The sequence below is a fragment of the Sphingomonas kyeonggiensis genome, from assembly GCF_014196745.1.
Classification (GTDB): domain Bacteria; phylum Pseudomonadota; class Alphaproteobacteria; order Sphingomonadales; family Sphingomonadaceae; genus Sphingomonas; species Sphingomonas kyeonggiensis.
In genome coordinates this window covers 614,302-1,066,944 of record NZ_JACIEH010000003.1, presented here as the reverse complement: position 1 = coordinate 1,066,944, position 452,643 = coordinate 614,302, and the positions used below count along the sequence as shown (strand labels likewise).

Below are 452,643 nucleotides of genomic sequence, written 5' to 3'. Positions count from 1 at the left end.
CAAAGGGCAGGCCGGTCGCCGTGGCGATCATCGGCTGAAAGGCAATGGCGAGGCCAGACTGGGGTCCGTGCTGGGCAGGTTCGGTTTGCATGATGCTCCCTTTCTGCTGCCCCTTAAAAATGGTTAACGATATCAACTCCATTCCGTGCGTCGCCGAAGGGGGATTCCCCCCATGGGGATTCTACCAAGCGGGCTGGCGGCGGATTCGGCTTGCCCCACGGGAATCCGCGAGTCGCGGCGAGATCCCGAGAGTCGGCTGCGAAACAATCGCCCGAAGATTACAACCGGAATGGCGGTATCTACCGATGGACCGGCACGCGAATCGTGGCGCGCCCACGCGAATCACATGGTGATTGTCAGATCCCCGCTGCCCCGCGTCGTGCTCGACACCGGCTTGAGCCGGCGGATCGCGTCGAAGGCAGCCTGGGGTGACGGCAGCTTGTCGAAGTTCGGATAGATGAGGGTCCGATCGAGCGCGCCGAGGCTGAGCATGTAGCCCACCTTCTTGCCCTCCAGCGGAAAGGCGGGCGTGACATTGATCGTCACCCCGGCATCGCCGGCCGCGAGCACATAGGCATTGGTGGCATCATTGGCACGATAGACACCATAATCGCCGCCTGACGTTCCCTCGCGGCACCAGACGGGCGGCGGGGACGCCTTGGCCGGCGCCTCCTTCTCGACCTCCTCCTCCTCGGGGACGCCGAGAAGCACCGCGCCCATCAGCGCCTGCGCCATATCGGGCTTTCTGGGCTTGGCCTTCCGGTCATAGGCCAGCACGCCGGCGCAGGCGGCGACGGGCACGGCGGCCGGCGACGCTGCGACCTTTTCGGGCCATGCGATCCCGGCTACGACCTCGCCCAGCCTGACCTCGAGCGCGGCGGGATCGAGTTCGGTCGAGCTGGCGCGCACCGCCACCAGCCATTCGCCGAGCGGGATCATCACCAGGCCCATGCTCTTGTAGGCACCGCTTCCCGGCACATAGACCCGCTGCAGGCCGGAGACAGCGTCGGCATGCGGCGGCGTGAAGGCGCGGATGGGGCCCGCGGGCGCGGGCCTCCCGAATGCATCGTTCCGCAGCAGGATCTGCGTCTCCGACCGGTCGAACCAGATCGGAACGCTCATCAGCGAGGGCCGGAAGATGTAGAGCGTCACGCGGGTCGCCTCGCCCTCGGCATATTGCACCATCACGTCGAGCTCGCTTCCGCTCGAATCGGCGATCGTGCCGCGCGGATAGCCCGCGATGCTCGGGCGGAGGACCAGGCCGGTTTCGGCATGCTTCCAGCTGGCCGTGGCCGGCATGTCGATCCGTGCCTGATCCTGCGCGGCCACCGGCGGGATCGCGGCGGCGCACAGGGCAAAGGCGAACAAGGTCGTGAAGCGCATGGCGAGATCCCCCTGCCCGAAGGCTAGGGGCTGGCGGTCAAACCGCAAGCCATGGATTGTACCGGAATCAGGCGGCGTTGCGTGCCGCCGGCTGGGGCAGCATGCCCGTGGCGGGCGCGCCGACATAGCTGCCCTGGACCAGCGGCACGCCGAAGCTGCGTAGCCGCTCATAGGCGGCCTCGCTGTCCACCCCGGCGGCGGCGATGCGCAGGCCGAGGCTCTGCATGCGGCGCACCAGATCCTCGATCGCGATACGGCGCGACCAGCTGGAGGCCACGGCACTGACCAGCTCGGGCTCGATCATCACCAGGTGCGGCGCGAACTTCCCGCAGGCGGCCAGGCCCGATTCGTTCGGGCCGATGCCGTGAAAGGCGACTGCCGGACCCAGCTTGTTGAACACGTGCATGACGTCGGCGAGCTGCGAGCTGGTGATCGCCTGGTAATGGTGCAGCATGAACACCAGCCGCTCGGGCACGATGTTGTACTGGCGCGCGGTGATCAGCGCCGGCTGGATATGCTCGGCGGGATCGACGATCGCCGGCGCGCTCAGCGGAATGGCGAGGCGGCCGCCCGAATTGGCGAAGCCGGCGGTCGCCGCCCAGCGGATCGCCGCGACGGCGCAGCGGCGATCGACGTCGCAGCGCTGCTCGGCCGAGAGCTGGTCGAAATCCTGCGCGGCGGGCGCGCCGTTGCGCTGCACCTGCGCCTCATAGGCGTGGATGCGGCTGCCGGCGATCTCCGCGATGGGCTGGAAGGCGATCGCAAGTCCCGCGCTCGCGCCAGCCGATGCCGCTGCTTCCGGACCCATCATCGAATTCTCCGACTCCACCGACTCGCTCCTTTCCCGTCCTTCCTGATGAAGAATTGCGGTTGCTCAGTGCTTTATAGGATGGCCCGTATCACTACGGAGGATTCGCGCGATTCCAGCGCCCGGAAACGAGAAAGCCCCGCGCCGGAAGGTCCGGCGCGGGGCTCTCGATTGCTTGCCTTCGAAGCGAAGGATCAGGCCAGGGCGGCCTTCAGATCCTCGACCAGGTCGGTCTTCTCCCAGGGGAAGAAGTCGCCTTCCGGCTTGCGGCCGAAGTGACCGTAAGCGGCGGTCTTCGAATAGATCGGCTTGTTGAGCTGCAGGTGCGTGCGGATGCCGCGCGGGGTGAGGCCGCCCAGCTTCTCGATGCCCGCGATCGCGGCTTCGATCTTGTCGTCGCCGACGGTGCCGGTGCCGTGGGTGTCGACATAGAGCGACAGCGGCTTCGACACGCCGATCGCGTACGCCAGCTGGATCGTCACGCGCTTGGCGAGGCCGGCGGCGACGATGTTCTTGGCGAGGTAGCGGGTGATGTACGCCGCCGAACGGTCGACCTTGGTCGGGTCCTTGCCCGAGAAGGCGCCGCCGCCGTGCGGAGCAGCACCGCCATAGGTGTCGACGATGATCTTGCGGCCGGTGACGCCCGCGTCGCCGTCCGGACCACCGATCTCGAACGAGCCGGTCGGGTTGATGTGATACTCGGTGGCATCCGAAAGCAGCGCGGCCGGGATCACGTCCGCGACGACCTTCTTCACATAGGCCTTGAGCTCGGCTTCCTTGTCGCCCTCGTCATAGCCCTTGCCGTGCTGGGTCGAGACGACGATCGCGGTCGCCGCGACCGGCACGCCATTGTCGAAGCGCAGCGTGACCTGGCTCTTGGCGTCCGGCTCGAGGAACGGCGCGGCGCCCGAATGGCGGTCGGCCGCCATGCGCGCGAGGATCTTGTGGCTGTAGTCGAGCGTCGCCGGCATCAGATCCGGAGTCTCGTCGGTGGCGAAGCCGAACATGATGCCCTGGTCGCCGGCGCCTTCGTCCTTGTTGCCCGAAGCGTCCACGCCCTGGGCGATGTGCGCCGACTGCGGGTGCAGGTTGTTCTCGAAGCGGAGCGTCTCCCAGTGGAAGCCGTCCTGCTCGTAACCGATGCGCTTCACGGTGTCGCGGACGGTCTTCTCGACCTCTTCCTGCACGCCCGGGGCCCAGTTGCCCTCGGTGTCCATGATGCCCTTGCCGCGGATTTCACCGGCGAGGACGACCAGCTGGGTGGTGGTCAGCGTTTCGCAGGCGATGCGGGCTTCGGGGTCCTTCGAGAGGAACAGATCGACGATGGCGTCGGAAATCTGGTCGGCGACCTTGTCGGGATGGCCTTCCGAGACCGATTCGGACGTGAAGAGATAATTGGAACGCATGGTTTTCCTCAGACAATGGGAGGAAAGCGCGGCCGTTGCCATGCCATATAAAGCTTTCCTTATATGTCGCCCTAGCGAGCTAGGCGCCTGAAAGCAATTGCCAAGACTATAGAAGCGAATGCAGCGATCAGCGCGAGCCAGTTGCCGAGGCGGGAAAACAGCGTCGGCGGCGCGGCCTTGGGAAGCGGCGCCTCGATCGCGCCCTCCTGCCCGGCAGGCACGGTGCCGACCAGCCGGCCATGGGCATCGATGATCGCCGAGACACCGGTAGGCGTCGCACGCAGGATCGGCAGGCCTTCCTCGATCGCGCGCAACCGGGCCTGGGCAAGGTGCTGCACCGGCCCCCAGCTGCCGAACCAGGCATCGTTCGAAGGATTGAACAGGAAGTCGGGGCGATGGCGCCGGTCGACGATCTGGCCCGAGAAGATGATCTCGTAGCAGACCGCCACGCCCGCCTTGCCGAACCCGCCGACATCGAGCGTGCGCGGGCCCGGCCCCGGGATGAAGTCGATATCGCCCATCACCAGCCGCGCCAGCCCGAGCGGCGCGAGCAGGGTGCGCATCGGCAGATACTCGCCGTACGGCACCAGATGCGCCTTGTCATAGCGCTGGCCGAGCATGCCGGCAGGATCGACGGTCCACACCGAATTGCCCGCGCCGGTCAGCTTGTCGCCTTCGAAGAACAGCGCGTTGCCGCCCACCATCGCACGGTCCTTGGGTCCCAGCAGCCCGCCGATCCGTCCGCGCACCCAGCGCGGATCTGCATCGCCGTAGAAACGCTGCGGATAGCCGTCCTCGACATAGTAATTGACCATGCCCTCGGGCCACACGACCAGCCGCGGCGCAGCGCCAGGCTGGCCACTCCACTCGACGAGCTTGGCGAGCACGCGCGGCGCGTAATCGGGCTGGTCGACCCCCTCCTGGCCGATATTCGGCTGGACGACACGGACGTGCGGACGGGTCATGTCCTCGACCACCCGCCCGGGATTGAGCACGAAGCCGGTGACGAGCAGCACAGCGGCGGTGACGAGCGGCACCCGATACTGGTGCTGGGTGGCGAGATAGAGCGCGCCCGCGACAAGGATGGTCAGGCCGGACAATGCATAGGTGCCGGTGAAGGCCGCGAACTGTGCGACCGGCGTCGGCACCCAGATCACCCCCATCGGGTTCCACGGATAGCCGGTGAACAGGGTGGCGCGCAGATATTCGGTGACGATCCAGGCACCCACGGCGGCCAGGACGAAGCCGAGGTCCGGCTCGTTCCACCGCGCCTTGACCAGCCGGGTGAAGCGCCAGGCGAGGCCCATCGCCACCGCCGGATAGACCGCCAGGTAGAGTGCGAGCAGCACCACGGCGAAATAGCCGAGCACCGGCGGCATCTTGTCCTGGAAATCGAAGGCGTGCTGGATCCAGTTGTTGCCCAGGGTGAAATGCCCGACGCCGAACACCCAGCCGCGCAGCAGCGCGCTCTTCGTGCTCGGCGCATGCCAGGTCAGGTGCAGCAGCACCGCGATGCAGGCGAGCGTGACCGGCCACCAGTCGAGCGGGGCGAATCCGGTGGCGGAAAGGAAGCCGGCGATCAGCGCGACGAGCAGGGGACGGGTGAGCATCGGGTGCGTGCTTAACCGATCCCTCCCCTCTTCGTCATCCCCGCGAAGGCGGGGATCCAGAGCCAGGCAGGGCTGTCCTTTGCCACCCTGGATCCCCGCCTTCGCGAGGATGACGGTTGAAGAGGGCGGACGGGTAGCAGAATCGCCCCACCCACATTATGTGCCGCGCCATGACCGAGATCACCGTCGCCGCCCTGCAGCTCGCCTTTTCCGACAACATCGACGCGAACATCGCGAACGTGTCGCGGCTCGTCCGCGAGGCCGCGTCGCGCGGCGCCCAGGTGGTGCTGCCGCCCGAGCTGTTCGAAGGCGAGTATTTCTGCCGGGTCGAGGACGAGGGCCTGTTCGCCAATGCCGCGCCGACCGCCGAGCACAAGTCGGTGCGTGCGATGCAGGAGCTGGCGCGCGAGCTGAAGATCCACATCCCGACCAGCTTCTTCGAGATGGACGGCCATCATTACTACAACAGCCTCGCGATGATCGATCCGGACGGCAAGATCGCCGGCGTCTATCGCAAGAGCCACATCCCCGACGGCCCCGGCTACGAGGAGAAGTTCTACTTCCGGCCCGGCAACACCGGGTTCAAGGTTTGGAACGGGCCGGACAAGACCACCCTCGGCGTCGGCGTGTGCTGGGACCAATGGTATCCCGAGACCGCCCGCGCGATGATGCTGATGGGCGCCGACATCCTGTTCTACCCCACCGCGATCGGCAGCGAGCCGCATGACGACAGCCTCGACACCGCGCGCCTGTGGCGCCGGGCGATGGTCGGCCATGCCGTTTCGAACGTCGCTCCGATCGTCGCCGCCAACCGGATCGGCACCGAGCACGGCCAGACCTTCTACGGCACCAGCTTCATCACCGACGAGCGCGGCGACATCCGCGCGGAACTGGACCGCGAGGAAGAGGGCGTGATCACCGCCACGCTCGACCTGACGCTGGCCAAGCGCCACCGCGCCGCCTTCGGCTTCTTCCGCGACCGCCGCCCGGAGCTGTACGGCCGGCTGGTGCAGGATATCTGAGTGGACTAGGGCTTGGCCTCATTACCCACGAATCCAAGGGGAAAGCCGGACGCCATCAAGGCATAGGTGAGGCAGGTTCCCGCTTCATCCGCGAACTGATGCGCCTCCTGTCGCTTCAGCCATTCCGGGCTGAACCCATAGCCGCCGTCCATCGCCTGAAAAGCGCCGGCGGCTTCCGCTCCGCATAGTTGTTCGATCCCGTGCACAAAGGCCGCATTCTCCCCGGCGCGATGTTCGGGGAGCCTGTCGATCAGGCCATGCGCCGCAAGCCATGCCCGTCCTTTCTCACGGAAATGGGCGATAAGGCGGGCACCGCGAATTGCATTGAAGCGCCATTGCAAGGCCAGCGACAATCGGACTTCAAGATAGCCCGACGCTCTGTCCAGGCATGCCAACTGGTCATCGCGTGCCCGGACCGGTCTCCGAAGCACAAGGACTTCGATCTCCAACTCCTGATCATAACGGATCTTTGGACGCCCCAACCCGCATTGCGACATGCGTTCCACCGCCAACTCAGGCGACAACAATTCATGAATGGGAGGCGATTGCTGCATGCCGAAAAAGAGCAGAGCCAGGATCATTGCTCCAAGCTGACACCAAGCTCCGGCCACAACAATCGAAACTCTATCCGAATTGCACCTTCGGGTAGCTTGCTACGTGCCCAGGATTGGGAGCATTCTTGCCGGCGTTGACCAAGGAGCCGCGCCGATGGACGACCCCGAACTCCCCGAGGATAGCAAGCTCACGCTTTCGAAGCAGCAATGGGCGAGCCAGGGCAAGTTCCTGACCGGCCATATCGCCCGCCCCGAGGAGGAGCGGCTGCCGCCAGGCCAGCATCTCACGGTCAAATGGCCGGTGCTCGATCTCGGCCGCCAGCCCGACATACCCACCGAACGCTGGAAGCTCGAGGTGACCGGGATGGTCTCGCGGCCGGTCACGCTCGACTGGGCCGGACTGATGGCGCTGCCCCAGACGCGGCTGGCCAGCGACATCCACTGCGTCACCAGCTGGTCGCGCTACGACAATGACTGGCAGGGTGTGCTGACCCGCGACCTGCTCGCGCATGTCGAGCCGCGCGACGAGGCGCAGGCGGTGATGCTCCACGGCTATGACGGCTATACCACCAACGTCCTGCTCGCCGATTTCGCCGTGCCCAATGCCCTGATCGCGCATGGCTGGGCCGGCAAGCCGCTGGCGCGCGACCATGGCGGCCCCGCACGGCTGGTGATCCCGCACCTCTATTTCTGGAAGAGCGCCAAGTGGATCCGCAAGATCGAGCTGATCGGTGCGGACAAGCCCGGCTTCTGGGAGGTCAACGGCTATCACCTGCGCGGCGACCCATGGGCCGAGCAGCGCTATAGCCGCGATCCCTAGGCCGGCACTGCCGGATCAGCGCTGCCGGTCGCCCAGGCGGTCGCTGATCTTCACCGGCTTGTCGCAGCCATCCTCCAGGCGCACCACGCCGAGATACTGGCCGGCCAGCGGCTCCTGGCCGAGGTTGCGGACGGGCGCGGTGGTGTCGCGCTGCACCGTGTAGTCGACCCGTGCGTTCTCGCACCCCGCTGGCTTCACCGGCTTGGCGGCCTCGGCCGGCAGCGCGAAATGCGAAGGCAGCTTGGCCAGGTCATTCTCGCCGGCGACGGCCGCGGCGGGCAGCAGGGCAAGGGCGAACACGGCGTAACGCATCAGGACACTCCCTCTTTATCGGGCCGGGCATAGCATGCGGCGCAGTGCTTCTCTATGTCCCGGCGCATGCATGTCACCGGAAGCTGCCATTGCGGTGCGATCCGCTACGAAGCCGAGGCGGACCCGGCCCGGGTCGCGCTCTGCCATTGCACCGATTGCCAGATCCTGAGCGGCTCGGCCTGGCGCGCCTCGGTGCGCGTCGACGCGGCGGACTTCCGCGTCACCGGCGAACCCAGGGTCTATGTGAAGACCGCCGCCAGCGGCACCCGGCGCGGCCAGGCCTTTTGCGGCGAATGCGGCTCGGGCCTCTATGCCTTCACCCCCGCCGATCCGCGGGTCTATGCGATCCGCCTCGGCTCGGTCGACCAGCGCGCGGAATTGCCGCCGCAAAGCCAGATCTGGTGCGATTCGGCGATCCCCTGGGCGCTCGACGTCAGTTCGCTTCCGGCCTCGCCAGGGCAATAGCCCGCGCCACCACCGCCTCGAGCATCTCGGGCGTCAGCCGGCCGGTATTCTGGTTGTAGCGCGAGCAGTGATAGCTATCGACCAGCCACTGCCCGCGATGCATGCGGTGCTCGGCGCCGTGCGCGAAGCGGTGCTTGGGGAGCTTGCCGCCCATCGCCTTCACCGCCGACTGGTGCGCGATCTGGCCGAGCGCCAGCACCACCGGCGCCTTGAGTTCCGCCGCCAGGAACGGCCGGCAGGCATGGATCTCGGCGGGCTCGGGCTTGTTCTCGGGCGGCAGGCAGCGCACCGCGTTGAGGATCACCACGCCCCTGGGTTCGCCGCCCTCGGCCAGCCCGAACTTCTCGAGCGTCGCGAACAGCAGGTCGCCCGAGGCATCGCCGGTAAAGGCCCGGCCGGTACGGTTGCCGCCATGCTTGCCCGGCGCCAGCCCGACGATCGCGATCGGCGCGTCAAGGTCGCCCAGCGCGGGCACCGGGGCGTTCCACCAGTCGGGATGCGCGGCGCGCAGCTCGTTACGGAGCGCCACCAGGCGGGGGCAGAGCGGGCAATCATGGCTTGGCGCGGACATCCGTGCGCGATAGGCGCCGGGACGTGCCGAGGACAAGCTATGCCATCGCGATCGGATCGAACCGCCGGGGCCGCCACGGCTCCCCGGCGCGCGAAGTAGGGGCGGCGATCGCGGCACTGGGCGGGGTGATCGCGGTTTCGCCGATCCTCCATACGCCGCCGCTCGGCCCGTCGAAGCGCCGCTTCGCCAATGCCGTCGCGCTGATCGAGAGCGACGAGGCGCCCCCTGTCCTGCTCCGCCGATTGAAAAGCATCGAACGCGCCTTTGGCCGGCGGCGTGGGCAGAACTGGGCGGCGCGGGTGATCGACCTCGACATCGTCCTGTGGTCCGGCGGAAGCTGGAGCGATTCGATGCTCACCGTGCCCCACCGGCTGTTCCGGACACGCGATTTCGTCCTCGCGCCGCTGGTGCAGGTGGCGCCCGGGTGGCGCGATCCGGTATCGGGCCTCAGCATCCGCCAGCTTCGCAGCCGGTTGACCCGCAGGATGCCCGCATCTAGGGGCAGGGCCGGTGTGGGTCCGTAGCTCAGTCGGTAGAGCAAGCGACTTTTAATCGAGAGGTCATGGGTTCGAATCCCATCGGACCCACCACCGAAAAGCCGCAAACACTGGCACAAGCTAGCATTGTCATTATTGGCCAAGGAATGTCATCGGCGGGAGAGTTGCTCTCGCGAGTCGCCCCGGTCAGGGATCCGCTGGCCCCTCCTTCTCGACGCAAAGCGTCCAGAGCGCGACCTAGCCTGATGCTATCATAATGGATGAAAGGGCAAAGGGAGCGCAGCGCGACACGTAAATTTGAATGGCCGAGTTCCCACATGCCGCCGGCTGAGGGACTAAGGTGACGACGAAACATCTCGCAACGTTAAGTGAGATGAAAATTGGAACCCCAACTCGTCGACAAGCTATCCCGCCTGCGTCCCCGCACCTGGGAGCAGACCATCGCCCGATATGATGCCGTTGAAGAATATTTTGCGATACCTAATGCTGGGCATGCAGAGGTGCAGACTTGCGCATCGAAGCTCGGCGTCAACGAGCGAACATTTTACCGCCTGATTGCCGACCGGCGGAAGCATCCCGCCGGCCGAGGTCGGCCGAACTCTCGAAGGCAGATCAAGAAGGCTCCGCGGAAATCACTGCGCTTTGTCGATCCGCAGGTGGAAGCGGTCATTGCAGAAGCGATGCTGACCACCCCTCGGCCTTGCCGGATCGCTGATATCCACGTTACCGTGCTGCATCTATGCGCAGAGCGTTGTATCGCTCCACCCCCGTTCGAAACAGTCAGGCGCCGGTTTCGGACGCCCCGGGGTTCACGCGTAGAACCTCGTCCCGATCTCGACCGGCTAATACTCGACACGTGCAAATTCGACTTCTCGGTTGGCGATACAAACGGCCGCAACGCCCCCGCCGTGATCGTTGCGCTGGTGCATCCGAGCTCACGAACGGTGATCACCCACGAAATATTCTGCGGGCCACCGAGCGCGGCAGAAATCGGAGCCTTCCTGAGCAAGGCGGCGCCAGAGATCGAAGGGAGGTCGATTACTGTCAGCTTCGCCCTGCGCGACGAGGTTAGCGCGCTGAAAGCCCTACTGGCTCCAGCAGGCGTTTCGGTACTCCCGGACTCGTATCATCTGAGCGGAGCCGCGGATATCACAGGGCCAGGGGAGGCTCTCCTTCACGTCTTCGGACTTCGCATCGGTCCAATCGCGATTCTGAGTCGCAGCCTTCGCTCCGCGACCTTGCCAACAGCGGGCAATCTGGAGGTTGCGAGGGCCGTCTGCGCCAAGCTGATCGATTCCTATCATCCGAGTTAGAAGTCGGGCGGCTCGGCGTTCGGGTCCAGCTGGTCACGTGCTGCGAACTGTTCAGCCTCGATCGCCTGATGAACCGGTTCGAGAAGCCCCTCGAATTCCTTGAGCACGCGCCACATGCGCCGGTCGCGCACAGCACTTAACGCCGCCGGAGAGATGCCGAGGGTTTGAAGCCGCTTTCTGTTCCACGACTCAACGGCCAGATCGAGCCGTTTGCTGGCTTCCTCATAATCGACACCCGGATCCTCTACTGGCCGAGGTTCTGACCTGAATGATTGTCTCGGCGACAAAATGTAGGGACCTAAGCGATCACCAATGATTCGCATGATCTCGGACCCGTGCCGCTTCGACCCTTCACTCACGATCTTCAGGCGGGCCTTGTTCTTTGCAGAGCGCGCCTTCGCTTCGGCCAAAGGCACGAGGTGCTCGAGGAATGGGGACGCCACCCACGTCAAATGACCGAGACCGCCGGCAATGGTGATCTCGAATTTTCGCAACTCCGGTATCACCGTTGAGGCAGCATTTGCACGAGCGATCAGCAGGCCAAAATCCTGCATCCTCGGACTGCTGGTCAGGCTAGCGCCGATGATCAGCCCTAACCCCTCATCCATCAGAAGCGTAACGATAGAGGGAAGCGATTTGCCCTCACCAACAGTTATGTTGATGTTGATCGCGGTTTGGTCGAGCGCAAGCCTCGAGCCGAATGTCGCTGATGAAGGCGCTTGCCCGCTTGCGCGCAACTGCAAGACCCGCTGGCGAACAGAATATTGTGTCGGTGCAGGCAGGCCAAGTTCGGTACATCGCGCCACGACCGCCGCCTCCAGGCTTGCCTGGCTGGCACGAGGGTTCTCCCTCAACCGGGAAGCCAGAACCTCCTCGGCAGCGGGATCCAGTCCATCCCGCGCGACCTTGGGTCGCTCGGTTCGATAGGTTCCCGGCGTCAGCCCCTTCACCGGCCCGAACTCACGCAACCTGGCAAGCAGGCGGTATACCTGCCGCTGCGAGCTGCCCAACGAGACAGCCGCCGTGTCGATCGCCGTGGACAGGCTTGCTCCGTCGCCAACACATCTGTCGAGCACCCGCAGCCGATTCTCGACGATCTGAGCTTTCTCCTCGGGAAGCGCCTTGAACGCGAGCAACTCGTCAGCCGGATTTCCGCCCGCAGCCAAATGGCGGGCAATCAGCAAAAACAGGTCCACATCGGCCATTTTTAAGCGCCTCAAAAAAGATTCTAGAGCCTGAAAGGTATTATGGCTCTAAGAGCTTGAGACCGAATTGGTCAATAAGAATCTGTTTGACAGCGTCTATTGTTGGACATCATCATTGCGCCAAGTTTCCAATGACGAGGCCACGATGTTCCGACTGTCTATAGCCGATTGCGCGCCCCGTGCTCCGCCCCAGCGGGGTCACATCCCCGCATTGCGCGACGCGGCCGGGAGTTCGGCATCTTCTGATCTGAAGAGTTGACGCCGTCCGCAGGCGCCGTGGGAACTGAGCAAAACATCAGTGTGGAATTCATCCATCGTGCGGCGACGTCGCGCGAAAGGGAGAGCTTTGCCTTGAAAAGGGGCCACCATATGAGCGACGACAATTTTCCGACTGCGACGGGCGGCTTGTGCTCGCCCAGCCTCACTACCGCGGCGACCAGCTGCGACACCTCGTCGGGCTCGGATCAACATACGAAACACTCGGATCCGCACGGGTCACCGCAGCGCCTCAGCCATTCGACCGCTTCCTCGTAGTCGCCTAACGGTGTCAATAGATGCCGATGAACGTGGCCGGCCATCTGGGTCGCATCATGCCGGCTTTCGGACCAACTGGAAGCTCTTTCCGGACACCTATTGCTCAAGAATCAGGATAAAAAGTGAGGAATAGAAGCACTCCTATTCCTCACCAATCAGTCCTCTTCCAACGCTAGATGGTACCGGTCGATGGCGCAGCGACCGCACTTTGCGGGCTCGACATCATTTGACGAAGCGCTGCTCAACCTGGAAGTCGAGACCTGCTGCAATGGAAGAGGTGGGATCTTTCGACGCCAACGCGAGCACGTGCGCCATGGCATCTGACACCATTGCGCATGCCATTGGCTCACTCCAGTCGAAGCCGATGCGCACAATCGCTTCGTCCACGAGCGTCGGCCCGCAGCGCAGGCGAAGGCGTTCGCGCACCTCAATAGCGCTGCGTGCAATCATCGCACCGAATATCTGTACGTGGCCTGGGCACAGTTCCGTGGAAATCACGAACGTGTAGAGCGCCGGTCCTTCGTCTTTGCGACGCGCGCCAGGACGTGGCCGAACCGGCGGTCTGTACCTGCCTCCCGGAATCGGCACTTGGGGCCGGGGCACTCCCGCCATTGCGGAAGGCGAACAATCCAGGCCAAGCGCCAACTCATGAAACAGCATGGCTGTCGTAAACCCGTGCTGTGTTCGACACGCATCTAGCGGGGCGCTCCCATCGAAGAGCGCTTTTGGCGTAGTCAGCCACTCGACCGGATCCTTGCCGATCCTTTCGCGAACAAACCTAGCACCAGTCTCCGCAGCAAGACGCACGACCCGCTCGAATATTGCGGACCGCGGCAAAGCCAATGATTCCTCGATAAAGTTATCTTCGACAGGTCCGAAAAAAGGTGGTCGATATCCACCTGCGCCCTTTTGCCGAATCTCGCATGACGATGTTGCCATATCCATCCCCCACTCCGCCACGACGGCGGCCAGAAGATCACGTAGACCGCCATCATTATATTTCGGTATATTCCGAATTTACGAAACGTTTACCGCCCTCGTGTGATGCCGCTGGCAGCCGGACGGGAGGTCGAGTAGAGTTCGCTCGTGCAGGAGAACACAGCTGTCTCCGCATTTGCCGCGCTCTCGCTCGAGACGCGTCTTCATGCGGTGCAACTACTCGCGAAAACCGGTGCCGACGGCTTGGCCGCGGGTGAAATCGCGCGTCGTTTGAATATCCCTCAGTCTACACTGTCCGATCACCTCGGCGTGTTGACCCGCGCGGGCCTGATCAGTTCAGAACGCCGCAGCCGTTCCATCATCTATCGCGCGGACGGGCAAATCCTGGAAGAACTTGGGGAATTCCTCCACCAGATTTCCTTACAAGGCGGAAACTCCCACAAAGCCTAATTTGACGGGGCCTTTTTCCACCTAGCTTGGATGTAAAACTAGGTGCTCATTCCGGCCGCGCAGCAGACCCGACTCAGCGGGTGCTCGCGATGAGCGCGGGCTTGCGGTCGAAGCCCGCCGGCCGTTCGCATGGCGAGAAATTCATGTCGAAACCCATAACCGGGCGCGCGAAGATGCCATCTGGCTGTGGTCGAGATCCTAGTATCCGAGCCGCTCGCGAGCCTGAGCCTTCATCGGCTCATCGTCAGCCTTCGGGTATGTCTTCAACAAATTGCATATATAACTCCAAGCACCGTGAGATTTAATCCTCAAAGGGTCCGTCCGCAAGTCGGGCGTAAGCGGGTGGCATTGCGGTCGCCCACCGCCACTAGGGAACGTCCCGCTTCGCCAGCACGTCCAGGAGGACTTGCTTGCTTCTAGTGCGGCGGGTGCCGGAGTTGCGCGGCATGTTAATTGGGCCCACCTCCTCAAGGCGACGCTCCAGATCGCGCTCGAAATCTTCAAGCGACATGCGCGAACGGCCGTCATTGGTCTTAGGCGTTCTCATAGCCAACGAGAAATTTACCGGCGGTTCTTGTTCAAGACAACTCATGGCAACCCACGGCTCGTTATTTTCGCCGTAGTTTCCGGTCGTTCGCATTAAGTAACCGGACAGGGGTCGGGAGGGGCAGCTTTGCGCCCTGATTGCTGCTGTTCGAGACTGCAGCGAGATCTCTAGAAGCAGCCATCTGTAAGTTATGCACTCCGCTTTGTCTTAGCCGCGCTCGCTGGCAAGCGCTCCATGCCTTGCCGCGTAGTGAGCAGGTACCGGCTGCGTCAACAATGGTATAGAGGATCACGCATGGCCTCCCACGGATTTTGGGATGTATTGGGTTCGTCTCGCAAGCGAGATACTAGCCGCATTCGGATTTCCACGTATTAGGAACAAGTGGACCGACGATATCTGCTCGCGTCGAGCACATCATGTCTCTTGGGGAGGGGCCGAGTTGACGTTCGAACAGTTTCTGGATTTGGTGGAGCGTACGCCCGATATCGCGCGCCGCCCCAACGCTGAACAGGAAGTATGCCTTGCGGCTTCGCCTGCTCGACCCACGATGATCGTCGCTGGTCCGGGTAGCGGTAAAACGACGGTCCTGGTGCTCAGGGCGTTGCGTCATATGCTGGTCGACAGGCTTGCTCCTGAACGAATCGTCATTACGACATTTACAAAAAAAGCGGCGCGCGAGATCCGCAGTCGCCTCATTGAGTGGGGCGAAGCCTTGGTTGGGCAGGCCGCGGCTATGCCGAACCTCCCGCCTGAAGATTTTGCGCTTTTTCAGCATCTCGACGTCAATCGCGTGGTCACCGGCACGCTCGACAGTATTTGCCAGGAGGCGTTGGGCTCCGATCGTCATGCCGATGAGCCGCCGCTCGTCACGCTCGAGGCCTTCGCAGCCAATGTCATTCTGCAGCGGCGGGGCCGTATCGGGCAAATCTACCGCGCAAACGAAGCGGAACTGGGAGCATTCTTGGCGCCGTTCACGATGGACGGAACCGCGCCGAATACGGTCGGCGACGCGGCCGCCGCGCTGGTACCGATCGTCGAACGCTTCATACAGGATAGAGTCGACGTGGGGGCATTTGGTGCGCTGGGCCAACCGCTGGCGCACCAGTTGATCGCCGCGATCGCTACTGATTACCGCACCTATCTGCGGGACAATAATCTGCTTGATTTCTCAAGCCTCGAAGAAGCGATGCTCCGCCGTCTGCAAGCGCAGCGAGTGCCGACACTGCTTGCCGAAACAGCGGTCGTGCTCGTCGACGAATATCAGGACACCAACGCGCTTCAGGAAGCCATCTATTTCGAACTGGTGTCGGCGCTCAATGCGTCGTTCACCGTTGTTGGCGACGACGATCAGAGTCTCTATCGCTTCCGCGGCGCGACCATCGAACTGTTTCGCGCCTTCATCGCCCGCTGCGAGGCGCGATTGGGCACAACACCGCAAGGGCCTCTCTATCTTGTAGAAAATTATCGATCGACGCCCGAGATCGTCAATTTCTTCAACGGCTTTATTCGCGAGGACCCCAATTTTGCGCCGGCCAGGATCCAACCGCCCAAGCCAGTCATCCGAGCGAATGCTGATCCATCACGCTTCCCCGTGCTCGCGATGTTCAGGCCGGACGCCGAGACGCTCGCCGATCATTTGTCCGGTTTCCTGCACGATGTGTTTCGAGGCGGAGGCTATCGCGATCCAAATGGCAACTATCCCGACGCGCTAAGAGGTTCCGCAAATGGCGGTGATCTCGGCGACGCAGTGATGCTCGGATTCAGCGTACTCGAGCAACAGCGCCCCTATTTTGGCAATCCGCCCAAGCCTCGGTTTGTTCATCATCTGCGTGTGGCGATGCAGCAGCAGAACCTGGCCATGTTCAACCCTCGCGGTCAATCGCTGCGCGATATCGAACAGGTCGAGCAGTTGCTTGGGCTAACTATTCTCGCGATCGATCCTAGCGGACGCCCCGGCGGCCAACTTTTCGAAGCCATGCCGATCACCAATGTGGCGAAGTTCTTCATGCGGCGCTGGGTCACAACCGCACAAGCATTGCTCGCCACCCGGCCGGCGGCGATTTACGGGAAGACTCTTCAGCAAGAAGTGGCCGATTGGAGCACCTTCGTCTTGGGTCAGGCGGGGGAGAAAGCGTCCAGTCGAGACTGGCCCCTGCTCGACGTCATTTACGGCCTAGTTCCGTGGATCCCGCATTTCGAGGAGGATCCCGAGGGCCAGGTCTATCTGGAGGCCATCTCGCGCGCCGCCGGACAGGCAGCCGGCTTCTCAGCGTATTCGGGAAAGCTCGTCCGACCAGCGAGCATCAGCGACGAAAACGACCATGGGCGGTTGAGCGTCCTTTCCGTGCTTCGAGATGTCATCGCGCCAATCGCCGAGAATGTCATCGACGTGGACGAAGAAATTATGCCGAGCGTCCCGCGCGATCGGCTCAACGTCATGACCATCCACCAAGCCAAGGGCCTCGAATATCCGCTCGTTATTGTCGATGTCGGCGCGGATTTCTCGACCAACTCCCCCAAGAATCGGTTCCGCCGATTTCCCGATGCACCGTCCGCCACCGCCCAAATCGAGGACGTGCTGGCGCCCTTCACGCCGGATCTTGGCGCGCTTCGCATGGCGCGTTCGGCATTGGATCGCAGCTTCGAAGATCTCATCCGACTTTATTATGTGGCGTTTAGCCGCCCGCAATCGGTGCTGATGCTCGTCGGCTGCGACAAGATGCTCAAGTGGAACTCGACCATCAAGCACGTCGCCACCGGTTGGCGGCAGGACGACAGCTGGGCGTGGCGCGATACCTCGCCGCCTTATACCGGCCGGCGCCCACCAGCCGTCGTCACCCCACCGTCGATACAATTCGTTTGAGGTTGTCATGGAACTGCCGATCAAGCGCCCCGACCGCATCGTCCCGGACTATAGCTTGACCGGCGACGTCCTGTCCTTTTCGCGCTGCCAACGCAGCTATCGCTATTATAACGGTTCCTCGCTGCCGCCGTCCCGGCCGGTGCAGATGTGGTATGGCGAGTTCATTCATGGGATGATGGAGCGCACGTTCCGGCTCTGGCAGGACCGTGGCGGACTCCCGTTTCCGCTCCATTATTCACCGATCAACGAGCGCGAAATGCCGAGCGAGCCGTCCGCCGAACTCGATCCGCTTGACCTGCGTGCGATCGGCTGGCCGATCGAGCAATCGCTAGCGCACCAAGGCAAGTTCGCGCGCAGTGCCGACGCGCGAATATCTGCCTACGAACGCGCCGAAGCGGCGATTAACCAGCTCGGACCGCACCTCTTCCCGCTGATCGACGTCGCCGAGCGCAAGGTCTTGGGCACGCGGCCACTGCCGGCCTCAGAGAATGAGGCGGCCGAGCGTGCCGGGCGCTATGTTCTGCAGGGGATCATCGACGTGCTTGGCCATGCCCAACTCGGCGAGCAACCCTCGGACAATCCATTGAAGCGTGCGATCATCGCCGCGTATCCGGACCTCGATGGCGAGTATGAGATCATCATCGACTATAAGGGCTCGCGGCGGCCGCGCATCGATGACGATCCACGCGGTGACTGGAAGCTCGGCGAGTGGCAAGTCCAGACCTACGCCTGGCTACGCTCGCAACAAGTCGATGCAAGGCCGGTCGCGGCCGGCATTCTCATCTATGTCAGCGAACTCGCCCCAGGTTCCAAGGAAATGAGTATGCTGCGTGCCGAGATGCGCGGCGGGTTGACCGACGTCGTGCCGGAAGTCGGCACCGCCGACTATTATCAGATCAACGGCTGGGCCCCAGGGACGCAAGGCGACTTAACGCCCGAGTTCCGGCTCGCCCGCGCTATTCGCGTCATTCCGGTCACGGCGGAATCAATGATTGAAGCGACTACGATGATCGACGGTGTGGTCAGGACGATTGAGGACTGCGTCGCGCACGAGCGGCAAAGCATGCAAATCAAGCAGTCCTGGCCTGCCGACAGCAACGACCGGGATGCCTGCGTCGCATGCGACTTCCGCGTCTCGTGCGAGCGAAATAATGCCACAAATTGGTGAGTAAGCGCTGAAACTATTCCGCGGCAATGTCACTTGGCGTGATGGTATGCGCAATGATCCAATCGACCGCCGCATTGAAACTGTCGGCGACATAGCCGGCGCCGCGCCCGGCATCCTCTCGCAGCCATTTGGGTCGGAATTTGCTGGGGACAAGCACGCCAACGCACCCGGCGGCGACTGCCGGCGCGATATCGCGGTCGGGCTGGTCCCCGACGACGAAGACCGGAGACGGTGCGAACCGCTGACGCTGGCGCGCAAACTGCTCGAGCGTCTTGGTCGCTTCACTGACGCCTTGCACAAGTCCTTCGATCCCCAGGACCCGCGCGCGATCGCGCTGGCGACCGGCAGCCCCCTCGCTGAGGATCCAGACGGGGATGGCCGCGGCGCGAGCAGCGGTCAGCCCGTTGACTACACCGGGCATCAGCTGCGGCACTGCTCCCAACGCGTTGCTGTAGCCCGCCACGATCGCATCCACGTCGCACGCGGCGAGGATCGACGGGCCACCTGCCATCACACGCCGTGCCGCCGCCTCAGAATCGAGCCCGTTCGCCCCCAGCGCCAGCGCCCGGACGAGCATCGCCGGAGGATATCTGAGGTGCCGATGATCGAGCGCCGCCAGGGCCTGATCAAAGTCGCGGATATAACCGAGCGCATCGTCACGCGGTGCCGTACCAATCAATGTGTCGATCGCCGATAGCATGCCGAGTTGTGCACCGGCGAATACCGCGTCGGTATCCCACAACGTATTGTCGGCGTCGGCCAGGATGACTGGGGAGGAACTGCTCATCGGCCTACTTGTCGAAGACCGCAAGAACGTTGAGATCCATCCCTGCCTTCAGTATACCGACCAACCGGACGCCCTGCCGAAAGCCGCGCCGCACCAAATTATACGCAAAGACGCCGGTATAATATTTTCCGCCCGCTACCAGATGTAGGTGCATCGCATCACCGGCGGCGCCAATCGGCATGCGGAAATCAATCCAGCCCAACTTGCCGTTCGTCGCCGAGGTTTCGACGATTTCCATCGCGATCCGTGACTGGAATTTCTCCGCCAAAGCGAGCCAATAGGCCCGTCGTTCTTCGTTTGGCGCGCCATCGGGGGGGTAGACCGGCTTGTCGCTGGCGTCGCTCCATTGGGTATCGATGAACTTTTGATAGAGAAGTGCGGTGCCGCCGCCTTCGAGCTCGCACGCCATGGGAATGATCGGCGTATTGGCCGGGATATCGACAAACGCCAGCATCCGGGGCGGATTCACCGCGCTGCTTTCGAGATCGGCGATCGTCAACCGATCGCCGGAAAAGCTGGTTGCGGTGCCGTCTGTATCGATGAAAACGATCCGGTCGGGATGATTGCTCAGATAGACCAAGGCGATCTCTTCAAGCCGCCGCCCCGCAGTGTCTACCCTGATCTCTGTATGCGTTGTTGACCGCGTGCTCTTGATGCTCGTCTCGTGCTCGCCGCTGACTTGGCCGCGCAGTTTGAGCGCGCCGGTGAGGAACGACAGGCCGAGATCGTAGCTCGCTTCCGCTTCACCGCCAAGCAGCCGACGGCGCGCATCTTCGCTGACTTCGCCAACTTGGCGGCTCTGCACTTCGTAGGAGGGCCGCACCAAGGCGTCGAATAGCCGCGCGGTGAGAGCTTCATCAACGAACAGCGGCGCATCTAGCAGCCATTGCAGCCGCTGCTGTGCTTTGGAGTTGCCGGTCGTCATGTCGGAGGCCTTCCCGAATAATTGCGCCATCCAACGGCCCGCAGCTCGCAGGCGGGACATGAACCACATCCGTACCCCCATTCATAAAGCTGCGTCCGATCGCCCTGATAGCAGCTGTGGCTCTCGGTGCGAATGATCTCGACCAGGGTATCGCCGCCAAGGTTGTACGCGAGCCGCCAGGTCGCTTCCTTGTCGATCCACATCAGCGGCGTGTCCAGGACGATGCGCGAAGCCATACCAAGATTGAGCGCCGCCTGAAGTGCCTTGATCGTATCGTCACGGCAATCGGGATAGCCCGAATAGTCGGTCTCGCACACGCCCGTGACGACATGCTTGAGCCCTCGTTGATAGGCGACGATCGCAGCGAGAGTCAGGAAGATCAGGTTGCGCCCGGGCACGAACGTCGTCGGCAGCCCGTCGTCGCGCATGCCGATGTCGATATCGCTGGTCAGCGCGCTCAAGCTCATCTCGCCAAGCACCGCCAAATCGATGATGCGGTCGGGGCCGAGCCGCGGTGCCCAGGCCGGAAACGCATCGGCGATCTGTGCGCGCAGCGGCGCGCGCACCTTCAGTTCGATTTCGTGGCGTTGTCCATAGTGGAACCCGATCGTCTCGACGCGGTCGAAGCGGTTGAGCGCCCAGGCGAGGCACGTCACAGAATCCTGTCCGCCGGAAAACACGACCAACGCGGAAGAGTCGGCGTTACTCATCCCATACCCTCTTGATAGCTGCACCGGTCGCCCTGGCTGTCGCGGAACACCTCGACCCGATGAAGCCCGGGGACGCTATCGGCGAGCGTACGCCAGATCCAGGCGCACAGATTCTCGAGCGTCGCCGGGCCGAGACCAGCCACGTCATCAAGCAATCGATGGTCGAGTCCCGATCTCGCCGAGTCGAGCGAGCGCTCGAACAAGGTGAGATCGATCAGCATGCCCGTCTCGGGATCGGGGGTGCCGCGTACAGTCACTTGCGCCCGATATGAATGGCCGTGAACACGCAGACTACTTTCGGTCTCCACAGAGCGGTGGAGCGTGTGTGCTGACTCGAACCAGAAGGTCTTGGTCAATTCCCACATGGCGTCACGCCGCCGCTGGCGCCGCGCGCCCGGCCCGACGCAACAACCGCACGACATGGTGCGAGAGCATACGATAATCGGCATTGGTGTTTTGCAGGCTGTTCCATGGACGACGCTCGGCACCAAACTCCCAGTCGCCCGAACTCCAGTGCATGTGGCCACGCAGATGCTGGAGCCATCGCTCGAATCCGCGTCGGTCAGTTTCGCCGTAGCGCCCGGCGATCTCGTCCATGGCGAAGCCCATCGCAATCAAGCCAGTCCCGTGGAGCAGCCGCGACGTCTTTGAGGTGTGACCATCCCAGTCCGACGCAAACACGCTGCGCAGCGCAGCGAAAAAGTCGCTAACAATCGCCTTGCCGTCCAGCAGCAGTTGCTCGCCATCGAGTGACCGCAGCGCCCCATCGCGCAGCGAGTTCATCAGCAACTTTTGCATCAACGTGTCCTTGATGATCCCGTCCGGATTGGTCTGTTGATGGATCATGCCGTGGAGCGAGGACGTCGGGTCGTAGTTGAGCGCTTCGATAAGCAGTGCGGCACCAGCCCGGTCCGACAGCCGGTGCGGCAGGCCGGTGACGCCAGGAAGCAGTTCGTAGATCAATGGTTTGGAGAGCGGCCGCGTGTTATTGATGAGGATGAATTGACGATTCAGTTCGAGCATGTCTTCGCAGATAAAGGCGGCGACAGGCATCTCGAAGCATTTGTCGTCGAGCCCCGCTGCGGCGCACAGGCGTTGCTGGCCATCGACCACCCATCCGGGCGCACCATCCTTGACCGTCACCTGCAAGGTACCATCGACATAGCGGGCATGCTCACTCGAAAAGGCGATCACGATCGAGTTGGGCAGCATTGCCTCAGGGGTCGCCAGATAATCGCGGATTTCACGGATATGCGACGCGATTTGAGGGCGCTGAAATCCGCTCAGGCGCCCTTCCTCGTTACGGCCGATCCGTTCGATCCGCGCGACGTCCAGGATGCGCGACGCGGTCGCCGTGAAGCAAACGACGCGCGGCCCGGCAGCTTGCCTGGGAGAAATGGTGGGAGAGAAGACAGCTTGGTTCATGCGGCTATTTTTCCTGCGGCAGCCGAGACGTTGAGCTGCTCGTAAAATACATGGAGATTGTGCATCCCGCGGCGCTTGTTGCGGTTGGACGAGCGGAAGATCACGACTTCGACCCCGATGTCCTGGCAGACGCGGCAGCGGCATTCTTCCCAAGGACGATCGCGCAGCGTCGCAAGGTAGGCCTCGCGCAGCTTGGCCAGCCGTCGTTCGTTTTGGGTGTCGTCGTGTCCGTCTTCGCGCAGCGCGAAGCGGCTATAGGCGAGGACGGTGTCGACCGCCGTCTCGACGCTAGTCTTGTGCGCCGCGAAATTTCGGACCTCCTCAAGGGCCGCACTCTCGAGCCGTTGCAACGCGTCCTGGTCGACCGTTCCCTTGCGCGACGCTCGTTTGACCCGATTGTTCTCGATCGCCTGCGGAATGCGGATCGCCATATGATAGGCCGTCTCACCGCCCGGCCCGACCGAATAATAATTGCGCTTGGCGTCCTTGAAGGCGCGCAGAAGCGGCGAGGTCGTATCGAAGCTCGTCACATTGTGGGCGGCGAGCCGGTCGAGATCGTCGACCTTGCCGAAGCCAAGAACATGAAGCCGTGTGCTGTCAGGGACGGCGGTGCGGATCGCGGTCAGAGCCCGATCGATCTGGTCGATCCGAAGCGGCACCATGCCGCCTATGGCAAGATAGTCATATCCCATCTTCACCAGCGACCGCGCCGCCTCAGCCATGCTCCGCGGCGACCAGCCTTGCACCACACCGAGCGGTGTGAACGATGGGCCGAGCCAAACGGCGGCCCGGCGAAATTCGTCCGCCAACTGAAGCGTCAGGTCGTAGCGTTGCTTGGCAACGTCGCTGGGCGGCCCTTCCGCTTCGTCGAAGTCGAAGATCAGATGATCGACCGAGCAGCCGTGCGTGAAGCGGCCATCCTCATAGAAATCGATCGTGTCTTCGACCGTATAAGGCGGGACGGCATCGTTGCGATAGGTGAAGGCGCCATTGTCGCCCACGATCATCGTGCCGGGAAATCGCGATTCCGGATAGCGCAAAAAGGCGCGAGCGCCCTCGCGCCCTAGCCGCAATGCCTGCGCTTCGGAATATTTGCCGCCGCCGCGCGTGCCCCCGACTATGCCACGCGAGACGAGAAGGCCGTCATAGGGGGCGGTTTCGAGATATTCATGCGGATATTCGTCGTCCTTGTGCGCGCGCCGGCCTGGCACCGAGCGGTCCTCGATGAAGTCGTACTCGGGATCGACGAAGTCGAGCGCATCGGAATAAAGGAATTTCATGCCGCTTCCAGCCGCACGGTGTCGCGCTCGATCGCGATCAGCAGATTGGACAGCGCCCGGATATCCTTGGAAACGCACTGAATGTCGTTCCAGTCTCGATCAAGCGCCGCCCAGCGACCATCGGTCCAATGGCAATAGGGCGCGATGCGCCGAAGCACGGCGCTGGCATACGCCCGGCCATTACCGTCGTCGGCGCGGCTCATGATCTGGTCCATCAGCACGCCCATTGCCGCAAGCCCCGCGCCGTGCATCAACCGCGAGCGCTCGGGGGGTAGCCCCCAGGCGGCGGGAAACACGTCGCGTACCGCCCACCAGAAATCGGCCATGACGCGGTACATGCCGTCGACGTCGGCGCGACCATCGGGGAGCGTGTGGACCGCGAGCGAGCCGCGCGGGTCGTTCATGCTGCGACGGATGAGGTTGGTGATGTGCGAGTCGGTCACGATCGCGCCGGTGCCCGCTTCAGATGGGCGCCGGATGAGTTTGTGAAAGGGAGAATCGGCCGAATCATTGAGGACCTTGCACAAGGCGCTGGGCACGCGGCGCGCCATAAGGTCACGCGGAAGCAAGGTGCCGACCGAGGGCAGCAATTCGTCTATCAATCGCCGGTCGAGCGGCTTGGCCTTGTTGACCAGGATGAACTGTTCGCGGTGGACGGCAATGTCGCCGGAGACGAACGCGACCACTGGGACCGGCAAGTCGGCGCAGCCCGACTGGCCCAGCGCGAGCGCACGCTGCTGCCCATCAACAATCCACCCCGCCTTGCGCCCCGCACGCACCGGTATCGAGAGCACCCCGGCCTCGCTGTTCGCATCGGCCTTCCGGTTCTTGGTCCCGCGCTTGCCGGCAAAATGCACGCCGGGTGCCAATGCAAGGATTACCGCGTTGGGAAAGAGCACGTCCTGCCGGATGAGATAATCGGCGATCTGCCGGACATGAGCCTTGATCTCCGGGCGCTGGAATCCGGCAATCTCCGCCTGATCGTCGCGGCCGATGCGCGCGATATCGGCAATCTCCAGTATACGGTCGCCACGAATGAAAAAGGCATAGACGTCGATACCGCCCTGGCGTGTGCTGAGTGCGTGGACGTGGATGGCCGGAGTCATGCTACACCCTCCAGGATGACTTGCCGGTACAGGTTGGCGAACCTTCTCTGCTCGCACGACACGCCCTGCACACTGCGTAGCCACGTCAGCGCCTGCGCGCTGGAGCGCACCCGCGAGCCGATGACGGTACGCAGCGCGGCCTGGATGCTGGCGTCGTCAGCGCGGCGCTGCGGCGAGCGCACTCTCGGCGCGGGCGCGCCGGCCAGCCGGCGCTCGACCATGTCGACGTGTTCGCGGGTGCTCGCCCCGAAGTCGGCGTAGTGCATGAAGTCATCGAGCGCTCGGGCGGCAAAGTCGGTACGGGTTCCGGCGCGTCCAGCCGTTTCCAGTCGCGCATCGTAGGGCATAAATGATGCCGTCAATTCGACGGGCAAATGCCGGTCGAGCGACAAGCCGAAGAGTCGGAGGCGTCCCGGCCACTCGCGCTCGATAGCCAGCAGATCGTCGACGACAAGGTCGAGATAGGCTTTGGATAAGGCCAAGAGCACCAGACCGTGCTGGCGCGCTGCACTGGGGAACTCGCTGGCAAACGGCCCTTGCTGAACCGCGCGCCACCACGCGCGCGCGCAAAAGTCGCCGGCGATCCGGTCAGTGACCGAGCCAGGTTTTCCCGGCCGGACCGTCAGATCATAGCCCGGCACCGCGATTTCGCCACGGACGAACCCCAGCCCGGCGGAAAGAATGGCCAAGCTTGCCCCTTTCTGTTCGGCCGCCGACCGGACCAGACCGAAGGCGCGGCCGCAATAGAGATCCTTGGCGGGTACTAGATGCCGCTCGCGCTGTAGCAGCGCGGTCCATTCTTCGGCGACGCGCAACTGGCTGGAGATGGCGAGGCGCTCGGCAGTCGCCGCTCCGCGGACGCGCTTCCCTGCCGAACAAGTCGCGACGACTAGAACGTCACGCCAAGATGTGGCCGATTGCGCCGAAACTGTTGGCGCGACGTTCCGAACCGGATGAGAAACTGTGTTCAAGATACGGTGCCCCGATGCCAGCTTCACACCATATCCGCGCCTAGGTGGTCGGTGCGGTGCTTAGCTAACGCGCGCCGCCCCCTCGTGTCAATTGCTACATGCTGCAGTTTTGGCGGCGTTCCGGACAAACCACTGTGCAGTTTCGCCTTGCTCAATTCGGTTGCTTTCGCGCTAGCGCCTCCCGTGCAGAGGGTTATGAGTGGAATATCGATCGGGGCGGCGGCATGTCTGACGGCTATACCCCCGACCGGACATAGCGGATATTTCCGGGCCGCCTGGAGTGAATATGCCGAATTTGATCTACCAATATAACGCGCAGCGCTTTCGTCCACGCGCGGACGGCGAGCAGGAATTATTGCTGTTCGTGGCGCCCGCAGCCGACATCCGCACTTGGGCGGGCGTTCCGCGCAAAGCCTTTGATTACCAGCACGGCTTTCAGCGCACGCTCAATCCCGCGCGGGTGAAGGACGTCGCGCAATACTTTCGTGAGAGCCCCCGCAATATTTCACCAACCTCGGTTGTCGTAGGCTTCACGGGCGCGGTCGAGATGAAGATCCTCGGTGAGGAACTTGACGGAATCGAGCCCGTGCAAGTCACTATTACACTTCCCGACTATACTAAAATGTCAATCGAAGAGCTGACCGCAACCGTGGTGGGCGAGCTTCGCATGCGGATACCCGACGAGGCAGGCAAGGTCGATCAGGACCTGGAAAATCGAATCGCTGACGCAGTGAGGCTTGAGGATGATGAGGCTGTTGACAGCTCCTTCGGCATCGCCACCGGTAGTGAGGAGAATACGGATTCCGATTCCGGGCTCGATAGCATAGCCGACGCACATTCCTATCTGGCTGACTTCTATGCCCAGCTGCGAGGGTTTCAGGAGAAGGCCATTACCTGGCCAGACGAGCGACAGCTCCGCGAGGTATTGTATTCAATTCTTCGGCCGGCGATCATCGTTGATGGCCAGCACCGCGTCTTTGGTGGTGCGGTGGCGGATCCGGATATGCGGTTTGCGATATGCGCACTGCCCGGATCGAGCTGGGCCGAAAGCGTCTACCAGTTCGTGGTGATCAATCAGAAGGCTAAGCCGATCAAGCCCGCCTTCTTGAGTTCTATTATCGCAACATCGCTGAACACTACTGAAATAGCCGAGGTCTATGATAGGCTTCGCTCGTCACGGATCGACGTGGTGCGCGCCGAAACGATGGAGCGCGTCAACACCGATCCATCGTCGCCGTTTCGCAGCACGATCGACTTTGAAGTCGAGGGCTCGCCCGGCTTTTTACAGTTTCCCGGCATGGCTCGACTGGTTCGAGACTTTCAAAACATTCCGCGCTCGGCGCCGGTGCTTCTCCCAAATGGCGAATGGGACGAGGCAGTTGAGGGGGATGCGTTGGACCAGTTCTTTGCGTTTTGGTCGGGCGTAAAAGACTATTTCGACGCAGCGGACGATCGGCTTTGGCGCCGCCCCACGGCAGATAATCCAAACCGGCTCCTGATGATCGTGACGTTGCAGGAGATGCAGGGCCTGATGCTCGACAGTTGGGCAGATAGCCGAGTATTCAAACTCGGCCTTCTGGCGGACGTCCGCGAGCAAGCTCGCCGATACTGGGATGGCTTCCCATCAACCTTTTTCACCGATGAATGGCGGCAAAAGGGGCTTCAGACATCCACCGGTCGCACCATTGTTCGAGATGCAATGCTGCAGACGCGACGAAAGCTCGGCGAAAAAAACTGGAGCCATCGCCGGCTCAAGCTTTTCTCGGATTGACCGATGGCCGCTTGGCTGGATTTGGCGCTGCTCGGCGACGAAGCGACGCTTACAAAGGCAATTCAGGATCTGGACGGCGATGGCCAGGGAGACGCGCTGCACTCTCTTGCCGAGGCTATGGGGCTGTCGGAGATGGACATTACCGCGGGCCTGATCCGCGTTCTTGTCGAGCGGGTAAGGCCGCTGGCCCTACCCGCGACCCTGTGGTCGCGCCCGATCGACTCTTCGGAAGATCCTCGGCCCCAGATCAAATCATATTTCGCCAAGAAGGGTATTCCAGCAACGAGGGAGCGTATGAGGGCGGCCTACGACCTCTATGTGCGCTTCGCCAGCGAACGCAGGGACAATGTCGTCAAGGCCGACGACCTGCGCCGTTGTGGCTTTCGGTGTGTCCACTGCGGATTAGCCTTCTGTAACGAACAACTTCAGGACAAGGTGATCACCTCTCCCTTTGGCAATCGCGGGCGCGATAAGCTGGACGCCCTCAAGCCGCATTGGAACGCCGCGGAGAAGATGCGCAAGCCAACGCATGATCATGAATGGCCGATCGCAACCTACGGTGACAACGGCCAAGCCAACCTTCGCGTCCTGTGTCACGGTTGCAATCACGGCAAAGAAAACATCCTTGCCCTCGAACAAGTCAAGGCATGGACCGGGCTGGTACCGAGGAGAGCATTTGTCGAGCCGGCGCCGTTGGATTGGACGATATTTTACGCGCAACTACGGCATTCCCCACAATGTTGCCTCACCGGTCGGACGGCAGCTGATACGGAGTTGACAGTCAGACTGATCGATCCGGAGGTGGCCGCGGTTCTCGGCAATCTTGAAACCATCGAAAGCCGCGGAATCTAGTGGTTTCCCTGCCCGCCGCCGACATGGTGCTGCCGCGCTCTAGCCGACTGGTCACCTCAGGTGCTAGACGAAGGCTGAAGTACGCGATGAGGGAGCCCTGTATGAGCTCGCGCCAGAACGAGCGACAGCTACCGTTTGGTTCTCTTTGATAGTTGCCAGTCTGCTTTCGACCCAAGAGCCGACTGGCTGCTACTGGCGGAAGCTGTCGGGCAGAAATGCGCCTAAAAGGCGATTGATCTTGCAGACATCAATGGTGCGGCCAAGGTCGGGTAGCGGCGGCAAGAAGGACACTCAGCTGGCCTTGGCCAGCCGCACCACCAGTGCCTCCGCTATTCCTAATCACGGCGACCCGCCTAGTGCTGGCGATGAACCTTTACCGTAATCGTCCTCGTCTCCGCGATCGCATTCGCGATCATCGCCGCGAGAGCATCCTCGGCCCGTTCGCGTCGTGGTGCTTCCTTTGACGCCAGGTCCAGCCGGATCCACTGCGGTGCTTGTCGCAGAACTTGGGTCAGGATTTCAGTCAGATCAGCAGTGTCGGCCATGAAGTGCAAATGCACGCCCTGGCGAACCGCATCAAGTGTCTGCGCACTGATAGCGGCCCGTTCCGCCCGATTGTCCGCCTGTGGGGCGCTGGTCGCCTGTCGGCTTCTGCCGCCCAAAATTTGGACCGCAACGGCTGAGACTGGGTGGTTAGCGGTCGTTTAAGAGGCGGAAAGTGATGCCTTGCCGATTCCGAGCGGGCCAGCATCTAATAGGCCAGAGCGAAACGTGGCTAGGTCAGCATAGTGGCAGTGGAAGACTGCATCGCACCGGGTTCTGACATCCGAAAAGTCGGTCACAGACGCTCTGACCTCAAGCAGACCCGTCGCATCAAGGGGCCTGATCGCCAACCGGATGGCTCCAGCCCATTCGCCTTCGATTGGCCGCTCCGGCGAGATTGGGAACTGTTTTAAGTCATCGATCAATGACGAGAACTCGGACGGTGGGCACCAATACTCGCCTTCCCCCGCGAAACCGCCAACACGTAGGCGCGCAAAAAGCTTCACGTCCCCGTCGTCATCTCGTTCGAAGCGCAATTTCAGGCCTGTCATGCGCCCAGCTTAAGGCATCCCGGAAATGTCCGCTATTGGGGCGTTAGCGGTTGGGCCGCTCCTAGCCGGTCAAATTGCGGCCGGAATGGCTGAGGATGGTTGTGAAGGGGACCTTTGGCCCTTCCTGAAATCCAGCTTGGGACGCTACGTAGGTAATATGAGCTTGAGCCGCTTTACCACACTCTGGACGCATCCGGATTACGCCCCGGGACCTGTCTCCGAAATTGAGCTCGAAAGCGCCGAGGGGTGCCTCGATACGAGGCTGCCCGCCGATTACCGCACCGCTGTCCGTGAAGTGGGACTGCCGCGCCCAACTACCGCGTTACTCGACGCTATCGTTGATCGAGAGCTCGACCTCAGGGACGTGAGCGAGTTCCTCAGCCCGGTTGAAATCGTATCCATCACTGAGGATTGGCGCGATTTGGGCCTGCCTGAGGAGCTTATCGCCTTCGCAACTGATTGTATGGGAAACCTATTCTGCTTTCCCGCAACGGTTGGCGCTGGAGCATTGGCCCCGGTGGTGTTCTTTGATCATGATAGCCGGACCGTGGATGTGATCGCTCCCTCATTCACCCGATGGATCGAAGAGTTTTGCCGAGTGGCACCGCATTGATTGGACGTCCGCAATTGGGACGGGAGCCGCCGTCCGCGCCGGTGTCGATCCCGCAATGGTAGCTATCGGCAGTCGGCTCCTGAAAGCAGTCGGTCTCCTGCCGGCCCAAATGCCGCCGGGCAGCTAAGGGCGTGCGCTGCCTGTGGCGCTTTTGCGTTAGTGCATCAATCTCGGCTGCATAATCGCCGGAACCTTCAGGCTTCAGCCCCACAGCCTGCGCATTGACGATCCAGGAACGGTGGGTGCTCGCGGCTTTCGATCTCCACAAGGACCGGAGACCCGTCGCTGCCTACTGGAGCGGTACCGTTCGCGAGCGGCTGGGGGATGCGGATGGTGCCATGGGTGCCTATGCACTGCTTTGCGACCGGCCCGGCTTCGATGACGAGGACATGAAAGCCAAAGCTTGCGAGCGCCTCGGCGTCCACGAACTCGGGAATGGGCAGCAAGCCGAGGCGCGCGCGCATCTTTGGCGCTCGGCCCTGCTGTCGCGCAGCGCCGCCGATGGCAGGGAATTCGATCGCAAGGTCGCGCTTATCGCCAAACTTGGTTCTTCCGCGAAATAGCTTCCCGCTCGGGTGGATCGCCGGGAAGGTGCCATCGGCTACGGGCCTCATTTCCGTCGTACAGGCCACCGGTCGGCCTTCTTCAAAGCGCTGACCGGTTTGCCAATGAACCGGCGCTTTGGTGGATCACCGCATTCGATTAACGCTTCATTCTCGCTGGAGCGCCTTTCCTTCCAGCGCGACCATAGCGGCAGCCCGCTCATTCGCTGATGTAGATCGGGTTGCCAATCAGCACGCGCCTGCCATCCTTCGCGCGAAGGTCGGCGCGGAACCAGTGTGCCTTTTCATTGGCCTTGATCGTGAACGGCACCTCGGCGTCTTCGCCGGTGACGCGGCCGCCATCGGCAAGGGGCAGGTGCCGGCCGTCGACGATCAGATCGACATGGTTACCCTGGCCGCCCTTTACCGTGACCTTGCCTTGGATGGCCTTGCCACGCGGGCGAGAGAGCGTGCCGCCCATCACTGTCGAGGCGCCGTGATCCACATGGGCCGACAGGTCGAGCACGCGGCCGGGGTGGACCCCCTCCAGGTCGATGAAGGCACGCCCCGAGAGTATTCCCTGCCGGATCCCGGCCTGCGAAAGTTCCATCGCGTAGACGATGGTGGCGGGGGTTCCGACCGGTGATTGAGCGCCCACCGGCGACGTGCCGGCGCGGCCATCGATCGGGTCATGATTGTCGCTGCCGCCGATGCCGGTCAGGTGGAAGCCCTGATTGAGCTTGTCCTCCCACCAGGCGGTGCCGGAATTCGCACCGTCATCGAACGCTCCGCCATGGTCCGCCGCGATACCGCCATTGGCCACCTCGATCGCGTTGACGCGGGCGAAGTCCGTATCCGGCGCCGACCAGCCGCAGCCGAGGCAGTTCTCGCCGGTGGGGATCTCCGGATGATTGATCGAGACGAGCGCGCCGGTGTCTCGCGAGGCCTCGAACATCGCATTGATGTTGGGCAGGCCAGGCGCGCCGCCGACACGATATTCGACGAAGTCGGTGACGCCGATCAGGTTGTAATGGCCATATTGGGTGGTCATCTCGCGGCCGGGGATGACGAGCAACTCGTCGAAGAACGGCGCTTCCTCGGCGATGGCGCCATATTGAGAACGAGTATTGTGATCGGTCACGACCACGAAATCGAGGTGATGGTCGTGCGCCGCCTTCAGTGAGAACCAGGTGGGGCAGGGGACCGGCTTGCCGTTCGGCTCGCCGCGGCAGACCGCGTCGCTGTTGCCGGTATGGACATGGAAATCGCCCGAATACCAGCCTGCCACAGCCTTGCGCGCGCCCGGCTCGATCACTTGTGCCTGCGCGCCATGGTCAAAATGTACAGTCACCTTGAACGGGGCGACCACGCCCGGCTTCAGATAGGCGACCGCGATGCTCAGCCGCCATTTGCCTGGAGTCAGCGGTCCGGCGAGATAGGAGGGAGATGCGAAGGTTTCGGCCAATATGATGTGCGGCTTGATCGCGCCGCCCCAGCCGCGCTCTCGCTGGGGATCGTAGACGCCGAGCACCAGATAGACGCCCTTGTCATGATCGGCGCCTTCGACGTCGATCATCATCCGCGTCACGCCCTGGGGCACGTCGAAGGGGAGTTCGCGATAAGTGCCGCGATCCTTGTCCTCAAGGGTGCCGGTAATCACCACGTCCTGCGGCGGGGCGGGGGCGTCCTGGGCCGGCCCGGCGGCGGCGAGAGCGAACAGTGCGAGAAGGTCGATCATCGGTGGGACTCTCTGTTGCTGGGACAGCGGGCGGTAACGGGATCGCAGCGATACGGCGCTTCTCCGGGCAGGCTCGCACGATAGGCAAAGCCATGCGGATTCGGGACGCCATCATAATAGTCGCTGCTGACGAACTGTGCGCCGGAGGTGATCGCCGCCGTCAGACGCGAAGTGTCGCCCTCGCGCGCTTCCTTGCTCCCCGAATCGGCACGAGCGCGGACCAGGAAGCCGGCCTGCACCAGCCGGCGGATGCGCGCTTCCTCGCCGCGCGGTTCCTGGATGTTGAAGATTGAGGCTTCGGGCGCCTGTTCGTCATAATAGCCGAACATCGCGCGTCCCCGCAGCGAAGGATGGCCGGCGCGATAGAGCGCATAATGCCGGTCATTGGCGTCTAGCACGAAGAGAAACCGTCCCTTCGCCGCCGCCAGCGCCGGCCAGCCATGAGCCCGTACGGCGCTCGCCAGCGTCGCGTGGCTGCCGCGCACCGCGTCCGGCACGATCAGCCGCTCGGGCCCCATCACGGTGCGGATATCGGCATCGAGCGCGTCGAGGTCGGCCGCTTCGAATTTGGCGTCGTGCAGCCAGAAGCCGGGAATCGGCGGAAAATCGCTGGCATTGACCAGGACCGTGACCGGCAAATGCCCCGGATGCCCGTCCGACCAGCGACGCAGCAGCGCGAGGCAGTCGTGGAAGCTCAGGCAATGGCTGTCGTAATCGACCTGCGGAAAGTGCAGCACCTTTGCGCCCGGCGCCATCATCGCCTTGCGCGTGTCGGGTGCCGCCATCTGATAGGGTGTGGCGTAGAGTCCGCCCTGCGGATCGGGGGCGACATCGATCTCGATCTGGCGGATGCCGATCGCGAGCTGTGCCTCCAGCGGCGGGTGGCCATAGTCCAGCTCGTCCCAATGGTCCGGCGCCAGCGCCTTGATCCGCGCCTCCGCTTGCGCCGATGGATAGGGCCTGTAGCTGTTGTGCGATCCCAGCATCTGCACCTGATCCAGGCGCAGATTGGCAGCAAGTCCCTCGACCGGACCGGATTCCCGGGGGAAACCGGGCCCGGCCAGGCTGAGGGACAGCGTGGCGGCGACAAGGGGGACAAGCCGCGCCATGGTCTAGAACTGGAACGAACTGGTCAGTTTGAAGAAGCGGCCCGTCTCGACATAGGATCCGTTGCCGCCGCCATCTTGCGTGCCCAGATAGCGCGTGCTCTTGCCCATCGTCTTGTAGAAGCTCTCCTGGTTCAGGATGTTCTGCACCTGGCCGGAAAGCGACCACCTGCCGATGCGATAGGTGGCATTGAAGTTCAGCTGGCGGTTCGGCTGCAGATAGGTGTCGAGCTGATTGTTCAGGCTGAGCAGCTGACGGCCGACGAACTGATAGGCGAGGCGTGCCGAGAAGGCCGGGCGTTCGTAGAACAGCTCGGCATTGTAGATGGTATGCGGCGCGCGCGGCAGCACCGTCTTGCCGCGGTTCGGCAGGCCACTGTCCGCCTTGCTGTCCTGCAGCGTCAGCGATCCTTCGACGCCGAAGCCGCCGAAGAAGCGGCCCAGTTCGGAGAACTGTTTGCGCGCGTGGAATTCGACGCCGTACAGGTCCGCGCCATTGCCGTTGAGCGGCATGGTATAGGTGACGCCGTCGAGTTCGCTGTTGCCATTGGAGATGTTCGGCGGGCTGCCGGTCGCGCTGGCGGTGAAGACGAAGTTGGACAGATGCTTGTAGAAGCCGGCCGCCTCGATCACGGCGCTGCGATCGGGATACCATTCCACGCCGGCATCGAGGTTCGTCGCCTCGGTCGGCTTCAGCTTCGGGTTGGAACGGTTGACGAAGGCCAGCTTGCCGGTGAGATCGTCATAGCTGTACGTCTCCGGCCCGGCGATCAGCGAGAAGGCGGGCCGAGCGAAGCTACGTCGGGCGGCAGCGCGGACGACGAGGCGGTCGGCCGGCCGCCACGCCAGGTTCAGGCTGGGCAGGAACTCGTCATAGTTGTTGCCGTCCGATGCGAAACGGCCGGTGTCGTCAGCCGATGCGCCGGCGCTGTCCTTGACGACGATCCAGTGGCTCGCGCTGAAATCGGTATGTTCGTAGCGCAGGCCCATCACCGCTTGAACCGGGCCGAGTTGGGCTTCGGCCTGGGCATAGGCAGCATAGATCGTCTCGGTGCCGAAGACGGTGTTCCGGTTATAGTCGTTGACCGTGTAATAGCCTGGGTTCGGCGTGCCGTCCGACGTGAACTGGTTAGTATAGGCATAAGGCAGGATCGCGTCTCCGAAATAGGCGCGATCGTAGAAGCGGAAATTGGCGTAGTTGCCGCCCATGAAGTCGATATAGCGGCCCGGCACCGTGGATGCCCTGGGTCCTACCGCCGCGGTCGAGCCGGGGCGGCTGCCATCGGGCGCCTGGATCACGAAGTTATCGCCGTTGTTGCCCAACAGGCCGCGGTCATACTGGAAGCGATCGGAGACGCTGATATCCCCGCCCCAGCGCAGATGCTTGATCACCCCTTCCGTCGCATAGTCCATGTCGAGCTTCAGCTCGTAGAGATTGTCGTCGGAATGCACGTCGCGTGCCTGGAACTTCCAGACCCGGATCGAGTCGGCGCTCAGGATCGCATCGCGATACGCGGGGTTGGTAAAGGTCAGGCCGACGTCGGAAGGGTTGGCCGTGTCGATCAATACGCCGCCCACCGGATTGCCGGTACCGTCCACCAGCAGGCTGGTGTCGCTGTACATGCTGCCCTCGACATAGTTCGGGCGCTGCTGCTGGCCATACCCATAGGAGGCACGCAGCGACAGGCTCAGCTTGTCGGCAATCTTGAAATCGCTGCCGGCGACCAGGGTGCCAAGCTGCGAGATCTGGTCGCGCGCCTGAAAATAGCTGCCGGCGAGCGTGCCGAGCGGGTTATATTTGCCGTCCGAGCCATAATAGGGCGCCGCGCCGATCAGCTGCAGCACGCCCGAAGTGATGCTGTGCTGAACGTCGACCGATGACACCTTGTAGTGGCCATAGGAGCCGCGAATGAAGGCGTTGACGGTATCGCCGCGGAAATCGAGCGAGAAATTGCCGCCGAAACGTTCGATGGACGAATCGTACATGTCGTACTTGATGCCCATGGCCGTCAGATCGCCCTTCGCGGACGTGGCGGTCGCCGGGATGTACTGATAGGCTTCGGTACTTTCCGCTGCCGATTTGCGCTGTTCGTAATAGGCGGTCGCGTAGAAGCCGATATCGTGGTTCGCGCCGAACGTCTTGCCGAGCTCGAGCTGGCCGACGCCGCCGACCGAGGAAAAACCCAGCTTGCGGGCGCGATCATTGTAATTGGCGCCGCCGGTGACCTTGAAGTAGTTGTCGCCGAACTGGAAGCCGGTAGGTGTCGCGATATCGACGGTGCCGCCGATCGAGTCACCATAGTCTGCTGCATTCGGCGTCTTCGACACGCTTGCCGAGCGCAGGCCATAAGGGGCGATCATCTTCAGCGAGAGCGCGCGGGTCGCCGGGTCGGCCTCCGGCACGCGGACGCCGTTGATCGTATAGGCATTGTAGCTGGAATCGATGCCGCGGATGGAGACGAATTCCGCCTCGCCGGTTGCCGCCTGGCCCAGGCCCATATCGGCGTAGGCGCTAACGCCGGGCAGCACGGCCAGGATATCGACAATGTTACCGCCCGGACGGCGCGCGATTGTCTCGCCTGACATGACCGAGTTGGTGCCGATCTGTTTGCGCTTCCATTCCAGCGCTCGCTCCTCTTCGAGCGGCGGCGTGCCGGTCACGACGATATCATCGGAGCCTGACTCCGGGGCTTGCTCCCCGATGTCCGTTGCAGCACCGGCCGTCTGCGTCGCACCGGTCGGCGTGATCGGATCGGCCGCCCCCAGCACTATGGTGTGGCCGTCGTCGCTCTTGATCTGTAGCGGGCTGCCCGCGAGCAGCAGGTGCAGCGCTGCCTGGCGCGTCAGCCGGCCGCGCACCGGGCGCGACCGCAGCGTGGCGATCGATCCGCGCGGGAAGAAGATCTGTACGCCGGCCTGGCGGCCGAATTCGGTCAGCGCGCTGGCCAGTGGCTGTGGCGGAATGTTGAAGCTCTGCGCAGTTGCGGTGGGCAGCGGGGCTGCATGGGCGGCAGGCGTCATCAGAAGCGTCGCAAGCAGCGACGCCCCGGCAATTCGAGCGGTCATGCGGGAACCTTTGTTGAATTGGTCGGTCGAAAGCGTCTTCACCTACAAAGACGGTCGACCCCGGTTTCACCGCCAAATCGGATGCAATTTTTTTGCACTGCAGCGTCAGCGTGTCAGCAGATAAGCCGTGGGCGAGCGGGATACATGCACGTTCAGGCTGGTCGATACCGCCTGGAGGAACGGATCGGGGTCGGTGGTGGTGAAGCGGCCGCCAACCGGTATGCTGGAAAGCTCACGGTCCACGATCACGATCTTGCGCGTCAGAAAGCGGTTATATTCCTCAACCGCGCTGCCTAGCGTCGCGTCCTGGAACAGTATCTCGTTGTGCCGCCAGGCAGTGATGCCGTCCACCTGTTCGGCATTGGCAAGGCGAACCACGGCGTCGCTCTGCGATATGAGGACGCTGGAAGCACCTTTGCGGGTATCGACGATCATGCCGGGCACGCCCTTGTCGCCGTTCACGCGCGCCGTGCCGGCGAGCACCAGCAGGTCTAGCGCGGCGTCGCGTCGGCGCATGTTGAAACGTCCCTGTGACAGGAAGACCAGTCGGTCGTCACCACGCACTACCGCTTCTGCTCCGGCAGACAGATCGAGCGCGACTTCGCCGCGCTCGATCCAAAAGGTCCGCTCGCTGGCAGAAAAGCGCCAGGAAAGCCGGGAATTGGTGTTCAGCGCCGCGACACTGCCGTCGGACAGACGAATCCGCTTGTTCTCTCCCACCTCGGTGGAGGCGCTGCTCCAGGCATAAGCGCGCGTCGTGGTGACGCCGCCGGCAATGATCCCGCCGGCCACTGTCGCCACGGCCGCAGTACGCAGGAAATTGCGGCGGGAGGTCATCGCACCATATGGCATCGGGAAGGGGATGGCGGGCACCACATCGTTCGCGTCGCCGCTGACTCTTTCCCACATGGCCAATGCGCGCGCGAAGGCTATTGCATTGGCCATGTCGCTATCGCGCCACGTTCGGAATGCAGCCTCGTCGATCGTGCCCAACCGATATTGCGCCAGCCAGGTTGCGGCTTCGGTTGCGGCCTGCGCGGGCGTGCGGACAGGCCCTTCTGACCGCCTCACGCGGATGTCCTCTCAACCACCACCATATCCTTGTGACGAACGACCGTTCCGATACCGCCAAGTCGACCGTCAATTTGGCAAGCGGAGCCTGCGACGCGTTTCCGGCTCCCGCCCGCTCGTCTCATAGGGATCGCCGCGTCGGGGCTCAAGCGCGAGGGCGAGCAGATGGATGGCGCGAGCAAGCCGCTTTTCCAGGGTAGACAGGCTCAGTCCCAGTTCGGCCGCTATATCCTTCGGCGAGTGACCCTCTACACGGCAGCGCTCGAACACGATACGGCACCGTTCGGGCAGCGCTTCCACAGCCTCGGCCACCTCGGCCAGCATCTGTCGATCCGCTGTGACGCGGTGCTGATCCGGCGCATCGTCCGCAACGTCGAAATCGTCGTGATCTACGAGATGACGGAACTCCACGACCTTCGCGCGACGCACGCGATCGATCACCATGTTGCGTATCATCCGCAGCATATAGGTTTTGGGATTGGTGATTGCCTGCCAGCCCTCGGTCGAGAGCATCCGCGTCAGTACTTCCTGAACCAGATCGCGGGCTTCGTCGGCGCTGTCGCTCCAGCGCGCGGCAGCATCGAGCAGGTCGCGCTCGAACGGCAGGACCTCCTCGATGAACCAGCGGTCGATGGGGCGAACGACGGGCACGCTTCCAGACTCTCCGAAACGGAGGCCTCCGGTTAGGCTTGGCTGATGTCAGTTCGACGACAGTTCAAGAACATTTGCGTAGCCCCAATCTCTTTCCTGCCTGCGCATTGCACGTTGGTCGCGTCGATCTTCGGACAGCATGTAGTCCGATTGGTCACCCTATCGAGGTCAGGGAGTAGATGGGGAAGCTCTCATGGCTTGGTTCCAGGCGAGCTTGGCAAGCACCGGAAAATCCGACGCGAGACGGCCTGCTGATACGGGTCGTGGCAGGCGATGTGCTCTTCGACGCGGCGCGTCTGATCGCATCCAGGCTGGCGGGGATGCCCGCGATCGCGCTCGGCCTGATTCGTAACCAGGTGCGCCAGGCACTGGATGGAACTTATGATCGATCATTGGAGCTCGAACGGGATTATCGGCGACATGCGGGGCGATCGCGATTCCGCGGAAGGCGTGCGGGCTTTTGTCGAGAAGTGCCGACCAAACTTCGAGGGTTGCTGAGAGCGAGCGCAAAATGGTCAGGTCTCGATCGCTCCCATCGTGTGCGTCGGCCCTTTTTGTCTGCATTTGGGGCGTTAGCGGTTCGTGGGCGAGACCGTTTCAACGATATTAGCCAGCATCAGGTCTCCCCCGCAGGTTGCCGTGATGCACCACACGTTCGCTATGCCTTGGATCGCGACCGGCGGGAAGTCGGTCGCGCCGGTCTCAACCGAGTTTGCAAGACTCGACGACGCTCGCCCGAACGGGCGCTCTGTTCGAAGCATCTTCGCCCACTCTCCGACAACATCGCGTTCATTAGTTGCGGACACCTGCGACACGTAAGTCGTGCCTCTGAACTCGCAAACGAAGGTAAAGAGACGCGCCGTCACACCTCCTCGTAATCGGTCGGCTCAATGTCCGCAATTGGGGCGTGAGCGGCCCGGCAGCTTTTAAATCAGCCCGCCGCCGCCTGAACGTTGGGGATTGGGTAGGAAGCGGTCGGCCATTCGACGTGCTTGTAATCGAGCCCAAAAGCGGACGTCTATTCAGGCATCGGGCAAAGGGCAGCAAACGCCCAAAATGTCGGCCGTTTTTTTGATCGGTTGGCTACTCCTGATTGCAGACACTCACGAGCGGTGGCACGCCCTTCGCGGTTAAGCGGAAAGGAGACCAAGCGTTGGAACTCGGAGCTGCTGAAACCGGCCTCCTGGAAGACTGCCACGAGGACTGGCGGGCTTTGTGGGAGATACCTGCGGGGCGAAACGTCGACGAAAGTGTCGCCTTTCTGGTGCCTCTTGTCGCGGGCGGCTACCTAACAACACTCGCAGTGACTGCTTGGGAGGAAGCGGTGGCCGCCCCTCCCATGAATCGGGATGAAGCTTTAGCTGTAGTGAAACGGGGCGAGAACTACGCGCGCCCGGCGAATGAAGGTGAGATATTCTACTTGCTGTCCATCACGCCTGAAGCCGAAGCCGCCATCTCGCCGGGTGCATCATGGCAGCCGTCAGCGGCCGACCGCGATGTCGCCGCTGAACTTCTGGTCCGGCTCGAAGATCGGCGCGTTCTTTACAATCCGGGCACCGCCGAGGTGCCTCACCACTGCATTCAATCGATTGTAGAGATACGCCGTCTCCTGTCGGATGCGTTGGTAAAAGCCTCGGCCAAAGGTGTCCTATCTGAACACCTGCGCGCGCTAGGCGCAGCCTGTCGGCGATTTCTGGATCGCGTGGGCTCAGACGGGGATGATCACAAGGCCATGCGCTCGCATGGCCATTACCTGTCGTGGGAGTTCCTTGACGCGCTCGGGCAACTCCGCGCGATATTTGGCATCCATATCGCTTTGGTCGCAGCGGAGTTTGATCTTGAAGTACGGGGCGAGTTGACCAACATCCTGCCTCCTGAACCCAAAGCCGGAGATTGGACGGACCCGCCGGCCCGACGGTGGTAGGTCAGGGACGACCAGCTTCAAAAGGGGCCATGACATGAAGATGGATGATTTCGGAGAAGCCGCGGATCGAGCCTGGGCTTTCAGCGGAAGCCTCATTTCTGGCGTCAATCTATCGGCGACATTGATGACGCTGCTCGTCGCCAAAGGCATTTTGACAAAGGCAGACGCGCTCTGGGCAATCGATGAGGCAGCGGAGAGTTCGGCGAAAATGGACCTGCCCGATGTGTACGCTCGCGGTATCGTGGACACGTTTGCACGAGTTCGGGAAGCTTTTGATTCGGCCTTTTGAAGGCGACGGTTCCAGGCCTACGCGTCGGCCCATCAGGACCGCGCGAGCATGATCTCGGAATCGGATGAACTGTCACGCGGCGATATCGGCAAGCGCGTGCGCGAACTGATGCAGGGCGTTGACGATCCGGCGACCTTCGTTACCCAGGAAGATAGGCGTCACAACGGGACGCCGAAAATCCGGCACTGAACGGAGTTATCCCCCGACTTTGCCCGTCGTCGCCCACATAGCGACGCCGGGCTTTTCGTATCTGCGGAGGATTTCATGTCGCTGTTAGATGATTTTCCGCGAGGGTACGCGTTGTCAATGTCATCACGAAGAAGCGCTTCCGTTCCCTCGCGCTGCAGCAACTCGGCGGTGCTACCACCGAGGGCGGCGGCGGCACCGAGTACGCAGAGTTGACGTCCACCGCGACAGCGGAGCAGCAAGAAAGCGGCGACCTCGCTCTACGGATTCATCCAGTCCCGCGAGGCGGCGGCGAAGCATGCGTCGATGTCCGTCAGTCGCCGATACTAGCTCGTCTTGTTCGCGATCGTCGGAAGAACGCCGCCTTCCAACTGCACCAGGCCACCGAGCGCCTGTATCATTGCGTGCTGCTGACCCTCACCTTCTACACCCCGCACGTCCACAACCTCGCCTTTCTCCGGACCCAAGCCGAGCGCCTCGACCCACGCCTTCGCCATATCTGGCCGATGGCGACGAAGCGGGAGCGCGCCATGTTCGAGAAGCTGAAGGACGCCTATGTGAAAGCGCGCTTCTCGAAGCATTATCGCATCGACGCCGAGGAGTTGGCCTGGCTGGGAGAACGAGTCGAGGAGCTTAGCCAGGCAGTAAAAATGATCTGTTCGGGGCGCATCAAACAACTCGAACAGGTAATCTCCAGATAGGACGGATAACCGTAGCGCAAATATTTGACAATGTTGAACCAAGCGACATTCAGTCCAAATTGGTTATAGTTTTCGATCTTCCACTTCGCGTCTGATTTGCGAACCGCACCTTCAGAGTCTCGACTCCAGCAGGCTCCCCATTTACTGGATTGCCTATCTTACCGGGGGGCCAATCCGTGAGAGCCGCGAACGAGATCTTGGTGCTTGCGTTGCTGCTGGTCTTGGGCGGCTGCGCGTCAGGCAGTGCAGGTGGACTCGCCGGCAGCAGGCCACCAAGCAGTCCATCAATGCCGGCGCCCGCGAGCGCGGCGGCGCCAAGTGCCGCGAAATCCCAACCAGCCACCTCTCCTCAGTTCGGGCAGGAGGCGCCTGCCACTCCGAGCGCCGAGCAGCGGGTCCGCGAAGCACGCGCCATCGAGCAAGCGGTACAGGACGTTCCTCGCTGCACGCACAAGCACGGCACCATCGCGATCGTCGATGGCGACGATCCGACGGGCTGGGCCAGATATCAGCTCGCGGCACCCGCGAAGCTTCTGCGCGTGATGGTCCAACGTTCCGGATGCTTCAACATTATCGACCGCGGAATGGGTCTGCAGGCAGCCTCACGCGAGCGCCCGATCGGTGGGGACCACGGCCTGTATGGGACTTCCAGTATCGGGCAGGGCCAGGTGAAGGCGGCCGACTATGTGCTGCTCGCCGAGGTGCAGCGGACCAAATATAACGGAAATGGCAGCGGTGTCGGTGGCGTGATCGGTGGGGTTGTCAGTGGACGCGTCGGGGCGATTGTCGGCAGCGTCAATTCCCGGAAGCTCGAAGCGAACACATCGCTGTCGCTCGTTAGCATCCGCACGACAGAGACGCTATCGGTGCAGGAGGGATACGCCAGCAAGAAAGACCTGCGGCCGGGTACCCGGGGTGACGGGGGATTTCTCTCGGGCACCATGGGAGCAGTGGGCGCCGTAGGCGGAGGCTATGACTCCACGGATATCGGACGCGTCATGACGCTGTCGTTCATCCAAGCCTATTCGAAGATGGTCACCGAGCTTGACCTTGTTGCACCAGCCGTTCGTGGCACCGCATCGTCCGGGCGGTCCAATATCTTCGTCGCGGAAGCACCGGTCTCGATGAGGAGCACGCCCGCCGCGACCGGCAAGCTGATCCGTATCTTGCCTGTGGGATCGCCGGTCTATCCGACCGGCCTGAAAAACGGCCTGTGGTGGGAAGTCGCCGATGCGAACGATAATGTCGGCTGGGTGCTGAATACGAAGCTTCGTACGGACTCTGGCGACGCGGGTCAGGGCGCCGAAGAGCAGTTCCTACCATGGCCGCCTCCCCGTCCCTCGTCGATGGGCGACGTGTCGGCCAATTTCAGGAGCGGAGCGGTCATTGGCGACTATAACGAGCAGATCAAGGCGCTACTCGCGCGTAAGGGTTATGCGAGGCTGCATTATTTCAGCGTACGCGCAACGAACGGCTTCGGCATCACCACCGACGTGGAAAGGCTAGACGACAAAGGTGGCCCCCATCCGAAAAGATGGATGCTGAAGACGCCACCCGCAGGCGGCTTCCTGGAATATGTCACCCAGCTCCTGAAGGGCGACACGGGACGATTCCGGGTCTTCGTGTTCATCGTCTCGGACCAAGATCCGAACCCCAACACATATGACGCGCAGCAGGTCGATCTCACCCGCTGGAAAAACAATGGCAAAGTTGCCCTGAGCGCTACCACCTCGCGCCGGGTAGCACCGCCCGCGCTGAAGGTCTGGCTCCTCGTCTATGAATTCGTCGCGAACAACTCCAAGTCTGCCGAACTGGTCGCGGACAATGACGGCGCCTACCCGTTCTCGCTCCACTCAGCTTTCCTTGGCTTCCGATGACGCGGGAGAAAGCCGTGCGTGTGCTGTTCATCGCCTGGGTGGCGGCGGCTTGCTTCGCGACACTCTTCGTTTCGCTACAAATCCTTGGCGGCCGATACGGGACGGACGGGCAGATCGCCCTCAACTGGCTCCTCGGCCAGTACACACCCACGCTGTCGATCCTGCTGGCCGCAGTATTTTCCAAACCAAGCAAGAAATGGCGCGACTATCCCGTGGATCAATGGCGCTTCCGCTGGGCAGTCGCGATCAGTGCCTTTCAGATCGTGCTGATGATCTCGATGATCCTGCTCCAGCCGGCATTCAACATGATCGGCATCACCGCCTATATGCTCTTCGACAACAGCCAGGCCCTGCTCTTCATCCTCCAGGGCGTAGCGGTCGCGGCTGTCGGTGCCGTCATATTCGACGGGCGTTGAGGCGCCTGTCAGGCGACCTCGCCACCTTCATCTCATCTGAAACCTGGAGCGCCGGGCAATGTCCGTGAATTCTGATGTCCCCGATTCCATGAGTGACCTGCTGGCCCTGCTGTACCAGAACAACGACCGGCGCATGACCGAACTCAAGAACGACGAGCGAACGGCCAAGCGGATTTCCGACGCTCGGCACCGCGACCGAGCAGCGCGCGATGCGCAACTATGCCGGCCATAGGCTCGCACCCTGGCTGGCACATGTCATGGTCAGCCGGCAGGAGACCGCACGCGCATTGCTGACGCCCGGCGAGGTCATGCAGCTGCCGCCGACCGACGAGGTCGTGCTGGTCGCTGACCGCTAACGCCCCGATAGCGGACATTGCGGGCGGCCCGAGGCGCGCTATCATGCCGCATGCCTTCTCTGAAGCTGCCTACCTACTTCGGCCTCCCGTGGCCCGAACCTGACCTTCCGCCGGGTGAACCTGAATGGATGTATTACGAGATCGACGTTTCGCGTGACGCGGTATGCCGGTCCATCGAGGTTTTCCCTGATGGCCGCATTGAGCGCAACAGCATCGAGATCGAAGAGCGTGGCGGGCGCGACTGCCCCTCCCTCATCGACGTTGCCCTCAAAGACGGCTTTGAAGGGACGGAACCGCGAGAAATGTCACGTGCCGACTTTGAGAAATTATGGCTCAACGGCGTAGACACGCCGTTCTGGAACGTCGGCTAACCATCCATAGTCGGCCGTCCGACCGGTGCCAGACCGATCCGAAAGCGGTCGGGCAGCAACCACCCCAACTCCGGACATTGTCGTCCGTCAGCACGAAGACCATAATGCGAATATGACGGCGAACGAAAAGCGCTTGCTCCTGGCCCTTGCTTGGATGTGCGAACAATACATCGGCAGCGGAGAGCAAACTGCGCTCGACCACGAGTGTATGGGGGCTGGCGAAGATGCCGTCGAGTTGCTCGTCGAATACGGCTTGGTCTCTCCATCCGGACGCGGCGGCACCTGGACAGACACTGGCAGAGCTCTGCTCGCCGAAGGCTAACGCTGTCGTTCCGGAAACGCCCCAGTTGCGGACATGGCCGCCGCTAGCCAAAATGCCCCTGACAGACGGGGAGCCTGAATGCGTACAGAGCTGATCGAGATATACTCCGACGCGACTAACGCGGCGGTTATGCGTCATCCCGGACGACAGTTTCCGGGTATGCTCATTCAGGGAGATACGCTGTATAGTCTCAGCCGTTCGATAGCGGTCGTGCCGCCCCGCCAATCAGATGAGCGTCTGTGTCGCCCCGGGGATTGCCGAGCATATCCGACGCTGCCATGTTGGATAGGCAGCCGGCCACAAGGGAATGCCATGACAGGCATGAAACTGCTAAGCGTCGTCAGCGCGCTTGCGATCATTTTTTCTGTCTGCCTCCTCTACCTCAGCGAGACTGGCAGCCTGACCTTCCTGCTATTAGGAGTGGGCCTGGTACTATTCTCAGTGCTTTGGGCAGCAACCGCGACGGCGTCGAAACAGGTTCGAAGCCGTGAGCATATGGATGGCGACCTTTCTGGGTGACCCACAACGGCTGAGATTGGGTGGCTAGCTGCCATCAAGATGAGATGACAAGCTGTTCACGGCGTCGACGAAGCTCTCGCGAAAGAAGCGGCCAATCTCTTCCACTTCCTCTTGCTCGGCTGCGGAACCGGGCTCAAATCGGACGTGATCCACATCGCGGCCAACTCGGACCTGACTTCCTCCAAGCACGTGATCGGACTGGCTCTCTATCCCTGTGAAAGTGATCACCGGATCATCCAGTGACGAGCCACCGCTATTTACCCACAGGTTCAAAACTCGACGACAGCCCAGCACCAGGTCCGAACCATCAAACTTATCTTCGTTGACCTGAGCACGGAGGTTCGAGACCACCTGCCGAAGCTCAATCAGAGCCTCCTCACGTTGTGCGGCATCGGTCCACATCGCTAAAGAATACGTCCGCTACGAATGTCCGCAAGGGGGCGTTAGCCGCCGGGCGGCTTTAAATTCGGCCGGGCGGCGCCTGAACGTCGGCGTATGGGTGGAAAGCGGTCATCCGACGGTGGCCCGATTGCACGTCCTCCCGGCTCAGGTCGGGTCAGTACACTTCGGATATCTCAATCTTAACCGCTCTCACATCGGCCTCATCGATGCTCTGTCTGCCGACGTGCTGCTCGTCCTCGACGTTGATCACCGCGAATAAGTACCTATTGGTCTTCAATTCCGCCTTTAGCCCTGAACCGGCGACGAGAATTTCGTCCTGTCGTATGTAAGAACGTCCACCTTTGACTTCAGATTTTTGCTCGGCTCGATAAATATCTTTGAGTTTTAATAAGCGGAGTACTGTGACAGGATCGCACGGCGCTGGATCGGCATTGGGATCACGCGCGAATCTGGTACAAGTTACTTGAAAACCGAACTTGCCCGTTTTCGCCTGTGCGAGAATCTCGTCCATTACGAATGCTGCACGCGCGACAGAGAGCACGCTTCCATCCCTAATGAGATGCTCAAAATCACGATACGCGGCACAGGCCCGATCTCGGTCTCCTCCCGCGAGAGAGGGACGTTTCCATAATCCATATTGTGTCTCGACCTTCAGATCATCATCCCATCTCTCTTTTTCCGAGATTTGCCCACGGACGATCTTTGGAGCCACAGTATATACATCAACTCTGCAAAGTGTCTCGCCGAAGGGTTTAGGCGTGGCAAATAGCAAGAGAGGGCCGTCGGGGTGCCGCATCGCTCGATTGTCAGCGATCAAGTTGCGCCCTACTATCTGTAGAAGTTTAGATCCAAGTTCAGCACTGCTCCCCGTGGATGGCGAAGCTATTGGAGCTACCGCTACCGTAGGCTTATCGGCCCGGATGCCTGAAGTTGAATGGGTCAGAACGATAGTCATCGCACCGATCGCGATGCCGGCAGCCAAAATCGCTATTTTAATCAGCCACGGCGTAACGCGCATCTCTGGTCCTCGAAGCACGAGACCAGCATTCCAGTTTCTCCCGGCGTCTGCAATTGGGGCGTTAGCGGCGAGGCCGCTTTCGGATCGGCCTAGCACCGATCGGACGGCCCCAATTGGGTGGGAAGCGGACGGTCCGCTTTTTGATCCAACAAGCGAATTGCTGACAATCCCAAGCAGTGCGTTATTCGTAGCTCGGAGTCTGCACGACAAATCCATGCTTCTCCGGATTGGCAGCCAACGCCGCCGAGAGTAGACATTCGGCCTGTGGTTCCTCCTCTTGGAACGGAACCAGGAGTGATTGCCTCTCCACCGACAAGGCGTTCGGCTTGGCCCCACAGAATACTTCCAGCTCACGCGCGAAATCGCTAAGCGAACGGCTTCCTTGCATAAACTGCGGCGGACTTTTCCCTGGGCGATGTTCTCGCAGCCAGGAACCTGCGCGCTCCTGCATATGGATCGCAAACTCAACCTTCCAGGCGGGCAAATATGCGGCCTCGAACCGCTCGCCCGATTGGTGCACTCCATAATCCACCTGCACAAGCGTGCGCGCCAAGCAGCGCATCTTGGCCTCGGGATAGGGCGCGGCGTCGCTAAATACGAGATAGTCGCTGGGCTGCCCGTTCACCCGCTCGTTCACCTGGACGGCATCAGCGGGATCGATGCCACATGTGCGAAGTCCAGTGATCAGGCGCTGATCTGTCATCGTTATCGGTTTGGTCCGGTCGCCGCAGCTAGTGAGCAAAAGGCAGGATGCGACCAGCGACAAGGCTTTCATGCATCAAGGCTATATGATCCTGGCAGGTTTTGGAAAGAGCCGCTTCGAACATGAGCGGCCGTAACTGGGGCGTTTGCAGCCTGACCCGCTTTTGGATTGGCCGCCCCACCGCCAAACGGCCGACTATGGGTGGTTAGCTGCCATTCACCAGCTGGCATTTCGTGCATGCAAAACAGACGATCCAGCCCAAGGCCCATGCAATTGATGCGGGCACAAGGAGGAGCAATCCCCATCCAACCATTTGCGACGAGTGCCGAATGCCGGCATAAAGCGCAACGGTGGGTAACACGGCCACTGAGCCAACTGCCAGCCACGACCAAAAGCGCTTTTTGACGCTCTTCGCGACAATGCGGGCCGCGAAAAATGCAAGCAAAAAGGCGCCAATCGCGATGGCAAGCATGAGTGTCATACGCGCATTTTCTCACGAGACGCGAATGGGGGCAATTGGGGCGTTAGCGGTTGGGCCGCTTCTGGCCGGTAAGATTGAGACCGGAATGGCTGATATTGGGTGGAAAACAGTCAGGCTGCTTTCGGTCAACCGATCGCGAAGGCGGACGTTGACTAAGGCCTTCCTAGGCTGGTGGCTTGTTCAGGCCGTCATGTGGTAATCGTACACGATCGCCGCTTTGAACTGATCGACCCTTTCCTGGATGACGGCGCGGTAGCGCTCCAGCGAAACATCCCGATCCTCGATGCGGGTCAATCCTCGCGAAACGGGCACAAGTAGATCCCCAGAGCGATTGCCACGAAGAGAATGGATGCTTGCGGCATCGCCTCCCTGAGCCCCGAGGCCAGGGGCAAGAATAATCGAGCGAGGCAAAAGCTGCCGCAGGCGACGCCCCTCCTGCGGTACGGTTGCTCCGATCACAGCTCCGAAAGGACTTAGGGAACCGGTTTCTGGGGAAGAGAGGGCTCCGATCAATCGGCGACCCGATCGGAAATCAGCCTGTTCCCCGCCATCTTGTCCTGGAGCCAGCCCGCGCCGGATTGGAAGTGCGACACAACACAAAGAGACCTTTCCCGAAGCCCTAGTTGAGAACCGGACTCTAGCCGTCGGGTGCTTACCGACACTCAGGGTTGCGGATTATTTGAACCGTTTCGGCCTTGCGATCGGCTCGGACTTGATTCCGAAACATTGGCGGTCGATCATCCGCGTGAGCCTCTCCGGGTGGTCAACATGACCGCGTCCCTTTGGATGGAGGGTTCAGGGGGGAACGAGTGCGTTATCTGAAACAGTTGGTTTTGCCGGTTGCTGCCATCGCGATCGGGCTCGCGGCGTTGTCTGCGACTGCATCCCCGCCTCTGGCGAACGAGGTGACGAACTACACCTACGATGAGCTCGGGCGCCTGGTGAAGGTCGAGAACGGCGGCAGCGTGAACAGCAGCGTCATCTCCAACTACGCCTATGACAAGGCGGGTAACCGCACCAACGTCAAAGTGACCGGCGCGCCCTGAGCGGCGGCCGATTAGGCGCAAACGACGCGCAGCATCCTGCTGAGTTACTGCCTATCGCGCTCGAATCTCATCCGGCCTGAAGCACGCCTAAATACATCAATGAATTGTCTGATGGCGGGGCGAAGTATGGCGCCTTGGTCTCCTTCCACTAACATGGGGCATCAGTTGTAATGCAAGCCTATTCTCAGTTGCTTAGCCGGGGGCTGCGCCGCGTACATTCGAGCATAGCTATTGGTTCCGCGTTGCTGGGCTTTCTGCCTGGCGCAGCATTGGCGCAGAGCGATCCCTATGCATATCTGACTGCAACCGAGCCTGCGCTTAAGACTCTAGATGAAAATGGCGTAGATTTGGTATCCGGCAAGGCGAACGTCACAATTCCCCTACTGAGCTTTGCTTCAGAATTTACCTCACTTAGGCTCGACATGAGAATGGTGATGCCGAGTGGAGATTGGGCCGTATCATTTGCTCCGCTTGAGCAAACTGGATCAACATTTGACAACAATTTTCCATTTCAAGAAAATACTTTCATGAATGAGAACGTTGGCTATATCAACGCCGTTACCACGCCAATTGGCAGTGGCATGACGCGCGGTCACTATACTTACATAGTCACCAACCCGGACGGCTCCAGCTATCTTCCCAGCATTGGGCCGACGCATATGATTTATCTCAGCAATTATATTGGCGGAGATGGTTATTACGCTGCCGATGGTTCTAATGTTCCCGTGAAGATTGAACCATCGGGTCGGCGCTATATCGACCAGATTAATTTCCCGAACGGTGAAATCTGGCGGTTATATACGCAGATGATCACGCGCGAAGGGCTGCCCTATGGGCGCCTGCGCTCTGTTAGCTCTAACCGCGGCGCAACGATCGAGTATGAGTATCTGTCCGACAACCCGAGCTCGCCGGCTTGGGGCGGAGTGAAGCGCGTCCTGTCCTTCAACAAGGCGCAGCTCTATTGCAATGAAAGCGCGATGGCGCTGTGCTCCAACACGGCAACTGCGATCGACTATGTGGATTTCATCTACAGCGACAGCGACCGCAGCATATTAATTCGCCGGAAAGGGCAGACACAAGGGCGCAAGCTGACGTTTGGCGCATCCTCTGTTCCTGGCAAGCCGATACTCGGCGACATCCAGAGCATCGAAGATACCGGCGTGCCGGGCTCGGCCGTGAGCTACACCTATGAAACGGTTGGCAGTGATAATGACGGATATCTTGAGCGGCACGTCTCTTCAGTCACCAAGGGCGGCAATACCTGGAATTACACCTATTACCGCAACATGGAGGAAGGGCGCATAACGGCTTATGCCGTGACTGACACCCAGGGCCCGCTCGGCTTCTCGCGCTATGCCAGTGGTAATCTCGCTTTCGGCGCCGTCGAATCCATCACCGACAATCTCGGGCGAACCTCTTCGCAAGGGCTGGACAGCTATAGCCACTTCGATTTCCGAATAATCGCGGACTCCCTACCCGAAGGCAATGGAAGGACTTATGAGCGCGATACGCGAAACAATGTAACCAAGATGACCTTTGTTCCGAAGCCAGGTTCGAGTGATTCTGCCTATTCGATCTCTGCTACCTATCCTGCGGCCTGCACCAACCCCAAGACCTGCAACAAGCCGTTGACTGTCACTGATGCACGTGGCGCGACTACCACCTACACCTATGACCCAAATCATGGTGGGATGCTCACCAAGACCCTGCCGGCCGTGAACGGCATCTCTCCGGTCACACGTTACTCGTATGTGCAGCGCTTTCCGTACCTGAAGAATTCGAGCGGTGGGGTCGGCCCCTCCACGGAAGGGATTTGGCTGCCCAATGACGAACGCACCTGTCGCACCACGGCCACGGTCGGCAATGGTTGCGCTGGTGGCTCGGCGGACGAAGTGGTGACTAGCTACGAATATGGCAACGACGGACCGGCGAGCAATCTGATGCTCCGCGGCGTCGCGGTGACCGCGGACGGCCAGACCCTGCGAACCTGCTACGTCTACAATGGGCGCGGCGACGTCATCAGCCAAACCAAGCCGCGCGGCACCGGCGTCGGGTGCCCGTGAACCCCAAGCTGTCCGGAGATTTTATGCGATTTGCTCTCAAGGCAGCGCTTGGTTGCCTCTTGCTCCTGCCCGGCGTGAGCCACGGCCAGGATAGTCCCGCTTTTACGACGGATACGCGGTATGATTCTTCCGGCCGCAAGACCGGGGAGATGCTGCCGGATCCCGATGGCGCGGGGCCGCTGCACAACATTGGCACCCGCTATACCTATGATTCGGCGGACCGGCTGACGAGTGTCGAACAAGGGGAATTGCTCAGCTGGCCCGATGCCAGCGTGGCCCCGGCAGACTGGCCCAACTTCAATGTGAACAAGCGAACCGACTATCAATATGATAGCTTCGGCCGGAAGGTCCGGGAATCGCTGAGCAGCGCCGGCACGATCTATTCGGTCACGCAATATAGCTATGATGTGCTTGGCCGGCTGATCTGCACCGCCACCCGCATGAACTCGAGCCAGTTCGGCGGGTCCTTGCCAGATGCCTGCACTCTGGGGCCCCAGGGCAGCCAAGGCGCGGACCGTATCACGAAGAACATCTACGACGCGGCAGGGCAATTGCTGCAGGTCCGCAAGGCAGTCGGAACGAGCCTCGAGCAAGCCTATGTCACCTACAGCTATACGACAAACGGCAAGCAGGAATATGTCGTCGATGCCAACGGCAACAAGGCGCGGATGATCTATGACGGTCTTGATCGCCACAAGCAGTGGCAATTCCCCTCCGCGACTGCGCCGAGCGCCTATAACGGCTCGACGCCTGCCAATGCGCTGGCGACCTCAGGCGCGGTGAATCCCAATGATCGCGAAGAATATAGCTACGACGCCAACGACAACCGCACCTCCCTGAGGAAGCGGGACGGCCGCGTGTTCACCTATGGCTATGACGCGCTCAACCGGATGACGTCGAAGATCGTGCCCGACGCCTGTGTCGCTGGCTATGCCTGCACCAGCGTGAATGCCAGCGCCACGCGTGATGTCTATTACAGCTATGATCTGCGAGGGCTGCAGACCGCGGCGCGCTTCGACAGTGCCAGCGGCGCCGATGCGGTGCTGAGTGGCTGGGATGGGTTCGGGCGACAGTCCTCGAGCACCACCAGCATGGGCGGAGTGAGCCGCAGCCTGGGCTATCAATATGACGCCAATGGCAATCGTGTTCGCATCACCTACCCTGATAACCACTTTGTGAATTATTACCGGGATGGCCTGGACCGGCTCTATTACACCGATCTTGATGGAACTATCGGGCTCTTCTATCCACCCTATGATGAAGCCGGACGAGTTTCCACGCTCTACCGATATAATCAATGGGGGGCATCTTGGGGGTTCGGAACCAACTATGGCTATGATGGCGTCTCCCGACTGACGAGCTATAGGCATAACTTCTCGAGCGGCGGCAATGTCCTGACGACATTGGCCTATAATCCGGCGAGCCAGATCGTCAGCCGCGCGCGGGACAATGACGACTATCGCTTCACCGGCTATGTGAATGTTGACCGGCCCTATACGCGGAACGGTCTCAATCAATATACGAGTGCTGGTGGCGCTGGAGGCGTGGTGTTTGCCTATGATGCGAACGGCAATCTGATCTCCGAGGGCAGTACGAATTACGCCTATGATGCCGAGAACCGGCTGGTAGCGAGTTCGGCGGGCGTCGCGCTCGTCTATGATCCGCTCGGCCGCCTGTACCAGGTCTACCGCGGCGGAGTGAGCGATACGCGCTTCCTCTATGACGGCGATGCACTGATCGCCGAATACGACGGCTCGGGCACCCTGCTGAAGCGCTACGTACACGGTGCTGCAGATGGCGTGGACGACCCGCTGGTAGAGTTCAACGGGACCAGCACCTTTCCGCGCTACCTGTTCGCGGATCATCAGGGCTCAATCATCGCGGTGGCCGATGGGGACGGCAGCCGCATCGCGGTGAACAGCTATGACGAATATGGCATTCCCGCCAGCGGCAATAGCGGGCGCTTCCAGTACACTGGTCAGGCCTGGATCCCCGAGCTGGGCATGTATCACTACAAGGCCCGCATCTACTCGCCGACGCTCGGGCGCTTCCTGCAGACAGATCCGATTGGGTACCAGGATCAGGTCAATCTATATGCCTATGTCGCCAATGATCCCATCAATCACACCGATCCAAGCGGGAACTGCATTGAAGATTTATGCATCGGCGAGGGTGCCGTTGCGGCTTGTCTCGCATCACAAGCCTGCACAGCTGGCGCTGCTGCTCTCATTGCGGGAACAGCGTACTATGGTGGCAAGCTGATCCAAGCCATTGTTGGAGGGCCGCCAAAATCGCCACCACGACGTACGCCTTCGGTATCGACGCAGCGTACTGCATCTGCGTCTCCGCCGCCCGATGACAATGACCCACATAACAAGCCTGCTGAAAGGGAATCAAACCCCAAGCACCATAAGAATTCGCAGAGCCCTGAACCTGAAAACGTCCGTGAATTGTATAGCAAGTCAGTTCAAGACAAGAGTGGCGTGCGCTGGACAAGGGATTCTGACGGTGTATTCCATCGATTCTCTAGGCCGAGCAATGGAAAGACGCACTGGAATGGATCAACTTCTGGGAATGATCCCATTCAGTTAAGAAATATCCCGAACGAAATACTTAAGAGAAAATGGGACTAATAATGCATATACTCGTGGGAAACCCGGAGATGCTGGCGATAGAATCGTGCGTTGACGAATTTGTCGCGCAGAAGAGTCAAATGGGCATCGGATATTTTCTGATACACGTCGGAGGTAGGCAATACGGTGTTAAAAAGCCCCGAGCTTGCGTAATGGGTAATTCATATAACGAGATTGTATCCAGGATTAGCCAGGATGGTAAGCATATCCTCAATTCATCATCGAAAATTGATTCGAAAGAACTTTCAATTTATATCTTAAACTCTATTTATAATCGAGGATTTGAGGGCGGCGTAATTCCCTCTCAGTGGAGCAAGGAGATTGATGATAATTTGTACGCCAATGCGCTAATATGGGCGCCAGATGGCGACTCTGCATTTGATGATGGTAGTCACGTCGTGCAAGTTGACGATGGGCAATTCGCGCGAATAACAGCCTTTATAAATGCAGAGACACAGGACGAGTTTGAGAATAGCATTAGCGATGTAATATTGAGACGAGAGACGTTTTACGAAACGCTCGGTGCCTGGGCGCGAGAATTTGACGGCCAATGGAAAGTTTTTCTCAATAGTTTATCATAAGCGCTTCCTTCAAAGATTTGGTTGTGGTCGATTGAGTTTGGCATCGTCTGTGCGGCGCCGCTCACTGCTCGGCCTGTCGACTTCCATGCGCTCGTCCCGGCGGCCTGACTGAGCGATCTGGCTTGCCGAGAAGAGGAGGGCGGCTTCGCGCTCCAATCCCGGCCGTTGATCGTGATCTGCGATCATACCGAAAGCAGCCGTTCGTTCGCGTCCCAGTCACTTGAGCTCGCAAGAAGTCGATCGTCTCGTTGGGCCGCTGTCGATCTAGGCTGCAACGCATCCCATTAGCTTGACGTCGACGTCGCGCCATCGACGGGTGCGGCGGAAGGGCGGGCCAGGGACGAGGGCGCCGAAAGCTGAACTAAGCGTAGGGGGCGTGCACTTCCTCACCATGCCCCTCGCGCGGACGACGCCCTTGCCGCGGAGCAAGCCGGCTTGACTGCCGCTGAGGCGTGCCTGCATGCGCCCATCGATCACATCGTTGCCCTAGTGTCCTCGCTCACCTTTCGCACCAGCTCGACCACGGAAGTGGCGGCGAAGCGCTGCATTATCCGCGCCCGATGAAACTCTACCGTGCGCGGGCTGATGGCCAGGCGCAATGCGATCGCCTTGTTGCTGGCGCCTTCCTGCAACGCGAGCATCACCTCGCGCTCGCGCGCCGTGAGCTTGCCGGACAGGGCGATAAGCTGGGGGTCGGTGAGCGAAACGGGTGCTGGTCGCGCGACATGTCTGAGCATAGTAATTAGCCAGCCGGCCGCGTTGTTCGCGCCATCGAACGCCTCCACCGTGACGTGCCATTCGACGCAGCCGGGCGCGTCGATGCTGACCAAACCGTCCCAGCCGCCCTGCGATGCCATCTCCGCCATCGCCACGTCCACATCGACGCCAAGCATGCCCAGAATCGCCAGCCCGTGGGTGGCGTAGGCCCCGGCGCCGAGGAGCCGGGTGATCGCGGAGTTGAGGAAGTGTACGGTAAAGTCGCGGTCGAAGACGGCGACGCCGATAGACGAATGATCGATCGCGGCGTGGATAAGTTCTCGCGAAGAAATTCCGAGAACATGCTCCTGGGATGGTTGTGCGACTTTCGAAATAAATATTTCTCCTTGCTGCGGAACTATCTTCTGCGAAAATTTTCTTCGGTAGATCAATTATTTGACCTAGTAGTGATACGAGTATCTACGCCCAAAGGTTGCGGCTAAGCGAAAACTAATCCGGGGGGACCTGATTCCAGGAGACCGGCTTCAATGTTCGCTTCGCACGTGATGGCTTTTGCCACCCCGACCACCAAGCTGCGCCTCGCGCTCCTCGGTAGCGTATCCACCGCCGCAGCAATGCTGCTTCTGCCCACCAGCGCCGCCGCGCAGGCGACAACCTGTTCGCAGACCGGCACCACGATCACCTGCGTCGATGGCGCGGCCACGGTCCTGACCGGCACCACGACCGCCGGCAATGCGACGATTCCGGGCCCAGGCTTGGTGACGGTCGATACGACCAGCCCGGCAACGACGACCTATACCGCCACCGGCCCGATTTCGACGACGGGCTTGACCGCGGTCAACCTGACTTCCACCGGCGGTGCGCTCAGCCTCACCCCTGCCGGCGCCGGCGCGCCGGTGAACATCAATGTCATCGGCGGTGTCGCTGCCAATGGTGTGACGCTCAATACGCTCGCCCAGCCGGCCACCGTCACGGTGGGTAACATTGCGACCAGCGGCGCCAATTCGTTCGGCGTGCTGTCGACGGCCGGCACCGACCTCACGCTGCGGACCGGAAACATCAACGTCAGCGGCGCGAACAGCACCGCGATCGACGCGGGCGCCCAGACCGGCGTCATCTCGACCACCGCGGGCGACATCATCGCGACCGGCCGCGGCATCCGAACGATCTCGGCGACCAACGGCGCGAATACCACCGTCGTCGGTAATGTCGTGACGGGCGATCGCGCGATCCTCGCCAATGGCGGCACCGTGTCGGTCACTGCCGGCAACGTCACCACCTCGATCAACGGTGCCACTACGCCCGGCGGTTACGGCATCGCGGCGCAGGGCTTCACCGGCAACGTGACGGTCCGTGCCGGCACCGTCAGCACGGTGAACGGCGCCGGCATCATCGCCAATGCGTTCGGCCCGACCGGCGCGATCGACGTGGGCGGCTGCCCGAGCGTCACCACGACCGGCGACAATGCAACCGCGGTCTCGGCGCAGGCCGCGGGCACGGGATCGGTGACGGTCAATTGCGGCGCGCTCTCCACGACCGGCCTCAACAGCAACGGCGTGTTCGCGACCTCGGTCGGCGGCAATGTGGCGGTCAACACCACTTCGGCGGCGACGTCGGGCGTCGGGTCTTACGGCGTCACCGCCAACACCATCGGTACCGGAACGGTGACCACCAATGCGGGGGTGATCACCACCGCCGGCAACGGCGGCACAGGTCTCTATAGCCGCGCCGTCAACGGCGCGATCGATGCCGGCTACGGCAATATTACGACGTCGGGTATTGCGGCGGGCGCCAACAGCGCCGCGGCACTCGATCTCGCCTCGACCGGCACGATCAACCTGCGCGGCAACGGTGCAACGCTGCGCGCCAACGGCGCCGGCGTGACCGCCGCGATCGTCACCGGCGCGGGCGTCACTGGCAATCTGGGCAACGTCACCACCACAGGTGCCGGATCGCAGGGTGCGATCATCACCTCGACCGCTCCCGTGAACCTGACCGTTGGCACCGTGGCGACGACCGGCAATGGCCTGATCGTCAATGCCGCTACCAACGCCGTCACGCTCACCACCGGCGCAGTCACCGCGACCGACGCCGGCGCGACCGGCACGGTCATCAATAGCACCGGCGCAGTGACCTTCACCGGCGGCAGGCAGGCAGCGAATGGCGCGAATGCGCTTCGCATCACAGGCGGTGCCGGCGCGATCAACGCCACGGTTGCCGGAGCAGGCACCACGGGCGCGGGGACGGCGGTCGTCATCACCGGCACCGGTCCGGTGACGTTCGCCAATAGCGGCACGATCACCACCACCGGCGCCGCTTCCGACGGCATCAACATCGTCACGCCCGGCACCATCGCCATCACCGGCGGCCAGGTTGCCACCACCGGCGCCGGCAGCCGCGGCATTGTCGCCAATGGCGGCGGCGCGGTCACCGTCTCGGCGACCGGCGTCACCACCACCGGTGCGACCGCGAATGCGATCGTGGCGAACAGCACCGCCGGCTCGGTGGGCGTCTCGCTCAGCGGCGCCAACAACTCGGCCAGCCTCGACGGCGTGAACATTGCTGCGGCGACCACCGCCAATCTCGCGCTGACCTCGGGCACGCTCGGAGGCCTGAACAACGGTGCGACGATCACCTCGGGCACGGGCGCCACGGTGACTAACGCCGGCACGATCAACGGCGGCAACTATGCCCTCGCAGTCAACGGTGGCGCGGCGACCGTCAACAACAACGGTACAATCAACGGGCGCATCCTGCTGACCGCCAATGGCGATACGGTGAACAACACCGGCACCTTCAACGCGAACAGCAACAGTGATTTCGGCGGGGGCGCGGATGTGTTCAACAACGCCGGCACGCTCCGGGTTCTCGGCCTGGCGACGACCGCCGGCACGGTGACGCTGACCGGGCTGGAGACGTTCAACAACAGTGGCCTGGTCGATCTGCGCAACGGCCATGTCGGCGATGTGCTGGTTCTGCCGGGCAGCTATACGGGCAGCGGCGCAGCGCAGCTCGGAGTCGATGTCGATCTTATTGCCTTCACCGGTGACCAGTTGCGCATCGGCGGCGCAGCGACAGGCACGACGATCGTCTCGATCGCCGCGCTCAACAATGTGCCGGCAGTGCTCAGCACCAGCGCAGGCGCAGTGGTGGCGCAGGCCGGCGCGGCATCGTCCGCAACGGCCTTCACGCTCGACGGCGGCAGCGTCGATCAGGGGCTGATCCAGTACGGCATCGTCTACAACCCGACGACCTTCGCCTACAGCCTGGTCGCCACGCCGGGCGTCGGAGTCTATCGCGCCTCGCTGTTCGCCGAAGGGGTGCGCAACCTCTGGTTGCAGTCGGGCGACAGCTGGTCGGGCCATATGCGCGAGCTGCGCGACAATGTCGCGGCCAATGGTCCTGGTGGCGCTGGCGGGCGCGTCTGGGCTCAGGTGCTCGGCCAGGTCGAGCAGCGCGGCAGCAACCGCAGTTTCGCGTTCAACGGTGTCGCGACGCCCGTCGACCTCAGCTACAAGCAGGACTATTTCGGTGGCCAGATGGGCATTGATCTCGGCGTGCCGGCCGGCGAGGGCGGCTTCGCCTTCGGCCTGACCGGCGGCTATCTCAACTCCAACCTGAACTTCGCCAACTCGCCCGACCGGATCAATTTCGATGCGGTTAACGGCGGCGTCTATGCCAGCCTCAATGCCGGCAGCTTCTTCATCAACGCGCTCGCTAAGTACGACTATTACTGGGGTGACAATGTCAGCATCTCCGGGCGCTATACCCAGAAGCTCAAGGGGTCGATCTATGGCGGCAAGGCGGAGGCGGGCGTCCGCTTCGGCAGCAAGCTCTGGTTCGAGCCGGCGGCGAGCGTTTCGTACACGCATTCCGATTTCGACAATTTCGGTAATGCGTCGGGCAGTTTCGCCTTCAACGACCAGGACGGCGTGCGCGGCCGTGGTGGCGCGCGGATCGGCTTCACCAGCGATATCGGCGCCGCCAAGATGACGCTCTATGGCGGCGGCAACTATGTCCATGAGTTCAAAGGCCAGGACCAGGTTACCTTCACCAGCGGCAGCCAGACGGTGCGCTTCGGCAACCAGCGGCTGAGCGACTATGGCGAAGGGCTGCTGGGCCTGAACATCGGCTCGCAGCACGGCGCGATCAGCGGCTTCTTCGAGGGCCGCTATGCCAATGGCGGCGACTATGAAGGCTATGGCGGCCGCGCCGGCGTCCGTTTCCGCTTCTGATCTAGCGAGAGCAAGGGGTGTTATGGGTCGTCTCGCAAGAGGCGGCCCGTGCGCATTTGGTGTGGATCTATTTCTGTGCCACCCGGATAATGGTGAAGACGCCGCTCGATGGTTGCGTGGCGCCGCTCCACGATATCGCCGAAACCTGGCTCGGCGCACAATATGAGCTGGAGGATGGCGAACTGCAGCGGCCGTTCGCGGCGTTTCTGGAGACGAGCCGCGTCCTTTGCGGCTTGCTGGTCGCCAAGACCCATCTGCTCGACTCGAACACCAACCTCGCCTCGCCGAAGACCACGCTCGATCGAAGGCTGGGCGCGCAGAAGTCGACGCTCGAGGCGATTGACCAGTTGAATAAGGCGGCAAACAATCTCGCCGGCACGGTCGACGGCTTCGACCGGGCGGTACGTGGTCGCTCCGGGTGGCGATTACCGCGCCTGGCAGCGGGCGATCCCTCGCGCGACTGGGCCAACCAGGCGATCGTCGAGCTGTCCCATGATCGCAACCGCGGCGGGGCACCGCGCTTGGTCCCCCGTCCCTGCCTTACGATCCGCATCGCGCCCCATGCAGCCCATGCTTGCCAACGCCTTGATCCGCGCACGGTCGAGCAGGCGCAGCTGCAATTTCCGCCGAACGAAAAGGTGCGGATCGAGGAACCCTCGGACGCCAAGCAATGATGGACCTGCGCGGTGCCGATGCAGATCCCCGAGCGCAACCCGGAGACGCGCTGGCTGGCGCGGCTGGTCCGCCCGAAGCCGAAGTGACTATCGGCCACCGGGTCGAAGACGACAATGCGATTCTGATCGATGGCGCGATGGTCGAGCTTGAGTTCGTTGGCTGGAGCGAGCGCCTGGCTGGCGCCCTCGCGGTCACCGGCCTGACCGGGAGCGGTCTGATCCAGCTCTCGCTCGACGGCACCGAGGACGTCGTCAGCTGCCGGGCGCGGCCCGGCGGCAAGAAGATCGGCGCGCCATCGCTGTTTCTGGCGCTAATCGACGCGCTCGACCTCTCCGCCCCGCTAGCTCCCTCCATGCACGAAGCTTTCGACATCCTGTGGCAATCCGCCGGCTCGCGCGACGGCTAACCGTCTTTCCCAGACGGGAAGTGGTCGGGGGCTCAGCCTTCGCGGGCAGCGCTATAGGTGAGCAAACAAGGTCCGCTCCCCTAGCCCTTGCAATACAAACCCGACATTCCGTTTACGGCCCATCACTTGCCATTCCCATAGCACGTGTGAGCTCCTGAATGACAATGCTAGCTTGTGCCAGTGGCAAAAGTGTCAGGACACGATAAGCCTGGGCTTTCCAACCGATCCGAGCCTTCTGCCACTACATGTAGATGGCGCCAGTGCGCTGGCGGCATATTCTGAGCTGAACAGCTTGGGACTAAGCGCTCGATCTTAGTGGTGTTGATCGGCTTCCCAGACCTGACAAGGTACGCCCTTGCCTTCCCACACGTCTATTTCGCTTCGCAGATAGCCATTGTTCTGAAGCCAGTCGTCGATGTGCTGCCCGGGTTCGGGATCGAACTGCTTCGGGAAGCCATAGCGCCAGCCATTAGGCGGATCGATCAGGCGCATCAATTTTCTACCGTTGTGGAACGCCGCCCCAGCTCGACCATGAAGCAGGCCCAGTCGCGCAAAATCGCGTCAAAGGCTTCGACCGCGGCGTGGTCGCTCACGCAGCGAACCTCTGTTCGATCTGGAAATCCAGGCCAGCGGCGATTGGGGATGACTGCTCCTCCGCAGCCATTTCCAGCACATGTGCCATGGCATCCGAGACCATCGCGCACGCCAATGGCTCGCTCCAATCGAACCCCGCCCGAACGATCGCCTCATCCTCAAGCAGCGGACCGTATCGCCGGCGCAGGCGACTTCGTACCTCCACGTGGCCGCTCGCAATCATGGCGGCGAAAACCTGAACATGCTGACTGCCGACCAGAGCGCTGATCGTGCAGGTGTAAAGTTCCGGATCTCCGCATTTTCCAGAATCACCCTGACCATACTCCGGCGAACGGCGGGCGAGCGAGAGGTCGCAATCTGCCTCGGTAATGGGATCGCGAAGCTGAACTGGGCCCAGCGCGATCCTCCATCGGCGCGGGCTGCCGCCATTCTGGTTCACGAGCGCGGTAACGAGAAAATCCCGTAATTGGCTGGCGGTCATCCTGTTGACCTGCCCATGCCCGCGTGCATTGGCAACGAAGGTTCAGGGGAGTCGGTCGAATATCTCACGCAGCTCATCGAGATCGAGCGGCTTGGGCAGGACGAAATCGACATGCGCCGGAGCGTCCCCACCTGTCGGCATGCGACGCCCCCAGCCTGTGAGCAGTACCACCGGTGTTTCCGGGAACAGCTCCTTAACGGCCTGCGAGACCTGGTTGCCATCGACATAGGGCATACCGAGATCGGTGACCACGAGATCGAATCGTTCCCCCTTGTCCCGGGCCACACGCAGCGCATCAATGCCTGCTTGTCCGCCATCGGCAGCGGTGATCGCGTGCCCTCGGATCTCGAGCACCGTTTGCGTCGAGCGGAGCACAGCAGGGTCATCATCGACCAGCAGCAGCCGAAATGTTCGCTCTCCATTGCGCATGGCCGATTGCGGTTTTGCCGGGCGAATCTTGCCCACTGTGGCGAATTCGAGCCGCATCCGTGTGCCCGTGCCCGGCGCGCTATCGATATCAAGCACTGCCTTGTGCCGCTGCGCGGCACCTTTGACCATCGCTAGGCCAAGGCCCGTCCCACGCTCACCTTTGGTCGTGAAAAAGGGTTCGAGGCAGCGCTCGCGCGTTTCTTGGTCCATGCCGGCTCCGGTATCGCCAACCTCGAGCCGGACGCGCGGCTTGCTACCCGGAGCCGCCGGGCGCGTCTCGGTGCGAACGGTGATCGCCCCGCCCTCGGGCATCGCATCGACGGCGTTGAAGATTAGATTGGTCATCGCTTCGCGCAGCTCGGCTGCATTGCCCATGATGCGCGGCAGATCAGCCTCAAGCTGGGTTGAGACTGTGACGACGGCTCCGCGTTGCTGCGGCATGTCGCTCCAACGCGCGCGGGTCAGTTCGACGATCTGCGGTATCAGCGTGTTCAAGTCGAGCGGTTCGAGTTCGGTATCGGCGTCGGGACGATAGAAATCGCGCATCCGCGCAACCGTCGCCGCCACATCCTTGATGACGCGTCCGACAAGCTCGAGATAATCGCGTACCTCGGAAGGGACCTCCAGGTTCCGCTCGACGAGCGACTGGGTATAGATCGAGATTGGCGAGATCGCATTGTTGATATCATGCGCGATACCGCTCGCCATCTGCCCGATCGCTCGCAACCGCTCCTGCTCGATCACCGCCTGCTGGGTGTGCTTGAGATCGTCATAAGCCTGCTGAAGGCTGTCGCGCAGCTGTGCCTGGTGTGCCGCGAGCCCGACATGTTCGGCCAATTGCCGCAGGAACTCGCAATCGCCGCTTGAAAAGGCCCCGGCATCGCACCGCGACACGACCAGTACGCCAAACACCTCGCTCTCGAATTGCAGGGGCGCGACCACCAGCGAGCGCAGTCCCCGCGCCGCGAGCCGGGACGGGAAGGCAAATCTGACCTCGGCAATGTCAGGCTCATAGACCAATTCACCGGCAACACAGCGCGACAGGCCATTGCCATCAAGCGAGATCGAAGCGTTCTCGGTAATGCCGAGTTCCTCGCCTAGTGGAGCGCTACCGACGCCAACATGCGCAACCGTGAGGCCGTGACTCACACGGTCATAACGGCAGATACAGGCAAAATCGGCGGGAAGCCGGTCCTCCAGCGTCCGCACCACGACCTGGAAGATGCTATGGACATCCTGACGCTGCCCGACCGCACGGGTGATCTGTTCGAGCAGGTGGAGGCGGTCGAGCTGCGACTGGAGCCTCGCGCCAGCAATCTTGCGGTCGGTGATGTCGCGTACAAAGGCGGTGAAGGTAGTTGCCTCACCCATCCGGATCGGCGTGATCGCCAGCTCTACCGGAAATTCCTGGCCATTGCGGTGCAGTCCTTCGAGCTCGATACGCTGGCCCAGCACATGCGCTTCTCCAGTAGACAGATAGCGCTCCATCCCGGCGCGATGCGCCGGCCGATAACGTTCGGGCATCAGTATCTCGTCAACAGACCGCCCGAGCACTTCGGCTTCCGCCCAGCCGAACGTCCTCTCCGCTTGCGGATTCCAGGCGGTGATCACGCCAGCACCATCGATCGTCACCACCCCGTCGAGCGCAGATTCGACGACCAGTTGATTGCGTCGCTCACTCTCTCCCAGTGCGCTCTCGGCACGCCGATGCTCGGTGATGTCCGTCGAGATGCCGAACACCGCATAGATCTGCCCAGCCTGGTCCCGAAGGGGCGACTTGACCGAGAGGAAAATGCGCGCCTCCCCATCGACCGAGGCCATCTCTTCCTCTGTCAGCGGCCTGCCAACCTTCGCAACACGGGCATCCATCGCACGGAAGATGTCCGCCTCCGCCCGCTCGAACAGATCGTAGTCGGTCCTGCCGACCATGGCCTCCCGGTCGACGCCGAAGATGTCGGCATAGCGCTGGTTGACCATCAGATAGGAGCCGGCAAGATCCTTGACATAGATTACAGCGGGGCTGTTCGTGATGATCGCCTCGATCAGGTCCTGGCTCCGCCGCTCTGCCGCAGTCCGTTCTGCGACGCGTGCGTCGAGTTCCTGGTTCAGCGCCATCAACGCACGCTCGGCTTCGCGGCGCCGCGCCGTGTCCGCCGCACCGATCTGGGTGAGATTGAAGAGGAGCAGCGCCTCCCCGACGAACTTCCCCAGATGCGCGACCATGGCAAAGGAATCGCTGGGCGCACGCGAATAGAGAATGGCGCAATGGGCTATGATGAGGAAGATTGCCGTCGGTGCAATCGCCCGCGCGATTTCGGACTCGCGACGGCATTTCCAATATCCGTAGGCGACGGCACTCCAGAGCAAAGGCACCGATATCAAAGTAGGACGCGTGATACCGAGAAGGCCCGGCTCGCTGTAGCGCGGGACCGTGAGGAAGACGGCCACAAGCGCGATCGATAGCAATAGGAGCGCCGCCGCGAAGGGTAGCACTACCCGGCGAGGCCGCCGTCTCAGCAGCAGCGAAGCTCCAACCCCGATCACCAGGAGGTGCGCCGGCGGCCCCCAGGTCCCCGCCCGTAGCCGGACATCCGCGGTCGTCCCGCCGCCAAGCCAGCCGAGGACCGCGACAACATGGACCAGTTCGCCAACTGCAAGCGTTGCGAAGGAGATGGTCAGGAACAGGGGCCAGCTTTCATCGCCGCGCCGGCTGACCTCCCATAACAGCAACGCTATCAGCGCGCCGGTCAATGCCACGCTGGTATCGAGTACGGTGTGCAGCGCGGGATCATGCGAATGGAAAGCCAATATCGATCCGCTTCCAAGCAGGAACAGGACCAGCGCGATCGCAAGATTTGCCGAAAAGCTCAGTGCTATCGGCGCACGAATGGATGTTTCGGCCTCGACAGCCATAATCCCTCTCTACGCAACCGCGGCGCTTCGGTCGCGACCGGCCCAGCGCCGCACTCGGATCGATAGAACTAATTAAATCCAGCGACAGAATTCTGCAAGTGTACGTCGCGACACGCCGCGCTGATACTAGGCGCTATATCTCGATATTTCGGCTGCCTGTATTGGCGATATCAGTTTCACGTGACCGCGCACCGGCAGAATATCACCAGCATATTACCAGTTAGTGGTGCACGGGTGTTCAATGGTCCGGGGAATTCTACCCATTGCTCCGGGCAAGTTTATTCGCCCGGCCCATCACCTTCAGGATCGCGGACACGCGATCGGAACGAGATTTGGGTATCGCTGTGCCTATGCGCGACGCCCTGCCTTCATGATGCCCCTCCCCGACTCAAACGAAATGCTGAAGGGTCTCGATGGCCGGCTAGGCTCATCAACCTCCTGTGGCGCCTGCATGGCGGCTTCGCTGGCCGTCCCAATGGGAGGACAATGCGCGTGCCTCTGATGGGAGTGAAGAAGCATCTTCAAGCCTCGCGAATGGCGTCGCAGTTGTTTATCGGCTTCGATCCAGGCTTCAATGCGGAGCATCCGGAATTGTCTTGAGACCGACGTGATCGAGACAGGCGATGATCCGGCGGATCGCTATTGCCGCCGCTATTCCAGCTGGCCCCAGGCCGAGCAGGAGCATGCCGAGACATTGGAAAGATTTCGCCGCCGCTAGGCGCTGAGGCGCGCGCCTCTATGGGGCAGCGGAGCGCCAGACCATCGGGCGCACGGCGTCGGTTCATCCGTGCGATCGCCGATTTGCACCGCATCGGCCATCCACGGCGATGTGACGCCCGGCCGACACGAACCGGCCGGGCGCCTCCTATCAGAATCGGTCGGCGCGCGAGCGGCGTCCGCTTCATCGTCGGCGGCCCGCCGCCGACCAACCGGGAACGGGCTCCCCCGCGACGCGGCCGGATCGGCGGCGCAGGGTCGGGCTTCGCGCCTAAAGGCGGCACTTGTCGCCGAGCGCGCCGCCCGGCCGCAGAGCGCGAGCGCCCGCGGGGCCGCGATCAGGCGCCGCACCCTGTCCGGGCAAGCGCAGCGGCCCGGCAATGTGCGTCCTCAGCCCCGCTCCATATTCCGGTGACAGCCCCGGGGGATGACGACAGGCTCGTATCAGGACCAAAAAAGCGACACGGACCCGCAGGCTATATGAGAACACTTGAAAGCAGATCGCCTTCGGCTTCAAGGACAGGGCCTGCCAACCTCGCCTTCAGAAACCACCATTTCGGAGAGGCGGCATGGCGTGCCCGGCACAAAGCCTTATATACAGCTTCGATGAGCGACAGCGACCTATTTGCCTCGAATTCAGGCAGTTCAAACGCGTTGGCAGGTAGCGTGACGGAGCCGCGTTACCGCGAGATCAAGCGATCGATCGTCGCTTCGATCCGCTCGGGAATGCTAAAACCCGGCGACCGGGTGCAGTCCGAAGCCGAGATCGTCGAGCAGTTCGGCGTGTCGCGGATGACCGCGAACCGGGCGCTGCGCGAGCTCACCGATGCGGGCCTGCTGACGCGCCGTTCCGGCGCAGGGACCTTCATCGCCGACGCCAAGCCGATCGGGCACATGATCGAGATCCGCAACATCGCGGACGAGATCCGCGCGCGCGGTCATGCCTATCGTTCCCGCGTGCTCAGGAACGATGCGATCAAGGCGGACGCCAAGCAGGCTACACTGCTCGACGTCCGCGTCGGGGTCCGGCTGTTCCACAGCATCATCGTCCACCATGAGGCGGACTTCCCGATCCAACTCGAGGATCGACTGGTATTGGCCTCCGCGGCGCCCGGCTATGGTGAGACGGACTTCCACCAGCAGACGCCGAACGAGTATCTCACCCGGATCGCTCCGATCGCCCGGGTCGAGCACCGCGTGACCGCGGCGCTTCCCGATCCGGAGGTCCGCGCGCTGCTCGGCATGCAGGAACTGGACCCGGTACTGGTGATGGACCGCCGGACCTGGAGCGGCGATCGGCTCGTCTCGCACGCCACCCTCACCCATCCGGCGAGCCGCTACGCGCTGACTGCGACCTTCGAGGTCAAGCTCGACTGAGCGCGGTCAGGCTACCGGCTTGCGCCGGCGCAGCCAGCGGAAGTCCGACTTCCGGAAGCTCTTGAACAACAAGTAGAAGCCGGTTCCCGACAGCCAGAGCACACCGAACGCGACGAGGATGATCAGCGGATGATTGAAGCTGGTCCGGCTGAAATAGTCCATGTTGTGGAGCATCCAGAAGAAGTCCCAGGTGCGCCAGGTGTCGCCGCGGGTGACGAGATGCCGCCCGGTCGTCGCAGACACATAGACGCTCGAATTCTCGGCATCCTTGAAGTCGATCCGCCACATCGGTGCGACATGCTCCCGGGCCTCCAGATTGGGCCGCTCCAGCAAGGTCGCGCGCAGGGCCGGCGCATTCGCGACGTGTCCGGCGATCTGTGTTGCCAGGGCGTTGTCGATCCGTACCGGCGCCCCGGTGCGGGCATCGACCAGACGAACGCCCGAGCCGGTCGTCAGCTCGTATACCGGGGTTCCGGCGAGGTCGCGCAGGACCAGGCCACTGACCGCGGTCTGGCCGGCAGCACGCGCGGGGTCGATCAGGCCGTCGGTCGCCACCGCCATGACATGCATCGCCGGCCCGTCATGGCCGCCGACCGCATCGGCATCGAGCAGCGCCATCATCGATCCGCTGAGTGCCCAGAGAATGAACTGGATGCCGAGGACCAGGCCCACCCATTTGTGGATGCGGCGAAACAGCAATTGGGAGATTCGCAGGCGCATCAGACCGACTTTCGCTTCTTGCGACGGGGAAAAGCCCAGACGAGCAGCCAAGCGCCGGTCAGTGCCATGGCGAGCGCAGTCCAGGTGGCGACGCGCAACAGGGGATTGTTGACGTCCGAGCGGTCGCGATAATCCATGATGTGCAGCATCCAGGCGAAGTCGAAGACCCGCCACAGCTGGTGCCGCCGGGCGAGCAATTCGCCGGTCTGGGGCGCGATGTAGAGCGTCGGCCGGTTCCAGCCGGCGAACTCAACCTGCCAATAGGGCGGCTTGCGCTTGCCCATTTCCTGGACCGGCCTGGTGAGCCGGACCGCGCTGACGATCTCGGCATCACCGGTGAAGCGCGCCTTCGCCGCCGCCCGGGCCTCCGCCTCGCTCAACTCGCCGAGCCGCCCGCCGGTCCTGGCATCGAAGACCGCCACGCCGTCTTCGCCCTGCACCCGCCATGCGGGCTGGCCGAGGCGGGAAATGAGCCGTACTTCGCTCGCGCCGGGCACCGCCGAAGCTGCGGCGGATGGCGGGGTCAGCCCGACGAGCGCGACGCTGGGCGCCGCGACCGGGCGGACGAGATGGTCGCCATGGATGGTGTCGATATGGACGACCACCATGTAGAAGCCGGTCGCGGTCCAGAAGACAACCTGGAGCCCGATCAGCAGTGCGAGCCATTTGTGGATCCGCCGCACCAGCTGCGGCCATCGGATCTTCCGCATCGCCTCAGAACGCCGTGCGGAAGCCGACATAGAAGCGCCGTCCGAGCAGGTCGTACGTCATCGTGTCGGTGTTCCCGTCGGTGAAGCTGGCGATATAGGGCGCCTTGGTGTCGAACAGATTGTCGACGCCGATCTGAAAGCGGGTCTTCGCGGTCACTTCGAAGGCGAGCTGGGCATTGTGATAGAAAATGGCCGGCGCGCGGTAGCCGATCGCGGTCGGTGCTGCGTTGAAGTCCTGCGCCTTGCCGATCCACTGCGTCGACCAGGTAAAGGACACGCCGTCCTGGCTGGCGGTGGCGACGCCATAGCCGCGCCACTTCGGATACCCGCCATTGCCGCCGCCGATACGGCCGTCGAAGATGATCGGAGCGCCGCCCGGGAAAGGCTCGACGACATAGCGATCGAGATAGGTCGCATTGAGATCGACCTGCAGCCCGAGGCGGCCGAGCTTATGGGCATAGACCAGCCCGAGATCGAGGCCGCTCATCTGTTCGCGGCCGGTGTTGATCGGCTGGGCGGAGAGATAGGTGACTTCGCCGGTCAGCGCGCTGCGGGTGAAGTCCTTGCAGAAGGGGTGCGACAGGTTGGCGCTGGCATAACAGCCCGAGAGCTTGGTCGAGCCGGGAATGGCACGGATGGCGCCGGTGATGTCGATGTCGAACCAGTCGGCGGTGAGCGACAGGCCCGGGACGATGCCCTTGGGCTGGAGAACCGTTCCGAGCGTCCAGCTCTTCGAAGTCTCGGCCTTGAGGTTCTGGTTCCCGCCGACCGTCGTCAGGATGGTCGTGCCGAGCTGGACATAGCCCGCCGGCACGCCCGAGGCGCGGCAATTGGCCACCAGCGTCGCGTTCGTGCTGGCCGAATAGCGGCTGCACGGATCGGTGGTGGTGAGATTGCCCTCGGAGACGCCGCCGAACAATTCAGGGACATTGGGCACGCGGAAGCCGGTGCCATAGGTGCCGCGCAACCGGACGCCATCGACGATCATCCAGTCGGCGCTGAGCTTGTAGTTCCAGTCGTCGCCGAAAAGGTCGTAGCTCGAATAGCGGACTGCGCCATCCAGCGTCAGCGCGCGGAAGAAGGGCGTGTTGGCGAGCACCGGAACCGACAGCTCGAGATACGCTTCCTTGGCGCGGGTCCGGCCCGAGATAGGCGATTGCTGGTTGGTATTGGCGATACCGGCAACGGTGAGCGGATCGGGGTTTCGCCAGCCCTTCTCCTCGCGATAGGACACGCCGGTCGCAAAGGAGACCGCGCCTGCCGGCAGGCGGAACAGCGAGCCGTTCAGGTCGCCGGTCACCGACAGGAGCGAGTTGCCGCCCCTGTCGCGTGAGGTGAAGAGGATATAGTCGAGAACCTTGGGCGTCAGATCGCCAAAGCCGAGATAGTCCGCGCAGGGAATGGCGGCGCTTGCCGCGAAGCTGCACTTGGTGGTGTCGAGCGAGTTGGCGACCCGCTGCAGATTGGCGATGTTGGTAGAACCATCGACCGCGGTGTTGCGGCCATAGGCGCCTGCGACTTCCCAGGCCCAGTCGTTGGCGAGCTTGCCGCGCAGGCCGAGTGTGCCCTGCCAGGTATTGGTGCGCTGGAAGAACTCGCGCGGCCCGGGCTCGGCAAGCCGGCGCTGGATCAGGACGAGGTTCTGCCCGGTCGGATTGGTCGGGTTGCTGGCCGAGATGGCGAGGTTGCGCAGCGTGCCCGGCGTTGCGATCTGGTTGGAGTTGCGCCGCGTGTAGAGGAACTCGCCGAACAGCTCGACCCGATCGCTCAGATCATAGTCGCCGAACACTGCGGTCGTGATGCGCTCGATCGGGCTGACCGCATAGAGGAACGGATTCGAATTGAAGTTGTGCTTCGCTGCGCTGTAGGGCTCGTAGAAATTGCCGTTGCCACCAGGCACCTGGTTGAAGTTGATCTGCTGGCCGTTCGGCAGCGCGGCGCGGCCGCCGATGGTCGAGGCGCTGTTGACGCAGCTCAGCGAACCCGGCGTCGTCTCGGCAAGCGAGCATGGTGCGCGGCTCGCCATGTTGACCGGCTCAGTCTTCTGATAGGTCGCCGCGATCAGGATGCCGCCGCGGCTGCCGCGCTTACCAAGCAGCAGGTCGACCGTATAGTCGCCCCCATCCCCGCGCTCGGTGATGCCGCTGCGCGCGCTGATCCCGATGCCGTTAAAGTCGGTGCGCGTCACCAGGTTGACGACGCCGGCCATGGCATCGGCGCCGTAGATCGCCGAAGCGCCGTCCTTGAGCACGTCGGTGCGTGCCAGGGCGGCGACGGGGATCATGTTGAGATCAGGCGAGGAGTTGGCACCGGTACCACCTGCGACCAGGCGGCGATTGTTGAGCAGCACCAGGGTGCGCTTGATGCCGAGGCCGCGCAGATTGACCTGCGCGGTGCCATAACCGTTACCGGTCCAATAGGCCGAGCTCTGATTGCCCGCGAAGCCCGCATTGGCGGGAAGGCGCTGCAGCAGCGTCTCGACATTGACGATACCGGTGTTCTCGATCTGCTCGGCCGAGACGACCGTCGCCGGCCCGACGCCTGCAATGTCCTGCCGGCGGATGCGGCTGCCGGTTACGAGGATCTCGTTTCCATTCTCGTCCTGCGCACCGGCCTGATCGGCGGGTGGCACGTCGGCGGTCTGCCCAAAGGCCGGCGCGGCGGTGGAGAGGAAAGTGGCGGCGAGAAGTATGGTCGAGAGTTTCATCGCGTCCCCCGGCAATTTGTAGCCCTGGGGCGGGAAGAAGCATCAATTGTATATACAGGTCAACATATTTTATGAAATAATTTCAATAACTTAATATGATTCATAGGAGATGCATCCCCGTTCTAATACGCAGCCCAAGTCCTCACCCCTCATGAAAATTCGCCAGCCCGGAATTGCCGGGAAATGGCTTGCCCCCGATCCCGGGTGCACGCGCCGCGTGCAGTCCGCCAGTTCGGGATTGGAGCCGTCACGCGAGGGCCGGGGAAGGTGGCGCGCGGGCGCGGTCAGCGCATCGACGCGACGGGTTCGAGCGTGCCAAGCCACGCAACGAGCGCGAGGACGAGCAGCACGCAGCCTGCCTCCAGCGCGAGGCTGGTCCGAAGGCCGACGAGCGCGGCCAGGTGATCTCCCGTCTCGATCCGATCGGCGAGCGCGGGGGTGAGCCGATAGCGATTCGCGGCGGCAAAGCCGAGCATCGCTGCGAACAGTGCAAGCTTGGCGAGCAGCAGCTGGCCATAGAGCGTGGTGAAGAGCGCAGCGACATTGGCGGGGCCTACCAGCAACCAGCTGTTGATCAGTCCGGTGACCAGGATGACAGCCACGATGATGGTACCGATCACGCCGAAACCGTGCAGCGCTCGGTGCGTCGCGCGAAGCGCAGGTGCGTCGAAAGCGTCGGCAGGGCGAAGGACCAGCGCCAGCAGGCAGGCGATCGCACCGGTCCAGGCGCCCGCGGCGATGAGATGGGCGATGTCGGCACCGAGATGGACCCAGCCCGTCATCGCCTCATCCATCGCCCCATGGCCATTCCACGCGAGAGTCGAGAGAGCGACTGCGCCACCGGCGGAAGCGATCGCCAGGAACGCCGCCGGCTGCCTGCGGAGCGCAGTTGCGGCGAAGGCCACCGCCGCCAGGCCCACCATCCGGACGATCCAGGCCATTCCGACCGGCATCGCCAGGATCATCGCAAGCGTCTCGTAGTCGATCTCTGATATCGGCTCGCCCGTCATTGAGGCGGCAAGAGCCATCAGTCCGCACATGGACAGGACAAGGCCGGTAATCGCGGTGGCCAGGGCTATGCGACCCAAGGGGAGCGCACCGCGAATGCCGGGGGCCAGCAAGGCAAGGAATGGCACGCCAAACGTCACCGCAAGGTCCAGGTAGAGGCCGAACCTGACGGCAACGTCGAGCGGCCCCATCTTACTTCACCTTGAAGCTGAGACTGCCCTCGACGCGGTGGGTATCACTCGCCACGGCGTGCCAGACGAGCTTGTAGGCACCGCGGGGCAGCGGCTTGGCGAGGGCGACGACCATCGTCTTGCCGTCGCCGGCGACCGAGACCGACACCTGCATCTTGTGCGGCGACGTCATCTTCATGCCGGGCATTTCGGTCATTTCGAGATCGACGCCCGAGAACTTGGCGACGACCGGCTCGGAGAAAACCAGTTGCAGCTTCGAAGGCGCGGCGACGACCGCGTTGGCCGCGGGAGTCGAGGACACGAGCTTCACGTGCGCCAGAGCGGGTGCCGCGATCATGAGCGCGGCGCCGGCAACGAGATAACCAAATCGCATTTTCGAAACTCCATGAGCCGGCAACGCGCCGACAGCCTGAATACGCAGCGGCCCGGATCACCCCTCACATGATCGGGCGGTGGCGGGCTAGGAGTACCCGCCAGGCGGATCTAAGATATTTTGAGGGCACGCGCGTTTCCGTGCGTATCCGATCAAGGGAAAGTGAAACAGGCCATGCACAGCGACATTGACGAAGCACTGCGCCGGCTGGGAACGGCCAGCCATCCCGGCCTGGAAGGCCTTGAGGATTCTGTCCTTGCCGGCGTGAAGTCGCGGCGCGAAGCCCGCGCCGGTATCCGCATGGCGGCGCTCGCCGGCGTCGGCGCGATCGCACTCGGCACCCTTGCTGCCGGTCCAACCGCACCGCCCGCCTCCGCGTCGCCTCTCGCACCCTTCGGCGCCGCCGCACCGCTTGCGCCGTCGACGCTGCTGGTGACCGAATGACGAGGTCCGCAAGGCTCGGTGCATTCATCGCCATCATTGCCTTCGTCGCCGCCATCGCGGGCGTATGGGTGGGCCGGACTTTCTTGCCCCAGCACACCCAGGGATCGGAGCTGCACGAAGTGCTGCATCACGACCTGCAACTCGACGCGCAGCAGAAGGCACAGCTGGACGCGCTCGAGGAGCGGTTCGCAGTGCGCAGGCGCGCGCTCGAGTTCGAGCTTCGGACGGACAATGCCCGGCTGGCCGAAGCGATCCAGGCCGAGCGTGCGATCGGCCCGCGCGTCACCGCTGCGGTCGACTCGTCGCACCAGGCGATGGGCGAGCTGCAGAAGGAAACGCTCGCACATATCTTCGCGATGCGCGCGATCCTGCGTCCGGACCAGCAGGCCAAGTTCGATAGAGCGGTGGTCCATTCTCTCACCGCCGATGGCCGGTGAGACCTGACTACAGCACTTTCCCGGACAGCGACCTCGCCACCATGTCGTTGGCGGGATCCGATGGTGCCTATGCGGAGATCGTCCGCCGGTACCGGACGCCACTTTTCCGGCTGATCAACGGCAGCGTCCCGGATCCCGACGAAGCGCTGGACCTGACCCAGGAGACACTCGTCTCCGCCCACCGTGCGCTGCGCCGCTACGATCCCGCGCGGCCGATGCGCAGTTGGCTTTCGGCGATTGCGCTCAACAAGTGCCGGGACTGGGCACGCCGTCGCAAGGTTCGGCAATTCTTCACCTTCGCCCGCGACATCGACGATGCAGCCGAACTGATCGCCGACGACCGGCCCGACCAGGCCGTCGCCGCCGAGGATCGGCAGGAGCTTGCACGCCTGCGCCGCGCGATCTCGACGCTGTCCGCCTCGCTGCGCGAACCGCTCCTGCTCCACACGGTCGAAGGGCTCAGCCAAAGCGAGGCAGCCGAGATCCTCGGCATCAGCGAGAAGGCAGTCGAGACACGACTGCGCCGCGCCCGGATCCAGCTGCATGAGCACCTCGGTCGCTGAACCTCGCAACCGGGCCTGCCAACCTATTCCCGCCGCCGCGCCTGGCTCTGGCATCCTGCCGCGAAGCACGGAGCCATTCGCGGAAATTCCTTGAGGGGTCGGCGCCTAGGCTGCGTAGCCATTGCAGAGAACATCCCATCACAGGGGCCAAGATGAGTATTTCGATGGATCGGCGGTCATTGTTGCGCGGAGCCGGGGTCGGCATGGGCGGGCTCGCGCTCGCCAACTGGATGCCCGCATGGGCACAAAGTACCTCCGCGGGCCTGACCCCGGACATGCCGACGCTTGCCGGCGAGCACATCAACCTGCGGATCGCGCGACAGGTCATCACGATCGATGGCAGGCGCTCGCGGGCGGTCGGGGTCAACGGTACGATCCCGGCGCCGCTGCTCCGGTTGCGCGAAGGCCAGAAGGTCGTGCTGCATGTCGAGAACGCGCTCGACGAGGACAGCTCGATCCATTGGCACGGCCTGCTCGTGCCGATGCAGTTCGACGGCGTGCCCGGTGTTTCCTTCCCCGGAATCAAGCCGCGCTCGACCTTTGTCTATGAGTTCCCGATCATCCAGAACGGCACCTACTGGTACCACAGCCATTCGGGCGGGCAGGAGCAGCTCGGCCTCTATGGCCCGATCATCATCGATCCCGCGGCACCGGACGCGGTTACGCATGACCGCGAGCACGTGATCATGTTCGGCGACCACAGCCGGACCAGCCCCGAGGCGATCCTGCGCAACCTCAAGACGGTGCCGGGCTATTACAATTACCAGCGCCAGACCCTGGCCGGTCTGCTCGCCGGGCGCGACCAGTCGCTCAGGGACCGGATGGACTGGGGCAAGATGCGGATGGACCCGGCGGACATCTCGGACGTGACCGGCGCGGCCTATACCTATCTCGTCAACGGACATGGTCCGTTCGACAACTGGACCGCGCTGTTCAAACCGGGCGAGCGCGTCCGGCTGCGCTTCGTCAATGCCGCGGCAATGACGACGTTCAACGTGCGCATCCCGGGCCTCAAGCTAACCATCGTCCAGGCCGACGGCCAGAATGTGAAGCCAGTCGAGGTCGACGAGTTCCAGATCGGCGTCGCCGAGACCTATGACGTGATCGTCGAGCCGACCGAGGATAAGGCGTTCACGCTGGTCGGCGAAGCGGTCGATCGCTCGGGCATGGCCCGCGCCACGCTGGCGCCGCGCCCGGGCATGAAGGCAGAGGTCCCGCCGCTGCGCAAGCGCCCGCTGGCGACGATGAAGGACATGGGCATGGACATGTCCTCGATGGACATGGGCGGAGGCGGCGATCAAACCGGCCATGCCGGGATGAGTGGTATGAGCGGCATGGCCGACAGCGCCAAGCCTGGCATGGCGATGCCCATGTCGCGCGGCGTCGACCCCACCATCGAGAAGAACGCCTCGGCTCTCCTCGGTGCCGCCACCGCAGCGATGCCGGGGATCGGCCATGGCAAGATGGACCATTCGGCGATGTCGACCTCGCCCGGACATGGCAGCATGGACATGGGCGGGATGAAGATGCGCGACCTCTCCTACGCCCCCGAGGTCAGGAAGGGCCCGGGCGTGCAGACGATCTCGGCGATGCCGATGGATCGCACCGGCGAGCCGGGCCAGGGCCTGGAGGATGTCGGCCACCGGGTGCTGGTCTACAAGGACCTGATGGCACGGGAGCGCAATCCCGATGTCCGTGCGCCTTCGCGCAGCCTCGACATCCATCTCACCGGCAACATGGACCGCTTCATGTGGGCGTTCGACGGCGTGAAGATGTCGGACACGATGGACCCATATCCGTTCATCGAAGGCGAGCGTGTCCGGATCAACCTGATCAACGATACGATGATGGCCCATCCGATCCATATCCACGGCCATTTCTTCGAGCTGGTGACGGGGCATGGCGACCATGCGCCGCGCAAGCACACCGTGATCGTGCAGCCGGGCGGCAAGGTGACCTGGGACTTCACCGCCGATGCCGTCGGCGACTGGGCGTTCCACTGCCACCTGCTCTACCACATGATGTCGGGGATGATGCGAACCATCAGCGTCCGTCCGAAGGGAGCGGCGGCATGACCCGGGTCGCCGCGCTTCTCGCCGCCGGCACCGCGCTGGCGCTCAGCCTGCCCGCCTCCGCGCAGGACCACTCGATGCACGACATGCCCGGCATGGCGAAGCCGAAGCAGCCCAAGCGCAAGCCCCAGGCTGCCAAGCCGGCGCCCGCGAAGCCGAAGCCCGTACCGCCCAAGCCGGCGGCCGAGGACCATAGCGGCCATATGATGCCCGGCACGGACATGGGCGCACCGACGACGGCCGAGGACAAGCCCGCCCCGACGGAAAGCGGCGCCGCCGCGGATCCGCACGCGATGCATAGCGGGATGGAAATGGGCCAGGATGCGGGCGCGATGCCCGAGACCGGTACCGCCCTGCCCGCCGGGGACGCCCCCGCGCCGCCGGTGCCGACAGACTATTATGGGGACCGATTCTTCCCCGCGGACGAGATGGCGCGGACACGCCATGCCGGCATGAAGGAGATGGGCGGCCAGTCCTTCGGCACGGCCATGTTCAACCTTGCCGAAGTCCAGGTGCGAGACGGGCGCGAGGGCTTTCGCTGGGATGGCGAAGGCTGGTTCGGCGGCGACATCAACCGCCTGACGGTGAAGAGCGAAGGTGAAGGCCGGTTCGGCGAAGGCGTCGAAGGTGCAGAGGTCCAGGCGCTCTACAGCCGGGCGATCGATCCCTATTGGAACCTTCAGGTGGGTGTACGCCACGACTTCAAGCCGACGCCGAACCGAACCTATGCGACCTTAGGGTTCGAAGGGCTCGCGCCCTATCAGTTCGAGATCGAAGGCGCGGTATTCCTCTCGCCCCAGGGTGACGTGCTCGGCCGTCTCGAAGGCTATTATGACCAGCGCATCACCCAGCGGCTGATCCTTCAGCCGCGGCTTGAAGTGAACCTGTCCGCACAGGATATGCCGTCGCAACGGATCGGCTCGGGCCTCACCGACGTCGAGTTGGGACTTCGCGCGCGATACGAGATCACCAGGCGCCTGGCCCCCTATGTCGGGCTGAACTGGGAGGCGAAGTCCGGCCGCACCGCGGACTATGCCCGCGCCGACGGCGAGAAGCCCGCATCGCTCGGCTTCGTTGCCGGCATTCGCTTCGGTTTCTGACGACGGGAGTTGGTCCGGAGTCTCGGCGACCGCGCATAGCTGCGCCATCAGAGAAGCAAGGAATCCGGCGTAGCGCCGGTGACGAGCGGCGCGGAGAATATTTTCGGGCGAGGCCCCCGGGGGCCGTCTGCGCGCTGCGTCAACCCGCCCAACGCCGATCAAGCGGCGACGGGAGGACAGAACGATGGCGATTTCGAACAAGACATTCTGCGCCCCACTGCTCGCGTCCACGGCATGCCAGGCAGGCATGCGGGCCCTGCAAGCCAACGCCCAGGCGGCGGCAGTTGGTGAAGACCGGCCAGATCGATGCCGACAGTATGCGCGGATCGATGATCGCTCATGCGGTTGGCGGGCTGATAGTACTGCTCTGGGAGACCGTGTTCGGCACCTACAAGCCCGCTAGCCTCTGTCGCCGGGCGCGCCGCCCGGCCGCAGAGCGCGAGCGCCCGCGGGGCCGCGATCAGGCGCCGCACCCTGTCCGGCCAGCGCAGCGGCCTGGCAGTGTGCGTCATCGCCCCGCTTCTCCGGGGCAGCTGTCCTGCGCCATCAACCGTCACCCATGCCGAGTCGTTCGGCGTAGATCTCACCCAGCTGTTTACGGTCGAACCTTTCAAATCCCGGACTCCCGATAGAGCAGAACGAAGATAGAACATTGAATCGGCCGGGACTAGGATCGACATCGCTATCCGGATCGAGCTTTGACAGTTTCTCGAGCGCGTAGCTGTCATCGCTGAAGTGTCTGGCCGCTTTGCCGAGCGGCATTATGATTCTGGGCTGCTAAGTAGCGTGCTCGATATCGTGAATTTCCGATACCTCCGGGGCAGCCCGCACGCCGGCGCTGGTGCGGGTCGGAGCGGCCGCAACGGAACTTGCATGGGATACAGGGCCAGGCGAGATCGGCGACGCAGCGCGAATTGGAGGGAGCGTCATGAGCTCGATCATCAACATCAACTTCAACGATGCCACCGTCACCGAGACGCAATTGTCGATCGAAGTCGAGGCAGCGAATTTCGTGATGTCGCAGGACGCGAACTTCACCTTCAGCGGTGCGGGCTTCGCTCCGCTCCCGAACGGCATTCTGGGGATCAATGTGTATCCGGGAGAGATAGCGATCACGGCGCCGATGCAGTCAGGCTTCAGCGCGGCGATCAGCGTTGGAGTCGCTCCGGTCACGATTCCGACGATCACCGCCTCGGGTTTCGAGGGCTCGGTCGAGGTCACCTGGTGGGACAATTCGAGTCAGCAAACGCAGCCGCTGACGGCGGGTGTACCCCTCGTGCTGGAAGGCTTCATCGGCTGAATTCCGCCGGCGCAGCTTGCGCAGTGTGCGCGGGCGAATCCGGCGTAGAGGTTGTGTGCGAGAGCGTCTACCCAGTCCCCAAGCAATGTGGGCGGAAGGCGAGGGTGAATCGGATCGAGCCGATCACATCAATGGGGTCCTGCCCCTGGGTCTGTTCGTCGCCTTCAACGAGCCCGATTGATCTTGCCGAGGCGGAGAGCAACATCCCGAATTCACGCCGAGCGAAGCACCGCCTGCTTCCTATGCGCATTCCTCCCTGCCCCCACTTCAATCACGCAAAGGCTTGCTTGCCCCGGCGCAACCGGTTCATGTCCGTGGCCATGCCGAAGCGCCCCTGATCGCCGACTCGCGGCGCTGATTGGCCCGAGATCGATGTGCCCGAAGCCGATCGCTTCGCGCCCAAGCGCCGGCCAGAGGAAGCGGGCGTTGCCGATTTGGGGGATCATCAGCGTATTGTAGGGCCGATCATATCTATCGAGATAGGACGCCGCCACCGGCATACGCCCACGGGACACCTCAGGCGCCTCAAACGAAAGAGAAGCTCGACCCGTCGTCGTTTGATTGCCTCCTGAATGGATCAAATTTCAATATACTTTCGATCTATTTTTGATCGATAATAACGGCGACAGCCTGATCTAAATCTCCAACGTTCCAGGCACAGATCACTTGGTCGCAACATCAATAGCACCGGCCTGCCGGAAATGATGCCGCATGCCGATGCCATTCGAGATCATTCTACCGGAAGGAGAAGTGCGATGACCAAGAAGGATCTTGTCGCTGCTGCGACGAAGAAGGGCCTCGACCATACCCATGCCGAGCGTGCCGTCGATGCGGTGTTGGGCGCGCTGCGGGACGCGCCTACCGGCGTGCTCGTGTTTCGTGAGACCGAGGGGCGCTCCGTCCCGGCTGACAAGCGGCGCACCATCTTCATGTGCGGTTGAGACCTTCGTGGGCGACTGAAGGGCGAGCCAGCGCCATCGCGGCGTGCTCGCTCCGCTGATCGAAGCTGGAGGCACCATGGCCTACACGGATCCCATGCCGACGCCGGACTATCCGCTACTGCGCGAGAATATCTGGCAGATCACACCGGAAGAACCCCTTGCCTATGTCGAGACACCCGACGGGTGCTTCGAGGTCGAAACCGGTCAGGCGCTCGCCTTTCTCCGCGTTCGTCCACATTGCACCCCGCACAACAACGTAGCCCGGATCGCCGAACGCAGTGGCACGCATCCCGAACAAGTCAGCGCGATGCTGGCGGCCCTCGACAGCATAGGCGCAATCGGCCCGCGTCGCGGCGATGTGATCGAGCGGCTGACCCGTGCTGTAGAACTGTGGGGCGCTGAACTGGCCCGCGACTTTATTGCAAATGCTCTGCTCGACGAGGCGATGCCGCGCACGGTCCTCCTCGGCTGGTTGCTCGAAACCTATCACTATGTCCGAGACTTTCCGGAAGCGATCGCCGAGGCTGCGGCACGGGCGCCCGAAGGGCCGTTACGCCAGTTGCTTCTGCGATACGTCGCCGAGGAACGGGGGCACGAGCGCTTCGTGCTCGAGACGCTGGAAAACCTGGGGCTGTCCCGGGCCGAGGTGGAAGCCAGTCACCCGCTGATTTCCACCCGGATGATCGGTTTCCTGATGCGCGACCTGTTCGCGGCCGCCCCTGTCGCAGTGTTACTGATGGCAGCGATGGTCGAGGCCCAAGCCATCCCCGACGAAAGGACGCTTGAGTTCCAGCATGAGATCGAACGTCACTTCGATCTCGCCCCAGGCGCGCTCGGGCCCTATTTCAAGCATCAGGAGATCGACGCGCGGCTCGGCCACCACCGGCTGTTCGCGGATAATCTCGCCTGCTTCGACATCGAGGACGAGGCCGTACTCGACCTGGTGGTCGATCGACTCCACGACCTCAAGCACGGCTTCGACCTCCAGGGGCTGGAGATCCGTCATTATTATGGCGGACAGGACGGCGCTTATCTGCCGCGCCAACCGATGCCGATGCGAGCGATCTGATGGCACAGGGCGAAGCGCATGGCGCAGTGTGCGGCGACAATATCGCGATGGAGCCGGCGCGGTGGAATTTCGGCGGGGACGTGCCCGGCAAATTCGTGGCCCACGCCCAGCGCTCGATTCCCTATTACGACGATTGCCATGAGCTGATCGCGAGGATCAGCGACTATTTCGTATCCTCGCAATCGACCTGCTATGATCTGGGCACATCGACCGGCAGGCTCCTGACCCGGCTCGCCGCGCGCCACCCGCCTGGCGTGCGGTGGATCGGGATCGACTGTGAGGCCGAGATGGTGCGCGAGGCCCAGACCGCCTTCAAGTCGGCCACCGCCAACGGTCCCGACACAGGGCGCAGAACGGTAGAATTCGTCGAAGCCGACATCTGCGACTATCCGTTCGAACGCGCCGACCTGATCATCGCCTATTACACGGTTCAGTTCATCTCCCCGCGGCGACGGCAGGAACTGATCAATCGGCTCTACGAGACGCTAAACTGGGGAGGTGCGCTGCTGCTGTTCGAGAAGGTACGCGGCCCCGATGCGCGCTTTCAGGACATCGCGGCGGGGCTCTACACTGAGATGAAGCTCGAGCACGGCTACACGGCGGAGGAGATCCTCGCCAAGAGCCGCAGCCTCAAGGGTGTGCTCGAACCCTTCTCGACCGAAGGCAATCGCAGCCTGCTCGAACGCGCCGGGTTCGTCGACATCATGACGGTTTTCAAATACGTGTGTTTCGAGGGCTTCCTTGCAATCCGCTGACCCCGTGCTGGTGCTGGAACTCCGCGGGTATCTTGAGTTGCTTGGGTTGGAGGGATTTGAAGTTCCGACCCACTTGCCGTCGTGCGAGCTTTGCGGAGGCGATGACGCGCCAATTCTGCGCCGACGGACGCGGGTCACCGCGACGATCGACGCGGCTTTCGAGATCCGCTGCTGCGCGCATTGCGGCCTGCTGTTCCAATCGCCACGCTTCGCGCCCCAATTCTATCGCGCCTATTACGGCCAGGTCTATCGGCACCTCCTGGCCCAGGAGCAGCAGCCATTCGACAGCCATGTCGAGGACCAGATCGCGCGGGGCGAGGCATTGCTGGAGAGCCTCGCCCAGATACTGCCGCGCCCCGGCCGGATGCTCGACCTGGGCTGCGGCGCCGGCGGGATGATGCATGCATTTCGCCGGCGCGGCTGGAATGTCGTGGGGGTCGATCCCGACAGCCTCGCCGCGGCACATGCCCGCGACGCGCTCGGCCTGACGGTCCAGACCATGGACGCGGAGGAAATGAGGCTCGCCCCGGGCGCGTTCGACCTGATCCTGATCGCCGGCTCGCTCGAACATGTCCACGACATCGCCCGGGTGCTCGCCCAATGCCACAAGGCCGGGGCGGAAGACTCCCTCCTGCTCCTCGAGGCGCATGGGCTCGGCCAGGCCGAATATCTCGGCGCGATCGGGCATAATCATCGCCGCTTGCTGACCGCGAATTCGCTGGCGCTGGCGATGCTGCGCCATGGCTGGACGCCGCAATTCATCACCGACGCGCCCCTGTCCGGTCCCACCCGACCAGGCAGCACCTTCGCGCTCGGGCGGCGGACGGAGCGCCTCGGGCCAGGGCCGATGGAAGCGGCGATCGGCCTGGGCATACGCGACACGCCGGAAGCCATGGCCGCCTGGCTCGACCGGCACGGCATCGGCTGATCGGCGCACCTCGTTCGGCGCACAAGGGACGCGGATATCAATCGACGATGAACAACCGGGCGCCCGCATGCGAGGACGAACGATGCGCGGCGTCGCCGAAGTCGGACACCTGATAGCTCATGCCCGCACGCATCGAGACCCGGCGACCATCAGCGAGTTCGGTCTCCATTTCGCCCGACAGGACGAGCAGGATGTGCCCGCGATCGCACCAGTGATCGGCTAGATAGCCCGGACTATAATCGACCATCCGGACCCGGACCCCACCGAACATGCGCACGCGCCAGTCGGCATGGCCGGTTTCGCCTGGATGCCGCTCGACCGGAATCTCGGCCCAATTGACCAAAGTGAAGGGCACGACACCTATTTCAAGCCCCATGATCGCGCTCGCCTTTCCGCTTAACCTTCACCAATGACGCACATGTAAACATGCTCCAAAATGGAGATTAAATACAGTCTGTCCTGGCGTTGACTCCAGAGGACTTAAGTATCAATCTCGAATAATAAGGTCGCCACCGAATCACGACTTGTTTCGTCCGGTAGATCGCGCCGCACTCAACAGTTTCGTTTTTGGCATGGAATGTCGAGCAAGGTCTCGCAGGCATTCGGCACGGGTTCGCCGAGCGCCCATTCACGAATGTCGATCTGCCCATTCTTCCATTGTGTCGATGCCGTTCAAGGCTTTGAGGAGCGAAAACGATGACCAACGATGTGAAGCACCTGGCCGTTCACCAGGCCGCTGCAGACACCGCAGCCAAATGTGCCGCCAACGCGGCGAAATGCGCCGCCAATGCCGCGAAGTGCGCGGCCGCAGCGGCCAAATGCGCCGCGCGCGCCGCCGAGGCCAAATGCGCCGCCGCCGCGGCCCGCTGCGCGGCCACCGCGGCCCGCTGCGCGGTCACCGCCGCGGCAGCCAAATGCGCCGCCGCGCCGCGCTGCGCCGTCAATCCCAAATGCGCGCAATAGCCTGACCCGGCGCCCGGCCTTGGAACGGGCTCGTTCGAACCTCGGGGGATAGCGATGACCGTTCCACGGCTGGGCGTTGGCCTGCAATATAATCCCGAACTGATCGGGTGGTTTCCATTCGTCGAACAGGAACTCGACGTGATCGAGATACTGTTCGATTCGGTCATGACGCCGCTCGATGGCCCCGGACTGATATCCGCTTCGGGAACCCGCCTGCTCGATATGGTGGCGCCACATGTGCCGCTATCGGGACACTCCAACTATGGTGGCGATTTCGGGTTCGACGATCTCGAAAGCACCGCCGCGGTCCGGCGCCACGTCCCGCTGGCGCGCCGCTTCGGCGTGCCCTGGGTCACCAATCACTGCTTCTACAGCGATGCGTCCTGGTCCGATGTCTGGAGCAGCCCGCTCCAATTCTCCACGGCCGAAGCCGAACGCGTCGCGGAGCGCGCCAAGGCCCTGCAGGAACGCTACGGCGTTCCCCTGGGCCATGAGAACGCCGCCTATTACCGCGTCTGTCCGGGCAGCGACCTGCGGGAGGAAGAGTTCCTCGCCTATCTGGTCGAGCTGTCGGGCACCTATCTCCATCTCGACCTCCACAATCTCTACGCCAACGCGCTCAATCACGAGGCCTCCGGCTATTCGATCGAGCGGTTCCTCGACACGATCCCGCTCGATCGCGTGATCACGATCCACATGGCAGGCGGGCGCTGGATCGATGGGCAGTATCACGACCTTCACGACACCCAGGTGCCCGATCCGGTCTGGGACCTGCTCGATGTCGTGCTGGCACGTTCGACCCCTGGCGCGGTGATCCTCGAATATGAAGCCCAGGCGCTGGTGTGCGGTGCCGAGACGCTCGACACGCAGCGGACGACCGAGGTGATCCTGGCGGATCTGCATCGCGCGCGCGCCGCATGGGATTGCGCTTATGGCGCACATAGCCGCCGGACGACCTGGAGCGAGGCGGCGTGACCGATGCGCGGCACGTGTGGGACACCTGGCGCCGCATCCTGCGCGACGACCAGCTCGTCGCGCACGTCCTCGACCCCGCCCATCCCCGCCCGGACGGGCAGGATCGCGAAACTCTGGCGATCATCGCCGACTATGCGCGGACGCCTGACCAGAGCGCGACCAATATCGGCATGTATCGACGTGGGCTGGCGCGCAACGCACTGGGCGCGCTCGCCCTGGTTCCGCTGTCGCGCCACCTGCTGTTCATGACCGATCTCGACCTCGACAGGGTCGCGGACGAATTTGCGCAGTCGGTCGGCTATGTCGATTACGGCCCCAATTTCTGGAAGGCGGCGGGCGCATTCATCGCCCATCTCGCGACCCGGCCGGATTTCGCGGCCGCGCCCTGGCAGGACGTCTTCGCGATCGATCTAGCGACGGTGGCGCTCGCCAGACGGCTGGGCGAAGCCCCTCCCCCTATCTGGCCGGCGGCGGCACCAGGCTCCGCTGCCCTTGGCCGCCCGGCAACGCATTGGTCGCTGGCGGGCGCCGCGACCCTGGTGGAGACCGCGCACGACCTTGCGGCGTGGATCGAAAACCCGGAGAGTTTCGACCCGGACGAGCCTGTCGCGGCGACCTCCAGTCACTGGCTCGTCTATTTCCCGGCGGCCGAGCTGCCACGACACTATGTCCAGCTCTCCGAATGCGCAGCGGCGGTGGTCGCAGGCTGTGCCCGGCCCGCGACGATCGAGCAGCTTGCCCGATCGCTTTCGCTCGACACCGAGCGCGTCGCGGCGATCCTGGAGTCGTTCGCCGGCTCGGGTCTGATGCTGCCCATCGCGACGGAGCAAGTGGTGCAGTCGCTTGCTCCCGGCCTGGCGGATGCGCAGGCATGACCCAGCTCGAAACCACCGTCGATCCCGTCAGCCTAGTTGCCGACTCCCCCGGCGAAGGCGAGGTCGCGTCAGATCCGGGCGCACTCCATGTCATCGTCGATCCCGCAGTCGAACGCCTGCCGGGCGAGGTCGGCGGCTATCATCTGCTCGCCCATGGCCATTTCGAAACCGGCCTGGCCATCCCGCCGGGCGAAGGCCTGGTCGAGTTGTTCGACGAGTTGATCGCCGAACCCGTTGCAATCGAGACGTTGTACCGCAGCTACGCCGAACGACATCTGGTCGACGCGATCATCGGCGCGCTGGTCGAGACGGGATTCGCCTATCTGGTGAGCGCGCCACCCGGAGCCGCCGAGATAAGGACGTTGCGGCATGACGTCGAAACACGCCTGGCCGTGCAGCAACGTGCGCCGATCACGATCGATCTCGACGCACCGGACACCGCCGAGGCACTCGCGTCGCTGGTTTACAACCCCACCGGGCTCGATCTGCGCCTGCGCTGCGCACGCCTCCAGGACCATGGATCGACGCTGATCGCGCTCGCTGCCCGCCGCCAGGCCGGCGAAATCCGCCTCTACGACCTCAGCCTCCGCACCCCGGATCCGCACACCAGCGGCGAGACCCGCGCGGCGCTGGGCGTCCTGGGCGCCTCGGTCATTGTCGAGGACGTCGCCTGGCCACACCCCCCCGTGCCGATCCCGGGTATCGAGGAGCTCATCCGCGCTGGCGTTGCGGTCCATGCCGTGGTGGCGCCGGGCCGCGCGATCCTGGACGAAGGCGCACGCGCGGCGGCGCTGCGATGGGCAACGCAAACATCCCTGACCGGGCTGCGACTGCGGATCGAGCCGGAAGCAGGCAGCGGCGAGACCATGTTCACCGAAATTCTGGATGCCGTCGATGCACTTGAGGAACGCTTCGGCGACGTCCTTGTCGAGACGTTGCCCGGCGACGACGCGATCCTGGGCGTAGAACGCCCCGACCCGACACGCTTCGCGTTGCCAGGCCCGATGCTCGCCTTTCGCCGCCACTATCTTCGGCGCAGACTCCCCATGCTCAAGGCGCTCGAAGGCGACAATCTGTGGAGCCAGATCCCCGAAGCCGAGGACAAGCTCGTCCGCCTCGAAGACGATCTGCTGCCTGCCAACCCGGCCCTGCTCGGTCTCGAGCCGGGGAGCCGGCTGGTCGATGTCTGCGGGGGGCTCGGCCGAGTCGCGCGGCGGCTCGCACCGCGTGTCGGCACCGATGGCCAGATCGTCTCGATCGAGATGGTCCGCCTACTGAGCGCGCGAGCACGCGACTTTGCGACGCAGCGCGGCTTCGCCAATCTAAACTTCAGGGTCGGGCTCGCCCAACGGCTGCCGCTCGCCGACAATTCGATGGATGCCGCGGTAAACGAATGGACCGGCGGCATCTGGGAGCTTGGCCTCGGCCCGCCGATGCTCGCCGAGATGGCGCGAGTGGTGCGGCCGGGCGGTCGGGTCGCGGTGACGCACCGCCTGATCCGGCTTCCGCTGCAGCGGCTGGGCGGCCCCTGGGTGCAATATGAGCAGATCTACGACTGGATCCGCGATGCCTTCGCGCGATCCGGACTCGAAATCCTGAACGAGCGGATCTGGGGCCAGATGACACCCACCCTGGTCGGCGAGCGGGCCACCCAGTGGCGCAAGCAATATGTGAGAAGTGTCATAGATCCATTTGATTTTGAATATGAAAGTGAAGTTCACTCGGGTCCCAACGCCGACATCTTCATGACTGTCATCGCGCGCAAGCCCGGCTAGCGCGCCGTTCCCCAGCCGCTCCTGTCTTCGAGGTGGACCGATGAACGACCAGCAAATGGCTTTCGATCAGGCGCTGGCGGCGCTCCAGGGGCTCGGCCTGCCCGACCTTCTGCCAAAGCTGCACGAGGGCGGCATCGCAATCAGCCGGACGGTGCTCGGAGGATCGCACTCGGTGGCGATCTATCCGCCGATCGATTCCTATCAGCCGGTGACCGCAGCGCGCGTGCTCGATGCAGTCGAGCTCGGCGGCGATACGAGCCTGTACATCCACATTCCCTTTTGCGAGACCCGGTGCACCTTCTGCCATTATTCGGTCGAGCAATTCAGCGGCCGCCACAAGGCGGACGATTCCCGGACGGCATTGGTGACGCGATATCTCGGCGCGCTCGGGCGTGAACTGGCGTGGTGGGCCGCGCAGGCTCCAGGCAGCAGGATCTCGTCGATCTATATCGGCGGCGGCACGCCGCTCGTGCTCGAGGCCGGCGAGTTGCTCGGCCTGCTCGAAACGGTTCGCGGCCTCTTCGCCGTGCGCGAGGATGTGGAGATCTGCGTCGAGGCCAGCCCCCTCACGCTCACCGCCGCCGACGGTCGCGACAAGCTGCGGGCCCTTCGGGAAGGCGGCGTCACGCGGCTCAGCTTCGGCGTGCAGTCCTTCGACGACGAAGTGCTGCGGTACGGCGCGCGCGGCTACAGGCGCGACACCGCGATCCACGCCGCGACGATCGCAGCGGACATCTTCGACAACTGGAATCTCGACCTCATCCAGGGCCTGTATCATGGCTCGCCGCAGGAAAGCTGGGCGAACCTGCAGGTGCTGGCCGAGCTCGAGCCCGCGCACATCACCTGGTATCATGGCCGCTTCGCCGACCGACCGCAGGGGGAATGGTATCACTCCAAGACCCGGCACACCCAATTCGAAGGCGAATTCGAGACCCTGCTCGGCCGGATGCTGATCTGGCAGGGAGTCGAGCGCCTGGGCTATATGCGCAATGACGGAAATCGGTTCGCGCACCGCAGCATGCACGTCGATCGGTTCAAGGGAATCCGGACCTCGCTCTCGGTCAACATGCTCGGGGTCGGCGCATCATCCTATTCCCACGTCGCCGCCCGCCCGGGTGCCGCCAATATGTTCGGCTACGCATTTCGAAACGATCCGGACGTGCGCGGCTATGTGGAGCGAGTCGAGGCAGGCGAACTGCCGATCGCCTCGGGGCGGCGCATCGACGGTGAGGAGTTGCTGGCCATGTCCTATGCGACCGGCCTGCGCCAGGGAAGGATCGAGGACGAGGCGCTCGTCGGCGCCCGGCTGCGGCATCCGGAAATCGCAGCCCGCTACCAGGTCATGGCCGATGAGCTCGCCGATCTGGGATTGATCGAGCGGCGGGTGCAGGGCGACGGACGCGAGGGTCTCCGCCTGTCCGAACTCGGGCGGTTGTTCGAGGACGAGACGCTCGCCCACTTCTTCAGCCCTGCTGTGCGCTTTGCCTTGGCGGCGGGCAAACCCCGAATCGGGCGCGGCCCTCGCCCGGCCCGGCGCCCGATTGAACAACATGGAAGCGGCGCCGTGCCGTCGCCGTCGGGCGGGTTCGATCCCGCCAAGCGCAGCGACAAGCCCGCGCTCGAGGCCCTGTCACTCCCCTGACCGGCCACCCCGAACAGCATGTGCCTATGCCGCGTTGCCCAAACTCCACTAGGGTGCCCGAATCTGATGCGGCTAGTCGCCAGTCCGCTTCCCACCCAACCTGGGACATACGGGACTGAGGGGACCGATCTAAAAGCCGCCAGACTGCTTGCGCCCCAACTGCAGACAAAAAGGGCCGACGCACACGATGGGAGCGATCGAGACCTGACCATTTTTGCGCTCGCTCTCAGCAACCCTCGAAGTTTGGTCGGCACTTCTCGACAAAAGCCCGCACGCGCGATCGGCGAAAGAAGGCGGACCGGCATGAACTCGGAGGCGATCAGAACGAAGACGCACAGCGACATCGCCAGAACTGCACCCCAGGAGGAGGCCGAACTGCGCCGGACAACAATCGGGTGCCGTCTTCGCGTAGCAATGAGCCGGGCTCATCGCTGATGATGCCACTTAACGTATAGCCGCTTTTGGGAGTGATCGCTCACGCCTTCAATGACTGCGATTGGGGCGCAAAGCTGCCTCAGATGCGAACGGCAACAAACCCAATCCGACTGACCTACTCCGGAGATATCAGAACCAAGGCCACCAACGAACGGCCCAAGTTTCGTGGGGAAACAAACGAAGCAGCCCAAGCTCGCGAGGGTCATTAATTTGGGATTGGCGGTTTCGCGTGGTCGTTTGGCTCATACTTTCCGTGGTCCAACACAGCCAGCGATCGCCGACGTTGGAGACCCGGTCCGGACGCCGGGCATCAGGCCGGCTGGAGCTTCACCGCATGTGGTTCCGCCGGGGGCAAGCCCTGGCTTTCCTCCTGCGCCACCAGCTCCTTCTTGCGGGCCAGCATCGCGTCACGCAGCGCGACCAGGTCGACATCTTCCACCTTGCGGCATTGGGCGAACATGCCCTCCCCGCGCATCTCCTCTTCCTTGACGTGATGGGTGGTCTCCTCGGAGAGCACCTTGACCTTGGCGTCGTAGAAATCGTCCTCGGGGCTGCCCGCCTCGATATCGTTGATCAGCACCTTGGCGCCGTCATGCTCGACATAAGCTTCGTCGAGCATGTCGTCCTCGATCTTGCCGCGATAGGCGGGGTAGAAGATCTCCTCCTCGAGCATCGTGTGGATCTTGAGCTCGACGCAGATCCGGTGCGCGAGCTTCTTCTTCGCCGCGGCACCGCCGGTCCCTTCATATTTCTCGAAGAGCGCCTCAACCTTGCGGTGATCCGCCTTGAGAAGCGCAATCGCGTCGGTAAACTCCTGGTCGGCCATCGGAATTTCTCCCTGTCGGTTCGACGGGATCAACCGTGGGGATTTACCCGAGTTCCCGCGTCGAGCGGCTCGCGCGCAGGCAAGGCGACCGGAAGTCAGGCCGCAGGCCCATCCTCGGCCGCCAGGGCTTCGGGGGGCGCGATGATCTCCGCAACCGGCTTGACCGCCATCAGCGCGGCGAGCGCGGCGAGGAAGGTCTTCTGCACCTGCGCCGCCGAGATCGCCTTGCCTTCCCATTCGAGCGCGCCGGCCACGCAGGCATCGCTCGCGATCGTCACCGGATAACCGAAGTCGAGCGCGCCGCGCGCAGTCGAATCGATGCAGGTCTGGGTCATCGCACCCGCGATCACCAGTTCGGTGACGCCCTGCCCCTGCAGCCTGGCCTGCAGCCAGCTCTGGACGAAGGCATTCGGGGAGGATTTGGCGATCACCGCGTCGTGCAGCTCGGGCTGGAGCCTGTCGTGCAGCTCCGTGCCGGTCGCAAAGGCCGCGAACGGCGCCTCGGGATCGGCATCGAGCGCGACGTGCTGGACGAACAGGACCGGCAGGTAGCCGGCGCGGAAATGCGCGATCAGCGCCTCGATCGGCTCGAGGGCGGCTTCCATCCCCGGCAGGGCGAGCTTGCCTTCGGAGAAATACTCCTTCTGCACGTCGATCAGCAGCAATGCCTTGGTCATCCGATTTCTCCCGTGATGATGCCGCTCGCATCGGCTTGCAGGCCCCTGGGCGCCGAGGGAGCGGGAACCGTCCAAACGTCGAGCGACGGCGTCGACACCGAAACGTGCAGATCGCCGATCTTCAGTTCGATCGTATAGGGATAGAGCCTGGGCGGCAGATCCGGCATCACCAGCCCGGCCCAGTAGTTGTAGCTGGGCGTGATCCCCGGGATCGCATCCGGCGACTTGTCCCAGGCGATATCGCCATAGCGCCCCAGCTTCAGGCAGACCTGCTCCTCGAAGCGGATGTCGACGAACTCGATCGGCAGCGGCGTGCCATAGGGCGCGACCGTCTGGAGTATCCAGTTGACCACGGTGCCGTAGGTGCACTGCGTCGCCAGATTGGCGGTGCCGCGCCCGGGGCTGGGATCGCCGGCGATGGTGACGCTGTTGTCGACCATCATCAGCGCGCCATCGAGGCTGCCGGTGGCAAGCACCTGCGCCACATCGACCACGACGACGACATTGACCTGTACCGTGTTGCGCGTGATCTCGCGCGGCTTGATCCGGGGCTGGATGAACATGTGCGGCGTCACTTTGCGTCCTCCTGGCTCGGATCGAGCGCCGGCTCGTCGGGCTGGGCGGGTATCGGCGGCGCGACCGCGACCGGCGGGGGAACCAGGCGTGATTCGACTACCGCGCGATAGGGTACGTCCGCACTGCCGAGCCGATAGGACAGGCGATAGGGCACGCCGTCCACCGGCAGCGGCTTGAGGATCGTGGCGAGCCAATAGACTTCGGGCGTCTCGCTGAACGCGCCCGCGTCGAGCGCGACATATTCGGCATAGGCGCTGTCGATCTCGACGAGCTGGAGCCGTGCGAAGGCCTCGCATTCGAGCGCCATGGTGGTCCACACCACCACATCGTCCTGCTGCGCGACCGTGGACAGGCTGCCGGTGCCGTGGCCGGTCGATCCGGCGCCGCGATTGTTGTCGAAGAGGAACAGGCTCCTGGCCAAGGTGCCCGAACCGAGCGCCCCGACGACATCGACCAACGCCATCACGTTGGTCGCCTGCCTTACCGAGCCGGGTTTGGGTGCCGGCATGGGTTTGGGTGCCGGCTTGGCGGCGGTTTCGGCCGATCGGGCTGCGCGTGCCATGCTATGCTCCCTGTGCGCCGGCGTCGTTCGAGACGAGATCGAGCGTCACGGCAGGAAATCCGTTCCGCGGCGCGCCGGTCGAGATCTTGATCCAGGCGTCGTGCGAGAGGATGACCCAGTCATCGACAACCCTGCCGTCGGCGTCGCGCCGCGAATAATAGAGCGCGATCTCGATCGTGTAGCGATAGAGCCCCAGCAGGTTGGGATTGACCGAGGCACTCCAGTAGAGGCCGCGCGAGAACATCTCGGGCGAGCCATATTGCGCCGGGTAGATCACGCCCGCGTCGAGCGCCTCGCCATGGATGCGCAGGATCGCCGGATCGGGATAATAGACCAGATCCTGGTCGCCCGGCTGCGCGACGCGGCTCTCGCCGGTGCGCTTGAACCGCGCGGTACCCGGATCGACAAAGCCCTGCGCCGACAGCAGCATCTGCGGATCGGCGCGCGGCGCTTCCTTGAGCAGATGCCCGGGGTGCTTGATGTTGACTTCATCGCCGACGAGATTGCGGATGCGCACCGGGAAGATGCCCTGGTGCAGCGCCGGCAGCGGCCGCTGGGCCAGCGCCCGCCGGTCGTCGTCGTACAGGAAGAAGGTCTGCGGGATGTTGATCGGAATGGTGCCGATGCCGATCGGGATCCAGTTGAGCACCGCATTGCCAGGATCGAGCTGCGCATCCGTCACATCGATCGCACAAACCAGATCGGGCGAGCCTTCACCCGTCGAGCCATCCCAGCCGCCATTGTCGACCAGCCAGATATTGCCCGCGAGCGAGTTGCTCTCGACCGCGGCGGGAATGTCGATCAGCACGACGATGCCGAGTTGCTGCCCCATGCTTCCCTCCCGCTCAGCCCAGCACGTCGATCGACGGACTGTTGATGAAGATCACCGATTGCCCGCCGCTGCCCATCTGCAACGCGAGCCGGTAGCGATAGCGGCCCGGCGGCGTGTCGCACGGAACCAGCCCGGTCCAGGCACGCCAGCGGGGCATGACATAGCGGTCGATATCGGGATCGACGCCGCTCGCCTCGGGCACATCGTCCCAGGGCAGGAAGTCGATGCCGGCGATCACCGCCGGACTCTGCACGTCGACCGCAAGGACCTTCCAGCGCAGCCATTGCCCCGGGCAGCAGACGGTCCTGAGCATCGCCGTGCCCTTGCCCTGGCTCAGCGAATGATCGTCGGTCAGATGGACATTGTCGCTGAGCGTGCCCTTGGACAGCGCCGCGATCGAGTCGACCAAGACCACGATATTGATCGGTTGCATCTCCGCGCTCCCCCTCAACCGTGCACGTCGCGCAGCAGCGGGGTCTTGCCCACGCTGGTACGTTCGATCTCGGCCCCGTCGCGCGCGACGAAACGCAGCTCGAAGCGGTAGCCGCTCTTGGCGATATAGGCGAAATTGGCCTCGCCCTGATTGAACAGCGACAGCGATCCGGACATCGCCTGGCTGAACGCGTGGAGCAGCGCCGGATAGCCGAGGAAGTCGACACGCTTCCCGAGCGGCTCGGGCGCGTCGACCGAGGCCAGCAGCCGCAAGGTGCGCGTCGGCCGGTCGTTGACGAACTGCAGCTCGTGCGCGCGATCGAGATCGATCCCCATCGGCCGCAGCGCCTGCACCAGTCCGGGCAGCACGCGCGTCGCGGAGAATTGCGTGTCGCCGAGATGGATGACGTCGTTGCTGCGCCCGGCGAATTCGAAGACCTGGGTGGTGAGGCCCGGGCCCGCCATGCCCGGCCGGCGGATCACGCGATCACCGATGCTCAGCCGCGGGAACGGCGCCTCATGCGCGTGGAGCCGCGTGACGACCAGCTCGCCTTCCTCGCCTTCCGCCACCCATCGCCCGTCGGCATCGACGATCTCGACCAGGTGGAGACCGGGCACGGTGGCCAGCCACGGCGTGTCGGGATCGAGCTGGAGCCCGATCGTCTCGGCCTGGGTCGCGGCGAAATAGCTCAGCACCGCCACGTCGGGATAACGCGCCTTGAGTTCGCTGCGCACCCGCGGGTTGAGCACGCCGCTGCCATACATCGCCACCCGCAACGAGCGCCGCGCGGCGTCGTCGAGACCCTCGCCCATTTCGGGCAGCAACGCGACGCTTGCGGTGATGCCCATGAAGGCCTTGAGCCCCTCATAGCGCATCATGTGCTGGAACACGTCCTTCGTAACCGGCCCGGCGCCGATATAGTTGGTACGCGGGATATGCTGGAACACGCCGCCGACCATCGTACCGCTCGACCACATCTGATAGTCGGCGAGCGTGGTGATCATCCACTGCGCCTCGGGTCCGTCGAGGAACGGCGCGAGCTGGTAGCGGCCCATGAACTCGCCCGCCAGCCGATAGGTGTCGTGGAGCTCGCGCAGCGAATAGACCACTTCGACCGGCTCGCCGCTGCTGGTGCCGCCGCTCGCCACGATCTCGAAACCGCCCTGCGACAGCGGCACGACCAGCCCTTCGCGGCTGCCCATGAAATAGTCGCGCATCACCTGCTTGTCGGCGATCGGGATCGCCTGCCACTGCTCGAAGCTCTCCAGCGGCCCCTTGATCCCCGCGCCGGCGATGCGCTCCGCCCAACGCGGATTGAGCCGCAGCGTCTCGACCATCTGCCCCAGGCGCCGCAGCACCAGCGCATCCTGCAGCGCGGCGTCGGTCTCGGCGAAGGGCTTGCCCGAAAGCGCTTCGGCTTCGCGGATCTTGCTCAGAAACGAGGGCAGTCGCGTCACCGCGTCGGCGGTGCCCGGCGTGAACTCGGCATCGGGGATCAGCGCGGCGAAAGCGGCAGCATCGGCTTCCGCGCGCGGGGCTAGGGAGACGGTCATGCCGGGGCTTTCTCGGTTTCGGCGCGCTCGACCATGATCGCACCCGCGACCTCGCGGATCTCATCGAGCAACTGGTGGAAATGATCGGCGGTGATGCGGTGGTTCATGAACACGACACGCAGCGCCGCCTGGCCGTCGAGATCGACCTTGGAGATGAAGAAGCGGCCACGGGCGCGCACCCGCGTGCGGATCTCGCCCTGCAGCCGCCCCAGCGCCGCATCGTCGAGCATCTGTTCGGGCAGGTATCGGAAGCACAGGATATTGCTCTGCGGGCGATGCAACGGCACGAAGTCCGGTGCCCGCGCCAGGATCGTCCGCGCGGTCTCGGTCATGTCGCAGAGCTGCTCGAGCTTCTCGGCGAACGGCGCGCGGCCATAGAGCGCCCAGGGCACCCATAGCGACATGATCATCGGCCGCTTGGTGCACTCGAAATTCTTGTCGGCCGCGTCGAACGCCGTGTAGATGTCGGCGGTCTTCTCGAACACATAGCTCGCTTCCTGCTGGAAGGCGCCGACCGCGGCGGCTGCGTCGCGGTAGAACAGCATCGTGCACACCGCCGGCACGAACATCGTCTTGTGCGCATCCCAGGCGAGCGAATCGACGCGCTCGATCCCGCGCAGCCGCGGCCGCAGCCGATCGGACACGAGCAGGCTCGCTGCATGCGCGCCATCGACGTGCAGCCACAGGCCGCGCTCGGCGGCGATGTCGGCCAGTGCGTCGAACGGATCGATCGCCCCGGTCGAAGTCGAGCCCGCGCTGGCGACCATGCAGAAGACGTCGAGCCCGCGCGCCGCCGCCGCGTCGAGCGCCTCCCGCGCCCGCTCCGGATCGATGCGCCGCTCGGCGTCGAGCGGCAGGCGGACCAGCTGCCCGTCCCCGATGCCGAGGATGCCGGCGGCACGCGTCACGCTGTAGTGCACATCCTCGCCGACCGCGATCGCGGGGCGCGATGCGAGACCCGCCAGCCCATCGCGCCAGGCATCCGGATAGCGCCGGTTGCGCGCGGCGAGCATCGCAGTGAGATTGGCGAGCGAGCCGCCCGAGGTCGTGACCATGGCGAAGCGATCGGCCGGGAAGCCGAGGAAGCGATTGAGCTCCTCGCCCATGATGCGCTCGGCGACATTGGGCAGTTGCCCGGCTTCGTAGAAGGACGCCGGCTGGGTGAGCACCGCGCTGACCAGTTCGATCACCGCCGAGACCGGCAGCGGCCCCGAGAACTGCCGCCCCATATAGCCGGGCGAATAGACCTGGATGCCGGTACGGGCATAAAGGTCGATGATCTGGCCGAGCTTGCGCGCATGCGCCTCGGGATCGTCGGGGGTTCCTCCGCGCGTGAGCTTGACGGCGGAGGCGAGGATCAGCGCGGGGTCGGCAAGGGCAAGGCCGCGCATCGAAGTATCGGCGAGATGCCGTGCCAGACGGTCGACGGCCAGCTCAGCATGGCGCGTGAAGCCATCTGCGTCGAACAGTGCTTCCAGATCGAAATCACGCGAAGCAATTTCAGAAAATATCGGACTATGATCTGGCGCCAGCTCGCGTACCGAAGATACTGCTCCATGCATACACGCGCCCTCCCATAATACAACTAGAAGAATCGCAGCCCGTTATAGCAACGCACAGAAGTATCCATGCTGGAGCAATGTATTTTGGTTCGACGCCATGAATAGTTCTAATCTTTATTTGGTCAAGCTGGATTCATGCGCGCATAACGCCGAATTTACATCCAGATTGACCGTAATTTTGTGAAATATGCGCGAGAATCGAACTAATATTTACTCGCTTATTGGCGATCGATGTTGCGGTTTCATGATAGACGTTCAATGCACGCCAAGTCGCCTCGCGCGGGCAATATTGACGCCCCCGGGCAGCGGGACGAGCGTTCGCCGCGATCCGGTGATCGAGCCAGTCGGTCGGCTCTAGTTCTTCAGATTCAGCGGCGGCATCTTCGCAGCCGGAAGCACCACGCCGAGCTTCAGCGCGAGCGTGGGCGCGATCTGGCGGATGTCGATCGTGCCGAGGTTCCTGCCCTCGGCAACGCCCGGACCGGAAATCAGGAAGGCCGAATGCATGTCCGGACGCAGCGTCCGTGTCGAGAAAGCGCCGTGCGCGCCGCCCTTGAACGGCGTGCGCAGCGGTCCGGTGAGTGCCGTGCCCATACGGTAGCCAGGCTTGAAGCCGACGACGAAATCGACCGGCGGCAAACCCAGGCCAGCGATATCCGCACGGTCATGGATCCCTTCGATGCCGTTCGCGGGATCCGCGGCCAGCTTGTCGAGAAGCGCCCTGATGCGCTGGACCGCCTCGTGATCGCGCGGATCCCTGACCACGATCATCGCCATCGCACCGACATACCAGGCCGTAGCACGCCAGCTCGCGACGGCCGGCTCGGAGCCTCCGCCGAGCGTGAGCAGGCCCGCATCGGCGAAGGCGACGTTCAGATGCACCTGCCGGGATGCGGGCGCGAAGCCATGATCCGACACGATCGCGACGACGGCGCCCGGATGGGCCCTGCGCTCCGCCTCGATCAGCATGCCGATGGCCGCGTCGATCCGCTCGAGCGCCGCATTGGCCTCCGCGCTGAACGGTCCAGCCTCATGCGCGCGATGATCGAGCGAGACGAAGTGGACCGTCAGGAACTGGGGTCGATGCTCCGCGATCATTGCCGCCGCGTCGCGCGCGATCGCCGCCTCGTCCTCGTCCGCGCCCCTGGTGATGTTGAAATCGATGTCGCCGGCCTTGTCGGTCACCGGCCAGAAGATGCTGCCGGTAGTCAGCCCCGCCTGTTTCGCCGCGCCCCACAGGGTCGAAGCCCCGATCTGGGAATAGAGGCGATAGGTTGCGGGCGCGCGTTCCAGCGGTGCGAAAGGGCGATTGTTGTGGATGCCGTGCTCGCGCGGCAGCACGCCGGTGACAAGGGTCACATGGTTCGGGTTGGTCACCGTCGGGTTCACATTGACCACTTCCTGCGCATAGCTGCCTCGCTCGAGGATGCCGCGCAGCACCGGGATCTTCAGCCCGTGCGCATCGGCCTGCAGCACCGCTTCGGGCATCAGCCCGTCGATCGAGATCATCAGCACCGGCTGGCGCGCGCCGGGACCGGATGCGCGCTGGGCACCCGCCGGAATGGGCAGGGCAAGAAGCGCCGGCAACAGGAGGAAGAACGGCGATTTCATGCCCGGCTCCGGGTTTCAGACGAGGGAATGCCCCGCCGCGCGGCGGCGGAGCAAGGATCAGAAGCGGTGATCGAACTTCAGGCGGAACTGGCGGCCGCGCGGATTGGCGGTGCCGGTGAAATAACCCTCGTCCTCGTCCGCCACCGGCGGCCAGGCGTCGAAGATGTTGTTCACGCCGACGGTGATGCGCGTATCCTTGTCGGGCAGCGTGTAGGTGATGTTGAGATTGTGCAGCACCGCCGGCTCGACGCGCATGTAGAAGCGCTTGATGCCGCTCTCGTTGAACACCCTGATGCTCCCGGGCCGGCCGAGCGCGTCGTAGATCGCCTCGGTGGTCGCGGCGGAGGTGTCGGCATAGGGGCCGTAATAGCTGGTGAACCAGCCGGCCGACCACGGCCCGCTCTTCCAGTTCACCGTCAGGTTGCCCTTCCACTTGGCGCGACGGTTCTTGCCGAGCTCGTCGCTCACCACCCCGTCATCGGCGAGCTCTTCCTTGCGCTCGAGGTTGCGCGTGCCTTCCACCCGCACGCTGAACTGGCCGATGCCGAAATCGGGCACGCGATAGTTCAGCGCGAAATCGATGCCCGCGAGCTTGCGCGAGCCCAGGTTGATATAGTCGTTGATCAGGCTGGTGATCTCGCCGACCGCCGCGCGCTTCGTCGCGTTGGTCGGCTGGGCGGCGTTATAGGCGGCGAAGCTGGCGATGTCGGCGGCGGTAGGCGCGCGGCGCGTCACGCGGCTGTTGCCGGCATAGCTCGCCGTGCCCGAGCCGAGATTGACCTGGTCGATCGTCTTGCCCGAAGCGAGCGCCGCCTGGGTGGCGAGGTCGAGCGCGAGTTCATCGGCGGCCAGCACCTCGGCATTGCCGATCGCGGTGATCGCGTCCCGCTGGTTCAGCCGCCAATAGTCAGCGGTCAGCGACAGGCCGCGGATCCCCGGCACGTCGAGCAGGAAGCCGGCGCTCCAGTTCTTCGAGCGCTCGGGATTGAGCAGATCATTGCCCTGGCGGAAGGTGCGGCGCGGGCCGCTGTTGTCGGCCGCGGCATTGGTCACGTCGGCGCGATAGGGATCGGCGGTGTAGTTCACCCGCAGCAGCGGCGTGGTGTTGGTCTGCGCCAGGTTCGGTGCGCGGAACGAGCGGTTGTACGATGCACGCAGCTTCAGCCACGGCGTCGGCCCCCACAGCACGCTGAACTTCGGCGTGGTGCTCTCGCCATGGATCGAGAAGCGCTCGTGGCGCACCGCGGCGCCCAGTTCGAGCTGCTGGAACAGGAAGAAACGGTTCGCCCGCGTCACCAGCGGCAGCGCGACTTCGGCATAGCCGGACTGGACGTTCTGGCTCGCATGAATGTCCGCATTGGGGCTCATCGCGATGAAGTCGTTGTCGTTGTCGCGCAGATAGGGGAATTGCGCGCCCGAGCCCGCGGGATTGAGCCCGGCATAGGGGGCCTTCCACGCATCGTACCTCTCCCAGCGCGCCTCGACGCCGGTGGCGAACTCGATGCGCCCGCCGCCGCCCGGAAGCTGCCATAGCTCGCCGGTGAGCTTGGCGTCCCAGGTGATCAGCCGCGTCTTCCCGTAGCGATTGTCGGTGTCGTACATCGGGTCGGTCACCGATGTCGGGTTCACATAGGGCTTGTCCGCGACGACCTGGTTGTTGACCACCTTGAAGGTGACCGGGAACGGATTATAGGCGGTCGCATCGGTGCGGTTCAGCGCCATGCGCAGCAGCGATTCGCGGTAGATGTTCCGCTCGGTCTCATGGCTGTAGGCGCCCGAGACCAGTACCCCACTCTCCCAGTTCCAGCCATTGGCGAACCGCCCGCGCACGCCGCCGAGCGCGCGGTAGAAGCTCGAATTGACCTGGATGTAGCGATCGCGCGTACCGGCGGGGATCAGGCCGGAGACGATGGTGACGTCGGCCGGCGTGCCGGTGATGCGCGGCGTGCCGTCGGCATTGGGCCGGCCCTGCGGATCGTAGAAGCGCACGCCGAACGGATTGTACGGATTGGATGCAGGAACGTAGAGCCCGGGCTCGTTGACGTTCTGCATATTGGCTTCTTCGCGCTGGCTGTTCGCGCGCGAGCCCGAATAGACCACGTCGCCGAACAGCGTGACGCTGTCGCTCAGCTCATGCTCGGCGAACACCGCCAGGTTGACGCGCTTCAGCGCCGGCAGGATCGCGCGGTGGATGAGGCGGTTGTCGTAATATTCGTCCTCGGCAGTGCCCAGGTTGCGCGAGGGCGTGGTCTGCTTGAAGTTCACCGAGCCATTGGCGGTGGGGTAGAGGAAGAAGGTCCCGTCCGCCGCCACGGTGGCGACGCCGTTTACCGGCGTAGTGGAGGTCGAGATGCCGCGATTGCCGTCCGGGCGCCCGCCGTTGAAGGTCAGATAGTCGGACTGGATGAAGCCGCGGCGATATTGGCCGTAATGGTTGATCGTGCTGCCGTTATCGAGGTCGTTGTCGAGCGCGAAGGCCGTGCCCGTCGCCGGATTGATCACCGGCAGGCCGTTCCACGGCGCGGGCAGTTCGCGGGTGCGCCGCAGATCGGACTGCGAGCCCCATTTGCGATCGGCGAAGGTCAGCAGGTTGCGCTCGAAATAGTCGGCGGCGACGCCGATCGAGGTGCGGCCGAACTTGAGGGTCTTGGCGCCGGTGATCCGGAATTCCTCGGCGCCGCCATGCTGGGTGACCGAGGAATTGAGCGCGATCTTGCCCTGCTCCTTGTCGAGCCGGAAGATGTTGTTGACCACGCCCGCCGCCGCGTCCGCGCCGTAGATCGCCGAGGCGCCGTCGCGCAGCACCTCGACGCGCGAGAGCAGCGCCGTCGGGATCACATTGGCGTTGGGCGAGAGCGAGGGCACGCCCTGGTCCGTGCCCGAAAGCGGATGCGGCGCCATGCGGCGGCCGTTGATCAGCAGCAGCGTGCTGCCCGCGCCGATGCCGCGCAGATCGATCGAGGTGACGTCGCCGCGCGCGCCCTGCGAGGCGATGGTACCTTCGTTGATCTCGGGCGGGGCACCGGCGGAAATCGTCTCGTACAGGTCGGCGCCGGTCGATCCGCCGCGCAGGTCGAAATCGGCCTGGTCGATCACCGTCACCGGCAATGCGCCTTCGGCATCCGGACGGTGCAGGTTCGAGCCGGTGACGATGATCTCATCGCGTCCCTTGTCCTGATCGATCGCGGCGCTGGAGGGGGAAGCGCCTTGCGCATGCGCAGTCGCGCTTGCGGTGAGCGCGGCGAGGATCGCGGTGCCACACAGGATCGAGTTGCGAGACGTCATTCTATCCCCCTGGATCTCAGAACATAGGATCTCGACCAGGGAACCGGTTGCCCGGCATCCGCCGCTCCAGCGCAGGGCACCGCAGCGATTCTGGTCTCGTTGTTGTCAGGAGACCGGATAGGAAGCCCGCGTGACGCTATTGTTGTGGGATGCGCCGTGCTCTACCGATATATCGATCGATAATTTCGATGGATTGATCTGTGACCCTCAATCAGCTCCGCAGCTTCATCGCCGTCGCGCGCTACAATGGCTTCACCGCGGCCGCGCGTGCGCTCAAGACCAGCCAGACGACGATCACTTCCCAGATCCAGACGCTCGAGGAAGAGCATGGCGTGCGCCTGTTCGAGCGGCGGGGCCGGCGGATCGAACTGACCCAGGTGGGCGAGGAACTGTTGCAGATCGCGCGGCAGATGATCGGCCTCGAAGACGATGCCGCGATGATGCTGAAGGACAGCGCCGACCTGCGGAGCGGTTCGCTGAAGATCGGCGCGGTGAGCCCGTTCCAGGTCATCGAGATGATCGAGGCGTTCAACGCCAGCTATCCCGATGTCTATCTCTCCACGGCGCTCGGCAATTCCGAAGCGGTGCTGGGCGAGCTGAGCAGCTATGGCTGCGATGTCGGCGTGCTGGCGCGCGACACCGATGACGACCGCTACTACGTCCAGCATTATGCCAGCTATCCGATCACTGCCTTTGTCCGGCGGGATCATCGGCTGGCAGCGCTCAAGACCATCGAGCTCGCCGACCTGGCCAGGGAGAAGCTGCTGATGCGCGAACGCGGCTCGACGACCCGCCGCGCGCTGGAAGAGGGCATGGCGGCAATCGGTGCGACAGCCCGGGTCTCGATGGAGATCGGCAGCCGCGAAGCCATCCGCGAAGCCGTGATCCGCGGGCTGGGAATCGGAACGGTCTCCGAATCCGAATATGTCCCCGATGCGCAGTTGCACCCGTTGCCGATCGCCGGCGCGCCGGTGCTGACCCATATCTATGTCTGCTGCCTGCGCGAGCGGCGGCGCAGCCGGATGATTGCCGCATTCTTCGAGACCTTGCGGCAGACCAAGGCTCGCAAGGCGAACATGCGGAGCAACTAGCCCCGCCTCGATCCAACGAAATTTGCGTGTGAAGGATCGATAGCACGCGGTTCTTCAGATGGCATGGCTGTCATGAACCGCCGTTAGGAACCGGCCGTCTTTCCCGGTTTCAAGCGGATTTCCATGACCTTGCCTTCCACGCATTCCCAGGACACGCATGCCTTTCGCGGCCCGGTATCGGCCGCCATCTTCGATTGGGCGGGGACCGTCCTCGATTTCGGCTGCATCGCGCCGGTAGCGGCTTTCGGCGAGGCCTTTGCGCTTGCCGGCGTGGAGATCAGCGAAGCCGAGGCGCGGCTTCCGATGGGAGCGGCCAAGCGCGAGCATATCCAGCAGATCCTCGCCCAGCCGGACGTGCAGGTGCGCTGGCAGGCGACGAAGGGCCAGGCCTCGAGCGAGGCGGATGTCGATGTGCTCTACGGCGAATTCCTGCGGATCGATGCGGTCAATTGCGCCAGGTACAGCGCGATGATCCCCGGCGCGCTGGACGTGATCGCGGCGCTTCGGGCGCGCGGCATCGCGATCGGCAGCACCACCGGCTATCCGCGCAGCGTCATGAACGGGCTGGCGCCGCTCGCCGCCGCGCAGGGCTATGCCCCGGATTGCTGCGTGACCGTTAGCGATGTGGCGCGCGGCCGGCCCTGGCCCGACATGCCGCTCGCCAACGCACTGGCGCTGGGCGTCGCGGATGTGCGCGGCTGCGTGGTGGTGGACGACAGTCCGACCGGCCTCAGCTCTGGTCGCGCCGCGGGCATGTGGGCGATCGGGATCGTCGCCAGCGGCAATGAAGTGGGGCTGTCGCTGGAGGATTGGCAGGCGCTGGACGATGACGCACGGGATCGTCTGCGCCGGCCTGCGCGCGCAAAGCTGGAAGCGGCGGGCGCCCATTATGTCATCGACACGGTGGCGGACCTGCTTCCGGTGATCGATGCCATCGACGCTCGGCTGCGCCTGGGGGAGCGGCCGTGACCGGCTGGGCATTCCACAATCCGGTACGGCTGCATTTCGGCAGCGGCACCTTCGATACGCTGGGGGAGGCGATTGCCGGGCGATCGTTCATCCTCGTCACGCACCCCGATGCGCCGCTGCAGCTATGGCGCGCGCGGCTCGTGGCGCTGGCCGGCGAGCCGCTGCTGACGATCGACGATGTCGAGCCCAATCCATCGCTCGCGATGTTGCGGCGTGTCTGCACCCAGGTGAGCGCCGCTGCCTATGAACCGGAACTGATCGTCGCGCTGGGCGGGGGATCGGTGATGGACACGGCCAAGTTCCTGGCGGCCGGCCGGGGGCGCTACGCCCCCGTCGTCCAGTACATGGAGACCGGTGAGCGCCTCGCGCGCCGCGCGCTGCCGATTGTCGCGATCCCGACCACTTCCGGCACGGGCAGCGACCTGACCAAATGGGCAACGGTCTGGGACCCGGAGCGCAAGCGCAAGCTCTCGCTCAACCGCGACGATCTCTACGCCGAGGCCGTCTTCGTCGATCCACGGATCACCGAGAGCCTGCCCTGGCCGGTCACGCTTGCCAGCGGCCTGGACGCGCTGTCCCATGCACTCGAAAGTCTCTGGAATGTCCATGCGACGCCCGTCACGCGCGGCTTCGCCATCGCGGCGGCGCGCGACATCATGGCCGGGCTGCGCAGCCTCCGCGAGGATCCGCAGGACAGTGGCGCGCGCGAGAAGATGGCATTGGGCGCGACCCGTGCCGGGCTGGCCTTTTCGAACACGCAGACGGCACTGGCGCACAACATCTCCTATCCGATCACGCTCGAGCATCGGGTTCCGCACGGCATCGCCTGCTCCTTCTGCCTGCCGGAAGTGATGAGCGCCGCGATCGGCGCGGACGCCGACTGCGACGCCGCGCTGGCGGAGCTGTTCGGCGACCTGGACCGGGCCCCGGCCCAGCTTCGCCGGTTCCTGAGCGATCTCGGCGTCGCGGCGGACCCGGAGGCGCTGGGCATCGGGCCGGAGGAATGGCGTGACATTGTCGATGCCGCCTTTGCCGGGCCGCGCGGGCGCAACTTCATCGGCGCGAGAAGCCGCTTTCCCCTTCCCACCGTCGCGGAGGCTTAACATGGCGCAGGCAGACGAAACGGCGATGACCATGCAAGCCACAGTGCAGACCGACGCGCTGGAACGCCTCGATCACATGCCCTGGACCCGTTTCCACACGGTGCTGACCGTTGCGCTCGGCGTGGGCTGGGCGCTGGATTCGTTCGAGACGAACATCATCGGCAGCACCTTCGGGGTCCTCAAGGCGCAATGGCGCCTGTCCGCGGCGCAGGGCTCGGTCGCGGTCAGCGTCTGGGTGGTCGGCATGCTGATCGGCGCGATCGGCTTCGGTTATCTGGCCGACCGGTTCGGGCGCAAGCGGCTCTTCCTCGGCACCCTGCTCTGGTACGCAGTGTTCGCGACGGGGACCGCCTTTTCTTGGAACTATGAGTCGTTCCTGTTCTTCCGGTTCATGACCGCGCTGGCGGTAGGCGGCGAATATTCCGCGGTGACCGCGACCATGGGCGAGTTCTTTCCCAAGGCGCATCGCGGCCGCACCGATGCCCTGATCCTGTCCGGCTTTCCGGTCGGCGCGATGGCGTCGGCCGGAGCATCCTGGCTGCTGTTCAGCTGGTTCCCGCCGGAGATCGGCTGGCGCATCGGCTTCGGACTGGGCGCCGTGCTGGCGCTGTTCTTCCTCTGGGTGCGCCGGGCGATCCCGGAATCGCCGAGATGGCTGTTGCAGCAAGGGCGGGTCGCAGAAGTCGAGGCCATCGTTGAATCGATCGCCGCCACTGCCACCGGCCGGGTCGCGTCGGAGCAATCCGCGCGCCGGTTTGCGCCGGCTTCCTTTGTCCGTGCTACACCCTCGTTCCTGCGCAATCTGGGCGAGCTTGCCACCGGCTATCGCCGCCGTTGTGGTCTCGCCAGCGCGCTCAATTTCTCGCAGGCAGCCGTCGTCTATGGCGCACTAGCGCTGATGGCGCTGGTGATCCTGCCCGAAATGAAGGTGCCGGCCGCCGACCTGCCGCTCTATTACTTCTGGGGCAACGCTGCCGCATTGCTCGGCGGCATGATGGGGGCCTATTCCGTCGAGGCGTTCGGCCGGCGCAATTCGCTGCTCGCGAGCTACAGTCTCACCGTCCTCGCCGTCCTGCCGCTCTATGCACTCACCAGCCTGCCGGGCATGGTGTTCAGCTATTGCCTGATGCAGTTCGGCGTGACCTGGGCCTATATCACCGCCTATGTGATCGCCGCGGAAATCCTGCCGACGCGGCTGCGTGCCACCGGGCTCGGCGTCTCCGTCGCGATCGGCCGGGTGGGAGCGATGCTTGCGCCGCTGATGCTCACCTATGCCTATCAGGCGACCGGGACGCCGTCGTCCGCGCTCCTGGTGCTCATCCTCCTGGCTCTGCCCGGCCCGATCGCGGCATTGCTCTGGTGGCTCTGGGGAGAGGAAACCCGGAATGTGTCGCTCGAGCAAGGCAGCGCGAACCTGCCGGATCAGCGCATCCCGCGAACCCGTCCGGTCCGATTTCCGCTATTCTCGGCTTGAAATGAAGGTCGCCGCACGATCCACCCTGCGCAAGCGGTGAGAAGCCCCGCGATCATCGCCGCCACCCAGGCCTTGGGATGCACGAGCCAGCAGAACAGCAGAAAGCCCGCCGCCATGCCGATACAGGCAGCGAGCTTGGCGTGGCGGGGAATGGCCCGTGCCGACCGCCAGGCCTGCAGCGCGGGCCCGAAGCGGGGATGGTCGAGCAGCCACGCCTCCAATCGCGGCGAGGAACGCGCGAAGCAAGGCAGCGCGAGGATCAGGAAATCCGTGGTCGGCAGCAGCGGGACGAACAGCCCGACAAAGCCGATCGCGACCAGTAGCAAACCCAGCCCCAGCCAGAAGACCCGGCGTGCCTGCCCCGCCGCTGCCGGGTCACGCGAGTTCGGCATCGACCAGTGCCTGCACCCGGGCAAAGGCGGCATTGGCCCCCGCCACCGCGCGCTCGACTTCGGCGTCGGTCAGCATCGCGGCGTCGAGGCCCGCCTTGAAATGCCGCCAGTGCGCGGCGGGGCCCTCCTCCGCCGGCGCCAGATGCCGGGCGCCATGCGCATCCGACAGGCCGAGCCGCGCCGCCTCCTTGCGCAGCAGCGTCGCGCCGAGGTTGGAACCCTCGGCGACATAGAGCCAGCCCAGCGCGGTGGCCGGATCCGGCACAGGCCTGCCCGGCAGCGCCTGGCCCATATCCTCGCCAAGATCCGCGAGGTCCGCTTCGATCAGCGGCAGGCGGCGGCGCTCTGCCAGCCCGGGAAGCAATGCCTGCAGCCCCGGATCGGCATAGAAGGCCTCGATGTCACTGTGGAAGGCGCGTTGCACCTGCAGGAAACGGCGATAGCCGTCCAGGCTGGAGAAGGACGCGGCTTCCATGATCGATCGGTCGAGCCGATCATGGGTGGCATGGGTCGAGGCCTTGAGCCGGGCCGAGAGCGGCGTGTGGATGACGTGCATCGCGATACTCCTTGGATTTCGGGAAAGGAGCCTGCGGCTCAGTAGCGGAAGCTCATCGCCGCCCGGAAAGTGCGACCCGGCGCCGGCATCACGCCCAGCGCGAGCGGGTCGAGATAATAGCGATCGGTCAGATTATCGACGTTGAGGTCGAGCACCACCTGCTCGGTGATCCTTGCCGACAGGAACGCATCGACGATGCTTGAGCGCTTGTAGAGCTGCTGGATGGCGGAAAGGCCGACATTCCATTCCTTGTCGAGCTTGCTGATCGGCCCGCTATTGTGGACGAGCCTCGCCCCGAAGGTGAGGCGATCGTCGAACAGCCGGGCGCCGAGGGTGGCGTTCAGGTTGAAACGCGGCGGGTTCTGGGTGTTGGTGTAGGAACCCTCGAAGCCACCATCGACGCAGTCGGGCGTGTTGATCAGCTCGGCGATGCCGCGGGACCTGCCATAGGCGCGGCGCTCCGCCGCGATGTCGGGCGCGCAGGTCTTGGCGTTGAAGTAGTAATGCGCCGAGAGGTTCAGGAACGGCACCCGGCCCGCATATTCGGACTGGAACTCGAGGCCCGAGACCTTGAACTTGTCGACGTTGCGGATGAGGCCGGCCGAGAGCGTGCGATAGTCGCGGGTGATCAGGTCGCTGATATTGGTGTTGAAGTACGCGACCTTGACCGCCAGCCGGTCACCACGGGCGAACACGCCGCGCTGGAGGGTGCTGGCGCCGACCTCCCAGCCGCGGCTCCGCTCGGGCTTGAGCTCGGCGACCGGACGCGCGGCGGTGAACAGGCCCAGCGTCGTCTCGAAGATGCTCGGCAGCTTCACGCCCTCGGCATAGCGGGCATAGACGCGGGCGAAGCCGGCATCGTAGCTGATGGTGCCGGTCGGCGTGAAGGCGGTGTCGCGGCGCTTGATCGGCCTGGACCAGCTCCACGCGGTCGGCACGATCAGCGGCTCGGCCGGATCGGCCTTGTACGTCGTCCAGCCGGGGATGTCCGCGACGGTGCCCTTCTCGAAGGGCGAGGCGAGCAGCGAGGCATAGGTGAACTGGCCGTTGGCATCCGGATACCAGTTGAGCAGCTGCACGCGCGCGGTGCGGTTCGGGTTGGTCGCGCTCGGGTTGGGGCGCAGCAGCTCGGTATAGCGGTACAAGCCGATCTGGCTCTCCTGCGTCACGGTCGCCAACCGGTTGCGATCGGCGATCTCGACATGGTTGAGCCGGCCGCCGGCCAGCAGCTCCCAGCGCGAGTCCGGCTGCCACTTCACCGAAGCGGTGCCGCTATATTCCTGCCGGTGCGCGTTGCGCAGGAAGCGGTTGTTGACGATGTCGTCATGCTTGATCGGCGAGTTGGGGCCGGGCTTGATATCGTCGTTGGCGAAGGCGAGGCCATAAGTGAAGGTGAAGTCGCCCAGCCCGCCGCTCAGCTTCGAGACGTTGGTGAGGTCATAGCCCCAGCGATTGTTGGTCAGCTCGTTCCAATAGGCGTCGCGATAGCCGGCCTCGCTGTTGAAGGTCGGCGCGTCCCACCACTCGGTGCGGCGATCGTAGAACCAGGGCGTGATGCCGGTCAGCCCGTTGTACATCAGGCTGTTCGAGTGGGTGTACCAGGCGCGGGCGGTGAAATCGATCGCTGCGCCCTGCTTGGCGCGATAGGTAAGCGTATAGGCGTCGAGACCGATCCGGCCGGGCTCCCATTGCGGCACCTGCTCGCCGGTACCACGGATGATCTGCGAAGCCATGATCTCGCCCTGGCGGCCCTCGTATCGGCGATAGCTCGCCTCGATCGCCTGGGCATCATCGATGCGCCAAGTGCCCTTGAGCAGGATGGAGTCCGACTTGGCCGAGGTGTTGAACACCTCGGACTTGCGCGGATTGAGCGCGGCCACGGTGCGGCGGGTGAGCGGATAGTCCGCATAGCCCGCGCTGCCGGCATAATAGTTGCCTGTCTCGCGATGCGCATAGGCGGCGAGCAGCTCGATATCGTCGTTGCGCCAGGCGAGCGCGGCATTGCCGAAGAAGCCACCGGGCTTGAGCGCCTCGCGGCGGCGCTGCTTGTCCGAATAGCCGGGAAGATCGGGCGCGCTGCCGTCCGACAGGCCGACACGGACGCGCGCGCCAAGCTTCTGGCCGTCGCGGAGCACGTCGCCGGGCTTGAGCGTATCGACGCTGACCACGCCGCCGATCCCGCCCGAGGCGTTGGTGGCCAGGCTCGGCCCCTTCTCGATCGTGATGGAGCTGACCAGGTCGGGATCGAGATAGGCGCGCTGCGACTGGCCGGCATAGCCGCGATAGGTGTCCATGCCCGATTGCGCGCCGTCGATCAGGATCGGCACGCGGCCCTGCCCCTGGATACCGCGAATGTTGACGTCGAGCGCATTGGCGACGCGCGGATCGCCGGCAGTGACGCCCGCCACGCCCTTCACCACATCGGCTACCGTCGCGCCGCGAAATCGCTCGACCGTCTCCTGCGGGATATAGGCACTGGAGCCGGCCTCGAGATAGGGCCTGTCCGCCGGCGCCGCACTCGTGCCGCGGCCACCTATCCCTGCCGGATTCGCGCCACCCGCGCCGCCGCGCTCGCTCGAGGCGCCAACGCGGACCGGGCCGAGCACGGTCGCGTCCGTCGCCTGGGGCGCTCGCTCCAGCGTCACCCGGCGGCCCTCGACCCGGTAGCTGAGCCCGGTGCCCTGCAGCAGCCGCGACAAGGCCGCGATCGGCGCCATGGTGCCGTCGACGCCATTGGTGGTGAGGTCGCGGGTTAGATCGGCATCATAGGCGAGCTGGAGTCCGCTCTGCTGCGAAAAGCGGGCGAGCGCCTCGCCCAGCGGCCCCTTGGGGATCGCGAAGTGCGTCGCCTGCGCCGTCTGCGCCTGGGCCGGCGCGGTCGGTGCCAGCATCGTCCCGCCCATCAGCGCCTGCACCGCGAGCAGCACCGCACCGCGCCCCGAATTGCGTCCCATCGTCATTGCCCCTTGTTCTTGCCCCCGGTCTGCCGGGGCGGTCGCAAGAGTTGACGTACCGCGGCGCAACAACGGGACCTCGCGAACGCAAAATTTCTGGCTCGCCCGATTTTTATTGCGACTGCATCGCAATTGCGATTATCCGCATTCTGATGGGCAAGGGGCCTTCCACCACGGCGATGCTGTCGCACGCGATCATCGGCAATCGCCGACCGTTGCTGGGCGTCGCCCGCCGCATTCTGGGTGACGGGCCTGCCGCCGAAGACGTGGTGCAAAGCCTGTGGTTTCGCGTGCAGACGCTCGATGAGCGGATGACGGTGCGGGACAGCGGAGCATTCCTTCGCCGGCTGGTCCGCAATCTCGCGATCGATCAACTGCGAAAGGATCGGGTGCGCCATGAATATTTCCACGACACCCCGCCGGACGACGCGATCCCGGACGATGCCCCCGACGCCGAGCAGGCGATGATCGACCGCGACCGGCTGCGCCGGCTCAAGCTCGCACTCGAGGAGCTGCCGCCGCGCTGCCGAGAAGTCTTCGTCCTGCGACGGATCCACGACCTGTCGAGCGCGGAGATCGCGGAGCGGCTGGGGATCAGCCAGAACGCCGTCGCCAAGCATGTCCGCCTGGCGTTACAGCATTGCCACAGCCGGCTGGCGGAGGCGGAGCAGGGATGAAACGCGGGGACGACAAGGCGATCATCGCCGAGGCAGCGCGCCTGCTCGCCGAAGACCTGTGCCGCAAGGACCTCGCGCAGGACGAGGCGTCACGCGACGATTCCCTGCAGGCCTGGCGCGTTTCCGATCCCCGGCACGATACCCGGCTGGCCGAGATGGAAGCGATCTGGCGTGACCTGGGCGCGGTAGCGGCGCCCGTCACCGCTCGCCTGCCCCCCACGGTTCCGCGCCGACGCCGGGGCATGCGCGCGCCCACGCCTCGCCGGGCGGCGCAGGCCGGCGCTGCCATCGCCGCGGCGATCGCGATCACGGTGCTCACCGATCTGCCGCTGCGCCTGCAGGCGGATCTGCGCACCAATGTGGGCGAGCGCCGGATCGAGAAGCTGGCGGATGGCTCGCGTGTATGGCTCGACACCAACAGCGCCGTCGCGCTCGATTTCACCGCGAACCGCCGCGACGTCCGGCTGCTGCGCGGCCGCGCCGAGTTCGAAGTCGCGCCCGATCGCAGCCGCCCGTTCACGGTCGATGCCGGCAGCGGCGCGACGACGGCGCTCGGCACCCGCTTCATCGTGCGGCGCCAGGGCGACGCCGCGGACGTCACCGTCACCGAACATGCCGTGCAGGTCGCGCTCGACAACGGCGCGCGCGCCCGCATCGCCGAGGGGCAGACCGTCCGTTACCAGGACAATGCGATCGGCGCGGTCCGCCCCGCGAACCGCGAAGCCGCCATGGCCTGGACGCGGGGCTGGCTGGTGTTCGAGGATGCCCGTCTGGGCACCGTCGTCGATGAGCTCGCGCGCTACCATCCGGGGCTGATCCAGCTGGTCGGCAGCGACCTCGCCGATCGTCGGGTCAGCGGCTCGCTCGCGATCGACGATCCCGAGGAGGCGCTGCGGGCATTGGAGGCACTGCTGCACCTGCGCGCCACCCGGATCGGCTCCGTCGTGATCTTTCTGCATGCGTGAAGGTCCCGATCTTGGGTTTCCGCGCGTCTAATCGGGAGAGACCAGCCAAGGCGCATCGGCGCCCCAGGAGACTGAGGTGATCGATGCAACGGCCCGGCGTGCCCCGTCCCGCGCGTACCCGCCCGAAGGGAGCGCGGTGATCCTCGACTTTCCGGCGAGCCCGTATTCGGCACCCGAGCGCTACGTACCGCTGTCGGCACGGCACCGCGTCTTCAGCCTGTGCCTGGCGGCGCTCGTGCCGGTGGCCGTGCTGGTGGCGCTGCTGCTCCGCTTCGATAGCTGGGCGCCGCCGCCGGCGCCAACGCCTCTGGTCGTCAACCTGCTGCCGGTAGCCAGCCCGCCGGAGCCGACGAACGACCGCAAGGCCGGCCCCCTGCAGACCGCCCGCAAGCAGGTTCCGCCACAGCCGCAGGACACGCCGATCCCACCACCGACCGTGGTGACACCGATGCAGGTACCGGTGTCGGCGACACCTCCCACGCCGCCGGCGCCCGACCCCGCCCCCCCTGCGCCGGAGACGACTGCGCCGGTCTCCAACCCGGCACCGCCGGCACCCAGGCCGGCTGGCCGGGACACCAGCTACGAGGCGCGGCTGCTCGCGCATATCCAGAAGTTCCGGCGCTATCCGGCGGCGGCACGCCGGATGGGCGATCAGGGCGTGACCCACCTGCGCGTCCGGATCGATCGCGGCGGTCATGTCCTGTCTGCCCAGTTGCTGCGCGGCTCCGGCTTCACCTCGCTCGACGGCGGGGCGCTCGACACGGTCCGCCGCGCCGATCCCTTGCCTCCGGTACCTGCGGACCGGCCCGCCCCCTTCGAGATCGTGCTGCCCGTCGAATTCTTCATCGAATGACCTGGTCGCGCGAGTGCACCAGTAGGTGAACGCCACCGACGGCGTCGTGGCCGGAAACCATGCGTTTCCGTTCAGGGACTGAGGCGGGCGATGCGATCGGCCCAGGCCAGGCCTATCTGTTGGTGTGGATTATCCGAGCACAGGCTTCGGACTGGAGAGTGGGACGTTTACATGAAGAAGATCGGCTTTCTTTCGTTCGGGCATTGGTCGAACGCGCCCTATTCGGCGACGCGTTCGGCTTCCGATGTGCTCCTCCAGTCTATCGACCTTGCCGTCGCGGCCGAGGAACTGGGCGCCGATGGGGCCTATTTCCGGGTCCATCATTTCGCCCGGCAGCTGGCCTCGCCCTTTCCGCTGCTCGCCGCGGTGGGTGCGAAGACCAGCCGAATCGAGATCGGCACCGGCGTCATCGACATGCGCTACGAGAATCCGTTCTACATGGCCGAGGATGCCGGCGCCGCCGACCTGATCAGCGGCGGGCGGCTGCAGCTCGGCATCAGCCGGGGGTCGCCCGAACAGGTCATCGAAGGCTGGCGCCATTTCGGCTACGCGCCCGCCGAGGGCGAAAGCGAGGCGGACATGGGACGCCGGCATGCCCAGGTCTTTCTCGATCTGCTGAAGGGCGAGGGATTCGCGCGGCCCAATCCCCGGCCGATGTTCCCGAACCCGCCCGGGCTACTCCGGCTCGAGCCGCATTCCGAGGGGCTCCGCAAGCGCATCTGGTGGGGATCGGCGTCCGACGCGACGGCAGTCTGGGCCGCGCAACAGGGCATGAACCTGCAGAGCTCGACCCTCAAGGCGGACGAGAGCGGCGAGCCGTTCCATGTCCAGCAGGCCCGCCAGATCCGCTTGTACCGCGAAGCGTGGAAGGAGGCCGGGCATGACTGGCAGCCGCGCGTCTCGGTGTCGCGCTCGATCTTCGCGCTGATGAACGATCAGGATCGCGACTATTTCGGCCGCGGCGACGAAAGCGACCAGATCGGCGAGATCGACAATATGCGCGCCGTGTTCGGGCGGTCCTACGCGGCCGAGCCGGACAAGCTGATCGAGCAGCTACGGGCAGACGAGGCGATCGCCGAGGCCGACACGCTGCTGCTGACGGTGCCGAACCAGCTGGGCGTGGATTATAACGCCCATGTCCTGGAGGCCATCCTCACTCATGTAGCGCCGTCGCTGGGCTGGCGCTGAATTCCGCGTCTCCGGCGCCGAGAACTGGCGCCGGAGACCAGGCGACGACAACGCGTCACCCGCCCGGGACGCAAAGATCGACTTCGCCCGCATCATGACCTCAGGAAGATTAACCCATCGCGTTGAAGCGATTTTTAACTGCTGCACGCTATAGATCGTCAGGGGGAATTCGACCTGAGAGTCTTGAATGGATACCCACGACTGGATTCCCGAACGAAGTGACGAAGGTTTGGGGTCGGGCTCTTCGGCAACGGGACTGACGCCGCTTGCGTTCGACAGTCCGCCAAGCTCCAGCATCGTTGCCCGGGACGCGTTCCAATTGTCCGCCGAAGACCTCGAAGAAGCCTTCGCCATCGCCCAGATGGGGGTCTGGTGCTGGCGCGTGGGTACCGACGAGATTGCCTGGTCCCGCGAGCTGTTCCGGATCGCCGGGCGGGCCGCGCAGGATTTCACGCCGACCCTCGAGACCACGCTGGACTGCATCCATCCGGAGGATCGCGAACTCGTCCGCTGGCGGCTGCTGGCGGCCGTCGACGCCTATGACCCGATCGGCCGGGAATTCCGCATACGGCGCCCGGATGGCAGCGAGCGCCATTGCTGGGCACGCATCAGTCCGATCAGCCGGTCGGGACGGGTCGAGGCCATTCGCGGGGTGGTGCTGGACCTCACCGATCAGCGCCTTGCCCACCGCGCCCTGGCGGAGAGCGAGGAACATCATCGCAATACCGTCGAACTGTCGCCCCACATGCCCTGGACCGCCGATCCTGCAGGCAAGCTGCTGACGATCAGCGGCCGCTGGACGATACTGACGGGACTGAGCGAGGCGGAGGCGCTGGGGAGCGGCTGGCTCGACCAGGTTCATGCGGAAGACCGCGAGGCGATAGTGGCTGCCGTCGCTCGTTCGCTGGCGAGCGCCGCGCCGCTCGACGTCAAGGTCCGGCTACGCTGCGCCGACGGCGCGTTCCGATGGTTCCGCTCCCGGGCCTATCCGAAGCTGGATGCCGCGGGCGCGGTCGAGCGCTGGTACGGGCTGAGCGAGGATGTTGACGAGCAGGAGCAGACCCTCGCGCGGCTTCGCGAGAGCGAAGAGCATTTCCGCTATGCGGTGGAGTTGAATCCGCAGATTCCCTGGACCGCCGATCCGCAGGGCAACATCCTCGATGCGGGACCACGCTGGAACGAGCTGATCGGCATGCAGCCCCAGAACTGGGTCGAGGCATTGCACCCGGAGGATGTCGACGCGACCCTGGCGCAATGGGCGCATTCCCTGCGCACCGGCGAACGCGTCGATCTGCGATATCGGCTGCGCGGCCGCAACGGCGGTTATAAATGGTGCCGCGTCCGCGCGGGTCCCCGCTACGCACCATCGGGCGAGATCTTCCGCTGGTACGGCGTGGTCGAGGACGTCGATGAGCAGACCGTCGCGCAGGAGCGGATCAGCTGGAGCGCGAGCCATGACGTCCTGACCGACTTGCCCAACCGCGCGCTGTTCGACGCGCGGCTCGGCGAAGGTCTCGCGGCGGCGGAGGCGGCAGGCGAAGGCTTGGCCCTGCTCATCTTCGACGTCGATCATTTCAAGCAGATCAACGATACGCTGGGACATGATGCCGGCGACGCGGTGCTCCGCACCCTCGCGGAGCGCCTGCGCGCGACGGTACGCCCGATGGACACGATCGCTCGGCTTGGCGGAGACGAGTTCGCCCTGATCCTGCCCGGCGTCGCCAGTCCGGAGGAAGCCGCGACGATCGCCGAACGCATCCTGGAGCGCCTGCGCGAGCCGGTCCCGCATCTCGGGGCGAAGCTGGATTGCCGCGCGAGCATCGGTGCCAGCCTGTATCCCGTGCACGGCACCAGTGCCGGCGACCTGCTCAAACATGCGGACCTGGCCCTCTATTCCTCCAAGGCGGGCCGGCGCGGCGAGCTGCTCGTCTTCGCGCCGCACATGCGCGAGGAGATGCAGCAGCGTGTGACGATGACCAATGCGGCGCGCACTGCGTTGCTGGAAGATCGGATACGGGCCTTCTACCAGCCCAAGATCGATCTTCGCACCGGGAAGATCGCCGGTTTCGAGGCACTCGCGCGCTGGATCGATTCGCGTGGAACCGTCCATCTGCCGGCGACGATCGCCGCCGCGTTCGACGACCATGAGGTGTCCACCGCGATCACCCGGCGCATGCTCGACCTGGTGGTGACGCAGATGCGGGCATGGCACGACAGCGGCATCGCATTCGGGCATGTCGCGCTCAATGCATCGACCGCCGATCTGCAGCGCCCCGATTTCGGCGACATGCTCCTGGCATCCCTTGGCGATGCCGGCCTTTCGCCCGCCCATCTGCAGCTCGAGGTGACCGAAACGGTATTCCTCGCTCGGGGTGCCGAGCGCGTCGAAAGGTCGCTCCGGATGCTGAACCACGAGGGCGTCCGGATCGCGTTGGACGATTTCGGCACCGGCTATGCCTCGCTCAGCCATCTCAAGCAGTTCCCCGTCGACATCATCAAGATCGACCGGAGCTTCATCTCCGACATTCGGGAGAGCGCTCAGCAGTCGGTGATCGCCGAGGCAGTGATCACGCTGGGCCGAAACCTCGGCATGGAGGTGGTCGCGGAGGGCATAGAAACCCAGCCTCAGGCCCAATGGCTTCGCGATGCCGGATGCCATTTCGGACAGGGATTCCTGTATTCGGCTGCGATACCGGCCGAGGGGCTCCAATGGCCGCCGGAACGCGACGCCGGATGAGATCGCCGCGGCTCCCACGCTAGACGCCCGTGGGCAGACTCGCCTTTGCACTCGACAAGCCGCTCTGCGCCGATCATCGGGCAAGGAGACCGAGAAGCGAGGATTGCATGGCCGAAGACAGGCGAACCGCCGAATGCTGGCTCACCGACATGGACGGCGTACTCGTCCATGAAGGGCATGCCCTCCCGGGTGCCGCTGCGTTCCTGGCCCGGCTCGTCGAGCGCGAACGGCGTTTCCTGGTCCTGACCAACAATTCGATGTTCACTCCGCGCGATCTCGCGGCACGGCTCGCGCGGGCCGGTCTCGTCGTCCCCGAGCACGCGATATGGACGTCCGCTCTGGCGACCGCGGACTTCCTGGCGCGGCAGCTTCCAGGCGGAACCGCCTTCGCGATCGGCGAGGCCGGGCTCACCACCGCGCTCTACGAGGCCGGATACACGCTCAGCGACACGAACCCCGACTATGTCGTGCTCGGGGAGACCCGGACCCTTTCGTTCGATGCGATCACGCGGGCCGTTCGCCTGATCGAGGCCGGCGCCCGCTTCATCGTCACCAATCCCGATGTGACATCGCCCTCACCCGACGGCCCGTTCCCGGCGACCGGCGCCGTTGCCGCAATGATCACGGCCGCAACCGGTGCCCAGCCCTATTTCATCGGCAAGCCCAATCCGATGATGTTCCGAAGCGCGATGACCCGCATCCAGGCGCATGCCGATACGACGGTGATGATCGGCGACCGGATGGATACCGATGTCGTCGCGGGCATCGAAGCCGGCCTGGAAACCATTCTCGTCCTGACCGGCTCCACCAAGCCCGCGGACATCCCGCGCTTCCCTTATCGTCCGACCCATGTGCTCGAGACGATCGGCGACGTCGTGCCATTCATCTAGCCAGCCATCTGGACAGCGACCGCCTCATCGAGCACCGAAGCGCCTGGACAGCGTAACGGCGACGGTCCTCGGATTGGGCGGGTTGTTGTACGGATCATAGCCGACCACGCCGCCTTCGATCCGCGGCTGCAGCTGGTCGAAAACATTGGCGACGACGAACTGGAGCGCAGTATCGCGCAACCAGGATGCCTGCGACAACCGGCCGAGGTCGAAGCTGGTGAACAGCGACGCGGTGGTGAAGGAACCCACCTGCCGGCGTGGCTGGCCAGGGCGATCGTCGATGAAGCCATCCACGAAGTTGACCATCGAGCCGATCGAGAAGCCGTCACGGCCCCATGCAACGGTGCCGTTGAGGCGCAGGTCGGCCGGCTTGGCGTAGCCGTCGAGGCGGGAGACCGGGGCCGAGCCCCCGGCCTTGAGCGAAAGATCGAGGATATATTGGCCCGACAGCGAGAGCGAGGCAGTGCCTCCCAGCAGCCGGGTCCTGTAGTTCAGGTCCAGATCGATGCCGTCGGTGGATTCGATGGCGAAGTTCTGCGAGCGGATGTCCGCGATCAGCTGGATCTGCGACAACAGGCTCGCCGGCACTTGCCCGGCATTGTCGAAGAAAGTCAGCTCGCCGCCATTATAGCCCGGCACCTCGGCAAAGCGGCGGAAGACATCCGGGTTGCCCAGCACCGCCTGCAGCTGCGCCTGGCTCGGATTCCTGGTGTTGAAGACCTGGAGGTCGGCAACGGACAGGCTGTCCTCCGGGCTGGGCTTGCCCACCCGGCCGGTGATCTTGATCCGATAATAGTCCGCCTTGATCGTCAGGCCGGGGATGAAGGTCGGCGTGAAATCGGCGCCGATCGTGAAGGTGTCGGCATTCTGCGTCTTCAGGTCGGGATTGGCACCGGCCCGGTACATCACCAGCGTCTGGCCGGCCGGAAGCGCCGGGTTCTGCAGCGCGGGATCGAGGAACTTGTAGGGATAGAGCCCGATCGAGACCTGCTCGGCAATGCCGATGGTGCTGCGGAAGCGCGGCACCAGGAACGAACGGGCATAGGTGCCGCGCAGGGCAAGGGAGCGATCGACCTGCCAGCGCAGCCCCAGCTTGGGCGAGAAGGCGGTATCGAAGCCAAGGTCTTCATAGCGGCCGGCCGCCGACAGGGTCAGCGAACGCACCAGCGGGACCGCCTGGTCTGCGCCGACCAGCGGCACGTTGACCTCCCCGAACACCGACCTGGTCTTCCGCGAGCCGCCGTTGCGGTTGAAGAAGATCGTCGCGTCGGTCCACAGCGTCTCGGCGCGGTACTGGGCACCCGCCGCCGCGATCACCGCCCCGGCGGGCAGGCGGAACAATTGGGCCTGGCCGCGTAGCTCGGCGACGAACAGCGTATTCGAATAGTTGCGGAAGCTGGGCTTGCCGGTGACACGGCGGGCGTCGCTGTTCGTGTCGTTGCGGCCATAATCGACATGGAGGTCGATCGCCGTCAGACCGCGCCCCTGCCAGTGCAGGTTGTTGTAGAAGGCATAGCCCGAGGTGCCGGTGTGAAAGCGCCGGTTGTACTGGGGTTCGTCGAGATAGCGCTGCTGCGACTTGCGCTCACGCTCGAAATAGGAGGCATCGAGCGAATAGGTGAAGTCGCCGAAGGTCTGCTGGCCGCCGGCATAGAGGCCGGTGAGCAACTCGTCGGGCAATTCGTCGATCTGGAGATACTCGTCCGACACGCGAACCGGATCGCGCGTGAAGGGCGCGCGCTTCTGGTACATCGCCATGCCGTAGAGCGAGCCGCTGTTCCAGCTGTGCCCGGCCAGTGCGCTGACCTGGAGCTCGGTCTTCCCGGTCTCCGTCGCAACGGCGTTGCGCACCTCGACCTCGAGGCCCCGCTCAGGCTTGCGCGTCACGATGTTGACCACGCCGGCGACCGCATCGGCACCATAGGTGGCCGAGGCGCCGTCGGGGATGATGTCGATCCGCTCGATCAGCATCGAAGGCAGCACCGATACGGTCGGCGATTCGGTCATGCCGACCGACGGCATGCGCCGCCCGTTGAGCAGGGTCAGCGTCGCGTCCGAGGCGAGGCCCCGGAGCGCGAAGCCGGCAAAGCCGTCATATTGATTATAGGTCGTCGCGTCGCCGAGCGGGCTGCCGATGCCAGCGCCGGTAGTCGCGAATTCGCTCAGGTCGCCGGTGAAGTTCTGCGGGATGGTCAGCATGAACTCGGCGGTCGAACCCGCGCCGGAGCGGTCGATGTCGATCCGGTCGCGGGTGAAGACCGGGCTGGCCATATATTCTCTGGGCAGGCCGCGGATCAGCGAGCCGGTCACCACGATCGCACCGCTGCCGGTGCCATCCACCGCGTCATCGGCTCGCGGCGCCGTTTCGGCCCCGGCGGGCAATTCGGCTCTCGATGCCTCCTGCGCGCATGCCGGTCGCACGAACACGGTGGCCAGAAGTCCGGCCGCAACAATCCCACGCATCAGCCTCGATACCCCCATGATCAATGATATGATATTCTATCTCATTTCTCTGCCTCGTATTTTTGCTGCCGCAGCATGTCAATGGCTCGTGACACGCGGTTCATGATCGCATGGGTGAACGAGAAACATCCGGCCCGAGCGCCAGACCCGGCGATGGTTCACCATGAAAAGCGCACCAAAGTCCGGGAAACAGGGTCCTCAATTAGCGCTTGCTTATTCCGTTGTGCAGCGCATCATCACATTGCAGCGACGGGGGACGGATGGCCTTTTTCGAGATGACCGATCGATCGGGTGCAGTGCGGTCCTGCTATGCTCAGGTCCAGCGCTGGGTTGACGAGGTCGGCATCGACGGGCTCAGCCTGCGGCTCAAGGAAGCCGAGACGATCTTCCGGCGCATCGGCATCACCTTCGCGGTCTATGGCGAGGGCGGCGATCCAGAACGACTTATCCCCTTCGACCTGCTCCCGCGCGTCTTCTCCGCCGCCGAGTGGCGCCTGCTCGACCGCGGCATCCGGCAGCGGGCCCGGGCGCTCAACGCCTTTCTGTACGACGTCTATCACCGCGGCGAGATCATCCGCGCCGGGATCGTGCCGGGCGAACTGGTCTATCGGAACAAGGCCTTCGAGCCCGAGATGATCGGCTTTGATCCGCCCGGGCGGGTGTACAGCCATATCGTCGGAATCGACATCATCCGCACCGAGGAGAACGGCTTCCAGGTGCTCGAGGACAATTGCCGCACGCCCTCCGGCGTCAGCTACATGCTCGAGAACCGCGAGATCATGCAGCGCATGTTCCCCGAGCTGTTCGCCTCCACCCGCGTGGCGCCGGTCGATTCCTACCCCAACGACCTGCTCGCGACCCTGAAGGAAGTGGCCCCAGCCGGTGCCGGCAGCGATCCGACGGTGGTGGTGCTGACCCCGGGCGCATTCAACTCGGCCTATTACGAGCACAGCTTCCTCGCCGACCTGATGGGCGTCGAGCTGGTCGAGCCGATGGACCTGTACGTCGACGACAACAAGGTGTGGATGAAGACCACCCACGGCCCGAAGCGGGTCGACGTGATCTACCGGCGGATCGACGACGACTATATCGACCCCCTCACCTTCCGCCCCGACAGCATGCTCGGCGTGCCCGGCCTGTTCGGCGCCTATCGCGCCGGCGGCGTCACGCTGTGCTCCGCGCCCGGCGCCGGCATCGCCGACGACAAGGCGATCTACCTGTTCGTCCCGGAGATGATCCGCTTCTACCTCTCCGAGACGCCGATCCTGCAGAACGTGCCGACCTGGCGCTGCGCGGTCCCCGACGAATGCGCCTATGTGCTGGAGCATCTGAGCGAGCTGGTCGCCAAGGAAGTCCATGGATCGGGCGGCTATGGCATGCTGATCGGCCCCAAGGCGACCAAGGCGGAGATCGCCGCCTATGCCGAGCGGATCCGGGCCAACCCCGCCGACTTCATCGCCCAGCCGACCCTGGACCTCTCGACCGCGCCAGTGCTCGGGCAGAAGGAAGTCGTCGGGCGCCATGTCGATTTCCGGCCCTATTGCCTGGTCGGCAAGCAGATGCGCCTCGTCCCCGGCGGGCTGACCCGCGTGGCGCTGACCGAGGGCTCGCTCGTCGTCAATTCCTCCCAGGGTGGTGGCGTCAAGGACAGCTGGGTGCTGGAAGACTGATGCTCAGCCGCACCGCCGAGAACATCTTCTGGATGGCCCGCTATATCGAGCGGGCGGAAAGCACCGCGCGCATCATCCAGATGGGCCAGCGCATGGCGATCCTGCCCGGCCCGATCCACCGGGAGGAATGGCGCTCGGTGCTGCGCGTGACCGGGTGCGACCGACTGATCGACGGCGATCGCCCGGTGGCGGAAGCGGACATCGTCCACCTGCTGCTGCTCGATGACGCCAATCCCTCGTCGATCCGCGCCTGCCTGCTGCGCGCCCGCAACAATGGCCGGGCGGTGCGCACCGCGCTCACCCAGGACATGTGGGAGGCGCTCAACGAGGACTGGCGGCGGCTCGAGCATTACGACGTGATGCGGGCGCGGCGCGATCTCGCCGAGCTGATCGACTGGGTGAAGACCAGGGCCTCCACCTTTCGCGGCGCAGCCGAGACGGGGCAGCTGCGCAACGAGGGCCATGACTTCCTGCGCATCGGCGGCGCGCTCGAACGCGCCGAGATGACGCTCCGGCTGCTCGACGTGAAATATTACGTGCTGCTGCCCGAGACCGCGGTCGTCGGCGGGGTGCGCGACCATTATCAATGGACCTCGGTGCTGCATGCCTTGTCGGCGGCACGCGCCTATCACCACGTCTATGGCGGCGGCGACTATACGCCCTGGCGGATCGCCGACCTGCTGATCCTCAATCCCCAATTCCCCCGGTCGGTGTCGTTCTGCTTCGAGCAGATCGGATGGCATCTCGACCGCCTGGCACGGGCGCATGGCCAGCGCGGCGCGGCGCACGAGACCGCCGCGACCATGCTGTCCCAGCTGCGCAGCCGGGAGAGCGGCGAGATATTCGAGGGCGGCCTGCACGAATTCGTCCAGAATGCGCTGATCGTCACCAACCGGCTGTCGCGCGAGATCGCGCAGGCCTATCACTTCGCCTGATATGCTGCTCGTCGTCCGCCACCTCACCCATATGCGCTACCCACAAGGCGCCGCCGGCCTGGCGCTGCGCCTCAAGCTGTTCCCGCAGAGCTTCGAAGGGCAGCGCGTCACCGACTGGCATGTCGAGATCAACGGCGAGGAGATCTTCCCCTCGATCACCGGCGGCTATGGCGAGTCGCTGGCGCAGTGGCTGAGCCAGGCACATCGCGACGAACTCGAGATCGTCGCGCATGGCTGTGTCGAGACCGAGGACAAGGCGGGCGTCGTCAAGGGCCTGCGCCAGGCCTGCCCACCGGCGATCTTCCTGCGCGATACGCCGCTGACCGTGGCGGATGCGACGATCGCGGCGCTTGGCGATGGCCTGAACCCAGGGGCGGACGTGCTGTCGGGCCTGCATGCGCTGAGCGCCGGGGTGCGGGACGCGCTGCCCTATCGCGGCGGCATCACCCATAGCGAGACCAGCGCCACCGATGCGCTCGCCGGCGATGGCGGCGTGTGCCAGGACCACGCACACATCTTCATCGCCGCGGCCCGCGCCCGCGGCGTGCCGGCCCGCTATGTCGCGGGCTATCTGCTGGCGGGCGAAGAGGCCGACCAGCAGTTCGAGACCCATGCATGGGTCGAAGCCCATGTCGAGAATCTGGGCTGGATCGGGTTCGACGTGACCAACGGCATCTCCCCGACCGAACGCTATGTCCGCCTGGCCATAGGCCTTGACGCCCGTGATGCCGCGCCCGTACGCGGGATCGTGACCGGCGGAGGGCCGGGCATCGTCTCCGCTGATGTCCGCATTGCTCGCGGCGAAGGCGATATTGCCGCTATCCAGCAGCAACAGCAGCAATGACGCGGGAACGGGACTTCGGATGACCTATTGCGTCGCGGTGCGTGTCGACGAAGGTCTCGTGCTGCTGTCGGACACCCGGACCAATGCCGGTGTCGACAATATCTCGCGCTTCTCCAAGATGTTCATCTGGGAGGCCGCCGAGGAGCGTGCGATCGGCATGATGACCTCGGGCAATCTGTCGATCACCCAGGGCGTCATCAACCGACTCAACACCGCGATCGAGAAATCGGGCGAGGACGCGTCGGTCGAGACGATCCTCACCGCCGACAGCATGTATCGCGTCGCCGAGCTGGTCGGCGAGGCGATGCAGGGGCTGCAGGACCGCTATCGCAGCTCGATACAGGCGGAGGGCGCCGGCGCCGATGCGACGGTCCTGGTCGCCGGCCAGTGCAACGGCGGGCAGCATCGGCTGTTCATGGTCTACTCGGCGGGCAATTTCGTCGAGGCGACCGAGGACACGCCCTATTTCCAGATCGGCGAGCACAAATATGGCAAGCCGATCCTCGACCGGGTGCTTTCGATCCACACGCCGCTCGATCAGGTGGTGAAGGCGGTTTGCGTGTCGATGGATTCGACGTTGCGCTCGAACCTGTCGGTCGGCATGCCGCTCGACCTGGCGGTGCTGCACCGGGACAGCCTGGCATTCGGCACGCGCGAGCGGATCGAGGCGGACGACCCGCGTTTCCAGGCGATCTCCCAGCATTGGGGCGAGGCGCTGCGCAACGCCTTCAAGAGCCTGCCCGATATCGGCTCGACCGCGTAGCGGCGGACCGCACCGGCGGATGCCGGCGCATCCCCCCGAACATAACGGCGAAACCCGGAGACGAGGGGTGCTCGTCTCCGGGTTCCGTTCGTCACGCGAAGGCGCCTCCTTCGTGCGTCAGAACTGCTTGCGCAGCTGGATCCGCGAAGTGGCCGCGCGTTCGCCATCCGCGATGCGGGCGCCGAGTTCGAAGCCGAACTGCCATCCCGAGTTGAGATTGACGTCGAGCCCCGGCGTCAACGCGAACTGCTCACGCCCCCAGCCCTGCGCGCTGAAGCGATAGAATGCTGCACCATCGACATCGGCATAATCGAGTGCCTGGCCGGACGCGTCGGCGAACTCGTGCAGCCACTCGCCGCGGAAGGACGGGGTGATCGTGCCGTTCGCCAGTTTGCCGCGCCAGGCGAGCCGGAAGCCGGCGACACCGAGCACCGACCGCACGTCGCGATCGTCGAAGCGCAGATCATAGATGCCCGCGCCCCTCTCCCGATACGCGCCGAGCGTCCCGTCGAGATATTCCGCCCGGCCATAGACCGACCAGCGCAGCAGGCCCGACACCTGCTCCGTCCCCGCGGAAAGCGAAGCGGTGGTGAAGTCGCCGTCGCGCTTGCCCCTGGTGGTACTCGCAGTCGCGGCGACCAGGCGGCGCGTATCGAAATCGAGCCAGCCGCGGGCGACCATGCCGTCGAGGAAGATGCCGGCCACCGGCATTGCGCTGCCATAGACCACGACCGTCCTGCTGTCGGAGACGACATGGCCGGCGCCGCCATCGATGGTGCTCGAATCATGCCCGAAGCCGCCGCCGATGCCGAGCACCAGGCCCGGAAGCAGGCGAAGATCCACGCCGATGCTCACGCCGCTCGTCGTCGCGCTGATCTTGTCGCGCTGGCTCACCGCGTCGCGCGTCCCGATGGCGATCGAGCCACCGGCCCAGAAGCCAAGGCCGCCGGTGCCGCACTGCTGGCCATTGCCGCTCCCGGCCCCGCCAGCGGGCGCCGCATCGACACGACCGTCCGCCCGCAGCGCCCCTTGCTCGGGCAAGGCGCCCGGCAGCGGCTGGGTGTTCACCCGATCGGTCGAGGTCAGCGTCACGCCCATGGTCGAGCGGCCGCACTCGACGTCGTGCAGGCTCTCGGCGCGGCGCATGAAATTGTCGACCTGCGCACGCGAGAAGCGCCGGACGGCTTCGCTCTGAGCATCGGCGATCGCACGCACGGTGGCGTCGGCCGAGGGATCCGGGCGCGCGGCAACCGTCAGGGTGATCGTCGCAGGCGCGGAGGCACCGAACACGTTGGTCAGCGTGTAGCGCAGCTTGAGCGTGCCCGAGAAATGCGCCGCCGGCTTGATGTCGAGCCGATAGGTGCGCGCATCCGCGGTGCCGCCGGCCACGATGGTCGCGGTCGCCTTGCCGGCCGGCGTGATGTCGACGATCGCCGCATCGGTGAACGGGCCATCGGTGCGGCCCGCGGTCAGGTCGACCGAGATCGTCTGGTTGTCGATGCCGTTCGCAGTGAGGCTCCGCGCCGCGGGCGGCGAGCCCTCGACGTTGATCTGCACCGTCGCCGGCGCCGAGGTGCCGCCGATCCCGACCGCCACGAACTGGAAGCTGTCGGTGCCGTGATAGCCCGGTGCGGGCGTATAGACCGCGACCATCTGGCTCACCGGCGGGGCCGCAACGGCAACCGTCCTTCCCTCGCCGTCGAGCTTGGGGCCGGCCGCGCCGGTCAGCACCACCGTGCCGTGCGCCGGCTGGGTAACGATCTGGATGTTCTGCACATCGCCCGAGACGAGGCTGCCCAGGTCGATGCGGGCGGACTCACCGGTCTGCGTCGTCGTTGCGCCGGCAACGCTCAGCGGATCGGGATCGCGGGCAACCGGCGGCGGCACGGCATCGACCTGCAGGGTATAGGCCGCCGTGCCGCTCGCCCCGTGAACGTCGGTCGCGGTGATCGTGAAGCTGGCGCTGCCCGAGCCGCTCGGCGTGCCGCTGAGCGTGCCGTCCGCGGCGAGCGTGAGGCCGTCGGGCAGCGTGCCTGCCGTCACCGTGTAGCGATAGGGGCCTTCGCCGCCCGTCGCCGCAATGACCTGGCTGTAGGCGCTCCTCTGCGTCGCGACCGGAAGGCTCCCCACGGCCGGGCCGAAGACCAGGGCCGGCGCGCTGACCGTGATCGACACCGTCGCCTGAGAAAGGCCGGTGGCATTGCTCACGGTGTAGCTGAGCGAATCGGTGCCCGAATAGCCAGCATTGGGGGTGTAGTGGATCGTCGATCCGCTGAGCGTCGCCGTGCCATGGGTGGGCTGGCCGGTGATCGCATAGGTGGAGACGGCACCGCCGGTGAGCGCCATCTCGATCGCAGTGCCCTGGCTGTTGGCCGCCACGGTTGCCGTGCTGCTGCTCGCGACGGGCGCGGCGACGGCGACCGACAGCGAATAGCCTGCGCTGCCCGCCGCGCCATTGCGGTCCGTCGCGGTGATCGTGAAGGCGAAGTCGCCGACCTCGGTGGGCGAGCCGTGCAGGCTGCCGTCCGCGTCGAGGACCAGGCCCGCGGGAAGCGCGCCGCCGGTCACCAGATACTGATAGGGCGCCTGGCCCTGGGTGGCGCTGATCGCCTGGCCATAGGTCTGGCCCTGGGTGGCGCCGGCCAGCGTCCCCGCGGCGGGGCCGAACACCAGGGTCGGCGCGGAGATGGTCACCGTGATCGTGCCGGGCTGCGAAATGCCGGCGGCATTCTTCGCGGTGTAGCTGAACTGGTCGGTGCCCGAATATCCCGCGGCCGGCGTGTAGCTGATGCTGGTGCCGCTCGCGGTGGCGCTGCCATGGGCGGGCGCGCTGGAGACGGCGACCGAGTCCGCGGCACCGCCGGACAGGTCCAGGGTGATCGGCTGGCCGCCGCTGTTCGCGGCGACCATCGCATTGCCATTGCCCGCGACCGGCACGGCGAGCGTGACGTCGATCGCATAGTTTGCGGTGGTGTTCGCCCCGTTCTTGTCCGTCGCCCGCACCTGGAAGGTCTTGCGTCCGAGCGCACTCGGTGTGCCGTGGAGCGTGCCGTCGCCGTCGAGCGTCATGCCGTCGGGAAGCGCACCGTCCGATACGACATAGCCGTACGGCCCCTCGCCGCCGCTCGCGACGATGGTCTGGCTATAGGCCTGGCCATAGGGCGCGGCCGGGAGCGTGCCCGCAGCGGGCGTGAAGCTCAGCGTGGGCGCGCTGACCGTTAGCTGGACCGTCGCCGTCGCCGAACTTCCGGCAGTGTTGCCGGCGGAATATTGGAAGCTGTCGGCGCCCGAATAGCCGGCATTGGGCGTGTAGCTGATCTGGGTGCCGCTGACCGACGCCGTGCCGTGCAGCGCCTGGCGCACCAGCGTGAGCGACGTCGCCACACCGCCGGAGAGCGAAAGGGCGATGTCGGTGCTGCGGTTCGCCGGGACGGTGCTGCTGCTGCCGGCCGCGATCGGCACGGGCGGCGGGACATTGACGCAGCGCACGGTGACGGTCGCGGTCGACGCCTGGTCGTTGGTGCTGCCGTTCTCGATGATCAACCCGTTCGACAGCAGCTGATCCGAGGTGACGATGGTCGAGGCCGATCCGGTGACGTACTGCTTCGTGCGGTTATAGCTGCTGGTGTAATATTGCAGGTAGATCGTGCGATAGCCGACACTGCTCAGGATGAAGCTCGCGGCGCCGGCGGGGCCGAAGACGGTATGGTCGACGAGCGTGAAGCTCACCTGGTCGCCCGCGGCGAACTGGTCCGCCGCATAGGTCCTGGCCAGGCCATAGCCGCTGGGAACCGAATTCCAGAAGCTGTTGATCGCGGTGCAGCCGGGCGAGAGCGCATGGGCGCTGGTCGGAAGCAGGGCGGTTGATCCTATCAGGATCGCGCGAACGAGCGGCGAGGACGACAGGGGCTTTGAAGCTTTTACAGGCGTTTTCATATGCCTGCACGTGGTTCCTCAGGGTTAAGACAGCGCTAACGACACTCCAGAAATTATAGGAATAGCTACCCATAACGACGAAAACGCCGGGCATGCCCGGCATCATCCGCGGTGACGCGTCTCCGCCAGGTCGAGTTCGCGGGTCAGCTTGCGGGCGATCTCGCTGCCGATCGCGCGGCTCCTGCCCAGTTCGAGCAGCCGCGCGCGTTCCGCCTGGATGCCGACGAGCCGGAGCTCGCTGGCCAGCCGCTCCTGCAGGCGCAGCTCGTCGGCGCCGCCGTCGCTCAATCCGTCGATGCGCTCCTGGTAGAAGTCCATCACCCGCGCGCCGGCGGCGGCATAGAGGCCGGGGTCGTCATGCGCCTCGCCCTGTTCGTGCTGGTGGCGCTCGACCGCGCGGATCGCGGCCTCGGCGGTGGCGACGCGGGCGGCATCCTCTTCCGCCTGGCGCGAGGGTTCGGGCGGCAGCTTCAGGTCCTTGAGCAGGATCGGCAGCCCGACACTGGCGAGGATCAGCGACACGATGATCACGCCGGCGGCAAGGAAGATCGCCAGGTCGCGCGCCGGGAAGGGCGAGCCGTCGCGCAGCACCAGCGGCAGGGTCAGCACGCCGGCCAGGGTGATCGCACCGCGCACGCCGGCGAACGAAGTCGCCGCGACCAGCCGCCAGTTCGGGCTCTGCATCTCCGCGGTGCCCTCGCGCTTGCGCAGGATGGTGAGGCGCAGCGAGGTCCACACCCAGGCGAAGCGCAGCGCGGCGAGGCCCGCGACGATCGCCACGACATAGATACCCAGCCACCAGGGCGAATGATGGCCGGTCAGCAGCACCGTCTGCTTGGCGCCGGCGACGATGCCGGGCAGCTGCTCGCCGAGCAGCACGAAGATCACGCCGTTCAAGGTGAACTGCAGCGTGTCCCACACCGAGTTGCGGCGCATGCGGGTGACCGCCATCGCCTGGCGGGAGATCTCGGCGAAGGTCATCGTCACGCCCGCCGCCACCGCCGCGAGGATGCCGGAGGCGTGGAAATGCTCGGCGAGCAGGTAGGAGCCGAACGGGATCAGCAGGCTGACCAGGATCTGCGAGCCCGTATCCTCGCCCCAGCGCCGGGTCACCCAGGTCTTGGCGATCGACACCGCCAGGGTTACGAGCACGCCGATCGCCAGGCCGCCGCCGGCAACCCAGAGGAAGGTGAGCGCGGCCTCGCCCGCCGAGAAGCTGCCGGTCAGCGCAGCGGCGACGGCGAAGCGCAGGCAGACCAGGCCCGATGCGTCGTTTAGCAGCGATTCGCCTTCGAGGATGTGCATCATGCGCTTCGGGATCGGCACGCGCGCCGCGATCGCCGACACCGCGATCGGATCGGTCGGCGAGACCACCGCAGCTAGGGCAAAGGCTACCGCGAGCGGCATCGCCGGGATCATCCAATGGATCAGCAGCCCCATGCCGATCACGGTGAGCAGCACCAGTCCGAGCGCGAGCTCGACCACGGTGGACAAGTCCTTGAACAGCTCGTCCTTGGGGATGCGCCACCCGTCGAGGAACAGGAGCGGCGGCAGGAACAGGAAGAGGAACAGCTCGGGATCGAGCACGACCCGGTGCGAGGTGGACAGGCCGATCACGGCGCCGAGCAGGATCTGCACCAGCGGCACGGGCACGCCGAAGGGCAGCATCCGGGCGAACGCGCCGCTGACCACCACGGCGAGGAGCAGGAACAGGATGATCGATACGGTTTCCAAGGTTCTGCCCCGCGTCTGAAGCGGCCGGACGGCGGCCGCCTTGTTGAATGTCCGGACCCCGCCAGGGGGTTCCCGATGCCTCAGCTCGCGCTGGCGAGGCGGTAGCCGACCCCCGGCTCGGTCACCAGCAGCCGGGGATCGCTCGGATCCTCCTCGATCTTCTGGCGGAGCAGGCCGATATAGACGCGCAGATACTGGCTGTCGGCGGTGTCGCTGCCCCAGCCCACCGCGAGCAGCCTTTTGTGCGTCACCACCTGGCCGGCGCTGAGCGCAAGCGTGCGCAGCAGGTCATATTCCTTGGGCGACAGCTTCACCGTGTCGCCGGCCAGCGACACGCGCCGCGCCGGGAAGTCGATCTCCAGCGGTCCGCTGCGATAGGTGCCGGGCGCGTTCTCCAGGCTCGAGCTGCGCCGGATCGCCGCACGGATGCGGGCCATCAGCTCCCCGATCTCGAAGGGCTTGTTGACGTAATCGTCGGCGCCATTGTCGAGCGCGGCGATCTTCTCGCCTTCCTGGTGGCGGGCGGAAATGACGATGATCGGCACGGTGCTGGTTGCACGCAGCGCGCGGATCACGTCCTTGCCGTCGATATCGGGCAGGCCGAGGTCGAGCAGCACGACTTCGGGCTTGATGTCCTCGGCCATGCGCAGCGCCGCCGCACCGCCCGATGCAGTGGCGACGCTATAGCCCTCGGCGCCGAGCACCGGCTTCAGCACCGCGATCAGCGCGGGTTCGTCGTCGACGAGGAGGATGTTGGTCATGCTTTCGATGCCTCGGCGAGCGGAAGACGGATGGTGATGCGGGTACCGCGGCCGTCGAGGCCGGGGACGGTAGCCTCGATCGTGCCGCCGAGCGCCTCGACGAAGCCCTTGGCGATCGCCAGCCCCAGGCCGTTGCCACGCCCGGCCGCCTCGCTGCGGCCCGCGCGGTAGAAACGCTCGAACACGCGGCGCAGTGCCGCTTCGGGAATCCCCTGGCCGCTGTCCGCGATGTCGATCCGGCAGGCGCCCTGTTCGGCGAAGATCGCGATCTCCACCCGGGCATCCTCCTCGCTGTAGAGGATCGCGTTGTCGAGGATGTTGATCAGCACCAGCTCGAACAGCGCGGCATTGGCGGCGACGAGCAGGTCGGGCGCGGGCGCCTGGAGCAGCATCTGCCGCCCACCGGCGCGCGGGCGGACCCGGTGCAGGGCTGCTGCGACCATCTCGGCGGCGCCGAGGATCTGGAGCGGCTGGGCAACCCCGCCAGCCTCCAGCCGGCTCATCTCCAGCAGGTTCGCGGTATAGCGGTTGAGCCGCTCGCATTCCTCGACGATCCCGCGCAGCAGGCCCGCCGAGGTCTCCGGATCGAGCTTCTCGCCATAGGCGATCAGGCTGGAGGCGGACGCGCTGATCGCGGTGAGCGGCGTACGGAAATCATGGCTGACCGAGGCGAGCAACGCGGTCTTGAGCTGCTCCGCCCGTGCGACCGCCTGGCGCTCGGTGATCTGCTCGGCCAGGGCGGCGCGCTCCAGGGCGAGCGTGACCATGTTGGCGACCGCGTCGATAAAAGCCGGTGCGACCCTCTCTCGCCGCAGGGACTCGAGCACGAGCACGGCGTCCGGACTGTTCGCCGGCTGGAGGCGCCTGCCAACCAGCCCGTTCTCGCCGGAAGGCCCGGCCTGTGCCGCGATCCGCTCGGCAAAGGCCTGCCAATGCGCCTCGACCGACGCCAGGCTGCGCAGCGTCTCCCCCTCGAAACGGAACAGCGCCGCCCGCGCCCCCAGGATATCGTGGATCGCGCGCTCGACCGTGGCGACGACATCGGGCAGGCGGATGGCGGACTGGAGCTGCTGGCTCAGCGCCAGCAGGCTCTGCAGCTGCTGGTTGCTCGATCGTGCCGCCTGGGCATGATCCTTGAGCTGTCCGGCCAGCACCCCGGACACGAGCGCACAAAGGTTGAAGACGACCAGCGGGGCGATGTCGCCGCCGGTCGCGATCCGGAAGGTGAGCGCCGGCTCGGTCAGGTAGAAATTGTGGACCAGGAAGGCGGCGAGCGCCGCGATCAGCGCCGCCGCGAGCCCGCTCAGCGCGCCGGCGATGGTGATGCCCAGCACGAATACCAGAGCCGAGGCGACCTCGCCCAGCGGATGGACGGCGAACGCGGCGATGATCGACAGCGCGAGCACCACCGCCGTGCGCAGCATGTCGTCGCGGTGCAGATGCAGCCGCGCGGCGAGGAAGCCGGCGATCGGGTTCGGGCGTCGGGGCGTCATCAAGCTCGTTGCGTTGCCTTTGACTGGTCCGGGCGGCGGGCCGAGGCCGGGGACGACCTGGCTGCCCGCCGCCGCGGTGGGAGCACGCGCCTCTTTTGGGGGGAGGCCTGCGAGAGGGGAATGCAGAAAAGCGCGCTCTCGACGAACCAGTTATGGCCCCGGTCCGCCAGGGTCCATGCATATAAAACCTATAGTAACGCCCCCAGCCCGAGCCTCTCTAGGGATATTTCCGAAACATTTCTCGGAGAGACTATGCGCAGGGAATTGATGCTGGCGGTGATGATCGGTGCGGCGGCGCTGGGCGGCTGCACCAGGAAGCAGGCACCGGGCAATGCGTCCGATCTGGCGGGCGGCGGCCCCGCTAGCGATCCCTATGCCGAGAATGGCGAGGATCCCGCGCTGGCCCGGCTGCAGGCCGATCTGGCGGCGACCGCCGGCGACCGCGTCTTCTTCACCTTCGATGCCTATGCGCTCTCCCCCGATGCCCGCGCCACGCTGACGCGCCAGGCGCAGTGGCTGCGCCAGCATCCGCGCGTCGGCTTCCTGGTCGAGGGACATGCCGACGAGCGCGGCACCCGCGAATACAACCTGGCGCTCGGCGACCGCCGCGCCCGCGCCGCTGCCGATTTCCTGGCCGTGCAGGGCATCGCGCCCGCCCGGATCACCACCATCTCCTATGGCAAGGAGCGGCCGGAGGCCCTTGGCTCCGACGAGGCCTCGCACGCGCAGAACCGCCGCGCCGTGTCAGTCGTCATTCAGCTTCCGTAACGAATAATGCGCACGCGAGGCGACGTCGCCTCGCGTGTCGGTCAGTGCCTGCGATGAAGATATTCCCAAACGAATTCCTCCGTGCCGATGCCCTGCCCCGCGAGGCGGCGCACCCGGCGTCCATCCGCCCGATCGGTCCCTCCGACCGCATGCGCGGTCCCGGTTCAGCGTCGCGGCAAGCCAATGACGGCCCGCCCGGTGCGGGCATGCGGATCGCGCTCTTCTCGGGCAATTACAATTGCGTGCGCGACGGCGCGAACCGCGCGCTCAACCGGCTGGTCGAGCATCTGCTCGCCCGCGGTGCGGCGGTGCGCGTCTATTCGCCGACCATCGCCGACCCCGCCTTCGCGCCTGCCGGCGAGTTGGTCTCTGTCCCTTCGGTGCCGATTCCCGGGCGCAGCGAGTTCCGCATCGCGCTCGGCCTGCCGCGCTCGGTGCGCGCCGATGTCGAGCGATTCGCCCCCAACATCGTCCATGTCTCCGCGCCGGACCTGCTCGGCACCGGAGCGCAGAAGCTCGCGCACCGGCTCGGCATTCCGGTGGTGGCCAGCCTGCACACCCGGTTCGAGACCTATTTCGACTATTACGGCCTGGGGGCGCTGCGCGGCCTGGGCGAGCGCCATCTGCGGCGCTTCTACCGTGCGAGCGACCATGTGCTCGCGCCCAACACCGCCTCGGCCGACAGCCTGGTGGCGATGGGGGTGCCGCAGGACGACATCGCGATCTGGGGCCGGGGCGTCGATCCGCGATCCTTCTCCCCCGCCCTGCGCGACCTGAACTGGCGCCGCGCCCAGGGCTATCGCGACGACGAAGTCGTCCCGCTCTTCTTTGGCCGGCTGGTGATCGAAAAGGGCATTGCGGCCTTTGCCGACACGATCCGCCTGTTGCGCGAGCGCGGTCATCCGCTGCGTCCGCTGGTCGTCGGCACCGGCCCGGCCGAGGCGCGCTTCCGTGCCCTGCTGCCCGATGCGGTCTTCACCGGCCATCTCGACGGGGCCGCGCTCGGCCGGGCGGTGGCGAGCGCCGACGTCCTGATCAACCCGAGCACGACCGAGGCATTCGGCAACGTCAATCTGGAGGCGATGGCATCGGGCCTGGCGGTGGTAAGCGCCGATGTCGGCAGCGCGCGGGCGCTGATCGTCTCGGGCAGGTCCGGGCTGCTGACCGAGCCCATACCCGCGAACCTCGCCCAGGCTACCGGTCACCTGATCGACCGACCGGACCTGCGCTTCGCCCTCGCGCTCGAAGCGCACCGGGCGGCCGGCAGGCATCGCTGGCCGGGGATCCTAGACCGCGTCCTGCTGTCCTATGCGGGGCTGCTTGCCGGCTGACGCGCCATTTTGAACTTCCCTCCCGACGAAGCGCAGGCTAACGCGCCGCACTGAATGATCGCGCCGGTGCCCCGAAAGGGGCTTAAACGGGAATGCGGTGCGGGCGGGCTTCCGTCCAACTCCGCGGCTGTCCCTGCAACTGTAAGCGGCGAGCGCGGTGCACTGGCTCCCCATTAGAGGGAGCAGCCACTGGACCATCGGTCCGGGAAGGCCGTGCATCACGCCCTGACCCGCGAGCCAGGAGACCTGCCGGCGCAACGGTCGCTCTTGCTTTGGTCCAGGGGATGGCCAGGGCACGGTATCTCTCCGTCTGAGCGACGACCAAGCGGCCGGGGCCGCTTCGGTACGTGCGCGACGGCGACCAAGCGCCCGCCTCGCGTCTCGCACCGGCCGTTCGCGGCAGGCCCCTGCCCTCGTTGCACCGGCGCAGGGGGGACCACCCATGTTGAAGACCAGTTTCGTCTCGCTGCTCGCGATCGCCGCTGCCACGCCGGCCTTCGCCCAGAGCGACGACCAGGCCAACGATCCGCAGGACACGATCATCGTCACCGCCTCGCGCTCGGGCGAGGGCACCGAGCTCAAGGACCTGCCCGCCTCGGCGACGGTGATCACCGCGCAGCAGCTCGACCAGCGCCAGACCCGCATCGTCTCCGACGTGCTGCGCGACGTGCCCGGCGTCTCGGTCAGCCGCATCGGCGCGATCGGCGGCCAGACCCAGATCCGCATCCGCGGCTCGGAGAGCAACCACGTCCTGGTCCTGATCGACGGGATCGAGGCGGCCGACCCCTATTATGGCGAGTACGACCTCGGCACGCTGATCGCCGATCCGGCGGCGCGCGTCGAAGTGCTGCGCGGCCAGCAGAGCTCGCTCTACGGCTCGGACGCGATCGGCGGCGTGATCAACTACATCACGCTCTCGGGCCGCGAGGCGCCGGGGTACACCGCGCGCATCGAAGGCGGCTCGTTCGGCACGATCGGCACCGCAGCCCGCGCCGCCGGCGTCTCGGGCGATTTCGACTATGCCGTGTCCGGCAGCTGGCTGCACACCAAGGGCTATCCCACCGCGCGCGGCGGCAACCGCGACATCGGCTCGGACAATGTCGGCGCGACCACCAAGCTCAACTGGACTCCGGCCGAGAACTTCAAGCTCAGCGGCGTGCTGCGCTACAGCTATACCGATGCCGAGACCAACGACGCCGACGCCAATCCGGCGAGCCCGAGCTTCGGCTACACGATCGACAGCCCCGGCACCTATTTCACCAACGAGGCGTTCTACGGCCTGCTCAGCGCCGAGCTGACCGGGCTCGACGGGCGCTGGACCAACACGCTTTCCGGCCAGTTCTCGGACACGACGCGCAAGGGCTACAACGCCTTCGGCCTCAACTATGGCGACAAGGGCCAGCGCTACAAGGGATCGTTCGTGTCGAGCTTCCGCTTCGGCACCGACGCGATCAGCCACCGGCTGACCGGCGCGGTCGATTGGGAGCGCGAGCAGTTCCAGAACATCGCGCCGTCGACCGGCTCGCCCTATGACGCGTTCCGCGGTCGTCGCGACACCGACAATCTCGGCCTGGTCGGCCAGTACGAGCTGACCGCGGGCGGCTTCACCGGCGGCGCCTCGATCCGCTACGACGACAACAACCGCTTCGCCGACACCACCACCTGGCGCGTCCAGGCCGGCTATCGCCTGCCGACCGACACGCGCATCCACGCGGCCTATGGCACCGGCGTGAAGAACCCCGGCTATTACGAGCTCTACGGCTATTCGAGCGGCACCTATATCGGCAATCCGAACCTGAAGCCGGAGAAGTCGCAAGGCTGGGAAGTCGGCATCGACCAGAGCTTCTGGGACGGCAAGGCGGTGATCGGCGCGACATATTTCGATTCGAAGCTGACCGACGAGATCTACACGACCTATCCGGCGCCCAACTACACTGCGACGCCGGACAATCGCAGCACCGACTCGAAGCAGCACGGCGTGGAAGTCACCGCCAGCCTGCGCCCGGTCCGCCAGGTCCAGATCGAGGCGGTCTATACCCATCTGAACGCGACCGAGGACGGCACGCTCGAAGTCCGCCGCCCCGGCGACATCGCCAGCGTCAACGTCACGCTGTTCAGCAAGGACGAGCGCTTCTCGACCACGCTGACCGTGCGCTACAACGGCCGGATCGACGACGTCGCCTATACCGATCCCAGCTATGTGCCGGTCCGCGTGTCGCTGAAGCCCTTCACGCTGGTCAACCTCAACGCCCAGTACAAGCTGAGCGACCGCTTCTCGGTGTTCGGCCGGGTCGAGAACCTGTTCGACGTGAAGTACGAAGAGGTGTTCAGCTTCGCGACGCCGGGCGCGGCGGCCTATGGCGGCGTGCGCGTCGCGTTCTGAACAGACAAGGGGAAGCGACCGTGAAGCAGCGCACCGACGAAGAACACAATGCCAAGATGAAGAAGGTCCAGGCCGCCCAGGCGAAGAAGATCGCCACCAAGACGGTCGAGAAGGGCCTGATCATCGTCCATACCGGGCCGGGCAAGGGCAAGACCTCCGCCGCGCTCGGCATGGCGGTGCGCGCGATCGGGCACGGGATGAAGGTGGGCATCGTCCAGTTCGTGAAGGGCGCGATGGCCACCGGCGAGAAGGCGGTGTTCGACCGCTTCCCCGACCTGGTCGAGTTCAAGCCGATGGGCGAGGGTTTCACATGGGATACCCAGGACCGCGCCCGCGATATCGCCGTGGCGCGCGAGGCCTGGGAGGAGGTCAAGCGGATGATCGCCGATCCCGAGTACAAGATGGTGATCGCCGACGAGCTCAACATCGTCCTGCGCTACGACTATCTGCCGACCGAGGAAGTGCTCGAGGCGCTCGCCGCCAAGCCGGAGATGAAGCACGTCATCATCACCGGCCGCAACGCGCCCCAGGCGCTGATCGACGCGGCCGATCTCGTCACCGAGATGGCGCAGGTGAAGCACCCCTTCCGCGAGCAGAACGTCAAGGCGCAGGCGGGGATAGAGTTCTGATGGCCTCGGCCAAGCTCCTGGCCCTGCCGCTGCTCGCCCTTGGTGGTGCCGCGCTATGGGCCGGCGCGCCCGCATCGGCGCCGCCCTCGGGCAAGCCCAGGCGGATCGTCTCGATCAACCTGTGCGCCGACCAGCTCGTCCTCGCACTGGCCGATCGCGACCAGATCGCCGGGGTGACGCGCAACGCCACCAGCACCGAGATGTCGGGCGAGGCGGCGAAGGCGCGCGGGCTGCCGGTGATCAAGAACTCGGCCGAGCAGATCCTCGCGATCGATCCCGACCTGATCGTCGGCATGCCCGCCAGCCGCAGCGCCCCGATGCGCGCGCTCAAGGGGCACAAGTACAATCTCCTCGATCTCGACACCGCCAACACGGTCGACGAGATCTACGCGTCGATCCGCCAGACCGCGACCGCGGTCGGCCATCCCGAGCGCGGCGAGGCGCTGATCGCGAACATGCAGGCGCGGCTGGCCAGGATCGGCAAGCCCGGCGGCGGCAAGGTCGCGGCCTATTATCAGCGCCGCGGGTTCATGACCGGCACCGGCACGCTGATCGACGACCTGATGCAACGCATGGGGCTGGTGAACCTGGCCGCCAAGCTCGACAAGCCGCCGCTCTCGCAGCTCAGCATCGAGGAAATGGTCGCGGCCCAGCCCGACTATCTCATCGTTGAGAGCGCCACCGACCGGATCGCCGACCAGGGCACCGAGATGCTCCACCACCCGGCGATCGCCAACATCCCCCGTATCAGCATCCCCCAGGCATGGACCGTGTGCGGCAGCTCCGCCTATGTCCAGGCGGCCGAGGGGATGGCGACCCAATTGGCTCGTTTGCAGGATCGGACCCACGCCCGATGACAATTTCCCGCCCCTTGCTGATAACCGGGCTGCTCGCCCTTACGCTGGTCGCGGCGATCGGATCGATCCTGTTCGGGCCGGTCCATCTGTCGCTCGCCCGGATGGTCGCCGCCTTCACCGGGCATGGCGACCGGATCGCCACCACCATCCTGCTCGAGCTGCGCCTGCCGCGCATGCTGCTGGGCCTGGGCGTGGGCGCGATCCTCGGCCTCGCCGGTGCGGCGCTGCAGGGCTACCTCCGCAACCCGCTCGCCGAGCCCTCGGTGCTGGGCACCTCCAATGCGGCTGCGCTGGGCGCAGTCGCGGCGCTCTATTTCGGGCTCGCGGAACTGCATCCGATCGTGCTGCCGGTCCTCGCGGTGCTCTGCGCGCTGGTCTCGCTGATGGCGCTGTTCCTCCTCGCCGGCCGGTCGGAGAGCCCGCTCACCCTGATCCTCGCCGGCATCGCGGTGGCGACGCTGGCCACCGCCGGGGTCAGCCTCGCACTCAATCTCTCGCCCAATCCCTTCGCGGCGATGGAGATCATGACCTGGCTGCTCGGCAGCCTGGAGAACCGCTCGTTCGAACATGTCTGGATCGCCTATCCCTGCATCGCGATCGGCGCGCTGCTGCTGTTCTGGGACGGCCGCGCGCTCGATGCGCTGACGCTCGGCGAGGACGGCGCCCAGGCGCTCGGCGTCGACATCCAGCGCACCCGCATCCGCCTGCTGCTCGGCACCGCGATCGGCGTGGGCGGCGCGGTGGCCGTGTCGGGTGCGATCGGCTTCATCGGGCTGATCGTGCCGCATCTGGTCCGCCCGCTCACCGATCGGAGCCCGTCGGCGATCCTGCTGCCTTCGGCGATCGGCGGTGCAGCCCTGCTCACCTTCGCCGATCTCGCCGTTCGCCTGATCGACACCAAGAACGAACTCAAGCTCGGCGTCGTCACCGCTTTCCTCGGTGTGCCGGTCTTCCTGATCCATCTGATGCGGGAGCGCCGCCTGTGGTGAACATTCGCCTCGAAAACGTCGCCGTCGCGCTCGGCAAGCGCGATGTGGTGCGAAGCGCCAGCGCAAGCTTCGCCCCCGGCACCCTGACCGGCATCGTCGGCCCCAACGGCGCCGGCAAGTCGACCCTCGCCCGCGCGATGCTGGCTCTGGTGCCGCACGCCGGCCGCATCCTCGTCGATGATGTCGAGGTCGCGACGATGTCGCGCGCCGAGCTGGCCAAACGCGTCGCCTATCTCCCCCAGGGCCAGACCCTCCACTGGCCGCTCACCGTCGAGCGGCTGGTCGAGCTCGGCCGCCTGCCCCATCTCGCCCCGATGTCCCGCATCGGCGAAGCGGACACCGCCGCGATCGAGCGGGCGATCGAGCGCGCCGATGTCGCGGGTCTGCGCGACCGCGTCGCCACCGAGCTGTCGGGTGGTGAACGCGCCCGCGTCCTGCTCGCCCGTGCACTGGCCGTCGAGGCTCCCGCGCTCATCGCCGACGAGCCGCTCGCCAGCCTCGATCCCGGCCACCAGATCGACGTGATGGAACTGCTCCAGGGCGAGGCGCGTGCCGGTGGCGTGGTGATCGCGGTGCTGCACGACCTCACCATGGCCGCGCGCTATTGCGACCGGCTGGTGCTGATCGACAACGGTACCGTCGTCGCCGACGGTACGCCCGCCGAGGTGCTCACCCCCGCCAATCTCAAGTCGGTGTACGGCATCGACGCCAAGGTCGAACTCACCGGCGACTGGCCGACGATCACCACCCTGGGCCGCAGCCGATGAGCGATCCCACCTTCTATCGCGAGCAGGGCTATGCCGCCCTGCCGCTGTTCGATCGCGCGCTGGTCGAGGCCGCGCAGACCGACATCGCCGAGCACATCGATCGGCTCTCGCACGCGCTCTATCTGCCCTATGAGCAGAGCTACCCGGACGCCCCGCTCGCCGACCGGCTCGATCGGATCTATGCGAGCGACCGCAGCCAGGCGAACCTGCTCCGCGTCGCGATCTGCACCGATGCGCATCGCGGACCGCGGCTGCAGGAGATCGCCAACGATCCCCGTCTGCGCGCCGAGGCCGAGCGGATCGGCGAGCAGAAACTCGCCGGCAAGGTCGTCCGCATCCGCGCCAGCATCGCCAGCTTCCCCGAGCATCGCCACGCCTGGCATTCGGACGTCGCCCGCGACGACGGCGTCGCCTGCGGCCAGGTCTGGACCACCGCCTGGATCCCGCTTTGCGACGCCGGCCCCGGCAATGGCGGGCTGGAGATCATCGCCGGCCGCCAGCCCGCGCCGCTCGCCAGCGTGACCGACAATGGCCTGCGTATCACCGAGGAAGCCATCGCCGGCATGCAGCGGCTCGAGCCCGAATGCCCGGCGGGAACCGTGCTGCTCCTCGATCGCTTCACGCCCCACCGCACCCTGCCCGCCAACAAGGCGCGCTTCGCGCTGGTCGTCTGGTTCAAGGCCGCCTGATCTTCACGCTGCACCGCAGCGATTGCCAGCCGCGCGCGTAACGACTAGGGAAGCCGCGCGACAGGTTCCCCGGGGACGGGGATGAAAAGGGAACGGATACACTCCGGCTGCCCCTGCAACTGTAAGCGGTGAGCCATCGGCCAGATGCCATTGGGACGCGAGTTCCGAGAAGGCGGCCGGACCGGCACTGACCCGCGAGCCAGGAGACCTGCCCGTCGCGGTCGTCTTTCGCGCGGACAGGGTGTGCCGGGCGGACGGGGGTAAACCCGAGCGACGACGAGATTGGCCGCGTGTGCACGCGGACGCTGTCGCGCGCGCCCGTTCCGGCCCCGACATCGTCCGCGCGCGGACGCGGCATGTCGATTGGGTCGAATGACATGATGAAGTCCGTTTTCCGTTTCTCCGTTTCCGTCCTCGCGCTCGCGGCTGCGCCCGCCGCCTTCGCGCAGCAGGCAGCTGCGCCTGACGCCGCCGCTACCGAGACCAGCGACGATATCGTCGTCACCGCCACCCGCGCGCCGATGAACATCGATCAGGTCCCCGCCTCGATCACCGTGCTCGACAAGGCCGCGATCGATCGCAGCCAGGACATCGGCGCCACCGAGATCCTGCTCCGCACGCCCGGCATCAGCATCTCGCGCAACGGCGGCTATGGCACCTCGACTTCGCTGCGCATCCGCGGTGCCGAGTCCGACCAGACCGTGGTGGTGATCGACGGCGTGAAGCTCAACGATCCCGCGGCCACCGGCGGCGGCTACAATTTCGCCAACATGCTGATCGGCGACAGTTCGCGCATCGAAGTGCTGCGCGGCCCCCAGTCGATCCTGTGGGGCAGCCAGGCGATCGGCGGCGTGGTCAACATCGTCACCGCCGCGCCCACCAAGGCACTCGAGGGCAGCTTCGACATCGAGGCCGGCTCGCGCGAGACGGTCAGCGCCCGCGCCGCGATCGGCGGCAAGACCGGTCCGCTCGCCTGGCGCGTCGGTGGCCAACGCTTCACCACCGCCGGCATCTCGGCGATCGCCCCGCAGTTCGGCGGCAAGGAAGCCGATGGCTACAACAACAGCAGCGCCTCGGGCCGCGCCGAGCTGACGCTGACCAGCAACCTCAGCGTCGAGGTCCGCGGCTATTATTCGAACGGCCGCACCGAGATCGATTCGACCAGTGGCGACAATAGCGACTATTCGACCAGCGAAGAGTTTGTCGGCTATGCCGGCATCAACCTGTCGCTGCTCGACGGCCGGTTCCGCAACCGCTTCGCCTATGCCTATACCGACACCGATCGCGACAGCTACGGCCCCACCCGCGCCCGCCCGCTGAGCTTCGAGTCCGACGGCAAGAACAAGCGCTTCGAGTACCAGGGCAGCTTCGCCTTCACGAAGCAGATCTCCGCGGTGTTCGGCGTCGAGAACGAGAATTCGGACTTCCGCAGCCGCTCGCCCGCCGCCTCGCTGGCAACCCCGCTGCCCGCCTTCTCGCGCGGCAGCGCCGAGCTCACCAGCGCCTATGCCCAGCTCAGCGTCGAGCCGATCACCGGCCTGACCCTCAATGGCGGCATCCGCTATGACGATCACAGCCGCTTCGGCGGGCAGACCCTGTTCCAGGCCGGCGGCGTGTGGCGCTCCTCCTGGGGCACGATCATCCGCGCCAATTATGGCGAGGGCTTCAAGGCGCCGTCGCTCTACCAGCAGTTCAGCGAGTACGGGAACACCGCGCTCGATCCCGAACAGGCCAAGGGCTGGGAAGCCGGCGTCGAGCAGCAGCTGTTCGGCCGCAAGCTGGTGTTCGGCGCCACCTATTTCGAGCGCAAGACCACCAGCCAGATCATCTTCAACAGCTGCACCGCGACCTCGACGGTGCCGCTCTGCTTCGTGCCGGGCAGCCCCACCGTGCGCCGCTTCGGCTATTATTCGAACGTCTCGCGCGCCGAGGCGCACGGCATCGAGGCTTCGGGCGCGCTCAACCTGGGCGGCTTCACCCTCGACGGCAACTATAGCTGGACCGTCGCCGAGGACCGCTCGCCGGGCACCGCGACCTTCGGCAAGTGGTTGCCGCGCCGCCCGCAGAACACCGCCAACGGCTCGATCAGCTATGCCTTCCCGTTCGGCCTGACCACCGGCGCGGCGGTGCGCTGGTCCGGCCACAGCTTCGACAATGCGGCGAACACTACCAGGCTCGACGACTATACGCTGGTCGACCTGCGCGCCGAGCTGAAGGCGGGTGACAATCTCAGCGTGTTCGCGCGCGCCGAGAACCTGTTCGACGAGAAGTACATGACCGCCTATCGCTACGGCACGCTGGGCCGCAGCATCTATGCCGGCATCCGCGGGCGCTTCTGATGGGAGAACGCAACATGACACAGGCACGCGCATCCACCCTCTGGATCATGCTGCTGACGCTGGCGAGCATGGCGACCAGCTTCGCACTGGCCTGCACGGCCCCGGTCGCGGCGCTCGCCGCGCTGGCGGCGGTGCACATGCGCCCGCGCGACGGGATCGCGCTGGCGCTCGCCGCCTGGGGCGCCAACCAGGCGATCGGCTTCCTCGTCCTCCACTATCCGCATGACCCGAAGACGCTCCTCTGGGGCGTCGGGCTCGGCACCGCGGCGGCGGGGTCGGCGATCGGCGCCTATGCGGTGCTCGGGCGGCTCGAGGTCCGCTCGACCATCGCGAAGCTGGCCATCGCTTATCTTGCGGCGTTCGTCGCAGGCAAGCTGGTCACTTTGTGCTGGGCGGCGGTACTGGGCGGCGTGGCGATCACCCTGAACCCCGGCTATTCGCTCGACCAGTTCGTCCGCAACGGCGCGATCCTGATCGGGCTCTATGCCTTCTACCGGCTGCTGGTCGCGCTCGGCGTCCCGGCGCCTGGCGGAAGGCTGGCCACGGCCTGATGCTCACGCGCGTCGAGGACGGCCCGGCGGTCGTCGCCTGCAACACCTGTCGCCATTCCGCGGATTCGCGCGAGGATGGCACGGGCGTGCGCGGCGGCGCCCGGCTGGTCGCCGCCTTGCGCGCCGTACAGGCGAGCGATCCGCGCTATGCGGGGATCGCCGTGCAGGAGATGCCCTGCCTGTTCGCCTGCACCGATTTCTGCACCCTCCACCTGCGCGCGCCCGACAAGGTCGGCTATGTCCTCGGCCGGTTCGCGCCGGACGAGGACAGCGCGCGCGCCATTCTCGACTATGCCTTGCACTATGCGGCGAGCGAGCATGGCCGCGTGCCCTACTCCGCCTGGCCCGAGGGGATTAAGGGCCATTTCATCACCCGCACCCCGCCTCCTGGATTTGTCGCCGAATGACCTTTGCCTCGATTGCCGATTTCCGCGCCGCGCTCGCCGATCTGCGCGCGCCTGACCAGGACGCCATCGCCGCCGCCCGCGCACGCCAGGCAGAGCTGACCAAGCCGGCGGGTTCGCTCGGTCGGCTCGAGGACATCGCGGTCTTCTTCGCCGGCTGGCATGGTAATGCCCGCCCGAAGATCGAACGCGCCCGCACCGCGATCTTCGCGGGCAATCACGGTTTCACCGTCCACGCCGTCAGCGCCTTCCCGCCGAGCGTCACCGTGCAGATGGTCGCCAATTTCCAGGCCGGCGGCGCCGCGATCAACGCGCTGTCGGGCGCCGCCGGGCTCGAGCTCCAGGTGACTGCGCTCGACCTCGACACGCCCACCGCCGACTTCACCATCGCGCCCGCGCTGTCCGAAGCCGAATGCCTCGCCGCGCTGAACGCCGGCGCCGCGGCGGTGACCGACGATCTCGACCTGCTCACCGTCGGCGAGATGGGCATCGGCAACTCGACCGCCGCCGCGGCGCTCTGCCTGCGCAGCTATGGCGGTGCGGCGGCCGACTGGATCGGCCCGGGCACCGGCATCGATGCCGAGGGGATCGCCCGCAAGACTGCTGTGGTCGAGCGCGCCCTCGCCTTCCACGCCGATGCGCCCGCCGATGCCTTCGAGACGCTCCGCCGCGTCGGTGGCCGCGAGATCGTCGCCATCGCCGGCGCCGTGCTGCGCGCGCGCCAGCTCGGCGTTCCAGTCGTGCTCGACGGGTTCATCAGCAGTTCCGCGATCGCCCCGCTCGCGGTCGACAATGTCGACATCACCGCGCATTGCATCGCCGGCCATGTCTCGGCCGAGCCCGGCCATGCCCGGTTGCTCGCCCGGCTCGGGCTGGAGCCGCTGCTGGCGCTCGGCATGCGGCTCGGCGAAGGCAGCGGCGCGGCGGTGGCGGTCAATGTGATCCGCTCGGCCCTGGCCGCGCACGATCAGATGGCGACCTTCGCCGAGGCGCAGGTTTCCGGCCAGCTGTGACGCCGTTCGCGCTCCACCTGCTGCGTCACGGCGCCCCGGTGCTGCCAGGCCGGCTGATGGGCCGCACCGACTGCGCGCCGACCCCCGACGGGATAGCGGCATGCGTAGCGCAGGCGGCGGACCTTGGCGTCGAGCGCGTGGTCAGCTCCGACCTGCAACGCGCCCGCGCCGCCGCCGAAGCGATCGGACCGACGACCATCGACCCGCGCTGGCGCGAGCTCGATTTCGGCGACTGGGACGGGCTCGCCCCGGATCAGGTCGATTCCAACGCACTCGTCCGCTTCTGGGAAGACCCCGACGCCAGCCCGCCTCCCGAAGGCGAGTGCTGGTCGTCCCTCGTCGCGCGGGTATCGGACGCCATCGATGCGCTCGCCCCTGTTCCCACCCTGGTCGTCAGCCATGGCGGTGCGATGCGCGCGGCACTCCATCTGCTGTGCGGCTTCGAGCAGCGCCGGCTCTGGGCGTTCGACCTGCCCTATGGCGTGCTGGTCTCGCTGCGCGTCTGGCCCGGCGACAAGCCCAGCGCCCAGATCGTGGGGATCTACCCGTGAAGGGCCTGATCATCGCGATCCAGTTCCTCACGCGCCTGCCGACGCCGCGCATCGCGGTGAGCAATGCCGAGTTCGCCACATCGATGCGCTGGTTCCCCGCGGTCGGGCTGATCCTCGGCGCGCTCGTCGCCGGTGCCTGCTGGGCGGGCACAAGGATCGATCCCTGGACCGGCGCGCTGGCCGGGCTGGTGCTGTGGGTCGCGGTGACCGGCGCGCTGCACCTCGACGGGCTGGGCGACATCGCCGATGCCGCCGGGGCCGCGCACAAGAGCCGCGAGCGCGTGCTCGAGGTGCTCGCTGATCCGCATATCGGCAGCTTCGGCGCAGTGACGATCGGCGTGCAGCTCGTCACCAAGCTGGTGCTGCTCCACGGGCTGGTCGCGATCAACGCCTTCGCCGCGATCGCGCTGATCCCCTTTGCCGCCCGTATCGGGCCCTTGCTCTGGACGCGCTGGCTGCCCGATCTCCATCCGGGCCTCGCCTCGCGCTTCCGCGATGTGGTGCGCCCGGTCGATCTTGCTCTCTGGATGCTCGCCTGGCTCGCTGCCGCCTGGTTCTCGCCGAGCCTGCTCGTCACGCCGGTGCTGCTGTTCGGCTGGGCCGCCTGGCTGTGGCGCAAGCTCGGCGGCATTTCGGGCGACGGCCATGGCGGCGGGATCGAAGTGACCGAGACCGGCCTGCTCCTCGCCGCGCTGATCCTGACGAGGATCGCATGACCAGCTGGACCTGGCATGGCGGCGGCCTCGAAGCGGCGCGGCGGCACTATGGCGGGAACGACTGGATCGACCTTTCCACGGGCATCAACCCGCACCCCTGGCCCGGCGCCGACACCCACTCGATCGACTGGCAGCGCCTGCCCGAGCGGCACGACCTGGCCGCGCTCGAAGCCGCGGCCGCCGGCTATTTCGGGCTCGACCCGCGCCATGTCTGCGCCGTGCCCGGCACCGAGATCGCGCTCCGGCTCGTCGGCGGGCTGATCGGCGGCACCGCCCGCTATGTCGCTCCGACCTATCGCACCCATGGCGAGATGATCACGGGTGCCACGCCTACCGCTCTGGACGAGGCGGGAAGCGGCACGCTGATCCTCGCCAATCCGAACAACCCGGACGGCCGCACGCTGCCTCCCGCCCGGCTGTTCGAACTGCTCGATGCCCGCGCGGACCGCGCCTGGCTGCTGCTCGACGAGGCCTTTGCGGATGTCGATCCCGCGCTGAGCCTCGCCGGTGCGATCGACGACGCGCGGCGGCTGGTGATCTTCCGCTCCTTCGGCAAGTTCTTCGGCCTGGCCGGCGTACGGCTGGGCTTCGTGCTCGGCCCAGCGCCGATCCTGGATGCGGTCCGCGCCGCGCTCGGCGCCTGGCCGGTTTCCGCCGCCGCGATCGCGATCGGCACCGCTGGCTATCGCGACCACAAATGGATCGAGGCGATGCGCGGCCAGCTCTATGCCGAGGCCGCCGCGCTCAACGCCGTGCTCGCCGGCGCCGGCCATCGTCCTACCGGTGCCTGCCCGCTCTTCCGCCTGGTCGAAGTGCCGGACGGCATGGCGCTGTTCGAGCAGCTCGCTGCCCAGGCGATCCTGACCCGCCCCTTTGCCGGGCAGCCGCGCTGGCTCCGCATCGGCCTGCCCGGGGGCGACGGCCTGGCCCGGCTCGAGGCAGCGCTGGCGCATGGCTGAGCCGATCGCGCTCACCGCACTTGCACTCGATGCCGCGATCGGCTGGCCGGGCGCGCTCTATCGCCGGATCGGTCATCCGGTCGGGCTGTTCGCCCGAGTCATCGGCGCATGCGAGACGCTGTGGAACCGCCCCGAACGCAGCGACGCCATCCGCCGCGCGCTGGGGGTCGCCACCATACTCTTGCTGATCCTGATCGCCGGCGGCACCGGCTGGATCGCCCAGCACCTGCTGCTCGCGTATCTCAGCCCCTGGGGCTGGCTGGCGGTCGCGCTGCTCGCCTGGCCCGCACTCGCCCAGCGCAGCCTGTTCGACCATGTCCGGCCGGTGGCGAAAGCGCTGCAGGCCGGTGACCTGCCAGCAGCCCGCGAGGCGGTCGGCATGATCGTCGGCCGCGACACCGCCTCGCTCGACGAACCCGGCATCGCCCGTGCCGCAATCGAGAGCCTGGCCGAGAGCTTCTGCGACGGCGTGGTCGCCCCGCTCTTCTGGCTGCTGCTGCTCGGCCTGCCCGGGGTCTGGGCCTACAAGGCGATCAACACGGCGGACTCGATGATCGGCCACCGCGAGCCCCGCTGGCGCGCGTTCGGCTGGGCGGCGGCACGGACCGACGATTTGCTCAACCTGCTCCCCGCCCGCCTCTCCGGCCTGCTGCTCTGCCTCGCCGGCGCCGGCGGCTGGCGCACGCTATGGCGCGATCACGGCAACCACGCCTCGCCCAATGCCGGCTGGCCCGAGGCGGCGATGGCCGGCGCACTGGGGCTGCGCCTTGTCGGCCCGATCGCCTATGACGGCGTAATGCACGCCAAGCCCTGGATCGGCGAAGGACGCACCGACGCAAACGCAGGCGACATCGCCCGTGCTCTGCGCCTCTATGTCCGCGCCTGCCTGCTGCTCTGGGGAATCGCGGGAGCCGTCGCATGGGTGCGCTGATGCTGCAGGGCACCGGGTCGGACGTCGGCAAGTCGGTGCTGGTCGCCGGGCTCTGCCGTGCCTTCGCCAATCGCGGGCTGAGCGTGCGCCCGTTCAAGCCGCAGAACATGTCGAACAATGCCGCGGTGACGATGGACGGCGGCGAGATCGGCCGCGCCCAGGCACTCCAGGCGATTGCCTGCCGCGTGCCGCCGCATACCGACATGAACCCCGTGCTGCTCAAGCCCCAGGCCGATCGCACCTCGCAGTTGATCGTGCACGGCAAGGTGCGCGGCACGCTCGGCTCCGGCAATTTCCGCGAGGCGCGGCGGAGCCTGCTCGGCGAAGTGCTGGAGAGCTATGCGCGGCTGCGGGCCGAATGCGACATCGTCGTGGTCGAAGGCGCCGGCTCGCCCGCCGAGATCAACCTGCGCGCCGGCGACATCGCGAACATGGGCTTCGCCCGCGCCGCGAACGTGCCGGTGGTTCTGGTCGGCGATATCGACCGGGGCGGCGTGATCGCCGCCATCGTCGGCACTCGCGCAGTGTTGACGCTTGCCGACGCGGCAATGATCCGCGGCTTCCTGATCAACAAGTTCCGTGGCGATCCCGCCTTGTTCGAAGACGGCTATCGCGCGATCGAGGAGCGATCGGGCTGGCGCGGCTTCGGCGTGGTGTCTTGGCTGCCCGCCACCGTCCGCCTGCCGAGCGAGGATGCCGTGGTGCTCGACCGCGCGACACCACGCCGCGAAGGCCGCAAGCTGGTCGCCTGCCCGATCCTGCCGCGCATCGCCAATTTCGACGATCTCGATCCGCTGAAGCTCGAGCCTGGCGTCGAACTGGTCATGATCCCGCCCGGCACCCCGATCCCGGGTGACGCCGCGCTGATCGTGCTGCCCGGCTCCAAGGCGACGATCGCCGATCTCGCCTTTCTCCGCGCCCAGGGCTGGGACATCGACATCCTTGCGCATCATCGCCGCGGCGGCGCGGTACTCGGGCTGTGCGGCGGCTATCAGATGCTCGGCGGCAGCGTCGCCGATCCACTCGGGATCGAGGGGCCACCGGGCCGGGTCGAGGGGCTCGGCCTGCTCGATGTCGAGACCGAACTCGCCCCCGCCAAGATACTCCGCCATGCCTCCGGCACCGCGCTCGGCGCGCCGGTCACCGGCTATGAGATGCACATGGGCGAGACGCGCGGCCCCGACACCGCCCGCCCCTTCGCCGAGCTGGACGGCCTTGGGCCCGAAGGCGCGGTCAGCCGCGACGGTTCGGTGATGGGCAGCTATCTCCACGGCCTGCTCGCCGCGCCCGAGGCCCGCACCGCGTTGCTCGCCCGCATCGGCGTATCGGGCAGCGGGCGCGATTATGTGGCGGACGTCGATGCCGCGCTCGACGAGATCGCCGCCCGGCTCGAGGAGCATGTCGACATCGACGCGCTGCTCGCGCTTGCGAAGGAGACGCCATGACCCGCCTGTTCGTCCTGGGTGGCGCCCGCTCGGGCAAGAGCCGCTACGCCCAGCAGCGCGCCGAGGCGCTCGCCGGCCGCCATGTCTTCATCGCCACGGCCGAGGCCTGGGACGAGGAGATGGCCGATCGCATCGCCCGCCACCGCGCCGATCGCGATGCGCGCTGGGATACGGTCGATGCCCCGCGCGATCTCGCCGCCGCGCTCGATGCGGCGAGCGGCACCGGGGCGGTGGTACTGGTCGATTGCCTCACCCTCTGGGCAAGCAACCTGCTGCTCGTCGATGCGGACATGGAGGAAGCCACCGCAGCGCTCGTAGATGCCATCGCGCGCTTCGAGGGTGAGCTGATCCTCGTCGCCAACGAAACCGGCCTCGGCATAGTCCCCGACAATGCCCTGGCCCGGCGCTTCCGCGACGCTGCCGGCCGGATCAATCAGGCAGTGGCGGCGATCGCCGGCGAGGTGATGCTGGTGGTCGCGGGCCTGCCGATGCGTGTCAAGTAAACCATAGGAGAGCTGGAGCCCCTCGGGGCGCCATGATATCTGGGCTGTCCAGCCCCGGGGAGTATAACATGGCGTCGCCGATCAAGATCCTGCTCCAGACCACCATCCCCAATGTCGAGGATGACTGGAACATCTCGCGCTTCTCGATGCTGCGCGACTATCTGGCCGAGCTGACGGACGCGGACGGTGCGCCGCTGTTCGACGTCACCGCGCGCGACCGGACCGCGCCGGGCACTCCCGATCCGGTGCTCTCGACGCTCGACCAGTCGGACTATGACAGCCTCTGGCTGTTCGCGGTCGACACCGGCGACGGCCTGACGCCCGAGGATTGCGAGGCGATCAGCCGCTTCCGCGAGAGCGGGCGCGGCCTGATGGTGACTCGCGACCATATGGACCTGGGCTGCTCGGTCTGCACGCTGGGCGGGGTCGGCCAAGCGCATTTCTTCCACAGCAAGCATCTCGATCCCGATGCGAGCCGCCATGTGATCGACGACCAGGAGACCAGCTACATCCTCTGGCCGAACTATCATTCGGGCGCGAACGGCGACTATCAGGAGATCGAGATCCATGGCGATCCGCATCCCGTCCTGCGCGACGCCGATGCCCCGACCGGCCTGATCCGCTTCCTGCCCGCGCACCCGCACGAAGGCGCGGTCGGCGTGCCGGCCGACGACCGCACCGCCCGGGTGATCGCCACCGGCACCAGCAAGGTCACCGGCCGCGCGTTCAACATCGCGGTCGCCTTCGAGCCTTCGGAAGCCGGCGGCCCGGCCTGGGCGGAATCCACCTTCCACCATTTCGCCGACTATAACTGGGACCCCGCCGCCGGCTGCCCCAGCTTCGTCAGCGAAGCGCCCGGCGACGCCCTGGCCGGCTCGCCCGAGGCCCAGGCGTCGGTCCGCGCCTATGTGCGCAACCTGGCGCTGTGGCTGGCCGGCCGCCTGCCGGTCGACGAACGCGCCGAGGAGCTCGACCGCGAGCTGGACGAGGCGCTCGAGGAAAGCTTCCCGGCGAGCGACCCGCCCGCCATCTACTGAGCGGGCGAAACGCCCTTCCCAGGCTCAGGTCGCCCGGGAAGGGCGCGCGATCACTGCGCTTCGTCGGCGTCGAGCACGCCATTCCTGTTGACGTCGGCCTTGTCGAACTTGGCGAGGTCCTCGGCGGCCAGCTCGGCGGCGCTGACATTGCCGTCGCCATCGGTGTCGAGCCGCTTCAGCCGGCGATCGACCTTGGCCTGGTCCATCGTCTCGCCGCGCTTCTCCGCCGCCTTGGTCATGAAGGCGAGCAGTTCGGTCGGGCTGCCCTTGCCATTGCCGTCGGCGTCGAGATTCCTGAACTTCTTGGCCGATGCCGCCTGCGCCTCGGCGCGGGTCTGGCCGGCCTTCTGGGCGAGCGCCTGGCTCGAGATCAGCAGCGCGCCGATGGTCACGGCGATCTTCACGGTCTTCATCATTCTCTCTCTCCTTGGTTCGTCGCTTGCCTTGATCAGAAACGGAAACCGGCGCTGGCACGCGCGCCATAGCTCGAGCCGCCACTACCGCTCTCGCCGCGCAGCCCCAGGCCCATGGTGAACCGGCCGACATTGGTCGAAGCGTCGAGCCGCCCGGCGATACTCGTCTTGCCGAACTGCCCCGCACCCGCCTCGAACCCGTTGCCGGTATCGACAAAGGCGAACATCCGCCGTGCCTGGGGATCGTCGAGATAGGAGCGCCCGCCAATGTCGCCACTCAGCGTGATCCCGTCGATCACGGTGGTGCCGCGCAGGCCGTAGCTGGCGAGGGTGGTGGTGCTGCGCGTCCTGCCCGCCGTCAGCGCCGCAGCGCCGCCCCATTCCTGCACCCGGTCGAAACGGACGGAGGTCACACTGGCCCCGGCATAGGGGCCGACACGCAGGGCCTTGCCCACGGGCAGCAGATAGGCCGCCTCGCCGAAGCTCGTAAGGCTCTCGCCGTCGCCGTCCGAAGTGAGCCGGTTGGCGAGCCCGCCGAACGCCACCCGGCGATCGGTCGACAGAGTGTGCTTGGCATAGCCGAAGCCGCCGGCGATGCGCAGGCCCTGCAAGCTGTAGCCGAAATAGGCATAGGCCGAATTGCTCACCAGCGTGCCTTCGCTCGCCCGCGCGTCGAGGCTGATGTCGTTGCGGGCGTGCCGATAGGCGAAGCCGTAGCGCAGCGTATCGCCCGTCACTTCGATGCCTGCCGACACCGTCTGGCGGTCCGACTCGATCCCGGCATAGCCACTGTGCGCACCGGCACTGATCTGGCCGATGTCGCCTGCGATCCAGAAACTCTTCTTCTGTCCGGGTGGCCCGTCGGCCCGGGCGATCAGCTCGCGCGCCGCGTCATGCCCGTCACGTCCTGCCACCGCGAGGCCCGCCGTGAACACTTCGCCCGAAAGCTGATCGAAGGCATCGCGGGCGCCGGCGGCGCTCAGCCCGATCGCCGCATCGAACACCGCGCCCGAGCTCTGCGCGCCGACCGCCGATGCCACCGCGATCTGGTTCGCGGTCTGGGCGACGCCGTTCAGGCTCACATCGTTGCGCAGCAGGCGCAGCTCCACGGTGCTGGCCTTGTAGACCAGGCTCGGCGTGAGGAAGGCGAGATCGGTGACGACGCCCCCAAAGGTACCGTTCACCGCCGCCCCGGTGACGATCGTGTAGGTGGTGAGCGGCGAGAAGCTGGTTTGCCCGCCGGTCAGCACCGATACGGTGCCGCCGCCGAGCGTCACCGTGCCGGTGGCGATGATCTGGTCGGAGAGGCCGGTGGGCGACACTTCGACCTGATAGACCGATCCCGCCGCGAGGGTCAGGCTGCCCGCCACGTTGAGCGTGCCGATCGAGTTGCCCGGCGCGACGATGCCCGAGACGCTGAGCGAGCCGGTCCTGCCCGATCCGCCGATCCGCCCGTTCGCACCGATCGTCACCGTCCCGGCCAGCGATCCGTTGACCACCAGCAGGCCGCCATTGATCGTGGTCGATCCGGTATAGCTGTTGGCGCCGCCCAGCGTCAGCGTGCCGGTGCCCGACTTGATCAGCCGGCCGCTGCCCGAGAGTACGCCCGAATAGCTGGTCGAGTCGGTGCTGTTCACCGTCAGCACGGCGCTGCCCAGGTCGATATTGCCGCTGCCGGCGAGCCCGCCGACCGTCGTCGCGAAACCGCCGAGCGCGACCTTGCCGTCCCCATTGACGATGAGCGCGCCCGTGCCGAAGGCGTTGGCGATGCCCGCGCTCAGCGTGCCCCCGGTCACGGTGGTGCCGCCCGAATAGGTGTTGGCCGCACCCAGTGTCAGGGTGCCGCTGCCCGCCTTCACGAAGCTGCCGGTGCCGCTGATCACCCCGGTGAAGCTGCTGGTGGTGCCGGTGTTCGCGATCAGCGAGCCGCTGCCGAGCAGGATCCGCCCCGCGCCGCCCAGGCCCGATACCGAAGCGGTACCGCCATTGACGTCGAAGGTCGCGCCGCTCGCCACGCTCAGCGCGCCGCTGCCGATCGCACCCCCATCGAGCCGCAGCGTGCCGGCCGACACGGTGGTCGCGCCGGTATAGCTGTTCGCGCCGCCCAGGGTGAACACGCCGGTCCCGGTCTTGGTCAGCCCGCCGCTGCCGCTGATCACGCCGGCATAGCGGGTGTCGCCATTGCCGCCGCCGGTGGTGAGGCTGCCGCCCGACAGCGTCACCTGGCCATCGCCCGCCAGGCTGGCGACGGCCTGCGATACGGCCAGGTCGAGCGTCGCGCCCGCCGCGATCGTCACCGTGGTGCCGGTCGGCAGCGCCCCGCCCGCCCCGGCCCGCAGCGTGCCGCCGGCCACGGTGGTGGCGCCCGCATAGCTGTTGACGCCCGCAAGGATCAGCGTGCCGGTGTCGAGCTTGTTGATCCCGCCGCTGCCGCCGATCCCGGCGCCGATCGTCGCGGTCACGCCCGGATCGACGCGGATATTGGTCTGCGCCTCGGCCAGGCCCAGCGACCCGGTGCCGGCTGCGATCACATAGCCATCGGTCATGAACTGCATGCCGGTGAGGTTGATCGCGCCGTCCACCGTCACCGTGCCGGCCGCGCCCTGGAACACGGCGAAGCGCCCGCCCCAGCTGTCATTGGCGGTGCCATCGGCGTTGGTCCAGTTGGTGCGGCTCGAGGTCCAGCTGCCCGATCCGCCACCAATCGCGCCATTGGCGGTGGTGCCGGTGCCGTCCCAGAACTGAATCTCGGGGACGACATTGTCATAGACCAGGTTGACCTGGTTGCCGACCGAGGTCTGCAGGTTGATGTGCGGCAGGTTCGCGCCGGCCGGCAGCGCGCCGATCACCAGCCCATTGTCGGTCAGCGCGCCGGTATAGTCGATCAGGCGATAGACGCCGACGCCGAAGCCGCCCAGATCGGTGACGTTGAGCGTGCCGTCGAGCGTCAGGTCGCCATTGACCTGGATCCGGTCGCTGGTGCCCGCCACGTTCGGCGCACCCAGCCCCATGTCGAGCACCGAGCCGCCGGACAGGACCAGCCCGCCCGCGGTGAAGGTGCCCGCACCGGCGCCGCCGGCTGCGAGATGCGCACCATCGGCCAGGGTGACCACACCCGCAGCACTGCCCGTGCCGCTCAGCGTAGCGCCGCCCGCAACCTTCACCGCCCCCGCGACGCTGCCGTTCAGCTGCAGCGTGCCCGCATCGACCCGGGTCGTGCCGAGATAGGCATTGGCGCCGCCCAGGGTGAAGGTGCCGGTGCCGGTCTTGGTCAGCCCGCCATTGCCGCTCACTACGCCGGAGAAGCTGTCATTGGCATTGAGGCCGCCGGTGACCAGCCCGCCGCCGAGCAGCACATTGCCGCCACCGTTCAATCCGCCGAGACTCTGGTCGGCGCGCAGATCGAGCGTCGCGTTCGCGTCGACGGTGACGTTGCTCGTCGCCGGCAGCGCCGATCCGTTCAGCGCGACCAGCGTGCCGAACTTCACGATGGTCGCGCCGGCATAGCTGTTGGCGCCGGACAGGATCAGCGTGCCGAGATCGTTCTTCACCACACCGCCGCTGCCGCCGATGGCTGCGCTGATCGTCCCGGTCAGATGCTCGTCGACGCGTAGGTTGATCAGCGCACCGGCAGTGGTCAGCGTGCCGGTGCCGGCTGCAATCTCATAGCCGTCGGTGCTGAACTGCGCGCCGGTGAACAGGATCGCATCGTCGACGGTGACCGTGCCCGCCGCGCCCTGGAACACGGCGAACGTGCCACCCCAGCCGCTGTTGGTGACGCCGTCCTTGTCGGTCCAGTTGGGGAAGCTGTTGGTCCAGCTGCCGCTGCCGCCCTGGATCGCGCCGTCACCCGAGATGTCGATGCCATCCCAGAACTGGAAGGTGGCCGATTCCTGGATGCCATAGACCAGGTTCACCTGCTTGTTGATCGAGGTCTGGATCGTCATCAGGCCGCCATTGGCGCCCGCAGGCACGCCGCCGATCACGAGGCCGTTGTCGGTCAGTGCCCCGCTATAATTGATCAGCCGGTAGACGCCTTCGCCGAACTGGCCGACATCGGCGATGTTGAGCGTGCCGTCGAGGATCAGGTCGCCGGTGACCTGGATCCGGTCGCCGGTGCCGGGTGCGCCGAGATCATAGTTGAGCACCGAGCCCGCCGACAGGATCAGGCCCCTGGTGGTCAGGACACCCACGCCGCCATTGCCCGGCGCGAGCGTGGCGCCGGAAGCATCGAGCACGCCGTTGATGCTGCCGCCGCCCGAAAGGCGAGTGCCGGCCGCCATCGCCACACCGCCGTCCCAGGCACCCGACAGGGCGACGCCGCCGCCATTGATCGTGAGCAGCCCGTCGGCCGTGTTGGCACCCGACAGGGTGAGCGTGCCGGTGCCGACCTTGGTGAGCCCGCCGATGCCGCTGACCACGCCCGAGAACTCGGTATCGCCGCCGCCCGAGCCGGTGGTCAGGATCGCACCGGCGGAGCTGCCGCTGCTGGTCACCACCGTGCCGTTGCCCGAAAGATTGGCGATCGTCTGGTTGCGCGCGATCGGCGCGGCGACCGAGGTTCCGTTGACGTCGACCCGCGTCGCATCGGTCAGGTCGAGCACGCCGTTGCCGGTGACGATGACCGCCGAACTGGCGGAGAAGCTGTTGTCGGTCATCCCGGTGCGCAGGCGCCCGTTGCTGATCACCGTGTCGCCCGAATAATTGTTCTGGCCGAACAGGGTGAGCTGGCCGGTGTTGGTGACCTGGACGCCGCCGCTGCCGGTGACGATGCCGGTGTGCGTCACGGTGCTGGTACGGTTCTGCACCAGCGTGCCGTTGTTGACGATCGCCCCGGCGATCGAGCCGCCCGAGGTGCCGCCGTCGTCATAGCGCAGCGTCGCGCCGGCCGAGATGGTCGCGCCGTCGCGCAGGGTCTGCCCATTGATGAGCCCCCAGGTGCCGCCCTGGACATTGAGCACGTCGAACCCGGAAGTGTTCACCAGCACCTGCGAGCCGGTGCCGGTCAGGTTGAGGATATCGGTCACGACCGTGCCTGCCGGGATGGTGCTGTTCCAGCCGGAAAGGTTGCCGTTGATCGTCGCGCCGGTCTCGATCGTCAGCGTGTTGACGACAGTGGTGTTGGCGAGCGGCGCACCGCCGAACGCCACGGCGTTGGTGCCGCCCGTCGTGGTCACGCTCCCGGCCGCCAGCGTGACGTTGTTCACCGTGTTGAGGCCCAGGTTGATGCGGATCGCCTCGCGCGTGACGCTCGAATTGCCGCCGGTGGCGCTGCCGCTGATCGTGCCGCGGTTGACGATGGTCGTGTTGCCCGTGCCGATGATGCCGTAGACACCGCTGATGTTGCCCGTCGCCTCGTTGGTGAGGGTCAGCGCGCCACCATTGGTTCCGCGCACGCCTTCACCCTGGCTCACGGCGGTATCGCCGGGATTGGGGCTGTTGGTCACCACGGTAACACCGGTTCCCGTGATCGTCCCGGCATTGACGATCGTCGTGGTGGCGGAGGAGACCACCCCCTGGTTGCCGGTGATCGAGCCGCCGGCACGGTTGGTCAGCTCGAACGTGGCACCCGGGATGGTGACTTCGATACCCTGGGCCACCTGGCCGACGCCGGCGGCATTGGTAAGCCCGGTGCTTACGATCGTCCCGGAATTGTCGATCCTGATCGTACCGAAATCCGCGGCGGTCGCAGTGATCTGGATCGCATCGTTTCCGCCCCGAACCGTGCCGCGATTGACGATGGTCATGGTGCGGTCCCAGACCGCCGGCGGAGCCCCGTTGACCGATGCGGCACCGGTGCCGCTGATCGCCCGGCCATTGCTGCCGGAAGTCGGCACGCCTTCGATCGTGCCGTCGTTGGTGATGACGATGCCCGTGCCGGTGCTGGCGCCGTTGATCGTCACCGCGCGGTTGCCGGCCACCTGCGCCGCGCCCCCGGCCGCCACGGTCAGCGTATCGTCGGCATCCAGGTTGGTGTTGCCCGTCTTGATCGTGCCGGCACCGATGGTGGTGTTCTGGGCATGCGCCACGGTGGGCAGCGCGAGGAAGCAGACGGAAAGCAGCAGGCGCGTGCGCAGGCTGCGGGCGCGGATCGAAAAAGTCATGAGTCATCCCCCATCGCGGCGGGTGCCGCATGGCCAAGACCAGCCGTGGCTGGGTCTGCGATCTGTGACGGGGCATGCGCGCGGCAACGGCCGCGTCCCTACGGCCCCTCGTTGCGTGCGCTTATCTTCGCATCCGCATCCGGCATCTCTCCCTGGCAGCGTCCGGCTTGCCCGTCAGGCGGGTGCCGCTTTTCTTGCCCGGGATAAGACCAGAGCTTCAATCCAGAGTCAATAGATGGTTAGTCCAGATTTCACACACTGGTCCGCATACCACTTTCCGGACCGATTTCCGCGCCGCGCATGAAGAAACGCGCGCCGCGGCAGGTGCCGGGCGCGCGTGGATATCGCAGCACGTATCGGAGGCTAGGCGCTCAGCTCAGCTGCGCGCTGATCAGGAAGCGGTTGCGGCTGGCCTCGGCCTTGCGGCGCAGCTCCATGATCTCGCGCTCTTCCGATGCCTTGAGCATCGCCTCGAGCAGCCGGCTGAAATGCTTGCGCATCGCCAGGCGCGCCGCCGCCGAATCGCGCTGCTTGAGCGCCTCGAGCACCGCGGCATGTTCGTCGTGGCGCGTGTCCTCGTCATGCCCGCAGACCGAGGCGTGGAGCGCGCAGATCTCGGGGATCTCGGTGCGCATCCGCCACAGGGTGTTGATCACGAACATGATCGCCTGGTTGCCGGAGGCGCTGGCGATGGTCAGGTGGAAGGCGCGGTCGGCCTCGGTCGCCGCCGCGCTGCCCTCCTCGGCCTCGTCCATCGCGACGACCAGCGATTCCAGCACCTGGATCTGCTCGTCGCTGATCGTCGGCGCGGCCAGCGCCGCCGCCTCGGACTCGAACAGCGAGCGCGCCTCGGTCAGCTCGAACGCACTCACCACCGGCAGCTGGCCGACGCTCGGCTCGTTGCGGTCGCAGACATAGACGCCCGAACCGGTCTTGATCCGCACCAGCCCCTGGGCCTGCAGCGCGATCTCCGCCTCGCGGATCGTCACGCGGCTCACCCCCAGCCGCTCCGCCATCTCGCGCTCGCCGGGCAGGCGCGAGCCGGGAGGGAAAGTGCCCTCCGCGATCATCGCCGCGATGCGCTCGGCGATATCCTGGAAGAGACGGCGTTCGGCCATTGGGTCCTCGATATTCCTGATCTGGCTCCCGTCAATGCCCCAGACCGCGCCCATTTGGAATAGGCAATTGGTCCGCACCGTCCCACCGGCGCAGTTCAGCGCAGGCGAAGGCGGAAGCTGAGGAAATATTGCGGGCCGTAATATTCGACGTTCCGGGTGCTGCCGACCACCGGCATGTACTCGACTCGCGGCTCGTTGAAGAGGTTGAGCGCCTGGAAGCGAATATCCGCCTGCTTGTTGATCTTGTAGCTCATGTTCACGTCGAAGGTGTTGTTGCCTTCGACGTAGCGCAGCTGGGTATTGTCGCTGGTGAACGCCTGATAATAGCGCGAGCGATAGCGGTAGATGCCCTGCAGCGAGATCGGCCCGATCTCGTAAAAGGCCTGGGCCGAGAAGACGTGCTTCGAATAGCCGCTCAGCCCCGCCGCCGGAATCAGCCCGGGGATCAGGTCGCCGGTCGCGCTGTCGATGATGTCCCCGTAGCGGATGTCCTGCGTCTTGTAGTTCGACCAGGCGTAATTGTAGCTCAGCTTCACGCCCAGCCCGTCGAGCGGATGCGGCAGCCAGCTGAACCGGTTCGAGGCGGTGAACTCGACGCCGTACAGGTCGGTCGTGTCGTTGCTGTTGGTCGTCTGGCTGACCGGGACCAGATAATCCTGCCCGTCGATGACGAAGGTCTCGTTGATCGAGATCGGCACCTTGCCGCCGGTGAAGCGCTTGTAATAGCCGGTCGCGGCGAACAGCGTGTCCTTGTTGGCGTAGTACTCGAACGCAAGGTCCGCGTTCCACGACATCACCGGCTTCAGCCGCGGGCTGCCCGAGGCGACGATCGTGCCGATCGCCTCGTCCACCGTGGGGAAGCCCTGGCCGGCATCCTCCTCCAGCGTGATGCGGCGGCCGGCACCCAGCGCGCTCGGCGCGGGCCGCGACATGGCGCGGTAGATGCCGGTGCGGATGCGCATCTTCGGCGCGACGTCGAAGATCGCGTTGATGCTCGGCAGCCAGCGCATCGTGCCCGAGGTGATGCGGGTTTCGGTGAAGCCCGTGGTATCGGCCACCAGCGAGACATTGCCGCCGGCGCGGGGAATGATCTTGAGCGGGGCGCGAAGGCCGACCGCGGTCACCTGGGTGTGCACGCCGCGCACGCCGAAATTGCCGCGCACCGGGATGCCGGCGAGGCTGCCGGAATAGGTCGCCATCGCATAGCCGGCCAGCGTCTCCTCGGTGACGTCGGGATTGTCGACCGAACGCAGGTCCGCGCTGGGGCCGGGATCCTCGGTGCCCAGATAGCCGCGGAACTGGCAGAGCACGTCGAAGGTCGCGTAGCTGATCGTCTGCTTGTTGGGCGAATCGGCGAAGAAGTTGCGCTCGGGGAACGGCGTGCGGCAGGCCAGGTTGACCTCGCGGTCCTTGTCCAGCGGCGCCGACAGGGTCACCACGTCGTTGCTGTAGCCGAAGAACTGCCGCCGGGCCCAGCGCCCGCCGATGTCGATCCGCTCGATGAAGCCGTCAAGCTTGTAGCTGGCGTCCAGCCGGCCCGAATAGATCTCGTCCTCGCGGCCGTCCTGCGAACGGGTGAGCTGGGTATCGTCGCTGAACAGATTGTAGTTGTTCGGATCGAAGCGCGGATCGAAGCTGAAGACCGGCAGGAAGCTCTTGGAGAAGTCCACCGAATAGGGGATGCGCTGGTTGTTGATCGCGGTCTTCACGCCATAGATGTCGAGCGGATCGGTGCGCAGCCGCACCGTGCGCGTGATGTCGACGCGCTTGGTATGCGAATAGCCGAAGTCCGCGGTCACGGTCAGCCGGTCGCTCGGCTTCCATTCGACATTGCCGCCGAAGCCCAGATATTTCTCGTCGCGCTGGAACAGGCCCGACAGCGTCTGCAGCGTCGCCACGCCCTTGGCGGACAGCAGCTGGTGGTTGTCGCCGATCACGACGTCGCTGAGGCTGTAGCGCCCCTCCGCGGTGCCGAAATCGTTGCGCGTCTCGCTATACTGGCGCCGCGAATATTGCAGGTCGAGATTGACGTCGATCGTCGGGCTCGGCTGCCACTGGAGCGCCCCGAACACCGCGTTGCGCAGGTCGGAGGTTATCATCTGGCGATAGAGATAGGAGTTGGACGCGTGGAAATAGGGCGTCCCCGCATTGCCCTGCGGGCGCGTCACTTCGGTGCAGTTGCCGGTCGAAACCGGATTGGTGGTCGCGTTGCAGGTGAACCAGGTCGAGCTGGTGTAGAAGCGCTCGACGGGATCGTTCACGTCGTTGCGCTGGTAGCCGAGCGAGATGCCGATCTTGCCGAGGTCGCCCGCGTTGAACTGGTCGATATAGCTGATCGTGGCGCGGTAGCCGAACGGGCTCTGGCCCGCGATCCGGTCCTGATAGGGGTTGAGGTTGCCCTTGATCTCCGCCTGGATGTTGCGGCGCTTGTAGTCGAGCGGCTTGCGCGTCTCGAGCTCGATCAGGCCGGCGACGCCGCCTTCGATCAGGTCGGCCTGCTGCGTCTTGTAGATCTTGATCGCGTTGAACAGTTCGGAGGGGAACTGCCCGAAATTCACCGCACGGTCGCCCGATCCGTTGGTCGCCTCGCGCTTGTTGAGCGTGGTCATGCTCAGGCCCGAGCCCAGGCCGCGGATCGAGACTTCGGTCGGGCCGTAATTGGCGCGGTCGATCGAGGCGCCGGTGATCGTCGCGATCACTTCGCCGACCGACTGGCCGGGCAATTCGCCGATCTCCTTGGACGAGACCGAGTCGACGATCGCATCGGAATCGCGCTTGGACTGGATCGAGCTCTGGATCGTCTCGCGGATCGCGGTGACGACGATCTGGTCTTCCTGCGCCGTTTCTTCGGCCGGGGCAGGCACGCTGTCCTGCGCCCAGGCCGGTGCCGCCGCCAGGGCCGCTGCGATCGACCCGCCGGTGAGCAGCGCCGAGCGAGCGCGCACGCGCGCACGGATGGAGCCCAAAGCCATTCGAATCCTCCCCAATCGTCTTTTTATACCAATTCTAGGTACCACCGGTCCGGATGAAGTCAATGTCATCTTGATACCAATTCTCCAATCCGATTAATGCAGCGCAGCAAAACCAGAGGAGAGGATTGGATGGCAACCGGACTAGCCAGTAGCGGACCAGCACGGATCATCGGTTTCGGCGAGGTGCTCACCCGCCTGGCGACGCAAGGGAAGGTCCAGCTTCCCCAGGCGACCAGCCTCGATCTCCATGTCGGCGGGGCGGAGGCCAATGTGATGGCGGCGCTGGCCACGCTGGGCCATCACGCCGCGATGGTCTCGGCGATCCCGGCCAACGGCCTGGGCGACGGCGCCTGGCGCGCCTTGTCCGCCGCCGGCATCGACCTGTCGCGCAGCTTCCGCGCGCCCGGCCGCCAGGGCCTATATTTCCTCGCGCCCGGCGGATCGCTGCGCGCCTCGGAGATCCTCTACGACCGTGCCGGGAGTGCCTTCGCGTCGCACGACTGGTCCGCGTTCGACTGGTCCACGGCGTTCGCGGGCGCCGAATGGCTGCACGTCTCAGGAATCACTCCGGCGCTCGGCCCCGATCTCGCCGCCACCACCGGCGCGGCAATGGCCGCCGCCCGGGCAGCGGGCCTTCGCGTCTCGTTCGACGGCAATTACCGCGCGAACCTGTGGGAGAGCTGGGACAGCGATCCGCGGACGATCCTCACCGAGCTGGTCCGCCAGGCCGATCTGTTCTTCGCCAACCATCGCGACATGGCGCTGCTGCTCGATCATCCCTTTTCGGGGGATGGCGAAGCACGCCGGCGCGAAGCCGCGCTGGCGGGGTTCGAGGCCTTTCCCAATCTCCAGTGGATCGCCTCCACCGCCCGCCGTGTCGAGACCAGCGACTGCCACCGCCTCGCCGCGCGCATCGACACGCCCGAAACGGGATTCCAGACGCCGGAAATCGCGATGCCCGGCATTGTCGACCGGATCGGCGGCGGCGACGCCTTCGCGGCAGGGGTGCTGCACGGGCTGCTCGAAGGCGCGACGGCGCCCCGCACCGCCGAGCTGGGCCTGGCGCTGGCCTGCCTCAAGCATAGCGTGCCGGGGGACATGGCACTGTTCCCGCGGGCGGATGTGGAGGGCTTCTCGGGCGAAGGGGCGGATGTGAAGCGCTGATGGCACTCCGGCGCCAGCCACAAATCGTCATCCCGACGAAAGTCGGGATCTCATGCGGCTCCTTCCCCGCGCCTTCGCCTGAGATCCCGGCTTTCGCCGGGATGACGGCAGGGTTGCAGGAACCGTGTCAATTTAGGCCCGGTAAGAACCTGCTCTTGGCGTGAGCTTGGCGAACTTCCACAAGTCGCCGTCGCCCGTGAAGTTGGAAGCTAGAACCACCCCCAGATCGGGTTCTTCGGGTCCGCCAGCAGCTTCATCGTCAGCGCAACCGACATCACAACCAGCAGCGGCCGCACCCCGCGCCCGCCAAAGCGGATCGCGAGCCGCGCGCCGATCTGGTTGCCGACGATGTTCGCCGCCGCCATCGCGATGGCCAGGCCCCACAGCATCTTGCCGCCCGCGATCATCGCCAGCACCCCGGCGATATTGGTCGAGAGGTTGAGGAACTTGGTGTTGCCGATTGCCCGCACCAGCCCGAGCCCGGCCAGCGCGACCAGCACGGTGGTCAGGAAGGATCCGGTGCCCGGCCCGAAAAAGCCGTCATAAAAGCCGATGCCGGTGACGATCAGCGTCAGGGGGACATTTCCGATCCGGGCATGGCGGTCGGCCTCGCTCATCTTCGGGGCGAGCAGGAAATAGAGCCCCATCAGGATCAGCAGCACCGGCACGAAGGCGGCGAGGAAGCCGGGGTCGATGAACTGCAGCGTGGTCGCCCCGGCCGCCGCCCCCAGGAAGGCGCCGAGGGCAGGCAGCGCGAAGCGGCGCCAGTCGACATTGCCGGCCCGGGCATAGGTGAACAGCGCGGACGCGGTACCGCAGGCGCTCTGCAGCTTGTTGGTCGCGATCGCCGAGACCGGCGGGATGCCCGCCGCCATCAGCGCGGGGATCGAGATCAGCCCGCCCCCGCCCGCCATCGCGTCGATCGTGCCGGCGAGCAGCGCCATGGAGACGAGAAAGGCGAGGATGTCGGGAGTCAGGTGCATAGAATCAGGCCCCTCTACTGCTTGCGGGAGAGGGTGGCGAGGCAAAGCCGAGCCGGGTGAGGGTGAGACGCGCTCGCGGCCAGCACGCACCCTCACCCTTCCGCCGCTACGCGGCTCCCTCCCTCTCCCGCAGGGGGGAGAGGGACGAGAACAGAATAAAACAGAATAAAAAAGGAGGCGCGGCCGAGGGAGTCGGTACCGCGCCTCCAGGGACGGAGTGGGTCAGGGCAGCAGCTGGCTGCTCAATTCGGGAACCGCGACCGCCAGGTCATAGGCGACGATCTTGGCGAACACCTTGGCGCCGGCCTCGCCGACATGGGTGTAGTCGAACTTCAGGGCGGTCCGGCCGCGCGGGCCGGTCTTGGGAAGCGTCGATGCCGGCGGCGATTCGGGTGCCGGGCGTGGGCGCAGCGTGGTGCCGGCCCTGGCCGCGGCGATTTCCTCGGCAAGCGGCTCGGCCATCGCCAGCTTGGTCGATTCGACCGCGCCGAGCTGCTCCACCGCCTTGGCGCTGTCGCGGTTCAGCTCGATCACCGGCGCCTTGGTCTCGACGCCGATCTTGCGGACCGCATCGGCCCAGGCGGCGAGCGTGTTGTTGAGCTTGCCGCCCCGGAACTCGCGGCGCGAGAGCGGGGTGACGAGCACCGGCACCGCACCGGCGGCCCGCACGTCGAGCACCATCTGCCTGAGGTTCGACTGGAAATCGGTGTTGAGGTCGGTCCAGCGCTCGGCCTTGGTCGACTGGTCGTTATGGCCGAACTGGATCAGGACGTACTTCTTGGCATAGCCGCCGGCTTTGGCTTCGTTGAGAGCAATGTCCCACGAACCCTCGGCCCGGTAGCTGCGGGTCGAGCGGCCGCCGCGGCCCATGTTGAGGCAGGCGACGTTCGACTTGACGTGATAGGCGCAGAACACCGACGCCCAGCCGCTGCCGGGCGCCATGGTCGAATCGCCGACCAGGATGATCTTGTAGGCGGAGATCGGCGACGCATCGGTCCGCTTCTCCCGCTTCTCGATCGGAGGCTGGGCCTCCGAAGTCTGGGCGAAGGCCGCCCCCGGAACCGCCAGCAACGCCGCCAGCGTGATCGCAACTTTCAGCATGTGAACCCTCCCAGGTTGCGGCCTTCTGTCCCTCAGGAGAAGGCAAGGCCGCCGTTGATGTCCATGTTGACGCCGGTCAGGAACGCGGCGTCGTTCGAAGCGAGGAAGACCACCGCCGAGGCCACTTCGTCCGGATGCCCCTCGCGGCGCAGCGGCGTGTTGCCGGCCACGGCCTTGCGGCCCTCGGGCTTGGAGAAGGTGTCGTGGAAGCTGGTGCCGATCAGGCCGGGACACAGCGCGTTGACGCGGATGCCCTGCGGCCCCAGCTCCTTGGCCATGCTGCGGGTAAAGGTCATCAGCGCGCCCTTGGCGGTCGCGTAGATCGACGCGCCCGGCCCGCCGCCGTCACGGCCGGCGAGCGACGACAGGTTCACGATCGCGCTGCCCTCGCCCAGATGCGGCAGCACCGCCTTGGTGACGAGGAAGGTCGATTTGAGGTTGAGCTCCATGACATGGTCGAAGAACGCCTCGTCCATGTCGGCCAGCGTCTTGCGGGCGACCATGCCGCCGGCGACGTTGACCAGCACGTCGACCCGCTCGCCGAAGGCCGCGGTGGTCTCGGCGACCAGCCTGGCCACCTCGGCCGGCTTGGTCACATCGGCCTGGACCAGGATCGCGGTGCCGCCCGCGGCCTCGATCTCGGCGACGGTCGCCTTGGCGGCCTCGGCATCGCTGCGATAGTTGACCGCGACCTTGGCGCCTTCCGCTGCGAGCTGCAGCGAAACCGACTTGCCGATGTCACGTCCGCCGCCGGTTACGATGGCGACCTTGTCCTTCAATTTCATGCTGGATTCCGTTCTGGGGAGATGGTGCCCGCGGCGCGCGGAAGTCCGCGGCCGAGGAGCAGGATGGAGAGGAGCGCGAGGGGCACGATCGCCGCGGCCAGCGCGAAGATCGGCGCATAGCCCTGGGTGGTCATCACCGGCACGAGCCAGGTGGTAATGAGGGTACCGGCCACCGCGGCAGTGCCGCTGATCCCGGCGAGCGAGCCGACCGCGCCGCCGGCGAAATAGTCGCCCGGCATGGTCTGGATGTTGTTGATCGCCACCTGAAAGCCGAACAGGATCACCGCGATCAGCAGCACCGCGCTGAGCGGCGTCGATGCCTTGGCGGTCAGCAGCAGCGCCGGCAGCATGATCACGCAGCCGATGGCGATGGCGAGCTTGCGCGCCGAAAGCGCGTTCCAGCCCCGGGCAATCAGCACGCCGGAGAACCAGCCGCCGCCGAGACTCCCGAGCATCGCGCCGACGAACGGCACCCAGCCGAACATGCCGATCTGCTTCACGTCGAAATGGAAGGTCTCGGCGAGATAGATCGGCAGCCAGGAGACGAACAGCCACCAGACCGGATCGAGGAAGAAGCGGCTGAGCAGGATCGCCCAGCTCTGGCGATAGCGCAGCAGCTCGAGCATGCCGGGCGCCGGCGCTTCGCTCTCGACTGCGTCGGCCGTGGCGGGACGCGCATTGATATGGGCGCGCTCCTCGTCGCTCAGCCAGGGATGGCGATCGGGATCGGCGCGGTAGACGAACAGCCAGGGGATCAGCCAGACAAAGCCCAGCACGCCGACCAGCACGAAGGTCGCCCGCCAGCCGAACGACCCGTAGAGCGCGGCGACCGCAGGCGCGGCGATGATCGCGCCGATCGCGGCGCCGGCATTGAAGATGCCCTGGGCGAAGGCGCGCTCCTGCGGCGGGAACCACAAGGCATTTGCCTTGACCGCGCCGGGCCAGTTGCCCGCCTCGGCCACGCCCAGCGTGACGCGCAGGCCGATCAGCATGCCCAGCGAGCGGACGAGTGCGTGTGCACCGATCGACACCGACCATACCGCGATCGCGATGACGAAGCCGATGCGGGTGCCGATCCGGTCGAGCAGCTTGCCGAACAGCGACTGGCCGAACGCATAGGCGACCATGAACATGGTCACGAGCAGCGCGTAATCCGCCTTGTCCGCACCGATGTCCTTCGAGACCGCCGGCCACATCACGGCGAGCGCGTTACGGTCGATATAGTTGATCACCGTGACCAGCCCGATCAGGGCGATGACGAGCCAGCGAAGGCCTTTGACCTTGGTCATCGGCTCAGTTTCCCTTGCCCGTATCGAAGCGCGCGAAATGGCCCTTCCAGTCGAGCTTGCGGCCATCGACGGTCGCGCTGTGGGCCGCGTTCGCATCGGCCGAGAAGGCGATGGCGAGCGTGATCGCACGGCCATCGGCGAGCCTGATCGTGATCACGTCCGCGTCACTGGTGCGGACATGGGTGAAGCCCTTCACCCGGCTGTTGCTCGCGGTCGTCTTCTCCTCGCCGGCATCGTAATTGCCGTGCGGCTCGAGCAGGTTGACGAACTGGGCGTTGGTCGCGTTCGTCACGCGCTCGATCAGCAGCGGCTCGCGGCGCAGGTTGAAGCGCGGATCGTTCGCACCGCTCTCGCCCAGGATCACGCTGGCGCCGGCCGGGGCCAGCATGCGGTAGGTGTAGAAGCGGTTGTCGTTGATCCAGGTGACCGCGCCGTTCGCCTCGGTCGGCGTACCCGTCGCGTCGACCCAGATGTGCTGGTAGCCGTTCGCCTTGCCCAGTACCGGGCGCTCGGCGGTGTTCGACTGGAGCGGGAAGCCGATCGCGGTGATCTGCCCGGCATAATGGAGCGGCAGGTCATAGGTGGCGGGCTTGTCACCGGTCACGTCGAGCAGGTCGACGATCATCGGGCTCTCGATGCCGTCGACCGGCAGCTGGATCAGCGTGCGGCGATAGCGGACGCCCGGATAGGCGCCGGTCATCTCGGCAGTGCTGACGGTGGCCTGCGGCGTGCTCGCCCAGAAGAGCTGCTTCGGCGCGAGCTTGTCGCCCACCTTCCACTTGCCGCCGAAATTGCTGGTTTCGTTCACGACGAGGGTATTGTGGGCGACGGTCTGCTTCGCCCAGGTCTCGTTTTCCTTGAGGTAGCGCCCGCCGTCCTTGCTCTCGACATTGAGGAAGCGCGCCGCGCCGTAATCGGTCACGATGGCGTGGCCGTTGTCGTAGAGGATCCAGTTCAGCTTGTCGAAATGGCCATGGCCCATGCCCATCGCGGCGTTCTTGGCGACGAGCACCTGGTCGGTGTCGGTCGGGCCCGAGCGCATGATCGCCAGGCCGCCCATCTCGCCCTTCGGCCCATCGCTGAGGAATTGCGAGGCGAAGGGGAAAGGCCTGGCCTTGCCCGCCGCCAGGTCGCGCGCGACCATCAGGCCGTCGGGCGTCAGCACCGTGCGGCCCTGCCACTGGGCGATCGACAGCAGCGCCGGGTCCTTGGTCACTTCATAGCCGATCGCCACCGACTGGTAGAGCTCGTCGGTCTTCAGGCTCTTGTCCGGCATCGCGTCGTTGAACGGGAAGAAGAAGCCGTCGTACGTCGTCTGGATCGAGGTCCGGATCGCCTTCAGGAGCACGCCGTCGCGGTGCTGGAAGATCTTCTGCTCGGGCTGGTTCGCCTCGATGAAGCGGGCGAACAGCACGAAGGGCAGCATCGCGTAGCGCTGGTAATAGGGCCCTTCGACATAATAGCCGTCGGGCGAGAAGAGCTGGTCAATCTGGGCGAGGAAGCCGAACTTGCCGTCGCGCTTCAGCCCCTTCAGCGCGACCTCGACGAAATCCTTGTCGCGCAGCGTGTAGCCGATCATGCCGACTGCGGCGCAGGCCCAGGTCGCGTGGTTGTGGATCTGGTCGAACTCCTCGGCCTGCCCGGCCGACAGGAAGCTCGCCATCGGGCGGAACACCTTGTCGTCGATCGTCGCGCGATCGGCGGCGCTCAGCGACTCCCGGATCGCGTCATAGCCCTGCACCGCATAGACGGCCCAGACGGCGTCGTTGAGGCTCTGCCAGAACAGCCGGCCCGGCCGCTGGTCGCTCGCCGCCGGATGGTTGCCCAGCGTCGGGTAGAGCCTGGCGTACTCGAGCAGTTCCGCCCTGGCGAAATCGGCATAGCGCTGCTCGCCGGTGATGCGGAAAAGCAGGCCAGCGCCATAGATGGCGGTGTAGTTCCGCTTGTGCTGCTCATGCGTGTAGCCGCCGCCCGGATCCTTGGGCACCGGCACCACCACGCCCGCCTTGATCGCCTTGTCGACTTCGCGGCGGACGCGCTTCAGTTCTGCGTTGAACAGCGGATAGGCCGTAGCCTCCTTGGCCGTCGCCGCCATCTCCGCCGCGCGGAACAAGGTCGGCTGGGTGCCCGACGCGGTCTGCGCGAGGGCGGGCGTAGCGAGCAGGGCGGAACCGGCGAGGAGAAAAGCGAAACGAGTCATCAATTGCTTCCCGGAAGCGGCGAGGCCGCAGGCTTGGCGTACCAGGAGACACCCGTCTCCTCGCGCGTGATGGGCTTGAGCGTGCGATCGGCACCGAGCTTCGCCAGTGCCGGATCGGTGGGATAGAGCAGGCCATTGGCGGCCCGCTTGAGCACCACCTGGCGGCGGTCGATCGCGATGGGCAGGGTGGCGGGGCCAGGCACGGACATGACATTGCCGGCGAATGTGATCCCGGCGATGTCCGACCTGGCGACGAAGGGATCGCCGCGCTTCTGGTTTACGAACAGATTGCCGACGAACCGCGTCGCGACGGGCGGCAGCGACAGCTCGGCATCGGCGCCGTTGCCGAGGGTCACGGTGCTCGCATCGATCAGGCTGTTCCGCTCGATCAGCGCATCCTGCACCTGCTCGTAGCGATTGATCGGCGAATTGGGCACGCCGTTCATCAGCGAGAGCGCGCTGTACGACCCGTCGCCGGCCAGCCCTTCGAGATAGTTGTTCCGCACGATCTGGCGCCGGTTGATCACCCGCACGCCGCCGGTGTGCTTCACGCCATTGCCGAAGAAGACATTGTCCTCGATCCGGTTGCCGTGCCCGTGGCGCATCACGAACGCGCCCTGGCTCTCGACCACGACATTGCGCCGCAGGATGTTCGCGCCCGACTTGATCGAGACGATCTCGACCTCGCCGTTGCAGCGCTCGAAATAATTGTCCTCGACCACCGTGAAGGAGTCGCTCTGCGATTCCTGGCTGGTACCGATCCGTATCGTCTCGCCGCCATTCTCGCCGAGCGGCGGGCGGGGACCGAAATAGTTGTGGTCGATCCGGTGATGATTGTCGCTGGGACCATAAGCGGCGCGGACCACGACGAGCATCGCCCCGCCATGCACCTTGCCGGTGAAGTGCGAGTGATCGACCCGGTTGTTGCGCCCATAGAGCGACACCCAGTGATCGGTCTTGGCCTCGGTCGGCGCGCCATAGCCGTCGACGACGATCCCGGTCAGCCGCGAATTCTCCGCCCAGCGTTTCGTGTCGAAGCGAAAGGCGATCAGGTCCTCGCCAGTGCCGTGGCCGTCCTTGAACACCAGGTTCGACACGAGCAGCCAGTTGCCTGCCATGCGCAGGCTCGAGGAACCGGTCAGGATCACCTTGCCCGGCGTCTCCGCGGTCAGCGTGATCGGCCTGGCTTCGCTGCCCTGGCCCGTGAAACGGACTGCGAAATCGCGCCACTCACCATTAGCGAGGATGATGCGATCGCCCGGCGCCGGCGCCTTCGCTGCCGCCGCATATTCCTGCTGATCATGGACAAGAGTATCGCGCGCCGCCGCCGGACTGGCAGCCACCGCAAGCATCCCCATCGACAGCGCCCAGAGTCGCAACGAGTCCTCCCCATCGGCTCTTGTGGCCGATGCGGATGCCTACCAGTCGCGCAAATTACGCGCAAGCCAATTTGAATACCAATTTAACGGACCGGATTTGGCCCAGTGGTTCTATACCAAATTCCGGGCAGCGGTCAGCCGCGGGCACCCCGCGGGCGGCCGGCGAAGAGCGGGGCAAGCGTCACGGCAACGGTGCCGAGCAGGATCGCCGCCACCGCCGGCTCGAGCTGGTCGGCGAGCCAGAAATAGGCCGTGACACTGGCCGCGGCGGCCAGCCCGACTGCCCCGAGCAGCGACGCGGCATGCAGCAACGGGCCAACCCGGCGCGGCCAGCCATCGATGATTCGCCGCACCCGGGCGAGCATCACGCCATCGATGCCAGCGGCTTCCGCCCGTGCATATTCGGCCGAATCGAGGCGCTTGCCGTCGAGACGGTAGAGAATGGCGAAGCGCCGCAGCGCCTCCAGCCGGGCATTGGCGAGACCGGCCACCCGGCGCGAGCCGAACAGCATCGCCCCCAGCCGCTCGATCCGGCGCGGCGCGCGCAGCGACGCGCGGCCATCCGCCTGCGACAGCTGCAGCGTGCGCAATTCGAGCGGGCTCAGTGCTGCCTCCGCCGAGACGGTTCCGGCAAGCCCTTCGAGCAGATGTGCCTGGCTATCGAGATACGCCATGATGTCCTCCTGTTGGGGAGCCATCTAGGCGCGACGCGTTCCGCTGATTAGCCGTGCGGTCGGCACCTCAAGGTTTCCGCAACTGCGACGATCCGCCACATCGCGTCGGGTACCGGCAACCGACCATCCCAAAGTATGACGGAAACGCACTTGATACCTTATATCATCGCGGCTACCGCGGTGCAGCAAGTATCTTAGTTTGGGAAGATCCGTTGATGTTGCGTCCGCTGCTGCTCGCCTCTGTTGCCCTGTTCGCCCTCCCCGCCCATGCCGAGGAGAAGCCGTCCAACAGCAACGACACGCCGGCAGCCGATCAGGATCATGACCAGCCCGGCGCGCAGATCGTCGTCACCGGCACCCGCGCCCGCAACACCGCCGATGTGCTGGGCGGCACCGCGGTCCTCGCCAAGGACGAGCTGACTCGCGACCTGCGCCCGACGATCGGCGAAACCCTGGCCCAGCAGCCGGGTGTCTCGGCCACTTCCTTCGGCCCCAATGCCTCGCGTCCGGTGCTGCGCGGTTTCATCGGCGCGCGTGCGCCATTGCTCACCGACGGCATCGGCAGCATCGACGTGTCGAACACCTCGGCCGATCACGCGCCGATCATCAATCCGCTCACCGCCGACCGTATCGAAGTGCTGCGCGGACCGACCGCGCTGATCTTCGGTCCCTCTGCGATCGGCGGCGTGGTCAACGTGATCGACAGCCGTATCCCGCGCCACGTGCCCGACGAGATTGTCCATTTCGACGGCATCGCCAGCTATGGCAGCGCCGCCGACGAGCGCTCTGTCTCGGGCGCGGCGGACGTGCCGGTGACGAGCAAGATCGTCCTCCATGCCGATGGCAGCTTCTCCCAGACTGGCGACCAGCGCACCGGCGGCTATGTCCTCAGCCGCCCGCTGCGCGCCGCCGCGGCCGCCAGCGCCGATCCCGAGATCCAGGAACTGGCCGACCTCAAGGGCAAGGTGCCCAACACCGCGGGCAAGACCTGGGACGTCGCCGGCGGCGCCGCGATCATCGACGGCACCAACAATCTCGGCTTCTCGGTCAGCCATTTCGACACCTTCTACGGCGTGCCGGTGCGCTATTCGCTCGATCCGGCGGTCGAGGCGGAGAATGTCCGCCTTCACGCCCAGCAGACCCGCGTCGACGTGCGTGGCGAGGTCAATATCGGCGACGGCTTCTTCAAGCAGCTCCGTACCCGCTGGGCCGCGGCCGACTACAAGCACAGCGAGATCGCGGAAGACGGCGCCGTCGGCACCACCTTCTACAACCAGGGCTATGAAGGCCGGCTCGAGCTGGTCCAGAGTGCGCGTGGCGGCTGGGATGGCCTGATCGGCGGCCAGTTCTCCTTGCGCGACATGCATGTCGTCGGCGACGAGAAGTTCCTGCCCAAGAATTCGGCCCAGCAGTTCGGCCTGTTCACCCTCCAGTCGCTCGATCTCGGCGCGTTCAAGGCCGAGGCCTCGGCCCGCTTCGAGCACAACGACCTGACCGCCCAGGCCGATGCCGATATCGGCAACCCGGCGTACAATCGCAGCTTCGACAGCTTCTCCGCCTCGCTCGGCGCCAGCTATGCGATTGCCGATGGCGTACGCTTCGGCGTCAACGTCTCGCGTGCCGAGCGGGCGCCGACCCCGGAGGAGCTGTTCGCCAACGGTCCCCATGCCGGCACCCAGGCCTATGAGATCGGCAACCCGAATTTCGGCACCGAGAAGAGCTGGGGCGTCGAAGCCACCCTCAAGGGCGGCGGTGACGGCTTCGCATTCTCGACCGCGGCTTATTACAACTGGTTCACCGGCTACATCTACGACACGCCCACCGGCGCGACGCAGGACGACCTGCCTGTCTTCCAGTACAATCAGGCCAATGCCCGCTATTACGGCTTCGAGGCCGAAGGCTCGCTGCGCCTGGCGACGGTGAAGGCCTTCACGATCAACGCCACCGCGCTGGCCGATTACGTCCACGCCGAGATCACCGGCACCGGCCCCGCCCCGCGCATCCCGCCGCTGCGCATCAATGGCGGGCTGGAAGCGACGTCGGACGCCTTCACCATCCGCGGCGAAGTCGAGCATGTCTTCGACCAGACCCGCATCTCGGCCTTCGAGACGCCGACCGACGGCTTCACCTTCGTCAACGCCTCGGTCTCGTGGAAGCCCTGGGGCGCCGGCTCGAACACAAGCCTGCAGCTCTCGGCCAACAACATCCTCGACGTCGAGGCCCGCCGCGCCGCCAGCGTGCTCAAGGACTATGCCCCGCTCCCCGGCCGCGACATCCGCGTGACCGCGCGCATCCAGATCTGACCTTTCAAATCCTCCCCCGGAGGGGGAGGGGGACCGCAAGCGAAGCTGGTGGAGGAGGAGTAGCGCGCCTCAAGCCCTGGTGCCGGTGGAGAATACCCCTCCACCAGCTTCGCTGGTCCCCCTCCCCCTCCGGGGGAGGATTGGGTATGAAGCGGATCATTGCATCGTCTCCGCCGTTACGCGATCCAATGCCCATGCATCCCGCCCACGAAGCCCCGCCCGCCTCGCGCCGCATCCCCTGGCCGATCCTCGCAGCCGCAGGCTTTGCGCTCTTCCTGCTCGCTTTGCTCTGGTTCGGCCATGAACTGGCGGAAGGTGACGGCGCCACGATCGACCGCGCGATCATGCTGGCGATGCGCGTTCCCAACCATCCGCTCCAGCCGATCGGCCCGGCCTGGCTACTCTCGGCGGTGCGCGACGTGACGGCGCTCGGCAGCACCACCGTGCTGAGCTTCATCGTGCTGGTCGCGGCGATCTTCCTCGGGCTCGCCGGCCGGATGCGAACGGCGTTCCTCGTGGTCGGCGCCTCGCTGCTCGGCTCGGTCGCGGTCGAGACGATCCGCAGCTTCATCGCCCGGCCCCGTCCGCAGCTGACCGGCCAGCTGATGGAGGTGAACTCGGCCAGCTTCCCCAGCGGCCATGCCGCGATCAGCGCGATCGTCTACCTGACCCTCGCCACCCTGCTCTTCCCGGTGCTGCCCGACCGCCGCATCCGCGCCTTCGTGCTGATGGTCGCGCTGGTGCTGACGTTCTCGGTGGGCCTCAGCCGCCTCTATCTCGGCGTCCACTGGCCGAGCGACGTCCTGGCCGGCTGGGCGTTCGGCGGCGTCTGGGCGATGCTGTGGTGGCGGATCGAGCTGGAGCTACTGAGCCGGGCGCAGGCCAGGGCCTAGCCCTGGCGCTCGGCGAGCTTGCGCTCCCAGGCCAGCGCGTCCTTGACGATGCCTTCCAGATCGTCGTGCTTCGGACGCCAGGGCAGCGCCGAGAGGATCGCGCTGTTGTCCGCGATCAGCGCGTCGGGATCGCCCACGCGACGGCCTTCGAGCTTGCGCTCGATCGTCAGGTTGGTCACCCGGTCGACCGCGTCGAGCACCTGCAGCACCGAGAAGCCGCGGCCATAGCCGGCGTTCATCGTGTGGTTCTCGGTCGGCCTTGCGATCAGCAGGTCGAGCGCATCGACATGCGCGGCGGCCAGGTCGCTGACATGGATATAGTCGCGCACGCCGGTGCCGTCGGGCGTGTCGAAATCGGTGCCGAACACCGAGACATGGCTGCGCTTGCCGGTAGCCGCCTCGGCCGCGATCTTGATCAGGTGGGTGGCGCCGGCGGTCGACTGGCCGCTGCGCCCCTGCGGATCGGCGCCGGCGACGTTGAAATAGCGCAGCGCCGCATAGTTGATCGGATGCGCCGCGGCGACGTCCTTCAGCATGATCTCGGTCATCAGCTTGGACATGCCGTACGGGTTGATCGGCTGCTTCGGGCTGTCCTCGCGCACCGGCACGACCTCGGGGATGCCATAGGTCGCCGCGGTCGAGGAGAAGATGAAGTGCTTCACGCCCTCGGCCACCGCGCTCTCGATCAGCGAACGGCTCGCGGCGGTGTTGTTGCGGTAATATTTGAGCGGGTCGCTCACGCTCTCCGGCACCACCACCGAGCCGGCGAAGTGCATGATCGCGATCACGCCGTGCTCGCGGATCGCGGTGCGGACCTTGTCGTCGTCGGCGATGTTGGCGACCACCAGCCTGGCGCGCGGATCGACGGCCCAGTCGAAGCCGGTGACCAGGTTGTCGACCACCACGACCTGCCAGCCGGCATCGAGCAGCGCCAGCACCGCATGGCTGCCGATATAGCCCGCCCCGCCCGTAACCAGCACCGTGCCTTCGCGCATACCAAACTCCGCATTGTTCTTCGCGCGTCCAATCCTATCTTTGCGCCGATAGCAAGGAGTTCGCGATGAGCATTGAAACCGCTACGCTGGCCGGAGGGTGCTTCTGGTGCACCGAGGCCGTGTTCAACGATGTGATCGGCGTTCAGTCGGTCGAAAGCGGCTATATCGGGGGCACCAAGGAGAACCCGACCTACAAGGAAGTCTGCACGGGAACGACCGGCCACGCCGAGGCGATCCGGGTGAGCTTCGACACCGACCAGATCTCGTATGGCGAGATCCTCGACATCTTCCTGGCGACGCACGACCCGACCCAGCTCAACCGCCAGGGCAACGATATCGGCACCCAGTATCGCTCGGCGATCTTCCCGCACTCGGCGGAGCAGGAGCGCGAGGCGCTGGATGCGATCGAGCGCGCCCGGCCGGACTGGCCCGAGCCGATCGTCACGGCGATCGAGCCGCTCGGCGAATGGTGGTCTGCCGAGGACTACCACCAGGAATATTGGCAGGGCGACGGCCAGCGTAACCCCTATTGCCTGGCGGTGATCCCGCCGAAGCTGCGCAAGCTCCGCAAGAGCTTCGCCGCACGCAGCAAGGAAGGCGCTACGGCGTAACCGGACTCAATCCTCCCTCGGCGAAGCCGGGGGAGGGGGACCGCGCCCGCAGGGCGTGGTGGAGGGGGCATCTCCCCGAGCAGCTCGCTTGCGGCCAAGCCCCCTCCACCAGCCTGCGGCTGGTCCCCCTCCCCCGCTTCGCGAGGGAGGATCTTGGACTATTCCCTTCCCCCCGGCAGCGCCTCGCCTTCGATCGGCGGGCGCTTGCCCGCTTCGGCGCCGAGCGCCTTGTAGACGAAGCCGCCGAGCAACCCGCCGACGATCGGTGCGATCCAGAACCAGAGCAGCTGCTGCAGCGCGATGCCGCCTTCGAGCAGCGCCGGCCCGGTCGAGCGCGCCGGGTTCACCGACGTATTGGTCACCGGGATCGAGATCAGGTGGATCAGCGTGAGCGCCAGCCCGATCGCGATCGGCGCGAAGCCGGCCGGGGCGCGGCTGTCGGTCGATCCCATGATCACCATCAGGAACATGAAGGTCAGCACGACCTCGATCACCATCCCGGCCTGGAACGAGAAATGGCCAGGCGAATGCTCGCCGAACCCGTTGGAGGCGAGGCCTCCGGCATAGCCCGGCGCACCGCTGGCGACGTACCAGAGCAGGCCCGCCGCGATCACCGCGCCGATCACCTGCGCGATCACGTAGAGCGGGATGTCCCTGGCCGGGAAGCGCCCGCCGGCCCACAGGCCGAAGGTAACCGCCGGGTTGAGGTGACAGCCCGAGATATGGCCGATCGAATAGGCCATGGTGAGAACCGTGAGACCAAAGGCGAGGCTGACGCCCGCCAGCCCGATGCCGACATCCGGAAACGCCGCGGCCAGCACCGCGCTGCCGCATCCGCCGAAGACGAGCCAGAAAGTGCCGATCAGTTCGGCGAGACCACGTTGCACATTGCTCATGCTTGTTGCCCTCCTGCTGTGTTCGGTCTCTCCCATCCAGACCTGCGCAAATTTGTAGGTCTTGATCGAGTCGGAAGTAAAGCCGCTCGCGGGTTGCGGCGACGGCGGCACTGTGGTGAGGGGAATGTCGATGACGCTTCCCGACCGCAGTTTCGCCGCCTTCCTGTTCGACATGGACGGCACGCTCGTGAACTCGATGGCGGTGGTCGACCGCGTGTGGCGCGCCTGGGCGGCGCGGCACTGCATCGAGACCGATCCGCTGATGGCGGCGCTGCACGGCGTCCGCGCGATCGAGACGATCCGCCGCTTCGCCCCCGCCGGCGTCGATGCCGAGGCGGAGACCGAAACGCTCACCCAGGCCGAGATCGACGATATCGAAGGGCTGGCCGAAGTCGGCGGCGCAGCTACCTTTCTCGCCCGCATCCCCGCCGGGCGCTGGGCGCTGGTGACCTCCGCCCCGCGCGCGCTGGCGCTGCGCCGGCTGGAGGCGGCCGGCATTCCCCTGCCCGAGATCGTCATCGCCGCCGAGGATGTCGCCCACGGCAAGCCCGCGCCCGACTGTTTCCTGCTGGGCGCCGAGCGGCTCGGCGTCGAGATCGGCGACTGCCTGGTGTGGGAGGACAGCCCCGCCGGCATCGCCGCCGCCGATGCGGCAGGTGCCGCCGCGATCGTCATCACCGAGACGCATCACGAGGTGATGGACACGCCGCACCCGGCCCGGGCGGATTATCGCGGCATCGATGTCGAGACCGATGCGAACGGCTGGCTACGGCTGGTCGCGCGCTAGTAAGCGGCGCGGCGCAGCCGGTCGTTGATCGCCACGCCGATGCCGGTCTCGGGGATCGGCGCCACCGCGATGGCCGGAGCGTCGCTGGCATCGGCGCGGTGGAGCGCGTCGAACAGGTTGGCGGCGGCTTCGGTGAGGTCGCCGATGGCGGAGAGGGTCTCGACACCGGGGATCGGGCCGAAGCCGATCAGGTACTCCCCGCCCTGCGCTTCGGTCGCGTTAAGGCGCACAGGCTTGGACGGGGCGTAGTGGCTGTCGAGCTGGCCGGGCGCGACAATCCCCGCTTCTTTCCCCGGCGAAGGCCGAGGCCCAGCCTCAGAATCCAGGTCCGCCCCCCGGCCTTCGCCGGGGAAAAGCTGTTCGGCGCTCAGCGGTCCGGGACGCAGGATCCGGTTGCCCATCACGATCGTCGACTCCACTCCTGCCGGCGTCGCCCCATCGTCGATAACCAGCGGGATGCGCCCGGCAAGGCTCTTCGCGACATGCTCGGCACGCGTCGGACTGATCGAGCCGCTGGCATTGGCCGAGGGTGCGGCGAGCGGCTTGCCCGAGGCTTCGAGCAGCGCCTGCATCGCGCGGTGGCGCGGCACGCGGATCGCGATCGTGTCGAGCCCCGCGGTGACCAAAGACGCGATCCCGGCATCGGCGCGCAGCGGCAGCACCAGGGTCAGCGGCCCCGGCCAGAAGCGCTCCGCCAGGTCACGCGCGCGTTCGTCGAACTCGGCGATCCGCTCGGCGGCGGCGAGGTCCGGGACATGGACGATCAGCGGATTGAAGCTCGGCCGGCCCTTGGCGGCATAGATGCCCGCGACCGCGCGCGACTCGGTCGCGTCGGCGGCCAGACCGTACACCGTCTCGGTCGGCACCGCGACGCATTCGCCGGCGCGAATCAGCGTCGCCGCCTCGGCGATCGCGGCCATGCCGTAAGGTAAGACTCTCGGATTTGTCGGGCTCACTTTGGGCGAGCTATACGGCGCGAAACCAGACCACAAGAGAGGCCCTATGTTCACCCCCGCCACCGCCGATCAGCGCTTCGTGCTGGAGACCATCGTTCGCCTGGGCGAGATCAGCGCGGAAGCCGCCGAAATCACCGATGCGGTGCTCGATGGCGCGGGCCAGTTCGCCGCCGGCGAATGGGCGCCGCTCGAGCGGCTGGGCGACACAAATGGCCCGAAATGGACGCCCGACGGCGTAAAGATGCCGGCGGGCTTCGCCGAGGCCTATCAGGCCTATGTCGAGGGTGGCTGGGGCACGATCGGCTCGCCGGCCGAGCATGGCGGCCAGGGCCTGCCGGTCAGCCTGTCGATCGCCGTGCTGGAAACGCTCGGCACCGCGAACATGGGCTTCGCGCTCGCCCCGATCCTCACGGTCGGCGCGGTCGAGGCGCTGATGCACCACGGCACGCCCGAGCAGCAGGCGCTGTACCTCCCGCACCTCTCGACCGGCGCCTGGACCGGCACGATGAACCTGACCGAGCCCCAGGCCGGCTCGGACGTCGGCGCGCTGCGCAGCACCGCCACGCCCGCCGGCGAGGGCAAGTGGAAGATCAAGGGCACCAAGATCTTCATCAGCTTCGGCGACCACGACATGGCCGATAACATCGTCCACCTCGTCCTCGCCCGCACGCCGGGCGCGCCGGCCGGGACCAAGGGCATCTCGCTGTTCCTGGTGCCGAAGTACCGGCTCAACGCGGACGGCACGCCGGGCGACTTCAACGATGTCCGCACCGTCTCGATCGAGCACAAGATGGGGCTGCATGCCTCGCCGACCTGCGTGCTCTCGTTCGGCGACAATGACGATTGCATCGGCGAGCTGGTCGGCCCCGAGCTGGGCGGCATCCGCGCGATGTTCACGATGATGAACAATGCGCGGCTCAATGTCGGCCTGCAGGGCGTGCAGGTGGCCGAGCGCGCCACCCAGCGCGCGGTCGCCTATGCCCGCGAGCGCGTGCAGGGCTATCGCGGCGGGGCGCAGGTCGCGATCGTCGAGCATCCCGATGTCCGCCGGATGCTGCTGCGGATGAAGGCGCAGACCCAGGCGGCGCGGGCGCTGGTCTATTACGCCTTCGGTCAGCTCGACCGCGCGCGGGCCGGCGATGCGGAAGCGGAGAAGCGCGTCGAGCTGCTCACTCCGCTCGCCAAGGCGCACGGCACCGATCTCGGCAACGAAGTCGCCAGCCTGGGCGTCCAGGTCCATGGCGGCATGGGCTATATCGAGGAGACCGGCGCGGCCCAGCATTTCCGCGATGCGCGGATCACGCCGATCTACGAGGGCACCAACGGCATCCAGGCCGCCGACCTGGTCGGGCGCAAGCTCTCGATGGACAATGGCGGCACGCTGCTCGGCCTGATCGGGCAGATGCGCGAGGATGCCGAGGACACCGGCCTGGTCAACCTGATCGACGCCTGCGAGGAAGTCGCGCGCAACCTGCTGTCGAGCGAGATGGATGACCGGCTGGCGGCGAGCTATCCGTTCCTGACCATGCTCTCCACTGCGGTGTGCGGCTGGCTGATGGAGGCCAGCGGTCGTGCGGCGGCGCGCAGCGAGGGCGATCCGGCGTTCCTGAAGATGAAGCAGGCGGCTTCGCGCTTCTATGTCGCGCAGATCGTGCCCGAGGCGCTGGGCCTGATGCCCGCCGCGATGGCCAAGGCGGAAATGCTCTACGCAATCGATGCCGAAGGCTTCGCCGCGTAGAGCTTCCCCCTTTTGATCGGGCCAGCATAGCAAAAGCCGGCGGGATGCCCGCCGGCTTTTACCGCCGAAACGGCTGGAATGACGCGATCAGTTGTAGCGGTTGCCGCCCGGATCGGCGCGGAAGCCATTGTCGGCGCCGCCCTGGCAGCGCTGGTCGTCGGGGTGCTTCTTGCAGAGCTTGCGGAGTTCCTTGCCCTCGCGCGCTTCCTTCTCGCGCATCTTGCGGCCGTAGTTGCGGTCGCTTTCGTCCTGGCTGGTCGTCGTCCAGTCGACCACCTTGCCGCCTGCCTTCACCGGCATGGTCGCGACATCGACCACGGTCTTGGCGATGCAGCCGCCGCTGAGCAGCGGCAGGGCAACGATGAACGGCACCAGAAACTTGCGCATGGAAATCCCTTATCCCCCCTTGTGCGCCCCTGCCGCGGCATCGCGCGCTTCAACACCAATATAGGGGAAATCGGTGAAGAAACCGTCCACGCCCAGCCCGATGAAATACAGGATCTCGTCCTTGAGGCGACCATGGTCGGCCGGATTTGCGCCGGAACGGTAGCTGGGCAGGAGGAAGAAGTTCTCCGCCCGAAACGTCCAGGGGTGCAGCTTGAGCCCTGCGGCGTGCGCGTCGGCGATCAGCGCGGTCGCCGGCCCGGAGACCGGCTGGATCATCGTCAGCTCGGGGCCGATCCCGTACGCATAGGCGGCCACTGCCTTGAGCCCTTCCGGCGTGATCATCGCCTTGTAGCTCGGTTGCGCGCCGTCCGCCGGGGCGCCTGCACCGGCCATCAGCTGGATCAGCCGAACCTTGGTCATCGTCCTGAGCTTCTTGAGGTTGTTCACCTCGAACGACTGGATGAACACCGGCGCATCGGCGCGGTCCCAGCCCGCGGCCTTGAGCTTGTCGACCAGCCGCTGCTCCACGGCCAGGCCGATCGAGGCGAAATAGGTCGGGTGCTTGGTCTCGGGATAGATGCCGATCGTGCGCCCGGTCTGCTTCGACGCCTTCTTGGCCAGCGCAATGACCTCGTCGAACGTCGGCACCTCGGCCTGGCCGTCGAACTTCGTGTTGTCGGGACGGAATTTGGGCAGCCGCTCCTTGGCGCGAAGCGTCTTCAGCTCGGCGAGGGTGAAGTCCTCGGTGAACCAGCCGGTCATCGTCTCGCCGTCGATCGTCTTGGTCGCCTTGCGGTCGGCGAACTCGGGATGATCGGCGACGTTGGTCGTCTCGGTGATGTTGTTCTCGTGCCGCGCGACGAGCACGCCGTCCTTGGTCGGCACCAGGTCGGGCTCGATGAAGTCGGCGCCCTGCTCGATGGCGCGCTGGTAGGAGAGCAACGTATGTTCGGGGCGTTCGCCGCTCGCGCCGCGATGCGCGATCACGATTACCTTGTCGGTGTTCCCATGCATGGCATGACCTTGCCCCAGAGCGACGCCCGGCACCATCAGCATCAGCGCGGCAATCAGCGATCTCGTCACGAAACTCTCCACTCGTTACGGGGTTGGGCCTAGGCTGCGGATATGACGGTTGCGAGGCGATATGGCGGATAATGACAGCGTGCTCGCGGCGGCCCGCGCCTGGCGGGGCGAGCGGCTGGCGCTGGCCACCGTCGTCTCGACCTGGGGATCGGCGCCGCGGCCGCGGGGCAGCCATATGCTCGTCCATGAAGACGGGCGATTCGAGGGATCGGTCTCCGGTGGCTGCGTCGAGACCGACATCCTGCAGACCGCCGCCGAAGTGATCGCCGGGGCGCCGGCGGTGGTGAAGACCTACGGCGTCGCGGATCCGGCGGCATGGGAAGTCGGCCTGCCCTGCGGCGGCGAGATTTCGGTGCTGGTCCAGCCGGTCTCGGCCAAGGGCTTTCCACCCGAACTGTTCGGGGCGATCGATGCGGCCCGGGCGAAAGGCGAGTCCTTCGACGTCGGGACCGATCTTGCCACCGGCCACTCCGCGCAAGGGCCGGGCGCGTTCCTCAACCGCTATGATCCGCCGCGCCGGCTGCTGATCATCGGCGCGGTGCAGATCGCCCAGACGCTCGCCGGCCTGGCGCGGGAGCTGGGCATCCTGATCCATGTCATCGACCCGCGCGGGAGATTCTTGACCGCCGAGCGTTTCCCCGGGGTGATGCTAGACGACCGATGGCCCGACGAAGCCGTGACCGCCCTGCAGCCCGATCCCGCCACCGCCGTGGTGACGCTCAGCCACGACCCCAAGATCGACGATGCCGCCCTGCTCGCCGCGCTGCGCTTCCCGACGGGCTATGTCGCGGCCCTGGGATCGCGCCGCAGCCATGCCGCACGGCTGGAGCGGCTCGCGGCCGCCGGTGTCGCGCCCGCCGACCTGACCCGCATCGAAGGCCCTGCCGGGCTCGCCATCGGGGCGATCGGCCCCGCCGAGATCGCCCTGTCCATTGCCGCAGCCATGGTGAGGAAATTCCATGCTCAAGCCTGACCAGACCGCCCTGATCCTGCTCGCCGCAGGTCATTCGCGCCGCTTCAACGATGGCGACAAGCTCGCCCAGCCGTTCCTCGACAAGCCGCTCGCCTATCATGTCGTCACGGCGCTGGAGCGCATCCCCTTCGCCGCGCGGATCGCGATCGTCTCGGGCACCACGCTCGACTTCGCAGCGCTTGGCTATGACGTGGTCGAGAATCCCGACCCCTCGCTCGGCCAGGCGCGCTCGCTCTGCTACGGCGTGGAGCGGGCAAGGCAGCTGGGCGCGGAGGCGGTGCTGGTCGCGCTGGCCGACATGCCACGCGTCACCGCCGCCCATATCTACCGCATGTTCGACGCGGCTGATGGTCCGGCGACGATCGTCGCCTCGTCCGACGGGGTGGACCCGATGCCCCCGGCGCTGTTCGGCGAGGACATGTTCCCCACCCTGCTCAAGCTCGAGGGCGACCAGGGCGCGCGCGAGCTGATCCGGCGCGGCCGCCATGTCATCGCCCCGCCCGCCGAGCTGGTCGACATCGACACGCAGCAGGATCTTCGCCAGTTGCGCGAGCTCTATGGCCTGCGCACCGACGGGCGGCCCGAACAGCCGCCCGCGCTCATTCGTGACGAAGCGCGTCGATCGGATTGAGGCTCGCCGCGCGCCGCGCCGGGAAATAGCCGAACACCACACCGATGATCGCCGAGATGGCGAAGGCGATGACGTTGATCTGCACGTCGAACAGGAAGGGCAGCGAGCCCAGCCACGACATCAGCGCCACGGCGATTTGCGCCAGCAGCAGCCCGATCAGACCGCCCAGCATCGACAGCACCACAGCCTCGACCAGGAACTGCATCAGCACTTCGCTCGCCACCGCGCCGATGGCGAGACGGATGCCGATCTCGCGCGTCCGCTCGGTCACCGACACGAGCATGATGTTCATGATGCCGATGCCGCCGACGACCAGGCTGATCCCGGCCACCGCCGCAACAATCTGGGTGAGCAGGGTCGTGGTGCCGGTCAGCGTCGCGCTGATCTGGGCAGTGTCGAAGATGTTGAAATCGTCGTCCTTGCCGCCGGTGATCTGGCGACGCTGGCGCAACAGGTCGGTGATCGAAGCCTGGATCTGGGCGCTGTCATAGTCCGGATCGACGCCGACCAGCATCAGCCGGATGTCGCGATTGCCGGTGAAGCGGCGCTGCACCTGCTTGATCGGCATGATGATCACGTCGTCCTGATCACCGCCGAAGCCGGCCTGGCCGCGCGTCGAGAGCACGCCGATCACGTCGCAGGAAATGCCGTTGACGCGGATCCGGTCGCCCACGGCGGCACCGCCGCGGAACAGGTTGGTGCGGATCGTCGAGCCGATGACACACACGGCCTTGCCCGCCTGCTCCTCGGCGCGGTTCCAGTAGCGCCCGTCGACCAGCGGCCAGGGCTGGACCTTGAAATAGTCGTTGGTGGTGCCGTTGATCGTCGTCGACCAGTTGGCGCCATTGTAGATCACCGTCGCGGTCGACTGCGCCTGGGGCGCGACCGCGGCGACGCCGGTGATCTGCTGGCGGATCGCCTGGACGTCCTCTTCCTTGAAATCGGGCGGGCGCGGTCCACCGCCGCCGCGGCCGAAGCCCTGGCCGGGACGGATCTGGAGGATGTTGGTGCCGAGCGCCGAGATCTGCTGCTGCACCGCCGCCGTGGTCGCCTTGCCGAGCGTCACCATGGTCACCACCGCAGCGACGCCGATGATGATGCCGAGCGCGGTGAGGATCGAGCGCAGCTTGTGGCGCAGGATCGAGCGGATCGCGAGGATGAAGGTGGTGCCGAACATTATTGCGTCACCGCCTCGCCCTGGTGGTGCCCGGTCTCGATCCGCTCGACCAGCCCGTCCTTGAAGTGGATGATCGTGCGCGCGAAGGCGGCCATGTCGGGTTCGTGGGTGACCATCAGCACGGTGATGCCGCTGTTCTGGTTCAGATCGGTGAGCAGCTGCATGATCTCCACCGAGCGTTCGGAATCGAGGTTGCCGGTAGGCTCGTCGGCGAGCAGCACATCGGGGTTGGTGACGATCGCCCGGGCGATCGCGACGCGCTGCTGCTGGCCGCCCGAAAGCTCGGCCGGCGTATGGTCCCACCAGTTCTTCAGCCCGACCTTGTCGAGCGCCGCCATCGCGGCTTCGCGGCGCTGCGCCTTGGGGTCGCCGCGATAGAGCAGCGGCAGCTCGACATTCTCGAGTGCCGAAGTGCGCGCGAGCAGGTTGAAGCCCTGGAAGACGAAGCCGAGATATTTGCGCCGGAGCAGCGCCCGCTGGTCCCGTTCGAGCTTCTCGACATGCACGCCCTTGAACAGGAACTCGCCCGAGGTCGGCACGTCGAGGCAGCCCAGGATGTTCATCGTCGTCGACTTGCCGGAACCCGACGGGCCCATCACCGCGATGAAGTCGCCTGCGTCGATGTCCAGGTCGACACCCTTCAGCGCCTGGAAGGCAGTGGGGCCTTCGCCGAAGGTCTTGATGATCCGCCGGAGCTGGATCAGCGGCGCGCCCGCGTCACTGGCCGCCACGCTGACCTCCCGCGCCGCCGCCCTGGCCACCCTGCCCGCCCGAGCGGCGCTGGCCGCCGCTGCGGCGCTGGCCCGAGCTGTTGCCGGCGAGCTGGCCGGTGATCACCTTGTCGCCCGGCTTGAGATTGCCGCCGGTGACTTCGGTGACGGTACCGTCGGTATCGCCCGTGGTGACCTGCACCGGCTGCGGCTTGCCTTCGGCATCCTGGACATAGACGGTCTGCTGTCCCGACATCGTCGCACCCCCCGCCTGCTTGTCCGCGCCGCCTTGCGTGTTCCCGCGCCGACGCGGCCCGCGCGGCACGAGGGCACCGGCAATACCGCTTCCCGTGCTGCTCGCGCTGGGGCTGGCGGGGGTCGCCGGCGTGAAGCGCAGCGCTGCATTGGGCACCAGCAGGACATTGGGCTTGGACTTGGTGATGATCTCGGCCGTCGCGGTCATGCCCGGGCGGAGCTGGAGATCGGGGTTGGCGACGCTGAGCGTCGCGGCATAGGAGACGACCTGGCTCTGCGTCGTGCTGGTCGTCGTGCTGCTGCTCGACGAGGTCGAGGCGGTCAGGTTCGAGCCCAGGTCGACGCGGGTGATCGTCGCCGGGAAGGTCTTGCCCGGGAAGGCATCGACGGTGAAGCTGGCGAGCTGGCCCTGCTTGACCGAGCCGACATCCGCCTCGTCGATCGCGACCTGCAGCTCCATCGCGCTCAGGTCCTCGGCGATCACGAACAGAGTCGGCGTGTTGAACGAGGCGGCGACCGTCTGGCCCTCGTCGATCTGGCGGACGAGCACCACGCCGTTCACCGGCGCGCGGATGACGGCCTTGTAGCGCTGCGTCTCGTTCGAGGACAACGCGGCACGCTGCGACACGACGTTCGCCTGCGCCGAGCGCACACCGGCGACCGCGCGCTGCACATCGGCCCGCGCAGTTTCCATCTCCACCTTGGCCGGCACCTTGCCGCCCGACAGGCGGCTGACCTCTTCCATGCGGGCGAGGTTCGCCTGGGCCTGGGCGAGCGTCGCCTGGTTCTGCGCGACCGTGGCGATCGCGGCGTTGAGCGTGGCCTTGCTCTGGGTGATCGCATCGTCGAGGCGCGAAGTGTCGAGCACCGCGAGCGGCTGGCCCTTGGTCACCCGGTCGTTGACGTCGACCAGCACCTTCTCGACCAGGCCCGAAAGCTCCGAGCCGACTTGCACCTGGTTGGTCGGAGCGAGCTTGCCGGTGGCGGAGACGGTGACGGTCAGGTTGCCGCGCTGCGCCTCCTCGGTCGCATAGCGCGTCTCGGTGCTGGTGCCGAAGAAGCGCCAGCCGAGCAGGATCACCAGCAGCGCGCCGAGCGCGATCAGACCCCATTTCAGCCAGCGCCGCCACCAGGGACGCGGCGGCGTGCCGAGAAAGGCGTCGAGATTCTGGTTGGGATCAGTTGCCATTGGCGGTGCTGCCTGTCGTCGGAGCGGTGGGAGTGACGCTCGCGTCCCAGCCGCCGCCCAGCGCCTGGAAGAGCTGGATCAGCGCGGTCGCCTCGTCCGAGCGAGCGGAGACGAGCCCGTTGCGCGCGGAGATGAGGGAGGACTCGGCCTGGTTGAGCGTGGTGAAATCGGTGAGGCCCGAGCGATATTGCATGCGGGCGAGCAGCGTCTGGTTGTTCGCCGCATCGAAGGCGTTGGTGAACTCGGTCTCGCGGCGCTGCGCGGTCTGCAGCGCGACGATCGCGTTCTCGATGTCCTCGAGGCTGGTCAGCACGGTTGACTTGTAGGCGAGGAAGGCGCCCTCGGCCGCGGCCTGGGACGAACGGACCTGGCTGGCGCGGCGGCCGCCGTCGAAGATCGTCTGGGCGATGTTGGAGAACAGCCGCCCGGTGATCACGTCGAACAGCGAGGACAGCGCCGAGCTGCCCGAATCGATGCTGCCGCCGATCGACAGCGCCGGATAGAGCTGGGCCTGGGCGACACCGATATTGGCCGTGGCAGCGGCGAGGTTGCGCTCGGCCGAGCGGACATCGGGCCGCTGGCGCAGCGCATCGGCCGGAATGCCCGCGGCAACGCTCCCCGGCCCCTTGGGGATCGGCTTGACCGCTTCCATCTCCGCCTTGAGCGCACCCGGCGTCTGGCCGGTCAGCACGCCGAGGCGCGAGACGAAACCGTTATAATTGGCCTCAAGCGTGGGGATCGTGGCAGCAAGCTGGGCGCGACTGGCCCGGGCCTGCTCCTGGTCGAGCGAGGAGACCAGCCCGGCCTGGAGGCGCCAGCCGGCGATCTGGAGATTGTCGTCGGCGATGGCGAGGCTGTCGCGCGCATTGGCGATCTGGGCCTGGGCGACGCGGGCGAGCACATAGTTGCGCGCCGTCTCCGCCTCGGCCGAGATCAGCACCGTCGCATAGTCGAACCCGCTCGCTTCATAGGAGGCGCGGGCACCCTCGACCCCGCGGCGCACCCCGCCGAACAGGTCGACCTGGTAGCTGGCATCGGCGCCGACCGTGAAGCTGGTGCTGCCGCCCTGCGAGAAGCTGGTGACGGTGCCGTCGGGCAGCGTCGTGGTGCGAGTGCCGCCACGCAGTGATTCACTGTGCGAGACGCCGCCCGACGCGCTGAGGCTCGGATAGAGGCTCGCGCGCTGCTGGACGAGCGACTCCCGCGCCTGGCGCAGGCGCGTCACCGCCTGGGCGACGTCGAGGTTGGCGGCCTGGGCGCGCTGGACCAGGCTGGCGAGCATCGGATCGTCGAACCGGGTCCACCACTGGCTCAGATCCTCGCGCGCCTTCTGCTCGGCGGGAACCGACCAGGCATCGGGCACGCCAAGCTCGGCGGCGGCGCGCGGATGATAGTCCGGCCCCACCGCGCAGGCGGAAAGCGACAGGGCGAGCAGCATGCTCAGGGTCAGCGGACGATTGGCCATGGCCTCTACATGTTTCCGAAGCCGTTTCGGTTCCAGAAGAATATTGTCGCAATATGTCTCCGACCATGTCGGATCGTGCGCGGAAAGATATTCTGCGCTTGGCGCGAGACGCGCGCTTGGGCAGAGAGGCGCCAAATCAAGAGGAGCCCGTGATGAGCGACAGCGTCAGCATCCACCCCGTACCGGAAAGCTGGGCCCGTACCGCTCGCGTGGATGCCGAGGGCTATGAGAAGCTCTATGGGATGAGCCTCGCCGATCCGGGCAGCTTCTGGCTCGAGCAGGCGCGCCGGCTCGACTGGATCAAGCGCCCCGAGATCGCCGGCGACTGGTCGTTCGACGAGGCTGATTTCCGGATCAACTGGTTCGCCGACGGCAAGCTCAACGTCGCCGCAAACTGCATCGACCGCCACCTCGCCAAGCGCGGCGACAGCGTCGCGATCATCTGGGAACCCGACGCGCCGGAGGAAGAACCGAAGCGCTTCACCTATCGCCAGCTCCATGCCGAGGTCTGCCGCTTCGCCAATGTGCTGAAGGCGCAGGGCGTCAGGAAGGGCGACCGCGTCACCATCTACATGCCGATGATCCCCGAGGCGGCGTTCGCTTTGCTCGCCTGCGCGCGGATCGGGGCGATCCATTCGGTGGTGTTCGGCGGCTTCTCGCCCGAGGCGCTGGCCGGCCGCATCACCGATTGCGATTCCACCGTGGTGATCACCGCCGACGAGGGCCGGCGCGGCGGCAAGAAGGTCCCGCTCAAGACCAATGTCGATGCCGCAGCGGCGCATGTCCGCTGTCTCGAAAAGGTGATCGTGGTGAAGGCCACGGGCGGCGACGTGCCCATGCAGGAAGGCCGCGACCTCTGGTATCACGAAGCGGCAGCAGAAGTACCCGCCGAGTGCCCCATCGAGCCGATGGGCGCCGAGGACCCGCTGTTCATCCTCTACACCTCAGGATCGACCGGCAAGCCCAAGGGCGTGCTCCACTCCTCGGGCGGCTATCTGCTCTGGGCGAGCCTGACCCACGAACTGGTGTTCGACTACCGCCCCGGCCAGATCTACTGGTGCGCGGCGGATATCGGCTGGGTCACGGGCCATAGCTATATCGTCTACGGGCCGCTGGCGAACGGCGGCACCACCCTGATGTACGAGGGCGTGCCCAACTGGCCCGACGCCAGCCGCATCTGGCAGGTGGTCGACCGGCACAAGGTCGAGATCCTCTACACCGCCCCGACGGCACTGCGCGCGCTGATGCGCGAGGGCGGCCAGTACGTCACCAGCACCTCGCGCGCTTCGCTGCGGCTGCTCGGCTCGGTCGGCGAGCCGATCAATCCCGAGGCATGGCGCTGGTATTACGACGTGGTCGGCGAAGGCCGCTGCCCGATCGTCGACACCTGGTGGCAGACCGAGACCGGCGGCCAAATGATCACCCCGCTGCCCGGCGCCACCGCGCTCAAGCCGGGCTCGGCGACCAAGCCCTTCCCCGGCGTCGATCCGCAGATCGTCGATGCCGAGGGCAAGGTGCTGCACGGCGCGACCGAGGGGAACCTGGTCATCGCGCGCAGCTGGCCGGGCCAGATGCGCACCGTCTGGGGCGATCACGAGCGCTTCTTCCAGACCTATTTCACCACCTATCGCGGCAAGTATTTCACCGGCGACGGCTGCCGCCGCGACGAGGACGGCTATTACTGGATCACCGGCCGCGTCGACGACGTGATCAACGTCTCGGGCCACCGCATGGGCACCGCCGAGGTCGAGAGCGCGCTGGTGCTCCATCCCAAGGTGGCCGAGGCCGCGGTGGTCGGCATGCCGCACGACATCAAGGGCCAGGGCATCTATGCCTATGTCACCCTCAACGCGAACTGCCAGGCCGATGACGCGCTGCGCGCCGAGCTGATCAAATGGGTCCGTACCGAGATCGGCCCGATCGCCACCCCCGACGCGCTGCAGTTCGCACCGGGCCTGCCCAAGACGCGCTCGGGCAAGATCATGCGTCGCATCCTGCGCAAGATCGCCGAAGGCGACGTGTCGAGCCTGGGCGACACCAGCACGCTCGCCGATCCGTCGGTGGTGGAGGATTTGGTGTCAAATCGGGTGCAACTCTCCACCGCCGGCTGACGATTTCAGGCATGATGCCTCCGCCAGCTTGGGGGAGGCATCATGAGCAACATCTATGCAGGTATCCGGCGCGCGTTCGGCAAGGATGTAGAGGGCGCACGCCACTGCGCGGACCGGCTGTTGAAGATCCGCGCGCGGCAGGCCGAGCTGCGCGAGCGCAAGTGCGACTCGTCGCTGCTGCTCGCGACCTGGAACATCCGCGACTTCGATTCGAACAAGTTCGGCTTCGGCCCGCGCCGTACCGAGAGCTTCTACTACATCGCCGAGATGATCTCCTGCTTCGACCTGGTCGCCGTGTAGGAGGTCAATCGCGACCTCTCCGCCTGGGAGAAGGTGATGGCGATCCTCGGCCGCGAATGGGACTATATCGCGACCGACACCACCGAGGGCCCGGGCGGCAATGGCGAGCGGATGGTGTTCGTCTACAACACGGAGAAGGTCTGGTTCCGCAAGATCGCCGGCGAGATCGTGCTGCCCGAGGGCCAGCAGGTCGTCGCCCGCAAGAAGGTGAAGGGCGAGAGCGGCACGTCCGAACTGGTCGAGAAGAACCTGCAGTTCGCCCGCAGCCCCTTCCTGGTCGCGTTCCAGGCCGGCTGGTTCCGCTTCAGCCTGTGCACCGCGCACCTCTATTACGGCGCCGCCTCCGGCCCCGCGCTCGAGCAGCGGATCGACGAGATCCGCAAGATGGTCGCGTTCTTCGCCGAACGACAGGATACCGCGAGCAAGCAGGAGAAGGACCGGCACGGCGCGGTCGAGAACTATATCGTGCTCGGCGACTTCAACGTGGTGAGCCCTGAGCACAAGACGATGGAGGCCCTGAAATCGAGCGGCTTCGTCGTCCCGGAGCAGATCGACGGCGACAAGGTCCGCAAGGAAGGCGATCACTTCTACGACCAGATCGCCGTGCGGGTGAAGGACCCGCGCTTCAAGGTGCTCGGCGGCGGCATCCTGCACATGTACGAGGACGTGTTCCGCGACGAGGACCTCGATTACTACAAGGCTTCCCTGCCCGGCACCGACCCGGAAGGCGGCGCGGCGGCAGCGAAGACACCCGAGGCGATCTATCGCAAATGGCGCACCTGGCAGATGTCCGACCACCATCCGCTGTGGATCGAGATCCAGACGGACTTCACCGAATCCTATCTGGGCGACATCGTCACCGGCAAATCGGACCCGAAGCCGGCTTGAGCCGATGCCGGGAGGGGGCGATGCCAAGGCCATGTCAGGACCGACCGCTCCCGGCTCCGATCGCATCCAGGTCGTCGAGGGTGACATCACCCGGCTGCACGTGGATGCGATCGTCAACGCCGCGAACAGCTCGCTGCTCGGCGGTGGCGGGGTGGACGGTGCGATCCACCGCGCCGCCGGGCCCGAGCTGCTCGACGAATGCCGCAAGCTGGGCGGCTGCGCGACCGGCGATGCCAAGCTCACGCGCGGCTATCGCCTGCCCGCCGCGTACATCATCCACACCGTCGGCCCGGTCTGGCAGGGCGGCGGCAAGGGCGAACCCGAGCTGCTCGCCAGCTGCTATCGCCGCTGCTTCGAGATCGCCCGGGCCCATGGTTTCGGTACCCTCGCCTTCCCGGCGATCAGCTGCGGCGTCTATCGCTATCCCATCGAGGCCGCGACGAAGATCGCCGTCGCCGAAGCCCGCAAGGCGGTGGCGGACGACCCCAATCTCCAGATCGTCTTCGCCACCTTCGGCGCCGAGATCACCGCCGCCTACAGACACGAACTGTAACGCGAATCCCCGTTGCGAGCGTTACTACCCGGCGTTACACCTTCCTAATACAGTTCTTTTGGGGGTATACAGATGAACATCCGCAACATGGTGCGTCTCGCCGCCGGCGTGGCGCTGATCGCCGTTTCGCCGGCGATCGCACAGACCGCCAAGCCCGCACCCCGCTATGGCAGCTTCGGCGTCGACCTGACCGCGCAGAAGCCGAGCGTGAAGCCGGGCGACGACTTCTGGATGTATGCGAACGGCGGCTGGAACGACCGCGTCGAGATCGCCGCCGACCGCGCCTCGGCCGGCTTCGGCACCCAGCTCTCGATCGAAGCGGAAGCCAATGTCCGCGCCATCCTCGACGACATGGCGAAGAACCCGGCAGCGTACGGCGCCGGCGGCAAGCAGGTCGGCGACTTCTACGCGAGCTGGATGGACGAGGCGGGCATCGAGAAGGCCGGCACCGCGCCGCTCAAACCCTATCTCGCCAAGATCGACGGCGTGAAGAACCTCGACGCGCTGCAGGTGCTGTTCGCCACCACCGGCTATGCCTCGCCGGTCGAGCTGGGGATCATTCCCGACCTCGCCGACCCGACGCATTATACCGCAGTGACCGGCCAGGGCGGCCTGGGCATGCCGCGCGACTATTACCTGCTGGAAGGCGCCAAGTATGACGCGTTCCGCACTGCCTATCGCGCCTATGTCCAGAAGATCCAGGAACTGGCCGGCATCCCGAATGCCGCTGCCAAGGCCGATGCGATCATCGCGCTCGAAACCGCGATGGCCAAGGTCCAGTGGTCGCCGGCCGAGAGCCGCGACATCGCCAAGCTCAACGATCCGCAGACCCAGGCCGGGCTGAAGGCCAAGGCGCCGGACTTCAACTGGGCGCTGATGCTCAAGACTGCCGGCCTCGAGAGCTCGCCGTCGGTGCTGATGACGCAGAACACCGCCGTCACCGCGCTCGGCAAGCTGATGACCGCGACGCCGCTCGCCACCTGGAAGGACTATCTCGCCTATCGCTTCGTCAGCGATCACGCGCAGTTCCTGCCCAAGGTCTTCGACGACACCCGCTTCGGCTTCTATTCGCAGACCCTGTCGGGCGTGAAGGTGCAGCGCGAGCGCTGGAAGCGCGGCATCCAGCTGGTCAACGGCGCGCTCGGCGAAGCAGTCGGCGCGATCTATGTCGCCAAGTACTTCCCGCCGGCGGCCGAGAAGCAGATGGCCGAGCTGATCGAGAATCTGCGCGGCGCCTACAAGGACCGCATCACCGCCTCGACCTGGATGGACGATGCGACCAAGCAGAAGGCGCTGGCCAAGCTCGCTGCCTTCGAGCCGCGCATCGGCCACCCGGACAAATATATCGACTATTCGTCGTTCAAGGTCGTCCGCGGCGACCTGCTCGGCAATGCGATGCGTTCGGGCGAGTTCCAGCACGAGCTCGAACTGTCGCGCTTCGGCAAGCCGGTGGACCGCACCCTGTGGGACATGACCCCGCAGACGGTGAACGCCTATTACAACCCGCTCTCCAACCAGATCACCTTCCCGGCCGCGATCCTGCAGCCGCCCTTCTTCGATCCCAATGCCGATCCGGCGGTGAACTATGGCGCGATCGGCGCGATCATCGGCCACGAGATGGGTCATGGGTTCGACGACCAGGGCAGTCAGTTCGGCCCGACCGGCAAGTTCGAGAACTGGTGGACCGACAGCGCCAAGAAGGCGTTCGGCGAGCGCACCGCGGCGCTGGTGGCGCAGTATGACGGCTACGAAGCGGTCCCCGGCACCAAGGTGCAGGGCAAGCTGACGCTCGGCGAGAATATCGGCGACCTCGGTGGCGTCGAGGCCGCGTACGGCGCGTTCCAGAAGTACCAGGCCGAGCATGGCAAGGCCCCGGTGATCGGCGGCCTGACCGGCGACCAGCGCTTCTTCCTGTCCTATGCCCAGGCCTGGCAGACCAAGCTGCGCGAGGACACCGCCCGCCAGTATGCGCTGATCGATCCGCACTCGCCGGCGATGTTCCGCGTCAACGGCATCGTCCGCAATGTCGACGCCTGGTACAAGGCGTTCAACATCCAGCCTGGCGACAAGCTGTACCTCGCGCCCGAGCAGCGCGTGCACATCTGGTAAGGCTTGCCGCCTGACCGAACGAAGCGGCCTGGCAGCGATGCCGGGCCGTTTTCGTTTTCCTATCCGGCGTTTCCGGCGACTCGACCAAAGATCGCAAAGGTCGTGCACGGCGCATGGCCCCGGGCGGCCCTGACCCTGCCCATCGCGCGAAAACCGGGCGCGGGCGTGATCCTATTTTTCCAACAGCGTGAAAGAGCGGCCGGGCGCAGGCCCGGCCCGACAGGCAACCAGACGAAATCCTACATTGCAAGCAGCGGCAAAGAGGCGGCAAAGGGGCGCATGACTCCCCGCGAACTCATCGATACCGCGATCGTCCCCGGCGGGGGCGAGGCGCTGCGCCTGTTCCGCCGCGGGCGCGACTTCATGATCGTGCTCGACCGCAACGAACTGATGTCGAGCCGGATGAGCGGATCGGAGGAAGCGCTCGCCACCATGACCTGCGAGCGGCTGGACACGTTGGCGCCGCATCTGCTGATCGGCGGATACGGCATGGGCTTCACCCTGCGCGCGGCACAGGCGGTGCTGGGCCCAGATGCCAGGCTGACCGTCGCCGAGCTGGTGCCGGAGATCATCCAATGGGCGAAGGGACCAATGGCCGAGCTGGCCGCGGGCTGCCTCGACGATCCGCGCGTGGAGGTGCTGATCGACGATGTCGCGGCGGTGATCGGCCGGGCGCGCGCAACCTATGACGCGATCCTGCTCGACGTCGACAACGGCCCGGACGGGCTGACCCGCGACGCCAACGACCGGCTCTATTCGCCGCGTGGGCTGCAGAAGCAATGGGAGGCGCTGAAGCCCGGCGGCGTGCTGGCGGTATGGTCGGCAGCGCCCGACAATGCCTTTACCCGGCGGCTGAAGGAGACCGGCTTCCAGGTCGAGGAAGTCGCGGTCCGCGCACGCAGCAACGGCAAGGGACCGCGGCACGTGATCTGGTTCGGGCGGAAGCGGTAGACCCTCTCCCCCCGACGGGAGAGGAGAAGCAGTTGCACTTCCTGCAATCCACACCCTGATTCATTGCAGTTGCAGAAAGCGCATGTCCGAACCATTTCCCTCTATGTTGCATTGCAGCAAGCAAATGCATGCAGAAGGGTTTTCCGATGTTCTCGCTTATCTCGCTCATCCTCGCCGCGCGCCGCGAAATCACGATGCCGGTTGCCGTGCAGGCGCCGCGCGCCGCCGCTGCCAACGAGCAGGTCGAGCTGCGCCGCGCCGCCTGATCCGGCGCACAGCTGACGCAAAAAGGGGGAGCCTCGCGGCTCCCCCTTTTCGTTTGCGCTTACGCGCGGGCCCTTTTCGTTTGTCCGGCGAACACGGCGCTTATTTCACGCCGTGCATCCAGTATTTCAGCGGCCAGCTCAACAGCAGGAGCAGCACGCCGAGGATGATCGCGGCGATCGAGATCGTCGTGAACACATCGACATAGGCCTTCAGGCTGACGGCATAGTTGGTCACCTGGCCGCCGACCGTATCGACGCTGGCGAACTGCGCGATCACGCCGGCGAAATACTGCGCCACCGAGATCGACAGGAACCACACGCCCATCATCAGACCGACGACGCGCGCGATCGAGAGCTTAGTGATCATCGACAGACCCACCGGCGAGATGCACAGCTCGGCTGCCGAGTGGATGAAGTAGAGGCCAGCCAGCCACCAGATGCCCACCTGGTAATTGGCATCGGCATAGGCCGCGCCCCAGACGAGCAGCAGGAATCCCGCCGCCACGCCGATCAGCGCGATGCCGAACTTGACCGGGATCGACGGCTCGAGCCCGCGCTTGGCGAGCGCGCTCCACAGGATCGACATGAACGGCGCGAGCAGCACGATGAAGGCGGCGTTGAAGAACTGGGTCTGGCCGGCGGTGATGCTGAACAGTCCGAAGACCGACAGGTTGGTGTTGCGATCGGCGAACAGGGTGAGCGACGAACCGGCCTGCTCGAACAGAGTCCAGAACACCACGTTGAAGACGATCAGCACCATCGCGGCGAGCATCATCTGGAACTCGGTGCGGCTGCCCGCGACGAACGACCAGATCAGGATCGCCGGCACGCCGAGCAGGAACGACCCGAACAGCAGCTTGCCCATCAGCGGCAGCGAGGCGACATAGCCGAGGAAGCCCGCCCCCTCGGCCGGTGCGGCCGAATGCATCAGATTGACGTAGAGCAGGTAGAAGAGCGGCACGACGCAGAGCGCGACCGCGTAGATGATCCATTGCTGGGCATGGACGCCCGGCCTGGCCGGCGGCTCGCCATAGCCGTTGAGCTTGCCGCCGTTGAACTGGATCAGCGCCCAGGAGATCATCATGCCGATCGCGGCAAGCGCGAAGCCCCAGCTCCAGCCATAGGCCACGGCCAGCCAGGGGCAGAGGATCTGCGAGAAGAGCGAGCCGAGATTGATGCCCATGTAGAAGATGGTGAAACCGCTGTCGCGTCGTCGGTCGCCCTGCTCGTAGAGCTCGCCGACCATGGTGGAGATGTTCGGCTTGAAGAAGCCATTGCCCACCGAGACCATCGACAGCGCGATCAGCATCACCATCACGTAGAGGGCGTTGCGATCCGCACCGGACTCGAAGCTGCCCTTGGGGATCTTGCGTTCGGCGGTGCCGGCGTTGAGCAGATCGACGCTGCCGTCGTCATTGCCCTTGATCTCGAGCTTCTTCGCCCCGTCGACGACGTAGCGGACTTCCTTGCCCTCCGCGTTCTTCTCGATCGAGACTTCGTAGCGCTGGCTGTCGATCGTCGCATAGGGCGTCGCGGTCGGGCCGCCGAAGCATAGGATGGCATAGCCGAGCGACATCACGATCGCACCGAACTTCACCGCGCGCTTCGAGCCGAGATACTGGTCCGCCAGATAGCCGCCGACCAGCGGGGTGAGATAGACCAGCGCGGTGAACCCGCCATAGATGCCGGTGGCCTCGCGATCGCCGAACATGAAATGCTGCGTCAGATAGAGCGTCAGCAGCGCGCGCATGCCGTAATAGCCGAAGCGCTCCCACATCTCGGTGGTGAACATGCGCGCCAGCTGGCGGGGATGCCCGAACCACGTCGCCTGCCCGGCAGGATTTACGTGGGTGATGTCCGGCTCTGCCGGACTATCGGCGGTTGGAGTGTCGACCATGCGGTGTAATGCCCTTTGATATCGGTTCCGGGCTCAGGCGGCCCGGCGCATGGGCGGCCAAACTAGACGGAATGAAGCGACTGTAAAGCATGCGCGATTGCGCGCGTTGCTGCACCCCGGGAGGTTGGCGACGGCGGATGCACTCCCTAGATGCCGGGCATGATCTTCAACGACACCAGCTCTCCCCTCTCGCTCCTCCGCACCCGCCGCTCCGGCAAGCCGCGCGACCTGGTCGCCCCCGGCCCCAGCCCCGAGCAGATCGACGCGATGATCGCCATCGCCGCGCGCACCCCCGATCACGGCAAGCTCTTCCCCTGGCGCTTCGTGACCGTGCCCGACGAGGCGCGCCAGGCGCTGGGCGAGAAGCTCGCCGCGATATTGCGCAGCGAAAAGGCCGACTGCACCGCGCGCGACGAGGAAGCCGCGATCCAGTTCGCCACCCAGGCGCCGGCATTGGTGGTGGTACTTTCCGCGCCGGTGGTGCCGCACAAGATCCCGGTCTGGGAGCAGGAGCTCTCGGCCGGCGCAGTGTGCATGAACCTGCTCCATGCCGCGCATGCGATGGGCTTTGCCGGTGGCTGGCTGACCGGCTGGGCTGCCTATTCGGACGCGGTGCGCGACCTGTTCGGGACGGAGGGCCAGAAGATCGCCGGATTCGTCTTCATCGGCACGCCCGCCCATCCGCTCGAGGAGCGTCCGCGACCGGACGTGTCCGAAATCGCACATACGTGGAATCCGGGGTATGGACCCCAAGGCTGATTGGTGTATTATAGCAGCATGACAGCGCTAGAGCACGAGGACAGCCCGGTCTACCTCAAGCTGCGCGCCAGCATCGCTGCGGCGATCCTGCGCGGGCAATACCGGGCAGGGGATCAGCTTCCTTCGGTGCGCGCGCTTGCCGCCGAACATGGCGCCAATCCGCTGACGGTCGCCAAGGCCTATCAGAGCTTCCAGGACGATGGCTATGTCGAGGTCCGTCGCGGCGTCGGCATGTTCGTGCTGCCGGGCGCGGTGGAGAAGCTGCGCATCGCCGAGCGCGACCGCTTCCTCACCGGCTATTGGCCGCGCGTGAAGGAGCATATCGCCCTGCTCGGCCTCGACGTGCACGAGCTGCTCGACCGCGAGACGGCCTGAGGCGATGGCGGCGGTCGATCAAGCGGCCGTCGTGCCGCAGAAGCAGGGCTGGGTGCGGACCCTGCTCGCCTGGGGCCTGCTCTTCGGCGGCGTGTTCGCCTTTCAGAGCGTGGCGGCCAAGCCCTTCTACATCCCGTCCAGCTCGATGATGCCGGCGCTGCTCAAGGGCGACCGGCTGGTCGTCTCAAAATATCCCTATGGCTGGTCCTATGCCTCGCTCTCGATCCATGGGAGCGGCGTGGTGCCGGGCCGGCTGTTCGGCCGGCTGCCCGAACGCGGCGACATCGTCACGGTGGCGCGGCGCGAGGACGGATCGGACCTGATCAAGCGGGTTATCGGCCTGCCGGGCGACACGGTGGCGGTCAGCCACGGCGTGGTGATCCTCAACGGCAAGCCGGTGCCGCGCGTGAGCGCCGGCACGGCCGACATCCCCGTCGATGCAAATGTGCCGTGTGATGAGGCCATGCTTGCCCCGTTCCGCAAGGTGAAGGCGGACGGCAGCCTGGTCTGCGCGCTGCCGCTGTTCCGTGAGACGCTGCCGAACGGTGCGAGCTATGACGTGATCGATCTGGGCGACACCTACCTGCCGGGCGGGTACCTCAGCCCGCGCGACACCTATGGCCCGGTCAAGGTGCCGGCCGGCCATGTCTTCCTGATGGGCGACAATCGCGACCAGTCGGCCGACAGCCGTTTCTCGCTCGAGGAAAAGGGCCTGGGCGGGCCGGTGCCGGTCGAGAGCCTGGGCGGACGCGCCGAGATCATCACCCACAGCTATTCGGGCGAGGGCAGCTGGCTGAACCCGCTCGCCTATCTGACAGCGCTGCGCGGAAGCCGCGCCGGCACTTCGCTGCGCCCCGAGCACCGCTGATGCTGATCATCACCGGAACCTTCCGCGTGCCGCGCGCCAGCCTGGAGGCTGCGCGGCCGGTGATGGCGGCGATGGTCGAGGGCAGCCGCGCCGAGGCGGGGTGCCTCCACTACAGCTATGGCGAGGACGTGCTCGATCCCGGGCTGATCCATGTGATCGAGCAGTGGCAGGACCGCGCCACGCTGGAGGCGCATTGGGCGAGCCCGCATATCCAGGCCTGGCGTGCCGCCTGGCCCGAACTGGGCATCGGCGAACGCGACCTGACCTTGTTCGAGACGGACTCCGGCCAAGCCTGCTAGTATCACTGCCATGGCGAAGGCAGAGCAGATTCCCGTCCCCTTCCGGATCGTCATCGAGCAGCCGGTCACCGGCGTGCTGCACAGCCTGCAGGCGAAGGACGACCTGCCGCTCGATCCCAAGGCATCGCAGGCAGGCGAGGCACTGCGCTTCGACTTCACCGTGCACGTGGCGCCCGGCCCGAAATTCTTCGGCGACCAGGTGCGGCGCGAGGGGGCCGAGCGGCGCTTCGTCTATATCCGCATCGGCCAGGCGGCGGGCGACCCCGGCTCGCCCTGGTCGCGCCGGATGAAGATCGACATCCACGATATCGCGCCCGCGCTGCTGGAGCAGGCGGTGGGCGGTGGCGTGCTGGAGATCACCGTCAACGGCACCGGCAAGGACGGCACGCCGGCCTGTGCCACCGTGCGGCCGACAGGACGGCGCGTCGTCCCGGCCTAGACCCAACCTCCCAGTATCTCCGCCACCGCGCGGAGGACCTGGGGCTTCATCTGGACGAAGAGATGGCTGCTGCGCACCTCGACCGCGCGGCATTCCGCCCCCTCGCCTTCGCGGCAGATCAGGCCGTTGACGAAGCCGTCGCTGCGGCTCCAGATCGCGGCGGAGGGCATGGGCAGCGGGCGTGCCGCTTCCTCCAGCCGGCGGGTGACGACGGGATCGGTGATCTTCTCGCCGGTGAGCAGCTGGAAGGGGCGCCAGACATTGGTGGCGCTGGGCGGCCCGGCGAAGGGCGAGCTGATCGTGAGCACCGCGCGGACCAGATCGGGGCGGCGATGCGCGACGATGCGGCTCATCACTCCGCCGAGCGAGATGCCGACCAGCGTGACCTTCTCCCCGGTCTCGGCATGGATCGCCTCCACCCGGGCGATCAGCTTCTCGCATTCGGGTCCGACGGTGCGCACGCCGAAATTGCGGCCGAGCGTCCAGGGATAGGGACGATAGCCGAGCCGGCGCAGCATGGTGCGCAGCACGAAGTTCGACCGATCGGTGTTGCACAGGCCGGGCGACACCAGCACCGGGCGGCCATCGCCCCGGGGCAGACCGGCGATACGGAACGCGGTGAGCTGGGCGATCGTGAGCGCGGCGCGCGCGGGCTCGAGCGCGAAGGCAAGCCCCGGGGGCGGATCGGCGGCGGTGCGCGGGATCATAGCCACAGCATCACGCCCCAGGGGAGCGGCGTCCAGATGCCCATGCGCACCCCCGCCTTGCGCAGGCCCCGGCCCGTCCATTCGTTGCAGGTGCGGATCGCGCTGTACCCGCCTTTCGCGGTGTAGAAGGCATCGCGCCCACCATAGCCGCGCACCACCGGGCCGGCGGCGACGGTGGTGCGGACATGCTCGACCAGCCGGCGATATTCCTCGGGCCGCAGCAACAGCGTGCGCACCGATCCGCCGGCCCTGGGCTCGGGGATGTGTGCGACGTGCAGCACGGTCGAGCCGGCGCCGACCATCGCCTTGGCGACGCGCCAGGGGTTCACATCGCCCCAGGTGGCGGTGTGGAGGTAGAAGTCGCGGTCGCCCCAGCCGAACGCCAGATAGGGCTCGGCGCCGTAGCGCGGATCCGCCAGATGCTCGGGACGGGCGAAATCGCGGAAGGCGGCGGCGGGCAGGATCAGATCGGTGTGCACGCCATTGTCGGCGACATAGATGCGCACGCCCTCCGCCGGCGGAGCGCGCCCGCCATTGACGGCGAGCCCCGCCCCCAGCCCGGCGGCGGCGAGATAGACCACCACCAGCAAAATCAGCGCCCCGGCCAGCCGTCCCACTATCCGCAAACCCGCCCCCATTTCGCACCTGCGTCATGCCATGCTATGCCATAATCATGGCTCAAGACACGCATGTGCTCGATCGCCCGCCGGAGGGCGCATCGGCCGACTGGACGATCCCGCAGAACTGGCAGGCCTATACTGCCGAGGAACACGCGACCTGGGACAAGCTCTACGCCCGCCAGGCGAAGCTGCTGCCCGGCCGCGCGAGCAAGGCCTATCTCAAGGGCCTCGACGCGTTGCGCCTGTCCGACTCGGGCATTCCGAACTTCGAAGAACTCAGCGAGCGGCTGATGAAGCTGACCGGCTGGCAGGTGGTCGCGGTGCCGGGCCTGGTGCCCGACGACGTGTTCTTCGACCACATGGCCAATCGCCGCTTCGTGGCGGGCAACTTCATCCGCCGGCCCGATCAGCTCGACTATATCCAGGAGCCGGACGTCTTCCACGACGTGTTCGGCCATGTGCCGATGCTCACCGATCCGGTGTTCGCCGACTATCTCGAGGCCTATGGCCGCGGCGGCAACCGCGCGCTCGAGCTGGGCGCGCTCAAGCAGCTCGGCCGGCTCTACTGGTACACGGTGGAGTTCGGGCTGATCCGCGAGGATGACGGGCTTCGCATCTATGGCGCGGGGATCGTCTCGTCCTCGGCGGAGAGCCATTTCGCGCTGGAGAGCGACAGCCCCAACCGCATCGGCTTCGACCTGAAGCGGGTGATGCGCACCGACTATCGGATCGACGACTTCCAGCAGAATTACTTCGTCATCCCCAGCTACGAGGCGCTGCTGCGTGCCACGGTCGAGACCGACTTCGCCCCGCTCTATGGCGAGATCCTCGGCCAGCCAGACATTCCGATCGCGGAGATCCTGCTCGGCGACGAAGTGATCACCCGCGGCACGCAGGACTATGCGAAGGGCAAGGCGGCCTGATGGCCGGCTTCCTGTCGAAGCTGTTCGGCGGCGGAAAGCCGGAACCCGAAGTGGAGACGCTGCCGGAGCCCGATCTCAGCTTCGCACGCGCCGAAGAGGAGCTGAAGCTCAAGACCGCGTTCGCGCAGGAGACCTGGGGTCTCGGCCAGGGCGGACAATGGGCAGCCGATCTCGATGCGGGCATGATCACCTTCACCAACGATGACGGCTGGGAGATCACCGCGCCGGTCCAGGTGATCGGCACCTACAACACGTCCGACGGCACCTGGCTATGGGGCTGGGACCACCCGTCGGTGCCCCAACCCGTCGCGCAGGACGCCAAGCGGGTCCATGCGTTCGGCGAGAAATATGGCCTGGAAGCACTGACCACGCGCCAGATTCATGCCGACGAGAGCGACGCCTGGACCTTCACCGCGCTCGCCTGCCACCTCGCCGGTGCGCAAGGCGGCTATCGCGGCCCGGCGGGACCGACGCATGTGTTCATGACCTATGGCACGGTCTCGATCCGCAAGGACGAGGACTAGCTCCCCTCCCTGGAAGGGAGGGGAAGAAGGGTTACCAGCTGCCGAAGCCGGGTGCCTCGCCCTTGCCGCGGCTGAGGCGGGTCACCCGCTCGGTGCCGTAGCGCACGCGCTTGGCCAGGGTCAGCGTCGGCCAGTCGCCGCGATCGGCGCGGTCGACGAGACGGAGGCCCTGGCGGCGATAGGCCTGGGCGACCGTGTTGACCTGGCCCTTGAGCAGCCCGGCGAGGATCAGCGTGCCGCCCTCGGCCAACACCGCCCCGATGCTCGGCGCCAGCTCTACCAGCGGGCCGGCGAGGATGTTGGCGATCACCAGGTCATAGGGCGCGCGGCCGATCAGCAGCGGATGCTCGACACCGGCGGCGGCGGCCAGCGCAAGCTCGCCCTGCTGCCCGCCCAGCCGGATGCCGTTGATCTCGGCATTCTCGGCCGTGACATCGACGGCGCGCGCATCGATGTCCGAAGCGGTGGCATAGGCACGCGGCCAGAGATGGAGCGCGGCAAAGGCGAGCAGCCCGGTGCCGGTGCCGATGTCGACGACATTCTCGAAGCGCTTGCCCTCCGCCTTCAGCCGGTCGAGCGCGAGCAGGCAGCCCGAGGTCGTCTCGTGCGTGCCGGTGCCGAAGGCGAGGCCGGCATCGATGCGGAACGCCTTGGCGCCGGCCGGCACCTTGCCCTTGTTGGTATCGGTGTGGACGTAGAAGCGCCCGGCATGAACCGGCTCGATCCCGGCCTGGCTGAGCGTCACCCAATCCGCGTCGCGGATCTTCTCGGCGACCGCTTTCACGCCCGCCGAGCTCGGCACCAGCGCCTGCACCGAGGCCAGCGCCGCACTGTTGGGCTTGCTCTCGAAATAGGCCTCGAGCTGCCAGGCGAGCGGATCGTCCGCGATCACTTCGCTGGTGAGCAGCACGGGCGACGGATCGATCTCGAACACCGCCTCGTCATTGGCGTCGATCGCCTCGGCCTCGGCGCGAGTGCAGGGGAGCGTGAGTTTCCAGCTGCTCATCGTACGTAACTCGCTCCATTGATGTCGAGCACCGCCCCGGTCATCGAGGGCGGCGCATTGAGGGCACAGAAGCGGGCGAGGACCGCCACTTCATCGGTATCGGCCACGCGGCCGAGCGGGATGTCGGCGAGCAGCTTCTCGCCACCGCGGCTGGCGAGATAGTCGTCGGCCATGCCGGTCATGGTGAAGCCCGGGCAGATCGCGAAGGCGAGGATGCCCTGGCGCGCATAACCGCGGGCGATGCTCTTGGTCATGCCGACCATGCCCGCCTTGGAGGCGGCATAATGCCAGTGCGCCGGGCTGTCGCCGCGATAGGCGGCGCGGCTCGCCATGTTGACGATGCGGCCCGGGCGGCCCTCGGCCTGCCAGTGGCAGATGGCGAGGCGGCAAAGCTCGGCCGAGGCGGTGAGGTTCACCCGCATCGTCCGCTCCCAGTTCGCCACCCAGTCCTCGTGATCGATGTCCAGCGGATTGGTCTCGAACACGCCGGCATTGTTGATCAGCACGTCGATCCGGCCATCGAGCGCGTCGAGCGCCTTGTTCCACAGGGCCTCGGGCGCATCGGGATCGGCGAAGTCGGCCGGGATGCCGCTGCGGGTGCCCTGGCCGATCAGGCGGACCTTGTCGTTCTTGAAGCTCTCGGCGATCGCGGCACCGATGCCGCGGCTCGCGCCGGTGAGGAGGATATGGGTGGCCATCACCACCCCCTAGCCCCTTCGTCACCCCGGCGAAAGCCGGGGTCTCGGGCGAGGGCGCGCCTGCGGCTCGAGATCCCGGCTTTCGCCGGGATGACGGATGAGATCAGGCAGCTACCGAGGACGAGAAACTGTCCGCCGCGGTGCGCAGCTTGTGCAGGCGGTCGTCGACTTCGGCCACGTCCTTCTGGAGCGTGTCGATCTCGTGGGTGACCGACTTGGTATCCTCGCGGATGGCGCCAATGGTGGCGGACATCGAGTCGGCGGCGAGCGCGGTCTCGTCGACCGCCGCGGTGATCGCAGTGACGGTCTGCGCCTGGACTTCCATCGCGACACGGATGCGGTTGGCGCTTTCCTGCACCTCGGTGACCGTCGAGCGGATCGAGGCGTTGGTCTCGACCGTGCTCTTCGTCGCCGACTGGATCGCGGCGATCTTGGCGGCGATGTCGTCGGTGGCACGGGCAGTCTGGTTGGCGAGGCTCTTCACTTCCTGCGCGACCACCGCGAAGCCGCGGCCGGCATCACCGGCACGGGCTGCCTCGATCGTCGCGTTCAGCGCGAGCAGGTTGGTCTGGCCGGCAATGTCTCGGATCAGGCCTAGGATGGATTCGATGGACTTGGCGTGGTCGCTGAGTGCTTCGCTCATGCCGACGGCGTCAGTTGCCTGCGAAGAAGCACGCGTCGCGATACCGGCAGCGGCCTCGACTTCCATGCGGGCGTCCTCGATCGCGCGGATCAGGCCGGCCGCGGTCTGCGCAGCCTCGCGCATCGCAACCGCCGACTGCTCGGCCGCCGCGGCAACTTCCGACGCCTTGCCCAGCATCCCGCGTGCCGAGCCCGAAGCGCCCTGCGCCTGCACCCGGATGCGGTTGGCAAGACCGGTGGCCCCTTCGATCGACTCGGCGATGCTCGCCTTGAACTGCATCGAGCGATCGCGGCGCGCCTGGTCGGCATAGGCCGCGTCGCGCGCGCCGAGATGGCCGGCCATCAGATCGGCCTCGGCCATCGCCATGCGCTGGACCACGTCGCAGAGCCTGCCGAGCTTCTCGGCATCGCCCGGCAGCGCCTCGCGCAGCGCGCGCATCGTCTCGCTATGGGCGAAGGAGAAGGCGGCGACCACTGCCGGCAGCGGGATGCCCGCGGCATAGGTCTGGGCGGCATAGCTGCACACCATCTCGACCCATTCCTCGCTGAACGGCTTCTCGAACTTGATCGTACCATAACGCGTACCGTGCGCGACCTGCGCCTCGTACAGGGCAGGATCCTCGAACGTCTTGCGCATCGGCTGGCTGGCCGGCATCGCCTTGAAGTGGTTCCAGAACCCCTCGGCGATCGCCCGCTGACGATGGCCGATCAGCGCCACGATCTCGCGGCAGGCCGGTTCGACCGCGCCGTCCCAGTCATATTCGCGGCGGTGATCCTCGACCGTCCGCGTGCCGCCGCTCCAGCGGCCGGGTTCGCGCGTTCCAACCATCTTGTCTCTCCCCCTCAGGCCGCAACCTTGGCGATGAAATCGCTGGCGCTGCCCTTCAAGCTCCCCAGCTGCCCTTCGAGCGCGGCGAAGCCCTGGCCAACCCGGTCGATCTCGCTCGCCACCGCTTCGGTATCCTCGCGGATGGCGCCAATGGTGGCGGACATCGAGTCGGCGGCGAGCGCGGTCTCGTCGACAGCCGCGGTGATCGCAGTGACGGTCTGCGCCTGGACTTCCATCGCGACACGGATGCGGTTGGCGCTTTCCTGGACCTCGGTGACCGTCGAGCGGATCGAGGCATTGGTCTCGACCGTGCTCTTCGTCGCCGACTGGATCGCGGCGATCTTGGCGGCGATGTCGTCGGTGGCGCGGGCGGTCTGGTTGGCGAGGCTCTTCACTTCCTGCGCGACCACCGCGAAGCCGCGGCCGGCATCACCGGCACGGGCTGCCTCGATCGTCGCGTTGAGCGCGAGCAGGTTGGTCTGGCCGGCAATGTCGCGGATCAGGCCTAGGATGGATTCGATGGACTTGGCGTGGTCGCTGAGTGCTTCGCTCATGCCCACCGCATCAGTGGCCTGGCTGGAGGCACGCGTGGCGATTCCAGCGGCGGCCTCGACTTCCATGCGCGCGTCCTCGATCGCGCGGATCAGGCCGGCCGCGGTCTGCGCAGCCTCGCGCATCGCAACCGCCGACTGTTCGGCCGCCGCGGCAACTTCCGACGCCTTGCCCAGCATCCCGCGCGCCGAGGCGGAGGTGTGGCTGGCCTGGACGCGGAGCTGCTCGCCATCGCGCGAGGCGCGCTGGACAGTGCCGCCGATCGTGTCGCGGAAATCCTCGGCGAGCCGGTCGCGCGCCGCCTGGGCGCTGTGCTCGCGGTACATGTTGTAGATTTCGACGGTGATGTCGCCCTCGAGCGCCGACAGGCGCATCAGCGTGTCGATCAGCCCGGCGAGTCGCGCATCCTCCGCACCGACGCGGCGGATCAGGATCTCGAGCCCCGCCCGGTCGCTCGCGCTGATCATCGAGAGAAGCGCCATCGGCGGCACGCCCGAGGCATAGGCCGCGGCGACCGAGCGCTCGATCGACTCGATCCAGGCGCGGCCCTCGGTGTCGAGGAAGCGGTTCTTCAGGAAGACCACGCCGACATCGATCATCTTCTGCGTGTCGTCGGGTGCCCAGTTGCGCTCATCGGCGAAGCAGCGCAGCCATTGCTGCCAATAAGCCTCGGAGACCGCGCGAATCTCGGGCTCCAGCGCTTCCCAGGCGGCGCGGCCCGAAGCGGCCAGCGAGCCTTCGAAATCGAAGATGCGCAGGCGGGCGCGCACGTCGATGCGGGCGGCCACGGTGCCGGGCTCCGGCAGATCCTGAGGCGAAACGGCGTTGGTCACGACAAAGTCCCCTGTGCGGCCATGGGACGAACGGCCACTTGCCCTGCCTATGCGGGCGAACTGGTTAAGACCGGGTTAGTCAAACGGCCGGGGCATGCACTGGTTGCGCGTGCCAGCTTGCATCCCGCCGCGCGCGGACTAAGGAGACGGGCACCGACCGAGGAAGGACATCATCTTGGCCAATGTGCGCAACACGGCGCGACCCATGTCGCCGCATCTATCGATCTGGAAGTGGGGCCCCTCGATGGCGGTCTCCATCACCCACCGCGTCACCGGCAGCGGCATGGCGACCGTGGGCACGCTCCTGTTCGTCTGGTGGCTGGTCGCGCTGGCATCGGGCCCGGCGGCGTACGGCCTGTTCCTCGACGTGTTCACGGTGAAGTCCGGCGCGCTGAACGTGGTCGGCTACGTCTTCGGCATCGGCCTGACCCTGTCCTTCTTCCAGCACATGTGCTCGGGCATCCGCCACCTGTTCCTCGACCAGGGCGCCAATTTCGAGCTCAAGGCCAACAAGACCACCGCGCAGCTGACCTATGTCGCCGCGATCGTCCTCACCGCGGCCTTCTGGGCCTTCATCATCTGGGGGAAGACCAATGGGTAACGGCACCAGCATCGGCCGCGTCCGCGGCCTCGGCCCCGCCAAGGAAGGCACGCATCACTGGTGGCACCAGCGGCTCACCGCCGGCGCCAACCTGGTCCTGATGGTCTGGTTCGTGGTCAGCGTCGCGCTGCTGCCGACCTATGACTTCGAGACGGTCCGCCACTGGATGGGCCAGACCCAGGTCGCGGTGCCGCTGATCCTGCTGGTCGCCAGCACCTTCTACCACTTCCGCCTCGGCCTGCAGGTGGTGATCGAGGACTATCAGCATGACGAGACGCACATCGTCCTGATGATCCTGCTCAACTTCTTCACGCTGGCGGCCGGCACGACCGCCATCTTCTCGATCCTCAAGATCGCCTTCTCGGCGGGAGCCGCGCTCTGATGTCCGCGTATAAGATCATCGACCACACCTATGACGCCGTCGTCGTCGGTGCCGGCGGCTCTGGCCTGCGCGCCACCATGGGCTGCGCCGAGGCCGGTCTGAAGACCGCCTGCATCACCAAGGTGTTCCCCACCCGCTCGCACACCGTCGCCGCCCAGGGCGGCATCGCGGCGAGCCTCGGCAACAACACGCCCGACCACTGGTCGTGGCACATGTTCGACACCGTCAAGGGCTCCGACTGGCTCGGCGACCAGGACGCGATCGAGTACATGGTCCGCGAAGCTCCGGCCGCGGTCTATGAGCTCGAGCATGCCGGCGTGCCGTTCAGCCGCAACGACAATGGCACGATCTACCAGCGTCCGTTCGGCGGCCACATGCAGAACATGGGCGAAGGCCCGCCCGTGCAGCGCACCTGCGCTGCGGCCGACCGCACCGGCCACGCCATGCTCCACGCGCTCTACCAGCAGAGCCTGAAGTATGACGCGGACTTCTACGTCGAATATTTCGCGCTCGACCTGATCATGGAAGACGGCGCCTGCCGCGGCGTGATCGCGCTGTGCATGGAAGACGGCTCGATCCACCGCTTCCGCTCGCACGCCGTCGTCCTCGCCACCGGCGGCGGCGGCCGCGTCTACCAGTCGGCCACCTCGGCGCACACCTGCACCGGCGACGGCAACGGCATGGCGCTGCGCGCGGGCATCGCGCTGCAGGACATGGAGTTCGTCCAGTTCCACCCGACCGGCATCTACGGCGCCGGCGTCCTCATCACCGAGGGCGCGCGCGGTGAAGGCGGGTACCTGACCAACTCCGAGGGCGAGCGCTTCATGGAGCGCTATGCTCCCTCGGCCAAGGACCTCGCCAGCCGCGACGTCGTCGCGCGCTCGATGGCGATGGAGATTCGCGAGGGCCGCGGCGTGGGCAAGGAGAAGGATCACATCTTCCTTCACCTCAACCATATCGATCCGAAGATCCTCGCCGAGCGCCTGCCGGGCATCACCGAGACCGGCAAGATCTTCGCCGGCGTCGACCTGACCCGCCAGCCGCTGCCGGTGGTGCCGACCGTCCACTACAACATGGGCGGCATCCCGACCAATTATCACGGCGAAGTCGTCCGCAACCAGGATGGCGATCCGGACTCGGTCGTCCCCGGCCTGTTCGCGGTCGGCGAAGCGGCCTGCGTGTCGGTGCACGGCGCCAACCGCCTCGGCTCCAACTCGCTGATCGACCTCGTCGTGTTCGGCCGCGCCACCGGTCTCCGCCTCAAGGAGATCATCAAGCCCGGCACCAAGCACAACGAGCTGCCCAAGGGCTCGGAGGAGTTCGCGCTCAGCCGCCTCGATCACTTCCGCAACGCCAAGGGCGAAAAGCCCACCGCGCAGATCCGCGCCGACATGCAGAAGACCATGCAGCGCCACTGCGCCGTGTTCCGCGACAGCGCGCTGCTGGCGGAAGGCGTCGAGCACATGAAGGAAGTCTATAAGGGCTTCCGGGACGTGGGCATCCAGGACCGCTCGCTGATCTGGAACACCGATCTGGTCGAGACGCTCGAGCTCGACAATCTGATCGGCCAGGCCGTCGTCACCATCGAGTGCGCCGCCAACCGCAAGGAAAGCCGCGGTGCGCACATGCACGAGGACTTCCCCGAGCGCGACGACAAGAACTGGATGAAGCACACCGTCGCCACCTTCGAGGGCTGGGGCGGCAAGGGCGGCACCACGAGCATCGATTACCGCCCGGTCCATGACTATACGCTGACGGACGAAATCGAGTACATCAAGCCGAAGAAGCGGGTGTACTAATCCTTCGATAGCAGGTTCCGGAAAGGGCCCGTTCGCCAGGTGCGAGCGGGCCCTTTTCTATTGCGCCGACTGCACCCAGGCCCGCCCGTTCTTCAGGTCGAGCGTGATGCTGTGGTCCCTGGCCAGCTGCATGCCGATATTGCCGTCGAAGATCATGTCGGGGAACACGCGCGCCCGGGTCGCCAGGGTCATGCCGCCCAGCCGGATCGTCACGTCCTGCGGCTCACGCGTCGCCGGGTTCAGGGCGAACAGCGGCGCCATCCACTGCGACACGAAGATCGTCGGGCCGGCATTGGCCGTATCCAGCTCCATCCAGGAAAGCCCCCTGGCCGTGGTCACGCCCAGATTGACGTCGAGCCCGAGGCCTTCGGGCCGCGAGAGCCGCATGGGCACTTCGGTGGCGCCCCGGATGCGGCGCTTCGCCGAGTCGGCCGTCTCGACGATCACCCGCCGTTCGGCGAACTGGATCGTGATCGTGCGGCCGTCGAACAGGTCGAGCCCGACCGCGCCATCGAGTGGCGGCTCGTCCTTGCCATTGATCTCGGCCAGGTCGTGGACGATCACCGACGGCACCGTGTAGCGGCCGGCCCCGATCCCGAACGCGACATCGTCGCAGCGCTTGAGGTCGAGCCGCTCGCCGAGCATGCGGAATGCGGTGATGTTGCCCCAGGGCTCACAGCCCAGTTCCTTTGCCAGCGCCGGGCTGATCATGGTCACGCCTTCGCCGGTATCGAACAGGAAGTTGCGCGGCTTGCCCGCCACCACCGCCTCCACGGTGAACTGCTTGCCCTGGTGGAGCCGCAGCGAAATCGCGTCGCCATCCCGCGCCGCCGGCGCAGCCGAAATCCCGCCGAGCAGCATGCCCAGCATCGCCACCATCCGCATGCATCTTCCCCCTATTGGCGACCCGCCGGCCGATCGTGCGCGTCGATCGCCGCCCGGATCTCGTCGACATCCTCGTCCGCCGGCGTCATCCCGAGCGCGAACGAGGCCAGCGCGAACAGCGATCCCGAGAACAGCCTGGCGGAGATTTCCAGCACATAGGCCGCCCGCGTCTCCGCCTCGGTCACGATGGGCAGGTAGAAATGCGTCCGCTCCTTATCGAGCCGTGACAACAGCCCCTTGGCGAGCATGATCTGCATCAGCTTGAGCACGGTGGTGTAGCCCCGCGCGCGCTGCTCGTTCAGCACGAAATGGACGCTGCCGACCGTGCCCCGGCCCTGCTCCCAGATCACCCCCAGCACCTCGAGCTCGGCTTCCGTCGGCAACGGGATCTCGCGGTCGGGATAGGTCGAGATACGCTTCATATCCCCGCATCTACGTAACTCTTCGTAGAGAGTCAACGTAATGCTTCGTAGCTTGACATCCGCCGCCTCTCCACGCGACTGCTTCGGACAGGGGGCACCACATGAGCGCGTTCGAATTCATCTTTTCGTTCTTCGGACTGCTGCTCGGCCTTGCCTTGGCCGAGGGGCTGGGCGGCCTCTCCCGCGCGCTCAAGGCCAGCCACAGGGTGCGGATCGGCTGGGCGACCACTCTGCTCGGCGTCTTCGTCTCCTGCGACGTCGTCAGCTTCTGGATGTATGGCTGGGCATTGCGCGACATGCTGCCGCTCAACTGGCCGGTGATGTTCTGCGGCTTCCTGGTGACCGCCATCTATTATGTAGCCGCCTCGCTGATCTTCCCCGACGATTTCGAGGAATGGGGCGATCTCAACGCCTATTTCGACCGGCACTATCGCAAGGTGATGGGCGCCGTCCTGCTGTGCAACCTGGCGCTGATGGCGACGACCGTCGGGCTGATCGGCTCGCAGGGCATGCTCACCGCCAGGCTATTGGTGTGCACCTGGTCGTTCTTCCCGGTCTCGCTGCTCGCGATCCTGGTGCGCGAACGCCGCATCGTGATCGGCTGTCTGATCTGGCTCATCCTGCTCTATCCGCTTTCCGCGGTCTGGCATTGAGGCGCGGCGATCCCCAAGTGCAGCTTCGGGACGGGCACGCCGTCCGCGCTTGACACCATTCGCGCACCCGCGAGAGTGAGGCGTTAACTAATCGGGGGTTCTGAGCCTGCCCATGCGTATCGCGTTCGCCATGCTTGCGGCGGCTGCCGCGCTTGCCGTCTCACCCGCCGCCGCCCAGTACAAGGCGCCGGAGCATCAGGCGGGCTGGCCGGGGATGGTCTCCGGCCCCGAAGGCATCGAAGGGCTCGATCCCGGCCCCGAACTGCAGCGCGGCCGTTCGGCCCGGACGATGCTCGCCGATACCCGCAAGCTCAACATCGTGCTCAACAGCCTCCAGCCGCAGCGCAAGGCCATGGTCGACGCCTATGTCGTCTCGATCGCGCTCGACAGCGATCCGGTGTTCGGGCGCGAGGCGCGCGAGGCAGGCAAGGTGCTGTCGCGCCGTTTCGATGCCGCGGGGCGCACGATCGTCCTCGCCGGCAGCGCCGGCACCCTGCCCAGCGAGCTGCCCAATGGCAGCCTGACCAGCCTGACCCTCGCCCTCGCCCGCGTCGCCGAGGTGATGGACAAGGAGCAGGATGTCCTCGTCCTCTACACCACCAGCCACGGCGCCCAGGTCGGCATCGCCTATCATGACGGCGACGAGGGCTATGGCATATTGAGCCCCAAGCGGCTCGAGACGCTGCTCGACGAACTGGGCATCAAGAACCGGGTGCTGATCCTGTCGGCCTGTTATTCGGGCATCTTCGTCGGCCCGCTCGCCGGCCCCAATACGGCGCTGTTCACTGCCGCCTCGTCCGACCGCACTTCGTTCGGCTGCCAGGCGGACAATGACTGGACCTTCTTCGGCGACGCGATGATCAACCATGCGCTGCGCAAGAGCCAGCCGCTGGAAAAGGCCTCGGACGAGGCGCGGATGCTGATCAACGACTGGGAGAGCGCGGCCCACGTCACCCCGTCCAACCCGCAGGTGACGATCGGCGCCGACGTGGCGACCTGGCTCGCCCCGCTCGAGGCGCGCATGCCCAAGACCGACACCCCGCCCGTCGGCCGCCCCGCGACCGACGCGCTCAAGCGCGGCGGATGACATGGCCAGCCAGGAAACCCTGCTGGAGCGGCTGATCCCGGGCGATCTGGAACACCAGATCCCCGCCGCCATCCAGAAGGCGCTTCCCGGCGGCTTCCGCAATCGGCTGCTCCAGGTCGGGCTCGGCCTACTGATCACCTTCGGCTTCGCGTTCCTGGTGCGCCGCTGGATCGAGCGGCGCGAGGCACAGCGGCGGGCGCCGACGCCCCGCGCCGCAGCACCGGCGCTGCCCCGGGCGCCGGAACCGGAGGCGATCGCGCCGGTCGCCGCCCCGCCGGCAGACCCCTATCCAGAACCGCTGCCCGATGATGGCGGCGAGGCGACGCGCTACCCAATGCTCGCCCGGCCGCATGTCGCGCTGGCGGGCCCGGTCGACCAGGCGATGTACGCCAGCTTCCGCGCGCAGCTCGCCGCCGCCCCGCGTGAGGGCGCGCTGGTCGTCTCACTTTCCACGCCGGGCGGCGATCCCGAGGTCGCGCGGCTGATGGGCGACGAGATAAGGCTGCTGCGCGACTATTCGGGGCGCGAAACCCTGTTCCTCGGCAAGGTAGCGGTCGATGCGGTGGGTGCGACATTCATGGCTGCCTTCCCTGCCGACCGGCGTTTCCTCACGCGCGGCACAAGGCTGATGCTCCAGGCACGACAGAGCCAGGCGAGCATCGCGCTTTCGGGCACGCTCGAGGCACAGGCCGCCAGCCTCAGGGCCCGGCTGGGCGAGATCGAGGAGGCCGCGCGCATCGAGCAACAGGGCTTCCGCGAGATCATCGCCGGTTCGAACCTCCGCTTCGAGGACGTCGCCGCACGCGCCACCGCGGGTTGGTACATCGAGGCCGAGGAGGCACGTTCGCTCGGCCTCGTCCACGATATCATCTGAGAGGTTGAGCCGTGCGGCGCGATTGGCTATCGCGCGCCCAAGCATAAGGAACCCCTCGATGGCCGAATTCCGCCTTCCCAAGAACAGCCGCATCTCCACCAAGGGCAAGGAGCACAAGGCGGCCCCGGGCGCGAAGAACGTCAAGAAGTTCAAGATCTATCGCTACGATCCGGATTCGGGCGAGAATCCGCGCTACGACAATTTCGAGATCGACCTCGACGAATGCGGCCCGATGGTCCTCGACGCGCTGATCAAGATCAAGTCGGAGCAGGACAGCTCGCTCACCTTCCGCCGCTCGTGCCGCGAAGGCATCTGCGGCTCGTGCTCGATGAACATGGACGGCCGCAACGGCCTCGCCTGCACCACCGCGATCGAAGACATCAAGGGTGACATCCGCATCACCCCGCTGCCGCACATGGACGTGATCAAGGATCTGGTCCCCGACTTCACCCACTTCTATGCGCAGTACGCCTCGATCAAGCCGTGGTTGCAGACCGTCTCCACGACGCCCTCGGGCAAGGAGCGCCTCCAGTCGCCGGAACAGCGCGAGAAGCTCGACGGCCTGTACGAGTGCATCCTGTGCGCCTGCTGCTCGACTTCGTGCCCGAGCTACTGGTGGAACAGCGACAAGTTCCTCGGCCCGGCGATCCTGCTCCAGGCCTATCGCTGGCTGGCCGATTCGCGCGACGAGATGACCGGCGAGCGCCTCGACAATCTCGAGGACCCGTTCCGCCTCTATCGCTGCCACACGATCATGAACTGCTCGAACGTGTGCCCGAAGGGCCTGAACCCGGGCAAGGCGATCGCCGAGATCAAGAAGATGGAAGCCGAGCGCACCATCTGATCCCCGTGAGTCAGCCAACGCCCGAGCATTTCTTCTACGAAGACGATCCGGACCTGCCAGGCTGGAAGCGCTGGCAGATTCTGGATCAGGGGCGGTTCAACAGCTTCATCGGCTCGCTTTCGGTGAAGGCGGTGGATGCCCGCACCGCGCTGGTCCGCCACCGCTTCGAACGCCAGCATTCCAATTTGCGCGACCATATCCATGGCGGCGCGCTGGCCGGGTTCATCGACATGGCGCTGTTCGCCGCCGCCCGCGGGCTTGGCGTGCTGGCCGGCCCGGCCTCGACGGTCGACATGTCGATCCAGTTCATCGCCGGCGGCGCGATCGGCACCGATACCGAGGCCGAAGTCGATCTGCTCCGCGAGACCGGCCGCATGCTGTTCCTGCGCGGCGTGGTCCGCCAGGGCGACGTGACCGTCGCCAGCTTCCTCGGCACCATCCGCAAGAGTTCGGCGCCGCCGAAGCAAGAGGCCCAATGACCAGCGTTATCGACCGTTACAAGGCGCTGGTCGCAGCGGGCGAGCTGCGCCCCGATCCAGAACAAGCCGCCGCAGCCGAGCGGTTGAACAGTCTTGCCGGCGAGCTCGAGGCGGTGCCCAGAAAGGGCTCGATCCTGTGGCGTGCGCTCGGCCGCCTGCCCGAGCCGCCGCGCGGGCTGTACATCTGGGGCAGCGTCGGCCGGGGCAAGTCGATGCTGATGGACCTGTTCTACGAGAGCGTGAACATCCGCCGGAAGCGCCGCGTCCATTTCCACGAGTTCATGCTCGAGGTGCACGAACGCCTCAACGAGGAGCGCAAGAAGGACACGCGCGATCCCGTCGTCGCGGTCGCCGACGCGATGGCCGAGGATGTTCGCCTGCTCGCGTTCGACGAGATGGTGGTCAACAACCCTGCCGACGCGATGATCCTCTCGCGGCTGTTCACCGAGATGATGGGCCACGGCCTGACGATGGTCGCCACCTCGAACCGCCCCCCGCGCGACCTCTACAAGGACGGGCTCAACCGCCAGCTGTTCATTCCCTTCATCGAATTGATCGAAGCGAAGATGGACGTGCTGACGCTGAACGGCCCGACCGATTACCGGCTCGATCGCCTGGGCCGGATGGACACCTGGCTGGTGCCGAACGGCCCGGAGGCCACCAAGCAGCTCTCCGCCGCCTTCTTCCGCCTGACCGACTATCCGGTCGAGGATGCCGCACACGTGCCGACCTGCGAGCTGCCCGTGCAGGGCGGGCGCGAGCTGCACGTGCCCAAATGCCTGAAGGGCGTCGCGGTCTTCTCGTTCAAGCGGCTGTGCGGCGAGGCACGCGGCGCGGCCGACTATCTCGCCATTGCCAGGCGCTTCCACACCGTCATCCTAGTCGGCATCCCCAAGCTCGGGCCGGAGAACCGCAACGAGGCGGCGCGCTTCGTGACGCTGATCGACGCGCTCTACGAGCACAAGGTCAAGCTGCTCGCCGCCGCCGATGCCGAGCCGCAGGACCTGTACGAGACGGGAGATGGCCGCTTCGAGTTCGACCGCACCGTCAGCCGCCTGATGGAGATGCGCTCGGATACGTATCTGGCGGAAGGGCATGGCGAGCAATAGACTCCATCGGTCTGGCCAAATGGCCTGACAAGCGATAGGCTTCCCTCAAAGGCAGAAGAGGGAGAGACTATGCGTCGGATCGGGCTCGCGCTGGTGGTTTTGCTGGCCCCCCTCGCCGCTTCGGCGCAGACTCTGGTCGCCGCCGATCTGCGCGAGAACCAGAGCCTGGACGGCGCGTGGCACTGGTCGGTCGATCCCTATCGCGACGGCGTCGCTGGCTTCCATGGCGGCCCGCCGAGCGAGAGCACCGCGCGGTACCAGGACAGGATCCAGGCCGATGAGGCCGCGAAGCGCCCGACCGCCCTGTTCGAGTTCGACATGCAGCGCTCGGCGATCACCCATCTGCCGGGAAGCTGGATCGGCCACGCGCCCGAGATGCGCTATTATCAGGGGCTGGTCTGGTACCAGCGGACCTTCGACTACACCCCCACCGGCCCGGGCAAGCGCGTCTATCTCCGCTTCGGCAGCGCGGACTATGCCGCCAGCGTGTTCCTCAACGGCAAGCCGGTCGGCAAGCATGTCGGCGCCTTCACACCCTTCGCCTTCGACGTGACCGACAGGCTGCGCCCGGGCAGCAACCAGATCACCGTGGGCGTGGACTCCGCCCGCACCGACAGCGACGTGCCGCCGCCGGTCACCGACTGGGAGACCTATGGCGGCATCACCCGCTCGGTCCGGCTGGTCACCGTGCCCGAGACCTTTGTCGATGACGCGTTCGTGCGGCTGGACAAGGATGGGCGGATCGCGGTGTCGGCGCAGCTGCTCGGCCCGCAGGCCGCCAATGCCACCATCCGCCTCGCCATCCCCGCGCTCGGCAGCGCGCTGGAGGGGCGCACCGATGGCGAGGGCAAGTGGAGCGCCAGCCTCCCGGCACCGCGCGGGCTCAAGCGCTGGTCGCCCGAGAACCCGACACTCTATGACGTCCAGATCACCGCCGGCGCGGATCATTTCGCCGACCGGGTCGGCTTCCGGACGATCGAGGTGCAGGGCGACAGGATCCTGCTCAACGGCAAGTCGATCTTCCTGCGCGGCATCTCGATGCACGAGGAGGAACTGGGCAAGGATCCCGTCCGTGCGATGAGCCCCGCGGCCGCCCGCGCACTGTTCGCCGAGATCAAGCAGGGCCTGCACGGTAATTTCGTGCGCCTCGCCCATTATCCGCACGACGAGGGCACCACCCGCCTCGCCGACGAGATGGGCCTGCTCGTGTGGAGCGAGGTGCCGGTCTATTGGCGCGTCGCCTGGGGCAATCCGGAAACGCTGGCGACCGCCCGCCGGATGATCGCGGAGAATATCCGCCGCGACCGCAACCGCGCCGCGATCGTGCTGTGGAGCGTCGCCAACGAGACTCCGGTATCCGATGCCCGCAACGCCTTCCTGCGCACGCTGATCGGCGATGTCCGCGCGCTCGACGACAGCCGGCTCGTCACCGCCGCGCTGCTCAGCGCCCGCAAGGGCAAGGAGATGCGCATCGACGATCCGCTGGTGAACGACCTCGATGTGATGGCGATCAACACCTATAATGGCTGGTATTCGGACGACCCGCTCGCCGAACTACCCTCGTTCACCTGGGCCAGCCCGGTGACCAAGCCGCTGATCTTCTCCGAATTCGGTGCCGATGCGCTTTACGGCTATCACGACGGTGCCGCCGCTCCGCACAAGTTCAGCGAGGAATATCAGGCCGAATATTATCGCCGCACGCTGGAGATGGCCGCGAAGGTGCCGTTCGTGCGCGGACTGAGCCCCTGGATCCTCAAGGACTTCCGCTCCCCGCGCCGCCAGCACCCGGTCTATCAGCAGGGCTGGAACCGCAAGGGACTGATCTCCGAGACGGGGCAGCGCAAGCTAGCGTTCGGAGTGCTCGCGGAGGAATATCGGCGCCGGGCGGAGCGCACCGGCGAGCGCTGAGCGTATCGCCCCGGCCGACCGGACCAGCCAGCGCCGCAGCGCGGGCTCCAGCAGTCCTGCGACCAGCAGCGCCGCACCGATGACCGCGGCGAGGGTGAGCATCAGTGCGGGGATCGGCGCCAGGCCCGCCCGCTGCAGCAGCACGAACAATGCCCCGCCAGCATCCTGGTGCAGCAGATAGAGCGGATAGGTCGCCAGCCCCAGCAGCGTCACCAGCCGCGGCGGCAGCACGCGCCCCAGCGGCGCCTGCAGGATGGGTGCCGCGAAGACTATGGCCATGGCCGCGAGGAAGATGAACGCCGGCACCGCCTGCGATCCGGTGATGCCGAACGCATGCGCACCGCCTGCTGCACCGCCCACGATCTCCACCAGCCCGAGCAGAACGCAGAGCAGCACGCCCGCGGCACGCGCGGGCCGCAGCCCGGTGGTGAGGATCGCGCGCGCGAAGATGCCGAGCGCGAAGAACGCGCCATGCGGCAGCAGCGCGAGATCGAGCCAGCGGCGATCCGCCGCATGAGGCGCCACGCCGATGGCGAGCACGACCGAATAATAGCCGAGGCTCAGCAGCGCGAGCAGCCAGGCAAGCCCCTCCAGCCGCGCCGCCCCGGTCACATGGATGGTCAGGGCGACGAGCAGGTAGAAGCTGATCTCGATCCCCAGCGTCCAATAGGATGCATCGATCCACGGCCATACGGGCAGGAACGCGGCCGATCCGGCCCATTGATAGAATACATGCCCCGGCGCATTGCCCATGCCGATCAGCACCAGCGCGGTGATCGTCGCGCACAGCCATGCCGCGGGCACCAGCCGCCGCGCGCGCCGGGCGAGGAAGGTGCCCGCACGCACCTTCTCCGCCGAGCCGGCGATGACCAGTCCCGAAATGACGAAGAAGACCTCGACGCCGACCCAGCCGAACCAGCTATAGGGAATCCATTCGCGGGGCAGCGTCGCGATTTCGGCCCAGCCCTTGCTGTTGTAGCTGCCGCCCAGCGCGAACGCCGCTCCGTAGTGAAAGGCAACGACCAGCAACGCGCTGGCCACGCGCAGCAAGTCCACTGCGTCGAGCCGTTCCCCCTTTTGTGGCGCGGATTCCCCCATGGCAATGACTTGCCAGACAAGGGGTTAAGACCGCGTCACTCCGTGCCCGATCCACCCCGAATGGCGTAATCGAGCACCCGTGGCTCAGCCCTGCGGCGCAATGTCCTGGTAGAACATCAGCGCATTGCCGTCGGGGTCGTAGAAGGTCAGCAGCTTCACCATGGCCGGGATTTCCTGCACCGGCCCATCCTGCCGGACGCCCGCCGCATCGAGCACCGCCCTGGCCGCATCGATATCGACAACGCCGAAGGTCAGCGTCGCCCCACCGCCCTGCGGCACGGCCTCGACCTGCGAAAGACCGATGTTCACCCGCGCCACCGGGCTCGCGAATTCGCACCAGGCAATTTCGTCCACCCGGTAGAGCAAGGTCATCCCCAGCACGTCCTGATACCAAGCGATGGCGGCATCGAGACTGGTGACGCTGATCGCGCAGGTGAGGCCGCCATCATAGCCGAGCGCCTCGGCGCCAGCAGGTGCTTCGAGCGTAGTTGCCATATCGAATCTCCGACTCTATGGTTCCATTTATATAGTCGATATTAATTTGATCATGGAGTCAACGCCCCCCTCCCCGGCCCAGCTGCTCCGCATGCTCGAGGCCAATCGCTGGGCGATCCCGGTGCTGGCGCTGCTCAGCCGCGAACAGGGATCACGCTTCGCGGTGATCGCGCGCGCCTTCAGCCTTTCGCACAACAGCCTGACCCGCTGCCTCGCCTGGCTGAAGGAATGCGGCTGGGTGGTCCCCAATCCCGGCCATGGCCATCCGCTGCGCCCCGAATATCTGCTGAGCGAAGCTGGCCGCCCGGTCGGCGCCCTGTGCGAGCGGATCGAAGCGATGCGGACGCGGCTGAAGCTCGCCACCGGCGAGCTGCCGCGCTGGTCGCTGCCCCTGGTCGGCGGAATGGGAACGGAATGGAGCCGCTTCGGCGAAATCCAGGCACGCCTCGCGCCGGTGACCCCCCGCGCCCTTTCGACGACGCTCAAGGCCGTGATAGACGCGGAGCTGGTCCGGCGCAGGCTGGAGGACCGCTATCCGCCGCTGCCGCTCTACGCGCTGACCGGCAAGGGCCAGGATCTGGCAGGGGCGCTGACCAGCTGAGCCTCTCGGCAGATGGCGGCCAAATAGCTTAATGCACTTGCGAATTAGTTGCAAAGATAATCAGCGACCACGCTTTTTCACGGGTTGCGACTCTCCTATTATGGGCCTAAGCCGCCACCGTTTCACCGGCGCGCCGGTACGCGCGCCTGTGTTCCGGTTGAACCAGACCCATAGGGAGTTTCCATGGCCCGCAAGAAGATCGCGCTGATCGGCGCCGGCAATATCGGCGGTACGCTCGCGCACCTCGCAGCACTCAAGGGCCTGGGCGACATCGTCCTGTTCGACGTGGTCGAAGGCGTGCCCCAGGGCAAGGCGCTCGACCTGTCGCAGTGCGGCCCGGTCGAAGGCTTTGACTCGAAGATCACCGGCACCAACGACTATGCCGACATCGCAGGCGCGGACGTGATCATCGTCACCGCCGGCGTCGCCCGCAAGCCGGGCATGAGCCGCGACGACCTGCTCGGCATCAACCTCAAGGTGATGAAGGCCGTCGGCGAGGGCATCGCCGCCAACGCGCCGGACGCATTCGTGATCTGCATCACCAACCCGCTCGACGCGATGGTCTGGGCGCTGCGCGAATTCTCGGGCCTGCCGCACCAGAAGGTCGTCGGCATGGCCGGCGTGCTCGACTCGGCCCGCTTCAGCCACTTCCTCGCCGAAGAGTTCAACGTCTCGGTCAAGGACGTGAACAGCTTCGTGCTCGGCGGCCATGGCGACACCATGGTCCCGGTCCTCGAATATTCGACCGTCTCGGGCATCCCGGTCACCGACCTGATCGAAATGGGCTTCTCGACCAAGGAGCGCATCGACGCGATCGTGGCGCGCACCCGCTCGGGCGGCGGCGAGATCGTCGGCCTGCTCAAGACCGGCTCGGCCTTCTACGCACCCGCCACCTCGGCGATCGCGATGGCCGAGAGCTACCTCTACGACAAGAAGCGCGTCCTCCCGGCCGCTGCGCACCTGACCGGCCAGTACGGTGTCGACAATCTGTACGTCGGCGTGCCGATCGTCATCGGCAAGGACGGCGTCGAGAAGGTGATCGAGATCAACCTGACCGACGAAGCCAAGGCCAACCTGACGGTCTCGGTCGACGCGGTGAAGGAACTACTGGTCGCCTGCAAGGCGATCGACGGCTCGCTCGCCTGACCATGACTGCGCAGCGCTCCGGCCTGCTCGCGATCGCCGCGCTTGCCTGTGCAAGCGCGGCTTCGCTGCTGCCGGCGCCCGCGCTGGCCCAGGAAGCCACCCCGACGGCGCCAGCCGAGCCGGTGCCGCTGTTCCAGGCCGCATGCGTCAGCGGCGCGGTGCGCCTGAGCAAGAACGTCGCCGAGGCGATGACCTATGCCGCGCTGCCCGCAGCCGCGCAGCGCGCGCTCGGCGCCGGCACCGTCGCGACGCGCGGCGAGGCCGAGAAGCTGCCCGCCCCCACCGCGGCGCAGGTCCCCAACACCATCTACCGGATCGCCGGTGGCCAGCTCTATCTGTTGCCGCCCACCGCCCAGGCCAGCCACACCCCGATCGGCGATAGCTGCGTCGTGCTGTGGTATGCGCTGTCCGACGAGGATTATTCCGCCGCACGCAAGATCGTCCTGCCAAATGAGGACGCCGTGCCGCTCTCCGCACGCCCCACCGCCAGCGCGGTCGGTGCGTCGGTCGCCACTTCCGCACATGAGGACGTTCGCCTGACTGCCGCCGCCTATGGTGGCTGGGTCGTGCTGCGTTCCTCGTCCCTAACCGAATCCAAAGCGCCTGGAGCCCAGTGAACGCATGAGCATCCTGATCAACAAGAACACCAAGGTCATCACCCAGGGGATGACCGGTGAGACCGGCACCTTCCACACCCAGCAGGCGCTCGCCTATGGGACGCAGATGGTCGGCGGCGTGACCCCCGGCAAGGGCGGCACCGAGCATATCGGCCTGCCCGTGTTCGACACCGTGGCCGAAGCGGTCACCAAGACCGGCGCCGACGCCTCGGTCATCTACGTGCCGCCGCCCTTCGCCGCCGACTCGATCCTCGAGGCGATCGACGCCGAAGTGCCGCTGATCGTCTGCATCACCGAGGGCATTCCGGTGCTCGACATGGTCAAGGTGAAGCGCGCCCTTTCGGGTTCGAAGTCGCGCCTGATCGGCCCGAACTGCCCCGGCCTGCTGACCCCGGGCGAGTGCAAGATCGGCATCATGCCGGGCTCGATCTTCTCGAAGGGCTCGGTCGGCGTCGTCTCGCGCTCGGGCACCCTCACCTATGAAGCGGTGTTCCAGACCACCAATGCCGGCCTCGGCCAGACCACCGCGGTGGGCATCGGCGGCGACCCCGTCAACGGCACCAACTTCATCGACGTGCTCGAGCTGTTCCTCGCCGACGACGCGACCCAGTCGATGATCATGATCGGCGAAATCGGCGGCTCGGCCGAAGAGGAAGCCGCGCAGTTCCTGATCGACGAGGCCAAGCGTGGCCGCAAGAAGCCGATGGCCGGCTTCATCGCGGGCCGCACGGCGCCTCCGGGCCGCCGCATGGGCCATGCCGGCGCGATCGTCTCGGGCGGCCAGGGCGGCGCCGAAGAGAAGATCGCCAAGATGGAAGAGGCGGGCATCCGCGTCGCCGCCAGCCCGTCGGAGCTGGGCTCGACGCTGGTCGAAGTGCTCAAGGGCTGAATTGTAACGTGCGCGCTCCTATCTCCTACAAGGAATGGGAGCGCTAACACAGACTGGAATTGACTATGGGCTATGAGGGCCTGGACTTCGACGACATCGCCGGCGGTGTGAGCCCCGCCTTCGTCGAGACGCTGTACCGCCGCTACAAGGCGGATCCGTCGGGCATCGAGCCCAAGTGGCAGCAGTTTTTCGACGGCCTCGAGAACACCGCGTCGGGGCCCAGCTGGGCCAATCCGCGCTGGCCGCTCGCCGAGACGGATGCCCTCACCGCCGGGCTCGACCCGACCCAGATGGAGCCGGCACCCAAGCCCGCCAAGGGCGGCGCAGCACCTGCTGCCAAACCCGCCGGCCCGGCCGCTTCGGAAGCCGATATCGCCCGCGCCGCCGGCGATTCGATCCGCGCGATGCTGCTAATCCGCACCTACCGGGTCCGCGGCCACCTTGCCGCCACGCTCGATCCGCTCGGCCTCGCCCGTCAGGACGTGCCGGCGGACATGACCCCGGAATATCACGGCTTCACTGCCGCCGATTATGACCGCCCGATCTATCTCGGCGGCACGCTCGGCCTGGAAAAGGCGACGGTGCGCGAGCTCGTCGACATCCTGCGCGCGAACTATTGCGGCAATGTCGGCCTCGAATACATGCATATCGCCGACGTGGAGGAGCGCCGCTTCCTCCAGGACCGGATGGAGGGCAAGGACAAGGCCATCCAGTTCACGGCCGACGGCAAGAAGGCGATCCTCTCCAAGGTCATCGAGGCCGAGGAGTGGGAGAAGTTCTGCGGCAAGAAATATGTCGGCACCAAGCGCTTCGGCCTCGACGGCGGCGAAGCGATGATCCCGGCGATGGAAGCCATCATCAAATATGGCGGCCAGCTCGGCATCCGCGAGATCGTGTACGGCATGGCGCACCGCGGCCGCCTGAACATGCTCACCAACGTGATGTCGAAGCCGTACCGCGCGATCTTCCACGAATTCTCGGGCGGCTCGTCCAACCCCGATGACGTCGGCGGCTCGGGCGACGTGAAGTATCACCTCGGCACCAGCACCGACCGCGAGTTCGACGGGATCAGCGTCCACATGTCGCTGGTCGCCAACCCCTCGCACCTCGAGGCGGCGGATCCGGTCGTGCTCGGCAAGACCCGCGCGATCCAGACCATCGCCAGCGACCTGGACAACCACACCGGCTCGCTGCCCGTGCTGCTGCACGGCGACGCGGCCTTCGCCGGCCAGGGCATCGTCTGGGAGTGCCTCGGCTTCTCGGGCATCCGCGGATACAACACCGGCGGCTGCCTGCACTTCATCATCAACAACCAGATCGGCTTCACGACGAGCCCGCAGTTCGCGCGCTCCTCGCCCTATCCGTCGGACGTCGCCAAGGGCGTCCAGGCGCCGATCTTCCACGTCAATGGCGACGATCCCGAAGCGGTGACCTTCGCCTGCAAGATGGCGATCGAGTTCCGCCAGACCTTCAAGCGCGACGTCGTGATCGACATGTGGTGCTATCGTCGCTTCGGCCACAACGAAGGCGACGAGCCCTCGTTCACCCAGCCGCTGATGTACAAGGCGATCCGCCAGCATCCGTCGGTCAGCGTCGTCTATTCGAAGAAGCTGATCGCCGAAGGCACGATCGACCAGGGCTTCGTCGACGAGAAGGTGAAGCAGTTCAACCTGTTGCTCGAAGGCGAGTTCGAGGCCGGCAAGTCGTACCTCCCCAACAAGGCGGACTGGTTCGGCGGCCGCTGGTCGGGCCTGTCGGCCCCGGCCGATGCCGAGAACACGCGCCGCAGCGTCGATACCGGCATCGAGAAGAAGCTGTTCGACAGCCTCGGTCGCACGCTGACCGAGGTTCCCGCCGATCTCGAGATCCACAAGACTCTGGGCCGCGTGCTCGACGCCAAGCGCGCGATGTTCACGGGCGGCGAGAATTTCGACTGGGCGACCGGCGAGGCCCTCGCCTTCGGCTCGCTGCTCTCGGAAGGCTATGGCGTCCGCCTGTCGGGCCAGGACGTCGGTCGCGGCACCTTCTCGCAGCGCCACGCCGTCTGGGTCGATCAGCGCGACGAGCATCGCTACATCCCGCTCTCGACCATCCCGCACGGGAATTTCGAGGTGCTGGACTCGCCGCTCAGCGAATATGGCGTGCTCGGCTTCGAATATGGCTATGCGCTCGCCGATCCGAAGACGCTGGTGCTGTGGGAAGCGCAGTTCGGCGACTTCGCCAACGGCGCGCAGATCATGATCGACCAGTTCATTGCCGCGGGCGAGGCCAAGTGGCTGCGCGCCAATGGCCTGGTGATGCTGCTGCCGCACGGGTACGAGGGCCAGGGCCCCGAGCACAGCTCGGCGCGCCCGGAGCGCTATCTCCAGCTCTGCGCGGAAGACAATATGCAGGTCGTCAACATCACGACGCCGGCGAACTATTTCCACCTGCTGCGCCGCCAGATGCATCGCAACTTCCGCAAGCCGCTGGTGCAGATGACGCCGAAGTCGCTGCTCCGCCACAAGATGGCGGTGAGCAAGGCCGAGGACTTCCTGGGCGAGAGCCACTTCCGCCGCATCCTGTCGGACCCCAGCGCGCCGGCGGACAACGATGTGAAGCGCCTGGTGCTGTGCACCGGCAAGGTCGCCTATGACCTGATCGAGGCGCGCGACGCGGCCGGTGACAAGAACACCGCGATCGTCCGCATCGAGCAGCTCTATCCCTTCCCGGGCGAGGCCCTGGCGGCGCGCATCGCGCGCATGACCAACCTCGAGGAAGTGATCTGGGCGCAGGAAGAGCCGAAGAACAACGGCTACTGGACCTTCGTCGAACCCTTCATTGAGGCCAGCCTGGCCGAGGCGAAGAGCAAGGTGCAGCGTCCGCGCTATGCCGGCCGCGCGCCGGCCGCCGCAGTCGCCACCGGCCTGATGAAGCGCCACACCGCAGAGCAGGGCGCGCTCGTCGCCGATGCCCTCGGCCACAATGTCCGCGAAGAAATTCGCCGGACCCGCAACAACTGAGATCCCCAGGGAACGAGGAAAGACAATGGCAGACGTTAAAGTCCCGGTGCTGGGTGAATCGATCACCGAAGCCACGCTTGGTGAATGGCTGAAGAACCCGGGTGATCCCGTGCAGCTCGACGAGCCGATCGCCAGCCTCGAGACCGACAAGGTCTCGGTGGAAGTCGGCAGCCCGGTCGCGGGCGTGATGGGCGATCAGCTCGTCAAGGTCGGCGACACGGTCGAGGTCGGCGCAGTGATCGCCGTGGTGACCGAGGGCGGCGCTGCCGCCGCGGCGCCTGCAGCGGCCCCCGCCGCCGCACCGGCACCGGCTCCGGCCGCTGCCCCGGCTCCGGCCAGCAGCGAAGCCGCTGCGCTCTCGCCGTCGGTGCGCCGCGCGGTGCTCGAGACCGGTGTCGATCCGTCGACCGTGCAGGGCACCGGCAAGGACGGCCGCCTGACCAAGGACGACGTGCTGACCGCCGCGAGCAACAAGCCCGTTCCGGCCGCCACCCCGGCGCCCGCTGCCGCTCCGGCTCCCTCGGCCAGCGGCCGCAAGGAAGAGCGCGTCAAGATGACGCGCCTGCGCCAGACCGTCGCCAAGCGCCTCAAGGAAGCGCAGAACACTGCCGCCATGCTCACCACGTTCAACGACGTGGACATGACCGCGGTGATCGAGGCGCGTACCAAGTACAAGGACCTGTTCGAGAAGAAGCACGGCGTTCGCCTCGGCTTCATGGGCTTCTTCGTGAAGGCCGCCTGCATGGCGCTCAAGGACATCCCGGGCGTCAACGGCTCGATCGAAGGCGATGAGATCGTCTATCACGATTATTGCGACATCTCGGTCGCCGTCTCGGCCCCGCAGGGCCTGGTCGTCCCCGTGATCCGCGACGCCGAGACGCTTTCGGTGGCCGGCATCGAGAAGACGATCGGCGACTTCGGCAAGCGCGCCAAGGACGGCACGCTCAAGATGGACGAGATGAAGGGCGGTACCTTCACCATCTCGAACGGCGGCGTGTTCGGCTCGCTGATGTCGACTCCGATCATCAACCCGCCGCAGTCGGCCGTGCTCGGCCTGCACCGCATCGAGGACCGCCCGGTGGTCCGGGACGGCCAGGTCGTCGTCCGTCCGATGATGTACCTCGCGCTCAGCTACGACCACCGCCTGGTCGATGGCCGCGAGGCGGTGACCTTCCTCGTCGCGCTCAAGAACGCGATCGAGGATCCGACCCGCCTGCTGATCGACCTCTGATCGAAGCAAACCGACTGTTCCCCGGCGAAGGCCGGGGTCCAGTTGCGATGACGTTTGAAACTAAGCGAGACGCGCACCAGATTCCGTCTCGAAACTGGGCCCCGGCATTCGGGGAACAAGGGAACGAAAAATGGCCGACTATGATTTCGACGTCCTGGTGATCGGTTCGGGCCCCGGCGGCTATGTCGCGGCGATCCGCGCGGCGCAGCTGGGCCTCAAGACCGCGTGCGCCGAGAGCCGCGCGACGCTGGGCGGCACCTGCCTCAACGTCGGCTGCATCCCCTCCAAGGCGCTGCTGCACGCGTCGGAGCTGTTCGAGGAAGCCGCCAGCGGCAAGCTCGCCAAGCTCGGCATCAAGACCCCGACAGTCGAGCTCGACCTCGACGCGATGCATGCCCAGCGCATCGACGCGGTGAAGGGCCTGACCGGCGGCATCGAGTTCCTGTTCAAGAAGAACAAGGTCGAGTGGCTCAAGGGCCATGCGACGTTCACCGGCAAGGACAGCGTCACCGTGGGTGACCGCACGGTCCGCGCCAAGAACATCATCATCGCCACCGGCTCCTCGGTCACCCCGCTGCCCGGCGTCGAGATCGACCAGAAGGTCGTCGTCGACTCGACCGGCGCGCTCGAGCTGCCCAAGGTTCCCGAGCATCTCGTCGTCATCGGCGGCGGCGTGATCGGCCTCGAGCTCGGCTCGGTGTGGCGCCGCGTCGGCGCCAAGGTCACCGTGGTCGAGTTCCTCGACCAGCTGCTCCCGGGCATGGACGGCGAAGTCCGCAAGGAAGCCGGCAAGCTGTTCAAGAAGCAGGGCATGACCCTCAAGCTGAGCACCAAGGTGACCGGCGTGCAGGTCAATGGCGACAAGGCCACCCTCACCCTCGAGCCGTCGGCTGGCGGCGCCGCCGAAACCCTTGAGGCGGACGCGGTGCTGGTCTCGATCGGCCGCCGCCCGAACACCTCGGGCCTCGGCCTCGAGGCCGCCGGTCTCTCGACCAACCAGCGCGGCCAGGTCGAGATCGATCACGACTTCCGCACCTCGGTCCCCGGCATCTGGGCGATCGGCGACGTCGTCCCCGGCCCGATGCTCGCGCACAAGGCCGAGGATGAAGGCATCGCGGTCGCCGAGAACATCGCCGGCCTGACCGGCATAGTGAACCACGACGTGATCCCGTCGGTCGTCTACACCTGGCCCGAGATCGCCGGTGTCGGCCTGACCGAGGAGCAGGCCAAGGAGCGCACCGAGGTCAAGGTCGGCAAGTTCCCCATGGTCGCCAATTCGCGCGCCAAGACCAACCACGAGCCCGACGGCTGGGTTAAGGTGATCGCCGACGCCAAGTCGGACCGCGTGCTCGGCGTGTGGATGATCGCGTCGGTCGCCGGCACGATGATCGCCCAGGCGGCGCAGGCAATGGAGTTCGGCGCGACGTCGGAAGACATCGCCTACACCTGCCACGCCCACCCGACGCATTCGGAAGCGTTCAAGGAAGCGGCGATGGCGGTGCAGGGCAAGCCGATCCATATTTGATCGACACCAAAGGCCCCTCCCAGTGGGGACGGGTTAGGAGAAGGCCGGGCTCGATGCCCGGCCTTTTCTTTTTGCGGGAATCTCCCTCTCCCGCTTGCGGGAGAGGGCCGGGGTGAGGGTGTCAGAGAGGGCAGGCGAAGCGCGCGTTGCTCGCACGCACCCTCACCCGGCCTCGCGTTGCTCGGCCACCCTCTCCCGCAAGCGGTAGAGGGTTTAGTGCACCACCACCGGCCCGCTCAGCCGCGGTCGCATGCGTAGCAGCGCGAAGGCGAGCACCGCGCTGGCGATCGGCGCGAGCCACAGCGCCTGCCAGCCCCAGCGGGCATGGCTCGCCGCGCCCATCACCGCGCCGGCGATGAAGCCGAGCCACAGGAACAGATAGGCGGCCCAGGCCCAGCGATCAGGATCGCCCATCAGCGCGCCGGCGAGCTTCTGGCCCATCTTGACCAAGGATCCGGTCATATAGGTCACGCCCACCGTCACTTCGCCCTCGCGGTGGAGGATGCCGTTCTCGCAGCCCATCGCCATGGCGAGGAAGATCAGCACGATCGGCCCCGGCATCAGGCTGGCGACCGTCGCGGCGGCGACGAGCAGCGCCGTCACCACCAGCATCAGGCTCTCGCGGAACCGCGCCTGGCGCCAGCGCGTCACCACGCTGGCCAGGATCACGCCGCTGACGAAGCTCATCACCAGGCTGCCGGCCACCGCCGCGTCGCCGGGCAGGTTGGCGCCCAGCCCCACGCCCAGCCGGGTGGTGTTGCCGCTCATGAACGAGGCGAAGAAGCCGCCCAGGCTGGTGAAGGCCAACGCATCGACGAAGCCGGCGAGCGCGGCAAGGCAGATGGCGATGACGATTAGCGGGGACTCGGTACGCTGCATGACCGCACTCATGCCCCAGCCGCGCATTTGACAGCAAGCCATCACGCCATGAAACATTGGTCATGGAAACCGTAGACGCCGCCGCCCGGATCGGGCCGATCCTGCCCTGGCTGGACCTGTTCGGCATCGCTGTGTTCGCCGCCACTGGCGCGCTCGCCGCCGCGCATCGCGCCCAGACCTTCGTCACCGCCGCCTTCTTCGCGCTCGTCACCGGCGTGGGCGGTGGCACGATCCGCGACCTGCTGATCGGCGCGCCGGTCTTCTGGGTGCACGACGCGACCGTCGCGGCGCTGGTGCTGAGCGTCGCGCTGCTCGTCTGGATCACCCCGCAGCGCTGGTGGAGCGACACGACGCTCGCCTGGCTCGATGCCTTCGGGCTCGCCGCCTATGCCGCGTTCGGCGCGGCCAAGGCGCTGAGCTACGGCATCCCGCCGGTGCCCGCCGCGGTGATGGGCGTGGTCACCGCATGCGTGGGCGGCATCATCCGCGACGTGCTGGCGGGCGAGCCTTCGATCCTGATGCGGCCGGAGCTCTACGTCACCGCCGCGGCGCTCACCGCGGCGCTGCAGGTGGCGTTGACCCTAGCCGGCCTTCCGGTGTTCGCCGCCGGCCTGCTCGCCGCCTGTGCCGGCTTCGGCCTGCGCGGCGCGGCGATCGTGTGGAAGCTCGGCCTGCCCGCTTATAGAGGGCGCCGTTGATGCTTCTCGCCCTACTCCTCGCCGCCCAGGATCCGCTCGCCCCGCTCGACTATTGGACGGGCCATTGCTGGCGCACCACGCTCGCCCCCGAGGTGACCGACACGCACTGTTTCACGCGCACCGATGCCGGCGTGCGCGACCATCACGAAGTCGTCGATACGGGCGAGAAGGTCTATCAGGGGGATACCGACTATCGCTGGGACGGCACGCAGATACGCTTCGCTTATCGCAACGATTCCGGGCCGGTGTCCGACGGCATCGTCACCGTGGCTCCCACCGGGCTCGAGTTGGAAGGCGTCCGCCTGGAGCGGACCGCAACCGGCTTCGCGATGATCACCGAGAATGGCCGCCGCGCGTTCGTGCGGGTCGACTGATTCCTCCCCCGGCCTGCCAGGGAGGAGACGAATCGGATCAGGGCTCCATCAGCCAGGCGATCGCGCGCTCGCGATCGTCGAAGATGCCGATATCGGCACGCACCTCGCGCAGCCGCTGCGCCTGCATCCTGGCGAGCGCGGTGCTGACCACGAAGGCGACCTTGCGCGCCCAGATCGCGCGCACCGCCGGATTGTCGAGCGTGTTCTTGATCAGCTCCACCGTCTCCTGCGGCACGACGGGAACCCCGCTGCCGTCATAAAGGGTGACGTGCTTGCCGACATCGGGGCCGAGCGCGCGGATCGCCGCGCGCAGCTCCTCGCCGATCCAGGCGGCATCCTCAGGCGAGATCAGCCCGCCAATGCGCAGATCGACCAGCTTGCGATCCAGGTCGACCTGGATGCTGTGCGAAACATTGTGGGGCATGCGACACCGGACCACGCGTTACTGACAGACCGTGCCGATAGACGCCGGCCCCTGCCGGGCTCAATCCCGGACTAACCCCATATCGGCGAAACGGCGCGGCTCGACCGGCGGCACGCGCGGCTCGTTGAGCTCGACCTGCCAGAAACCGACATCGATCCACTGGCCATGCTTGTAGCCGACTTCGCGGTACACGCCCTGGCGGCGGAAGCCGACCGCCTCGTGCAGCTTGATCGAGCGATCGTTCGGCAAGGTGATCGTGCCGATCGCATGGACGAAGCCCTGGGCACGCAGCGTATCGACCATCGCGCCGTAGAGCAGCCGCCCGACACCCGAACCGCTCGACGCGTCGGTCAGGTAGATCGAGGTCTCGCAGACATAGCGATAGGCCGGGCGGTCGCGGAACTTGCTGGCATAGGCATAGCCGATCACCCCGCCATCGACATCGCCGGTGGTCGCGACCAGCCAGGGATAGAGGCCGTCGCTCGCCGCCATCCGCCTGCGCATCTCCGCCTTTTCCGGCGGCTCGATCTCGAACGAGGCGGTACCGGTGAGCACGTGCGGCGCATAGATCGCCGCGATGGCGCCCGCGTCCTCGGGCGTCGCTGCACGGATCGCGATCACAGGCCGAGCCGCGCCGCGATCGCTTCGAACAGGGTGCGGTCCTCGACGCTGGCCGTCGCCGGCCCCAGCGCGCCGCATTCGAGGCAGCGGGCCTGGACCGAGCCGCCCTTGGCGAGCCGCTTCGCATCGCCCAGCGCCTGGGCGAACAACGCCCGCTGCTCGATCGCCACGCGGGCGAACATGTCCGCCCCCGCCGGCTGATCGGCCCAGTCGCCTTCGTCCTTGGAATCGTCCGCGAAGCTCTCGATCAGCCTGGCCCAGCCGGACTGCTCCTTCTCGAGATAGACGGCATGGACCTTGGCCGGGTCGAGCTTGGCGCGGCGGGCCGCCTCGGCGATCGCGTCGTCCACGCCACCGAACCGATCGACCAGCCCGATCTGGTGCGCGGTGCCGCCGATCCAGACGCGGCCCTGCGCGATCTCGTTGACCTTTTCCGGCGTCATCTTGCGGGCGCCCGCGACCAGCCCGATGAAGCGCGCATAGCCGGCATCGATCGCCGACTGGAGCAGCGTGTCGGTCTCCGCGTTGGTGCCGCCGAGTATGTCGGGCTGGCCGCTCAGCGGGGTGGTCTTCACGCCGTCCACGCCCACGCCGATCTTGGCGAGCGTCTTCTCGAAGGTGGGGATCACGCCGAAGATGCCGATCGATCCGGTGATCGTGTTGGGCTCGGCGAAGATCGTGTCGCCCGCGGTCGACACCCAATAGCCGCCACTGGCGGCCAGGCTGCCCATCGAGACCACCACCGGCAGCCCCTGCGCCTTGGCCTGGAGGATCGCCTGGCGGATCTGCTCGGAGGCGAGCGCCGAACCGCCCGGCGAATCGACGCGGACCACCAGCGCCTTGAGGTTCTTGGTCGCCAGCCCCTTGAGTAGCTGCGCGCTGATCGTGTCGCCGCCGGCATGGCCCGGGCCTGCCTTGCCGTCGACGATCTCGCCGGCGACGGTGATCACGCCGATCGCGTCGCCACCGGTCGGCAGCGGATGCGCGGCGACGAAGTCGGCCAGCTTGATCCGGTTGAAATTGCCCAGCGGCTTGCCGCTCGCCACGCCGGCGATCTCCGCCACGCGCTTGCCGAACGCCATGCGGTCGCCGAGCTTGTCGACGATACCCAGGTCCAGGTTGGTCTTGGCGATGTCGCCCTTGGCGGCGGCCACCACTTCGGCGGGCTTGGCGAGATAGTCGGCGATGCGCGCCTTGGGCCGCGCCTTGGCGATCTCGGCCTGCCATTGCTGGAGGATCGGCTGGTAGATCGCCAGCTCGGCTTCCTTGGCCTCGGGCGACATGTCGTTGCGCATGTACGGCTCGACCGCCGACTTGAACTTGCCGACGCGGTAGATGTGCGCGTTGACCCCCAGCTTGTCGAGCAGGCCCTTGTAGAACAGGCGGGTGCCGCCCGGGCCGGCGAACATCGTGCCGCCCAGCGGGTTCACCCAGATCTCGCTGGCATTGGCGGCCAGCGCATAGCTGTCATCGGTATAGGCGGTGGCATAGGCGAGCACCGGCTTGCCGCTGGCGCGCACCTTGCCCACCGCTTCGGCGACCTGGCTGATCGCCGCCGGATAGCCGCCGGTGAAGCGATCGAGATCGAGCACCACCGCCTTCACATGATCGTCGCTCTTCGCCGCATCGAGCGCGCGCACCACGTCGCGCAACCGCTGCTGCTTGGCGACGTCGCCGCCGGTGAACCGGGAGAAGGGATCGACTTCCTCGGGCTGCTCGACCAGCGCGCCGTCGAGCGAGACGAGCAACGCGCCGTCGCGGATCGCCGCCGGATTGGGCTTGGCCGAAAGCGCCACGAACAACATCGTGAAGAACAGCAGCATGAAGACCAGGACCAGAAAGTCCTTGATCCCCACCAGGATCTTCCAGGCGCCCCGAACAAGCTTCACGTGCCGCTCCCAATGCGAAGGAATATGCCCTTCGTGCTAGAGGATCGAACCGGGCACGTAAATGCCTGTATTATGGCAACAAGACAGCAATTGCCGCCGAAACCGTCTCAGAGCGAGAGTCGCCAGGCGAGCGAGAAGCGCCAGTCCTCGGCATAGCCGGGATAGGGATCGTCGATGACGTGCGCGGCCTCCAGCCCGATCTCGGCCTTGTCCACCCAGCGGAGCCGCGTGCCGAATCCGGCCGAGGCCAGCGCATAGTCGCCGCGGCCGGATACCCCGCCCCGCCCCCGGATTCCGATCCAGGCCCGATCGACAAAGCCATAGATCTCACTGGTGCCGAACTTGCCGCCCTTGAGCGGCCGCACCGCCAGCTCGCCCAGCGCGCCGGCACCGCGGTCGCCGCTGGCGAAGCTGACGTCGAAGGCGCGCCCGTAATTGTCGCCGCCCACCGCGAAGCGCTCCGCCGCCGGCAGCCGGTCGCCGGTCCACTGCCCGCCGGCCTGCACCCGCGCGACGAGACGCTTGCCGATCGTCTGGGCCAGATAGGCCGAGCCGTTGAACTTGCGGAAGCGCCGGTCGGCCTGGAGCGGATCGGTGCGCGCGCCGAGGATGTCGATCCCCTGGGAGGCGGATAGACCGATCGCGAGGCTGCGTTTCTCGCGCGTGCTCGAGAAGCTCGCGCCGCCGCGCAGCGCCCGGGTCCGCTCGGTTGCGATCAGCGCGCCGAATGCGGCATTGTCGCTGTTGAGCCCATCCACGCCCAGCGACAGGTCGAGGCTGCGATGGAAATCGCGGATCAGCGGATAACTGAGCGTAGTCCCGGCCAGCTTCGCCTTGCCGCGCACCGGATTGCCGCGCAGCCGGGTCTCCAGATAGCCGCCGCTGGTGGTGAGCGTCAGCCCGCTCGCGGTGATCGGCACGGCATAGCTGCCGCTCAGATAGCGATAGCGCTTCAGGTCGCTCGCTGCCGATGCGGCCAGGGTCAGCTGGTCGCCGTCGATCCCCAGGCCGAAGAACTCCGCCTTGGCGTCGAACTGGCCGTCGCCGAGCTGGGTGATCCCGCGATTGGAAAACCCCGCGGTAAAGCGCGTGCGCTTCTGCTTCGGGGTCACGGTCAGCGCCAGCGCACCGTCCGCGTTCGGATCGGCGAAGTCGCTCGTGAAGGTCAGGCCCGGGATCGCGCGCATCAGCGTCACCTGCCGCTCGAAGGTGGCGCGGCTGAGCGGGGCCTCGTCGAGCATCCGCGCCATGCGCGCGCGGAGCAGCCGGTGGCCGCGCCTGTCGGTCTTCACGCTCGCCTGGGCGATCCGGCCCTCGGTGAGCAGCACGGTCACCGTCCCGCCACTGGTATCCTGTTCGGGGATCGCCACGGTGTAGAGCGCCACATCGGCGCGCTGATAGGCCTTGGACAAGGTGCCGGCGAGTTCGATCAGCGTATCCTTGTCGCCGGGCCGGCCGATGAAGCGCTTCGCCGCCTCGGCCACCGGCCCGGGTGCCTGCGCGCCCTGGAAACGAATACCGCGGATCGGCGTATTGGCGCCGGTCGCGGTGACGTTGGTGGTCTCACGCCTGGGGGTGGTGCGCGGCGAAGACGGCACCTCGCGCGGTGCGGTGGCGCGGTCGATCCGGTTGCGGTCGACGATCACGCCCGCGTCCTGCCAGGCGAGCGCGGCAAGCGCGATCAGCATGGTCTCTCTCCCGGTTGTGGAAGGAAAAGCCGCGCGCAGGGGCAGTTGCGCGCGGCTTTCCCGGATCCGCGTCTCAGCGCGGTTTGGTCGGCGTCAGCAAGGTGTTGACCACCCCGCCCACGGCATTGGTGGTGCCGGTCAACAGATTGGTGTTGGCATTGGCGCCGGCGCTCGCACCCTGGGGATTGAGCACACCATTCACCGTGGCGTTGACCGTGCCCAGCGTCGAGCCGAGCGTGCCGTTGACGTTCGCGTTGGCACCGGTCGCGCCGGTCGTTCCAGTCACGCCACCCAGCAGACCGCCGGTCGTCTGGGTAACCCCACTCAACAGCCCTCCGGTAGCGCCGGTGGCGCCGTTCGTGCTGCCGACCACGCCCGGCACGGAGACGTTGAGCAGGTTGCCGCCCTGCCCGTTCGGCACCGTCACGCTCACCAGATTGCCGCCCGATGCGGCGCTCACCGTGGCGAGCTGGCCGGTCGAGGGATTGCGCGCCAGCACGTTGAGGCCGATCAGCGGCGAAGCGCCGCTCGATCCGCCGATCACCTTGCCCTGGCCGAGGTCGATCGAGACCAGCGAGCCGAGCGCGCCGCCCTTGCCGTCCAGGATCAGGGTACTGCCATTGCCCAGCCCGACCAGAGTCTGCCCGGTCGCGGTGAGCACGCGGTTGACCGTGCCGGTCACCAGGCCGGTCGCCGGGATGCCCAGACCCGCGGTAAGTCCGGTCTGGGTGTTGGCGACCCCGATCACCGCATTGCCCGACGCCGCGAGCAGATTGCCGCCCAGCGCGCCGGTGCCCGTACCGGCGCCAGTGCCGTTTCCGGTGCCAGTACCCGTCCCGCCGCCGGTCGCGCCGCCACCGCCTCCAGTGCCGCCGCCCGTTCCGCCAGTACCGCCCGAGCCGTCACCGGCCGTATCGCCGGGAACGTTAGTTCCCACCGAGGCTACGCGATAGCTTCCCGAGCTGTTGCACGCCGCAAGAGAAAGCATTCCAATCGACGCAAGTGCAAATCCGGCCAGCCGGCCATGATTATTAATCATGCCACCTCTCCTGTGTTTGATACTTACTTTTACTTGTCGGTGGCGCTTCAATCTATTGCTTGGGATATTGTTTCCCGGCGATGGCAAGATTCGTGGTTGCCAATAACTTAATCGGGAACCTTGCCGAAGCGACGGCGCCTCCTAAATTTGCACCGGGCCACCGCGCACCGGTTGACGCGGGCGGATCGGCTTCGCATATCGCCGTCGCTGGCACTCGACTCCATGGAGTGCCAAACCAGAGATCAAACCAAGTGAGGAACCCGCAATGAACTTCCGTCCGTTGCACGACCGCGTGCTCGTTCGCCGCGTCGAAGCCGAGGCGAAGACCGCCGGCGGCATCATCATCCCGGACACCGCCCAGGAAAAGCCGCAGGAAGGCGAAGTCGTCGCCGCCGGCTCGGGCGCCAAGAACGAAAAGGGCGAAGTCACGCCGCTCGACGTCAAGGCCGGCGACCGCATCCTGTTCGGCAAGTGGTCGGGCACCGAGGTCAAGGTCAACGGCGAAGACCTGCTGATCATGAAGGAATCGGACATCCTCGGCATCATCGGCTGAGCCGTTTCCGCGGCTTCCCCCGCGCACGCGTTGGGTGTCGCGACTTTTGTGACTTTTGAACGAATTTTGAGAGGTAAATCCCATGGCAGCCAAGGACGTTAAGTTCGGCCGCGACGCCCGCGAACGCATTCTGCGCGGCGTCGACACCCTCGCCGACGCAGTGAAGGTCACGCTGGGCCCGAAGGGCCGCAACGTCGTGATCGAGAAGAGCTTCGGCGCCCCGCGCATCACCAAGGACGGCGTCAGCGTCGCCAAGGAAATCGAGCTCAAGGACAAGTTCGAGAACATGGGCGCCCAGATGGTGCGCGAAGTGGCCTCGAAGACCAACGACATCGCCGGTGACGGCACCACCACCGCCACCGTGCTCGCCCAGGCGATCGTCCGCGAGGGCATGAAGTCGGTCGCGGCCGGCATGAACCCGATGGATCTGAAGCGCGGCATCGACCTCGCGGTGCACAAGGTCGTCGAGGACGTGAAGAGCCGTTCGAAGCCCGTCTCGGGCTCGTCGGAAGTCGCGCAGGTCGGCATCATCTCGGCCAATGGCGACGTCGAAGTCGGCCAGAAGATCGCGGAAGCGATGGAGAAGGTCGGCAAGGAAGGCGTGATCACCGTCGAAGAGGCGAAGGGTCTCGAGTTCGAGCTCGACGTCGTCGAGGGCATGCAGTTCGACCGCGGCTATCTGTCGCCCTACTTCATCACCAACCCGGAGAAGATGACGGTCGAGCTCAACGATCCGTACATCCTGATCCATGAGAAGAAGCTGTCGAACCTCCAGTCGATGCTTCCGATCCTCGAGGCGGTCGTGCAGTCGGGTCGCCCGCTGCTGATCATCGCCGAGGACATCGAGGGCGAGGCGCTGGCCACCCTGGTCGTCAACAAGCTGCGCGGCGGCCTGAAGGTCGCGGCCGTCAAGGCTCCGGGCTTCGGCGATCGCCGCAAGGCGATGCTCGAGGACATCGCGATCCTCACCAAGGGCGAAGTCGTCTCGGAAGACCTCGGCATCAAGCTCGAGAGCGTCACCCTGGGCATGCTCGGCACCGCCAAGCGCGTCACGATCGACAAGGACAACACCACCATCGTCGATGGCGCCGGTGAAGCCGATGCGATCAAGGGCCGCACCGAAGCGATCCGCCAGCAGATCGAAGTCACCACCAGCGACTATGACCGTGAGAAGCTCCAGGAGCGCCTCGCCAAGCTCGCCGGCGGCGTGGCCGTGATCAAGGTCGGTGGTGCGACCGAAGTCGAGGTGAAGGAGCGCAAGGACCGCGTCGACGACGCTCTCCATGCTACCCGCGCTGCTGTCGAAGAAGGCATCGTCCCCGGCGGCGGCACGGCGCTGCTCTATGCGTCGAAGGCTCTCGACGGCGTCACCGGCGCCAATGAGGACCAGACCCGCGGCGTGGACATCGTCCGCCGTTCGCTCTCGGCCCTGGTTCGCCAGATCGCCCAGAACGCCGGCCATGACGGTGCCGTGGTCGCCGGCAAGCTGCTCGACGGCAACGACGCCACGATCGGCTTCAACGCCGCGACCGACGTATACGAGAACCTGGTGACCGCCGGCGTGATCGACCCGACCAAGGTCGTCCGCACCGCGCTCCAGAATGCGGCCTCGGTCGCCGGCCTGCTCATCACCACCGAAGCGGCGGTGAGCGAGCTGCCGGAAGACAAGCCCGCCATGCCGGCGATGCCGGGCGGCGGCATGGGCGGCATGGACTTCTAAGAGTCCGCGCAAGCACAAGCGAAGGGCCGGGGAGCGATCCCCGGCCCTTTCCTTTTGCCGGCCATCCGGCGTGTTGGCGTTTTAGGCCAACAAAGCACTTTCCTACATCCCGAAACCGCGACAAACTGGCCCCATCCACAACAGCGCCGGCCTACAGGCGCGTTCTCAGGGGCTGACCATGACCGACCTTTCCCGCCGCGAAGCGCTGACCGCGGCTGCTTTCGCTTCGCTCGCAGCCGCGCTGCCGGCCTGGGCGCAGGAGACCAAGATGACCGCTGGTGCCCAGTGGGACCTGACCGAGCTCTATCCGAACGAAGCCGCCTGGGAGTCCGCCCGCAAGCAGATGCTCGCCGCGATCCCCGGCATCGCCAAGTACAAGGGCCGGCTCGGCGAGAGCGCGGACGTGCTCGCCGAGGCGCTGTCGCTCCAGTCCGATCTCGGCCGTACGATCGGCCGCATCTACACCTATGCCAGCCTGAAGGGTGACGAGGACGTCCGCATCTCCGCCAACCAGGAGAAGCTCGCCCAGGCCCGCGACCTCTACACCGCGTTCGGCGAGGCGACCTCCTGGACCTCGCCCGAGCTGCTGACCCTGGGCAAAGCCAGGATCGACGCCTTCCTCGCCGCCAGCCAGACGCTGCGCACCCGCTTCGACTTCGCGCTGGCCGACACGCTGCGCCAGGCCGAGCACACCCTTTCGCCCGAGAGCGAGGCGATCCTCGCCAGCGCCGGTTCGCCGCTTTCGGCACCGGGCGAGATCTCGGGCCAGCTGCGCTCGTCGGACATTCCCTGGCCGACCATCACCCTGTCGACCGGCAAGGCGGTGCGGCTCGATTCGCAAGGCTATTCGCTGAACCGCGACGCGCCCAACCGCGAGGACCGCAAGGCGGTGTTCAACGCCTTCTGGACCGCGCACGGCAAGTTCCAGAACTCGTTCGGGACGACCTATGCCGCCAAGGTGCGCGGCGACATCTTCTACGCCAAGGCGCGCAAATACCCGACCTCGCTGGCCCGCGCGCTCTCCGGCAACAATGTGCCCGAGGCGGTGTACCGCACGCTGGTGGCCGAGGCGAACAAGGGGCTGCCGCAGCTCCACCGCTATTTCGAGCTGCGCCGCAAGATGCTCAAGCTGCCGGACATCGGCTATTACGACATCTATCCGCCGCTCGTCTCGATGGACCGCAGCTACACGCTCGATCAGATGCGGAGCACCACGCTGGAAGCGGTGAAGCCGCTCGGCGCGGACTATCAGGCGCGCATCGCCAAGGCGACTGCGGCCAAGTGGATGGATCCCTGGCCCCGCGAGGGCAAGCGCCCGGGCGCGTACATGAACCCCGGCGCGTTCGACGTGCACCCCTATCTGCTGCTCAACCTCAGCGACAAATATGACGGGATGAGCACCTATGCGCACGAATGGGGCCATGCGCTCCACTCGCTGCTCGCCAATTCGGCCCAGCCTTATGACAAGGCCGACTATCCGATCTTCCTCGCCGAGATCGCCTCGACGCTGAACGAGCAGCTGCTGTTCGCGCACCTGATGAAGAGTGCGAAGACCAGGGAGGAGAAGCTCTTCTATCTCGGCCAGCAGATGGAGAATTACCGCGGCACCTTCTTCCGCCAGACCATGTTCGCCGAGTTCGAATTGAAGGCGCATGACATGGCAGAGGCGGGCGAGGGCCTGTCGGGGAGCAAGTTCACCAAGGTCTATGGCGAGCTGCTGCGCACCTATCACGGGCCGAACATGATCCTCGCGCCCGAATATGCGAACGAGTGGGCGTATATCCCGCACTTCTACAACAGCTTCTACGTCTACCAGTACGCCACCTGCATCTCGGCGGCGACCTTCTTCGCCCAGTCGATCCTGAAGGGCGGGCCGAAGGAGCGCGACAACTACCTGTCGGTGCTGAAGGCGGGCGGATCGGACTATCCGACCGAGATCCTGAAGCGCGCCGGCCTCGATATGGCGAGCCCGGCCCCGTACCAGGCGCTGGTCGCCGACTTCAAGAACGTGCTCGACCAGGCGGAAGCCCTGGTGGGCTAGTCGGTTTGCGGTGCCGGGCGGGGGAGCGGGCCGGCACCGCCTAAAGCTGCTTCCGCCGCGTCGGCGCATGGAAATCGGGCGGCTTGTCCGCGATCCATGCGACGAAGCGGCGGATGTCCTCGCGCTCGAGCAGTGCCTCGAGCGTGGGATAGAGCCGGGCCAGCTCGGCATTGCTCGCGCTGGCGTGGATCGTCCGGTGACAGATCGGGTGGAGCGGCACGGTGTCGCGGCCGCCCTCGCTCTTCGGCACGACGTGATGCCATTCGACCTTGTCGCCCAAGGGGCGTGCGCAAAGCGCGCAGGCCTCGGTCGGCACGACGCCGGCCGCGGCTTCCATCGCAGCCGCGACCTGCTTGCGCCGGACCCGGCCGCTCATCCTTCGAGCTGGCGCAGCAGCCAGTCGTCGGCGACCATGTCGAGCACCAGATGGACCCGGGCGGTGTCGCCGCGATTGGCCACGCTGTGCGGATCGGCAAGCCGCAGATACCAGGCCTCGCCCGGCGCCATCGTGACCCGCTCGCCGTTCAGGCGGAAATCGACATCCGGATTGGTGACCACCGGCACATGGATCCGGGCGAACCCGTCGGCGACATCGAGGTCGAAGTCCTCATGCTCCTTGATCACCGATCCCGCCGCGAGCCGCATCAGCCGCACGCTGCGAACCGGCGACCGGAAGGCATCGATCACCGCGGACAGCCCCGGCATCCGGCCCCGCCACGGCGTATCGACGAACTCGGTAGCATCCGGTGCGGAATAGATCATCTGGACCGGATGCCTGGCGGCGGCCGAAGCGCGCAGCGGCAACACGCTCCACTCGCCCTCGTAATTCTGCCGCACGAAATGCTCGGTCCAGTCACCGCGTTCCAGCGCGGCGAGATCGGCGGCGAGCGGCGCGGGATCGAAGCGCAGCGGCAGCCGCACCCGATCGGGCCAGACGGATTGTGTGGGTGCCGTCGCCATATTAGCCTGCCTGCTCCTTCCCGAGCGAGCCTATCCCAGCCCCCGATGATTGCAACGCCGCCGACTCCGCTCGACCAGTTCCGGACGGCCGTGATGGCCGATGCCGAGGCGCAGCAATATCTCGCCGAACCCTATGATCCGGCCGAATTCGAAGCCCGCGCGCTGGCATGGGCGACCGCACACGGGATCGCCCTTGCCGCAGCCGATCTGGCCGAAGCGAATCGCTCCGCGCCAGCGCCGCCGATGCGGACGGACCGGCCGCCCCTGGGCTGGCTTCCCGTCAGTTTCTCATCGACGCCCGAGCCGGCAGTCGACTGGCTCCACTTCGCCGACATCTCACCGAACACTCCCTTCTTCCAGGATGCGATCCGGGAGGCATCGTATCGGCCGTTTAACCGGCTGTTCCGCACCGCCACACCGATCGCGAGCCTCCCCGGCCAGGCCGATCGCGAGGCGCCGACCGGCTTCATCTTCCACATGTCGCGCTGCGGATCGACGCTCGTCTCACAGATGCTGGGCGCCGTGCCGGGCCATGTCTCCATCTCCGAAGCGCCGGCGCTCGATGCGCTGCTCCAGTGCCGCTTCACCGATCAGGAAGCGCATGTCGATGCGCTGCGCGGACTGGTCCATGCCCATCGCCGCGGCGCCGAGCGGCTGTTCGTCAAGCTCGACAGCTGGCACACCCGCGCGCTGCCCCTGCTTCGCCGCGCCTTTCCCCGGACGCCCTGGATCTTCCTCTATCGTGATCCGGTGGAAGTGATCGTCTCGCACCTGCGCCAGCGCGGCGTGCAGACCGTGCCCGGCATGGTGCCTCTGGCATGGTTCGACCTGCTGCCCGAGGACGCGAACCTTCCCGACCGCGTCTTCATCGCACGGGTGCTGGAACGGATCTGCAGCGCAGTCATCGAGAACGGCCGGGAGAATGGCCTGCTGGTCGATTATGCCGAACTGCCCGAGGCTTTTTTCGAGCGCATCCTGCCGCATTTCGGCATCGCGCCCGACGCGGCCGCCGGGGCAGCGATGACAGCGGCAGCGGGAAATCATTCCAAGACGCCCGGCATTCGCTTCCACGCCGATGCCCAGACCAAGCAGCGCGCGGCCGATGCCGAGCTTCGCGCCATAGTCGAGCGCTATCTGGCTCCGGTCTTCGCCCAGCTCGAGGCGACGCGCGCGGCCGCCTAGTCGCCCTTCCGCATCGCCTCGATGATCTTCTTCACTTCCTGGCTGCGGCCGCGTGGCAGGACGAGGATGTCATCACCCGAGGCAACCACGATCAGGTCCTCGACGCCGACCAGGGCGACACGCTTTCCGGACTCGACGCGAACCAGGCAGTTGCTGCTCTCGATCACCACCGCGTCGCCGCGCACGACATTGCCGCCGGCATCGGCATGGCTGATCGCGTGGAGCGCATCCCAGCTGCCGACGTCGCTCCAGCCCATCGTCACCGGCACCACCGCCACGCGCGGCGCCTTTTCCATCACGGCATAGTCTATCGAGTCGGAGGGGCTCGCCGCGAAGCTGTCGGCATCGGGCCAGATCCGCGCCCCTTCGCGCCGGCCCTTCTCCATCGATGCCTGGGCGGCCGCGAGCATCTCGGGCGCATAGCTGGACAGGGCACCCAGATAGATGTCCGCGCGGAACAGGAAGATGCCGCCGTTCCAGGTATGCCCGCCCTGGGCGAGCATCTCCTCCGCCTTGTCGCGCGGCGGCTTCTCGACGAAGCGTTCGACCCGGTGCACGCCCTCGCCGATCGCCTCGCCGACCTTGATCCAGCCATAGCCGGTCTCGGCCGAATCGGGCGTGATGCCGAAAGTGACCAGCCAGCCGTCGCGCACCAGCGGCAGCGCGGCCTGGATGGCGGCGTGGAAGGCATCGACATCGGCGATGACGTGATCGGAAGGCATCACCAGCAGCGGCTCGGCCCCACCGCCCGCAGCGATGGCGGCGAGCGCGATGGCAGGCGCCGTGTTCCGCCCGATGGGCTCGAGCACCAGCGCACGCGCGACGCTGTCCGCGGCGGCAAGCTGCTCCTCGACCATGTCGGCATGATGCGCATTGGCGACGACGATCGGCGCCCCGAAACGCTCGCCCGAAGCTCGCCGTGCGGTGAGCTGCAGCATCGTCTCCTCGGCGGTGAGCGACAAAAGCTGCTTGGGTTTCTCTGCCCGCGACATCGGCCAGAGTCTGGTACCCGATCCTCCCGACAGGATGACAGGAACGATCGGCTTCGAATCCGGCATGAGCTTCGGACCTCCTGATGCTTGTTGCAATGCGACGAATTGCCCCGTCGGTCAAACACTTGGATTTCACTGCGGTTTCGAAATCGGTTCAGGAAAATTCCGTCGGCCGCCGGGCAATGCCGACCATGTCGGATTTGTTTACACTTCTGCCTTAGAGCAGGTGCCCATGATCCGGCTGTTCAAGCATTACGTGCCCAATGCCGTGCTGCTGCTCGGCTTTCTCGATATCCTGCTGCTGGCGGTGTCGGGCGAGCTCGGCTGGATGCTGCGCGCGCACCAACTGGGCATCGGCCTGCCGCCCGTGCAGACGCGCTGGCCGCAACTCGTCAGCTATGCGCTGTTCCTCGAAGTCGCGATGATGTCGGTCGGCGTCTATGGCGCCGACGCGCTCCAGTCGCTGCGCTATGCGGTGGCGCGGCTGATCGTGGCGATCTCGCTGGGCGTGATCGGTCTCAGCGTCCTCTATTTCCTGATCCCCGAGATCGGCTTCTGGCGCTCCAACCTGCTCTACGCGATGGGCTGCTCGATCGCCTCGCTGATCGCGCTGCGCATCCTGCTCGGCAAGGCCCTGGGCAGCCAGGCGTTCAAGCGCCGCATCGTCGTGCTCGGCGCAGGCGCCCGCGCGCAGCGGCTCAAGGACCTGTCCAAGACCCCCGGCGCGGGCTTCGTCGTGGTCGGCTATGTTTCGATGAGCGAGGCCAATCGCGTGATCCCCGAGGCCATCGCGCGCGACGCGATCTACAATCTCGCCGACCATGTCGTGGTGCTCAACGCCAGCGAAGTGGTGCTCGCGCTGGAAGAGCGCCGCAACGCACTGCCGCTCAAGGATCTGCTGCGCATCAAGACCACGGGCGTGCACGTCAACGAGATCTCGACCTTCCTCGAACGAGAGACCGGCCGCGTCGACCTGGACAGCGTCAATCCCAGCTGGCTGATCTTCTCGGACGGCTTCTCCTCGGGGCGCATGCTCTCGAGCATGTTCAAGCGGCTGTTCGACATCACCGCGAGCGCGGTGCTGCTCGCCCTGATGCTGCCGATCATCCTGCTCACCGCGATACTGATCAAGCTGGAGAGCCGGGGCCCGGCATTCTACCGCCAGCGCCGCGTCGGCCTTTATGGCACCGGCTTCGACGTCATCAAGCTGCGCTCGATGCGCCAGGATGCCGAAGTGAACGGCCAGGCGGTGTGGGCGGAGAAGGACGATCCGCGCATCACCCGCATCGGCAAGATCATCCGCAAGACGCGGGTCGACGAGCTGCCGCAATGCTGGAGCGTGCTCAAGGGCGAGATGAGCTTTGTCGGCCCGCGCCCCGAGCGCCCCCAGTTCGTCGAGGATCTCGAGACCAAGCTGCCTTATTATGCCGAACGCCACATGGTGAAGCCGGGCATCACCGGCTGGGCACAGATCAACTATCCCTATGGCGCCTCGATCGAGGATTCGCGCCAGAAGCTCGAATACGACCTCTATTACGCGAAGAATTATTCGCCCTTCCTCGACGTGCTGATCCTCCTCCAGACCATCCGCGTCGTGCTGTTCCCCGAAGGCGCACGCTAAATGGCCGCTTTGCTGCTCTGGCTGCACGCGCTCGCCGCGCTGCTGTTCGGAGCGCTCGCCTTCTGGGCATGGCGCACCGATATCGCCGGGCTGCCGCGCCGCCCGCTCGCCTTTGCGCTGGCGACCACCGCGCTCTGGGCGCTCGCCATTGCCGGCATCGGATCGACCGACGTCGCGAGCTGGTTCGCCGAGACGCTGCGCAACCTCGCCTGGCTGGGCTTCATGCTCGTGCTGCATCGGCGCGACGCGCAGACCCGGCCGCCGATCGCGCTCGGCACGGTCTATGGCGTGGTCGCCCTGGTCCAGATCGCCGCCGTGACGCTCACGCTCATCGCCTATGTCCATCCCGATCCCGGCGCGACGGCGCAGACCGCCAATGCCGCGGTGCTGATGCGGATGCTCGTCGCGGTGGCCGCGCTGGTATTGGTCCAGGCGCTCTGGTCGGCGCTGGGTCCGGCCACCAGCGGGCCGCTGCGCACGCTGGTGATCGCGCTCGCGTGCATGTGGTGTGCCGAGTTCGGGCTCTACACCTTCGCCTATCTCGCCGCCGAATGGCGGATCGAGCCGTTGGCGCTGCGCGGGCTCGCCTATCTCGCCATCGCGCTCGCGATCGGGGCGGCACTCCAGCGCAAGGGCGAGTGGAAGATCGAGGTTTCCCGCGCGGTCACCTACCAGTCGCTGTCGCTGGTCGCGGTCGGCGCCTATTTCGCGCTGCTCGCGCTCGCCACCTCGGCCATCGCCACGGTGGGCGGTGCCAATGCCCGCATCCTCCAGACCGCCTTCGTGCTCGGCTCCACCGCGGCGATCCTGACGCTCGTCGCCAATAGCTGGCTGCGCGCCTGGCTGAAGGTGAAGCTGGCCAAGCATCTCTTCCGCCACCGCTACGACTATCGCACCGAATGGATGCGCTTCACCGAGACTTTGGGCGCTCCCCAAGGCGGCGCCGCGCTCGACGAACGTATCGTCAAGGCGATCGCCGACCTCACCGAAAGTCCGTCCGGCATGCTGCTGGTGCCCGATGCAGGCGGGCTCGGCATCGGCGCGCGCTGGAACTGGGATCATGCGACGCCGCCTATCGCCAGCGACACGGCATTGAGCGAGCATCTCCAGCTGACCGGCCGGATCATCGAGCTCGATGCGGTCCGCCGCAGCGAGGATCATGTCGATGCCGTCGCCGTGCCGCAATGGATGCTCGACCTGCCCGAGGCCTGGGCGATCGTCCCGCTGCCGCATCTGGCCGAGCTCGCCGGCGCGATCCTGCTCGCCCGGCCTGCGCTCGACCGCGCGCTCGACTGGGAGGATTTCGACCTGCTCAAGGTCGCCGGCCGTCAGGTCGCGTCCTACCTCGCCGAATCCAAGGCGCAGGACGCGCTGGCCGAGGCCCAGCGCTTCGAAGAGTTCAACCGCCGCTTCGCCTTCATCCTCCATGACATCAAGAATCTCGTGAGCCAGCTGACCCTCACCGCCCGCAATGCCGAACGCCATGCCGACAAGCCCGAGTTCCGCGCCGACATGGTCGCGACGCTGCAGAATTCGGCGGAGCGGATGAACGCGCTGCTCGCGCGCCTTTCCCAGCATCATCGCGGCCGCGCCGAGGCACCGCACGCGATCGAGGTCGTCGCGCTGGTCGAACGCGTCGCCGGGCAGCGCAAGGGCCAGCACCCGGTGGTGACCGCCGGTGTGCAGAGCGCCATCGCGCATGCCGATCCGATCAGCCTCGAGCAGTTGCTCGGCCATCTCGTCCAGAACGCGATCGAAGCGAGCCCGGCGAACGAGCCAGTCACGCTGTCGGTCTCGGCCGATGGCGAGCGGGTGGCGATCGACGTGATCGACCAGGGCTGCGGCATGTCGCCCGCCTTCATCCGCGACAGATTGTTCAAGCCCTTCGTCTCGTCGAAGGAAGGCGGGTTCGGCATCGGCGCCTTCGAGGCGCGCCAGCTTACCCAGGCCATGGAGGGCCAGATCGAAGTGACCTCGCGCGAAGGCAAGGGAACGCGCTTCCGCGTGATCCTCAAGGCCGCGCACCCCGCCGACCTGGGAATGGGACGCGCCGCATGAGCGACACCCGCGCCCTGCCCAAGCTCCTCATCGTCGAGGACGATGCCGGGCTCCAGCGCCAGCTGCGCTGGGCCTATGACGGCTATGAGATCTTCACCGCCTCCACCCGCGAGGAAGCTGTCACGGTGCTGCGCGCCGAGGAGCCGCCGGTGGTCACGCTCGACCTCGGCCTGCCGCCCGATCCAGACGGCACCACCGAAGGCTTCGCCACGCTCGAGACCATCCTGTCGCTGCGGCCCGACACCAAGGTGATCGTCGCCTCGGGGCACGGTGCGCATGAATCGATGCTGCGCGCGATCTCGCTGGGTGCCTGGGACTTCTACCAGAAGCCGATCGACATCGACGCGCTGGGGCTGATCGTCGCGCGTGCCTTCCACGTCCATGCGCTGGAGGCCGAGAACCGCCGCCTCGCCGAGCGGGTCGAGGCAGGCGCGGTGCTCGGCGGCATGCTGACCGGCGCGCCCGAGATGCTCAAGGTCACCCGCACGATCGAGCGTGTCGCCAGCGCCGACGTGTCCGTCATGCTGCTCGGCGCCAGCGGCACCGGCAAGGAGCTGCTCGCCCGCGGGCTGCACGACAAGAGCGGGCGGAAGGGCCGCTTCGTCGCGATCAACTGCGCAGCGATCCCCGAAACCCTCCTCGAATCGGAACTGTTCGGTCACGAGAAGGGCGCCTTCACCGGCGCGGTGAAAACCACCGAGGGCAAGATCGAGCTCGCGCAAGGGGGGACGCTGTTCCTCGACGAGATCGGCGACGTGCCGCTTCCCCTGCAGGTCAAGCTGCTGCGCTTCCTGCAGGAGCGGGTGATCGAGCGGGTCGGCGGGCGCCAGGCGATCGCGGTGGACACCCGCATCGTCTGCGCGACGCACCAGGACATCGACGCGATGGTCGCCGACAATCGCTTCCGCGAAGACCTCTATTACCGCCTCGCCGAGATCGTCGTGCGCATCCCGAGCCTGGCCGAAAGGCCGGGTGACGCCGGGCTGCTCGCACGGCACTTCCTCCAGAAATATGCCGCCCAGATGAACACGATTGCGCGCAGCTTCGCCCCCGATGCGCTCGCCGCGATCGACGCCTGGGGCTGGCCGGGCAATGTCCGCGAGCTCGAGAACCGCGTGAAACGCGCGGCGATCATGGCCGAGGGCAAGCACGTCACCGCCAGCGATCTCGATCTCGGGGCACAGGCGGAGATCGAGCCGGTCAACCTCAAGGCCGCGCGCGAGCTCGCCGATCGCAAGGCGATCCGTCATGCGCTCGCCCGCGCCGAGGGCAATATCTCCGGCACCGCCCGTCTGCTCGGCATCAGCCGTCCCACCCTCTATGATCTGATGAAGGCCTATGACCTCCAGCCATAGGCGCGCCCGCGCCAAATCCTCGGGCTTCGGCGTGCGCGGCGTGCTGGTGATCGGCGGCGCGCTCGCGGTGCTGTTCGCCGTGCTGATCGGCTGGTTCACGCTGACCACCGGCAAGATGAGCGCCGCCGACGCCGCCGAGGCGACCGGCCGGGCCGAGGCACTGCTCAAGGCGGACAACGCCACCGCCGCCCGCGACCTGGCGGCCGAGGCGGTGCGCGGCGATCCCGACAACGAGAACGCCCATATCGTCCTCGCCCGCGCCCTGCTCGCGCTGCAGGACGGCGTCGGCGCCGAGGGCGAGATCCAGCGCGCGGTGGACGCCGGGTACGACGCCAGGGCCGTGCCGCAATGGCGCGCCGAGGCCTGGGTGCTCCAGGGCAAGACCGACAAGGCCCCGGCCGAGGCGGACAAGGCCCCGGCCAGCCAGAAGGTCTATGGCCTGCGCATCCGCGCCCGCGCACTGACTGCCACCGGCGACTATGCCGGGGCGCAGAATGCCCTTGCCGAGGCTTTGCGCCTCGCCCCGAACGATGCCGGCGTGTGGACCGACCTCGGCCGCTTCCGCTTCGCCGCCGGTGACCTGCGCGGCGCCGCCGAGGCGTCGGACCGCGCGGTCAAGCTCGCGCCCGGCTCGGTCGATGCGCTGGTGCTGCGCGGCGAGATCGTGCGCAGCCAATATGGCCTGGTCGCCGCGCTGCCCTGGTTCGAGCAGGCGCTGAAGCGCGATCCGGCGCGCCACAATGCGCTGATCGAATATGCCGCGACGCTGGGCGATGCCGGCCGCACCGTCGATGCGATCGCCGCCACCCGCCGCGCCCTCGCCGCCCATCCCGGCAGCCCGCAGGCGCTCTATCTCCAGGCCGTGATCGCGGCGCGCGCCGGCAATTTCGACCTGTCGCGCACGATCCTGGAAAAGACCGGCGGCACGATCGACGACCTGCCCGGCACCAAGCTGCTCGGCGGCACGCTCGACCTGGAGCGCGGCGAGTATGAGCAGGCGATCGACAAACTGACCGACCTGGTCGCGATGCAGCCGATGAACATCACCGCGCGCAAGCTGCTCGCCGTCGCGCTGCTGCGTACCGACCGCGCGCGCAACGCCATCGACATGCTGCGCCCCGTCGTCGCCCGCGCCGATGCCGACAGCTACGCGCTGACCCTGGTCGCCCGCGGCTTCGAGCGGATCGGCGATCGGGCGAGCGCCTCGCGCTTCCTCGACCGCGCGGCCTTCCCGGCGACGGGCGAGTCCGCCGCGTTCAGCGCCGACGACAGCACCGCCACCCTCGCCGCCGATGCGGCCCAGCGGCCGAACGATCCCCAGGCGACGCTCCCGCTGATCCGCGGCCTGATCGCCAATGGCGACAAGGGCGCCGCCCTTTCCCGGGCCCAGGACATCGCCGCGAAGAACCCCGGCGCCCCCGGCGCGCAGGTGGTGCTGGGCGACGTGCTGATGCTCCTCAACCGCCCGGCGGACGCGGCCGCCGCCTACAAGCGCGCGGCCGATCTGCGCTTCGACGAGCCGACCCTGCTCCGCCTGGTCGATGCCCTCGACCGTGGCGGCAAGCGCGAGGAAGCGGCGAACGCGCTGGCGCTGTTCCTCTCGCAGAACCCGGTCAACATCGCCGCGCAACGCCTCTCGGCGCACTGGCAGCTCGCCGCCGGCGACTATGACGCCGCGATCGACACGCTCGAGGACATCCGCTCGCAGATCGGCGATGGCGACGCCGCGCTCAACGCCGAGCTCGCCGCCGCCTATGCCGGCGTGGGCGAGACCGGCACCGCCGTCGATTTCGGCGAGGCGGCCTATGGCCTGGCCCCGGCCAATCCCGCGGTCGCCGATGCCTATGGCTGGGCGCTGTTCAAGGGCGGCGACAAGGACGGCGCGCTGGAGCTGCTGCAGAAGGCCGTGATCCTGGCCCCCAAGCATGCCGGGCTGCGCTGGCACCTGGCCCAGGTCTATGCCGCGCTCGGCCGCAAGGCGGAGGCGAAGCAGAACGCCCAGGCAGCGCTCGCCGACCCGGGCTTCCCCGAGCGAGCCGCCGCGCTGGCGGTGGCGAACGGCTGATTCGCCGGGGCTGCGGCCCGTGGAAGTTTACGAAGTTTACGGCACGGGGCCCCGATTCTTCCCCCGCGCGCAGGTGCCCGCGGCGCGGGTGATCGAGGGCGGAAGTGAAAGCGGCCTGCATCCACCAGCATGGAGCAGGCGAAATCCTACATTGCAAGCGGCGGGCTTCTTCCCTCTCTACCCCTTGGGGAGATAGCTACCGGGTCCGCGCGTCCCAGCCCAGCATCGCGACTTCGGCCACGCCTTCGAGCTCGGCCCGGCCGACCCCGTCGCGGGCGAGGATCGACATGCCGTTCTGGATGGTCTGCACGAAGCGGGCGAGCGCATCGAGGTCGACGCTTGCCGGTATCTCGCCTTCGTCCCTGCCCCGCTCCAACCGATCACGCAGGCGCTCGAAACCCACGCCGCGGGCCGAGCGAACCAGCGCGCCGAGCTCCGCATTGCCTTCGCTGCCGACCGCGGAGAGCGTGACCATGCAGCCGGTAGGCATGTCGGCGAGGCAGCCGGTCAGCGCCGCCGCCGAATCCATCAGCAGCGCCCGCGCCGCTTCCCGCGCCGTGGAGGCCGCGAGGAAGTTGGCCCAGACGAAATCCTCGGTCGTGTCGCGATAATGGCCGAGCGCCTCGACATAGAGCGCCTCCTTCGAGCCGAAGGCGGCGTAGAGGCTGGGCGCGCCGATCTCCATCGCCTCGGTGAGGTCTGCGATCGACGTGGCGGCATAGCCCTTTTCCCAGAACAGGCGCGTCGCGCGGGCCAGCGCCGCTTCGCGATCGAACGCCCGCGGGCGACCCCGTGCCCTTGCTTTTCCGTGGCTTATAGAATTCTGCATCGATCGTTACATAATTCCCTTGACGCTCCCAAACAAGCTTCCTAGCTAATTGTGTATCGATCACTACACAAATATGGGATAAGATCATGAGCGAGCTTCTGGGCAAACGGGCACTGGTGACGGGTGCTTCGCGCGGTATCGGGGCCGGCATCGCGCTGGCGCTGGCGGACAAGGGCGCCGACGTCGCTATCACCTATGAGCGTTCGGCCGAGCGCGCCGCCGAACTGGTGCGGGCGATCGAAGCCAAGGGCCGCCGCGCCATCGCCATCCAGGCCGACAGCGCCGATCCCGAGGCGGTGAAACGCTCGGTGGCGGAAACGGTCGAGGCGCTGGGCGGGCTCGATATCCTGGTCAACAATGCCGGCATCGCCCGGTACAGCCAGGTCGCCGACCTCAACCTCGAGGAGATCGACGCGCTCCTGAACGTCAATGTCCGTTCGGCGGTGATCGCCTCGGGCGCGGCGATCCCGCACCTCAAGGAAGGCGGGCGCATCATCACCATCGGATCGTGCCTGGCCGAGCGCGTGCCCTTCGCCGGCTCGACGCTCTACTCGATGACCAAGTCGGCGTTGCTTGCCTTCAACCGCGGCCTGGCCCGCGACGTGGGGCCGGCCGGCGTCACCGCCAACCTGGTCCAGCCCGGCCCGATCGACACCGACATGAACCCCGCCGACGGCGATTTCGCCGACACGCTGCGCGCCCACACCGCGCTCGGCCATTACGGCAAGCCGGAGGACGTGGCGGCGGTGGTCGCCTTCCTCGCCAGCCCGGCGGCGCGCTTCGTCACCGGATCGGTGGTCACGGTCGATGGCGGCCTGAACGCCTGACAAGCGGCACCCAAGGGCGCTGATAGCGAAACTGGGGGTGAGCCGGCGATAGCGCCTCGCTATAGCCACCCCCATGAACGAAGAAATCCTCGCCCGCATCGCCGACGCACTCGACCGGCTCGCACCGCCGCCGCCCCCGCCTGCCGACCTGGAGGCGCATCCCGCCTATGTGTGGCGCGGGCACGGGCTGGCGCCGGCGCGGGTGTTCGATCCGCTGCCGATCGAGATCCTGCGCGGGGTGGATGCCCAGCGCGAGGCGCTGGTCGCCAACCTCACCCGCCTCTCCGAGGGCCATGCCGCGCAGGACGTGCTGCTGTGGGGCGCGCGCGGCACCGGCAAGTCCGCGCTGGTGAAGAGCGCGGTCGCCGCGGTTCAGGCCCGGGGCGGCCGGCTCGCGCTGGTCGAGGCGGTGACCACCGAGCTTTCGACCCTGCCCGAGCTGTTCAACCTGCTCGGCACCACCGACCGGCCCTTCGCCATCTTCCTCGACGATCTCGGCTTTGACGGCGTCGGCGACGCCCGGGCGCTGCGCTCGCTGCTCCAGGGTGGGGCCGAGGCGCGGCCGAACAATGCCCGGCTGCTCGTCACCTCGAACCGCCGCCACCTCGTCACCCGCGACATCGCCGAGCAGGCGAGCGCGATCAATCCGCGCGATTCGGCGGACGACGGCCTGGCGCTGGCAGACCGGTTCGGGCTCAGCCTGGGTTTCCACGTCGTCGACCAGGACACCTATGTCGACATCGTCCGCGGCTATGCCGAGGCGCATGGCCTGAGCTTCGATCCGGTCGATGCGATCGGCTGGGCTACGCGGCGCGGCAGCCGCTCCGGCCGGGTGGCCTGGCAATATGTCGTCGACCTGGCGGGACGGTCCGGTCGAAATCTCTGACCGGCCGCGGAACCGGATTTCCTTCGGCGCGTCTCCTTGCGACTGCGTAACAATGAAGGAATGCCGATGCGCGACGTTCGGAAGCTCACCCTGATGATCCTGGCGCCGATCGCGGCCGGCTGGGCGATTCCCGCCCAGGCCCAGACCGAGTTCAGCGGCGCCGGGGAGACTTCCGAGATCCATTGCGACGGCGGCAGCGTCCAGGTCGAAGGAGCCGACAACACGCTGGTCATCCACGGCCCCTGCAAGAGCCTGAGCGTGGCCGGCGCGAGCAACAGGATCACCATCGCCCTCGATGCCCAGTCGGCGATCCGCGTCGAGGGGGCCGACAACGAGATTCGCTGGAGCGCTCCGGGCAAGGCCAGGCCGAAGCTGAGCGTCACCGGCGCCGGCAACCGGGTCTCACGCCAGCCCTGACGCCGCCGAAACCGACCAACATGCGGTTGATTTGGCAGGAATATCCGGCTGAATCGCCCAAATCGAACTAATCGAGGTTAAGAGACCGGTCCGGATGCTTGACAGGCACCCCTCCGTCGCGGCTCACTCTCGTCCCATGGGGCGTTTGGGGGAAACCGACCTTGCGGACCGGCTGTCGCCGAGTGGCCGCGGCACCTGGATCGTGCAGCTCGTCTTCGCGCTGCTGATCACCGGGCTCACCATCGCGTTGCGCGCGGTGATCGACAGCTTCGCGCCGGCCGCGGGGCCGTTCGCGCTCGGCTTCCCGGCGATCCTGGTCGCGACGCTGTTCGGCAGGTGGCAGGCCGGCCTGGTCACCTGCGTGCTGACGTTGCTCTACAACTGGTATTTCGTGCTGCCGACCCAGCACAGCTTCCTGCTCAAGACGGCCGACGATGGTGCCCGGCTGGTGCTCGCCACGATCAACTATGTCGCGGTGCTGGTGATTGCCGAGCTGTTCCGCCGCGCAGTGCGGCGCGCGACGGCCGAGCGCGACCGGGAGCTGGCCGAGCGCGACCTGTTCCTCGAGGAGTTCGACCACCGGGTGAAGAACAACTTCACCCTGGTCGCCGCGCTGCTCGACATGCAGCGCCGGCGCGCGAAGGACGGCGAGACCGCGGAGGCGCTGTCCTCGGCCCTCAGCCGGGTCGAGAGTATCGCCCGTGCCCACCGGCACCTCTATCGCGGCGGGGCGGCATCGCGGGGCGAAGTGGACATGGCGACCTATCTGGAGGAGCTGTGCGCGGCGCTGGCCGAGGCGCTGTTCCTGCGCGGGGCGATCACGCTCGACTGTTTCTGCGACCATGGCGCGATCCCGCGCGACCGCGCCGTCTCGATCGGGCTGATCGTCAACGAGCTGGTGACCAACGCCGCCAAGCACGCCTTTGCCGGACGCGAAAGCGGGCGGATCGAAGTGCGCTTCGAAGCGGCGTCATCGGGCTGGACGCTGGTGGTGCGCGACGACGGGGTCGGCATGCCCGAGATACCCAAGGCGCGGAAGGATGGCGGGCTGGGGCAGAAGCTGATCGACGGCTTCGTCCGCCAGGCCCGGGGCAAGGCGAGCGTCGAGACCGGGGACGAGGGGACCAAGGTGACGGTGGTGCTGGAGGCGTAGTCGTCATCCCGGCGAAAGCCGGGGTCTCGTGCGGCTCTTTTCCCGCGCCTTCGCCTGAGATCCCGGCTTTCGCCGGGATGACGGGATTTCAATCTCAGCCCAGCGCCTCGACCATCTCGGCCAGTTCCAGCCAGCGCATCTCGGCAGCGTCCTTTTCGTCGCGCAGCCTGGTGATGCCGTCGCTCAGCGAAGCGAATTTGCCCGGGTTCTTCGCATAGAGGTCCGGATCGGCCATCGCCGCCTCGTCCTTCGCGATCTGCACCTCGATCTCCTCGATCCGCTTGGGCAGCAGGTCGTAGTCGCGCTGATCCTTGTAGCTGAGCTTGGTCGCCTTCTTCGGCGCCTCGGCCGCCGGCGCAGCCTTGGGGGCGGCCTTCTTCGCATCGGCCTTGGGCCGGCGCTTGGCCTCCCAATCGGCATAGCCGCCGACCACCACATCGACCGTGCCCGATCCATCGAGCCCGAGCGTCACCGTCACGGTGCGATCGAGGAAGTCGCGGTCGTGGCTGACGATCAGCACCGTGCCTTCATAGTCCGCGATCACTTCCTGGAGCAGGTCGAGCGTCTCGAGGTCGAGATCGTTGGTCGGCTCGTCGAGCACCAGCAGGTTCGAATGGCGGGCGAACTCGCGCGCCAGCAGCAGGCGCGAGCGCTCGCCGCCCGAAAGCGTGCCGATCTTGGCTTCCGCGATGCTCGGATCGAACAGGAACTCCTTCAGATAGCCATGGACGTGCTTGCGCACGCCGAGCACGTCGATCCAGTCGCCGCCATCGGCCAGCACGTCGCGCACCGTCTTGGCCGGGTCCATCAGGCTGCGCTGCTGGTCGATGATCACGCCGTTCAGCGTGTTCGACAGCTTGACCGTGCCTTCGTCGGGCTGGATCTCGCCGGTGAGCAGCTTGAGCAGGGTCGACTTGCCCGCGCCGTTCGCGCCGACGATGCCGATCCGGTCGCCCTTGGTGACCCGGAAGGTGAGGTCCTTGATGATCGTGCGATCCCCAAAGCGCTTGGTGACGTGCTTCACGTCGATCACCACCTTGGTGTTGCTGTCGTCTGCGGCGGTGACCAGCTTGGCACTGCCCTGCGGCCCCATCATCGCGGCGCGGGTGGCGCGCATTTCCTTGAGCTTCTCGAGGCGGCCCTGGTTGCGCCGGCGCCGGCCGGTGACACCGCGCTGGAGCCAATGCTCCTCGATCTTGAGCTTGGCGTCGAGCCGCTGGGCGTTGCGCTCCTCCTCGGCATAGACCTGGTCGGTCCAGGCCTCGAACCCGCCGAAACCGACTTCCGCCCGCCGGATGGCGCCGCGATCGAGCCACAGCGTCTGGCGGGTCAGGCGGGTGAGGAAGGTACGGTCGTGGCTGATCACGATGAACGCGCCGGTGAAGCGGCTGAGCCAGTCTTCCAGCCATTCGATCGCGGCGAGGTCGAGATGGTTGGTCGGCTCGTCGAGCAGCAGCACGTCGGGATTCTGCGCCAGCGCGCGGGCGATCGCGGCACGGCGACGCTCGCCGCCCGAGGCGGTCCTAGCCTCACGGCTGAGGTCGATGCCGAGCTGGTCTGCGATCGCCTCTGCCTCGTGCCGGGGCGGGGCGTCGCTGCCGGACAGGACATAGTCGAGCAAGGTCGCGCAGCCCTCCATGCGCGGCTCCTGCTCGAGGATGACGACATGCGTGCCCGGCACGATGGTGCGGCGGCCCTCATCGGCTTCGATCGTGCCGGCGATCAGCTTGAGCAAGGTGGTCTTGCCCGCGCCGTTGCGGCCGATCAGCGCGAGCCGGTCGCGCTCGCCGATGTAGAGGTTGAGCCCGCGGAACAGCCAGCCATGGCCCTGGACGAGACCGAGATTTTCAAATGCGAGAACAGGAGCAGCCATGGGACCTTTGATCGGTTGCGGCAGTGGCCGGGTGGGGGTGCGGGCCGGCGCCGTCGAATTGGGCTCCAACTAGGGGGTGGGAAGGTGTCCGGCAAGTTACAGCCGGCTGAAGAGCGCGTTCAGGGGCTATTCAATGCTTGGACCCTATGCCATCTCGCATGAAGATGTTGGTGACGCCCATCCTTTGCGCCTGTGCGGCGGCATTCGTGCCGGTCGGGGCTGCGGCTGCGCAGCCCGATCCGCATCAGGATTCGGACGCCCGCGCCCCCCGGCGCCAGGCCGCACCGCCGCTCTCGGTCCGCGAGATCGAGCGCCGCGTGGTGCCGCGCCTGCCGGGTGCCCAATATCTCGGTTTCGACTATGATCCCGCGTCGGAAGTTTACACGCTGAAGTTCCTGCGCAATGGATCGGTGATCTGGGTGGACGTGGATGCCCGCAGTGGCAACATCGTCCGCAAATCGGGCAGCTAGAGGCTGGCGAAGGGAAACACATGCGACTTCTGATCGTCGAGGATGAGCCGACTCTGGGGCAGCAGCTCCGCAACGCGCTCGAAGGCGCGGGCTATGCGGTGGACCTTGCCACCGATGGCGAGGAGGGCCTCTATCTCGGCTCCAACGAGCAATATGACGCGATCATCCTCGACCTCGGCCTGCCCGAGATCGACGGACTGACCGTGCTCGATCGCTGGCGCAAGGAAGGCAAGACCACCCCGGTGCTGGTGCTGACCGCGCGCGACAGCTGGTCGGACAAGGTGGCGGGCCTCGATGCCGGCGCCGACGACTATGTCGCCAAGCCGTTCCAGACCGAGGAGCTGATCGCCCGCCTGCGCGCGCTGATTCGCCGCGCCTCGGGCAATGCGTCCGCCGAGCTGATCGCCGGCGACATCCGCCTCGACACCCGCTCGGGCAAGGTCACCAAGGCCGGCGAGCCGGTGAAGCTCACCGCGCAGGAGTACAAGCTCCTCTCCTACCTGCTCCACCACAAGGGCAAGGTGGTGAGCCGCACCGAGCTGATCGAGCATATCTACGACCAGGATTTCGATCGCGATTCGAACACGATCGAAGTCTTCGTCACGCGCATCCGCAAGAAGCTGGGCGCAGACGTGATCACCACCATCCGCGGCCTGGGCTACAGCCTGGAAGAGCCGGCCGACGCCTGAGCCCATGTCGAAGCTCGCCCAGAGACTAGGCGAGCTGCGCCATCGCCTGTTCGGCCGTTCGCTGAGCGAGCCGGAGCCGGTAGCGCCCGGCGAGCCCCAGCCGCGCCATTATACCCGCTCGACCGGATCGGTGAGCCGGCGCATGCTGCTCGTCGCCACCGCCTGGATCATGATCCTGCTGATCGGCGGCGGCGTGGCGCTGGACCGCGTGCTGGTCAGCACCGTCACCAAGAATTTCGACGAGCAGCTCGACTATCTGCTCAAGGCGATGATCTTCTCCGCCGAGCTCGACCAGAATGGCGAGGTGATGCTCAACCGCGAGCTCGCCGACCAGCGCTTCCTCGAATATAACTCGGGTGCCTATTGGCAGATCAGCGGCAAGGGGCACGAGGCGTTCCCGTCGCGCTCGCTCTGGGACCAGCGGCTGATGGACGACCAGCAGCACAACGACACCAACGTCCATGTCTATGACAGCCGCCAGCTGCCCGGCCAGCTGCTGCGCATCGCCGAGCGCGACGCGACACTGCCGGGATCGACGGTGCGCTGGCGCTTCCAGGTGGCACAGAGCCGCGCGACGCTCGACGCGCAGATCGCCACGCTGCGCCGCACGCTGGTGCGCAGCTTCGTGCTGCTCGGTCTGGGGCTGATCATCATGGTCGCGCTGCAGACCTGGTACGGCCTGCTGCCGCTGCGCCGCGTCCGCCAGGAGATCGCCCGGCTGCGTGCTGGCCAGTCGACCCGGGTGGAAGGCGCAATGCCCGCCGAAGTGGCGCCGATGGTCGAGGAGCTGAACGCGCTGGTCGAGCACAATGACCGCCAGGCGGAGGAAGCGCGGCGCCATGCCGGCAACCTCGCCCATGCGCTCAAGACGCCGCTGAGCGTGATCATGAATGCCGCCGCCGCAGGCCAGCCCGATCTCGCCCAGGCAGTGATCCGCGAGGCGCGGACGATGCGTCGCCAGATCGACCATCACCTCGCCCGCGCCCGCGCCGTCGGCCGCCGCGGCTCGGCGCACAGCCGGGCCGAGGTCTGGCCGTCGATCGAGGCCGTCGAGCGCGCGGTCGCGCGGCTCTATCCCAATGTCCGCATCGACATCGACGGGCAGAAGGACCTGGTCGCGCATATCGAGCGGCAGGACCTGGACGATCTGCTCGGCAACCTGGTCGAGAATGCCGCCAAGTACGGCGGCGGCAGCGTGTTCATCACCGCCGGCGTGCAGGCCGGGTTCGTCGAAGTGCTGGTCGAGGACGATGGCCGCGGCATCCCCGAGGCCGATCGCATCCGCATCTTCGATCGCGGCGTGCGGCTCGACAGCGGCAAGCCGGGCACCGGCCTGGGCCTGGCGATCGTGCGCGACGTCGCCGAGATCTATGACGGCACCGTCAGCCTCGAGGAAAGCGAGGATCTGGGCGGGCTGCTCGTCCGGCTGCGCCTGCCCGCCGCCAGCTGACCGGACCGGCAACAAACTGAAATTCTGGTGCGACATGCCGGACGCAGAAGCGCCGGCGAACTCGCGGATTGCCCTCTTATGTCCGTCGGGTCGCGTGGCGGCGCTGGTTCTGGGGCCAGCGCCGCCCAAACCCCGCAGCCGAATGATTGCGCATCCTTTACAATATTTTAGCAGAGTCATGCTAAAATGCTTCTCGGGATTGCAGCAACAAAGGCACCGACATGACTTCCATTTCCGCGATCCCGCAGCATCCCGAGCGCGCGCCGATCGATGCGGCGTTCGCGCCCGTGGAACTGGAAACTCGCGGCGCGGCTGCGCAGCCGGAGGCAGGCGATGCCGCGCTGTCGGCCGATCCCGGCGAACCCGAGGATATGCAGGCCAAGCTCGACCGGCTGATCGACAATCAGGCCGAGAGCGGCGCGCTGAGCGATGCGCAGGCGAACGAGCTGCGGAGCTTCTTCGCGCAGCGTATCGGCGGCGAAACGCCGGCCAAGAGCGAGGCGCAGGCCAGCGCTTCGCCGACCAGGCCGATCAGCGAAGCGGCGACGCGCCAGCTCGACGCGATGGCGGCGTTCCTCGACAAGCTGCGCAACGCCGCGGCGTCAGGCGCCATCACCTATGGCAGCAATTCGGGGACGAGCAGCAACGGCAGCTCGGCGACCGGCTGGGTGATCGACACCAAAGCCTGAGCATCCGACTGCGCGAAGCCTGCGAGGTCAGAGCCCGCGCATCGCCTCCGCGGCGATCGACAGGCTCTTCTTCCGCGCATCGTGATCGAACATCGCGCTGGTCAGCATCAGCTCGTCGGCGCCGGTGCGCTGGATGAAGGCGGCAAGCTGCTGGCGGATCTTCTCGGGCCCGCCGATCGCGCTGGCCGACAGCACCTGATCGAGCATCGCATTGCCGTGCCCGCCCAGGCTCGCGCGATAGCCGGGAACCGGCGGCGGCAACTGGATGCCCTTGCCGGTGGTGCGGATCGCGACGAACGCCTGTTGCTGCGAGCTGGCGAGCAGCTCGGCCTCAGCGTCGGTGTCGGCGGCGAACACGTTGAAGCCGAGCATCAGGTGCGGCTTGCCGAGCACGTCTGAGGGGCGGAAATTGCGGCGATACATGTCGATCGCCTCGTCGAGCAGCCCCGGCGCGAAATGCGAGGCAAAGGCATAGGGGAGCCCCAGCATCGCCGCGAGCTGCGCGCCGAACAGGCTCGATCCGAGGATCCAGAGATCGACTTTCGCGCCCGCCCCCGGCGTGGCGCGGATGCCGGTACGGCCGTCATCGGCGAAGTAGCTCTGCAGCTCCTGCACATCCCGGGGGAATTCGTTGCCGTCGCTGTCGAGCCCGCGACGGATCGCGGCGGAGACGCGCTGGTCCGAACCCGGTGCACGGCCGAGACCAAGGTCCACGCGGCCGGGAAACAGCGCATCCAGGGTGCCGAACTGCTCGGCCACCTGGAGCGGAGAATGATTGGGCAGCATGATCCCGCCAGCGCCGACCCGGATCGTCGAGGTCGCCCGGCCGACATGCGCGATCACCACTGCCGTGGCGGCGCTGGCGATTCCTTCCATGCCGTGATGCTCGGCCACCCAGTAGCGGGTATAGCCGAGTCCCTCGACATGGCTGGCCAGATCGGCGGCGTTGGCGAGAGCCTGAGAAGCGGTCCCGCCCTGGATGATGGGGACGAGGTCGAGCAGCGAGTAAGCGGTCATGGAGGCGCAGATGGGGAGCGTGCGGCGGCTCTGCCATAAAGTTTTGGTCGTCACCCCCAAACCATTTACCCGTCATCCCGGCACATATCCGTCATTCCGGCGAAAGCCGGGATGACGATGGGCGCGCGGTGGATTGGGGGCGTTGGACAAGAAACAGTTGCTTGATAGCCGCGCCGCGTCGGCCTAACCGCGCCGCCATGAACCCTGCCCTGTCGCACGTCCGCAACTGGATCTTCGATCTGGACAACACGCTCTACCCGGTGAGCGCGAACCTGTTCGCGATGATCGACATGCGGATCGGACAATATGTCCAGAACCTGCTGAACCTCGATCCCGAAGCGGCGCACAAGGTGCAGAAGGGCTATTTCCACGCGCACGGCACGACGCTGGCCGGGCTGATGGCCGAGCATGGCACCGATCCCCATCACTATCTGGCCGATGTCCATGACGTCGACATGAGCGTGCTCGAAGTGAACGAGGCCCTTGTCGAGGCGCTGGCGAAGCTGCCGGGCCGCAAGCTGGTATTCACCAATGGCGACGCGCCCTACGCGAGCAAGGTGCTCGACAAGCTCGGCCTTGGCGCCACCTTCGAGGCGATCCACGACGTCCACGCCACCCAGTATCGCCCCAAGCCGGATCCCCAGGCCTATCAGGGGCTGTGCGAGGCGTACGACCTCGATCCGCATGCCAGCCTGTTCGTCGAGGACATGGCGCGCAACCTCGCGCCCGCCAAGGCGATCGGCATGACCACGGTGTGGATCGACAACGGCTCCGAGCAGGCGCCGGACATGGATCGCAGCTTCATCGACTATACCGTCACCGACCTCGGAGCCTGGCTCCACAGCATCCTGGAGACTTCCGAATGACCGACCTGCAGACGACCATCGACGCCGCCTGGGAAGACCGCGCGAACCTCGGCTTCTCCACCGAAGGTGCGGTCCGCGAAGCGGTGGCCGAAGCGCTGAACCTGCTCGATCGCGGTGAAGCCCGCGTCGCCGAACCCGTCGAGGGCGGCTGGCAGGTCAACCAGTGGCTCAAGAAGGCGGTGCTGCTCTCGTTCCGCCTCAATGACAATGTCGTGATGCAGGGTCCGGGCGGCGCCAATTGGTTCGACAAGGTGCCGTCGAAGTTCGCCAATTGGGGCGAGGACGCGTTCCGCCAGGCCGGCTTCCGCGCCGTCCCCGGCTCGATCGTCCGCCACGGCGCGCACATCGCCAAGGGCGCGGTGCTGATGCCGAGCTTCGTCAATATCGGCGCCTATGTCGGTGAAGGCTCGATGGTCGATGGCTGGGCGACCGTCGGCAGCTGCGCGCAGATCGGCAAGAACGTGCACTTGTCGGGCGGCGTCGGCATCGGCGGCGTGCTCGAGCCGCTCCAGGCCGATCCGGTCATCATCGGCGACGGCGCCTTCATCGGCGCGCGTGCCGAAGTGGCCGAGGGCGTGCGCGTCGGCGAAGGCGCGGTGCTGTCGATGGGCGTCTATCTCGGTGCCTCGACCAAGATCATCGACCGCGCGACCGGCGAAGTGCATCGCGGCCATGTCCCGCCCTATTCGGTGGTGGTGCCGGGCACGATCCCGGGCGAGGCCGGCAAGCCGGGTCTCTACTGCGCGGTGATCGTGAAGACGGTGGACGCGCAGACCCGTTCGAAGACCGGGATCAACGAGCTGCTGCGCGACTGATCCAAAGACCAAATCGTCATCCCGGCGAAAGCCGGGATGACGGAGAGGCGCGAAATAGTATCCTGCGTTACCGCTTTCATCCGGGCGGCGAGATGGCGTAGGGACGGGTCATGACCGAAGCCATGACCTATGGGCGCTATCTCGCGCTCGACCAGCTGCTCGCCGCCCAGCATCCGCTATCTGACCGGCATGACGAGCTGCTGTTCATCATCATCCACCAGACCAAGGAACTGTGGCTCAAGCAGATGATCGCCGAGCTGCGCGCCGCGCTCGAGCTGGTCCGCGCCGACAAGCCGGTGGAGGCGTACAAGTCGCTCGCCCGGGTGAGCCGCATCCAGGCGGTGATGACGCTGAGCTGGGACGTGCTCGCGACGATGACGCCGAGCGACTATACCCGCTTCCGCGAAGTGCTGGGATCGAGCTCGGGCTTCCAGTCGGACCAGTTCCGGGCGGTCGAGACGATGCTGGGGCTGCGCGGCGGCGGCGTGCCGGGGCCGCTGACCACCGAAGTGTCGGCCCTGCCGAGCCTGTGGGACGAGGCCAATGCCGCGCTCGCCCGCGCCGGCTTCGCATTGCCGGCCGAGGCGCTGGAGCGCGACTGGTCCCAGCCCTATGTGCCGAGCAAGGCGGTCGAAGACGCCTGGGCCGAAGTCTATCGCGACACCACGCGCTGGTGGGAGCTGTACCAGCTCGCCGAGAAGCTGGTCGACATCGACGACGCACTCGCCACCTGGCGGCACAAGCACGTGATCACCGTCAGCCGTGTGATCGGGATGAAGCCCGGCACCGGCGGCACCCCCGGCGTGCCCTATCTCGAATCGACGCTGGCCAAGCGCGCCTTTCCCGAGCTGTGGACGCTCAGGACGCAGCTTTGAGCTACAAGCACCTCTTCCAGCGCGCGCTCGCGGCGGCACCCGACCGGCTGCACTTCGCGGCGCATTCGCACCATTTGTGGCCCGATGCCTCCTATGTCGGCCAGATCGCCGCCTGGGAGGACGGGGTGCGCCTCGCCGACCGGAAATGGGAACGGGTGATGGGCGAGATCTGGCCCGCGGCCCAGAGCCACGTCGCCGCCGAGCTGAAGCTGCCCGACCCCGACACGGTAGTGTTCGCGCCGAACACCCACGAATTGCTGCTGCGCATCGCCTCGGCCCTGCCGAAGCGCCCGCTGCGCATCCTGGCGAGCGATGGCGAGTTCCACAGCTTCCGCCGCCAGTCGATGCGCTGGGAGGAAGCGGGCAGCGCGACCGTCGAGCGCGTCCCGCTGGAGCAGATCGTCGAGCGGGCGAAGGCCGGCGATCACGACCTGATCTTCGTCAGCCAGGTGCAGTTCCGTACCGGCCATGTCTTCGACCAGGTCGCGGAGCTTGCGGCGCTCGCGAAGCCCGAAGGCCCCTGGGTCGTGATCGACGGCTATCATGCCTTCATGGCGATGGAAGTCGATCTGTCGGCGGTGGCGGACCGGGTCTTCTACCTCGCCGGGGGCTATAAATACGCGATGGCCGGCGAAGGCTGCGCCGTTCTCCACGCGCCCCCGGGATATGGCCTGCGGCCCGAGATCACCGGCTGGTATGCCGAATTCGAGGACCTGGCGCTGCCGCCCGGCAGCATCGGCTATGCGCCGGACGCCCGCCGCTTCCTCGGCGCGACCTTCGATCCCTCGGGCATCTACCGCTTCGTCGCGGTGCGCGACATGCTGCGCGAGGAAGGCCTGAGCACCGCAAAGATCGCCGCGCATGTCGATGGCCTGCGCACGCAGCTGCTGGTCGGCCTACCGATCGAGGCCGAGCTGCTCAACCCGGGCAGCCCTGCGCGCTTCCTCGCGCTCCGATCGCCACATGCCCAGCGCTGGAAGGCCGAGCTCGAAGCGGAGGATGTGATCACCGATGTCCGCGGCGACGTGCTGCGCATCGGCTTCGGCCTCTACCAGGACGCGCGCGACGTGACGCGGCTGATCGAGGCGCTTTCCTGGCTCCGCTAAAAAGCGGCCGGGCGCGCAATGCGCGTCGCGCCCGGCCGTGAGGGAGGTCAGCGGCGGGCGAGTCGTACCGCCAGCTGGCGACTGACGTCGCGCGCGACCGCAGTACGGCAGCGCTGGATCGCCATGGCCTCGTCCTGGTCCGCCCCGGCATAGGAGCCGCACACCTGCTCGGTCGCCGAGGCGAGCCTTCGGTCGAGCGTGGCACGCCCGGTCGCGCTGCTCAGGTCGAGATCGGCATGGCGAACCGTGGCGGTGCGCCCGGACTGGGGGGCGGCCAGCGCGGGGGTGGCGAACAGGCCGGCGACGGCGAAAGCGGCGATGAGCTTATACATGGGAACACTCCTTTCCTGTGACCCCCGAAGCATCGCCGGGGCGCCGCCCGACCGGGAGGATGAGGAGCCGATGAAGAGCTGATGAAATGCCGATGATTCGCCGATAGGGTGGCGCGGAGCGCGATTTCCGGGGAGTAGGGAAGCGTGGAGGGCCGCATCGATCTTGCGCATGAAGCGCCGTTTCGCCTGGGTGCACTCGAGGTGCGCCCGGCGCTACGCCAGCTCGCCCATGACGACGGCAGCGAGGAAGTGCTCGAACCGCGCGTCATGCAGGTGCTCGTCGCGCTGGCAAAGGCGAACGGCGGGATCGTCAGCCGCGACGACCTGACCCGCAGCTGCTGGGAAGGCCGGGTCGTGGGCGAGGACGCCATCAACCGCGTCGTCTCGCGTCTCCGCCGCGCGGCGGAAGGCATCGGCCAGGGCGGCTTCCGGATCGAGACGATCACCAAGGTCGGCTACCGGCTGCTCCAGGCGGGCCAGGCCGATACGCCCGCCCCCGCGCCGGACAGTCCGCTCGCCCAGGCCCGTGCCGAAGTGCATCGCCTCCGCCTCGATCGCCGGGCGATGCTCGCCGGATCGGGGCTGGCCGTGCTCACGGTCGGTGGCGTGTTCGCCTGGCGCGGCTGGGCGGGCGCCCGCAGCACGATGCCCGACCAGGTGAGGCCGCTGGTCGACCAGGCCCTCGCCTCGATGCGCCAGGGTACGCCAGAGGGGTTGAGCCAGGCGACCGGCCTGTTCCGCCGCGTGACCGAGCTGCACCCCGATCAGCCCGATGGCTGGGGCGGGCTCGCGATCGCCTATGCGATCGACGCCGGCGGCGGCAGCCCGCAGGGCGAGGCGGCAAGGCGCCTGCGCGCCGACCAGGCGGCCGCCCGTGCGCTCCAGCTCGATCCGGCCAATCCCTATGCGCGGCTGGCACGCGCGATGCTGGTATCGAACACCGACAGCTGGCGCACCGACGAGCGGCTCTGCCGTGCGATCCTCGCCTCCCGGCCCGACATCGAGTTCGCCTGGGGCATGCTCGGCGGCCTGCTGCTCTCGGTGGGGCGCTGCCGCGAGGCCGCCGACACCTTCGCGGTCTACTGGAGCAAGGGCGTGCCCGATCCCTCGCGCGCCTATACCCGCGCGGTTGCGCTCTGGGCGGCCAACCGGCTCGACGAGGCGGACACGGCGAGCGAGGAGGCGATTTCGCTCTTCCCCACCCATTTCGCGGTGTGGTTCACCCGCTTCTACCTGCTGCTCTATACCGGCCGCGCCGCCGACGCGCTGGCGATGTCGCGCAAGACGGACCAGCGGCCGAGCGGCATTCCCGAAGAGAATTTCACGATGATCGAGCAGGTCGCCGAGGCGATGCTGAGCCGCTCGCGCGCCGACATCGATCGGGCGATGGCGAGCAACCTCGAGGCGGCGCACAAGGGCGCCGGCTTTGCCGAGAACACCATCCAGTTCGCCGCTGCGCTCGGGCGGGTCGACACCGCGTTCGAAGTGGCCGAGGCCTATTATTTCGGCCGCGGCTTCAGCGTCGGCGAGCTGCGCTTCCAGCCCGAGCAGCGGGTCTGGACGCGGCGTACCAACCGCCGCACGCGACTGCTCTTCATGCCCTCGACCGCGGCGATGCGCAGCGATCCGCGCTTCGGCAAGCTGGTCGAGGAGATCGGGCTGGAACGCTATTGGCGCGAGAGCGGGACGGTCCCTGACTATCGCAAGGGCTAGGCGACCGGCGCTATTCCCAGCCGCGGTATCTCGATCGCGGGGCAGCGGTCCATCACCACCTTGAGGCCCGCGGCCTCGGCGCGCGCGGCCGCTTCCGCGTTGATCACGCCGAGCTGCATCCACACCGCCTTGGCGCCCACGGCGATCGCTTCGTCCACCGCCTCGCCGGCCGCCATCGGGCGGCGGAAGATGTCGACTAGGTCGATCGGCTCCCCAATCTGCGAAAGCTCGCGGAACACGAACTCGCCATGGACATGCTCGCCGGTGATCTGCGGGTTGACCGGGATCACCCGATATCCTTGCCGCTGGAGGAAGGCCATCACGCCGTAGCTCGGCCGGTCCGGCCGATCGGATGCCCCGACCAGCGCAATGGTGCGCACGCTCTCGAGCAGCGCCTTGATGTCCTCGTCACGCGTCAGCGGCATCTCAACCTCCATTCGTCATCCCGACGAAAGTCGGGATCTCAGGCGATGGCGCAGGACAAGAGCCGCACGAGATCCCGGCTTTTGCCGGGATGACGGCTATTTGCCGAGCCAGTCGTCCACCTGTCCTGCCAGTCCGGCAAACACTTCGCTCTCCGGCCCGTTCCCCGCCGCCGGCGGCTCGCCCGCATCCGAAGCGACGCGAATCGCCATTTCCAGCGGCACGCGGCCGAGGAACGGAATGCCGAGCTTCGCCGCCGCGGCCTCGGCACCGCCGGCGCCGAACGGATCGGAGACTTCCCCGCAATGCGGGCAGGCATAGCCCGACATGTTCTCGATCAGGCCGATCACCGGCACGCCCGCCTTGTTGAACAGGTCGATCGCGCGCGTCGCGTCGATCAGCGCCAGGTCCTGCGGCGTGGAGACGATCACCGCGCCGGCCGGCTTGTGCTTCTGGATCATGGTCAGCTGCACGTCGCCGGTGCCCGGCGGCAGATCGAGCACGAGCAGGTCGGTCTCGCCCCAATCGGCATCGACCATCTGGCCGAGCGCGCCGCCCGCCATCGGCCCGCGCCAGGCGATCGCCTGGCCCTCGGCCACCAGCCCGCCCATCGACAGCATCGGCACGCCGAACCGGGTTTCGACCGGCAGCAACACTTTATCACGCGCCTGGGGTTTCACGCCTTCGACCCCCAGCAGGCGCGGCTGCGACGGGCCATAGATATCGGCATCGACCAGCCCGACCTTGCGACCCTTGCGCTGGAGCGCGATCGCGAGATTGGCGGCGACGGTGGACTTGCCCACCCCGCCCTTGCCGCTCGCCACCGCGATCAGCCGGCGGGTGCGGCGCTCGCTGGTCATCAGCACGCGTACTTCCTCCACCCCGGGCAACGCACCGGCGACGCGGCGGATATCGGCTTCCAGCTCCTCGCGCGTCGCCTCGGCGAGGCCGGTCACGTCGAGGACAATCGAGGCGCGCGCGCCTTCGAGACGGGCAGTGGCACGGCCGGCGGTGATGGGAGCGAGCGCGGCGCTCAGGGCTTCGGTATCGGTCATCGCGTGCGAGATAGGCGCACAATCGCCGCGCGCCACTGTAAATCCGCGTAGGCGCCCTTATAAAGGCTGAATGGCAAACCTCTTTGGCTGGCTGAACAAGGCCGGTAACTTGCAGAACGAGGCTCCCAAGAGCCCCTGGGGCTCGGGCAGCGGCGGCGGAAATGGCGCCGGTGGCTCGGGCGATGGCAAGGGTGGCTCGGGCGGCGGCTCGGGCCCCCGTAATCCCTGGTCCTTCCCGCCGGAGGGGCGGCGCTCCCGCCCCGGCGGCGGTGGCGGCGGCAATGGTCCGTTCGACGACCTGCTGCGCCGCATGGGCGGTGGCGGCGGTGACCTGCCCTTCCCGGGTGGCGCGAAGCTGTGGCTGCTCGTCATCGCCGGCCTGCTGCTGATCTGGGTGGTCTTCACCAGCTTCCACGTGATCGGCCCGCGCGAGCGCGGCGTGGTCACCACGCTCGGCCGCTATAGCGGCACGATCGGCTCGGGCATTCAGCCCACGCTGCCGGCCCCGTTCCAGCTCGTCGATGTCGTCGATGTCGGCAGCGTCCGGACGCTGCGCTTCCCCGAGAGCGGCGCCAATCTGATGCTCACCGGCGATCAGAACATCGTTGATCTTTCCTATTCGGTGAACTGGTACATCACCGACGCCGCCGATTATTCCTTCCAGATCAAGGATCCGACGGAGACGGTGAAGGACACCGCCGAAAGCGCGATGCGCGCGGTGATCGCGACCACCACGCTCAACGAGGCGATCGGCGAGGGCCAGGGACGCATCTCGGCCGATGTGCAGGCGGGTATGCAGAAGATCCTCGACGAATATCATTCGGGCATCCGCATCCAGAGCGTCGCGCTGACCAAGGCCGCCGCGCCGGAGCAGGTCGACGACGCCTTCAAGGCGGTCCAGGCCGCGCAGCAGGGCGCACAGGGCGCCCGCAACAACGCCAATGGCTATGCCCAGCAGGTGATCGCGGTCGCCCAGGGTGAAGCCGCGGAGTTCGACAAGATCTACGAACAGTACAAGGCCGCGCCCGAAGTGACGCGCCGCCGCCTCTATTACGAGACGATGGAACAGGTGCTCGCAAAGACCAACAAGACGATCGTCGAGGCGCCCGGCGTCACCCCCTATCTGCCGCTGCCGGGGCTTCGTCCCGATGCAGGCAAGGCCCAGCAGGGAGACCAGAAATGACCTGGCTGCGCAGCCCCATCGGCATCGCCGCATCGGTGATCATCCTGCTCATCGTGGTGATGAGCACCGTGGCGATCGTGCCGGAAACCAAGCAGGCGGTGATCCTGCGGCTCGAAAAGCCGTATCGCACCGTCAACGCCTATCGGACCGGCGAGCAGTTCGGCCGGACCCAGGCCGGGCCGATCTTCCGCCTGCCCTTCTTCGACCGGGTCGTCTGGGTCGACAAGCGCGTGCTCTCGGTCGACCTGCCCAACGAGCCGGTGCTGTCGACCGACCAGCTCCGCCTGCAGATCGACGCCTATGCGCGCTTCCGCGTCACCGATCCGCTCAAGATGGTCGTCACCATCGGCACCGAGGACCGGGCCCGCGACCAGCTCCAGCCGCTGTTCCGCTCGGCGCTCCGCAACGAGCTCGGCAAGCGCCCCTCGGCGATCCTGCTCAGCCCCGAGCGCGGCCAGGTGATGGACAATATCCAGAACTCGCTGCAGCAGCTCGCCGCGCAATATGGCGTGTCGATCGTCGACGTGCGGATCAAGCAGACCGAGCTGCCCTCGGGCTCGCCGCTCGACAGCGCGCTCGAGCGCATGCGCACCGCGCGTAACCAGGAAGCCAAGACGATCGAGGCCCAGGGCATGAAGGACGCGCAGATCATCCGCGCCAATGCCGATGCCCAGGCCGCCCAGATATATGCCCAGGCGTTCAACAAGGATGCCGACTTCTATAATTTCTGGCGCGCGATGCGTTCGTATCGGACGACGTTCCTGAACAACGACCCCGCAAAGGGCGAGACGTCGATCATCCTCTCCCCGCAGAATTCCTATCTCAGGGAATTCATGGGGCAACGATGACACTGTCGATCCGTTCATATTCAATCGCCGTTCAGCATTTCGGCGCAAGAAACCGTTCCGAACGCTTTTCCTTCGTCTGAGAGGACCGACTCACGTGCGTTATGCCTACGCCCTAACTACCGCCATCCTGCTGAGCGGCGCCGCCGCCACGATGACGCTCAACCAGCCGGCCGGCGCCCAGACCGCGCAGAACGAGCCGGGCACGATCCAGGCGTCCGCCCCCAAGGCCGGCGCGCCGATGAGCTTCGCCGACATGGTCGCCAAGCTGCAGCCGGCGGTGGTCAACATCTCGACCACCCAGCGTGTGACGATGAACGCCAATCCCTTCGCCGGCACGCCGTTCGAGGCGTTCGGCGGCGGCAACCAGCCGGTGACCCGCCAGGCCGAATCGCTCGGCTCGGGCTTCATCATCTCGGCCGACGGCTATGTCGTGACCAACAACCACGTGATCTCGGCGGGCGCCAAGGGCGCGACGGTCGAATCGATCACGGTCACCCTGCCCGACAAGCGCACCTTCAAGGCCAAGCTGATCGGCAACGACGCACAGTCGGACCTCGCCGTGCTCAAGATCGAGGGCGCCAACCTGCCCTTCGTGAAGTTCGGCGATTCGACCAGCGCGCGCGTCGGCGACTGGGTCGTCGCAATTGGCAATCCCTTCGGCCTGGGCGGCTCGGTGACCGCCGGCATCGTCTCGGCGCTGCACCGCGTCACCGGCCAGGGCGGCGCCTATGACCGCTTCATCCAGACCGACGCCTCGATCAACCGCGGCAATTCGGGCGGCCCGATGTTCGATCTGAACGGCAACGTGATCGGCATCAACTCGCAGATCCTGTCGCCCACCGGCGGCAATGTCGGCATCGGCTTCGCGATCCCCGCGGAAGAGGCCAAGCCGGTGATCGACACCCTGATGAAGGGCCAGAAGATCGCCCGCGGCTATCTCGGCATCGGCATGCAGGACCTGACCGACGACATCGCCGAGGGCCTGGGCGTACCCAAGGGCCAGGGCACCGTCGTCGCCCGCGTCGAGGCGGGCCAGCCGGCGGAGAAGGCCGGGCTCAAGCAGGGCGACGTGATCGTCAAGGTCGACGGCAAGGACGTCACCCCCGATCAGACGCTGTCCTACCTGGTCGCCAATGTGAAGCCGGGCACCCGCGTGCCGCTCGATCTCTACCGCGACGGCAAGCGCATGACCGTGACCCTCACCGTCGGCACCCGCCCGCCCGAGGAGCAGCTCGCCCAGTTCGATCCGAACGACGAGAACTCGCAGGCGCCGGGCGCCGATGCCGACACGATGGCCGCGGCCTCGCTCGGCGTGCAGGTCACCCCGCTCACCCCGCAGATCGCGCAGAGCGTCGGCGTCAATGCGGGCACCACCGGCGTGGTCGTCGTCCAGGTCAACCAGGCGAGCGACGCGGCGGGCAAGGGCCTGCAGCGCGGCGACGTGATCACCACGGTCAACCGCGTCTCGGTCACCAACGCTGCGGACGTCGCCAAGCAGGTCTCGGCAGCCAAGGCCTCGGGCAAGACCAACGTCCTGCTCTGGGTCCAGCGCCGCGCGCTCGGCCGCTTCGTCTCGGTCGGCATCAACTAAGCGAACAACGCCCTTCATCGGGCTGACGAATGCCCGTTTCTCCTCTATTCCGGTCTCCCAAATCAGGAGATCGGACATGGCGGGAGAGACGGGCATCTTCATTGGCGCAGGTACCGGCGGCGCGAATCCGCAATCGCTGGTCCTCAAGCGCGCCAACCGTCACGGGCTGATCGCCGGCGCGACCGGCACCGGCAAGACGGTGACGATCCAGGGGATCATCGAAGGCCTGTCCAACGCCGGCGTCCCCTGTTTCGTGGCGGACGTGAAGGGCGACCTGTCCGGCCTCGCCATGGCCGGCTCCCCCACCGCCAAGACGCACGAGATCTTCAAGGCGCGCGCCGCCGAGATCGGCCTGGCCGACTGGGCCTATGCCGATACGCCTGTGCAGTTCTGGGACCTGTACGGCGAGCAGGGCCACCCGATCCGCACCACCATCTCGGAAATGGGCCCGCTGCTGCTATCCCGGCTGATGGACCTCAACGAAGTGCAGGAAGGCGTGCTCACCATCGCCTTCACCGTCGCCGACAAGGACGGGCTGCTCCTCCTCGACCTCGACGACCTGCAATCGATGCTCGCCCACTGCGCCGAGCGGGCCGACGAGCTGACCGCCAGCTACGGCAACGTCTCCAAGCAGTCGGTCGGCGCGATCCAGCGCTCCCTGCTCCAGCTCCGCTCGCAGGGGGGCGCCAATTTCTTCGGCGAGCCGGCACTGTCGATGGAGGACTTTCTCGGCTTCGACGACAAGGGCCGCGGCGTGGTCAACATCCTCGCCGCCGACAAGCTGATGGCGAGCCCCAAGCTCTACGCCACCTTCCTGCTCTGGCTCCTCTCCGCGCTGTTCGAATCCCTCCCCGAAGTGGGCGACCCGGACAAGCCCAAGCTCGCCTTCTTCTTCGACGAGGCGCATCTGCTGTTCGACGACGCGCCCAAGGCGCTGCTCGACAAGATCGAGCAGGTCGTCCGCCTGATCCGCTCCAAGGGCGTCGGCGTCTATTTCATCACCCAGAACCCGATCGACGTGCCCGACACGATCGCCGGCCAGCTCGGCAACCGCGTGCAGCATGCCCTGCGCGCCTTCACCCCGCGCGACCAGCAGGCGGTGAAGGCCGCCGCGACCACCTTCCGCGCCAATCCGGACGTCGATGTCGAGACGGTGATCACCGAGCTGAAGGTCGGCGAGGCGCTCGTCTCGGCGCTGCAGGACGATGGCGCGCCGAGCCCGGTGCAGCGTACGCTGATCCGGCCGCCGGCATCGCGGGTCGGCCCGGTCACGCCGGACGAGCGCAAGGTGCTGATCCAGACCGACGCGATCGGCGACAAGTACGACACGCTGGTCGATCGCGAATCGGCCGAGGAGCTGCTCGCGGCCAAATCGGCCGAGGCGTCCGCCGCCGCGGCCGAGGCCAAGGCGCAGGACGAGGCGGAGAAGGCCGCCGCGGCCAAGGCCAAGGAGGATGCCCGCCTCGCCAAGGAAGCCGAGCGCCAGCGCCTCTCCGCGCAGCGCGACGCCGATCGCCAGGCCCGACTCGACGCCCAGGCCCAGAAGGCTGCGGAACGCGAGGCAGCGAACAATCCGTGGAACCGCGCGATCACCTCGGCCACCCGCTCCGCCTCCTCGGCAGCGGGCCGGGCGGTGGCGAACGAAGTCTCCAAGGCGGTGTTCGGCAAGAAGAGCGGCGCGGGCGCGAGCATCCTCGGCGGTCTGGTCCGCGGCGTACTCGGCGGGCTGTTCAAGGGGCGCTAGGCGTCCTGCGAATGCATCGCCCGCACGAGATGCCTGGCTAGGTAGGTGTAGACATGGGGCTGCCGGCTATCGTTCTCGACGATCTCGGCATAGGTGGCGACATAGTCGGTTCCGAGCTCCCTATTTGCCTCCGCGATGCCGTCGAGGATGGCCGGAACCATTTCCTCGGCAGTCAGCCCGTCATGGTGCCTGCAATCCCCTACTGACGGCAGCACCTTGACGCGCAGATCCGCCAATACGGCACCTCGCTCCAGCCGAAGCGCCAGCCGATTGTGGGTAGGGCCGGTGATTCGGCTCACCACGAGCAGGCCGTCACGCCGATGAACTTGCATCGTCTCTCCCGTTCGCCAGAAACTCGCGCCACAGCATCACCAGCACCGCCATCACCGCCGGCCCGATGAACAGGCCGAGCAGCCCCAGCGTCTCGACGCCGCCCAGGATGCCGATCAGCACCCAGAGGAACGGCAGCTGGGTCGCCCCGCCGATCATCGCCGGGCGGATGAAATGGTCGGCGACGAAGATGATCGCGGTGCCGATCGCGACGACTGCCACCGCGCCGACCACCGAGCCCTGGAGCAGCAGCAGCACCGCCGCCAGCGCGAACAGCAAAGGCGCGCCGAACGGGATCATCGCCGCGATCGCGGTCGCTGCGCCGAGCAGCAGCGGGTGCGGCACGCCCGCGACCAGATAGACCACTGCCATCAGCGCGCCGACGCCCAGCCCCACCAGCACCAGCCCGTCGATCGTGCCGCGCACCGATCGGATCGCCTGGGTCCCGACCCGCTCGCCGGCCGGCCCGAACAGCTTGAGCACGGCGCGTCGCCCCTGCTCGAGCAGCGCGTCACGATCGCGCAGCACAAAGAACAGAGTCAGCAGGGTGAAACCGAACACCACGGCGCGATGCGCGACATTGGCGCCGATCGCCCGGGAGTGCGCCAGCCACGCGCCACCGCTCAGCATGCGGAGCTGCTCGGCAGCATCCTCAGGCCGGGCGAGATGGGTCTGCCACCATTCGCGCACGGCATCGGCGCCAACGGGCAGGCGCGTCACCCAGTCGGGCACCGGCACGCCCTGGGCCTGCGCCTGGCCGATCCAGCTCGAGATATCGTGCGCCTCGCGCAGCGCCTGGGTGATGCCGAAGCCGAGCGGCACCAGCACGACCAGCGCCGCGATCAGGGTGATGACCAGCGGGATCACGATCCGGTGGCTGCCCTTCATCCAGGCGCGCAGCTTCAGGTGCAGCGGATCGACCGCGATGGTCAGCACCACCGCCCAGAGCAGGGCCGGCACGAAGCCATGCGCTACCCATAGGCCAGCCAGGAGCAGCGCCCCCACCAGCACCAGTCGCGCGGCGCGCTGCGCCGTCTCGGTCCCCGTGTTCATGGCGACGAGCGTAGCAGGGTTGCGGACCGCCTCAACTCCCCCAATCCCGTCATCCCGGCGAAGGCTGGGATCTCAGGCGAAGGCGCGCTTCGGCACGAGATCCCGGCTTCCGCCGGGGTGACGGCTAGGTGTCCAGCCCCGCCACAACGCCTTCCAGCCGCTCCAGGAACTTGCCCCAGCCAAACCGCGCACCGCCATAATTGTTCGCATTGGTGAAGCCGGTCTGCTCCATCCGCAGCCGTGTGCCGCCGGCAACCGGTTCGAGCGTCAGCGTCACCACGGACTCGAAGCGCGGCATTGCCTCCTCGCCGCCGCCCGTGTCCCAGCTGTACGAAAGCTGCCGGCCCGGCTCGATCTCGCGCACCGCGCAGTCGATCCGCCCACTCCAGCCCGGCGCACCCGGGCTCTGCAGGGTGAAGCGATGGCCCTGCTCCGCCACGAAATCATTGGGCAGCAGCCATTCCGCGATCAGATGCGGCTGGGTGATCGCCCGCCACAGCCGCTCGGGCGGATGCGGGAATTCGCGTTCCATCACCAGGGTGCGCGTCTCGGTCATTGGTCCATCCTCTTGAGCAGGTCCTCCAGCCGATCGAAGCTGTCCGCCCATAAATTCTCGTGCAGCCGCATCCAGTCGAGCAGCGGCGCCAGTCCCCGCGGATTCGCGCGGTAATGCGTCTCGCGCCCCTGCGGCCGGTCGAGCACCAGTCCAGCGCCCTTCAGCACCGCGAGATGCTTGGAGACCGCCGGCTGCGAGATCCCGGATCCCTCGGTCAGCGCCCGCACCGTCAGCTCGCGCTGGGCCATCCGCTCGAACAGCGCGCGGCGGGTGGGATCGCCCAGCGCGCGGAACAGCGCATCGGCGGAGGAAGGCATCGGCTCCATGATCAAACCAATAACCAAATGGTTATGCAAATCAATCCCTCCCCGCCCGGGGAGCGGGTCAAAAAAAGCTGTCCTACACGGCGCGCAAATGCCACGTTCCGCCGATGACCAACGCATTCCTTACCAAGCTCGCCGCCACTGCCGGCGCCTCGCGCGCGGGCACGCGATCGCGCGTGCATGTCGTGAACTTAGTGAACTTCCGCGCGGAGAGCTGAGCCGATGACCACCGAAACTTCCCGCCCGATGGCCGAGCTAACGCTCCGCGGCATCCTGCTCGGCGCGCTGATCACCATCCTGTTCACTGCGGCGAACGTCTATGCCGGCCTCAAGGTCGGCCTCACCTTCGCCACCTCGATCCCCGCCGCCGTCGTCTCGATGGCGATCCTCAAGGCGTTCAAGAGCGGCACGATCCTCGAGAACAACATCGTCCAGACGATCGCGTCCGCCGCGGGCACCCTGGCCGCGATCGTGTTCGTGCTGCCCGGCCTGATCATGGTCGGCTGGTGGTCGGGCTTCCCCTATTGGACCACGGTGGCGGTGTGCATCACCGGCGGCGTGCTCGGCGTGATGTTCTCGGTGCCGCTTCGCCGCGCGCTCGTCACCGGAACCGACCTGCCCTATCCGGAAGGCGTCGCCGCCGCCGAAGTGCTCAAGGTCGGCTCGGGCTCGGGCGCCGGCGATGCGGAAAATGCCAAGGGCCTGCGCACGCTGGTGGTCGGCACGCTCTTCTCCGGCCTGTTCGCGCTGCTCGCCAAGATGAAGTTCGTCGCGGAAGAGGCGGGCAAGAATTTCGCGGTGGGTGGCACCGCCACCGGCTGGTCGACCAGCTGGTCGATGCTGCTGATCGGCGTCGGCCATCTCGTCGGCATCTCGGTCGGCGCGGCCATGTTCTTCGGCATGCTGATCTCCTGGACCGTGCTGGTGCCGTATTTCGCCTCGGGCGGAGACATGAGCGCGGTCGACGCGCTGGTCGGCTCCACCTTCCGCGGGCAGGTGCGCTTCATCGGCGCGGGCACGATCGGTGTCGCGGCGATCTGGTCGCTGCTCAAGATCATCGGCCCGATCATCGCCGGCCTGCGCTCGGCGCTCGCCGCATCGCGGGCCCGCCAGGACGGTCAGGCGCTCGACATCACCGAGCGCGACATGCCGATCGGCATCGTCGCCCTCATCACCCTCGCCACCCTGGTCCCGATCGCCTGGCTGCTCTGGACCTTCTCGGCCGGCGGCCCGGTCCATGACCATGCCTTTGCCGTGATCGGCGGCTCGCTCGCCTATGTCCTGATCGTCGGCGTGATGATCGCGGCGATCTGCGGGTACATGGCCGGACTGATCGGCGCGTCGAATTCGCCGGTCTCGGGCGTCGGCATCCTCGCCGTGCTCGGCGCCTCGCTGCTGCTGGTCGCGGTGTTCGGGCATGAGGCCGATCCGTCGCGGACCAACGCGCTGATCGCCTATGCGCTGTTCACCACCGCGATCATCTTCTCGATCGCGACCATCTCGAACGACAATCTCCAGGACCTCAAGACCGGCCAGCTGGTCGGCGCGACGCCGTGGAAGCAGCAGCTCGCGCTGATCCTGGGTGTGGTGTTCGGGTCGCTGGCGATCCCGCTGGTGCTCGACCTGCTCAAGAACACGCTCGGTTTCGTCGGCATGCCCGGCGCAGGACCCAACGCGCTTTCGGCACCGCAGGCAGCGTTGATCTCGTCGATCGCCAAGGGCGTGCTCGGCGGCGACATCGACTGGAACCTGATCGGGCTCGGCGCGCTGATCGGCGTCGGCGTGATCATCGTCGACGAAGTGCTGGGCAAGACCGGCAAGATGCGCCTGCCGCCGCTCGCCGTCGGCATGGGCATCTACCTGCCGATGGGCCTCACCCTGCTGATCCCGGTCGGCGCGCTGATCGGCCATTTCTACGATCGCTGGGCCAAGCGCCAGGCGAACCCGGAGTTCGCCGAGCGCATGGGCGTGCTGGCCGCGACCGGCCTGATCGTGGGTGAATCGCTGTTCGGCGTGGCCTTTGCCGGTATCCTCGCCTGGGCCAACCGCAACTCGCCGATCCCGCCCAACGACGCGCCGCTGGCGGTGATGGGCGAGGGCTTCGAGAGCATCGCGCTGTGGATCGCGCCGCTGCTGTTCTTCGGGCTGATCGCCGTGTCCTATGCGATGACCCGCAAGCTGGTTCGCGGCACGCCCACGGGCGCCGGCCCGGAAAGTCCGGCCGACGACGTGGCCAACTATCGATGAAGGATTTGAGGCGGGGGAGACCCCGCCTCAGTCCATCTGCGCGAGCAGCGAGCTGATCGGCACGAAGGCGAAGGCGACCGAGCTGTCCGCCACCCCGTACGGGACGAACAGCTTGTCGCCGTGCTTGATGGCCCCGCAGGTATAGACGACGTTGGGCACATAGCCCTCGCGGTCCTGGTCCGCCGCGGCGAGCAGCGGCTCGCTCGACCGGGCCAGCACCTTCGACGGGTCGTTCTTGTCTAGCAGCGCCGCGCCGATCGAATATTTGCGCATCGCGCCGACGCCGTGGGTGAGGATCAGCCAGCCTTCGTCGAGCTCGATCGGCGGGCCGCAATTGCCCATCTGGACGAGTTCCCAGGGGAATTTCGGCTTGATCAGCAGCTCGCCGCCTTCCCAGCGGGTAATGTCGTCCGAGGCGTGGAGGAAGATGTTCTCGCCGTCCTGCCGGCCGAGCATCATGTAGCGGCCGTTCACGGTACGCGGGAACAGCGCCATGCCCTTGTTGCGGCTGGCGCTGCCCGACATCGGCACCAGGTCGAAGCTGCGCCAGTCGCGGGTGCGCAGCAGCTCGGACTGGATCACCGAGCCGTTATAGGCGGTGTAGGTGCCGATCCACTCTTCCTCCCCATCCTCATGGCGGAAATGGGTGATGCGCAGGTCCTCGAGCCCGTTCGACTGGGCCTTGGTGATCGGGAAGATCACCGTGCCCGACAGGGTGGAATCGCGGTGGCGATAGACCGTCACCGGCCCCTCGGGGATATGCTCCTCGTCTTCTTCCCGGGCGTCCGCGGCGGTGGCGAAGGGCGGTTCGGGCGCCAGGCTCAGCTCGTTGCCCTCGGTGATGATGCCCTCGCGAAAGGCGACCGAGGAAATGTGCCCCTCGCCCACCGCCCGCAGGCTCATCAGGATGCGCAAGGATCCCGGCGGCATGCCGGTCTGGTCGTAATGCGGCACCGCGCTGGGGTTCATCAGCGCGGCGGCGGCATAGCTGTACTCGTGGCAGAAATAGGCGCCGATCAGCTGGCGCTTCTCGTCCCCGATCTGGCTGCCGTCGAGCCCGAGCATGCCCTCGATCTCGTCATAGCGCGTCATGAACACGCGGCGCGTCTGCCAGTGGCGCGCCTCGAAGTCCTTGAGTACGATCTCCAGCTGCGCCCGTGCCTCGCCGGGCGACATGGCAAGTACTTCGGCGACCAGCCGCTCGCTGCGACTCGGCGCCGATCCGTTCGACGCCCAGGCAATGTGAAACGGCCGCACCACGACGCGAGAGGGGTCCGCCCTCAGGCGCAACGCATGATTGAAAAGTTCGAGCATCCGGCTCCCGCCATTGTCCCCGTACCGGCGCCCAGTGCCAGAGGCGCTAAGCGACAGCAGCTCGTAACGGTGTTGCCACGGTTCCGGTTGCATTTGAAAGGGCCGAAATCGCACAATTGGCCAGCTGGAGCGCCAAAATCGACTCTGCGCCTTGGTTGCGATTGAGCCCATGCGGCATCAACCCGTCGAAACAGCCGCCGTCCTGCGCACTCGCAAGCGGCAATTCGAGGTCGTTGGCGCCCAGATACCAGCGATAGGCGCGCATCGCCTCGTCCACCCAGCGCCGCTCGCCGGTCGCTTCATGGGCGGCGGCACAGGCCTCCACCGTCGCCTGGGCCTCGAGCGGCTGCTGGTCGAACTGGAGCGGCGCGGCATATTCGCGGCCGAAGCTGTCGGTACCGACGGCGCGGAAGCGGCCTTCTGGCGAAGTCTGCTGGCCGACGATCCATTGGAGCGTCTCGAGCCCGATACTGGTGAACTCGCTGCGGCCGAGTGCCATGCCGGCACGCAGCAGCGCCTCGGGCAGGCGGGCATTGTCATAGGCCAGCACGATCTCGAACCAGCTCCATTCGGGCCGGCGATTGCCGTCGAGCAGCTCGATCAGCTCCTCGCCGAAGCGGGTGAGGATCTCGCGGCTGAGCGCATGGCCGGGATGCGCATCGAGCATCGCCGCGGCGCCCAGCATCGCGAAGGCACGGGCACGCGGGCTGCCCAGCTCGAGCGCGATCGAGGCGGTGGAGTCGAACAATGCCGACGCCCAGTCACGATGCTTGAGCGCCTTGGCATCGCGCGCTGTGACGCCCAGCGACCAAAGAGCGCGGCCATTGGAGTCCTCGGAACCGACATCCTCACACCAGGTCCGGTCGAAGTTCATGAAGTTGCGGAAGCGGCGCAGGTCCTGGTTCCAGGCATATTGGACAAAGGCGGCATAGACGCTCGTCCATTTGTCGCGCAGCGTCTCGTCGATCCCTTCGATCTTCGACATCAGGATCAGCGCGCGGGCATTGTCGTCGATGCAATAACCGTGGCGGCGATCGGGCACCGAGAAGATCGAATGCTGGAGCATGCCGGTGGCGTCGCTCATCCGCTCCACGGCGGCGAGGTCCGGCTTGAGCGGCGCGAGTTCCTGATTCGCGCGGGCGAAGCGGCGAGGCCTGGTTGCCATGATGCCGATCAGCGTATCCATCGCCCTCTCGGCAAGACGCGGCCACAACATGGTGCGGCCCCGGGCATAAGCGCGGTGTGCAAGCGCCAGGCGTGCCTCCTTGTCGGACAGCAGACGGCTGATCTCGCGAGCGAAGGCTGCGCTGTCGCTAAAGGGGACGAGCACGCCATGCTCATCGGCAAGGATCTCCGTCGCGTGGATATAGGGCGTCGAGACCACGGGCTTGCCCACCGCCACCGCATAGGACAGCGTGCCCGAAGTGATCTGCGCGGGATTGGGATAGGGCGTCGCGTAGACGTCCGCCGCCTGAAGATAGTCGAGCAGTTCGCCCTGCTCGACGAAACCGTCGATGAACGCGACATGCTCCGCGACGCCCAGCTCGGCGGCGAGCGCCTTCAACCGATCGCGATAGGCCTCGCCTTCATGCGCGACGAGATTGGGATGGGTGGCACCCAGGATCACATAGAGCGCATCCGGCCGCGCCGCCGCGATCGCCGGCATCGCCTCGATCACCGTCTCGATGCCCTTGCTCGGCGCAAGCAGGCCGAAGGTCAGGATCACCTCTCGCCCCTGCCAGCCGAAGCGCGGCTTGAAGTCTTCGGGATCGGCGAAGGGGCGATCGGGCACACCATGTGGGATCATCCCGATCTTCCTGTCGTCTACACCGTGCACGCGCTTGAGGATTTCGCGGCCCTTCTCGGCCATGACGATCACCCGCGAGGCCCGACGCAGCAGCGCCTCCATCACGCGGCGCTCGTCGGGATTGGGCTGTTCCAGCACCGTATGCAGCGTCGCGATCACCGGGATCGACAGCCGATCGAGCAGCGCGATCAGATGCTCGCCGGCCGGGCCGCCATAGATGCCATACTCATGCTGGACCCACAGTGCCTGCGCGCCCGATGCCTCGATCCGACGGGCGGTCTCGATATAGGCCGGGCGCTCGTGCTGCGGGATCGAACCCGTCACCGCATCCGGATAGTCGTAGCGCCCGACATGGTCGTCCATCGCATAGACATCGACTCGAAGATCGGGGAAGCGCTGCTTGAGCGCTGCATAGGTATCGGTGGTGTAGGTGGCGATGCCGCATTTGCGCGGCAGGAAGTTGCCGATCAGCGCGATGTGCTGGATGTTCGGGGCTTTCATGCGCCGATCTTTCCTTTCGCTATCGCAAACTCAATTGCGTGTTGCCCCCACGCTCACCCTTCCAAACCAACTGTTTTCAATAAGGTTTCATCATGCTGCAGTGCGACATGATACGACTCGCACTGCAGCTTGTAAATCCGGCGTTCAGCCGCGGCCGCGATAGCCCGGCACCCCCTGGTCGGGTACCCAGACACCTTCCGGAGCGGCACCGGACTGCCAGAAAACATCGATCGGTATACCACCGCGGGGATACCAGTACCCGCCGATCCTGAGCCATTCCGGCTGCATCTCGTCGAACAGCCGCTGGCCGATGCCGACGGTGCAATCCTCGTGGAAGGCGCCGTGGTTGCGGAAGCTGCCCAGGAACAGCTTGAGCGACTTGGATTCGACGATCGTGTCCTTCGGCACATAGTCGATCACCAGATGCGCGAAATCCGGCTGGCCGGTGATCGGGCAGAGCGAGGTGAACTCGGGTGCCGCGAAGCGGATGAGATAGCGCGTGCCCTTGCGTGGATTGGGCACATAATCGAGCTCGGCCTCTTCCGGCGTGGCGGGAAGAGTCGAGGTTTTTCCGAGATGCTTGGCGTCCATCCGGGCCATGTAGGCGTTTGCGTGCCGGTTTGCATCCTTCTAGGAGACGAAGCCATGGACGGGCTCGTAACGACCGAATGGCTGGCCGGCGCAGATCATGTGCTGGTGCTCGATGCAACCTACACCTCGACGATCCCGGGATCGCCGCCGCGCAACCCGCGGGCGGAGTTCGAGGTCGAGCATATCGCGGGCGCACGCTTCCTCGATCTCGACACGCTGGTCGACGAGACCAGCCCGCTCCCCTCGACCATGCCGACCGTCGCCAAGATCGCCGAGCGGCTGCGCGCGCTGGGGGCCAGCACCGAGACGCCGATCGTCCTGTACGACAATAGCCCGCATCACACGTCATGCCGCGCCTGGTGGGTGCTGCGGCTCGCCGGAGTCGACGTGGCGCTTCTCGACGGCGGCATGGCCAAGTGGAAGGCCGAGGGCCGTCTGTGCACCGCCGGGCCGCACCAGACCGAACCCGGCGATTTCGAAGCCCGAGCGCCCAGGGCTCGCGCCCGCACGCTCGAGGAGATGAAGGCAGAGACCGGCCAGATCGCCGACGCCCGCGGACAGGCGCGCTTCACCGGCGAGGAGGCGGACCCGCGCGCGGAAGTCGCTGCCGGACATATTCCCGGCTCGAAGAACATCCCGTACCCCAGATTCTTCAATGCCGACGGCACCTGGAAGGCACCCGAGCACATCCGGGCGGTGTTCGAGGAACATGGCATCGACCTCGGCCAGCCGCTGGTCACCACCTGTGGCTCAGGCATCACCGCCGCGATCCTGGCGTTCGGCGCGCATCTGCTCGACAACGAAGCCGCGCTATATGACGGCAGCTGGACCGAATGGGGTAGCCGTCCCGAGACCGCCAAGGCATTGGGCCCGGCATGAGCAGCGAAAAGCACGACAAGACCAAGGTTGTTTCCGCCGGCCGGCGCAAGGAATGGACCCAGGGCATCGTCAACCCGCCGGTTTGGCGCGCCTCGACGATCCTCTACGATAATGTCGCGGACCTGCGTGCCAGCGGCGCGAAGGACACGCATCACCGCCTGTTCTATGGCCGCCGTGGCACGCCGACCCAGTGGTCGCTCGCCGAGGCGCTGACCGAGCTGGAGCCCGGCGCCGAGGCGACCCTGCTCTACCCCTCGGGCGTCGCCGCGATCATCTCGACCCTGCTCGCCCTGCTGTCGCCCGGCGATCACCTGCTGGTGCCCGACAGCACCTATGATCCCACCCGCAACTTCGCCAACGGCCTGCTCAAGCGGATGGGCATCGAGACCACCTATTACGATCCGCTGATCGGCGAGGGCATCGCGGCACTGTGTCGCGAGAACACCAGGGTGATCTTCCTCGAAAGCCCGGGCAGCCTGACCTTCGAGGTGCAGGACGTGCCGGCGATCGTCGCAGTGGCGAAGAATCGCGGCATCGCCACAGTGCTCGACAATACCTGGGCGACGCCCCTGCTTTTCCCGGTGATCCAGCTGGGGATCGACTACACCATCCTCGCCGCCACCAAGTACGTCGTCGGCCATTCGGACGTGATGCTCGGCTCGGTCACCGCGGCCGAGGGCAAGTATCAGAAGCTGCGCGACACCAGCTACCAGCTCGGCCAGACCGCCAGCCCCGACGATGCCTGGCTCGGCGCCCGGGGCTTGCGGACCATGGCGATCCGGCTGGAGCAGCATGGCCGCGCCGCGATGCAGATCGCCGAGTGGCTCAAGACCCGGCCCGAAGTGGCGCGGGTGCTCCACCCGGCACTGCCCGACTGCCCGGGGCATGACCTGTTCCTCCGCGACTTCAAGGGCGCATCGGGCCTCTTCTCCTTCGTCCTGAACGGTGGCGGCGAGAAGGAACGCGCGGCGCTGATCGACAGCCTGGAGCATTTCGGCATCGGCTATAGCTGGGGCGGCTATGAGAGCCTGGCCCTGCCGGTCGATCCGCAGCGCTTCCGCACCGCCACCGAGTGGAAGGCCGAGGGGCCGGTGGTCCGCCTGCAGATCGGGCTCGAGGACCCGGACGACCTGATCGCCGATCTGGAGCAGGGCCTCGCGGCATTCCGGGACGCCCGGGGATGATGCAGCGGTTCGGCGACTGGCTGGCGGGGCACAATCTCCCCTCCCCTCCGGAGCTGAGCGAAGCAGGCATCGCCGTAGGACTTGCCGTTGCGGCGCTCGCGCTCGGCTGGATGGCCGGGCGACGCATCGGCCCGCGGATCGCCGAATATTGGTCGCGCGACGCCGAGCACGGGCCGCTGTTCAGCGGCCGCGTCTGCGAAGTGATCCGCCACGGCGTCGCGACCGTGCTGCTCGGCATCATACTCTCCGCCTGGAACTGGCATCCGCTGGCGGCGCTGGGCCTGGGCTTCGCCACCGGCGCCGCCGCCGCGATGTTCAGCATCGCGGTACTGCGCGGGCTCAACCTGCCGCGCTCGATCGCCTGGACGGCGGCCGCGATCGCCTTTGCCGCGATCCTGAGCCACGCGATCGGCGGGTTCGCCGCGACGCGCGAGACGCTGGAGCGCGTCGGCATCGACATCGGCGCGCGGCGGCTCACCCTGCTCTCGCTGCTGAGCATCAGCATCACCGTGCTGCTGCTCTTCGCCGGCGTCCGCCTGTTCAACCGCATCCTTACCCAGTGGATCGCAGGCGCCCGCGGCTTCGACCCGACCCAGAAGCTGCTGTTCCAGAAGCTGGCCGCGATCGCCGCGGTGATCGTCGCCTTCTTCGTCGGCATCGACCTGCTGGGGATCGACCTCACCGCCTTCGCGGTCTTCTCCGGCGCCTTCGGCCTGGCGATCGGCTTCGGCCTGCAGAAGACGATCGGCAACCTGATCGCCGGGATCATCCTGCTGATGGACCGCTCGATCAAGCCGGGCGACGTGATCGTGGTGGGCGACAGCTTCGGCTGGGTGAACAAGATCGGCGTCCGCGCGGTCAGCGTCGTCACCCGCGACGGCAAGGAGCATCTGATCCCGAACGAGATCCTGATGACCCAGGAAGTGGAGAACTGGTCGTACACCGATCGCAATGTCCGCGTCCGCATTCCCGTCACCGTCGCCTATGACTGCGACCTCAAGCTCGCCCAGGAGCTGATGCTGCGCGCCGCCAAGGAGAGCCCGCGCGCGCTCAACGACCCGCCGACCAATGTCCGCCTCTCGGCCTTCGGCGAGAGCGGCGTGGAGCACGAGATACTCACCTGGATCAGCGATCCCGAGAGCGGCGTCGGCAATGTGAAGAGCGACGTGCTCAACCGGCTCTGGGCGATGTTCAAGGAGCACGGCATCGCGCTGGCGCTGCCCCAGCGCGAGGTGCGGATCACCCGGGACGACGGGAAGCGCGGCTGACGCAGCCGGCGGGATGCGGCCGATTCGGGCCGGCCGCGGGGCGCGGAAGTTTACGAAACATACGCTACGGGGCCCCTGTTTTCCCCACCCATGCCGCGCCCCGCGAAGAAGGCGATTGGCGCGGGAAACGAAGCTGGCTTGCATCCACCAGCATGGAGCAGGCGAAATCCTACATTGCAAGCGCGGGCCATTGCCCTTCCGGGGGCGTCGTCCCTATCTGTCCCCCGTGCCCGCCGCTTCCGTGACCGCCCGCATCGCCGATGGAGTCCGCTCGATCCTGCCGGGCGACTGGGATGCGTGCGCGGGCGACCGCAACCCGTTCGTCAGCCATGCCTTCCTGTCGATCCTCGAACGCTCGGGATCGGTGAGCCCGCGCGCCGGCTGGCAATCGCTGCCGATCGTCATCGAGGACGGCCAGGGCGTGCCCGCCGCGATCGCCCCGGCCTATGCCAAGAGCCACAGTCAGGGCGAATATGTCTTCGACCATGCCTGGGCCGACGCCTGGGAGCAGGCGGGCGGGCAATATTATCCCAAGCTGCAGGTCGCAGTGCCCTTCACCCCCGTGCCCGGCCCGCGGCTGCTGCTGCGCGACGGCGCGATGGCACCCGGGCTGATCGCCGGAATCGAGGCGGTGACCGACCAGAACCGGCTGTCCTCGGCGCACGTCACCTTCCTCGACGACGCCCAGCTCCCTCTGTTCGAGGAAGCCGGCTGGCTGATCCGCGCCGGCACCCAGTTCCACTGGGCGAACGAAGGCTATGGCGATTTCGACGCGTTCCTGGGCGTGCTCGCCAGCCGCAAGCGCAAGGCCATCCGCAAGGAGCGCGCGGCGGCGGTGGAGGGGCTGACGATCCGTCACCTGAGCGGCGGCGAGATCGACGAGGCGCATTGGGACGTGTTCTGGACCTTCTACCAGGACACTGGCAGCCGCAAATGGGGCCGCCCCTATCTGACCCGCGAGTTCTTCTCGCTGCTCGGCCGCGAGATGGCGGACAAGGTGCTGCTGATCCTCGCCTATCGGGGCGACCAGCCCATCGCCGGCGCGCTCAACCTGATCGGCGCCGACACACTCTACGGCCGCTATTGGGGCTGCACCGAGGAAGTGCCCTTCCTGCATTTTGAGCTCTGCTACTATCAGGCGATCGACGCCGCGATCGCGCGCGGGCTGCAACGCGTGGAGGCGGGCGCCCAGGGCGAGCACAAGCTGGCGCGCGGCTATGCGCCGGTGACCACCTGGTCGGCGCATTACCTTCCCGATCCGGGCTTCCGCCGCGCCGTTTCCGACTATCTCGAGCGCGAGCGCGAATCGGTCGCCCAGGAGCAGGAATATCTCGGCGAGCTGACGCCCTTCCGCCGCGGCGGTTAGTGCCGCTTGCCCTTGTGCTTCGCCTTGTGCGTCGGACTGGGCGACGGCGTCGGCGTGGGAGTCGGCACCGGTGATTCCTCGGGCTCCGGCACCGGGCTCGCCTCGGGATCGGGCAGGCGGCTCTCGCCGCCATGGCCTTCGCGCAGGATGACGTCGCGCTCCCAGCGCGGCACCGGCAGCTCGCCGGGCTCGATCACCGGCGCGGGCACCGAATGATCGACCCTGAACAGCGCGCTCTCGCCGTCGCGCCATAGCTCGACCAGGCCCTGGTTGAAGCGCGGATCATATTTCGGCGGCTCGATCATCCAGACATAGTCGAACGCATCGCGCGGGAAACGCGACAGCGCCCAGGCGACCGGCCGCCAATATTCGCGCGGACACTGCACGTCGGTGACGATCTGCGAGGGATCATGGGCGAAGCGCTTGGCCGCCGCATAGCGCACGGTGAGCAGCTGCCCGCCGGCCATCGACCATTGATCGTTGGTGTAGGCAAGCTTGCGCTCCAGCGCGATCGCCGGGAGGTGCTGGAGGCGGGTCTGCTTCCACTCATAGCGACAGGTCTCGCCGACGAAGGTGATCAGCCGCGCGCCCTTGGGCAGATGGTCGAGCGCCTTCAGCTCGCGATCATAGGTGCTGCCATATTGCAGGAAGCTCCAGGTGGTCGCGCCGATGCGGATGCAGAAGAACGCCATGCCGAGCGCCGCGACCGTGGCGGCGCCGCGAATCGACAGGCCAGGCTTGGGCCGGATCGCGAGGATGCCGATGGCGAGCAGGAAGGGCACCAGCCGCATGTCGGCATAGGCCGAGCCGAACACGACGCGCGGCAGCAGCGCATAGACCAGGGCCAGGAAGATCGCCGACAGCGTCAGGTTGCGCGAATACTGGATGTTCGGATCGCGCACCGCCTTGAACAGCAGCAGGAACAGGACGCCGACCGAGGCAAGATCGAACAGCTGCCAGCGATCGCGGAAGACCTGGGTGATCCACAGCATCTTCGCGCGCCAGTTGAACATGTCGAAGGTCTGGCCGCTGACATGGCCGCCCGAGCGCCACAGCACCATCAGCAGCGCCGGCGGCACCAGCACGATACACTGCAGGCCGGCATAGAAGCAGGGCAGGAACCAGCCGCCGAACAGGTCCTTGTACCAGGGCAGGTCGGGATTGCGGCGCAGATCGTGCTGGCGGATCAGCTCGGCCGAGAAGGCGAGTATGCCGAGCAGCCCCCAGCCATAGGTGTGGCAGACCCAGATCAGCACCGAGATCGGCAGGAACACCAGGGTGCGGAAGGTGAACTTGCCGAGCCGCGCCAGTCGCAGCCACCAGCCGAAGGCGAGCAGGGCGAACGCCATCGACAGCGCGAAATTGACGAAGCCGAAATGGAACGGGAAGGCATAGGCGAGCGGCAGCGCGAACAGCGCGGTGGCCGGGATGCGGCCATGCACTTCGCGCGCGATCCACAGCATGCCCGCCACGGTCATCGCGGGAATCGCGATGACGATCAGCTTCACCGCCAGCTCGAGCCCGAAGACATAGTGGAGCGGGATGACCAGCAGATCGACCCCGAGATTGCCCATCAGGCTCCAGCGGAAATCATACCATTCGCGCAGGAAGGGATATTGGTCGTAGGTGAACTGGACGCCGTAGCGCCCCATGTGCCCCGGCAGATCGACCAAGGGCGGGATGGTCGGCCAGATCAGCGGAATGATGGCAATGAAGGTGCAGAGCGCCACGAACCATCGTGTCTGCCACCATTGTAACGCGTCGCCCCTGTTCATCCGGGGGCTTCTACGGGAGCAAAGCCCCTCGCCGCAAGCGGCGGATCACTTCACGGCGTACAGCGCGGACACTTTGTTCGACCAGACCAGCCGCACATCGCCCGCCAGAGCCGGCCGGGCGGGGAAATCGAGCGTCCAGACATAGCGGAAGGTGCCGCGATCGAAATCGCGGATCGCCTCGTCGAAATGCGTCGTCTTGTACTCGCACACCGCCGGATAGACGAGCTGCGAGGGATCGATTCGGTAGGGATCGGCCTCGGGATGGCGGGCGCGGAGCAGCTGCTGGCCCTCCAGCGCCCATTGCCCGTTCTCGAACACGTCGCGTCGCGCCACCGCGATGCCGGCGATATGGCCGAGCCGGTCGCTGTGCCACTGCGACGAGCAGGGTTCGTTGACCAGTACCAGCACCCCGGCGCCGCGCGGGATATGATCGACCGCCTCGAGCGCGGCCTGCTGGGTCTGGGCGAAGAGCAGGAAGGCGATCGTCGACGTGGTGATTCGCAACGCGAAGAAGCCGGCGCCGGCCAACGCCAGCCAGCGCTCCAGCCGCGCGTGCCCCGGCCGCACCCGCACCGCGGCCAGCGCGAGGGCGAGCGCAGGCGCGAGCATGCGCATGTCGACATAGGCGCCGCCGACGATCAGCCGCGGCAGCGCGACAAAGGCGATGAGGCAGAGCAGGGCCGCGGTGCCGGTGAGCGGATCGAAGCGGAGGCGCCGGTCGCGCACCGCGGCCCAGAGCAGCGCGAACAACAATGCCGCGCAGCCGACATCGTACCATTTCCACCGCTCGCGCAGCAGCGAAGGGAACCAGCTCGCCTTGGCCTTCCAGTCCCAGAGTGCGCCGTCGCCCGACGGCGCACCGAGCATCAGCAAGGCCGGGCCGGCGAGCGGCAGGCACCAGGCGCCGGCGCGGACCAGCGCTGCTCCCCGACCCCGCCCCGCCTCGCGCTGGCGGACCCATTCGGCGGCGAAGGCGAGCAGCCCGAACATGCCCCAGCCGAAGCTGTGCGCGATCCAGAGGACGAAGGCGATCGGCACGAACAGCACCGACCTGAGCGCGGGCCGGCTCGATAGTGCGCACCACAGCAGCAGCGCGTGCAGCGCCAGCCCGGCGGCGAGCATGAAGTTCACGAAACCGAACTGGAAGGCATAGCCATAGACGAGCGGGAAGCCGAAGGCGGCGGCGGGCGAAAGACTGCCTCCCGCACGCCGCGCGAGCAGGATCAGCCCGCTTACCCAGAGCGGCGGGATCAGCAGCACGACCAGCTTGGCGGCCGCCTCCGCATCCAGCACCGGCGACAGCGCCTGGACGATCAGGTCGACGCCGAGATTGCCGACCAGACTCCATTGGAAGATCCAGTGCCGCTGCAGGTCGGCCGATGCATGGAGTTGGGCCGCGATATGGTAGCGCCCGATATGGCCGGGCAGGTCGGCAAGCGGCGGCAGGGCGGGCGCGAGCAGGGGCACGCACGACGCCAGGATCGCGGCGAGCGCGAACCAGCGTGTCTCCCACCAATTGCCTGTCGATCGTTCCATCAGTGGCGCGGCGCCAGCCGGTAGAGGCGCAGCGGTGCGCCGTCGGAGCGGACCGGCACCAGCCAGTCGGGCACGGTGCCGGCGCGCAGTGCCTCGGCCAGGCCGTGCGGGGCCGCCTTGACGAAGGGATCGAGGTCGCCCGGGCAGAAGGCGACATAGTCGATGCCCCATTGCCGCGCGATCGCCTCCGATTGGGCGGGCGAACCCGTGAAGAAGTCGGTCATGGCACGATTCCCCCGATTGTTGCGATGATAGGGCGCTGCCAGCACCCCATGCGGGGTGGCGGCGAGCGCATAGGCGCCGAGATCGAACGGCGCGAGCAGATGGCCGGGCGGCAGCGCAGCCAGCCGGACCAGGCTGTCGGGTCCGGTGCAGCTCGGGCCGGATTCGGCCCCGGCGCGGAACAGATTGCTCGCTGCGATCGGATAGAGGATACCCGTCGCCGCGATCCAGGCGCCGGCCAGCACCAGCGCATTCCGCGCCCGCGCCGCGGCGATCATCACCGCCAGCGCCGGGGCGGACAGCAGCGCTGCGGGATAGGCGCCGCGCAGCTGGAGCAACGTCACCGCCAGCGCGACGGCCTGGAGCGAGACCAGGATCCACCAGCCCGCCTCTCGGCGGCGCCAGGCGATCGCGAGCGAGGCGGCCAGCCCGACCAGGGCGAGCCCGGCATAGGCCAAGCCGTTGGTGGGCGGCGCGGCGAAGAGCGGCTGCGCCTCGCCGACCTCGGCCAGCCAGATACGAGCGAGGACCGGATCGACGGCGCCATAGGGGTTCAGGCATTGCGGCGCGAGCAGCAGCACCGCAACACCCGCCATGCCACCGGCGATGGCGGCAGCGATGGCGCGGGCACCCAGCGACCGTCGACCGGCGAGCCCGAACAGGGCCAGTGCCAGCGGGGCGAGCGACGCGCATTCCGCCGCGCGCCAAGCCAGCCCGGTGAAGCCGTCACAGGCGATCACGTCCCAGCCGCTGGTGCGGAACAGCGCCCCGGCGCCGGCCAGGGCGATCGGCAGGGCGAAACCGAAGCCCGCCAGCCGATCGAGGCTGCCGGGCCGGTCAAGCACCCAGAGCAGCACCAGCGCCAGCCCGGCCACGCCGAGCAGCGGCAGGGTCTCCAGCCCGATGACCAGGGATGCCGTCACCGCCAGCGCCGCGACGATCCCGGCGCGCAGCGTGCCGGTGCCGAGCAGCGCGCGCACCAGCAGCAGGAGCAACACCATCTGCAGCGCGTGGTGATCGATCCGGCCGGGCATGAACAGGCTGATCGCGGGATAGGCGAGCCCGGCAAGCAGGATCGCGGTGGCCGACGGCGCACCCAGACGGCGGGCGATGGCGCCGGTCAGCAACAGCGCGGCGAAGAAGAGCAGCGCCGGCGAGAGGATCACCGCGGCAAGCTCGGCACCGTGACCGCCGAGCAGCGGCGTGAACAGGAGGATCAGCCCGACAGGCACCAGATCGGCCAGCCGCGACCAGTGCATCTCGAGCCCTGGCGCCGGCCCGAGCCGATGCTGGGCGAGATCGGCAAAGGCCTGGCCGCCCAGCCAGTCGCGGACCTGCTGGAGGCGGACCATGTCGTCCGTATCGGGCAGGCGCAGCGCGGCGAGATTCTGCCAGTCGCGCAGCGTCCAGGCCAGGCTCAGCACCACGGCAAGCAGCAGCGCGACACCAAGGTCGCGCCACGCTGCTCGGGGCGGGCTCGTTTCCATGCCTCCAGCGCTAGGCTGGTTTGGTTAATCCTGCGTTAGAGCCACCCTCCGGGCGCGTCGCTTCAGGCAATCCGCACCTTGCCGATCCGGTTGATACCGAGCTCGCTGAACCAGATGTCGCCGTCCGGCCCCTGGGTGATCCGGTGCATCACCGTGCCGCGCGACGGTGCGCGATAATAGCGGACATCGACGCCACTCAGATCGCCCTTCTCGGCATGGAGGATGTCGGCGGACAGGCGGACGATATAGTCGTCGGCAACCGGCCCGGTCGGCGGCGGGCTGACATATTGCTGGACCCAGAGATTGCCGGCATCGTCAAAGGCCAGCCCCGCCAGGATCGCGTTCGCCGCGGTGAGCGGCACCGGGAATTCGGTGATCGAGCCGTCCGCCTCGACCCGGCCGACCTTGCCGCCGGCTTCCTCGCTGAACCACATGCGCCCGTCCGGCCCGGGGACGATGGCGATCGGGCGGCTGTTGGCGGTGGGGATCGCGATTTCGACCGGCACGCCCCCTTCGGCCGGGATTCGCGCGATCCTGCTGCTGGTCAGCTCGGTGCACCACATCGCGCCATCCGGGGCGGCCGAAAGATAGATCGGCACCGCGCCCAGGGTGGGCAATGCATAGTGGCGGACCTCGAAGCTGTGTGAATCGACCCGGCCGACGGTGTTGGTGAGCTTGCCGGTGAACCACAAGGCGCCGTCCAGCCCGATGCCCAGCCCGTGCGGCCGGGTGTTGATCGGCGGATCGATGCCGGGGCCGTGGAGGCATACATCGACCAGCTGGGCGATCGTGCCGTCCTCGGCGATCCGGGCGAGCTGGCCATGCCCCTCGAACGTCACCCAGAGCTGTCCGTGAAGATCGAACTTGATGCCATGCGGCAGGCTGCCCGTCGGCATGGCGAAATAGGTCGCCTGGCCGTCGAGCGTCACGCGCGCGATATGGTCGTAATTCTGGCCCGAGACCCAGAAGACCTTCCCGCCATGCTGCCAATCATAGACCAGCTCATGCGTCGATCCGCCGCCCTCGACGCAGCAATGGGTGGAATCGGCGGCGGCGCAGCCGGTGGTCGGCGCCGCCCCGGGCCAGGCGAGCGGATATTCGATCACCTGACCGGCGGCGCAAGGCGTGGTGTCGATCGCCCCACCGTGATCCATGTGACCCATATCGTGATGCTGCATCGTCATGTCGTGCATGGCCAGTCCCCCGAAAGTCGCGAGGAAGCTATGCTTGGTCCGACAGCCCCGCAATGCGCAGTCACCGGGAGAAGCATCGGTTTCGGCAATATCCCGCCGGTCAGCGCGACACGATCCAGCGGCCTTCGCGGAACCGGTAGAGATTGGGCGAGATGCAGCGCGGCTGGCTCTCGCAATCCTCGCGCACAGTCTGCCTGAACTTGGCAAGGTCCGGGCCGTCCGGCATCAAACCGACAAAGACGTAATTGTCGGCAACGACGGTCACGAACAGGTCAGGGCCGGCCTTCGCGGCGATGCTCCGCCATGCCTTGCCGTCGATCAGCATGCTCGCGAGATATTCCTGATCCTGGAACACCATCGCGTTCGTCGCCAGCGCCGTACCCTCGGGCAGCGGCGGCAGTGCGGCCCTGGTCTGGTCCCAGGCGCGCCGCCATGCTTGGTCGCGCGTCATGCCGAGCGTCAGCAGCTTGTCGGGCGTCACCAACGCGACCGTCTCCGCCGAATCGGAAACCAGCACTGCGAACAAATCCTCGCCGATCGGCTCGGCCAGGATCAGAGGAGCGCCCTTCTCGAGCTGGCGGACATAGCCGACATATTGGGCGTCACGCACCGCCAAGCGCAACGACGCGGCCGTGAATGCCGGTGGTGCGGAATGCGCCAGGATCTTGTCGAGGAATTCGGTGCGGGTCGCGGCGCAGTCCGCCGGCGTCGCCTTCTGGCAATAGCCATAGATGCGGTGGAAGTTGAGAGTCGCCTCCTCCTTCCAGCCGCCGCCCTTGAGCGAGATCGACAGTGGATCGTCCTGCTGAACGATTTCGACCCCGGGCGATCGCTGCTTGATCTGGGCGATCATTCCGGCCGCAAAGCTTCGCGCGTCACTGGACTGCGCATGGCAGGCGGTGGCCGCCAACAGTGCGGCGCACGCCCATAGCGTCGCCATTCTTCGCAGAATCATCGCCCCTCCGGATCATCACCCGGAGGAAACGATAGCATGGCGGCTCCGCAACGGACGCAAGAAAGGTCCGAAGCGGAGTCTGCCGATATCAGCCCTCGCGGCGGCCGAGCAGGCGCAGGCGGAGCGCGTTGAGTTTGATGAACCCCGCCGCGTCACGCTGGTCATAGGCGCCCTGGTCGTCCTCGAAGGTCACGACCTTCTCGCTGTAGAGCGAATAGGGCGACTTGCGACCGGTGACGCTCACGCTGCCCTTGTAGAGCTTGAGGCGAACCGTGCCGGTTACCTTCTCCTGGCTATAGTCGATCGCGGCCTGGAGCATCTCGCGCTCGGGGGCGAACCAGAAGCCGTTATAGATCAGCTCGGCATAGCGCGGGGCCAGCTCGTCCTTGAGGTGGGCAGCGCCGCGATCGAGCGTGATCTGCTCGATGCCGCGATGGGCGAGGTGATAGATGGTGCCGCCCGGCGTCTCGTACATGCCGCGCGACTTCATGCCGACGAAGCGGTTCTCGACCAGGTCGAGACGGCCGATGCCGTGCTTGCGGCCGAGCTCGTTGAGCGCGGTCAGCAGGGTGGCCGGGCTCATCGCCACGCCGTTCAGCGCCACGCCGTCGCCGCGCTCGAAATCGATCGTGATGACTTCCGGCTCGTTAGGCGCGTCTTCCGGGTTCACCGTGCGCGAATAGACGTAATCGGGCACTTCCTCCCATGGATCCTCGAGCACCTTGCCCTCGGACGAGGTGTGGAGAAGGTTCGCGTCGGTCGAGAAGGGCGATTCGCCACGCTTGTCCTTGGCGACCGGAATCTGGTGCTTCTCGGCGAACTCGATCAGCCTGGTGCGGCTGGTCAGGTCCCATTCGCGCCAGGGCGCGATCACCTTGATGTCCGGGTTGAGCGCGTAATAGCCGAGCTCGAAGCGGACCTGGTCGTTGCCCTTGCCGGTGGCGCCGTGGCTGACCGCGTCGGCGTTGACCATCTTGGCGATCTCGATCTGACGCTTGGCGATCAGCGGACGCGCGATCGAGGTGCCGAGGAGATACAGGCCCTCATAGAGCGCGTTGGCGCGCATCATCGGGAAGACGAAATCCTTGACGAACTCCTCGCGCAGATCGTCGATGAAGATGTGCTCGGGCTTCACGCCGGCCATCTCGGCCTTCTTGCGCGCCGGCTCGAGCTCCTCGCCCTGGCCCAGGTCGGCCGTGAAGGTCACGACCTCGCACTGATATTCCTGCTGGAGCCATTTCAGGATCACGCTCGTGTCCAGGCCGCCCGAATAGGCGAGCACGACGCGGTTGATCTTGTCTGACATGGGCGACTCCGGGAACATTCTGGGAAAACCGGGGCGCTCTAGGGTCCACGCGCCGCTTCCGCAAGTTTTGTGGCCAGAGCATGCTATGCCTGACGGACATGGAGGGACGAATGGCCGAGCTCAAGACGAGGGCGACCGAAGTGAAGGTCGCGGACTTCATCGCCGCGGTACCCGATCCCGTGCGGCGTGCCGATGCCGAGATCGTCCGCGAGATGCTGCAGCGGCTGACCGGCGAGGAACCCCGAATGTGGGGGCCGACGATCATCGGCTTCGGCAGCTACCGCTATACCTATGACAGCGGCCATTCGGGCGAGATGTGCCGGATCGGCTTCAGCCCGCGCAAGGCCGAGCTGGTCCTGTACGTGCTGACCGGCAAGCCCGATCAGGAGCCCCTGCTCGCCCGGCTTGGCAAGCACAAGACGGGCAAGAGCTGCCTTTACGTCAAGAAGCTGGCTGATGTGGACCTGGCGGTGCTGGAGGAGATCACCCGCACCGCCATCGCCCATATGGACGCGACCTATCCGGCCTGACGCAGCGTCACCTTGTGCGGCTCGCGCAGCTCGCGCTCGCCGTCGAACATATAGTCGCGGCTGAGCGGCAGCGCGTCGCGCGAGCGCGAGAATTGCAGCTGGTAGTTTACCAGGCCGCCATATTGGAAGCTGACGTAGCAGCCGGCCAGGTAGAAGCACCACATGCGATAGAAGCGCTCGTCGTACAGGCCGATGATCGCGTCGCGCGCTGCGACGGTGCGCTCGTACCAATGCTTGAGCGTCTCGGCGTAATGGAGGCGCAGCACCTCCACATCGGTCATGAAGTAGCGCAGGCCTTCATAGCCCTTGGCGATCTCGGACAGCGCCGGGATATAGCCGCCGGGGAAGATGTACTTGAGCGTGAAGGTGTCGGTGACGCCGGGTCCGCCGGCGCGGCCGATCGTGTGGAGCAGCATCACGCCTTCCGGCGTCAGCAGCTCGCGGACCTTGCGGAAGAAGGTGCGGTAGTGCGGCGTGCCGACATGTTCGAACATGCCGACCGAGACGATACGGTCGAACGCGCCGGTCAGGTTGCGATAGTCGATCAGCTCGAACTTCACCTTGTCCGCCACGCCGGCATCGAGGGCGCGCTGGCGAGCGACCTTGAGCTGCTCCTCCGACAAGGTGACGCCCAGCACCTCGGCGCCGGTCTTCTGGTGGATGTAGAGCGCCATGCCGCCCCAGCCGCAGCCGATGTCGAGCACCTTCATGCCCGGCTCGATCGCCAGCTTGGCGACGATGTGCGCCTTCTTGTCGAGCTGGGCCTGTTCCAGGCTGATGCCGGGGGCGCTGAAATAGGCGCAGCTATATTGGCGGTCGGTGTCGAGGAAGAGATCGTAGAGCTTGCCCGACAGGTCGTAGTGATGCGCGACGTTCTTCTTCGAGCGGCGCTGCATGTTGATCCGCCCGAGGCGGAACGCCAGCTTGTCCGTCACCTTCTTGAGCGTGCTCGGCATCAGCACCGAATTGTCGTCCTCCCAGCGATTGTTCGCCGCGAAGAGGATCAGCAGGTCGAGGACCTCACCTTCGACGATGTCGATGTCACCGTCCATGAACGCCTCGGCAGCGCCGAGCGACGGATCGCGCAGGATACGCCGCGTCGCACCCGCTCCGAATCGGATCGTTACCGGCTTGAGCGCGGGATCGGGTTCGCCGAAGCTCTGCTGGGTGCCATCCGCGTGGATGACGGTGAGTTGTCCGCGCTTCACTGCGCGTGCGAAAAATCGATCAATCAACGCCATTCAGCCGTCACCCACCTTGCGAGGTCAACAGCCCCCGTACGCAACTTAGGGATATACGCGATTTCCGCAATATTTCCGCGACTGCGAAGAATCCGACATAATCAGATGCCGGCGTACCATTCGTAGCCGGCGATATCCTCCCAGAAGCCGCCCTTGCCGCGGCCGATCCCGTCCAGGCTCGCCACCGCCTCGATCCGCATGACATATTTGGCGTGCTTGTAGCCGAGTTGACGCTCGACCCTGAGACGCAGGGGTGCGCCGTGCCCGACGCCCAGCGGAGTGTCGTTCATCGACCAGGCGAGGATCGTCTGGGGATGGAAGGCATCGATGAGGTCGATGGATTCGTAATAGGGGATCTTCCGCTGGCCAAACACGTCGGCGCAGTGAAATACGATGTAGCGGGCGCCGTCCCGGAGCCCCGCGAGGCGGAGGACCTGCTCGAGCTGCGGCCCCTGCCACTTGCCGATCGCGCTCCACCCCTCGACGCAATCGTGGCGGGTGATCTGGGCGCGCTGGGGCAAGGCGCGCAGCTGCGCCAGGCTGAGCGACAGCGGCCGCTGGACCATCCCGCCGACCTGCAGCCGCCAGTCGGCAAAGCCATTGGCGGCGAGCGCATTGTACTCGGGCGTGTTCGGATTGGCGGTGCCGTTGGTCCGGAAACGCGGGCTGCGCTGGTCCGGGCGGAACTCGCGCGCCAGCGCCGCGCGGCCGGTGACCGAGCGCTGGAGATAGCGGTTCGCCTCCTCCGCGCTCAGCAATATCGGGCTGTTGCTCCAGGCGTCGCAGCCCGCAAGCAGCGTGGCGCCGCCGGTGACGATCAGATTGCGCCGCGTGATCATTCCGCCGGCTCCCCCTCGGGCAGTTTCCACCAGCCGGTGATCATCGATCGCACCTCGTTGATCGGGCCCGCCAGGATCACCAGCGTCAGGTGCACCACCACGAAGCCGCTCGTCAGCGCCATCGCGATGAAGTGGAGCGAGCGGGCCGACTGGCGCCCGCCGAACATGTCGGCGATCCAGGGCCACATCGCCGGGGCCAGGGCCAGGCCGGTGAGGATCAGCAGCGGCAGCAGCACAAACAGCACCAACGCATAGCTGAGCTTCTGGAAGAGATTATAGGCGCGCGGATCGGCGGGATCGTGGAAGCGCATCTGCCAATGCGCCTCGAGGTCCCCGACGACATGCGCGGCGTTCAGCTCGGCACGGCGGATGCGCAGGTCGCGCTGGAGGTGCCGGTTGGCGAGGCTCCACAGCAGATAGACCAGCAGCGAGAAGGCGAGAACGAGCGCGAAGAACAGATGCCAGTGCCGCGCCCCGGCCAGGTCATAGGTGGAGGGCAGGGTCAGCCAGCCCGGCCATTGCGGCAGCTTGAGCCAGGCCTGGTCGAAATTCGCGCCGTAATTGCCCCAATAGAGGCGCGGATGGGCGTTGAAGATCATCAGCCCGCTGGGGATCATGACCAGCACCGCGAGCGCATTGATCCAGTGCCAGATGCGCGTGATCAGCCGGTGGCGATAAACCTGCATGTGTTCCTGCTCAGCCGATCATCCGTAGGCGCGTAGGAAGAAGACTATGGTCGTCGCCGCGGTGACCAGCAAGGTCCAGATTCGCACCAGATCGTGCGGCAGCCGCTTGCCGACATGCGCGCCGAGCCATCCGCCCAGCACACCGCCGAGCAGCATCGGCAGGCAGGCCGACCAGTGCACCATCCCCATGCCGACGAACACGAAGGCCGCGGCGAAATTGGCGACCGCGAGCATCAGCGTGCGGATCGAGAAGAGCGAGCGCGGATCGGCGCCGGCGAGCAGGCCGTAGACCGCGGTGGTGATCAGCCCGACCCCGCCGCCGAAATAGCCGCCATAGACACCGAGCAGGCTCTGCGTGGTGACCAGGGTGCGCGGCCCGATGGTGACGCGCGCGTGCAGCCAGTCCGACGCGCGCTTGCCGAACACCATCACGACGAAGGCGAAGAGCAGCAGCCAGGGGATGATCATGTCGAAGGCGCGCGAAGGCGTGATCACCAGCAGCGCACTGCCGACCAGCCCGCCGGCAAAGGTGATCGCGGCGAGCCAACGCACCGACATGCCGCCGACCGGCGCCAGCTCGTCGCGATAGGTCCAGGCGCTCGCCCCGGCACCGGGCAGCAGCGCGACGTTCGAGGTCGCATTGGCGATGTTCGAAGGCAGGCCCAGCGCGATCAGCGCAGGCAGGGTCGCGAAGGTCCCGCCCCCCGCCAGCGCGTTCATCACGCCGCCGAGCACGCCGGCGGCAAGCGGGAAGATCAGGGTGGAGGGATCGAGCACGCCTCCCCTTCCCGTCCAGCCATCGGCTTGTCGAGCGGTTTCTGGCTTCGAAGGCCGCTCAGCCGAACGGAAGCAGGTGGCGATGCGGGAAGTCGGTCTTCCCCCAATGCGAGACATAGACGTGCGGCGCGCTCAGCACGACGCTGAACTGGCATTGCGGGCGGATCGCGGCCAGCGCGCGATACTCGGCCTCGCTGAGCCGTGCATTGCGCAGGCGAATGCCCCAGGCCCGTTCCATCACCGACGAGCGGAACAGCCGCTCATAATCGGCAAAGGGCGTCGAATCCCATTCGGGCGCCTCCGCCGGTCGCAGCGACAGGAACGGCGCGCTCGAATCGGTGAAGTCGACAAAGCCCAGCGCCGGCAACCGCGTCGCTTCGGCGAGATGGGCGATGAAGCCGCGGGTACGCCAGTCGCCGCCGGTGCGGATGCGCCTGAGCGCGGGCAGATCGAGCGCGAAGAAGCCGGGCTCGGGCGCCTGCGGCAATTCCAGCGTGCGCAGCGCGGACATCGAGCCGATCAGCGCCGGGAGCTGGTCCTCGGTCACGCAGGCCTGATTGTGGTCGCCGGGATCGGAGATCGCCACCTGGAAGGCGCGCAGGCCCGAGAAATCGGGACTGGCCGCGATCAGCGGCGCGAAGTCCCATTCCTTCAGGCCATTGGCGCCTTCGTCCGGCCCAGAGATGCACAGCTGGACGATGTGCGGCGCGATGCCGGGGCGGCCGAGCAACTCGAGGAATTCGCCCCAGCCTTCATATTCCGAGCCGCGATACCCCACCGCGAGCGCGCCGCCGAGATCCGCGACCGACAGGCGCGAGCAATGGTCGGGCTCGAGCAGGCGCTGGGCCTGCCATTCGACCTCATCGCCCTCTTCGACTTCCTGGGCTTCGGCCGCGGCTTCGTTGAGCATGGCCTGGAGCCCGCGCAGTTCCGCCAGCGCCGACTCCAGGGACAGGCTCACCCGAGCGCCGCCATCTTCTCCTCGGCCTCGCGATCCATCTGGGCGCGACTCTTCTTCTCCGCCGCGGTCTTGAGCTGGCCGCAGGCTGCGTCGATGTCGCGGCCGCGCGGGGTGCGGACCGGCGCCGAGATGCCCGCCTCGAAGATGATGTTCGAGAAGGCACGGACCCGCTCGGGCGTCGACGTATCGTAGGGCGCGCCGGGCCAGGGGTTGAACGGGATCAGGTTCACCTTGGCGGGCAGGTTGTACTTCTTGAGCAGGCGGACCAGCTCGCGCGCCTCTTCGTCGCTGTCGTTCTTGTCCTTGAGCATGACATACTCGAAGGTGATGCGGCGGGCATTGTTGGCGCCGGGATAATCGGCACAGGCCTGGAGCAGCTCCTCGATGCCGTACTTCCGGTTGAGGGGCACGATCTCGTCGCGGACTTCCTTGGTCACCGCGTGCAGCGACACCGCCAGGTTGACGCCGATCTCCTCGCCGGCGCGGGCCATCATCGGCACCACGCCCGAGGTCGACAGCGTGATGCGGCGCTTCGACAGCGCGAGGCCGTCGCCGTCCATCACGATCGACAGGCCGTCGCGGACATTGTCGAAATTGTAGAGCGGCTCGCCCATGCCCATCATCACGATGTTGGTGAGCATGCGGCCCTCGGGCTGGCTCGGCCATTCGCCGAGCGAATCGCGGGCCAGCATCACCTGGCTGACGATTTCGCCGGCCGTCAGGTTGCGCACCAGCCGCATCGTGCCGGTGTGGCAGAAGCGGCAGTTGAGCGTGCAGCCGACCTGCGACGAGACGCAGAGCGTGCCGCGGTCCGCATCGGGGATGAAGACCATCTCGTAATCCTGGCCGTCGGCCGAGCGGAGCAGCCATTTGCGCGTGCCGTCGGTCGAGACCTGCGCCTCGACCACTTCGGGGCGGCCGATCACGAAACGCTCGGTGAGCCAGGGATGCTGCGCCTTGGCGATGTCGGTCATCGCCGAGAACTCGGTCGCACCGCGATTGTAGATCCAGTGCCAGATCTGCTTGGCGCGCAGCTTGGCCTGCTTGGGCTCGAGCCCGGCATCGGCCAGCACCGCGCGCATCTGGTCGCGGGTGAGGCCGATCAGGTCGGTACGACCGTCCTCGCGCACCACCGCGGGGCGGGGCACGGGCACGGGATCGATGTGCCCAGGGATGGGCATGGGCGCGGCCGAAGCTGTCTGCATGGCCGCGCACATAGTCGATCTTGCGCGATTATTCCAGTGACCCCAGCGCCTTGAGGCTGGCGCGCAGCGATTCGACCAGCGGGGTGTGCGGCTCCTCGCCCAGAAAGGCGACCAGCTCGCGATTGTCGAGGCGCACGGGGTGGTTCCAGAAGGGCCGCATTTCCAGCAGCTCGCGGATCGTCGGGTTGAAGAGCGCGACGAGCGGGAGGAGGGCCCAGGGCAGGCGCACCTGCTTCGCCTTTCGACCGCCCGCCTCGGCGATCGCCGACGGGAAGGCGCTGCCGTCAGGGTCCCAATGGCCGGCGAAGTGGAAGCGGGCGAAGCGGGGCAATTCCGCCTCGCGATCGAGCAGCCGGGCGAAGGTCTCGCCGACATCGGGGAGATAGGCCCAGGCATGCCCCGCGCCCTTGCGCCCCGGATTGGTGACCCGCGTCACCGGCTTGCCGGGGGTGATCATGCCCTGGGACAGCCAGGAGTTGCCCGGCTGCGGACCGTAATAGTCGCCAGCGCGCAGGATCAGCGCGCGGACGCCCGACTCGGCAATCCGTGCCTCCATCGCCTTGCGGATGCCGCCCTTGCGAGTGGCCGGTTCCTGGGGCGAATCGGGCCGGGCGACGGGAGTCTCCGCGGGATCGTAATTGTAGATCGTCCCCGGCAGGGCGAGCCGGGCGTCATTGGCCCAGGCGGCCTCGACACTGTTCTCCAGCATCGGCAGCACCCGCTTGTCCCATTCCCGATAGCCCGGCGGGTTCACCGCATGGACCAGCGCCGAGACGCCCTCCGCCGCGGCCAGCACGTCGCTGCGGACCATCGCGTCACCCTCGCGCCAGTCGATCCGCGGATCGAGCCCGGGGCGAAGCTGGCGGACCAGCCCGCGCACCTGCCAGCCCCTGGCGAGCAGCGCCCGCGCCGTCTCTCCGCCCACCCCGCCCGTCGCGCCGAGCACCAATGCGATCCGTTCCATTCCAGCCTCCTATCTTGTCGATGTTGGCGAAGGTGGAGGAAGGCGGACTAGAAGAAAATTGCCGAGCCTTTGCAGGCGGCATACAAGAATTTTATGAGCGAGATCGACTGGGAGCAACAGCGGGCCTTCCTGGCGGTGCTGGAGACCGGCAGCCTGTCCGGCGCCGCAAGACGGCTGAACCTTGCGCAGCCGACGGTTCGGACGCGGATCGAAGCACTGGAGGGCGCGCTGGGCACCCCGCTGTTCACCCGCTCCCCCGGCGGGCTCACCCCAACCGAGCGGGGGGCGGCACTGCACGAACATGCCCGCGCCATGGCCCTGGCTTCGGACGCATTCGTGCGCACCGCCTCCGCCGCGCCCGACGAAGTGGCCGGCACGGTGCGCGTCACCGCCAGCGAAGTGATCGCGGTGGAGGCGCTGCCGCCGATCCTCGCCGAACTCGCCCGCCAACATCCGCGTCTGGTGATCGAGTTGAGCCCCAGCAACCGCAACGAGGACGTGCTGCGCCGCGAAGCCGATGTCGCGGTCCGCATGGTGCCGCCCCGCCAGGAAGCGCTGGTCGCACGACGGATCGGGGTGGTGCCGCTCGGCGTGCACGCGCACCCGGACTATCTCGCCGACCGGCCCCTGCCCACTTCCATGGCCGAGCTGTCCGGGCACCGGCTGATCGGACCGCAGAGCGATTCGCCGACCCTGCGCGCCGTGCAGGCGGGCGGCTTCCCGATCCGTCTCGCCGACCTGAGCTTCCGCAGCGACAGCGACCATGCCCAGCTCGCCGCGATCCGTGCGGGGCTGGGAATCGGCGTCTGCCAGGTGCCGATCGGCAGACGGGACGGGTTGGTCCGGCTGCTGCCCGACTTCACCTTCGACCTGGAGACCTGGGTGGTCTGCCACGAGGATCTGCGCGGCCTCGCCCGGGTCCGGACGGTGTTCGACGCACTCGTTTCGGGCCTCAAGGCCTATCTCAACTAACCCCAGGGGAGCCACGACGCACCGCGTTCGGCTTGTCCCGTTGCATCCCTGCACCGCAGCATTGCGTTCAAGGGGGTGAGTTAGTTGCGTTTTGGAGTGCAGAAATGAAGCTTATCGGTACGATCCTCGCCGGCGCGACGCTGGCCCTTGCCCCCGCCGCGATGGCCCAGACCATGCAGAGCAGCCCGGCACCGGCGACGCCGGACGCGTCGGCCCAGACCACCCCCGCTCCCGCCGCACCGCAGGCCAATGGCCCGGTAACCGACGCGGAAGTCGATCAGTTCGCCACGGCGGCACTCGAGGTCGAGAAGATCCGCAAGGACACCGCCACCCCCGACGCCGACAAGGGCGCCAAGATGGCCGCCGCCGCCACCGGCGCGGGCCTGACCGCCGAGCGCTTCAACGCGATCGGCCAGGCGATGCAGAGCGATCCGACGCTCAACAAGCGCATCCAGGCCGCCGCCACGGCGAAGCTCGCCGCTGCCGGCAAGGCGCCGGGTTCGACGCAGCCGTAAGTTCGGTTCAGACAAAAGGGAAAGGCCGGGCATCAGACCCGGCCTTTTTCTTGCCTGCCATCCCCGCCTTCGCGGGGGAAGGGAGACGCGTTTCCCCTACCCCTTCGCGCACCCCAGCGCCGCCGCGTCGATCGCGGTCGCCGCGCCCTTGAGCGCATAGCTGTCGGCAAAGGGGGCGCCGTTCGCGCCCAACGTCTCCACGCTCATGCTGCGCCCCGCGCGCATCGCGGTGACGATCGCGGCATCGGTGCGGGCGTCTGGTGCCCAGGCATCGCTGTCGCCGGCCTGCAGCTCGAAACGGCGCTCGCCGATCGACAGGGTCACCCGCGCGTTCGGCGCACGGGCACGGCTCAGCCGGATGTGGAGCTGGTTGCGCACCCCGTCGCGCGGCCAGTTCGCCACGCTGGCGAAGGGCCCGGCATCGCGGTGCTTCTCCACCGGCTGGGCGATGGCGAAGCAGCGCAGCGGCGAGGGATCGCGGAACGCGCCCCAGCTCTCATAGGTGCCGAGCGGCACCCGCCCCTGGGCGAGCAGCAGCAGGAGCGCCAGCGCGCTCATGCCGGCGCGGCGCCGCGGCCGGTGCCGAGATGCACCACCGTCTCCACCCCGCCCTCGATCTTCACCACCGAGCCCTGGGGCAGATCGGGCGCCACCGCCGCGCCGAATTCCGGCCGGACCGGCAGGCCGGTCATCACCCCGCGCAGGATGCGGCTCGACATGCCGTGCATGATCACCAGCCGGTCGCCCGCATCGTCATCGGTATCGGCGAGCCAGGACGACACCCGGACCGCGATCGAATCATACCATTCGCCGCCCGGCGGCGGCCGTGTGTAGAGGCCCTGCTCGACGTCGAGGAAGCCCGGCGCCTCGGCCATCAGATCGGCATAATAGCGCCCGCTCCATTCGCCCATGCCGATCTCGACCAGCCGGTCGTCGTGCCGGGCCTGGTGCCAGTCGAGCTCGAGATGCTCGGCGATCACCGCCAGCGTCTGCAGCGCGCGGCCGGCGCTCGACGACCACAGGGTCAGCTTCGGTTTCGGCCCGAGGATCTCGCGCAATGCGGCGCCCATCGCATCGGCCTGGGCGAAGCCGGCGCGGGTGAGCGGGGTGTGCGGATGATCGCCCTGCATGCGCCGGGCGATGTTGAACACGGTCTCGCCGTGGCGGGCGATGAAATCGCGGCCTTTGCGCTGGTTGGTCATCGCCGCCGCACAAGCCCTCGTGGCGAGAGAAAGGCAAGTGCCCAAATATGACCTCGTTTCGTTCATCCAACGAACAGGTGCGGTAGTTCACTACCACACCAGCGCCGGACGGGGCGCAACGAAATGAGGGAGGTTCCATGTCCATCATGTTCGCCACACCGGGGTGAAGAAGCGGCGGGCCGCTCGGCATCCGCCCGGCTGTTGCCCGTAAGTCACGCTTTTTCCTGTTTATCTGGGGTTCATGAAACATCACGGGATGCGTCCCGGTTGAACCCCCTGCCCGCGCCGAAACGCACGGGTGCGTACCCAAGGAGTTCAGTTATGCGTACCAAGTTCATCGCCGCCGCCGCCCTGCTCGCCGGCACCGCCTTCGCCGCTCCCGCCTTCGCGCAGGACACCGATGCCAGCTTCACCGGCCCGCGCGCCGAGGTCATCACCGGCTGGGATCACGTCAAGCCGTCGGGCAGCGGCGTGAAGGGCGCGGACGGCGTGCTCTATGGCGGCCAGATCGGCTATGACTTCCAGGCCGGCAATGCCGTGATCGGCGTGGAAGGTGAAGCCACCGGTTCCACCGCCAAGCGCACCGACACCGGCGTGCTCGTCGCCGGCGACCGTGCCCGCATCAGCACCGGCCGCGACCTCTATGTCGGCGGGCGCGTCGGCTTCATCGTCGGCGGCAACGCGCTGATCTATGCCAAGGGCGGCTATTCGAACGCCAAGTTCGACAGCCACTATGTCGCCGGCACCACCGACATCCGTACCTCGGACAATGCCGATGGCTGGCGCGCGGGCGCAGGCGCCGAAGTGAAGCTCAACGACAAGGTCTATCTGAAGGGCGAGTACCGCTATTCGCAGTACAAGAACGACGATGCGGGCATCGATGCCAAGCGTCATCAGGTGGTCGCCGGCCTCGGCGTGCGCTTCTAACTAGCATTAACCACGCATTTAAGGTGTGAACTATAGGGCCGGAGTGCTTGCTCCGGCCCTTTTTGCCGTTAAGGGTATGGGTCGGAAAATTCCCGCAAGCGGGTTCAGATTCGGGCGGTAGCTGCCCCGGGGGTTCTAGATGAAGGCGACGATCGAACGCGCAACTCTGTTGAGGGGCTTGAGCCACGTCCAGTCCGTGGTCGAGCGGCGCAACACGATCCCCATCCTGTCCAACGTGCTGATCGAGGCACAGCCGGGCGGCGCGCTGCGCCTGATGGCGACCGACCTCGACCTGCAGATCGACGAGACGATCGCGGCGGCGGTGGACCAGCCCGGCGCGATCACCGTACCGGCGCACACGCTGTTCGACATCGTCCGCAAGCTGCCCGAGGGCGCACAGGTGGAACTGAGCGCCTCGGAAGGCCGGATCACGGTCAATGCCGGGCGCGCGCGCTTCACCCTGTCGACGCTGCCGCGCGACGATTTCCCGATGATCGCCGAGGGCGAGCTGCCGACGGTGTTCGAGCTGCCGGCCGAGACGCTCAAGCAGATCATCGACAAGACCCGATTCGCGATCTCGACCGAAGAGACGCGCTACTATCTCAACGGCATCTATCTGCACGTGGTCGATGAAGCGACGCCGGTGCTGCGCGCCGCGGCGACCGACGGCCACCGCCTCGCCCGCGTCACCGTGGCGCGTCCGGACGGCGCCGATGCGATGCCGGGCGTGATCATCCCGCGCAAGTGCGTGGGCGAGCTGCGCAAGCTGCTCGACGAAGTCGACGGCTCGATCGGCGTATCGCTGTCCAACTCGAAGATCCGCTTCGATCTGGGCCAGGCGATCCTGACCTCGAAGCTGATCGACGGCACCTTCCCCGATTACACCCGCGTCATCCCGACCGCGAACGACAAGCTGCTCAAGCTCGATCCGAAGAGCTTCATGGAAGGCGTCGACCGCGTCTCGACCATCGCGACCGAGAAAACCCGTGCGGTGAAGATGGCGCTGGAGCGCGACAAGATCATCCTCTCGGTGACCAGCCCCGAGAACGGCGCGGCGGCCGAGGAAGTCCCGGGCGACTATGCTGCCCAGGGCTTCGAGATCGGCTTCAACAGCCGCTACCTGATGGACATCCTCAACCAGATCGAAGGCGATTCGGTGGAAGTCCACTTGGCCGACGCCGCGGCACCGACGCTGATCCGCGAGAACGACAAGTCGCCGGCGCTCTACGTGCTGATGCCGATGCGCGTCTGATCCGGCAGCGGAAACAGACATGAAAAAGCCGGTGCGGGGCCACCCCGCACCGGCTTTTTTCGTTTCAGGTGCGCGGGATCAGGCGAACATGCCGCGGCGGATCGCCGCAACGATCGACACGATCAGGTAGATGACCGTCGAGAGGGTCATAAGCGTCCACAGGCTGACATTCGCGGCCAGGCCGAGCTTGGCCAGCACGGCCCATCCGAACAGGCCGAGCTGAAGCAGCCAGAAGCTCGCGACCGACGCCTCGGCCATTGCCGCGCGGCTGAGCTCGTCGCTGGTCCGCATGACCCGGAGGTTGAGCCAGACCTGGAACGCGAGCAGCGCCGCCATCCCCGCGGCCACCGCGATCGCGGCATCGCCGGTGAGACCGTAGCGCACGGCCAGCGGCGGCGCGAGGAGCAGAACGGCCGCGAGGAGCATCACCACGCCACTGGTGCGCAGATAGCGCAACACGCTGCCGTCGAGCGGATCGCCCTCCCGATAATTCTCCGCCATGCGTCGGTAGAGTGCGCTGCTCGATGCGGCGATCACCGCGAACAGGCCGAGCAACAGCAGCACGCCGGCAACCGCGGTGGAGCCGATGTCCTCACCCGGCATGGCCGAGAGCCAGTCGAACAGCCCGATCTCCCCGGCGCCAAAACCGAGAGCGAGGCCGACCACGGCCCCAATTGCGGCGCGTACGAGCCGGCGGCGGATGCCGGGATCAGCCATTGGGGAGCTCGGGCGGGATCCAGTCGTCAAGGAAGATGACATCGATGGGCACTCCAAAAATCTTAGACAGCCGCATCGCCAGCGGCAGGCTCGGGTCATATTTGTCGGTTTCGACGGCGTTGATCGTCTGGCGGGACACGCCGAGCAGCCCGGCCAGGTCACCCTGGCTGAGGCCCGCTTCGGCCCGCAGCACGCGCAGCCGGTTCTTCATTCGAGATGTCCAGAACTCTGTACCATATGACAAGAGTTCTTGTCATTCCGCGGCGCGCTTGTCAAGAACTCTTGTCATGCCGTCCGCATGGCACCGCAGGTTGATTTCTTGACCCGACTCCTATATTGACACTCTTGTCAGTAAGGAATCGCACCATGGCTACGCAACCTGCGCCCCAGATGCTCAACCCCGGCATTCCGATGAAGCGGGAATGGGGAACCGCGTTCCGCGCGCTCGGGCGGCTGCTCGCCAATGGCGACGATACCGAGCAGGTCTTCCGCATCATGCGCGCGCTGAACGGTGATGCCACGCAGAAGAGCTATCGCAAGCTGCTGACCGTGCCAGAGGGCGGGCGGCTGGCCTATCAGCGTGTCGAGCTGGCCTCACGGCTGACCGACCGCGAATGGATCGACGGCTTCGCCGAAGGCAGCGTCGGCGCGGCCTATCGCAATTTCCTCGATTCGACCGGCTATTCGGCCGACGGGCTGGTCGAGGTCAGCATGAGCGCAAGCGCCTTCCAGGGCATCGAGTTCGAACATCCCTATGCCTGGATGGGCCGGCGCGAGCGCGACATCCACGACCTGTGGCACGTGATCACCGGCTATCAGGCCGACGAGCATCTGGGCGAGGCCTGCCTGGTCGCCTTCTCCTTCGCCCAGACCGGCGGGCTGGGCTGGGGGTTCATCGGCCTGGGCGCGGCGCTGAAGAGCATCCGCATCACCCGCAAGCTCGATTTCTTCAAGGCGGTGGCCGAGGGCTATCGCCACGGCAAGGCCGCCCGGTGGCTGCACGGCGAGGATTACGAGACGCTGCTCGCCGAGCCGCTCGACCAGGTGCGCAAGCGGCTGAACATCGGCGATCCGGCCCGCTACCGGATCGCCCAGGCGAGCCTGGAAGCGGCGGGCCTCAAGGGAATCTGAGGCCCGTCCGCGCGATCAGGGCAGGTCCTTGATGGCGCCGCCGCCCGGCTTCATCAGCGAATCCATCGAGCCGAAGATCTCCTCGGTCGGGGTGACCGGCGCGGGCAGCTCGAAATGCTTGGCGTCGATCTCGGCGGTGTCGAGCGACTTGAATTCGATCAGCGGGCCTTCGGGCTTGGCGGCGCCTTCCTCCACCGGCGTGATGCGCAGCGGCGCGCCCTTGGCGAACAGCTCGGTCACCTTGGCCGAGAAGCCGGTCTCGGCGGGGAACATCGATCCGAAGAATTCGGACAGCGTGCCGATCGTGCGCTGGAACACCGTGCCGACCGGGGCGAGCGCGGGATCGGCGCTCACCACCATCTCGAGATGCTTCTTCTTCGAGGCATCGTCGCCCTTGACCATCAGCAGCTTCCAGGCGGCGCCCCGCTGCCCACCAACGGCCACGGGCACGCCCGGCACCCCGGGGGCCAGGCCGAACTCCAGATCCTTGGCCTCGGCATCGGGGGTCTTGGGTATGATGCCCTTGAGCATGTCGACCATGCCCTGCAGCTCGAAGACCTTGGGGCCTTCCTTGTCGTAGATCACCAGATAATCGACGGCATCGCGGTGGATGACCGCGAACTTGCCGGCGACCTCGACGCGCGAATTGCCGCCCTCGTCCACCTCGACGACCAGCTCCTTGCCGCCGGCGGCATAATGCGCGGTGACATCGGCCAGCGCCGGCATGGGCGCGAGCGCGAGCAGCGCGGCGAGGACGAGACTGGTACGCATGACATTCCCCCTTGTTCGGTGCGAACGATCATCGGCGATGTCGCGCGCGGCGGCAATAGTGCGGCGGCGCAGGATCGGCTATCGGCAGGTCCATGGCAGTGTCCCGCCTCGTCCTGACCGACTTCCGCAACCATGAAGACGCCGTGCTCGTACCCGGGCCCGGCTTCGTCGTGCTGAGCGGCGAGAACGGCGCGGGCAAGACCAATGTGCTGGAGGCGCTGTCGCTGCTGGCGCCGGGCCGCGGGTTGCGGCGCGCGCCGCTTGCCGAGATGGCGCGGCAGGGCGGCAGCGGCGGGTTCGGGGTGGCGGCGCGGCTCGGCGAGACGGACATCGGCACCGGCACCAATCCCGATGCGCCCGAGCGCCGGCTGGTGCGGATCAACGGCGCCACTGCGGCGGCCACGACGCTGGCCGAATGGGTGAGCGTGCTGTGGCTGACCCCGGCGATGGACCGGCTGTTCGTCGACGCGGCGGGCGAGCGGCGGCGATTCCTCGACCGGCTCACCCTCGCCCTCGCGCCCGGCCATGCCCATCATTCGACCCGCTACGAAGCGGCGATGCGCGAGCGCAACCGGCTGCTCGGCGATGACGGCACGCCCGATCCCGACTGGCTGACCGCGCTGGAGGCGCGCATGGCCGAGCATGGCGCGGCGATCGACACTGCCCGACGCGACATGGTCGCCGAGCTCGCAGCACGGCTGGAAGCGCAGCCCGAGGGGCCGTTCGCCCGGGCGGGACTGGCGCTGGAGGGCTGGCAAGGCGATGCCGGGACACTCACCCGCGAGCTCGCCGCCGGGCGCCGGCGCGACGCGGCGGCAGGACGCACGCTCAGCGGGCCGCACCGCGCAGACCTGCTCGTCACGCACCTGGACAAGAACCAGGCGGCGCATCTCTGCTCGACCGGCGAGCAGAAGGCGCTGCTGCTCGGACTGGTCCTCGCCCATGCCGAGCTGGTCGCCGAGCGCGCCGGACGGACGCCGATCCTGCTGCTCGACGAAGTCGCCGCGCATCTCGATCCGGGACGGCGGGCGGCGCTGTTCGCGCGGCTCGAAGGGCGCGGCCAGGTGTGGATGACGGGGACGGAGCCGGGGCTGTTCGAGGCGGTGCCGGGCGGGGCTACGCGGTATCGGGTGGCCGAGGGACTCGTCGCTTCGGAATAGTCTTCTGGTTCCCCGGCGAAGGCGGGGGCCCAGCTGCCATGTCGTTCGAGAGGGTTTCCCACCTCACCAAATTCGCCGAAACTGGGCCCCGGCCTTCGCCGGGGATCAGCTAGGGATCAAGGATCAGCCCGCCCCTTCCTACTGCTGCCCGGCATAGGCCTTCACCAGATCGAACAGATAGTCGCGGCCGACATAGAGCGACCGGACCTCGATCCGCTCGTTGAGGCCGTGCACGCCATTGCCGTCGGGATCGCCCCAGGGGCCGGGCACGCCGTAGACCGGGATGCCCACCGCCTCGAGGAAGATGCCGTCGGTAGCCCCCGTCGACATCGACGGGACCATCGGCACGCCCGGGAAATATTGCGCGACCAGCTTCTCGGCCGGGCCGATCACCTTGGGATCGAGCGGCGGCGCCTTGGCGACCGGGCGGATCGGCGGCACCGGGGTGATCGTCACCTTCGGATCGCCGATCGCCGCGGCGAGCGCGGCCTGGGTCTCCTCGACCGTGCGGCCGGGGAACATGCGGCAATTGACGTTGGCGGTGGCGCGCTGGGGCAGCGCGTTGTTGGCGTGGCCACCCTCGATCAGCGTCGCGACGCAGGTGGTGCGCAGCATCGAATGATAGATGCGGTCGGTGTTGAGCAGCTGCTCGGCCTGCCTGTCGGCCGGATTGGCGGCGATCGCGACCATCGCCTTGCCGAGCGCATCGCCGCGCGCCGCGCCGGCCTTGGCGAAGAAGGCGCGGGTGGTGTCGGTCATCTCGAGCGGGAATTCATAGCCGCGGACCTTCGCCAGCGCAACCGACAGCTCGTAGATCGCATTGTCGGGCACCGGGATCGAGCTGTGGCCGCCGGGGTTGCTCGTCTCGAGGCGGAAGTTGATCACCGCCTTCTCGCCGACCTGCATTTCCTGGTTGAGCAGCTTGCCGTGCCCGTCCGTGTTGCCGCCGCCGCCTTCGTTGAGCGCGAATTCGGCATCGATCAGGTCGCGCTTGTTGTTCGCCAGCCACTGCGCGCCGTTGAACGCCCAGGTCGTCTCCTCGCCGCAGGTGAGCGCCAGCTTGATCGTGCGCTTCGGCTTGTAGCCGCTTTGCCTGAAGCGGATCAGCGCATCGGCGAAGATCGCCGCCATCGCCTTGTCGTCGGCGGTGCCGCGGGCGTAGTAATAGCCCTTCTCCTCGACCAGCTTGAACGGATCGCGCACCCAATCCTCGCGCTTGGCGGCGACGACGTCGATATGCGCGAGCAGGAGGATCGGCTTGGCCGTCTTGGACGTGCCCGGATAGACGGCCACCAGCCCGCCGTCCTTGGGGTGCTCCGGAGTGCTGAACAAAGTGAGCTGGTCCGCGCCGAACCCTGCCGCCTTCAGCCGCGCGGCGATTTGCTCGGCGGCCTGGGTGCAGCTGCCGACATTGACCACGGTATTGGTCTCGACCAGCTCCTTGTAGAGATCGAAGAACTTGGCCTGGTCGGGGCGCAGCGCCGCCGATTCCTGTGCCGCTGCGGGCACCGCCGCCAGCAGCCCCGCCCCGATCAACGCACCCGCCAGCCTGCCCATCCTGCCGCCCCTTTTCACCATGCTCGATGCACCATTTTGAGCATGTTCCGGAGCGGCGCGGAAGGGGTGCATTTTGCTTCCGTTTCGTGACGCCAATACCTATATGCTGGGCATGGCAATTGACGACACCACTCCCGAAAATACCCCGAACCAGAACAGCTACGGCGCGGACTCGATCAAGGTCCTCAAGGGACTGGACGCCGTGCGCAAACGCCCCGGCATGTACATCGGCGACACCGACGACGGTTCGGGCCTCCACCACATGGTGTTCGAGGTCTCGGACAACGCGATCGACGAGGCGCTGGCCGGCCACTGCGACAAGATCATCATCCAGCTGAATCCGGACGGCTCGGTCTCGGTCGAGGACAATGGCCGCGGCATTCCGACGGGCATCCACAAGGAAGAAGGCGTCTCGGCGGCCGAGGTCATCATGACCCAGCTCCACGCCGGCGGTAAGTTCGAAAATACGTCCGACGACAATGCCTACAAGGTCTCGGGCGGCCTGCACGGCGTCGGCGTCTCGGTGGTGAACGCGCTTTCCGAGTGGCTCGACCTCAACATCTGGCGCGACGGCGAGGAGCACTGGATGCGCTTCGCGTACGGCGACGCGACCGCACCGCTGAAGGTGATCGGCAAGGCCCCCGAGGGCAAGAAGGGCACCCGCGTGACCTTCCTCGCCTCGACCGAGAAGGCCCCGGGCGACGGCGGCACCTTCCGCAACCAGATCGAGTTCGACTTCGACAAGCTCGAGCATCGCTACCGCGAGCTGGCCTTCCTCAACTCGGGCGTGCGCCTGTTCCTGCGCGACGCGCGGCACGAGGAAGTGAAGGAAGTCGAGCTCTATTACGAGGGCGGCATCGCGGCGTTCGTGAAGTGGCTCGATCGCAACAAGCAGCCGCTGATGCCCGATCCCGTGGCGATCGCCGGCACCCGCGACGACGTGACCATCGACGTGGCGCTGGAGTGGAACGACTCTTACTATGAGAACGTCCTCTGCTTCACCAACAACATCCCGCAGCGTGACGGCGGCACCCACCTCGCCGCCTTCCGCGCCGCGCTGACCCGCACCATCAACAGCTATGCCGACAAGAGCGGCGCGCTGAAGAAGGAGAAGGTCAGCCTCACCGGCGACGACATGCGCGAAGGCCTGACCGCGATCGTCTCGGTCAAGCTGCCGGACCCCAAGTTCAGTTCGCAGACCAAGGACAAGCTGGTCTCGTCCGAAGTGCGCCAGCCGCTCGAGAGCCTGATGGCCGACAAGCTGGCCGAGTATCTCGAAGAGAACCCCGCCAACGCCAAGATGATCATCCAGAAGGTGATCGACGCCGCCGCCGCCCGCGAAGCCGCCAAGAAGGCGCGCGAGCTGACCCGGCGCAAGGGCGTGATGGACATCGCCAGCCTGCCCGGCAAGCTCGCCGACTGCCAGGAGCGCGATCCCGCCAAGTCCGAACTGTTCTTCGTCGAGGGTGACTCGGCAGGCGGATCGGCCAAGCAGGGCCGCGACCGCCAGTTCCAGGCGATCCTGCCCCTGCGCGGCAAGATCCTGAACGTCGAGCGCGCGCGCTTCGACCGGATGCTCGCCAGCCGCGAGATCGGCACGATCATCACGGCGCTGGGCACCGGCATCCGCGACGATTTCAACATCGAGAAGCTGCGCTACCACAAGATCGTCATCATGACCGACGCAGACGTGGACGGCGCGCACATCCGTACGCTGCTGCTGACCTTCTTCTACCGCCAGATGCCCGAGATCATCACCAACGGGCACCTCTATATCGCCCAGCCACCGCTCTATAAGGCGAGCAAGGGCCGCAGCGAGGTGTACCTGAAGGACGACAGCGCGCTCGACCAGTATCTGGTCGATGCGGGTGTCGGCGGCACGATGCTCGATACCCAGGGCACGCTGCGCAGCGGCGACGACCTGCGCGAGCTGATCGAGCATGCCCGGCGCATGCGCACCCTTATGCGCTATGTGCCGCGCCGCTATTCGCCGGACATCATCGAAGTGCTGGCGCTCGGCGGCGGGCTCGATCCGGTCGCGACCGTCGAGCAGCGCGCCGCGAGCCTGACCACCACGGTCGCCCGGCTGGAGGCCGCCGATACCGAGGCGCGCTGGTCGGCGCGGATCACCGAGGATGGCGGCTATCATTTCGAGCGGCTGTGGCGCGGCGTGACCGATCACCACATCGTCGAGGCGGCGTTCCTGGTCTCGGCCGAGGCGCGCAAGCTGCACGGCCTCGCCGCCGAGCAGGCACCGAGCTATCTCGTACCGTCGAAGCTGGTCCCGTCCAAGGCGAGCGCCGCTGCCGAGGCCGAGGCGCCCGCACCGGTGGAAGTGGACGAGAACGACGTGCCGGTGGCCGTCGGCAAGGGCGAGGCGCTGGTCTCGCGCCCGAGCCAGCTGCTCGACGCGATCCTGGCGTTCGGCCGCAAGGGCCTGTCGATCCAGCGCTACAAGGGCCTTGGCGAGATGAACGCCGAGCAGCTCTGGGAGACCACGCTCGATCCGTCCAACCGCTCGATGCTCGTCGTCCAGGTCGACCAGGCCGACGTCGCCGACGAGATCTTCACCCAGCTGATGGGCGACGTGGTCGAGCCGCGGCGTGACTTCATCCAGGAGAACGCGCTGAGCGTGGCGAACCTGGACGTCTGACGGCCTTCTGAGACAAACCAACTAGCCGTTTCTGACAAGCAGTTGCTTGTTCAGCGACGGCAGTTGGCTGTTCCATGTCACCTTGTAGATGTAGCGGCCGAAGACGCCGTAGCGATGGATCATGAGCCGCCGCGCCTTCGCGGAAGCCGGCCTGGCCATGGGACGCATCGGGCTCGTGCGCTTCACCGTCTTCACCAAGAAGGTGCCGGGGCTCGACGCTTCGCCAACTGCTCGGATCTTCACGCTCGAGACGTTGCTCCCACCCGCACGCCCGACCACGAGGCCTTCGAGAGCCGCTGCATGAAGAGCGAGATCGGCCTGCCTGGAACGGTTCGGGGGCGTTCGGCTATCGCCTCAGGCGCCGGCGCTTCGGATGAAGGCGTCGTTCTGCCATTCGCTATATCCGAGTAGCGTGCCCTCCAGGCGGGTCAGAGGCTCGCTCCAGCCCAGCTTGCGCGCCAGGCCTCGAACCAGGATATAGGCATCCAGCCTCCACTCTTCTCCCTTGAGGGCGTAGAGAACGACCCGGATGCCGAAATATGCCGGGCGCATCGTGGCGATGGGCTCACAATACTCCCTTTTAATCAGAATGCCCTCAGCGACATATCGCTCGAACAGATTCTCCGGCGTCTCGACCTCGCCTTCCGTTGCCGGACATCTTTCGATGAATACCGACAGCGGCTTCTGGCCGGCCAGCATCAGGGGAAGCTCCCTGTTGGAATGAACCCTGTAGGGAAAACCGTCTGCGGCGCTCCACGAGTAAAGATCGACATATTCATAATCGACATCGATCGACAGGCCGAAGAGTTCGTTGGCCAGGGCGATTCCATCCGCATCCAGCTCGAACCGATTGACCCCCGTCACATCGGCCGGATCGCAGGAGAACTTCCCGCATATCCAGCCGATGTCATGGGCACCGCAATCATATTCATGGACGGCGTATCCGGATTCAGCGTCCACCAGCTGGACGAAGAACCTTCTTTCCTCGGATGTTTCGGAACAATTCGTATCCATCAAATTCCTACGGGCAACAATATGATAGCCGCGACCACGATGATGATCGTGCCCAAGGTGGCCGCACGCCACGAATTGGTGTTATCTGGCATACCCTCGGGGCGGGCAAAGGGCCCTTTCTTTTCCCTATCCAGGCATTGACCGCAAACACCCGGATATTCGTCGCTGACCCCACCGGCCGACACCGGCGCGCCGCAACGCTGGCCTCCTATGCCGACGCAGGTCCCCTGGCGCCCGCCGCGCCCGCCGCCCTTCTTCTTCTTCTTGCCGCCCGGATCGCTGCGATCGCCATATGCCGCGGCCGTGACCACGATGGTGTCCGTTGGGAAATTCAACAGGCTGGAGAACTGACCCGGAGAGGCGGGAAGATAGGTCTCCGGCGTCAAACGCGTACCGGTGACGGTGATTTCATCCGCGGGCTTCGGCGCCTGGGCAAGCGCGGCCGCGCCGATCTCGACAGCGAGTGGCATTTCGAGTTCGCGCTGCTCGTTGCCAGTCGGATCGGTGCGGTTCACCGGATCATTGCCGACATAGGCGTAGAGGTTGATCTGATCGTCATAGCCAACGGGATCGGTCTGCAGGAAACGGCCGAGCGTCGGCGAGTAGATGCGGGCCTTGTAGTAGTACATGCCCAGTTCGGGAAGCCAAGCCTGGCCGGTGTACTGGAAGCGCCCGATATTGGCTGCAGCCGGGATCCCATATTCGTCATAGCTGTTGATCTGGGTGAGCGAACCGCCCCAATCGACCCAGGCGATGATCGAGCCCTGATGATCGGTCTTGGGCAAATGCGCGTTCGACCAGCCCGAGGCGCCCAGCGCGGCACCGTCGAACCAGGCCAGCGGATCGTCCTCGCCCGCGCCATGGACATAGCGCTTGAGCATCGAGCCGGCGCTGTCATATTCGGCGACTATTTCGTCGCCGGCATAGAGGAACTGGGTGACGGGGAAGCCGCCGCCCGAAGTCTGGAACAGCCGGCCCAGCGGATCGTAGACGAGGTTCGCACCGGTCGACGCCACGACCAGCCGGTTCTCGGCATCATAGGTATAGGCGATGCTGCCGCTCGCGGTCAGGTTGCCGTTCGAATCATATCCGAACGCGACCCCGCCCGCCGAGCCATATTGGTTGAGGCCGTTGACGGAATAGCCGCGATTGGCGCTCGCATAGCCCGAAAAGGCATAGGCCGAGTTCGACCGCGTCCGGCTCGTGATCTGGCTGGCCGGGTTGTAGCCAAGGACCGTGTTGACGCCGCCGCCGCCGATCGCCTCGTTCTGCCCGGTGAGGCGGCCAATCGGGTCATAGGAATAATAGGTCCAGCTGCCGGACAGGTTCTGCGCCAGGTGCCCGGAGGCGTCATAGGTGCGCAGCAACAAGTTGCCGGTCGTATTCACGCCTGCCGTGTCGAGCCGATCGAGCGAGTCATAATGATAGCCGGCGAAATTGCCGTCGGGATAGGTCAGCTGGATGCGGTTGCCGTCGGCATCATATTGGAAACCGATCGTCCGGCTCACGCCGCCCATGCTGGTCGTGCTCGAAGCGAGGCGGCCGAACCCGTCATAGGCGTTGGTCACCGCGTCGCCGCCAGACGGGTTGTCGAAGCGCGCCGCCGTCTGCAGGCCGCGCGCATCGTAGCTGTAATAGACGTCACGCGTCATCGAACTCGGCACGTTGGTGCAGGCATAGCCCGCCACGCAGCCATCGGGCACCAACTTCCAGGCCACCCGATTGAGCGCGTCATAGCCAAAAAGGAGGGTACGCCCATCCCGCTTGCGCAGGCTGGTGCGGTTGCCGTTGGCATCATAGCCATATTCCTCCCGGTCATTGGCGTTGACCGCACCCGCGCTCGCCAGTGCGCTGGCGGGAGTCGCGGGATTGAAACCGCCGGGCGCGCTCGGCGAAGGGAATTGCCACTGCGCCTGCCGGTCGAAACCGTCATAGAGGAGCTGCCCGCGGTTGCCGTTCGCGTCGATGACATATTGCCGCTTGCCATTCGGCGTGTAGCTGTAGGTCGCATAGGCCTGTTCGATCGCGGTGCCCACCGCCCTGCGGATCTGCACCAGCTCGCCGGCATCGTTGTAGACGTTGCGGGTGATGCGATCGGGACCGTCGCTGCCCTGCGTGCCGAGGCTGCAGGCATCCGGCAGGCTGCCGAAAGCGGCCGGGTTCATGCGCACCGCGACGCATTCGACCCGCCCTTCGGCATCATAGCCATATTGGGTGAGCTGATAGGCGACGCCGCCCGACGAGCTGGTCTCGCGCAGCTTGTGGTCGAACCCGTCATATTCGGTATCGACCTGGCTGAGCACGGTGAAGCCGCTCCAGGCGGCAGGCGCCGTTTCGCCCGGCCAGCTGGTGAGCTGCCCGTTTTCCACGCGGGTAACGCGCCCGACCGTGTCGTAGGTGTTGCGGACCGCCGGATAGCCGAGCGGCCCGGAACCGTCCGGATCCGCCTCGATCTCGCCGGTCACGCGGCCCGCGCCGTCGTACCGGGCGTACGACGTGAAGGCAGATGGAGAGGACTGGGCCTGTGCGGGCAATGGCGCCAGCGCCACCAGTCCCATGAGCCATCCAAGCTTGCGTAACAGCATCGTCACCCCTTCCGAAGTACCTGGATTTGCCGAGGCTTATTGACAGGTGCCCAGGCCGGCGCGCGGCGTGGTCACACTCACCTGGTTGCCCTGCGCGTCGTAGCCGAGGCAGGTCCGCTGGACCTGCCCGTCCGCAGCCACCGCGACGCCGCGCACGAGCAGATTGTCCGTCGTGCCGTCCGGCCCATATTCATAGGTCACGACCCGCCGCGGGGCGCCGGCGTCGCAAGCCGGCGTGTCGCTGCCCGCCGCCGTCTGGCACTCGGTTGCCGTGGCCAGCACCCACAGGGGGGACGGCGAGGGCACCAGCGAACCGCCGGCGCTCAGCACATAGGCGTATTTCTGGACATAGCTGTACAGCTTGAACGGGCGTGCGCCGCCCGTGGTCGGCGCGGGCTGCATCTCCCACACCATGCCGCCATGCGTCGCGTCATAGCCATAGTTGGTGACGGCACCGCGCGGATCGGTGATCGCCGAGGGCTTGTTGCACACCTTCAGATCGCCACAGGCCGGGAAGGACGCGGCCCACACGATCGGCGACAATCCGCTGCCGGCCTTCGCATTGCGCTGCGCGGCCACTCGGTTGCCGCGGTCGTCATAGGTGAACTGGTAGCTGGCGACGTGCGTGCCGGACACGCTGGTGTCCTCGGGCAGCGACACGGTCGACGGATAGGCCTGCGCCTCGTTCGGGCGCATGACCTGGTCCGCCCCGGGGAAGGCGCCCTTGACGATCGACGTCCAGGAATAGCGGAAGAAACCGAACTCGGTCGCGCGGGCGAGCTGATCGGTCATCCGGGTGGGCGGGTCCTGCGACAGCGCCATGTCGAGCACCATCGCCTTGCCCGAGGGGTCCGTCCTGCGCATCGCAGCGGAGGAATCCCATGACCCCGCATAGCGGCTACCGCTATATTCATAGCTCCAGGTGCGCCCGCCGGCGGTGACAGACTGGACATTGTCCAGCCAGGTGATCGGATTGGGGATCGATGATCCGCCCGGATAGACGATGTCCGGATATTCCCGATAGACCATGGTCCGCCGCGTCGCAGGCAGGTCGCCCTTCTCGAAGCTGACCAAGCGCCAGGCGCCCCAGCGCGGCTCCGGCGCAAAGCCGAACTTCAGCGCCTCGCCATTGGGGCGAACGAACCGGACCGTGTTGGCGCTGCGATCATAGCCGACGCTCACGACCTGCGGGCTGCCGCCGAAGGACGCGCAACGCCCCGCGGCTTCGTTGCAATAACCGCGCGCCTTGTCGTACTTGACGATCTGCGTGACCGAATACCACTGGTCGAGCGCCGCGGTGCCGCTCTGGGACCCGGCATCGCGCTGATAGGAGAATTGCAGCGCATAGCCGCGGTTCGACACGATCGAGCGGATGCGCGAGGTGGTGAATATCGTGCCGCTGGGGACGAGCTGGAAGGTCCCGCTGTCATAATAGTAGGTCCACACCTCGCCATTGGGCTGGGTGAGCTTGGTCACGACATTTCCGTAATAGCCCGAGCCCGGGGCCAGCGGCACGTGGAGCTGCAGATAGGTGAGGCTGTTCGAGATCTCCGCGGTCGCCCCGTCCTTCGAGGTGTACAGATAGCCAGCACCCCAAGGCACGACGCTCGAGGAGGTGTTGGCAGCATTGTAGAAGCCGGAGCCGATATTCGCGAACCGGTCGTGATTGGCCGGCGCATCGAAATTGACGAAGCTGACGCCGTTCTCGTTGGCCTGTTGCCATGCGAGGATCGCGTTGGTGGTCAGGCTGGCATAGACGATCTGGCCCAGATTGTTGCTGATCGAGAGCGGCGGATCGCTGCTGTAATGCACCGGCACGATCGCAAAGCCCGGGCTCACGAAATTGAGGCCGACGCCGAGCTTGTCGCTGCCTCCTGGAATAAGCTCGTCGCGAAGGTGAAGCTTGCCGTTGGACAGGTCGATGTCGTTGGAATCGACCCTTTCCTGCGCGGGATAGAGATCCATCAGCGGATTGCTGAACTGCGGATCGCCGGAGGGCGCGCCGGCGCTGGCAGCGGCGACGCTCATCGCCCGCGCCCCGGACGGCTGCGCGCCGCCAGCCGGCTTGGCGCCCGGATCGGCCTCCACGTCCTGCGACTGGGCCGCAGGCTTCTCCGCCGGCGGCCCGGTTTCTTGCGCCTGCGCCGGGACCGCGCCCGCGGCGAGCCCTGCCAACAGCGCCGCCTTCAGTGCGCGGCGATGCAAAGTACCGAGTCTCGAGCTCATCTCGTCCCCTCTTGCTCGCCCTTCGGAAGACCTGCCTGCGGCAGGCCGGGGCGACGAAAGAAAATTGGTATCATTTCCAGCAAGTTGACTGGCCGAAGCCGCCCTAGTCGCAGCTTCGGTTCGCGCCCACTATTTCGAAGGTGAAGGAGGCGGTGGCCGTTTCATTGATGCTGTTGGCGACCACATAGGTGCCGGTCACCGTGCTCGGCTCCGCGCGCGGGAAAGTGTAGTACAATATCCCTGAGGCATCGAAATTGATGAAGGGATCGGCCGACGTCACCGAGATGATACGAAGCGGATAATGCCCGTTCGAATCGGTATCGTTCGTCCGCACGTCATAATAGATGCCGCCGCACACCTCGGTGGTAGTGAAGGTCGCGACGTCCGCATTCGCGACCAGTCCGCCGGGGGTGGGTGTGGGTGTGGGTGTGGGCGTAGACGCCGGAGCGCCGGTCACCACGACCTGGGTACGGTTGCCCGCCGCGTCCAGCGCATAGGAAGAAGCGACGCCGTTATTGGGGCCGCCCGAGACCGAAGTCGCGATGAGCCGCCCCAGCGCATCATATTGATAGGTTGCGGTTTCCTGAGCCGACGCCGGCAGCGACGAAAACGCGATCGCCAACGTGCTCGCACAGGCAAGCAATCCAAATCGCATAAAGCCCCCAGTCCGGTTGATACAGAACAGTGATCTCAGAATAATACTTGCACGAATCATCGTCAGGGCCCGGAAATAACCAAGCCCCCTACCAAATAAACGCAATTATATTCAGAAATATGCAGCAGTTCTTCAAAACTCTGCCGATAGCCGCGTATCTATATTGTAAAAATCGCGACACACTTCAAAGTCGTGAAGGTATTATCCGAAAAGCGCTCATAATTTCATTTCAACTACTTGAGAAGAGCAGCAGATTGTTTCGGTATTATGGCATTTCTCGACGGTAGCGCCATTTTGGTTTCATCGTGTCGCCCTCGCGCAATGCCGCTCCGATGAAGCACCAATGCGGTTCTAAATTCGCAAATTCGGGAGCGGCTTCGTGAATACGACCTTGGTCGGATCGGCGCTGTCGTCGCGCAACTTGCGCCCTGCAAAGCAGCATGCGCACGCTTGCCACCAGAATGCGGTCAGAAGAACCGGGCCGACGCTCCCTTATGCAGCATTCCCCAAGTTAATCGTGGCCGGTCTCATACCGCACCCATCCATTTTGCTCACAAAGGCGAAGATAATCGACCATCTGCTCGACGCGGCCTCCGACGATGCTGATTGACCGGGAAATCCCTTGCCCCCTTAGATGCATTGCAACTGGGGCGGGCGAGTTGCGCGTTGGTAGCCAAGCTGCGCCCATATTGACCATTTACGGCCTTTCTCGCGCTCTTCATGGGGGGCCGGCATCTTCGCCCTCTCTCCATCATGGGAGAGGGCGAAGCGGCATCACCAGATCGCGCGGGAAGCCGGTCGCCAGGTGATCGATCAGCGCACGCACGGCGGGCGGCAGGCCGCGGCGGGTGGTGAAGACCAGGTGCACGATCCCCTGCACCCCGCGCCACTCGGGCAGCACGCGGACCAGCCGGCCCGCCCTTAGCGCTTCGAAGCAGACATGATCGGGCAGGATCGCGACGCCCAGCCCGTCGATCGCGGCATTGCGGACGCTCGCCATGTCCTCGCAGCCCAGCCGGGGCTCGACCCGCAGCACATGCTTGCGCCCCGCCTCCGTCTCGAGATGCCATTCGAGATCGTCCGCCGCGTCGCTGGTCGCGAGCGCCGGCACCTGGGCGAGCTGTTCGATCGTCTCGATCCGGTTGGCCAGCTGCGGGCTGGCGACGACGATGCGGGTCGACTTGCCGAGCGAGCGCATCGTCAGCGCCGCATCGCTGGTGAGGCTGGCGCGGACCCTTAGCGCGAGGTCGACGCGCTCGGCGATCAGGTCGACCGGGCGATCGGTCGCGACCAGCTGCAGGCGGACCTTGGGATAGCGCAGGAGGAAGGACGAGATCAGCCCGGCGATCGGCTCGAGCATGCCGGTGGGGCAACTGAAGCGGATCCGGCCATGCGGCTCGGCCTGGGCCTGCATCACCAGCGCCTCGGCCTGTTCCGCCTCGGCCAGGATCGCGCGACAGCGCTCGTAGAAAGCCTGGCCGGTATCGGTGACGCGGAAGCGCCGGCTCGACCGCTCGATCAGGCGGAGCCCCAGCCGCTCCTCCAATCCGGCGATGCGGCGGCTGAGCTTCGACTTGGGTTCGCGCAGTGCCCGCCCCGCCGCGGCGAACCCGCCATGCGCGACGACCTCGGCGAAATAGGCATAGTCGTTGAGATCCACCCGCATCATCGTTCCTCCAATAGAACGCTAAGTGCCATATTCGCCGACTACACGCATCATCGTTCACGCTGCATCTAAGCGGGCAACGGCGCTTTGCCGGAGACCCCAAGGAGACAGACGATGGCGAACAAGTTCCAGGACAAGGTGGTGGTGGTGACCGGCGGCACGAGCGGCATCGGCCTGGCCACGGCAAAGGCATTCGTGGCCGAAGGCGCGTCGGTGTTCATCACCGGCCGCCGTCAGGACGCGCTCGATGCCGCGGTGAAGGCGATCGGCGGCCGGGTGACCGGCGTGCGCGGCGACATGTCGCAGCTTGGCGACATCGACCGGCTCTATGACGCGGTCCAGCAGCGCCATGCCCAGATCGACGTGCTCTTCGCCAATGCCGGCGGCGGCGAGATGGCCCCGCTGGGCGCGATCAGCGAGGAGCATTACGAGAAGACCTTCGCCACCAATGTGAAGGGCGTACTGTTCACCGTGCAGAAGGCGCTGCCGCTGCTCAAGGACGGCGCCTCGGTGATCCTGACCAGCTCGACCACCAGCATCTCGGGCACGCCGGCGTTCAGTGTCTATTCGGCGACCAAGGCCGCGATCCGCAACTTCGCGCGCAACTGGATCCTCGACCTCAAGGACCGCCACATCCGCGTCAACGCCGTCAGCCCGGGCGTCACCGACACGGCGGGCCTGAACGAGCTGTTCGGCGGCGGCGAACAGGCCGAAGGCACCAAGGACTATCTGGCGAGCCTGATCCCGGCCGGCCGCGTCGGCCAGCCCGAGGAGATCGCCAAGGCGGTGCTGTTCCTCGCCTCGGACGATGCCAGCTTCGTCAACGGCGTCGAGCTGTTCGTCGATGGCGGCCAGGCCCAGATCTGACGATGGCTCCCCCGGGGTCTCGCCCCGGGGTTACCCCTGTTCATGGAGGACAAGATGGTACCGGACAGCGAACCCGCCGACCGTATCCGCGAGCTGCTGCTGCGCAATCTCGAGGAGGTGTTCGGCGAAAACGATGCCGCACGCCGTCGCGCGGCGATCGAACAACTCTGGGCCGAGGACGGCGTGCTCTATGCGCCGACCGGGCCGGTCACCGGCCATGCGGCGATCGCCGAATTCGCCGGCACGCTGCGGGCAATGCACCCCGACTTCGCCTATGCACCAGGCAATCCGCAGATGCTCCACAATGCCGGCCGTCTCGGCTGGGGATCGGGACCGAGGGGCGAGGCGCCGGCCTATACGGGCTGGGACTTCATCCTCGTCCGCGATGGCAGGATCGCCGCACTCTATGTGTTCCTCGATGAAGGATCCGCCGAATCGCGGCGCATGGAAGTCGCCGCCGGCAAATGACCGGTTCCGGGGCGGCCCTTTGGAAAGGATGGCCGCCCCTTTTCGATCTTCACTTGAGATTGATAGTGAATCGCAATAATCGATCGACGCACACTTCCATTGAGGGCCGATCATGCGATTTCCGAAACTGATCCTGCTGGGTGCGCTCGGCGCGATCGCGCTGGGCAGCGCCGCCCGGGCGCACATGCCCTATCTGCTCCCCACCCTGTTCGACGTGGGCAAGGGCGACCATGTCACCGTCACCTCGGCATTCGGCGAGGATGCCTTCGTGCCCGAGATCGGCATGAAGGACGCGCCCTTCCACTTCATCCGGCCGGACGGCACCCGGGGCGAAGTCGGCAAGCCGACCTATCTGCGCGACCTGACCATCTTCGAGGCGGACCTGTCGGCCGAAGGCACCTATCGCCTGAGCACCGGCCAGCGGCTGGGCCGCCTGGGCAAGATGTATTCGGTCGGCGGCAAGTGGATCATCGCCGGCGAGGATGGCGCGCCGCCCGCCGGCGCCCGCGAAGTGGCGGTGCAGAGTACCACGCTGGCCGAAGCCTATGTCACCCGCGGCGCGGCGAACAGCGGCGTGCTCAAGCCGATCGGCACCGCGCTGGAAGTGCAGGCGATCACCCATCCGAGCGAGATCGCCTCGGGCAGCGAGGCCCGGTTCAAGCTGCTCTTCGACGGCAAGCCGCTGGCGGACACCGAAGTCACGCTGTTCCGCGCCACCGGCAATTACGACGGCAAGAAGATCGTCGGCACCGCGAAATCCGATTCGCAGGGCAATTTCGCGCTCAAGCCGAGCGATGCCGGCCTCTATCTGATCCTGGTGCGCCACCGCACCGAGGCGCCGGCCGGATCGGCGACGCCCTATCGCAGCTATACCTATACGCTCGCCTTCGACGCGGCCTGAGACGGGCGCGATGGCGGTGCGGTTCGTCGCCGCACCGCCACGGCATGACGCACTATCGGCCCGCCGGTGTGGATTTGTTCACCGATCGGCGGCAGGCCCGCCCCGGGGACAACTGCAAGGCGCATGTAATGGGGGCAAGGTTCGAGCGAGGGATGGCATTTGCCGTTGTGGCAATGCTGCTTTCGCCCTGCGCGATCTCCCATGCCAATGCCCCCGGCCTGGCACCCGAAGCCGCGATCGCCACGGGCGAGGCCAGCTATTATGCCGACCGTTTCGCCGGCAAGCGCACCGCCAGCGGCGAAGCCTATGACCCCAGCGACTTCACCGCCGCCCATCGCAGCCTGCCCTTCGGCACGCGCGTGCGCGTCACCGATGTCGAGACCGGGCGCAGCGTGATCGTGCGGATCAACGACCGCGGCCCCTGGGGCAGGGGCCGGCTGATCGACGTCTCCCGCGCCGCCGCGAAGGAAATCGGGCTTGCCCGTCGGGGCCGGGGCACCGTCTCCATCGCGCTGGCGGAAGACGAAACGCCGCGGACCAGTCCCGAGACCAGCGAAGACTAACGGAACGCCCAGCGCAGCGTGCTCGCCACGCCGCGCGTGCCGATACGCACCGCGGGGGTAGCGAGACCGGCGCCCGAGAGCCCGTGCATCGTCCGCGCCCAGCCGGGCAGCAGATCCACCGCTGCGCCGAAGGTGAGCGCCTGGAAAGGCTTCACCGCGACGCTCGGCGCCGGCTGATCGAGCACCATGCGGGCGACTTCGCGGGTCCGCGCATCGACGACCAGCTCGGGGCGCATCCGGGCGATCAGGGCATTCGCCTCGGCGCGGCTGCGCGGCACGTCCACCGTGCCCAGCGCCTCGGCGATACGGGCAAAATCGGCGAAATAGCTGTCCTGGTCGGCCAGGCTCATGTCCGGTTCGGCATAGCGGATCCAGGCATCGAGGAAGCTCACCGCCTCAGTGACGTGCACCCAGGCGAGCAGATGCGGATCGTCGGCGGCATAGGGCGTGCCGTCCGGCAGCACGCCCTTCACGCGGGTGTGCACGTCGCGCACCTTGTCGATGATCTCCTGCGCCTCGGCCGCCGAGCCATAGGTGGTCACTGCGATGAAGCGGGCGGTGCGGCGTAACCGGCCGAGCATGTCGCCGCGGAAGGTGGAATGGTCCCATACGCCCGCCAGCACCGCCGGGTGGAGCATCTGGAGGAGCAATGCGGTCACTCCACCGACCATCATCGTGGTGACGTCGCCGTGCACCCGCCACACCACCGATTTCGGGCCGAACAGGCTCTCGTCCGGCTTGCGCTGGACCGGCTTCTCGCCCCGCGCCTGATCGTTGAACACGGCGCGCACCTGGCCGATCAGCGCTCCCCGGAGCCGTTTCGCGATACCGTCAGCGGGACTCATGGCCTCCAAGCTAGGGACTAACAGCTTTCCTGCAACCGCCCGTTTCGGTTACGCCCCCACGCTGATACGATGTCATGACGTCAGTTCCGGGGGTTGAGTCTTGTTCCGATCGACGCGAATCCGCGCGCTTGCCCTCGCCGCCGCCTGCGGGCTGCTGGCGACCGCCGGCACGGCGCAGATGCAGCCGATCAATGCCGGCACGGTGATGGATTCGGTCGCGCGGCTGAGGCCCGGTCAATATATCTGGGTGCCCGAGATCGCCCCGCGCGGGCCAATGCTGGTGGTGGTCAACATCGCCACCCAGCGTGTCGTCGCCTACCGCAACGGCGTGCCGATCGCGGTCTCCACCATCTCGACCGGCAAGGCCGGGCACCGCACCCCCACCGGCGTGTTCACGATCCTGCAAAAGGCGAAGTGGCACCGCTCGAGCAAATATTCGAACGCGCCGATGCCCTTCATGCAGCGGCTGACCTGGTACGGCATCGCGCTCCATGCCGGGAGCCTGCCCGGCTATCCCGCCTCGCATGGCTGCATCCGCCTGCCGCATGAATTCGCCCGGCTGCTGTTCGACGAGACCAATCTCGGCATGACGGTGATCGTCACCAATCAGGAGCCGGCGCTGCGCATCGGCGCCAAGCCGACCGGCCCCGCCTTCCCCGCCGGCCCGGCGGTGTGGCGGCCCGAGCTTTCGGCAACGGGCCCGGTCTCGATCGTGGTCAGCGGCGCGGACCGGCGGATGGTGGTGCTGCGCAACGGCGTCGAGATCGGATCGGCACCGGTGGCGTTCGACGGCGTGATCGAGCGCACCCAGGCCTATGTGCTGCAGGACGTGGTGGGCGGCGACTATCGCTGGAAACGCATGACGCTGCCGGGCGAGAGCAGCGCCGCCGCCAGCTACGCCGCCCCCGATACGGGCCGCTTCCAGGGCAGCGACCCGTTCCGCCGCGCGCTCGCCGGCGTGGTCGGGCCGGGCACCACCATGGTGGTGATCCCCGATTCGCTCGGCCTCGGCCCCGATCTCGCGCCGCCGACCCAGAATCCGGACGTGCTGATCGAGAACGAGCCGGGCGTGGCGGACTGGATGGAAGACGCCAGCGTCTTCGCGCGCTGAGGGCACCGATTCCTCAGACCTTTGCGGCCTAAAGCGAAACTAAACCGGGGCCCAGGCGCTTTGCCGTTGACCCCGTTACGTTTCGCAGTGCAGCAACGCGCCTCATGGCTAGCCTCGCAATCGCAAATAACGAGGATGTTCGCTTCCTCGGTCGGCTCCTCGGCAACGTGATCCGTGCCTATGGCGGCGAGGAGCTGTTCAAGCGCATCGAGTATATCCGCTCCACCTCCGTCGATCGCGCGCGCGGCGTCGCCGGTGCCGGCGCGGTGGATCGCGGGCTCGACCGGCTGAGCCTGGACGAGACGCTCGATTTCACCCGCGGCTTCATGCTCTTCTCGATGCTCGCCAACCTGGCCGAGGACCGCCAGGGCGTCGCGACCGAGAAGGATGCCGACATCGCCTCGGCGCTCAAGCGCCTGGAAGGCGAAGGCATCGGCCGCGACGCGGTGATGGCGCTGCTCGATCAGGCGCTGGTCGCCCCGGTGCTCACCGCGCATCCGACCGAAGTGCGCCGCAAGTCGATGATCGACCACAAGAACCGGATCGCCGAGCTGATGCTGCTGCGCGACCGGGGCGTCGCCGAGACCGAGGATGGCGACCAGGTCGAGGAGGCGATCCTCCGCCAGATCGCGCTGCTGTGGCAGACCCGGGTGCTGCGCCGCGAGAAGCTGGGCGTCGCCGACGAAGTCGAGACCGCGCTCTCCTATCTCCGCGACATCTTCCTGCCCGTGCTGCCCGCGCTCTATGCGCGCTGGGACCGCGCGCTGGGCAACCGCACGCCCTCGTTCCTGCGCCCCGGCAGCTGGATCGGCGGCGACCGCGACGGCAATCCCTTCGTCACTGCCGATTCGATGCAGTTCGCGCTCGCCCGCGCCGCCGAGGCGGTGCTCGGCTATTATCTCGACGCGGTCCACGCGCTGGGCGCCGAGCTGTCGATCTCGACCGAGCACGTCCAGGTGAGCGAGGCGCTGCTCAAGCTCGCCGAGGCCAGCCATGACGAGGCGAAGAGCCGCGCCGACGAGCCCTATCGCCGCGCGATCACCGGCGTCTATGCGCGCCTCTCGGCCACGCACGAGAAGCTGACCGGCAAGGCGCCGCCCCGCCCCGCCGCGATCGCCGCCGAGCCCTATGCGACGCCCGCCGATTTCCGCGAGGAGCTGGTGACGATCGCCCGCGCGCTCGCCGAGGAAGGCGCCGGCCCGCTGGCGACCGGCGGCGCGCTCGGCCGGCTGATCCGCGCGGTCGAGACCTTCGGTTTCCACCTCGCCACGCTCGACATGCGCCAGAACAGCGCCGTGCACGAGCGGGTGATCGCCGAGCTGCTCAAGGCCGGCGGCGTCACCGACAATTATGCCGCGCTGGCCGAGGACGAGCGTGTCGCGCTGCTCCGCAAGGAGCTGGCCAATGCCCGCCCGCTGACCAGCCCCTATGCCGAATATTCGGAGGAGACCGCCTCCGAGCTCGCCATCGTCCGCGCGGCGGCGCAGGCGCACGCCAAGTACGGCCGCCAGTGCATCACCCACTACATCGTCTCGATGGCCCAGTCGGTGTCCGACCTGCTCGAGGTCCATATCCTGCTCAAGGAAGCCGGCCTCTACATCCCCGGCGACGAGGCCCAGGCGCACATCATGGCGATCCCGCTGTTCGAGACGATCGGCGATCTCGAAGGCGCCCCGGCGATCATGGAAGCGTGGCTCGGCCTGCCCGAAGTCGCGGCGATCGCGGCGAAGCGCGGCCACCAGGAAGTGATGATCGGCTATTCCGATTCGAACAAGGACGGCGGCTACCTCACCTCGACCTGGCAGCTGTCGCGCGGCTCGACCGCGCTCGAGCCGGTGTTCGAGAAGGCGGGCCTCGGCATGCAGCTGTTCCACGGCCGCGGCGGCGCGGTGGGCCGCGGCGGCGGCTCGTCCTTCGCGGCGATCCTCGCCCAGCCCAAGGGCACGGTGCAGGGCCGCATCCGGGTGACCGAGCAGGGCGAGATCATCGCGGCGAAGTACGGCACGCTGGAAAGCGCGCGGACCAACCTGGAAGCGATGGCATCGGCCACCCTGCTCGCCAGCCTCGAGCCCGAGAAGCTCAACAAGGCCGATGCGACGCGCTTCGCCGCGGCGATGGACCAGCTCTCCGACACGGCGTTCAAGGCCTATCGCGGCCTGGTCTACGAGACCGAGGGCTTCACGACCTTCTTCCGCCAGGCGACGCCGATCGCCGAGATCGCCGGCCTCAAGATCGGCTCGCGCCCGGCCAGCCGCAAGAAGAGCGACGCGATCGAGGACCTTCGTGCCATCCCCTGGGTGTTCAGCTGGGCGCAGGCGCGCATCATGCTGCCGGGCTGGTACGGCGTCGGCCAGGCGATCGAGCAGTTCGAGGACAAGGGCCTGCTGCGCGAGATGGCGACGGCCTGGCCGCTCTTCGCCTCGACGCTGGCCAACATGGAACAGGTGCTGGCCAAGTCCGACATGGAGATCGCGGCGCATTATGCCGCGCTGGTCGAGGACGAGGCGCTGCGGGACAAGATCTTCGGCGAGATCCGCACCGGCTGGCAGAAGACGCATGACGGTCTGCTCCAGGCGACCCGCCAGACCCGGCTGCTCGAGAAGCATGCCGCACTGGAGACGTCGATCCGCCTGCGCCTGCCCTATATCGAGCCACTCAACCTGCTCCAGATCGAGCTGCTCAAGCGCCACCGCGCCGGCGAGGACGATCCCCGGATCGGCGAGGGCATCCTGCTGTCGATCAACGCGATCGCGACCGCGCTGCGGAATAGCGGCTAAGTCGCCGCCCCGGCCCCTGACGGGCCGGGGCAGCCACGCTAGCGCTTCTCCTTCGGCTTCCATCCCGGCTTGCGCTTCGGCCGCTTGACCGCCGCGACCGGCGTGCCCTCCCGCGCATCGGCGAGCCGCGCCCATTCCTCGGGCATCTCCGCGCCAGCCAGGCTCCACGGCGCCTCGTCCGCGAACAGCGGCGCCTCCTCGTCCATCTCGTGCCCCGCGACCAGCGCGCCACGATAAACGAACCCGTCCTTCGGCAGCCGGACGAAGTCGATGGCCGGATCCTCCTCCAGCGCATCGGCCGCCGCATCGCCGCCCCGGTCGATCGCAGCATCGTCCGCGCGGCGCCGGGCGGCACAGGCCTCCAGCGCCGCCGCGATCGCGATATGCGCCTCGGCATCGAGCGCCACCCCGGCAAAGCCGTCCAGCGTGTCGGCAAGCGCATCGTCGCGCGTCGCCCGGTCGCCCGCATCGCCGCCGCTGATCACCGTGCGGATCGTCGTCGCCGAAGCCTCCGCCCCTGCAGCGGCCCCGTCGCCGCCGGCCACCGCACCCGCGGTCGCGCGCGTGCTGACATAATTGACCACGGTGCGCCGCCCCTCGGCATCCTGGCCATATTGGCGCAGCAGGAACATCAGCAGCGCGTCATTGTGCTTGCGCCGATATCCCATCAGCTTGCCGCCGGCGAAAACCGGGATCAGCTGCCCTTCGATCGCCCGCTCGAAGGCGATGTCGCGCAACCGCTGCACACCGAAGTCGAGCGCGGCTTCCCAGGCACGGCGAAAGCTCTCCGCACCGGGCGCGCGGCGCAGCGCATAGCAATTGGCCTGGGCGATGTTGACCATGCCGGCGGCCCTGGTCACCGGTCCGGTATCGGCCAGCGCCTCGATGAACGCCCGTTGCCGCTCGGGCGTCCAGCCATCGTGCCGGAACTTGCGCGGTACCGGCGTGAAGTCCGGCAGGGGCGGCCGCGCCTCGCGCGGCACCGGGGTGCGGTTCTGCATGTCCTCCTCCTCGTTCGACTCGCCAACCGGCAAGCATGTACGTGCGCGAGGATCGTGTAGGACAGCGATTTGTTCGCTATTTGTTCCGATTCGGACCAGCTTGTCTCCATCCGCCCGGGGAAGGCCGGGGAAGCTGAAGATCTAGGGCACCAGCAGCGGCCGCATCTTCGGCACCGCTACCGCCAGTTCGTCGGCCACCATCTTCGAGAAGAAGTCGGCGCCGACGGGCCCGAGATGCGTGTAGTCGAAGGCCAGCTTGGCATCGCCGAGCGGCTCGACCGCGGCATTGTTCTGCGGCGTCGGTGCAGCGGCGGGCGCGGCGGGATTTGCGATCGTCGTACCGGCCAGCGCCGCGGCGGAGACTTCGCGGGCCTGCGCCACCTGGGCGAAGCGGTTAGACAGGGACGGACCGAGCGCCTCGACCGCATCGGCGCTGCGCTTGTTGAGATCGACCAGCGGCACCTGCATCTCCGCCGCGACCTTGCGGATCGCATCGGCCCAGGCATCGAGATCGCGGTCGAGCCTGCCCTGCCTGAACTGGCGGCGGGTGAGCGGAGTCAGCAGGATCGGCTCGGCCCCGGCCGCGCGCACCTCCTCGACATAGCGCTTCAGATTGGCGGGGAATTCGGTGGCGAGGTCGGTCGAACGGCCCGGCTTGCCCGGCTGGTCGTTGTGGCCGAACTGGATGAGCACGTACGTCTTCACGAAGCCCGGCGTCTTCATCTCGGCCAGCGCCAGGCCCCAGCTGCCCTCGGCCCGGTAGCTGTACGTGCTGCGTCCGCCCCGCGCGAGGTTCACGCAGGCGGCGAAGCTGGTGACGTGGGTGGCGCAGAAGCTGCCGCCCCAGCCCGACAGCACCTGGGTGGTCGAATCGCCGATCAGGATGATCTTCGAGGCCTTGATCGGCATGGCGGGCGGACGGTCCTGCGCGGTCTGCGCCTGTGCCACACCCGTCGAAAGCGCCAGAACCAGTCCGGCGACAACAGCCTTGCGCATCCAATCCCTCCCGAATCCCTTTGCCCCAAGGCTAGATGACACCGGTGCCAATGGCAATCAGGGCAGCGGGAGACGGACCTCCAGGTCGCGCAGCCCCGTGGGTTCGGGCGGCGGGAGATTGTCGAGGTCGATGGCCACCCGCCCGGTCTTGTCGGGCTTCTTCTTGAACGCCCGCCCCACCCCGCCGATCGCGTCGCCGACCAGCTTGATCGGGTTGGTCGACTCGCCCGGCTCCTCGCAGCAGCTGTTCGGGTCGATCACCTTGCCCACACCGCGGATCAGGGCGGTGCCCATGCCGAGGATGTTGATGCCCGTCGTGCAGCCCTCCGACCGGGTCGCGCAGGGGGCGACCGAGGCGTTGAGCGCGCCGATGCCGGTCACGTCCGGATTGCTCGGCATCGGCCGGTCGGGCGGGCCGCGCTCGCCGGGCAGGGGCAGGCGCGGATCGGGCGGTGCGCCCTGGCCGCAGACGACGATCTCGTCCCTGGTGCGCGCCGAGGCGCAGGGATCGTTGAGGATCGACCAGCTCTGCTTGCCGTCCGCCGCCTGTTTGGGCTGCGCCACCGTGCCCGGCACGTCCTGTACGGCGATCAGGGCCACTATGGTCAGCAACATTGGAAACTCCGCCCGATCCTCTGGGACAAGACGGAGCTAACCACGGATAGCCGCCTGCAGGAAGGCCCCTAGAAGCTCTCTACGCGCTCGGTGGGCGCGTTCATCCGGATCGAGCCTTCCTTCACCTCGAAGCTGTAGGTCCGGTGGACGATCCGCCCTTCCTTGGGCAGTGCGACTTCGTACGACGTCGAGGACGCGGCCTTGATCTCCGAAATGCCGCCGCCGGCCCGGTCCGGGTCCTGCGCGACATGATCGAGGATCATCCGGATCATGCACAGCGAGCGGCTGGTCGGATCATTCTCGCATTTCTGTTCGGCCATCGGAGCTCCCTTGGCGGTTTCGGCGGCGGCGGGCGCCTGGAGGTTCTCGGCCGCGCTGCGATCGGAGCAGCCGGCGACCGCGATCGCGGCGATCGTGAGGAAGGAACGCCAGCGTCCCAGAGGCGTCGCATGCAGCATTGCTTATCTTCCCGGCAGGAGCTTGGTGACGAGGGTGCCGGCTTCGAACTCGGCGACGGTGCGCGGATAGGCCCGGCGCATCAGCACTTGCGGCGCGCGCTTCTTTGCCGGCGCCGGCGCATAGATGGGCGACTGGGGCTGGGCCGCGACGAAATCGTTGAACGCGCCCAGCCAGGCTGTGCCGTGGATCGTGTCGAGCCGCATGCCGCCGCCCATCACCGATTTCTTGTCCTGGTCCGACGTGCCGTAGCAAGGCGAGGCATTGGTATCGCCGGTGACCGGGCAGCCGCGCTGGCCGATCGCGACATGCCCCAGCCCGAGCAGATGGCCCACCTCATGGACGTGCGCCCGCTGCAGGATCGGCTTGCCCTTGCTGTCATAGGCCTTGGGGACGAGGTTGGTGTCCTTGCTGTCGTACAGGGTCGAATGCGAGCCGAACCAGTTCTCGCTGGGGGCCAGCCGCACCACGTCGATGATATGATGATGGAAGCCAGCGCTGGCGTCGCTGCCGATCAGCTTGAAGCGGCAATAGCCGTTCGGGATGAAGACGTCCTTGCCGACCTTGAGCGCGAAGGCGCCCTGGCGGTTGTCGATCCAGAACTTGGCGTCCCAATAAGCCTGGGCCGAGCTGCAGAAGGATGCCTTCCAGGCGTTCCATTCCGCCGCGGTCCATTTGACGATCTGGCGCGGCGTGCCGCTGGACGAGCCATAATCGTTGTAAGTGCCCGTATTCGCGCCGCCCGCCGGATTGATGGGACGAAATCCCATCCGCATCTCAAGTGTCAGGTCCAAATTCGTCCGGGAAGAACAGTTCCGCGTATCGAGAAACGCGTCATATCTTGGGTAACGTTTCCTGAGAACCATTGCGGACTCCCCAACACCGGATCCGGCCAAGCCGAATTGGTCCTGCGGGAACTCCTATTTGTCGATATGGTTGCGGCGAGCGGACGCTAAATCTGGTCGAAAGGTGCTCCACGAAAAAGGCGCCGGAGTTTCCCCCGGCGCCCCTTGCGTTCAGTGTCAGGCGGCAGCCTTGGCGCGCGAGGCCTTCTTGCGCTCGTGCGGATCGAGGTGGCGCTTGCGCAGACGGATCTTGGTGGGCGTGACTTCGACCATCTCGTCATCGTCGATGTACGCGATCGCCTGCTCCAGCGTCATCTTCTTCGGCGGGGTCAGGCGGACGGCGTCGTCCTTGCCGCCCGATGCGCGGAAGTTGGTGAGCTGCTTCGCCTTCATCGGATTGACCTCGAGGTCATCCGTCTTGGCGTTCTCGCCGACGATCATGCCCTCGTACAGGGCCTCGCCGTGGCCGACGAACAGGATACCACGCTCTTCGAGCGGACCCAGCGCATAGCTCTGCGCTTCGCCATTGCCGTTCGAGATCAGCACGCCGTTCTTGCGGCCTTCGATGTTGCCCTTGTGGGGGCCATATTTCTCGAACAGGCGGTTCATGATGCCGGTACCGCGGGTATCCGACAGGAACTCGCCGTGATAGCCGATCAGGCCGCGCGACGGCGCCGAGAAGGTGATGCGGGTCTTGCCGCCACCCGACGGACGCATGTCCGTCATCTCGCCCTTGCGCTGGTTCATCTTGTCGACGACCGTGCCCGAGAACTCGTCATCGACGTCGATCACGACGGTTTCGTACGGCTCGGTCTTCTTGCCGTTCTCGTCCTCGCCGAACAGCACGCGCGGACGGCTGATGCCGAGCTCGAAGCCCTCGCGGCGCATCGTCTCGATCAGCACGCCGAGCTGAAGCTCGCCGCGGCCGGCGACTTCGAAGCTGTCGCGGTCCTCGCTCTCGGTGACCTTGATCGCGACGTTCGACTCGGCTTCGCGCTCGAGACGATCACGGATCATGCGGCTGGTGACCTTCGAACCCTCACGGCCCGCCATCGGCGAATCGTTGACGGCGAAGCGCATCGACAGCGTCGGCGGATCGATCGGCTGGGCCTGGATGGCGTCGCTGACCGAAGTGTCGGAGATCGTGTTCGACACGGTGGCGACGGTGAGGCCGGCGAGCGAGATGATATCGCCCGCACGCGCTTCGTCGGTGGGAACGCGCTCGAGACCCTGGAAGGTCATGATCTTGGAGGCGCGGCCGGTCTCGATCACCTTGCCCGACATGTCGAGCGCGTGGATCGGCTGGTTGACCTTGACCGTGCCCGACTGGACGCGGCCGGTGAGGATGCGGCCGAGGAAGTTATCGCGATCGAGCAGCGTCACCAGGAAGGTGAAGGGCGCATCGACTTCGAGCGACGGCGGCGGCACGTGATCGACGATCTTCTGGAACAGCGGGCGCAGCGTGCCCTCGCGCAGCGACGAATCCTCATTGGCATAGCCGTTGCGGCCCGAAGCATAGAGCACCGGGAAATCGAGCTGCTCATCGGTCGCGTCGAGCGACACGAACAGGTCGAACACTTCGTCGAGCACTTCCTGGATGCGCTCGTCCGGACGGTCGATCTTGTTGACGACCACGATCGGACGCAGGCCGAGCTTGAGCGCCTTGCCGGTCACGAACTTGGTCTGCGGCATCGCGCCTTCCGACGAATCGACCAGCAGGATCACGCCGTCGACCATCGAGAGGATGCGCTCCACCTCGCCGCCGAAATCGGCGTGGCCCGGCGTATCGACGATGTTGATGCGCGTGCCTTCCCACTCGACCGAGGTCGGCTTCGCCAGGATGGTGATGCCGCGCTCCTTTTCGAGGTCGTTCGAATCCATCGCGCGCTCTTCGACGCGCTGGTTGTCGCGGAAGGTGCCGGACTGACGGAAGAGCTGGTCGACGAGCGTGGTCTTGCCGTGGTCGACGTGCGCGATGATCGCCACGTTGCGGAGGTTCATGTTGCTATCCTGGAAGTAAGTTGGCGGGCCCGTACAGCAATTTGTGCGTTGCGGGAAGCCCGGTGATTCGCCGCAGGTTTCGAGACACCGCGTCCCGAAAATGTTGAATCCCTTGAATCTCCCTCGCGTGCGCGGCGCGGAAGTTCACAAAGTTCACGACATCCGCGCGCGAGAGCTTCCCCCGCCAGATGGGCGCGCGGCACCCTGTCGGCAAGGGCCGCCAAAAGGACAATTGGAGCAGGTGCGCGCATCGGCCATTCTGAACCACAAAAGCGCCGTGTAGGACAGCGCCATCTGCATGAAGGGAACACCATGGCCGAACCGCTGAAGATCCTCGTCATCCTGGGCTCCGTCCGCGAAGGACGGATGGCGGAGCCGGTGGGCAAATGGGTGGTCGAGGGTGCCGCGGATCGCGAGGCGCTCGACCTCGAGCTGGTCGACCTGAAGGACTGGAACCTGCCCTTCTACCATTTCGCCAAGCCACCGGCGGCAGGCGACTACCAGGACCCGCTGCAGATAAGCTGGGCGGAGAAGATCGCCGGCGCCGACGGCTATGTCCTGATCTGCCCCGAATATAATCACGGCATCCCGGCGGTGCTCAAGAACGCGCTCGATTTCGTCTATGCCGAATGGCACCGCAAGCCGGCGGCCTTTGTCGGCTATGGCGGCAATGGCGGCGCGCGATCGATCGAGCAGCTGACCATGGTGGCGCGCGAGCTGCGGATGGCGCCGCTGGAGGCATCGGTGCACATCATGAGCGTGTGGAGCAAGGCCGGCGGCGGCAGTTTGATCCCCGACGACAAGGACACTCGCTGGATCGGCCATCTCTATGACGAGCTGGAATGGTGGGGGAATGCACTGCGGACGGCCCGGCAAACGCAAGCGGTGTAGCACACCACTATGACACGTGCGAAACCGCGCCTATGCTGGCGGTGAAGGAGTGACGCGATGAAGAAGACTCTATTGCTGGCGCTGGTGCTGCTCGCGGGCTGTTCGGCAGGCAAGACCGAGAAGCGCAATATCAGCCTGGTGCTCGACGCCGATTTCACCACCGGCAGGCTGCTGCTCACCTGCCGCGATTCGACCAGCGGCACCTGCCATGTGCTGGTCGCGGGATCGGGCGAGCCGGTGCGGCTGTCGGCCGCCAAGGGATCGACCAACGAAGCCGCCAGCGGCGCGGCCGAAGGCGCGCGCTTCTGCGTGGGCGAGACCGAGCCCCAGAATGGCTGCCAGCTGACGGTGCTGCGCAATGGCGAGCAGATCTACCGTTCCAGCCGGGTGAAGACCGAAGACCGCTGAGGATGCCGGCCCTTGGCGGGGCGGCATTGGTGTATTACATTAACGACACAGTTGGACTGTGGTCCGGATACCCCTATGCTGGGGGCCGGACAGTTTGGAGACGTACGCATGGCAAGCGAGACCTTGGTGGCCGATCAGGATCTGGTGCTCACCCCGCCCGAGCCGGTGAAGGTCGTCGCGCCTGAAAAGGCGGCCGGGCTGGTGCCGGTGGACGACAAGAAGCGGACCGAGCTGGAAGCCCGGGTCGACGGCTTCATCGACGATCTCGTCGCGCAGGACGTGAACTCGCCCGAGTTCGGCAAGCGCGTCGATGCGATCGCGGCGATGGGGCAGAAGGAGATCCGCGACGCGGCCGGACAGTCCAACCGCTTCCTCGACCGGCCGGTCAAGGCGATGGGCAATGACGGCGTCGGCGCCGACCTGCTCGCGCTGCGCAAGAAGGTGGAGGAGCTCGATCCCAGCCAGAACGGCAAGCTGATCGGCGGGGGCGGCGGCTTCCTGTCCAAGCTGTTCGGCGGCGGGATGCAGCAATATTTCCGCAAGTACCAGTCGTCGCAGACCCATATCAACGGCATCCTCAAGAGCCTGGCCAACGGCAAGGACGAGCTGCTGATGGACAATGCCGCGATCGACACCGAGCGGCAGAATCTCTGGACCTCGATGGGTCGGCTCGAGCAGATGATCTATCTGTCCAAGGCGATGGACGCGAAGATCGAGGACAAGGCCAACGAACTGGACCACACCGATCCGGCCAAGGCCAAGGCCCTGCGCGAGACCGCGCTCTTCTACGTCCGCCAGCGCACCACCGACCTGCTCACCCAGATGGCGGTGACGGTGCAGGGCTATCTCGCGCTCGACCTGGTCAAGAAGAACAATGTCGAGCTGGTGAAGGGCGTCGACCGCGCGTCCACCACGACCGTTTCGGCGCTGCGCACCGCGGTGACCGTGGCGCAGGCGCTGACCAACCAGAAGCTGGTGCTCGACCAGATCACCGCGCTCAACAGCACCACCGCGGGGCTGATCGATTCGACCGGCCAGCTGCTCAAGAGCCAGTCGGCGGCGATCCACGAGCAGGCCGCGAACTCGACGATCCCGGTCGAGACGCTGCAGCGCGCCTTCCAGAACATCTACGACACGATGGACGCGATCGACACGTTCAAGCTCAAGGCGCTCGACAGCATGAAGACCACGGTCAACACGCTGTCGAACGAAGTCGAGAAGTCGAAGGGCTATATCGCCCGTGCCGAGGGGGCGTCGCAGAACCAGGTCTCGAGCGGGGCGGAGACGTTCAAGCTGGAGGCAATGTAAGCCGTGCCCACCGATGTCGATCGCGAACTGAACCGGATCGGAGATACGCTCAATCGCGTGCGCAGCCGCACCGATGTGGCGGTCTCCGGCCGCAACCGCCAGCACCGGGAAGCCGAAGTGGTCCGCCGTCTCGGGCGGATCGCGGTGGCGGACGGCGCGATCCTCGTCGGGGCGATCGCCTTCGCGCTGATCGTCTCGCCGCTGGGCATCATGGGCGCGATGCTGGTCGGGCTGCTGCTGATCGCGGCGACCATCTTCTTCGCGGCATTGCCGGCAAGCGCGCCGGTGAATGTCGAGAAGCTCGCCGAGATCCCGCTGAAGGCGCTGCCGCGCTCGACCGAGCGCTGGCTCGAGACGCAGCGCCCCGCCCTGCCCTCGCCGGTGCGCGGGCTGGTCGATTCGATCGGCGTGAAGCTGGAGACGCTGACGCCGCAGCTCGCGACGCTCGACGAGAACAGCCCGGCGGCGATGGAAGTGCGCAAGCTGGTCGGCGAGCAGCTGCCCGAGCTGCTGAAAGGCTATGGCCGCGTGCCCGAGCCGCTGCGCCGGGTGGAGCGCAACGGCCTGACCCCGGACCAGCAGCTCGCCCAGGGGCTGCAGCTGATCGACGACGAGATCGCCGAGATGACTGCGCAGCTGGCCCAGGGCGACCTGGACGCGCTGGCGACCCGCGGACGGTATCTGCAGATCAAGTATCAGGGCGAAGAGGGGTGATCGCGCCTGTCTCGAACTAGAGACCCAGGTGATGGAGTTGCTGCTGATCCCTCTGGCGCTGCTGGTGGTCACGGCCACCTATTGTGCGCGGAACATGGTCGCCGACTTCAGGCGTGCGGACAGGGCTGCCGGCATATGGGGCATCGTGTCGCTTGCCGGCCCCCTATCGTGCCTGGCGGTGGCGTTCACCGCTGTTCTGATGTCGCTATACTACCACTAGCCTGAGCGCCTTCGCCCGGATGCGGCCAGCCGCCCGCGACGCAGCGGGCATCGAAGCTTCGGGCCAGCTCGGCCAGGCTCACCGCGCCCAGCCGGGCGACCAGCAGCGCCTCCGCCTCGCGCAGCGCGTCCTCCAGCGCTTCGTTGACCGCCGCCTCGACCGCGCAGGCCGGGTTCTCGTGCTCGGCGCCGATCGCGAACAGGCTCGGCCCGCCAACGGCGCGGTGGATGTCGAGCAGCGAGACCTTCTCCAGATCGGCGGCGATCGCCCAGCCGCCGCCATGGCCCTTTTCCGAGCGGACGTACCCGGCATCGCGCAGGCCCGCCATCGTCCGGCGGACCACCACCGGGTTGGTCTGGAGCATCCTGGCGATGTGCTCCGACGTCATCGGCCCGTCGTGCCGCGCCATGTGGAGCAGCACATGGAGCATCCGGGAGAGGCGGCTGTCCTTTCGCATCGATCCTTCCTCGGGCCCGCACGGCCGGTTGGCAAGCGCGCGCTTTCACGATACTTATCATGTTACATGATTCGCGAAAGGCAGCCCATGACCGAAAAGAAGCACGAGAACCCCGCGCATTGGGACGATGCCGCCGCCACTTACGAGCGCACCGCCCATCCCTTCACCGCCCAGTTCGCCGAGGAGGCGCTGGCCCGGGTGACGCTCACGCCGGACATGCGCGTGCTCGACGTGGCGGCGGGCACCGGCGCGCTGACGCTGGCGGCGGCGCGGAGCGGGGCCTATGTGCTCGCCACCGATTTCTCGCCGGGCATGGTTGCGCGGATCGCCGCCGCGAAGCTGCCCAATGTCGATGCTGAAGTGATGGACGGCCAGGCGCTCGACCTGCCCGATGCGAGCTTCGATATCGCCTTCTCGGTATTCGGCGTCATCATGTTCCCCGACTGGCGCAAGGGCCTCTCCGAAATGGCGCGGGTGACGAAGCCCGGCGGGCTGGGCGTGCTCGCCACCTGGCAGAGCGAAGGTGCGGCGACCTTCCTGCTGCTCTCGCAGATCCGGCGGCGGCTGTTTCCGAAACTGGATGGGAAGACCAAGTTGCCCGAGGGCGCGGTGGCGCTGGGCGATCCCGAATGGCTGTCGGCGGCGATGGTCGATGCCGGGTTCCAGCCGCCGGAGATCGACGTGGTGGTACACGACTTCGCGCTGGGCATCAGCCAGCTCGACACGCCCGACGAACTGTTCGGGATGAGCCCCGACTGGGTGGCGCTCGATGATGCGCAGCGGACGGAAGTGGTCGCCGAGGTGCGTCGGATGGCGGAAGGGCGGGCGATCCTGCCGATCCCGTCGACCGCGCTGATCGCGGTGGCGCGGCGCTAGGCCCGCAGAACCTCCCGCGCGCGATCCGCCAGCCGCTCGACGGCGGCATCGTGGATTCCCGGCGCCGAGGCCAGCACGCCAAAGGCCTGGCCGCTCGGCGTGTTGAACGCGAGCGGGCGGCCGAGCGCGTCGGTGATCGCGGCGCCCGCCTCGCGCGCGATCAGCACCGCGGCGGCGACGTCCCATTCATTGCCCCAGCGGATCGTGGCGAGCAGGTCCGCCTCGCCCGCCGCGACCATCGCGATGCGCAGCGCGATCGAATTGGGCTTGGCTACCATCACCAGGTCGCTGTCGACCCTGGGCAGCTGGTCGGCGGGCACCCGCGCTCCGGCGAGCGTGTCGCGCGGGGCGACCGCCAGCCGAGCGCCGTTGCGGAAGGCGCCATTCCCGGCCTCGGCGGTCCAGACCTCCCTGCGTGCGGGCGCGTCGAGCACACCGATCACCGGCTGGCCATCCTCGACCAGCGCGATCGACACGGCCCAGCCGGGGCGTCCGCGCAGATAATCGCGGGTGCCGTCGATCGGATCGACCACCCAGATGCGCCGCGCCGACAGCCGCCTGGCATTGTCGGCGGTCTCCTCGGACAGCCAGCCGGCATCGGGCAGCAGCGCCGCCAGCCGGATGCGGAGCAGCGAATCGACTTCGAGATCGACGTCGCAGACCGGGCTGCCCGGCACCTTTTCCCAGCGCTTGAAGTCGGTGTCCCAGCGCGCCATCGCGAGGCGGCCCGCCTCCGCGGCGATCGCCGCGACTTCGGAGGCGAGGCCGGCCTCAGGCACCGGCGATGGTCATCCCGTCGATGCGGAGGGTCGGCGCGTTGACCCCGTAGCGGAACTCGAGATCATTGGCCGGCGTCATCGCCAGGAACATGTCCTTGAGGTTGCTCGCGATGGTGATTTCCGAGACCGGGCGGGTGATCTCGCCCTTCTCGATCAGGAAGCCCGCGGCGCCGCGGCTGTAATCGCCGGTGACGCCGTTGACGCCCTGGCCGATCAGCTCGGTGACCAGGATGCCATATTCGATCTCGCCGACCAGCGTCTCCGCCGGGATATGGCCGGCTTCCATATAGAGGTTGGACGGTGCCACACCGGGGGCGCCGCCGATGCCGCGCGAGGCATGGCCGGTCGGCTCCAGCCCGAGCTGACGGGCCGACGCGCTTTCGAGCAGCCAGGTCTCCAGCAGGCCGGCATCGACCAACTTGACCGGCTGCACCGGCAGGCCCTCGCCATCGAAGGGACGCGAGCGCAGGCCGCGCGGGCGGTGCGGATCGTCGCAGATGGTCACGCCCTTGGCGAAGACCTGCTGGCCGAGACGGTCGAGCAGGAAGCTGGTCTTGCGGGTGATCGCGGAACCGCTGATCGCGCCTAGGAAATGGCCGATCAGCCCGGCCGAGACACGGCGATCGAAGACGACCGGCATCGCGCCGCTGGGAATTCGGGCCGGATCGAGCCGTGCCACCGCGCGCTCGCCGGCGAGCCGGCCGATCGCCTCCGGCGATTCGAGCATCGCGGCATGACGGGCCGAGTGGTGCGCATAGTCGCGCTCCATGCCGCCGCCGGTGCCGGCGAGCACGCTGGCCGAAATGCCATGGCTGGTCTGGGCATAGCCCCCGGTGAAGCCGTGGCTGGTGGCGAGCGTCATCACCGAGCGCGAGGCGCCGGCACTGGCGCCCTCGCTGTTGGTGACGCCCTGCACGCCGCGCGCCGCTTCCTCGGCGATCTGCGCCAGCGCCTTGAGGCCGGCCGGATCGACATGCGCACCGTCGTCGAGATCGAGCATCGGCGGCTTGCCGTGGAGCAGCCGGTCCTCCGGGGCGAGGCCGGCCCATTTGTCCTCGGGCGCCTCCCTGGCCATGGCGACGACGCGCTCGACGAGCATGTCCATCGCGGCCGAGCTCAGGTCGGAGGTGGAGACGCTGGCAGAACGGCGGCCGACGAACACGCGCAGGCCGAGCTCCTCGCTCTCGGAGCGCTCGATGTCCTCGAGCTCGCCCATGCGGACCGAGATCGACTGGGAGCTGTCGGCGGCGAACACGGCATCGGCGGCATCGGCCCCGGCTGCGCGTGCCCGGGCGACGACATCGGCGGCGCGTTCACAGGCTTCGGAAATGGTCAGCATCGATGGCACTTAGGAAGCCGGAGGCGGAACGTCAAAGCGTCTGACCCACGACGAGGCAGGCGGCGAACATCAGCAGCCCGGCATTGCGGTTCGAACGGAAGCGGGCGAGCGCGCTGGCGCCGTCATTGGTGTCGAGCGTGGCGACCTGCCAGAGCAGGTGCAGCGCCATCGGCAGCAATGCCGCCAGCGCCAGCAAATCGGGCCGCAGCTGCCAGAAGGCGGCGCCCCAACAGCCCAGCGCAACGAGGTAGAAGGCGCTGACTCCGCCCCGGACGTGGCTGCCCATCGCCCGGGCGGAGGAGCGCACGCCGACCAGCGCATCGTCCTCGATGTCCTGGATCGCGTAGATCGTGTCATAGCCGATCACCCAGGCGATGCAGCCGGCATAGAGCAGGGCCAGTGGCAGCAGAGGTTGCGTGCCGATCTCGACCCAGCCGACCAGCGCTGCCCAGGAGAAGACCAGGCCGAGCCAGGCCTGGGGCCACCAGGTGATCCGCTTCATGAAGGGATAGGCGGCGACCGGCGCGATGCTGGCGAGCGCGACCAGCCGCGCGGGCCAGTGGAGCTGGAACCACACGACCAGCCCGATCAGGCAGAGCAGGCCGAGCCAGAGCAGGGCCGCCTTCACCGATACCGCGCCGCTCGCCACCGGGCGGCTGCGGGTGCGGGCGATCTGCCGGTCGAGATCGCGGTCGACGATGTCGTTGAACACGCAGCCCGCGCCGCGCATCGCGATGCTGCCGAGCAGCAGCCACAAGACCAGGTCCCAGCGCTCGACCGCGCCCCTGGCCAGCGCGACGGCCCAGGCGCCAGGCCAGAACAGCAGCCACCAGCCGATCGGCCGGTCAAACCGGGCGAGCAGCGCATAGGGCCGCCAGCCGCTGGGAAGCAGGCCCACCAGCCCGCGATGCTCGGTATCCGGAACGATCTGCTGCGCTTCTGCCATGGCCCCGTCTCCGCGCCACGGACGCAAAGATCAAGTCCGCAACAATCTGGCATAATTCTGCGACAAAGCGCGCGCAGGGCACGGTCGGATCCTTTCATTCCGGAAACATCCGATGCGCCTCATCCTTGCCAGCCTGACCCTCGCCGCGATCGCCACGCCAGCCCTGGCCGACAGCACGCCCAATTTCTTCATCAGCCCGATGGGCGAGCCGTTCCGCGGGCCGGACGCGCCCAATATCTGGTTCGACAAGGCCGACGCCAATCACGACGGCGTGCTGACCGAAGCCGAGATGGAAGCCGATGCCGCGCGCTTCTTCGCGACGCTCGACCGGAACAAGGACGGCGAGATCGATCCGGACGAGATCGAATATTACGAGACGGTGGTCGCGCCGATGATCCGCGTCGGCGGCTATATGGGCACCGAGCCTGAATCGACGGAGGGAAGCGGCGACGGCGATTCGCCCCGGCCCAAGGCGACCTATGTCGCGCAGGGTGCCGCCCGCTTCGGCTATTTCGACTATCCCGAGCCGGTGGTGGTGGCGGACACCAATTTCGATCGCGGCGTCGATGCCAAGGAGTTCCGTGCCGCCGCCGACAAGCGCTTCGCGCTGCTCGACAAGAATGGCGACGGCAAGCTCGAGAAGGGCGAACTGCCCAAGCTCGACACGCCGAGCTTCAAGCCAGGCGAGAAGGGTGGCGGCCGTGGTGGCATGGGCCGGCGTGGCGGCGGCGGCCGGCACGGCGGTGGTGGATTTGGCGGCGGTGGCGGCGGCATGGGCGGGATGCGCCCGGGCGGCGGCATGGGCGGCATGGGGGAGTGAGCCTGGGGGAGTGACGGGAGCCCCCGGCGAGCGCTAGAGCGGGGCATGCCCGCTACGCCCGCCTGGCCGCCCCAGTCCGCCCCCCGCCTGTTCGTCGAGACCGAGCTGTCGCCTGGCGAGATCAGGATCGACGGCCCGCAGGCGCATTATCTGATCTCGGTGATGCGGATAAAGCTGGGCGAGGCGATCAAGCTGTTCGACGACCGGACCGGCGAATGGGCCGGCGTCGCGCGCCATATCGGCAAGCGCGACCTGATCCTCGAAGTGACCGACCAGCTGCGCGAACGCGAGCCGGTGCCCGATTTGTGGCTGTGCGCCGCCCCGATCAAGAAGGGGCGAATCGACTGGATCGCCGAAAAGGCGTGCGAACTGGGGGTCGATCGGCTGGTGCCGGTGCTCACCCGCCGCGCCGTGGTCGACAAGCTCAACCTCGAGCGACTGCGCACCCACATGATCGAGGCGGCCGAGCAATGCGGCCGCACCGCGCTGCCCCGGCTCGAGGAGATGGTGAAGCTGCCAGCGCTGCTGCGCGACTGGCCCGAAGGCCGCACGCTGTTCTTCGCGGACGAGGCCGGCGGCGTGAACGCGATCGAAGCGATGCGCGCGCATCCGGGCCCGGCGGCGATCCTGATCGGACCCGAGGGTGGCTTCGACGATGCCGAGCGCGAGGCAATCAAGGCGCACCCCCAGGCGATCGGCATCGCCCTGGGACCGCGCATCCTGCGGGCGGAGACCGCCGCGGCGGCGGCGGTTACGCTGTGGATGGGGGCGGCTGGGGACTGGTGACCTTCACGTCATCCCGGCGAAAGCCGGGATCTCGTGCGGCTCTTGTCCCGTGCCATCGCCTGAGATCCCGACTTTCGTCGGGATGACGACTAGTTCCGTCGGGATGACGGTTCAGGCAGCCCGAACCTTGCGTCCCACCCAGCCAAAGAACCGCGGCACCGGCGCATTGCGCTGCATCCAGGCACTGTACTCCTGGTACGCCGGGTCGGAGCCCAGATGCAGCTCCTCGGTCCGCGCGCGCCAGTAATAGATGCCGCTCACCACAGCCATGATCGCGGCGTTGCGCAGCCCCTCGACCCAGGTCGTGGTGGCGAGGAAGGGCAGGCCCGAGAGCCACCAGAACAGGTTCTTCGAAAGGTACGCCGGATGGCGGCTCCACGCATAGGGACCATGGGTCAGGATGCCGCGGTGCGTGAGATTGGAGAAGCGGATGCCGAAGGCGATCGTCGCCCAGGCATAGATGCCGGTCAGCACCACCAGCACCGCGCCGAGCCCGCCCAGGATCCAGGGGTGCCCCGCGAACCACCAGGTCCAGTCGGCGCTGCCCGGATGATAGTCGAGCACCCCGCCTTCGTTCATCAGCACGAAGGGCGGGTAGCAGATCAACGCCGCGGTCCAGCCCGCCGCATAGGGCGTGGCCGTACGGATGTGCGAATCGAGCGGTCGCATGGTGAGGATGTAGCCAGCGGTGGCGAAGGCCACGTCGATCACGAACATGAAGCTGATGCAGTAATTGGCGATCACCGCCGGGCTGTCGAACATCCGCGCGAAGTTCCAGCCGACGAAATCGCCGAAATTGGGCGGCACGATCGAAAGCATGAAGGCGAGGAAGAAGCCCTTCACCGCCCAGCTGCGCAGATGGTTCTGGATCGCCTTGTGGTCGATCGGCTCCTTCAGCCCCATCAGCCAGGCACCAAGATGCCAGGCGCCGTCCCTGGGCTGCTCCAGCTTGCGGTCGAGCCAGAGGACATAGGGAATGGAGAGCAGGAACAGGGCCGGCGCCGCCATCTCGATGCACCAGATCGACCAGGCGAAATTGGCGTAGCGGCCGGTCCACCAGAAGCGGAAGACGGCATAGATCAGCGCGATCCCGCCCCAGGTGAGCCAAAGGCCGGTGAGCTTGGTCACCGAAATGTCGAGCGTGTCCTTGAGCGTGCGCTTCGATGCCCAGTCGATCCCGGTGCTTGGATTGCGGTGCACCTTGTCGACGAGGATCGACCAGAGGATCATCGGCACGGCGCAGGCGACGACATTGACCATCGCCGAATAGGGCCCATCGAGCCGGTAGATCGAGGCGATCGCGGTCCACAGCGTCATGCCCGCGAGGCCGGCCATGCCGACGCCGGTGCTCACCGCCGAGCGGGGACGCGGATCGGCCTTGGCTTCCGCCGCCAGCTTGGGATCGTGATACATGTCGGAAACGCATAGCGCGCAATGGTTAGCGCCGAGTTAGCACCTCCCCTCTCTCCGCCCGCGAAGAGAGGGAGAATTGCATTGTCCATCCGCCCGGTCCTATGACCCACAGATCAAGCCAAAAGAGGTCGCTTCCCACGATGATCCGTGCGCTCGCCGCAGCCGCCCTGCTCGCTTCCGTCTCCGCCCCGGCCCTTGCCCAGACTTCGGTGGTCCAGTCGGCACCGGCGCAGACCGCGCCCTATCCGAACACCATCCCCGATGCGCGCGACATCGCCTATCCGGGTACGCTGACGCTCGACATCGACGCGACCGACACGACGCGCGGCATCTTCAACGTCAAGCAGACGATCCCCGTCGCCAAGAGCGGGCACCTGGTGCTGCTCTATCCGAAGTGGATCCCCGGCAAGCACGGCCCGCGCGGCGAGATCGAGAAGCTGGGCGGCCTGGTCATCAAGGGCAATGGCAAGGTGATCCCGTGGAAGCGCGATCCGGTCGACGTCTTCGCCTTCCATCTCGACGTGCCGGCGGGCGTGAAGAAGCTCGATGCCAGCTTCAACTTCGTCTCGGCGACGGTGAACGACCAGGGCCGCATCGTGATGACGCCGAACCTGATGAGCCTGCAGTTCTTCTCGCTCAGCCTCTATCCGGCCGGCTATTTCACCCGCCGCATCCCGATCCAGGCCAAGGTGACCTATCCCGAGGGCTGGACGGCATCGTCGGCGGTGGACGCCAAGGTGGCGGGCAATGTCTACACCTATGACAAGACCAACTATGACGTGCTGATGGACTCGCCGGTGCTCGCCGGCCGCTATTACCGCCAGCTCAAGCTGACCGACCGCGTCTCGGTCGAGACCTATGCCGATGCGCCCGAGGAACTCGCCGCCAAGCCCGAGCATGTCGATGCGCTCAGGAAGCTGGTCGAGCAGGCGGTGAAGACCTTCGGCGTCGAGCATTACGACCATTACCGCTTCCTGTTCTCGATCAGCGACGAGCTGGGCGGCATCGGCGTCGAGCATCATCGCAGCTCGGAGAACGGCACGGGCCTGGGCTTCTTCACCAAGTGGGACGAGAAGGCGACCAGCCGCAACCTGCTGCCGCACGAATACACCCATAGCTGGGACGGCAAGTTCCGCCGCGGCGCGGACCTGTGGACCCCGGACTTCCGCACCCCGATGCGCGGCTCGCTGCTCTGGGTATACGAGGGCCAGACCCAGTTCTGGGGCTATGTCTTCCAGGCGCGCTCGGGCCTGGTGAGCAAGGCCGACACGCTCGACCAGTACGCCAACATCGCCGCGAACCTCGACAACCGGAAGGGCCGCACCTGGCGCCCGATGGGCGACACCACCAACGATCCGGTGATCACCCCGCGTTCGCCGAAGGGCTGGGTGAGCTGGCAGCGCTCGGAGGATTATTACAACGAGGGCCTGCTGATCTGGATGGATGCCGATTCGATCATCCGCGAGAAGAGCGGCGGCACCAAGTCGATCGACGATTTCGCGCACATCTTCTTCGGCGGCCGCGACGGCGATTATGGCGAGCTGACCTACAATTTCGACGAGGTGGTTTCGACGCTCAACCAGGTCGTGCCCTATGACTGGCACAAGTTCCTCGACGAGCGGGTGAACGGCGTGTCGCAGAACGCGCCGCTCGGCGGGTTCGAGCGCAACGGCTACAAGCTCGTCTACAACGACACCCCCAACAAGGCGACGCCCAAGAACAGCACCGACCTGTCCTATTCGATCGGCCTGTCGATGGGCGCCAAGGGTATCTCCGGCGTGATGTGGGGCAGCCCCGCCTTCGACGCGGGCATCACCCTGGCCGACGAGATCGTCGCGGTGAACGGCGCGGCCTATACGGGCGACAAGCTGAAGGACGCGGTGGCCGCCGCCAAGACCGGCAAGGCGCCGATCAAGCTCACCGTGAAGCGCGGCTCGCGCTACCGCGATGTTGCCATCGACTATCACGATGGCCTGCGCTATCCGCACCTCGAGAAAACAACCGAAGGAGAGGCTGGCCTGGATAAACTCCTCCAGCCGAAGTGACGGCAGAGGGGCGCCAAACCGCCCAGCTAAGGAAATACTAGCGTGCGTATCGATCTTATTCCGGTGGGTGATGATCCGCCGAACAGCCTGAACGTGATCATCGAAGTGCCCGTCGGCGGCGAGCCCGTGAAGTACGAGTTCGACAAGGCGAGCGGCGCGCTGTTCGTCGACCGCATCCTGCACACGCCGATGCGCTACCCGGCAAATTACGGCTTCGTGCCGCACACCCTGTCGCCCGACGGCGATCCGCTCGACGCGCTCGTCATCGCGCGCTCGCCCTTCGTGCCGGGCTGCGTCGTGCGCGCCCGTCCGATCGGCGTGCTCAAGCTCGAGGACGAGGCCGGCGGCGACGAGAAGCTGATCTGCGTGCCGGTGGACAGCACCTTCCCGTACTATTCGGACATCGGCGAGCGGCAGGACCTGCCCTCGATCGTGCTCCAGCAGATCGAGCACTTCTTCAAGCACTACAAGGACCTCGAGTCCGAGAAGTGGGTGCGCATCGGCCAGTGGGGCGATGCCGAGGAAGCCAAGAAGATCGTGATCGAAGCGATCGAAGCCGCAAAGAAGGCCAAGGAGGCCGCGGCCGCCTGAACCGGGCGCTGGCCTGGCGACTGTGCGCAGTGGCCGGGCTGGCGACGCTCGCGGCGTCGATGGGCTTCCCGCCCGTCGACGCCTGCGGTCCCACCCATGGTACGGGACCGATCATCGCGCTGGAACTGGTGCGAACCCCCGCCGCGCTCGCCGAGCTGTTCGGCCCGCCTTTCTGCTCCGGCACCTTCGAAGCCGCCCAGCTGCGCGCCAGCTGGTGGGACGCACTGGCCTTCATCCCCGCCTATGCGGCGTTTCTCGCGCTAGGGGCCATGGCGTTGCGCAACGATGCACCCCGCCTCTCCCGGATCGCGGTCGCGGTGCTGCTCGTCGCGGCCCTGCTCGACCAGGTCGAGGGGCTGATCCTGTTCCAGCTCGTGCCCCACTGGCAGAGCCCTCCGGGCCTGTTCGACGCGCTGTTCTTCACCGTGCGCCCCAAATTCGCGCTGCTCGGGCTCGGGTCGATGCTGCTCGCCGCCCTCGCCTGGCGCGGGCCGTGGCTCGGCAAGGTCGCCGCGCTGCCGCTGGCGGCCGGGGGGCTGGTCTCGCTCTGGTTCCTGTTCGCCAACCCGCATGACCCCATGATGATGCAGGGCCATCGCTATGCCTGGATGGCGCTGCTCGCGTTCGCCGCGATCGGATCGATCAAGCCAAGCTGGGTGAGCCGCGCATGAGCAAGCCACACCGCAAGGGCATCGGCAACATCATCGCGCCGCCGCGCTTCCTGCTGTTCATCGCCGTGACGGTGATTGCCGGCTGGCTCCTGTTGCCGCGGGTGGGACCGCATTTCGGGATCATGCTCGCCTTCGATGCCGGCGCGGCGGCATTCCTGCTCTCCGCCGCCCCGCTGCTCGGCCACCGTGCCAGCGGGATGCGGGAGAGTGCCTGCCGCAACGACGCCAACCGGCCGATGCTGCTCCTGATCACGGTGATCGTCGGCGTGGCGGTGTTCACCTCCATCGCCGCCGAGCTGATGAGCGGGATCAAGTCCAATCCCTGGGCGCTGCCGGCGATCCTCGGCACGCTGGCGCTGAGCTGGACGTTCAGCAACACGATCTACGCGCTGCACTATGCCCACATCTTCTACACCGCCGCCCGCGGCGGTGCCGATTCGGGCGGGCTCGAATTCCCCGACACCAAGGAGCCCGATTACTGGGACTTCCTCTATTTCGCGATCTGCCTGGGCATGACCTTCCAGACCAGCGACGTGACCATCTCCAGCCGACGCCTCCGCCGCGTGGTCACCGCGCACTGCCTGGCCGCCTTCGTGTTCAACCTCGGCATCCTGGCGTTCACGATCAACGTGCTGGGGGGCTAAGGTTCGAGCGTGCCCCTATCTTCCAGCAACTTCTCCGTCCGGCTCAACCGAGACAGCTGAAGTTCGACCTCCCTCCGCACTTGCATGCGAACCAGGTAGCGTAGAAGCGAGAAGATAGCTCCACCAGCGGCAGCAGCAATGGTCACCGCGTCCGCGGCGTTATTCAACGTCAACATCTGCGACCCTTCCTATTGCACAAGGCGTAGTCAGAGTGTCGCCACGAGCGGCATCGGTCCCGATGCATCTGCCTCATGGTAACTATCGCAGTCATATCTGTGGATGAATGGTCCGTATTGAACGAAATCGTCATCCGACCACACATCGAAGCGGAAATGGCGCCCTAACGCTTCCCGGCCCTGGGCTTCTTCGGCGGCGCCCGCCTTGCCGCCTCGATCGCCAGCAGCGCCCAGCGGCGCAGTTCGTCTGCGTCGTCATAGGTCTCGTCGGGCGCGCGGCGATAGTTGAGCGACTGGACCCTGCCGTCCTCGCGCGTCACCGAGAAGCGCGGCGTATCGCCCCATTCCGCCGCGCTCTCCGCATCCGCCTTCAACCACAGCGCGTCGAAGGCGAGAATCGCGAAGGCCAGCCCGTCGAAATAGAGCGCCGCGCCGCCGAACAGCCGCTTGCGGGTGACCGTCCCCAGCGGCTCGAGCGCCTCGGCGACCCAGTCGGCCAGGCCCTCGTCGATCGCCATCAGTCGCGCCCGGCCAGTGCCACCAGCGCATCGCCGCTGACCCGCTGCACGGTCCATTCGTCCATCGCCTGCGCGCCCATCGCGCGATAGAAATCGATCGCCGGCGTGTTCCAGTCGAGCACCGCCCATTCGAAGCGCCCGCAGTCACGGTCGAGCGCGATTCCCGCCAGATGCCGAAGCAACGCCTTGCCCGCGCCCGAGCCGCGCGCATCGGGGGTGACGTACAGGTCCTCGAGATAGATCCCCGGCTTACCGGTCCAGGTCGAGAAATTGTGGAAGAACAGCGCGAAGCCCACCGGCCTGCCGTCCAGCTCGGCGATCAGGCTCTCCGCCACCCGGCGCCCGAACAGCGCGTCGTGCAGCATCGCCTCGGTCGCCACCACCGCATCGGGCTCGCGCTCGTACAAGGCGAGCTCGCGGATCAGGTCGAGGATCAGCGCGACATCCTGCGGCGCGGCGGTACGGATGGCGATCATGAAAGCGCGGGCTCCACTTCTGGCTCGGCGATGCCGGGTTTGCTGCGGGCCGCCATCAGGCATCCCGCGACGATCAGCAAGGTGCCGCCCACGGTGAGCACGGTCAGCGGCTCGTGGAAGAACAGCCAGCCCATGATCGCCGCCCAGACGAACGCGGTGTATTCGACGGTGAGCAGCACCTGTGCCTCGGCCCGGGCATAGGCCCAGGAGAGCAGCAGCAGCGAGACGATCGCCAGGCTCGCGGCGAGCAGAACCAGCCACCATTGGCCCGGCGCGGGCATGGTGAGCAGCCAGGGCGCCGGCACGCAGAAGATCGCGAGGATGATCCAGTTCTGGAAGAAGGCGATCTCGATCGGCCCGGCCTGCTGCGCCTGGTGGCGGGCGATGACGAGATTGACCGCATAGAACACCGCCGAGGTCAGCACCGCGATCATGCCGAGCGCCGAATCGGGCCGATGCGGCGCGCCCAGCTGCCCCGCCAGGATGATCCCCACCCCGGCCAGCCCGAGCAGCGAGCCGAGGATCGAGCGTGCGCCGATCTGCTCCTTCAGGAAGATCGCGGCGAGCACCAGCGCGATCAGCGGCGCAATGAAGGTGAGCGCGATCGCCTCGGCCAGCGGCACGCGGACGATCCCCCAGAAGAAGGCGATGGCCATCACCGCAATCACCACGCTGCGGATCGCATGGATCCTGAGCACGCGCGGCGCGGGCATGCGCGGCCGGGTGAAGGCGAACAGCGGCGTCATGATCGCCACACCGGCGACCAGCCGCCAGAACAACGCCGCATAGGCACCGATGCCGAGGCTCAGTCCCTTCATCACCGCGTCCATGATCGAATAGAGCGCGATGCCGGCACAGGCGGCGAGCAGGGCGGTGGGAACTTTGGCGCGCATCAGCAGCGCTTAGCCGCCGGCCGCCGAGACGTCACGCGTCGCGGGTATCGGCCTGCTTCTCGTCAAGTTGGACCAGCCGGCCGACTTCCAGCTCGTCGATCCGCAGCTTGCCGATTCGCGCCCGGCCGATGCGCAGGCGCCCGATCGCGACGGCTCCCACGGCGACCGCGCCGAGCGCAAATCCGCCGATCATCGCGGCACTGAGCGCAAGGGCACCCACGGCCGAGGCGCCCGCCGCGGATACGCCTGTCGCAACCGCCCCGCGCTTCTCGACCGGCACCGGCGGCTTTGCCATATTCTATTCGGCCGCCACCGCGGCGGCCTCGCTGGCCGCCTCGATCTCCGCCGCCTTGGCCTCGACCAGCTTGACGATATGGTCGAGCATGTCGGCGTCGTTCACCGTGTGATCGGTGACGCCCGACAGATAGACCATGTGCTTGCCGTTGCCGCCGCCGGTCAGGCCGATATCGGTCTCGCGCGCCTCGCCCGGGCCATTGACCACGCAGCCGAGCACCGAGAGCGACAGCGGTGTGCGGATGTGCTGCAGCCGGTCCTCCAGCGCCTGAACGGTGCGGATCACGTCGAAGCCCTGGCGCGCGCAGCTCGGGCAGCTGACGACGCGGACACCCCTGTTGCGAATCCCGAGCGCCTTGAGGATCTCGAAGCCGACGCGGACCTCTTCCTCGGGCTCGGCCGAGAGGCTGACGCGGATCGTGTCGCCGATGCCGAACCAGAGCAGCGAGCCGATGCCGATCGCCGACTTGACCGTGCCGCCGACGAAGCCGCCCGCCTCGGTGATGCCAAGGTGCAGCGGGCAATCCACCGCGTCGGCGAGCTGCTGATAGGCCGCGACGGCAAGGAACACGTCCGACGCCTTCACCGCGACCTTGAACTCGTGGAAGTCGCGGTCCTGAAGCAGCTTGATGTGATCGAGCGCCGATTCGACCAGCGCCTCGGGGCACGGCTCGCCGTACTTCTCCAGCAGGTCCTTCTCGAGCGAACCGGCGTTGACGCCGATGCGGATCGCGCAGCCATTGGCCTTGGCGGCGTTGACCACTTCGTTCACGCGGTCGGCGCTGCCGATATTGCCCGGGTTGATGCGCAGGCAGGCGGCGCCGGCATCGGCCGCTTCCAGCGCACGCTTGTAGTGGAAATGGATGTCCGCGACGATCGGCACGCGGCTGGCGCGGACGATCTGCTTGAGCGCCGCAGTCGATTCGACGTCCGGGCAGCTCACGCGAATGATATCGACGCCGGCATCCTCGCAGCGGCGGATCTGGTCGATCGTCGCGCGGGCATCGGAGGTTGCGGTGTTGGTCATGGTCTGCACCGTCACCGGCGCATCGCCGCCAACGGGCACATTACCCACCATGATCTGACGGCTGGGCCGCCGGACGATATCGCGCCAGGGACGTACGGACATGGCGGCCATATAGGCGCTTTGCCCCCGCGGGACCAGCCACGAGAATGTCGAGATTCGGTGCAGTGCCGAGGGCGGCTTTACGCGATGCTAAGCAAAGCGGGTTAAGCTTGCGGGCTGTTCGATAGCCCGAGGCCAGATTTGCGGCACGACCCGATCCCTGTTGCCGCGCCGCGGACCAGCCAGCGCCATTATGGCATGGACTGGCTGCGCATCGCGGCATTCGGGCTGCTGATCCTCTATCACATCGCCATGGCCTTCTCGCCCTGGGACTGGGTGATCAAGACCGAGTACGCCTTTGGCTGGCTGATCCCGCCGATGGCGCTGCTCACGCCGTGGCGCCTCCCCTTGCTGTTCGCGGTGTCCGGCTATGCCTCGCGCAAGCTCTACGCGCGGGCGCCCCGCGACTTCGCCCGGAGCCGCGCCCTGCGGCTGCTCGTCCCGCTCGCCTTCGGCATGGCGGTGCTGGTGCCGCTCGAGATGTGGGTGCGGGTGATGGAGAATGGCTATCCGGGCGGATACCTCCATTTCTGGGCGCTCGACTACTGGCGCAGCGGCATCTTCTGGGGCCGCGAGTTCCCGAGCTGGGAGCATCTCTGGTTCGTCGCCTATCTCGCCGCCTACACGCTGCTGCTCGCCGCCATGCTGGCCTGGGATGGCGGCCGGACGATGCGTGGCATCGAAGCAGCGGCGGCGTGGCTGACCAGGGGACGCCGGCTGCTCTGGGCACCGGTGGTGGTCCTGGCCGCGGCCCGGCTCGCGCTGCTGTTCGTCGCGCCCGAGCGCCAGGGGTTGCTGCGCGATTGGGGCGGGCATGCGCAATATGTGCCGATCTTCCTGTTCGGCTTCGCGCTGGCCGGTACGCCAAGCCTGTGGCCTGCGATCGCCCGCAACTGGAAGCCCGGCGCCGCGATGGCGGCGCTGGCCGGTGCCGTGGTCGTCTCCGTCGAACTCATCTGGCCGGGCACCAATGTGCCGCCGCACGAAGTGATGGCGCTCGACCGCGCCGCGCGCGTCGCCATGGCCTGGGGGATGATCCTGGCGCTGTTCCACATCGCCGAGACCCACTGGAACCATGACCATCCCCTGCGCAAGCCGCTCGCCGAAGCGGTGTTCCCCTTCTACATCGTCCACCACCCCGCGATCGTGCTGATCGCCTGGTACTCGCTGCCCTTGCACCTGAGCGCCCCGCTGGACTTCGCGCTGCTGCTGGGCGGCACCGCCGGCGTGTGCGCCGCGACCTATCTCATCGGCCGGCGGATCGGCTGGCTGCGTCCCTTGATCGGACTCAACCGGCTGGCGAAGCCCGAAAGCTCTGCTAGGGAAACCGCGCCTGCTTCTGGAGTAGTCTGATGCGCTTTCTCGTGATCCTCGCGGCCCTGATCGGCTTCGCCGCGCCCGCCAATGCCTATTGGGAATATGGCCACCAGACCGTCGCCGCGATCGCCTGGCGCAACGTCACACCGGCCACCCGCGCGAAGATCACCCAGCTGCTCCGCCACACCGATCTGCTCAAGACCGAAGGCTGTCCGGCGACCAACATCGAGGAAGCCTCGGTCTGGGCCGACTGCATCAAGAAGCTGGGCAATGACTGGCGCTATGCCTCGGTCTGGCATTACCAGGACGCCGACGTCTGCAAGCCGTTCGACGTGACCGCCGAGTGCAAGGACGGCAATTGCGTCTCCGCCCAGATCGAGCGCGACGTGAAGCTGCTCAAGGACCGCAAGGCGCCGCAGGTCGAGCGCGTCAAGGCGCTGCTCTTCCTCGTCCATTTCGTCGGCGACATCGGCCAGCCGCTCCACGGCGCCGAACACGACCACGACGCCGGCGGCAACAAGGCGCAGGTCAGCTATGGCATCTACACCACCGACCGGCTGAACCTCCATTCGGTGTGGGATGGTCTGCTCGCCGAGCGCGCGATCACCTCGGGCCCGAACATCGTCCGCACCTACAGCCGCGCCGACCGCGCGAAGCTCGGCGGCGGCACCGTGCAGGACTGGGGCAAGGACAGCTGGGAGCTGGCCAAGGCCGTCTATGCCGACCTGAATGACGGCGATGCCTGCAAGCCGATCACCGGCCGCGTCTCGATCACCGAGCCGATGATCCAGAAGTGGGTACCCGAAGCGCGCACCCAGGTGATCAAGGGCGGCCTCCGCCTCGCCCGCCTGCTCGACGAGGCGCTGGGCTGATCCCAGCACGCATATCCGTCATCCCGGCGAAAGCCGGGATCTCAGGCGATGCCGCGGGACAGGAGCCGCATGAGATCCCGGCTTTCGCCGGATGACGGGCTGAGTTGCAATGTAGGATTTCGCCTGCTCGGATCGTGCGGCCGGCTCTTTCAGGCCCGGCCGCTCTTTGCATCTGTAGGAAAGATAGGATCACGTCCGCGCAAGGATGTCATGAGATGCGGCGCACGCGCGGGAACCGTGTCAACTTTGGCGCCGGGAAAACACGCTTTTGGTGGGCCCTTTGCGAACTTTGGCGAGTCGCCGGCGCGGGCGCGGTAGGATTGTTTCGAGCGCTTACTGATCCCCGCCCCAGCGAAAGCGCCACTCCCCGTCGGTCTTGATCGCGAGCAGCCAGAGGAAGGCGACGACCAGCGGCACGAGCAGCACCAGCCACATCCGGTCGCGGTGGGTCGCGAAATTGACGAGCAGGCCGACCAGCGCACCGAAGACCAGGGTCGCCACCCAACCCTGCCAGGTGACCGGCACCGCGCCGAAGCCGAACTTCTTGGGACGGAACCAGTATCCCGGGCGCACCCGGAAAGCGTTGCCGATCATCGGAACAACTCCATGGCGATGCCGGCGAGCAATGCCGCACCGGCGAGGAAAAACAGGATCGGGCGCCGTTCACGGCCGGCCTGATGGGCAAGCAGCATCTGTCTACTCCTGGTCTTCGCCCTCTTTCGCCTTGGGCGGGCGGCCGCGCTTGGCGCGCACCGGCTCGGCCAGCTTCACCCCCCGCTTGCCCAGCGCCTCGCGCAGCAGGCATTCGACCTGGGCGTTGACGCTCCGGAGGTCGGCCGCAGCGGAGCGCTCGATCGCCGCATAGAGGGCGGGATCGAGGCGCAACGGAAAGGCTTTCTTCTGGGGCGGCTGGGACACGGGTTACGCCTTACTGGTACAGCGAGCCCGTGTTGACCACCGGCTGCGTATCGCGCTCGCCGCACAGCACGACCATCAGGTTCGAGACCATCGCGGCACGGCGCTCGTCGTCGAGATGGACGACATCCTTGGCGGAGAGCTGGGCCAGCGCCATCTCGACCATGCCGACCGCACCCTCGACCAGGGTCTGGCGGGCGGCGACCACCGCCTGGGCCTGCTGGCGGCGGAGCATCGCGCCGGCGATCTCCTGGGCATAGGCGAGATGGGTGAAGCCGCACTCGTCCACGGTGATGCCGGCGACGCGCAGCCGCTCGATCAGTTCGCCGCGCAACTCGGTGCCGACCTGGTCGTGATTGCCGCGCAGCGTGACTTCCTGATGCTCGAAATCGTCATAGGGATAGCGCGAGCCGATGGTGCGCACCGCCGCCTCGATCTGGACGTTCACGAACGCCTTGTAGTCGTCGACGTCGAACAGCGCCTGCGCCGTGTCGGTCACGCGCCACACCACCTGCGCCGCCATCTCGATCGGGTTGCCGCGCAGGTCGTTCACCTTGATGCGCTCCGAGATGATGTTGTTGGCGCGCACCGAGACCTTCTTCTTGATCAGCCACGGCATGGCCCAGCGCAGGCCGGTGGCACGGTCGGTGCCCTGATAGTCGCCGAACAGCGTGATCACCGCCGCCTGGTTGGGCTGGAGCAGATAGAAGCCGCAGAGCACGAACAGCTCGACCACGATCGCGGCGAGCAAGGTGGTGATCACGATCCAGTCGGCAATGCGGTCGATCTGGCTGAGCGCACCCCCGGCCGCGACGAGCGCGACCAGCGCCACCAGCAGCATCCCATAGCCGCTCGCCGTGATTGCGGACTTCTCGCTGCTCTGGCGCAGTGCCGGTGCGACGCTACGTACGTCGGTCATTCTTGCCTCCCATAATTATGATATCGTATTTATATCGAGTCGGAGCTCCCCGCAAGCGGAATCGGATGGCGGTTCATCCCGCGCTCATCGGTGGCGGAGAGAGTGCGCGGCGCCGTTCGATTGGGGGAAGCGATGCGATCCAGCCTGTCAGTGCTTTGTGCCGTCCTGCTCGTCGCCGCCGCGCCTGCCTTTGCCCAGCCCTCCGCCACGGCCATTGCCCGGGATGCCGACGCGGCTCTGGCGGCGGCGATCGATCCGAAAGGCTCAGGCGCGGTGGTGCTGATCGCGCGGGGCGACACGATCCTGTATCGCAAGGCCCGCGGCATGGCCGAGGTGGAGCTGGGCGTGCCGCTGTCGCCCGACCAGGCCTTCCGCATCGCTTCGATCTCCAAGAGCTTCACTGCCGCGCTGCTCGTCCAGATGGCGGCCCGCGGCGAAGTCGCGCTCGATGCGCCGGCGATACGCCACCTGCCCGACGTGTCGCTCGATCCACGCATCACCCTGCGCCAGTTGCTCAGCCACACCGCCGGCGTCGCCGAGAACGACTCCGCACCGCAGCCCCCGTTCGGCAACGGCGAGGTGCCATTGGCCGAACAGGTCCGCCGGATCGCCGCCCGGCCGCTGAGCTTCGAGCCCGGCACCGTGCAGCGTTACTCGAACGCCGGTTACATCCTGCTCGCCGCGGTGATCGAGAAGGTGACCGGCCAGGGCTGGGACGCGGCGATGCGGACCCGGCTGTTCGCCCCGCTGGAGCTGGCCGACACCGCCTATGACCGCGCCGACATGGTCGTGCCCGGCCGGGTGGCGGGCTATGCGATGGACAAGGGTGTCCTGCGCAACGCCGCGCCGTTCAACGTCTCGATCCCCAAGACCGCCGGGTCGCTGCGCTCGACCGCGACCGACCTGCTGCGCTGGATGCGCGCGCTGTCGCAGGGCAAGGTGGTCGGGACCGAAGGCTTCGCCGAAATGAGCAGGCCGGCGCTGGCGGGGGTGGGCATACAGGATCGCTACGGCCTCGGCCTGTATCGCTGGCAGGTGCGCGGGCAGGACGCGATCGGCCATACCGGCCAGATCAACGGCTTCGCATCGGCACTGTTCTACCTGCCGGCCGAGGATGCAACGGTAGTGGTGCTGGCCAACAATGACGGCTTCGACGCACAGGCGCTCGCCCGGCGCATGGCGGCGATCGTGATCGGCAGACCCTATCCGCTGCTGGCCGCCAGCCAGGTACTGCCCAGGGACGCGACCGCACTGGTCGGCACCTATGGCAGCGATCCGGCGACGATGCGCATGGTCGCCATCGCCGGCGACCGGATCACCGTGGCACGGCCCGGCCGCCAGCCGCTCCCCGCCATGCTCGACGGCCAGGGCAATATCCATTTCGTGCCGGACGAGCTCAGCTATTTCGCACCGGTCCGCGACGGTGCCGGCAAGGTGATCCGGCTCGACTATTTCGCCCGGGGTGAGGGCCCGGCGCTCGCACTCGAACGCAAGCCCCAGCCATGAAAAAGGCCGCCGGAATTGCTCCCGGCGGCCCTTTCATTCTCGAGGAAACGCCTCAGCTGATGACGATGGTCACCGCGCGGCGGTTCTGCGCCCAGCTGGCGTCGTCCGAGCCGAGCGCGATCGGGCGCTCCTTGCCGTAGCTGATCGTGGTGATGCGGGCCGGCGAGATGCCGCGCGAGGCCAGATAGTTCTTCGCGGCATTGGCACGGCGATCGCCGAGGCCAAGGTTGTACTCGCGGGTGCCGCGCTCGTCGCAGTGGCCCTCGATCGTGATCCGGGTGTTCGGGTGCGCGGTCAGCCACTGCGCCTGGCTGTCGAGGATCGCACGCGCCTCGGGATCGATGTCGTACTGGTCGAACGAGAAGTGGACCGTATCGCTCGACACTTCGCGGCGGAACTGCTCGTTGAGCGGCGCGGCGACGGTGTCGCTATCCCCCTCACCGGCATTGACCGGGCCAGTCTCCGACGGCGCGGGCGGGATATCGGCGACATTGCGCTTCTTGGTGCAACCCGCAGTGGCGATCAGCGCGATGCCGAGCACCAGGCCAGTCGTGATCTTGGACATGGTCATTTCCTCCTAGATGTCGCATCGGACCCGCTTGCCCGGACCCATAGCACAGATGCGGTAACGTTTCAGGGGCGAATCGGTCCCCAGCTGGGATCCGATCCGTCGAGCGGCGTGGGGATACGCCGCGCATTGGTGCCGGTGAGATCCACCGACCACAGGTCCGGACGGCCCGAACCCTGGGCCGAACGGAAGAACATCAGCACGCGGCCATTGGGCGACCAGCTCGGCGCCTCGTCGCCCCAGCTGTTGGTCAGCAGCTTCTCACCGCCGCCCGAGGGGTTCATCACGCCGATCCGGAATGCGCCGCCACCGGTGCGGGTGAAGGCGATCAGATCGCCACGCGGGCTCCACACCGGCGTCGCATAGCGGCCGCCGCCGAAGCTGATCCGGTGCTGGTTCGAACCGTCCGCGTTCATCACATAGAGCTGCTGGGTGCCGCCGCGGTCACTCTCGAACACGATCTTCGAGCCGTCGGGCGAATAGCTGCCGCCGGTGTCGATGCCGGGCGAGGACGTGAGCCGCTGCGGCTCGCCGCCGGCGGTCGCGACGCGATAGACGTCGGTGTTGCCGGCCTGCGCCATCGAGAAAAGGATGTTGCGGCCATCGGGCGAGAAGCGCGGCGCGAAGCTCAGGCTCACGTTCGACACGAGCAGCCGGTTCTGCCGCGAGGCCATGTCATAGACATAGATGGCCGGCTTGCGCTGGGTATAGCTCATGTACACGATCGCGTTCTGCTTCGGCGACATGCGCGGGGTGAGCACGATCGACTGGCCGTTGGTCAGGAAGCGGTGGTTGGCGCCGTCCTGGTCCATGATCGCCAGCTGCTTGCGGCGCTTGTTCTTGGGGCCGGTCTCCGCGACGTAGACCACCTGGCTGTCGAAATAGGGACCTTCGCCGGTGAGCTTGGAATAGACCGCATCGGCGCACTTATGCGCGGCGCGGCGCCAGTCGCCTGGCGAGACGACGAAGCCCTGGCGGACCAGCTCGCTCTGCAGCAGCACGTCGTAGAGATAGCAGCCCACGGTCAGCGAGCCGTTGCCATTGGCGCGGACATAGCCCTGGATGATCGCCTGGTTGCCGTTCCAGCTGCCGTAATTGGGGGCGGCGACTTCGCTATAGGCGATGCCGCGGCTGGCCGAGGGCCCGCGCGTCTTGAACAGGCCGGTGTTCCGCAGATCGTCCTCGACGACCTGGGCCAGCTTGGTGCCGAGCTGGTCGGTCGGGCCCGCGGGCGTATCCACCGTCTGCGAGGTCGGCATCGCGGGAATCGCGATGACCAGATCCTTGGCAGCCGTATTGCTCACGTCGACACTGAGCGGCGTGTCCTGATCCGGGGTCGGGATCGGCGCGGGTGCCGGCACGTCCTGCGCCTGTGCGACGGTGGCCGCGCTGCTCGCCAGCAGGGCCGCGATGGAAAGGGAGGCAAGCTTCATGGTCACATGTCCTCGAACAATGTCGGTTTGATCACCTTCCACGCTTCGTAGAATTGCGGTGGTAGCTTGAAGGGGGCGGCGAGCCTGACCGCACGGATCGCGCGGTCACGGGCCAAATCCGCCTGAGCGCGATTGCTGTCGGTCACACCGCTCTGGCCCACAACCTGCGGAGCACTGGCGAGCGAACCGTCAGGATTGAGGCGAACCTGAACAACGGTACGCAACTTGTCCGAGTCGGCCCCGCTCGGGGGCGCCCAGTGCGGACGGATCTGTCGCATGACTTCCGCCTGAAGCGCAGCCTTGACCTCGGGCCCGACATTCGCCGCAGGCGGCGTGGTCGAAGTGCTCTTCGCGGGCTTGTCGCTGATGCCGTTGAGCAGGCCATCGAGCCGCCCGGTCGGCGCCACCGGGCGGTTGGACGGGCGCGAAGGCGCCTGTGCCGGGGCGGGTTTGGTCGGTGCCTTCGGTGCAGGCTTCGTCGAATTGGACGCAGGCAATGGCTTGGGCGCAGGCTTGACCGCATCCGGCGCGGGCGCCGGCTTGGGCGGGGTCGGCTGCGGCTTCGCGACCGGCTGGGGATTGGGCGCAGGCTCGGGCGGCGCGCTGTCCGGCTCGATCGGCGCTTCGACCGGCGACAGCTTGGCAGCCGGCTCCTCACTGGTCGGGGTCGGCGACGTGCTCTCGAGCGCGACCTGATCGACCAGCGCCACTTCGATCGGCGTCGGCTTCAGCTTCAGGGGATTGGGGGTGGCGAGGAAGCCGACCGACAATATGCCGAACAAGGCGACATGCCCGATCAGCGCAATCGTCAGTCCTGCTCCCTCGGTCCGGTCCATCACGGCTTGGTGCTCGCATCGGTGATCAGCGAGACGCGGTTGAGCCCGGCATGGTTGAGCTCGCCCATCACCTTCATCACCTTGCCATAGCCCAGGCCCTGGTCGGCGCGCAGGAACACCGCCGCCGGCTTGCCGTCCGGGCCCGGTGCACGGCCAGCGATCTCCTCGAGCTTGGCGGGCAGCGCGGCGTCCGCGGTCAGTTCGTTGTCGATGAAGATCTGGCCCTTGTCGTCGATCGAGACCTGGACGGGCTTCTGGTCCTGGTCGACCGGCTTGGCCCGGCTCTCGGGCAGGTTCACCGGCACGCCGGCGGTGAGCAGCGGCGCGGTGACCATGAAGATGATCAGCAGCACCAGCATCACATCGACCAGCGGCGTGACGTTGATGTCGGCCATCGGCGCGCGGCGGCCGCGCGACTTGTTCGAAGGGAGATGCATCGCCACCGGCTTAGGCCTCCATCTCCAGGCGACGGCTGAGCGTCGCATGGAAACCGTCGGCGAAGCGGTTGAGCCGCGCCTCGACGCGGTTCACGCCGTGCGAATAGCGGTTGTACGCGATCAGCGCGGGGATGGCGGCGAACAGACCGATCGCGGTGGCGAACAGCGCCTCCGCGATGCCCGGCGCGACCACGGCGAGCGACGAGCTCTGTTCCTTGGCGATGCCGGTGAAGCTGCGCATGATACCCCAGACCGTGCCGAACAGGCCGATGAACGGCGCTGCCGAGGCGATGGTGGCGAGGAAGTTGAGGCGATCGGCGAGACGGTCGATCTCCTGGGCGATGGTCGCGCCCATCGCGGTCGCCAAGCGCTCGCGGGTGCCTTCGCGGTCGATCGCCTTGCCGCTGGTCGAACGACGCCATTCGGTGACGCCGGCGGCGAAGACGCGGGCGATCGGCTGGTCGCGGCCGGCGGCGCGGCGGTGGAACTCGTCGATATCGTCGGCCTCGCGATACTCGCCCTCGAACCGGTCGATCGCCTTCTTCACGCTGCTCACCCGGAAGCCGAACGAGAGGATGATCGCCCAGGTCCATAGCGAGGCGAGCAGCAGGCCGATCATCACGGCGCGCACCACCCAGTCCGCCTGCAGGAACAGGCCGATCGGCGACATGGTTGCGGCGTCGGTGCTGATGAATTCCATGATCGGTTCAGTTTCCCTTGAAGACCAGCGGCGCGAAACGTTCCATCCACCCAGCCGGCTGGCGGCGAGGACGGCCGGACGGGGCGACGAACACCGCCTCGATCTCCGCTTCGGCCACTATGGTAACGTCGCGCATGACTCGTTGATGAATATCCACTGCGGCGGGGCGCAGCTGGACCAGCCGGCTGACCACCACCAGTTCGTCGCCCAGGCGCGCCGGCGCCCGGTAGCGAATGTTCGCCTCGCGGAGCGCATAGGCGCCCTCGCCTGCTTCATGGGCGGCGCGCTGGTCGATGCCGGCCAGGGCCAGCATATCGGAGCGGGCGCGCTCCATGAACCGCAGATAATTGGCGTGGTAGACCACGCCGCTGAGGTCGGTGTCCTCGAAATAGACACGCAGGACGAAATGATGCTCGAGGCCCTCGAAGCGGCCAGGGGCGAAACGGACGTCCATGCCCGGCCCCTAACGCAGCACTTTCCGTGGGGGAACCCCTTGCCTCAGTCGAACAGCCCTTCCTGCGCGGTGGACGGAGGATTGAGCCCGAGATGCTTCCAGCCGGCGACATTGAGGCAGCGCCCCCGCGCCGTGCGCGCGATCATCCCGATCTGGATCAGATAGGGCTCGATCACTTCCTCGATCGTGTCACGTGGCTCGCTGAGACCTGCCGCCAGCGTCTCCACCCCCACCGGTCCGCCCTTGTAGATGTCGGCGATCATCATGAGGTAGCGCCGGTCCATCGCATCGAGGCCGAGCGCGTCCACTTCGAGCCGGGTGAGCGACTGGTCCGCCACCCGGGCGTGCACCGTCTCCTCGCCCAGCACATTGGCGAAATCACGCACCCGGCGGAGCAGGCGGCCGGCGATGCGCGGGGTGCCCCGCGAGCGGCGAGCGATCTCGTGCGCACCATCGGGGGCGACATGCAGGTCGAGCAACGAGGCGGCGCGGGTGACGACCTTCTCCAGCTCGTCGACGCCGTAGAAATTGAGGCGGACCGGGATGCCGAAGCGGTCCCGCAACGGCTGGGTGAGCAGCCCCTGGCGGGTGGTGGCGCCGACCAGGGTGAAGCGCGGCAGGTCGATCCGCACGCTGCGCGCCGACGGCCCCTCGCCGATCATCAGGTCGAGCGCGCGGTCCTCCATCGCCGGATAAAGGACTTCCTCGACCGCGGGATTCAACCGGTGGATCTCGTCGATGAAGAGGACGTCGCCATCCTCGAGATTGGTGAGCAACGCGGCCAGGTCCCCGGACTTGGCGATGACGGGCCCGGACGTGGAGCGGAAGCCGACACCCATCTCGCGGGCGATGATCTGGGCGAGCGTGGTCTTGCCCAGGCCCGGGGGGCCAAAGAACAGGACATGGTCCAGCGCATCGCCGCGCTGCTTGGCGGCATCGATGAACACACGGAGATTCTCGCGCGCCGCCCGCTGGCCGACGAACTCGTCGAGGCTCTTGGGACGCAGCGCAGCATCCACATCGTCGGCGCGGCGGGCGGAGGAGAGGAGGCGATCGGGGTCGGTCATGAACGGACGGCCGCTACACTATGTGAACCCGGCTGGGCATCGGCTTTGGCTGGAACCGCAAACACAGATATGGCGGCGGCGAGAATTCCCAGCGAGAATGCAGCGGCCGAAATCCATCCCGACAATTTCGACGCAGCACCCTTCTTCTGCGCAGCCGTGATCGCAGCTTCGATTTCGCGCCATCTTGCCTCGTCCAGCGACTGATCGGCCTTGACCTGCGTCCAGAAAACCAGCGCGTTTCCAACCGGAGCAATCATCGCGCGGTTCGCCAACTGCCCGAAAAAGGCGATGGCCAAAGCAGCCATGGTCCCGATGTAGAAGAACAGCAGCGGCGCAGCCTTGTGCGCAGGGGGCAACATCGCCCCGTTCAGGACGGCAGCAGCGGCGGCACCGTTGATCGCAAGCATCGACGCCATGAGCCAGCGATAGGACGCGCTGGTTTCCTCGATCAGGGACTTGAGGCCCGCCTGTGTCAGCGCGATCTGCTGATCCGCCAAAGGTATCAATGCATCGCTCACCCCAGAAGCCCACTCAGCAGCGCCGGGTGGAAGCCCCAGCCGAGGAACCCGCACAGCCCCATGAACAGGCCGAAGGCGCCGAAGGCCCAGCCGGCCCAGAGCAGCCAGCCGCTCTCGACCAGCGCGGCGACCGCGGCGATCGAGATGGCGGTGGAGACCGCCGCGTCGCTCGCATCGAACTGGTCGTCATGGACGTTGAGCGCGTCATACTGGTCGCTCTGCGCCCTGGCATCGGCGGCGAGGCGGGGCGCTTCGGCCTTGTACTTGGCGATGTCGCGGTCGAGCCCGGCGAGGACCGGTGCGGCGCGCTTCGGATCGGCGAGCGCGGCGATCTGGACGCGGCTCGCCTCGGCGACGTGCTGCTTGGTCTTGGTCGCCTGATATTCGTTCCACTTGTCGACCGAGGCCGACTGGGCCTGCGCCATGGCCTGGACGATGTTGCCGTCCTTGATGCCGCACAGCCCCATGAACACCGAGAGCACGACCACGGTGATCGCCACCTTGCGGTTGAGCGACTTGTCCTTGGCCTCGGCGCTGACTTCGATTTCCATGGTCCCGCCCTATCCTGCCCGGAGCGATGCGACTAGGTCCGCGGCATGCCCCGTCCCGACCTGTTGCTCGTCTCGAACATCCCCGCTCCGCTGCGCACCGCGCTGGCCGAGCGCTTCACTCTGCACGAGGGCGATCCGGTACCCGGGATCCGCGTGGTGGTGGGCGGCGGCATGGCGAAGCTCGACGCGGCGCTGCTCGACCGGCTGCCCGACCTGGAGATCGTCGCGATCCACGGCATCGGCCATGACGGGATCGACCTGGCGGCGCTGCGGGCGCGCGGCATCCGGCTGACGCTGACCCCGGACGTGCTGACCGAGGATGTCGCCGATCTCGCCATCGCGCTGATGCTGGGCGTGCAGCGCCGGGTGGCGGCGAACGATGCGCTGGTGCGCGGCGGCGGCTGGGCCGCGCCGCTCGGCCGGCGGGCGAGCGGGCGGCGGATCGGCATCTTCGGCCTGGGCCGGATCGGCCATGCCATCGCGGAGCGCGCCGCGCCCTTTGCCGGCGAACTGCTCTACAGCGCCCGCACCGAGAAGCCGGTGCCCTGGCGCTTCGTCCCCGACATCGCCGCGCTGGCCGAGGCGAGCGAGGTACTGATCCTGGCGGCTCCCGGCGGTGCGGAGACCGATGGGATCGTCGATGCCGCGGTGCTCGACCGGCTCGGCCCCGACGGCGTGCTGGTCAACATCGCGCGCGGCAGCCTGGTCGACGAGGAAGCGCTGGTCGCGGCGCTGGCCGAGGGCCGCATCGCCGGTGCCGGGCTCGACGTGTTCGCGCACGAACCGCAGGTGCCCGAGGCGCTGAAGGCGATGCCGCAGGTGGTGCTCGCCCCGCACCAGGGCAGCGCCACCGAGGAAGGCCGTGCCAAGATGCGCGCGCTGGTGCTCGCCAATCTCGACGCGCATTTCGCCGGCCAGCCGCTGGTGACCCCGCTGATCTGAGCGGCGCTCAATCATGATGCTCGACCGTGCCGGTGATGCTCAGCCAGTCGCATTGCCGCTCCTCCCACACCGAGACGGTGGGTGCCGGAAAGGCGGGATCGGCGAAATTGCCGACGGCGACCGCGATCAGATCGGGCATGCCGCCGCCCCGGTACCAGACGGTGCTGCCGCAGGTGGGGCAGAAGTGGAAGTCGGTCGGCGCGCCGCCGCTCTCCGAGGCCGCGACCCAGGTGGTGGATTCACCGGTGATCTTCACCCGATCGAGCGGCCAGCGCGCCTGCACCGCGAAGGCCGATCCGCTGCGCTGCTTGCAGTTGAGGCAATGGCAGACCGAGATGCGCACCGGCTCGCCCGCGCATTCGGCCCGGAGCCGGCCACAGCGGCAGGAGGCGGTGCGCAGGGTCACTTCGCCGCCTTGCGCAGCGCGAGGCGGACCAGTGCGTCGAGCGTCGCGCCCGTGCCGAGCTCGTCGGCCGCGGCGTTGACCGCCGCACTCGCCTCGGCCGGCTTGAAGCCGAGATTGAGCATCGCCGACACCGCATCCTGCGCCGCACCGCCCGGCGGGGCCGCACCCCCGCCGGCAACGAGCGTGACGCCGCCGGCCTTGTCCTTCAATTCATTGACGATGCGCTGGGCGAGCTTGGGGCCGACGCCGTTCGCCCGGGCGATCATCGCCGCGTCCGCGCGGGCGACGGCGGTCTGCACTTCCTCGGGGGAGAGAATCGAGAGGATCGCCAGCGCGACCTTGGCGCCGACGCCCTGCACGCTGGTCAGGTGGCGGAACCAGTCGCGCTCGGCCGCGGTGGCAAAGCCCATCAGCCGGATCGAGTCCTCGCTGACCAGCATCTCGGTGTGCAGCGTCGCGAACTCGCCGACCGCACCCAGCGCCGCCAGGGTGCGGGCCGAGGCGCCGGCGAGATAGCCGACCCCGTTCACGTCGATCACGACGCTGTCGATCCCGGTCGCCTCGATCCGGCCCTTGAGATGCGCGATCATGCCGCCCGTCTCCGACATTCAACCAGATGGTCGAACGAAAATGTTGAATCCCTTGAATCGCTCCGCATGCGCGGGCGAGGCGAGATCGATGGACGAGAGATATGCCGGCTCACAACCGGTACATAAGCGGAACAGCCGGGTGTAGGAAAGCGAAATCACCCTGTCGGCACTGGCGGACGCCCCCGCGGCTCCCCAGTTCACGGGGAGGGAATTGGGGGACATTCGATGCTCGTCGCGCTGCTCGGTCTCTGGTGCATGCTGATGCTGGCGGAAGGCACGCCGGCAGGGCGGCTGATGCGGCGCGCGCTGGTCGAATGGCCGGCGGCGCAGCTGGCGCGGATCCGGCGCGGAGCGGTGATCAGCTGGGCGCTGCTCGGAGCGATCGCGCTGCTGTGCTTCTGGTTCCTGGAAGAGGACGGCCTGCGGCTGTTCACCATGGCGATGCCCGAGATCGCCGGCTGGATCTCGATGTTCGAGATCAGCGCGCTGGTCGATGCGCTGGTCGTGACGGCGGCGGCAGCTTCCTCGCTCCGGCTCGGCACGGTGCGGGGGTGGGTGGCGGCGCGGCTGCCGATGGGGCGACGCACGACCCGGGCGCGGCGGGTGCGGCCGGTGGAGCGCAGCGCCGCCAATGATGACGAGGATGGAGCGCTGGCGCTCGCGGCGTGAGCGCCCCGCCTGGAAGGGCTTGATCTCCCCTTCCTGGAAGCGAGGGGAACCGATGACTGAGGGGCCCGTTAGCGCAGCCCGAAGCGCGCGCTGGCGAGGTGATGGGCGTGGCAGATCGCCACGGCGAGCGCGTCGGCGGCATCGGGCCCGTCGATCTTCACGCCGGGCAGCAGGCGCGAGACCATCGCATGGACCTGCTCCTTGTCGGCATTGCCGACGCCGACCACCGATTTCTTGACTGTGCTCGGCTTGTACTCGCCGACATCGATACCGGTCCGCGCGGCGGCGCACAGCACCACCCCGCGCGCCTGGCCGAGCTTGAGCGTCGACTGGGCGTTGGAGTTGACGAACACTTCCTCGACCGCGGCGGCTTCCGGCGCATGATCGGCGATCAGCGCGGCGAGCATGGCGTCAAGATGCGCGAGCCGGCGCGGGAGCGGCGCCTGGGTGTCGGTCTTCAGCTTGCCATTGGCGAGGTGCGACAGTCGATTCCCCTCGGCACGGATGAGCCCCCAGCCGGTGGTGCCGAGGCCGGGATCGAGACCGAGGATGATCATAGAAAATTCCTCCCCGAGCTTGTCTCGGGGAGGGGGGCGTAGCTGCGATCAGCGACATGCTGGGAGCATGTCGCAGCCGCGGAGCCGGATTGCGAAGCAATCCGTGGGTGCAGCATGGTGGAGGGGCGCCGCACAGCGGCGATGGGGAAGAGGAAGCCGGCGCACCGCGCCTTGCGGCGCGGCCCCTCCACCACGCCCTGCGGGCGCGGTCCCCCTCCCCGAGCAAGCTCGGGGAGGAATTGGATCAACCCAGCTTCTCCATGACCTCGTCCGAGACTTCGTAATTGCCCCAGACGGTCTGGACGTCGTCGTCGTCGTCGAGCGCGTCGATCAGCTTGAACAGCTTGGCGGCGTCTTCCTCGCCGACCTCGACCATGGTCTGCGGGCGCCAGGCGAGCTTGGCGCCTTCGGCCTCGCCGAGCACCGGCTCGAGCGCCTTGGCGACTTCGTGGAGGTCGCCCTGGGCGGTCCAGATCTCGTGGCCTTCCTCGGAGCTGGTGACGTCCTCGGCACCGGCTTCGAGCGCGGCTTCGAACACCTTTTCGGCGTCGCCGGCCTTGGCGGGATAGTTGATCAGGCCCATCCGGTCGAAGCCGTGGCTGACCGAGCCGCTCGCGCCGAGATTGCCGCCGTTCTTCGACACCGCGGTGCGCACGTTCGTGGCGGTGCGGTTGCGGTTGTCAGTCAGCGCCTCGATGATCAGCGAGACGCCGGCCGGGCCGAAGCCCTCATAGCGGATCTCTTCGTAATTCTCGGTGTCGCCCTTGCTCGCCTTGTCGACGGCGCGCTGGATATTGTCCTTGGGCATCGACTGCGCCTTGGCCGCGTTGATCGCGGCGCGCAGGCGCGGGTTCATGTCGGGATCGGGCAAGCCCATCTTGGCGGCGACGGTGATTTCGCGGCTTAGCTTGGAGAACATGCCCGAGCGCTTCTTATCCTGCGCGCCCTTGCGGTGCATGATGTTCTTGAATTTGGAATGGCCTGCCATTGCGCTCTCGTATGAAACTGGTGCGCGTCTCTAGGCCAGGCAAGGGGCAGTGAGCAATGGTGCCCCTGAGATCGTCATCCCGGCGCAAGCCGGGATCTCAGGCGATGGCGCGGGAAAAGAGCCGCACGAGACCCCGCCCCGGATCAAGTCCGGGGCGGGGCGACGGTGTCTTCTTAGATGCCCAGCGCCTGCTTGTAGGTCTCGAGCAGCATCTCCGCCTCGTCGCGGTGGTGCTTCTCCATCTTCCGCAGACGGACGATGTTGCGCATCGTCTTCACGTCGAAGCCGGTCGACTTGGCTTCGGCATAGACATCCTTGATGTCGTCGGCGATGCCCTTCTTCTCTTCCTCGAGGCGCTCGATCCGCTCGATGAAAAGGCGCAGCTGCTCGGCGGAAATCGAATCGGACAAAGGAAAGCTCCTGGAAGAATCTGTTCGGAAAGGGGCGCGATTATCGGAGCGCGCGGCGGCGCTCAACCCCCATACGCGACGAGGCGCGGCTTCGCATCTTCCCTCGATTGCCCCCCGCGCCCGCCGCCGCTATCCGGAGCCCATGCCCTTCCTCCGTCGAATCGCGCTTCTCGCCGCCGCTGCGCTCGCCCTTTTGCCCGCCACCGCACCGGCCCAGACCAAGCCGGCACCCAAGCCGGTGGCACCGGTCCAGCTGCCGCCGGCGATGCGGGTGCCGGCCCCGATCCGCCCCGCGCCGATCCCGGTCGAGAAGCAGCCCTTCGCCGCCGAGATCGCCGCGTTCGAGGCGCGCGACGCCATCGTCATGCCGACGCGCGACGGCGTGCTGTTCCTGGGCAGCTCGAGCATCCGGATGTGGACCGACCTCGCCCGCGATTTCGCCGGCCACAATGTGATCAACCGCGGCTTTGGCGGTTCGACCATCCCCGACAGCGTGCGCTATGCCGATCGCATCGCCATTCCCTATACGCCGCGGACCATCGTCTTCTACGCCGGCGACAACGACCTGGAGGCCGGCCACACGCCGGAGGAAGTCGCCGCCGATTTCCAGGCGCTGGTGGCCAAGGTGCACGCGCGCCTGCCCCGGACGCGCATCCTGTTCCTGTCGATCAAGCCGAGCCTGTCGCGCTGGCGGCTGATCGAGGGCATCCGCGCGACCAACGCGCTGGTGCAGACCTATGTCGCGACCGATCCGCGGCTGGGCTATATCGACATCGTGCCGCAGATGCTGGGGCCGGACGGCAAGCCGCGGCCCGAGCTTTTCCTCCAGGACGGGCTGCACATGACGCGTGCCGGCTACGACATCTGGCGCACGGCCGTGGGCAAGGCGCTGAACTGGAAGCTACCGCCCAAGCCTCCGGCGAAGCTGCCGGCCAAGGCCTGGGGCAAGCCGGCGGTCAGCGGCCCGGTTCGGTCATCGAAGGCGGGTCACTAGCCGGGAAGCTCTCGTCGAGGGCTTCGTCCAGCTCCTCGTCGATCCCCGCGTTCTTCTTCAGGCTCTCCTCCATCCGCGCCAGCTGCTCGGGCGTGGCCTCGCTTTGGTGCTGCGCCTTCCACTCGGAGAAGGGCATATCGTAGATGATGCGGCGCGCCTCGTCCTTCGCGATCGCGGGGTCCGCTTCGCTGATCCAGTCGGCCAGGCAGTTGCGGCAAAAGCCGGCAAGGCCCATCAGATCGATGTTCTGCGCATCGGTGCGGTGGCGGAGGTGACGGACCAGCGTACGGAACGCTTTGGCGGCCGTAGCGTCGTCCAGTTTGTCGAGTTCGTCCATTTATCACACCTCAGCGGTTGATCCTGTGCGATATGAGGCTAGAGGCACCGAGGCACAAGCCGAGGATATGACAACGATGACAAAGGCAATCAGCCCCCGCACGCGCAAGGTCCGCATCCTCGCAACGCTCGGTCCCGCCAGCGCGACGCCCGAGATGATCGCGAAGCTGTTCGAGGCCGGCGCCGACGCGTTCCGCATCAACATGAGCCATGGCGACCAGGCATCGAAGGTGCCGCTGTTCGCGGCGATCCGCGGCCTGGAAAAGAAGTACGGCCGCCCGACCACGATCCTGGCCGATCTCCAGGGCCCGAAGCTGCGCGTCGGCAAGTTCGCCGACGGCAAGGTCCAGCTGGTCACCGGCCACGAGTTCATCCTCGACCGCGACAAGACCCCGGGCGACGCGACCCGCGTGGAGCTGCCGCACCGTGAGATCTTCGAGGCGGCGCACGAAGGCGCGCGCCTGCTGCTCGACGACGGCAAGCTGGTGCTGCGCGTCGTCTCGACCGCGCCCGACCGGATGACCACGATCATCGAGGTCGGCGGCACGCTGTCGAACAACAAGGGCCTGAACGTGCCCGACATGGTGTTGCCGCTCGCCGCGCTCACCGAGAAGGACCGCAGCGACCTCGCCTTCGCGGTCGAGCAGGGCGCGGACTGGATCGCGCTGAGCTTCGTCCAGCGCCCCGAGGACCTGATGGAAGCCCGCCGCCTGATCGGCGGCAAGGCGGCCCTGCTCGCCAAGATCGAGAAGCCCTCGGCCATCGCGCGCCTCGACGAGATCGTCGAGCAGTGCGACGGCGTGATGGTCGCCCGCGGCGACCTGGGCGTCGAGCTGCCGCCGCAGACCGTGCCGCCGATGCAGAAGCGCATCGTCGAGACCGCAAGGCGGATGGGCCGCCCGGTGATCGTCGCGACGCAGATGCTCGAATCGATGATCGAATCGCCGTCGCCGACGCGCGCCGAGGTCTCGGACGTCGCCACGGCCGTGTATGACGGCGCCGACGCGATCATGCTTTCCGCCGAGAGCGCCGCGGGCAAGTGGCCGGTCGAATCGGTGGCGATGATGAACTCGATCGCCGATGCGGTGGAGCGCGATCCCGCGCATGGCGACCGCGTCCACTTCACCGTGCTGCGCCCCGATCCCACCACCGCGGACGCGCTGGCCGAGGCGGCGAAGAACATCTCGCGCACCGTCTCGGCATCGGGCATCGCCTGCTTCACCAGCTCGGGCTCGACCGCGCGGCGCATCGCGCGCGAGCGCCCGCCGGTGCCGATCCTGGTGCTGACCCCGCACATCGACACCGCGCGCCGCCTGGGCCTGCTGTGGGGCGTGCACGCCGTGCACACCCGCGACGTCGATTCGTTCGAGGAAATGGTCGCCAAGTCGAAGCGGATGGCGCTGCGCCACCACATCGCCGCGGCGGGCGACCGCGTGGTGCTGTGCGCCGGCGTGCCGTTCAAGACCCCGGGCTCGACCAACGTGCTGCACGTGGTGACCCTGGTCGGCGACGAGCTGAAGAACCACCCGGGCAAGGAAGGTCCGGAAGCGATCTGATTCGCGAGCAGCGGGAAATCAGGAAGGCCGGGCGCTTTGCCCGGCCTTTTCTTTTGGCGACTTCAGAGCAGCCCCAGCGCTTCCAGATCCACGCGGAGCTTTTCCGCGCCAGTGAACAGCAGGCCATGGATGCCGGCATCGAACGCCGCGGCGACATTGTCCTCGCGATCGTCGACGAACACCGCATCCGGACCGGCCAGGCCGAATCGGGAAAGCGCGAGCGCGTAGATCGCGGGATCGGGCTTCACCAGCTTCTCGTCGCCCGAGACGACGATGTCGCGGAAGCGATCGAACAGCGCCGATTCGCGGTTGCGGAACGGGGGCCAGAACTCGCCCGAGAAATTGGTGATCGCGAACAGCGGCACGCCCGATTCGCCGAGATCGGCGACCAGCTGGGGCATGCCCGGCAGCGCATGGGGGATCTGTTCGTCGAATCGCGGACCCCAGAGCGCGATCATGTCGGCGAACTCGGGGTGCGCGGAGGCCAGCTCTGCCGAAGTCTCGGCAAAGGGGCGGCCAGCATCATGCTGGAAATGCCACGCCTTGGTGGCAACAGTACCTAGAAACGCGTCGAGCGCCCGATCGTCACCGATCAGGCGCTCGTACAAGTACCGCGGATTCCAGTCGTAGAGGACGTTGCCGACGTCGAAAATGACGGCCGACGGCGTCCCCACGCGCAGGATCAGCCCTGGCGGGCCTTGAACCGCTTCTGGGTCTTGTTGATGACGTAGATGCGCCCACGACGACGGATCACGCGGTTGTCGCGATGCCGATCCTTGAGCGACTTCAATGAATTCACGATCTTCATGACCGATTCGCTTCTCAATTATGGAATGCCGGAAAGAGGGGCTCGCCTAGTGACCGATACCGGCCAAGTCAAGGCAGGAGTCGCCCTGTCGCCCTGCGGAACCGACTCGACCTGATCCGTGTTGGAGGGCAAACGGGAGACGTTCCGTTCGCGAAACAGGAGTACGCCCGCGTGAAGAAGCCGCTCAGCATCGCCCTGCTCGTAGCATTGGGGGCCTGCGCGCCCACCTATCGCCCGCAGCCGATCGACGTCACCCGCTATCATCTGGGCGCGCCGCTGGAGCGCACCACGGTGGCGGTCGAGCCGATGGCCAATACCGATTCGTTCGGGCCCGAATACCAGGCCTATTCGGATGCGGTGCGCGCCGAGCTGGAACGGCTGGGCTATGTCCAGTCGGTGAGCAGCACGCCTTCGGGCTATATCGCCGCAGTCGCCTTCCGCCGGACGAGCAAGGGTGCCTTCAAGGAGCCGCCGCCCGTCACCATCGGCGTGGGCGGCGGCAGCTTCAGCGGCGGGCGCCGGGGCGGCGGCGTGGGCGTTGGCGGCGATGTCGGCTTCGGCATCGGCGGCAAGGTGCGCGAGCTCTACCAGACCGAGCTGTGGGTGCAGCTGCGCCGGCGCAGCGACAACACCACCGTATGGGAAGGCCGCGCCCAGAGCGGCAGCGTGGGCGGCACCGATCCCGACCAGCCCGCCGTCGCGGCCGCGCGCATGGCCAAGGCGCTGTTCAAGGACTTCCCCGGCGAGTCCGGCATCACTATCACGGTGAAATGACCATCCAGATCAATTCCGGCTTCGACTCCGGCAACATCCGTCTCGTCGGCATCGAGGGCGACCGCGTCGACCTCGAGATCGTCACCGATCACCTGTCCGACTTCTACCAGTGGTTCCATTTCCGCGTGGCGGGCGCGAAGGGGCGTACGCTCACCTTCCGCCTGACCAATGCGGGCGGGGCGGCCTATGCGTTCGGCTGGCCGGGCTACAAGGCGCGCTGGTCGACCGACCGCGAGGCGTGGCGCACCGCCGAATCGAGCTATGCCGACGGCGTGCTGACCTTCACCAAGACGATCGACACCGACCTGGTCTGGTTCGCCTATTTCGCGCCCTACTCCATGGAGCGGCACCACGACCTGGTCAGCCGCATCGCGCTGATGCCCGGCGTGTCGCACCGCGAGCTGGGCAAGACGCTCGATGGCCAGCCGCTCGACCTGCTGACGCTCGGCACCGGCCCCAAGACCGTTTGGATCTATGCCCGCCAGCATCCGGGCGAGAGCATGGCGGAATGGTGGGCCGAAGGCGCGCTCGAGTATCTGACGGATCCGACCAACGAGGCCGCACTCGCGCTGCGCGAGAAGGCCGTCTTCCACATCGTGCCGAACATGAACCCGGACGGCTCGCGCCGCGGCCATCTGCGCACCAACGCCGCCGGCATCAACCTCAACCGCGAATGGCATGCGCCGACGATGGAGAAGAGCCCCGAGGTGTTCCTCGTCAAGGCGGCGATGGACGAGACCGGCGTCGACTTCGCGATGGACATTCACGGCGACGAGGCGATCCCGGCCAACTTCCTGGCCGGATACGAAGGCATCGCCTCGTGGACCGACGAACATGGCGAGAAATTCTACGAATATGCCCGTCGCCTCGCCAGGGAGACGCCCGACTTCCAGATCGACCTCGGCTACGAGAAGTCGGCACCGGGCCAGGCCAATCTCTCCATGTCGACCAACCAGCTCGCCGAGCGATTCGGCGCGGTGTCGATGACGCTGGAGATGCCGTTCAAGGATCACGACGCGAACGCGGATCCCGAGTTCGCCTGGTCGCCGGCGCGCTGCAAGACGCTCGCGCATGCCTGCCTTAACACTCTGGCAGGGTTCATCGACGAGATCTGAGGACAGAAACAAAAGGGGGGAGCCGATGGAAATCCGCGAGGGCGGACTCGACGATGCGCGAGTCCGGTCACTGCTCGAGGCGCATTTTGCCGGGATGCTGGCGAGTTCGCCGAAGGACAGCACCCATTTCCTCGACTTCTCCGGCCTCGCCGCGCCCGACGTGACCTTCTGGACCGTGTGGGACGGCGAGGATCTGCTGGGCTGCGGGGCGCTGCGCGAGCTCGATTCGGGGCATGGCGAGATCAAGTCGATGCGCACCGCGTCGGAGCATCTGCGCCGCGGCACCGGCGCCAAGCTGGTCGGGCACATCCTGGCCGCCGCCCGGGCACGGGGATACAAGCGGGTGAGCCTGGAGACCGGATCGGGCACGTCCTTCGACGCCGCCCATGCGCTCTACCGCCAGTTCGGCTTCACCGAGACGGGACCGTTCGGGGAGTATCGCGAGGATCCGTTCAGCCGGTTCCTTTCGCGGGTGGTCTAGACTAGCCTCCCCGAAAGGGGGACTTGCATGACTCTATTTGCCACTACGCGGCGCGCGCTCGCGCTGCTCCCGTCCATTTTCGCCGCTGCCATGCCCGCGGCGGCGCAGGACTCCGCCGAGTCGGGCTGGCGCAATATCCACCTGTACGAAACAGCCTTCGAGGAAACCGGGCTATTGCGGCGGGCACAAGCCGTCGGGGCCCTCGCACCCTGGGTCAGCGCGACCGACTTCCCGGCCGACATGCCGACGGGAAATGGCAGCGGCTATGTGAGGCTGCGGATCTCGATCGATGCGGACGACCGGATAACGGATTGCCAGGCCGAGACGTCGCCGAAACTCGCGCCGCATCTTGGCAATTGGGCCTGTGAGCGCATTCGGCAGCGAGGAAAGTTCCGCCACGCCCTGTCGCTGGACGGCAAGCCGGCAAACGGCGTCGTCACGATGACGATGGTTTTCGATCTCGCTTCCGCGCCATTGCCGATGATACCGCCCGCGCCGCCCGCACCGCCCTATGGATGGATTGAAACCTATCAGCCGAATCTCAAACTGGTCGATTTGCCCGAGCAGGCCATGCGCGGACCGGCCTCTCTTACCGGCAGCACGATCGTCAGCCCAAGCCTGTCGCAGAGGCCCGACGGAACCTTCTTTCCGCTCTATTGCGGAGCCGTTCGCAGCAGTGGGAACGCGGATATCGACAAGGCGAGCTGTGACCTGGCGAAGAGCGCCAGCTATAGTTTCGTCACGCCCGGCCGCCGCTATGGCTCGATGCAGATGCGCGTACACTGGAAGAAAGGCCGAGCGAAGATCGACTATCCCGATCGCGACCGGATAACGCCGCTCAGGTTCAGCGTGGAACCCGGCCTTGGCGTCCCTGCCGGGGTGACCTTCAGCGAGGTCGGCTATTTCACCTTCACCTTCGGCCCGGGCCGGCGCGTCGATTGCCGGGTGCGGCATTCGACGGGCAGCGATGCGCTCGATGTGGCGACCTGCCGAGACGGTGCGAAGCGTGTCCGGTTCACACCTCAGGTCAATCTGTTCGGTGAGGAAGTGCCGACGGAGACCGTCTATCAGCTCTTGCCGAGCGACGGCACGCTCCACCGGCTGCGCTGATCTGCCCGGATCAGTGCATCACCAGCTGGGCGACCGGCAGGGCCGGGGTGACATAGGCCATGCGCTCGGCCTCGATCGCCTCGATGTGCGACAGGCGGTTGTGGAGCGCGCTGGGATCGGGGAGCAGCGAGACCTGCTTGGCGGCAGCGATGCTGCGGCGCGGACGGGCCGGCGGCATCGCGCGGCGGGCATCGTCGGCCATCATCTCGAAGCGCGGCGCCTCGGCGGCGATTTCGGTGAGCAGCTTGGTCGCCTGCTTGGTGATCTGGCGGATGCGCTCCTTGGTCACGCCGGTATCGGCCGAGACCTCGTCCAGCGTGGCGCTGTCGAACAGGCGGCGCTCGACGATCTGGCGATCACGGACCAGCTTGGCCTCGAGCTGCTCGAGCGCCACGGGATCGACAGTCTTGAACGGGCCTTCGCGGCGGACCGTGGCAGCGGCCTTCTTGGCGCGGGGGCGGCGGCGCAGCGCCTCGACACCGACCTTGCGGAGCTGGTCGACATAGGCGTCGATGAGTTCGGAAACGGCGCCCTCGGCGAGATAGTCCGAAGCCGCGGCCTCGGTGCGCTCCAGGGCGAATTCGTCCTCGATCATCGCCTCGGGGCTGATCTCGTCGCCGTCGGGCGAGGTGGCGAGGGCGCTGAGCGAAACGGTGGTCGCCTCGACCTTCTTCGCCGACGGGCGCTGATCGGTCATCAGGCGGAAGCGCAGGCTCTGCAGCTCGCCGCGGATCTGCCAGTTCACGAAGGTGGTGAACTGCGCCTTGGTGGGGTCATAGCCCTCGATCGCGCGGTGCACGGCAATGGCGCAGCACTGCTCGGCATCTTCCCAATGGGCGGTCAGGCCATACTGGCGCACGAAGTGGCGGATGCGCGGGGCGATCAGCTTGAGGATCTGGGCGAAGGCACGGTCGACGGTGACGCGCTGGCGGTTGCTCTGCGGTACGTCCTTCGGCGTGTTCTCGAGGACGATGGCAACGGCGGCTTCGAGCGCGATCGTGGTCTTCGACATGGTCTGCAATCCCCTGCTTCTGCAGCCCCTCGGCTGCTGTCGTGAGGGGTTTATGAACCTGGCCCGGTCCCCCGAATATTCGGCGGGAACCCTTATGGTAGTCGCACCTTACGGATGAATCCGGGTTCGGGGTGTAGACATTCCGTTAACTATCCGGGCGACTCGCGGATTCCTCTAGATATCGCCCGGCGCATCATCCTTTGACCGTACCGCGACTTGCCGGCTTGGCGCGATCCAGTGCCAGGCGAGCAGCACCGGCTCGAGCACCGCGAAGCCGATCAACACGCCGGCGAGTCGCATCAGTGCCGGCCGGATCTCGGCATCGGCATAGCTGTCGGGCACCAGCACGATGAGAATCGCCAGCGCGAACTGGGTGCCGACATAGCGGTGCGCATGATCGCCATTCTCCAGATGCCGGCCGATCACCACCCCGAGAATCGTGCCGAGGATCAACAGCGGCGGCGATCCCTGCGCGACGAACAGGATCAGGGCGGCTAGCGCGGCGCCGGCCAGGCAGCCCAGGAAGCGCTGCACCAGCCGCCGGCTGACCGGCATCAGCCCGCTCGCCCCGATCGAATCGGCGGGAACCAGCATCACCGCCATGATCCCGATCGCCGCCTGGGACAGTGCCGGCAGGTGCAGCCAGGCCGAAAGGCCGACGAGCAACGCGAGCGCGGTGGCGGCCTGCAGCGCATGGCGCGCAGCCTCCGGGTGCCAGCCGAGCGCGGCGGGGCGCGGGCTGGGCGTGGCCGGCCAGATGCGGCGCAGGGTGAGCGTGGAAGCGAGGCTGACCGCTAGGCAGGCGAGCGTGCCGGCCACCGTCTCCAGCACCCGCGTCTCAACGAATCGGGCGAGCGCGACATCGGGATGGGCAAGCTTGTCGAGCACCACCATCGCGAAGGTGAGCCCGAAGAACAGCCAGGCATAGGAGCGCTTGGCGGTGATCGCGGCATAGAGCGCGCCGCCGCCGACCAGGAACAGCGCCGCCGCCGCGGCCGGCCACCAGCCGAGGAACGGCGCGGCAGCGAGCGCGAGCAGCCCGCCCGCGCCGGTGCCGGTGATGCGCAGCAGCCCCCGCACCAGCGTTTCGCCCGCATGGCCGCGCATCACCATGTACCCGGCGAACGCGGCCCAATAGACGTTTGCCGCGCCGAGCCAGTGCGCCACCGCGATGGCGAGCAGCACCGAGGCGACGACTTCCGCCTCGTCCACGGTCCGGGCGGTGACCCGGTCGACCAGACGCTTGCGGGGTGCCGCCTCGGTCATCGGATCAGGCGAAGACTTCCTCGAGGAAATTGGTCATCGCCTGCCAGCTGCGGCGATCGGCCCTGGGCTCATAGACCACGCCCGGGATGGTGGAGGTCTTGCGGTCCTGGTCGGTGAAGGCGTGGCCGGCATGGCCATAGGCATGGATCTGCCAGTCGGCGCCCGATTCGGTCAGCTCCTGCGCCAGCGCCACGGTCTTCTCCGGCGGGGCGATCGGGTCTTCCCAGCCATGGCAGACGAGCAGCTTGGCCGCGATCGGAGAGACGTTTTCATGGTCGGGCCGGTCATAGACGCCGTGGAACGAGACGCCGCCCAGGATCGGCAACCCGGCGCGCGCCATGTCGAGCACGCACTTGCCGCCGAAGCAGAAGCCGATCGCGGCCAGCTTCGCGGGATCGACGCGGTCGAAGCCGGACAGCGCCTGCAGCGACGCGGCGAGACGGTCGCGGAGCAGCGCGCGGTCGGCGTTGAGCTGCGCCATGTAGACGCCGGCCTCGGGTCCATGCTGGGTGCGCTTGCCCTGGCCATAGACGTCGGCGGCCAGCGCGACATAACCGAGCTTCGCCAGATTCTCGGCATGGACGTTGTCGGCTTCCTTCTGGCCGAGCACATTGGGCAGGACGAGCACGCCCGGACGGGCCGTGGCCACTTCGTCCTCATAGGCGATCACGCCCTCGAACGGGCCGCCGGGGCCCTGATACATCAGAGTCTGCCGAACGATCGCCATCGCCTTGTCTCCCTTGTCCCGCTCGCTCCTGCCGCTAAGGACGCTCGCAACCGGTTGCAAGGAGTTCACATGCCCAAGCTCGTCCTGATCCGCCACGGCCAGTCGGCCTGGAACCTCGAGAACCGCTTCACCGGCTGGTGGGACGTCGACCTGACCGAGCAGGGCGTGCAGGAAGCGCGCGACGCCGGCACGTTGATGAAGGACAAGGGTCTCGACTTCGACCTGTGCTTCACCAGCTTCCAGAGCCGCGCGATCAAGACGCTGCACCTGGCGCTCGAATCGATGGGCCGGCTGTGGCTGCCCGAGGAGAAGAGCTGGAAGCTCAACGAGCGCCATTATGGCGGCCTGACCGGGCTCAACAAGGCCGAGACCGCGGCGCTGCACGGCGACGAGCAGGTGAAGATCTGGCGCCGCAGCTTCGACGTGCCGCCGCCGCTGCCCGAGCAGGGCTCGCCCTGGGACCTGGCCAAGGACACCCGCTATCACGGCGTGGCGATCCCGCAGACCGAATCGCTGAAGGACACGATCGCGCGCGTGCTGCCCTATTGGGAAGAGCGGATCGCGCCCGAGCTCAAGGCCGGCAAGCGCGTGCTGATCGCGGCGCACGGCAATTCGCTGCGCGCGCTGGTGAAGCACCTGTCGGGCATTCCCGACGAGGAGATCGTCAGCCTGGAGATCCCGACCGGCCAGCCGATCGTCTATGAGCTGGACGACCAGCTGAACGCGCTGGACCGCTACTACCTCAACGAGCGCTGAGATGCGCGGCGCGGCCCTGATCGCCGCGCTCGCCCTGACCGGGTGCGGGCACGATCCCTTCGCCGACGCGCAGCGCGCGATCGACGACGGATCCGCCCGCGCCGCGATCCAGAAGCAGCTGGACGGCTATCGCCAATGCGCGACGCTGTTGGACGGCTTCCTGCCGCTCGACATCCATGCGGACCCCGGCGAGGCACCGATGCCGGGCGTGGCCGCGCTGACCGAGCTCGGGCTGATCCGCGCGACGGGAACGCCGGAGGACAGGCAGGCGATACGCTACGCGCCGACCGCGCTTGCCCGGCCGCTGCTCGAGGTGCGGGACATCGGCGCGGACAAGAAGCCGGTCGCGCTCTGCTATGGCCGGCGGGTCGTAACCGGGCTGACGATGAAGCCCAGGCGCCTGCCGAGCGATGCGACCCCGCAGCTGGTCTATCGCTTCCGCCTGGTCGATGCCCCCGCCTGGGCCCGTGATCCGCGCGTCACCCGCAGCTTCCCCGGCATGCCCGAGGCGCTGAAGAACGAGCATGTTTCGCGCGATCTGGTGATGTATCGCGACGGCAAATGGGCGATCGGCGAGAGCGGGATCGAGTCGTATCTCCATGACATCGCGCTCGATCGGCAATATTTCGCGCCGTGCCCGCCGGTGAGTGGGGCGACGGTGCATCCGTGCCAGAGGGCTATGGGCGGACGGTGACGCCAAATCCTCCCCGAGCTCGTCTCGGGGAGGGGGACCATCGCGCAGCGATGGTGGAGGGGCCGGCGCAACGCGCCGGTGCCCGGCGCGCCCCTCCACCACCGAGCTTCGCTCGGCGGTCCCCCTCCCCCAGCTTGCTGGGGGAGGATTTGAATAGCTGGTTGCCCTCCCCGGCCCTTCCCTCTAGTCAGCCCGCTTCCAACAGCATGGGGCAAGACGTGGCACCTCTGGTCGGCATCATCATGGGCAGCACTTCCGATTGGGAGACGATGCACCACGCCGCCAAGATCCTCGAAAAGCTTGGCGTGCCGCACGAGACCAAGGTCGTCTCGGCGCACCGTACCCCGCAGCGACTCTATGACTATGCGACCGGTGCGGCCGATCGCGGCCTCAAGGTGATCATCGCCGGGGCCGGCGGCGCGGCGCACCTGCCCGGCATGGCCGCTTCGATGACGCACCTGCCGGTGCTCGGCGTACCGGTCGAATCCAAGGCGCTGAAGGGCATGGACAGCCTGCTCTCGATCGCCCAGATGCCCGGCGGCATTCCCGTCGGCACGCTGGCGATCGGCAAGGCCGGGGCGATCAATGCCGGGCTTCTTGCGGCCGCGATCCTGGCGACGTCGGACGAAGCGCTGAGCGAGCGCCTGCAGGCGTGGCGCGCGGCGCAGACCGACGGCGTGGCGACCGACCCCGAATGAGCGGCGCGCTTCCCCCCGGCTCGACCATCGGCATCCTCGGCGGCGGCCAGCTCGGCCGCATGCTCGCGGTCGCCGCCGCGCAACTCGGCTACCGCACGCATGTGCTGGCGCCGGACGAAGAGAGCGTCGCCGCGCAGACCGCTTCCAGCTACACCCGCGCCGATTATCACAGCCGCATCGTCCTCGACGAGCTCGCCGCCCAGTGCGACGTGGTCACCTACGAGTTCGAGAATATCGCGATCGGGCCGGTCGAGCATCTCGCGAACAAGGTGCCGGTGCGCCCTGGCGCGCAGAGCCTGTCGATCGCGCAGGATCGTGCGCGGGAAAAGGCATTCGTCGCCGCGCTCGGCGGGCGGACCGCGCCCTGGGCGCTGGTCGAGACGCGCGAGCAGCTGGACGAAGCCATCGCCAAGATCGGCGCGCCGTCGATCCTGAAGACGCTGCGGCTCGGCTATGACGGCAAGGGCCAGGTCCGCATCCGCGACGTGGCGGAGGCCGCGGCGGCGTGGGAAGAGATCGGCGAGCGCCCGGCGATCCTCGAAGGCTTCGTCACCTTCAGCCACGAATTCTCGATCATCACGGTGCGCGGCGTGGATGGGGCGCTGGCGAGCTATCCGCCGCCCTGGAACGAGCACAAGGACGGCATCCTCGACAAGTCGACCGTGCCCGCCCCGGCCGAGATCGCCCGCCACTGGACCGAGGCCGCTGCCCTTGCCGGCCGCGTCGCCGAGGCGCTGGGCCATGTCGGCGTGCTGACGCTCGAGTTCTTCGCGACCGACGAAGGGCCGGTGTTCAACGAGATGGCGCCGCGCGTGCACAACTCCGGGCACTGGACCATCGAAGGTGCCGAGTGCTCGCAGTTCGAGAACCATATCCGCGCGATCTGCGGCCTGCCCCTCGGCTCGACGGCACTGACCGGCACCCGGGTGGAGATGGAGAACCTGATCGGCGCCGATGCGGACCGCTGGGCGGAGCTGCTCGCCGAGCCGGGCGTGCACCTGCACCTCTATGGCAAGGGCGATGCCCGGCCCGGGCGCAAGATGGGGCATGTCACGCGGGTGAAGCGGGCATAACCGTCATCCCGGCGAAAGCCGGGATCTCGTGCGGCTCTTTTCGCGCCCTCGCCTGAGATCCCGGCTTTCGCCGGGATGACGATTGCGGCTCAGCGCGCCTTCTTCTTCGGCACCAGATGCAGCACGCCGGCGATCGCCGCGCCGACGATCAGCCCGCAGATGCCCGCCCCGATCGCGCCGACCAGCCATTCCACGAAGCCCTGGGCGAACGGCACGGCATGGCCGGCCACTTCGGCGAGATGGTGGACGAAATGCGGGATCGCATCGAAGTGGAAGACCTCGAGCCCGTGCAGCAGGATGCCGCCGCCGACCCAGACCATCGCCGCCACGCCGATATGCGACAGCGCCTGGAGCAGCACCGGCATGGCCTTGACCAGGAACAGGCCCAGCTGCTTCGCGCCCGCCGAAGGGCGCTTGCTGAGGTGCAGGCCGATATCGTCCATCTTCACGATCAGCGCGACCACGCCGTAGACGCCCACGGTGATCGCCACCGCGACCGCTGCCAGCGCCGCAGCGCGCATGCCGAGCGAGGCGTCGGGCAGCTCCGCCAGCGCGATCGCCATGATCTCCGCCGAAAGGATGAAGTCGGTGCGTATCGCGCCGGCCACCTGGCGCTTCTCCAGCTCGGCCGGGGTGTCGATCTCGGCGACTTCCTCCTCGGCATGATGGCCGGACAGCGCCTCGATGATCTTCTCGGCCGCCTCGAAGCACAGATAGGCGCCGCCGATCATCAGCAGCGGCGTGACGGCCCAGGGCGCGAAGGCGCTGAGCAGCAGCGCGACGGGCAGGATGAAGAGCAGCTTGTTGCGCAGCGAGCCGAGCGTGATCTTCCAGATGATCGGCAGCTCGCGGTCCGGCGTGAGGCCGACGACGTAGCGCGGGGTTACCGCGGCATCGTCGATCACCACGCCCGCCGCCTTGGTGCCCGCCCGGCCCGCGGCACCCGCCACGTCGTCGAGCGACGCCGCCGCCAGCTTGGCCAGTGCCGCCACGTCATCCAGCAATGCGACCAGACCGCCCGCCATGTTGTCCCCTTTTTGTGAATTGCAGTTCAGCACATAGCGGAGCCGTCGCCCCGCGCAACGCGCACGGCTGCACCATTTCTCCTTGGTCCCCGGATCAGGCCTGCCGATCCGTTTGCGAAACGACAGGCCCGGCCGGTTCCCATGCGCTGCCCTGGTGCGCTCGTCGGGGCGCCGGTCGGGAAGGTGCGGGCCGTAGCCCTGCGGCAGCGCATCTTGTGGAGGCGAGGGTAGCGGTTCGCCCTCGCCTCCGCTTCCCCAAAACAAAACGCCCGCCCCGCGCTGTGCGGGACGGGCGCTCCGTTACCTCGAGCTACGCGCGATCAGGCGCGCGTGCCGGTGAGCGGGAAGGCGCCGAACGCCCCCGCCGTGACGGTGCCGGTGAGCGTATCGCCGTCCACGGTCGCCTCGCCGGTGAGCGTCATCGGCATGGGAACCGACACGTCCATCGACCAGGTCAGCTTGTCGCCATCGACCTTGCCGTCCTTGGCTTCGGCATTGCCCATCGCGCCGGCAAAGGTGCCGCTGAAGGTGTCGCCGTTGCTGGTCACGGTGAACACCGCCGCCTGGTCACCGAGCGGCGACTTCACGACCGTGTTCCAGCTGCCATCCACATTCGCCATGAGAGCTCTCCTGATTAGTTGCCCGCCGGCTTGGTGCTCGCCAGCGACGCTGCCGGAACCACCTCGACGGGGAGGCCGATGCTGTCAAGCTGCGGCCGGACCTTGGAAGCGTCACCCACGACCACATAGACGAACTTGTTCGGGTCGAGAGCCGCGCGTGCCGCAGCGTCAAGCTGCGGAATGGTGAGCGCACGATATTTTTGCGCGATCGTGGTGAAATAATCGTCCGGCCGGCGGCGCAGGTCGTTCTGCTGCATCCCGCTGAGCACCGCATCCGAAGTTTCGAAGCGGCCAGGCAGCTCGCGAGTCGAGCCGTTGACTTCGCGAACCAGCTCGTCGTTGGTCACGCCCTTGGTGGTGAGGAAGTCCTTCACCTGCTGCTGGATCGCCTTGATCGAATCCCCCGTCTTGTCCGCCTGGACCGGGGCACTGATCGTGTAGGGCACGGCGTGCTCCAGGAAGCTGAAGCCGCCGCCCGCACCATAGGACCAGTGCTTCGCCTCGCGCAGATCCATGTTGATGCGCGACAGGAAGCCCGAGCCGAGGGCCTGGTTGGCTGTCGCCACCGGCAGCGTGTCCGAGAAGGGATCGACGCCGGTCAGCTGCGTCGCGATGATCTGCGACTGGGGCGAGTTCGGCCGGTCGATCAGGATGATCCTGGGCGTCATAGCCTGGGTGGTCGCGGCGAAGCTCTTGGTGCCTGCCGCGCCTTCGGCCTTCCAGCCGCCGAAACGGGCTTCGAGCGCCGCCTTGATCTCGGCGAGCGGGCGATCGCTGACCACGAAGATCTTGGCCTTGTCCGGGCGGATCCATGCCTTGTGCCAGGCGACCAGATCGTCCCGCGTGATCGCCTTGACCACGGCGGGATCACCGCCGCCGGCAGCCAGCTTCGCATAGGGGCTGCCGGCCGGATACAGGACGCGCGGCACCATGCGGTTCGACATGCCCTGCGGGCTGGTCAGCTCCTGCGCGATGCCGGTCAGCATCTGGCCGCGCACCCGCTCGAGTTCGGCCGGGGCGAAGGCCGGACGCTCGACGACATCGGCGAACAGATCGAGCGCGCCGGCCAAATTGGGGCTCGGCGCATCGACGCTGAGATAGGTGCGATCGGCCGAGCTGCCCGAACCGATGTTCGCGCCCAGCCGCTCGCGTGCTTCCGAGAACGCCACCGAATCGAGCGTGGTGGTGCCCTCGTCCATCATGTTGAGCGTCAGGCGCTGGGTGCCGAGCTTCTCCGACGGATCGGCAGCGACGCCGGCATCGAAGCTCATCGAGAGCTGGGTGACCGGCACGGCATTGCGATTGGCATAGACGAGCTCGATGCCGTTCGAGAGCTTGGTCCGCTCGACCTTCGGGAATACCAGGTCACCGATCGGCGCCACATCGGGCAGCGCGCCGCGGGTGCCCTTGGCCGGCTCCGCCGCGGGGCCTTCCGCCGGCTTGGCGGCAACCGCGGTCGCTTCCTGATACGCCTCACGCTGGCCGGGGACGACCATCACGGTGAGCGCCGGGCGGCCGAGCCACTTGTTAGCGGCCGCGACGGCCTGGGCCGGCGTGACCTTGGCCATCGCCTCCAGCTGCTTCTTGAAGAAGAGCGGATCGTTCGAATAGAGCTGCCCCTCGGCCAGCGCGACGGCCTTGCCGCCGAAGCCGCCGACGGATTCGAGACCCGAGATACGGCCCGAGACATTGGTGGTGGCGACGCGGGCCACTTCGTCCGCGGTCGGCCCGTTCTTGAGCAGATCGGCGACGACGCCGTCGATCTGCTTCTCGACGAGCGCCGGATCGACGCCCGGCTTCACCACGACCTGGATCGAGAAGATGCCGATCTGCGCCATCGAATCGACATCGGCCGAGGCGCGCACCGCGGTCTTCTGCTTGCGCACCAGCTCGTTATCGAGCCGCGAGCTGGCCAGGCCGCCGAGCACCGAGGCGAAGACGTTGAGCGGCGTCGCATCCGTATCGTTCATGCCGGGCACCGCCCAGCTGCGCACGATCAGCGTGGCGGCGACGCTGTCCTTCAGCGTCACCGTCTTGGGCGCGGCGAGCGTCGGCACGGTCACCTTGGGCAGCACGCTCTTCGGGCCGGCCGGGATCGCGCCGAAATATTTCTCGACGAGCGGCCTGGCCTCCTTGGCATCGATATCGCCGGCAAGGACCAGGATCGCGTTGTTCGGGCCGTAGTGCGAACGGAACCAGTTCTTCACGTCGTCGAGGCTGGCGGCATCGAGATCGGCCATCGAGCCGATCACGTTATGGCCATAGGGGGTGCTGCCTAGCAGGTTCTCGAGGATCGAGTAATAGACCAGTCCATAAGGCTGGTTGTCGCCCTGGCGCTTCTCGTTCTGGACGACGCCGCGCTGCTCGTCGAGCACGCCCTGGGTGATCGCACCGAGCAGATAGCCCATGCGGTCGCTCTCGAGGAACAGCGCGCGATCGAGCGCCGGACGCGGCACGGTCTCGAAATAATTGGTGCGATCGAAGCTGGTGGTGCCGTTGAAATCGGTGGCACCGACCTGCTTGAGCGGCTCGAAGAAATCGCCGGGGGCGTTTTCCGAACCGTTGAACATCAAATGCTCGAACAGATGGGCGAAGCCGGTCTTGCCGGCCGGCTCGTGCTTGGAGCCGACATCGTACCAGGTCGAAACCGCGACGATCGGCGCCTTGCGATCGGTGTGGACGAGCACGCGCAGGCCGTTCTTGAGGGTGAACGCCTCATAGGGGATGTCGACCTTCTTCACGAGTTCCGAGACCGCAACCGGCTTGGCCCGGGCCGGTGCCGCCGCAGTGGCCGGCGCCTGCTGCGCGATCGCCGGCATCGCGGCACCGATCGCAAGCGCACTGATCGACGCGCTGCAGAACATCTTCAACGATTTCATCTGATACCCCCGAACGGACTGGATGGCGGGAGCATAACGCGGTGTATCAGTCCCGCAAGTCAGTTGCGCATGTTACCATTTGCTCTAGCCTGACCGGAAATTGCGCCATTTCAGGGGAATTTCATGCGCTTCGTACCGTTCGTCATCGCGCTCTCGCTGGGCGTCGCCCCCGCCTGTGCCTGGGCCCAGGCCGGCACCGCGGAGCCGGTGTTCAGCCCCGACGAAGTGCGCGCGCATGTCGAATTCCTCGCCGACGACCTGCTCGGCGGGCGCGATAATGGCACCGAAGGCTTCGACATCGCGGCGCGCTATGTCTCCAGCCGCTTCGATGCGATGGGATTCAAGCCCGGCGGAACGCAGGGCTGGTACCAGCCGGTGAACATCGCCGAATATGTGCTCGATGCCGACAAGCCCGCCTCGTTCACCGTTGCGGGCAAGAAGTTCGCCGGCGGCGAGGACGTGCTGTTCGGGCCGAGCCCGGTCCATGGCGACGAGACCCAAATCCTCACCGCCGACGCGGTGTTCGTCGGCTATGGTCGCGAGGAGGATTATGCCGGGTTCGACGTGACCGGCAAGTTCGTCGTCACGCTGATCGGCAATCCGCCGGGCGCAGCACCCGGCAAGTTCGACCGGGCCAGCATCGCCGGCAAGCACGGCGCGCTCGGCACGCTCTACCTGATCACGCCCGACAATCTGAAGGGCGCCTTCCCCTGGGCGCAGGCGGTCAATTACTTCCAGCAGCCGCAGAACAACTGGCTCGATGCCAAGGGCTTTCCCAAGGGCGAGAATCCGGGCCTGAAGATCGGCGCCTATGTGAAGGGCGCCGCTGCCGACGCGCTGTTCAAGGGCGCACCGACGAGCGCGGCGCAGCTCTATGCCGCGCTCGCCAAGCCGGACGCGGTGCCGGCCGGCTTCGCGCTCAGGCAGCGGTTGACCCTGCAGCGGACCAGCATCGTCACGATCAAGAAGAGCAACAATGTGATCGGCGTGCTGCCGGGTTCGGATCCGAAGCTGGCCAATGAATATGTCGTGCTCTCCGCGCATCTCGACCATGAAGGCACCCAGCCCGGCATCGAGGGCGAGGACAAGATCTTCAACGGCGCGATGGACAATGCGGCGGGCGTGGCGAGCATGCTCGAGGCCGCCCGCGCCTTCGCCCAGACCGGCAAGCGCCCGCGCCGCTCGATCCTGTTCGTCGCGCTGACCGCGGAGGAGGACGGGTTGATCGGCTCCGAATATCTCGCCCGCTATCCGGTGACCGGCAGCGGCAAGGTGGTGGCCGACGTCAATCTCGACATGCCGATCCTGCTCTACGACTTCCAGGACGTGGTCGCCTTCGGCGCCGAGCATTCGACGCTCGGCCCGATCGTCGAGCGCGCGGCGGCAAAGATGGGCGTGACGCTTTCGCCCGATCCGATGCCCGAGGAACAGCTGTTCCTGCGCTCGGATCACTACAGCTTCGTCCAGGCGGGCGTGCCGTCGATCTTCCTCGTCACCGGCTTCAAGAATGGCGGAGAGAAGGCGTTCCGCGACTTCCTCAAGACCAACTACCACAAGGTGAGCGACGACCTCCGCCAGCCCTTCGACTGGCAGGCCGGCGCCAAGTTCGCGAAGATCAACTATCTGATCGCGCGCGAGATCGCCGATAGCGACCAGGAGCCGCGCTGGTACGCCGGCAACAGCTTCGGCGACCGCTATGCCAAGGATGCGCCCAAGGCCCCGCGGCCGGCGGGCGTGCCGGCAACGCCCGCCCGGTCGCCGGCGGTGATCACCATCCCGGTGCCCGCGCCGAAGAAGAACTAGGCCGTATCGGCATTCACAATCCTCCTCCTCCGGGGGGAGGATTTGGAACGGAAAAGGCCGGAGCTTTCGCCCCGGCCTTTCCCTTCCCTCCCATTGCTGCCCGGGAGAGAGAAGCCCGTCAGAAGCCGGCCTTCAGCGTGACGAAGAACTGCTGCGGCGCGCCGACCATCAGCGTCATGTTGTCGCCCGAATTGCCGAAGCCGTTCGTGCCGATCGTCGAGACGTACTTCTTGTCGAACAGGTTGGTCGCATTGGCCTGGATCTCCAGGTCGTGGCCGCCCAGGTCGAACTTGTAGCCGAGCGTGGCATCGACCAGCACCCGGCCGCCGACCGACTGGTCGTTGGTGTAGGTGAAGTAGCGCTTGCTCATATAATTGGCGCCGATACGGGCGTTGAAGCCGCCCAGGTCATAGGTCAGCTCGCCCTTGAGCAGGTGCTTGGGCGCATCGACCACGGTCTTCCCCTTGGTCGCGGCGAGCAGCGTGCCGGCGGCGTTGCGAACGTCGTCGCGATAGGTCGAGTCATTGTAGCTGTACGACACGAAGGCGCCGAAGCCGCTGCCGAGCTTGAGGTCACCGGTCGCCTCGATGCCGAGCGAGCGGACGCCGCCGACATTCTGCAGCGTCACCGGATTGCCGACGATGCCGGCGCCGGTGGTGACGCCGAGCAGGCGGTTACGGAAGTTGACATAATAGCCGGCAAGCGAACCGGTGAACGGCCCCGAGCGGAAGCGGCCGCCCAGCTCATAGGTGTCCGACTGTTCGGGCTTGAGCTTGGTCGAGCCCGAGAGCAGCGCGTTGAAGCCGGCCTGGGTGGTAGCGAACGGACCGGTGGTGGCCGAGGCGACGAAGGCGCGCGTCACCTGGCTGAACCCGCCGAACAGTTCGGCACCGCCGCCGATCTTGTAGTTGAAGCCGGCGGTCGGCTGGAACCAGTCGGTCACGTCGATCTGACCCGAGGCAAGGCCGCCCGAGACGTTCGGGCTGGCCTTGTCCTTCACCTTGAAGCCCTTCCAGCCGAGGTTCAGCGTCAGGTCGCCGAAGGTCAGCTTGTCCTGGACGTAATACTGGAACGTGTCGGTCGAATAGTCGAAGTCCCACTGGGTCGCGAAAGGGTTCGACTGGAAGTCCTGGCTGTCGCGCGTCACCTGGGTGCGGCTCGACAGGGCGTAGAAGCGGCGGGCCTGCTGGAAGTCGTTGCGCTCGTACCAGAAGCCGACGGTGACGTCGTTGTGCTCGCCGAACTGGCCGCCGGTGTGACCGAACACGCCCTTGCGGTCCATGTCGTACTCGGTGGTGCGGATCGAGATCGGCGAGGCGCCGGCGCCCGGGCTCGGCACGTACGGCGTGTACCACAGGCCCTGGCCGTGATTGTTGTGGTAATAGCCCTTGAGCGCGAAGTTCAGCCCGGCGCTCTCGCCCTCGACGCCGAACGAACCCAGCCAGTCGCGGCGGAGGCCCGCGGCGTTGAAATAGGCATCGTCGACCGAGGTGATCGGCGCCGGATAGGCGGTGCCGGCTGCCGCGTTCGACACCGGAGCACCGGTATCGCCGCGATTATTGGCGATGTCGGCGATGCGGACCGCCAGGGCATAGTCGTTCGAGATATTGTCCCAGTTGTAGCCGAGACGCTTGATCATGCCGAGCGACAGATCCTGATAGTCGTTCTCGCGGCGATCGGAATAGCTGATCGTGCCGACCAGGCGGACGTCGTCGGCCACCGGGGCGACGATCTTGCCATTGGCCTGGTTGGTGCGCTGCGAGCCCCAACCCTTCCACTTGTCCATGTCCGAATAGACATAGGAGGCATAGGCCTTCACCCCGCCGCCGATGTCGCCGCTCTCGATGCGGCCGAACAGGCGCACGGTGTTCTCGCTGCCATAAGTGCCCTCGGCATGGACGCCGAACTGGTCCGAAGGATCGCGCGAGAAGAACTCGATCGTGCCGCCGAGATTGTTGGTCGCCTGGGTGCCGATCGAGCCGGCGCCCTGCGCCACGCGCACTTCGCCGACATTCTCGCTGGTGATCGCGCGGCTGATGTGCAGGCCGTTGACGTTGCCATAGCTGGCGTCGCCGAGCGGGATGCCATCAAGCGTGAAGCCGAGCTGGTTCTGGTTGAACCCGCGGATCGAGACGCGCTGCGCCCATTCATAGGCGCCAAACGGATCGGCCGACTGGAAGTTGACGCTGGGCAGCTTCTCGATTGCCTTCAAGGGGCTGGTGCCCGCGGCGAGCTCGGCGATGTCGCTGGCCGAGATCTGCTGGACCTGGCGGGTCTCGCCGCGGCCGATCACGACGATCTGGCCCTCTTCACCGCCTTCGTCCGCGGCCGAGGCCGGCGCCACCGGCTGGATCTCCTGCGCCATTGCCGTCCCGGAAATCAGAATCGAAGTTCCGGCGAGCAGCCAGATTGCAGCCTTGCGCATGCGTATTTCCCTGAAAAGATATTGGCGAGGCCCCAATGCCCCGCTGCGCGGCCGCTACGGATGCTGCGTTGCAACATCGGGTAGTTCGCATGTCATTTGCGCGTCTGCGCAGTTACAGGTTTCGGACAGGCAACAAAGCCCAATGCCTGCCGTGGCTTGGCGCCGGCCGCTGTGCCACTACATGTTACGACAAGCGTAGGAGGCACCCCTTGTGTTGCATCTTTGCAACACTATCTGGCGGGGCAAGGAACCAACAGGGACGAGCATGAACCTCGAGAAATTCACCGACCGCGCCAAGGGCTTCCTCCAGTCGGCGCAGACCGTCGCGATCCGGATGAACCACCAGCGGATCGCGCCGGAACATATCCTGAAGGCGCTGCTCGAGGACGAGCAGGGCATGGCGAGCGGGCTGATCCAGGCCGCGGGCGGCGACGCCAAGCGCGCGCTGAGCGAGACCGACCTGGCGCTGTCGAAGATCCCCGCCGTCTCGGGCTCGGGCGCGCAGCAGACGCCGGGCCTCGACAATGACACGGTGCGCGTGCTCGACCAGGCCGAGCAGATCGCGCAGAAATCCGGCGACAGCTTCGTCACCGTCGAGCGGCTGCTCGTCGCGCTCGCTTTGTCGCTCAACACCGCGGCCGGCAAGGCACTGCAGGCTGCGGGCGCGCGGCCCGAGGCGCTGAACGCCGCGATCAACCAGATGCGCGGTGGCCGCACCGCCGACACTGCCGGCGCCGAGGACCGGTATGACGCGCTCAAGAAGTTCGCGCGCGACCTCACCCAGGCGGCGCGGGACGGCAAGCTCGATCCGGTGATCGGCCGCGACGAGGAAATCCGCCGCACCATCCAGATCCTGGCCCGCCGCACCAAGAACAACCCGGTGCTGATCGGCGAGCCGGGCGTCGGCAAGACCGCGATCGCCGAAGGCCTCGCCCTGCGCATCGCCAATGGCGACGTGCCCGACAATCTGAAGGACCGCACGCTCATGTCGCTCGACATGGGCTCGCTCATCGCCGGCGCGAAATATCGCGGCGAGTTCGAGGAGCGGCTGAAGGGCGTGCTCGACGAAGTGAAGGGCGCCGAGGGCCAGATCGTCCTGTTCATCGACGAGATGCACACGCTGATCGGCGCGGGCAAGACCGAGGGCGCGATGGACGCCGGCAACCTGCTCAAGCCCGCGCTCGCGCGCGGCGAGCTGCACTGCATCGGCGCAACGACGCTCGACGAGTACCGCAAGTATGTCGAGAAGGACGCCGCGCTCCAGCGCCGCTTCCAGCCGGTTTTCGTCGGCGAGCCGACGGCCGAGGACACGATCTCGATCCTGCGCGGCATCAAGGAGAAGTACGACCTGCACCACGGCGTGCGGATCAGCGACGGCGCGATCGTCGCCGCCGCGACCCTCTCCAACCGCTACATCACCGACCGCTTCCTGCCCGACAAGGCGATCGACCTGATGGACGAGGCGGCCTCGCGCATCCGCATGGAAGTCGAGTCCAAGCCCGAGGAGATCGAGAATCTCGATCGCCGGATCATGCAGCTCGAAATCGAGCGCGAGGCACTGCGCAAGGAGACCGATTCTGCGTCGAAGGACCGGCTCGCCTCGCTCGAAAGCGAGCTGGCCAATCTCAAGCAGCAATCGGCCGAGCTGACCACGCGCTGGCAGGCGGAGAAGGACAAGATCAACGCCGAGGCGCAGATCAAGGCACAGCTCGATGCCGCGCGCGGCGAGCTCGACCAGGCGCAGCGTGCCGGCGATCTCGCGAAGATGGCCGAGCTCAGCTACGGCGCGATCCCGGCGCTGGAGAAGCAGCTGGCCGAGGCGCAGAACACCACCAGGGGCGCGATGCTGCGCGAGGAAGTCACCGCCGACGACATCGCCGCGGTGGTCAGCCGCTGGACCGGCATCCCGGTCGACAAGATGCTCGAGGGCGAGCGCGAGAAGCTCCTCGCCATGGAGGAAGTGATCGGCAAGCGCGTGATCGGCCAGGCCGATGCGGTGAAGGCCGTGTCGACCGCGGTGCGCCGTTCGCGCGCCGGCCTGCAAGACCCGAACCGGCCGCTCGGCTCGTTCCTGTTCCTCGGGCCGACGGGCGTCGGCAAGACCGAGCTGACCAAGGCGCTGGCGGAGTTCCTGTTCGACGATCCCAACGCGATGGTGCGCATCGACATGAGCGAGTTCATGGAGAAGCACGCGGTCGCGCGGCTGATCGGCGCCCCTCCCGGCTATGTCGGCTATGAGGAAGGCGGCGTGCTGACCGAGGCGGTGCGGCGGCGGCCCTACCAGGTCGTGCTGTTCGACGAAGTCGAGAAGGCGCATGGCGACGTGTTCAACATCCTGCTCCAGGTGCTGGACGACGGGCGGCTGACCGACGGCCAGGGCCGCACGGTCGACTTCTCGAACACGATCGTGATCCTCACCTCGAACCTCGGCTCGCAGTTCCTCACCAATCTGGGCGAGGGGCAGCCGGTCGAGAGCGTCGAGCCGCAGGTGATGGAAGTCGTCCGCGGGCATTTCCGCCCGGAATTCCTCAACCGGCTGGACGAGATCATCCTGTTCCACCGGCTGGGCGCGGAGCATATGGCGCCGATCGTCGACATCCAGGTCGGCCGCGTCGGCAAGCTGCTCAAGGATCGCAAGATCCAGATCGACCTGACCGATGCCGCCCGCGCCTGGCTGGGCCGGGTCGGCTATGATCCGGTCTATGGCGCGCGGCCGCTCAAGCGGGCCGTCCAGCGCTATCTGCAGGATCCGCTCGCCGACATGATCCTGCGCGGCGAGGTGAAGGACGGGTCGACCGTGCACATCGACGAAGGCGACGGCGCGCTGAAGCTCAACGTCGCCTGACGGCGCGAAGGGGTGGCCGCCCGGCTACCCCTTCGTCACGCGCGTTCGGGAATCAGCAGCCGCCCTGCCGCTGGCAGCTGCCAACCTGGGCGCGCTCGATATTCTGCCGGTCGAGCTGCCGCTGCTCGGCCCATTGCGCGCGCGTCATGCAGGTCTTCATGGTCTGCAGCCGGCTGCCCAGCACCGCTTCCTTGCGGCAGATGACTTCGTTCGGATCGGGCGTGCCGTTCTTCTTGGGCTTTTCCTGCGCCGAGACCGGCGTGAAACCAGACAGGGCGACTGCGACCGTGCAGGCGACCAGGGCAGATCGGATCATTGCAACCACTCCTTACAAGTCTGCGAACGCAAGATAGTGCGAACGTGTACCAGTCGAATACTACAGTGAATAGCCGAAGCGTTCCACCCACGGCTCCAGGATCGGCAGCACCGGGCGAAGATGCTCGCGATAGGCCTGCCAGCGCCCGGCCGAGCGGGTGTAGATCGGCTCGGTGACCTGCGAATAGCTGGCGGTGGTGATCAGCCCGCGCGAGCGCGCGGTGCGGGTGTGATCGAGCGCCTCCGGCGTCCAGTCGAGACCCAGCCAGTCGAACAGCGGCCGCACCTCGGCTTCGACATCGGCGACGAGCTGCTCGTAGACGATCCGGTGCGCCGGCATGCCGAACAGCGCCTGCGCCGCTTCCCAGTGCCGGAAGCTCAGATCGTAGAGCTCGGCCGCATCCTCGGGCCGCAGGAAGTTCGACATCGCCCGGTTCAGGCGGAAATTGCTCATCAGGCAGCTGAGCAGCACGTCGCACGGATGGCGCAGCGACAGGATGATGCGCGCTTCCGGAAACAGGCGGCGGATCAGCGGCAGCTTGTAGAGATAGAGCGGCGACTTATCGACCAGCATCTGGCCAGGGGCGAGATCGACGTGCCGCGCGACTTCCTCGAAATAGCGCGCGCGGGCGGCTTCGATCGCATCGGCATCCATGCCGGCGAGCGCATCGAAGCCGCCGATCTCCTGGTCGATCACCAGCAGCGTCGGCTTCTCCTCGAGCACCACCGTCTGAGGGTGTCCCATCAATATCGTGTCGAGCAGCGTCGTGCCCGAACGCGGAAAGCCGAGCAGGAATACCGGCGTGGCGGCGGCCGGCGCGGCGTCCGGGGTCCAGCTCCGCGCCCATTCGGGCGTCATCCGCCCGATCTCGCCGCGCACCTCCGCGCGGAGTTCGGCGGCACGGCCGAGCGGGTCGGACGCATGGGCGGCATGGCGCCGGCCGGCTTCCTCGATCCATTCAAAGGCCGCGTCGCTGCGCCCGAGGCGATCGAGCAAGGTCGCGCGCAGATGCGCGGTGCGCTCGGGCTCGATGTCCTCCGGCACCTGGTCGAGGCAGGCCAGCGCCGCCTCGAAGCGCTTGGCGCGGCGATGCTCGAGCGCCGACAGGAAGTTCAGCGTGCCGCCATCGATCGCGTTGGCCGCCGCCAGTTCGACCAGCGGCGCCAGCTCGTCCTCGCGATTGGCATGCTCGTAATGGATCGCCAGGCCCAGATAGGCGAGATGCTCTTGCGGGCGCCCCGCCAGCACACGGCGATAGGCGACCTCCGCCTTGTCGGCATCCATCACCAGGCCATATTCGATGGCGAGCTTGAGCTGCACGACCATGTCGTCGCCGTCACGCGCGGCGGCGGCCTCGAGCGTCTCCAGCGCCTCGGCGTGGCGGCCCAGTTCCTTGAGCAGCACATAGAGTTCGTGGAGCGGGCGGGCATCCGCGGGAAAGTCGCGCGCCGCGTCACGCAGCGCCGCCTCGGCAGCTTCGGCACGGCCGGCAGAGCGCAGGGTCAGGGCATGATTGAGGCGCGTCGGCGCCGCTCGCCGGTCGAGCGCAACCGCCCGTTCGAGCGCGGCGATCGCCCCGTCGAAATCGCCGAGCGCGGAACGGGCATTGCCCAGATTGTTCCAGCTTTCGAAATCGTCGGGCGCGCGGGCGAGTACGAAGTCATAGGTCTCGGCAGCCTCGTCGAACCGGCCGAGCTCCTGCGCGACGAAGGCGCGGTAGCGGGCGATCCGCAGGCTGGGATCGGCCTGGGCGCGCGCCAGGGTCGCCACTTCGAGCGCGCCCTCGTGGTCCTTGAGGTCGATCGCCACGGCGATGCGGTTGCAGGCGATGGTGACGTCGTCGGGGCGCAGGCGAAGCGCCTGGTCGAGATGTGTCGCCGCATCGGCGAGCGCGCCGCGGCGGGCGCAGAGCATGCCGATGAAAGCGTGGAGCGGCGCGGGATCGTCGGCCTGGCCCAGCCCGGCCTCGACGATCGCCTGGGCGCCGGCAAAGTCGCCGGCCTGCGCGCGCGGCATCGCGGCGGCGAGAATCTCCCGGCTCGTGCGAGCCGCGGTGGAAGCCTGGTTCATCGCCATGATTATGGTCCGTCAGATACGCCGGATACAAGTAGGGGCGGCCGGCAGTGCCGACCGCCCCCTCGTCACTTCGATCCGGGAAGGATCAGAAGTTGAGCGTTGCACCCACGAACAGATAGCGGCCGAGCGCATCATAGGTCGCGGGGTAGGTGTTGCCGTTGCACGGACCGGTCGGGCACTGGTTCGAACCGGCGCGGCCGGCGTTGCCCGAGGTCACCAGCGGCGGCTCCAGGTCGAACAGGTTGTTGACGCCCAGTCGGAACGTATAGGCCTTGCCGACATTGAAGGTGCCGGTCAGGTCGATGTAGTTGAACGGCTTCAGGCGCGAGCCCGGGTTGAACACGAAGGGCGCGTTGAGCGCCGCATCGCTGCTGCGGGCCTGCGACTGGATCGCCCCGACATAGCGCCACTGCGCCGACAGGCCGATGCTCTCATTGGCCTGCCAGCTGGCACGCAGCTTGTGCCGCCACTTCGGCAGCGGCGCGCCCGCGTCGGTGGTACCGCCGATGCTGCAGGTCGAGCCGTAATAGCCCGCGCAGTCATAGGTCTCGCTCAGCCCGTTGTTGATCTTGTAGCTGTCGAGATAGGTGCCCTGCATGTTCAGCGAGAGCTTGCCGAGCGAACCGAGGCCGATCGAGTAGCTCGCGCCCACTTCGATGCCCTTGGTCTGCAGCGTGCCGACATTGTTCGGCAGATCGCTGACATAGCCACCCGGGGTCAGCCACAGCGAGCCCGCTGCGTCGCGGTGGACCAGCGAGCACGAGGCCGGCGTGAACGAGGCGGTCGCCTTGCCGACGCAGTCCTGCAGGATCGCGTCCTGGCCGAACGAACGGATCGCGTTCTTCACCTTGATGTCGAAATAGTCGACGGTGATGGCCAGCTTCGGGATGAAGCTGGGCTGGAACACCAGGCCGAGCGTCTTGGTCGTCGCGATTTCCGGATCGAGGTTCTTATTGCCGCCGATCAGGCCGTTATACTGGCCCGCCGGGTTGCCGGTGATGCCCTGGCCCACATTGATGCCCTGCGCGCGGCAGCCATAGTTGGTTGCGGCGATCGGGCCGATATCGGCGCACGGATCGACCGATCCGTTGAGGCCGACCGTCGGGGACGAGAACAGTTCCTGCAGGTTCGGTGCACGCACCGCGCGGTTATAGGTGGCGCGGAAGCGGATGTCCGACACCGGCGCGAAGTCGATGCCGATCTTGTAGGTATCAGTGTCGAACTTGTTGCCACCGCTCGTCTTGTACGACGAACGGCGATAGCCCGCGTTCAGCGACAGCGAGTCGATGAAGCCGTTCTGCACGATCGGCACCTGGGCTTCGCCGAAGAACTCGAAGACGCGGAAATTGCCCGAGATCGGCAGCGTCGCGCCGCCCTGACCGGTCAGATCGCCGGCCTGGAAGGCGCTGTCGGTCTGCAGGTCGAGCGACGAACGGCGCCATTCCGCACCGACGTTCACGCCGATGCCATCGGCCGCCCAGGGGAACTTCACGCCATATTCGCCGAGATCGCCGGTGAACGAGACGTTCGCCACCTGCTCGGTGGTGTTGCCCTTCTGGAAGCCGGTCGCGCTCAGATAGGCGACCGCTGCCGCGCTGGCCTGGCCCGGGCCGCCAAAGACATTGTAGGGCACGCAGGACGTGTCGCTGCCGTCGAGCACCGAGCGGCAGACCGGATTCACGCCCGGCAGGTTGGGATTGTCGACGACGTCGAGCGCACGCGCCAGGCGGGCAGCCGAGAACTCGTTCGAATAGACCTGCGAATAGTTGACGCGGCCATATTGATAGGCAGCGTCATAGCTCCATGCCGAGGACAGATCACCCTTCGCACCGATCACACCGCGGAAATTGGTGTGCTGCAGGTCCGCCTGACGCGGGCCGCCTTCGGTGTTGCGGCGCAGGAGCTGCATGAAGGCACGGTTATAGGCGGTGCCGGTGACCGGGTCGAAATAGGTCAGCGGCGCAGCGCCCGGGTTCGGGTTGTACGGCGCGGCCGCGGCGAGCGGGAAGTTGCCGAGCATGCCGTTGATCAGGTTGCCCGGGGCGCAGATCTTCGCGCGCTGAGTGGCCGACATCAGCGGGTTGTCGCAGTTGACGGTCAGCGTGTTGCCGAAATCGCCCGACGGGGCGATCTGGGCGACAGTGCGGTCGTCCATGAACATGAATTCGAGATAGGGCTTGAAAGCGTCGCTGACATCGTAGTTGACGAAGGCGCCGCCGGTGAAGCGCTCGTCCGGACGCTGGAAATAATTGGTCGGCGCGAAGTTGAAGCGCGTCGTGGTGTTCTCGAAGCCGCCATTCGGCATGAAGGTGTAGACGGTCGACGACGCGGTGTTGATCGTCGGATCGAACAGAATCGCGGTGCCGTTGCCCGAGGTCAGCGAGCCGCCGCACTGCAGCGAGCCGCTGCCGCCATTCTGGATGGTGCAGGCGCTGTAGTCGCGACGCGACTGGGTGACGGCGTTGACCTTGCGGTAGCCGAAATAGGCCATCGCGTGGCCGCGATCACCGAGCGCAGTGCCGAAGGCGATCGTGCCGTCGAAGGTACCGCCGTCGGAGATGTTGCCCTTCGGATAGTCGAAGCCCGACTGCCCCGCGGCAGTGCGCGCATCGAGCAGCTTCGGCGTGACCGTGTTGCGGTTGTTGTGCTGGTACAGGCTGTACTGGCCGTCGACCCGGAAGCCTTCGAAATCGGTGTCGAGGATGAAGTTGACGACGCCGGCGACGGCGTCCGCACCGTAGGTCGACGAAGCGCCGCCGGTCAGGACTTCGACGCGCTTCACCATCGCCGCCGGGATGATGTTGATGTCAGCCGCGGAGCCGCTGGTCGGGCTCGGGTCGCCCGGCATCAGGCGACGGCCATTGACCAGGGTCAGCGTGCGGCTGGTGCCCAGGCCGCGAAGGTCGACGGTCGCGGTGCCGTCCGCGCCGTTCGAGAGCGAGCTCGCCTGGCTGGCCGAAACCGACGGCAGCGAGTTGAGCATGTCTTCGACACGGGTCGTGCCCTGCTGCTTGATGTCCTCGGCGCTGACGACGGTGACCGGGGCGGTGGAAGTCAGGTTCGGCTGCGGAATGCGCGAGCCGGTGACGATGATTTCCTGGCCCTGCGGTTCGTCCTGCGCCGTCGCCGCCGGCACCGCAGTGGTGCCGCCGGTGTCCTGCGCCATCGCAGGCATCGCCACAAATGCGCTCGCGAGGGCCAGCGCCGTAAACGCCGTCCCGCCGCGCAGATTGATCTGCGTGTTCTTCATGATGGATCCCTCTGTGTTCCGACGGTTGTACTTGCGTACTCCGCCGCGTTCTCTGCCCGCTTCGCCGCCCATTCGTGTGCAACTCACGTATCAGGACGAGGAAGCTTGGCGGGATCGTGAATTGAGACCCTGTTACTGTAAACTGCGCACGATCATGCTGCGCGCGCTTTCAAGTCTACTGTATCCGAAATACCACATTCACACTATGAATGTTGCGCAATAATGCGAATTTCTGTTTCTTTATGTTGCACCGCGACACATTCGCGCCTCAATCTGTAACGGGCATTGCCCCCGCCACGAGCAGCGGATCGATCCGCGCGTCGCGCCACTTCAGGCTCCAGTGTAAATGCGGCCCGGTCGCCCGCCCGGTCATGCCCACCGCGCCGATCGGCTGGCCGCGCCGGACATGCTCGCCCACCCGCACATCGATGCGCGACAGGTGCATGAAGGCGCTGTTGAGCCCCGCGCCGTGATCGACCATCAGCAGATTGCCCTCCAGCGTGAAGGGCCGGGGCGCGACGAGGATCACCACGCCGTCGGCAGGCGCCAGCACCGTGGTGCCGGTCGGCCGGGCGATGTCGATCCCCGAATGATAGGATCCGGGCTCGCCGCGATAGATGCGCTGCGAGCCGAACAGGGTGGAGATGCGCCCGACCACCGGCCAGAAGAACGGCATCTGCCGCCAGCCGGCCGCGTCGGTCTGCATCTTCCGCGCAGCATTGATCTGCGCGAGCTCGCCGGGGCGCACGCGATCGAACTCGGGGCGCGGCACCGGATATTTGGGCAGGGTGTTGAGCCGCGAAATGTCCCAGGCGCGCGGCGCGATCGCCAGCAGCTGGCGTTGCTGGGTACCGTCGCCCAGCGTCGCGACCAGGGTCGCGCTCGGGCCATGGTCGCGGTCGAAGGCGATCAGGAAGCGACGGTCCGAGGTTACCGGCACCGATTCCCCGTCGAGCGTCAGCAGGCTGGTACCCCTGGGCGCGGTGCCGATCACCGCGCCGCCCTGGATCAACTGGCCCTGGAAGGTGAAGGGGCCCGCGACATTGGGCGCCGCCGGGATCGGCGCGGCGATCGCCTCGGGCACCGGCGCGCCCGGCACGGCGGGCAGCTGCGCGCTGCCCAGCAGCGTGAAGCCGAGGATCGCGGCGGGTAGCCGGGCAGCGAGTCCCATCAGCCGCGCCCCCTCAACCGCGCATCGCCTGCATCGCCAGCGCGGCGGAGGCATAAGGCTCCTGCCGCTCCACGCTCCAGTAGCGCAGCATCTGCAGCGGCACCTTCTCGCCGCTGACCGCGCAGACGACATGGTCGCCCGGCACCAGCACGCGGAAGCCGTTCGCCATGAAATGGAGACGCGCCGCGCGGGCGACGGGGTTCGACATCAGCATGACGGCATCCTCGAAACGATCATTCTTCTACAACAGGCTGGGCTGTTCGGGCTTGGGCGCATCATAGGTTTTGCCGGCCGGGCGCTCAACCCGCGCGTCCACCCCACCATCGATGAAGTGCAGCGTCACCGCCCCGGCGCCGCGCGCGCCCTCGGCGGTGCCGATCACCTTCTTGGTGCCGCGCGCCTCGACCCAGGCATAGCCCTTCTCGAGCGGACGATTGGGATGGACCAGCTCGAGATGCCGCCCGATCGCCTCCAGCCGCTGCTTCGCGGCGGCCAGCCGGTGATCGAGCATGGCCGGGCGCAGCGCACCGGCCGAGCGATCGAGCACGCCCCGCGCCACGGTGACGCGCCGTTCGAGCGCCCGGTCGAGCCGGCCGCCGAGGTCGTCCATCTTCTGGCGCTGCGGGCCGAGCAGCGCGTCGCGCCGGGGCAGCACGCGGACCAGGGCCGCCAGCCGCTCCCCGGCACGCTCGTGATAGCGGCGTACGCAGCGTTCGGTGCGGTGGGCCAGCGTCGCGATGGTGTGGCGGACATCGGCGAGCACCGGCACCGCGATCTCGGCCGCAGCGGTGGGGGTCGGAGCACGCAGGTCCGCGGCATAGTCACACAGGCTGGTATCGGTCTCGTGGCCGACCGCCGAGATCACCGGGATGCGGCAGGCGGCGACGGCGCGCACCACCACTTCCTCGTTGAACGCCCAGAGGTCCTCGATCGAGCCGCCGCCGCGCGCGACGATCAGCAGGTCGGGCCGCGGCACCGCGCTGCCCTCGCCCAGCGCATCGAAGCCGCGGATCGCATTGGCCACTTCCTGTGCCGCGCCGTCGCCCTGCACCTTGACCGGCCACACCAGCACATGGCTGGGGAAACGATCGGCAAGGCGGTGGAGGATGTCGCGGATCACCGCGCCGGTGGGCGAGGTCACCACGCCGATCACCTTCGGCATGTACGGCAAGGGCTGCTTGCGATCGCGGTCGAACAGCCCCTCGCCGGCCAGCTTGGCCTTGAGCTTCTCGAGCAGCGCCATCAGCGCGCCTTCGCCGGCCAGCTCCATCCGCTCGATGACGATCTGGTATTTCGAGCGGCCTGGATAGGTGGTGAGCTTGCCGGTGACGATCACTTCCAGCCCGTCCTGCGGCGCGAAGGGGATCGCGCTGGCGGCACCGCGCCAGATCACCCCGTCGATCACCGCATCGGCGTCCTTCAGCGCCAGATATGCGTGACCGGAAGCCGCGCGCTTCCAGCCCGATATCTCGCCGCGCAGGCGGACATGGCCGAACTCGCCCTCGACCATTCGCTTGAGGGCAAGAGATAATTCGCTGACCGATAGCGCCGGTGCGTTGTCGCCCGCCACCTGCTCGGCTACGAGCCGCGCTGGCGTATCGAAGAAGGGGTCGCTCATGAATGTCCTGTTGCTTGGCTCGGGCGGCCGCGAACATGCTCTGGCATGGAAGCTCGCGCAATCGCCGCTGCTCGAACGGCTCTACGCCGCCCCGGGCAATCCGGGAATAGCCGAGCACGCCGAAATCGTGGACATTGCGGTGAACGACCACCGCGCGGTGATCGATTTCTGCCTGCGTCACTCGATCGGTTTCGTGGTGATCGGGCCCGAGGCGCCGCTGGTCGCGGGCCTGGGCGACAATCTGCGCACCATGGGCATCGCCGTGTTCGGGCCGAACAAGGCGCCGGCCCAGCTCGAAGGCTCGAAGGGCTTCACCAAGGACCTGTGCGCCCGCGAGAAGATCCCCACCGCGGGCTATGTCCGTTGCGAGAGCCGCGACGGTGCACTGGCTTCGCTGGAGGATTTCGGCCTGCCGGTGGTGATCAAGGCCGACGGCCTGGCCGCGGGCAAGGGCGTCACCGTCGCCTTCACGCATGAAGAGGCCGAGGGCGCGGTCCAGGCAATCTTCTCCGAGGCGGGCGCCAGCGTGGTGATCGAGGAATTCCTGGAGGGTGAGGAAGCGAGCCTGTTCGTCCTCACCGACGGCGAGGCATTCGTCTCCTTCGGCTCCGCCCAGGACCACAAGCGCGTCGGCGACGGCGATACCGGCCCCAATACCGGCGGCATGGGCGCCTACAGCCCTGCCCCGGTGCTCACCCCCGAGCTGGAAACCCAGGCGATCGACGAGATCGTCCGCCCGACGATCGAGGCGCTGGCGCGGGTCGGCACTCCCTATTCGGGCGTGCTCTATGCCGGCCTGATGCTCACCCCGACCGGCCCCAAGCTGATCGAGTACAATGCCCGCTTCGGCGATCCCGAATGCCAGGTGCTGATGATGCGCTTCACCGGCGACCTGCTCGAGCTGATGCTCGCGGTGGCCAGGGGCGAGCTGGCCAACCACCCGGCACCGACCTTCGCGGCGAAGACCGCGCTCACCGTGGTGATGGCGGCGAACGGCTATCCCGGCACGCCCGAGACCGGCGGCGCGATCACCGGGATCGACAAGGCGGAGGCGACCGGCGCCAAGGTGTTCCATGCCGGCACCCGGATGGAAGGCGACACGCTCGTCGCCAGCGGCGGCCGCGTGCTCAACGTGACCGCGCTGGGCGATACGGTGAAGGAAGCGCAGGAAGCGGCCTATCGCGCCGTCGACGCGATCGACTTCCCCACCGGGTTCAGCCGCCGCGACATCGGCTGGCGGGAGATCGCCCGCGAGGGCTAGGGGCGGCGCATCCAGCCGTCGGGCAATGCCGGCTGACCGTCGCGCAGCTTGCGCACGGCCGCGTCCCAATCGGTGAAACCCCAGTCCGCGGGATCCTCGGTGCCGACCACCCGGTCGCCGAGCCCGCGGAACAGGTCCTCGAGCGCGACCGCGCGGCGCGTCACCGCCGAATGGAAGACGCGGATCTTGCTGCGCGCCTCCTGCGTGCCTTCGGGCAGCACGACGCCCAGCCGCCCGGATTGCAGCCGGACCAGCCATCCGGTCGGCGCGACGCCGATGCTGCGGCAGAAGGCGAACAGCAGATCAGGGTCGAAATGCCCCGTCCAGCTGTGCATCTCGGTCACCGCGCGAAGCGGTGTCCAGCGATCCTTGTAGACCCGGTCCGAAGTCAGCGCGTCATAGACGTCGCAGATCGCGCCCATCCGCGCGGCCAGGCTGATCGCCTCGCCCTTCAGCCCGAAGGGATAGCCGCTGCCGTCGATCTTCTCGTGATGCATCAGGCAGACGTCGAGCGCCTGCTGGTTGATGCCCTCGGCCCCGTGCAGCATCGCATGCCCTGCTTCCGGATGCTGCTTGATCAGCGCGAATTCGCCCGCGTCGAGCCGGCCGGGCTTGTTGAGCACCTCGGCGGGCACGGTCATCTTGCCGACATCGTGGAGCAGCCCCGCCAGGCCCATCGCGCGCACCGTCTCGTCGTCGAGCCCGATCTCGCGCGCCAGATTGACCATCAGCCCGCAGACCGAGACCGAATGGAGATAGGTATATTGGTCCTTGGTCTTCAGCCGCGCCATGTCGATGAACATCGCCGGGTTGCGGGCGACGCATTCGGCGATCTCGGCGACGACCGGAATCGCCTCGCGCGCATCGATCGACAGGCCGTTCTGGGCATTCTCGTAGATTTCCTGCGCCACCCCCCGGGCATGGGCGATGGTCTGGCGCGCATGATCGCGATCGGCACGCAACGCTTCCGGAGAGGCGGCCGGCGGAAGCTGGGCCGGAACGGCTTCCGGCAGCGTCTTGGCCGGATCGGGCGCTGCACCGCGCGACACGTCGATGAGCACCGCCGACACGCTGCTCCCTCGCAGCAATGCCAGATCGGCGGGGCGCTCGAGCAGGAACCGCGTGCGCCAGAACGGATGCGCCATCCACGAGCCTTCGAAGCCGTGGATGAACATGCCGAGCTTTACCTCTCCTGGCGGGATTCGTTTCAGCAATCCATTCTCTCAGTCCCCGCGACGAGCCTTAGGAACGCACCATTTCGCCGAAGTTAAGGAGGGGTGTCCGCGACCTGGGGAATGTACGTAACTCCGCGCAAATGATATAAAGTCACATCCGTTCATCTGCCGCTCATCGTGCGGAGGCAACATTTCGTCCCATGGGCGCGCAGCGACTCGCGCGCCGCACTCTGAAGGGGAGAGTTGCCATGTCGCGTTCCGCTCTGCTGCTCGGTTGTTCCGCCCTGCTCACCACTTCCGCCGCACCGCCGCCCATGCCCGCGAACGGGCCGGTCGCCGCGGTTCAGGACCGCCATTCGCCGGTTCGCTGCGTGCGGACCGATGGCGAGGATGACCGCCTGCGCAACCGCCCCCGCACCCGGGGCTATGCGCCGGTCTCGCCACCCATGCCGATGCCGGCTCCGCTGCCCCAACCGGCCCCGATGATGGCTCCGCCACCGCCCGTGGCCAGCCAGGAACTAACCGTCTCCGCAGCCCGAACCGGGGGCGCTCCGCAAGGCATCGTCAGCAAACTCGCCAGCCCGGCGCCCTATGGCGCGCCCGGCAATACCGAACGCTATGACGGCAAGGCCGTCGCCTCGATCCAGTCGGTCGCGGACCAGCCCGTCTCCACCTTCTCGGTCGATGTCGACACCGGCGCCTATGCCAATGTCCGCCGCTTCCTGAGCCAGGGGCAGGACGTGCCCGCCGAGGCGGTCCGCACCGAGGAGATGATCAACTATTTCCGCTATGATTATCCACGCCCGACCTCGCGGGACGTGCCGTTCAGCGTGACCACCGATGTCTCGACCACGCCGTGGAACGCCGAGACGCGGCTGCTGCGCATCGGCCTGCGCGGCTATGACGTCGACGCCAAGGGCCGCCCGCCCGCCAATCTCGTCTTCCTGGTCGACGTGTCGGGATCGATGGAGAGCCAGGACAAGCTGCCGCTGGTCAAGAAGGCGCTGACCCAGCTCGCCGACCGGCTGACGCCCCGGGATCGTGTCTCGATCGTCGTCTATGCCGGCGCCGCGGGCATGGTGCTCGAGCCGACCAACAAGCAGGAATATGTGAAGGCGGCGCTCGACTGCCTCTCGGCCGGCGGCTCCACTGCGGGCGGCGACGGGATCAAGCTCGCCTATTCGGTCGCCCGCGCCACCTTCGTCCAGGGCGGGATCAACCGCATCTTCCTGGCCACGGACGGCGACTTCAACGTCGGCATCAACGACAAGTCGGCGCTCGAGGCGCTGGTGAAGAAGAACCGCGACGACGGCATCACGCTGACCACGCTCGGCTTCGGCACGGGCAACTACAACGAAGCGATGATGGAGCGCATCGCGGACGTCGGCAACGGCAACTATGCCTATATCGACAGCGCGATGGAGGCGACCAAGGTGCTCGACGACGAGCTCTCCGCCACGCTCTTCACCATCGCCAAGGACGTGAAGGTCCAGGTCGAGTTCAACCCGGCCCAGGTGAAGCAGTACCGGCTGATCGGCTATGAGAACCGCGCGCTGGCCGAGGAGGATTTCAACAACGACACGGTCGATGCCGGCGACATCGGCGCCGGGCACCAGGTAACCGCGCTCTACGAAGTCGTCCCGGCCAGTGCCAATGGCTGGACCTCGGAGCGGCGCTACGACGCCAACCGCACCGCCGCGCCCGCCGGCAAGGGCGACGAGATGGCCTTCGTCAAGCTGCGCTACAAGCTGCCCGGCAACGAGACGTCGAAGCTGATCGAGCGGCCAGTCTCTGCCGGCCTGATGCGCAGCGCCGCCGCCCCGCGCGGCGACATGGCCTTCGTCACCTCGGTCGCTGCCTTCGGCCAGCATCTGCGCGGCGACAAATACCTCAACGGCTATAGCTATACCCAGATCGGCGCGCTCGCCCCCGCCTCCCAGAACTATTGGCGCAGCGAGTTCGCGCGACTGGTGAAGCTTGCCGATTCGGGACACTCGACGGTCGCCTCCACCGACTAGCTTGTCGCGCTGCGCCGCACCACGTTATGCATTGGCGAGAATCGACAATAGCAACGGACGGGGTTGGCGCAGATGAACAGCACGGAACCGCTCTACGAGGGCGCCCCGATTTGGTTGACGCTCCCGTTCGCGCTGATCGCGGTGGGAGTCGTCTTCGCACTCCTCGTGCTGTTCTGGGGCGCCCGCCTCGCCGGCCGCCGCCGCCGGGCGCGCGCCGAGATCGAGGAATATAACCAGGAGTATCGGGAGGAGTCGCCTGCCCAGCCGATCACGCCGCCGGTAGCCCCGTCGCCGCCACCGATCGCCGAGGCGCCGCTGGCGCCGCCACCGCCCGCGCCGGAGCCCGTTGCCGAGGCGCCCGCCCCGGCACCCGAGCCGGTTGCGGAGATCGTCCCCGCGCCGCTGCCGCCGGTAGTCGAGGAAGCTCCGGCACCCGAGCCGCTGGCGGACGAACCGATCGCCGCGGCCGCGCCGCTCGATGCGTCACCCGCCTCGCTCGCCTCGGACATTGCCGAGCCCACCCCTGCGCCCGAGCCCGCACCGGTGGCAGCGGAGCCCGCGCCTGTTGCCCCCGCCGGCGATGACCTCACCCGGATGAAGGGTGTAGGCCCGCGCCTTGCCGAGCGGCTCGCGAGCGTCGGCATCACCAGCTTCGCCCAGCTCGCCGCGCTCACTCCGGAAGAGGCCGATGCGCTCGACGCGAAGCTCGGCGACTTCCAGGGCCGCATCCACCGCGACCGCTGGATCGAGCAGGCCAGCTTCCTGGCCAAGGACGACATCGCCGGCTTCGAGGGTGTGTTCGGGAAGCTCTAAGGCCGGCCGAACAGTCCGGGTGCATTCGCCTGCACGACCGCGAGCATCTCCTCGTGCGTGCAGGTCAGCCCCTGCGCGCTCAGCGCCAACTCGCCAAAGCCGAGCAGCTTGTTGCCCGCGGCGATGCGCCCATGCAGCGTGGTCGGGCGATAGCGCTCGGGCTCGCGCAGCCACAGCGAGACGAATCGCTGGTTCCGGATCGACATGTCGGCGGCGCGGGTGAAGGCGCTCCAGGGAATCCGCTCGGGCGACCAGCGAAGCCAGAGGATCCCTTCGGGGCCGATCTCCATCACCGGGCCGGTGCGGAACATCTGCCGCACCGCGGCCAGAGTGCACAGCGGGAAGAAGATCGCGCCCGCCCAGCCGGCCCAATGATGGAAGGGGTCTTGCACCGCATCGGCCGACACCACCGCGAACAACGAGGCGAGCGTCATCAGCAGGCCGAGTGTGACCAGCCCCAACTGCTTGCCCCGCGCGGCTTGCGCGACGAGGCGAACCGCCATCCTCACTTCTCGGCGCGTTCGACCAGCAGCTTGTCGATCTTGCGCCCGTCCATGTCGACGATCTCGAAGCGCCAACCCTGCTCCACGAAATAGTCGCCTTCATTGGGCAGCCGCTTGAGCACCGCGAGCGCCAGGCCGGCGACGGTGGCGTAATCGCGGTCCTCGTCGAGATCGAGGCCCAGCTTGTCGGCGAGCAGGTCGGCGGCCATCTGGCCCGAGACGAGCAGCGAGCCGTCCTCGCGCGTCACGATATTGGGGTTGTCGCCCGGCTCGACGTCGGAGGCGAGCTCGCCGGCAATCGCCGCGAGCAGGTTCGCCGGGGTGACGATGCCTTCGAAATGGCCGTACTCGTCATGGACGAGGCCCATCGGCACCTCCGCCCGGCGGAGCGCGCCCAGCGCGTCCATCGCATCGACCGTGTCGGGCAGGATCGGCGCCTCGCGCATCAGCTTCCTGAGGTCGAGCGCCTCGCCGCGGAACAGCGCCGCGGCGATGTCGCGCGCCTGGACCACGCCGATCACCGTGTCGACCGATCCCTCGGCCACCGGCAGGCGAGTGTGCGGGGTAAGCAGCAGCGCCTCGCGGATGCCGTCGGCGTCGAGGTTCACGTCCACCCAGTCGACATCGGTGCGCGGCGTCATCACTTCGCGCACCGGCCGATCGGCCAGGCGGACGACGCTCGAGATGATCGAGCGCTCATGCTCCTCGATCACGCCCGACTTGCTTGCCTCGGCGACGAGCAGGTGCAGCTCCTCGGCGGTGACCCGGTTCTCCGATTCGCGATCGAGGCCGATCAGGCGGAAGATCAGCTTGGTGGTCGAATCGAGCAGCCACACCAGCGGCGCGGTCAGGCGGCTGATCCACAGCAGCGGCACCGAGACCAGCACCGCGATCGGCTCGGGCGAGCGCAGCGCGAACTGCTTGGGCACCAGCTCACCCGCGACCAGCGAGCCGAAGGTGGTGAGGCCGATGACGATCGCGATGCCCAGCGTGTGCGCCAGTTCTTCGTTCACGCCGAGCAGCTCGATTCGCTGCGCGGTCGGCTCGCCCAGGCTCGCGCCCGAATAGGCACCGGCGATGATGCCGATCAGCGTGATGCCGATCTGCACGGTGGAGAGGAACTTGCCCGGATCGGCGGCGAGCTGGATCGCCGTCCGCGCCCCCGCCCCGCTGCGCCCGACACGCGCCATCGCCTCCAGCCGCGCCGTGCGCGACGATACGATCGCGAGTTCGGACATCGAAAAAAGGCCGTTGAGAACGATCAGCGCGAAGATGATCGCTACGTCTATCCAGGGGAAAGGCGCTAACATGATGTGGCGCCTTCATATCCGCACAGGGGGCCGCGCGGCAACCGGTGTTGCATCCGCGCAATGAAATGATGGATCAGCTGCGCCGCTCGCGGAAGAAATCGCGCAGGATCTCGCCGGCTTCCGCCTCGCCGATGCCGGGATAGATCTCCGGACGATGGTGGCATGTCAGCTGGGCGAAGAAGCGCGGACCATGCTCCACCGCACCGCCCTTGGGATCGCTCGCGCCATAATAGACCCGCGCGATCCGGGCATGGGCGATCGCGCCGGCGCACATCGCGCAGGGCTCCAGCGTCACCCACAGGTCGCAATCCTCGAGCCGATCGCGCCCGAGCGCCTCGGCCGCAGCGCGAATCACCCGCATCTCGGCATGGGCGGTGGGGTCATGGAGCGTGCGCGGCGCATTGGCCGCGGTGGCGATCACCTTGCCGTCATGGATCAGCACCGCTCCTACCGGCACTTCCCCTGCCTCGGCCGCCGCACGGGCGGCGTCGAGCGCCAAGCGCATCGGTTCGGGGAGCGGGAACATGGGAGGTGCCTAGCGTGGAAGCTTTGTGCCGTCACCTTTCCCCGGCGAAGGCCGGGGAGAAGCTATACGGTAGCCGGGCTGACGGCTGCGCAGGCGTCGCCAACGAATCGCGCAGCACGCTCCACAGCGCAAAGGCGACGCCGGGCAGGAACCCCAGCACCGTCAGCCCGCAGGTGATCCAGAAATCGCGCCCCGCACCCCTGGCCAGGTACGTCCCCAATGGCGGCAGCAACACTGCCGCGACAACGGGTCCGGGGCGCGCAGCCATTATCTGGCCTCGGGGGTCGGCGTCGGCGTGGCGCCGGCCTGCTTCACTTCGATGGTGGGCAAGGTGACCGTGGTGTTCTTCATTTCGACCGTCGGGACTGCAACGGTCGTATTGGTGGTTCCGATCCCCACCGAACCCGTCTCGGCCTTGAATTTGGGCAACTGGCCGCCCTTCGCGTCGAAAGTGATCGACGGCATCGTCGCGCCCTGCTGCTGCTCGATGCGCAGCATGCCGACCGACATGAGCACCACGACGGCAAGCGCGACAAGACCGATCAGCACGAGAATTCCACGCATCGTTTCATCTCCCCAATTTGAATCGTTTGCGTAATCAACGTCGCATCAACCATGGCGGTTGCATGGGGACAAGGCGTTTCTTGGAGCGAATCGGTTGACGCTCCGTCCCATTACGGTTATTCGCGCCGCCTTTCCGGCCGTGGTTCGCCAAGGCTCAAACCAGGATATCAAACGATGTCGCGCATTTGCGAGCTGACCGGCAAGGGCCGGCAGGTGGGTAACAACGTTTCCCACGCCAACAACAAGACCAAGCGTACGTTCCTGCCGAACCTGCAGAACGTCACGCTGATCAGCGATTCGCTGGGTCGCAGCGTCCGCCTGCGCGTTTCGACGCACGGCCTGCGCTCGGTCGAGCACAATGGCGGCCTCGACAACTGGCTGCTCAAGACGCGCGACGAGGACCTCTCGCTGCGCGCCCGTCGCCTGAAGCGCGAAGTGCGCAAGGCGTCGGCCGAGAAGACCGCGGCCTAACAGCCCGTTTCTTCGACGGCTCAATGCGAGCCCGTTCTCCACGCGGAGAGCGGGCTTTTCGCATGTCCGGATTTCTGCCGGCGTGACGGAATTGGTAGACGTATCGCCACAGCGATCCCGGCGACGGGTGCGGGTTCGATCCCCTGCCGCCGGCAATCCCGACCCGGACCTCAGCGCTTCGCGAACTCGATCCGGAACTTGAGCAGCAGCGACCATTCCCAGAATTGCTGGTTGTCGTCCGATGCGATCCACAGGATCGTGTCGTCGCCCTCGCGGGTGACCGCCAGCGCTTCGTAATTGTCATGGATCAGCGGCGCGGCCAGCGTCGCGATCTCGAGACCGCGCACCACTGCGCCCGGGCGAATGGCCCGCGGATCGACGAGGGTCAGCTTGGCGGTGAACAGCCCGGGGACCGAGAAGCGGCGATTGAGCACGATCAGCCGGCCATCGGGCAACTGCACCGCATCGCTCGGGTCATAGAGCTCGCCCGGGGGCATGTAGACGAAGCGGATCGGCTTGATACCGGGCGTGGTCGGATCGCCGGGAAACATCAGCCCCTCACGCCCTGTCCGGCTGCCCTTCGGCCGCGTCGTCTCGCCCAGCACGAGAAACCGGCCGTCGTGCAGGCGCACCAGGGATTCGGGCCCGCCATTCTTCGACCAGTCGCGCATCGCAGCCGGACGGGCGCTGCGCTCGGCGCGGGTCAGGTCCGTATTGTAGCGCCAGATCGCATTGTAATTCTCGAAGCCGACCCAGACCCGGCCCGTGGCCGGATCGCTGGTCATCGATTCCGAATCGCGCTCGGACTTCAGCCAACCATTTGCCGGCCCATCCGGCAGGTCGCCGAACTGGAGGCCGTGCGGCACCCAGTCGCCACCCATGCGGAAGCGGATGAAGGTCCCGCCATCGCTCAGCAGGGTGAAATCGTCACCCAGGATCCGCATCGACGAGAAACCGCCGAACGCACGGTCCGGGCTCTTCAGCCTTATCCCGCCCAGATAGGTGAGCGCCCCCACCCGGGTGCGCCCGGGATCGCCCAGGTCGAGCGGCACGCGCTCCACGGTCATGCGAGGCATCTTGCCCAGCACATCGCGACCATCCCGTCCCGACGCGGAGAGCAGAAGGATGAAAATCAGCGAGAACAGCGCGGTCGCGGAACGGAAAAACATCGCCCTGCTCATAGCGGCTGGGCGGGGAAGAACCAGCGCCCGAAAGATGAACGCCAGATGACCAGCGCGTTCAGAAGAAAATAAAGGGAACCAGAGTAACTTGCGTTAGTTATCTGAATTCGAGTTTCCCCTCGCGTAGCGTATCGAGGGCTGAGGGCCGCCCCAAGGGGCGGCCCTCGTCGTATCAGTACATGTGCTGGCCGCCGTTGATCGACAGCGTCGATCCGGTGACGAAGCCCGCCTCGTCCGAGCAGAGGAATGCCACGCCGCGCGCGATCTCGTGCGCCTGGCCGAGCCGGCCGACCGGAATCTTGGCAACGATCTTCTCGAGCACTTCGGCCGGCACCGCCGCGACCATGTCGGTGTCGATATAGCCCGGGGCGATCGCGTTGACCGTCACGCCGAAGCGCGCGCCTTCCTGCGACAGCGCCTTGGTGAAGCCGTGGATGCCCGATTTGGCGGCGGCATAGTTGACCTGGCCGTACTGGCCGGCCTGGCCGTTGATCGAGCCGATATTGACGATGCGGCCCCATTTGCGGTCGCGCATGCCCGGGAACACCGCGTGCGCCATGTTGAAGCAGCCGCCCAGGTTGATGCGGATCACATCCTCCCACATGTCGCGGCTCATCTTGAGGATCGTGCCGTCGCGCGTGATGCCGGCATTGTTGACCACCACATCGACCGGGCCCAGCTCGGCCGCGACCTTGGCCACACCCTCGTGGCAGGCATCGTAATCGCCCACGTCCCATTTGTACGACGCGATGCCGGTGCGCTCGGTGAAGGCCTTGGCCTTCTCCTCATTGCCCGCATAGTTGGCGGCGACGATCATCCCGGCATCCTTGAGGGCAAGGCTGATCGCCTCGCCAATGCCGCGGGTGCCGCCCGTCACGATCGCTACGCGTGCCATGTATCTCTCCTTCGTGGATGAGCCGAAACGCTAGGCAGGCTGGGCCCAGCCCGCAAGCGCCTCGCTCAAAATTGTGCGCAGCATGTCGATGCCACCGGAACTGTCGTTGAGACAGGGCAGATAGGCGAACTGGCTTCCGCCCGCGCCGAGGAACGTCTCGCGTCCCCGGATCGCCAGCTCCTCCAGCGTCTCCAGGCAATCCGCCGAGAAGCCGGGCGCGACGATCGCGACCTTCTTCACGCCCTTGCCCGGCAATGCGGCGAGCGTCGCATCGGTGGCGGGCTCCAGCCATTTCGCCCGGCCGAAGCGCGACTGGAAGGTGACGGTGAGCTCGCGGCCGAGGGCTTCGCTCAGCAGGCGTGCTGTCTTCCGACAATGGCAATGATAGGGATCGCCCAGCTCGAGCGTCCGCTGCGGCATGCCGTGGAAGCTCGCCATGATCGCATCCGGCTCGAAATCGAGCCTGGACAGGCTCTCCTCCACCGAAGCCTTGAGCGCCGCGATATAGGCAGGGTGGTCGTGATAGGGCGGCAGCGTGCGGATCGCCGGCTGCCAGCGCATCCCAGCCAGCGCCTCGAACGCCTTGTCGTTGGCCGTCGCGGTCGTCGCCGCGCAATATTGCGGATAGAGCGGCGCGATCAGGATGCGCTGCGCGCCGTCCGACCGCATCGCGGCGAGCCGGTCGGCGATGCTCGGCGTACCATAGCGCATCGCCCAGTCGACCGGATTGCCCGCACCGAACGCCCCTTGCAGCGCATCGCTCTGTGCCTTGGTGATGGCGGCGAGCGGCGAGCCGTCCGGGCGCCAGACCTGTTGGTACGCATGTGCCGACTTTTTCGGCCGGGTGCGCAGGATGATCCCGCGCAGGATCGGCTGCCAGATCAGCGGCGGGATCTCGACCACGCGGCGGTCGGACAGGAACTCGGCCAGATAGCGCCGCACCGATGTCGCATCGGGCGCGCTCGGCGTGCCGAGATTGACCAGCAGCACGCCGATCCTGTCGGGCGCGGGGATGGGCGGATGCCCGTCGGGAAGGCTCATTCGACGTCCGAAAGCAAAGGAAGCACGCGGAAGCGCACGCCGCTCGCCGATTGCAGCGCATTGGCGATGGCCGGGGCGACCGGGGGCACGGCGAGCTCGCTCGCCCCGCCGGGATCGGCACCATTCCGGATCAATTCCACGGTGATGTCCGGCGCGTCCGCCAGGGTCGGCAGGCCGAGCTCGGAGATTTCGCGCACGTCCGCCACATTCTCGGTGAAGCCGGTCGATCCCGCGAGCGCCGCCGCCATGCCGAAGAGCAGCCCGCCCTCGATCTGCTGCGCCACCAGGTCCGGATTCACCACGCGCCCGCAATCGACCGCCGCGACCAGCCGCTCGACCTTGACCTTGCGCCCGTCCAGCCGCGCCTCGGCCATCACCGCGATATAGGAACCCCGAAACGCGTGGCAGGCGATGCCCTGTCCGCTGCCGGGCTGCCCGCCCTGCCAGCCGCCGAGCTGCGCCGCGGTCTGCAGGCAGCGCGCCAGCCGCGTCTCGCCGCCCAGCATCGCCATGCGGAACGAGACCGCATCCTGCTCGGCTGCATGCGCCAGCTCGTCCAGGAAGCTCTCGACGAAGAAGCAATTGTAGCTGTGTGCGCCCGAGCGCCAATAGCCGGTCGGCACGCCGATCGTCGCCGGATGGTGGTCGACCGCGTAATTGGGGATGCCATAGACCGGCTGGGCACCGGCCACCGCCGAGGGATCGCCCTTGCCCGGCAGCGCGAGCGACGCCTGCACGACCGGATCGCCGCCGAGCAGCCGCGTCGCCAGCTCGCGCCCGGTCTCCGGCGCCGCGATCTTGGCGAGCAAGCCCGAGATCTGGCCGCGTCCGTTCAGCTTGCCGGTCATCCGCCCGATCGCCGGCGGGCGGTAGCGGTCGTGCCGCATATCCTCGCCGCGCGGCCAGGTGAGCTGCACCGGCCGACCGACGCTCTGGCTCAGCAGGGCCGCCTGCGCCGCCACCTCATGCTCCAGCTTCGCACCGAACGAGCCGCCGGCCATGGTCGCGTGCACCGTCACCGCGCTTTCGGAAATGCCGATCGCCCGTGCCGCCGCTGCCCGTGCCAGCCCCGGCGCCTGTGTCGGCAGCCAGAGCGAGAGATAGCCGTCATGATAATTGGCCGTGCAGGTCATCGGCTCGAGCGCGGCGTGCAGCGCGACATCGACGCGATATTCCGCCGACACCACCTTGGCCCCGCGGAAATCCGCCGCGAGATCACCCGCCTCGTGCAGCCGCGCACCGTCCGCATTCAGCGCATTGTTGAGCGCATCGGCGATCGAATCATTGTTGATCACGTCCTCGGGCGTCTTGAAGCGCGGACGCATCGCGTCGATCGCCTTCTCCGCCGCCCAGCCATTATTGGCGATCGTCGCGACCCAGTCCTTCGTCGTCACGATCGAGAGCATGCCGGGGATCTTGTTGGCCGCCGCCCGGTCGAGCCTGACCAGCTCGGTCTCGCCGATCGGCCCCATCCGGATCGAGGCGAAGACCATGTTCGGCAGGCGGATGTCCGCGGCGAAATTCAGGCTGCCGTCCACCTTGGCCGGCGCGTCGAGCCGGGGCAGCGGCTGGCCATAGAGCCGGTTGGTCTCGGCGGTGCGCAGCGGCACGTCGCCCGGCACGCTCTCGTCCGCCGCCTCGGCGGCCAGCTCGCCGAAGCCGAGCTTCGAATTGCCATGGACCACCTGGCCGCCGACCGTGTCGCAGCTCTGCCACTCCACGCCCCAGCGCCGCGCCGCCGCCTTGCACAGCAGCACCCGCGCGGTGGCACCGGCATGGCGCAGCTGGTCCTCGAAGTTGCGGATCGAGGTCGAGCAGCCGGTCAGCATCAGCCCGGTGCGCGAGGCATGGGTGCGGCGCAGCTGCTCGGGCAGGCCGCCCAGCGCCAGCGCGAACAGCTCCTCGGCCGCCAGCGGATTGGCGTAGAGCGGGTTGAGCGGCGCGGGCTCGACGCCGACCATCTTCCAGTTCGCGCCCAGCTCGTCGGCGATGATCTGCGGCATGGCGGTGAACACGCCCTGCCCTTCCTCGCATTGCGGGATGGCGACCGAGACGTGCCCGTCGGCGCCGATCTTGATCCAGGCGCCGAACAGGCTCTCGCCCGGCGCCGCGCTGAGATTGGGAAGATAGGTGCGCGGCCACACCGCCCAGGCGACCACCAGCCCCACGCCCACGCCGCCGCCGACCAGCAGCGTGCGCCGATCCAGCTTCTGGAGCTTGCCGAAATCGACCTTCATCGGGACTGCTCTATCTTGCAGGTGGAAGGCTGTCACCCCGCGCGCCCTCATCGTCGTCCCGGCGGAAGCCGGGATCTCAGGCGGCAGCGCAATACGGCACGAGATCCCGGCTTTCGCCGGGATGACGGACAGGACCTCTTGGGTTTGCAACAAGCCTGTTCTATCGGGGTCGCACACCCTGGAGGGAAATACGTGCTGCTTGCCACCCTTGCCGCCGCCGCGGCGGACCATATCCATTTCACCGATCTCGGCCTCGACAAGGTCGCGCTCGATCTCGGCTTCTTCCAGGTCAAATGGTATTCGCTGGCCTATATCGCCGGCATCCTGGTCGGCTGGTGGTACCTGATCCGCCTGCTCAAGCAGCCCGGCGCGCCGATGAGCCGCGCCCATGCCGATGATCTCGTGTTCTACGCGACGCTGGGCATCATCGTCGGCGGCCGGCTCGGCTATGTCCTCTTCTACGGGCTCGACCGGTTCATTCAACACCCGCTCGACATCATCAAGCTGTGGGACGGCGGCATGTCGTTCCATGGCGGCGTGATCGGCACCACGCTGGCGATCATCCTGATGTGCCGCCGCCAGGGCCTCAACTGGCTGCGCGTCCATGACTATGTCGCCTGCTGCGCGCCCTTCGGCCTGTTCTTCGGCCGCCTCGCCAATTTCGTGAACGGCGAGCTGTGGGGCAAGCCGGCCGACCTGCCCTGGGCGATCGTCTTCCCCGGCGCCGGCCCGCTGGCCCGCCATCCCAGCCAGCTCTACGAAGCCGCGCTCGAAGGCCTGCTGCTGTTCGCCATCCTCGCTTATGCCTTCTGGCGCACCAAGGCGCGCTACGAGCCGGGCAAGCTCGTCGGCATCTTCCTGCTCGGCTATGGCTGCTTCCGCTTCTTCGTCGAATATTTCCGCGAGCCCGATGCCCAGTTCGCCAACACGATCTTCGAGAATGTCATCCATATGGGCCAGGTACTCTGCCTGCCGATGATCGTCGGCGGCATCTACCTGATCGCCACCGCGAAGAAGCGCCGCGAGCGGGTCGAGCCGATCGCGGGCACGGAGAGCGTGGCCTGACGTGAGCGAGAACCCCCTCGACGCCGGGCAGCAGGAGCGCGCCACCAACGCCGCCGAACCCCTGCTCGCCGAGCGGCTCTCCCGCGCCATCACCATGGCCGGGCCGATCCCGCTCTCGCAGTTCATGGGCGCCGCCAACGCCCATTACTACGCCACGCGCGATCCGCTCGGCGCGCGCGGCGACTTCACCACCGCGCCCGAAGTGAGCCAGATGTTCGGCGAGCTGATCGGCCTGTGGGTCGCCGACCTGTGGCACCGCGCCGAGCAGCCGCCGGTCCGCTATGTCGAGCTGGGCCCGGGCCGAGGCACCCTCGCCGCCGACGCCCTGCGCGCCATGGCCAAGGTCGGGCTCACCCCGCCGGTCGACCTGGTCGAGACGAGCCCGACGCTGCGCGCCGTCCAGGCCGAGCGGGTGCCCGGTGCCGAATTCCATCTCGACCTGATCGGCCTGCCCGACGACGCGCCGCTGGTCTTCGTCGCGAACGAGTTCTTCGACGCGCTGCCGATTCGCCAGCTCATCGCCACCCAGGAAGGCTGGCGCGAGCGGCTGGTAGCCTGCCAGGACACGCTGTTCCTGCCGATCGCCGGCGACCGCAGCTTCGACATGATCATCCCGCGCGACTTCAAGGAAGCCGCGCCCGGATCGATCCTCGAGACCTCGCCGGCCAGCGTCGCGGTGCTGCGCCAACTGGCGAAGCGCCTCAACGACCAGGGCGGCGCCGCGCTGGTCATCGACTATGGCTATATGGGCCCGGCGATCGGCGACACGCTGCAGGCGGTGAAGGGCCATGCCTATGCCAACCCGTTCGACGAGCCGGGCGAGGCCGACCTGACCGCCCATGTCGATTTCGCCACGCTCGCGGAAGCGGCGCATGCCGAGGGGCTGGTCGTCTACGGCCCGGTCACCCAGGGCGAGTTCCTCACGCGCCTCGGCATCACCGAGCGCACCGCCAGCCTGTCGCTCGCCACGCCGGAACGCGCCGGCCAGCTCGCCACCGATCGCGAACGCCTGACCCATCCCGAGCAGATGGGCGAGCTGTTCAAGGTGATCGCCTTCACCGCCCCCGGCTGGCCGGTGCCGGCAGGTTTCGAATGACCCGCGCCCCTGGCCGTCACCCCGGCGAAAGCCGGGGCCTATCTTGGAGAGAAGCCGCAGATACCGCAGCTGTATTTCTATCTGGCGAGGGCACGAGATGGGTCCCCGCTTTCGCGGGGAGGACGAAATGAACATGATCTACCGCGACGCCACCCCCGCCGACCTGCCCGCGATCGACACGCTGTTCCGCGCCAGCTTCGTCGCGACCTTCGGCCATCTCTATCAGCCCAGGGACCTCGCCGACTTCCTCGCCGGCTTCACGCCCGAGGCCTGGGCCGAGGAGTTCGCGGAGCCGGACCTGCGCTTCCAGCTCGCCGAGGACGAACAGGGCCTGGCCGGCTTCGCCAAGACCAGCAACCTCACCCTCCCCGCCGAGACCGGCGCCCGCACCTATGAACTCCGCCAGCTCTATCTCGACGAGCGCGCCAAGGGCAGCGGCGCCGCCCAGGCGCTGCTCGACTGGGCGCTCGACCAGGGCCGCGCCCGCGGCGCCGAGGAGATGTGGCTCTCGGTCTATGTCGACAATCACCGCGCCCGGCGGTTCTACGAGAGGAACGGGTTCGAGGACCGCGGTCCCTATGCCTTCATGGTCGGCGCGCACGCCGATGAAGACCGGTTGATGAGGCGCATGCTGTGAGTGAAGAAGTCGAAGTCTTTCGCGCCCGCGCGCTGAACGGGATCGCCCATGGCTTTCTCGGCCGCAAGGGCGGGGTCTCGACCGGCGCGATGGCCAGCCTCAATGTCGGCCTGGGCTCGACCGACGATCCCGCGCTGATCGCCGAGAATCGCCGCCGCGCGGTCGAGGCGGCGCTGCCCGGCGGCCGGCTCGTCTCGCTCTTCCAGGTCCATTCGGCCGACTGCGTCACCGTCGCCGAGCCCTGGGAAGAACGGCTGCGCCCGCATGCCGATGCGCTGGTCACCGATCGCCCGGGCCTGGCGCTCGGCATCCTCACCGCCGATTGCGCGCCGGTGCTGTTCGCCGACCGCGAGGCCGGCGTGGTCGGTGCCGCCCATGCCGGGTGGAAGGGCGCGATCGGCGGCGTCACCGATTCGACCATCGCCGCGATGGAGACGCTGGGTGCGCAGCGCGAGCGGATCACCGCCGCGGTCGGCCCGTGCATCGCGCGCGCCTCCTACGAAGTCGATGTCGTCTTCCTCGCCCGCTTCGCCGATGCGGACCCGGAGAATGAGCGCTTCTTCACCGAGGGCCGACGCGAGGATCACTGGCAGTTCGACCTCGAAGCCTATGTCGCGCACCGGCTGGCCTCGGCCGGCATCCGCACCGTCGAGATGCTCGGCCAGGACACCTATGCCCGGGAAGACCATTTCTACAGCTTCCGCCGGGCGACGCACCGCCAGGAACCGGATTACGGCCGGCAGATCTCGATCATCGGGCTCTAATTTTACTCCTTCTCCCCTTGTGGGAGAAGGAAGGGGCCCGCTCGCGTAGCGAGTGGGAAGGATGAGGGGGCTTGAGTCTCACTCCCCCTCACCCTTCCGCCGACTGCGTCGGCTCCCTCCCTCTCCCACAAGGGGAGAGGGAAATCAGTCCCTTCCAAAATAGGATTTTCCATGTTCCTCTTGGGAGCATGCGCAACCCCGCACCGTTCCACCCTATGCGCCGATCCCGCGCCACCCTTCGCCGCGCCCGCCGGCGAAGCCCCATGGCCTCGCGCGTGGATGTCGCGACTTTTGTGACTTTCCGCGCGTTTCGGGCTCCCCCAAGCCCAGCCGAATCGTTACAGATGATACGAAAATACAGCCGGAGAGACTCATGACCGACGAGACCGAAGCCGACCTGACCGGCGCCACCCCGCGGCGGCGCCCCAAGCCTTCGGCGGACAAGGTCGGCGATCGCAAGCTCAAGCCCAGCACGATGATGATGGGGCACGGCTATGATCCGATGCTCTCGGAAGGCTCGCTCAAGCCGCCGATCTTCCTCACCTCGACCTTCGTCTTCCCCAATGCCGCTGCCGGCAAGCGCCATTTCGAAGGCGTCACCGGCAAGCGCCCGGGCGGCGCCGACGGCCTGGTCTATTCGCGCTTCAACGGCCCGAACCAGGAGATCCTCGAGGACCGTCTCGGCATCTGGGAAGGTGCCGAGGACGCGCTGGCCTTCTCCTCGGGCATGTCGGCGATCGCCACCCTGTTCCTGTCGATGGTCAAGCCGGGCGACACCATCGTCCATTCGGGCCCGCTCTACGCGGCGACCGAGACGCTGATCGCCCGCATCCTCGGCCGCTTCGGCGTCCACTGGCTCGACTTCCCCGCCGGCGCCACCCGCGAGGAGATCGATGCGGTGCTGAGCAAGGCCGCATCGGGCAATGTCGCGCTGATCTATCTGGAGAGCCCGGCCAATCCGACCAACGCGCTGGTCGATGTCGAAGCCGTCGCCGCCAGCCGCGACGCGATCTTCAAGGGCGCCAGCAAGCCCCCGATCGCTATCGACAACACCTTCCTCGGACCCTTGTGGGCCCAGCCGCTCAAGCAGGGCGCCGACATCGTCGTCTATTCGCTGACCAAGTACGCGGGCGGCCATTCGGATCTGGTGGCGGGCGGCGTGCTCGGCTCGAAGGAGCACATCAACACGATCCGGTTGATGCGCAACACGATCGGCACGATCTGCGATCCCAACACCGCCTGGATGCTGCTCCGCTCGCTGGAAACACTGGAGCTGCGCATGTCGCGCGCCGGCGAGAATGCCGCGAAGGTCTGCGCGTTCCTGCGCGGCCACGAGAAGGTCGAGCATGTCGGCTATCTCGGCTTCCTCGAGGAAGGCTCGCGCCAGGCGGACATCTACAACCGCCATTGCACCGGCGCCGGCTCGACCTTCTCGCTGTACCTCAAGGGCGGCGAGAAGGAGGCATTCGCCTTCCTCGACGCGCTCAAGATCGCCAAGCTCGCGGTATCGCTCGGCGGCACCGAGACGCTGGCCAGCCATCCCGCCGGCATGACCCACCTCTCGGTCCCCGATGCCCGCAAGCAGGCGCTCGGCATCACCGACAATCTCGTCCGCATCTCGATCGGCGTCGAGGATGCCGATGATCTGATCGCCGATTTCGAGGAAGCGCTGAAGGCGGTGTGAAGAACAGTCTCCCCGGCTTCGGCCGGGGATATTGGGTGCAATACTTATGGAGCACCCAGCTTGATTGAGCTTAGAGCGCGAAAGCCTTATCCTGCCCATCCGAGGGGGACTCGGCCATGATCGGACTTTCGCGCTCCATTGCTCTTCTCGCCGCGCCATTGCTGGCGCTGCCCGCCATCGCCCAGACCGCTGACCCGATGGCCGGCATGCACGCCGGCCATGGCTTCCCCCAGACGCTCGCCGACTGGGCGCGCGGTGGCCAGATCTTCCCCGATCTCGGCAGCTTCCACCGCGACAGCGGCAGCAAGGTCCCCCAAGCCCAGGCCTATTTCGACCAGGGCATGCGCCTGCTCTGGGCGTTCAACCATGACGAGGCCGCGCGCAGCTTCGCCAAGGCTACCGAGGCCGATCCGCGGTGCGGCATCTGCTTCTGGGGCGTCGCCCTGGCGCTCGGCCCCAACTACAACATGCCGATGATGGCCGAGCCCCGCGCCCGGGTGGCCTGGGAAGCGCTGAAACAGGCCGAGGCGCTGGCACCATCCGCCACCCCTGCCAACCGCGCGCTGATCCTCGCACTGGCGAAGCGCTATACCGGCCCCCAGCCGATCGATCCCGGCAACAGCGCGCCCCTGCTCGCCGCGTTCGGCGATGCGATGCGCGACGCCGCCAGGGCCTTTCCGCAGGACGACGACATCCTCACGCTCTTCGCCGAAGCGCAGATGAACCGGAACCCGTGGAAGCTGTGGAACCTGGACGGCACGCCGGCAAAGGACACGCCCGAGATCGTCGCCACGCTGGAAACGGTGCTCGCCCGCAACCCGCATCATCCCGGCGCCAACCATTATTACATCCACGCGGTCGAGGCATCGACCGATCCGGGCAAGGCCGTCGCCGCCGCGGAGCGGCTCGCACCGATGATGCCGGGTGCCGGCCATGTCGTGCACATGCCCGCGCACATCCTCCAGCGCGTCGGCCGGTACGAGGAATCGGCACAGGCCAATCGTCTCGCCGACGCGGCGGACAAGGCCTATTATGCCAAGACCGCGGCGATCGACTATTACCCGATGTATTCGGCGCACAATCTCCAGTTTCTCGCCGCCGCCGCCTCGATGGAGGGGCGCAGCGCCGAGACGATCAAGGCACTGCGCGACGTGCGCGCCGTCTTCACCGACGAGATGGCGGCCGGCATGCCCGGCATGGATTGGGGCATCGGCTATCTCTACCAGGCGCTGATCCGCTTCGGCCGCTGGGACACGATGCTCGCCGAGCCCCAGCCCGATGCCCGGCTGCTCGACCTGACCGTCAACTGGCTCTCGGCCCGCACCATCGCCTTCGCCGCCACGGGCAAGCTGCCCGAGGCCGATGCCGAGCTGGCGAAGCTCGAGGCGAAGATCGCCGCCGCGCCGGCCGATGCGCTGGCCGGCATGAACATGGCCGCGCCGCTCTTCCAGATCGCCCGGCTCCGCGCCGAGGCCCGCATCGCGCTCGCCCGCAAGGATGCGGCCAGGGCGATCGCGCTGCTCCGCCAGGCGGTCACCCTTGAGGACGGCCTGTCCTACAACGAGCCCTCGGACGAGTTCTTCCCGACCCGCCATCTGCTCGGCGCCGCGCTGCTCGGCAGCGGTGCGGCGGCGGAGGCCGAGGCGGTGTTCCGCGAGGACCTGAAGCGCAACCCGCGCAACGGCTGGGCGCTGCTCGGCCTGGCCCAGGCCCTCGCGGCGCAGAAGAAGGACGCGAGTGCGGCGGAGAAGGACTTCGCCGCCGCCTGGGTCCGCGCCGATGTGAAGCTCAGCGCCCCGGCGTTTTGAGCGCGGCGGCGAGCAGGTCGGCCATGGTGCGATGGTCCTTGAGCGACGGATGCCAGTTGCATCCGGTCATCTCGAGGGTGGGCACCTTCACTGCCGTCACCCCGGTGGCCCGGGCCACCGCGGCGACGTCGGCGTAGAAATTCTCGGCGCCCATCAGCACCAGCCGCGCCTGGGGCTGCTGGCGCCGACGCTCTTTGACAAAGTCGATATAGCGCTTGCGATATGCCGCCCGCAGCGCCGCATCGTCCGCCCAGGCCTCGCCGGGATGGAGCTTGGTCGAGAAGTCGTTGGTGCCCAGGTTGATCACGATGATCCCGGGCCGCCAGCCATCCGCCCGGGCCGGCGCCGGCTCGCCCGGAATGGCGCGGAGGTAGAGGAAGGGCAGGTTCTCGCCCGGCTTGCCGCCGGCATAGTTGCGGACCACGCCATAGCCCGAATAGGCGACGATCCGGTAATCGGCGCCCAGCCGCCGCGCCAGCACCGGCCCGAACGCCTGGCTGGTATCGGTGGTGTCGTGCACCTTCCGCTCGTCACACTCGCGGGTCGGCGAGGTGTTGCCATAGCCGACACTGTGCGAGTCCCCGATGAACTCGATCCGGCGCAGCCGCACCGGCGGCGCCAGCGGCGTGCCATGGGTGAAGAAGCCCAGGAAGCGGCTGCTGCCCGACTGGCTCTCGGTCAGCTTGTCGATGCGGATCGTGTGGATGCCCGGCTTGAGCCGCGCCACCTTCACCACCGCGGGTCCCGGCGTCACCAGGGTCTGGAACGGCTTGCCGTCCACGCTCACCCGCAGCCAGTCGCCCTGCGTCTCGACCCGCGCGTTCACCTCGGTGCCGCGGAAACGCCCTTCGACATAGACGCCCGGCCAGCCGAAGCGGATCGCCTTGCCCTCTACCACCGCACGCCCACCGATATGGACATCGAGCGGCTTCCCGTCCGGAGCGGGTGCGGCGGAGAGGACGAGCGGCGCGAGCAGCGCAAGGGCGGCGAACTTCATGTGCCCAGCCTATGCGCAGCCGGGCGCCGCGTCAGCCCCAGAGATGGTCGCGATAGGCCTGGAAGCAGCGCGCGCCGCACTTGAGCCGGATCAGCGCGCCCTCGGCCATCGCCGTCGCCCGCGCCGGATCCTCCGCCACCGCCGGCCGGATCGCCTCGCGGTTCCAGTCCTCGCTGTGCTTGATGTCGAGCACCGCGTGCAGCGTGAAATAGCGCGCCTCCTTGGGGCTCAGCCCGACGCGCTTCAGCCCCTCGGCGACCAGCGCCGCGCGGCCCGGCGCGGTCAGCTCGATCACGCCGAGCGCGCCCACCGAATGCCAGGCATAGCGCCGGTTGGTCGCCATCGCGGTCATCGCATTGGCCAGGCACAGGCTCTCCCACACCGTGTTCTCGATCACCGGCTCCACCGCCAGCGTCTCGACCAGCGCGTCGAGCATCGGCCCGTGCATGCCCTTCTCGGTGCCATGCCCCATCTCGTCCCAGTAATTGCGGGCGAGCTCCAGCTTGGGGCGCACCGGCAGCTTGACCTGGGTCATCGCGACAAGATCGTCGAACCCCGCCTCGCCGGCAGCCTCCTGCTCGAAGAACCAGCGCAGCTGGTCGCGGTCCGCTTCCGCGCCCAGCCAGGGGAACAGCGGATCGCCCTGACCCGGCCCGTTCGCCTTCAGTCCTTCGAACCAGGCGATGAAGCCCTCGGCATCGGTCGGCGCCGCCGCGGCCTCCTCGGCGACTTCCGCGCGCAGCTCCTCGAGGAACGCGCCTTCCAGCCGCTGCATCTTCACGTCGCGCTCGAAAGTCTTCTGCCAGTCGTCGCTCGGGAATCCGGGCTCGAGCCGCTCCCGGTTCCAATGCGCCAGACCACGCTGGAAACTGTCCTTGAGAAATTGCGAGCCGAGCTCGTTCGCGAAATCGCGCGCACGGGTTGCCATGTCGATTGTCTCTCCTGCTTGCCCCGTTGAACCCGCCAATAATCGGGCGGGTTCCCGGATCGTTCCGGAAAGCGAGCCGATCTCCGTTACTTATGACCTGGATCAAGGCGGCGGCGCAGCGCTTGCCGATATCGCGCCTGCAGCATGCGAAGGTTGCATTCGTGCGGGCGCACATCGGTGCGTTAGCCAGCCGCGACTTTCCCGAGAGGACGCCCATGACTTCGCGAATCGCCCATCCCGGACTTGCCGCCAAGGTCACCAGCGCCGAGCAGGCGGCGAGCTTCATCGACGATCACATGACCGTCGGCATGAGCGGCTTCACCGGATCGGGCTATCCCAAGGCGGTGCCGATGGCGCTGGCCAGGCGCATCGCCGACGAGCGCGCCGCCGGCCGCAATTTGCGGGTGAAGGTGTGGACCGGCGCCTCGACCGGCCCCGAGCTCGACGGCGCGCTGGCCGAAGCGGACGGCATCGAGCTGCGCCTGCCCTACAACTCCGATCCGATCGCCCGTGAACGGATCAATCGCGGTGAGATGGAATATCTCGACATGCACCTGAGCCAGGTCGCGCCGATGGCCTGGGAAGGCTTTCTGGGTCCGCTCGACATCGCCGTGGTCGAAGTCTCGGGCATCACCGCCGACGGGGCGCTGATCCCCTCTTCCTCGGTCGGCAACAACAAGACCTGGCTCGATCGCGCGCACGGCGTGATCCTCGAGGTCAATCGCTGGCAGAACCCCGCGCTCGAGGGGATGCACGACATCTATTACGGCACCGCGCTACCGCCCAACCGCGTGCCGATCCCGCTGGTCCGCCCCGACGACCGGATCGGCCAGCCGAGCTTCCGCTGCGATCCCGACAAGGTGATCGCCGTGGTCGAGACCGATGCGCCCGATCGCAACCTGCCCTTCGCCAGGCCTGACGCGTCCGCGCTGGCGATCGCCGGCCATCTGATCGAGTTCTTCAAGCACGAGGTCGGCAAGGGCCGCCTGCCCCCGAACCTGCTGTCGCTTCAGTCGGGCGTGGGCAACATCGCCAATGCCGTGCTCGCCGGGCTGCTCGACGCGCCGTTCAGCGACCTGACCGCCTATACCGAAGTGCTGCAGGACGGGATGCTCGACCTGCTCGCCTCGGGCAAGCTGCGCATGGCGTCGTGCACCGCCTTCTCGCTCAGCCCCGACGCGGCCGAGCGGCTCAACGCCGAGATGGCCGACTTCCACGATCGCATCCTGCTGCGCCCCCAGGAGATCAGCAACCACCCGGAGATCGTGCGCCGCCTCGGCTGCCTGGCGATGAACGGGATGATCGAGGCGGACATCTACGGCAACGTCAACTCGACCCACATCATGGGTTCGCGCATCCAGAACGGCATCGGCGGCTCGGGCGATTTCGCGCGCAACGCCTTCATCTCGGTGTTCATGACGCCGTCCACCGCCAAGGGCGGCAGGATCTCGGCGATCGTGCCGCATGTCAGCCATGTCGACCACATCACCCAGGACGTGCAGGTGATCGTCACCGAGCAGGGCCTGGCCGATCTGCGCGGCCTTGCCCCGCGCCGCCGTGCCGAGCTGGTGATCGAGAAATGCGCACATCCCGAATACCGCCCGATGCTGCGCGACTATTACGAGCGGGCGCTCCGGGGCAGCTATGGGCTGCAGACCCCGATGCTGTGCGGCGAGGCGCTCGCCTGGCACCAACGCTTCGTCGAAACCGGCAGCATGCGGCCCTGATCCGGCTTGGATGCGGGCGCGGGTCATGCTCTAACCCGCGCCCATGACCGCCCCGTTCCGTACCGGCCTCGCCGCGCTCGCCGCCCTGTCGCTCACCACCCCGCCGGTCCTGGCGCAGACGAGCTCGGAGCCGACCGCCGCGTCGGCCGATCCAATGATCGGCACCGGCGGTGAGGGGCATACCTTCCCGGGCGCCGTCGCGCCCTTCGGCATGATCCAGCTGAGCCCGGACACCGACACGACCTGCCAGATCCGCAAATGCTACAGCCACGCCGCCGGCTATCGCTACGAGGATCCGACGATCCAGGGCTTCTCGATGACGCATTTCTCGGGGGCCGGCCATTCGGACCTGGGCGACTTCCTGATCCAGCCGGTCTCGGGCGACACGGTGGGTCTGGAGCCCGACGACTATCGCTCGCCCTTCGACCATGCGACCGAGCAGGCGGTGCCCGGCTATTATGCGGTGACGCTCGCCAAGCCCGGCGTCCGCGCCGAGATGACCGCGGGCACGCGGGTGGGAGTCCAGCGCTACACCTTCCCCGCCGGCAAGGCCGCGCATCTACTGTTCGACCTGCGCAGCTCGCTCTACAACTATCCCGGCAAGATCCTCTGGTCGTCGATCCGTATTCGCGCAGACGGCACGATCACCGGCGCGCGCGAGACCCGCGGCTGGGCGCCCGCCCGCAAGCTGTTCTTCGCGATCCGCCCTTCGCGCCAGATCACTGGCCACGCCTTTCTCGATCGCGAAAAGAAGGTCGAATATCGCGGCTTCCAGGGCCCGAGCCGTGGTGCGGACGATGCCCAGCAGCTCGCCGGGCGCGAACTGGTCGCGCGGTTCGACTTCGGCCAGATCGACGGACCACTCGAAGTGAAGGTCGCGATCTCGGCCGTCGATGAGGATGGCGCGATCGCCAATCTCGACAGCGAGCCGGGCAATTTCGACGCGGTCCGCGCTGCGACCGGCAAGGCCTGGGATCAGGCGCTCGGCGCAGTCGAACTCGAAGGCCCGGCGCCGATGAAGAAGATGGTCGCCACCGCGCTCTATCACAGCCTGATCGCGCCCAGCGTCTTCTCCGACGCCGATGGCCGCTGGCGGGGGCCGGACGACCAGGTCCATCAGGCCAGCAACTTCACCTTCCACTCGACCTTTTCGCTGTGGGACACGTTCCGCGCCGAACATCCGCTGCTTCTGCTCACCCAGAGCGAGAAGAAGAACGCCGACTTCGTCAACTCGCTGATCGCCAGCCAGCAGGTCAGCCCGTTCGGCATCCTGCCGGTCTGGCAGTTCAACGGGCGCGAGACCTGGACGATGATCGGCTATCACGCCGTGCCGGTGATCGCCGACGCGTACATGAAAGGCATTCGCGGCTTCGATCCGAACGCCGCGCTCGATGCGATGGTGAAGAGCGCCACCTACGGCCCCTATGGTGGCCTCGATCAGTACATGAAGCTCGGCTATGTGCCGATCGACAAGGAGCCGGAAGCGGCCTCCAAGACGGTCGAATACGCCTATGACGACTGGGCCATCGCGCGCATGGCCAAGGCGATGGGCAAGGCGGACATCGCCGCCCCGTTCGAGGCGCGCGCCGGCAACTGGCGCAACAGCTTCGACGTGAAGACCGGGTTCCTGCGTGCCCGCAAGGCGGACGGGACCTACCGCACCCCCTTCGATCCGACCGCGATCAACTATGGCTCGGACTATACCGAGGGCAATGCCTGGCAATATTCCTGGTTCGTGCCCCAGGACCAGGCGGGCATGTTCAAGCTGCTCGGCGGCGACGCCGCGGCGGTGAAGAAGCTCGACGCGATGTTCGATTTCGACAATTCGAAGCTCGACTACAGCCATGCCGAGGACATTGCCGGCCTGATCGGCCAGTACATCCATGGCAACGAGCCCAGCCACCACGTCGCCTATCTCTACAGCTATGCCGGCCAGCCCTGGCGGACGCAGGAGCGGCTCAAGCAGATCGTCGAGAGCCAGTACAAGCCGACTCCGGACGGCCTCTCGGGCAATGACGATCTCGGCCAGATGTCGGCCTGGTTCGTTTTCACCGCCCTCGGCTTCTATCCCGTGGCGCCCGGCTCGAACGAATATGTGATCGGCCGCCCCTTCCTCGACCGCGCGACGCTCAACCTGCCGAACGGCAAGCGCTTCGCCATCGTCGCCGAGGGACTGTCGGACACGAACAAGTACGTCGGCAAGGTCCTGCTCAACGGCAAGCCGCTGGCGCGCGGATACCTGAAGCATGACGAGATCATCGCCGGCGGCGAACTGCGCTTCACCATGAGCGCGAAGCCCAACAAGAGCTGGGCGACAGGCAAGGCGGTGCGGCCCTATTCGATGAGCACGGCTCCGCGCTGAGCAGCGCACCGGCCGCCCCGTCCGAGACCGCCCTATAATGGGGGGTGATGCCCGTTCGAGCGGGTGGTTTCGGACGGGCGATCATGAACTCGAAATCCTCTCATGCCCTCGACAGGCTGATGCGCGTGGTGCCGGCGGCGCTCGCCGGCTCGGTCATCCTGATGATGGCCGCGCGCGGCACCAGCATGTTCGTGCAGGGCGAGCTCGGCCAGTTTATCGCCTATGCGGTCGAGATGCTGGCCGGCAGCATCGCGCTCGCGATCATCGTCTTCGCCACCCCGCGCAACAACAAGGGCCTGGAGCAGCGTCGCGTCGCGGCGCTCGAGGCCGAGGAAGAGCGCCGCCAGGTCCAGCGCCTGCTCCAGATGACCGACATGCTGCAGAGCGCCAGCGGCTATGCCGACGCCAATGCCGTGCTGCGCGCCACGGTCGAGACGCTGCTCGAGGGCTTCTCCGGCGCGCTCTACATCTTCAACAATTCGCGCGACCGGCTGGAGCTGTCGACCGGCTGGAACTGGCCCGACGACGAGCGCGTGCTCAAGACGCTGTCGCCCTCGCATTGCTGGGCGCTCAAGCGCGGCAAGGCGCACATCAATGCGGATGGTCCCGGCGTGCTGCGCTGCGAGCACCACGCGTCGGGGCTGACGGTACTCGAAGTGCCGATGATGGCGCATGGCGAGATCCAGGGCATGCTCAAGATCGCGACCGGCGCGGAGGACGCCCTCGACCGTCTGGACCGGATCAAGCCGCTGGCCGAAGCGGTGGCCGATGCGATGTCGCTCGCCGTCTCCAACATCGCCCTGCGCGAGAAGCTGCGCACCCAGGCACTGCGCGATCCGCTGACCGGCCTCTACAACCGCCGCTACATGGAAGACGCGCTCGAGCGCTATGCCAGCCTGGCCGAGCGCAGCGGCGCGCCCGTCTCGGCGATCATGATCGACCTCGATCATTTCAAGAAGCTCAACGACGAGCATGGCCATGCGATGGGCGATGCGGTGCTGCGCGAGGTGGCCGCGGCGATCATCGGGGCGCTGCGCCCCTCCGACGTCGCCTGCCGCTATGGCGGCGAGGAGCTGGTGGTGATCCTGCCCGAATGCGACCTGAGCGAAGCGCTGGCCAAGGGCGAGACGCTCCGCGCGCGGATCGAGGCGCTGTCCGCCATCCATGACGCGAACATCTCGGCATCGCTCGGCGTGGCTTCGATTCCCGAGACGACCAAGACGCTGGCCGACCTGATCACCATGGCGGATGCGGCCTTGTACCAGGCCAAGGAAGGTGGCCGGAACCGCGTCGTCTCGGCCAGCCGCAAGGAAGCCGCGCCGCTGGCGATCGCGGCGGAGTAAAAGCCTAGGCGCCCCGCCGGACCGCGTCGATGAACGCGCGCACCGCCGGTGCCATGTGGCGCTGCTGCGGATAGCAGAGATAATGGCCGGGGAACGGCGCCGACCAGCGCTCGAGCATCGGCACCAGCCGGCCCGCCGCGATATGCTCGCGCACCTTGGGCTCGATCGCGAAGGCGATGCCCGCGCCCTGCAGCGCCGCTTCGAGACAGGCCTGCTTGTCGTCGAGGATCAGCGGCCCGTCGACCGCAACCTGGAACCAGCCCTCCTCCCAGAACTCCCAATGATAGGGCGCGCTATTGCCCGGCCAGCGCCAGCGGATGCAGCGGTGCCCGAGCAGCGCGCGGGGATGCTCGGGCACGCCATGCGCCGCGACATAGTCGGGCGTCGCGACGGCGAGCTGGCGCATCTCCTTGCCGAGCGCCACCGCGACCATGTCGCGCTCGACCAGCTCGCCGATCCGGATCGCCACGTCATAGCCGCCCGCGACGATATCGATCACCGTGTCGTCCAGCGAGATGTCGAGCACGACATCGGGATAGTCCCGGCCGAAGCGGGCGAGGATCGGCAGCACGTGCAGCTCGCCGGCGAAGCGTGAGGCATGGACGCGCACCCGCCCGGCGATCCCCTCGCGCCCGGCACGCGCCTGCAGCATCGCCTCGCCCAGTTCGGCGAGCGCCGGCCCGGTGCGGGCGAGCAGCGCCGCCCCCGCCTCGGTGAGGGAGACGCTGCGCGTCGTCCGATTGAGCAGCCGCGTACCCAGCCGCTCCTCCAGCCCCCGCACGAGCTGGCTCAGCGCCGAGGGCGACACCCCCATCGCTCCGGCGGCGCGGCTGAAGCTGAGCGCCTGTGCGACCGCGACGAAGCCGCGCAGCTGCTGATAGTCGGCGGAAAGCAGGGCGGTATCCATCCCCACTGTTTAGCAGGACTTACAAGTCCATTGCAAAACACAGCCATTATCCCGGAGGCTAACAGCACCCATCTCCCGCCGCGAAGGAGATTGCATCATGAAGACCTGGCTCATCACCGGCATCTCGCGCGGGCTCGGGCTCGCGCTGGCACAGGCGGCTCTGGCACGCGGCGACACCGTCATCGGCACCGTCCGCGGCTCGCGCCCCGAACTGGAGCAGGGCGCCGGCACGCTCCACATCCTGACGCTCGACATGACCGATCCCGCCGCGGTCGCGCCCATCGTCGAGCAGGCCTTCGCGCTCGCGCCGCGGATCGACGTGATCGTCAACAATGCCGGATACGGCCTGCTCGGCGCGATCGAGCAGGCGAGCGACGCCGATGTCGCCCGGCTGTTCGAGGTCGACCTGTTCGGACCGTTCCGCCTGATCCGCGCCGCGCTGCCGCATCTGCGCGCACAGGGAGCCGGCCATATCGTCAACGTCACGTCGATCGCCGGCCGCGCGCCGGGCGCCGGTTCCGGCCTCTATGCCTCGGCCAAATATGCGCTCGAGGGCCTGTCGGCCGCGCTCGCCCAGGAAATCGCCCCGCTCGGCATCCACGTGACCGCCGTCGCACCGGGCGCGTTCCGCACCGACTTCCTGTCGGATCACTCGATCCGCAAGAGCGGCGCGGACGAGAGCTATGCGGCGGTCGGCCGCTCCTCGGCGGCATTCGATGCGATGGCAGGCAAGCAGCTCGGCGATCCGGTCCGCGCCGCCGCCGCGATCCTCGAACTGGCGGATGCACCCAACCCGCCGCTCAACCTGCTGCTCGGCAGCGACGCGCTGCGCCGCGCCCGCGAGAAGCTCGATACGGTGATCGAGGAGATGGACCGCTGGGAGCCGGTCACCCGCGGCACCGACTTCGCCGGATAGTCCCGATCAGGGCGCGCCGATCGTCCCGCGCAGGAAACCGCCCATGCGGCGCGCCCATTCCCCGTCGTGCAGATTGCTGACTTCGCCGTGGTCGAGCCCCGGCACCAGCCACAGCCCCTTGCGGTTCGGTGCCGCCGCGAAAAGCGCACGCGTCTCCACCGGCGGCGTATAGCGATCCCCCGCGCCGCCGATCACGAACACCGGCGCCCGGAAATCGCGGATCGCCGCGAGCGGCGCGATCCGCCCCGGCCACACGCCGTAGCGGGGCAGCGACTGGAGGCTGAGCAGCGGTTCGCCGATCGTTCCGCCGATCGGGCCCAGCAGCGCCGCCATCCGGTTGTAGATCGCGTGGCGGATGTCGGGGAACACCGCGACCAGCACCAGCGCATCGGCCGGCACCGCGCCGTCGCGCCCGACCAGCGCCGCCGCACCGCCCAGCGAGACGCCGATCACGCCGACCTTCGCGCCGTGCTGCTTCGCCTTCAGCCAGTCGAACGCGGCGCGCGCATCCAGTCCTTCGTCCAGGCCATAGCTATGGTCGGTGATCGTCGATTCGCCGTGCCCGCGCAGATCGATGGCGAGCGCGCCATAGCCTTGCGCGACCAGCGCCTCGGCCATCGGCACGGTCTGGTCGCGCGAGGCGCCGACGCCGTGGAGCAGCAGCACCGCCGGTGCATCGGGCTCGCGTCCCGGCCACCAGGTCCCGGCGATCGCGACGCCGTCGCGCGCCTTCAGCCGCACGGCCTGCGCGGGGGAAAGCACCGGAGCGACCGCAGAGGCATGGCCGGCGGCGGCCATCGAACCGAAACCCCAGCTGCCGGCGAGCACGACGACCGCCAGCAGCGCCGCCGCCCCGATCGCCAGCTTGGTGCCCCGGCCGGCCAAGGCCCTAGCCGTCGCCGACGCGCTCGATATCGGCGCCGACTGCCTGGAGCTTCTCCTCGAGCCGCTCATAGCCGCGGTCGAGGTGATAGACGCGGTTGACCTGGGTCTCGCCCTCGGCGGCCAGGCCGGCAAGGATCAGGCTCATCGAGGCGCGCAGGTCGGTCGCCATCACCTGGGCACCCACCAGCTTGGTCGGCCCGTGCACCACCGCGGTGCGCCCGCGCACGTCGATATGCGCGCCCATGCGGGTCAGCTCGGGCACGTGCATGTAGCGGTTCTCGAAGATCGTCTCGGTGAACACGCTGGCGCCCTCGGCGACCAGCTGCATCGCCATGAACTGCGCCTGCATGTCGGTCGCGAAGCCCGGGAAGGGCGCGGTCGACAGGGTCAGCGGCTTGAGCGGGCCGTTGGCGGCGACGCGGATGCCGGCCTTGGTCTCCTCGACCGTCACGCCGGCCTGGACGAGTGCGTCCAGCGTGGCGCGCATGTCGTTCGCCTCGGCGCCGACCAGCTCGACATCCCCGCCGGTGATCGCCGCGGCACAGGCATAGCTGCCCGCCTCGATCCGGTCGGGCATCACGGCATAGGTCGCGCCGTGCAGGCGATCGACGCCTTCGATCTCCAGCCGCTCGGTACCGATGCCGTCGATCTTCGCGCCCATCGCGACGAGCAGGTTGCACAGGTCGACGATCTCCGGCTCGCGCGCCGCATTGTCGAGCACGGTGGTGCCCTTGCAGGTCACCGCCGCCATCAGCGCATTTTCGGTCGCGCCGACCGAGACCACCGGGAAGCTGAAGCGTCCGCCGGGCAGGCGGCCGCCAGGCGCAGTCGCCTTCACATAGCCGGCGGCCAGCTCGATCTCGGCGCCCATCGCCTCGAGCGCCTTCAGGTGCAGGTCGATCGGGCGGTTGCCGATCGCGCAGCCGCCGGGCAGCGACACCGTCGCTTCGCCGGCGCGGCCGAGCAGCGGGCCGAGCACCAGGATCGAGGCGCGCATCTTGCGGACGATGTCATAGGGCGCGACCGTCGAGGTCAGCTTGCCCGCGCGCACCGTCATCACCCGGCCGAAATCGGTCGGCCGCGTGCCCTCGATCGACGTCGATGCACCCAGCTCGTTGAGCAGGTGGCCGAAGCTGTCGACGTCGGCCAGGCGGGGCAGATTGCGCAGCGTCAGCGGCTCGTCGGTGAGCAGCGCGCAGGGCATCAGCGTGAGCGCGGCGTTCTTGGCGCCGGAGACGGGGATCTTGCCGGAGAGGCGATTGCCGCCGCGAATGAGAATACGGTCCATGACGGGCTTCTAATCCCTGCCGCGCTGCACGCAAGACCATGCGTTTTTTGCGCCATTGATCGATTTTAATGCATTGATTCAATTGCACTGCTTTGCATCGCAGGTGGGGGGAAGCCATCGCGTGTCCGGCAGTTGCTTTGCGGAGAAGCTGAGCGAGTTGATCGATCTGACAGAGGTCGAGCACAAAACGCTCGAAAAATTGGAGGAACGCCAGCGGCACGTGCGCCGCGGGGCGGTGCTGCAACGCGAGAATGAAGGCGGCGGCGAGCTCTACGTCCTGCGCAAGGGCCTGATGATGAGCTATGTGCTGCTCCACGATGGCAGCCGGCAGATCCTGCGCTTCCTTTTTCCCGGCGACATGCTCGGCATTTCCAGCGCGGTCTATCAGGAGGCGCCCGAGACGCTGGCGGCGCTGTCCGACTGCGTGGTCTGCCCGTTCGACCGCGGCGTGCTCGCCGATCTGATGCGCGAGCATCCCCGGCTGGCGGCGATGGTGCTGGTCTATTCGCAGATAGAGCGCGTCGCGCTCACCGACCGGCTGGCCGCGCTCGGCCGCACCAGCGCCAAGGCGCGCGTCGCGGCACTGCTCCTCGACCTGCGCAACCGGCTGCGCGCGACCGACAAGAGCCTGGCCAATGTCTTCTCGCTGGGGCTGACGCAGGAGGAGGTGGGCGACGCGACGGGCCTCACCGCCGTCCACGTCAACCGCATGCTGCGCCAGCTGGAGGAAGAGCAGCTGATCGCCCGCGAGGGCGGCCGGGTGACACTGCTCGACGAGCGCGCACTCGCGCGCGCGGCAAATTATGTGAACCGCTACGAAGGGCTCGACCTTGGCTGGCTCCCCAAGGCGGGCTGAGAGCCATCGACGATTTCGAGGAAGAAGGTGGGCCGGACGTCTGCGGTGACAAGCTCGCGCCGTCCGGCCCTTTGTTCCTGCCCAAAACCCCCCGGTTCCCAGGAACTGCGGACCTTCTACCGATTCGCCGCTGAACTGTGTCGCCCGGAAAAACGCCTAGGGTGGAGGCCCTTAGGCGGGGGTGTAACGAAGAACCGTCATCCCGGCGAAAGCCGGGATCTCAGGCAATGGTGCTGGAAAAGAGTCGCACGAGATCCCGGCCTTCGTCGGGATGACGAATTATCCTACGCCTTTTCCAGCGTGCACTGGAGCGGGTGCTGGTTCTGCCGGGCGAAGTCGATCACTTGGCTCACCTTGGTCTCGGCGACTTCATAGCTGAACACGCCGCACACGCCCACGCCGCGCTGGTGGACATGGAGCATCACCCGCGTCGCCTCTTCCATGTCCATCCGGAAGAAGCGCTGCAGGCACAGCACGACGAACTCCATCGGCGTGTAATCGTCGTTGAGCATCAGCACCCGGTAGGGCGTCGGCTTCTTGGTGCGCGTGCGGGTACGCGTGGCGAGGCCGATCGAGGGGTTGTTGCCCCGATCGTCGTCATTGCCGTCCTCGGCCATGCGGATGTTGAATGTCACGGGATCTGTCACGCCGCGGAAAATATGGGTTCGCGCCCCCAAGGGCAAGGCCACGCCGAACGCGTGAACCCCGATTGGGACCGGATAAAAGGAAAGGGCGGCCCTTCCCGAAGGAAGGACCGCCCCAATTCCTGGCTTCCGGCAGGCCGGAAGCACTCGCTTTACGCGACGGTCTTCGCCTTCTCGGCGGCGACGGCAACGCGGTTCGACAGCGGCTGGGCCGCGTCGCTGGCGAGCTTGATCAGCGCTTCGGTGTTCTTCGAAGCTTCGGCGACGTACGAGTCGAACGCGCCGCGGAAATAGTCGCTCTGCAGGCGGAAGAAATCGGCCGGCGACTTGACGGTGGCGAGGTTCTTCAGCGCGGCGGTCGCGCTCTCGAACGACTTGCGGCTGTACTCGGCGGCGTCCTGGCCCAGGCCCTCGAAGCCCTTGGCGGCGATGCGGCCCGACTCGACCAGCGCCTCGACATTGCCCTTGGCGAAGTCGTTGGCTTCCTCGACCAGCTTGGTCGACTTCTCGACGGCGGCCTTGGTGCGCTCGTTCCACTCGCCGAACAGGGCCTGCGCCTTGTTGGTGGCGTTCTCGATGGTGCTGTTGTCGAAGGTAGTTGCCATTTTCACGGTTTCCTTGACTGCCGGCGCGGCAAGCGTCTCTTCGACGACTTCCGCGGCGGTGGGTGCGGTTTCCGCGGCTGCCTCGATGACGGGCTCTACCACGGCTTCAACGGTTTCGATCACTTCCTGCGGTGCTGCCTCGAGGACCGGGACCGGCTCGGCGACGACGGGCGCTTCGACGGTCTTTTCGATAACCGTCTCGGCAGTCTTCACCGGCTCGGGCTTCTCAGCCTCGGGCACAGCAACTTTCGGCGCGGCCTTGGCGCGCGCCGCAGGCTTCGGAGCGGCGGGCTTGGGCGCGCCGGTCTTCGGTCCTTTGGTGGCCATGATATGCCTTCCCCATAAAGCTATTGCTGCGATGCAGCATGTAGGGGCTTTTGCGCGACGATGCAAGCATTATTGTGCACTGCACAAAGATAGACAAATCATTCAATTTAGATGATAAATCAGCGCGAACGCACATAGCTCCCCGGGGCATCCTCGATCGCATCGAGCTTGCCCTTTCCGGGGATCCGCGCGCCCTTGACCGGGACCTTGGCGGCATCGAGCGCGTCGAGCCAGCCGATCCAGTCCGGCCACCAACTCCCCTTAGTCTCTTTTGCTCCTGCAAAAAATTCGGTGAGTGTCTCAACCTTGTCCGAATTGGTCCAATACTGGTATTTCTGCGCCGAAGGGGGGTTCACCACCCCGGCGATATGCCCCGACCCGGCCAGCACGAACTTGAGCGGCCCCTGGAAATAATGGGTGATCTTCCAGACGCTTTGCGCCGGCGCGATATGATCCTCGCGCCCGGCCTGGACATAGGTCGGCGTCCGCACCTTCGACAGGTCGAGCGGCGTCCCGCCGATCGCCAATGCTCCGGGCTGGACCAGCTTGTTGTCGCGGTACAGGTCGGTCAGGTAGCTCATGTGCCAGGTGGCCGGCAGGTTGGTGACGTCCGAGTTCCAGTGGAGCAGGTCGAACGGGGCATAGTCCTTGCCCATCAGGTAATTGTTGGTGACGTAGTTCCAGATCAGGTCGCGGCCGCGCAGCAGGTTGAACGTCGCCGCCATGTAGCGGCCGTCGAGGAAGCCCTCGGTGCCCAGGCTGCGGATCATCGCCAGTTGGTCGTCGTCGACGAACATGCCGAGCTCGCCGGCTTCGGAGAAATCCACCTGCGCGGTGAAGAACGTCGCGCTCGCCACCTTCTCCGCCTCCCCGCGCGCATGCAGCACCGCCAGCGTCGCGGCGAGCGTGGTACCGGCCACGCAATAGCCGATCGTGTGCACGCCCTTCACGTCCAGCAGTTCGCGCACCGTGTCGATCGCATCGATCTGGCCGCGCTCGACGAAATCGTCCCACACCACGTCCTTCATCGACGCGTCGGCGGACTTCCACGAGACGACGAACACCGTCAGCCCCTGCTCCACCGCCCAGCGGATGAAGCTCTTCTCGGGGTTGAGATCGAGGATGTAGAAGCGGTTGATCCAGGGCGGGAAGATCAGCAGCGGCGTCGCATAGACTTCCTTGGCACCTTCGGCCGGGGCGTATTGGATCAGCTCGTAGAGCGGGGTGCGCTTGACCACCTTGCCCGGCGTCATCGCCAGGTTGCGGCCGAGCTCATAGGCGCCCTCCGCCGTCTGGGTCATCTGCCCCTTGGCGAGGTCGCCCATCATGTTGCTGAGGCCCTTGAGCAGGCTCTCGCCCTTGGTCTCGACGATCTTCTCGAGCACTTCGGGATTGGTCGCAGGGAAGTTGGTCGGGCTCACCGCGTCGAGGAAGCCCTTGGTCGCGAAGCGCACCTGCTCCTTCTGCCTGGGATCCATCCCCTCCAGCGCATCGACGCCGCGCAGCATGTGGTCGGCGATCACCAGATAGCTCTGGCGCAGGAAGTCGAACACCGGCTCCTCGCGCCATTGCGGCGCCTTGAAGCGCTTGTCGCGCGCCTGCTCGGGCGTCTCCTCGAACGGCGCGGCGTTCTTGGGATCGAGGAAGCGCTGCCACAGCTGCATCGTGTCGGACCAGAAATCGGTGGTCGCCTTCACCGCCGCCGTGGGATCGAGCAGCGCACCGAACGGCGGGGCCGCCGGCATGTGCTCCACCCAGTCGAAGCCATGCTCGAGCATCATCTGCTGTGCCCGGCCCAGCACCCAGGTCCAGTGCTGCAGGTCTTCCAGGTCGGGAATCGGCGGGGTGGTCGTCTCGGCCATGCTCATCCTCTTCAAGCGGTGCTTTAGCGCACGCCAAGCAACTCGTCATTCCCGCAAGCGCGAACATGGCGTAGGAAGCCCGGACGGCACAGCGTCGTGCCGCGCTCCAACCCCTGAGAGATGAGGAAATGTCCGAAGAATTCTACCGCATGAAGCGCCTGCCCCCGTACGTCATCGCCGAAGTCAATGCGATGCGGGCAGCGGCGCGTGCGGCGGGAGAGGACATCATCGATCTCGGCATGGGCAATCCGGACCTGCCGCCGCCGCCGCACGTGATCGAGAAGCTGGTCGAAGTCGCGCAGAAGCCCGACGCGCACGGCTATTCCCAGTCCAAGGGCATTCCCGGCCTGCGCCGCGCCCAGGCCAATTACTATGCCCGCCGCTTCGGCGTGGACATCGATCCCGAGACCGAAGTCGTGGTGACGATGGGCTCGAAGGAAGGCCTTGCCAGCCTCGCCACCGCGATCACCGCGCCGGGCGACGTCGTGCTCGCGCCCAACCCCAGCTATCCGATCCACACGTTCGGCTTCATCCTCGCCGGCGCGACGATCCGAGCCGTTCCGACCACGCCCGACGAGCATTATTTCGAATCCCTCGAGCGCGCCATCGCCTTCACCGTCCCGCGCCCGTCGATCCTGGTCGTCAACTATCCGTCGAACCCGACCGCCGAGACGGTGGATCTCGCCTTCTACGAGCGCCTCGTCGCCTGGGCTCGCGAGAACAAGGTGTGGATCCTCTCCGACCTCGCCTATTCGGAGCTCTATTTCGACGGCAAGCCGACCGTGTCGATCCTGCAGGTCAAGGGCGCCAAGGACGTGGCGATCGAGTTCACCTCGCTTTCCAAGACCTATTCGATGGCCGGCTGGCGCATGGGCTTCGCGGTCGGCAACCGCAAGCTGATCGCCGCGATGACCCGCGTGAAGTCGTATCTCGACTATGGCGCCTTCACCCCGATCCAGGCCGCCGCCTGCGCCGCGCTCAACGGCCCGCAGGACATCGTCGAGGCGAACCGCCAGCTCTATCACAAGCGCCGTGACGTGCTGGTCGAGAGCTTCGGCCGCGCCGGCTGGGAGATTCCCAGTCCGCCCGCGTCGATGTTCGCATGGGCGCCACTGCCCCCGGCACTGGCACATCTCGGCAGCCTTGAGTTCTCCAAGCAGCTGCTCACCCATGCCAAGGTCGCAGTCGCGCCCGGCGTCGGCTACGGCGAAAATGGCGAGGGTTTCGTGCGCATCGCGATGGTCGAGAACGAGCAGCGCCTGCGCCAGGCCGCGCGCAACGTGAAGAAGTATCTCCAGTCGATGGGCGTCAACACCGCGGCGAAGGCGGGCTGAGCTCCACCCGGTGCCGCATATCGACCCGCTCTATTCGCTGGCCGGGGTGCTGGTCGGCCTGCTCGTCGGGCTGACCGGCGTCGGCGGCGGATCGCTGATGACGCCGCTGCTGGTGCTCGTCTTCGGCTTCCATCCGGCCACCGCCGTCGGCACGGACCTGCTCTACGCCTCGGGCACCAAGGCGGTGGGCACCGCCGTCCATGGCTGGCGCGGCTCGGTCGACTGGCGGGTGGTCGGCAGGCTGGCGACCGGCAGCGTGCCGGCGACGGTCCTCACCTTGCTCTACCTCGCCGCCGCGCACCGCGACGCCAAGGATACCGGCCACCTGATCTCGACGATCCTCGGTGTCACCTTGGTCCTCACCGCCGTCGCGGTGTTCTTCCGCGTGCACATCGTCCGCGCGGCGGGGCGGCGCTTCGCCCGGTTCGACGAGCGGGTGATCGGCGCGCTCACCGTGCTGCTCGGCGTCGTCCTCGGCGTGCTGGTCTCGCTCACCTCGGTCGGTGCCGGCGCGCTGGGGATGACCGCCCTGCTCGTCCTCTATCCCGGCTCGCCGGTGGCGCGGCTGGTGGGATCGGACATCGCCCATGCGGTGCCGCTCACCCTGATCGCCGGGCTCGGCCATTGGTCGATGGGTTCGGTCGATCTCAATCTGCTGTTCACCCTGCTGCTCGGCTCGATTCCCGGCATCGTGGTCGGCAGCCTGATCGCCACTCGAGTCTCGGATCGGGTGCTGACGCCCATCCTCGCCACGGTACTGGCGATCGTGGGCTTCAAGCTCCTGTTCTAGGCCTCCATTCCTTTCCCATCGCCGTCCCCACCTCGCCGGGGTACAACTGGGCCAACGAGGTTGGCGGTCGCGGAATCGCGCCCTATCTTGAGGACGGGCGGCAACAGGAGGAAGACGATGCGATCGAGCCTTTGGATCTGGCTTGCCTTGGCAACGCTGGTGGCCAGCCCCGTTTTCGCCCAGGACAAGCAGCAATCGACGGCCGAGCGCGCCGGCGACATCGCCGAGCAGCCGGCCAAGGATGTCGGCGCGGTGAAGACGAAGATTCCGCCCGTGCTGCAACAGGCCGCCGCGGCGCCCTACAGCCTCTCCGGCCTGTCGAAATGCGCGCGCATCGCGGATGCGTTCGACGAACTGGGCGAGGCGCTCGGCCCCGATTTCGTCCAGGGCGTGGACCGCAAGAAGAGCCGCAAGGTGAAGGTCACCGGCGATACCGTGGCGGGGCTGATCGTACCGTTCCGCGGACTGGTGCGCGAAGTGAGCGGGGCGGCCTCGGCCCAGCGCGAACTCAATGCCGCGGTCGATGCCGGCTTCGCGCGCCGCGGTTTCCTGCGCGGTGTCTACCAGACACGCGGTTGCAAGCCGGCGCTGTAGGTAGCCCCCAGACCCCGAAGCCACTCCCGTCATCCCGGCGAAAGCCGATATCTCAGGCGAAGGCGGGAACCGTACGAGATCCCGGCTTTCGTCGGGATGACGATGCGGCGTATGAAACCGCGACCGATCCTCTTGTGGTGCAGTTTCATGAACCTCGACGCCTTTCCCCGCATTGCCCTGTTCGACGCCCCCACCCCGATCCAGCGGCTGGAGCGGATCGAGGCGGCACTGGGGCTAAGCGGCGCGCGGCTGTTCGTGAAGCGCGATGACCTGATGGGCTTGGGCGGCGGCGGCAACAAGCTGCGCAAGCTGGAGTTCCTGCTCGGCGCGGCGATCGAGCAGGGCTGCGACACCTTCGTCACCACCGGTGCGCGGCAATCGAACCACGCCCGGCTGAGCGCAGCGGCAGCGGCACGGATGGGCCTGGCGGCCGAGCTGATGCTCACCGACACGGTACCGCGCGAAGATCCGGCCTATCTCCACAACGGCAACCAGCTGCTCGACGGGCTTTTCGGCGCGACGGTCCACCATCTGCCGCGCGGCACGGATGCGCTGGCGGCGGCGCATGCCCGCGCCGAGGTGCTGACCGCCGAGGGGCGCAAGCCCTATGTGGTCGGCTCGGGCGGCTCCTCGCCGGTCGGGGCACTGGGCTATGCCTCCTGCGCGCGGGAGATCCAGGCCCAGGAGGCCGAGCTCGGGGTGCGGTTCGGCACGGTGACCGTCGCCAATGGCAGCCATGGCACCCATGCCGGGCTCGCCGCCGGGATCGACGATCCCCGGCGTGTCCTGTCCTTCACCGTGCTCGCCGAGCTGGCCGAAGCGGAGCGCGGCACGCTGGCGCTCGCCAACGAAACGCGCGCGCTGATCGGCGGCACGGCGCTGGAGGCGGAGGACATCCGAATCGACGGATCGCAGCGCGGCGAGGCCTATGGCATCCCGACCGAGGCGATGCTCGCCGCCGTCCGGCTGATGGCGCGAGCGGAGGGACTGCTGATCGACCCGGTCTATAGCGGCAAGGCGTTCGCCGGCGTGCTGGCGGGGCTTCGCGAGGGTTGGCTGAGGGGGGATGTGCTTTTCGTGATGACCGGCGGGACGCCCGGGCTGTACGCGTACCAGCCGGCCTTCTCATAACATCGTCTCCCGGCGAAAGCCGGGATGACGGTTAGTGGCCGAGAATCCGCCGGTACAATTCGATGTACCGATCGGCCATCGCCTCGACCGAGAAATGCGCCGCCACCCGCGCGCGGCACGCTGCCCGGTCGATAGCCTCCACCTGCGCCAGCGCCGTGATCGCGCCGCCGACCGAATCAACGATCACGCCCGTCTCCGGCGTGATCAGCTCGGGCATCGAGCCGCGGTCGATCGCGATCACTGGCGTGCCGCAGGCCATCGCCTCGATCACCGACAGGCCGAACGGTTCGTCGAAGTTGATCAGGTGGAGCAGTGCCTGCGCCTTGCCGAGCGCGCGCAGCCGCTCCGCCCCGCCCACCGGGCCGTGATAGACGATGCGTTCGTCGAGGAAGGGCGCGACCTCTCGGTCGAAATAGCCCTGGTCCTGGACGATGCCGTAGAGGTTGAGCCGCCGCCCGGTGGCGCGGGCGACTTCGATCGCCTCGGCGGCACCCTTGTCCGGGTGCATACGGCCGAAGAACAGCAGGTCCTCGCCGCCATCGGCCTCAAATGGGAATTCGTCGAGCCGGATGCCGTGGTGGATCGTCGCGGCGTATTTCAGCGCGGGATGCCGGTCCGCCGCGCTGATCGCGACATAGTGCACGCGGTCCTCAAACGGCTTGTACATCGGCAGGATCCGCTCGGACGAGAAGCCGTGGATCGTCGTCACCATCGTCGTGTCGACGAGCCGGGAGAAGGCGTGCGCCGGGAAATCGGCCTGGTTGTGGATCAGGTCGAACCGGCCCGCCTGCTCGAACAGATGCGCGAGATGGGCATATTCCCACACCTTCGCATCGATCTCCGGATTCTCCTCGTATCCGGCGGGCACCACGCCATCGAGCGTGCCCGTGGTGATCGAATCGCGGGTGGCGAACAGGGTCACTTCCACCCCGCGCGCGACCAGTGCCTCGGTCAGCAGGCTGGTGACCAGCTCCCATGGCCCATAGTGGCGCGGCGGCGTGCGCCACGCGATCGGCGCCAGCATCGCGATCTTCATCCCAGGATATAGCCTTCGTTCGGAGAGAGCAGCGCGGGATCATGCCCGCCGCGCGCCGAGGCGAGGACGGTGAAGTCCTCCGCCCATTCGGGAATGGCGAAGCCCTGGGGGGTGTCGCCGAGATTGAGCACCACCAGCAGCCGGTCATGCTCGTGGCGCCGTTCGAAGGCGAGCAGGTCGCCGCCCGCATCGACCGGATGATAGTCGCCCAGCGCCAGCGCGGGATGCGCGTGGCGGAGGAACAGCAACTTCTGGGTCAGCCGCCACATCGAGGCGGGATCGCCGCGCTGCGCCTCGACATTGCGCGCCAGCCAGTCGGGATGGAGCGGCAGCCAGGGATCGGCGGCGCTGAACCCGGCATGGGCGCTCGCGTCCCAGGCCATCGGCGTGCGCACCGGATCGCGGCCGAGCCCGATGCCGGGATCGCGCAGCTCGCGCGGATCCTGCACCAGGTGTGCCGGGATGACGCCGTCCTCCATCCCGATCTCGTCGCCATAATAAAGCGTCGGCGTACCACGCAGCGTCAGGAGCAGCATCATCGCGACGCGGGCCTGTTCGGGCCCAACCCGCGTGGCGATGCGCGGGCGATCGTGATTGCCGAGCACCCAGTTCGGCCAGCCGCCGTCGGGTAGCGCGCCTTCATAGTCCGCGATCATCTTCGCGAGGCCGCGCGCGTTCCACTGGGCGCCGATCAGCTGGAAGTTGAAGGGCAGGTGGACGCCCGGGCGCTCGGCCGTGCCGTAATAGCCGACGAGTTTCGGCACCGGCAGGTAGATCTCGCCGATCAGGACGCGCGCGCAATATTCGTCGGCGATGATCCGCATCTCGCCGGCGATATCGTGGACTTCCGGCTGGTCGGTCGAATGGAGCTGGTGGACGCGGGTATAGTCGGGCTGGCCCGGCGCCCATTCGTCGTTCGCCGGATTGTCGGGCAGGTCGGCATGCTTGACCATGTGCCAGAGCACGTCGATCCGGAACCCGTCGATCCCGCGCGCGAACCAGAAGCGCAGCACGTCCATCATCGCCGAGCGTACTGCCGGGTTGCGCCAGTTGAGGTCGGGCTGCTCCTTCAGGAAGGCGTGGTAATAATATTGACCGGTGGTCTCGTCCCATTCCCAGGCCGAGCCGCCGAAGTCGCTGATCCAGTTGTTGGGCGGCGAACCGTCGGGCTTCGCGTCGCGCCAGATATACCAGTCGCGCCGGGGATCGTCGCGGGCGCTGCGACTCTCCCGGAACCAGGGATGCTGGTCGGAGGTATGGTTGGGCACCAGGTCGAGGAGCAGCTTGATGCCGCGTGCGTGCGCGGCGGCGAGCAGCGCGTCGAAGTCCGCCAGCGTGCCGAAGCGCGGATCGACGTCGCAATAGTCCGCCACGTCATAGCCGAAATCGGCCATCGGCGAGGGGAAGATCGGCGAGATCCAGATCGCGTCGATACCCAATGCCTTGAGATCGTCGAGCCGGTTCTCGATGCCCTTCAGATCGCCGATGCCGTCCCCGTCCGAGTCCTGGAATGAGCGGGGATAGACCTGGTAGATGACAGCGGATTTCCACCATTCGGTCATGCGCGAACACTCCGCAATTCGTCATCCCCGCGAAGGCGGGGATCCAGGGTTACTGAGGACAGCGCTGCTTGGCTCTGGATCCCCGCCTTCGCGGGGATGACGGAGAGGAGGCTCAAAGAAACCGCTCCTTCGAGATTCGGGTGATCCGGCACGCCAGATCCGCCTCGCCGCTTGCGACGATGTAGTGATCGCCCGCATCCGCCACCCCGGTGGTGAACACCACGGGGGTGGGCAGATAGAGCTGGTGGGCGATCGGATCGGTGAGCGCGGGATTGGCCTCGAGCAGGGGCGTCTCGTCCTCCAGCCGCAGGATCTTCGATGGATCGTCCTTGTCGAGCAACGCCCAGAAGCTGCGATAGACGCCGACCGCGCCCTGCTTCTCGACGCCGTGATAGATCAGCATCCAGCCTTCGGGCGTGAGCACGGGCTGGCTGCCGCCGCCGATCCGCTGGGTCGAGCTGGTGCCCTTGCGGGCGCGGATGCCGGGGGTGTCGAGCGGCTTCCAGTGCAGCCCGTCGGGCGACTGCGCCATGTTGATCGAAGGCCCCCCAAGCCAGGGCGAATCGTCGGGATAGGCGAAATAGACTTCACCGAGCGGCCGGGTGAGCGCCATGTACTTGCCGCCCGGCTTGCCCTCGAACAGGATCATGTCCTTGTTCTGGTGATCGAGCACCACGCCGAGCAGCTTGTAGTCGAGCCCGTTCACGGAGTGGTACATCGCGGTGCAGTGGCGCTCGGCCGAGACGCCGCACACGGTCATCCACCAGCTGCCGCCGACCAGGCTGATCCGGGCATCCTCGACGCCGTAATCGAGAAAGCCGGCCGAGGGCTGGATCGCCTTGTCGTAATGGACCTTCACGATCTTGCTCGCGTCCTTGCTCAGCTCGACCGGGAGCAGCCAGGACAGCGAGGTGAGGCCGAGCAGGCGTGGATTGCGATCCTTGAGCGCGAACTGGCGGGGGTCGTCCATATCGATACCCGCAACTGGGTGGCGATCGAGGACATAGCCCTGCTTGGTCCAACGGATCGCCCGGGCGCTGTCGCCGTCCACCGGATCGCGCAGCGCCTCGGCCACGCGGACCATCAGCAACAGGTTGCCGCCCGGCAGCCGCGCGAAGCCGGGGTTGAACGCACCGAGCACGTGCGTCGGCTCGTCCACGCCATTGCGCAACGGGGAGCGACTGAGATCGACATCGTCGGGGCGGAAGATCAGGAAATCGTCGTCCGCCGCCACGTGTACCCCCTCAGCAGGTTGGAATCTGGCTTTCCCCGCCTTCGCGCTGGTACTTGCCGTCTCTCCAGACGTATCGCTCGGCGAAGGATCGGGTTCCCTCGAATTTCACGGTGAAATCGACACCCTTTCGGATCGCCCCGATCTTGCCCCGGATCGACTGGGCCTTGTCCTCCACCGCGCCGCCATCGTCATAGACCGACTGGAAACTCGCCACTTCCTTCGGCCCCTCGGGGTTCAGCGCAACGAGCGTGGCGTAGCTGCAGGTATAGCCCTGCCAGGTGCCGCCGCCCTCGACATAGACCACCGGGCGATCGAGGAATTTGTCGCTGACCGACCATTCGGCAAGGTCGCCGAAGCTGCCGCTCTCGGTCGCCTTGGGGAAGGTCTTGCGGACCCGGAAGCCGGCACCGTCGGCATCGAGATAGGTCACCGCGATCGTGCCGGCATCGACATGCGCGGCATCGCGGACATGGCCGTGGCTGACCAGCACGGGGCCGAAACCGGTGTCGATCAGCTTGCTGTCGTCGAAGGTGATCGGGCCCTGGTTTGGCCCTTCCGGGAAAGCGACCTTCACTGCAGCCGCGAGTCGCACGGCGGGATCGACCGCGGGTGTCGCGGCAACGCTCGGGCTGGGTGTCGGCGCCGGCTTCTGCGCCTGGTTGCCGCCGCACCCCGCCAGCAGCGATGCCGGCAGCAGCAGGGCGGCTGCACGCCTCACTTCTCGTCCCGAAGCTGTTCGTGGTGGCGGATCACTTCGTCGATGATGAAGCGCAGGAACTTCTCGGAGAATTCCGGGTCGAGATCCGCCGTCTTGGCCAACTCGCGCAGCCGGGCGATCTGGCGGTCCTCGCGGCCGGGATCGGCGGGGGGCAGGCCCGACTCCGCCTTGTAGCGTCCCACCGCCTGCGTCACCTTGAAGCGCTCGGCGAGCAGGAACACGAGCGCGGCATCGATATTGTCGATGCTCTGGCGGTAGCGGGTGAGAGTGTCGTCGGACATGGCCACTCTCTTTGCGCACCGACGTAGCGTCACGCAAGCCTTGCCTTTGTGCGCCGCACCCGCCACAGGCTTTCGCATATGAGCGCCACCCTTCATCGCCTCGGCGGCGGCCCCGCCCCCTCGCTCGATCCGATGATGGCGCTGGTCGCGCACGACATGAATCTCGTGAACGCGGTCATCCTCGATCGCATGAAGTCCGAGATTCCGCTGATCCCGGAACTGGCCGGTCACCTGATCGCCGGCGGCGGCAAGCGGATGCGCCCGATGCTCACGCTCGCCAGCGCCAAGCTGCTCGGCTATCCCGGCACCCGTCATCACCGCCTCGCCGCCGCGGTGGAGTTCATCCACACCGCCACCCTGCTCCACGACGACGTGGTCGACGGTTCGGACCTGCGCCGCGGCCGCCGCACCGCCAACATCATCTGGGGCAACCCGGCGAGCGTTCTGGTCGGCGACTTCCTGTTCTCCAAGTCGTTCGAGCTGATGGTCGAGAGCGAGAGCCTGAAGGCGCTCCACATCCTCAGCAACGCCAGCGCCGTGATCGCCGAGGGCGAAGTCAACCAGCTCACCGCGGTGCGCCGGCTCGACCTGGGCGAGGAACGCTATCTCGACATCATCGGCGCCAAGACCGCCGCGCTGTTCGCCGCCGCCTGCCGGATCGCCGCGGTGGTCGCCGAGCGGTCGGAAGCCGAGGAACTGGCGCTCGACGCCTATGGCCGCAACCTGGGCATCGCCTTCCAGCTGGTTGATGATGCGATCGACTATGTCTCGGACGCGGGCACGATGGGCAAGGACGCCGGCGACGACTTCCGCGAGGGCAAGATGACGCTGCCGGTCATCCTGGCCTATGCGCGTGGCGACGAGAGCGCCCGCGCCTTCTGGAAGGCCGCGATCACCGGCCACCGCAATTCGGACGAGGATTTCGCCGAGGCGATCCGGCTCGTGCAGGCGAGCCGCTCGGTCGACGACACCCTTGCCCGCGCCCGCCACTACGGCCAGCGCGCGATCGACGCGCTGGGCGGTTTCGCGGCAGGCGCGGCCAAGGATGCGATGATCGAGGCAGTCGAGTTCGCGGTCGCCCGCGCCTACTGACCCCTATTCGTCATCCGACGGCTCATCGTCGTCATCGTCATCCGCGGTGAGCGCGTCTTCCTCGTCGTCGTCGAGCACTTCCTCGATCGCTTCGGTGATCAGGTCCAGCTGCTCGAAGCTTGCGGTGAATTCCAGCGTCTCGCCATCGTCGTCCTCGAGATGGAGCGTGTAATCGCCGTCGCTGTCGGGGGTGATGCTGAACTGTGCCAGGGTTCTCGCCATGTCTTCACTCCATAGGCTTTGCTTGCGCCAAACCCTGCTTCGGGGAATTGGTTGCGCGCAATGAGTGACTCGCTGCCGATCCATGTCGTTTTACCCGATCTGCTGGCCGCATTGCGGGCAGGCAGCAACGCCGTGCTGGTCGCGCCGCCGGGCGCGGGCAAGACCACGGCGGTGGCGCCGGCGCTGCTCGGCGAAGGCTGGTGCACCGGCGAGATCCTGCTGCTCAGCCCCAGGAGGCTAGCGGCGCGGGCGGCGGGCGAGCGGATGGCGGCGCTTGCCGGAGAGCAAGTCGGCCAGACCTTTGGCTATGCTACCCGGATGGACAGCAAGCGTTCGTCCGCGACGCGGGTGACGGTGGTCACCGAGGGCATTTTCGTCAACCGCATCCAGGCCGATCCCGAGCTGGCGGGCGTCTCAGCCGTGCTGTTCGACGAAGTCCATGAGCGCAGCCTCGACAGCGATTTCGGCCTGGCACTGGCACTCGACGCGCAGGCGGCGCTGCGGCCTGACCTGCGGCTGGTGGCAATGTCGGCCACGCTGGACGGCGCGCGCTTCTCCGATCTGATGGGCGGCGCCCCGGCGATCGAGAGCGAGGGGCGCAGCTGGCCACTAGAGCTGCGCCATATCGGCCGCAATGCCGAGGCGCGGATCGAGGATTCGATGACGGCGGCGCTGCGCACCGCACTGCGCGACGCCGAAGGCGGGGTGCTCGCCTTCCTGCCCGGCGTCGCCGAGATCGAGCGCACCGCCGAGCGGCTGGGCGATGTGCCGGGCGCGGTGGTCCACAAGCTGCACGGTTCGCTGGAACCGGGCGCCCAGCGCGCCGCGATCTCGGCGGATCCGCAGGGGCGGCGCAAGATCGTGCTGGCGACTTCGATCGCCGAGACCTCGCTGACGCTCGACGGCATCCGGGTGGTGGTCGATTCGGGACTGGCGCGCCGTCCGCGCTACGACCGTGCGGCGGGAATGACCCGGCTGGTCACCGAGCGGGCGAGCCAGGCCGCCGTCACCCAGCGCGCTGGCCGCGCCGCGCGCCAGGGGCCGGGCGTCGCCTATCGGCTGTGGGAGGAAGCCGCGACC

The 452,643-nt window shown here is 66.7% G+C and carries 419 protein-coding genes, 2 tRNA genes, 3 pseudogenes and 2 riboswitches (2 of these 426 cut by a window edge); of the genes and pseudogenes, 215 read left to right on the top strand and 209 right to left on the bottom strand.

The genetic code is table 11. The annotated features are described in order from the left end of the window. The 5 genes from GGR46_RS20225 to lnt form a co-directional block, all read right to left on the bottom strand. On the bottom strand, nt 1–91 hold the start of the coding sequence (locus tag GGR46_RS20225; protein ID WP_183999794.1) for an EAL domain-containing protein. It extends 740 nt beyond the left edge of the window; 91 of the gene's 831 nt are visible here — the first part of the coding sequence; its start codon is at nt 89–91; its stop codon lies beyond the left edge, outside the window. A 251-nt stretch (nt 92–342) separates the two neighbouring features. Continuing rightward, the gene (locus tag GGR46_RS20220) at nt 343–1,383 is read right to left on the bottom strand and encodes a hypothetical protein (RefSeq protein WP_183999793.1); all 1,041 of its coding nucleotides are present in this window, start codon (nt 1,381–1,383) and stop codon (nt 343–345) included. A 67-nt stretch (nt 1,384–1,450) separates the two neighbouring features. Next, on the bottom strand, nt 1,451–2,212 hold the full coding sequence (locus GGR46_RS20215; RefSeq protein WP_183999792.1) for an EAL domain-containing protein: 762 nt from the start codon (nt 2,210–2,212) through the stop codon (nt 1,451–1,453). 173 nt (nt 2,213–2,385) lie between these two features. Then, a complete protein-coding gene (gene metK / locus GGR46_RS20210; protein WP_183999791.1) occupies nt 2,386–3,597 on the bottom strand; it encodes a methionine adenosyltransferase in 1,212 nt (403 codons plus the stop codon). A gap of 71 nt (nt 3,598–3,668) precedes the next feature. Next, nucleotides 3,669–5,207: an apolipoprotein N-acyltransferase gene (gene lnt, locus GGR46_RS20205; RefSeq protein ID WP_183999790.1), complete on the bottom strand. Its 1,539-nt coding sequence runs from the start codon at nt 5,205–5,207 to the stop codon at nt 3,669–3,671. A 170-nt stretch (nt 5,208–5,377) separates the two neighbouring features. Between lnt and aguB the strand changes: the two genes are divergently transcribed. After that, a complete protein-coding gene (gene aguB / locus GGR46_RS20200) occupies nt 5,378–6,229 on the top strand; it encodes an N-carbamoylputrescine amidase (protein WP_183999789.1) in 852 nt (283 codons plus the stop codon). 5 nt (nt 6,230–6,234) lie between these two features. Here aguB and GGR46_RS20195 read toward each other — a convergent pair whose 3' ends face one another. Next, nucleotides 6,235–6,810, bottom strand: a complete 576-nt coding sequence (locus GGR46_RS20195; protein ID WP_183999788.1) for a hypothetical protein — start codon at nt 6,808–6,810, stop codon at nt 6,235–6,237. Nucleotides 6,811–6,937: 127 nt separating this feature from the next. Between GGR46_RS20195 and GGR46_RS20190 the strand changes: the two genes are divergently transcribed. Next, complete coding sequence (locus GGR46_RS20190) at nt 6,938–7,603, top strand: sulfite oxidase-like oxidoreductase (protein ID WP_183999787.1); 666 nt, start codon at nt 6,938–6,940, stop codon at nt 7,601–7,603. Nucleotides 7,604–7,618: 15 nt separating this feature from the next. Here the strand turns inward: GGR46_RS20190 and GGR46_RS20185 are convergent, their stop codons facing one another. After that, nucleotides 7,619–7,915 carry a hypothetical protein gene (locus GGR46_RS20185; protein ID WP_183999786.1) on the bottom strand — a complete coding sequence of 99 codons (297 nt, stop codon included), beginning with the start codon at nt 7,913–7,915 and terminating at the stop codon, nt 7,619–7,621. A 66-nt stretch (nt 7,916–7,981) separates the two neighbouring features. On the opposite strand from GGR46_RS20185, the gene GGR46_RS20180 reads away from it, so the two are divergent. Continuing rightward, complete coding sequence (locus GGR46_RS20180) at nt 7,982–8,380, top strand: GFA family protein (RefSeq protein WP_183999785.1); 399 nt, start codon at nt 7,982–7,984, stop codon at nt 8,378–8,380. Here the strand turns inward: GGR46_RS20180 and GGR46_RS20175 are convergent. Then, nucleotides 8,349–8,951 (bottom strand): uracil-DNA glycosylase, encoded by a 603-nt coding sequence (locus tag GGR46_RS20175; protein WP_183999784.1) that lies wholly within the window; start codon nt 8,949–8,951, stop codon nt 8,349–8,351. The genes GGR46_RS20180 and GGR46_RS20175 overlap by 32 nt on opposite strands. A gap of 23 nt (nt 8,952–8,974) precedes the next feature. Here GGR46_RS20175 and folK point away from each other — a divergent pair, with 23 nt between their 5' ends. From folK to GGR46_RS20160, 3 genes are all read left to right on the top strand, one after another. After that, the gene (folK, locus tag GGR46_RS20170) at nt 8,975–9,475 is read left to right on the top strand and encodes a 2-amino-4-hydroxy-6-hydroxymethyldihydropteridine diphosphokinase (RefSeq protein WP_183999783.1); all 501 of its coding nucleotides are present in this window, start codon (nt 8,975–8,977) and stop codon (nt 9,473–9,475) included. Beyond that, a tRNA-Lys gene (locus tag GGR46_RS20165) sits at nt 9,466–9,541 on the top strand. The genes folK and GGR46_RS20165 overlap by 10 nt, the downstream gene beginning before the upstream one ends. 287 nt (nt 9,542–9,828) lie before the next feature. Next, the gene (locus GGR46_RS20160) at nt 9,829–10,761 is read left to right on the top strand and encodes a hypothetical protein (RefSeq protein ID WP_183999782.1); all 933 of its coding nucleotides are present in this window, start codon (nt 9,829–9,831) and stop codon (nt 10,759–10,761) included. Here the strand turns inward: GGR46_RS20160 and GGR46_RS20155 are convergent. Further along, the gene (locus GGR46_RS20155; protein WP_183999781.1) at nt 10,758–11,966 is read right to left on the bottom strand and encodes a hypothetical protein; all 1,209 of its coding nucleotides are present in this window, start codon (nt 11,964–11,966) and stop codon (nt 10,758–10,760) included. The genes GGR46_RS20160 and GGR46_RS20155 overlap by 4 nt on opposite strands. Nucleotides 11,967–12,722: 756 nt before the next feature. Then, a complete protein-coding gene (locus tag GGR46_RS25225; RefSeq protein WP_221262867.1) occupies nt 12,723–13,160 on the bottom strand; it encodes a hypothetical protein in 438 nt (145 codons plus the stop codon). 426 nt (nt 13,161–13,586) lie between these two features. Between GGR46_RS25225 and GGR46_RS20145 the strand changes: the two genes are divergently transcribed. Continuing rightward, a complete protein-coding gene (locus tag GGR46_RS20145; RefSeq protein WP_183999779.1) occupies nt 13,587–13,889 on the top strand; it encodes a metalloregulator ArsR/SmtB family transcription factor in 303 nt (100 codons plus the stop codon). 367 nt (nt 13,890–14,256) lie between these two features. Here the strand turns inward: GGR46_RS20145 and GGR46_RS25220 are convergent, their stop codons facing one another. Further along, nucleotides 14,257–14,400, bottom strand: coding sequence for a hypothetical protein (locus GGR46_RS25220; protein WP_221262866.1), 144 nt, complete (start codon nt 14,398–14,400; stop codon nt 14,257–14,259). A gap of 475 nt (nt 14,401–14,875) precedes the next feature. Here GGR46_RS25220 and GGR46_RS20140 point away from each other — a divergent pair, with 475 nt between their 5' ends. Both GGR46_RS20140 and GGR46_RS20135 read left to right on the top strand, forming a co-directional pair. Continuing rightward, entirely contained in the window at nt 14,876–17,299 is a 2,424-nt protein-coding gene (locus GGR46_RS20140; RefSeq protein ID WP_183999778.1) for a UvrD-helicase domain-containing protein, read from the top strand. A gap of 7 nt (nt 17,300–17,306) precedes the next feature. Further along, on the top strand, nt 17,307–18,467 hold the full coding sequence (locus GGR46_RS20135) for a PD-(D/E)XK nuclease family protein (protein ID WP_183999777.1): 1,161 nt from the start codon (nt 17,307–17,309) through the stop codon (nt 18,465–18,467). Nucleotides 18,468–18,480: 13 nt separating this feature from the next. Here GGR46_RS20135 and GGR46_RS20130 read toward each other — a convergent pair whose 3' ends face one another. Genes GGR46_RS20130 through GGR46_RS20095 form a run of 8 tightly spaced genes read right to left on the bottom strand, consistent with a single transcriptional unit; the run spans nt 18,481 to nt 25,698 of the window. Continuing rightward, a complete protein-coding gene (locus GGR46_RS20130) occupies nt 18,481–19,254 on the bottom strand; it encodes an HAD family hydrolase (protein WP_183999776.1) in 774 nt (257 codons plus the stop codon). Between the two features lie 4 nt (nt 19,255–19,258). After that, nucleotides 19,259–20,179, bottom strand: a complete 921-nt coding sequence (locus tag GGR46_RS20125) for a hypothetical protein (protein WP_183999775.1) — start codon at nt 20,177–20,179, stop codon at nt 19,259–19,261. Next, complete coding sequence (gene queC, locus GGR46_RS20120; RefSeq protein ID WP_183999774.1) at nt 20,176–20,889, bottom strand: 7-cyano-7-deazaguanine synthase QueC; 714 nt, start codon at nt 20,887–20,889, stop codon at nt 20,176–20,178. Before queC ends, GGR46_RS20125 begins: the two co-directional genes overlap by 4 nt. After that, the gene (locus tag GGR46_RS20115; RefSeq protein ID WP_183999773.1) at nt 20,886–21,254 is read right to left on the bottom strand and encodes a 6-pyruvoyl trahydropterin synthase family protein; all 369 of its coding nucleotides are present in this window, start codon (nt 21,252–21,254) and stop codon (nt 20,886–20,888) included. Before GGR46_RS20115 ends, queC begins: the two co-directional genes overlap by 4 nt. 4 nt (nt 21,255–21,258) lie before the next feature. Beyond that, nucleotides 21,259–22,314, bottom strand: a complete 1,056-nt coding sequence (dbpB, locus tag GGR46_RS20110) for a DGQHR domain-containing protein DpdB (RefSeq protein WP_183999772.1) — start codon at nt 22,312–22,314, stop codon at nt 21,259–21,261. Then, nucleotides 22,311–23,672, bottom strand: coding sequence for a tRNA-guanine transglycosylase DpdA (gene dpdA / locus GGR46_RS20105; protein ID WP_343058265.1), 1,362 nt, complete (start codon nt 23,670–23,672; stop codon nt 22,311–22,313). The genes dbpB (GGR46_RS20110) and dpdA overlap by 4 nt, the downstream gene beginning before the upstream one ends. Then, the gene (dbpB, locus tag GGR46_RS20100; RefSeq protein WP_183999771.1) at nt 23,591–24,700 is read right to left on the bottom strand and encodes a DGQHR domain-containing protein DpdB; all 1,110 of its coding nucleotides are present in this window, start codon (nt 24,698–24,700) and stop codon (nt 23,591–23,593) included. Before dbpB (GGR46_RS20100) ends, dpdA begins: the two co-directional genes overlap by 82 nt. Continuing rightward, nucleotides 24,697–25,698: a hypothetical protein gene (locus GGR46_RS20095; protein WP_221262865.1), complete on the bottom strand. Its 1,002-nt coding sequence runs from the start codon at nt 25,696–25,698 to the stop codon at nt 24,697–24,699. Before GGR46_RS20095 ends, dbpB (GGR46_RS20100) begins: the two co-directional genes overlap by 4 nt. A gap of 259 nt (nt 25,699–25,957) precedes the next feature. Here GGR46_RS20095 and GGR46_RS20090 point away from each other — a divergent pair, with 259 nt between their 5' ends. Both GGR46_RS20090 and GGR46_RS20085 read left to right on the top strand, forming a co-directional pair. Next, the gene (locus tag GGR46_RS20090; RefSeq protein WP_183999769.1) at nt 25,958–27,442 is read left to right on the top strand and encodes a ParB N-terminal domain-containing protein; all 1,485 of its coding nucleotides are present in this window, start codon (nt 25,958–25,960) and stop codon (nt 27,440–27,442) included. 3 nt (nt 27,443–27,445) lie between these two features. Next, nucleotides 27,446–28,294 carry a hypothetical protein gene (locus GGR46_RS20085; protein ID WP_183999768.1) on the top strand — a complete coding sequence of 283 codons (849 nt, stop codon included), beginning with the start codon at nt 27,446–27,448 and terminating at the stop codon, nt 28,292–28,294. 353 nt (nt 28,295–28,647) lie between these two features. Here the strand turns inward: GGR46_RS20085 and GGR46_RS20080 are convergent, their stop codons facing one another. Then, nucleotides 28,648–28,839: a DUF6771 family protein gene (locus GGR46_RS20080; protein WP_183999767.1), complete on the bottom strand. Its 192-nt coding sequence runs from the start codon at nt 28,837–28,839 to the stop codon at nt 28,648–28,650. A gap of 634 nt (nt 28,840–29,473) precedes the next feature. On the opposite strand from GGR46_RS20080, the gene GGR46_RS20075 reads away from it, so the two are divergent. Beyond that, nucleotides 29,474–30,001: an SMI1/KNR4 family protein gene (locus GGR46_RS20075; protein WP_183999766.1), complete on the top strand. Its 528-nt coding sequence runs from the start codon at nt 29,474–29,476 to the stop codon at nt 29,999–30,001. 221 nt (nt 30,002–30,222) lie between these two features. Then, nucleotides 30,223–30,564, top strand: a complete 342-nt coding sequence (locus tag GGR46_RS20070) for a hypothetical protein (RefSeq protein ID WP_221262864.1) — start codon at nt 30,223–30,225, stop codon at nt 30,562–30,564. Between the two features lie 199 nt (nt 30,565–30,763). Here GGR46_RS20070 and GGR46_RS20065 read toward each other — a convergent pair whose 3' ends face one another. From GGR46_RS20065 to GGR46_RS20045, 5 genes are all read right to left on the bottom strand, one after another. Continuing rightward, nucleotides 30,764–32,281: a CehA/McbA family metallohydrolase gene (locus tag GGR46_RS20065; protein WP_183999764.1), complete on the bottom strand. Its 1,518-nt coding sequence runs from the start codon at nt 32,279–32,281 to the stop codon at nt 30,764–30,766. Further along, nucleotides 32,278–33,390 carry a Ca2+-dependent phosphoinositide-specific phospholipase C gene (locus tag GGR46_RS20060; RefSeq protein ID WP_183999763.1) on the bottom strand — a complete coding sequence of 371 codons (1,113 nt, stop codon included), beginning with the start codon at nt 33,388–33,390 and terminating at the stop codon, nt 32,278–32,280. Before GGR46_RS20060 ends, GGR46_RS20065 begins: the two co-directional genes overlap by 4 nt. 3 nt (nt 33,391–33,393) lie before the next feature. Then, the gene (locus GGR46_RS20055; protein ID WP_183999762.1) at nt 33,394–36,453 is read right to left on the bottom strand and encodes a TonB-dependent receptor; all 3,060 of its coding nucleotides are present in this window, start codon (nt 36,451–36,453) and stop codon (nt 33,394–33,396) included. 105 nt (nt 36,454–36,558) lie between these two features. Next, nucleotides 36,559–37,524 carry a FecR domain-containing protein gene (locus GGR46_RS20050; RefSeq protein WP_183999761.1) on the bottom strand — a complete coding sequence of 322 codons (966 nt, stop codon included), beginning with the start codon at nt 37,522–37,524 and terminating at the stop codon, nt 36,559–36,561. 69 nt (nt 37,525–37,593) lie between these two features. Continuing rightward, nucleotides 37,594–38,175 (bottom strand): sigma-70 family RNA polymerase sigma factor, encoded by a 582-nt coding sequence (locus tag GGR46_RS20045; RefSeq protein ID WP_183999760.1) that lies wholly within the window; start codon nt 38,173–38,175, stop codon nt 37,594–37,596. A 1,153-nt stretch (nt 38,176–39,328) separates the two neighbouring features. Here GGR46_RS20045 and GGR46_RS20040 point away from each other — a divergent pair. From GGR46_RS20040 to GGR46_RS25945, 10 genes and pseudogenes are all read left to right on the top strand, one after another. Further along, a complete protein-coding gene (locus GGR46_RS20040) occupies nt 39,329–40,099 on the top strand; it encodes a DUF6650 family protein (RefSeq protein ID WP_183999759.1) in 771 nt (256 codons plus the stop codon). 34 nt (nt 40,100–40,133) lie between these two features. Further along, nucleotides 40,134–40,388: a hypothetical protein gene (locus GGR46_RS20035; protein ID WP_183999758.1), complete on the top strand. Its 255-nt coding sequence runs from the start codon at nt 40,134–40,136 to the stop codon at nt 40,386–40,388. A 48-nt stretch (nt 40,389–40,436) separates the two neighbouring features. Continuing rightward, the gene (locus GGR46_RS20030) at nt 40,437–40,577 is read left to right on the top strand and encodes a hypothetical protein (protein ID WP_183999757.1); all 141 of its coding nucleotides are present in this window, start codon (nt 40,437–40,439) and stop codon (nt 40,575–40,577) included. 350 nt (nt 40,578–40,927) lie between these two features. Further along, a pseudogene (locus GGR46_RS20025) lies at nt 40,928–41,275 on the top strand (HEPN domain-containing protein); the annotation flags it as partial. 287 nt (nt 41,276–41,562) lie between these two features. Beyond that, nucleotides 41,563–43,152 carry a CsgG/HfaB family protein gene (locus tag GGR46_RS20020; RefSeq protein WP_183999756.1) on the top strand — a complete coding sequence of 530 codons (1,590 nt, stop codon included), beginning with the start codon at nt 41,563–41,565 and terminating at the stop codon, nt 43,150–43,152. A gap of 14 nt (nt 43,153–43,166) precedes the next feature. After that, the gene (locus tag GGR46_RS20015) at nt 43,167–43,568 is read left to right on the top strand and encodes a hypothetical protein (protein ID WP_183999755.1); all 402 of its coding nucleotides are present in this window, start codon (nt 43,167–43,169) and stop codon (nt 43,566–43,568) included. 145 nt (nt 43,569–43,713) lie between these two features. Then, nucleotides 43,714–43,915 (top strand): annotated as a pseudogene (locus GGR46_RS20010) (type IV secretory system conjugative DNA transfer family protein); the annotation flags it as partial. Nucleotides 43,916–43,974: 59 nt separating this feature from the next. Continuing rightward, nucleotides 43,975–44,295, top strand: coding sequence for a DUF6881 domain-containing protein (locus GGR46_RS20005; protein ID WP_183999754.1), 321 nt, complete (start codon nt 43,975–43,977; stop codon nt 44,293–44,295). 112 nt (nt 44,296–44,407) lie between these two features. Further along, entirely contained in the window at nt 44,408–44,617 is a 210-nt protein-coding gene (locus GGR46_RS20000; protein WP_183999753.1) for a hypothetical protein, read from the top strand. Between the two features lie 78 nt (nt 44,618–44,695). Then, nucleotides 44,696–45,136 carry a DUF6959 family protein gene (locus tag GGR46_RS25945; RefSeq protein ID WP_425506589.1) on the top strand — a complete coding sequence of 147 codons (441 nt, stop codon included), beginning with the start codon at nt 44,696–44,698 and terminating at the stop codon, nt 45,134–45,136. Between the two features lie 24 nt (nt 45,137–45,160). On the opposite strand, the gene GGR46_RS19990 is transcribed toward GGR46_RS25945, so the two are convergent. From GGR46_RS19990 to GGR46_RS19975, 4 genes are all read right to left on the bottom strand, one after another. Then, nucleotides 45,161–45,538 (bottom strand): hypothetical protein, encoded by a 378-nt coding sequence (locus tag GGR46_RS19990; protein ID WP_183999751.1) that lies wholly within the window; start codon nt 45,536–45,538, stop codon nt 45,161–45,163. A 154-nt stretch (nt 45,539–45,692) separates the two neighbouring features. Next, on the bottom strand, nt 45,693–46,556 hold the full coding sequence (locus tag GGR46_RS19985) for a hypothetical protein (RefSeq protein WP_183999750.1): 864 nt from the start codon (nt 46,554–46,556) through the stop codon (nt 45,693–45,695). A gap of 181 nt (nt 46,557–46,737) precedes the next feature. Beyond that, entirely contained in the window at nt 46,738–47,331 is a 594-nt protein-coding gene (locus GGR46_RS19980; protein WP_183999749.1) for a hypothetical protein, read from the bottom strand. A 133-nt stretch (nt 47,332–47,464) separates the two neighbouring features. Next, entirely contained in the window at nt 47,465–47,740 is a 276-nt protein-coding gene (locus GGR46_RS19975) for a hypothetical protein (protein WP_183999748.1), read from the bottom strand. Nucleotides 47,741–48,549: 809 nt separating this feature from the next. Between GGR46_RS19975 and GGR46_RS19965 the strand changes: the two genes are divergently transcribed. The 4 genes from GGR46_RS19965 to GGR46_RS19950 all read left to right on the top strand — a co-directional run bounded on the left by GGR46_RS19965 (nt 48,550) and on the right by GGR46_RS19950 (nt 54,063). Continuing rightward, entirely contained in the window at nt 48,550–48,786 is a 237-nt protein-coding gene (locus tag GGR46_RS19965; protein WP_184000140.1) for a hypothetical protein, read from the top strand. A gap of 170 nt (nt 48,787–48,956) precedes the next feature. Beyond that, the gene (locus GGR46_RS19960; protein ID WP_183999747.1) at nt 48,957–50,849 is read left to right on the top strand and encodes a hypothetical protein; all 1,893 of its coding nucleotides are present in this window, start codon (nt 48,957–48,959) and stop codon (nt 50,847–50,849) included. 23 nt (nt 50,850–50,872) lie between these two features. After that, nucleotides 50,873–53,482, top strand: a complete 2,610-nt coding sequence (locus GGR46_RS19955; RefSeq protein ID WP_221262863.1) for an RHS repeat-associated core domain-containing protein — start codon at nt 50,873–50,875, stop codon at nt 53,480–53,482. Continuing rightward, on the top strand, nt 53,473–54,063 hold the full coding sequence (locus GGR46_RS19950) for an Imm42 family immunity protein (RefSeq protein WP_343058262.1): 591 nt from the start codon (nt 53,473–53,475) through the stop codon (nt 54,061–54,063). The genes GGR46_RS19955 and GGR46_RS19950 overlap by 10 nt, the downstream gene beginning before the upstream one ends. Nucleotides 54,064–54,536: 473 nt before the next feature. Here GGR46_RS19950 and GGR46_RS25555 read toward each other — a convergent pair whose 3' ends face one another. Next, nucleotides 54,537–55,211, bottom strand: coding sequence for a LuxR C-terminal-related transcriptional regulator (locus GGR46_RS25555; protein WP_246426223.1), 675 nt, complete (start codon nt 55,209–55,211; stop codon nt 54,537–54,539). Between the two features lie 96 nt (nt 55,212–55,307). On the opposite strand from GGR46_RS25555, the gene GGR46_RS19940 reads away from it, so the two are divergent. From GGR46_RS19940 to GGR46_RS19930, 3 genes are all read left to right on the top strand, one after another. Next, entirely contained in the window at nt 55,308–59,015 is a 3,708-nt protein-coding gene (locus GGR46_RS19940; RefSeq protein WP_183999744.1) for an autotransporter domain-containing protein, read from the top strand. Between the two features lie 92 nt (nt 59,016–59,107). Next, on the top strand, nt 59,108–59,689 hold the full coding sequence (locus tag GGR46_RS19935; protein WP_183999743.1) for a hypothetical protein: 582 nt from the start codon (nt 59,108–59,110) through the stop codon (nt 59,687–59,689). Further along, nucleotides 59,686–60,096, top strand: coding sequence for a hypothetical protein (locus GGR46_RS19930; RefSeq protein WP_183999742.1), 411 nt, complete (start codon nt 59,686–59,688; stop codon nt 60,094–60,096). Before GGR46_RS19935 ends, GGR46_RS19930 begins: the two co-directional genes overlap by 4 nt. Nucleotides 60,097–60,408: 312 nt before the next feature. On the opposite strand, the gene GGR46_RS19925 is transcribed toward GGR46_RS19930, so the two are convergent. The 3 genes from GGR46_RS19925 to GGR46_RS19915 all read right to left on the bottom strand — a co-directional run bounded on the left by GGR46_RS19925 (nt 60,409) and on the right by GGR46_RS19915 (nt 64,513). Beyond that, nucleotides 60,409–60,588: a hypothetical protein gene (locus GGR46_RS19925; protein WP_183999741.1), complete on the bottom strand. Its 180-nt coding sequence runs from the start codon at nt 60,586–60,588 to the stop codon at nt 60,409–60,411. Nucleotides 60,589–60,685: 97 nt separating this feature from the next. Continuing rightward, the gene (locus GGR46_RS19920) at nt 60,686–61,171 is read right to left on the bottom strand and encodes a hypothetical protein (protein WP_183999740.1); all 486 of its coding nucleotides are present in this window, start codon (nt 61,169–61,171) and stop codon (nt 60,686–60,688) included. Between the two features lie 42 nt (nt 61,172–61,213). Further along, the gene (locus tag GGR46_RS19915; RefSeq protein ID WP_183999739.1) at nt 61,214–64,513 is read right to left on the bottom strand and encodes a PAS domain S-box protein; all 3,300 of its coding nucleotides are present in this window, start codon (nt 64,511–64,513) and stop codon (nt 61,214–61,216) included. A 364-nt stretch (nt 64,514–64,877) separates the two neighbouring features. Between GGR46_RS19915 and GGR46_RS25940 the strand changes: the two are divergent. Together GGR46_RS25940 and hutC are read left to right on the top strand one after the other, a co-directional pair. Beyond that, nucleotides 64,878–65,062: pseudogene (locus GGR46_RS25940) on the top strand (N-acetyltransferase); the annotation flags it as partial. An 834-nt stretch (nt 65,063–65,896) separates the two neighbouring features. After that, nucleotides 65,897–66,607: a histidine utilization transcriptional repressor HutC gene (gene hutC, locus GGR46_RS19910; protein WP_343058261.1), complete on the top strand. Its 711-nt coding sequence runs from the start codon at nt 65,897–65,899 to the stop codon at nt 66,605–66,607. Nucleotides 66,608–66,613: 6 nt separating this feature from the next. Here hutC and GGR46_RS19905 read toward each other — a convergent pair whose 3' ends face one another. The 5 genes from GGR46_RS19905 to copC form a co-directional block, all read right to left on the bottom strand. After that, a complete protein-coding gene (locus GGR46_RS19905) occupies nt 66,614–67,330 on the bottom strand; it encodes a PepSY domain-containing protein (RefSeq protein ID WP_184000116.1) in 717 nt (238 codons plus the stop codon). Beyond that, complete coding sequence (locus tag GGR46_RS19900; RefSeq protein WP_183999737.1) at nt 67,327–68,037, bottom strand: PepSY domain-containing protein; 711 nt, start codon at nt 68,035–68,037, stop codon at nt 67,327–67,329. The genes GGR46_RS19905 and GGR46_RS19900 overlap by 4 nt, the downstream gene beginning before the upstream one ends. A 4-nt stretch (nt 68,038–68,041) precedes the next feature. Beyond that, nucleotides 68,042–70,744, bottom strand: coding sequence for a TonB-dependent receptor domain-containing protein (locus tag GGR46_RS19895; RefSeq protein WP_183999736.1), 2,703 nt, complete (start codon nt 70,742–70,744; stop codon nt 68,042–68,044). 284 nt (nt 70,745–71,028) lie between these two features. Beyond that, nucleotides 71,029–71,943: a copper homeostasis membrane protein CopD gene (gene copD, locus GGR46_RS19890; protein ID WP_183999735.1), complete on the bottom strand. Its 915-nt coding sequence runs from the start codon at nt 71,941–71,943 to the stop codon at nt 71,029–71,031. 1 nt (nt 71,944) lies between these two features. Next, on the bottom strand, nt 71,945–72,316 hold the full coding sequence (gene copC, locus GGR46_RS19885; RefSeq protein ID WP_183999734.1) for a copper homeostasis periplasmic binding protein CopC: 372 nt from the start codon (nt 72,314–72,316) through the stop codon (nt 71,945–71,947). 174 nt (nt 72,317–72,490) lie between these two features. On the opposite strand from copC, the gene GGR46_RS19880 reads away from it, so the two are divergent. The 10 genes from GGR46_RS19880 (at nt 72,491) to GGR46_RS19830 (ending at nt 81,925) form a co-directional block, all read left to right on the top strand. Continuing rightward, nucleotides 72,491–72,760 carry a hypothetical protein gene (locus tag GGR46_RS19880; protein ID WP_183999733.1) on the top strand — a complete coding sequence of 90 codons (270 nt, stop codon included), beginning with the start codon at nt 72,491–72,493 and terminating at the stop codon, nt 72,758–72,760. Further along, a complete protein-coding gene (locus GGR46_RS19875) occupies nt 72,757–73,197 on the top strand; it encodes a periplasmic heavy metal sensor (protein ID WP_183999732.1) in 441 nt (146 codons plus the stop codon). Before GGR46_RS19880 ends, GGR46_RS19875 begins: the two co-directional genes overlap by 4 nt. Then, nucleotides 73,194–73,760: a sigma-70 family RNA polymerase sigma factor gene (locus tag GGR46_RS19870; protein WP_183999731.1), complete on the top strand. Its 567-nt coding sequence runs from the start codon at nt 73,194–73,196 to the stop codon at nt 73,758–73,760. Before GGR46_RS19875 ends, GGR46_RS19870 begins: the two co-directional genes overlap by 4 nt. A gap of 152 nt (nt 73,761–73,912) precedes the next feature. Continuing rightward, the gene (locus GGR46_RS19865) at nt 73,913–75,835 is read left to right on the top strand and encodes a copper resistance system multicopper oxidase (RefSeq protein WP_183999730.1); all 1,923 of its coding nucleotides are present in this window, start codon (nt 73,913–73,915) and stop codon (nt 75,833–75,835) included. Continuing rightward, nucleotides 75,832–76,932, top strand: coding sequence for a copper resistance protein B (locus GGR46_RS19860; protein WP_183999729.1), 1,101 nt, complete (start codon nt 75,832–75,834; stop codon nt 76,930–76,932). The genes GGR46_RS19865 and GGR46_RS19860 overlap by 4 nt, the downstream gene beginning before the upstream one ends. 928 nt (nt 76,933–77,860) lie before the next feature. After that, nucleotides 77,861–78,232 (top strand): hypothetical protein, encoded by a 372-nt coding sequence (locus GGR46_RS19850; protein ID WP_183999727.1) that lies wholly within the window; start codon nt 77,861–77,863, stop codon nt 78,230–78,232. Between the two features lie 755 nt (nt 78,233–78,987). Beyond that, entirely contained in the window at nt 78,988–79,173 is a 186-nt protein-coding gene (locus GGR46_RS19845) for an HU family DNA-binding protein (RefSeq protein ID WP_183999726.1), read from the top strand. Nucleotides 79,174–79,249: 76 nt separating this feature from the next. Then, a complete protein-coding gene (locus tag GGR46_RS19840; protein WP_183999725.1) occupies nt 79,250–80,242 on the top strand; it encodes an iron-containing redox enzyme family protein in 993 nt (330 codons plus the stop codon). Further along, nucleotides 80,242–80,997: a methyltransferase domain-containing protein gene (locus GGR46_RS19835; protein ID WP_183999724.1), complete on the top strand. Its 756-nt coding sequence runs from the start codon at nt 80,242–80,244 to the stop codon at nt 80,995–80,997. The genes GGR46_RS19840 and GGR46_RS19835 overlap by 1 nt, the downstream gene beginning before the upstream one ends. Before the next feature lie 73 nt (nt 80,998–81,070). Beyond that, complete coding sequence (locus GGR46_RS19830; RefSeq protein ID WP_183999723.1) at nt 81,071–81,925, top strand: class I SAM-dependent methyltransferase; 855 nt, start codon at nt 81,071–81,073, stop codon at nt 81,923–81,925. Nucleotides 81,926–81,962: 37 nt separating this feature from the next. On the opposite strand, the gene GGR46_RS19825 is transcribed toward GGR46_RS19830, so the two are convergent. Beyond that, nucleotides 81,963–82,301 carry a DHCW motif cupin fold protein gene (locus tag GGR46_RS19825; RefSeq protein ID WP_183999722.1) on the bottom strand — a complete coding sequence of 113 codons (339 nt, stop codon included), beginning with the start codon at nt 82,299–82,301 and terminating at the stop codon, nt 81,963–81,965. A 320-nt stretch (nt 82,302–82,621) separates the two neighbouring features. Here GGR46_RS19825 and GGR46_RS19820 point away from each other — a divergent pair, with 320 nt between their 5' ends. From GGR46_RS19820 to GGR46_RS19800, 5 genes are read left to right on the top strand one after another with little or no spacing between them, the layout of a single operon-like run. Continuing rightward, nucleotides 82,622–82,888, top strand: a complete 267-nt coding sequence (locus GGR46_RS19820; RefSeq protein WP_183999721.1) for a hypothetical protein — start codon at nt 82,622–82,624, stop codon at nt 82,886–82,888. Nucleotides 82,889–82,942: 54 nt separating this feature from the next. Beyond that, complete coding sequence (locus GGR46_RS19815) at nt 82,943–83,863, top strand: MbnB/TglH/ChrH family RiPP precursor modification enzyme (protein ID WP_183999720.1); 921 nt, start codon at nt 82,943–82,945, stop codon at nt 83,861–83,863. Then, entirely contained in the window at nt 83,860–84,738 is an 879-nt protein-coding gene (locus tag GGR46_RS19810; protein WP_183999719.1) for a hypothetical protein, read from the top strand. The genes GGR46_RS19815 and GGR46_RS19810 overlap by 4 nt, the downstream gene beginning before the upstream one ends. Then, nucleotides 84,735–86,513 carry a class I SAM-dependent methyltransferase gene (locus GGR46_RS19805; RefSeq protein WP_183999718.1) on the top strand — a complete coding sequence of 593 codons (1,779 nt, stop codon included), beginning with the start codon at nt 84,735–84,737 and terminating at the stop codon, nt 86,511–86,513. Before GGR46_RS19810 ends, GGR46_RS19805 begins: the two co-directional genes overlap by 4 nt. Before the next feature lie 40 nt (nt 86,514–86,553). Next, the gene (locus GGR46_RS19800; protein WP_183999717.1) at nt 86,554–88,155 is read left to right on the top strand and encodes a radical SAM protein; all 1,602 of its coding nucleotides are present in this window, start codon (nt 86,554–86,556) and stop codon (nt 88,153–88,155) included. Nucleotides 88,156–88,900: 745 nt separating this feature from the next. Here GGR46_RS19800 and GGR46_RS19795 read toward each other — a convergent pair. From GGR46_RS19795 to GGR46_RS19750, 10 genes are all read right to left on the bottom strand, one after another. Continuing rightward, a complete protein-coding gene (locus GGR46_RS19795; protein WP_183999716.1) occupies nt 88,901–89,416 on the bottom strand; it encodes a hemerythrin domain-containing protein in 516 nt (171 codons plus the stop codon). 95 nt (nt 89,417–89,511) lie between these two features. After that, on the bottom strand, nt 89,512–90,093 hold the full coding sequence (locus GGR46_RS19790; protein ID WP_183999715.1) for a cysteine hydrolase family protein: 582 nt from the start codon (nt 90,091–90,093) through the stop codon (nt 89,512–89,514). After that, the gene (locus tag GGR46_RS19785) at nt 90,090–90,668 is read right to left on the bottom strand and encodes a hypothetical protein (protein WP_183999714.1); all 579 of its coding nucleotides are present in this window, start codon (nt 90,666–90,668) and stop codon (nt 90,090–90,092) included. The genes GGR46_RS19790 and GGR46_RS19785 overlap by 4 nt, the downstream gene beginning before the upstream one ends. Further along, the gene (locus tag GGR46_RS19780) at nt 90,665–91,231 is read right to left on the bottom strand and encodes a hypothetical protein (protein ID WP_183999713.1); all 567 of its coding nucleotides are present in this window, start codon (nt 91,229–91,231) and stop codon (nt 90,665–90,667) included. Before GGR46_RS19780 ends, GGR46_RS19785 begins: the two co-directional genes overlap by 4 nt. Before the next feature lies 1 nt (nt 91,232). Then, a complete protein-coding gene (locus GGR46_RS19775) occupies nt 91,233–92,063 on the bottom strand; it encodes a hypothetical protein (protein WP_183999712.1) in 831 nt (276 codons plus the stop codon). Nucleotides 92,064–92,076: 13 nt separating this feature from the next. Continuing rightward, entirely contained in the window at nt 92,077–92,496 is a 420-nt protein-coding gene (locus GGR46_RS19770) for a hypothetical protein (RefSeq protein WP_183999711.1), read from the bottom strand. 14 nt (nt 92,497–92,510) lie between these two features. Next, nucleotides 92,511–94,049 carry a phenylacetate--CoA ligase family protein gene (locus GGR46_RS19765; RefSeq protein WP_183999710.1) on the bottom strand — a complete coding sequence of 513 codons (1,539 nt, stop codon included), beginning with the start codon at nt 94,047–94,049 and terminating at the stop codon, nt 92,511–92,513. Next, entirely contained in the window at nt 94,046–95,440 is a 1,395-nt protein-coding gene (locus GGR46_RS19760; protein WP_183999709.1) for a pyridoxal phosphate-dependent decarboxylase family protein, read from the bottom strand. The genes GGR46_RS19765 and GGR46_RS19760 overlap by 4 nt, the downstream gene beginning before the upstream one ends. A 525-nt stretch (nt 95,441–95,965) precedes the next feature. Beyond that, nucleotides 95,966–97,222, bottom strand: a complete 1,257-nt coding sequence (locus tag GGR46_RS19755; RefSeq protein ID WP_183999708.1) for an alkaline phosphatase family protein — start codon at nt 97,220–97,222, stop codon at nt 95,966–95,968. 57 nt (nt 97,223–97,279) lie between these two features. Continuing rightward, complete coding sequence (locus tag GGR46_RS19750) at nt 97,280–100,507, bottom strand: TonB-dependent receptor domain-containing protein (RefSeq protein WP_183999707.1); 3,228 nt, start codon at nt 100,505–100,507, stop codon at nt 97,280–97,282. A 200-nt stretch (nt 100,508–100,707) separates the two neighbouring features. On the opposite strand from GGR46_RS19750, the gene GGR46_RS25540 reads away from it, so the two are divergent. From GGR46_RS25540 to GGR46_RS19730, 4 genes are all read left to right on the top strand, one after another. Beyond that, a complete protein-coding gene (locus GGR46_RS25540; RefSeq protein WP_183999706.1) occupies nt 100,708–101,598 on the top strand; it encodes a LysR substrate-binding domain-containing protein in 891 nt (296 codons plus the stop codon). A 123-nt stretch (nt 101,599–101,721) separates the two neighbouring features. Continuing rightward, on the top strand, nt 101,722–102,567 hold the full coding sequence (phnX, locus tag GGR46_RS19740; protein ID WP_183999705.1) for a phosphonoacetaldehyde hydrolase: 846 nt from the start codon (nt 101,722–101,724) through the stop codon (nt 102,565–102,567). Then, on the top strand, nt 102,564–103,670 hold the full coding sequence (psrA, locus tag GGR46_RS19735; RefSeq protein ID WP_183999704.1) for an iron-containing alcohol dehydrogenase PsrA: 1,107 nt from the start codon (nt 102,564–102,566) through the stop codon (nt 103,668–103,670). The genes phnX and psrA overlap by 4 nt, the downstream gene beginning before the upstream one ends. Nucleotide 103,671: 1 nt before the next feature. Continuing rightward, the gene (locus GGR46_RS19730) at nt 103,672–105,144 is read left to right on the top strand and encodes an MFS transporter (RefSeq protein WP_221262862.1); all 1,473 of its coding nucleotides are present in this window, start codon (nt 103,672–103,674) and stop codon (nt 105,142–105,144) included. Here GGR46_RS19730 and GGR46_RS19725 read toward each other — a convergent pair. From GGR46_RS19725 to GGR46_RS19715, 3 genes are read right to left on the bottom strand one after another with little or no spacing between them, the layout of a single operon-like run. Next, a complete protein-coding gene (locus GGR46_RS19725) occupies nt 105,093–105,536 on the bottom strand; it encodes a YbaN family protein (protein WP_183999703.1) in 444 nt (147 codons plus the stop codon). The two genes, GGR46_RS19730 and GGR46_RS19725, sit on opposite strands and share 52 nt — an antisense overlap. Beyond that, nucleotides 105,520–106,092, bottom strand: coding sequence for a biliverdin-producing heme oxygenase (locus GGR46_RS19720; RefSeq protein WP_183999702.1), 573 nt, complete (start codon nt 106,090–106,092; stop codon nt 105,520–105,522). The genes GGR46_RS19725 and GGR46_RS19720 overlap by 17 nt, the downstream gene beginning before the upstream one ends. A gap of 38 nt (nt 106,093–106,130) precedes the next feature. Next, nucleotides 106,131–109,046, bottom strand: coding sequence for a TonB-dependent receptor (locus tag GGR46_RS19715; protein ID WP_221262861.1), 2,916 nt, complete (start codon nt 109,044–109,046; stop codon nt 106,131–106,133). A 50-nt stretch (nt 109,047–109,096) separates the two neighbouring features. On the opposite strand from GGR46_RS19715, the gene GGR46_RS19710 reads away from it, so the two are divergent. The 6 genes from GGR46_RS19710 to GGR46_RS19685 all read left to right on the top strand — a co-directional run bounded on the left by GGR46_RS19710 (nt 109,097) and on the right by GGR46_RS19685 (nt 116,356). Continuing rightward, a complete protein-coding gene (locus GGR46_RS19710) occupies nt 109,097–109,723 on the top strand; it encodes a sigma-70 family RNA polymerase sigma factor (protein WP_183999700.1) in 627 nt (208 codons plus the stop codon). Next, entirely contained in the window at nt 109,720–110,688 is a 969-nt protein-coding gene (locus tag GGR46_RS19705) for a FecR family protein (RefSeq protein WP_183999699.1), read from the top strand. The genes GGR46_RS19710 and GGR46_RS19705 overlap by 4 nt, the downstream gene beginning before the upstream one ends. Before the next feature lie 76 nt (nt 110,689–110,764). Further along, nucleotides 110,765–111,541 (top strand): TonB family protein, encoded by a 777-nt coding sequence (locus GGR46_RS25870; protein WP_183999698.1) that lies wholly within the window; start codon nt 110,765–110,767, stop codon nt 111,539–111,541. Between the two features lie 171 nt (nt 111,542–111,712). Then, a complete protein-coding gene (locus GGR46_RS19695; protein ID WP_183999697.1) occupies nt 111,713–112,729 on the top strand; it encodes an LLM class flavin-dependent oxidoreductase in 1,017 nt (338 codons plus the stop codon). 319 nt (nt 112,730–113,048) lie between these two features. Beyond that, on the top strand, nt 113,049–115,466 hold the full coding sequence (locus GGR46_RS19690) for a sensor domain-containing protein (protein ID WP_183999696.1): 2,418 nt from the start codon (nt 113,049–113,051) through the stop codon (nt 115,464–115,466). A 107-nt stretch (nt 115,467–115,573) separates the two neighbouring features. Further along, nucleotides 115,574–116,356 (top strand): HAD-IIA family hydrolase, encoded by a 783-nt coding sequence (locus GGR46_RS19685; protein WP_183999695.1) that lies wholly within the window; start codon nt 115,574–115,576, stop codon nt 116,354–116,356. 24 nt (nt 116,357–116,380) lie between these two features. Here GGR46_RS19685 and GGR46_RS19680 read toward each other — a convergent pair whose 3' ends face one another. Then, on the bottom strand, nt 116,381–118,819 hold the full coding sequence (locus GGR46_RS19680) for a TonB-dependent receptor plug domain-containing protein (protein WP_183999694.1): 2,439 nt from the start codon (nt 118,817–118,819) through the stop codon (nt 116,381–116,383). 260 nt (nt 118,820–119,079) lie between these two features. Here GGR46_RS19680 and GGR46_RS19675 point away from each other — a divergent pair, with 260 nt between their 5' ends. Genes GGR46_RS19675 through GGR46_RS19660 form a run of 4 tightly spaced genes read left to right on the top strand, consistent with a single transcriptional unit; the run spans nt 119,080 to nt 123,031 of the window. Beyond that, complete coding sequence (locus tag GGR46_RS19675) at nt 119,080–120,489, top strand: circularly permuted type 2 ATP-grasp protein (RefSeq protein ID WP_183999693.1); 1,410 nt, start codon at nt 119,080–119,082, stop codon at nt 120,487–120,489. After that, a complete protein-coding gene (locus GGR46_RS19670) occupies nt 120,489–121,424 on the top strand; it encodes an alpha-E domain-containing protein (protein WP_183999692.1) in 936 nt (311 codons plus the stop codon). The genes GGR46_RS19675 and GGR46_RS19670 overlap by 1 nt, the downstream gene beginning before the upstream one ends. A 1-nt stretch (nt 121,425) precedes the next feature. Further along, the gene (locus tag GGR46_RS19665; protein WP_183999691.1) at nt 121,426–122,268 is read left to right on the top strand and encodes a transglutaminase family protein; all 843 of its coding nucleotides are present in this window, start codon (nt 121,426–121,428) and stop codon (nt 122,266–122,268) included. Between the two features lie 19 nt (nt 122,269–122,287). Beyond that, entirely contained in the window at nt 122,288–123,031 is a 744-nt protein-coding gene (locus GGR46_RS19660; protein ID WP_184000114.1) for a proteasome-type protease, read from the top strand. A gap of 117 nt (nt 123,032–123,148) precedes the next feature. Here the strand turns inward: GGR46_RS19660 and GGR46_RS19655 are convergent, their stop codons facing one another. From GGR46_RS19655 to GGR46_RS19640, 4 genes are all read right to left on the bottom strand, one after another. After that, nucleotides 123,149–126,967, bottom strand: coding sequence for an Ig-like domain-containing protein (locus GGR46_RS19655; protein ID WP_183999690.1), 3,819 nt, complete (start codon nt 126,965–126,967; stop codon nt 123,149–123,151). Between the two features lie 102 nt (nt 126,968–127,069). Then, nucleotides 127,070–128,701 carry a Na+/H+ antiporter gene (locus GGR46_RS19650; protein ID WP_183999689.1) on the bottom strand — a complete coding sequence of 544 codons (1,632 nt, stop codon included), beginning with the start codon at nt 128,699–128,701 and terminating at the stop codon, nt 127,070–127,072. A gap of 80 nt (nt 128,702–128,781) precedes the next feature. Continuing rightward, nucleotides 128,782–129,462, bottom strand: coding sequence for a response regulator transcription factor (locus GGR46_RS19645; RefSeq protein WP_183999688.1), 681 nt, complete (start codon nt 129,460–129,462; stop codon nt 128,782–128,784). After that, nucleotides 129,459–130,955, bottom strand: a complete 1,497-nt coding sequence (locus GGR46_RS19640; protein WP_183999687.1) for a sensor histidine kinase — start codon at nt 130,953–130,955, stop codon at nt 129,459–129,461. The genes GGR46_RS19645 and GGR46_RS19640 overlap by 4 nt, the downstream gene beginning before the upstream one ends. Before the next feature lie 252 nt (nt 130,956–131,207). Here GGR46_RS19640 and pal (GGR46_RS19635) point away from each other — a divergent pair, with 252 nt between their 5' ends. The 19 genes from pal (GGR46_RS19635) to GGR46_RS19545 all read left to right on the top strand — a co-directional run bounded on the left by pal (GGR46_RS19635) (nt 131,208) and on the right by GGR46_RS19545 (nt 149,817). Further along, on the top strand, nt 131,208–131,723 hold the full coding sequence (gene pal / locus GGR46_RS19635) for a peptidoglycan-associated lipoprotein Pal (protein ID WP_183999686.1): 516 nt from the start codon (nt 131,208–131,210) through the stop codon (nt 131,721–131,723). 53 nt (nt 131,724–131,776) lie between these two features. Next, entirely contained in the window at nt 131,777–133,054 is a 1,278-nt protein-coding gene (locus tag GGR46_RS19630; RefSeq protein ID WP_246426221.1) for a glycosyltransferase family 4 protein, read from the top strand. Nucleotides 133,055–133,101: 47 nt separating this feature from the next. After that, nucleotides 133,102–133,322: riboswitch (cobalamin riboswitch) on the top strand. 174 nt (nt 133,323–133,496) lie between these two features. Next, the gene (locus tag GGR46_RS19625; protein WP_183999685.1) at nt 133,497–135,437 is read left to right on the top strand and encodes a TonB-dependent receptor plug domain-containing protein; all 1,941 of its coding nucleotides are present in this window, start codon (nt 133,497–133,499) and stop codon (nt 135,435–135,437) included. Between the two features lie 20 nt (nt 135,438–135,457). Beyond that, a complete protein-coding gene (cobO, locus tag GGR46_RS19620; RefSeq protein ID WP_183999684.1) occupies nt 135,458–136,066 on the top strand; it encodes a cob(I)yrinic acid a,c-diamide adenosyltransferase in 609 nt (202 codons plus the stop codon). Then, nucleotides 136,066–136,923 (top strand): ABC transporter substrate-binding protein, encoded by an 858-nt coding sequence (locus GGR46_RS19615; RefSeq protein WP_183999683.1) that lies wholly within the window; start codon nt 136,066–136,068, stop codon nt 136,921–136,923. Before cobO ends, GGR46_RS19615 begins: the two co-directional genes overlap by 1 nt. Then, nucleotides 136,920–137,912 (top strand): FecCD family ABC transporter permease, encoded by a 993-nt coding sequence (locus tag GGR46_RS19610; protein ID WP_183999682.1) that lies wholly within the window; start codon nt 136,920–136,922, stop codon nt 137,910–137,912. The genes GGR46_RS19615 and GGR46_RS19610 overlap by 4 nt, the downstream gene beginning before the upstream one ends. Then, nucleotides 137,906–138,679, top strand: coding sequence for an ATP-binding cassette domain-containing protein (locus tag GGR46_RS19605; protein WP_183999681.1), 774 nt, complete (start codon nt 137,906–137,908; stop codon nt 138,677–138,679). Before GGR46_RS19610 ends, GGR46_RS19605 begins: the two co-directional genes overlap by 7 nt. After that, nucleotides 138,676–139,368 carry a phytanoyl-CoA dioxygenase family protein gene (locus tag GGR46_RS19600; RefSeq protein ID WP_183999680.1) on the top strand — a complete coding sequence of 231 codons (693 nt, stop codon included), beginning with the start codon at nt 138,676–138,678 and terminating at the stop codon, nt 139,366–139,368. The genes GGR46_RS19605 and GGR46_RS19600 overlap by 4 nt, the downstream gene beginning before the upstream one ends. 45 nt (nt 139,369–139,413) lie before the next feature. Continuing rightward, a riboswitch (cobalamin riboswitch) is annotated at nt 139,414–139,598 on the top strand. Nucleotides 139,599–139,745: 147 nt separating this feature from the next. After that, complete coding sequence (locus GGR46_RS19595; RefSeq protein WP_246426220.1) at nt 139,746–141,707, top strand: TonB-dependent receptor plug domain-containing protein; 1,962 nt, start codon at nt 139,746–139,748, stop codon at nt 141,705–141,707. 14 nt (nt 141,708–141,721) lie between these two features. Next, nucleotides 141,722–142,258 (top strand): hypothetical protein, encoded by a 537-nt coding sequence (locus GGR46_RS19590; protein ID WP_183999679.1) that lies wholly within the window; start codon nt 141,722–141,724, stop codon nt 142,256–142,258. Beyond that, nucleotides 142,258–142,665 carry a DUF1636 domain-containing protein gene (locus tag GGR46_RS19585; RefSeq protein WP_183999678.1) on the top strand — a complete coding sequence of 136 codons (408 nt, stop codon included), beginning with the start codon at nt 142,258–142,260 and terminating at the stop codon, nt 142,663–142,665. Before GGR46_RS19590 ends, GGR46_RS19585 begins: the two co-directional genes overlap by 1 nt. Beyond that, nucleotides 142,662–143,675: a nicotinate-nucleotide--dimethylbenzimidazole phosphoribosyltransferase gene (cobT, locus tag GGR46_RS19580; protein WP_183999677.1), complete on the top strand. Its 1,014-nt coding sequence runs from the start codon at nt 142,662–142,664 to the stop codon at nt 143,673–143,675. The genes GGR46_RS19585 and cobT overlap by 4 nt, the downstream gene beginning before the upstream one ends. Then, nucleotides 143,672–144,226: a histidine phosphatase family protein gene (locus tag GGR46_RS19575; RefSeq protein ID WP_183999676.1), complete on the top strand. Its 555-nt coding sequence runs from the start codon at nt 143,672–143,674 to the stop codon at nt 144,224–144,226. Before cobT ends, GGR46_RS19575 begins: the two co-directional genes overlap by 4 nt. Next, nucleotides 144,223–144,942: an adenosylcobinamide-GDP ribazoletransferase gene (locus GGR46_RS19570; protein ID WP_183999675.1), complete on the top strand. Its 720-nt coding sequence runs from the start codon at nt 144,223–144,225 to the stop codon at nt 144,940–144,942. The genes GGR46_RS19575 and GGR46_RS19570 overlap by 4 nt, the downstream gene beginning before the upstream one ends. Continuing rightward, nucleotides 144,939–145,901, top strand: a complete 963-nt coding sequence (locus GGR46_RS19565) for an aminotransferase class I/II-fold pyridoxal phosphate-dependent enzyme (RefSeq protein WP_183999674.1) — start codon at nt 144,939–144,941, stop codon at nt 145,899–145,901. Before GGR46_RS19570 ends, GGR46_RS19565 begins: the two co-directional genes overlap by 4 nt. Continuing rightward, the gene (cbiB, locus tag GGR46_RS19560) at nt 145,894–146,832 is read left to right on the top strand and encodes an adenosylcobinamide-phosphate synthase CbiB (RefSeq protein ID WP_183999673.1); all 939 of its coding nucleotides are present in this window, start codon (nt 145,894–145,896) and stop codon (nt 146,830–146,832) included. Before GGR46_RS19565 ends, cbiB begins: the two co-directional genes overlap by 8 nt. Further along, a complete protein-coding gene (locus tag GGR46_RS19555) occupies nt 146,820–148,277 on the top strand; it encodes a cobyric acid synthase (protein ID WP_183999672.1) in 1,458 nt (485 codons plus the stop codon). The genes cbiB and GGR46_RS19555 overlap by 13 nt, the downstream gene beginning before the upstream one ends. After that, nucleotides 148,274–148,780 (top strand): bifunctional adenosylcobinamide kinase/adenosylcobinamide-phosphate guanylyltransferase, encoded by a 507-nt coding sequence (gene cobU / locus GGR46_RS19550; protein ID WP_183999671.1) that lies wholly within the window; start codon nt 148,274–148,276, stop codon nt 148,778–148,780. Before GGR46_RS19555 ends, cobU begins: the two co-directional genes overlap by 4 nt. Nucleotides 148,781–148,848: 68 nt before the next feature. After that, nucleotides 148,849–149,817 carry a hypothetical protein gene (locus tag GGR46_RS19545; protein WP_221262860.1) on the top strand — a complete coding sequence of 323 codons (969 nt, stop codon included), beginning with the start codon at nt 148,849–148,851 and terminating at the stop codon, nt 149,815–149,817. A 50-nt stretch (nt 149,818–149,867) separates the two neighbouring features. Here the strand turns inward: GGR46_RS19545 and GGR46_RS19540 are convergent, their stop codons facing one another. The 4 genes from GGR46_RS19540 to GGR46_RS19525 all read right to left on the bottom strand — a co-directional run bounded on the left by GGR46_RS19540 (nt 149,868) and on the right by GGR46_RS19525 (nt 160,424). Beyond that, nucleotides 149,868–150,233, bottom strand: a complete 366-nt coding sequence (locus GGR46_RS19540) for an EF-hand domain-containing protein (protein WP_184000111.1) — start codon at nt 150,231–150,233, stop codon at nt 149,868–149,870. Nucleotides 150,234–150,265: 32 nt separating this feature from the next. Continuing rightward, the gene (locus tag GGR46_RS19535) at nt 150,266–156,334 is read right to left on the bottom strand and encodes an autotransporter-associated beta strand repeat-containing protein (protein WP_183999670.1); all 6,069 of its coding nucleotides are present in this window, start codon (nt 156,332–156,334) and stop codon (nt 150,266–150,268) included. A 371-nt stretch (nt 156,335–156,705) separates the two neighbouring features. Next, nucleotides 156,706–157,452, bottom strand: a complete 747-nt coding sequence (locus GGR46_RS19530; protein ID WP_183999669.1) for a FadR/GntR family transcriptional regulator — start codon at nt 157,450–157,452, stop codon at nt 156,706–156,708. Nucleotides 157,453–157,547: 95 nt separating this feature from the next. Beyond that, complete coding sequence (locus tag GGR46_RS19525) at nt 157,548–160,424, bottom strand: TonB-dependent receptor (protein ID WP_183999668.1); 2,877 nt, start codon at nt 160,422–160,424, stop codon at nt 157,548–157,550. A gap of 129 nt (nt 160,425–160,553) precedes the next feature. On the opposite strand from GGR46_RS19525, the gene GGR46_RS19520 reads away from it, so the two are divergent. After that, a complete protein-coding gene (locus tag GGR46_RS19520) occupies nt 160,554–161,588 on the top strand; it encodes a sugar kinase (RefSeq protein ID WP_183999667.1) in 1,035 nt (344 codons plus the stop codon). 209 nt (nt 161,589–161,797) lie between these two features. Here GGR46_RS19520 and GGR46_RS19515 read toward each other — a convergent pair whose 3' ends face one another. The 7 genes from GGR46_RS19515 to GGR46_RS19485 form a co-directional block, all read right to left on the bottom strand. Continuing rightward, on the bottom strand, nt 161,798–162,571 hold the full coding sequence (locus GGR46_RS19515) for a TSUP family transporter (RefSeq protein WP_183999666.1): 774 nt from the start codon (nt 162,569–162,571) through the stop codon (nt 161,798–161,800). A 222-nt stretch (nt 162,572–162,793) separates the two neighbouring features. After that, nucleotides 162,794–163,672 (bottom strand): rhamnogalacturonan acetylesterase, encoded by an 879-nt coding sequence (locus GGR46_RS19510; RefSeq protein WP_183999665.1) that lies wholly within the window; start codon nt 163,670–163,672, stop codon nt 162,794–162,796. 32 nt (nt 163,673–163,704) lie between these two features. Further along, complete coding sequence (locus tag GGR46_RS19505; RefSeq protein WP_183999664.1) at nt 163,705–164,457, bottom strand: SDR family NAD(P)-dependent oxidoreductase; 753 nt, start codon at nt 164,455–164,457, stop codon at nt 163,705–163,707. Then, on the bottom strand, nt 164,454–165,746 hold the full coding sequence (locus GGR46_RS19500) for an MFS transporter (protein ID WP_183999663.1): 1,293 nt from the start codon (nt 165,744–165,746) through the stop codon (nt 164,454–164,456). Before GGR46_RS19500 ends, GGR46_RS19505 begins: the two co-directional genes overlap by 4 nt. A 4-nt stretch (nt 165,747–165,750) precedes the next feature. Continuing rightward, nucleotides 165,751–167,946 (bottom strand): alginate lyase family protein, encoded by a 2,196-nt coding sequence (locus GGR46_RS19495; protein WP_183999662.1) that lies wholly within the window; start codon nt 167,944–167,946, stop codon nt 165,751–165,753. Beyond that, on the bottom strand, nt 167,946–169,289 hold the full coding sequence (locus GGR46_RS19490) for a polysaccharide lyase 6 family protein (protein ID WP_221262858.1): 1,344 nt from the start codon (nt 169,287–169,289) through the stop codon (nt 167,946–167,948). Before GGR46_RS19490 ends, GGR46_RS19495 begins: the two co-directional genes overlap by 1 nt. A gap of 170 nt (nt 169,290–169,459) precedes the next feature. Beyond that, nucleotides 169,460–169,999 carry a hypothetical protein gene (locus GGR46_RS19485; RefSeq protein WP_183999660.1) on the bottom strand — a complete coding sequence of 180 codons (540 nt, stop codon included), beginning with the start codon at nt 169,997–169,999 and terminating at the stop codon, nt 169,460–169,462. A 215-nt stretch (nt 170,000–170,214) separates the two neighbouring features. Here GGR46_RS19485 and GGR46_RS19480 point away from each other — a divergent pair, with 215 nt between their 5' ends. Both GGR46_RS19480 and GGR46_RS19475 read left to right on the top strand, forming a co-directional pair. After that, nucleotides 170,215–172,302: a TonB-dependent receptor gene (locus GGR46_RS19480; RefSeq protein WP_183999659.1), complete on the top strand. Its 2,088-nt coding sequence runs from the start codon at nt 170,215–170,217 to the stop codon at nt 172,300–172,302. A 194-nt stretch (nt 172,303–172,496) separates the two neighbouring features. After that, entirely contained in the window at nt 172,497–173,195 is a 699-nt protein-coding gene (locus tag GGR46_RS19475) for a phosphatase PAP2 family protein (RefSeq protein ID WP_183999658.1), read from the top strand. On the opposite strand, the gene galE is transcribed toward GGR46_RS19475, so the two are convergent. Continuing rightward, nucleotides 173,192–174,190 (bottom strand): UDP-glucose 4-epimerase GalE, encoded by a 999-nt coding sequence (gene galE / locus GGR46_RS19470; RefSeq protein WP_183999657.1) that lies wholly within the window; start codon nt 174,188–174,190, stop codon nt 173,192–173,194. The two genes, GGR46_RS19475 and galE, sit on opposite strands and share 4 nt — an antisense overlap. Before the next feature lie 65 nt (nt 174,191–174,255). Here galE and msrA point away from each other — a divergent pair, with 65 nt between their 5' ends. Beyond that, nucleotides 174,256–174,801, top strand: a complete 546-nt coding sequence (gene msrA, locus GGR46_RS19465; protein ID WP_183999656.1) for a peptide-methionine (S)-S-oxide reductase MsrA — start codon at nt 174,256–174,258, stop codon at nt 174,799–174,801. 158 nt (nt 174,802–174,959) lie between these two features. Here the strand turns inward: msrA and aqpZ are convergent, their stop codons facing one another. After that, the gene (gene aqpZ / locus GGR46_RS19460) at nt 174,960–175,697 is read right to left on the bottom strand and encodes an aquaporin Z (RefSeq protein WP_183999655.1); all 738 of its coding nucleotides are present in this window, start codon (nt 175,695–175,697) and stop codon (nt 174,960–174,962) included. A 130-nt stretch (nt 175,698–175,827) separates the two neighbouring features. On the opposite strand from aqpZ, the gene GGR46_RS19455 reads away from it, so the two are divergent. Then, nucleotides 175,828–176,484: an HAD-IA family hydrolase gene (locus GGR46_RS19455; protein WP_183999654.1), complete on the top strand. Its 657-nt coding sequence runs from the start codon at nt 175,828–175,830 to the stop codon at nt 176,482–176,484. Here the strand turns inward: GGR46_RS19455 and GGR46_RS19450 are convergent. Then, nucleotides 176,481–177,404 (bottom strand): L-threonylcarbamoyladenylate synthase, encoded by a 924-nt coding sequence (locus tag GGR46_RS19450; RefSeq protein WP_183999653.1) that lies wholly within the window; start codon nt 177,402–177,404, stop codon nt 176,481–176,483. The two genes, GGR46_RS19455 and GGR46_RS19450, sit on opposite strands and share 4 nt — an antisense overlap. 82 nt (nt 177,405–177,486) lie before the next feature. Here GGR46_RS19450 and GGR46_RS19445 point away from each other — a divergent pair, with 82 nt between their 5' ends. Further along, the gene (locus tag GGR46_RS19445; RefSeq protein WP_183999652.1) at nt 177,487–179,178 is read left to right on the top strand and encodes an acyl-CoA dehydrogenase family protein; all 1,692 of its coding nucleotides are present in this window, start codon (nt 177,487–177,489) and stop codon (nt 179,176–179,178) included. 87 nt (nt 179,179–179,265) lie between these two features. Here GGR46_RS19445 and GGR46_RS19440 read toward each other — a convergent pair whose 3' ends face one another. Beyond that, complete coding sequence (locus tag GGR46_RS19440; RefSeq protein ID WP_183999651.1) at nt 179,266–179,565, bottom strand: hypothetical protein; 300 nt, start codon at nt 179,563–179,565, stop codon at nt 179,266–179,268. Nucleotides 179,566–179,574: 9 nt separating this feature from the next. Then, the gene (locus GGR46_RS19435) at nt 179,575–180,615 is read right to left on the bottom strand and encodes a glycerophosphodiester phosphodiesterase (protein ID WP_184000110.1); all 1,041 of its coding nucleotides are present in this window, start codon (nt 180,613–180,615) and stop codon (nt 179,575–179,577) included. Nucleotides 180,616–180,709: 94 nt separating this feature from the next. Here GGR46_RS19435 and GGR46_RS19430 point away from each other — a divergent pair, with 94 nt between their 5' ends. Next, on the top strand, nt 180,710–181,621 hold the full coding sequence (locus GGR46_RS19430; protein WP_183999650.1) for an XdhC family protein: 912 nt from the start codon (nt 180,710–180,712) through the stop codon (nt 181,619–181,621). Beyond that, entirely contained in the window at nt 181,608–182,252 is a 645-nt protein-coding gene (locus tag GGR46_RS19425; protein WP_183999649.1) for a nucleotidyltransferase family protein, read from the top strand. The genes GGR46_RS19430 and GGR46_RS19425 overlap by 14 nt, the downstream gene beginning before the upstream one ends. On the opposite strand, the gene GGR46_RS19420 is transcribed toward GGR46_RS19425, so the two are convergent. From GGR46_RS19420 to GGR46_RS19405, 4 genes are read right to left on the bottom strand one after another with little or no spacing between them, the layout of a single operon-like run. After that, nucleotides 182,221–183,429: an ABC transporter permease gene (locus GGR46_RS19420; protein WP_183999648.1), complete on the bottom strand. Its 1,209-nt coding sequence runs from the start codon at nt 183,427–183,429 to the stop codon at nt 182,221–182,223. The genes GGR46_RS19425 and GGR46_RS19420 overlap by 32 nt on opposite strands. After that, nucleotides 183,429–184,160: an ABC transporter ATP-binding protein gene (locus GGR46_RS19415; protein WP_425506588.1), complete on the bottom strand. Its 732-nt coding sequence runs from the start codon at nt 184,158–184,160 to the stop codon at nt 183,429–183,431. The genes GGR46_RS19420 and GGR46_RS19415 overlap by 1 nt, the downstream gene beginning before the upstream one ends. Next, a complete protein-coding gene (locus GGR46_RS19410; protein ID WP_183999646.1) occupies nt 184,147–185,583 on the bottom strand; it encodes an efflux RND transporter periplasmic adaptor subunit in 1,437 nt (478 codons plus the stop codon). Before GGR46_RS19410 ends, GGR46_RS19415 begins: the two co-directional genes overlap by 14 nt. Next, nucleotides 185,573–187,048 (bottom strand): efflux transporter outer membrane subunit, encoded by a 1,476-nt coding sequence (locus tag GGR46_RS19405; RefSeq protein WP_183999645.1) that lies wholly within the window; start codon nt 187,046–187,048, stop codon nt 185,573–185,575. The genes GGR46_RS19410 and GGR46_RS19405 overlap by 11 nt, the downstream gene beginning before the upstream one ends. Nucleotides 187,049–187,200: 152 nt before the next feature. Here GGR46_RS19405 and acs point away from each other — a divergent pair, with 152 nt between their 5' ends. The 6 genes from acs to GGR46_RS19380 all read left to right on the top strand — a co-directional run bounded on the left by acs (nt 187,201) and on the right by GGR46_RS19380 (nt 193,960). Further along, complete coding sequence (gene acs / locus GGR46_RS19400; protein ID WP_183999644.1) at nt 187,201–189,159, top strand: acetate--CoA ligase; 1,959 nt, start codon at nt 187,201–187,203, stop codon at nt 189,157–189,159. A gap of 42 nt (nt 189,160–189,201) precedes the next feature. Then, complete coding sequence (locus GGR46_RS25215) at nt 189,202–189,459, top strand: hypothetical protein (RefSeq protein WP_221262856.1); 258 nt, start codon at nt 189,202–189,204, stop codon at nt 189,457–189,459. Nucleotides 189,460–189,495: 36 nt separating this feature from the next. Then, nucleotides 189,496–190,347 carry an exonuclease/endonuclease/phosphatase family protein gene (locus GGR46_RS19395; RefSeq protein ID WP_221262855.1) on the top strand — a complete coding sequence of 284 codons (852 nt, stop codon included), beginning with the start codon at nt 189,496–189,498 and terminating at the stop codon, nt 190,345–190,347. A gap of 31 nt (nt 190,348–190,378) precedes the next feature. Next, on the top strand, nt 190,379–190,900 hold the full coding sequence (locus GGR46_RS19390) for an O-acetyl-ADP-ribose deacetylase (protein WP_183999643.1): 522 nt from the start codon (nt 190,379–190,381) through the stop codon (nt 190,898–190,900). A gap of 72 nt (nt 190,901–190,972) precedes the next feature. Then, nucleotides 190,973–193,009, top strand: coding sequence for a M13 family metallopeptidase (locus GGR46_RS19385; protein ID WP_246426219.1), 2,037 nt, complete (start codon nt 190,973–190,975; stop codon nt 193,007–193,009). Between the two features lie 279 nt (nt 193,010–193,288). After that, nucleotides 193,289–193,960 carry a spermidine synthase gene (locus GGR46_RS19380; protein WP_183999642.1) on the top strand — a complete coding sequence of 224 codons (672 nt, stop codon included), beginning with the start codon at nt 193,289–193,291 and terminating at the stop codon, nt 193,958–193,960. Nucleotides 193,961–194,326: 366 nt separating this feature from the next. Here the strand turns inward: GGR46_RS19380 and GGR46_RS19375 are convergent, their stop codons facing one another. Next, the gene (locus tag GGR46_RS19375) at nt 194,327–196,123 is read right to left on the bottom strand and encodes a peptide MFS transporter (protein WP_183999641.1); all 1,797 of its coding nucleotides are present in this window, start codon (nt 196,121–196,123) and stop codon (nt 194,327–194,329) included. Nucleotides 196,124–196,282: 159 nt separating this feature from the next. Between GGR46_RS19375 and GGR46_RS19370 the strand changes: the two genes are divergently transcribed. From GGR46_RS19370 to GGR46_RS19350, 5 genes are read left to right on the top strand one after another with little or no spacing between them, the layout of a single operon-like run. Continuing rightward, complete coding sequence (locus GGR46_RS19370; protein WP_184000108.1) at nt 196,283–196,882, top strand: nitroreductase family protein; 600 nt, start codon at nt 196,283–196,285, stop codon at nt 196,880–196,882. Nucleotides 196,883–196,900: 18 nt separating this feature from the next. Beyond that, nucleotides 196,901–197,257 carry a GntR family transcriptional regulator gene (locus tag GGR46_RS19365; RefSeq protein ID WP_183999640.1) on the top strand — a complete coding sequence of 119 codons (357 nt, stop codon included), beginning with the start codon at nt 196,901–196,903 and terminating at the stop codon, nt 197,255–197,257. A 4-nt stretch (nt 197,258–197,261) separates the two neighbouring features. Continuing rightward, nucleotides 197,262–198,125, top strand: coding sequence for a signal peptidase I (gene lepB, locus GGR46_RS19360; protein ID WP_183999639.1), 864 nt, complete (start codon nt 197,262–197,264; stop codon nt 198,123–198,125). Continuing rightward, nucleotides 198,125–198,424, top strand: a complete 300-nt coding sequence (locus tag GGR46_RS19355) for a putative quinol monooxygenase (protein ID WP_183999638.1) — start codon at nt 198,125–198,127, stop codon at nt 198,422–198,424. The genes lepB and GGR46_RS19355 overlap by 1 nt, the downstream gene beginning before the upstream one ends. 10 nt (nt 198,425–198,434) lie before the next feature. Beyond that, the gene (locus tag GGR46_RS19350) at nt 198,435–198,863 is read left to right on the top strand and encodes a DUF5990 family protein (RefSeq protein WP_183999637.1); all 429 of its coding nucleotides are present in this window, start codon (nt 198,435–198,437) and stop codon (nt 198,861–198,863) included. Here GGR46_RS19350 and GGR46_RS19345 read toward each other — a convergent pair. Then, nucleotides 198,860–199,570, bottom strand: a complete 711-nt coding sequence (locus GGR46_RS19345; protein ID WP_183999636.1) for an alpha/beta fold hydrolase — start codon at nt 199,568–199,570, stop codon at nt 198,860–198,862. The genes GGR46_RS19350 and GGR46_RS19345 overlap by 4 nt on opposite strands. Beyond that, nucleotides 199,567–200,187: a TIGR02117 family protein gene (locus tag GGR46_RS19340; RefSeq protein WP_343058252.1), complete on the bottom strand. Its 621-nt coding sequence runs from the start codon at nt 200,185–200,187 to the stop codon at nt 199,567–199,569. Before GGR46_RS19340 ends, GGR46_RS19345 begins: the two co-directional genes overlap by 4 nt. Nucleotides 200,188–200,243: 56 nt before the next feature. Here GGR46_RS19340 and phhA point away from each other — a divergent pair, with 56 nt between their 5' ends. Further along, complete coding sequence (phhA, locus tag GGR46_RS19335; protein WP_183999634.1) at nt 200,244–201,113, top strand: phenylalanine 4-monooxygenase; 870 nt, start codon at nt 200,244–200,246, stop codon at nt 201,111–201,113. Beyond that, nucleotides 201,113–201,637, top strand: a complete 525-nt coding sequence (locus tag GGR46_RS19330) for a DUF6882 domain-containing protein (RefSeq protein WP_183999633.1) — start codon at nt 201,113–201,115, stop codon at nt 201,635–201,637. Before phhA ends, GGR46_RS19330 begins: the two co-directional genes overlap by 1 nt. A 31-nt stretch (nt 201,638–201,668) precedes the next feature. Here GGR46_RS19330 and GGR46_RS19325 read toward each other — a convergent pair whose 3' ends face one another. The 4 genes from GGR46_RS19325 to GGR46_RS19310 all read right to left on the bottom strand — a co-directional run bounded on the left by GGR46_RS19325 (nt 201,669) and on the right by GGR46_RS19310 (nt 206,170). After that, nucleotides 201,669–202,643: a 50S ribosomal protein L11 methyltransferase gene (locus tag GGR46_RS19325; RefSeq protein WP_183999632.1), complete on the bottom strand. Its 975-nt coding sequence runs from the start codon at nt 202,641–202,643 to the stop codon at nt 201,669–201,671. Further along, nucleotides 202,640–203,341: an SDR family NAD(P)-dependent oxidoreductase gene (locus GGR46_RS19320; protein WP_183999631.1), complete on the bottom strand. Its 702-nt coding sequence runs from the start codon at nt 203,339–203,341 to the stop codon at nt 202,640–202,642. Before GGR46_RS19320 ends, GGR46_RS19325 begins: the two co-directional genes overlap by 4 nt. Nucleotides 203,342–203,444: 103 nt before the next feature. Next, nucleotides 203,445–204,812, bottom strand: a complete 1,368-nt coding sequence (locus GGR46_RS19315; RefSeq protein ID WP_183999630.1) for a methyl-accepting chemotaxis protein — start codon at nt 204,810–204,812, stop codon at nt 203,445–203,447. A gap of 14 nt (nt 204,813–204,826) precedes the next feature. Further along, nucleotides 204,827–206,170, bottom strand: coding sequence for a methyl-accepting chemotaxis protein (locus tag GGR46_RS19310; RefSeq protein ID WP_184000107.1), 1,344 nt, complete (start codon nt 206,168–206,170; stop codon nt 204,827–204,829). A 232-nt stretch (nt 206,171–206,402) separates the two neighbouring features. Here GGR46_RS19310 and sdhC point away from each other — a divergent pair, with 232 nt between their 5' ends. The 3 genes from sdhC to sdhA are packed head-to-tail and all read left to right on the top strand — an operon-like array spanning nt 206,403 to nt 208,979. Continuing rightward, nucleotides 206,403–206,798, top strand: coding sequence for a succinate dehydrogenase, cytochrome b556 subunit (gene sdhC / locus GGR46_RS19305; RefSeq protein WP_183999629.1), 396 nt, complete (start codon nt 206,403–206,405; stop codon nt 206,796–206,798). Then, a complete protein-coding gene (gene sdhD, locus GGR46_RS19300) occupies nt 206,791–207,180 on the top strand; it encodes a succinate dehydrogenase, hydrophobic membrane anchor protein (RefSeq protein ID WP_183999628.1) in 390 nt (129 codons plus the stop codon). The genes sdhC and sdhD overlap by 8 nt, the downstream gene beginning before the upstream one ends. Further along, a complete protein-coding gene (gene sdhA / locus GGR46_RS19295; RefSeq protein WP_184000106.1) occupies nt 207,177–208,979 on the top strand; it encodes a succinate dehydrogenase flavoprotein subunit in 1,803 nt (600 codons plus the stop codon). The genes sdhD and sdhA overlap by 4 nt, the downstream gene beginning before the upstream one ends. A gap of 57 nt (nt 208,980–209,036) precedes the next feature. On the opposite strand, the gene GGR46_RS19290 is transcribed toward sdhA, so the two are convergent. Both GGR46_RS19290 and GGR46_RS19285 read right to left on the bottom strand, forming a co-directional pair. Beyond that, nucleotides 209,037–209,864 carry an aspartyl protease family protein gene (locus tag GGR46_RS19290; protein WP_183999627.1) on the bottom strand — a complete coding sequence of 276 codons (828 nt, stop codon included), beginning with the start codon at nt 209,862–209,864 and terminating at the stop codon, nt 209,037–209,039. Between the two features lie 11 nt (nt 209,865–209,875). After that, nucleotides 209,876–210,286 (bottom strand): BlaI/MecI/CopY family transcriptional regulator, encoded by a 411-nt coding sequence (locus GGR46_RS19285; RefSeq protein ID WP_183999626.1) that lies wholly within the window; start codon nt 210,284–210,286, stop codon nt 209,876–209,878. Between the two features lie 101 nt (nt 210,287–210,387). Here GGR46_RS19285 and GGR46_RS19280 point away from each other — a divergent pair, with 101 nt between their 5' ends. The 7 genes from GGR46_RS19280 to GGR46_RS19250 all read left to right on the top strand — a co-directional run bounded on the left by GGR46_RS19280 (nt 210,388) and on the right by GGR46_RS19250 (nt 217,240). Continuing rightward, nucleotides 210,388–210,939 carry a hypothetical protein gene (locus GGR46_RS19280; protein WP_183999625.1) on the top strand — a complete coding sequence of 184 codons (552 nt, stop codon included), beginning with the start codon at nt 210,388–210,390 and terminating at the stop codon, nt 210,937–210,939. A gap of 112 nt (nt 210,940–211,051) precedes the next feature. After that, the gene (locus tag GGR46_RS19275) at nt 211,052–212,026 is read left to right on the top strand and encodes a C13 family peptidase (protein WP_183999624.1); all 975 of its coding nucleotides are present in this window, start codon (nt 211,052–211,054) and stop codon (nt 212,024–212,026) included. Between the two features lies 1 nt (nt 212,027). Continuing rightward, the gene (locus tag GGR46_RS25865) at nt 212,028–212,900 is read left to right on the top strand and encodes an ATP-dependent Clp protease proteolytic subunit (protein WP_343058251.1); all 873 of its coding nucleotides are present in this window, start codon (nt 212,028–212,030) and stop codon (nt 212,898–212,900) included. Between the two features lie 58 nt (nt 212,901–212,958). Then, complete coding sequence (locus tag GGR46_RS19265; protein WP_183999623.1) at nt 212,959–213,744, top strand: succinate dehydrogenase iron-sulfur subunit; 786 nt, start codon at nt 212,959–212,961, stop codon at nt 213,742–213,744. Between the two features lie 5 nt (nt 213,745–213,749). Then, nucleotides 213,750–214,223, top strand: a complete 474-nt coding sequence (locus tag GGR46_RS19260; protein WP_183999622.1) for a hotdog domain-containing protein — start codon at nt 213,750–213,752, stop codon at nt 214,221–214,223. Next, entirely contained in the window at nt 214,220–215,332 is a 1,113-nt protein-coding gene (zapE, locus tag GGR46_RS19255; protein WP_183999621.1) for a cell division protein ZapE, read from the top strand. The genes GGR46_RS19260 and zapE overlap by 4 nt, the downstream gene beginning before the upstream one ends. A 69-nt stretch (nt 215,333–215,401) precedes the next feature. Next, nucleotides 215,402–217,240 (top strand): glycoside hydrolase family 2 protein, encoded by a 1,839-nt coding sequence (locus tag GGR46_RS19250; RefSeq protein WP_183999620.1) that lies wholly within the window; start codon nt 215,402–215,404, stop codon nt 217,238–217,240. On the opposite strand, the gene GGR46_RS19245 is transcribed toward GGR46_RS19250, so the two are convergent. After that, nucleotides 217,178–218,296, bottom strand: coding sequence for an acyltransferase family protein (locus GGR46_RS19245; protein WP_183999619.1), 1,119 nt, complete (start codon nt 218,294–218,296; stop codon nt 217,178–217,180). The genes GGR46_RS19250 and GGR46_RS19245 overlap by 63 nt on opposite strands. Nucleotides 218,297–218,422: 126 nt before the next feature. Continuing rightward, nucleotides 218,423–218,833: a VOC family protein gene (locus GGR46_RS19240; protein WP_183999618.1), complete on the bottom strand. Its 411-nt coding sequence runs from the start codon at nt 218,831–218,833 to the stop codon at nt 218,423–218,425. Nucleotides 218,834–218,885: 52 nt separating this feature from the next. Here GGR46_RS19240 and GGR46_RS19235 point away from each other — a divergent pair, with 52 nt between their 5' ends. From GGR46_RS19235 to lpdA, 7 genes are all read left to right on the top strand, one after another. Next, on the top strand, nt 218,886–219,434 hold the full coding sequence (locus GGR46_RS19235; protein WP_183999617.1) for a winged helix-turn-helix transcriptional regulator: 549 nt from the start codon (nt 218,886–218,888) through the stop codon (nt 219,432–219,434). A gap of 183 nt (nt 219,435–219,617) precedes the next feature. Next, nucleotides 219,618–220,580, top strand: a complete 963-nt coding sequence (gene mdh / locus GGR46_RS19230) for a malate dehydrogenase (protein ID WP_183999616.1) — start codon at nt 219,618–219,620, stop codon at nt 220,578–220,580. 2 nt (nt 220,581–220,582) lie between these two features. Continuing rightward, the gene (locus GGR46_RS19225) at nt 220,583–221,197 is read left to right on the top strand and encodes a hypothetical protein (RefSeq protein WP_183999615.1); all 615 of its coding nucleotides are present in this window, start codon (nt 220,583–220,585) and stop codon (nt 221,195–221,197) included. A gap of 4 nt (nt 221,198–221,201) precedes the next feature. Next, the gene (sucD, locus tag GGR46_RS19220; RefSeq protein WP_183999614.1) at nt 221,202–222,086 is read left to right on the top strand and encodes a succinate--CoA ligase subunit alpha; all 885 of its coding nucleotides are present in this window, start codon (nt 221,202–221,204) and stop codon (nt 222,084–222,086) included. A gap of 65 nt (nt 222,087–222,151) precedes the next feature. Continuing rightward, nucleotides 222,152–225,088: a 2-oxoglutarate dehydrogenase E1 component gene (locus tag GGR46_RS19215; protein WP_183999613.1), complete on the top strand. Its 2,937-nt coding sequence runs from the start codon at nt 222,152–222,154 to the stop codon at nt 225,086–225,088. A 25-nt stretch (nt 225,089–225,113) separates the two neighbouring features. Further along, complete coding sequence (odhB, locus tag GGR46_RS19210; RefSeq protein ID WP_183999612.1) at nt 225,114–226,319, top strand: 2-oxoglutarate dehydrogenase complex dihydrolipoyllysine-residue succinyltransferase; 1,206 nt, start codon at nt 225,114–225,116, stop codon at nt 226,317–226,319. Nucleotides 226,320–226,449: 130 nt separating this feature from the next. Continuing rightward, on the top strand, nt 226,450–227,844 hold the full coding sequence (gene lpdA, locus GGR46_RS19205) for a dihydrolipoyl dehydrogenase (RefSeq protein WP_183999611.1): 1,395 nt from the start codon (nt 226,450–226,452) through the stop codon (nt 227,842–227,844). A gap of 213 nt (nt 227,845–228,057) precedes the next feature. Here lpdA and GGR46_RS19200 read toward each other — a convergent pair whose 3' ends face one another. Then, the gene (locus tag GGR46_RS19200) at nt 228,058–228,723 is read right to left on the bottom strand and encodes a YoaK family protein (protein WP_183999610.1); all 666 of its coding nucleotides are present in this window, start codon (nt 228,721–228,723) and stop codon (nt 228,058–228,060) included. A 62-nt stretch (nt 228,724–228,785) separates the two neighbouring features. Between GGR46_RS19200 and GGR46_RS19195 the strand changes: the two genes are divergently transcribed. Together GGR46_RS19195 and GGR46_RS19190 are read left to right on the top strand one after the other, a co-directional pair. Then, a complete protein-coding gene (locus GGR46_RS19195; RefSeq protein ID WP_183999609.1) occupies nt 228,786–229,421 on the top strand; it encodes a trimeric intracellular cation channel family protein in 636 nt (211 codons plus the stop codon). Beyond that, nucleotides 229,421–229,795 (top strand): hypothetical protein, encoded by a 375-nt coding sequence (locus tag GGR46_RS19190; protein ID WP_183999608.1) that lies wholly within the window; start codon nt 229,421–229,423, stop codon nt 229,793–229,795. Before GGR46_RS19195 ends, GGR46_RS19190 begins: the two co-directional genes overlap by 1 nt. A gap of 37 nt (nt 229,796–229,832) precedes the next feature. On the opposite strand, the gene GGR46_RS19185 is transcribed toward GGR46_RS19190, so the two are convergent. From GGR46_RS19185 to GGR46_RS19165, 5 genes are all read right to left on the bottom strand, one after another. Beyond that, the gene (locus GGR46_RS19185; protein WP_183999607.1) at nt 229,833–230,219 is read right to left on the bottom strand and encodes a hypothetical protein; all 387 of its coding nucleotides are present in this window, start codon (nt 230,217–230,219) and stop codon (nt 229,833–229,835) included. A 60-nt stretch (nt 230,220–230,279) separates the two neighbouring features. Beyond that, the gene (locus GGR46_RS19180; protein WP_183999606.1) at nt 230,280–230,840 is read right to left on the bottom strand and encodes a GNAT family N-acetyltransferase; all 561 of its coding nucleotides are present in this window, start codon (nt 230,838–230,840) and stop codon (nt 230,280–230,282) included. After that, the gene (gene sppA / locus GGR46_RS19175) at nt 230,837–232,729 is read right to left on the bottom strand and encodes a signal peptide peptidase SppA (protein ID WP_183999605.1); all 1,893 of its coding nucleotides are present in this window, start codon (nt 232,727–232,729) and stop codon (nt 230,837–230,839) included. The genes GGR46_RS19180 and sppA overlap by 4 nt, the downstream gene beginning before the upstream one ends. Nucleotides 232,730–232,836: 107 nt before the next feature. Then, nucleotides 232,837–234,417 (bottom strand): ShlB/FhaC/HecB family hemolysin secretion/activation protein, encoded by a 1,581-nt coding sequence (locus GGR46_RS19170; protein WP_183999604.1) that lies wholly within the window; start codon nt 234,415–234,417, stop codon nt 232,837–232,839. A 73-nt stretch (nt 234,418–234,490) separates the two neighbouring features. Further along, nucleotides 234,491–235,354, bottom strand: coding sequence for a hypothetical protein (locus GGR46_RS19165; RefSeq protein WP_183999603.1), 864 nt, complete (start codon nt 235,352–235,354; stop codon nt 234,491–234,493). Between the two features lie 367 nt (nt 235,355–235,721). Here GGR46_RS19165 and groES point away from each other — a divergent pair, with 367 nt between their 5' ends. The 3 genes from groES to pepF all read left to right on the top strand — a co-directional run bounded on the left by groES (nt 235,722) and on the right by pepF (nt 239,770). Then, on the top strand, nt 235,722–236,009 hold the full coding sequence (gene groES, locus GGR46_RS19160; RefSeq protein WP_183999602.1) for a co-chaperone GroES: 288 nt from the start codon (nt 235,722–235,724) through the stop codon (nt 236,007–236,009). Between the two features lie 82 nt (nt 236,010–236,091). Continuing rightward, complete coding sequence (groL, locus tag GGR46_RS19155; RefSeq protein WP_183999601.1) at nt 236,092–237,729, top strand: chaperonin GroEL; 1,638 nt, start codon at nt 236,092–236,094, stop codon at nt 237,727–237,729. A 178-nt stretch (nt 237,730–237,907) separates the two neighbouring features. Continuing rightward, nucleotides 237,908–239,770, top strand: a complete 1,863-nt coding sequence (pepF, locus tag GGR46_RS19150) for an oligoendopeptidase F (protein ID WP_183999600.1) — start codon at nt 237,908–237,910, stop codon at nt 239,768–239,770. Nucleotides 239,771–239,810: 40 nt separating this feature from the next. On the opposite strand, the gene GGR46_RS19145 is transcribed toward pepF, so the two are convergent. Then, on the bottom strand, nt 239,811–240,107 hold the full coding sequence (locus GGR46_RS19145) for an HNH endonuclease (RefSeq protein ID WP_246426275.1): 297 nt from the start codon (nt 240,105–240,107) through the stop codon (nt 239,811–239,813). A gap of 35 nt (nt 240,108–240,142) precedes the next feature. Continuing rightward, entirely contained in the window at nt 240,143–240,730 is a 588-nt protein-coding gene (locus tag GGR46_RS19140; protein ID WP_183999598.1) for an aspartyl/asparaginyl beta-hydroxylase domain-containing protein, read from the bottom strand. A gap of 45 nt (nt 240,731–240,775) precedes the next feature. On the opposite strand from GGR46_RS19140, the gene GGR46_RS19135 reads away from it, so the two are divergent. Then, the gene (locus GGR46_RS19135; RefSeq protein ID WP_183999597.1) at nt 240,776–241,912 is read left to right on the top strand and encodes a sulfotransferase family protein; all 1,137 of its coding nucleotides are present in this window, start codon (nt 240,776–240,778) and stop codon (nt 241,910–241,912) included. Here the strand turns inward: GGR46_RS19135 and GGR46_RS19130 are convergent. Continuing rightward, entirely contained in the window at nt 241,909–242,970 is a 1,062-nt protein-coding gene (locus GGR46_RS19130; RefSeq protein WP_183999596.1) for a mannose-1-phosphate guanylyltransferase/mannose-6-phosphate isomerase, read from the bottom strand. The two genes, GGR46_RS19135 and GGR46_RS19130, sit on opposite strands and share 4 nt — an antisense overlap. A gap of 166 nt (nt 242,971–243,136) precedes the next feature. Here GGR46_RS19130 and GGR46_RS19125 point away from each other — a divergent pair, with 166 nt between their 5' ends. The 4 genes from GGR46_RS19125 to GGR46_RS19110 are packed head-to-tail and all read left to right on the top strand — an operon-like array spanning nt 243,137 to nt 250,003. After that, nucleotides 243,137–244,525 (top strand): TIGR03013 family XrtA/PEP-CTERM system glycosyltransferase, encoded by a 1,389-nt coding sequence (locus GGR46_RS19125; protein ID WP_183999595.1) that lies wholly within the window; start codon nt 243,137–243,139, stop codon nt 244,523–244,525. Continuing rightward, nucleotides 244,526–246,583 (top strand): XrtA/PEP-CTERM system histidine kinase PrsK, encoded by a 2,058-nt coding sequence (gene prsK / locus GGR46_RS19120; RefSeq protein ID WP_183999594.1) that lies wholly within the window; start codon nt 244,526–244,528, stop codon nt 246,581–246,583. It begins immediately after the preceding gene. Beyond that, complete coding sequence (gene prsR / locus GGR46_RS19115; RefSeq protein ID WP_183999593.1) at nt 246,580–247,938, top strand: PEP-CTERM-box response regulator transcription factor; 1,359 nt, start codon at nt 246,580–246,582, stop codon at nt 247,936–247,938. The genes prsK and prsR overlap by 4 nt, the downstream gene beginning before the upstream one ends. After that, entirely contained in the window at nt 247,922–250,003 is a 2,082-nt protein-coding gene (locus GGR46_RS19110) for a tetratricopeptide repeat protein (RefSeq protein ID WP_183999592.1), read from the top strand. The genes prsR and GGR46_RS19110 overlap by 17 nt, the downstream gene beginning before the upstream one ends. Nucleotides 250,004–250,199: 196 nt before the next feature. Here GGR46_RS19110 and GGR46_RS19105 read toward each other — a convergent pair whose 3' ends face one another. Continuing rightward, nucleotides 250,200–250,832, bottom strand: coding sequence for a TetR/AcrR family transcriptional regulator (locus tag GGR46_RS19105; protein WP_183999591.1), 633 nt, complete (start codon nt 250,830–250,832; stop codon nt 250,200–250,202). 86 nt (nt 250,833–250,918) lie between these two features. On the opposite strand from GGR46_RS19105, the gene GGR46_RS19100 reads away from it, so the two are divergent. The 4 genes from GGR46_RS19100 to GGR46_RS19085 all read left to right on the top strand — a co-directional run bounded on the left by GGR46_RS19100 (nt 250,919) and on the right by GGR46_RS19085 (nt 254,115). After that, nucleotides 250,919–251,659, top strand: coding sequence for an SDR family NAD(P)-dependent oxidoreductase (locus tag GGR46_RS19100; protein WP_183999590.1), 741 nt, complete (start codon nt 250,919–250,921; stop codon nt 251,657–251,659). 73 nt (nt 251,660–251,732) lie between these two features. Continuing rightward, complete coding sequence (locus tag GGR46_RS19095) at nt 251,733–252,545, top strand: ATP-binding protein (protein ID WP_183999589.1); 813 nt, start codon at nt 251,733–251,735, stop codon at nt 252,543–252,545. Between the two features lie 66 nt (nt 252,546–252,611). After that, nucleotides 252,612–252,962, top strand: coding sequence for a DUF3060 domain-containing protein (locus tag GGR46_RS19090; protein WP_183999588.1), 351 nt, complete (start codon nt 252,612–252,614; stop codon nt 252,960–252,962). A 136-nt stretch (nt 252,963–253,098) separates the two neighbouring features. Further along, nucleotides 253,099–254,115 (top strand): sensor histidine kinase, encoded by a 1,017-nt coding sequence (locus GGR46_RS19085; RefSeq protein WP_183999587.1) that lies wholly within the window; start codon nt 253,099–253,101, stop codon nt 254,113–254,115. A gap of 94 nt (nt 254,116–254,209) precedes the next feature. Here the strand turns inward: GGR46_RS19085 and GGR46_RS19080 are convergent, their stop codons facing one another. Next, nucleotides 254,210–255,988, bottom strand: coding sequence for an ABC-F family ATP-binding cassette domain-containing protein (locus GGR46_RS19080; protein ID WP_183999586.1), 1,779 nt, complete (start codon nt 255,986–255,988; stop codon nt 254,210–254,212). A 158-nt stretch (nt 255,989–256,146) separates the two neighbouring features. On the opposite strand from GGR46_RS19080, the gene GGR46_RS19075 reads away from it, so the two are divergent. The 4 genes from GGR46_RS19075 (at nt 256,147) to GGR46_RS19060 (ending at nt 259,286) form a co-directional block, all read left to right on the top strand. Further along, complete coding sequence (locus GGR46_RS19075) at nt 256,147–256,458, top strand: hypothetical protein (protein WP_246426218.1); 312 nt, start codon at nt 256,147–256,149, stop codon at nt 256,456–256,458. A gap of 20 nt (nt 256,459–256,478) precedes the next feature. Further along, nucleotides 256,479–257,147: a response regulator transcription factor gene (locus GGR46_RS19070; protein WP_183999584.1), complete on the top strand. Its 669-nt coding sequence runs from the start codon at nt 256,479–256,481 to the stop codon at nt 257,145–257,147. A gap of 4 nt (nt 257,148–257,151) precedes the next feature. Next, entirely contained in the window at nt 257,152–258,597 is a 1,446-nt protein-coding gene (locus GGR46_RS19065) for a sensor histidine kinase (protein ID WP_183999583.1), read from the top strand. 221 nt (nt 258,598–258,818) lie between these two features. Next, nucleotides 258,819–259,286 carry a hypothetical protein gene (locus GGR46_RS19060; RefSeq protein WP_183999582.1) on the top strand — a complete coding sequence of 156 codons (468 nt, stop codon included), beginning with the start codon at nt 258,819–258,821 and terminating at the stop codon, nt 259,284–259,286. A 27-nt stretch (nt 259,287–259,313) separates the two neighbouring features. Here GGR46_RS19060 and GGR46_RS19055 read toward each other — a convergent pair whose 3' ends face one another. After that, on the bottom strand, nt 259,314–260,303 hold the full coding sequence (locus tag GGR46_RS19055) for an LLM class flavin-dependent oxidoreductase (protein ID WP_183999581.1): 990 nt from the start codon (nt 260,301–260,303) through the stop codon (nt 259,314–259,316). 197 nt (nt 260,304–260,500) lie between these two features. Between GGR46_RS19055 and GGR46_RS19050 the strand changes: the two genes are divergently transcribed. The 4 genes from GGR46_RS19050 to GGR46_RS19035 all read left to right on the top strand — a co-directional run bounded on the left by GGR46_RS19050 (nt 260,501) and on the right by GGR46_RS19035 (nt 263,965). After that, nucleotides 260,501–261,169, top strand: a complete 669-nt coding sequence (locus tag GGR46_RS19050; protein WP_183999580.1) for a pyrimidine 5'-nucleotidase — start codon at nt 260,501–260,503, stop codon at nt 261,167–261,169. Next, nucleotides 261,166–261,984 carry a 2,3,4,5-tetrahydropyridine-2,6-dicarboxylate N-succinyltransferase gene (gene dapD / locus GGR46_RS19045; protein ID WP_183999579.1) on the top strand — a complete coding sequence of 273 codons (819 nt, stop codon included), beginning with the start codon at nt 261,166–261,168 and terminating at the stop codon, nt 261,982–261,984. Before GGR46_RS19050 ends, dapD begins: the two co-directional genes overlap by 4 nt. A 110-nt stretch (nt 261,985–262,094) precedes the next feature. Then, the gene (locus tag GGR46_RS19040) at nt 262,095–262,859 is read left to right on the top strand and encodes a tryptophan 2,3-dioxygenase (RefSeq protein ID WP_183999578.1); all 765 of its coding nucleotides are present in this window, start codon (nt 262,095–262,097) and stop codon (nt 262,857–262,859) included. Continuing rightward, the gene (locus GGR46_RS19035) at nt 262,856–263,965 is read left to right on the top strand and encodes an aminotransferase class V-fold PLP-dependent enzyme (protein WP_221262853.1); all 1,110 of its coding nucleotides are present in this window, start codon (nt 262,856–262,858) and stop codon (nt 263,963–263,965) included. The genes GGR46_RS19040 and GGR46_RS19035 overlap by 4 nt, the downstream gene beginning before the upstream one ends. Nucleotides 263,966–264,012: 47 nt before the next feature. Here GGR46_RS19035 and GGR46_RS19030 read toward each other — a convergent pair whose 3' ends face one another. Next, nucleotides 264,013–264,297, bottom strand: a complete 285-nt coding sequence (locus GGR46_RS19030) for a UrcA family protein (RefSeq protein ID WP_183999576.1) — start codon at nt 264,295–264,297, stop codon at nt 264,013–264,015. A gap of 144 nt (nt 264,298–264,441) precedes the next feature. On the opposite strand from GGR46_RS19030, the gene GGR46_RS19025 reads away from it, so the two are divergent. Then, nucleotides 264,442–266,010, top strand: coding sequence for a winged helix-turn-helix domain-containing protein (locus GGR46_RS19025; RefSeq protein ID WP_183999575.1), 1,569 nt, complete (start codon nt 264,442–264,444; stop codon nt 266,008–266,010). Here the strand turns inward: GGR46_RS19025 and GGR46_RS19020 are convergent. Both GGR46_RS19020 and GGR46_RS19015 read right to left on the bottom strand, forming a co-directional pair. Continuing rightward, a complete protein-coding gene (locus GGR46_RS19020; RefSeq protein WP_183999574.1) occupies nt 266,007–266,435 on the bottom strand; it encodes a CoA-binding protein in 429 nt (142 codons plus the stop codon). The genes GGR46_RS19025 and GGR46_RS19020 overlap by 4 nt on opposite strands. 96 nt (nt 266,436–266,531) lie before the next feature. Further along, entirely contained in the window at nt 266,532–267,488 is a 957-nt protein-coding gene (locus GGR46_RS19015) for a P-loop NTPase (RefSeq protein WP_183999573.1), read from the bottom strand. Nucleotides 267,489–267,558: 70 nt separating this feature from the next. Here GGR46_RS19015 and hflK point away from each other — a divergent pair, with 70 nt between their 5' ends. From hflK to GGR46_RS18995, 4 genes are all read left to right on the top strand, one after another. Continuing rightward, nucleotides 267,559–268,671 carry a protease modulator HflK gene (gene hflK / locus GGR46_RS19010; RefSeq protein WP_183999572.1) on the top strand — a complete coding sequence of 371 codons (1,113 nt, stop codon included), beginning with the start codon at nt 267,559–267,561 and terminating at the stop codon, nt 268,669–268,671. After that, entirely contained in the window at nt 268,668–269,519 is an 852-nt protein-coding gene (hflC, locus tag GGR46_RS19005) for a protease modulator HflC (protein WP_183999571.1), read from the top strand. The genes hflK and hflC overlap by 4 nt, the downstream gene beginning before the upstream one ends. A gap of 94 nt (nt 269,520–269,613) precedes the next feature. Beyond that, nucleotides 269,614–271,110: a Do family serine endopeptidase gene (locus GGR46_RS19000; protein ID WP_183999570.1), complete on the top strand. Its 1,497-nt coding sequence runs from the start codon at nt 269,614–269,616 to the stop codon at nt 271,108–271,110. Nucleotides 271,111–271,186: 76 nt separating this feature from the next. Continuing rightward, entirely contained in the window at nt 271,187–272,854 is a 1,668-nt protein-coding gene (locus tag GGR46_RS18995) for a helicase HerA-like domain-containing protein (RefSeq protein WP_183999569.1), read from the top strand. Here the strand turns inward: GGR46_RS18995 and GGR46_RS18990 are convergent. The 4 genes from GGR46_RS18990 to GGR46_RS18975 all read right to left on the bottom strand — a co-directional run bounded on the left by GGR46_RS18990 (nt 272,851) and on the right by GGR46_RS18975 (nt 275,119). Then, nucleotides 272,851–273,186 (bottom strand): hypothetical protein, encoded by a 336-nt coding sequence (locus tag GGR46_RS18990; protein WP_183999568.1) that lies wholly within the window; start codon nt 273,184–273,186, stop codon nt 272,851–272,853. The genes GGR46_RS18995 and GGR46_RS18990 overlap by 4 nt on opposite strands. After that, nucleotides 273,167–274,237: an AI-2E family transporter gene (locus tag GGR46_RS18985; protein WP_183999567.1), complete on the bottom strand. Its 1,071-nt coding sequence runs from the start codon at nt 274,235–274,237 to the stop codon at nt 273,167–273,169. Before GGR46_RS18985 ends, GGR46_RS18990 begins: the two co-directional genes overlap by 20 nt. A 124-nt stretch (nt 274,238–274,361) precedes the next feature. After that, nucleotides 274,362–274,793: an SRPBCC family protein gene (locus tag GGR46_RS18980; RefSeq protein ID WP_183999566.1), complete on the bottom strand. Its 432-nt coding sequence runs from the start codon at nt 274,791–274,793 to the stop codon at nt 274,362–274,364. Further along, nucleotides 274,790–275,119, bottom strand: coding sequence for an ArsR/SmtB family transcription factor (locus GGR46_RS18975; protein WP_221262852.1), 330 nt, complete (start codon nt 275,117–275,119; stop codon nt 274,790–274,792). Before GGR46_RS18975 ends, GGR46_RS18980 begins: the two co-directional genes overlap by 4 nt. Nucleotides 275,120–275,338: 219 nt before the next feature. On the opposite strand from GGR46_RS18975, the gene GGR46_RS18970 reads away from it, so the two are divergent. Continuing rightward, a complete protein-coding gene (locus GGR46_RS18970; RefSeq protein ID WP_183999565.1) occupies nt 275,339–277,363 on the top strand; it encodes an OPT family oligopeptide transporter in 2,025 nt (674 codons plus the stop codon). A 27-nt stretch (nt 277,364–277,390) separates the two neighbouring features. Here GGR46_RS18970 and GGR46_RS18965 read toward each other — a convergent pair whose 3' ends face one another. The 3 genes from GGR46_RS18965 to queF all read right to left on the bottom strand — a co-directional run bounded on the left by GGR46_RS18965 (nt 277,391) and on the right by queF (nt 281,576). Continuing rightward, nucleotides 277,391–278,677: a glycoside hydrolase family 130 protein gene (locus GGR46_RS18965; RefSeq protein ID WP_183999564.1), complete on the bottom strand. Its 1,287-nt coding sequence runs from the start codon at nt 278,675–278,677 to the stop codon at nt 277,391–277,393. 46 nt (nt 278,678–278,723) lie between these two features. Next, a complete protein-coding gene (locus tag GGR46_RS18960) occupies nt 278,724–280,985 on the bottom strand; it encodes a glycosyltransferase family 4 protein (protein WP_183999563.1) in 2,262 nt (753 codons plus the stop codon). A 144-nt stretch (nt 280,986–281,129) separates the two neighbouring features. Further along, complete coding sequence (queF, locus tag GGR46_RS18955; RefSeq protein WP_183999562.1) at nt 281,130–281,576, bottom strand: preQ(1) synthase; 447 nt, start codon at nt 281,574–281,576, stop codon at nt 281,130–281,132. Between the two features lie 54 nt (nt 281,577–281,630). On the opposite strand from queF, the gene GGR46_RS18950 reads away from it, so the two are divergent. From GGR46_RS18950 to GGR46_RS18935, 4 genes are all read left to right on the top strand, one after another. Then, entirely contained in the window at nt 281,631–282,455 is an 825-nt protein-coding gene (locus GGR46_RS18950; RefSeq protein ID WP_183999561.1) for a sulfurtransferase, read from the top strand. After that, the gene (gene metC, locus GGR46_RS18945; RefSeq protein WP_183999560.1) at nt 282,452–283,639 is read left to right on the top strand and encodes a cystathionine beta-lyase; all 1,188 of its coding nucleotides are present in this window, start codon (nt 282,452–282,454) and stop codon (nt 283,637–283,639) included. The genes GGR46_RS18950 and metC overlap by 4 nt, the downstream gene beginning before the upstream one ends. Next, the gene (locus GGR46_RS18940; RefSeq protein WP_183999559.1) at nt 283,636–284,907 is read left to right on the top strand and encodes a mechanosensitive ion channel family protein; all 1,272 of its coding nucleotides are present in this window, start codon (nt 283,636–283,638) and stop codon (nt 284,905–284,907) included. The genes metC and GGR46_RS18940 overlap by 4 nt, the downstream gene beginning before the upstream one ends. Before the next feature lie 226 nt (nt 284,908–285,133). Then, nucleotides 285,134–286,273 (top strand): GNAT family N-acetyltransferase, encoded by a 1,140-nt coding sequence (locus GGR46_RS18935; RefSeq protein ID WP_343058246.1) that lies wholly within the window; start codon nt 285,134–285,136, stop codon nt 286,271–286,273. Here GGR46_RS18935 and GGR46_RS18930 read toward each other — a convergent pair. The 6 genes from GGR46_RS18930 to GGR46_RS18905 form a co-directional block, all read right to left on the bottom strand. Further along, nucleotides 286,270–288,048: a hypothetical protein gene (locus GGR46_RS18930; RefSeq protein ID WP_246426217.1), complete on the bottom strand. Its 1,779-nt coding sequence runs from the start codon at nt 288,046–288,048 to the stop codon at nt 286,270–286,272. The genes GGR46_RS18935 and GGR46_RS18930 overlap by 4 nt on opposite strands. A 45-nt stretch (nt 288,049–288,093) precedes the next feature. Beyond that, nucleotides 288,094–289,584 (bottom strand): hypothetical protein, encoded by a 1,491-nt coding sequence (locus GGR46_RS18925; protein ID WP_183999557.1) that lies wholly within the window; start codon nt 289,582–289,584, stop codon nt 288,094–288,096. Continuing rightward, nucleotides 289,584–291,293, bottom strand: coding sequence for a hypothetical protein (locus GGR46_RS18920; protein ID WP_183999556.1), 1,710 nt, complete (start codon nt 291,291–291,293; stop codon nt 289,584–289,586). Before GGR46_RS18920 ends, GGR46_RS18925 begins: the two co-directional genes overlap by 1 nt. 62 nt (nt 291,294–291,355) lie before the next feature. Beyond that, nucleotides 291,356–292,486 carry a Vgb family protein gene (locus GGR46_RS18915; protein ID WP_183999555.1) on the bottom strand — a complete coding sequence of 377 codons (1,131 nt, stop codon included), beginning with the start codon at nt 292,484–292,486 and terminating at the stop codon, nt 291,356–291,358. Between the two features lie 100 nt (nt 292,487–292,586). Then, nucleotides 292,587–293,339, bottom strand: a complete 753-nt coding sequence (locus tag GGR46_RS18910) for a hypothetical protein (RefSeq protein ID WP_183999554.1) — start codon at nt 293,337–293,339, stop codon at nt 292,587–292,589. 190 nt (nt 293,340–293,529) lie between these two features. Next, the gene (locus GGR46_RS18905; protein WP_183999553.1) at nt 293,530–294,747 is read right to left on the bottom strand and encodes an argininosuccinate synthase; all 1,218 of its coding nucleotides are present in this window, start codon (nt 294,745–294,747) and stop codon (nt 293,530–293,532) included. A gap of 110 nt (nt 294,748–294,857) precedes the next feature. On the opposite strand from GGR46_RS18905, the gene GGR46_RS18900 reads away from it, so the two are divergent. Then, nucleotides 294,858–295,277 carry a DUF1801 domain-containing protein gene (locus tag GGR46_RS18900; protein WP_183999552.1) on the top strand — a complete coding sequence of 140 codons (420 nt, stop codon included), beginning with the start codon at nt 294,858–294,860 and terminating at the stop codon, nt 295,275–295,277. Here GGR46_RS18900 and GGR46_RS18895 read toward each other — a convergent pair. The 7 genes from GGR46_RS18895 to GGR46_RS18865 form a co-directional block, all read right to left on the bottom strand. Next, on the bottom strand, nt 295,265–296,518 hold the full coding sequence (locus GGR46_RS18895; protein WP_183999551.1) for an SAM-dependent methyltransferase: 1,254 nt from the start codon (nt 296,516–296,518) through the stop codon (nt 295,265–295,267). The genes GGR46_RS18900 and GGR46_RS18895 overlap by 13 nt on opposite strands. 101 nt (nt 296,519–296,619) lie before the next feature. Then, nucleotides 296,620–297,357 (bottom strand): molybdopterin-binding protein, encoded by a 738-nt coding sequence (locus GGR46_RS18890; RefSeq protein ID WP_183999550.1) that lies wholly within the window; start codon nt 297,355–297,357, stop codon nt 296,620–296,622. Then, entirely contained in the window at nt 297,354–298,043 is a 690-nt protein-coding gene (locus GGR46_RS18885) for a cytochrome b/b6 domain-containing protein (RefSeq protein ID WP_183999549.1), read from the bottom strand. Before GGR46_RS18885 ends, GGR46_RS18890 begins: the two co-directional genes overlap by 4 nt. An 18-nt stretch (nt 298,044–298,061) precedes the next feature. Beyond that, nucleotides 298,062–298,820, bottom strand: coding sequence for a sulfite exporter TauE/SafE family protein (locus GGR46_RS18880; RefSeq protein WP_343058245.1), 759 nt, complete (start codon nt 298,818–298,820; stop codon nt 298,062–298,064). Nucleotides 298,821–298,878: 58 nt separating this feature from the next. After that, complete coding sequence (locus GGR46_RS18875; RefSeq protein WP_183999547.1) at nt 298,879–299,781, bottom strand: hypothetical protein; 903 nt, start codon at nt 299,779–299,781, stop codon at nt 298,879–298,881. Further along, complete coding sequence (gene rlmN, locus GGR46_RS18870) at nt 299,778–300,962, bottom strand: dual-specificity RNA methyltransferase RlmN (RefSeq protein WP_246426216.1); 1,185 nt, start codon at nt 300,960–300,962, stop codon at nt 299,778–299,780. The genes GGR46_RS18875 and rlmN overlap by 4 nt, the downstream gene beginning before the upstream one ends. Nucleotides 300,963–301,014: 52 nt before the next feature. After that, entirely contained in the window at nt 301,015–301,950 is a 936-nt protein-coding gene (locus tag GGR46_RS18865; protein ID WP_183999545.1) for an NAD(P)H-binding protein, read from the bottom strand. A gap of 93 nt (nt 301,951–302,043) precedes the next feature. On the opposite strand from GGR46_RS18865, the gene GGR46_RS18860 reads away from it, so the two are divergent. After that, the gene (locus GGR46_RS18860; protein WP_183999544.1) at nt 302,044–302,922 is read left to right on the top strand and encodes a LysR family transcriptional regulator; all 879 of its coding nucleotides are present in this window, start codon (nt 302,044–302,046) and stop codon (nt 302,920–302,922) included. 104 nt (nt 302,923–303,026) lie between these two features. Then, entirely contained in the window at nt 303,027–303,437 is a 411-nt protein-coding gene (locus tag GGR46_RS18855; RefSeq protein WP_183999543.1) for a DUF4168 domain-containing protein, read from the top strand. A gap of 96 nt (nt 303,438–303,533) precedes the next feature. Here GGR46_RS18855 and GGR46_RS18850 read toward each other — a convergent pair whose 3' ends face one another. Together GGR46_RS18850 and GGR46_RS18845 are read right to left on the bottom strand one after the other, a co-directional pair. Continuing rightward, nucleotides 303,534–303,995 (bottom strand): invasion associated locus B family protein, encoded by a 462-nt coding sequence (locus GGR46_RS18850; protein ID WP_183999542.1) that lies wholly within the window; start codon nt 303,993–303,995, stop codon nt 303,534–303,536. Next, nucleotides 303,992–304,639 carry a histidine phosphatase family protein gene (locus GGR46_RS18845; protein ID WP_183999541.1) on the bottom strand — a complete coding sequence of 216 codons (648 nt, stop codon included), beginning with the start codon at nt 304,637–304,639 and terminating at the stop codon, nt 303,992–303,994. Before GGR46_RS18845 ends, GGR46_RS18850 begins: the two co-directional genes overlap by 4 nt. A 321-nt stretch (nt 304,640–304,960) precedes the next feature. Here GGR46_RS18845 and GGR46_RS18840 point away from each other — a divergent pair, with 321 nt between their 5' ends. Both GGR46_RS18840 and dnaN read left to right on the top strand, forming a co-directional pair. After that, a complete protein-coding gene (locus GGR46_RS18840; RefSeq protein ID WP_183999540.1) occupies nt 304,961–305,566 on the top strand; it encodes an outer membrane protein in 606 nt (201 codons plus the stop codon). A gap of 139 nt (nt 305,567–305,705) precedes the next feature. Continuing rightward, entirely contained in the window at nt 305,706–306,818 is a 1,113-nt protein-coding gene (gene dnaN, locus GGR46_RS18835; RefSeq protein ID WP_183999539.1) for a DNA polymerase III subunit beta, read from the top strand. Nucleotides 306,819–306,896: 78 nt separating this feature from the next. Here dnaN and GGR46_RS18830 read toward each other — a convergent pair whose 3' ends face one another. Both GGR46_RS18830 and GGR46_RS18825 read right to left on the bottom strand, forming a co-directional pair. Further along, nucleotides 306,897–307,535: a hypothetical protein gene (locus GGR46_RS18830; RefSeq protein ID WP_183999538.1), complete on the bottom strand. Its 639-nt coding sequence runs from the start codon at nt 307,533–307,535 to the stop codon at nt 306,897–306,899. Then, nucleotides 307,528–307,746, bottom strand: a complete 219-nt coding sequence (locus tag GGR46_RS18825) for a helix-turn-helix transcriptional regulator (protein WP_183999537.1) — start codon at nt 307,744–307,746, stop codon at nt 307,528–307,530. Before GGR46_RS18825 ends, GGR46_RS18830 begins: the two co-directional genes overlap by 8 nt. Nucleotides 307,747–307,901: 155 nt before the next feature. Here GGR46_RS18825 and GGR46_RS18820 point away from each other — a divergent pair, with 155 nt between their 5' ends. Then, nucleotides 307,902–308,666: a Coq4 family protein gene (locus GGR46_RS18820; RefSeq protein ID WP_183999536.1), complete on the top strand. Its 765-nt coding sequence runs from the start codon at nt 307,902–307,904 to the stop codon at nt 308,664–308,666. Nucleotides 308,667–308,681: 15 nt separating this feature from the next. Here the strand turns inward: GGR46_RS18820 and GGR46_RS18815 are convergent, their stop codons facing one another. Next, nucleotides 308,682–309,437 (bottom strand): hypothetical protein, encoded by a 756-nt coding sequence (locus tag GGR46_RS18815; protein WP_183999535.1) that lies wholly within the window; start codon nt 309,435–309,437, stop codon nt 308,682–308,684. A 92-nt stretch (nt 309,438–309,529) separates the two neighbouring features. Here GGR46_RS18815 and recF point away from each other — a divergent pair, with 92 nt between their 5' ends. Continuing rightward, complete coding sequence (recF, locus tag GGR46_RS18810) at nt 309,530–310,597, top strand: DNA replication/repair protein RecF (protein ID WP_183999534.1); 1,068 nt, start codon at nt 309,530–309,532, stop codon at nt 310,595–310,597. Nucleotides 310,598–310,735: 138 nt separating this feature from the next. On the opposite strand, the gene GGR46_RS18805 is transcribed toward recF, so the two are convergent. Next, complete coding sequence (locus GGR46_RS18805) at nt 310,736–312,154, bottom strand: M20/M25/M40 family metallo-hydrolase (RefSeq protein ID WP_183999533.1); 1,419 nt, start codon at nt 312,152–312,154, stop codon at nt 310,736–310,738. A gap of 103 nt (nt 312,155–312,257) precedes the next feature. Here GGR46_RS18805 and gyrB point away from each other — a divergent pair, with 103 nt between their 5' ends. Continuing rightward, the gene (gene gyrB, locus GGR46_RS18800) at nt 312,258–314,807 is read left to right on the top strand and encodes a DNA topoisomerase (ATP-hydrolyzing) subunit B (RefSeq protein WP_184000103.1); all 2,550 of its coding nucleotides are present in this window, start codon (nt 312,258–312,260) and stop codon (nt 314,805–314,807) included. A gap of 21 nt (nt 314,808–314,828) precedes the next feature. On the opposite strand, the gene GGR46_RS18795 is transcribed toward gyrB, so the two are convergent. From GGR46_RS18795 to GGR46_RS18775, 5 genes are all read right to left on the bottom strand, one after another. Continuing rightward, nucleotides 314,829–315,050, bottom strand: a complete 222-nt coding sequence (locus GGR46_RS18795; protein WP_183999532.1) for a hypothetical protein — start codon at nt 315,048–315,050, stop codon at nt 314,829–314,831. Between the two features lie 111 nt (nt 315,051–315,161). Continuing rightward, complete coding sequence (locus tag GGR46_RS18790) at nt 315,162–315,821, bottom strand: hypothetical protein (RefSeq protein ID WP_183999531.1); 660 nt, start codon at nt 315,819–315,821, stop codon at nt 315,162–315,164. After that, the gene (locus tag GGR46_RS18785; RefSeq protein ID WP_183999530.1) at nt 315,821–318,406 is read right to left on the bottom strand and encodes an RHS repeat domain-containing protein; all 2,586 of its coding nucleotides are present in this window, start codon (nt 318,404–318,406) and stop codon (nt 315,821–315,823) included. The genes GGR46_RS18790 and GGR46_RS18785 overlap by 1 nt, the downstream gene beginning before the upstream one ends. 36 nt (nt 318,407–318,442) lie before the next feature. Then, complete coding sequence (locus tag GGR46_RS18780; protein ID WP_183999529.1) at nt 318,443–320,632, bottom strand: hypothetical protein; 2,190 nt, start codon at nt 320,630–320,632, stop codon at nt 318,443–318,445. A gap of 103 nt (nt 320,633–320,735) precedes the next feature. After that, the gene (locus GGR46_RS18775) at nt 320,736–321,254 is read right to left on the bottom strand and encodes a hypothetical protein (protein WP_183999528.1); all 519 of its coding nucleotides are present in this window, start codon (nt 321,252–321,254) and stop codon (nt 320,736–320,738) included. A 412-nt stretch (nt 321,255–321,666) separates the two neighbouring features. On the opposite strand from GGR46_RS18775, the gene GGR46_RS18770 reads away from it, so the two are divergent. Next, a complete protein-coding gene (locus tag GGR46_RS18770) occupies nt 321,667–321,897 on the top strand; it encodes a hypothetical protein (protein ID WP_183999527.1) in 231 nt (76 codons plus the stop codon). A gap of 141 nt (nt 321,898–322,038) precedes the next feature. On the opposite strand, the gene GGR46_RS18765 is transcribed toward GGR46_RS18770, so the two are convergent. After that, nucleotides 322,039–322,953 carry a LysR family transcriptional regulator gene (locus tag GGR46_RS18765; protein ID WP_184000102.1) on the bottom strand — a complete coding sequence of 305 codons (915 nt, stop codon included), beginning with the start codon at nt 322,951–322,953 and terminating at the stop codon, nt 322,039–322,041. A 114-nt stretch (nt 322,954–323,067) separates the two neighbouring features. On the opposite strand from GGR46_RS18765, the gene GGR46_RS18760 reads away from it, so the two are divergent. The 4 genes from GGR46_RS18760 to GGR46_RS18745 all read left to right on the top strand — a co-directional run bounded on the left by GGR46_RS18760 (nt 323,068) and on the right by GGR46_RS18745 (nt 325,752). Continuing rightward, nucleotides 323,068–323,820 carry an SDR family NAD(P)-dependent oxidoreductase gene (locus GGR46_RS18760; RefSeq protein WP_183999526.1) on the top strand — a complete coding sequence of 251 codons (753 nt, stop codon included), beginning with the start codon at nt 323,068–323,070 and terminating at the stop codon, nt 323,818–323,820. Nucleotides 323,821–323,862: 42 nt separating this feature from the next. Beyond that, on the top strand, nt 323,863–324,288 hold the full coding sequence (locus tag GGR46_RS18755; protein ID WP_246426215.1) for a nuclear transport factor 2 family protein: 426 nt from the start codon (nt 323,863–323,865) through the stop codon (nt 324,286–324,288). Nucleotides 324,289–324,400: 112 nt separating this feature from the next. Next, nucleotides 324,401–325,189, top strand: coding sequence for a DUF4198 domain-containing protein (locus tag GGR46_RS18750; RefSeq protein ID WP_183999525.1), 789 nt, complete (start codon nt 324,401–324,403; stop codon nt 325,187–325,189). 152 nt (nt 325,190–325,341) lie between these two features. Further along, nucleotides 325,342–325,752 carry a septal ring lytic transglycosylase RlpA family protein gene (locus tag GGR46_RS18745; RefSeq protein ID WP_183999524.1) on the top strand — a complete coding sequence of 137 codons (411 nt, stop codon included), beginning with the start codon at nt 325,342–325,344 and terminating at the stop codon, nt 325,750–325,752. On the opposite strand, the gene GGR46_RS18740 is transcribed toward GGR46_RS18745, so the two are convergent. Further along, nucleotides 325,749–326,597, bottom strand: coding sequence for an oxygenase MpaB family protein (locus GGR46_RS18740; protein WP_183999523.1), 849 nt, complete (start codon nt 326,595–326,597; stop codon nt 325,749–325,751). The two genes, GGR46_RS18745 and GGR46_RS18740, sit on opposite strands and share 4 nt — an antisense overlap. A gap of 100 nt (nt 326,598–326,697) precedes the next feature. Between GGR46_RS18740 and GGR46_RS18735 the strand changes: the two genes are divergently transcribed. Both GGR46_RS18735 and ppc read left to right on the top strand, forming a co-directional pair. After that, on the top strand, nt 326,698–327,708 hold the full coding sequence (locus GGR46_RS18735) for a L,D-transpeptidase (protein ID WP_221262850.1): 1,011 nt from the start codon (nt 326,698–326,700) through the stop codon (nt 327,706–327,708). Nucleotides 327,709–327,812: 104 nt separating this feature from the next. After that, nucleotides 327,813–330,485, top strand: coding sequence for a phosphoenolpyruvate carboxylase (gene ppc, locus GGR46_RS18730; RefSeq protein WP_183999522.1), 2,673 nt, complete (start codon nt 327,813–327,815; stop codon nt 330,483–330,485). 38 nt (nt 330,486–330,523) lie between these two features. On the opposite strand, the gene GGR46_RS18725 is transcribed toward ppc, so the two are convergent. The 6 genes from GGR46_RS18725 to typA all read right to left on the bottom strand — a co-directional run bounded on the left by GGR46_RS18725 (nt 330,524) and on the right by typA (nt 336,399). After that, a complete protein-coding gene (locus GGR46_RS18725) occupies nt 330,524–331,486 on the bottom strand; it encodes a hypothetical protein (RefSeq protein ID WP_183999521.1) in 963 nt (320 codons plus the stop codon). Nucleotides 331,487–331,627: 141 nt separating this feature from the next. Next, entirely contained in the window at nt 331,628–332,482 is an 855-nt protein-coding gene (locus tag GGR46_RS18720; protein ID WP_183999520.1) for a rhamnogalacturonan acetylesterase, read from the bottom strand. Between the two features lie 57 nt (nt 332,483–332,539). After that, on the bottom strand, nt 332,540–333,097 hold the full coding sequence (locus GGR46_RS18715) for a hypothetical protein (protein ID WP_246426214.1): 558 nt from the start codon (nt 333,095–333,097) through the stop codon (nt 332,540–332,542). 68 nt (nt 333,098–333,165) lie between these two features. After that, nucleotides 333,166–333,555: a hypothetical protein gene (locus tag GGR46_RS18710; protein ID WP_183999519.1), complete on the bottom strand. Its 390-nt coding sequence runs from the start codon at nt 333,553–333,555 to the stop codon at nt 333,166–333,168. 3 nt (nt 333,556–333,558) lie between these two features. Next, nucleotides 333,559–334,323, bottom strand: coding sequence for a zinc metalloprotease (locus GGR46_RS18705; protein WP_221262849.1), 765 nt, complete (start codon nt 334,321–334,323; stop codon nt 333,559–333,561). Between the two features lie 252 nt (nt 334,324–334,575). Further along, a complete protein-coding gene (gene typA, locus GGR46_RS18700; protein ID WP_183999517.1) occupies nt 334,576–336,399 on the bottom strand; it encodes a translational GTPase TypA in 1,824 nt (607 codons plus the stop codon). Between the two features lie 312 nt (nt 336,400–336,711). On the opposite strand from typA, the gene GGR46_RS18695 reads away from it, so the two are divergent. From GGR46_RS18695 to GGR46_RS18680, 4 genes are all read left to right on the top strand, one after another. Then, on the top strand, nt 336,712–337,290 hold the full coding sequence (locus GGR46_RS18695) for an NADPH-dependent FMN reductase (RefSeq protein WP_183999516.1): 579 nt from the start codon (nt 336,712–336,714) through the stop codon (nt 337,288–337,290). Nucleotides 337,291–337,347: 57 nt separating this feature from the next. Next, nucleotides 337,348–337,698: a hypothetical protein gene (locus GGR46_RS18690; protein WP_183999515.1), complete on the top strand. Its 351-nt coding sequence runs from the start codon at nt 337,348–337,350 to the stop codon at nt 337,696–337,698. Between the two features lie 108 nt (nt 337,699–337,806). Then, nucleotides 337,807–339,006, top strand: coding sequence for a toxic anion resistance protein (locus GGR46_RS18685; protein WP_183999514.1), 1,200 nt, complete (start codon nt 337,807–337,809; stop codon nt 339,004–339,006). Between the two features lie 3 nt (nt 339,007–339,009). Then, nucleotides 339,010–339,720, top strand: coding sequence for a hypothetical protein (locus GGR46_RS18680; RefSeq protein WP_183999513.1), 711 nt, complete (start codon nt 339,010–339,012; stop codon nt 339,718–339,720). A gap of 185 nt (nt 339,721–339,905) precedes the next feature. Here GGR46_RS18680 and GGR46_RS18675 read toward each other — a convergent pair whose 3' ends face one another. Next, nucleotides 339,906–340,397, bottom strand: coding sequence for an Rrf2 family transcriptional regulator (locus GGR46_RS18675; RefSeq protein ID WP_183999512.1), 492 nt, complete (start codon nt 340,395–340,397; stop codon nt 339,906–339,908). Between the two features lie 87 nt (nt 340,398–340,484). Here GGR46_RS18675 and GGR46_RS18670 point away from each other — a divergent pair, with 87 nt between their 5' ends. Next, nucleotides 340,485–341,273 (top strand): class I SAM-dependent methyltransferase, encoded by a 789-nt coding sequence (locus GGR46_RS18670; RefSeq protein ID WP_183999511.1) that lies wholly within the window; start codon nt 340,485–340,487, stop codon nt 341,271–341,273. On the opposite strand, the gene GGR46_RS18665 is transcribed toward GGR46_RS18670, so the two are convergent. The 3 genes from GGR46_RS18665 to ubiA are packed head-to-tail and all read right to left on the bottom strand — an operon-like array spanning nt 341,270 to nt 344,337. Then, complete coding sequence (locus GGR46_RS18665) at nt 341,270–342,052, bottom strand: inositol monophosphatase family protein (RefSeq protein WP_183999510.1); 783 nt, start codon at nt 342,050–342,052, stop codon at nt 341,270–341,272. The two genes, GGR46_RS18670 and GGR46_RS18665, sit on opposite strands and share 4 nt — an antisense overlap. Further along, entirely contained in the window at nt 342,045–343,391 is a 1,347-nt protein-coding gene (locus GGR46_RS18660) for a TldD/PmbA family protein (protein WP_183999509.1), read from the bottom strand. The genes GGR46_RS18665 and GGR46_RS18660 overlap by 8 nt, the downstream gene beginning before the upstream one ends. A 31-nt stretch (nt 343,392–343,422) precedes the next feature. Further along, a complete protein-coding gene (gene ubiA, locus GGR46_RS18655) occupies nt 343,423–344,337 on the bottom strand; it encodes a 4-hydroxybenzoate octaprenyltransferase (protein ID WP_183999508.1) in 915 nt (304 codons plus the stop codon). 112 nt (nt 344,338–344,449) lie between these two features. Between ubiA and GGR46_RS18650 the strand changes: the two genes are divergently transcribed. Both GGR46_RS18650 and GGR46_RS18645 read left to right on the top strand, forming a co-directional pair. After that, nucleotides 344,450–345,157 carry an EF-hand domain-containing protein gene (locus GGR46_RS18650; protein ID WP_183999507.1) on the top strand — a complete coding sequence of 236 codons (708 nt, stop codon included), beginning with the start codon at nt 344,450–344,452 and terminating at the stop codon, nt 345,155–345,157. 45 nt (nt 345,158–345,202) lie between these two features. After that, nucleotides 345,203–345,943 carry a 16S rRNA (uracil(1498)-N(3))-methyltransferase gene (locus tag GGR46_RS18645; RefSeq protein ID WP_183999506.1) on the top strand — a complete coding sequence of 247 codons (741 nt, stop codon included), beginning with the start codon at nt 345,203–345,205 and terminating at the stop codon, nt 345,941–345,943. Nucleotides 345,944–346,054: 111 nt separating this feature from the next. On the opposite strand, the gene GGR46_RS18640 is transcribed toward GGR46_RS18645, so the two are convergent. Beyond that, nucleotides 346,055–347,356 carry a methyltransferase family protein gene (locus GGR46_RS18640; protein WP_183999505.1) on the bottom strand — a complete coding sequence of 434 codons (1,302 nt, stop codon included), beginning with the start codon at nt 347,354–347,356 and terminating at the stop codon, nt 346,055–346,057. Between the two features lie 140 nt (nt 347,357–347,496). On the opposite strand from GGR46_RS18640, the gene GGR46_RS18635 reads away from it, so the two are divergent. From GGR46_RS18635 to GGR46_RS18620, 4 genes are read left to right on the top strand one after another with little or no spacing between them, the layout of a single operon-like run. Further along, nucleotides 347,497–349,401 carry a M61 family metallopeptidase gene (locus GGR46_RS18635; protein WP_183999504.1) on the top strand — a complete coding sequence of 635 codons (1,905 nt, stop codon included), beginning with the start codon at nt 347,497–347,499 and terminating at the stop codon, nt 349,399–349,401. A 42-nt stretch (nt 349,402–349,443) separates the two neighbouring features. Then, nucleotides 349,444–349,992, top strand: a complete 549-nt coding sequence (gene ppa / locus GGR46_RS18630; RefSeq protein WP_183999503.1) for an inorganic diphosphatase — start codon at nt 349,444–349,446, stop codon at nt 349,990–349,992. Nucleotides 349,993–350,021: 29 nt separating this feature from the next. Beyond that, nucleotides 350,022–350,663 carry a hypothetical protein gene (locus GGR46_RS18625; protein WP_183999502.1) on the top strand — a complete coding sequence of 214 codons (642 nt, stop codon included), beginning with the start codon at nt 350,022–350,024 and terminating at the stop codon, nt 350,661–350,663. After that, nucleotides 350,660–351,307, top strand: a complete 648-nt coding sequence (locus GGR46_RS18620; protein ID WP_183999501.1) for a DUF1345 domain-containing protein — start codon at nt 350,660–350,662, stop codon at nt 351,305–351,307. The genes GGR46_RS18625 and GGR46_RS18620 overlap by 4 nt, the downstream gene beginning before the upstream one ends. A gap of 340 nt (nt 351,308–351,647) precedes the next feature. Here GGR46_RS18620 and GGR46_RS18615 read toward each other — a convergent pair whose 3' ends face one another. From GGR46_RS18615 to ispG, 5 genes are read right to left on the bottom strand one after another with little or no spacing between them, the layout of a single operon-like run. Then, on the bottom strand, nt 351,648–352,001 hold the full coding sequence (locus GGR46_RS18615) for a TfoX/Sxy family protein (RefSeq protein ID WP_183999500.1): 354 nt from the start codon (nt 351,999–352,001) through the stop codon (nt 351,648–351,650). Further along, entirely contained in the window at nt 352,001–352,477 is a 477-nt protein-coding gene (locus GGR46_RS18610; RefSeq protein WP_183999499.1) for a GNAT family N-acetyltransferase, read from the bottom strand. Before GGR46_RS18610 ends, GGR46_RS18615 begins: the two co-directional genes overlap by 1 nt. Next, entirely contained in the window at nt 352,474–353,370 is an 897-nt protein-coding gene (locus GGR46_RS18605; protein WP_183999498.1) for a DMT family transporter, read from the bottom strand. The genes GGR46_RS18610 and GGR46_RS18605 overlap by 4 nt, the downstream gene beginning before the upstream one ends. Nucleotides 353,371–353,401: 31 nt before the next feature. Beyond that, nucleotides 353,402–353,665 (bottom strand): hypothetical protein, encoded by a 264-nt coding sequence (locus GGR46_RS18600; protein ID WP_183999497.1) that lies wholly within the window; start codon nt 353,663–353,665, stop codon nt 353,402–353,404. Nucleotides 353,666–353,668: 3 nt separating this feature from the next. Then, nucleotides 353,669–354,793 carry a flavodoxin-dependent (E)-4-hydroxy-3-methylbut-2-enyl-diphosphate synthase gene (gene ispG, locus GGR46_RS18595; protein ID WP_183999496.1) on the bottom strand — a complete coding sequence of 375 codons (1,125 nt, stop codon included), beginning with the start codon at nt 354,791–354,793 and terminating at the stop codon, nt 353,669–353,671. Nucleotides 354,794–354,988: 195 nt separating this feature from the next. Between ispG and GGR46_RS18590 the strand changes: the two genes are divergently transcribed. Together GGR46_RS18590 and GGR46_RS18585 are read left to right on the top strand one after the other, a co-directional pair. After that, nucleotides 354,989–356,143, top strand: a complete 1,155-nt coding sequence (locus tag GGR46_RS18590) for an acyltransferase family protein (RefSeq protein ID WP_183999495.1) — start codon at nt 354,989–354,991, stop codon at nt 356,141–356,143. Continuing rightward, the gene (locus tag GGR46_RS18585) at nt 356,143–356,979 is read left to right on the top strand and encodes a S1/P1 nuclease (protein WP_183999494.1); all 837 of its coding nucleotides are present in this window, start codon (nt 356,143–356,145) and stop codon (nt 356,977–356,979) included. The genes GGR46_RS18590 and GGR46_RS18585 overlap by 1 nt, the downstream gene beginning before the upstream one ends. A 333-nt stretch (nt 356,980–357,312) precedes the next feature. Here the strand turns inward: GGR46_RS18585 and GGR46_RS18580 are convergent, their stop codons facing one another. The 3 genes from GGR46_RS18580 to GGR46_RS18570 all read right to left on the bottom strand — a co-directional run bounded on the left by GGR46_RS18580 (nt 357,313) and on the right by GGR46_RS18570 (nt 358,813). Beyond that, complete coding sequence (locus GGR46_RS18580; protein ID WP_183999493.1) at nt 357,313–357,573, bottom strand: hypothetical protein; 261 nt, start codon at nt 357,571–357,573, stop codon at nt 357,313–357,315. A 102-nt stretch (nt 357,574–357,675) separates the two neighbouring features. Beyond that, nucleotides 357,676–357,897 (bottom strand): toxin-antitoxin system HicB family antitoxin, encoded by a 222-nt coding sequence (locus tag GGR46_RS18575; protein WP_183999492.1) that lies wholly within the window; start codon nt 357,895–357,897, stop codon nt 357,676–357,678. Between the two features lie 10 nt (nt 357,898–357,907). Next, nucleotides 357,908–358,813 (bottom strand): SPFH domain-containing protein, encoded by a 906-nt coding sequence (locus tag GGR46_RS18570; RefSeq protein ID WP_183999491.1) that lies wholly within the window; start codon nt 358,811–358,813, stop codon nt 357,908–357,910. 132 nt (nt 358,814–358,945) lie between these two features. Here GGR46_RS18570 and GGR46_RS18565 point away from each other — a divergent pair, with 132 nt between their 5' ends. Beyond that, nucleotides 358,946–360,319, top strand: coding sequence for a serine hydrolase domain-containing protein (locus GGR46_RS18565; protein ID WP_183999490.1), 1,374 nt, complete (start codon nt 358,946–358,948; stop codon nt 360,317–360,319). A 52-nt stretch (nt 360,320–360,371) separates the two neighbouring features. On the opposite strand, the gene pal (GGR46_RS18560) is transcribed toward GGR46_RS18565, so the two are convergent. From pal (GGR46_RS18560) to GGR46_RS18520, 9 genes are all read right to left on the bottom strand, one after another. Then, entirely contained in the window at nt 360,372–360,884 is a 513-nt protein-coding gene (gene pal, locus GGR46_RS18560) for a peptidoglycan-associated lipoprotein Pal (protein ID WP_183999489.1), read from the bottom strand. Nucleotides 360,885–360,952: 68 nt separating this feature from the next. Then, a complete protein-coding gene (gene tolB, locus GGR46_RS18555; protein ID WP_183999488.1) occupies nt 360,953–362,320 on the bottom strand; it encodes a Tol-Pal system beta propeller repeat protein TolB in 1,368 nt (455 codons plus the stop codon). A gap of 2 nt (nt 362,321–362,322) precedes the next feature. Beyond that, the gene (locus GGR46_RS18550) at nt 362,323–363,156 is read right to left on the bottom strand and encodes a TonB C-terminal domain-containing protein (RefSeq protein ID WP_183999487.1); all 834 of its coding nucleotides are present in this window, start codon (nt 363,154–363,156) and stop codon (nt 362,323–362,325) included. Next, nucleotides 363,156–363,599: a protein TolR gene (gene tolR, locus GGR46_RS18545; protein WP_183999486.1), complete on the bottom strand. Its 444-nt coding sequence runs from the start codon at nt 363,597–363,599 to the stop codon at nt 363,156–363,158. The genes GGR46_RS18550 and tolR overlap by 1 nt, the downstream gene beginning before the upstream one ends. A gap of 4 nt (nt 363,600–363,603) precedes the next feature. Continuing rightward, nucleotides 363,604–364,293 (bottom strand): protein TolQ, encoded by a 690-nt coding sequence (gene tolQ, locus GGR46_RS18540; RefSeq protein WP_183999485.1) that lies wholly within the window; start codon nt 364,291–364,293, stop codon nt 363,604–363,606. Between the two features lie 7 nt (nt 364,294–364,300). Beyond that, complete coding sequence (locus GGR46_RS18535; protein WP_183999484.1) at nt 364,301–364,747, bottom strand: YbgC/FadM family acyl-CoA thioesterase; 447 nt, start codon at nt 364,745–364,747, stop codon at nt 364,301–364,303. Nucleotides 364,748–364,791: 44 nt separating this feature from the next. Then, nucleotides 364,792–365,814 (bottom strand): Holliday junction branch migration DNA helicase RuvB, encoded by a 1,023-nt coding sequence (gene ruvB / locus GGR46_RS18530; protein WP_183999483.1) that lies wholly within the window; start codon nt 365,812–365,814, stop codon nt 364,792–364,794. Further along, entirely contained in the window at nt 365,811–366,332 is a 522-nt protein-coding gene (locus tag GGR46_RS18525; protein ID WP_183999482.1) for a hypothetical protein, read from the bottom strand. The genes ruvB and GGR46_RS18525 overlap by 4 nt, the downstream gene beginning before the upstream one ends. Further along, nucleotides 366,329–366,883 carry a DUF4337 domain-containing protein gene (locus tag GGR46_RS18520; protein WP_183999481.1) on the bottom strand — a complete coding sequence of 185 codons (555 nt, stop codon included), beginning with the start codon at nt 366,881–366,883 and terminating at the stop codon, nt 366,329–366,331. The genes GGR46_RS18525 and GGR46_RS18520 overlap by 4 nt, the downstream gene beginning before the upstream one ends. A gap of 45 nt (nt 366,884–366,928) precedes the next feature. Between GGR46_RS18520 and GGR46_RS18515 the strand changes: the two genes are divergently transcribed. After that, the gene (locus GGR46_RS18515; RefSeq protein WP_183999480.1) at nt 366,929–367,825 is read left to right on the top strand and encodes a 2-hydroxyacid dehydrogenase; all 897 of its coding nucleotides are present in this window, start codon (nt 366,929–366,931) and stop codon (nt 367,823–367,825) included. A gap of 7 nt (nt 367,826–367,832) precedes the next feature. On the opposite strand, the gene GGR46_RS18510 is transcribed toward GGR46_RS18515, so the two are convergent. Together GGR46_RS18510 and ruvA are read right to left on the bottom strand one after the other, a co-directional pair. Continuing rightward, the gene (locus tag GGR46_RS18510) at nt 367,833–368,231 is read right to left on the bottom strand and encodes a GFA family protein (RefSeq protein ID WP_183999479.1); all 399 of its coding nucleotides are present in this window, start codon (nt 368,229–368,231) and stop codon (nt 367,833–367,835) included. Further along, complete coding sequence (gene ruvA / locus GGR46_RS18505; protein ID WP_184000098.1) at nt 368,228–368,821, bottom strand: Holliday junction branch migration protein RuvA; 594 nt, start codon at nt 368,819–368,821, stop codon at nt 368,228–368,230. Before ruvA ends, GGR46_RS18510 begins: the two co-directional genes overlap by 4 nt. A gap of 225 nt (nt 368,822–369,046) precedes the next feature. Between ruvA and GGR46_RS18500 the strand changes: the two genes are divergently transcribed. Beyond that, the gene (locus tag GGR46_RS18500) at nt 369,047–369,490 is read left to right on the top strand and encodes a hypothetical protein (RefSeq protein ID WP_183999478.1); all 444 of its coding nucleotides are present in this window, start codon (nt 369,047–369,049) and stop codon (nt 369,488–369,490) included. Nucleotides 369,491–369,558: 68 nt separating this feature from the next. Here the strand turns inward: GGR46_RS18500 and ruvC are convergent, their stop codons facing one another. The 3 genes from ruvC to GGR46_RS18485 all read right to left on the bottom strand — a co-directional run bounded on the left by ruvC (nt 369,559) and on the right by GGR46_RS18485 (nt 371,445). Beyond that, nucleotides 369,559–370,047: a crossover junction endodeoxyribonuclease RuvC gene (ruvC, locus tag GGR46_RS18495; protein ID WP_183999477.1), complete on the bottom strand. Its 489-nt coding sequence runs from the start codon at nt 370,045–370,047 to the stop codon at nt 369,559–369,561. Nucleotides 370,048–370,291: 244 nt separating this feature from the next. After that, nucleotides 370,292–371,035, bottom strand: coding sequence for a YebC/PmpR family DNA-binding transcriptional regulator (locus tag GGR46_RS18490; protein ID WP_183999476.1), 744 nt, complete (start codon nt 371,033–371,035; stop codon nt 370,292–370,294). Nucleotides 371,036–371,208: 173 nt separating this feature from the next. Then, a complete protein-coding gene (locus GGR46_RS18485) occupies nt 371,209–371,445 on the bottom strand; it encodes a DUF2312 domain-containing protein (RefSeq protein ID WP_183999475.1) in 237 nt (78 codons plus the stop codon). Nucleotides 371,446–371,587: 142 nt separating this feature from the next. Between GGR46_RS18485 and GGR46_RS18480 the strand changes: the two genes are divergently transcribed. Beyond that, the gene (locus GGR46_RS18480; RefSeq protein ID WP_183999474.1) at nt 371,588–372,439 is read left to right on the top strand and encodes an SGNH/GDSL hydrolase family protein; all 852 of its coding nucleotides are present in this window, start codon (nt 371,588–371,590) and stop codon (nt 372,437–372,439) included. Here GGR46_RS18480 and GGR46_RS18475 read toward each other — a convergent pair. After that, complete coding sequence (locus GGR46_RS18475) at nt 372,402–372,776, bottom strand: DUF1244 domain-containing protein (RefSeq protein ID WP_183999473.1); 375 nt, start codon at nt 372,774–372,776, stop codon at nt 372,402–372,404. The two genes, GGR46_RS18480 and GGR46_RS18475, sit on opposite strands and share 38 nt — an antisense overlap. 76 nt (nt 372,777–372,852) lie before the next feature. Here GGR46_RS18475 and pyk point away from each other — a divergent pair, with 76 nt between their 5' ends. Further along, nucleotides 372,853–374,331, top strand: coding sequence for a pyruvate kinase (gene pyk, locus GGR46_RS18470; protein ID WP_183999472.1), 1,479 nt, complete (start codon nt 372,853–372,855; stop codon nt 374,329–374,331). 62 nt (nt 374,332–374,393) lie between these two features. Here pyk and GGR46_RS18465 read toward each other — a convergent pair whose 3' ends face one another. Continuing rightward, nucleotides 374,394–375,005, bottom strand: a complete 612-nt coding sequence (locus GGR46_RS18465; RefSeq protein ID WP_183999471.1) for an HAD-IA family hydrolase — start codon at nt 375,003–375,005, stop codon at nt 374,394–374,396. Nucleotides 375,006–375,013: 8 nt separating this feature from the next. Beyond that, nucleotides 375,014–375,139: a type B 50S ribosomal protein L36 gene (ykgO, locus tag GGR46_RS18460; protein ID WP_086130464.1), complete on the bottom strand. Its 126-nt coding sequence runs from the start codon at nt 375,137–375,139 to the stop codon at nt 375,014–375,016. 171 nt (nt 375,140–375,310) lie between these two features. Here ykgO and GGR46_RS18455 point away from each other — a divergent pair, with 171 nt between their 5' ends. From GGR46_RS18455 to GGR46_RS18440, 4 genes are read left to right on the top strand one after another with little or no spacing between them, the layout of a single operon-like run. Then, nucleotides 375,311–375,913, top strand: coding sequence for a DUF4136 domain-containing protein (locus GGR46_RS18455; protein WP_343058239.1), 603 nt, complete (start codon nt 375,311–375,313; stop codon nt 375,911–375,913). Beyond that, nucleotides 375,910–377,028, top strand: a complete 1,119-nt coding sequence (locus GGR46_RS18450; RefSeq protein ID WP_183999470.1) for a M14 family metallopeptidase — start codon at nt 375,910–375,912, stop codon at nt 377,026–377,028. The genes GGR46_RS18455 and GGR46_RS18450 overlap by 4 nt, the downstream gene beginning before the upstream one ends. A 25-nt stretch (nt 377,029–377,053) precedes the next feature. Continuing rightward, a complete protein-coding gene (locus GGR46_RS18445) occupies nt 377,054–377,509 on the top strand; it encodes a GNAT family N-acetyltransferase (RefSeq protein ID WP_183999469.1) in 456 nt (151 codons plus the stop codon). Nucleotides 377,510–377,536: 27 nt separating this feature from the next. Then, entirely contained in the window at nt 377,537–378,619 is a 1,083-nt protein-coding gene (locus GGR46_RS18440) for a hypothetical protein (RefSeq protein WP_183999468.1), read from the top strand. A 10-nt stretch (nt 378,620–378,629) separates the two neighbouring features. Here GGR46_RS18440 and GGR46_RS18435 read toward each other — a convergent pair whose 3' ends face one another. The 3 genes from GGR46_RS18435 to GGR46_RS18425 form a co-directional block, all read right to left on the bottom strand. Continuing rightward, the gene (locus GGR46_RS18435) at nt 378,630–379,631 is read right to left on the bottom strand and encodes a sigma factor-like helix-turn-helix DNA-binding protein (RefSeq protein WP_183999467.1); all 1,002 of its coding nucleotides are present in this window, start codon (nt 379,629–379,631) and stop codon (nt 378,630–378,632) included. Between the two features lie 174 nt (nt 379,632–379,805). Then, on the bottom strand, nt 379,806–380,897 hold the full coding sequence (locus GGR46_RS18430) for an FUSC family protein (RefSeq protein ID WP_183999466.1): 1,092 nt from the start codon (nt 380,895–380,897) through the stop codon (nt 379,806–379,808). A 4-nt stretch (nt 380,898–380,901) separates the two neighbouring features. Then, nucleotides 380,902–381,624, bottom strand: coding sequence for a dienelactone hydrolase family protein (locus GGR46_RS18425; RefSeq protein ID WP_183999465.1), 723 nt, complete (start codon nt 381,622–381,624; stop codon nt 380,902–380,904). A gap of 69 nt (nt 381,625–381,693) precedes the next feature. Between GGR46_RS18425 and gpmA the strand changes: the two genes are divergently transcribed. The 4 genes from gpmA (at nt 381,694) to GGR46_RS18405 (ending at nt 384,845) form a co-directional block, all read left to right on the top strand. Further along, nucleotides 381,694–382,380 carry a 2,3-diphosphoglycerate-dependent phosphoglycerate mutase gene (gene gpmA / locus GGR46_RS18420; RefSeq protein ID WP_183999464.1) on the top strand — a complete coding sequence of 229 codons (687 nt, stop codon included), beginning with the start codon at nt 381,694–381,696 and terminating at the stop codon, nt 382,378–382,380. Between the two features lies 1 nt (nt 382,381). Then, complete coding sequence (locus GGR46_RS18415; protein ID WP_183999463.1) at nt 382,382–383,074, top strand: hypothetical protein; 693 nt, start codon at nt 382,382–382,384, stop codon at nt 383,072–383,074. 206 nt (nt 383,075–383,280) lie between these two features. Next, nucleotides 383,281–383,772, top strand: a complete 492-nt coding sequence (gene purE / locus GGR46_RS18410) for a 5-(carboxyamino)imidazole ribonucleotide mutase (RefSeq protein WP_246426213.1) — start codon at nt 383,281–383,283, stop codon at nt 383,770–383,772. Next, nucleotides 383,769–384,845, top strand: a complete 1,077-nt coding sequence (locus GGR46_RS18405) for a 5-(carboxyamino)imidazole ribonucleotide synthase (protein ID WP_183999462.1) — start codon at nt 383,769–383,771, stop codon at nt 384,843–384,845. The genes purE and GGR46_RS18405 overlap by 4 nt, the downstream gene beginning before the upstream one ends. Nucleotides 384,846–384,934: 89 nt before the next feature. On the opposite strand, the gene GGR46_RS18400 is transcribed toward GGR46_RS18405, so the two are convergent. The 3 genes from GGR46_RS18400 to GGR46_RS18390 form a co-directional block, all read right to left on the bottom strand. Continuing rightward, nucleotides 384,935–385,870, bottom strand: a complete 936-nt coding sequence (locus tag GGR46_RS18400) for a DUF808 domain-containing protein (RefSeq protein WP_183999461.1) — start codon at nt 385,868–385,870, stop codon at nt 384,935–384,937. A gap of 320 nt (nt 385,871–386,190) precedes the next feature. Beyond that, a complete protein-coding gene (locus GGR46_RS18395; RefSeq protein WP_183999460.1) occupies nt 386,191–386,490 on the bottom strand; it encodes a hypothetical protein in 300 nt (99 codons plus the stop codon). Nucleotides 386,491–386,504: 14 nt separating this feature from the next. Continuing rightward, nucleotides 386,505–389,369: a M16 family metallopeptidase gene (locus GGR46_RS18390; RefSeq protein WP_183999459.1), complete on the bottom strand. Its 2,865-nt coding sequence runs from the start codon at nt 389,367–389,369 to the stop codon at nt 386,505–386,507. A 123-nt stretch (nt 389,370–389,492) separates the two neighbouring features. Here GGR46_RS18390 and GGR46_RS18385 point away from each other — a divergent pair, with 123 nt between their 5' ends. Continuing rightward, a complete protein-coding gene (locus GGR46_RS18385) occupies nt 389,493–391,172 on the top strand; it encodes a M20/M25/M40 family metallo-hydrolase (protein ID WP_183999458.1) in 1,680 nt (559 codons plus the stop codon). Between the two features lie 118 nt (nt 391,173–391,290). On the opposite strand, the gene GGR46_RS18380 is transcribed toward GGR46_RS18385, so the two are convergent. Further along, the gene (locus tag GGR46_RS18380) at nt 391,291–393,597 is read right to left on the bottom strand and encodes a TonB-dependent receptor (protein ID WP_183999457.1); all 2,307 of its coding nucleotides are present in this window, start codon (nt 393,595–393,597) and stop codon (nt 391,291–391,293) included. Nucleotides 393,598–393,862: 265 nt separating this feature from the next. On the opposite strand from GGR46_RS18380, the gene clpB reads away from it, so the two are divergent. Beyond that, a complete protein-coding gene (gene clpB / locus GGR46_RS18375) occupies nt 393,863–396,442 on the top strand; it encodes an ATP-dependent chaperone ClpB (protein ID WP_183999456.1) in 2,580 nt (859 codons plus the stop codon). Nucleotides 396,443–396,494: 52 nt separating this feature from the next. On the opposite strand, the gene GGR46_RS18370 is transcribed toward clpB, so the two are convergent. The 6 genes from GGR46_RS18370 to xseA form a co-directional block, all read right to left on the bottom strand. Further along, nucleotides 396,495–396,758, bottom strand: a complete 264-nt coding sequence (locus GGR46_RS18370; protein ID WP_183999455.1) for a hypothetical protein — start codon at nt 396,756–396,758, stop codon at nt 396,495–396,497. 60 nt (nt 396,759–396,818) lie between these two features. Beyond that, nucleotides 396,819–398,828 carry a tetratricopeptide repeat-containing sulfotransferase family protein gene (locus GGR46_RS18365; RefSeq protein ID WP_183999454.1) on the bottom strand — a complete coding sequence of 670 codons (2,010 nt, stop codon included), beginning with the start codon at nt 398,826–398,828 and terminating at the stop codon, nt 396,819–396,821. 91 nt (nt 398,829–398,919) lie between these two features. Next, nucleotides 398,920–402,084, bottom strand: coding sequence for a TonB-dependent receptor domain-containing protein (locus tag GGR46_RS18360; protein WP_183999453.1), 3,165 nt, complete (start codon nt 402,082–402,084; stop codon nt 398,920–398,922). Nucleotides 402,085–402,352: 268 nt separating this feature from the next. Beyond that, nucleotides 402,353–403,255 (bottom strand): M23 family metallopeptidase, encoded by a 903-nt coding sequence (locus tag GGR46_RS18355; protein WP_183999452.1) that lies wholly within the window; start codon nt 403,253–403,255, stop codon nt 402,353–402,355. A gap of 13 nt (nt 403,256–403,268) precedes the next feature. Next, a complete protein-coding gene (locus GGR46_RS18350; RefSeq protein WP_183999451.1) occupies nt 403,269–403,469 on the bottom strand; it encodes a DUF2093 domain-containing protein in 201 nt (66 codons plus the stop codon). A 27-nt stretch (nt 403,470–403,496) separates the two neighbouring features. Beyond that, nucleotides 403,497–404,873 carry an exodeoxyribonuclease VII large subunit gene (xseA, locus tag GGR46_RS18345; RefSeq protein WP_183999450.1) on the bottom strand — a complete coding sequence of 459 codons (1,377 nt, stop codon included), beginning with the start codon at nt 404,871–404,873 and terminating at the stop codon, nt 403,497–403,499. Between xseA and purD the strand changes: the two genes are divergently transcribed. Further along, nucleotides 404,872–406,134, top strand: coding sequence for a phosphoribosylamine--glycine ligase (gene purD / locus GGR46_RS18340; protein ID WP_183999449.1), 1,263 nt, complete (start codon nt 404,872–404,874; stop codon nt 406,132–406,134). The genes xseA and purD overlap by 2 nt on opposite strands. Here the strand turns inward: purD and GGR46_RS18335 are convergent. Further along, a complete protein-coding gene (locus GGR46_RS18335; RefSeq protein WP_183999448.1) occupies nt 406,131–407,348 on the bottom strand; it encodes an HD-GYP domain-containing protein in 1,218 nt (405 codons plus the stop codon). The genes purD and GGR46_RS18335 overlap by 4 nt on opposite strands. 209 nt (nt 407,349–407,557) lie before the next feature. Here GGR46_RS18335 and GGR46_RS18330 point away from each other — a divergent pair, with 209 nt between their 5' ends. Then, complete coding sequence (locus GGR46_RS18330) at nt 407,558–409,327, top strand: vWA domain-containing protein (RefSeq protein ID WP_246426212.1); 1,770 nt, start codon at nt 407,558–407,560, stop codon at nt 409,325–409,327. Nucleotides 409,328–409,399: 72 nt separating this feature from the next. Continuing rightward, a complete protein-coding gene (locus GGR46_RS18325; RefSeq protein ID WP_183999447.1) occupies nt 409,400–410,140 on the top strand; it encodes a helix-hairpin-helix domain-containing protein in 741 nt (246 codons plus the stop codon). Here GGR46_RS18325 and GGR46_RS18320 read toward each other — a convergent pair. From GGR46_RS18320 to GGR46_RS18300, 5 genes are all read right to left on the bottom strand, one after another. Further along, complete coding sequence (locus GGR46_RS18320) at nt 410,137–410,643, bottom strand: STM3941 family protein (protein ID WP_183999446.1); 507 nt, start codon at nt 410,641–410,643, stop codon at nt 410,137–410,139. The genes GGR46_RS18325 and GGR46_RS18320 overlap by 4 nt on opposite strands. A 2-nt stretch (nt 410,644–410,645) precedes the next feature. Further along, nucleotides 410,646–411,953: a hemolysin family protein gene (locus GGR46_RS18315; protein ID WP_183999445.1), complete on the bottom strand. Its 1,308-nt coding sequence runs from the start codon at nt 411,951–411,953 to the stop codon at nt 410,646–410,648. 73 nt (nt 411,954–412,026) lie between these two features. After that, the gene (locus GGR46_RS18310) at nt 412,027–412,458 is read right to left on the bottom strand and encodes a nucleoside deaminase (RefSeq protein WP_184000094.1); all 432 of its coding nucleotides are present in this window, start codon (nt 412,456–412,458) and stop codon (nt 412,027–412,029) included. A 52-nt stretch (nt 412,459–412,510) separates the two neighbouring features. Continuing rightward, nucleotides 412,511–412,747, bottom strand: coding sequence for a YqaE/Pmp3 family membrane protein (locus GGR46_RS18305; protein WP_183999444.1), 237 nt, complete (start codon nt 412,745–412,747; stop codon nt 412,511–412,513). After that, a complete protein-coding gene (locus GGR46_RS18300; protein ID WP_183999443.1) occupies nt 412,747–413,043 on the bottom strand; it encodes a hypothetical protein in 297 nt (98 codons plus the stop codon). Before GGR46_RS18300 ends, GGR46_RS18305 begins: the two co-directional genes overlap by 1 nt. Before the next feature lie 174 nt (nt 413,044–413,217). On the opposite strand from GGR46_RS18300, the gene rpmB reads away from it, so the two are divergent. Together rpmB and GGR46_RS18290 are read left to right on the top strand one after the other, a co-directional pair. Beyond that, a complete protein-coding gene (gene rpmB, locus GGR46_RS18295; protein WP_183999442.1) occupies nt 413,218–413,514 on the top strand; it encodes a 50S ribosomal protein L28 in 297 nt (98 codons plus the stop codon). A gap of 76 nt (nt 413,515–413,590) precedes the next feature. After that, nucleotides 413,591–413,669 (top strand) — tRNA-Leu (locus tag GGR46_RS18290). A gap of 15 nt (nt 413,670–413,684) precedes the next feature. Here GGR46_RS18290 and GGR46_RS18285 read toward each other — a convergent pair. From GGR46_RS18285 to GGR46_RS18270, 4 genes are all read right to left on the bottom strand, one after another. Further along, complete coding sequence (locus tag GGR46_RS18285) at nt 413,685–414,683, bottom strand: esterase-like activity of phytase family protein (RefSeq protein ID WP_183999441.1); 999 nt, start codon at nt 414,681–414,683, stop codon at nt 413,685–413,687. A 184-nt stretch (nt 414,684–414,867) separates the two neighbouring features. Continuing rightward, on the bottom strand, nt 414,868–415,590 hold the full coding sequence (gene phbB, locus GGR46_RS18280) for an acetoacetyl-CoA reductase (RefSeq protein WP_183999440.1): 723 nt from the start codon (nt 415,588–415,590) through the stop codon (nt 414,868–414,870). 30 nt (nt 415,591–415,620) lie between these two features. Beyond that, on the bottom strand, nt 415,621–416,631 hold the full coding sequence (gene hemH, locus GGR46_RS18275) for a ferrochelatase (RefSeq protein ID WP_183999439.1): 1,011 nt from the start codon (nt 416,629–416,631) through the stop codon (nt 415,621–415,623). Continuing rightward, on the bottom strand, nt 416,628–418,868 hold the full coding sequence (locus GGR46_RS18270) for a xanthine dehydrogenase family protein molybdopterin-binding subunit (RefSeq protein ID WP_183999438.1): 2,241 nt from the start codon (nt 418,866–418,868) through the stop codon (nt 416,628–416,630). Before GGR46_RS18270 ends, hemH begins: the two co-directional genes overlap by 4 nt. Before the next feature lie 192 nt (nt 418,869–419,060). Between GGR46_RS18270 and lgt the strand changes: the two genes are divergently transcribed. From lgt to GGR46_RS18240, 6 genes are all read left to right on the top strand, one after another. Then, nucleotides 419,061–419,933 (top strand): prolipoprotein diacylglyceryl transferase, encoded by an 873-nt coding sequence (gene lgt / locus GGR46_RS18265; protein WP_183999437.1) that lies wholly within the window; start codon nt 419,061–419,063, stop codon nt 419,931–419,933. A gap of 94 nt (nt 419,934–420,027) precedes the next feature. Beyond that, on the top strand, nt 420,028–421,029 hold the full coding sequence (locus tag GGR46_RS18260; protein ID WP_184000093.1) for a class I SAM-dependent methyltransferase: 1,002 nt from the start codon (nt 420,028–420,030) through the stop codon (nt 421,027–421,029). A gap of 127 nt (nt 421,030–421,156) precedes the next feature. Beyond that, entirely contained in the window at nt 421,157–421,666 is a 510-nt protein-coding gene (locus GGR46_RS18255) for a GNAT family N-acetyltransferase (RefSeq protein WP_246426210.1), read from the top strand. After that, the gene (gene pgeF / locus GGR46_RS18250; RefSeq protein WP_183999436.1) at nt 421,663–422,430 is read left to right on the top strand and encodes a peptidoglycan editing factor PgeF; all 768 of its coding nucleotides are present in this window, start codon (nt 421,663–421,665) and stop codon (nt 422,428–422,430) included. The genes GGR46_RS18255 and pgeF overlap by 4 nt, the downstream gene beginning before the upstream one ends. 373 nt (nt 422,431–422,803) lie before the next feature. After that, on the top strand, nt 422,804–424,114 hold the full coding sequence (locus tag GGR46_RS18245; RefSeq protein ID WP_183999435.1) for a cystathionine gamma-synthase family protein: 1,311 nt from the start codon (nt 422,804–422,806) through the stop codon (nt 424,112–424,114). 116 nt (nt 424,115–424,230) lie between these two features. Then, nucleotides 424,231–425,922: a hypothetical protein gene (locus GGR46_RS18240; protein WP_183999434.1), complete on the top strand. Its 1,692-nt coding sequence runs from the start codon at nt 424,231–424,233 to the stop codon at nt 425,920–425,922. Here the strand turns inward: GGR46_RS18240 and GGR46_RS18235 are convergent. Both GGR46_RS18235 and GGR46_RS18230 read right to left on the bottom strand, forming a co-directional pair. Continuing rightward, nucleotides 425,903–426,919, bottom strand: a complete 1,017-nt coding sequence (locus GGR46_RS18235) for an SGNH/GDSL hydrolase family protein (RefSeq protein ID WP_183999433.1) — start codon at nt 426,917–426,919, stop codon at nt 425,903–425,905. The genes GGR46_RS18240 and GGR46_RS18235 overlap by 20 nt on opposite strands. Nucleotides 426,920–426,950: 31 nt before the next feature. Then, on the bottom strand, nt 426,951–427,847 hold the full coding sequence (locus GGR46_RS18230; RefSeq protein ID WP_183999432.1) for an iron-containing redox enzyme family protein: 897 nt from the start codon (nt 427,845–427,847) through the stop codon (nt 426,951–426,953). A 215-nt stretch (nt 427,848–428,062) separates the two neighbouring features. On the opposite strand from GGR46_RS18230, the gene scpC reads away from it, so the two are divergent. The 3 genes from scpC to GGR46_RS18215 all read left to right on the top strand — a co-directional run bounded on the left by scpC (nt 428,063) and on the right by GGR46_RS18215 (nt 433,279). Continuing rightward, a complete protein-coding gene (gene scpC, locus GGR46_RS18225) occupies nt 428,063–429,574 on the top strand; it encodes a succinyl-CoA:acetate CoA-transferase ScpC (RefSeq protein ID WP_183999431.1) in 1,512 nt (503 codons plus the stop codon). Between the two features lie 43 nt (nt 429,575–429,617). Beyond that, on the top strand, nt 429,618–431,936 hold the full coding sequence (locus tag GGR46_RS18220) for a GH92 family glycosyl hydrolase (protein ID WP_183999430.1): 2,319 nt from the start codon (nt 429,618–429,620) through the stop codon (nt 431,934–431,936). Nucleotides 431,937–432,019: 83 nt separating this feature from the next. Beyond that, nucleotides 432,020–433,279 carry a GGDEF domain-containing protein gene (locus GGR46_RS18215; protein ID WP_221262847.1) on the top strand — a complete coding sequence of 420 codons (1,260 nt, stop codon included), beginning with the start codon at nt 432,020–432,022 and terminating at the stop codon, nt 433,277–433,279. Between the two features lie 4 nt (nt 433,280–433,283). On the opposite strand, the gene GGR46_RS18210 is transcribed toward GGR46_RS18215, so the two are convergent. Beyond that, nucleotides 433,284–434,186: a LysR family transcriptional regulator gene (locus GGR46_RS18210; protein ID WP_183999428.1), complete on the bottom strand. Its 903-nt coding sequence runs from the start codon at nt 434,184–434,186 to the stop codon at nt 433,284–433,286. Between the two features lie 97 nt (nt 434,187–434,283). On the opposite strand from GGR46_RS18210, the gene GGR46_RS18205 reads away from it, so the two are divergent. Continuing rightward, entirely contained in the window at nt 434,284–435,102 is an 819-nt protein-coding gene (locus GGR46_RS18205) for an SDR family NAD(P)-dependent oxidoreductase (protein WP_183999427.1), read from the top strand. Between the two features lie 6 nt (nt 435,103–435,108). Here GGR46_RS18205 and GGR46_RS18200 read toward each other — a convergent pair whose 3' ends face one another. Both GGR46_RS18200 and murA read right to left on the bottom strand, forming a co-directional pair. Next, on the bottom strand, nt 435,109–435,987 hold the full coding sequence (locus GGR46_RS18200; protein WP_183999426.1) for an alpha/beta hydrolase: 879 nt from the start codon (nt 435,985–435,987) through the stop codon (nt 435,109–435,111). A gap of 4 nt (nt 435,988–435,991) precedes the next feature. Beyond that, nucleotides 435,992–437,275 (bottom strand): UDP-N-acetylglucosamine 1-carboxyvinyltransferase, encoded by a 1,284-nt coding sequence (murA, locus tag GGR46_RS18195; protein ID WP_183999425.1) that lies wholly within the window; start codon nt 437,273–437,275, stop codon nt 435,992–435,994. Between the two features lie 121 nt (nt 437,276–437,396). Between murA and GGR46_RS18190 the strand changes: the two genes are divergently transcribed. Continuing rightward, entirely contained in the window at nt 437,397–438,131 is a 735-nt protein-coding gene (locus GGR46_RS18190) for a Crp/Fnr family transcriptional regulator (protein WP_343058235.1), read from the top strand. A 284-nt stretch (nt 438,132–438,415) separates the two neighbouring features. Here the strand turns inward: GGR46_RS18190 and clpS are convergent, their stop codons facing one another. The 3 genes from clpS to GGR46_RS18175 form a co-directional block, all read right to left on the bottom strand. After that, nucleotides 438,416–438,748, bottom strand: a complete 333-nt coding sequence (gene clpS / locus GGR46_RS18185) for an ATP-dependent Clp protease adapter ClpS (RefSeq protein ID WP_184000090.1) — start codon at nt 438,746–438,748, stop codon at nt 438,416–438,418. Nucleotides 438,749–438,927: 179 nt separating this feature from the next. Continuing rightward, complete coding sequence (locus GGR46_RS18180) at nt 438,928–439,707, bottom strand: phasin family protein (protein ID WP_183999424.1); 780 nt, start codon at nt 439,705–439,707, stop codon at nt 438,928–438,930. A 119-nt stretch (nt 439,708–439,826) separates the two neighbouring features. Then, on the bottom strand, nt 439,827–441,575 hold the full coding sequence (locus GGR46_RS18175; protein ID WP_425506584.1) for a PHA/PHB synthase family protein: 1,749 nt from the start codon (nt 441,573–441,575) through the stop codon (nt 439,827–439,829). A 122-nt stretch (nt 441,576–441,697) separates the two neighbouring features. On the opposite strand from GGR46_RS18175, the gene GGR46_RS18170 reads away from it, so the two are divergent. The 4 genes from GGR46_RS18170 (at nt 441,698) to GGR46_RS18155 (ending at nt 445,418) form a co-directional block, all read left to right on the top strand. Then, nucleotides 441,698–442,903, top strand: a complete 1,206-nt coding sequence (locus tag GGR46_RS18170) for an LL-diaminopimelate aminotransferase (protein ID WP_183999422.1) — start codon at nt 441,698–441,700, stop codon at nt 442,901–442,903. A gap of 10 nt (nt 442,904–442,913) precedes the next feature. Continuing rightward, a complete protein-coding gene (locus tag GGR46_RS18165; protein ID WP_183999421.1) occupies nt 442,914–443,693 on the top strand; it encodes a TSUP family transporter in 780 nt (259 codons plus the stop codon). 159 nt (nt 443,694–443,852) lie between these two features. Beyond that, nucleotides 443,853–444,287, top strand: a complete 435-nt coding sequence (locus tag GGR46_RS18160; protein WP_246426209.1) for a hypothetical protein — start codon at nt 443,853–443,855, stop codon at nt 444,285–444,287. A gap of 147 nt (nt 444,288–444,434) precedes the next feature. Further along, nucleotides 444,435–445,418 carry a D-cysteine desulfhydrase family protein gene (locus tag GGR46_RS18155; protein ID WP_183999419.1) on the top strand — a complete coding sequence of 328 codons (984 nt, stop codon included), beginning with the start codon at nt 444,435–444,437 and terminating at the stop codon, nt 445,416–445,418. Between the two features lie 31 nt (nt 445,419–445,449). On the opposite strand, the gene GGR46_RS18150 is transcribed toward GGR46_RS18155, so the two are convergent. The 5 genes from GGR46_RS18150 to GGR46_RS18130 all read right to left on the bottom strand — a co-directional run bounded on the left by GGR46_RS18150 (nt 445,450) and on the right by GGR46_RS18130 (nt 450,249). Then, on the bottom strand, nt 445,450–446,454 hold the full coding sequence (locus tag GGR46_RS18150; protein ID WP_183999418.1) for a glycosyltransferase family 4 protein: 1,005 nt from the start codon (nt 446,452–446,454) through the stop codon (nt 445,450–445,452). Continuing rightward, nucleotides 446,451–448,016: an alpha-amylase family glycosyl hydrolase gene (locus tag GGR46_RS18145; protein ID WP_183999417.1), complete on the bottom strand. Its 1,566-nt coding sequence runs from the start codon at nt 448,014–448,016 to the stop codon at nt 446,451–446,453. The genes GGR46_RS18150 and GGR46_RS18145 overlap by 4 nt, the downstream gene beginning before the upstream one ends. A gap of 112 nt (nt 448,017–448,128) precedes the next feature. Continuing rightward, nucleotides 448,129–449,250: a glycoside hydrolase family 130 protein gene (locus GGR46_RS18140; RefSeq protein ID WP_183999416.1), complete on the bottom strand. Its 1,122-nt coding sequence runs from the start codon at nt 449,248–449,250 to the stop codon at nt 448,129–448,131. A gap of 10 nt (nt 449,251–449,260) precedes the next feature. Continuing rightward, nucleotides 449,261–449,968 (bottom strand): hypothetical protein, encoded by a 708-nt coding sequence (locus GGR46_RS18135; RefSeq protein WP_183999415.1) that lies wholly within the window; start codon nt 449,966–449,968, stop codon nt 449,261–449,263. Beyond that, nucleotides 449,965–450,249 (bottom strand): chorismate mutase, encoded by a 285-nt coding sequence (locus tag GGR46_RS18130; protein ID WP_183999414.1) that lies wholly within the window; start codon nt 450,247–450,249, stop codon nt 449,965–449,967. Before GGR46_RS18130 ends, GGR46_RS18135 begins: the two co-directional genes overlap by 4 nt. A 78-nt stretch (nt 450,250–450,327) precedes the next feature. Here GGR46_RS18130 and GGR46_RS18125 point away from each other — a divergent pair, with 78 nt between their 5' ends. Beyond that, nucleotides 450,328–451,341 (top strand): polyprenyl synthetase family protein, encoded by a 1,014-nt coding sequence (locus GGR46_RS18125; protein ID WP_183999413.1) that lies wholly within the window; start codon nt 450,328–450,330, stop codon nt 451,339–451,341. 3 nt (nt 451,342–451,344) lie between these two features. Here the strand turns inward: GGR46_RS18125 and GGR46_RS18120 are convergent, their stop codons facing one another. After that, on the bottom strand, nt 451,345–451,563 hold the full coding sequence (locus GGR46_RS18120) for a hypothetical protein (protein WP_183999412.1): 219 nt from the start codon (nt 451,561–451,563) through the stop codon (nt 451,345–451,347). 60 nt (nt 451,564–451,623) lie between these two features. Between GGR46_RS18120 and hrpB the strand changes: the two genes are divergently transcribed. Continuing rightward, nucleotides 451,624–452,643 carry the 5' end (the start) of an ATP-dependent helicase HrpB gene (hrpB, locus tag GGR46_RS18115; RefSeq protein ID WP_183999411.1) on the top strand. The gene runs 1,410 nt beyond the window's last position, so the window shows 1,020 of its 2,430 coding nt (coding positions 1–1,020); the start codon lies at nt 451,624–451,626; the stop codon falls past the right edge of the window.

Excerpts from the sequence above, each read along its gene's own strand:
- GGR46_RS19590 (WP_183999679.1), top strand. The coding sequence starts at position 141,722 with ATGACACAGGCACGCGCATCCACCCTCTGGATCATGCTGCTGACGCTG.
- aguB (WP_183999789.1), top strand. The coding sequence starts at position 5,378 with ATGACCGAGATCACCGTCGCCGCCCTGCAGCTCGCCTTTTCCGACAAC.
- hflK (WP_183999572.1), top strand. The coding sequence starts at position 267,559 with ATGGCAAACCTCTTTGGCTGGCTGAACAAGGCCGGTAACTTGCAGAAC.
- GGR46_RS19500 (WP_183999663.1), bottom strand. The coding sequence starts at position 165,746 with ATGACCAAGGTCAAAGGCCTTCGCTGGCTCGTCATCGCCCTGATCGGG.
- GGR46_RS19610 (WP_183999682.1), top strand. The coding sequence starts at position 136,920 with ATGACAATTTCCCGCCCCTTGCTGATAACCGGGCTGCTCGCCCTTACG.
- hemH (WP_183999439.1), bottom strand. The coding sequence starts at position 416,631 with ATGAGCCTTCCCGACGGGCATCCGCCCATCCCCGCGCCCGACAGGATC.
- GGR46_RS19080 (WP_183999586.1), bottom strand. The coding sequence starts at position 255,988 with ATGGCTGCTCCTGTTCTCGCATTTGAAAATCTCGGTCTCGTCCAGGGC.
- hflC (WP_183999571.1), top strand. The coding sequence starts at position 268,668 with ATGACCTGGCTGCGCAGCCCCATCGGCATCGCCGCATCGGTGATCATC.
- GGR46_RS19950 (WP_343058262.1), top strand. The coding sequence starts at position 53,473 with ATGGGACTAATAATGCATATACTCGTGGGAAACCCGGAGATGCTGGCG.
- GGR46_RS18925 (WP_183999557.1), bottom strand. The coding sequence starts at position 289,584 with ATGGAACGATCGACAGGCAATTGGTGGGAGACACGCTGGTTCGCGCTC.
- GGR46_RS19805 (WP_183999718.1), top strand. The coding sequence starts at position 84,735 with ATGACCCAGCTCGAAACCACCGTCGATCCCGTCAGCCTAGTTGCCGAC.
- GGR46_RS18365 (WP_183999454.1), bottom strand. The coding sequence starts at position 398,828 with ATGAACCAGGCTTCCACCGCGGCTCGCACGAGCCGGGAGATTCTCGCC.
- sucD (WP_183999614.1), top strand. The coding sequence starts at position 221,202 with ATGAGCATCCTGATCAACAAGAACACCAAGGTCATCACCCAGGGGATG.
- GGR46_RS20175 (WP_183999784.1), bottom strand. The coding sequence starts at position 8,951 with ATGTCCGCGCCAAGCCATGATTGCCCGCTCTGCCCCCGCCTGGTGGCG.
- GGR46_RS18675 (WP_183999512.1), bottom strand. The coding sequence starts at position 340,397 with ATGCGAAAGGACAGCCGCCTCTCCCGGATGCTCCATGTGCTGCTCCAC.
- GGR46_RS20005 (WP_183999754.1), top strand. The coding sequence starts at position 43,975 with ATGCCTTCTCTGAAGCTGCCTACCTACTTCGGCCTCCCGTGGCCCGAA.
- GGR46_RS18450 (WP_183999470.1), top strand. The coding sequence starts at position 375,910 with ATGACCATCCAGATCAATTCCGGCTTCGACTCCGGCAACATCCGTCTC.
- GGR46_RS19875 (WP_183999732.1), top strand. The coding sequence starts at position 72,757 with ATGACGAGGTCCGCAAGGCTCGGTGCATTCATCGCCATCATTGCCTTC.
- GGR46_RS20085 (WP_183999768.1), top strand. The coding sequence starts at position 27,446 with ATGGCCGCTTGGCTGGATTTGGCGCTGCTCGGCGACGAAGCGACGCTT.
- GGR46_RS19850 (WP_183999727.1), top strand. The coding sequence starts at position 77,861 with ATGAGCTCGATCATCAACATCAACTTCAACGATGCCACCGTCACCGAG.
- recF (WP_183999534.1), top strand. The coding sequence starts at position 309,530 with ATGGCAGTGTCCCGCCTCGTCCTGACCGACTTCCGCAACCATGAAGAC.
- GGR46_RS18520 (WP_183999481.1), bottom strand. The coding sequence starts at position 366,883 with ATGGAAATCGAAGTCAGCGCCGAGGCCAAGGACAAGTCGCTCAACCGC.
- GGR46_RS19565 (WP_183999674.1), top strand. The coding sequence starts at position 144,939 with ATGACCAGCTGGACCTGGCATGGCGGCGGCCTCGAAGCGGCGCGGCGG.
- prsR (WP_183999593.1), top strand. The coding sequence starts at position 246,580 with ATGAGCGACACCCGCGCCCTGCCCAAGCTCCTCATCGTCGAGGACGAT.
- GGR46_RS18615 (WP_183999500.1), bottom strand. The coding sequence starts at position 352,001 with ATGGCGATCGACGAGGGCCTGGCCGACTGGGTCGCCGAGGCGCTCGAG.
- GGR46_RS18670 (WP_183999511.1), top strand. The coding sequence starts at position 340,485 with ATGACCGAAAAGAAGCACGAGAACCCCGCGCATTGGGACGATGCCGCC.
- GGR46_RS18890 (WP_183999550.1), bottom strand. The coding sequence starts at position 297,357 with ATGATCACGCGGCGCAATCTGATCGTCACCGGCGGCGCCACGCTGCTT.
- lnt (WP_183999790.1), bottom strand. The coding sequence starts at position 5,207 with ATGCTCACCCGTCCCCTGCTCGTCGCGCTGATCGCCGGCTTCCTTTCC.
- GGR46_RS18170 (WP_183999422.1), top strand. The coding sequence starts at position 441,698 with ATGTCCGAAGAATTCTACCGCATGAAGCGCCTGCCCCCGTACGTCATC.
- GGR46_RS19695 (WP_183999697.1), top strand. The coding sequence starts at position 111,713 with ATGAAGAAGATCGGCTTTCTTTCGTTCGGGCATTGGTCGAACGCGCCC.
- GGR46_RS19725 (WP_183999703.1), bottom strand. The coding sequence starts at position 105,536 with ATGCCGAACTCGCGTGACCCGGCAGCGGCGGGGCAGGCACGCCGGGTC.
- GGR46_RS18535 (WP_183999484.1), bottom strand. The coding sequence starts at position 364,747 with ATGGACGTCCGTTTCGCCCCTGGCCGCTTCGAGGGCCTCGAGCATCAT.
- typA (WP_183999517.1), bottom strand. The coding sequence starts at position 336,399 with ATGAACCTCCGCAACGTGGCGATCATCGCGCACGTCGACCACGGCAAG.
- GGR46_RS18315 (WP_183999445.1), bottom strand. The coding sequence starts at position 411,953 with ATGTTAGCGCCTTTCCCCTGGATAGACGTAGCGATCATCTTCGCGCTG.
- prsK (WP_183999594.1), top strand. The coding sequence starts at position 244,526 with ATGGCCGCTTTGCTGCTCTGGCTGCACGCGCTCGCCGCGCTGCTGTTC.
- groL (WP_183999601.1), top strand. The coding sequence starts at position 236,092 with ATGGCAGCCAAGGACGTTAAGTTCGGCCGCGACGCCCGCGAACGCATT.
- GGR46_RS19820 (WP_183999721.1), top strand. The coding sequence starts at position 82,622 with ATGACCAACGATGTGAAGCACCTGGCCGTTCACCAGGCCGCTGCAGAC.
- GGR46_RS19540 (WP_184000111.1), bottom strand. The coding sequence starts at position 150,233 with ATGATGAAGACCGTGAAGATCGCCGTGACCATCGGCGCGCTGCTGATC.
- GGR46_RS18125 (WP_183999413.1), top strand. The coding sequence starts at position 450,328 with ATGAGCGCCACCCTTCATCGCCTCGGCGGCGGCCCCGCCCCCTCGCTC.
- GGR46_RS18620 (WP_183999501.1), top strand. The coding sequence starts at position 350,660 with ATGAGCAAGCCACACCGCAAGGGCATCGGCAACATCATCGCGCCGCCG.
- GGR46_RS19350 (WP_183999637.1), top strand. The coding sequence starts at position 198,435 with ATGGCGAAGGCAGAGCAGATTCCCGTCCCCTTCCGGATCGTCATCGAG.
- zapE (WP_183999621.1), top strand. The coding sequence starts at position 214,220 with ATGACCAGCGTTATCGACCGTTACAAGGCGCTGGTCGCAGCGGGCGAG.
- GGR46_RS18750 (WP_183999525.1), top strand. The coding sequence starts at position 324,401 with ATGCGATTTCCGAAACTGATCCTGCTGGGTGCGCTCGGCGCGATCGCG.
- GGR46_RS18915 (WP_183999555.1), bottom strand. The coding sequence starts at position 292,486 with ATGCACGACATGACGATGCAGCATCACGATATGGGTCACATGGATCAC.
- GGR46_RS18755 (WP_246426215.1), top strand. The coding sequence starts at position 323,863 with ATGGAGGACAAGATGGTACCGGACAGCGAACCCGCCGACCGTATCCGC.
- cobT (WP_183999677.1), top strand. The coding sequence starts at position 142,662 with ATGACCTTTGCCTCGATTGCCGATTTCCGCGCCGCGCTCGCCGATCTG.
- GGR46_RS20065 (WP_183999764.1), bottom strand. The coding sequence starts at position 32,281 with ATGATCGACCTTCTCGCACTGTTCGCTCTCGCCGCCGCCGGGCCGGCC.
- GGR46_RS19640 (WP_183999687.1), bottom strand. The coding sequence starts at position 130,955 with ATGACGCCCCGACGCCCGAACCCGATCGCCGGCTTCCTCGCCGCGCGG.
- GGR46_RS18570 (WP_183999491.1), bottom strand. The coding sequence starts at position 358,813 with ATGACCGACGTACGTAGCGTCGCACCGGCACTGCGCCAGAGCAGCGAG.
- GGR46_RS19290 (WP_183999627.1), bottom strand. The coding sequence starts at position 209,864 with ATGCGGATGGTGGCGATGCTGGGCATGCTGCTCGGCGGGATTTCGGCT.
- GGR46_RS19140 (WP_183999598.1), bottom strand. The coding sequence starts at position 240,730 with ATGGCGACGGCACCCACACAATCCGTCTGGCCCGATCGGGTGCGGCTG.
- pal (WP_183999686.1), top strand. The coding sequence starts at position 131,208 with ATGCGCAGGGAATTGATGCTGGCGGTGATGATCGGTGCGGCGGCGCTG.
- GGR46_RS18305 (WP_183999444.1), bottom strand. The coding sequence starts at position 412,747 with ATGGCTGCGCGCCCCGGACCCGTTGTCGCGGCAGTGTTGCTGCCGCCA.
- GGR46_RS19760 (WP_183999709.1), bottom strand. The coding sequence starts at position 95,440 with ATGCGCGGCCTTGCCCTTGCCGACCCCGCGCTGATCCTCGCCTCCGCC.
- aqpZ (WP_183999655.1), bottom strand. The coding sequence starts at position 175,697 with ATGAGCAATGTGCAACGTGGTCTCGCCGAACTGATCGGCACTTTCTGG.
- mdh (WP_183999616.1), top strand. The coding sequence starts at position 219,618 with ATGGCCCGCAAGAAGATCGCGCTGATCGGCGCCGGCAATATCGGCGGT.
- GGR46_RS19325 (WP_183999632.1), bottom strand. The coding sequence starts at position 202,643 with ATGAGCAGCTGGAAACTCACGCTCCCCTGCACTCGCGCCGAGGCCGAG.
- GGR46_RS19060 (WP_183999582.1), top strand. The coding sequence starts at position 258,819 with ATGACTTCCATTTCCGCGATCCCGCAGCATCCCGAGCGCGCGCCGATC.
- GGR46_RS20075 (WP_183999766.1), top strand. The coding sequence starts at position 29,474 with ATGGCTGAGGATGGTTGTGAAGGGGACCTTTGGCCCTTCCTGAAATCC.
- GGR46_RS19430 (WP_183999650.1), top strand. The coding sequence starts at position 180,710 with ATGGCGGATAATGACAGCGTGCTCGCGGCGGCCCGCGCCTGGCGGGGC.
- GGR46_RS25225 (WP_221262867.1), bottom strand. The coding sequence starts at position 13,160 with ATGCTGTTTCATGAGTTGGCGCTTGGCCTGGATTGTTCGCCTTCCGCA.
- GGR46_RS20115 (WP_183999773.1), bottom strand. The coding sequence starts at position 21,254 with ATGTGGGAATTGACCAAGACCTTCTGGTTCGAGTCAGCACACACGCTC.
- GGR46_RS18990 (WP_183999568.1), bottom strand. The coding sequence starts at position 273,186 with ATGCAAGTTCATCGGCGTGACGGCCTGCTCGTGGTGAGCCGAATCACC.
- GGR46_RS19600 (WP_183999680.1), top strand. The coding sequence starts at position 138,676 with ATGAGCGATCCCACCTTCTATCGCGAGCAGGGCTATGCCGCCCTGCCG.
- GGR46_RS19240 (WP_183999618.1), bottom strand. The coding sequence starts at position 218,833 with ATGGCAACTACGCTCGAAGCACCTGCTGGCGCCGAGGCGCTCGGCTAT.
- GGR46_RS18825 (WP_183999537.1), bottom strand. The coding sequence starts at position 307,746 with ATGAAGAACCGGCTGCGCGTGCTGCGGGCCGAAGCGGGCCTCAGCCAG.
- GGR46_RS19755 (WP_183999708.1), bottom strand. The coding sequence starts at position 97,222 with ATGAAATCGCCGTTCTTCCTCCTGTTGCCGGCGCTTCTTGCCCTGCCC.
- GGR46_RS19100 (WP_183999590.1), top strand. The coding sequence starts at position 250,919 with ATGAGCGAGCTTCTGGGCAAACGGGCACTGGTGACGGGTGCTTCGCGC.
- GGR46_RS19840 (WP_183999725.1), top strand. The coding sequence starts at position 79,250 with ATGGCCTACACGGATCCCATGCCGACGCCGGACTATCCGCTACTGCGC.
- GGR46_RS19790 (WP_183999715.1), bottom strand. The coding sequence starts at position 90,093 with ATGACCAAGGCATTGCTGCTGATCGACGTGCAGAAGGAGTATTTCTCC.
- GGR46_RS18385 (WP_183999458.1), top strand. The coding sequence starts at position 389,493 with ATGCGCTTCGTACCGTTCGTCATCGCGCTCTCGCTGGGCGTCGCCCCC.
- ppc (WP_183999522.1), top strand. The coding sequence starts at position 327,813 with ATGGCTAGCCTCGCAATCGCAAATAACGAGGATGTTCGCTTCCTCGGT.
- GGR46_RS18845 (WP_183999541.1), bottom strand. The coding sequence starts at position 304,639 with ATGACCAACCAGCGCAAAGGCCGCGATTTCATCGCCCGCCACGGCGAG.
- GGR46_RS19330 (WP_183999633.1), top strand. The coding sequence starts at position 201,113 with ATGGCCGGCTTCCTGTCGAAGCTGTTCGGCGGCGGAAAGCCGGAACCC.
- GGR46_RS19865 (WP_183999730.1), top strand. The coding sequence starts at position 73,913 with ATGAGTATTTCGATGGATCGGCGGTCATTGTTGCGCGGAGCCGGGGTC.
- GGR46_RS20055 (WP_183999762.1), bottom strand. The coding sequence starts at position 36,453 with ATGACCGCTCGAATTGCCGGGGCGTCGCTGCTTGCGACGCTTCTGATG.
- dbpB (WP_183999772.1), bottom strand. The coding sequence starts at position 22,314 with ATGAACCAAGCTGTCTTCTCTCCCACCATTTCTCCCAGGCAAGCTGCC.
- GGR46_RS18550 (WP_183999487.1), bottom strand. The coding sequence starts at position 363,156 with ATGGACCGGACCGAGGGAGCAGGACTGACGATTGCGCTGATCGGGCAT.
- GGR46_RS19405 (WP_183999645.1), bottom strand. The coding sequence starts at position 187,048 with ATGGCCAATCGTCCGCTGACCCTGAGCATGCTGCTCGCCCTGTCGCTT.
- GGR46_RS18720 (WP_183999520.1), bottom strand. The coding sequence starts at position 332,482 with ATGCGCAAGGCTGTTGTCGCCGGACTGGTTCTGGCGCTTTCGACGGGT.
- GGR46_RS18590 (WP_183999495.1), top strand. The coding sequence starts at position 354,989 with ATGGACTGGCTGCGCATCGCGGCATTCGGGCTGCTGATCCTCTATCAC.
- GGR46_RS18950 (WP_183999561.1), top strand. The coding sequence starts at position 281,631 with ATGGACGGGCTCGTAACGACCGAATGGCTGGCCGGCGCAGATCATGTG.
- GGR46_RS19345 (WP_183999636.1), bottom strand. The coding sequence starts at position 199,570 with ATGATCCCGCGCACCGCCGCCGATCCGCCCCCGGGGCTTGCCTTCGCG.
- GGR46_RS19925 (WP_183999741.1), bottom strand. The coding sequence starts at position 60,588 with ATGCGCCTGATCGATCCGCCTAATGGCTGGCGCTATGGCTTCCCGAAG.
- sdhD (WP_183999628.1), top strand. The coding sequence starts at position 206,791 with ATGGGTAACGGCACCAGCATCGGCCGCGTCCGCGGCCTCGGCCCCGCC.
- GGR46_RS20090 (WP_183999769.1), top strand. The coding sequence starts at position 25,958 with ATGCCGAATTTGATCTACCAATATAACGCGCAGCGCTTTCGTCCACGC.
- GGR46_RS25865 (WP_343058251.1), top strand. The coding sequence starts at position 212,028 with ATGGCCAGCCAGGAAACCCTGCTGGAGCGGCTGATCCCGGGCGATCTG.
- GGR46_RS19765 (WP_183999710.1), bottom strand. The coding sequence starts at position 94,049 with ATGACCGTCTCCCTAGCCCCGCGCGCGGAAGCCGATGCTGCCGCTTTC.
- GGR46_RS19410 (WP_183999646.1), bottom strand. The coding sequence starts at position 185,583 with ATGGCAACTGATCCCAACCAGAATCTCGACGCCTTTCTCGGCACGCCG.
- GGR46_RS19595 (WP_246426220.1), top strand. The coding sequence starts at position 139,746 with ATGATGAAGTCCGTTTTCCGTTTCTCCGTTTCCGTCCTCGCGCTCGCG.
- GGR46_RS18325 (WP_183999447.1), top strand. The coding sequence starts at position 409,400 with ATGAACAGCACGGAACCGCTCTACGAGGGCGCCCCGATTTGGTTGACG.
- GGR46_RS20035 (WP_183999758.1), top strand. The coding sequence starts at position 40,134 with ATGAAGATGGATGATTTCGGAGAAGCCGCGGATCGAGCCTGGGCTTTC.
- ruvB (WP_183999483.1), bottom strand. The coding sequence starts at position 365,814 with ATGACCGACCCCGATCGCCTCCTCTCCTCCGCCCGCCGCGCCGACGAT.
- purD (WP_183999449.1), top strand. The coding sequence starts at position 404,872 with ATGAATGTCCTGTTGCTTGGCTCGGGCGGCCGCGAACATGCTCTGGCA.
- GGR46_RS20080 (WP_183999767.1), bottom strand. The coding sequence starts at position 28,839 with ATGGCCGACACTGCTGATCTGACTGAAATCCTGACCCAAGTTCTGCGA.
- ispG (WP_183999496.1), bottom strand. The coding sequence starts at position 354,793 with ATGTCCGTACGTCCCTGGCGCGATATCGTCCGGCGGCCCAGCCGTCAG.
- GGR46_RS18910 (WP_183999554.1), bottom strand. The coding sequence starts at position 293,339 with ATGATCGCCCAGATCAAGCAGCGATCGCCCGGGGTCGAAATCGTTCAG.
- GGR46_RS19525 (WP_183999668.1), bottom strand. The coding sequence starts at position 160,424 with ATGGCTTTGGGCTCCATCCGTGCGCGCGTGCGCGCTCGCTCGGCGCTG.
- GGR46_RS18235 (WP_183999433.1), bottom strand. The coding sequence starts at position 426,919 with ATGAAGTTCGCCGCCCTTGCGCTGCTCGCGCCGCTCGTCCTCTCCGCC.
- GGR46_RS19385 (WP_246426219.1), top strand. The coding sequence starts at position 190,973 with ATGAACATCCGCAACATGGTGCGTCTCGCCGCCGGCGTGGCGCTGATC.
- GGR46_RS19585 (WP_183999678.1), top strand. The coding sequence starts at position 142,258 with ATGCTCACGCGCGTCGAGGACGGCCCGGCGGTCGTCGCCTGCAACACC.
- GGR46_RS18960 (WP_183999563.1), bottom strand. The coding sequence starts at position 280,985 with ATGAAAGCCCCGAACATCCAGCACATCGCGCTGATCGGCAACTTCCTG.
- GGR46_RS19380 (WP_183999642.1), top strand. The coding sequence starts at position 193,289 with ATGACTCCCCGCGAACTCATCGATACCGCGATCGTCCCCGGCGGGGGC.
- copD (WP_183999735.1), bottom strand. The coding sequence starts at position 71,943 with ATGGGGCCGCTCGACGTTGCCGTCAGGTTCGGCCTCTACCTGGACCTT.
- GGR46_RS19090 (WP_183999588.1), top strand. The coding sequence starts at position 252,612 with ATGCGCGACGTTCGGAAGCTCACCCTGATGATCCTGGCGCCGATCGCG.
- GGR46_RS19365 (WP_183999640.1), top strand. The coding sequence starts at position 196,901 with ATGACAGCGCTAGAGCACGAGGACAGCCCGGTCTACCTCAAGCTGCGC.
- GGR46_RS19195 (WP_183999609.1), top strand. The coding sequence starts at position 228,786 with ATGGAAACCGTAGACGCCGCCGCCCGGATCGGGCCGATCCTGCCCTGG.
- GGR46_RS20135 (WP_183999777.1), top strand. The coding sequence starts at position 17,307 with ATGGAACTGCCGATCAAGCGCCCCGACCGCATCGTCCCGGACTATAGC.
- msrA (WP_183999656.1), top strand. The coding sequence starts at position 174,256 with ATGAGCATTGAAACCGCTACGCTGGCCGGAGGGTGCTTCTGGTGCACC.
- GGR46_RS19420 (WP_183999648.1), bottom strand. The coding sequence starts at position 183,429 with ATGTTCGGCACCACCTTCATCCTCGCGATCCGCTCGATCCTGCGCCAC.
- GGR46_RS18585 (WP_183999494.1), top strand. The coding sequence starts at position 356,143 with ATGCGCTTTCTCGTGATCCTCGCGGCCCTGATCGGCTTCGCCGCGCCC.
- GGR46_RS20195 (WP_183999788.1), bottom strand. The coding sequence starts at position 6,810 with ATGATCCTGGCTCTGCTCTTTTTCGGCATGCAGCAATCGCCTCCCATT.
- metC (WP_183999560.1), top strand. The coding sequence starts at position 282,452 with ATGAGCAGCGAAAAGCACGACAAGACCAAGGTTGTTTCCGCCGGCCGG.
- GGR46_RS18975 (WP_221262852.1), bottom strand. The coding sequence starts at position 275,119 with ATGGAGCCGATGCCTTCCTCCGCCGATGCGCTGTTCCGCGCGCTGGGC.
- GGR46_RS19975 (WP_183999748.1), bottom strand. The coding sequence starts at position 47,740 with ATGACACTCATGCTTGCCATCGCGATTGGCGCCTTTTTGCTTGCATTT.
- GGR46_RS19645 (WP_183999688.1), bottom strand. The coding sequence starts at position 129,462 with ATGACCAACATCCTCCTCGTCGACGACGAACCCGCGCTGATCGCGGTG.
- GGR46_RS18965 (WP_183999564.1), bottom strand. The coding sequence starts at position 278,677 with ATGCTCGAACTTTTCAATCATGCGTTGCGCCTGAGGGCGGACCCCTCT.
- pyk (WP_183999472.1), top strand. The coding sequence starts at position 372,853 with ATGACAAAGGCAATCAGCCCCCGCACGCGCAAGGTCCGCATCCTCGCA.
- GGR46_RS19280 (WP_183999625.1), top strand. The coding sequence starts at position 210,388 with ATGAGCGCGTTCGAATTCATCTTTTCGTTCTTCGGACTGCTGCTCGGC.
- GGR46_RS19285 (WP_183999626.1), bottom strand. The coding sequence starts at position 210,286 with ATGAAGCGTATCTCGACCTATCCCGACCGCGAGATCCCGTTGCCGACG.
- GGR46_RS19705 (WP_183999699.1), top strand. The coding sequence starts at position 109,720 with ATGAAACGCGGGGACGACAAGGCGATCATCGCCGAGGCAGCGCGCCTG.
- groES (WP_183999602.1), top strand. The coding sequence starts at position 235,722 with ATGAACTTCCGTCCGTTGCACGACCGCGTGCTCGTTCGCCGCGTCGAA.
- GGR46_RS18215 (WP_221262847.1), top strand. The coding sequence starts at position 432,020 with ATGAACTCGAAATCCTCTCATGCCCTCGACAGGCTGATGCGCGTGGTG.
- GGR46_RS19375 (WP_183999641.1), bottom strand. The coding sequence starts at position 196,123 with ATGGTCGACACTCCAACCGCCGATAGTCCGGCAGAGCCGGACATCACC.
- GGR46_RS19780 (WP_183999713.1), bottom strand. The coding sequence starts at position 91,231 with ATGGCACGCGCAGCCCGATCGGCCGAAACCGCCGCCAAGCCGGCACCC.
- GGR46_RS18415 (WP_183999463.1), top strand. The coding sequence starts at position 382,382 with ATGCGCGGCGCGGCCCTGATCGCCGCGCTCGCCCTGACCGGGTGCGGG.
- GGR46_RS19750 (WP_183999707.1), bottom strand. The coding sequence starts at position 100,507 with ATGACGTCTCGCAACTCGATCCTGTGTGGCACCGCGATCCTCGCCGCG.
- GGR46_RS19275 (WP_183999624.1), top strand. The coding sequence starts at position 211,052 with ATGCGTATCGCGTTCGCCATGCTTGCGGCGGCTGCCGCGCTTGCCGTC.
- ykgO (WP_086130464.1), bottom strand. The coding sequence starts at position 375,139 with ATGAAGATCGTGAATTCATTGAAGTCGCTCAAGGATCGGCATCGCGAC.
- GGR46_RS20220 (WP_183999793.1), bottom strand. The coding sequence starts at position 1,383 with ATGCGCTTCACGACCTTGTTCGCCTTTGCCCTGTGCGCCGCCGCGATC.
- gpmA (WP_183999464.1), top strand. The coding sequence starts at position 381,694 with ATGCCCAAGCTCGTCCTGATCCGCCACGGCCAGTCGGCCTGGAACCTC.
- GGR46_RS19990 (WP_183999751.1), bottom strand. The coding sequence starts at position 45,538 with ATGTGGACCGATGCCGCACAACGTGAGGAGGCTCTGATTGAGCTTCGG.
- GGR46_RS19055 (WP_183999581.1), bottom strand. The coding sequence starts at position 260,303 with ATGACCGCTTACTCGCTGCTCGACCTCGTCCCCATCATCCAGGGCGGG.
- GGR46_RS18180 (WP_183999424.1), bottom strand. The coding sequence starts at position 439,707 with ATGGCCACCAAAGGACCGAAGACCGGCGCGCCCAAGCCCGCCGCTCCG.
- GGR46_RS19980 (WP_183999749.1), bottom strand. The coding sequence starts at position 47,331 with ATGAAAGCCTTGTCGCTGGTCGCATCCTGCCTTTTGCTCACTAGCTGC.
- GGR46_RS19485 (WP_183999660.1), bottom strand. The coding sequence starts at position 169,999 with ATGGCGTATCTCGATAGCCAGGCACATCTGCTCGAAGGGCTTGCCGGA.
- GGR46_RS19825 (WP_183999722.1), bottom strand. The coding sequence starts at position 82,301 with ATGGGGCTTGAAATAGGTGTCGTGCCCTTCACTTTGGTCAATTGGGCC.
- GGR46_RS19960 (WP_183999747.1), top strand. The coding sequence starts at position 48,957 with ATGCAAGCCTATTCTCAGTTGCTTAGCCGGGGGCTGCGCCGCGTACAT.
- GGR46_RS18715 (WP_246426214.1), bottom strand. The coding sequence starts at position 333,097 with ATGTTGCTGACCATAGTGGCCCTGATCGCCGTACAGGACGTGCCGGGC.
- GGR46_RS19085 (WP_183999587.1), top strand. The coding sequence starts at position 253,099 with ATGGGGCGTTTGGGGGAAACCGACCTTGCGGACCGGCTGTCGCCGAGT.
- GGR46_RS18820 (WP_183999536.1), top strand. The coding sequence starts at position 307,902 with ATGGCTACGCAACCTGCGCCCCAGATGCTCAACCCCGGCATTCCGATG.
- GGR46_RS19110 (WP_183999592.1), top strand. The coding sequence starts at position 247,922 with ATGACCTCCAGCCATAGGCGCGCCCGCGCCAAATCCTCGGGCTTCGGC.
- GGR46_RS18240 (WP_183999434.1), top strand. The coding sequence starts at position 424,231 with ATGATCGGACTTTCGCGCTCCATTGCTCTTCTCGCCGCGCCATTGCTG.
- GGR46_RS19815 (WP_183999720.1), top strand. The coding sequence starts at position 82,943 with ATGACCGTTCCACGGCTGGGCGTTGGCCTGCAATATAATCCCGAACTG.
- dbpB (WP_183999771.1), bottom strand. The coding sequence starts at position 24,700 with ATGACTCCGGCCATCCACGTCCACGCACTCAGCACACGCCAGGGCGGT.
- phnX (WP_183999705.1), top strand. The coding sequence starts at position 101,722 with ATGACCTTGCCTTCCACGCATTCCCAGGACACGCATGCCTTTCGCGGC.
- GGR46_RS25945 (WP_425506589.1), top strand. The coding sequence starts at position 44,696 with ATGCGTACAGAGCTGATCGAGATATACTCCGACGCGACTAACGCGGCG.
- GGR46_RS19685 (WP_183999695.1), top strand. The coding sequence starts at position 115,574 with ATGGCCGAAGACAGGCGAACCGCCGAATGCTGGCTCACCGACATGGAC.
- GGR46_RS19145 (WP_246426275.1), bottom strand. The coding sequence starts at position 240,107 with ATGGAAGCCGCGGCCGGCGTCGTGCCGACCGAGGCCTGCGCGCTTTGC.
- GGR46_RS19985 (WP_183999750.1), bottom strand. The coding sequence starts at position 46,556 with ATGCGCGTTACGCCGTGGCTGATTAAAATAGCGATTTTGGCTGCCGGC.
- GGR46_RS18740 (WP_183999523.1), bottom strand. The coding sequence starts at position 326,597 with ATGAGTCCCGCTGACGGTATCGCGAAACGGCTCCGGGGAGCGCTGATC.
- copC (WP_183999734.1), bottom strand. The coding sequence starts at position 72,316 with ATGCGATTTGGTTATCTCGTTGCCGGCGCCGCGCTCATGATCGCGGCA.
- GGR46_RS19455 (WP_183999654.1), top strand. The coding sequence starts at position 175,828 with ATGACGCTTCCCGACCGCAGTTTCGCCGCCTTCCTGTTCGACATGGAC.
- GGR46_RS19395 (WP_221262855.1), top strand. The coding sequence starts at position 189,496 with ATGGCGATCCTCGGCCGCGAATGGGACTATATCGCGACCGACACCACC.
- GGR46_RS19860 (WP_183999729.1), top strand. The coding sequence starts at position 75,832 with ATGACCCGGGTCGCCGCGCTTCTCGCCGCCGGCACCGCGCTGGCGCTC.
- GGR46_RS19535 (WP_183999670.1), bottom strand. The coding sequence starts at position 156,334 with ATGACTTTTTCGATCCGCGCCCGCAGCCTGCGCACGCGCCTGCTGCTT.
- GGR46_RS18725 (WP_183999521.1), bottom strand. The coding sequence starts at position 331,486 with ATGCAGAACCGCACCCCGGTGCCGCGCGAGGCGCGGCCGCCCCTGCCG.
- purE (WP_246426213.1), top strand. The coding sequence starts at position 383,281 with ATGGGGCAAGACGTGGCACCTCTGGTCGGCATCATCATGGGCAGCACT.
- GGR46_RS18380 (WP_183999457.1), bottom strand. The coding sequence starts at position 393,597 with ATGCGCAAGGCTGCAATCTGGCTGCTCGCCGGAACTTCGATTCTGATT.
- GGR46_RS18605 (WP_183999498.1), bottom strand. The coding sequence starts at position 353,370 with ATGCGCGCCAAAGTTCCCACCGCCCTGCTCGCCGCCTGTGCCGGCATC.
- murA (WP_183999425.1), bottom strand. The coding sequence starts at position 437,275 with ATGGACCGTATTCTCATTCGCGGCGGCAATCGCCTCTCCGGCAAGATC.
- GGR46_RS18130 (WP_183999414.1), bottom strand. The coding sequence starts at position 450,249 with ATGTCCGACGACACTCTCACCCGCTACCGCCAGAGCATCGACAATATC.
- GGR46_RS20155 (WP_183999781.1), bottom strand. The coding sequence starts at position 11,966 with ATGGCCGATGTGGACCTGTTTTTGCTGATTGCCCGCCATTTGGCTGCG.
- ruvA (WP_184000098.1), bottom strand. The coding sequence starts at position 368,821 with ATGATCGCGCATCTCAAGGGCCGGATCGAGGCGACCGGGATCGACAGC.
- GGR46_RS19070 (WP_183999584.1), top strand. The coding sequence starts at position 256,479 with ATGCGACTTCTGATCGTCGAGGATGAGCCGACTCTGGGGCAGCAGCTC.
- GGR46_RS18355 (WP_183999452.1), bottom strand. The coding sequence starts at position 403,255 with ATGGGACTCGCTGCCCGGCTACCCGCCGCGATCCTCGGCTTCACGCTG.
- tolB (WP_183999488.1), bottom strand. The coding sequence starts at position 362,320 with ATGAAGCTTGCCTCCCTTTCCATCGCGGCCCTGCTGGCGAGCAGCGCG.
- queC (WP_183999774.1), bottom strand. The coding sequence starts at position 20,889 with ATGAGTAACGCCGACTCTTCCGCGTTGGTCGTGTTTTCCGGCGGACAG.
- GGR46_RS19075 (WP_246426218.1), top strand. The coding sequence starts at position 256,147 with ATGAAGATGTTGGTGACGCCCATCCTTTGCGCCTGTGCGGCGGCATTC.
- GGR46_RS18780 (WP_183999529.1), bottom strand. The coding sequence starts at position 320,632 with ATGAGCTCGAGACTCGGTACTTTGCATCGCCGCGCACTGAAGGCGGCG.
- GGR46_RS18995 (WP_183999569.1), top strand. The coding sequence starts at position 271,187 with ATGGCGGGAGAGACGGGCATCTTCATTGGCGCAGGTACCGGCGGCGCG.
- GGR46_RS19915 (WP_183999739.1), bottom strand. The coding sequence starts at position 64,513 with ATGGCTGTCGAGGCCGAAACATCCATTCGTGCGCCGATAGCACTGAGC.
- GGR46_RS19440 (WP_183999651.1), bottom strand. The coding sequence starts at position 179,565 with ATGCGCAAGTTTCTGGTGCCGTTCATCGTTGCCCTGCCGCTGCTCAGC.
- GGR46_RS18610 (WP_183999499.1), bottom strand. The coding sequence starts at position 352,477 with ATGATCGCCATCCGTACCGCCGCGCCGCAGGATGTCGCGCTGATCCTC.
- GGR46_RS18660 (WP_183999509.1), bottom strand. The coding sequence starts at position 343,391 with ATGCTGACCATTTCCGAAGCCTGTGAACGCGCCGCCGATGTCGTCGCC.
- GGR46_RS18635 (WP_183999504.1), top strand. The coding sequence starts at position 347,497 with ATGATCCGTGCGCTCGCCGCAGCCGCCCTGCTCGCTTCCGTCTCCGCC.
- GGR46_RS19185 (WP_183999607.1), bottom strand. The coding sequence starts at position 230,219 with ATGCCCCACAATGTTTCGCACAGCATCCAGGTCGACCTGGATCGCAAG.
- GGR46_RS18705 (WP_221262849.1), bottom strand. The coding sequence starts at position 334,323 with ATGGGATTTCGTCCCATCAATCCGGCGGGCGGCGCGAATACGGGCACT.
- GGR46_RS20190 (WP_183999787.1), top strand. The coding sequence starts at position 6,938 with ATGGACGACCCCGAACTCCCCGAGGATAGCAAGCTCACGCTTTCGAAG.
- GGR46_RS18830 (WP_183999538.1), bottom strand. The coding sequence starts at position 307,535 with ATGGCTGATCCCGGCATCCGCCGCCGGCTCGTACGCGCCGCAATTGGG.
- GGR46_RS19445 (WP_183999652.1), top strand. The coding sequence starts at position 177,487 with ATGTTCACCCCCGCCACCGCCGATCAGCGCTTCGTGCTGGAGACCATC.
- GGR46_RS18760 (WP_183999526.1), top strand. The coding sequence starts at position 323,068 with ATGGCGAACAAGTTCCAGGACAAGGTGGTGGTGGTGACCGGCGGCACG.
- odhB (WP_183999612.1), top strand. The coding sequence starts at position 225,114 with ATGGCAGACGTTAAAGTCCCGGTGCTGGGTGAATCGATCACCGAAGCC.
- GGR46_RS18940 (WP_183999559.1), top strand. The coding sequence starts at position 283,636 with ATGATGCAGCGGTTCGGCGACTGGCTGGCGGGGCACAATCTCCCCTCC.
- GGR46_RS19955 (WP_221262863.1), top strand. The coding sequence starts at position 50,873 with ATGCGATTTGCTCTCAAGGCAGCGCTTGGTTGCCTCTTGCTCCTGCCC.
- GGR46_RS18400 (WP_183999461.1), bottom strand. The coding sequence starts at position 385,870 with ATGGCGGGCGGTCTGGTCGCATTGCTGGATGACGTGGCGGCACTGGCC.
- queF (WP_183999562.1), bottom strand. The coding sequence starts at position 281,576 with ATGGACGCCAAGCATCTCGGAAAAACCTCGACTCTTCCCGCCACGCCG.
- GGR46_RS18650 (WP_183999507.1), top strand. The coding sequence starts at position 344,450 with ATGCGCCTCATCCTTGCCAGCCTGACCCTCGCCGCGATCGCCACGCCA.
- GGR46_RS18210 (WP_183999428.1), bottom strand. The coding sequence starts at position 434,186 with ATGGATACCGCCCTGCTTTCCGCCGACTATCAGCAGCTGCGCGGCTTC.
- GGR46_RS18645 (WP_183999506.1), top strand. The coding sequence starts at position 345,203 with ATGCCCGCTACGCCCGCCTGGCCGCCCCAGTCCGCCCCCCGCCTGTTC.
- GGR46_RS19065 (WP_183999583.1), top strand. The coding sequence starts at position 257,152 with ATGTCGAAGCTCGCCCAGAGACTAGGCGAGCTGCGCCATCGCCTGTTC.
- pepF (WP_183999600.1), top strand. The coding sequence starts at position 237,908 with ATGACCGACCTTTCCCGCCGCGAAGCGCTGACCGCGGCTGCTTTCGCT.
- GGR46_RS19730 (WP_221262862.1), top strand. The coding sequence starts at position 103,672 with ATGGCGCAGGCAGACGAAACGGCGATGACCATGCAAGCCACAGTGCAG.
- GGR46_RS20030 (WP_183999757.1), top strand. The coding sequence starts at position 40,437 with ATGATCTCGGAATCGGATGAACTGTCACGCGGCGATATCGGCAAGCGC.
- GGR46_RS19835 (WP_183999724.1), top strand. The coding sequence starts at position 80,242 with ATGGCACAGGGCGAAGCGCATGGCGCAGTGTGCGGCGACAATATCGCG.
- GGR46_RS18500 (WP_183999478.1), top strand. The coding sequence starts at position 369,047 with ATGCTCGTCGCGCTGCTCGGTCTCTGGTGCATGCTGATGCTGGCGGAA.
- GGR46_RS19625 (WP_183999685.1), top strand. The coding sequence starts at position 133,497 with ATGTTGAAGACCAGTTTCGTCTCGCTGCTCGCGATCGCCGCTGCCACG.
- GGR46_RS19920 (WP_183999740.1), bottom strand. The coding sequence starts at position 61,171 with ATGACCGCCAGCCAATTACGGGATTTTCTCGTTACCGCGCTCGTGAAC.
- GGR46_RS18685 (WP_183999514.1), top strand. The coding sequence starts at position 337,807 with ATGGCAAGCGAGACCTTGGTGGCCGATCAGGATCTGGTGCTCACCCCG.
- GGR46_RS19265 (WP_183999623.1), top strand. The coding sequence starts at position 212,959 with ATGGCCGAATTCCGCCTTCCCAAGAACAGCCGCATCTCCACCAAGGGC.
- GGR46_RS19655 (WP_183999690.1), bottom strand. The coding sequence starts at position 126,967 with ATGAAAACGCCTGTAAAAGCTTCAAAGCCCCTGTCGTCCTCGCCGCTC.
- GGR46_RS18390 (WP_183999459.1), bottom strand. The coding sequence starts at position 389,369 with ATGAAATCGTTGAAGATGTTCTGCAGCGCGTCGATCAGTGCGCTTGCG.
- GGR46_RS19660 (WP_184000114.1), top strand. The coding sequence starts at position 122,288 with ATGACCTATTGCGTCGCGGTGCGTGTCGACGAAGGTCTCGTGCTGCTG.
- GGR46_RS18475 (WP_183999473.1), bottom strand. The coding sequence starts at position 372,776 with ATGGACGAACTCGACAAACTGGACGACGCTACGGCCGCCAAAGCGTTC.
- GGR46_RS18370 (WP_183999455.1), bottom strand. The coding sequence starts at position 396,758 with ATGATCCGATCTGCCCTGGTCGCCTGCACGGTCGCAGTCGCCCTGTCT.
- GGR46_RS19900 (WP_183999737.1), bottom strand. The coding sequence starts at position 68,037 with ATGCGGAAGATCCGATGGCCGCAGCTGGTGCGGCGGATCCACAAATGG.
- GGR46_RS18330 (WP_246426212.1), top strand. The coding sequence starts at position 407,558 with ATGTCGCGTTCCGCTCTGCTGCTCGGTTGTTCCGCCCTGCTCACCACT.
- GGR46_RS19235 (WP_183999617.1), top strand. The coding sequence starts at position 218,886 with ATGGAGTCAACGCCCCCCTCCCCGGCCCAGCTGCTCCGCATGCTCGAG.
- GGR46_RS19530 (WP_183999669.1), bottom strand. The coding sequence starts at position 157,452 with ATGGCCGAACGCCGTCTCTTCCAGGATATCGCCGAGCGCATCGCGGCG.
- GGR46_RS18850 (WP_183999542.1), bottom strand. The coding sequence starts at position 303,995 with ATGAGCGCGCTGGCGCTCCTGCTGCTGCTCGCCCAGGGGCGGGTGCCG.
- GGR46_RS19200 (WP_183999610.1), bottom strand. The coding sequence starts at position 228,723 with ATGCAGCGTACCGAGTCCCCGCTAATCGTCATCGCCATCTGCCTTGCC.
- GGR46_RS19800 (WP_183999717.1), top strand. The coding sequence starts at position 86,554 with ATGAACGACCAGCAAATGGCTTTCGATCAGGCGCTGGCGGCGCTCCAG.
- GGR46_RS18745 (WP_183999524.1), top strand. The coding sequence starts at position 325,342 with ATGGCATTTGCCGTTGTGGCAATGCTGCTTTCGCCCTGCGCGATCTCC.
- GGR46_RS19250 (WP_183999620.1), top strand. The coding sequence starts at position 215,402 with ATGCGTCGGATCGGGCTCGCGCTGGTGGTTTTGCTGGCCCCCCTCGCC.
- GGR46_RS20125 (WP_183999775.1), bottom strand. The coding sequence starts at position 20,179 with ATGACGACCGGCAACTCCAAAGCACAGCAGCGGCTGCAATGGCTGCTA.
- dapD (WP_183999579.1), top strand. The coding sequence starts at position 261,166 with ATGACCGACCTGCAGACGACCATCGACGCCGCCTGGGAAGACCGCGCG.
- ruvC (WP_183999477.1), bottom strand. The coding sequence starts at position 370,047 with ATGATCATCCTCGGTCTCGATCCCGGCCTCGGCACCACCGGCTGGGGG.
- GGR46_RS18395 (WP_183999460.1), bottom strand. The coding sequence starts at position 386,490 with ATGGCGAATGTGGATGGCAGCTGGAACACGGTCGTGAAGTCGCCGCTC.
- acs (WP_183999644.1), top strand. The coding sequence starts at position 187,201 with ATGAGCGACAGCGTCAGCATCCACCCCGTACCGGAAAGCTGGGCCCGT.
- GGR46_RS18155 (WP_183999419.1), top strand. The coding sequence starts at position 444,435 with ATGAACCTCGACGCCTTTCCCCGCATTGCCCTGTTCGACGCCCCCACC.
- GGR46_RS18710 (WP_183999519.1), bottom strand. The coding sequence starts at position 333,555 with ATGCTGCATGCGACGCCTCTGGGACGCTGGCGTTCCTTCCTCACGATC.
- GGR46_RS19675 (WP_183999693.1), top strand. The coding sequence starts at position 119,080 with ATGGCCTTTTTCGAGATGACCGATCGATCGGGTGCAGTGCGGTCCTGC.
- GGR46_RS18285 (WP_183999441.1), bottom strand. The coding sequence starts at position 414,683 with ATGTTTTTCCGTTCCGCGACCGCGCTGTTCTCGCTGATTTTCATCCTT.
- GGR46_RS19505 (WP_183999664.1), bottom strand. The coding sequence starts at position 164,457 with ATGAAATTGAAGGACAAGGTCGCCATCGTAACCGGCGGCGGACGTGAC.
- tolQ (WP_183999485.1), bottom strand. The coding sequence starts at position 364,293 with ATGGAATTCATCAGCACCGACGCCGCAACCATGTCGCCGATCGGCCTG.
- GGR46_RS20060 (WP_183999763.1), bottom strand. The coding sequence starts at position 33,390 with ATGGCGCGGCTTGTCCCCCTTGTCGCCGCCACGCTGTCCCTCAGCCTG.
- GGR46_RS18300 (WP_183999443.1), bottom strand. The coding sequence starts at position 413,043 with ATGCGTGGAATTCTCGTGCTGATCGGTCTTGTCGCGCTTGCCGTCGTG.
- GGR46_RS18790 (WP_183999531.1), bottom strand. The coding sequence starts at position 315,821 with ATGGATACGAATTGTTCCGAAACATCCGAGGAAAGAAGGTTCTTCGTC.
- ubiA (WP_183999508.1), bottom strand. The coding sequence starts at position 344,337 with ATGGCAGAAGCGCAGCAGATCGTTCCGGATACCGAGCATCGCGGGCTG.
- metK (WP_183999791.1), bottom strand. The coding sequence starts at position 3,597 with ATGCGTTCCAATTATCTCTTCACGTCCGAATCGGTCTCGGAAGGCCAT.
- GGR46_RS19630 (WP_246426221.1), top strand. The coding sequence starts at position 131,777 with ATGAAGATATTCCCAAACGAATTCCTCCGTGCCGATGCCCTGCCCCGC.
- GGR46_RS18150 (WP_183999418.1), bottom strand. The coding sequence starts at position 446,454 with ATGAAGATCGCGATGCTGGCGCCGATCGCGTGGCGCACGCCGCCGCGC.
- GGR46_RS20130 (WP_183999776.1), bottom strand. The coding sequence starts at position 19,254 with ATGAGCAGTTCCTCCCCAGTCATCCTGGCCGACGCCGACAATACGTTG.
- GGR46_RS18440 (WP_183999468.1), top strand. The coding sequence starts at position 377,537 with ATGACTCTATTTGCCACTACGCGGCGCGCGCTCGCGCTGCTCCCGTCC.
- GGR46_RS19680 (WP_183999694.1), bottom strand. The coding sequence starts at position 118,819 with ATGCGTGGGATTGTTGCGGCCGGACTTCTGGCCACCGTGTTCGTGCGA.
- GGR46_RS18865 (WP_183999545.1), bottom strand. The coding sequence starts at position 301,950 with ATGGAACGGATCGCATTGGTGCTCGGCGCGACGGGCGGGGTGGGCGGA.
- GGR46_RS19135 (WP_183999597.1), top strand. The coding sequence starts at position 240,776 with ATGATTGCAACGCCGCCGACTCCGCTCGACCAGTTCCGGACGGCCGTG.
- GGR46_RS18270 (WP_183999438.1), bottom strand. The coding sequence starts at position 418,868 with ATGAAGGTCGATTTCGGCAAGCTCCAGAAGCTGGATCGGCGCACGCTG.
- GGR46_RS19720 (WP_183999702.1), bottom strand. The coding sequence starts at position 106,092 with ATGCACGTCATCCACACGCCGCTCTCGGCCCGGCTCAAGGCCTCGACC.
- pal (WP_183999489.1), bottom strand. The coding sequence starts at position 360,884 with ATGTCCAAGATCACGACTGGCCTGGTGCTCGGCATCGCGCTGATCGCC.
- GGR46_RS18145 (WP_183999417.1), bottom strand. The coding sequence starts at position 448,016 with ATGACCGAATGGTGGAAATCCGCTGTCATCTACCAGGTCTATCCCCGC.
- clpS (WP_184000090.1), bottom strand. The coding sequence starts at position 438,748 with ATGGCCGAGGACGGCAATGACGACGATCGGGGCAACAACCCCTCGATC.
- GGR46_RS20000 (WP_183999753.1), top strand. The coding sequence starts at position 44,408 with ATGACGGCGAACGAAAAGCGCTTGCTCCTGGCCCTTGCTTGGATGTGC.
- GGR46_RS18565 (WP_183999490.1), top strand. The coding sequence starts at position 358,946 with ATGCGATCCAGCCTGTCAGTGCTTTGTGCCGTCCTGCTCGTCGCCGCC.
- GGR46_RS18815 (WP_183999535.1), bottom strand. The coding sequence starts at position 309,437 with ATGCGTACCAGTCTCGTCCTCGCCGCGCTGCTCGCGCTCGCGCCCATG.
- galE (WP_183999657.1), bottom strand. The coding sequence starts at position 174,190 with ATGCGCGAAGGCACGGTGCTGGTTACGGGCGGGGCGGGCTATATCGGC.
- GGR46_RS18425 (WP_183999465.1), bottom strand. The coding sequence starts at position 381,624 with ATGGCGATCGTTCGGCAGACTCTGATGTATCAGGGCCCCGGCGGCCCG.
- GGR46_RS19520 (WP_183999667.1), top strand. The coding sequence starts at position 160,554 with ATGGCAACCGGACTAGCCAGTAGCGGACCAGCACGGATCATCGGTTTC.
- dnaN (WP_183999539.1), top strand. The coding sequence starts at position 305,706 with ATGAAGGCGACGATCGAACGCGCAACTCTGTTGAGGGGCTTGAGCCAC.
- GGR46_RS19845 (WP_183999726.1), top strand. The coding sequence starts at position 78,988 with ATGACCAAGAAGGATCTTGTCGCTGCTGCGACGAAGAAGGGCCTCGAC.
- GGR46_RS19170 (WP_183999604.1), bottom strand. The coding sequence starts at position 234,417 with ATGCTGATCGCGCTTGCCGCGCTCGCCTGGCAGGACGCGGGCGTGATC.
- GGR46_RS18255 (WP_246426210.1), top strand. The coding sequence starts at position 421,157 with ATGAACATGATCTACCGCGACGCCACCCCCGCCGACCTGCCCGCGATC.
- GGR46_RS19450 (WP_183999653.1), bottom strand. The coding sequence starts at position 177,404 with ATGGCCGCGATCGCCGAGGCGGCGACGCTGATTCGCGCCGGCGAATGC.
- GGR46_RS19545 (WP_221262860.1), top strand. The coding sequence starts at position 148,849 with ATGGCGTCGCCGATCAAGATCCTGCTCCAGACCACCATCCCCAATGTC.
- GGR46_RS18175 (WP_425506584.1), bottom strand. The coding sequence starts at position 441,575 with ATGAGCATGGCCGAGACGACCACCCCGCCGATTCCCGACCTGGAAGAC.
- phbB (WP_183999440.1), bottom strand. The coding sequence starts at position 415,590 with ATGGCACGCGTAGCGATCGTGACGGGCGGCACCCGCGGCATTGGCGAG.
- GGR46_RS19105 (WP_183999591.1), bottom strand. The coding sequence starts at position 250,832 with ATGCAGAATTCTATAAGCCACGGAAAAGCAAGGGCACGGGGTCGCCCG.
- GGR46_RS19130 (WP_183999596.1), bottom strand. The coding sequence starts at position 242,970 with ATGCCGGATTCGAAGCCGATCGTTCCTGTCATCCTGTCGGGAGGATCG.
- rlmN (WP_246426216.1), bottom strand. The coding sequence starts at position 300,962 with ATGCCCATCCCTGGGCACATCGATCCCGTGCCCGTGCCCCGCCCCGCG.
- cobU (WP_183999671.1), top strand. The coding sequence starts at position 148,274 with ATGACCCGCCTGTTCGTCCTGGGTGGCGCCCGCTCGGGCAAGAGCCGC.
- GGR46_RS25220 (WP_221262866.1), bottom strand. The coding sequence starts at position 14,400 with ATGTCGCTTGAAGATTTCGAGCGCGATCTGGAGCGTCGCCTTGAGGAG.
- GGR46_RS19225 (WP_183999615.1), top strand. The coding sequence starts at position 220,583 with ATGACTGCGCAGCGCTCCGGCCTGCTCGCGATCGCCGCGCTTGCCTGT.
- xseA (WP_183999450.1), bottom strand. The coding sequence starts at position 404,873 with ATGAGCGACCCCTTCTTCGATACGCCAGCGCGGCTCGTAGCCGAGCAG.
- rpmB (WP_183999442.1), top strand. The coding sequence starts at position 413,218 with ATGTCGCGCATTTGCGAGCTGACCGGCAAGGGCCGGCAGGTGGGTAAC.
- GGR46_RS25215 (WP_221262856.1), top strand. The coding sequence starts at position 189,202 with ATGAGCAACATCTATGCAGGTATCCGGCGCGCGTTCGGCAAGGATGTA.
- GGR46_RS19015 (WP_183999573.1), bottom strand. The coding sequence starts at position 267,488 with ATGACCGATACCGAAGCCCTGAGCGCCGCGCTCGCTCCCATCACCGCC.
- GGR46_RS18310 (WP_184000094.1), bottom strand. The coding sequence starts at position 412,458 with ATGCGCTTGGCGCTCGACGCCGCCCGTGCGGCGGCCGAGGCAGGGGAA.
- GGR46_RS18515 (WP_183999480.1), top strand. The coding sequence starts at position 366,929 with ATGCCCCGTCCCGACCTGTTGCTCGTCTCGAACATCCCCGCTCCGCTG.
- GGR46_RS19315 (WP_183999630.1), bottom strand. The coding sequence starts at position 204,812 with ATGGTTGGAACGCGCGAACCCGGCCGCTGGAGCGGCGGCACGCGGACG.
- GGR46_RS18445 (WP_183999469.1), top strand. The coding sequence starts at position 377,054 with ATGGAAATCCGCGAGGGCGGACTCGACGATGCGCGAGTCCGGTCACTG.
- GGR46_RS18840 (WP_183999540.1), top strand. The coding sequence starts at position 304,961 with ATGCGTACCAAGTTCATCGCCGCCGCCGCCCTGCTCGCCGGCACCGCC.
- GGR46_RS18885 (WP_183999549.1), bottom strand. The coding sequence starts at position 298,043 with ATGCAGGTTTATCGCCACCGGCTGATCACGCGCATCTGGCACTGGATC.
- clpB (WP_183999456.1), top strand. The coding sequence starts at position 393,863 with ATGAACCTCGAGAAATTCACCGACCGCGCCAAGGGCTTCCTCCAGTCG.
- GGR46_RS19615 (WP_183999683.1), top strand. The coding sequence starts at position 136,066 with ATGGCCTCGGCCAAGCTCCTGGCCCTGCCGCTGCTCGCCCTTGGTGGT.
- GGR46_RS18490 (WP_183999476.1), bottom strand. The coding sequence starts at position 371,035 with ATGGCAGGCCATTCCAAATTCAAGAACATCATGCACCGCAAGGGCGCG.
- GGR46_RS18895 (WP_183999551.1), bottom strand. The coding sequence starts at position 296,518 with ATGGCGTTGATTGATCGATTTTTCGCACGCGCAGTGAAGCGCGGACAA.
- GGR46_RS18245 (WP_183999435.1), top strand. The coding sequence starts at position 422,804 with ATGACCGACGAGACCGAAGCCGACCTGACCGGCGCCACCCCGCGGCGG.
- GGR46_RS19515 (WP_183999666.1), bottom strand. The coding sequence starts at position 162,571 with ATGCACCTGACTCCCGACATCCTCGCCTTTCTCGTCTCCATGGCGCTG.
- GGR46_RS18860 (WP_183999544.1), top strand. The coding sequence starts at position 302,044 with ATGAGCGAGATCGACTGGGAGCAACAGCGGGCCTTCCTGGCGGTGCTG.
- GGR46_RS18360 (WP_183999453.1), bottom strand. The coding sequence starts at position 402,084 with ATGAAGAACACGCAGATCAATCTGCGCGGCGGGACGGCGTTTACGGCG.
- GGR46_RS18930 (WP_246426217.1), bottom strand. The coding sequence starts at position 288,048 with ATGAACAGGGGCGACGCGTTACAATGGTGGCAGACACGATGGTTCGTG.
- GGR46_RS18970 (WP_183999565.1), top strand. The coding sequence starts at position 275,339 with ATGACCACCGAAACTTCCCGCCCGATGGCCGAGCTAACGCTCCGCGGC.
- GGR46_RS19190 (WP_183999608.1), top strand. The coding sequence starts at position 229,421 with ATGCTTCTCGCCCTACTCCTCGCCGCCCAGGATCCGCTCGCCCCGCTC.
- lpdA (WP_183999611.1), top strand. The coding sequence starts at position 226,450 with ATGGCCGACTATGATTTCGACGTCCTGGTGATCGGTTCGGGCCCCGGC.
- GGR46_RS19770 (WP_183999711.1), bottom strand. The coding sequence starts at position 92,496 with ATGCAACCGATCAATATCGTGGTCTTGGTCGACTCGATCGCGGCGCTG.
- gyrB (WP_184000103.1), top strand. The coding sequence starts at position 312,258 with ATGCTGGGCATGGCAATTGACGACACCACTCCCGAAAATACCCCGAAC.
- GGR46_RS18785 (WP_183999530.1), bottom strand. The coding sequence starts at position 318,406 with ATGCTGTTACGCAAGCTTGGATGGCTCATGGGACTGGTGGCGCTGGCG.
- GGR46_RS19795 (WP_183999716.1), bottom strand. The coding sequence starts at position 89,416 with ATGGCCGACCAGGAGTTTACCGACGCGATTGCGCTTCTCAAGGCGGAT.
- GGR46_RS19020 (WP_183999574.1), bottom strand. The coding sequence starts at position 266,435 with ATGCCGCTGACGCGTGACGAGGACATCAAGGCGCTGCTCGAGAGCGTG.
- GGR46_RS19040 (WP_183999578.1), top strand. The coding sequence starts at position 262,095 with ATGACCGAAGCCATGACCTATGGGCGCTATCTCGCGCTCGACCAGCTG.
- GGR46_RS20180 (WP_183999785.1), top strand. The coding sequence starts at position 7,982 with ATGCATGTCACCGGAAGCTGCCATTGCGGTGCGATCCGCTACGAAGCC.
- GGR46_RS18205 (WP_183999427.1), top strand. The coding sequence starts at position 434,284 with ATGAAGACCTGGCTCATCACCGGCATCTCGCGCGGGCTCGGGCTCGCG.
- GGR46_RS19555 (WP_183999672.1), top strand. The coding sequence starts at position 146,820 with ATGGGTGCGCTGATGCTGCAGGGCACCGGGTCGGACGTCGGCAAGTCG.
- lepB (WP_183999639.1), top strand. The coding sequence starts at position 197,262 with ATGGCGGCGGTCGATCAAGCGGCCGTCGTGCCGCAGAAGCAGGGCTGG.
- GGR46_RS18430 (WP_183999466.1), bottom strand. The coding sequence starts at position 380,897 with ATGACCGAGGCGGCACCCCGCAAGCGTCTGGTCGACCGGGTCACCGCC.
- GGR46_RS20020 (WP_183999756.1), top strand. The coding sequence starts at position 41,563 with ATGCCGGCGCCCGCGAGCGCGGCGGCGCCAAGTGCCGCGAAATCCCAA.
- sdhC (WP_183999629.1), top strand. The coding sequence starts at position 206,403 with ATGTCGCCGCATCTATCGATCTGGAAGTGGGGCCCCTCGATGGCGGTC.
- GGR46_RS19030 (WP_183999576.1), bottom strand. The coding sequence starts at position 264,297 with ATGTATAAGCTCATCGCCGCTTTCGCCGTCGCCGGCCTGTTCGCCACC.
- GGR46_RS18350 (WP_183999451.1), bottom strand. The coding sequence starts at position 403,469 with ATGCTGATGTCGAACCCCGTCGCCCGCGCGGCGCGTCTCCATTTCATG.
- GGR46_RS19940 (WP_183999744.1), top strand. The coding sequence starts at position 55,308 with ATGTTCGCTTCGCACGTGATGGCTTTTGCCACCCCGACCACCAAGCTG.
- GGR46_RS18900 (WP_183999552.1), top strand. The coding sequence starts at position 294,858 with ATGGCCGAGCTCAAGACGAGGGCGACCGAAGTGAAGGTCGCGGACTTC.
- GGR46_RS18980 (WP_183999566.1), bottom strand. The coding sequence starts at position 274,793 with ATGACCGAGACGCGCACCCTGGTGATGGAACGCGAATTCCCGCATCCG.
- scpC (WP_183999431.1), top strand. The coding sequence starts at position 428,063 with ATGACTTCGCGAATCGCCCATCCCGGACTTGCCGCCAAGGTCACCAGC.
- GGR46_RS18580 (WP_183999493.1), bottom strand. The coding sequence starts at position 357,573 with ATGATCGGCAACGCTTTCCGGGTGCGCCCGGGATACTGGTTCCGTCCC.
- GGR46_RS19425 (WP_183999649.1), top strand. The coding sequence starts at position 181,608 with ATGCTCAAGCCTGACCAGACCGCCCTGATCCTGCTCGCCGCAGGTCAT.
- GGR46_RS19895 (WP_183999736.1), bottom strand. The coding sequence starts at position 70,744 with ATGAAACTCTCGACCATACTTCTCGCCGCCACTTTCCTCTCCACCGCC.
- GGR46_RS19355 (WP_183999638.1), top strand. The coding sequence starts at position 198,125 with ATGCTGATCATCACCGGAACCTTCCGCGTGCCGCGCGCCAGCCTGGAG.
- GGR46_RS19435 (WP_184000110.1), bottom strand. The coding sequence starts at position 180,615 with ATGGTGCCGGGCGTCGCTCTGGGGCAAGGTCATGCCATGCATGGGAAC.
- GGR46_RS19050 (WP_183999580.1), top strand. The coding sequence starts at position 260,501 with ATGAACCCTGCCCTGTCGCACGTCCGCAACTGGATCTTCGATCTGGAC.
- phhA (WP_183999634.1), top strand. The coding sequence starts at position 200,244 with ATGGCTCAAGACACGCATGTGCTCGATCGCCCGCCGGAGGGCGCATCG.
- GGR46_RS19510 (WP_183999665.1), bottom strand. The coding sequence starts at position 163,672 with ATGCTGAAAGTTGCGATCACGCTGGCGGCGTTGCTGGCGGTTCCGGGG.
- GGR46_RS19370 (WP_184000108.1), top strand. The coding sequence starts at position 196,283 with ATGATCTTCAACGACACCAGCTCTCCCCTCTCGCTCCTCCGCACCCGC.
- GGR46_RS18600 (WP_183999497.1), bottom strand. The coding sequence starts at position 353,665 with ATGGCAAAGCCGCCGGTGCCGGTCGAGAAGCGCGGGGCGGTTGCGACA.
- cbiB (WP_183999673.1), top strand. The coding sequence starts at position 145,894 with ATGGCTGAGCCGATCGCGCTCACCGCACTTGCACTCGATGCCGCGATC.
- GGR46_RS18905 (WP_183999553.1), bottom strand. The coding sequence starts at position 294,747 with ATGTCAGACAAGATCAACCGCGTCGTGCTCGCCTATTCGGGCGGCCTG.
- GGR46_RS19880 (WP_183999733.1), top strand. The coding sequence starts at position 72,491 with ATGCACAGCGACATTGACGAAGCACTGCGCCGGCTGGGAACGGCCAGC.
- GGR46_RS18920 (WP_183999556.1), bottom strand. The coding sequence starts at position 291,293 with ATGGAAACGAGCCCGCCCCGAGCAGCGTGGCGCGACCTTGGTGTCGCG.
- GGR46_RS18435 (WP_183999467.1), bottom strand. The coding sequence starts at position 379,631 with ATGTCGAAGACCACGATCGCGCTCGAAGCCGCCGTTGCCATCGTCCTC.
- GGR46_RS19775 (WP_183999712.1), bottom strand. The coding sequence starts at position 92,063 with ATGGGGCAGCAACTCGGCATCGTCGTGCTGATCGACATTCCCGCCGCG.
- GGR46_RS19390 (WP_183999643.1), top strand. The coding sequence starts at position 190,379 with ATGTCAGGACCGACCGCTCCCGGCTCCGATCGCATCCAGGTCGTCGAG.
- GGR46_RS19715 (WP_221262861.1), bottom strand. The coding sequence starts at position 109,046 with ATGGGACGCAATTCGGGGCGCGGTGCGGTGCTGCTCGCGGTGCAGGCG.
- GGR46_RS18220 (WP_183999430.1), top strand. The coding sequence starts at position 429,618 with ATGACCGCCCCGTTCCGTACCGGCCTCGCCGCGCTCGCCGCCCTGTCG.
- GGR46_RS18230 (WP_183999432.1), bottom strand. The coding sequence starts at position 427,847 with ATGGCAACCCGTGCGCGCGATTTCGCGAACGAGCTCGGCTCGCAATTT.
- GGR46_RS19320 (WP_183999631.1), bottom strand. The coding sequence starts at position 203,341 with ATGGCCACCCATATCCTCCTCACCGGCGCGAGCCGCGGCATCGGTGCC.
- GGR46_RS18640 (WP_183999505.1), bottom strand. The coding sequence starts at position 347,356 with ATGTATCACGATCCCAAGCTGGCGGCGGAAGCCAAGGCCGATCCGCGT.
- GGR46_RS19495 (WP_183999662.1), bottom strand. The coding sequence starts at position 167,946 with ATGACTCGTTTCGCTTTTCTCCTCGCCGGTTCCGCCCTGCTCGCTACG.
- GGR46_RS18695 (WP_183999516.1), top strand. The coding sequence starts at position 336,712 with ATGGCCGAACCGCTGAAGATCCTCGTCATCCTGGGCTCCGTCCGCGAA.
- GGR46_RS18985 (WP_183999567.1), bottom strand. The coding sequence starts at position 274,237 with ATGAACACGGGGACCGAGACGGCGCAGCGCGCCGCGCGACTGGTGCTG.
- GGR46_RS19475 (WP_183999658.1), top strand. The coding sequence starts at position 172,497 with ATGCATCCCGCCCACGAAGCCCCGCCCGCCTCGCGCCGCATCCCCTGG.
- GGR46_RS20185 (WP_183999786.1), bottom strand. The coding sequence starts at position 7,915 with ATGCGTTACGCCGTGTTCGCCCTTGCCCTGCTGCCCGCCGCGGCCGTC.
- GGR46_RS19670 (WP_183999692.1), top strand. The coding sequence starts at position 120,489 with ATGCTCAGCCGCACCGCCGAGAACATCTTCTGGATGGCCCGCTATATC.
- GGR46_RS19215 (WP_183999613.1), top strand. The coding sequence starts at position 222,152 with ATGGGCTATGAGGGCCTGGACTTCGACGACATCGCCGGCGGTGTGAGC.
- GGR46_RS18765 (WP_184000102.1), bottom strand. The coding sequence starts at position 322,953 with ATGCGGGTGGATCTCAACGACTATGCCTATTTCGCCGAGGTCGTCGCG.
- GGR46_RS18805 (WP_183999533.1), bottom strand. The coding sequence starts at position 312,154 with ATGGGCAGGCTGGCGGGTGCGTTGATCGGGGCGGGGCTGCTGGCGGCG.
- GGR46_RS18855 (WP_183999543.1), top strand. The coding sequence starts at position 303,027 with ATGAAGCTTATCGGTACGATCCTCGCCGGCGCGACGCTGGCCCTTGCC.
- GGR46_RS19480 (WP_183999659.1), top strand. The coding sequence starts at position 170,215 with ATGTTGCGTCCGCTGCTGCTCGCCTCTGTTGCCCTGTTCGCCCTCCCC.
- GGR46_RS18690 (WP_183999515.1), top strand. The coding sequence starts at position 337,348 with ATGAAGAAGACTCTATTGCTGGCGCTGGTGCTGCTCGCGGGCTGTTCG.
- GGR46_RS18405 (WP_183999462.1), top strand. The coding sequence starts at position 383,769 with ATGAGCGGCGCGCTTCCCCCCGGCTCGACCATCGGCATCCTCGGCGGC.
- GGR46_RS19095 (WP_183999589.1), top strand. The coding sequence starts at position 251,733 with ATGAACGAAGAAATCCTCGCCCGCATCGCCGACGCACTCGACCGGCTC.
- GGR46_RS19665 (WP_183999691.1), top strand. The coding sequence starts at position 121,426 with ATGCTGCTCGTCGTCCGCCACCTCACCCATATGCGCTACCCACAAGGC.
- GGR46_RS18260 (WP_184000093.1), top strand. The coding sequence starts at position 420,028 with ATGGCCGGGCCGATCCCGCTCTCGCAGTTCATGGGCGCCGCCAACGCC.
- GGR46_RS18120 (WP_183999412.1), bottom strand. The coding sequence starts at position 451,563 with ATGGCGAGAACCCTGGCACAGTTCAGCATCACCCCCGACAGCGACGGC.
- GGR46_RS19930 (WP_183999742.1), top strand. The coding sequence starts at position 59,686 with ATGATGGACCTGCGCGGTGCCGATGCAGATCCCCGAGCGCAACCCGGA.
- GGR46_RS18480 (WP_183999474.1), top strand. The coding sequence starts at position 371,588 with ATGCCCTTCCTCCGTCGAATCGCGCTTCTCGCCGCCGCTGCGCTCGCC.
- GGR46_RS18320 (WP_183999446.1), bottom strand. The coding sequence starts at position 410,643 with ATGGCGGTTCGCCTCGTCGCGCAAGCCGCGCGGGGCAAGCAGTTGGGG.
- GGR46_RS19125 (WP_183999595.1), top strand. The coding sequence starts at position 243,137 with ATGATCCGGCTGTTCAAGCATTACGTGCCCAATGCCGTGCTGCTGCTC.